Source organism: Thioalkalivibrio sp. ALMg9 (genome assembly GCF_000380625.1).
GTDB lineage: Bacteria > Pseudomonadota > Gammaproteobacteria > Ectothiorhodospirales > Ectothiorhodospiraceae > Thioalkalivibrio > Thioalkalivibrio versutus.
Genome location: NZ_AQYC01000009.1, coordinates 167,604 through 628,976 on the forward strand (window position 1 = coordinate 167,604; position 461,373 = coordinate 628,976).

The window sequence follows — 461,373 nt, forward strand, 5'->3', positions numbered from 1 at the left end:
CCCGCAGGCCGGCGGACCGTCACAGGAACACGTCCTGATCGAGGCGGCCGGGCGCAGCCGCATTACCGAGGTGGCCGCCACCGCGCGGCGTGTTCCCTGGTCGCTGAACTTCCTGCAGTTGCTGTGGGCCGCCGGGCCAGTCACGTTCCTGGCAATGCAGGGCGGCTACTTTCTCGGTTTCGGCCACGCCGCCCCGGCACAGAACTTCATCTTCTTTGCCGTTTACACCCTGCTGTTCGGGGTCATCGGCCTGGTCGCGCGCTTCGTGGCGGACGCCACACGGGGCAAGCGCCAGGAGCGCTCGCGCGATCAGCTGCGCAACACCATCGACTTGCTGCCGGATCTGCTGTTCGTCACCCGCGACCTGGCGATGGGAGAGATGACCCCGGACATGCGCCGGCGCAAGGCAGCCCAAGTCCTGCTGCACGAAGTGGATATCGCCCCCGAGGCCGTGGCGGTCGCGGTGCGCGAGATGACCGGCGATGCCAGCTTGGCGGCCGCCGCGGAGCAGATCGAGATTTATCGTCGCCTGGGTCTGCGCTCGCGCGTCGCGGATCTGGTGGATGCGACCGAGGACTCCCGGCTCGCGGCCCTGGAGAAGCTGCATCACGAGGCGCCGGAGGTTGCGGATCTCCTGCGCGACCGCTTGCGGGGCGTGGCGCCAACCCAGGAGGACGGTGTGCGCCGGGTGGATCAGTTCCTGGATCGACTGTTCTCCGCCGCGGACGCCGATGACCTGGCGCGCTGCACCCTCGATGACGTACAAGCGATCTTTGTCCTCGCCTTCGAGTTGGTGAACGGACGCCAGATCAAGCGGCTGAGCTTCGAATGGTCGGGGGGCTGGCAGCTCGGGGCTGCCTTGGACCGCCTCGAATCCCAGGGCAACCGCTTCCGTGTGGCTCAGGCCGGGGTGGTCAGCCGCCTGCGCTCGCTCGGCATCCTGCTATCCCAGCACGAGGCGTCGGGCCTGGATCCACAGGCCCTGCGCGAGCCGATCGTCAGTCTGGGTCGTCAGGTGCTGGAGGCGCTGCAGCGACTGGAGGATCTCGAACCTCCGGAAAATTCCGCGGATGGGCAGCTCATCGGTCTTGCGCTGCGCCGAGTCGAGGACCTGCGCGAGGCGCGCGACCACCTGATGCAGTCGCAAAGCCGGTACACCAACGCGGTAGAACGCTGGGAGGCCCTGCGTCGGGCGCAGGTGGAGAAGCGGGGCGAGAAGCGCTGGTTCAAACGCAGCGTGCGCGGCATCCGGGTGAGCGAGGAGCTGATCGAGCTGACCGACGACCAGAAGCTGAAGCTGGCCAGCCACTTCTGCTCTTTCCTCAAGGAACTCAAGATCGAGCGCGAGGGTGACCTGTTTTACTTTGGCGGCTCGGCACTGGATGCGGAGACCGCCAAGCGGATCGGGATCCAGCTCGCCTTGATCATGGAGCCGCTGGTGGATCTTACGAATCCCAGTATCCAGCGCGCGATCTATGCCAACCCCGCGGCCTATCTGGGCGGGCTCTACGTGGGCATGAGCGCGGATGCCAAGGCAGGCCTGGGCTCGGCGATGGTGCGCAAGGTCCGCCAGGATCTCGGGCGCATGGCCGAGTGGCTGGCGATGCGCCTCACGCGCATTTATCACCTGCCATTGAGCGATTCCATGCGGGACTTCCTGGTCAGCCACTATGGGGCCAACCGCGAGCGCCTGGACATGCTGGCGACCCATCCCGGGGACGAGTCGCACCCGGTGGCGTTACGCGCCGAGCGCTCGCCCGAGTTCGACGCCATGCTGCAGGACAAGACTTGGGGGCTGCTGCTCAAACGCGGTACCCGCTATCTGTATGCCGAGGAACGGCGCCGCCGATGATTGGTTCAGACATGCGAACCTGGGCAGCTCCTTTCGGCATCGCGCGGCGGGTAGGTTAGCGGCTGGTAATTTTGCGCCCAACTGTGTAGGGTTCGCTACGTTCCTCGGTGCCCGACCAAGCACGGCTTGGCGGGTTAAACGGGAAGATCGGTGAGTCTCCGACGGGCCGCAAGGCCCTGGGATGAATCCGACGCTGCCCCCGCAACGGTGATCGAGCGAGAGACCGCCCGTCGGTTTCTGATGGTCGCGGCCAGTGCCACTGAACCCTGGGTTCGGGAAGGCGCCGCGCCGGAACGCTCGTCAGTCCGGAGACCGGCCAGGGAATGATCGCGCGGCATGCGGCGGGCATGCGAGGCGGATGATCGGGCCTGGCCGTTCGCCGGTCGTGGCCGATCCCCCTCGTGTCTGTCTCCCCCTGTCTGTGCGATCCCGACGAATCAACGGCGTGCGGGCGGCTCGCCGGGAGACAACAAAAAATGAAACGCACAGCACTTTCCGCGGCCATCCTTCTGGCCACTACTCCCGTTCTGGCGGACACGCCGGATACCAACGAAGCGCAGACCCTGGAGACCGTCCAGGTCACCGCTTCGCGCATCGCACAGACGGTAGACCAGACTCTCGCGGCGGTGACCATCATCGACCGTGAAGAGATCGAGCGCCTGCAGCCCCAGCAGTTCACCGATCTTCTGGAAGGGCGAGCCGGCATCGAGACCTCCCAAAACAGCGCCTTCGGGAAGACCACTTCCGTCTTCACCCGGGGGTCGAGCTCTGGGCACACCCTGTTGCTGGTCGACGGAGTTCGAATGGGTTCTGCGACGGGTGGCGGGGCAAGTTGGCAGTTCCTGCCGCCGGAGGAGATCGAGCGCGTGGAGATCGTGCGCGGACCGCGCACCAGTATCTACGGTTCCGACGCGATCGGAGGGGTTGTGCAAGTCTTCACCCGTGAAGGCCGCAAGGGGCCGCCGAAGGTTAGTGCATTTTTCGGTGGCGGTAGTTTCAATACGTGGGAGGTCGGCGTTGGCGTAGCGGGTGGTACCGATAACACGAACTACAGCTTCTCGGTCAGCCACTTCGATACCGACGGCATCAACGTCCAAGACGGTGTGGGCGATGAAGACCGCGATGGCTATGACAACACCTCGCTTGCCACCAAGGTCTCGCACCGGCTCGATAATGGAGTCGAGGTTTTCGGTAATGTGCTGTATTCAGAGGGTAGAACCGAAATAGACGGCACTGAAGATGAAACTGATTTTCGGCATGCCGCCCTTCGTGGTGGCTTGCGAGTGCCTGTAACCCCTTTTTGGGATACCGAATTCAGTGTTAGTCACAGTCGCGATGAGAACGATAATTTCAACGAAGGCGCTTTTTCTTCTCGCTTCGATACCAAACGCAACGGTGTGGATTGGCGAAACGATCTCGAGATAACGGATCGTGTTTATTTGATTGCCGGCATCGATGCGTATGAAGACCGGGTGGATAGCACCACCGATTATGCTGAAGATTCTCGGTACAACGTTGGAGCATACTCGGTGATTCAGGTTGGCTTGGGCCGCCATGATTTCGAGGGAAGTTTGCGTTACGACGACAATGAACAGTTTGGCGACAAGGTGACAGGGCAGGTAGCCTGGGGTATGCAGGCTACCAACATCCTACGGCTGCGCGCGTCTTATGGAACGGCCTTCAATGCGCCTACGTTTAACCAACTGTATTGGCCGGGGGCGGGTGATCCAGAACTTCAAGCAGAAGAGTCCGAAACGGCTGAAATAGGCCTTCGCGCTAGCTTTGATCAAGGGTATCTGGATGCCTCGATTTTCCAATCGAGAGTGGAAAAAATGATTCCAGTTTGGCCACCTGAAAACGTCGACGAAGCGAGGATTTCCGGGCTTGAGTTGGAGGGTGGATACGAACGTTATGATTGGATTTCGCGCGCTTCGTTGACCCTTCTGAATGCAGAGGATCGTGAAACAGGCAATGAACTTCCTCGCCGGTCCCCGGTAACTGCCCGCTTCGATCTGGATCGGCAGTTCCAAAGTTTCTCGGTCGGGGGGTCTGTGATCGCGAAGAGTCGCTCGTACAACGATGCCAACAACGATGAACAGCTGTCTGGCTATGGCCTTCTGAACCTGCGCGCGAGCTATCAGATCCATCCGGAATGGCAGCTTCAGGCTTCGGTCCAGAACGTGTTCGACAAGGACTACGAGACGGCGGGCGGCTACAACCAGCCGGGGCGTGCCGCGTTCGTGAAACTGCGCTATCAGCAGAGGTGATCCATGGGTAATCGACTGTCGAAGATTGCGACCCGCACGGGTGATGAAGGCCGAACCGGCCTTGGTGACGGCTCGCGAGTGGACAAGGACTCGCATCGCGTCGAGGCCTTCGGTGATGTGGATGAGCTGAACAGCGTGATCGGCCGGTTGCTGATCCATGACCTGCCCGAAGAGGTCCGGCGCTCGCTGGCGCTGGTGCAGCACGAGCTGTTCGACCTGGGGGCGGAACTGGCCGTGCCGGGCCATCAGGCGTTGCCGGATGCCTCCGTGGAGCGTGTGGACGTGGAGCTTGAGTCCTTCAACGATGATCTGCCGGCCCTGGAGGAGTTCATCCTCCCGGGCGGCGGGCCGGCCGCGGCCGATTGTCATATCGCCCGTACGGTCTGCCGCCGGGCGGAACGGCGTCTCGTTGCGCTCAATCACCACGAGGCGTTGCGCCCGGGTTCGCTGGCCTACATCAACCGGCTGTCGGATCTCCTGTTTGTGCTCTGTCGCGTCCTCGCGCGCCACGAGAACGGCGAAGAGGTCCTCTGGCAGCCGGCCAGCCGGCGTGGCTGAAGCGCTCTTCTGAGGGGCGCCGCTGCGGCGGCGCCCCAATCCCATTGCAGTGGTCGCTGGCGTGTCGGGTACACGCCTCGCGGCCCCTTGCGCCTGTTTTTCGGGAAATCTCCATGCGTGTTCGTTGCACGAGTCTGATTGCTTTGGCGTTTTTTCTGTTCGGGGTCGGGACGGCCGGGGCCGGGCCGCTCGTGGTGGGGGTTGTCTCCGATCGCTCGGCGGCGGAGGTCGCCGCCGGGGCGCATCGCTTCCTCGAGGCCCATCCGGAGGCCGAGGTCGTTCTGCGCACCCCGGAGCAGCTCACGGAGAAGTCGGACGAGGCGGTGGCGGCGCTGTGGCGCGAGGCGGACGCGGTGCTCGTGGCGGCCGTCTTCGGGGATCAGGCCGCGCGCCTCGATCGCCTGTTGCGGGAGGCCCCGCCGCCCGAGGGAGCCCCGATCCTGGCCATCAACAGCGTTCGCCACCTGACGGCGTTGTCGCGGATCGACGGTGAGGCCGTACTCGCGGGGCTCGATGACGAGGTGCGCACCGAACTGGCGGCCAACCCCGAACCGGGCGAGGACCCGCGCGCGCACCTGGCCCGACAGCAGGAGCGCTTCCCCGAACAGGCGGACTGGCTGACCGGGCGCGCGTTCTACCAGGGGCGCACGCCGGAGAACATGGAGGGCCTGATGCGCTGGCTGGCCGCGCACGGCGGCCACGCGATCGACGTGCCCGATCCGGACCCGCGCGAGACCATCCGTTATTACCGTCATGGCAGCTCCAGTCCCGATCCGGACGCTCTCGATCTGGAGGCGGGTCCGGCCGTGGCGCTGCTGGATCTGGATACCGGTGACCGGCCGGGCGACCGCGCCCTGCTGGATGCGGCCTGCGAGGTCCTGGAGAACCGCGAGATCCAGTGTTTTGTGGTGCTCGCGCGCTGGGGCGGGGCGAGCCGCGAGGCGGTCGAGACACTCGCCGATACGATCGGGCCGGCGGATCTCGTCGGGATCGTGAGTCTGCAGGACTTCGTGGTCGGCGGGGGCGGCAACCGCGAGGCGGTGGCCGAGGCCTTCGGCGAGCTGGATGTCCCGGTGATCAAGGGCATCCGCCTGGCGGACGTGAGCGCGACCCAGTGGCGGCTGTCGCACGAAGGCATTCCCTGGGACAAGGTGCACTACCACGTGGCCATGCCGGAGTTGCAGGGTATGAGCCAGCCGATGGTGCTGGCGGCCGCGGGCGCCCCGGAACAGGATGAACGCACGGGTGTGCGCCTGACACTGACCGAGCCGGTGGGCGAGCGCGTGGAGGCTTTGGCCGACCGGGTGGCAAGTTGGCAGCGGCTGCGTGCCCTCGACAACGCGCACAAGCGGGTCGCGGTCGTCTACTACAACCATCCGCCGGGTCGCCAGAACATCGGCGCGGACAAGCTGGATGTGCCCGAGTCCCTGCTGGAGATGTTGCAGCGGCTGGAGGCGGCCGGCTATGACCTGGGCGACAACGTGCCGGAGGATGCCGAAGCCCTGCTGGACATGATCCAGGACCGGGCGGTGAATCTCCCGGAGCAGGCAGATGCGCTGGACGCGATCGCCGGCCGGGTGGCCGCGCTCGATCGCGAGCAGTACCAGGCCTATTTCGACGGCCTGCCGGAGTCGATCCGGGCCGAGTTGGTGGATGGCCCGATCGGCTACCTGCAGGCGAGGCTGGAGGCGGCCAAAGCCGCCGACGAGATCGATTTGGCACAAGCCGCGCTGGAAAGCGGTGTCGGTGATCTGCGCCACATGCTCGAGAGCTATCCGCACGCGGCCCAGGATCGGGCGCTGGACCTGCTGGCACAGTTCGAGGCGGCCTGGGAGGCCACGCTGGCGGGTGAGGACGCGCATGCGACGACCGAGCAATTGCGCAAGGCGCTGGTGCGCACGGGCATCCCCGGCCTGACCGGCTGGGGCGAGCCGCCGGGCGAGGCGATGACCCGCGACGGCGAGATGCTGTTCCCGGGGATCGAGTTCGGCAACGTGTTCATCGGCCCGCAGCCGCCGCGCGGCTGGGAGGTCAGCGAGCGCCTGCTGCACGCGAATACCACCTTCCCGCCGACCCACCAGTATGTTGGTTTCTACCACTGGATCCGCGATCACTTCGAGGCGGATGCGCTGGTCTATGTCGGCCGCCACTCGACCCGCGAATTCCTGCCGCGTCGGCGGGCGGGTCTGGCGGCAGATGACTACCCCGAGATCCTCGGGGGCGCCCTGCCGATCATCTACCCCTACATCGTCGATGGGGTGGGCGAGGGCATCCAGGCCAAGCGCCGGGCCATGGGCGTGATGATCAGCCACCTGACCCCGCCATTGGCGGCGACCGAGCTGTACGACAGCCTGCTGGAACTGCGCCAGCTGGTGGAGACCTACGAGGCCGCGGCTCAGCCGGATGCCGCCACCCGTTCGCGGGCGGTACAGACCCTGCGCGAACGTATCGAGGATCTCGGCCTGACCGAGACCATCGAGCGGGAAATGGCCCGGGGGCATCATCACGACCACGGGCACCACCATGACGACCACGGCGATCACCACGTGGGTCATGACGAAGAGCCCGACACCACCGGGCATGGCGAAGGTCATGCGGACGAACATGGCGACGAGCAGCGTGACGCGGACCATCACCGGGAACATGGGGATGAAGAGCACGAGCACGCCCATGAGCATGATCATGAGAACGAGCATGCGGATGAGGGGCATGACGAACACGCCACGACCCGGCTGTCCGAGATGGACGAGGAGTTGCTGGTCCACGAGATCGGCCACTACCTGACCGACATGCAGGAAGACCAGATGCCCCTGGGGCTGCACGTGTTCGGGCGCGACTGGAGCGACGAGGCCGTGGACACGATGCTTGAGTCGATGGCCGGTGACGACGCGATCGGCGACGACTGGGACGCGAAGCTGCGCGGATCGCCGGCCAGCGAGCGTGCGCATCTGCTGGCGGCCCTGGAGGGGCGTTTCGTGCCGCCGGGGCAGGGCAACGATCCGATCCGGACGCCGGAGGTGTTGCCGACCGGGCGCAACTTCCATGCCCTGGCGGCGGATCTGGTGCCCACGCGCATTGCCTGGGGCATTGGCCAGGAACTGGCCGCGGATGCCCGTGAGCACGGCGATCCCGAGGCCGACGGCAGCGAGGCGATCATCCTCTGGGCGTCGGATACCGTGCGCGACGAGGGCGTGATGATCGCCTTCGGCATGGATATGCTGGGCATTCGCCCGGCCTGGAACAGTCGCGGGATTGTCCAGGGACTGGAGCGCATGGACCTCGACGAGGCGGAGCGTGACCGCCGTCGCGATGCCCTGTTCACCACCTCCGGTTTGTTCCGCGACCTGTACGAGGACCAGCTGGTGTGGCTGGATCGTGCCGCCCGCCTCGCGCTGGATGGCTCGTCCGAGATCATTCTTGCGGAATACCCCGAACTGGAAGAGGCACTGGAGGCGGCCCTGGCCCCGCTGGGGCAGGACCTGCGCGATCCGGGCGACGAGCCGCTGGCGCGTAACGATGTGGCCGCGCAGTGGGTGGAGGACACCCAGGCCCTGCGTGCGGCCGGGCTCGATGGCGCCGGGGCCGGGCAGCAGGCGGCCCTGCGCGTGTTTGGCTCCGCGCCCGGGGCCTACGGCGCGGGGGTCAACCGGCTGGCGGATCGCTCCGGCGCCTGGGAGGACCGTGCCGAACTGGGTGCGGCCTACCTGCGGCGCATGGGCCATGCCTACGGGGCGGATGAGTCCGGTGGCTCTGCGCACGAGGCCTTCGAGGCCCGTCTGGGCCAGGTCGGACGGACCTACCTCGGGCGGGCCTCGCATCTCTACGGCCTGCTGGACAACGACGATGGGTTCGACTTCCAGGGCGGTCTGTCCACCGCGGTCGAGAGCATCCGCGGCGAGGTGCCGGACAACCGCGTGCTGCAGCACGCCGATCCGGACGACCCGCGGGTGGAGACCCTGGGCCGCGCGCTGATGCGCGAATTGCAGGGGCAGAACCTGAACCCGCAGTGGATCGAGCCGCTGATGGATCACGGCTATGCCGGGGCCCGCACCATGGCCCGGGACTTCGTCGACAACCTGTGGGGCTGGCAGGTGACCAACCCGGAGATCATCCGCTCCTGGGTCTGGGACGAGGTGCACGACGTGTACCTCCAGGACCGCCACGGGTTGGGGATGCAGGAGTTCCTGGCCGACGGCCACAACGTGCACGTGAAAACTCACCTGCAGGCCGTTCACCTGGTCGCGGCCAGCCACGGATTCTGGGACGCCGATCCCGAGGTGCTGGATGCATTGTCCGAGCGCTTCGCGGAACTGGTCGCCGAGCACGGCCTGCCCGGCAGCGGTCACACGCGCCCGGATCACCCCATGCTGGACGAGGTGGCCGAGCGCCTGGACGACGCCGAGCTGCGCGCGGCCTTCGAGGCGGTGCGGGCGGCCGCGCAGATCGACCGGGCGGAGCCCGAGGCCGACCCCAGTCGCGTCACCGAGATCCAGCCGCTGGAAGACCCTACCGCGCAGGAGGCGCAGGAGATCCCCGAGCCGGCCGAGGCCGACGGCGGCCAGGAGACCGGCGACGAGGCGGCGGGCATGCCCTGGCTCCCCTGGCTGGTTGCCGCTGCGCTGTTCCTGCTGCTGCTCGGCGGCATCGCCACGGGCCGGCGGCGTTAACGGCTGGGGGCGGGAAATCCCCGGGCCCTGTACGTGTAGGAGCCGAGCCCTCTCGGCGATTGCGGCGTTGGTTACGCCCCATCGGCCAGAGGCTGGCCTCCTACAGAAGGCCGTACGAATGGCTGAACAAAGGTTAATGAGGTAACGCGAATGTCGTTCTCGATCACGATGGAACTGATGGACACCGTGGTGCGCTGGCTGCTGGAGCCAGTGATCGTTGGCCTGCTGGTGCTGGTCGCGGTCGCCGTCTGGGAGCTCGGGCTGGCACTGGGTGAACGCTCCGGTGGGGTACGCCGTCTGGAATTGAGCGGCGATGCCGAACGCCTCGCTTACCGTGCCCGGCGGCGCATCGACCGCGCCGATCTGCTGGCGCGCATCGGCCCGATGCTCGGGCTGATGGGGACGTTGATCCCGCTGGGTCCGGGGCTGGCCGCGATGGGCCGGGGCGAACTGGAAATCCTCGCCCAGGCCGTTACGGTGGCGTTCAACACCACGGTGCTGGGGCTGCTGATCGGTATTCTCGGCTTCCTGCTCGGGCGGCTGCGCCGGCGCTGGTACGACGCGGCGATGGAGCGTATGGAGGCGGTGGCATGAGGGTCCCGCACTACCGAGCCTCGCGCTTCGACGCGCCCGACGAGGAGCCGATGGGCCCGCTGGCCAATCTGGCCGACATCATGCTGGTGTTTGCCGTCGGCCTGATGGTGGTGATGGCCGCATCGGGCGGCGGGTTGGAGCCGGCCAGTGGCGGCGCCGAGATCGAGCCCGGGCGCGAGATCCCGGACCCGCCCGAAGGGGCCGGCGAGGCCGGCTCGGGTTTCGAATCCATGGGGCAGGTCTACCGCGATCCGGAGACCGGACGGATGATCCTGATCGGCGAATAGCCACTCTAGGCGCCGTCCGAATGCCCGTATGACGCAACGAATCAAGGAGTAACAAAACGATGAGCGAAGACACCGAAGCGGCTCGCGCCGAACGCCACGCCCAGCGCATGGCGCGCAAGAAGGAGGTCGTGGACCGCAAGATCGCCGAAGCCCAGGAGGAGAAGGGGGTGTTCCTGATCCTGACCGGCAACGGCAAGGGCAAGAGCTCCTCCGGCTTCGGCATGGTCGCCCGTGCCCTGGGGCACGGCATGCAGGTGGGCATCGTCCAGTTCATCAAGGGGCAGTTCGCCACCGGCGAGGAGGCCTTCTTCCGCGGTCAGGACAACGTGCAGTACCACGTGATGGGCGAGGGCTACACTTGGGAGACCCAGGACCGCGAGAAGGATGTCGAGGCCGCCCGCGATGCCTGGGCGCATGCCCGCGACATGCTGCGCGACCCGAACGTCGATCTGGTGCTGCTCGACGAGCTGCACATCGCGCTGAAATACCAGTACCTCGACGTGGCCGAGGTCCTCGAAGAACTGGCCAACCGCCCGCCGATGCAGCACGTGATCACCACCGGCCGCGCCGCGCCCAAGGCGATGATCGAGGCGGCCGATACCGTCAGCGAGATCGGTGTGGTCAAGCACGCCTTCCAGGCCGGCATCAAGGCGCAAAAGGGGATCGAGCTGTGAGCGTGAGCTGCCCGGCCGCGTTCGTGGCGGCCCCGGCCTCGGGCCAGGGCAAGACCACGATCACCGCCGCCATCGCTCGCTACCACCGCAACCAGGGCCGACGCGTGCGCGTGTTCAAGACCGGCCCCGACTTCCTCGACCCGATGATCCTGGAGCAGGCCTCCGGCCACCCGGTGGATGCGCTGCATCTGTGGATGGTGGGCGAGGCCGCCTGCCGGGCGATGTTGTACGAGGCGGCACAGACGTCCGACCTGATCCTGGTGGAGGGATCGATGGGGCTGTTCGACGGGGATCCCTCCGGCGCGGATCTGGCCCAGGCCTTCGGGTTGCCGATCCTGGCGATCCTGGATGCCAGCGGTATGGGCCAGACCTTCGGGGCGCTGGTGCACGGCTTGTCGACCTATCGCCCGGGCTTGTCATTCGCCGGCGTGATCGCCAATCGGGTGGGCAGCCCGGGGCATGCCCGGATGCTGGAGGACTGCACCCCGGACGCGATCCGCTTCTTCGGGGCCGTGCAGCGCAACGAGACGCTGAGTGTCCCGGATCGTCACCTGGGCCTGGTTCAGGCGGGCGAGATCGCCGACCTGGATGCGCGGCTGGAGGCCGCGGCGGCTGCGATCGAAGAGGCCGGCGTGACGGGCCTCCCGGAGCCCGTGACCTTTCATCCGGAAGCGATCGCGCCGATCACGGCGACCCTGTCCGGCGTACGCGTCGCGATTGCACGGGATGCGGCCTTCGCGTTCATGTATCCGGCCAATCTGCGTCTGCTGGAGAAGATGGGCGCCGAACTGCGGTTCTTTTCCCCGCTTGCCGGGGATGGGCTGCCGGAGGCCGATGCCGTCTGGCTCCCGGGCGGCTACCCCGAGTTGTATCTGGATCAACTGGCCGCCAATACCGCTCTGAAGTCGGACCTGGAGGCCCACCATGCGGCCGGTCGCCCTATCCTGGCGGAGTGCGGGGGCTTCCTCTATCTGCTGGATGAACTGGCCGACCGCGAGGGCCACACCGCGGCCATGGCCGGACTGGTGCCGGGCAAGGCCCAGCTGGCGGACCGCTTGCAGGGCCTGGGTCTCCAGGCGGCCCCGCTGCCGGAGGGCGAGTTGCGTGGACACACCTTCCACCACACCCGCTCCGAGGTCGGCCTGGAACCTTACGACCATTGCTGGCGGGCCCGCGGGACGGGGTCGCAGGGGGAGGCGATCTATCGCGATGGTCGCCTGAGCGCGACCTATCTGCACGCCTGGTTCCCGTCCAACCCCGAGGCCACGGCGCAGCTGTTTCGGCCATGAGTGATGCGCAGCGGGATAATGTGACGCGGATCGGACCGGGGGCACGCGCCGGGGCCAGCATCCGGCTGGGCGGCGAGCGGCGGGCCGGCTGCGTGGATCTGGTCGGCGCGGGTCCGGGCGATCCGGGGCTGCTGACACTGGACGCGGTAGCCGCGATGCAGCACGCCGACATCCTGCTGCACGACCGCCTGATCCCGGATGCGATCCTGGAACTGGCGAACCCGGAGGCGCAGCGGCTGTACGTGGGCAAGGCACGCTCACGGCACAGCTGCGATCAGGGGGACCTGAACGAGCGCATGATCGCGTTGGCGCGGGAGGGGCACTACGTGGTGCGCCTGAAGGGTGGGGACCCGTTCGTCTATGGTCGCGGCGGCGAGGAGGCGGCGGCGATCGCCGCGGCCGGGATCCCGGTCCGCATCGTGCCGGGGATCACCGCGGCGGGTGGCTGCGCGGCGTATGCCGGGATCCCGTTGACCCATCGCGATCATGCCTATCGCTGCCAGTTCGTGACCGCCCATCGCCGCGCCGGCGAGACCGATCTGGACTGGGCCTCGCTGGTCCATCCGCAGCAGACCCTGGTCGTCTACATGGGGCTGCACACCCTGGCCGAGGTCTGCGGCGAGATGATGGCGGCGGGCGCGGATGGCGCGATGCCGGCCGCGTTGGTGGAGCAGGGCACGCGCCCGACGCAGCGCGTCATTGAGGGCACGCTGGCGGACCTTCCCGCGCGGGTTGCGGATCTGGCCATCCAGTCGCCCGCGTTGCTGATCGTGGGCGAGGTGGTGCGCCTGCGCGAGACGATTGCCACGCCGGGCTTCGAGCCCGGGCCGGGGACGCATGAAGTCGGCTGATCGCTACAGTGCGGAGGGCGGCATGCGCCCGGAGACGTGCGAGACAACCGGGCGCCTGCGCACCGGCCTGACCACCGGCGTCTGCGCGACCGTGGCCGCCGTGGCCGGCGCACGCTGGCTGCTGGAGGGGCGGCGGCTCGAGACGGTCGAGGTCACCCTGCCGAGGGGGCAGGTCGTGCGCCTGGCGTTGAACGATCTGGAGCCCACCCCGGGTGGCGCGGTCGCCGGGGTCATCAAGGATGCCGGCGATGACCCGGATGCCACCCACGGGGCTCGGGTCTGGGTCGAGGTGACCCTGTGTGGTGCACCTGGCGTTGTGTTCATGGCGGGTGCCGGGGTCGGGACGGTCACGCGTCCGGGCCTGGTGTTGGCGCCGGGCGAGCCGGCGATCAACCCGGTCCCGCGACGCATGATGCAGGGGCATCTGGAGGCGCTTGCCGAGGCGACCGGTTACAGCGGGGGCTTCCGGGTCACGGTCGGGGTGGACGGGGGCGAACGGATTGCCGAGCGGACCATGAATGCCCGCCTGGGCATCCTCGGCGGCCTCTCGATCCTGGGCACCACGGGGATCGTGCGCCCGTTTTCCTGCGCCGCCTATATCGCATCCATCCATCAGGCCATCGACGTGGCCCGCGCCAACGATTGTCCGCGTGTGGCCTGCTGTACCGGCGGCACCAGCGAGGCGGCGGTGCGTGAACGCTACGGTCTGGACGACCTGGCGCTGATCGAGATGGGGGATCTGTTCGGGGCGGCGCTGAAGTACCTGCGGCGCCACCCCCTGCCCGCGGTGGTGCTGGCCGCGGGCTTCGGCAAGCTCAGCAAGTTCGCGGCCGGGCACCTGGATGCGCATAGCCGCAAGTCGCGCATCGATCTCGACGCCCTGGCGGAGGAAGCCGCGGATCTGGGCGCCAGCCCGGACCTGGTGGCGCGCATCCGCGCGGCCAACACCAGTGCCCAGGCCCTTGCGGATTGCCTGGAACAGGGCGTGGCCCTGGCCGACCGGATTAGTGCACGCGCCTGGCAGCGAGCCCGCGGGATGTTGCCGGAGACCACGGCGCTGGAGGTCTGCGCGGTGGATCGGGCGGGGCGCATCGTCGGGTTTGCCGATGGCGCCAGGGGCCTTGCGCCATGACGGCCGCGGCGATCGCCCTGCAGTCGGTAGCCAAGCGCTACGCCGGTGGCCGGGTCGGGCTGGCGAACGTGGATCTGGAGGTGCCGGCGGGCAGCTTTTTCGGCCTGCTGGGTCCGAACGGGGCCGGCAAGACCACCCTGGTGGGGCTGTTGACCACGCTGGTGCGGGCGGATCGCGGTTCGATCCGGGTCTGCGGGCACGATGTGGCCACGCAGGCGGTGGCGGCGAAGGCGTGCATGGGCGTGGTGCCGCAGGAGGTGAATTTCAACAGCTTCGAGCCGGTGGGCGAGATCGTCGAGGCCCAGGCGGCCTACTACGGGCTGTCCCCGAGGCGGGCGCGCGAACGAACCGGCGAGGTGCTGGAACAGGCGGGTCTTCTGGACCGGCGCGAACAGTCGGCCTGGGGCCTGTCGGGCGGCATGAAGCGCCGGCTGATGATTGCCCGCGCCCTGGTGCATCGCCCTCGCGTTTTGTTGCTGGACGAGCCGACGGCGGGGGTGGACCTGGAGGGGCGCCATGCAACCTGGGAGCTGCTGCGCGGCTTGAACGCGGATGGCGTGACGATTCTCCTGACCACCCACTATCTGGAGGAGGCCGAGAGCCTGTGCGACAGGCTGGCGATCCTGGATCAGGGCGGGATCGTCGCGCGCGGCGAGACCGGCGAGCTGCTGCACGGGCTGAACGTGCAGACGCTGGTGCTGGAATTGAATGCGCCTCTGGACGCGGCCCCGGTCCTGGAGGGGCTGGCGACCCGACTGGTGGATGCCTGGACCCTGGAGATCGATCTCCCGCAGGGCATGGAGGTCAATGACCTGTTCGATCGCCTGGGCGGCAGCGGGGTCCGGGTCGCGGGACTGCGCAACAAGCGCAACCGGCTCGAGTCGCTATTCCTGCAGCGCATTGCGAAACGCGCGGACGCACTGCAAGGGGCCGGGGCATGAGACTCGCGGCCTACGCATTCGCCTATCGCGGGATGGTGGTCAAGCAGGTGCGCCGGTTCCTGCGGGCCTGGGTGCAGAACCTCCTGCCATCGGTGGTGACGACCGTCCTGTTCCTGGTGATCTTCGGTCATCTGATCGGGCGCGAACTGGGCACCATGCGGGGGGTCGACTACGCTGATTTCATCCTGCCCGGCCTGATCATCCTGGCGGTTGCCACCAATGCCTACAGCAATGTGACGCTGGCGTTTTACGGCGCGCGCTTGCAGCGGCATATCGAGGAGCTGCTGGTCGCGCCGCTGCCTGCCTGGCTGATTGTGGCGGGCTTCGCCACCGGCGGCGTGATCCGCGGGCTGCTGGCCGGGGCGCTGGTGGCGCTGGTCGCGATCCCGTTTACCCATCTCCAGCTGCACCACCTGGCGGCCACGTTGGGGATCGCGCTGATCAGTGCCTTGCTGTTCGCGCTGGCCGGGCTCTTGAACGGCCTGTATGCACGCAGCTTTGACCATACCTCCGTAGTGGCCACGTTCGTGTTGACCCCGCTGATCTACCTGGGAGGCCTGTTCTACCCGGTGGAACGGATGCCCGAGCCCTGGCAGTCGTTGGCGGTGCTGAACCCGCTGTATTACATGATCGAGGGCTTTCGCTACGGCCTGCTGGGGACCGGGTCCTTTGCCTGGGCCACGACCTTCTGGGTCCTCGTGGGGGCGACCCTCGTCGTCGGCGGGCTGGCCTGGGCCCTGGTGGCGCGTGGCGTGCGGATTCGGACATGAGCGCGGGCAGGGTGAAACCATGAGCGCCGATCGTCCGTGGGTGCGCCAGGCCTGTCCGGGGGTGGCTGCGCCGTTGAGCACCGGGGACGGTTTGCTGATGCGGGTGCGTCACCCGATCGGGGGGCTAGATGCGGAGCAGGCGCAGACCCTCGCGGAGGTGGCGCGCCGTTTTGGTTCCGGTGCCCTGGAGCTGACCAGCCGCGGCAATCTGCAGTTGCGCGGTCTGGAGACGGCGGATCTGGAGCCGGCACGTGTCGAGCTGGAGCGCGCGGGTCTGGCTGACCGCGATCCCGCGGTGGAGGCGGTGCGCAATGTCCTGGTGGCCCCGGTGACGGACATCGATCCGGAGGCGGCCATGGATGTACAGCCGGTCGCGCGGGACCTCGCGCGGGCGCTGGGGGAACACCCGCGTCTGCGGGCACTGCCGCCGAAGGTGGGGGTGCTGGTGGAGGCCGGTGGAGGTTTGCCGCTGGATGGCGTAGCGGCGGACCTGCGGCTGGAGGCCAGTGCGGCGCTGGGAGGGGTGTGGTTTCGGGTGGCCGTGGGCGCGTCCCGTCGCACGGCCACGGTGCTGGGCTGGACGCGCCCGGAGAAGGTCGTGGAGGTCGCCCTGGCGGTGCTCGAACGCTTCGTGGATTTGCGCGAAGGCGAGGTGGATCCGCCGGGGCGCGTGGCCGGTGCCGTGGCCCGGTTCGGCCCGAGCGTGCTGACCCCGCCAGGGCTGGAGCGCGTGCTCCCGGGCGGGGACTGGGTCGCGGCCCGGATGCCCGGATGCGCGGATACCGGGATGGGGGCGTGCCTGAACGGGCGCGCCTTCGGGATCGCGTTTCCCTTCGGGGCCCTGCGCGCGGAGGCCTTGCACGGGCTGGCCGAACATATCCGGGTGCGCGACGGACGCCTGCGGCTGACACCGTGGCGCAGCCTGCTCGTGACCGGGGCATCACCGGTGGAATCAGCCCGGGTCGCCGAGTGGGGCGGTGTGACCGATCCGGATGATTCGCGCCTGGCGGTGAGTGCCTGTATCGGGCAGGCGGGGTGCTCGGCGGGCAGTACCTCCACGCGGGCGGATGCCGAGAGGGCCGGGGTATCCGCCTGCAGGTTGCTTGCGGGCGGCGGTCATGTGCATGTCAGTGGCTGCGACAAGCACTGCGGGCGCCCCGCGAACGCGCAGGTGCTGCTCACGGCGCGGGAAGGTTGCTACGACCTGTCGCTGCAACGCGCGCCCGCGCAATGGGAGACCGTCCTGACGAGGCTGAGACCCGGGCAGGTCGAGCCGGCCCTCGCGGCCCTCGATACGGTTGCCCGTGAAGAGTGTGGCGCGAATGAGTCGAGGATCGAGGCCCTGCAACGGCTGGGGGGCACGGCACTGAGCCGGCGGATGAACGCAAAGATGAACAACGGAGATTCAGCATGACGCAGAGCGATACGGCCGGGGCCGTACCCGACTATATCCGCGACGGGGCGGCCATCTACCGGGAGTCCTTTGCGATTATCCGGTCCGAGGCGGATCTAGCCCGCTTTCCGGAGGACCTGGTGCCCGCGGTGGTGCGCATGATCCACGCCTGCGGCATGACTGATCTGCCGCGGGACGTCGGGTTTTCCGCCGGGGTGGCCCGGGCGGCCATTGATGCGCTGGCCGCCGGCGCGCCGATCCTGTGCGACAGCAACATGGTGGCGCACGGGGTCACGCGGGCCCGGCTTCCGGCGGACAACCCAGTGATCTGCAGCCTGCGGGAGGATGGGGTGGCGGCGGCCGCCGAGCGTCTGGGCACGACGCGTTCGGCCGCGGCGCTGGAATGTTGGCGACCGCATCTGGATGGCGCGGTCGTGGCCATTGGCAATGCACCCACGGCGCTGTTTCACCTGCTGGAGATGCTGCACCAGGACGCGCCACGTCCCGCGGCTGTACTGGGAATCCCGGTGGGGTTCGTCGGCGCGGTGGAGAGCAAAGAGGCACTGGCCAGCAGCCCGCTGAATCTCGATTACCTGACCATTTTCGGACGCCGGGGTGGCAGTGCCATGGCCGCGGCGGCCATCAACGCCTTTGCGAGTGACCGGATATGACGACATCCCCCAACCTGCAGGATTCCTCGGACGCCGGCTGTCTGTACGGCGTGGGCACCGGTCCCGGTGATCCCGAGCTGTTGACGCTGAAGGCCGTCCGTCTGATTGCGGAGAGCCCGGTGGTGGCCTACTTCTGTCGCCGGGGCGGCCGCGGCCAGGCGCGTGCCATTGTGGATGCCCACCTGGGTACCGGGCAGCGCGAAATGCCGCTGGAATATCCCGTGACCAACGAGATCCCGCACGGCTCCGACGAATATCGCAGCCGCATCGAGCAGTTTTTCGACACTGCCGCCGAGCAGCTGGCCGCCGAACTGGAGGCCGGGCGTTCGGTGGTGGTGCTGAACGAGGGGGACCCGTTCTTCTACGGCTCCTTCATGCACGTCTACCTGCGGCTGAAGGATCGTTTCCCCACCCGCATCGTGCCTGGCGTGACCTCGATGATGGCCTCTGCCGCGCAGTTGCCGACGCCGTTGACCATGCGCGATGACCTGCTGACGGTGATCCCGGGCACCATGCCGATCGACGATCTGCGCCAGGCCCTGCAGGGGACCGATGCCGCGGTCATCATGAAGGTCGGAACCCAGCGCGATGCGGTGGTTGGGGTCCTGCGGGAACTGGGACTGGACGCGCGCGCCTGGTACGTGGAACGCGCGAGCACGCCGGAGGAGCGGGTCCTGCCGTTGGCCGCGATCCCGGAGCAGGTGCCCTATTTCTCGATGATCGTGATTCCCGGGCGAGGGGTGCGGCGATGAGCGGGGATGGCGCTCGCCCGCGCGGTCGGCTGAGCGTGGTCGGGGTGGGGCCGGCCGGGCCGGAATGGCTTACGCCGCAGGTCGCTGCCCGTCTCGAAGCGGCGACCGACCTGGTGGGGTACGGACCGTACCTGGAACGCATTACGTGCGCGCATCACCGTGTTCACGCCTCGGACAACCGCGAGGAGCTGGCGCGTGCGACGCACGCCCTGGACATGGCCGCCGAGGGGCGGGACGTGGCCGTGGTTTCCGGTGGCGATCCCGGCGTATTCGCGATGGCGGCGGCCGTCTTCGAGGCCCTGGAAGGGGCACCGGCGGGGCGCTGGGAGGACGTCGAGGTGGACGTGGCCCCCGGGGTTTCGGCGATGCAGGCCGCCGCCGCGCGGCTGGGGGCGCCGCTGGGGAACGATTTCTGCGTGATCTCGCTGTCGGACAATCTCAAGCCCTGGTCGCTGATCCAGCGCCGGGTGCGGCTGGCGGCCGAGGCGGATTTCGCCATGGCCTTCTACAATCCGATCTCGCGCGCGCGACCCTGGCAGCTGGGCGAGGCACTGGGGATCGTGCGCGAGGTCCAGGGGCCGGACACCCTGGTGGTGCTGGCCACTGCGGTGGGACGTGGCGAACGCGAAGACGTGCAGATCTCCACCCTCGGCGAGGTGGACCCGGCGGCGGCGAATATGAGCACGCTGGTGATCGTCGGCGCCACATCCACCCGCGTGTTGGAACGCCCTTCGGGGCGGCGGCACGTCTACACCCCGCGTTATGTCGAGGCGGCGGAATGAGCCGGGACCCGCTCTAGCCGTGGGTGTCCGGGAGCGCCTCCAGCCAGTCGAGTACCGCCTGCGGGGCGTGGAACCGTGGCACTCCGGGGGCGTCCGGCGGGCGCTCCACCATCACCACCGGGATGCCCCGTTCGCGGGCCGCTTGCAGCTTGGCGGCGGTGGCATCGCCGCCGCTGTCCTTGGTCACCAGAACGTCGATCGCGTGTTCCCGCAGCAGGCGCGCCTCGTCCTCGGCCGTGAATGGGCCCCGGGCATGGATCCAGGTGACTCGTGGCAGCGCCGGGGGCGGTTCGGGCGGGTCGATGGTGCGGATGACATAGTCCAGCTCGGGCGCGGCCTCGAAGGCCTCAAGGTGCTGGCGGCCGGTGGTCAGCAGCACGCGCCGGCCGAGTGCCGGCAGCGTGCGGCCGGCGGCCGCGAGATCGGACACGCGGATCCATCTGTCATCCGCTCCGGCCTCCCACGACGGTCGGGTCAGGCGCGCCAGCGGGATGCCGGTCTGGCGCGCGGCCGCGACGGCGTTGGCCGAGATCTGCCGCGCGAAGGGGTGGGTTGCATCCACCAGGGCGTCGACCGCGTGTTCGTGCAGCCAGGCGGCAAGGCCCTCGGCACCGCCGAAACCGCCCGTGCGCCGTGGCAGCCGCGACGGGCCCGGTTTCCGGGTGCGCCCAGCCAGCGAGACGGTGGACTGCAGCCGCGGGTGGCCGTCCAGCAGCGGCTCCAGGGCCGCGGCCTCGGTGGTGCCGCCCAGCAGGAGGACATGCCGCGGGCGCGGTGGCCGGGCGTCGTTGGAAAGGGGTGAACGGGAGGTCATGGGGATGCCAAGTGTAGCGACGCAGCCGGGCGGGACGCCATGGTTGCACATCGTCGGGGTCGGTGCGGACGGTCTGTCCGGACTGGCGCCGGAGGCCCGTGCGGCCGTGGCGCAGGCGACCACGGTGATCGGGGGTGCACGGCATCTGGAGATGGTGCCGGAGCAGCCAGGGCAGGAACGTCTGGTGTGGCCCTCGCCGCTGGAGACCGCCCTCGACTGGATCGAGGCCCGGGCGGGGCAGCCGCTGTGCGTGCTCGCCAGTGGCGACCCGTTCTGGTTCGGGGTGGGCGCGACGTTGATGCGGCGTTTCCCGGTGGCGGCCACCCGGGTGTTTCCGGCGCCCTCGGCATTCAGCCTGGCCGCCGCGCGGATGGGCTGGCCGTTACAGGAGACCCGCTGCCTGTCGGTCCACGGGCGCCCGCTGGAAGCGCTGCGCCCTTGGCTGCACGACGGCGCGCGGCTGCTGATCCTGAGCCGCGACGGCGAGACCCCCGGCGAGCTGGCCCATTGGCTCAATGACCTGGGTTTCGGGGCCTCGGCCCTGACGGTCCTGGAGCAGTTGGGCGGGGCCCGGGAGCGCATTGGCGCGACCACGGCGGCGGACTGGGGCGCTCGCGAGGTGGATCCGCTGAACACGATCGCGCTGGAATGTCGCGCCTCCCCGGTGGCCCCGACGGCCCCGGTGATCGCGGCCAGCGCCGGCCGACCGGAGGCGCAGTTCGAACAGGACGGGCAGATCACCAAGCGCGAGGTCCGTGCGGTGACACTGGCTCTGCTGGCGCCCGGGCGCGGCGAGTGCCTGTGGGACATCGGCGCCGGCTCCGGTTCCATCGGCATCGAGTGGATGCTGGCGGATCCGGCCAACCACACCCTGGCCATCGAGCCGCGCGCGGAGCGGCTGGAACGCATCGCGCGCAATGCGCGCGCCCTGGGTGTTCCGGCCCTGCAATGCATCCCCGGGCGGGCGCCAGAGGCGCTGGACGGCCTGGCGCCTCCTGACGCGATCTTCATCGGCGGCGGCCTGACCACCCCGGGGCTGGTGGAGCACTGTGTGGAGAGCCTGCGCATGGGCGGGCGCCTGGTTGCCAACAGCGTGACGGTCGAGGGCGATGCCGTGCTGGCAGCGGCGCGCGAGCGCCATGGTGGTGAGCTGACGCGCATCAACGTGAGCCGTGCGGAACCGCTGGGTACGATGTCGGGCTGGAAACCGCTGCGGCCGGTGACCCTGTGGTCCCTGCGTCGGAGTTGAGTGAGGCAACGGACGGGGCGCCCGACCGGGTGGTGCCCGGCGTCGGCTTCGCCTCCGCCTGTACGGCCCGGGAGCTGGAGGGCCTGATCCGCGAGGTACTGGCCGAGGTTCGCGCCGTGCTGGATGCGGCGCGCGTCGAGCCGATCGCGATCCGGCATCTGGCGGCACCGGCGCACAAGAGCGACAGCCCCATGCTGGCGTCGGTGGCGCGGGAGCTGGAGCTGGAACTCGTATTTCCGTCTGCGTCTGCGCTGGTGGACTGCGACGAGGAAGTGCTTACGGAGTCGGCGCGGGCGCGTACAACCGCCGGGGTCGGGTCGGTGGCCGAGGCGGCGGCGCTGGCGGTGGCCGGCGAGGGCGCGCGTCTGCTGCTGCCGCGGCGTCTGTCCGCGCGGGCCAGTTGCGCGGTGGCCCGGGTCGATACCCATCACGTATTCAAGGAGTCATCATGACGGTTCATTTTGTCGGGGCGGGCCCGGGCGCGGCGGATCTGCTGACGCTGCGCGGGCGGGATCGTATCGCGGCCTGTCCGGTATGCCTGTACGCGGGTTCGCTGGTGCCGGAGGCGGTGCTGGAGCATGCTCCGGAAGGCGCGCACATCGTGAATACCGCGCCGCTGACGCTGGACGCGATCATGGACGAGATCCAGCGCGCCCACGCGGCGGGTCAGGACGTGGCGCGACTGCACTCCGGGGACCTGTCGGTGTACAGCGCGCTGGGCGAGCAGATCCGCCGTCTGGAGGCGGCCGGGATCGATTACACGATTACCCCGGGGGTCCCGGCATTCTCCGCTGCGGCCGCGACCCTGGGGCGCGAGCTGACCGTGCCGGAGGTGGCGCAGTCGGTGGTGCTGACGCGGACGCCGGGGCGGGCCTCGTCGATGCCGGAACGCGAACGGCTGGCGGCCTTCGCTGCGACCGGGGCAACCCTGGCGATCCACCTGTCCCTGCACAATATCGAGGCCGTGGTCGCGGACCTGCGTCCGCACTATGGCTGTGACTGTCCGGTGGCGATCGTCTTCCGTGCCAGCTGGCCGGACGAGACGGTGGTGCGGGGCTCGCTGGGCAATATCGTGGAGCGGGCAACGCAGCTGACCACGCGGCGCTCGGCGCTGATCCTGGTGGGGCCGGCGCTGGATCCGGGGGATTTCCGCGATAGTGCCCTGTACGACCCGGCGCATGTGCGGCGTTATCGCGGCATGGACAACGACTGATCGTCGGGTACCCAGTCAAGGGCCTGATTAGCACTGAAGCTCTGCAGAGGTCCCTTCCCCCAGCGCAACCCGCAGCCCTGCAGGAGCGCGCTTGTGCGCGAATGCGGCGCTTGCCGAAGCCCGCCGCCGTGTTCGCGGGCAAGGCCGTTTCGGCATATGAAGCGCGCGGTGGATTCGTGCTAATCAGGATCAGGAAAGGGGCCGCCGGAAACGGGGCGTGCCCTGCCCCGGAAAAGGGGCTCGGGGGACGCCCCGTTTCCGCGTGGTTCAGCGGCGGCGGTAATTGTCGTGGCAGGCGAGGCACTGGTGGCGCACGCTGTTCAGGGCCTTGGTGGCGCGCAGCTGGAAGGCCTCGTCCGCCAGGTCGTCGGCCGTCTCCACCTTCCGCTGCAGCCGTTCGGCGGCCTGGCGGTAGGACGCCTTGTACTCGGCGAAGTCTGGGTCCGCCCAGGCGGCGGGCAGGGCTCCTGGATCGCCGTCCCGCGCTGGTGTCTCGCGGTCGAACCAGGTTTCGATGTCGGCGGCCCGCCGTGCCAGCTCGTCGGCCAGATCGGGCAGACGCTCGGCGAACGGCGCGTCATAGCGCAGGATCTGCTCGATGCTGCGGTAGGTGGCCGAGGTGCCCCGCATGCTCTGCTGGCGGAAGCGCTGGAAGGCCTCGGTGGCGTCCACGCTGGCCGGGTCGTCCAGGGTTTCTTCGTAGCCTTCGCCCCAGGGGCCCGGCATCGGGACGGTGATCTCTTCGGCGCCCGTGGTCCCCGCCGATGCGAGCAGCAGGGCCAGCGGGAGGCCGGTCGTCAGCGACCGCCGGATGGATTTCGTTCGATTCATGGTGGCTCTCCCTGTTCGCGTCAGCCGTGGCGGGTCAGAAGCGGAACTGGTGCTGCAGGTGCAGTTCCCAGTCCGAGCGGTCGGCGTCGCGGTCCAGCCACATGAGCTGGGTCTTTTGCCGCTGGCCCCGGTGGTACCAGTTGAGCCCGGCGCCCCATTCGCGCTGCCAGCGCTCGTCGCCGGCGTCGTGGCGCAGCACCGCGTGGCGCGCCGCCACCTCCAGCCCGTCCACCGGCAGCGACTGCGCGAGTTCGAGCTCGGCACCGAGGTCGTGATAGGACGACGCATGGTTCGGGGAGACGTCGCGGCGGAACGCGGCCAGCGAGAGCGAGGTGTGGCCGAACTTGATCACCGCGTCGGCGGTGGCGGTGACCCAGTCGGCCCGCTGGCGGTCCACCGTATCTTCCAGTCCGCGGCTCCAGTCGCGCAGGTGGTTGCGGTCCGCTGCCTGAAGGCCGGCGCCCAGCGCCACGGTGCGCTCCACGGCGCGGCCGAGGGTAGTGTTGTCGCGCGGGATCTCGCCGACCGGTGCCCAGGCCCCGCGGGCACTGAACAGGTGGCCGGAGGTGGCGGGGCGGTCGTCACGCTGGTCCAGACGGCCACGGCCGTCGAACACCCCGGCGGCCCAGGCCCAGGCTTCGCCGTCACCGCCCAGTAGGGTCACGCCGGTATCGCGCCCGGCGGGGACCTCGAACTGGTTGCCCGGCACGCTGAGTTCGGTAAACAGGCGGTTGGGTCCGCCGATGTCGCGCGGCAGTCCGAAGGGTACGGTGAACTGGCCGAGGCGCAGGCCCAGATTGTCGCGGAACGCGTACTGCATCCAGATGTCGCGCATCGAGAGTTCGCCGCTGCTGAAATCCGGCTGCAGGCGAAAGCGAAGATCTGGGTGGAACAGAGTCCCCTGGGTGTCCAGCCAAGCGCGGCGGAAGTCGAACTCGCTAGTGGAACCGTCCGGGGCACGGGCGTAGCTGTAGCGGCCCTGGATCAGCGGATCCAGTGTCACCTGCAGGCCGTCTTCCGCGTCGCCGAACTCGAAGTTGGCCTGAGCCGGAGCGATGCTCGCGGCCGTCATCAGATACAGGGTGGCCAGGACCGGGATGGCATGTCGCCCCGGTCGGAGATGGGTATCGTTCATTGTTGTGGTGCTCCCCTAAGGAAACACATGACCCATGTGCCCGTTCGCGCACATGGGTCATGTGTTTCCCTGGCGCGCGACCCCGCACGCCGTGGATGAAACGACGCCACAGGATGGGCTGGGAGCAGGGGAGGGCCGATCGATGAGCACGCCGGTCCTGGCCCGCCCGGCCGCCCACCGCGGCGTCGGTGTCCTCCAGGCCGGTCTCCGGACTCGCAGAGTGGATGCGCGCTGCATCCAGATGCGGATCGCCTTCCCGCGGGCATCCTGGGGATGCGCCGCAGTGGCATTGGATCCGCCCAACTCCGCCTACCGTTGCGGGGGCAGTGCCGGGCTTGCGAACGAGAGTTCGCGCACCGGCTTCCCGATTATCCCCGGCCAACACAGGCCGGGGCACCTGAAGTCAAGGCGGACCCTACGGTGCCTCCGTTTGAGGGTCAAGGGCGCGTTGAGGCGGGATGGCGGGGGTATCCTTTGATCTGGATCAACGGAACGCTCGTTTTTGATCGCGTCCGGTTTTCCGCGTCGATAGGGTGGGTTTCATGGGATCTGGACCGAGTCTATATCGGTCCGCCCTGATGTTCCCCTTCAAGGAGACCTGCCATGAAGACACTTTCCGGATTCCGCATCACGGCGATCGCCGCCTGTGCGGCGATCGCGTTCGGGGCCTCGGCGCCTGCGCTGGCCGATACGGACTATTCGCAGTACCGCGACGTGTTCGAGCCGCTGCCGGCGCTGCCGCCGATCCCGGCGGACAATTCGATGACGGAGGAGAAGATCGAACTGGGCAAGATGCTGTTCTTCGAACCGCGCATCTCCAGTTCGGGCGTGATCTCCTGCGCGACCTGCCACAACCCTGCGCTGGGCTGGGCGGACCGTATCCCGCGCGCGGTGGGGCATGATGGCCAGGTCGGCGAGCGCAACACCCCGACGGTGCTGAACTCCGGCTTCTTCACGGCGCAGTTCTGGGATGGCCGCGAGGACGACCTGGAAGGCCAGGCTCTGGGTCCGATCCAGGACGCGATCGAGATGGCGATGCCGCTGGAGGACGCAATCGAGCGTCTGGAAGAGTTCAACGAGTACCAGGAGAAGTTCCAGGCCGCCTATCCGGACTATGACGGTGACAACGTGATCAATGCCGATCACGTGGCCCATGCGCTGGCGACCTTCCAGCGCACGCTGAACACCCCGAACTCGCCGCTGGACCGCTGGCTGGTTGGGGACGAGGGCGCGATGAGCGAGCAGCAAATGCGCGGCATGAAGCTGTTCGCGGATAACGGCTGCGTCGCCTGCCACCGTGGCCCGGCACTCACCGACAGCCACTTCCATCGCATCCAGGTGCCGGGGTCGGAAGACGAGGGCCGTTACCTGGTGACCGGGGAGGAGAGTGATCGCTTTGCCTTCAAGACCCCGACCCTGCGCAACGTGGCCCTGACCTACCCCTACATGAACAACGGCGAGACCGCGACGCTGGACGAGGCGATCCGCATCATGGGGCAGGAGATGCTGGGCATGGAGTTTAGCGACGATGAAGTCGCGGACCTGGAGGCCTTCATGCACGCGCTGACCGGTGACATGCCGCAGTTCGAGATCCCGTCACTGCCGTAAGCGACCGGTTGCCACTGGCGATGACAAGCCCCCTCCGGGTCCGGAGGGGGCTTTTTTGTGCCGCCTATTCGACGGTGATGGTGATCCTGTCGGAGGTCACTGGCGGGTCGAAGCTGAGGTGGCGGTAGTCCATGAAGAGCAATTGCAGGGTGTGAGTACCCGGCTCCAGTTCGATCTCGCCTTCGGTCTGACCGCCTCCGAAGTGGCGCTTGTGGTCGGAGAAGGGGAGCGAGGCATCCAGGTCGACCTCGTCCAGCGGCTGGTTCACCAGCAGGTGGTGATGCCCGGTGTTGTCGGCCTCGACGCCGGCCGGGGCCACGCCCATGCCGCGCAGGCCCATCTGGATCCGCACGGGACTTTCGACGGTGTCGCCATCCTGCGGGCTGATGAAGTACACCTCGGCCCCTTCGGGCGCTGGAACGCGGTCCGTGCTGGCCGCACTGCTTGCGGCCAGGGCGAATCCTCCAGTGACCAGAGCGATGGTCGCGAGGCGGGTGAGCGAAACGGATTTCATCACGACTCCTTCGGGCGATAGGGCCCGTGTGTTGGCCTGTCTCGAGTATAGCCGGCGGAAACCGGGCTGCCGGGTTATCGCCCTGTAGCGTTCTGCTACCCTAGGCGCCTTTGCTCACTACCCGTAATCGAGTGTCCCGCGCATGAGTTTCCGTACCCGTTTTGCCCCCAGTCCCACCGGTTATCTGCACATTGGTGGTGCCCGCACCGCATTGTTCTCCTGGTTGTACACCCGTCATCACGGCGGCGACTTCGTGCTCCGCATCGAGGACACCGATCTCGAGCGCAGCACTGCGGAGTCGGTGAACGCGATCCTGGAAGGCATGAACTGGCTGGGTCTGACTTACGATCAGGGCCCGTTCTATCAGACCGAGCGCTTCGACCGGTACCGGGAAGTGATCGATCAGCTGATGGCCGCCGGGCATGCCTACCGCTGCTACTGCTCGAAGGAAGAGCTGGACGCGATGCGCGAGGAGCAAAAGGCGCGCAAGGAGAAGCCGCGCTACGACGGTCGCTGCCGCGCCCGTACCGAGCCGCGCGAGGGCGTGGAGCCAGTCATTCGCTTTCGTACGCCGGACGAGGGCGTGACGGTCGTTGACGACATGGTGCGCGGGAAGGTCGCGTTCCAGAATCACGAGCTGGATGACCTCATCATCGCCCGCTCGGATGGCTCGCCGACCTACAACCTGACGGTGGTGGTCGACGACATGGACATGGGCATCACCCACGTGGTGCGCGGCGACGATCACCTGAACAACACGCCGCGCCAGATCAACATCCTCAAGGCGCTGGGCGTGGAGCCGCCGCGCTATGGCCACCTGCCGATGATCATGGGCCCGGATGGTGCCAAGTTGTCCAAACGCCACGGCGCGGTGTCGGTCATGCAGTACCGCGACGAGGGCTACCTGCCGGAGGCACTGCTCAACTATCTGGTGCGCCTGGGCTGGGCGCATGGCGACCAGGAGATCTTCGGACTGGACGAACTGGTTCGGCTGTTCGACATCAAGGACGTGAACCAGTCCGCCTCCGCCATCAACCCGGACAAGCTCCTGTGGCTGAACCAGCATTACATCAAGACGCTGGACCCGGACCACGTCGCGCTGGAACTGGGCTGGCACCTGGGGCAGCTGGGGATCGATCCCTCCGAAGGGCCGGAACTGCGCGACGTGGTCATCGCGCAGCGCGAACGGGCGCGTACCCTGCGCGAGATGGCCGAGAACAGCGTGTATTTCTATCGCGAGTTCGAGGACTACGACGAGAAGGCGGCGCGCAAGCAGCTGACCGCCGAGGCGCAGCCCGTGCTGCAAACCCTGCACGATGGCTTCAGCGCTCTCGGGGCGTGGGAGAAGGAGGCGCTGCACGAGGTGGTGGTGCACACCGGCGAGCGTCTGGAGCTCAAGCTCGGCAAGGTGGCGCAGCCCTTGCGTGTGGCCCTTACCGGCGGCACGGTGTCCCCGCCCATCGATGACACGTTGGTGCTCATTGGTCGCGAGCGCGTTCTGGCCCGTATCGACCGTGCGTTGCAGAAAATTTCCGCCGCAGCGGGTTGACACATTTGGGGGTGCTGGCTACAGTACGCGCTCGCCTGACACGGGGCCATAGCTCAGCTGGGAGAGCGCCTGCATGGCATGCAGGAGGTCGGCGGTTCGATCCCGCCTGGCTCCACCACTCAGGGGTACTGCGAGTTCATTAATGCATCGTTTTGGAGTCATATCGCTCTACGTTGGATTGGTGCTGGCAGTGATCGGATTGATCGGCGGATTCGGGCTGATGCTCACCGGGGAACAGACCTGGTCGAAGCCCCTCATCGCGCTGGTGCCGGTCGGGTTTTTGCTGGTGTTCAACGGTCTGGTGACGACGCTTCTGCATCGCGCACCAGGTAGCGAGGAAGACCGGCCCAAGGGCCCACCCGAGTAAGACGGAAGTAAGAAGAAGACGTTGCCTCTACGTCCCCATCGTCTAGAGGCCTAGGACACCGCCCTTTCACGGCGGCGACCGGGGTTCGAATCCCCGTGGGGACGCCATATCCCGAAAAGGCCCGAACCGCAAGGTTCGGGCCTTTTCTTTTGTGGTGTTGGGATCACACCGGTAGCGCCTTGGCCGCCGGGCGCTTGTCCCGGCGGCTGATGTCAGGCGAGGCGGGGATCGCGCTGGCGGGGTTCGTCGGGGTGCGGGCGCGGGATGATGCAGTGGTTAATACGCGAGAGTTCGCGTTCGGCCCAGGATTGCACCTGGGGGTCGCTGGCGAATCGGGCGTAATCGAGCAGGGCCTGGCGTTCGATGTTGGGGTTGCCCTGTTCGTGGGCGATGCGGCGCGCGCTTTCCAGTTCCTGCCAGCCGTTGTCGTCTTTCCCGTCGCTGTTGGCGAGCAGGGCGACGGCGCGCAACCGGCGGATGGCCGGTTCGAAGGCGAGGTCGCCGCGCTTGCGACAGCCTGCAAGCGCCTCGTCGGCCATCGCCAGGCGCTGTTCGGGCGCGATGTCGCTGGCTTCCAGGGCGTCCAGCAGGATGAGCTGGAAGATGGTGTTGACGCCATCCATGATGTGGCGCATCGCCTCGACCTGCTGTTCGATGGCCTGGTAGGCATCGGCTTGGCCCTGCCGGGCCAGGGCCCAACTCTCGAGGGTGATGCCGGCGGCGCGCCACAGTGGGTAGTCGTACTCGCGGGCGATGGAGAGCGCGTGGCGCGCTGCGGGCAGCGCGGATTCCGGATCGCTGGAGTAGAAACCGAGTACCGAGCGGAAGGCATGCACGAAGGCCTCGGTGGGCCGATGGCCGAGCTGGTCTGCCTGTTTGCACGCGGCATCCATTTCGGTCCAGGCGCGCGCGTGATTTCCCAGATGGAGCAACGTCCAGGCCATGAAGCCCCGGGCGCTGATGGCCGGGTTTTCAGTATGGCGCGCCACCAGGGTTGCGTGGTCGGCGTCGCGATAGAGCTTGACCGCCCGCGTCTGGTGTTCCAGCGCCTCGCCGAAGCGGCCGGTCCAGAAGTGGGTGTTGCCCTGGACATAATGGGCCGCGATCCGCAGCAGGCGGTCGCCGGAGCGCTCGGCCAGTTGCTCCATCTCCGCGGCGAGGCGATGGGCCTCCTGGAATCCATGCCAGGAGCCGGCGCCGTGCCACAGGCCCCAGAGGACGCGGAAGTACTGCACCGGGTCCTGTTCCGGGGCGGTCAGGCGCATGGCGCGTTCGAAGATGTCGTTGACCGTGCGCGAACCGTAGCCCAGCAGGGCCAGGTTGGAGGCCCCCAGGCCGCCCAGGGCGCGCAGGGTGTCATGTTCGTGGGTCGCCGGATCGCCGCTCGCGTGGGCCTCTGGGTGGCGCTCCAGGCAGTCCAGCGCGTCCTCGAAGTAGTGCGAGGCCTCGGGCAGGATGCCGCGGGCGAAGGCGGCTTCGCCGGCCTGCAGCCAGGCGTTTACGGCTTCCGGATAGCGACCGGCGTGGTAAAGGTGGTTGGCGATGCGGCCCCAGTCGGCGGTCTGCATCCCATGCTCGCCGTCTTCCTGCATCAAGTCGGCCAGCTGGCCGTGCAGACGGGTGCGGTCGCTCAGCAGCATCGATTCGTAGGCTGCCTGGCGGAACAGGACGTGGCGGAAGCGATAGCGCACACCATCCACCATGCCGGCGGGTTCGATGAAACCCTTCCCGGTCAGGCGCGTCAGCTGGCGGCGGATGGTATCGGCGGGCTGGCCGCGCAGGCGGCTGAGGATTCGGGTATCGAAGTCGCGCCCGATGACTGCGGCGGAATGGGCCAGTTCGCGGGCACTGCCGAGCTGTTCCAGACGCGCGACCAGAAGATTGGAGAGCCCTGGCGGCAGGGTGTCCGGCAGCTGGCCGGTGCGGGCGGCCTCGAGGGCGTAACGCGTCAGTTCCTCGAGAAACAGGGGGACGCCTTCGCCGCGTTCGATCAGCTGCTCGCGCAGACCGCTCGCCAAGCGTCCGTTGGGGTCCAGGCGGTCCACCAGATCGTGCGCGGCGGCCGCGTCCAGGCCAAGCAGGCGGACGTGCTCAAGGGAAAGGTCGCGCCACGACGAGCGGAAGCTCATGCGCGCCGTCAGGATGGCCATGATCGGTCGGTGATGCAGGCGCTGGTACAGCCGCCGCAGGAACTCCGATGTACCCGAGTCCATCCAGTGCAGGTCGTCGCAGATGAGCAGTGTCGGACCATGGGCCGCCCGTCGGTGGACCAGTTCGACCAGGGTGTCGATAATGCGGTCGCGGTCCAGCCCCTCGTGGGCAAGGCTCTCGGGGCCGTCGGCTTCCGGGTGGGTCAGCCAATGGGCGAGGCGTGGTGCGAGTTCGGGGGGTGTGCCCACGGTCTTGAGGGCGCCTTCGAGGCGGCGCTGGCGGGCCTCGCGCAGGCTATCGTGTCCCATCCAGGTGGCGAAGGCCTGGCGTACGGGCGCCAGGAGCTGCCGGGTGCGATCCTCGCGGCACTTGAGCAGGTAGCGTGAGCGAGCCTGCCCGCGGACTTGCTGGTCGAGACCCCGGGCAAGCCGGCTCTTGCCCAGCCCGGCCTCACCCTGGACCAGCACGAAGCGGACCTCGCCGCTCTCCAGGACCTGGTCCCAGTGTCCCCGAAGCTGTTGCAGTTCCTGACCCCGCCCGGTCAGGGGCGTCAGGTCGCGCAGGCTCTGTGCATCCACCCGGTCCAGCGGGCCGGGGTCGCCGGTGACGAGGTAGGCACCGGTGGCGTCCTCTGCCTCGCGGAAGCTGAAGTACCCCGAGACACGGGCGTAGGTCGGTGCGCTGACGCGCAGGGTCCCGGGATCGGCGTGCTGCGCGCAGTCGTGGACGCGGGCGGTGAGCTGGCCGGTCGGATCGGGCAGGTCAGGGTCGGCACCGGTGACGATCAGGTCGGTATCCACGGCCAGACGCAGCTGACAGTCGGCGGGGGCGGTCTCCAGCGCTTGCCAGGCGGCGTGCACGGCGTCGACGGTGGCCTCTTCGCGACCGGCCGGGTAGCCGAAATAAGCCAGCAGGCCGTGTCCGGGGGAGGGCACCACATGGCCATGATGCCTCAGCAGGACGAAGTCGACGTGTTCCAGGGCGCGGTTCACCTGCTGCTGCTGGATCTCGATGTCGGCTTCCGCGTCGGGCTGGACATGGCAGGCCACGACGGTCACCCGCCGACGTTCGGGGCGCAGGATGGCCGGTTCGGCCTCCTCGGTGTTGACGTGCTGGCTGCTGGCCTCGGCGCGTTCGGCGCCGAGGATTTCCTCGCGCGTGCGCGCCAGGAGTTCGCCGGGCGCCTTGCCGGCCTCGGCCTCGAGATGGGCATAGTGATCGAGCGCGCGCTTCGGATGACCACTGGCTGCAAGGGCCTTCATCAAGAGGTGGTGCAGGGTCTCGTCGTGTGGCTCCATCGCCAGCAGACGGTGCAGCTCGGCGAGCAGCGGCTCGCCCTCGTTGGGCTTGGCCAGTGCGACGAGGTTGTGGGTGATGAAGACGAGCAGATTTTGCCAGTGATGGTCGCGCTGGGCCTGGGCCCAGGCGGACAGTTCCGGGAGGTCCTGCAGGGCGCGCAGGCCCTCGAGGAAGTGCCCGCGGTAGTCGCAGACGATCGCCAGGTTCGGATGTGCGGCGGTGGCTGCGCGGCTTTCGGCGGTGCGTCGCTCGGCGCGGGCACGCTCGGCAGGTGGGGCGGTCGTCTCGCGGCCCTCGACGGTGCGGCGTTCGGCGCGGGCGCGATGCAGGGTGAGGAAGTCGATGCACGATCCCGGTTGTGGCTGGAAACGCACATAGCGGGGCGTAGTGTCGAGCAGGGGCGGGTCCCCGGCGGGGAGCTGGCGCCGCAGCTGAAACAGCCCCTGACGCAGGTTGACCCGGGCACTGTCGGCGTCCAGATCCGGCCAGAACAGGCGGGCCAGTTCCTCGCGCGGGATGCGCCGGGGGCTCTCGGCGGCCACATAGGTCAGGAGCAGGCCGAGCTTGGTCCCGGAAAGTGCGGGTATGTCACGGTCCTCCACGCGTACACCAACGGTCCCGAAGGTCGTGATTTCCATATGCGCCAAAGAGGCCTCCCCTCGTCTTCTTCGGCAGTCTTTCGCTGCCATTCGTGACCCGGTCAAATGACCCGGTGACCGTGCCTACGGCGCGGTCCCGGGGCCGACCGAATGTCCGCCCGACTCGATTGTAACGGCATTCCGCGGTCGGGGTTAGTCGATGCGTATGGTCGCGTAGCCCTGATGCTCGTAACCCATAATCGACAGGAAAGTATTGCCGACCATGTGGATGCCGGGCAATAGGTCGTCTGGTTCGAGCTCGAAGCGCCGCGTGGCGATGTTGCAGGCCTCCATGTGAATGCCATCCAGTTCCAGCAAGCCCTCCAGGCGCTCATGGATATGGCGCACCGCGGAGACGTCCTCGAGATCCAGGTGATCGGTGGAGCGGGCGATCAGGCCGGCCGCTCCACCACGGAAGGCGAAGACCATTTCCGGCTCCAGGCCCTGGCGCTGCATGTCGTCATAGGTCTCGCGGATCACGCTGAGGCGGGCAATCAGGCGTTCCGGTTCGGCAATGGTGATGTCCCAGAGGATGCGTCCCGTGTCCATGCCGGCGATGGCGCGCTGGTCGCCGGGCTTGTCAGCGAGTGCCAGGCCGGGGATCAGCAGGGTGCACACCAGGAAGGAGGCGAGAAGGCGTTGCATGGCGTTCGTCCCTTTTGCGAATGTCCTGTCTCAAGGGTAGCAGGCCAGGGAAACACTGCATGAATGACATGCATCGGTGTTTTCCCCGATTCTGCGATGCAGGGTTCCGGGTACGAACGTCAGGGGAGTGATGGAAGGCCGGATCGGGAAAGCGGTCCGGCCTTTACATGCCGCTCAGTGGCCGTGGTGGCCCTTGTGCAGGTATTCCACGCCGTCGAGGCTCTGGATCTCGATTTCTCGGACCGGGGTAAAGCGCGAGGCGCCCGGGCCCGTGATTTCCTCGGTGACACGGATGCGGAAGGGGGCCACGCAGTTCAGCAACTGGCCAACAAAGCGCTTGCCGTCGTGGGTCACACGCACGGGAGTGGTCTCGTCGTAGCGGCTGAAGTTGTAGCTGACATTCTTCGGGTAGTACAGATTCTGTTCGGAAAAGGTCATGGTTGGGCCTGTCTGGGTCAGTGGGTTTTTACGGCCTCGAAGGCCTCGAGTGCGGCCTGGCGGCTGGCTTTCAGGTCCACGATCGGGGCCGGATAGCCGCGCGCACCGCCGGCGCCTGGCGCGTGAATATACCGCGTTTCGACATCCTTGAGCGCGGGGACGAAGCGGCGCACGAAGGTGCCGTCGGGGTCGTGGCGTTCGCCCTGGGTTTGCGGGTTGAAGACGCGGAAGTAGGGTGCGGCATCGGCACCGCAGCCGCCGGCCCATTGCCAGCCCAGGGTGTTGGCGGCGAGATCGGCGTCCACCAGGGTGTCCCAGAACCAGTGGGCCCCATGCTGCCAGTGCAGGCGCAGGTTCTTGGTCAGGAAGGACGCGACCACCATGCGCAGGCGGTTGTGCATCCAGCCGGTCTCCCACAACTGCTGCATCGCGGCGTCGATGATCGGAAGCCCGGTCTCGCCGCGCTGCCAGGCCCGCAGGTCGCGATCGGCTTGGCGCCAGGGGAAGGCCTCGAAGCGTGGGTTGAGCGGTTGCTCCGGGGTGTGCGGGAAGTGGTAGAGCACGTGATGGGCGAAGTCGCGCCAGCCGAGTTCGCGCACGAAGGCCTCGGGTCCGCCGCTGTCCGGGTGCAGGCCGGCCGCGCGCAGGGCGCGCAGGATCTGGCGCGGCGAGATCTCGCCGAAGTGCAGATGCGGCGACAGGCGCGAGGTGCCGTCCTGATCCGGGCGGTCGCGGCCCTCGGCGTAGGCGCGCACGGCGTTGTCGAGGAATTCTTCCAGGCGCTCACGGGCCGTGGCCTCGCCCGGGGTCCAGGTGGCGCGCAGGCCGCCGGCCCAGTCGATCGCGGGCAGGAGCCCCAGCTGTTCGGGATTGAGCGAGTCGGGCCAGGCCTCGGGTCGCGGGAGCTCGGCGGGTGCGGGCAGCGGGTCGCGGTCGATACCGCGGTGCAGGCAGGCCTTCCAGAACGGGCTGAAGACCTTGTAGGGGCGGCCCTGGCCGGTCGCGACCTCCCAGGGCTCGATCAGCAGGTGGGCATTGAAGCTGTGTACTTCGATGCCGTCGGCGCGCAGCCCGGCCTTGATGTCCGGATCGCGCAGGACGATGGCGGGATCGTACAGCCGGTTCCAGTAGACGGCGGTGGCGCCGGTCTCGCGGACCAGGGCCCGCAGGGTGTCGAGGCTGGGACCGGCACGCAGGATCAGGCGCGATCCCTGCGCACGCAGGTCGTGGTCCAGCGCGTTGATGCTGTGGTGCAGCCACCAGTTGGATGCGGCCCCTGGCTGCCATGGGGCCTCTTCCTCCGGGGCGTGGATGAACACGGGGATCACCGGGCCGCCGCGTTCGCAGGCGGCATGCAGCGCGGGCTGATCGGTCAGGCGCAGGTCGCGGCGCAGCCAGACGAGGGTGGGGCCGGGGCTTTGCATCAGATGCGGTCTCCCTGGGCGAGAGTCTTGCGGAGTTCTCCGGCCCGGTCGCGGATGGCTTGCAGGCGTTCGGGGTCCATCTTTTCGACGTGCTTCCACTGCAGCGCGGTGCGCGGATGCCGGGCGAAGCGGTCGCGGTGGCGGTCGAGGAAGTCCCAGTACAGCGTGGTAAACGGACAGGCCTTGTCGCCCAGGGCCTCGGCCGGGTCGAACGGGCAGTGCGCGCAGTAGTTGCTCATGCGCTGGATGTAGCGCCCGGTGGCCACGTAGGGCTTGGAGGCCATGCGCCCATCGTCGGCGTATTGCGACATGCCGACCACGTTGGGGAGCTCCACCCATTCCACGGCATCGACGTAGATGCCCAGGTACCAGGCATGGATCTCGGCAGGCCGCACGCCAAGCAGCTGGGCGAACAAGCCGGTGACCATCAGCCGCTGGATGTGGTGGGCGTAGCCCAGTTGCAGGGTCTGGCCGACGGCCTGGTGCAGGCACTGCATGGAGGTCTTGGCGTCCCAGTAGAGGGCGGGGAGCGGCTGGTCGGCCTCCAGGGCATTCCACTCGTGCCAGGCCTCGCCAAAATGGAAGTACAGCCCGCGCACGTATTCGCGCCAGCCGAGAATCTGGCGGATGAAGCCCTCGACCGCGGGCAGCGGGGCATGGCCATCGCGCCAGGCCTGTTCCGCGGCGTCGATCACCGTGCGCGGATGGATCAGGTGCAGGTTGAGGGCGGTGGACAGGCGGGCGTGGTAGAGCCAGGGCTGGTCAGTCCACATCGCGTCCTGATAGGTGCCGAAGGCGGGCAGGCGGTGCTGGATGAAGTCGTCCAGCGCCTGCTGTGCCTGCTGCGCGGTGACTGGCCAGTCGAAGTCGTCGGCCTGTCCTGGCAGGTCCGGGAGATGCCGGGCGATGTCGCCCAGGCACTCACGGGTGAGCGCGTCCGGCGGAAAGGACAGGGGTGGCGGCAGCAGGCCGGGGCCGTCACGCCCGAAATGCCCGCGGTTGTCGGCGTCGAAATTCCATTGTCCACCGGCGGGCTCGTCGCCGTTCATCAGCACGCCCAGGGCTTTTCGCTGCTCGCGGTAGAAATACTCCATGCGCAGCTGCTTGCGGCCCTTGGCCCATTGGTGAAAAGCGTCCAGCGGGACCAGGAAATGCGGATCGTCCAGGACCTCGAGCGGGATCGCCTGGTCGGCGCAGGCGGCCTGCAGCTGGCGCAGCACGCGGTGTTCGCCCGGCTGCAATACGCGCACGTTTTGCGGTTGGAGGTGTTCGAGGTCGGCGCGCAGGGCGTCGTTCAGGGCCTGCTCGGGGTGTTCGCCGAGGTGGCAATAATGGACGGAAAAGCCGTCATCCCGGCGCTCCTTGGCGAAGTGACGCATCGCCGACAGGAACAGCGTGGTCCGCGCGATATGCGACGGGGCATGTCGGGATTCTTCGGCCACTTCGGCCATCCACAGGCGATCCCGCGTCGGGTCCAGTCCCTGCAGACCCGGGTGGTCCGGGGCCAGCTGGTCGCCGAGCACGACCAGAAGGGTGCGCACGGCCACGGGCAAGGCGGAATCGGGCACGGGGCCGGCGCGGGTGGAGCGAGGTTATTCGGGCAGGTGGCGCGAGAGGCGAGCGGCGGCCTCCAGCGGAGGCCCGGGCAGGACCTCGATCTCGCGACCGTGTTCCATCTGCGACAGCTCGAGGGCGGCCGAGCCGGCGAGATAGCAGGGCGGGCCGGCCTGATTGAGGATCGCCTCCACCCGCGGAAGCTCGGGGCTGCGCATCAGCTGCGAGGAGCCATGGATGATCATTGCCGGCGCGCGCAGGCGACGGATCAGCGTATCAAGGCCCTCGGGACTGGTGGCATCGAACAGGGGCAGGGTCTTCATGCCGCGGCGTGCGCAGGCGAGCTGCAGCAGCATGCCGCCAACCTGCTGGTGGCCGCCGCCCAGCACCAGGCAGGGGTAGGACGGCTCGTCGCAGGCCCGTGTGGCCGAGCGCAACTGATCGGCGAAGGCCGCGGTGGCCCAGGCGGCGAAGATGGCCAGGCGAACCTCGCCCTCGGCACTGTGGCGGGATTCCTCGCGCAGGCGGCGATAGACCTCGGGAAAGGCGCTCTCATGTACGCCGTCCCAGCCGTGCCGCATGACCAGCCGGGTGTAGATTCGATCCAGCTGGTCGGCATCCAGGTTGGCCACCGAGGCATACAGAGCCTCGGCGATCGGATCCGTGGTGTGGGGGGCGATCCCGGGGCCGGGGCTGGCGCGGCGTTCGCGCTCGCCGGTGGCCTGGGTCCGGGTGCCTTCGGCTTCGGGTGATTCGGCCCTGGCGGTGCTGTGTGCGGACTCGTCATTCAGCACGCGATGGACTTGCGAGACCGGGATGCCCTGTTCGAGCAGTTCCATGATCCGTTTGATACGGGCGATGTCACTCAGGCTGTAGAGCCTGTGTCCCTTGGGTGTGCGCATCGGCCGGATCAGCCCGTAGCGGCGCTCCCAGGCTCGCAGGGTGACGTCGTTGATACCTGTCTCCGCGCACACGTGGCGGATCGGGTACAACCCTTCTTCGTCTTGAAGTTCGATGTGCGTCGCGCTCGCCATGAAATAATTGTACGACATTTGTACATCGCATGTACAAGGGGCGTGATGCACGATGCGATCCGCGTGATTCCGGGGAACGGAATGAACCTTCCCTGCCTGCGCGTCCCAAAAGGGTAGCAACCTTTTCTTGATGCTGCTGGAGACTCGCATGTTTGCAACCAACGGAAACCGCTGGATCGGGATGTCTATCCCGTTGCTGCTTGTGGCACTGGCTGCACCCGGTGCGGTTCAAGCCAACCCGGAGATGGCCGACAGTGTGTCACCGTACCTGCGTCTGCATGTGGACGACCCGGTTCAGTGGCGCGCCTGGGATCCGGCGTTGCTGGAAAAGGCCAGGGAAGAACAGCGCCCGCTGCTGATCTCCAGTGGCTACTACTCCTGCTTCTACTGTCACGTGATGCAGGAGGAGAGCTTCAAGGACGACGGTATTGCCGAACGGATGAACGCGAACTTCATTCCGGTGAAGGTGGATCGCGAGGTCAATGGGGCGCTGGACAGCTATCTGCTCGAGTTCCAGCGTGCAACGGCCGGTAGTGCAGGTTGGCCGCTCAATGTGGTGGTGACTCCCGACGGTCATGCCCTGACGGGCGTGGTGTATGCCCCGCGTGACCAGTTCGCCGAGTTCCTCGATGGCATCACCCAGCGCCTGGAGTCGGATTACGACCGGCTGATGGATCTCGCCCGGCGCGGGAGCGAGGAACTCACCCAGCAACTGCGCAAGGGAGAGGAACCGCTTTCCGAGGGCCGCGCGGGCCGACTGCCGCAGGTCCTGTGGAGCCGCCTGGAGCGCGAGGCCGACGACCTTCAGGGTGGTTTCGGTAGTTCCACCAAGTTCCCCCATTCGCCCTACCTGCACGCGATGCTGGAGGCCGAGAAGGCCGGCACGGCCCCAGGCTGGGTTGCCGAGTTTCTCGAGATCACCCTGGACGAGATGGCCCACTCCGGTCTACGTGACGTGCTGGGGGGCGGCTTCTTCCGCTACTCCGAATCACCGGACTGGAACGAGCCTCACTTCGAGGTAATGCTGGAGGATCAGGCACAGCTCGCACTGGTTTATCTGCGTGCCGGTGAATATTTCGGCCGCGAGGACTGGGTTGATCTGGGGCTCGAGAACCTCGATTTCGTCAAGCGGGACATGGCCCTGCGCGAGGACGAGACGGGTGACCAGGCGGAGGCTGCGGAGGGCGGTTTCCGCGGGTTCGCCTCCAGCCTGTCGGCCGTGGACGATCAGGGCCGCGAGGGCGGGGCCTACCTGTGGCCGGAAGAAGATCTGGAAGCCGCACTCGCGGACCACGAGTACCCGGAGTTGGTGCGTGCCTGGTTCGGCATGGAGGGCAGCTCGGTCTTTGATCTTGGCTACCTGCCGCGCAGTGGCGCGGGGATCGAGCAGCTTGCGGAGCGTTTCGACCTGGCAGGGGACGAGGTTCGCGAGCAGGTGGAGTCCGGCCGCGAGGCCCTGATCCAGGCGCGCGAGGCGCGCGGCCTGCCGCGCGACGAGAAGGTGCTGACCGGGGCGCACGGGCTGCTGCTGTCCGCCCTGGCGGAGGCGTCGGCGCACGATGCGCGCTTCCTTGACGCGGGCGCGGCGGTTCAAGCCTGGTTGCTGGAGGTCGCCGCCGACCCGGCGGAGCTGCCGGCGCTGATGGGGCTGCCCGCCGAGCAGGCGGGAACCGCTACGCTCAACGATTACGCCTACGTCGCGCGCGGCCTGCGCGACTGGGAAGCGGCAACCGGCGAGGGTGAGCATGGCCCGGCCCTGGCACTGCTGGAGGCGGCCTGGGAGCGCTTCCGCGATGGTGACGGCTTCCGTTCGGAGCCGGAGCCGCCGCTGCCGGGGATGATCTCCCAGCGTTTCCACCCGGCGGTGCACCGGCCGTCCCCGACGACCCTGATCTTCCGTCTCAGCGAGGAATGGGCCGAGGACAGCGAGACGGTGGATGCCGCCTTCGCGGACTACGACCTGCGTCCGGGCCGCGCCATCGATGCCGACCCGGAGCAGCATGCCCGCCTGATCCTTTGGCTGCAGGAGCGCGACTAACGGGTGCCGTCTGAATCGGGGTTGTTCGCGTTGCCGCCGCAGGTGGGCGCGAACTACGCTGGGCTCCCCAGGGCCATGCTGGTCGTGCAGGCCGACAGGCTGCGGGCGGCTCGCCCGGCGAGAGGCGTGGTCCGCCCTTCGTGGTGACTGCAATCGAGGTTCGGGCGCTCTAAAGTGAAGTTGATCGGTGCGGCGTCTGGGCCAGCACGCTGTCCTTGCCGTCCATATCCACTTCCGTCAGCGTGGCCTGCCCGGGCTTCTGGAAGCCGTCTTCAGGTTGAATCCGCGATGAAAGAGAGTCCGTCCCTGCCCCCGAGTCACCCCCTGCGGGAGTCGATTCACGATGAAGTCCATGCGCGTTTCTACGAACCGCTGGACGCCCCTGCGACTGCCTCGTGGCTGGCGCTTTTGTCGCCGCGCGACTCCACCGAGCGCGAACGCGAACTGGTAGCGGAGCTCTGCCGTCGTTTCGGCGTGAACGAGCCGGTCCCGCAGAAGAACTTCGTCGCCTGCGATCTGGGGCCGTTTCGCTTGCGCTGGGAACGCCACAACGAGTTCTCCACCTGGTCATTCTTCGTGACCGGAGACGCCTTCAGCGACCCGTTCGCCGACCCGGCGATCAACCGAGTGCCGGCCGACTGGCTGAGCAAGCTGCCAGGGAGCACCATCGCCGCGATCCATCTGGCGCTGGAGTCGCGTGACATGCCGGAGCGGTCCTTCGAGCAGCTGGAAGCCGTATTTGCTCCGCACCCCATCGTCGGCAACGGCGTGGCTGGCGGCGATGGCCTGGTATGGACCGATTTTCGGGTCCACGACGACGGTTTCTCCCGCTTCCTGGTGCGCGATGTCGATCTCACCCGGCGTGAGGCCGGGCGTATCGCCCAGCGCCTGTTCGAACTGGAGACCTACCGGTTGCTGGCCCTGCTGGCGCTCCCGCTGGTCCGCGAGCTGATGCCGGAACTCGACGAACTCGAGGGCCGGCTGAACGACATTAACGACGAGATGGCAGGGATCACCGAGCAGTTCGCCGCATCGGACCGCGAGCAGCAGTTGCTGGCGGTGCTCTCCGACCTTGCATCCGACGTCGAGCGCCTGAGCAGCTATGCCGGCAGCCGTTTCCACGCATCCCGCGCCTATGCCTCGCTGGTGAGCAGGGGCGCTGAGGAACTGAGAACCAAGCGCATGCCGGGGCTGCAGACCCTGTGCGAATACCTGGGCTGGCGCATGGATCCGGCCATGGGTACCTGCGCGTCGCAGGCGGAGCGGCTGGAGGTGCTGTCCACGCGCATCCACCGCACCGGATCGCTGTTGCGCACCCGGGTGGACGTGGCGCTGGAACGGCAGAACCGTGACCTGCTGAGCTCGATGAACCGGCGCGCCGACCTGCAGTTGCGCCTGCAGCGGACAGTGGAGGGGCTTTCGGTGGTGGTGATCAGCTACTACCTGACCAGCCTGGTGGCCTACCTGTTACGTGGGCTGGACGAGGTCGTTGCGTTGCAGTTACCGGTGAACATGGCCATCGGGATGGCGGTGCCGGTCGTGGTCGCCGGGGTGTGGTTCTCCCTGCGGTTGATGCGCACGCGCATCGAGCGCAAGGTCAGGCGCGGCGGGGGCTGACACCCGGCGCCCGGGGCGGGCGCGAGGCCTTCATTAGTCGGTGCGGGAGGTGGCTTCCTTTTCGGCCTTGTGCAGGCGCTGGAGCATGGCCTTGAGGACCTTCGGGTTGCCGGCGACGACGTCGCCGCGGCGCATCACGTCCGGGTTGCCCTGCCAGTCGCTGACTACGCCGCCGGCTTCCTGTACGAGGAGCAGGCCCGCGGCCATGTCCCAGGGCTGCAGGCCCATCTCCCAGAAGCCGTCGAAGCGCCCGCAGGCAACCCAGGCCAGGTCCAGTGCGGCCGAGCCGGGGCGGCGTATTCCGGCGGTGCCCGGGATCAGGTGGCGCAGGCTGCTCAGGTAGCGCTCCAGGTCCTGGCCCTCGCGGAACGGGATGCCGGTGCCCAGCAACGCGCCGTTGAGGTCCTTGCGTTCGGAGACGCGGATGCGGCGACTGTTGAGGAAGGCGCCGGCGCCGCGCGTGGCGGTAAACAGCTCTTCCTTCAGCGGGTCGTAGACCACCGCCTGCTCCAGCCGGCCCTTGTGCTTCAGGGCGATGGAGATGCCGTACTGCGGGATCTCGCGCAGGTAGTTGGTGGTGCCGTCCAGCGGATCGATGATCCAGACGAAGTCGGCATCGCTGCCGCTGCCGCTTTGTTCGCCGCCTTCCTCGGCCATGATCGAGTGGTCGGGATAGGCGCGGCGCAGGGTGTGCACGATGGCCTGTTCGGCGGACAGGTCGACATCCGACACCCAGTCGTTACGGGCCTTTTCGCGGGTGTTCATGCGATCCGGCCGGCCCCAGGCGCGGGTGGTGATGCGTCCGGCCTCGCGGGCCGCCGATACCGCCGTGTTCAGCATGGGGTGCATGGGGTGTCTCCTGGTGTTCTTCGGGGTGTCCGGCGGACGCGCGCACGCGCCGCGGGAAGGCCGCGAACAATACACAAGCCGCTCTTTTTTGGGAAGTCGAGAGCCCCCCTGTGTACAATCCGCGAGCTTTGATGCGGGCATGGCAACGGAGACTCCACGAATGGAAGAACGCCTGAACCGGGTGCGCGTCGTGCTGGTGGGTACGACGCATCCGGGCAACATTGGGTCCGCCGCACGTGCGATGAAGGCCATGGGAGTGACGGATCTGGTGCTGGTGGCGCCGGAGCGGTTTCCGCATGCCGATGCGACGGCGCTGGCGTCCGGGGCGGATGACGTGCTGGCGCGGGCGCGCGTGGTGGATGACGTGGCGGCCGCGGTCTCCGACTGCGTGTGGGTGGTGGGTACCAGTGCCCGGCTGCGCACCCACTCGGTACCGGTGCTGGGCCCGGACGTGGCGGCCGGGCAGGCGCTGGAGAACGCGGGCCTGGGCCCGGTGGCCCTGGTTTTCGGACGTGAACACAGTGGTCTGACCAACACCGAGCTGGACTACTGCAACGCGTTTGTGCAGATCCCGACGGTGCCGGATTTCAGCTCCCTGAACCTGGCCGGCAGCGTGCAGGTGATGACCTACGCGCTCCGCATGGCGGCCCTGACCGGAATGGATTCCGGGCAGGCGAGTGCGGCAGGGGAGGCACGCGACCCGCTCGCGACCCAGGCCGAGATGGAGGGTCTGTTCCGTCATTTCGAGCAGGCCCTGACGACCATCGAGGTGCTCGACCCGGACAATCCGCGCAATCTGATGCGGCGCTTGCGGCACCTCTATATGCGCGCCGGACTGACCGGCAGCGAGGTGCGCATGCTGCGCGGTATATTGACGCACACGGAAAAGGGCCGCTGAGGGCGCCGGAAACCGGCGTGATAACCTAGCGGATGACTCGGGATTTGAGGCCGGCCCATGTTTGACAGGATGCGCGAGGACATTCGCTGCGTGTTTGACCGTGACCCGGCGGCACGCAACGCCTTCGAGGTGCTGACCGCATACCCCGGCCTGCATGCGCTGTGGTATCACCGCCTCGCGCACTGGTTGTGGAACCACCGGATGCGCTGGCTGGGGCGCGTGATCGCGAACTTCAGCCGCTGGGTGACCGGCATCGAGATCCATCCGGGGGCGACCCTCGGCCGACGGTTCTTTATCGACCATGGCATGGGGGTGGTGATCGGCGAGACCGCCGAGGTCGGCGACGACTGCACGATCTACCACCAGGTGACCCTGGGTGGCACCACCTGGGAAGGCGGCAAGCGCCACCCGACGCTCGGCAACGAGGTGGTGATCGGTGCGGGTGCCAAATTGCTGGGCCCGATCCATGTGGGCGACCACGCGCGCATTGGCTCCAACGCAGTGGTGCTGAAGGATGTTCCGGCGGAGGCGACCGCGGTCGGCATCCCCGCCCGGGTGCTCGGCCCGCGGCCCGAGCCCGATCCGCGCTTCCAGCAGATGGCGGACCGCATGGGCTTCGATGCCTACGGCCTCTCGCGGGACATGCCGGATCCGGTGGCCAACGCGATCCACCGGATCGTGCAGCGCGTACACGACCTGGACGAGCGCATGGAACGGGCCTGCCAGGCGCTCAAGCGCGCCGGTATCGATCCGGGCGAGGCCCTGGGCGAGGACGATTCGGGCCCGCTGGAGGCCTGCGATCTGGAAGGTCTGGAGCCGGACGAGTGCGAGGTTCCGCCGAAGGTGGCGACCCAACAAGAACGTAAACAGCAAGGGAATACTTGATCGTTTTGCTCGGGTATTGCTAAGCTTGCCGGCAAATGACTGACAAGTGCACTCAACCATGAAACTGACGACCAAAGGCCGGTACGCCGTCACCGCCATGCTCGATGTGGCGATGCACACCCGCAACGGGCCGGTATCCCTGGCCGAAGTGGCGCGGCGGCAGAAGCTTTCGCTGTCCTATCTGGAGCAGCTTTTTTCCAGGCTGCGCCGCAAGGGGCTGGTGAACAGCAGTCGCGGGCCGGGCGGGGGCTATGCCCTCAGCCGTGAACCGGAGGGGATCAGCGTGGCCGATATCGTGGTGGCGGTGGACGAGCCGGTGGACGTCACCCGCTGCGGCGGCAAGGCCAACTGCAATTCGGATTCGCGCTGCCTGACGCACGACCTGTGGACCGATCTGAGTCAGCAGGTCTATGACTTCCTCAGCACCCGCTCGCTGGCGGATGTACTGCAGCGCCATCGGGAACAAATGGAAAAAGACGGCGTGCAGGAGGTCGTGATGCACGGCGCCCCTCTGCAAGCCTCGACCGGAAAAAGCCATGCGACCGCCAAAGCGGCCGCGGAAAGGAGCTAACGCGCAATGAGTGACCTGAAACTGCCGATCTACCTCGATTATTCCTCGACCACGCCGGTCGACGAGCGTGTGGCCGAAAAGATGGCCGGCTGCCTGACCAAGGACGGCCTGTTCGGCAATCCCGCCTCGCGCAGCCACAGCTTTGGCTGGAGCGCGGAGAAGGCGGTGGAGAACGCTCGCGGCCAGGTCGCCGAGCTGGTGGGCGCCGATCCCAAGGAAATCATCTGGACCTCCGGTGCGACCGAGGCCGATAACCTGGCGATCAAGGGTGCCGCGCACTTCTACCAGCGCAAGGGCAAGCACATCATCACCGTGAAGACCGAGCACAAGGCCGTGCTCGACACCACGCGTCAGCTGGAGCGCGAGGGCTTCGAGGTCACGTACCTGGGTGTGAAGGAAAACGGCCTGATCGACCTGCAGGAGCTGCAAGACGCGATGCGTGACGACACCATCGTGGTCTCGGTGATGCACGTGAACAACGAGATCGGCGTCATCCAGGACATCGAGGCGATCGGCAACCTTTGCCGTGAGCGCGGGATCGTGTTCCATGTGGACGCGGCCCAGTCGACCGGGAAGGTCGCAGTCGACCTGTCCAGCCTGCCGGTGGACCTGATGAGCTTCTCTGCGCACAAGACCTACGGTCCGAAGGGCATCGGTGCGCTGTTCGTGCGCCGCAAGCCGCGCGTGCGGATCGAGGCGCAGATGCACGGCGGCGGCCACGAGCGTGGCATGCGCTCCGGCACGCTGGCACCGCACCAGATTGTCGGCATGGGTGAGGCCTTTGCGCTTGCCGGTGCCGAGATGGGCCCCGAGCTGGAGCGCATCCGCATGCTGCGCGACCGTCTGTGGACGGGTCTCGACGGCATGGAAGAGGTCTATCTGAACGGCGATCAGGAACAGCGCGTGGCGCACAACCTGAACGTCTCCTTCAACTTCGTCGAGGGCGAGAGCCTGATCATGGCGCTGCGCGACATCGCCGTGTCCTCCGGCTCGGCCTGTACCTCGGCGAGTCTGGAACCGTCCTACGTCCTGCGTGCCCTGGGCCGCAACGACGAGCTGGCCCACAGCTCCATCCGCTTTTCCATCGGTCGCTATACGACGGTGGAAGAGGTCGACCACACGGTCAAGATTGTGCGCGCCGCGGTCGCCAAGCTGCGCGAACTCTCGCCACTGTGGGAGATGTACCAGGACGGCGTCGATCTGAGCACCGTCGAGTGGGCGGCCCACTAGGGGTCCGCTCGACACCACTAACGCAACGCGTACACACGCAACAGGAGAACGGTCATGGCTTACAGTGACAAGGTTCTGGACCACTACGAAAATCCGCGCAACGTCGGCAGCTTCGACAAGAACGACGACACGGTCGGCACCGGCATGGTCGGTGCCCCGGCCTGCGGCGACGTGATGAAGCTGCAGATCAAGGTCAACGACGACGGCATCATCGAGGACGCCAAGTTCAAGACCTACGGTTGCGGTTCGGCGATCGCTTCCAGCTCGCTGCTCACCGAATGGGTGCGTGGCAAGACCCTGGAAGAAGCCAGCCAGATCAAGAACACCCAGATCGCCGAGGAACTGGCGCTGCCGCCGGTGAAGATCCACTGCTCGGTGCTGGCCGAGGACGCAATCAAGGCGGCCGTGTCCAACTACCAGGAGCGCCACGGCGAGGCCGCGGAAGCCGAGAAGAAGTCTGCCTGAGGGTGCTATGTCGATTACAGTGACCGAACCCGCAGCCGAAAGGATCCACAACTTCCTCGACAAGAGAGGCAAGGGCGTGGGCGTGCGGCTGGCTGTCAGGACGACCGGCTGCTCCGGCATGGCCTACGTGGTGGAGTTTGCCGACGATATCGAGGACACCGATACGGTGTTCGAGGATCGCGGCGTGAAGCTGGTGGTGAATCCGAAGTCCCTCGTGTACCTCGATGGCACCGAGCTGGATTTCGGCAAGGAAGGTCTGAACGAAGGGTTCAAGTTCAATAATCCGAACGAGAAGGCCCGATGTGGCTGTGGTGAAAGCTTCAGTATCTGACTGATGATCGCATCCGGGGTGGTGCATGGCGGCCGATTGCTGGTCGTCGTCCCACCCCTTTTCTTTTGTCAGTGCGTCGCCAGTGCTTCTTGAGGCCGAGAGTTGATGAACGACCCATTCGAGCAGTTCGATCTGCCGGTCGCCTTCGAGGTGGACCGGCAACAGCTGGACGAGCGCTTTCGCCGCCTGCAGGCAGAGTTGCATCCGGACCGCTTCGTGCGCCAGGGCGACCAGGCCCGGCGCATGGCGGCGGCGGTGGCGGCCGACGTGAACGAGGCCTACGCGATCCTCGGGGATGACTACCGCCGTGCGCTGCACCTGCTGGAGCGCACGGGCGTGGCGTTCGACCCGGAACGCGATACCAGCCAGAACATCGAGTTCATCGAGGCGCAGATCGAGTGGCGCGAACGCATGGAAGAGGCCGCGGCGGCCAGGGATGGTGCCGCGCTGGAGGCCGCCGGCGAGGAGCTGGAGCAGGCCCGGGCCGAGGCGCGGGCAAAGGTCGCGGATGCCCTGAAGGATCCAGTGGCCCCGGCACCGGAGGCCAAGGACCGAGTGCTGGAATTGCGCTTTTTCGACCGCTTGCTGGACGAATTGAAACGAACCCGACAGAACCTGGCGCGCGGTTGATCCGCGGCCATGTGAAGGAGCCGAACACCCGATGGCGTTATTGCAGATCACCGAACCCGGAGCCGAGTCCGCGCCGCATCAGCGCCACCTCGCGGCCGGGATCGACCTCGGCACGACCCATTCGCTGGTCGCCACGGTGCGTAGTGGCGAGGCGGATACCCTGCCAGACGAGCAGGGCCGGCATATCCTGCCGTCGGTGGTCCACTACGCCGCGGATGGGGTGAGCGTGGGGTATGCGGCCGCGGAGCACGCGGCGGATGATCCGCACAACACCATCGCCTCGGTTAAACGCCTGATCGGGCGCGGCGCGGCGGATGTCGCGCGCCTGTCCGGCGAGCTGCCGTTCCGCCTCAAGACCGGCGAGTCCAGCGTGCCGCGGATCGAGACGGCCGCGGGTGACAAGACCGCCGTCGAGGTGTCCGCCGATATCCTTCACACCCTGCGCCAGCGGGCCGAAGCGACCCTGGGCGACGAACTCGAGGGCGTGGTGATCACCGTGCCCGCGTACTTTGATGATGCCCAGCGCCAGGCCACGCGCGATGCCGCGCAATTGGCGGGGCTGAACGTTTTTCGCCTGATCAGCGAACCGACTGCCGCAGCGGTGGCTTACGGGCTGGATCAGGGCGAGGAAAGCACCATCGCGGTTTACGACCTGGGCGGTGGGACCTTCGACATCTCCATATTGCAGTTGCGCCGCGGCGTGTTCGAGGTGCTGGCGACCGGTGGCGACTCGGCCCTGGGCGGCGATGACATCGACCGCACCATCGCCGACTGGCTGTTGAACCAGGCCGGGATGGGCGGCGAGAACGACCCGCAGCGCCTGCGTCGGGTGTTGCTGGCCGCGCGCCAGGCGAAGGAGGCCCTGACCGATGCCGCGAGTACTGCCGTCGAGGTTGTACGCGCGGACGGCTCCACCTGGTCCGGCGCGTTGGATCGCGAAACCCTCGTGGGACTGGCGCGTCCATTGCTGGATCGCACCATGAAGGCCTGCCAGCAGGTCCTCGCGGATGCCGGCCTGGAGACGGATGCGATTGACGAGGTCGTGCTGGTGGGCGGCTCCACCCGCATGCCTGCGGTGCGCGAGGCGGTGGAGGGGTTCTTCGGTCGGGTCCCGCATGCCGGGATCGATCCGGACCGCGTGGTGGCGATTGGCGCCGCGCAGCAGGCCGACATCCTGGCCGGCAACAAGCCCGATACCGAACTGCTGCTGCTGGACGTGATCCCACTGTCATTGGGCCTGGAAACGATGGGCGGGTTGGTCGAGTTCATCGTCCCGCGCAACACCACCATCCCGGTCTCGCGGGCCCAGGAATTCACCACCTTCAAGGATGGTCAGACGGCGATGTCCCTGCATGTGGTGCAGGGCGAGCGCGACGTGGTGGATGCCAACCGCTCGCTGGCCCAGTTCACCCTGTCCGGCATCCCGCCGATGGTGGCCGGGGCCGCGCGCATCCGCGTGACCTTCCAAGTGGACGCCGACGGGTTGCTCAACGTGACCGCGCGCGAACAGACCCAGGGCGTGGAGGCGCATATCGAGGTCAAGCCGAGCTACGGCCTGACCGATTCCGAGATCGAGCAGATGCTGCGCGACTCGGCGTCCTCAGCGCGCGAGGATATGGAGGCCCGCCGCCTGCGCGAAGAACAGGTGGAGGCCGACCGCGTGCTGGAGGCGATCGACGCCGCGCTGCAGACCGATGGTGATCGCTACCTGGAGCCGGAGGAGCGCCAGAGTATCGAACAGGCGCGCGATGCCCTGCGCGCCGAACGCGAGAAGGGCGACGACCCGGACGCGATCGAGGCCGCGCGCAAGCGCGTCGAGCAGGCCTCCGAGGCCTTCGTCGCGCGGCGCATGAATGACAGCATCCGGCGGGCACTCGCCGGTCACAACGTTAGCGAATACGACGCAGGGAACTGAGAACATGCCCCAGGTAATCTTTCTGCCCCACGAGGAAATCTGCCCCGAAGGCGCCTCCCTCGAGGCCCCTTCGGGCATTAGCATCTGCGATCTCGCGCTGCAAAACGGCATCGAGATCGAGCACGCCTGCGAAAAGTCCTGCGCCTGTACGACCTGCCATGTCTACGTGCGCGAGGGATTCGACAGCCTGGACGAGCCGACCGAGGACGAGGAAGACATGCTCGACAAGGCCTGGGGCCTGGAGCCGGACTCGCGCCTGTCCTGTCAGGCGATCGTGACCGACAACGATCTTGTCGTCGAGCTGCCGAAGTACACCATTAACCAGGTCTCCGAGAACCACTGATCAAGGACCAAGCGATGAAGTGGACCGAAACCCAGGAAATTGCGATCCAGTTAGCCGACGAACACCCGGATGTGGACCCGCGCAACATCAACTTCGTGGATCTGCGTCAGTGGGTGATGAACCTGCCGGAGTTCGACGACGACCCCGAGCGCTCGGGAGAACGCGTCCTCGAGGCGATCCAGCTTGCCTGGATGGACGAGGCTGACGTCGACGACTGACGGGTTTTTGGATCGACCACGAAGCACACGAAGAAGGGCCAGACCCTTTTTCACCACAGAGGGCACAGAGGACGCAGGGAAGGGCAGGAGGGTGAAACGCCTACCCGCTGCCAGGGTAGCTCACCGATGCGAAGCGGTATCCCGGCCTGTATTTCTGTGCCGTCCCTCGACCTTCTGCGTGTCTGCGTGCGCAGTAGTGTGCTGAGTTATGAATCAAGGCCGGTGACGTTGCTGCAGGGGCGTCAGGTCGCTAGACTACGCGCCGCACGTTGCGTCCGCGTCTTTTTTGCGTTGGGAACCCGCCGAACGGCGGGTTCTCGCGTTTGCAGCCGGGCCCAGCGACCGATATTCAATCCAAATACCAGGAGAGCCGCCCCATGGCCGTTGAACGCACCCTTTCCATCATCAAGCCTGACGCCGTTGCCAAGAATGCCATCGGCGACATCATCAGCCGTTTCGAAAAGGCCGGCCTGAAGGTCGTTGGCGCGCGCATGATGCACCTGAGCCGCGAGCAGGCCGAAGGCTTCTACGACGTGCACAAGGAACGCCCGTTCTTCAACGATCTGGTCGAGTTCATGATCTCCGGCCCGGCGCTGGTGCAGGTCCTGGAAGGCGAGGACGCCATTGCCAAGAACCGCGACATCATGGGTGCGACCAACCCGAAGGAAGCCGCTCCGGGCACCATCCGTGCCGACTTCGCCGTGTCCATCGACGAGAACGCCGTACACGGCTCTGACGCCCCGGAGACCGCGGAGCGCGAGATCGCTTTCTTCTTTGGCGACGACGGCGTCTGCCCGCGTACCCGATAAAGCGGGCCCGCATGCGCTACGGGGCCCGGTTGCACCGCACACCGGGCCCCGTAGGCAGGCATCCCTTCGGCACAGTACACTAGGGGACTTGAGCGAACCGGTCCCTGTTATGGCACACACATCCTCCACCCCCCTGAATCTCCTGGGCTACAGCCACCAACAGCTCGTCGAGCTGCTGGCGCAGTGGGGTGAACCGCGTTTTCGTGCCACCCAGCTGATCAAGTGGATCCATCAGCGCGGGGTCACCGACTTCGAACAGATGACCGACGTGTCGCGCAAGCTGCGCGATCGTCTGGAGCGCGAGACCGAGATCCGCGTGCCCGAGATCGGTCTGGAAAAGGCCTCCTCCGACGGTACCGTCAAGTGGGTGCTGCGGCTCCCCGACGGCAATGCCATCGAGACCGTCTTCATCCCCGAGGGCGGGCGCGGGACACTGTGCATCTCCTCCCAGGTCGGCTGTGCGCTCGACTGCACCTTCTGCTCCACGGCCCAGCAGGGCTTCAACCGCAATCTCACCAGTGCCGAGATCATCGGTCAGGTGTGGCTGGCCATGCAGCGGCTCCCGGCGCCGGACGGCCGCAATCGCGCAGTCAGCAACGTGGTCCTGATGGGTATGGGCGAGCCGCTGGCCAATTTCGATGCGGTGGTCCCGTCCTGTCAGTTGATGACCGACGACAATGCCTACGGTCTCAGCCGGCGCCGTGTGACCCTTTCGACTTCCGGCCTGGTTCCAGCCCTCGATCGTCTGAGCGCACATACCGATGTCGCTTTGGCCGTCAGCCTGCATGCGCCCAATGACGCGTTGCGCGACCGTCTGGTGCCGATCAACCGCAAGTATCCGCTCGCCGAGCTACTGGACAGTTGCCGCCGCTACGTGGAGGCAACCGACGCCCACAGTGGCGTGACGTTCGAATACGTCCTGCTGGCCGGTGTCAACGACCAGCCCGAGCACGCCAACGAGCTCGCCGGGCTGTTGCGGGGTATTCCTGGCAAGATCAACCTGATCCCGTTCAACCCGTTCCCGGGGGCTCCGTTCGAACGCCCGTCGGAGGCCACCGTTCTGGCCTTTGAGCGGCGCCTGCAGAAGGCCGGCTACGTGACCACGGTCCGGCGCACCCGGGGCGACGACATCGATGCCGCCTGCGGGCAGTTGGTGGGGCAGGTCGAGGATCGAACCAATCGTGGCATGCGCATGTTCCGCCTGCATGCCGAGTTGCCACAGACGGATCGGAGGGCTTCATGACTGGACGCGCGGGTTTGCGCATCGCCGGGGTTCTGACCCTGGCGCTGCTGCTGGGTGGCTGTGCCGCCACGGCCGACCGACCGGTTTCCGGCGAACGCGAGGATGCCGCCGAGGTGCATGCTGAACTGGGCATCGGCTATCTGCGCGAGGGCGAGTTCGAGCAGGCCGAGCGCAACCTGCGGCGGGCGCTGGACTATGACCCCGGCTATGTCCTCGCCAATATCGGTATGGCAGCGATCTACGAGCGCAAGGACCAGCTGGACCGTGCCGAGGAACACTATCGCCGGGCCCTGCGCCGCGACGAGGACAACCCCTTTGCGCAGACCAATCTGGGCGCATTGCTTTGCGCCCGCGAGGACTTCGACGAGGCTCAGGAGCTGTTCGCCAAGGCGATTAAGAATCCGGATTACGATCGCCGCGACATCGCCCACATGAACTCTGGCGTCTGTCACGCGGACGCGGGCGATGCCGAGGAGGCCGAGCGGCAGTTGCGCCGGGCGCTGGAACTCAATCCGCAGTATCCCCGCGCGCTTCTGGAAATGGCGCGGCTGACTTATCAGGACGACCGGCCGATGCAGACTCGGGCCTTCCTGCAACGATTGGACAGCCAGGGGGTCGAGAATGCCGAGACGCTGCTGCTGTGCTATCAGGCCGAAAGCGCGCTGGGCAACAGCCGCGCGGCCAACGCGTGTGCCGAGCGCCTGAGCCGCCATCACCCGGACAGCGACGAGATGGCCGAGCTGCGCCGGCTGGAGCGTGAAGGGTGAGCGATCCACGCGACAAGGAACCGGGCCTCGGGCGGGTCGAGGATGTCGATGATTCAACGAATAACGTCGCCTCCCTGCGCACCGAGGGTTCGGACCCCGATCCGGAGCCGTCCTTCTCCGCCGCGCATGGTCTGACCACCCGGGACCACCCGGAGGCATCCGGACCGGAGGCGCCCCGGGGTGAGGACGAGCCCGGCGCCAGTCTGCGGCGGGCGCGTGAGGCGGCCGGTCTGGACAGCGCGACCCTGGCCAGCCGCATCCACCTCGGGCGCGGCACCCTGGAAGACCTGGAAGCCAATCGCTTTCATCACATGCCGCCGGCGTACGTGCGCGGCTATCTGCGCTCCTGCGCCCGCGAGCTGGGCGTGGCCGCGGATCCGTGGATTCAGTCCTTCGAGAACCACGGGATGGTCGACCCCGAACTCCGGGCCGTCGCAACGCCCTCCGCGCGCGACCGTCAGCGTCGGCGCGGCCGCGGTATTTACTGGCTCGCCTTGCTGTTGGCCGCGATCCTGCTTGGACTCGGGGTCTATGCCTGGAGCGAGCGCACGGACACGCCCGGGTGGCCGTCGCTGAACCTGGGCGAGGCGCGGGATGCCGTCCCGAGCCTCGCCGATACCCAGACCCCGGACGCCGAAGGGCTCAGCCCGTCGATCGCCGAGAGCACCGATCCGGAGCCCGTCACGCCCGCGCCGGAGGCCCTCCCGGAGGGCGCCCAGCCGGAGTCGGCGGGTGCAGAGGGATCGGCCGGCGCCCCGGCAGCATCCTCGGAATCCACCGCACCGGCGGAGGCCCTGACCGAACGCCTGGTCGTGCCGGAAGAGCCGGTCATGCCTGAGGCCCCCGTGCGGGCCGAAAGCGAAGCCCCACTGGATGCTTCCCCGGTGATCGAGACTTCCGGTGAAGGTCCGGCGGCGGGTGAGGGCGCGCAACTGGTGCTGGAGTTTGGCGAGACCTCCTGGGTGGAGATCCGCGATGCCGCCGACGAGGTGGTTTTGACCGGCGTGCTCAGCTCGGGTGACCGCGAGGAGATTCGCCTGGATCTGCCTGGCCGGGTGATCCTGGGCAACGCGTCCGGGGTCTCGCTGACGCTGGATGGCGAGCCGGTAGACGTCGAGACGCATATCCGGAGCGACCGCACCGCGCGCTTCGATCTGGAAGGCTGAACCCGGGTCTTTCCGGCAGGCCATCACGTACAAACAAAAAGACACCATGAAAGCGATCAAGTCGATCCGCGGGATGCATGACATCCTGCCCGAGTCCATTCATGTCTGGCAGCATCTCGAAGCCACCCTGCGCGAGGTTGTGGAGGGCTACGGCTACCACGAGATTCGGATGCCGATCGTGGAGGCGACCGAGCTGTTCAAGCGCTCCATCGGCGACGTCACGGATATCGTCGAGAAGGAGATGTACACCTTCGACGACCGCAATGGCGACAGCCTGAGCCTGCGCCCGGAAGGCACCGCGAGTTGCGTGCGCGCGGGGATCCAGCACGGGCTGTTGCACAATCAGATACAGCGACTGTGGTACCTGGGGCCGATGTTCCGCCATGAGCGCCCGCAGAAGGGGCGCTACCGCCAGTTCCACCAGGTTGGGGTCGAGGTGTTCGGCCTGCCGGGGCCGGATGTCGACGCCGAGATGCTGGCGATGACCGCACGGCTGTGGCGCATGCTCGGGCTCTCGAACGTGCGCCTGGAGCTGAACACGCTGGGCACCCCGGAAAGCCGGCAGCGTTATCGCGACCACCTGATCGCCTATTTCGAGCAGCATCGTGACGCCCTCGACGAGGAGGCGCAGCGCCGGCTCTATGACAACCCGATGCGCATCCTCGACAGCAAGCATCCCGATACCCGCGAGGTGGTCGCGCAGGCCCCCAGCCTGATGGATGATCTGGACGCTGAGTCGCGCGCCCATTTCGACGGCTTGTGCGCGCATCTGGATGCGCTGGGCATCACGTACGAGCACAACCCGCGGCTAGTGCGTGGGCTCGATTACTATACGCATACAGTATTCGAGTGGATCACCGAGGATCTCGGTGCCCAGGGTACGGTCTGCGCCGGCGGGCGCTACGACGGCCTGGTCGAACAGCTCGGTGGCCGTGGCACCCCGGCGATCGGGATGGCAATGGGCCTGGAGCGGCTAGTCGCGCTGCTGGAGGCGCGCGAAGACGCCCCGGCAGCGCCGGGTCCGGATGCCTACCTGATCGTCGGCGGCGACGAACTGGTCGGCCCGGCACTGCAACTGGCGGACCAGCTGCGTGGCGAATTGCCGGGGCTGCGCCTGGTCCAGCACTGTGGTGGCGGCAGCTTCAAGTCGCAGATGAAACGTGCCGATCGTCTGGGGGCGCACTATGCCCTGGTGCTCGGTAGTGACGAGCATGCCGCGGGCACCGTCACGGTGAAGCCGTTAAGATCGCAGGGCGGCGAGCAGGTGGCCGTCGACCGTGCAGCCCTCACCGACCATCTGCGCACGGCTCTGCAAGAGCGCTCGTAGTCAACGCAAGGATAGAGAACACGATGAGTTATCTCACCGACGAAGAAAAAGCCGAACGCATCAAGCAGTGGTGGGCGAACAACGGCATGGCGATTGTGGCCGGCCTGGTTCTCGGGGTCGGCGGCCTGTTCGGCTGGAACTGGTGGAGCGATCGCGAGGAATCGCGCGCCCAGGTGTCCTCCGAGATGTATCAGGCCCTGCAGGTCGCCGGTCAGACCGGCCAGACCGATCGCGCGCTGGAACTGGCCGATGCGGTGATCGAACAGGGACGGGGTACGCCCTACCGCGCGCTTGCCTGGGTCTACCGGGCCGATGTGGCGATCGCGCAGGACGACACCGATACCGCGATCGACGCGCTGCAGGCTGCGCGCGACGCGGCCCCCGATCGCGGGTATCGCGAGGTGCTAACGCTGCGTCTTGCGCGCCAGATGATCCTGGCCGAGCGCCTGGATGATGCCGAGGCGACCCTGGCCGACGTTCGCAGCGATGCCTTCACGGGGCTGAAGCGCGAGCTCGAAGGGGATCTGGCCCGCGCCCGTGGCGATCGCGAGCGGGCCCGCGAGCATTACGAGGCTGCACTGGACGCGGGGCACAGCCCCGAGTACCTGCGTCTGAAATATGAAGAACTTTCCGTCTAGAGGACCCGTCGCCTGATGTCTGTGCCTTCCCTTGCGAGTCCGGTCGTGCGCCTGCTGATTGCCAGCGCGCTGATCCTGTCCCTGAGCGCCTGCGGTCTGTGGTCGCGCGATACCACCGAGCCGCCGGCGGACCTGCCGGAGTTCGAGGCCGAAGGTCAGCCGGAACGGCTGTGGTCGCGCTCGGTGGGCAGCGGTGGCGAGCGCTTCCTGTGGCAGATCTATCCCGGAATCACCGACGACCTGGTCGTGATGAGCGACGCCGCCGGGCGGGTTTCCGGTCTGAATCCCGACAGTGGAAGCCAGCGCTGGCAGGTGCGCCTGGATGATGCCCGGGTCTCCGCGGGGGTCGGCGTCGGTGGCGGCCTCGCCGTGGTCGGCACGCTGGACGGCTACGCCATCGGCGTGGATCTGGATGGCGATGGCGAACGCTGGCGTGCTGCGCTCTCCAGCGAGGTGCTGGCAGTCTCGGATGTGTCTGGCGGCCTGGTCATCGTGCGTACCAACGACGGCCGCATCCATGCCCTGGACGCCGACTCCGGCGCCACCCAGTGGACCGCGCTGCGCACCACACCCTCGCTGAGCCTGCGCGGGGCCCAGCGCCCGCAGATCACCTCCGGCCGTGTGCTGGCCGGGTTCGACAACGGCCGCCTGCTGATGCTGGGGCTGAACCGCGGCAACGTGCTGTGGGAGACCACCCTGGGGGTTCCCACCGGGCGCACGGAGGTCGAGCGCATGGTGGACCTGGACGGGCATATCCCGATGTATCGCGGCGCTGCCATTGCGGCCACCTACCAGGGAAGGCTCGCGGCGCTGGATCTCAACTCCGGCGAGATCTTCTGGGTCCGTGATTTTTCTTCCTATCAAGGCGGAGATGTGGATACGCGTTCCGATGTCCTGGTCGTGACCGATGCCGAGAGCCACCTGTGGGGCCTGGAGCCCCGCAGTGGTGGTGACCTGTGGCAGATGGATGGCCTGCGCCTGCGCGGTGTGACTGCGCCGGTGGTGGTCGGCCAGCACGCCATCGTCGGTGATTACGAGGGCTACCTGCACTGGGTCGACGTCGAGGACGGGCGCATTGTCGCCCGGCTGCGCGCCGGTTCCGGTTCCGTGGTTACGCGTCCCACCCTGGTGAACGGCACGCTGTATGTCGTCACCGACAACGGGCAGCTGACGGCCGTGAATCCCTCAATCCGGGGTGACGAGTGAGCCACAAGGTTTCAGGGCGCCGGGTTCTCCGCGCAGGGCGCAGCCGCAGATGATTCCGGTTATCGCCCTGATCGGTCGGCCGAATGTCGGCAAGTCCACGTTGTTCAATCAGCTCACGCGCTCGCGCGATGCCCTGGTGGCGGACGTCGCCGGACTGACGCGTGATCGCCAGTACGGCATTGGCAAGGTCGGCGACTTTCCCTATCTGGTCGTGGACACCGGCGGGCTCTCGGGCGAGGGCGCGGAGATGGACCGGGCCATGGCCGAGCAGACCCAGCGCGCGGTGGCCGAAGCGGATCATGTGCTGTTCCTGGTGGATGCTCGTGACGGCCTGACGCCGCAGGACCAGGCGATTGCCGATCAGCTGCGCGGCGCCGGGGTAAAGGCGCGGGTCGTGGTGAACAAGACCGATGGCCTGGATGCCGATACCGTCAGTGCCGAGTTCTACGCCCTCGGGTTGGGGCAGGTGACCTCCATTGCCGCAGCACACGGGCGCGGCGTGCAGGGCCTGATGCAGGCGGTGCGCAAGGACGTGGCGGCCTCGCGCCGGGCGGCCAGTGAAGATGCCGGAGACGACGAGGCCGCCAGTGACGGCCTCGACGAAGCCTCGCAGCAGGCGGCGCTGGATGACTGGCCGGGCATTCGCGTCGCGATCGTCGGACGCCCCAACGTCGGCAAGTCGACCCTGGTGAATCGTATCCTGGGCGACGAGCGCGTGGTGGCCACGGAAGTGGCCGGTACGACCCGCGACAGCATCTTTGTCCCGTTCGAGCGCGACGGTCAGGAGTACACCCTGATCGATACCGCCGGGGTACGCCGCCGTGGCCGGGTCCACGAGGTGATCGAGAAATTCAGCGTCATCAAAACGCTGCAGGCGATCGAGTCCGCCCACGTGGTGGTCCTGGTGGTGGACGCCCATGCCGGCCTGTCGGATCAGGATTCCCACCTGCTGGGGATGGTCATCGAGGCCGGGCGCTCGCTGGTGCTGGCCGTGAACAAGTGGGACGGGCTGGACGACCACGCGCGCGAGCGCATCCGCGACGAGCTGGATCGGCGCCTGGGGTTTGTCGATTTTGCCCGCATGCGCCTGATCTCGGCCTTGCACGGCACCAATGTCGGGCATCTTCTGGACGACGTGTGCGAGGCCCACGCCAGTGCCTTCCGCAAAATGTCCACGCCGGAGCTCACGCGTCTGCTGGAGGCCGCGGTGGCGGAGCATGCGCCGCCGATGATCAGCGGCCGGCGCATCAAACTGCGCTACGCGCACCAGGGGGGCCAGAACCCGCCGGTGATCGTGATCCACGGCAATCAGACCGACGCGCTTGCCGGGAGCTACAAGCGTTACCTGGAAAACTTCTTCCGCAAGCAGCTCAAGCTGGTCGGGACACCGTTGCGGCTCGAATTCCGCTCCGGGCGCAACCCCTACGCGGGCCGGCGCAACAAGCTCACGCCGAGACAGCAGTACAAGCGCAAGCGTCTGATGCGGCACGTGCGCCGCTGATCGCGACGGTGGTCCCGGGGCATCCCGCCAATCCGATGCGTGACCCGGCGCTGTCCGGCTTCGCCGAGGTGGTGGAGCCGTTTCGGGTGATGGACATCCTGGCACGAGCCCAGGCGGCCGAGCGCACCGGGCGCGACATCATCCACCTGGAGGTAGGGGAGCCGGACTTCCCGACGCCGCCCCTGGTAATCGCGGCCGGTCGCGCCGCGCTGGCGGAGGGGGATACCCGCTACACCCCCGCGCACGGGACCCAGGCCCTGCGCGAGGCGCTGTCCGCCGACTACCGGCGACGCCATGGGGCCGAGGTCGACCCGGAACGCATCGTGATCACCGCGGGCGCCTCCGCAGCCATCCTGCTGGCGCTGGCGGCGGGGGTGAATCCGGGCGAGGAAGTCCTGCTGCCGGACCCCGGCTATGCCTGCAACCGCCAGTTCGTCGCCGCGCGTGGGGCGACCCCCGTGGGTTTGCCCGTCCAGGCAGAACATGCCTTCCAGCCGACCGCCGAGTCGATTGCCGCCGCGTGGGGCGCCAACACCCGTGCGGTGCTGTTGGGGTCGCCGGCGAACCCGACCGGGACCTGCCTGTCGCGTGATCGGCTGGCTGCGATCGTCGAGGTCGTGCGCGAGCGCGGAGGCCTGGTGATCATGGACGAGATTTACGCCCAGATCGTCTTCGATACCCCGGAGCCCAGTGCCGCGGCCGGCTTCCCGGATGTGGTGGTGATCAACTCGTTCTCCAAGTACTTCGCCATGACCGGATGGCGCCTGGGCTGGATGGTGGTGCCGGAGACCTGGGTGGACCCGGTGCGGCGCCTGGCACAGAACCTGTTTGTGGCCCCGGCCAGCATGGCCCAGACCGCGGCGCTGGCGGCCTTCGCGCCCGAGACCGAGGCGTTGCTGCAATCGCGGGTGCGGGAGCTGAAACGCCGTCGGGACGTGCTGCTGGAGGCGCTGCCGGGGCTCGGGCTGGAGGTCCAGGCGCGGCCGGAGGGCGCGTTCTACATCTATGCCGACTGTACCGCCCACGGCCCGGACTCCGAGGCCCTTTGCGCGCGCGTCCTGGACACGGTCGGTGTCGCCCTGACGCCGGGGACGGATTTCAGCCCCAGCCGGGGTCGGGACTACCTGCGTATCGCCTATACCCAGTCCGAGGCCCGCCTGCGCGAGGCCGTCGAGCGCCTGCGGGGCTTGCTGTGATCCCCCTGGCCGGGTCGGGCTATATCCAACCGGCCAGATTCAACAGGAGTGCACCCAGTCCGATCGGCGCGACATAGCGGAGCACGAAACGCCAGATAGTGAACGCGAAGGGGGCCAGGGCGAGTTCGGCGCGGGCCACGCGGGTATGCACAACCCAGCCGGCAAATACCGCGATCAGCAGGCCCCCCAACGGGAGCAGCAGGTTGATGGCCACGTGTTCGATGGCGTGGTAGAGGGTCGGGATCTCGCGGCCCAGCAGGGTGATGTCCAGGCGTGTCCAGGCCGCGCCGCTGAACGAGAACACACTGGCCAGGCTCAGCAGCCAGACCGCGCCGCCACACACCAGGACCGCGAGCACGCGTGACGCATGCAGGCGCTCGTGGAACAGGTGCACGAAGGCCTGAACGTTGGTGATCATGGTGCTGAATGCGGCCAGGCTCAGGGTGGCGAAGAACAGGGTCGTCAGCAGGACGCCGACGGGCACGGCCGCCAGTGCCAGCGGAAGGGTCTGAAACATCAGCCCGGGACCTTCGGCCGGGTCGAGCCCGAAACCGAACACGATGGGGAAGATCGCCAGCCCCGCGATCAGGGCGACCGCGGTATCCGCCAGTGCCACGCCAATGGCGGTGCGGCCGATGGACGTGTGCTGCGGCAGGTAGGCGCCGAACATCATCAGCACCCCGGAGGCCAGCGTCATGGTGAAGAACGCATGGCCCACCGCGATCAATACACCGTGCGAGGTCAGCGCGGAGAAGTCCGGCCGCAGCAGGAAGTCCAGCGCCTGGCGGACATCCCCAATCCACCAGGCGCTGGCCAGTGCGGTCAGCAGCAGGACCAGCAGCACCGGCATCAGCACATGCAGCCAGCGTTCCAGCCCCTGGCGCAGGCCCAGGGCGACGATGCCGAAGGCCAGGGTGACGGCGAGGGTGCTCCAGGCGAGCATCTCGGCGGGGGAGGCCGTCATGGCGGCGAACACTCCCGCCACCTGGCCACCGTCGGCGCCGACAAAGGCGCCGGTGGCGGCCTTGTGGACGTAGGAGAAGGCCCAGCCGGTGATCACCACGTAGAAGCTCATGATCAGGAAGGCGGAGAACAGGCCCAGCCAGCCGACCAGCTGCCACAGGTCGTGGGCGCCGCTCTCGCGAGCCACTTCGCGGGCCGCGTATCCAGGCGAGCGGCGGCCCCGGCGACCGATCATGACCTCCGCCATCATGATCGGTATGCCGATCAGGACGATGCAGCCAAGGTAGACCGCGAGAAAGGCGCCACCCCCGTTCTGCCCAAGGATGTAGGGAAACTTCCACACGTTCCCCAGCCCCACCGCCGACGCCGTGGCTGCGAGGAAGAAGGCATAGCCGTGGCTCCAGCGCTGCGCAGTGGCAGTGATGGTCATCTATCAGGTGATGACGTCGGGTTTCTCGCGGCGGGTCAGGCCGGGGATGTCGCCCAGGCGCGATGCGGCGTCAATAAGCGGTCCCAGCAGTTCCTGGGGGTCGGCATCGAGGTGTTCGGGATGGGTCTCGTGCTGCTCGATATACAGGCGCAGGGTGGCGCCCTGGGTGCCGGTGCCGGACAGGCGGAAGACGATGCGGGCACCGCTCTCGAACAGTACCCGCAGGCCCTGGTGCTCGGTCAGGCTGTTGTCCACCGGATCGCGATAGGCGAAGTCGTCCGCCTGGGCGACGCGCATGCCGGCCAGGGACTGGCCCGGCAGTACCGAGAGCTGCTCGCGGATGCGCGCCATCACCTGTTCGGCCCGTTCGCTCTCCACCGCTTCGTAGTCGTGGCGCGTGTAGTAGTGGCGGCCGTACTGGCGCCAGTGATCACGCACGATCTCCTCGACCGACTGGCGGCGTACGGCTAGCAGGTTCAGCCAGAACAGCACGGCCCACAGGCCGTCTTTCTCGCGTACGTGATCGGAACTGGTGCCAAAGCTCTCTTCGCCGCACAGGCGGATGCGCCCGTCGTCCAGCAGGTTGCCGAAGAATTTCCAGCCAGTGGGGGTCTCGAAGCAGGGGAGGGCCAGCTTCTCGGCGACCACGTCCACGGCCTGGCTGGTGGGCATGCTGCGGGCCACGCCCTTCAGGCCGTCGGCGAACGCCGGGATGTGATGGGCGTTGGCGGCCATGATGGCGAGGCTGTCCGACGGCGTGACGAAGAACCGGCGCCCGAGGATCATGTTGCGGTCGCCGTCGCCGTCCGACGCGGCCCCGAAATCCGGGGCATCCCGACCGAACAGGGCCTCGCTCAGTTCACGCGTGTGGGACAGATTCGGGTCCGGGTGACGGCCGCCAAAGTCGGCCAGCGGTTCCGCGCGCAGGATGGTGTCGGCCGGGGCGCCGAGGCGGTTGATCAGGATCTCTTCGGCGTACGGGCCGGTGACCGCGTGCATGGAATCGAAGCGCATGCGGAAATGGTCGGATCGCAGCAGTTCGCCGATGCGGTCAAAGTCGAACAGCGTGGCCATGTAGTCGGCGTAGGTGCCCACGGGGTCGACGACCTCGATGTCCATGTCGCCCATCTGTACTGCGTGTAGATGATCGATGTCGACATGCTCTGCGCCGTTGGCGATGCGGTAATGGCTGATGCGGGTGCTCTGCTCGAAGATCGCGTCGGTCACCGAGTGCGGGGCCGGGCCACCGTTGGCGGTGTTGAGCTTGACGCCGAAATCCCCCTCCGGCCCGCCCGGGTTGTGGGAGGCGGACAGGATCAGGGCGCCCGTGGCCCCCCGAGACCGGATCAGGTACGAGGCGGCCGGCGTGGACAGCAGTCCGCCATACCCGATGGCGACCTTCTGCACCCCGTTGGCTGCGGCCATGCGCAGGATGACCTGGATCGCCTCGCGATTGTGGAAGCGCCCGTCGCCGCCGACCAGCAGTTCGCCGTTCTTCAGGTCCGGGCAGGCATCGAAGACGCTCTGGATGTAATTCTCCAGATAGTGCGGCTGGCGGAACTGCCGGACGCGCTTGCGCAGACCGGAGGTGCCGGGTTTCTGGTCGGGAAAGGGTTGGGTCGTGACGACACTTATGTCCATGGGTCGCTCATCCTTGTTGTCCGGGGAGACGCTGAGCAATGCGGACGCTCGCGCTCGAGTCGATTCTGTGTGCTGACATGGCGTGGTGACTGGCGTGTAGTCGCTCGGCACAAGGGAGCCGTTCTGCGGGCAACGGGCCCGTTTTCATCCAGCACGGGCGGCCGAGTCCCGTTTTTCGATGCCTTGTGAGGATGGTGCCCCGTGTTCCGCAATCCTGTGTTGCGCCTTGATGAGGACAAGAATGGGCCGGTAGCACCACCACCGGACTGCGTGCCGGGCCGGGTCTCGGAGAACATGGACACCAACGCGTGCGAGTACAACATTGCTCGGCACCTCCCCTGTCGACGTTACCAAAAAGCCCTGGGGGTGTCCTGCTCTGGATGCGGACAATCGGTGTCCCGCGAAACGGTGCTGTTAGACTGCGCGACATGTTGCTGGAGCGTAAGACCCCGTCCCATTTGGAGCCCAGGCCCGAGAGCTTTGCGGCGCTGATGGAGATGTACGAGGAGAACTATCTCGCCCTGCGGCGTTTGTGCCCCGAGCTCGAGCGGCAGCCGTTGCGGTCGGTCTCGCGGGTGGAGGGTGCGCTGGATCTGTATCTGGAGGTGCTGGAGCGCACCCGCTACACGACCACGCTGCACCTGACCTACCGGTTCGACCACCAGGGCGAGCGTCGGCAACAGCCGGACATGCGCGTACGCATGTTCCATGATGCGCGGCAGGCGGAGGTGCTGGAACTGCACTGCCGCACGATGGGCGACGGTCGCGCGCCGGAGATGCTGACCGGTCACCCGGGCCTGGTCTGCCGCTGGAGGCATAACCGGTTCCTGTACAAGTGGCTGCGCTACTGCCTGCGCCAGGGACACCGCTTCCTGGCCGATGCGGCGCCTGAGGTGGTCGCGGCCGATTCGTAGGGACACGCAATGGAGTCGCAGCGTCTCCCTGGTTGCCGGAGAGGCTACTGGCAGGTAGTGGGTGCGGCGAAGAGGGCCTCGTTCTCCAGCAGGGTATGCAGTGGCGCCGGCTGGCCGAACAGGAAGCCCTGAATCATCGGGCACTCCAGGTCGCGCAGATAGTCGCGGTGGGCCTCGGTCTCGACCCCCTCGGCCACGATGTTCATCTGCAACCCGCGGGCCATGGAGATGATCGCGTTGACGATGCAGGCCTCGTCCTCGCGGCAGATCGTATGGGTAAAGCTGCGGTCGATCTTGAGCGTGTGAATCGGCAGCTTCTGCAGGTAGCTTAGCGACGAATAGCCGGTGCCGAAGTCATCTACCGCGATCTGCACGCCGGCGGCCCCTAGACGGTTCAGCTTGTGCACCGTGTCCGGGGTGTCGCTCATCAGCAGGTTCTCGGTGATCTCGACCTCCAGCAGGTCGGGCGGGAAGCCCGTCTCGCCCAGAATGCCGAGGAAATCCTCCACGAAGTCGTCACGCTCGACCAGCACGGGCGACAGGTTCACCGCCAGGCGCAGTTCCGGGTAGCCGTCGCGGCTGTGGCGCTGCATTTCGCGGATGGCGGTGCGCAGGGTCAGACGGTCGAGGTCTACAATCAGGCGGGTCTCCTCGGCGACCGGGATGAACTCGGCCGGGCCCAGCAGCCCGAGCGTGGGGTGATCCCAGCGGATCAGGGCCTCGACGCCCACCATGTGCCCGGTTTCCGTATCCACCTGCGGCTGGTAGAGGATATGAAACTCGTCGCGCTCGAGTGCGCGGCGCATGTCCTGTTCCAGTTGCAGTCGTCGGGGCGGATGGCCGCCCATGTCCGGGCTGTACACGCGCACACCCGTCTTGCCGCTGCTCTTCTCGCGGTACATTGCGATATCCGCATTCTTGATCAGGGCCTCGAGGTTGTCGCCGGCATCCGGGTAGATCGCGATGCCGATGCTGGCCCCGACGAACAGCTCCTGGTCGCCGATCTTGAACGGGGCCTGCAGGCTTTCCAGGATCTTGTCGGCTACCTGGATGGCGGCCTCGTTGCTGGCCAGTCCCGGGATCAGCAGCGTGAATTCGTCGCCGCCGAAGCGTGACAGCGTGTCGCCCTTGCGGATGCAGGCTTGCAGCCGTTGGGCGACCTCCTGCAGCAGGCGGTCGCCCACGGTGTGACCGAGGGAGTCGTTGATCACCTTGAAGCGGTTCAGATCGATGAACAGCACCGCCAGCTGGGTGCCCGAGCGCTGCGCATGCGAGATGGCTACATCCACCCGGTCGCGGAACAGGGCCCGGTTGGGCAGTCGGGTCAGGAGGTCGTGATAGGCCTGGAAGTTGATGAAGGCCTCGGATTCCTTGCGGTCGGTGATATCCCGTGCCGTGCCGTAGATCAGCGTTTCGCCGTTGTCCGCGTCGTCGCTGTTGCTGGACGGCCATACCGCGACCTCGAAGAAGCGGCGGCTGCGCGAAGGCGTGCCGGGCTGCAGGGCCAGTTCCACCGAGCGGATGTGGGGGTGCTGGCTGGCGGCCTGTTCGAAGAAATATTCCGCCTTGTCGCGATCCTCGGGTTCGACGAGGTCGAACACCGAGCGGTCGATCAAGTCGCGGCGGGCATAGCCCAGTAACTCGTGTACACGTGAATTGACGAAACGGAAGCGATGGTCGGCGCCGAGAACGAAGACAATATCCGGGGAGTTATTGACGATCACCCGGTGCAGGCGCTCGGACTTCTCCAGGCGGGCCCGCATGGTCCGATTGGCGTCCTCCAGCGCCTTGTGGTGCAGGGCATTGCGGACGGTGGCCAGTAACTCGGCGGGTTCGTAGGGCTTTTTCAGATAGTCGTGGGCGCCCTCGCGCAGCGCCCCGGCGACATCCTCCACCGTGCTGTTGCCACTGACGACCACGGTGAGGGTCTCGAGCCCGGCGGCCTGCATGAAGCGCAGCACGTCCAGTCCGTTGAGTTCCGGCATGGTGAGGTCGAGCAGCAGCAGGTCGTAGTGCTTTTCGCGCAGGGCCTCGATGGCCGCGCCACCCCCTGCGGCCGTCCGCACGGGGTAGCCCTGAATGGTCAGGAGTCCGCGCAGGCTCTCGAGCAGGCCGGGATCGTCATCGGCAATGAGGATTCTGACGGACTGCGGGTCGATCGGCGCGTCGCGTTCGGGCATCGGGGTCTCGTGGTCAGTAGCGAATCATGGTCGCGTCGTCCCTGATGCGCTCGCCAACCCCCGTGATGCGTGGGGCAGTGCGATTTCGAAGCGCGTCCCTGCGCTCCCGCTGGTGAATGAGAGTCCCGCACCGATCTCCTCGGTCAGGCGTTTGACGATGCTGAGCCCGAGCCCGGCATGGCCTGTGCCCTTGGTCGATGTCACAGGCGCGAATGCCGCTGCCTGGACCTCGGCAGGGAGCCCGGGCCCCTTGTCCTCTACCGACAGGGGCACAACCCTGCGGCCGTTCACGGTGGTTGGGGCACGGGTGGCGATGGTGATCTCCCCGCCGGATGCCTGGGCCTCGGCCGCGTTCTTCAGAAGATTGATGAGGATTTGCCGCAGGTGATCCGCGGGGGCCGACAGCGGCGGATCGGAGGGAGTCAGATCCAGGTGCAGGCGGACGCCTCGTGTCCGACAGAGTGAGCCGTCCACGATATCGGCGACCTGGCGGACCAGTGCATTCAGCGAGGCCGGTCCGGTCTCCTCGTTCCCGGCAGCCTGCGGATCGCGCAGGCGCAGCAGGATGCGCCCGACCCGGTCGATTTCCTCCTTGATCAGGCCGAGCTCGTGGCGCGCTTCGTGTTCTTCGCCGAGCTTGTGATTCAGCACGCTCAGGTAGTTCTGGATGATGCTGAGCGGGTTTCCGGCCTCGTGCACCGTGTCGCGGATGCGCTGCTCGGTGGCGCCGTCCGGGGCATCCGCCGGCTCGGGTGTGGCGACCAGCGCCCGGGCGATCTCGCGTGCGAGGGAGCCGATAAAGTCCGAGCGGGCCTCCAGGGCCTGCGCCTGACTGCGGGCAAGGCCCAGGATCAGCACCCCGGCGGGTTCCTGGCCGTCGGCGAGCAGCGGAAAACTCCACAGGATTTCGGCTTCGCAGAGCCGGAACAGTTGCTGGTCGATCACGGGCAGGCCGGCGGCGTTCTCTTCCTCGTGGAGCTGAATCTCGCGATCCAGCAGCGTATCGGTCACCAGGCTGCGCCCGGGTAGCAGCGGCAGGGTGAAATCGGGGGTCTCGTCGTCCTCCACCCAGGCGGCGACGGACTGGTGATCCGGGTCGATCAGAAACAGCAGGCTGTGGTCTATGCCCAGCGTCAGGTACAGGGTGCGGCGCGCGGCGGTGCAACGCTCCTGCAGGTCGGCCGCCCTGGCCAGTTCGCCATTCATGCGTTCCAGCTCGGTCAGATCACGGACCCGGGCGGCCAGTGCGCGTTCCGCCGCGTGATCGGTCTCCTCCGGCTTTTGATCCGCCGTGGTCCGGGTCGGGCCCAGATCGATTTCCAGTGATCCGGCAATTCGCCGCACATCCTCGGCCACGCGCCCGCGCAATTCGCGGGTCAATCCCTCGTTGAGGCCGAAAAGGGTATCCGCCGCGGCCAGGGCGATCTCGTTGCACCCGGCGGCGGAATCCTGTGCGCCGGAGCCCGGCAGACAGCCCATTGCATGCGACAGGTTGACCAGCTTGACCAGGTGATGGGCGTCGCGCACGCGCTCGGCCGGTTCCAGGTGGTAGCGCACGGCATCGGCCATGAACGGGCCCAGCCCCCAGGCCTCGAGGCATTCGCCGCCCAGTTCCCCGTAGTGTTGAGTGTAGGTTGTGCGCTCGGTCTCGATCAGGTGGGGGTCGTCTTCGGCGGTCTGCAGGATGGGCCAGTAATGCCCCTCGTCACCGACCAGGCGGACCAGGCGCCCGATGTCGATCAGCAGCCCGGCGAGATAGGCCTCCTCGGGCCGCGGATAGCGGGTGAGGGTGGCGAGGACCTGTGCCAGGTTGGCGGTGGTCAGCGCCCGTTGCCAGATGGTGCGCAGGTAGCCGCGATGGCGTGGGCCGAACTCGCCGAACAACTGCTGGATCGACGCGGTCAGGGCCAGGCTGCGCACGGTATCCAGGCCCAGGCTGAACAGGGCGCGGTCGATGGTGCGGCAGGTGGAGCCGCGATAGTAGAAGGGCGAGTTGGCCGCCTGCAGCAGGCGGCTGGACATGCCCGCGTCCTGCATGATCGCCCGGGCCAGGGACTGGAAATCGGCCTCGTTGGCCTGGGTGGCGTCGAGCACCGGGATGAGCGCCTGGGGCAGGCTCGGTAGACCGTCCGTTGCCGTATTGACGCTCGTCATGCTGCTCCCCGGTCGCGTGCAGTCGGCCTGCCGCGCCTTTTGCCCTGTGTGCGTGTCCGGAACCGAAAGTCTGATGCAGTCTGCCGGATCACCACTGGTTCCTGACTATACTGAGTGGTATTGCCCCGCGCCACCGAATGGGGTAGACCGACCGTGAGTTCGCCGTCATTCTTTCCCCATGCCGATGAGTGCCATGCAGGAAGCCGCGATGTCCGGTCACAGCGCTTTGACGGATACCCGTTCCGGGGTCGCCACGCGCCCGCGGGTCCTTGTCGTGGCCAGCGGCAAGGGCGGGGTGGGCAAGTCCAGCATCGCGGTGAACCTGGGGATCACGCTGGCGCGGCGCGGGCGGCGGGTCGGCATCCTGGATGGGGATACCGGCCTCGCCAATGTGAACATACTGCTGGGGTTGCGCCCGGAACAGGGCCTGGCGGAGGTCCTGGCGGGCGAATGTGGAATCCGCGATATCCTGCTGGAAGGGCCGCACGGCCTGAAGATCATCCCCGGCGCCAGTGGTATTCGCGAATATGCGGAGCTCTCCGGGGCGCATCAGCAGCGGCTGGTGGAGGAACTGGCGAACATCGAGGCGGATTTCGACGACCTGCTGCTGGATACCGCCGCGGGCATCGGTGATACCACGCTCGATTTCCTCGCGGCCGGGCACCAGGTCCTGCTGGTGCTGACGCCGGAACCGACCTCGCTGACCGATGCGTTCTCCCTGCTCAAGCTGGCGTTGCGGCGTCAGGCGCTAGACGTCCGGGTGATCGTGAACATGGTGGCGGATGTCGCCGAGGCCCGCAGCGTCTTCCAGCGGTTTTCCAATGCCGTCGAGAAATACCTGCATACCCGGGTCGAATTTCTCGGCTTCGTCCAGCGCGACGAAAGCCTCCGCTCGGCCGTCACACTGCAGCACCCGGTCGCCCTGTTCGCAGAGAATGACCCCTCGGCGCGTCCGTTCCAGCGCCTGGCGAATGCCCTGGAAGACAGCCTTCCGCATGAAGACGCGCCAGCATTCAGCCTTTTCTGGTGGCGTCGTCTGCAGCTGGAGAGTCCGGCTGCGCATACGCCGTTGGAGGATGCCCGTCCACAAGCCCCGGCGCTCGCTACGGAGCCGCCCCCGGTCGACCATGCCTCGGAAGCCTCGGAAGCCTCGGACGGCTTGGGCAGCGAAGAGGGTGTGCTCGGGCGCTTGCGCGCGGCGTTCGACGTGGCCCTGGAGGCCTCCGAGCCCGAGGCCCTGGCGGTTGAATTGGACGCCATGCACGAACAGTACCGGGCGCGAACGGGCTGCGCTGCGATCGATCTGATGGCACTGGTGGACGCGCTACAGGCGGATCCGGAGGGCCATGCCGAGTTGCTGGGCCGTTTGCGTGCGCGGCTTGCGCCCGCGATGGACGAACCCAGGGACGTAGCGGCTCCGGCGACCGTGCAAGCCGAGGACGGTCGACGACCCGGGGCTGACCGTCCTCCGCCCGATTTCGGCTGGAAGGGTCGGGACGAGTCGGCCGCTAGGCCCGCTCGGGCGGGCTCCGCGTCTCGTGTGCAGGCAACCGCCTACGACGCAGCCCGTTTTGGTCCCCAGGAGGCGCTACGCGAGCGACTGCGTCAGGGGGGCGATGACGCGCCGACCCTCGCGGAGTTCCTGCGCCGGATGTGAGCGCCCGGTGCCTGGGTGCAGCCTACTTGGGTCCGAGCAGCAACCAGGCGATCAGGCCTACCAGGGGAAGAAACAGCAGGATCAGGATCCACAGTACTTTCACTATGGGGGTCGCGGGGCTTTGTGCGGTCCGCACGATTGCCCAGATCACGATCAGCAGCCAGATCAGGCCCAGAATGCCGGTGACTTCAATGCCCATGTAATGCTCCTTGCGAGGCTTGGCCTAGAAAGGCCAAGCATGTTGGTTGACGTCTCCCAAGCTGATAGCACGTGTACCGCCCCGGCGCCAATCCGAACGGTGGGGAAATGTGCCGGGCGCCGCAAACGACTACCCTGCACCCCGATCATCAGCGAGCTTTCGGGAAGGAGCACCATGAAGATCTGGGTCGACGCGGATGCCTGCCCCGCGGTCATCAAGGAGATTCTGTTTCGTGCGGCGAAGCGGACGGGGGTTCCGGTCACGCTGGTGGCCAATCAGCCGATGCGCACGCCGCCGTCGAAGCTGATCGACTCGATCCAGGTCGGCGCCGGGTTCGACGTGGCCGACAACGAGATTGTCCGGCGCCTTGGCGCCGGGGACCTGGTCATCACCGCGGACATCCCGCTGGCCGCTGATGTGATCGAGAACGGCGGGCAGGCGCTGAATCCCCGGGGCGAGCTCTATACTCCCGACAACATCCGCGAGCGCCTCAGCATGCGCGACTTCATGGACACGCTGCGCTCCAGTGGGGTCGAGACCGGCGGCCCGGCGGCGCTGGGCCCGCGCGACCGCCAGGCCTTCGGCAATGCCCTGGATCGCTGGCTTGCTCAGAACGTGAAATAGCGTCCTCGGTCTCCCTGAGGACAACCTATTGAGAGATCACACCTAGATGCGTAGCTGGCGGATCAGTTTCAGGGTTTCGTTGGCGAGCTGTACCCAGTCATCATCCTGCGCGGTACTCCGGGATTCCTGCGCAACGGTGATTGGATGGTCCCGGCCGGGGCTGACAGTCCCTTGTCGATATTCCTTCGGCGAGGATGGGGCGTTGTTCCAGGTCCGAGGGGCCTGGCGATGGTGGCGTGAAGCGTTCACGGGCGGGTCCGTCCTTGATCGCGGGTGGGTGTGCGATTTACCTGCCCAGGGTAACGGCGGCGATGCCATCAGCTTGAGCACGCACCTCCGAACGATAACGCTCGTGAAGTTCGACGGGGCCTACGTCGCGCGAATGCATCCGGGTTTCCTTAGGCCCGTCATTCAGGGGTGAATGGGCGTGACATGGCGCAGTTTCGGTAGGCTGGAGCCGGATAAGCGTCGGCAGTCGCCGCGAGTGCAACTGGGAGAGAAGATCGTGCTGAAAGGGATCAATGCCGTGTGGCTGGGGCTGGCCATGACCACCCTGCTGGTGGCTTGCGGGGGCGAGCGCGTATCGCCGGTGACCCTGGAACAGCTGGCTGCATCCGCGCCGGCCTTCAATGGCGAACTGGTGGAAACCGAGGGTGTCGTGAATCGTTTTGATGATCCGGAGCACTACTGGCTGGAAGACGACGCCATCAACCGCGTGGCGGTCAAGCCCGGTTCGGCGGTGCGCGATCACCTGGGCGAGAACTTGCGGGTGGTGGGGCGCTTCTCCTACCACCCGGAAGAGGGCCGGCGGATCGAGATCGATGCGGCCGCGACCGCAGCCCTGCGGGCGTCTCCCTGAACTGCCAGCGCAGAGGGGCGATATCGGGAATTTTCAGAAGCAAAGGAGTCGTGATGACGGAATGGATTGACGTAGCCCCGGTGGGGACCATCCAGGATGGCGATCATCGCCTGGTGGAGACAGCGGATACCGAGGTGGCGATCTTTAACCTGGGTGGTGAATATTTTGCCGTGGAGAACCTCTGTACTCACGAGGATGTGCCCATCGCGGATGGTGAGATCGGCGCCGATGACTGCATCACGTGCCCGATGCACGAAGCCCAGTTCTGCCTGCGAACCGGCGAGGTGATGGCCGCGCCTGCCGAGGAACCCCTGACCCGGTTCCCCGTGCGTGTCGAGGGCGAAATGGTTCAGGTGGGAACGCAGCCGCTGGACGCTTAAGGAGACGCGGATCGCGCGTTCGCGGTGGGGCCCCCTGTTTTCCGAGACAAGGCGCGGTGCGCAGCGCCGTAGTCACTCTCCGGCCAAGCGGCGCAACGCAGGATCGGGGAGCAGGGGGCGCCAACCCCTTGAGGGACCGGCCGCCCGTGCTGGGTGGCAATGGGCCCGCTGACCGCGTTGCGGCTCCCTTATGTAGCACGGCTACACTTCGCTCACCGCGCCTTGTCATCGAGAAAAATGGACTCGAGCGCGAACGCTCGAATTGATCCGCATCTCCTTAACGAGCTCCCTGTCCGACGCGGAAACTGTGACGGATGCCCCACTTTGGCCGCGCCTGTACACTATAGGCGGGCTCACGTGGAACTCACGCGAGCCACCACGCGGCAATACGAGGACACCTCACCATGGCAGGCAGGGAGCATACAGACAGAGAAGCACGGGCCGCGGTCTGGTCGGGTCTGTCCGGTTTGTCGGATGCCCAGCGCCAGCAACTGGTGCGCGGGATCGTCCCGCGGGTGACCGATCACCTTGAGCGCTGCCTGGAATCCGTCGCGCAGGAGTGGTCCGCTGGCGGTAATGAGGCTGCCGACGCGGAGTGGGCGAATCAGCTTCAAGGCTATCAGTATGTGCTGCGTCGCCAGTTCGAGGAGGCCCTGGAGCGTGACTTTGTCTCCACAACCTACCCACCCGAGTACGAATTCTCCGGTTCCAGCTACGCCGATGACAACTCCGGCCTGCAAATCCTGGACGATTACCAGTCCACCCGACGCTCCCTGCGCCACAAGCTCGAAGGGCTGGTCCGTGAGCAGAACCGCTACTCCTGGTTCGTGTTCCTCCAGGCCGCGCGCGAGGATCACCGCTTCGAGCACCCCGGCTGGGCGCCGTGGTCGCCGCTGAACTGGTACGAGCGCCTGATCGAGTCGGCCGAGGAACAGTTCGGCCGGACGGATATGACGCTGGGCCTGATGCGAGCCTACGTGCGTTGTCTGGGCCAGACGGCCGCACCGACCCTGGCCTTCGTGGTCGAGACAGTCGAGGCCTGCGGGCTGGTCAGAGAGCCGGTGTCCGAGGCCCCGGAGGGCGACTTGCCCGGAACGTCGCGGCGTGCGAGCTGGGCCCAGGCCACCCGGGAAGGGGGCCCCGCCTCGGCGTCGGAACCGGCCGCGGCGGAGGGCGTCACACCTGGGGTCAGGGGAGCAGGGGGCGTTGCGGTCGCAGGCGCTGTGATGCCGGCCGCGGATGCCGGCCCGGCGGACTGGTTGCAGTGGGCGGCGGCGGCCGGCTGGGTGCCGTCTGGCCATGGAACTGTGGTGAGCGGGGGCGGCGGCCCGGCGACCGGCGCCGCCGTGGTGGCCGAAGCGATGGCGGAACCGCCGATCGAGAGCGTCATCGAGGGTGTCCTGGCCGGCGTGTTCGCCGAGGTGTCGCGCCACCTCGATTGCCATGCGGCGTTTCGCGCGATGATGCTGGATTTGCAACCGCTACTGGTGCGCGCGGTCAGCCGTGACCTCGACTTCTTCCACGACCCCAGGCACCCGTTGCGCGAATGGGTCGGCAGTCTGATCAATACGGGCGTGCGGATCAGCCCCGAGGTCAGCGCGGAAGACTCGGAGGTGGTCAGCCGCTACCTTGATGCGATGCGCCAGAGTATCGAACACTTGGGGAACGCGATCGATGATCTTGATCGCCCGGCGGCGCAGGCGTTGCGGGAGAACTGGGACGCGGCCGTGGCCGCGGAGGACGAATACTGGCGGGCACAGGCCGCCGCGCGCGCGGCGCCGATGTGTCAGAAAGAACGCGCGGCCCGTGCCCGGCGCACCCTGACGGTCTGCGTGCTGGAGACCGGGGCCGAGCTTCCGGAGCGCTCCGCCGAGCAGATCGCCGAGGCCTGGGAAGACCTGCTGGCGGTGGACGAGGCGGCCGTGCAGGTGCTGGACGCCGAGGTGCAGGACGTGGTGCGGGCCATCTGCAACCAGGCGACTCCGCAGGAAGCGAATCCGCTGGTGCAGCGGATCGTGGTGACCGCACGCGAGTTTGGCGCTGACGAGGCGCGCGTCAAGGCGGTCGTGCAGCATCTGGGCCAGGCCCATCTGCAGCGCATCCGGGCCTCCGCTGACGAGCCGCGCTTCGATCCCCAGGCGCGAATCCAGGCGCGGCGTGCCGTGCGCCTCGAGGATGACGACCCCGACCTGTTGACCGATCTCGACGATCCCTGGGTCTTCGATGCCAGCCGGATCCGCACCGGCGAGTGGTTCGAGATGGTCGACAAGGCGACCGGGCAGTTTCACCGCATGGGCCTGGTCTGGCGCGGTGAGGCGACCCGCGGCTACCTGTTCCTGTCGCTGGATCTGGGCGCCAGCCGGCGCCACTCCCTGCAGGGTGTGGCCCAGGAGCTGCGCGAGGGCCGCATGCGCCCGCTCCCCGACGACAACCCGCTGGATGCCCTGCTCGCCTGACCGGCGCCTTTGCGCCAAAGGTCAAAGCCATCTCTGGCACCACGAAGGCACGAAGAGGGATCAAGGGTGGGGCATCCGAGAGGGGCCGGAGACGGCGAGGGAATCGGGGTGAGAGCGTTGGTGTCGAGTGCCGTACGGGCTTTTCACGACGACGCGCCTGGTATCGGGCTTGAGGTACCCCGGATTATGGTGGAGGTAGGGTGCGTTGAGCCCTGCCCAACGCACCGTTCGGGGACTTTCGCGTCCATCTGGAGTGTTCCGACGTCAGGCCCGGGGCAGGCGCACTCGCAGGTGGGTCGCGCCGATGACCGCGGCCGGTACCAGCAGCAGATTCACTAGCGGGACCATTGCCAGCAGCGTGGTCCCGGCGCCGAAGCTCAGGGTCTCCAGTCGGTGGGCGCGCACGGTCTTGCGGACCTCGGCGAATGCCAGGCCGTCGTTGGCCAGCGGCGCCTCCAGGAATTCCACGGCCAGCACCCAGCTCCCGAACGTGAACCAGGCGATCGGCGCCAGCAGGTTCAGCCCGGGAATAATCGTGATCAGGAGTACGGGGATAAAAAGCAGGCCGTAGTAGCCGGTCTTGCGCAGCGCGGTTACGGTCGCGTGGCCCATCTCGCCAAGGAACGAGCGCGCCGGCTGGCGGGGCTCGTGGCCCAGCCCGCGGGCGGTACGGTAGGCCAGCGGTCCGGAGAACGGGCTGGCGATGATCGCCGCCAGCGCGACGGCGGAGACCCCAAAGGCCACCAGCAGCGCCAGTGCGAACAGGGGCCACAGTAGCCAGGCGAGCCAGTCCCAGCCGCCGGGCAGCCAGGCCGCCAGAAGGGCCTCGAAGCCGAGCCCGGCGGCCGTCGCGAGCCCGATTACGACCAGGATGTTGATGATCAACGGGCCGATCACCAGACCGCGCAGGCCCGGGTCGAATACGCGCGCGAGCCCGCGAAACGGTGCCAGGAAGGCGAGCAGCGGTGTCAGGCGGAGGGTGCCGGCGGGCACGGATGTGCCCTTAGCGGCGAACCCCAAAGATCGCGAGTACGAGGCCCACGACGGACATGATCCCGCCGGCGATCAGGTACATGCGCGTGTCGTCCGTATAGCGCCCCATGAACTCCTGGTGCAGTTCCTCGCCCAGGCTTTCCGTGGCGTTGTAGCCCATCACCAGCAGGATGATGCCGCCCACAAGCAGTGCAATGCCGAGAATTCGCGTCCAGTGCATGTCGTATCCCCTTGTTGTTGGGTGCCTCCCCCGAATGTAGCACCGATCCGCGCCCTCGGCGTCATGGCAGAGCACATCGTGGGACGGGTTTTGTAGGAACGGCCTGCCCGTGCCTTGTTCTGGCAAACAGCGCCGTAGGATGCGACGAGCTCAGCGAATCGCATCAATCACCGGGGGGCTGAGCAATGATGCGATTCGCTGCGCTCATCGCATCCTACGTTTGTTGTCCGAGTCCGGCTTTGCCGGGGGCTTCGCGGCCAAGGCCGCTCCCACAAGATTCCCCTCATGGAATTGGTGGCCCCCACCCGGCATCGCGGTCGGCTTGCAGGCGAAGCCCCGGCCAAAGCGGGCGATTGCCGGGTCTCTCGGCCTGGCCGGTTAACCCGTGAAACCCGGCTCCAGCCCCACGCCGATGCGCGCGAGCCGGGCGGCGCCGCTGGCGGCATCGTCGTCCTCGGCGGTGGTCACCGGCAATCCCAGGATCCGGCTGCGGATGCGTGTCCACACGGGGTTCTGGGCGCCGCCACCCAGGGACACGACACGCTCCACGCGCGGGGCGCCCAGCTCGGACAGGCGCTCATAGCCGTCGTGCTCCACCCGGGCAACCCCCTCGAACAGCCCCTGCAGGAAACGCGCGTCGTCCTCGGGGCGGGGGGTGAGGCGGGGCTTCAGCTCGGGGTCGTTGACCGGGAAGCGTTCGCCGCGGCGGGGCAGGGGGAGATAGTCGAGCCCGCTGTCGGTCTCGGGGTCGATCGCGGCGCTCAGCCGTTCCAGGGCCGCATCATCGAAGTGCTGGCGCAGCACCGCGCCGCCGCTGTTGGAGGCCCCGCCCACCAGCCAGCGCCCCAGCAGCCGGTGGCTGTAGATCCCGAGTTCCGGGGCGTAGATCGGTTCCGGGGCCAGCTGCTTGATCACCAGCGTCGAGCCCAGGCTGGTCACGCCGGTGGTGGCGTCGTCCACGCCGGAGGCGAGGAACCCGGCGATGCTGTCGGTGGTGCCGGCGACCACCCGGCAGGCCGGGTTCAGATGCAGCGATTCCGCCATTTCCGGGGCCAGCGGGCCCAGTACCGTCCCGGCCGGGACCACTTCCGGCAGCAGCGACGCGTCACTGCCCAGGGTCTCCTGCAGCCAGTTGGGCCAGCCGCCCCACAGCGCGTCGTAGCCGAGCTTGAGGGCGTTGTTCTCGTCCATGCGGTCGAAGCGTCCGCGCAGGCGCCCGGCAATCCAGTCGGCCTGGTGCAGCACGCGGCGCACGCCGGAGAGCCCCTCGTGGCGACGCAGCCACAACAGCTTGGCCGCCGACGAGCTGGGGCTGTGCACGGCGGAGTCCGCGGGCGCGACCCCGGCCAGCACCGACAGCATGTCGGTGGCCCGGGCATCGTTGTACATCAGGGCTGGATGGGTCGGGCGTCCGTCGGCATCCAGGCGCAACAGGGTGGCGGAGGTGCCGTCCACCGCGATGGCGGCGGGCTCGCCGTGCAGATGCGCGGCCGCTTCACGCAGCAGCTCGCGCACAATGGCCCACCACAGCGCGGGGTTCTGTTCCGCCCGCTGCTCGTCGCCCCCGACCGACGCCGGCAGTGCCCGGTGCGCGCTGTGGATGCGCGCGCCCTCCGGGTCCAGCAGCGCCAGCCGGATCCCGGAGGTGCCGAGGTCAATGCCGATGGCGTGCATGGCGGGCTCGGTCAGCCGTTCATGTCCAGCGGGCTGCGCGTCGGCGCCGGCAGGTGCACCGGCTCCGGGGGCGTCCAGCCGGGCTTGCGATGTTCCGCAACCACCGTGGTATAGACGCCGCCACGCACGTTGAAATACGAGGTCAGGCGCATGTAGCGCGGGTCGGTCGCCGCCACCAGATCCGCCAGGATGCGGTTGGTGACCGCCTCGTGGAATGCGCCCTCATCGCGGTAGGACCACATGTAGTTCTTCAGCGACTTCAGCTCCACGCACTTGCCGTCGGCAACGTACTGGATATGGATCTCGGCGAAGTCCGGCTGCCCGGTGGCGGGGCACAGGCAGGTGAACTCCGGGACGCGGATATAGATCGCGAAATCGTTCTCCGGCGCCGGGTTGTCGAAGGTTTCCAGGGTCTTGCTCGGCTGGCTGGGCATGGGTTTGTCGCGTCCTCGGTCGTTCCTGTGGGAGCGGGCCTGCCCGCGAAGCCCCCGCCAAAGCGGGAGGCAAGGAAGGCTTGGCGTGCAGGCGCGCCGCAGGGTTTTGTATGGTTTCGTGAAGCGGTTCGTTTGTCGAACTGGCAGTGGGTCACGGTAAAGGTCTAAGCGTGTACCATTCTAACCCCGACTTTCCTGACCGCGGATAGCGCCGAACGTGCGACTCGCCCGAATCAAGCTGGCCGGCTTCAAGTCGTTCGTGGACCCGACCACACTCGTCCTCCCCGGCAACCGGGTGGGCGTGGTCGGGCCGAACGGCTGTGGCAAGTCCAATACCATCGACGCCGTGCGCTGGGTCATGGGCGAGTCCTCGGCCAAGCACCTGCGCGGGGACTCCAGCGAGGACGTCATCTTCAACGGCTCCTCCAGCCGCAAGCCGGTGGGGCAGGCCTCCATCGAGCTGGTGTTCGACAACTCCGACGGTCGCCTGGGCGGCGAGTACAGCGGCTACGGCGAGATCGCCGTCAAGCGTGCGCTGACGCGTGACGGCCAGTCCAAGTACTTCCTCAACGGTCAGCGCGCGCGCAAGCGCGACGTGGTCGACCTGTTCCTCGGCACCGGCCTGGGCCCGCGCAGCTACGCCATCATCGAGCAGGGCATGATTGCGCGGCTGATCGAGGCGCGCCCCGAAGAGCTGCGCGTCTACCTGGAAGAGGCGGCCGGTATCTCCAAGTACAAGGAGCGCCGCCGCGAGACCGAGAACCGGGTACGCCATACCCGCGAGAACCTGGAACGCCTGGACGACGTGCGCGACGAGGTGTCCAAGCAGGCCGAGCGCCTGAATCGCCAGGCCGCCACCGCCGAGCGCTACCAGGCGCTGGCCGCCGAGCGCCGGCGCAAGCGCGCCGAGGCCATCCTGCTGCGCCTGCAGGCCCAGGAGCAGGAGACGGAGGCCAGCCGTGCCCGCCTGAACGACGCCGAGACGGCGTTGGCTGCGAGCCAGGCCGAGGCCCAAAAGGCGCAGACCGGCACCGAGCAGGCACGCCAGGAGCGGGTCGAGCTGGAGGCGGCCACCACCGAGGCACAAAGCGCCTATTACGACCGCGCCGCCGAGGTCTCGCGCCTGGAGCAGTCCATCCGCCATGCGGAGGACGAACTGGCGCGCGAACAGGCCGAACTGCGCCAGCTCGAAAGCCGCATCGAGGCCGCCGCCAACGAACACCAGGCGGTGGAGGCGCGCATCGCCCAGGCGGAACAGGAGAGTACGCAGCGTCAGGAGGCCGCCACGACCGCCGAGGCCGAGCGCGAACGCCTGGAGGCTGCCGCCGAAGGTGCCGAAACCGAATACCAGAGCGCACGCGAGGCGCTCACCGAGTGGGAGCGCTCGCTCGCCGAGCCGCGCCAGAACGCCCAGCTCGCGCGCTCGCGCATGGACAATGCCGAGCAGCTGCTCAAGCGCGTCGCCCAGCGCCGGGAACGCGTGGAGGCCGAACGCGCGGCCCTGCCGCAGACCCACCCGGGCACCGAGGCCGACCGCCTGGACGCGGAACTCACCGGGCTGCGTGAGAGCTTGCAGGGGCTGCAGGGCGATCGCGACCAGCAGCAGGCCGCGCTGGCCGATCTCGAACAGGCCCAGCGCGAGGAGCAGGACACCCTGCATGCCACCGAACGCGAGGCGCGCGAGGTCGCCGGGCGCCTGGCCGGGCTGGAGCACTTCGCCGGCGAGGACGACCCGCAGGAGACCCGCGCCCGCCGCGAGGCCTGGGCGCGCGAGCACGGGCTGGACCTGTCGCGCCCGCTGGTGCAGCAGCTGGAGGTGACCGAGGGCTGGGATACCGCGGTGGAGATGGTGCTGGGCAGCTGGCTGGAGGCCGCCGTCACCGATCAGCCGGAGACCGCGCCGGATCTCCCCGAGGCGATGCTGCGCCTGGTCGGCACGGGCCTGTCGCACACGCCGGAGGTGCCGGCGGGGAGCCTGGCCGGGCAGGTACAGGGCTCCCCGGTCGTCACCGCCTGGCTCGCCTTGGTGCATTGCGCGGAGGACGCCGACGCGGCGCGGACGCGCCTGGCCACCCTGGGACCGGGCGAGAGCGTCATCACCCCGGATGGCACCTGGCTAGGCCCGGGCTGGGTCGCTCATCGCACGCTGGAGGGTGGGGCCAGCGGTGCGGTGGCCCGCGTCCGCCTGGCGCGCGAGCTGCAGGAACGCCAGGAAGACCTGAACACGCAGGTGAGCCGGCTGCAGGCCGCGCTGGAAGAACGCAACGAGACCATCGCGGCCACCCGCGCCCGGCGCGAGGCGCTGGACGGGCAGATCCGCGAACAAAAGGCGCAGATCGAGGACCGTGAGCGCCGCGTGCAACGCCTGCGCGACCAGGCGCGGCAGCTGGAGCAGCAGCAGGAACGCATCGACCGCGAGGCGGGCGAGCTGGACGAGGAGGCCGCGCGCGCCCGCGAGCAGTTCGCCACGGCGGAGGCCGAACGCAACCAGGCCCTGACCCGCATCGAGACCCTGGAGGCCGACCGCGCCGCTCTGGAGGCGCGGGTCGAGGCCGCGCGCACGGCCCAGACCGGAGCCCGCGACGCGGTGCGCGCGGCGCGCGACACGGCCAACCAGGCGCGCATGGCCGAGCAGGAGGCGCGCCATCGCCTGGAGCGCGAACAGAACGAACGCGGGCGCCTGGAGCGCCAGCGCGAGGACGACGCCCAGCGCCGCGAGCGCCTGGCGCAGGGGCTCAGCGACCGCCAGGGCCCGCTGGAGCAGTGGCGCGCAGACTTGCAGACCGCGGCGGAACAGCGCCAGGCCGCCGAGGCCCGCCTGACCCAGGCGCGGGCGGACCTGGAGGCCTGCGACGCGCGGCTGCGCGAGCTGGCCGGCACCAGCACCGAGCTGGGCAACCGGGTCGAGGCACAGCGTTCCACCTGCGAGGAGCTGCGTCTGGACCTGCGCGAACGCTCGGTGCAGATCGAACAGCTCAAGACCCAGTTCCAGGAATCCGGCTTCGCCGCCGAGGCCCTGGCACCCGAACTACCGGAGGACGCGACCGTCCCCGCCTGGGAACAGGCGATCGGCGAACTGGATCGCAAGATCGAGAAGCTCGGACCGATCAACCTGGCGGCGATCGACGAGGCGCGCAGCCTGGAGGAGCGCTCGCGCTACCTGGAGGAGCAGCACGCGGACCTGATCGAGGCGCTGGAGACCCTGGAGGCGGCGATGCACCGCATCGATCGCGAGACCCGGGCCCTGTTCAAGCAGACCTTCGACCAGGTGAATGCCGGACTCGGGCACAAGTTCCAGCGCCTGTTCGGCGGTGGCGAGGCGCGCTTGGAGATGACCGGCGATGACCTTCTGGATACCGGCGTCACCATCATGGCGCGCCCGCCGGGCAAGCGCCTGTCGACCATCCACCTGATGTCCGGCGGCGAGAAGGCGCTCACCGCCTCGGCCCTGGTGTTCGCGATCTTCGAGCTGAATCCGGCGCCCTTCTGCATGCTGGACGAGGTGGACGCCCCACTGGACGAGGCCAACGTCGGGCGCTTCTGTGACCTGCTGCGCGAGATGTCGGAGCAGATCCAGTTCATCTTCATTACTCACAACAAGGCAACGATGGCCATGGCGGAACAGCTGATCGGCGTTACCATGCACGAGCCGGGCGTGTCGCGCCTGGTCAGCGTGGATATCGACGAGGCTGTGGAACTGGCCGAGGCCTGACCGTCGGTACCGGGATCAACGAGGTTTTTTGTGGATTGGATGCGTATCAGCCTGGTCATTTTGGGGATTGTCCTGATCGCGGGGATCTGGGCCGCCCATCGTCTGCGCGCGCGGGCGCAGCAGCGCGATATGGAGGACGATGCCGCGGACTGGGGCGACGAGGCCGTACATATCCGTGCCAGTGACGAGCCGGGCGACAAGCGCTGGTACGCGCCGGCCGAGCCCGGGGACTCCGCTGAACCGGAGGCCGGCTGGGGCGATCCGCTGGATACCGGCCGCAGCGTTCGCACCGGCGGCGCGCGCGAACCCGCGTTCGACGAGCCGCGCATCCCCGGCGCGGCGCGCGAGGAGCGCCACGAGCCGCACCTCGGCGTGACCGCCAATGACGACGAGCCGGATCTGGAACCGGACTACGGCCGGCGGGGTGAACGTGCCCAGGACATCTACGGCGTGCTGGACAGCGACGACGAGCCCACGCCGCCCCCGCCGCACGGGGCGTTCGAACCGTCGCCCGAGGATCGCCCGGCCCGGGCCCGGCGCAAGGGTTCGGGCAGCGCCCCGGTCGAGCGGGCCCGCGAGGCGTTCGAGGGGCTGGGTGCACGTCTGCGCTCCGGCATGGATCGCCTGCGTCCGGGCAAGCTCAAGCCACCGCGCGCCGATGACACCCTGGGCGAGCATCTGGATCCGGACCACGAGATGAACCCGGACCTGATCGAGCAACCGGCGCCGGATATGGAGACGCTGGGCGAATACGTGTCCGAGCCGCGCGTGGTGGGGCGCAATCCGAGGGCCGAACGCCGCCCGTCGGAGGAGAAGATCCTGCTGCTGCATGTGGTCGCGCCGCGCAACAAGCCGTTTACCGGCGTCGCCCTGGGTGCGGCGATGCAGCGCGCCGGCATGACCCCCGGCGAGATGGATATCTACCATTTCTTTGAACCGGAGACGGATGCCGGTGTGCCGCTGTTCTCCGCCGCCAACATGATCCCGCCCGGCACCCTGCGCGAGGAAGACCTGGCGGACATGATGACGCCCGGCGTCACGCTGTTTACCCAGGTGCATCGCAGCGCCGAGCCGCAGCGGGCCTTCGAGGCGTTGCTGGAGCATGCCCACGTGCTGGCGCGCGATCTCGGCGGCAGCATCCTGGATGCCCAGCAGTCCACCGCGACCAACCAGACGCTCGCCTACATGCGCGAGGACCTGAGCGACTGGCTGCGCCGCCACCGCCCGGATGTGCTGCGCCGGCGGAGTACGCGGTGAGCCGGTCGGGTTCGCCTGCCTCGCAGGCTGGCTCGACGGATTCTCCGAAGACGCGCATCGACGCGCTGCGTCGCCAGATCGAGCATCACAACTACCGCTACTACGTGCTCGACGACCCCGAGGTCTCGGACGCCGAGTTCGATGCCCTGATGCGCGAGCTGGAGCAACTGGAGGCGGACCACCCGGAGTTTGTCACCCCCGATTCGCCCACCCAGCGCGTGGGCGCCACCCCGGCCGAGGGCTTTGCCACGGTCCGGCATCGCCTGCCAATGCTGTCGCTCGCCAACGGCTTCGAGGCGGACGCGATCCGCGACTTCGACCGCCGGGTGCGCGAGCGTCTGGCGAAACAGACCGGCGATACGACGCGGGTCGAGGCAGCGGTCACCTACATGGCCGAGCCCAAGCTGGACGGCCTCGCCATCAGCCTGATCTACGAGGACGGGCGCCTGGTCCAGGCCGCCACCCGCGGCGACGGCGAGACCGGCGAGGACGTAACCGCGAACGTGCGCACCGTGCGCCCGATCCCGCTGCATTTGGGCGACCGCTTCACCGACGATGCCCCGCGGGTGCTGGAGGTGCGCGGCGAGGTCTTCATGCGCCGTGCCGACTTCGAGCGCCTGAACGCCGGGCTGGAGGCCGACGGCCTGCGCGGGTTCATGAACCCGCGCAATGCCGCCGCCGGCAGCTTGCGCCAGCTGGACTCGAAGGTGACCGCGCGCCGCCCGCTCAGCTTCTTTGCCTACTCGGTGGGTTTCGTCGAGGGCGGGACGCTGCCGGACACCCAGTCCGGCACCCTGGACTGGCTGCAGCGCCTGGGCTTCCCGGCCTGCCCGGAGCGTGAGGTGCTGGAGGGCGTCGAGGCCTGCCTCGACTACTACGAGCGCCTGGCCGCCCGCCGCACGGGGCTGGATTACGAGATCGACGGCATCGTCTACAAGGTGGATGCCCTGGCGGATCAACAGCAGCTGGGCTTCGTCTCGCGCGCGCCGCGCTGGGCCATCGCCCACAAGTTCCCGGCGGAGGAGCGCACCACGACGCTGCGCAATGTCGAGTTCCGTGTCGGCCGCACCGGCGCGCTGACCCCGGTGGCGCGCCTGGAGCCGGTGCTGGTGGGGGGCGTAATGGTCAGCAACGCCACGCTCCACAACATGGACGAGATCGCGCGCAAGGACGTGCGCATCGGCGACCGCGTGATCGTGCGCCGCGCCGGCGACGTGATCCCCGAGGTGGTCGGCCGCGCCGGCGGCGAGCGCCCCACCGAGACGCGTGCCATCGAAATGCCCGCGGCCTGCCCGGAGTGCGACTCGCACATCGAGCGCACCGAAGGCGAGGTCGTCGCCCGCTGTACCGGCGGGCTGGTATGCCCGGCGCAGCGGCGCGAGGCCCTCAAGCACTTCGTCTCGCGCCGCGCGATGGATATCGAGGGCTTCGGCGAGAAGATCATCGAGCAGCTGGCCGACGGCGGCGTCGTGCAAAGCCCGGCGGATCTGTTCGCCCTGGATGCCGAGCGCCTGGAGGCGCTGGAACGGGTCGGCCCCAAGCTTGCCGAGAACCTGGTCAACGCCCTGGAGCAGGCGCGCGAGACCACGCTGGCGCGCTTCATCTTCGCGCTGGGTATCCGCGAGGTGGGGGAGGTCACCGCCCGCAACCTGGCCGAATACTACGGCGACCTCGACGCGCTGATGCAGGCGGATGCCGAGGCGCTGCAGGAAGTCCCGGATGTCGGCCCCATCGTCGCCGAGCACATCGCCAACTTCTTCGCCGAGCCGCACAACCTCGAGGTGATCCGCGCCCTGCGCGAGGCCGGCGTGCACTGGCCCGCCCCGCCCCGGCGAGAAGCCGCGGCGACCGATGACGATGCCCCGCTGGCGGGCTGCACCTACGTCCTCACCGGCAGCTTCGACGCCATGACCCGCGACGAGGCCAAGGCCGCCCTCGAGGCCCGCGGCGCCAAGATCACCGGCTCCGTCTCCAAAAAGACCACCGCCGTCATCGCCGGCGCCGACCCCGGCTCCAAGGTCACCAAGGCCGAGTCCCTCGACATCCCCATCCTCGGCCCCGACGACCTCGCCCAACTCCTCGCCTGAGGCAATTTGGGCTGTCGCAATTTCACTGTGGGAGCGGGCCTCGCCCGCGAAGCGCCTGCCGGTGTTGGGCTTGGGCGGGAGGCATTCGCGGGCAAGGCCCGCTCCCACAAAGCTCGTTCCTGCAAGTAAGTGCCTCAACAAGTCAAGGAGGTTGGAATGCCACGGAAGGCACGAACGCACCGTCTGCGCCTCGGCCGTTTCAGCGAGCCGGGGCGGGTCTATCTGATCACCGCGGTCTGTGCTGATCGGCAAGCATGGTTTTCGCAATTCGACCAGGGTCGCTGCGTCGTTCATGCGTTGCGCGATCTGGAAGGCGCGGCGTCGACGCTCTGTTTCGTGGTCATGCCTGACCATGTGCACTGGCTGATGCAGTTGGAAGGGGGTGACCTCTCCAGTACCGTGCAAAAGCTCAAGAGTCTCACTACCCGCCGGATTGGGCGACTGCGGAGGTGCACGTGTCGAGTGTGGCAGAGCGGCTTCCACGACCGCGCATTGCGGCGGGAGGAGGACCTGCCGAGTGTCGCCCGCTATGTAGTCGCCAACCCGCTAAGGGCGGGACTGGTTCACAACCTGGTTGATTATCCGCTGTGGGATGCCATCTGGCTGGAGTAAGGGGCTGGATGGAGTTTGGCGGGGGCTTCGCGGCCAGGGCCGCTCCCACAGTAAACCAAGCCGGGGGTACCCTTGTGGGAGCGGGCCTGCCCGCGAAGCCCCTGCCAGCATGGAATGATCACAACCCCTTCAGCGATGAGTGCATTTTCATCACGGCTTGCTTATGCTCCGCACGCCGCGATGGAGAGCGGCGGTGAGCGGGTGCGTACACTTGCTGTAGTGTAATTCGGGCTGTTTTTGTGGACGGGAGAGTCGGGCGAGACATGCCGGAACGGTATTGCAGATCATGCTGAGGAAGGGCCTGGAAAGCTTGTTCAAGCTACCGCGCTCGAAGAAGCGCTGGCTCATGGTGATGGCGGATACCGTCATGCTGCCGCTGGCGTTGTGGTCCGGCTTTGCGATCCGCCTGGCCGAGCCGTTCCCGCCGATCATGCTGGAGACCTGGTGGCTGTTCCCGCTGGTGGTCCTGGTCGGTATTCCGCTGTTTGTGAGGCTGGGGCTTTATCGGGCCGTGGTGCGGTTCATGGGATCGCGCACCATCTGGGCCGTGGGGTCCGGGGTGGTGGTTCTGGCGTTGGTGCTATGGACGGCCGCGATGCTGGGACGGGTCGAGGGCTTCCCGCGTTCGGTGCCGATTAACTTCGCGATCGTGGCCTTCATCTATGTCGGCGGCAGCCGCTTCCTGGTGCGCACGTGGTATCGCTCGATCATCGAGGCGGGCGCGGGCGCCGAGCCGGTGGTGGTGTTCGGGGCGGGCGAGGCCGGCGTGCAGCTCCTGTCCGGGCTCAAGGCCGGGGGCCGGTTTCGAGTGGTCGCCTTCGTGGACGAGGATCGCAGCCTGCAGGGGAGTTCGATCGACGGGATTCCCGTCCATAGTCCGGACTGTCTGGAGCGCTTTGTGTCGCGTTTTCGGGTCAAGCGGATGCTCCTGGCCATCCCGTCCGCGACGCGCCAGGAACGCCGGCGCATCCTGGAACAGCTGGAACCGCTTCCGGTGTACGTGCAGACGGTCCCGTCGATGGAGTCGGTGGTTTCCGGGCATGCGAGCCTGGAACAACTGGAAGATGTGGACATCGCCGATCTGCTCGGGCGCGACCCGGTACCCCCGGACCCCGAGCTGCTGACCTGCAGCGTGCACGGGCGGGTGGTGATGGTGACCGGCGCGGGCGGTTCCATTGGCTCCGAGCTGTGTCGGCGCATCATCCGTCTGGAGCCGGCGGCGCTGATCCTGTTCGAGCGCAACGAGTTCGCGCTCTACCGCATCGAGCGCGAGCTGCAGGAGTACTCGGCGCAACTGGAGCAGTGCCCGGCCATCCACGCCGTGCTGGGCTCGGTGGCCAATGCGCGGCGTGTGGCCTCCGTGCTGGCGGAATACGGCGTACAAACGCTGTACCACGCCGCGGCCTACAAGCATGTGCCGATCGTCGAGGCCAACCTGATCGAGGGCGTGCGCAACAATGTGTTCGGTACCGCGGTGCTCGCGGAGGCAGCGCTCAATGCCGGCGTGGACCGCTTTATCCTGATATCCACCGACAAGGCCGTGCGCCCCACCAACGTCATGGGCGCCACCAAGCGGCTGGCCGAGATGGTCCTGCAGGATCGCGCCCGAGAACAGCGCGGGACGATCTTCAGCATGGTGCGCTTCGGCAACGTGCTGGGCTCGTCCGGCTCCGTGGTGCCGCTGTTCCACCAGCAGATCCGCGATGGCGGCCCGGTCACGGTGACCCATCCGGAGATCACGCGCTACTTCATGTCCATCCCCGAGGCGGCGGAGCTGGTCATCCAGGCCGGCGCCATGGCCGAGGGCGGCGAGGTCTACGTGCTCGACATGGGCGAGCCGGTGCGCATCGTGGATCTGGCGCGGCGCATGATCCACCTGCATGGGCGCCAGGTGAAGGAAGACGGCGTGCCCGAAGATGGTGTGGAGATCGTGTTCACCGGCCTGCGTCCAGGCGAGAAGCTCTACGAGGAGCTGCTGATCGGCGACAACGTCCAGGCCACGGGCCATCCGCGGATCATGCGCGCACGCGAGGACTGCGTATCGGCGAAGGACCTGCACGCAGCCCTCAATCAGCTGGACCAGGCCGACCGCGACATGGACACCGAGCGGGCCTGCCGCACCATCCGCGCTGTAGTACACGAGTACGCCCCGGCCAATCACCCACCGCAGGAACGCGTGGCTGGGTAAGGCGGGCGTTAACCTTTCGTGCCCCCGATCGCATCATTGTTCATGGCGCCCCAGTATCCTCGGGCGCTGGGCAAACGTGCCAGCGCCCCTGTAGGAGCCGCCTTGGCGGCGAAGCCCCTGCCAAAGTCCGGCGCGGGCAGGGGCTTCGCCTGCGAGCAGGCTCCTACGGGGCTCGGACGCACGGCCGACGAACTTGGCTACACAGATTGCAACAGGAAGGAAACCAGGAATGAAAATCGCAGTCGCCGGAACCGGCTACGTCGGGCTCTCCAACGCCGTCCTGCTCGCGCAGCACCATGAGGTCGTCGCGCTCGACGTGGTGCCGGAGAAGGTCGAGCAGATCAACCGCAAGCACTCCCCGATCATCGATGTCGAGATCCAGGACTTCCTGGAAAACCATGCGCTGAACCTCAAGGCCACGCTGGACAAGCAGGAGGCCTACGTGGGCGCGGACTTCGTGATCATCGCCACGCCGACGGACTACGACCCACAGACCAACTACTTCAACACCGCCACCGTGGAGTCGGTCATCCGCGATGTGCTGGCAATCAATCCGCATGCGGTGATGGTCATTAAGTCCACCGTGCCGGTCGGTTACACGCGCGAGATCAAGGCGCAGCTGGAGACCGACAACATCCTGTTCTCGCCGGAGTTCCTGCGCGAGGGCCGGGCGCTGTACGACAACCTGCACCCCTCCCGGATCATCGTCGGCGAGCAGTCCGAGCGGGCCGAGACATTCGCCCGGCTGCTGGCGGAAGGCGCGATGGACGACGATATCCCCATGGTCTTCACGCACTCGACCGAGGCCGAGGCGATCAAGCTGTTCGCCAATACCTACCTGGCCATGCGCGTGGCGTATTTCAACGAGCTGGACAGCTACGCCGAAGCGAACGGCCTGGATACGCGCCAGATTATCGATGGTGTTTGCCTGGATCCGCGCATCGGCAGCCACTACAACAACCCGTCGTTCGGCTTTGGCGGCTATTGCCTGCCGAAGGACACAAAACAGCTGCTGGCCAACTACGACGAGGTCCCGAACAACATCATCAAGGCCATTGTCGACGCCAATCGCACGCGCAAGGACTTTGTTTCCGACGCGATCATCAAGCGTCAGCCAAAGGTCGTCGGCATCTATCGCCTGGTCATGAAGAGCGGCTCCGACAACTTCCGCGCCTCCGCCATCCAGGGCGTGATGAAGCGCATCAAGGCCAAGGGCATCGAGGTCGTCGTCTACGAGCCGGAACTCCCCGATGACGAGTTCTACCGCTCCCGCGTCATCCGCGACCTGGACGAGTTCAAGCGCGTGTCCGACGTCATCGTCGCCAACCGCATCACCGACGACCTCCGCGACCAGACGGAAAAGGTCTACACCCGCGACCTCTTCAACAACGACTGACCCAGCCCGGTTCGCTGTCCCCCTGTAGGAGCGGGCGCGCCCGCGAAGCCCCCGCCAAAGCCAGCCCGGGTCCCCCTTCGCGAGCAGGCCCGCTCCCACAAGGCTCTTCTCCGTGGTCATGCAGCCACGGACCGACGGTGCCTTCGGTTGGGTCATCTCGGCGGATGCGGCTTGATGCCTCTGATCATCACCGGCTGGCCGGTTGCGGGTGTCATTTGGGGGCGCGCGTGTAAAAGGGCGGCGGCTAACCTTGCAAAAAGCCCTGGTTTCCGGTCCAATCGCGACGCCCCGGGGTTGAACCCTTAAGGCACTTCGAGCCCGCATTATGGCGACGCCCGAGCGCCTTCCTGGCAAGTGGTTCGGGGCCGTCATCACGGCCGGTATCGACCTGCCCGAACGCCTCGGGGCGAACCGAGGCCCCCTGCACATCGCGTTTGAATACAGGAACTGACTCATGAACGATCCCGCCGGCCCGCAATCCCGTCCGTACGATGACGAAATCAGCCTGTACGAGCTGTGGGATGTGCTGGCGCGCCGTTTGCCGGTCTTGCTGGGTGTTGCGGTACTCACGGTCGTTCTGGGTGTCGTATATGCCTTGATGCAGCCGGTGGAGTACGAATACCGCTCGGGTGTGGATCTCCCAAGGGTCTATTCCGAGGGGCTGATAAGCGTAGTTTCACAGGACATGGCGATCGCTCGGCTCGAGGATGTGCTGATCCCGCAGCAGCGAGATGAGCTCTTCGGTGACGAGGAGCGGGGGCCTCGCGTTCGCGTGAGTGGTCACGGTTCCGACTACAGCTTGATCCTGGAGTCGACCAGTACGCGCGATGCGGCTGAACGTGTGTCCGATCTCCACGAGCGCGTGATCGTGGCTCTGGCCGAGTGGCTAGCGCCACGGTTTGATCGAAGCCTGGCCAGCAGTCTGAGGCCCCTGCACAACCGTATTGCAGTGCTGGATGAGCAAATCGAATTGCTGCAGGGGGACCTCAATACACTTTACGAGCGTTTGGGCGAGGGTGATGACATCGCCGGCCTGATCGTGGCCCAGCAAATCGGCGATATCCGCCGAGAGCTGTCCAGGCTGCGTTCGGCTCGCACCGATGCGGCATCCAGTGCCGAAACGGTTGAAGCAATGAGCCGCGATACCGAACAAACCTTCCTTGCCGGGGAATCCGATAGCCCCGTGGGTGCCGGCCGCGCGCTCATCGTCGCCCTGTCCGTTGTCCTTGGGGGCATGCTCGGATTGTTTGCGGCGTTCTTCTGGGAGTTCGTCAGCAACGCACGAAGCCGCCGCCCCGAACAAGGCTAGCTACGGACCCATGTAGCGTTCCCCGCCGAAGGTTCCGGAGGGGAGGGCTTCTTCAAAGCATGGTCATGTTTACGCGCGGGCCCGACCGGGCCCGCGCGTCCCGTTGCCATGCGACGGGCCGATATGCTCTACTTTCTACCTTCGTTCACCCCGTGAACGCACAGTCAGCAGCTTCCCCCTGGGCGGGCCCGCGAAAACTCCGGGTGCACCGTCCCGGCGGTAGCGTGCCCAAACGCTGCTCAAGATCCGGATAACCCATTGATTGAAGAAGACCTTCATCTGGAAGTGCTCCGCCTGCTGGAGCGCGAGCCGGACATGAGCCAGCGCCAACTGGCGCGCTCGCTGGGCCTGTCCGTAGGCAAGACGCACTACGCCCTCAAGGCCGTGCTCGACCGCGGCTGGGTCAAGGCGCAGAACTTCCGCCGCTCGGACAATCGCTCGGCCTACCTGTACAAGCTGACGCCCAGCGGCCTGCAGGAAAAGGCCCGCCTGGCGTACGGCCTGCTCCAGCGCAAACGCGCCGAGCACGAAGCCCTGATGACCGAAATCGAACAACTCTGCGCCGAACTCCGAGGCACGAAAGCCGCGAACGAACCCCCGGCCCCGTAGGTTGGGGGCCGGGATGCCGACCCGGGCGCACCCACAACCCGGGCCACACCCTGTGGGAGCGAGCCCGCCCGCGAAGCCCCAGCCAACGCCGGACGGTCTCAAACGCTCATCCCGCTCTGTCACAGGGCCGCGGCGTCCTCCCACCAGGTCATCCCGGCCGCAGCGTCCTCCCTCCCGTCATCCCGGCCGTAGCGAAGCGAAGAGCCGGGATCTCCAGCGGTGGGGGCTGCCCGGACGTGGGAGATCCCGGATAACCGCTCCGCGGTTTCCGGGAAGACTGGGGTGGGGTGGTTTCCGGGACGGCGGAGGGCCCCGCTGATTGTATGAGCCCAACCCTTGGGCGATGCGGCCCAACTAGCACCCCAATCGCCGAGAGGCTCGGCTCCTTCAGGGGGCAGGGCCCGGGCCGGTGGTGCGGGCGGGGCCCCGGGCCGGTACCATTCGTGGCCTGAATGCAGACACACATGAAACGACAGGAATACAGACCCTCATGGATTTGATCGAACCGTACGGTGGCACGCTGTGTGATCGCTATCTGGACGCGGCCGCTGCCAACAAGCTGAAGGCCGAGGCGCGCGACTTCCCGAGCTGGGATCTAACCGAGCGCCAGGCATGCGATGTGGAGCTGCTGCTGAACGGCGGCTTCTCGCCGCTGACGGGCTTCATGGGGCAGGCGGACTACGAGGGCGTGCTGGACACCATGCGCCTGGCCGACGGCACCCTGTGGCCGATGCCGATCACGCTGGACGTGAGCGAGGCCTTCGCCGAGCAGGCCGCGCCCGGCACCCGTATCGCCCTGCGCGACGCCGAGGGCGTGATGCTGGCGGTGATGGACGTCGAAAGCCGCTGGACGCCGGACAAGGCCCACGAGGCCCGGCAGGTGTTCGCCACCACGGACGAGGCCCACCCGGCAGTGAACGTGTTGTTCAACCGCGCCGGCCCGGTGTACTTGGGCGGCACGCTGCACGGCATCGAGTCCCCCGTGCACTACGACTTCCGCAACTACCGCTATAGCCCGGCGGAACTGCGCGAGTACTTCCACAAGCTCGGCTGGAACCGCATCGTCGCCTTCCAGACGCGCAACCCCATGCACCGCGCGCATGTGGAGCTCACGCGCATGGCCGCGCGGCAGACCGAGGCCAACCTGCTGATCCACCCGGTGGTGGGCATGACCCGCCCGGGTGACGTGGACCACTACGTGCGCGTGCGCTGCTACGAGCATGTGCTGCGCCAGGCCCCGGAGCAGACGACCCAGCTCAGCCTGCTGCCGCTGGCCATGCGCATGGGTGGCCCGCGCGAGGCGCTGTGGCACGCCATCATCCGCCGCAACTACGGCTGCACGCATTTCATCGTCGGCCGCGACCACGCCGGCCCCGGCCCGGGCTCGGACGGCCAGGACTTCTACGGCCCGTACGACGCGCAGGAACTGATCCAGCAGCACGCCGACGAGATCGGCATCCAGATGGTCCCGTTCCAGGCCATGAGCTTCGTCGAGGACCGCGCCGAATACGTCCCGGCCGACGCGGTGAAAGAGGGCGAGGAGGTGCTCAACCTGTCCGGCACCGAGTTCCGCCGCCGCCTGCGCGAAGGCCTGGACATCCCCGAGTGGTTCTCCTACCCGGAGGTCGTCCAGGAGCTGCGCCGCACCTTCCCGCCGCGCCACCAGCAGGGCTTTACCGTGTTCTTCACCGGCCTGTCCGGCTCCGGCAAGTCCACCATCGCCAACGCCCTGCGGGTCAAGCTGATGGAATTGGGCGGGCGCGCCGTCACGCTGCTGGATGGCGACATCGTGCGCAAGGAGCTCTCCAGCGAGCTTGGCTTCTCCAAGGAGCACCGCGACATCAACGTCCAGCGCATCGGCTACGTGGCCAGCGAGATCACCAAGAACGGCGGCTGCGCCATCTGCGCCCCCATCGCCCCGTACACCGACATGCGCCGCCGCGTGCGCGAACGCATCGAGCAGCACGGCGGCTTCCTGGAGGTCCACGTCGCCACCCCGCTGGAGACCTGTGAGGCGCGCGACCGCAAGGGCCTCTATGCCAAGGCCCGCGCCGGCCTCATCAAGGAGTTCACCGGTATCAATGACCCGTACGAGGAACCCGAACATCCCGAGCTGCGCATCGATACCCGCGAAATGGCCCCGGACGAAGCCGCCCACCGCATTCTGCTCAAGCTGGAAGCCATGGGCTTCATCCGCAACCCATGATGAACGCCAACCCATTTGCCGTGTAGGAGCCGCCTTGGCGGCGAAGGCCCCGCCAGAGCCGGCCGCGAGCCCCGGGCCACCTCACCTACCAACGACCCGTCCGGCACACCCTCGCGGTCATCCCGGCCGCAGCGAAGCGAAGAGCCGGGATCTCCAGCGGCAAGGAAGCCCCAGGCGCACGAGCTCCTGGATAACCGCTCCGCGGTTTCCGGGATGGACGAGGCGGGGTGATTTACGGGGTGTGGGGGTGTATTTTTACCGGCATGCTGATCTGGACGGGAACGGGTAGCCTGCCCGGCGGGTGTATTCCAGCAAGACAGGTCCGCTCCTTTCGGACGCCTCAGAAACCGCCATGATCATCAATCACGACTTCCGGATTGTTTTTCTTCACATACCGAAATGCGCCGGTACAGCGGTCCGACGACCGCTGGAGTCGTTGAATCAATGGCAGGAGGCCGGCCCGCCCTGGCGTCGTGCGCATCCGGATCTGGGCGTGGTGGATTATGCTCATCTACCGCTTGCGGTGCTGCGGACTCACTTTCCGGACGCTTTTGCGTCGGTCGTGGACTACCGGGCTTTCGCGCTGGTGCGTGATCCGTATAGTCGATTTGCTTCTTCGGTGTCCGAGCGGATCCGGTGGGGCGAGGGCGCTCTTCTGGCGAAACTCAGCCGCGCCGAGTTGAAGAAGTCACTGGACGAAAGCATTGACTACCTGTCGCGGCAGCCTTCGTCTTCGTGTTGTTTACCACTGGGTTATATCCACTTCCAGCGGCAACGTGACTACATCGTGCTGGATAACGCGCCGCTGGTGGATGCGGTGTATCCAGTGGAACGGGTTGCGCAGCTCAGGGAGGAGGTGAACGCATGCATTGGGACTGCGAAGCCGAAGATGGCGGAGTGTGCCGCTTCCCAGCAGCACGCGAATGCGGCACTGATGTACCGCAACGAGGGCCTGAGGCGGGTCCATCGCGTTGTGGGGCCTTTAACGGCTCGGCTGAGGCGGCTGCTCCCGGCCTCAGCCAGCAAGCGCATGGATCGCTGGATGTATGTGCATCGCGACCAGTGCGCACGCAGTCTGTTCGATTCGGAGTATGTACGGGACTTCGTCTCGAGCTACTACGCCGATGATCTCGATCTGTATGCCCGAGTGGCGCGAATGTAAGGGGCGAAGGCGGGTTCAATGAAGATCTCGATTGCCCTGGCCTCTTTTAACGGTGAGCGGTACATACAGGAGCAGTTGCAGAGCTTTCTGCATCAGACTCGCCTGCCGGACGAGGTTGTCATCTCGGATGATGCCTCTACGGATGGAACGATGGAGATTGTCCGGTTCTTTCAGGACTCGGCGCCGTTTGTAGTGAAGGTGATCCAGGGTCGTGGGCGCCAGGGATTTGTTGCGAATTTCAATCGGGCCCTCGCCGCGACCACGGGTGATCTGGTGTTCCTGAGCGATCAGGACGACGTTTGGTTCCGGCACAAGCTCGAGGTGATGGAGGGAGCTGCGATCACCGAGAAGGACGCTTGGGTGCTGATGTGCGATGCGGCATTGGTGGGACACGATCTCACCGGAACTGGCCTGACGAGGATCGTGCAAATCGATAATGCCGGTCTGCCATTGGAAGATCATGCAATGGGTTGTTGTTGTGCCATTCGGCGGGAGTTCCTCGATTTGGCCATGCCCATACCCGCGAATTTCAAATCGCATGATATCTGGTTTGTGAGAATTGCGGATGGACTAGGCAGGAAGTACGTGTTGCGGGAGGCATTGCAGTATTACAGGCGGCATGGAAATAACGTCTCTGATGGGCCCACAAGTGCGCTAACGCCCTTGACTCGTTCGGGATACCGGCGGGCCTCGTTCGTGAAGCGGTGGTCCGGTCGAGCCGCGTGGGTGGCGCAGGCGCGGCTTCAGTTGCGTTATTTGACAATGCTGCGGAGGGGGGTCGCTCGGGCGGCGCAGAAGGATTCGGGATCCACTGCGCTCGAGCTTCAGGAGCTGGGTGATCGGTGGGAAAGGGTCGGCAGGAATCTCGAGGAACGGATGCGGTTGCGGGGGAAGCCAAGGCCGTACAGGGTTCCCGGGGTCATCTCGGTCTGGTTGTCTGGCGGTTACAAGGCGTTCAACGGTTGGAAGAGCGCGACCAGCGATCTGCTCCTTAGGTAGGAGCGTTGGACTGGAGCGAACTCTCACGTGATCAGAAAATCTCGGCCAGGGCTTAGGGGCGGTGTCGAGGCTTTCGGAGCATGTAACAGATCCGCAAATTGCCGATGTACCGCTGGGCAATGGAGAGGCCCAGTCGGTTGGCGGTCTCCTCGAACCAGTCGGGATAAAAGCGAAGACAGTCGACGGGATGGCGGTGATAGGGAAAACCCGGTGGGTGGGTATGGAGGATGAGGTGACCCTCGGGTTCGAGGAGACCGGCCAGATCCGCAACATGACGGTAGGGATCGACCAGGTGCTCTAACATGGCCTGCGAGATGATGAGATCGAAGGGGTCCATTGCCGGCGGCGGGTCGGCATAGTCCCAGCAGTGATCCATGTCGGGATGAATCCCCGCCGTTACGATATTGGCCGTGGGAGTGCCGATGAGCCGAGCGTAATGTGGCTTGTCTCGGTTGTATTCGCCCGGCAGGAGAGTGCGCCGAATGGGCGTTCCTACGCACTGAACCGCGTGGACGATGGTTCCACGAATTGTCCCGCTCTCTTTCGCAAGGCCTTGGATGTGCAGTTTGGAGTGAGCTTTATCGTCTCGAAATGTGCCATACACACGGGAAAACTCCGGGATGTCCCACTTTTCTAGGACTGCGTGCTGGATCTGCGACCGGTTGCAGAGGCGCATCGTGAGGCGTAGCGAGGCCTTCGCGGTCAGGTCGACAATGCGTGCGTACAGGGTCCGGATCATTTCTGGGCGCCGCAATATGAGGTTTGGGACAGGGGGGCTTGGAGCGGTGATCGCGCGGTCCGAACTAAGTGTCCGCCGGGGCGCCGAGGTTTGCAAGCTGCGAAAGGTGGGCGCAGCATCGCGGCGACGGCACTTCCTTCTTGCCCGCGTCCTCGCCTTGAGATGCCCGCCGCGAACACGTTTTAACGCGCCGGCGCACCTTGAGCGGCATCCTATTATTGGACGTTCTTTGCTTAGGTGTAATGGAGGCTGGGTCGGTAATCGGTCCGATGCGGAAGCAAGACGAGTCCCTGCTTCATGGCGATCGGCGTCTAACCATGCCCTGATCGACGAGGGGCACGGCTACTGCAAAACGAAGGCCCACGGGAGGTGCCACCTGCGTTCAGCATTCTTCCTACCATACGCTACCCGGGCTCGTAACCTCGGCCGCAGCGACGCGAAGAGCCGGGATCTCCAGCGATGGGACCGACCGATGGAGCCGGCAGAAACCAATCCCTCCCCTTGCCCTTTCTTGCGCGCGCGTCCCATTTCCACCGCGCGGTCCGCTGTGGTCTACTGGCGCCCTGCGTTCACTGGGTGAACGCAGTACAGGGGATTCATTCAGCCAAGGCGGGCCCGCTCATCATCCGAGCGCACCGTCCCGGCGGTAGCGTGCCTGAACGCGGCTCAGTCCGATGGTAACCCATTGATAGAAGAAGACCTTCATCTCAAAGTGCTCCGCCTGCTGGAGCAGGAGCCGGACATGAGCCAGCGCCAACTGGCGCGCTCGCTGGGCCTGTCTGTAGGCAAGACGCACTACGCCCTCAAGGCCGTGCTCGACCGTGGCTGGGTCAAGGCGCAGAACTTCCGCCGCTCGGATAACCGCTCGGCCTACCTGTACAAGCTCACGCCCAGCGGCCTGCACGAAAAGGCCCGCCTGGCCTACGCGCTGCTGCAGCGCAAGCGCGCCGAACACAAGGCCCTGATGACCGAAATCGAACAACTCCGCGCCGAACTCCAGACCACCAAGCCCGCGAATGAACCCCCAACCCCGTAGGAGCCCAGCCCCCTGGGCGATGGGGCCTGTCCAATGGCCCGATCGCCGAGAGGCTCGGCTCCTACAAGTCGAGGGCCCACAGCCGTCGCGGCTCTGCGCCACACGGAGTCGGCCGGGTGCCCCGGGCCTGTCATGCCGACCGCAGCGGGGCGAAGGGCAGGAATCGGGCAATATCGAATCATCCGCCACCCATGAAATAACAGACAGTTAAGGAACGTACATGCGAGTGCTTGTTACCGGTGGGGCCGGATTTATTGGTTCGGCGGTGGTGCGGCAGTACATCGCCGAGACCGACGCCACGGTCATCAATGTGGATGCACTGACCTACGCCGGGAACCCGGAATCCTTGGGCAATGCGCGCGCGCATCCGCGGCATGTGTTCGAGCACGTGGATATTACGGACCGTTCGGCCTTGGAGCGGGTGTTTCGGGAGCACCGTCCGGATGCGGTGATGCACCTGGCGGCCGAATCGCATGTCGATCGCTCCATCGAAGGACCGGCGGCGTTCGTGGAGACGAACGTAACCGGTACGCACAACCTGCTGGAAGCGGCCCGTAGCTACTGGTCGGAACTTGAGGGTGAAGCGCAAGAACGTTTCCGCTTCCATCATGTGTCCACGGACGAGGTGTACGGCGATCTTGGGCCGGAGGGTCCCGCCTTTACGGAAGAGACAGCCTATGCGCCGAGTTCTCCCTACTCGGCCAGCAAGGCGGCCAGCGATCATCTGGTGCGTGCATGGCACCGCACCTATGGCCTTCCGGTCGTGATCACCAATTGCTCGAACAACTACGGTCCCTACCAGTTTCCGGAAAAGCTGATTCCCCTGATGCTCCTCAATGCTCTGGACGGCAGCCCGCTGCCGGTCTACGGGCGCGGGGATAACGTTCGTGACTGGCTGTATGTCGAGGACCACGCACGGGCCCTGCGCCACGTGTTGGCTCAAGGTGCAAGCGGCCGAACCTACAACATCGGGGGGCGCTGCGAGCGTACCAATCTGGAAGTTGTTCACGCGCTGTGCGCGGTCCTCGACGAACTCGTACCGGACGAGCAGGGTCGCTACGCACGCCTGATCGAGTTCGTGACGGATCGCCCCGGCCACGACCGCCGCTACGCCATCGACGACACTCGCCTCGCGAATGAACTGGGCTGGCAGCCGACAGAGAGCTTTGAGAGCGGTCTGAGGAAAACCGTGCAGTGGTACCTCGACAACCCGGAATGGGTCGAACGCGTGCGCTCCGGCGCCTACCGTGAGTGGATCGACGCGAATTACGCCCGGCGGGGGCGGGCGGTATGAGGATTCTTCTGCTCGGAAGCAATGGCCAGGTGGGCTGGGAGCTGCAGCGCGCGCTCGCCCCCCTCGGCGAACTCACGGCGCTGACACGCAAGGAAACGGGCGGATTGTGTGGCGACCTCACGCGACCGGATCGGTTGGCGGCCACAGTAAGACAGGTAGCGCCGGATGTAATCGTCAACGCGGCCGCCTACACCGCGGTGGATCAGGCGGAGTCGGAACCGGAACTGGCCCATGCCGTCAACGTCACCGCCCCGGAGGTGCTGGCCGCCGAAGCACAAGCCTTGGGAGCCTGGCTGGTCCACTATTCGACGGATTACGTGTTTGACGGCACTGGAGCTGGCCCGTGGTCCGAGGATGACGTCACAGGGCCACTTAACGTATATGGACAGACCAAACGCAAAGGAGAAGCCGCCATCCAGGCCAGTGGCTGTCGGCATCTCATCTTCCGTACGAGCTGGGTCTATGCCTCCCGGGGGCGGAACTTCATCCGCACCATCCTGCGCCTGGCAGCCGAGCGCGACGCGCTACAGGTGATCGACGATCAGTTCGGTGCCCCTACCGGCGCGGAGCTTATCGCGGACACCACTGCACAGATCCTGTCGCAACCGCTGGACCGGGAGGAGCCCCCCGGTCTTTATCATCTTGCCGCCGCAGGCGAGACGACCTGGCATGGCTTTGCGCGGTTGGTGATCGCCACCGCGCGCGATGCCGGCTGGCCCGTCCGGGTTCCCGATCAAGCGATCCACGCCGTACCCACGGAGGCGTTTCCGACGGTGGCACGCCGTCCAGGCAATTCCCGCCTGAACTGCAACAAGCTGGAGACCAATTTCGGCCTGCGTATGCCGGACTGGCACAGAGGTGCGCTACGTGCACTCGACGAGATCCTCGCCTGCGAGGCAACAGGAGGCAGAGCATAATGCGGCGCAAGGGCATCATCCTCGCCGGCGGTTCGGGCACCCGGCTGCATCCGGCCACGCTGTCGATCAGCAAGCAGTTGCTGCCGGTCTACGACAAGCCGATGATCTACTACCCGCTGAGCACCCTGATGCTCGCGGGCATTCGCGACATCCTGATCATCTCGACGCCACAGGACACCCCGCGTTTCGAGCAACTGCTGGGTGACGGCAGCCAATGGGGTCTCAACCTGCAATACGCCGTTCAAGCCTCACCGGATGGCTTAGCGCAAGCCTTCATCATCGGCGAGGATTTCATTGGCGGCGATCCCTGCGCCCTGGTGCTGGGCGACAACATCTTCTACGGCCACCACTTCGACGACCTGCTCGGCAGCGCCGTGCGACGTTATGAGGGCGCAACCGTATTCGCCTACCACGTCCACGAGCCGGAACGCTACGGTGTCGCCGAATTCGATGCCAACGGCAGGGTGCAATCGCTGGAGGAGAAGCCCGAGCAACCGAAATCTAACTATGCGGTTACCGGCCTCTACTTCTACGACGCCGACGTCGTGCCCATGGCCAGGGAGCTCAAGCCCTCCGCCCGCGGCGAACTGGAAATCACCGATCTCAACATCGCCTACATGAATGCCGGGAAGCTGCATGTGGAAATCATGGGCCGCGGCTACGCCTGGTTGGATACCGGAACGCACGACTCCCTGCTCGACGCCAGCCAGTTCATCGCCACGCTGGAACAACGCCAGGGGCTCAAGGTCGCCTGCCCGGAGGAAATCGCCTACCGCGCCGGCTGGATTGATGCGAACCAGCTCGAGGAACTGGCCCGACCTCTGCTCAAAAACGGCTATGGCCGCTACCTACGGCGTGTCCTGGAAGAACGAGTCTTTTAAGTATGAACGCCCACCCGCTATCCATTCCCGATGTCCTGCTCCTTGAGCCCCGCGTATTCGAAGACGAGCGCGGCTTCTTCTACGAGAGCTACAACCAGCAGGCCTTCGACGAGGCCGTTGGCCACCCCGTCACGTTCGTACAGGACAACCACAGCCGCTCCGTAAAGGGCACCCTGCGCGGTCTGCACTATCAGCTTCCGCCGCACCCCCAGGGCAAGCTGGTACGCGTGACGCTCGGTGAGGTCTTCGATGTCGCCGTCGACATCCGCCGCGGGTCGCCCACCTTCGGGCAGTGGTTGGGGGAAACGCTCTCCGCCGAAAACCGCCGCCAGCTATGGATTCCACCCGGCTTTGCCCATGGTTTTCTGGTTACCAGCGACGTCGCCGAGTTCCAGTACAAGTGTACCGATTTTTACGCCCCCGCCTGCGAGCGAAGCATCCGCTGGGACGACGCCGACCTGGGCATCGCCTGGCCACTCGACGGCGAGCCGCTTATCTCCGTCAAGGACGCGCAGGCCGCGATCTTCCGCAACGCGGAGGTTTTTGATTGAACGCCGCTGTCATTCGACGACTGCTGGCGATGGGGCAGGGCGATGGCCTGCGTGCCCAGCTTGTCCGCGGGGCGATGGGTGTGGGCGGGCTCAAGCTCTTGTCCCTGCCCCTTACCCTGGCGACGTCCATCCTCCTGGCCCGCGCTCTGGGCCCGGAAGGGTATGGGAAGTATGCCTTCGTAATGGCGATGATCGCCCTGCTTGCCCTCCCCATCGGGCCGGGGCTTGGCCAGCTTGTCACGCGCGAAGTCGCTCGCTATCACCATGGCGAGGACTGGGCGCTCTTCCGGGGTCTGCTGCGTCGAGCCAACCAATGGGTATTGCTCGGCTCGGTGGTGATCATCAGCGCCGTCGCCATCGTTGCCGGCCACAATGCCGCATGGGCAGTGGATGACCGCTGGACACTGCTGTTCATCGCCAGCCTCATGCTGCCTCTCTTGGGGCTGAACGCCCTGCGGAGCCATACCTTGCGGGGCCTACGCCACGTGTTCCAGGCTCAGCTGCCGGAGCTGCTGGCCCGGCCGGCCTTTCATCTGGTCTTTGCCGGAGTGCTCCTTGTGAGTGGTGCGCTCACCCCGGCTAGCGCACTGGGTAGTCAGATTGCCGCTACGGGATTGGCTTTCCTGCTGGGTGCATGGCTCCTCAGCCGTTATCGGCCCGCGCAGATCAAGCAGGCCGACCCGGACTATCGCAATGGAGAATGGGGGCGAGCCCTACTCCCGTTTACCCTGCTGGCGGCTGTCAGTACCCTGAACGCTCAGATCGGCATCCTTGCGCTTGGGTGGCTCGGTACAGATGAAGATGTCGCCGCACTGCAGGTGGCGCAGCAGGGCGCCATGCTCGTGGTTCTGTCGCTGACCATCGTCAACCTGGTCATCGGCCCTCACATCACCCGAGCACACCGGGAGGGCGACAAGGCGAGACTGCAGCAGCTTTCCCGGCAGTCCGCCCGGGCCGCACTTGCCGTCTCGTTGCCAATTGCGCTGGCCTTCATACTCTTCGGTGGACCGATCCTCCATTTCGTTTACGGTGAGGCGTACGCCGCGACGGCGACCTGGCCGCTCGCGATTCTGGCCTTGGGACAATTGGTGAACGTGGCGTTCGGATCCGTCGGGATGTTCTTGGTCATGACTGGCCATGAGCGAGACACACTAAATGGACAGCTTATTGCCTTGATAGTGAATGCCTCAGCGGCTGTCATGCTAATCCCATTTCTGGGTGTGATTGGGGCAGCCGTGGCTGTCTCATTCGGCCTTCTGACTTGGAACGCTGTCTTAGCCGCAAAACTCGTTAACCGTTTAAATCTTCGCCCAACCGCATTCTAAGCGGATTTCTCCTGATCGGTACTGCGAGGTGTCAGCTGCACCCCGGAAACGATGTTAATCCATCTTGTTCTTCGGGTGTGCCAGATCAAAGAAAAAAATGATCTTCATGGAGAGCTAATCGATCGAGGTCTGAGTTTTCCGATCTCTGGTCCTGGAGAAAACAACTAGTGAATAATATCGTGAAGCCCAACCTTTTTATCGTTGGCGTTGGAAAAGCCGGAACTTTCTCGCTGCACGAATACCTGAGCCAGCACTCAGACATATTCATGTCTCCGAAAAAGGAGCCAAACTACTTCGGAAGAGACTTGCGCTTTAATGTGCCAAATATGACCGAAGATGAATATTTGTCGATATTTCAAGAGACGGATGGGTCGTTCTACCGCGGTGAGGCTTCCGTTAGCTATCTTTTATCCCGCAATGCCGCTGATGAAATAAAGGACTTCAATGACGAAGCTAGGATAGTCATTATTGTAAGAAACCCCGTTGAGGTGATGTATTCCAGGTATTCTCAAAATCTAAAGACCGGTATTGAAACATTAAAGACGTTTTCGGAGGCCTTATCTGCTGAGGCGGACCGAAAGAAAGGATTTCGCGTGCCAGCGGGGGTTACATGTGACGATTGGCTGTTCTACAGAGAGTGGGTTAGGTATTCAGAACAGATAGAGCGGTTTCTGTCTTGCTTTCCCCGGAATAATGTTTTCGTGGCTGTATACGACGACCTCACAAATAACCCTGAGAAGCTCTACGTCGATCTGACGAGGTTTCTTGGTGTCTCGAGTGAGCCAGTACCTCAGTTCGCAAGGGTGAACGCGAATAGAAACGTGCGCAGCACATTCGTTACTCGTGTGGCACGTGGAAAGATCCGTTTCTCTCGAGAGATCGCAAGGACGTTGATACCAAGTCGCTCGCTTCGTCGGTCGGTTGCGAATCTCCTTCAGGCAATGAATTCAGTCGAGGCACCCAGAAAACGGCTTTCGAGAGAGCTGGAGCAGAGGCTGCGTCAGGAACTGGAAGGTGAGATTTCGTACGTAGAGGGGGTTTTGCAGCGTGACTTGTCTCACTGGAAGGCAGAGCACGCATAGCTGGAGATAAGGGGATTATCGGGAATGAGTGAGGTCGTCTATTGATGTGGGGTTGGGGAGTGGCAAAGTCTGAAACACGGTGTCAAAGGTTTGGACGTCGGCAGCGGTGGGCGGAGGATCAGGTAAGGGATAGGTTTGTGGAGGAGGGTCGATGAAACCGCTAGTCCATGCCTGGCCCTCGGAGGGCATCGAGCATGTCGAACGCTGCCCGGTATGCGGCAGTTCGGGGCGAGAACAGCTTTACTCGGGGCTGACCGACCGCGTGTTCGACTGTGCGCCAGGGCGGTGGGATTTGTATCAGTGCAAAGGTTGCCAGTCAGCGTATCTTGATCCGCGACCTACCCCACGGACCATTCATCTAGCCTATGAGACCTACTACACCCATCAACCGCCGGTGGCGCGATCAACGGAGAGAATGTCCGGTGCGAAGCGGTTGGTTCACGCCTTGGCGAACGGGTACCGTAACCACCGCTACCATTCCGATTTAGAGCCGGCAAATGGACTTGGGCCCTACGTGTTCCGGCTTTTGCCACGTTATCGGAAGCGACTGGACCGTAAGATGCGTTCTCTCCCGCCGCCGAAACCGGGGGGGCACCTTCTCGATGTAGGTTTCGGGAGCGGGGCATTCCTCCTCGATGCACAACGGGCGGGTTGGCAGGTGTCCGGAGCCGATCCGGATCCAGTGTCTGTCATGAATGGGCGTGGCTTGGGCCTAGACGTTCGTCAAGGAGGTATAGAGGCCTTTGAGGACTTCGCCGAAACATTCGACGTGATTAGCCTCGCCCACGTCATCGAGCACGTACACGATCCGGTCGGGACCTTGAAGATGGCCTATGGCCTTCTAAAGCCTGGAGGGCTGTTGTACGTCGAGACCCCCAATATCCATGCCTATGGTCACGTTCATTTCAAAGAACACTGGCGTGGTCTCGAGATACCTCGCCACTTGGTCATCTTCAATTGGGAATCGATGACCAAGACTTTGAAGAAAGTTGGATTCACTGAGATTCAGAACCTTTCGATCCCATCGCCGTACGTGAACCTTGCCGGGAAAAGTCGCGCTATTCGAGAAGGGCGTGACCCTTACCGGTTTGCAAGGAAGACACTAGGCGATCGATTTAACGGCGTGCGCGTAAGTCTTCCTTTCCTGGCGGATGGTCGTAAGACAGAGTTCGTCGCTCTCTATGCGCGGAAGGATCATTCATCATGAAGATTGCTATCGCCATGGCTACCTACAACGGCGGAAAGTATTTGCGCGAGCAGCTGGACAGCTTCCTTACGCAGACTCGGTTGCCGGATGAGCTGGTGATCACGGATGACTGCTCAACCGATGACACACTGGCGATCATCGAAACGTTCGCGGCATCGGCCCCGTTCGAGGTCCGCTGGGAGCGCAACGAGGAAAACCTCGGCTACACCGGAAATTTTAACAAGGCGCTGATGAAGGCGACGGGCGATCTGGTGTTTCTCAGTGACCAGGATGATGTCTGGTTCCCCGAGAAGCTGGAATGTATGGAGCGGTATGCCCTTGATGATCCCGAGGCCCTGGTGGTGATGAACGACGCCGCCTTGACCGATGGTGAACTCAACGACACCGGGCTGACCAAGCTTGGGCAGATCGCATCCGCCGGTATGCGCGATTCCAGCTTCGTGATGGGGTGCTGCGCTGCGGTGCGGCGGGAATTGCTCGACCTGTGCCTGCCGATTCCCGCGGGGTACAAGGGGCATGATGGCTGGATCGTCAAGATGGCCGAGGGGGTTGGGCGTAAACGGGTGTTTCGGGACGTGCTGCAATGGTACCGGCGGCATGAAGAAAATGAATCGCAGTTCATTGCCAATCGCACCACGAAGGTGACGCGGGGGATGGCGTTCAGGCACTCCTTGACGCGAGTGGTTCAGGGAGATGGTCAGCAGGAGCAGTCCGGCGCTTCTTCTGCACAGCTGCGTGCCTTCGTGGCCGGTGTGCGTGATGCGCGTGATCGCTCTGCATCCCCGCTTTCCGATGAGTTCAACGACTATGTGCGCCAACTCGAGACTCGCCTCTCGGCGTTGGACGGTCGCTTGGCGGTGCGCGACAAGGCCCGATGGATGCGCTTGCCGGGCGTTTTCCGTCTCTGGCGCAAGGGTGCCTATGGCGAGTTCGCTGGCGCGAAGAGTGCCGTGCGGGATCTTCTGTTCCGGTAGGTAGATAAACAGGGACATATCTGTTTGCCGCTACATGGATGCGCCGGTCGTCGCGTGTGACCAGGGAGGGAAGGCATGCCAAGGGTGGCGCGAGTGGTGTTGCCGCATATGCCGCACCATGTGGTGCAGCGCGGGCATAATGGGCAGGTGGTCTTTGCCGGGGCCGAGGATTACGAGCGGTACCTGAAGGATCTGCGGGAACTGAGCAGTGCGCTCGACATCCGGGTGTATGCGTACTGTTTGATGACGAACCACGTGCACCTGTTGCTGGGGCCGGGTGAGGAAGTAGCCGCCATGGGCCGGTTGATGAAGGCGCTGGCGGCGCGGGCCACGCGGTACCGCAATCGGCTGGAGGGACGGTCCGGTACGCTGTGGGAAGGCCGCTACAAGTCCAGCCCGGTGCAGACCGAGACGTATCTGCTGGCCTGCTCGCGCTACATCGAGCTCAACCCGGTACGGGCGAGGATGGTGCCAGCGGCCGGTGACTACGCCTGGTCCAGTTACCGTCAGCGTATGGGCGAGGAAGAGCAATGGATCGATCTGGATCCGGCCTACCTGGACTTGGCGCACCGCGAAACCGACCGGCGCGCGCGATACGCCCGGTTCGTGGAGCAGGGCGTCCCGGAACAGGAGCTGACACTGGTGCGCGAGGCCCTGCAGCGCGGCCAGCTCACGGGCAACCAGCGGTTCGTGGACGAGGTGGAGCAGATCATCGGCTGCCGCATTGAACGGCGCCGACCTGGCCGCCCGCCGTCGCCCCGGGCGTGAGAAAATAAATCTGTCCCCGTTTTTACGTTTAACCGGGAGCCACTGGCGGTGAAGATCGATCTGAATCGGCCCGCACCCCGCGTGATCCGGGTGCTGAAGCGTATCGCCGCTTGGCGGGGCTATCCGCAGCAGCTCCGGCTCGATGATGGCGCCGAGTTCGTCTCGGCCGCAATCGCTGACTGGGCCGAACAGCGGGGCGTTGAACTGAGCTTCATCCAGCCGGGCAAGCCCTTGCAGAACGGCTTCATCGAACGGTTCAACGGCAGCTACCGCCGCGGGGTCCTGGACCTCTACGGCTTCCGAACGCTGACCGAAGTCCGGGAACACACCGAGCAGTGGCTGCAGGACTAGAACGCAAGCATTCCTCACGAGTCGCTGGGGGAGCCCACTTCGGTCGAATACCGGCAGCGACACCACCCGGAAACCTCTAGTTATACGTGGACCTAATCCGGGGAAGTGGACAGTACGTGCTGAATCACATGTATACGACGCTCACGCCTACCTAGAGGGGCCTCACGCAGTGCAAACATCCTATCGGGCTACCATACCGGCATTTGTAACAGTCATTATCCCGACCTTCCGTGCCTGGAGTAGCCTACGGAAGTGTCTAAGTGCGCTCGCGGAGCAATCCTACCCAAAGCAAGCGATCGAAGTCATTGTGGTCAACAACGATCCGGACGATCCGCCTCCGCGCGATTTGCCGCATTACGATTTTGTGCGAATCGTGTCCGAATACAATGCAGGCTCATACGCAGCCCGAAATGCGGGACTACAAGCCGCAAGAGGCGACATTGTCGCATTCACCGATGCCGATTGCGTTCCAGCTAGGGACTGGATCGAACAGGCCGTCAATGCACTAAGCCGCACGCCTGACGCAAGCCGTGTGGGTGGGCGTATCCATATAACCTTCAACGGCCAGGAACTTAGCGCTACTGAAATGTATGAGAAAGCGTATGCATTCCGTCAGCACGACTTTGTCGCGTTAGAGGGGATGGCAGCCACGGCGAATATGATTACGTATCGTCACGTTTTCGATGCCGTAGGATTCTTCCGGGAGGACTTGATGTCAGGGGGCGACGCGGAATGGGGTCGCCGTGCACAGGCGGCCGGTCACTCTGTGGTCTATGCGCCTGATTGCGTGGTTTATCATCCCGCACGTCGACACTTCGCAGAAATAGCCAGGAAGACTCGTCGCGTGGCCGGAGGTCATCTGGTGCTAGGCAATACTGCCGGCTCAATGAGGGCGTGGGGTGAAATATTTGTCGAGTTCTTACCGCCGGGCCGGTCGGCTATACGAGTGCTCTGCGATCCTGCCTTGAACGTTCGAGAAAAGATCACCGCGGTAGCTATAAGGTACATTCTTCGTATTCTAGGAGCGTCCGAGAAGGCCAGGTTGCTGCTCGGGCAGAAAGCATATGAGCGTCAGTAATAGCGGTCAGCAGAGGTTTAAGGAAAAGGGAACCGGGTTTGTGGTTCTTGTGGTGCTTTCTGTCGGAATGTTCTTGCTGACCAATGCCTTCATTTATCTTTACGGAATTAACAACGTTCTGTCCGAAGGCACCCTGCTTCTTGGGTTGATTGACGCTCTTTTAACATTTACTTTATTCACCTTGTTTTTCCATTTATATCGAAGGAAAATCCACGCGCTGTTCAACGTATGGCGGAACCGGTTTGGAAATAAGTCAAGCCAACTTGCAGTAACGATCCTCGCCCTGACCTTCTTTTCATTGCTGATCTGGGTATCTCCTAACACGATCACGATGATCATCGACGGGGTGACGCGCCAAAGCGTAGTGGAGTCATCTGGCGGAAATGCGCTAATTACGTCCCTCGCTTCGACGTTTTTCTTTCTTTCTGTGGTGTTGGTCGGATTCTCAAGCGCGGGTGGTAAGTATAAATTGATGTTGGCAGTGGGTGCAGCCTTCTCGATTGTTGTGCTCACGTCGCGTGCCGGACTCATGCTCCTCGGATGGTTGTTTATTATAGTTTATCTTATTGAGTATCGGCCGCGTAAGCTCCTGGTTCTTGGGGTGGCTGGAGTTGTGTTGGTGGCTGGTGGTTCTCTTGTTACGTCCATGGTGCAGAATCGGCCCCTTGAGTCTGTTTTCCTAGGGCCGCTCAAGCCAGTGGAGGATCTATTCCTTTACAGAGGGTATTCATACGTTCTGGCGGATGTCGCCACGGAATGGGCCCGCGATGGAATGAAGCTGCTCTTCCCTTTCTTTGGATACTTTTCAGAGCGTATACTGATTGGCTTAGGATTAGCTACGCACCCCGTCGATTCTGACGCCGTTGTTCGGTTCTTTGTGTTCGATAGCGACATCCGGCAACATTCCGCGAATGTTGTGTATCCATGGTGGGCATGGTTTTATGGTGCCTACGGTGTTGCGGGGTTGGTTTTCAAGGCCGCATATTTGTTTGCGCTTCTGCGTTTGGCTTTATATCTGCGGTCTTTCCCGTTGCTTATCTTGTTAATATATTGGGGGCTTTTTTCTGGGTTCGGCAAGCATCCTCTGATTTCGTTAGATGGCTATATGATGCTATTTTGGGTTTTGATTATTGACCTCATATCTAAAATGAGGATGATGCGGTGTAGGGCAGAGACCGTCGTTGGCAGTTAAGGTGGGATGCGGATACTTTATCGGACTTGCAATCCGTAAGTAGGGGGTGACGTTGTGAGATTTCCTGATGTAAGTGTGGTATTGCCGACGCATAACGGGGAGCAGGGTTTGGTTGCTTCGGTTGATTCTGTTCTGGCGCAAGAGGGGGTTGTCGTTGAAATAATTATTGTTGATGACAACAGCGGGGCAGAGACTGCGGCAATCTGCGCGCGATTGGCGAAGTGTGACAGTCGTATTGTCGTTGTTCGTAATGAGAGTAATCTTGGTGCGGCCGAGAGCCGTAATGTCGGGGTTGAACTGGCTAGAGCAGACGTGGTCGCGTTTATGGATGACGACGACTACTGGTATCCAGAAAAGCTTTCGCGACAACTATGTGAATTGAGCAACGATGAGCGGGTTGGGCTGGTGGGATGTGGGCGTTACCAAACGTTCACTGAAGACGACGTTGGTTATGTTTCGATTCCAAGGAAGGAGGAGTTTAGCTACGAAGAGTTGTTAATCGAGAATTGGTTGGGCGGGACGAGTAGCGTTATTGTGAGGAAGGTGGCATTCCTCGAAGTCGGTGGCTTTCGAAAGCAGTTTCCGGCGCGCGAGGAATATGACTTGTGGTTGCGTATCTCTCGGTACTGGAAAGTGCGGGTGGTCCGTGCGGTTCTCATGGAATATCGGCAAGCGCTCGGTAGGGAACGCATATCGTCCGATGTTCAGCGGTATGTTAGGGGTTCCGAGTTATTAAACGAGTTGCACGTGGATAGTATACAGGCGTTGAGAAACACCCTGCGTCGGAGGCGTATGGCTGAGCAATATCAGTTCATCGCGGCGCAGGCGATCAAGGTGAATTCGCGCTGGTTATCGTTCAAGTATAGCCTTCGTGCTTTCGTTCTGTCTCCATCAATACGATCAGCTTCTGGGGCGGTCATAGCACCGTTTGGCTACCGCGCCGCAGTGCGCATTCGATCATGGATTAGCGGATAGTGTGTGATACACGGGTCGTAATGTCAGGCATGCGAGAACGTGTTCGTTCGCATCTTCACTTCCGGGTGTTATGGAGAATGAGGTGCGCGTTGAGTTCGCGGATGGAGACGTGGACACGTGTTCTGAAAGGCGAAGTTTTTAACGTGTAGGTGAGATTGAATGTCAACTGAATACTCGTTTAGGGAGCGGCTATTGGCTCGCGCACTGTCGTCAACCCCCCGGTTAAAGGCCGTGATAAAGGGGGGGTATCAACGGCTGGTATATTTGCGCAATAGGAGAGCGGAGTCGTGGACATCGTTGCATAACGTTTTGGCGCAATCTGAGGGAGATTCGCAGAGCTTTTTTGGTTATTATGACAAGTGCCCGCTTAATCCTTCTGGTACTCACATAATTTTCCAAGAGACAAGTGACAGTACGAAGGGTTCGCCCCGATGTCGTGGTCCCGTTAAGGTGGTTTTGGTTCGAAAGCGCGATGGGCGTGTGATCAATAGGTTTTCTTCTGGGGCTTATAACTGGCAGCAGGGCACCAAGCTCCAATGGATCACGGATAACCGCTTTGTTTTTAACGCGTATGATTGGGAAGCTGACGCGTATGTGGCTCGCATCGTCGATGCAGGTAGTGGTGAGAGCATTCGGACGCTTCCTGCGCCGGTCTACGACTGCTTTGGGGATCGGTTTGCTCTCACGCTGAACTTCGACCGGTTGGCACGACTGGCGTCGGACTATGGGTATTTTTGTCGGATGAATCGGCCGTTCGACGTGGATTCGGTTCACGATGATGGCGTGTGGTGGATGGACATCACAACGGGAGAAGCCCGTTTGATCTTGTCACTGGCTCAGCTTGAGAATCTGGCGCCGTTGACGAGCATGGTAGGGGCGAAACATTCGGTTAATCACATAATGATAGCCCCAGATGGCGAGCGGTTTATGGTCATTCACCGGTGGTATAAGGGGCGACGCCGGTATGACCGGCTAGTGCTTGCGGGCCTGGATGGGAGGACCCCGACCGTGCTGGCCGACGAGGGCATGGTGAGCCATTGCTTTTGGGCTACGGGAACGCAAGTGCTTGGTTATCTTAGAGGGCCGGATGGCAGCGAAGGTTATTGGCTTGTTGACACGGTTTCGAGGGAGGTTCGGCGACTTGATTGCTCGGGTCTAGAAGGGTTAGGGGATGGTCATCCGCACGTGGTTGGGGACTGGTTCGTGACTGATACGTATCCGGATAAGGCGCGGATGCAGCACTTGATGCTGGGGAACTGGCGCACGGGTGAGGTTCGGGAGCTAGGGCAGTTTTTTCATGGGTTCGAGTATGAAGGGGAGGCGCGCTGCGATCTGCATCCTCGGCTGAGTGCCGACGGTAAGTGTGTCTATTTCGACTCAGTGTTTTCCGGTAGACGACGGCTCTATCGACTGGATCTTTGAGGGTGGGTATTGCGATTCTGATGTCTGTGTACAGGGGAGATAACCCCGAGCATTTCGAACGCGCAATGCGCAGCATATCGGGTGAACAGACTCGCAAGCCGGACCAAATGGTTCTGGTATTGGACGGCCCGGTGGGGGCTGAACTTCTCAGGGTAATCGAGTTAGTGCAAAGGGAGATTGGAGGTTTACTTCGGCTCGTGCCGTTGGAAACAAACCAGGGCTTGGGGAGCGCTCTTGACGCCGGCTTGCGCGAATGCAACCAGGAATTGGTGGCGCGGATGGACGCTGATGATATCGCTTTCCCGGAGCGCCTGGAACGTCAAGAGCAGTTCTTGAACGAGCATTACGGTATTGATTTGGTCGGTTCTGGAGCGCAAGAGATCGACGAGGCTGGGGTGGAGGGAGCTAGACGGAGAGTGCCTGAGGCACATGAAGAGCTTCTGGCAATGCTCTGGACGAATCCGTTTATTCATTCGTCTGTGATGTTCCGGAGGGAGCGGATTCTCAGTGCGGGTGGCTACGATCCGAATCTCAGGCGGCGGCAGGACTATGAACTTTGGTTTCGTGCCGCAGAGAATGGCTTGCGCTTTGGCAACATAGATGAGCCGCTCGTGAAGTATCGCTTTGACCGCAATACACACAAGAAGCAGCCAGTCGCGCTCGCGTGGGAGCAGGCGATGATCGGCTTTAGAGGCAGTAAGCGGTTAAGGCTGGAATGGTGGAAGCAGATCGGCTGTTTTGTGCCGTTTGTTCGGGCGTTGTTGCCGGCGTGGGCTCAGCATGGGTTATATAAGGCGCTAGGCCGGATTGATCCCAGAAGGGGGCGTTAGATGGCTGAACTGGAGGCCTTTTCTCGGGGCGAAAGGTCTGTTGGAAATATCTTGGTTACCGGGGTCACTGGTTTCGTGGGCGCTGCGTTGGCCGAGCGCCTTCACAGTGCTGGTGCCGCGGTGCGCGGTGCAGTGCGGCGCGATGTGGCTGAATCTGTTCCCTTCGAGCCCACGATGGTGGGCGCGATTGATGGCGCGACGGAGTGGGGGGATGCGATCGCTGGAATGGAGGCAGTAGTCCATCTGGCAGCTCGGGCGCATGTGCTTGAAGAGGCGGAGGCGGATCCTCTGGAGGCGTTCCGTTGGGTGAATGTGGAAGGCACGCTACGGCTGGCGCGCCAGGCGGCGGAGGCCGGGGTGCGCCGGTTTGTGTTTGTGAGTTCCATTGGTGTGAATGGGAACGAGACTGTGCGGCCTTTCACCGAAGGGGATGCACCGTCGCCGCAGGAGCCTTACGCGGTGTCTAAGGGCGAGGCGGAAGACGGCCTTCGTGAGCTGGCTGCGCAGACGGGTATGGAACTGGTGATTATTCGTCCGCCGCTCGTGTACGGGCCAGGCGCGCCCGGCAACTTTGGCAACCTGCTGCGCTGGGTGAGCAAGGGTGTGCCGCTGCCGCTAGGTGCAGTGACGCAGAATCGGCGCTCGCTGATGGCGCTGGATAATCTGGTTGATCTGATAGTGACGTGTCTGGACCATCCGACTGCGGCGGGGGAGACCTTTCTGGTGGCGGATGGGGAGGATGTGTCCACGGCCGGGTTGTTGCGCAAGGTGGGGGATGCGCTGGAGCGGCCGGCGCGGTTGGTACCGGTCCCGGTGTGGATGTTGCGGGCTGGGGCTGCGGCGTTGGGCAAGCGGGAGATGGCGCGGCGGTTGTTGGGGTCGTTGCAGGTGGATGCTTCGAAGGCGCGGGAAGTGCTGGGGTGGGTGCCGCCGGTTTCGCTGGATGAGGGGTTGCGGCGGGCGGTGGCGCCGTTACGGCGGTAGCGTTGGTGGTGTTCTGGCTTTGGCGGGGGCTTCGCCGCCGAGGCGGCTCCTACGGGGGCTGCTCGTGCGAATCGATGGTTGCACCTGGTTGAAGGGTGACGCGTTAGAGGCGTTCGTTGACTGTGCGTGCAAAGGTCCGGAAGTCGTCGAGGTAGCGTGAGCACACGGCGTGGACGATCTCCCAGTTGATGCGCTCGTAGTTTTGGACTGCGATGTTGCGAAAGCCGACGGCCTTCTTGAGCCGGTCGGCCAAGCTCGCTCCAATAATGCCGCCTTCAGCGAGACGGTCGAATGTCTCGCCCATGGTGTCCGGAGGGGGTGGCTCGAGCGCGGTCACGAGATGGGCTCCAATGTCGACCCATTGTTGCACCGCACGGGAAAGGTTCAGGGCAATGATGTCCTGTGTGTCCGGGTCTTGCTGGAGTTGGTTGGGGTCGTCCGGGCAACGTTGCGCGACCCGCTGGACGCAATAGCGCAGCGTTTCGAGCTTTTTGTTCGATTACCCGGCGATCCACGCTTGTCTTCGTTCGGCCAGAATGCGGTCGCGGTAGGGGGAAAAATCGGCCTGGTCGAGCAAGTGGCGCGTGAGGAAGCGGGCGTGGGCCTCGTCTTGTCCGGTCAGGCGGATGCCGCGTTTGACGATCTCGCCCAGTAAGGGTTCGCCGGCCTGGGTGAGGTCCACAAGGTCCACGGGACGCCCGGTGGTGGAGGCAATTTCTTCGATGAGTGCGATGCGCGTGGTGGTTGGAAGCGGCGCTCCCGAGCTGACGGCCAGGTCGACATCGCTATGTGGGTGCATTTTTCCGCTCGCCAGGGATCCGAACAGAATGGCTAGTTCCAGCTCGTGATGGTGTCGCAACACTGCACGAATGCGATCGATTTCGGTGCGATTTCTCATGCATCCCAGTGTAGGGAGATGTTTCTGAATGTGCACGTTCGCATTCATGGGCGATTGGCGTCTCCTTAGTAGAGGCAATACTGGGGCGGAGAGGATTTTGTTGTTGGCCGTTATCCCGGAAATTTTGGAGCGGTTATCCGGGGTCTCTGGGGTGGGTGGCAGCACCGGCGTTTGGTGTTTCTCTGACGTGGGAGATCCCGGCTCTTCGCTTCGCTACGGCCGGGATGACGGGGTGGGGCGGCGCTGCAGCCGGGATGACGGGGTCGGGTGGTGCTACGGCTAGGACGACGGTGTGGGGTGGTGCTGCGGCCGGGATGACGGCAAGGGGTTACCGCAGAGACTGCCTGCTCTGTCGCCCCGCAGGATTAACCTCCCGGGGCATCCCGGAAACGGCGAAGCTGTTATCCGGGATCTGTACCGGCCAGCGTTAGCACAGTGGCTGTGGAATCCCATCCGTGCGCGATGCCGGCTCTTCGCTGCGCTGCGGCCGGGGTGACGTTGTAGTGGTGGCGCTGCGGCCGCCGATGATGGATCGGCTGCGGGGGTTGGCTTTGGAGATCGCTTTGTCGCTTTGCTCCTCGCGATGACGGGTTGTAGTGGGGTGTGGTCGGGATGGCCGGAGGGGCTTGCGGGTTAGGTGAACCAGTCGGTGAATGGGAGACTGGGGACCCGTTGGAACTCGGCCACGTTGTGGGTGACGAGGGTCGCGTTGTGGGCCAGGGCGGTGGCGGCGATCAGTGTGTCCATGGGGCCGATGGGTGTGCCCTGTTGCTCGAGGTGGGCGCGTATGCGGGCGGCATGGCTGGCGGTGGGTCGGTCAAACGGGAGGACGGTGACGACATCGAGTAGCTCGGCCAGCTGCTTTTGGCGTTTTTCGGGCTCGCTGGACTTGGCGATGCTGGTTTCGAGCTCGTACACCACAATGGCGGGAACGAGGACGTCGGAGGGTGCTGTGGCCAGCAGGCTTTCGGCGACCTTGCCGTGACCCTTGAAGAAATAGATCAGGGTGTTGGTGTCCGGGGCGTATTTCACAGCGCTTCGCGGGGGCTGTCCGGGGACGTGTCGCGCAGTTCCTCGGCCGTGGGGAAGTCATTCCATTGACCGGCCAGGGTGCGGACGGAGTCGGGCCACTCGGTTCGGGTGTTTTCTTCTACCAGCCGTGCGACGTAGCGGCTGACGGGGATGCCGGCCGATTGAGCTGCGCGCTTGAGGCGCTGTTCGTGGTCATTGTCGAGGTAGATGGTGATTTGGCCCATACATTCCTCCTGCCAAGCATATAAGTGGGATTATATGTTCGAGTGTGTCGCCTGGCCAATCGTTCCGTGAATACGGGATGTACCGGGAATGCCCTTGCTGGGGCTTCGAATACCCTACGCTGCTGGCTTGCGGTCCTGCTGTCATCCCGGCCGCAGCGCAGCGGAGAGCCGGGATCTCGTACGTAAGTGGCGGTACTGGCGTTGGTGTTTTCCTGACGTGGGAGATCCCGGCTCTTCGCTTCGCTACGGCCGGGATGACGATTTGGGACGGCGCTGCGGACGGGGTGACGATTTGGGGCGGCGCTACGGCCGGGATGACGGGGTGGTTGGTGGTTTTCTGGCGTTGGCGGGGGCTTCGCCGCCGAGGCGGCTCCGACGGGTGTGGCGTTTGGCATAGGTGGCCAGCCTCTGGCCGATGGGGTATGGGTTAACGTGGTGATCGCCCAGGGGGCTGGGCGCCTACATGTAGTAATAGAGGTGAGAGTGTTTTGATACGGGTTCTGGATGTGGTGTTGTCGGTTTTGGGGCTGGTGGTGGCGGCGCCGGTGTTGCTGGTTTTGTGGGTGCTGGGCTGGATGGAGTCGCGGTCGCCGCTGTTTCGGCAGGAACGCGTGGGGCGGCATCAGCGGCCGTTTGTGCTGGTGAAGTTCCGCACGATGCGGCCGGATACGGCGTCGGTGGCGACGCATCTGGCCGAGGCCTCGGCGGTGACGCCCCTGGGGCGCTTTCTGCGCAAGACGAAGCTGGATGAACTGCCGCAGCTGTGGAATGTGCTGAAGGGCGAGATGAGCCTGGTGGGGCCGCGGCCGGGGTTGTTCAACCAGGAAGAGCTCCTGCAGGAGCGGGCGGCGCGCGGAGTGCTCGATGCACGACCGGGGATTACCGGGCTGGCGCAGATTCGCGGGATCGATATGTCCACGCCGCGCGAATTGGCCGAGGTGGACCGGCAGATGCTGGATGCGCTGACGGTTCGGGCATATTTCCGGTATCTGGTGTTGACGGTGCTGGGGCGGGGATCGGGGGATCGGGTTCGGCTGTAGTTCGGTTTGCGGGTTTCCGCGCTACGTCCCAGCCAGGTCCCATGCGTCGTCATCCTGGAAACCGCGTCGCGGTTATCCGAAATCTTTGGCGTGGGTGGTGGTACTGGCGTTTGGCGTTGGTCCGGCGTGGGAGATCCCGGCTCTTCGCTGCGCTGCGGCCGGGATGACGGGGTGGGGTGGTGCTGCGGCCGGGATGACGAGGTGGGGCGGCGCTACGGCCGGGATGACATTGTAGTGGTGGCGCTGCGGCTGGGATGACGGGGTGGTGCTGCGGCCGCGATCGCGGGGTCGGTGGCGCTTCGGCTTGAGTGGCTTCGGGGACGGTATTACGCCATGGATGGCGAAGGAAGATAGCAAAAATGCGATATACTCCATGGACGGTGCGTGTCGTACCACTCGCCGAGAAGGAGATCAGGGCGCTGCCGCCGGATCTTCAGGCTCGCTATCTGCGACTGGTGGATGTGATTCAGGACCACGGCCCGGGGGTGTTAGGTATGCCCCATGCGCGGCATGGTGGAGGGCAAGATCTGGGAGTTGCGGCTGAAGGGGCGTAACGGGATTGCTCGAGCCCTTTATGTCTGCGCAGCTTCACGCGAGGTGGTTGTTCTGCATGTCTTCGTGAAGAAAAGCCAGAAGACCCCGCGTCGGGCGATTGATACGGCCAGGAAGCGGTGGGAGGAGTATCTGTGATGAAGACCCATGAGGAACTGAAAGCCGAGCTGTTGGAAGACTCGGAGGTACGCCGCGAGTATGAGCAGCTGGGGCCGGAGTTCGAGTTCATCGAGGCGCTGCTCGACGCGCGCGCCAGGGCGGGCCTCAGCCAGGCAGAAGTCGCCCGACGCATGGGGACCACGCAGTCGGTGGTGGCGCGGCTGGAGGGTGGCCGGTCGGCCCCTACCTGGAAGACCCTTTGCCGGTATGCGGAGGCCACGGGGCGTCGGCTCCGACTGCATTTGGAGGATCGGGCCTGACCTCCTGAAGGTTCGGGCCACCGGTATTGTGGGAGGCCAGCCCTCTGGCCGATCCGGCGTTGGCCTGGCCCCTCAAACCGGACGCGGCGTCCTTTGCTGTCTAGCAGCCGCATCACGTCCCTCTCTTCGGCTTCCGGCACCGTCGAAAAGCCATATCTCCATCCTTCGTCATCCTGGACAACGCGTTGCGGTTATCCGGGGTCTCTGGCGTTTGGTGTGGTTCCGACGTGGGAGATCCCGGCTCTTCGCTACGCTACGGCCGGGATGACGGGCTTAGGGGCCGCTGCGGCCAGGATGACGTCGTGGGGCCCTGCGGCCGGGATGATTGGGATGGCATTCGCGTCGCTGCGCGCCTCGGGATGACAGAGTGGGGTGGGCGGTCGTGGCGTTTCGTTGAAAGGGTTGGTGGTTTTCGGGCTTTGGCGGGGGCTTCGCGGGCGAGCCCGCTCCCACAGGGTTAGGCCGGTGGTGGAGGGTGGCCTTGTACAGCGCGTCGTCGCCTTGCTCCTCGCGATGCAAGGGTGGTGCTGCGGCGGGCATGACCGGGTGGGGATGGGGTCCTGTGGCCCGGACGGGTGCATGGATGGGATGAGCGTTTCCCTGAGTGTGCAGCGAGCCTGCATGGGCGTCACCGCGCGTTGGCTGCGTGGAAACTCGATTCGGGCGTGTACATTCGGCAAGGTTCCGGTAGCGTTTGGGGTGTGGGCACTCCGGGAGAGCGATCAAGATGGACGATTGGACTGAGCGATTGGAACAACTGGGGACTGCGGACCGCGTTCGGCTGGTGCAAGGGTTGCTGCGCGCTATGGGGTATGTCGAGGTCGCGGTGCCGGAGGAGGATGCCCGCCCGTGGCTGGAGCGGGTGATGGTGCCTGCGGCGGGTGGCGAAGATCTGCCGCGGCTGGTGGTGGGTGTGGCGCGTGATCCGTCGGCGGAAACGGATTTGGACGAGCTGGAGGCCTTTGCCAGCGGTCGGCGTGCCGGGGACCGAGGGATGTACGTGAGCCCCGGCGGGTTTTCGGCCGAGGCGCGGGAGCGTGCGGCGGACTTGTCCGTTCCGGTCATGCTGCTGGAGCCGGCGGACCTGGCCGAGCGGTTGCGCCAGCACTGGGGGGCGCTGGATCCGGATACGCAGGCGCTGTTGCAGGGCTGAGGGCCGCCCGGACCGAGGCGATCCATCGAATGCTTCTCAGAGGTGGGCTGCACCCTGGCTGCTGGGGCTGCGACGCGCGGGGGTGCGCGCCGAGGGCTGAGCACCTATCGGGGAGCGGGCCTTGTGCCGCAGGATTCAGTGTTTGTGGGCGCTCGCCGGTGGGTGCCTTGCCCCGGTGGCGGTTCAGGCCCTGGGCCACTAGAGGGTGCCCTGGCCCCGGGATTTCGGGGGAGCTTCACCCCCACCGGAAAGCCACATTCCCATCCTTCGCGGTCCCGGAAACCGCGGCCCAGGTAGCCGGTTGCCGGGATCTCGTGCGTTGGGGGTGACTTACGCGGTGGAGATCCCGGCTCTTCGCTGCGCTACGGCCGGGATGACGGGGTCGCGCTGCGGCTGGAGTGGAGGTAGCCGCTTGAGTATGTTGCGGGGGTTCGTCCCCGGCCAGGGGCGCATGTGCTCCAGGGCCGGTGCTCGGCGCCCGTAATTCCGGGATGCGGGATCGGAGAAACGGGTAAGGGCAGCCGTGTGTGGCACTCGTGAGACCCTGCGAATCCACCGTTGACAGGCGGACATGGACCGTTGGCGGGTTTTTCTGCTGCGGGGCTGGAATCCTCTACTTTATGTGCTAGTTTCTGTCGCGGGGACACGGACGTTCCCGAAAGAGCCGCCCGGGCAAGGATGCTGGGGTGGCTCTTTCTCTTTCTGGGTGTGGTGAAGGAAGCCCGGCTTTCGGGCAGGTTGGCCCGCGACTGCTGGTTCTTCGGCGGCGATTCGAGATCTTCGACATTGGGGTTGATCCAGCGCTGGAGATCCCGGCTCTTCCCTGCGCTGCGGCCGGGATGACGGGGTAAGGGGGGGCGCGGTGGCCGGGATGACGGGGTGGGGGCTGCGGCCGGGGTGACATTGTAGTGGTGGGGTTGCAGCTGGGATGTCGGGTGGGGCGCTACGGTCGCAGGTAATGGGCGGGCGTTTGGGTGGCTCGAGGAGATCGCCACGTCGCTTTGCGCCTCGCGATGACGGGGGAGGGCCCGCCCCGGATTGACGAGGTGGGGAAGCGGCTTCGGGATGCCGGGTTCAGGCCTGGCGCTCTGGTGGGCTGACTGCGGGGGCTGGGGTGTCGCGGTGGGGCAGTAGGGGCGGAAGAAGTGCGTTGGGTCGCGAATCACGGGCTGCGACGGGAGGCGAAATGACCGCTCAGAGGCGGAAATCGACCGCTGACGTATTTTCCTGGTGTGTGGATGGAATAATTTTGTCGCTGTGTTAATTTTTGCCGCGGGGACAAGGATGCCCCCGAAAGAGCCGCCTGGGCATGGACGCCGAGGCGGCTCTTTCTCTTTGCGGGTCTTGTGAAGGAGAGGTGGCTTTCCGATGGGTAGGAGGCGCCGTTGAAGGCTTTCCTCCGGTGATTCGGGGGCTCGGAGCTTGTTGGAGGCGTGCCGGGTAGTACGGCTGGACTAATGGGCGGGCGTTTGGGTCGATCGAGGAGATCGCCACGTCGCTTTGCTCCTCGCGATGATGGGATTAAGGGCTGTGGTCGCTAGGAGAAGGATCCGGGGGTGTGCAGGGGGCGGGTCTGGCGGGGGGCGCGGACTGCGGCGCTCCCACGAGGGTCGGGCCTTGCACCTTCTGTGGCTCCGGGCCGTGCAGGAGCCGAGCCGCTCGGCGATTGCGGGTTGGTTGGACCCGTATCGCCCAGGGGCCTGGTCTCTTGCAGCGGTGGTGGCACTGGGCCAGCCCCACGGGGTGTGGGGCGGGTGCCGGGTCAGTGGTCGGCGGGGGGCATGTATTCGTGGCGGATGTGGTCCGGTTGCTCCGGTAGTTGGATGCCGGCGTTTTCCAGGGCTTCGGTTAGCTCCTCGCACTCGTCGAGTTCGTCGGCGCGCTTCTTGAGCGTGGCCAGGGCGTCGGCGGCTTCCGCCTGGGGCATGGTGATGACGAGTTCCCCGTTTTCCGCTTTTTCCAGGTGCATGTGCTGCTCCTTAGTGTCTTGTGGTGAGTCGATGATGCCTTTGCGGCGGCGGGCTCAGTCCTCGATGGAGGGCTGCTTGGGGGCCTGCTCGTCGAAGGCATGCGGCGGCTGGCGGAATTCGTTTTCCAGCTCGTAGATGCCGTCTTGCAGCACGGAGCCCAGTGCCCGCGCGCCGTTGCTGATCTCGCCTTCGAGCTCGGTGATGTTTTCGGCGATGCCCTTCGCGGTCTTCTTGTCGATCTTCAGGGTGACCGTTCCGTCCTTCAGTGTGGCTTCCATGTCGATCTCCTGGTTGCGATGTTGGTGACGTCGGTTGTACCCGTGTAGAACGGGTCTGATTCGTGTTCGGTTGACCTGCATCAAGATAGCCGGGCTCGTTGGGCGCTATCCTGTATAACCGTTGCTGCCTCCAACGTACCGAAGAGGCAGCCGATCACGAGCATTCCCGCTTCCCGGGAAAGGAGAAACCATGATGCATTCTAAAGTGATGACCATGCGCCACGGCCCGCGGTTCCTCGCACTGGTGGCGATGCTGCTGGCGCTGGCGTTCGTCGGTGCGGCGCAGGCCGATAACCATGGCGACCAGCAGCCGGAGATGGTGAAGGTGACGCAGAGCCCGCATTCGTTCCCGGAGACCCTGGCCGCGTTCGAGCGCGAGGCGTCCGAGGCCGGCTGGAGCATCCTGAACCGCAACAACATGGCCGGGACGCTGTCCGAGCGCGGTTTCACCATTGATCCGGTGGTGATCCTGGACGTGTGCAGCGGGCGCTATAGTGCGCAGATCCTGGAAGAGGATGCGTATCGCCCGGTTTCCGCCTTCATGCCCTGCCGGGTGAGCGTTTATCAGGACAGCCAGGGGGATGTGTTCATCTCGCGGATGAATGTCCCGGACTTCCTGCCGATGATGCCGGAAGGCGTGGCCGAGGTGATGGAGAAGTCTTCCGAGGAGATCGAGGCGATTATCGAGCGGGCCATCGCCGAGTAACGCAATCCGGTACAGTCCGGTACCGCAGGCCGGGCGTCAGGCTGGATTGGATCTGACGTGCCCGGTGCAATGGGGCCCGCTTCGGCGGGTCCCTTGTTGTTGGGGCCGAGGGGATGACGGCCCGCCGGTTTCCCTGGAATGTGCAATGAACGCTTGAATGGAGACGGGGTGCCCCCCGATGCAGATGCCGTTGGCATTGACGAGAAGCGACGCGACTAGCAGTGATTCGGCCCGATGGGGCGCCGCGCCGGCCGGAAACGGGGCGCGGCGCTTTTTTGCGTCCGCGTCGAGCGCGTGCGGGCGTCGCCGATGACGACCCGGCGTCAGGTGTCGCGGCGCTTTGCGGCCGGGTGGATCGCGGGTGCCTATGTCGTGCTGGGGCTGTTGTGGATTGCCCTGTCCGATGTGGCGCTGGCCTGGTGGGCGGGGGCGGACATCACGACCGCCCTGACACGGGTGAACCTGGGCAAGGGCTTTGGGTTCGTGCTGGTCTCCGGGGCGCTGCTTTATCTTGCGATGCGCTGGTTGCCGGCCTGGCGCGACGAGGCGCCGGGTACGGGTGCGCGCGAGGAGCTGGCGCGTTTCGGCTCCTGGCCCTGGCTGGTGCTGGCCGTGGCGGTGATCGCCTCCACCGCAGGCGTAGGGCTGGGCGCGTGGCATTTGCAGGGGGCCGCCGCCGAATCGCAGGCGCGTGAGGATCTGCAACGCGCGGCTTTTTTGAAGGGCGGCGTGATCGACCAATGGCTGGCGGAGCGCACCGGCGACGCGATGGTTCTGGGCGAGGCGCGGGGCTTCAACCTGTTCGCGGTCACGGCCCTGGAGCGGCGTTCGACGCTGGCGCTGGAGCAGGTGCTCGATCGCCTGGAGTTGATGCGCACGGCTTATGATTACGACAGCGTGGCCCTGCTGGACGCGGATCGTCAGCCGGTGATCGAACTGGGCCGCAGTGCCCTCGACGAGGCCGCGATGGACGCGGTGCTGCGCGAGGTGCGCCGCAGTGGCGAGACCAGTGAGCCGATCCTGCACGCGGACCCGGACCGGCGCCCGCGGATCAGTTGGGCGGTGCCGGTGCGCGACCGGGCGGCGCCGCAGGATCCGGTGGTGGGACTGGTGCTGCTGTCATCGACGCTCGAGAACCTGCATCCGTTGCTGACCCTGACCGAGAATCGCAACGGCATGGATGCCCAGGCGCATATCGTGGTGCGCGAGGGCGACCAGCGCGCCATGATAGCCAGGATCACCGAGTCCGGAGGCCTGATTATCCCGGCGCCTGCGGCCTTCCCGCGGCTGCGCGAACGGGTCCTGGATCATCCCCGTGCCGAGGTTGTGATCGAGCGCTTTGAAGATGGGGACAGTCCGTTCCTTGCCGGTGTACAGGGGCTGGCACCCGCTGGCTGGGACCTGGTGCTGAAGCGCGATCTCGACGCGCTTCAGGCGCTGCCAAGGCAGCAGGGGGCGTGGGCGGCCGGGGCCACGCTGTTTGTCTGGCTGGTCGTGCTCGGGGCGGGGGCGTTGCTGTGGCGTCAGCAGTGGTTGCGGCGCAACCTGGTCCTGGTGCGGGCTCACGCCGATCAAGATCGGCTGCTCGGGATCTTTTTCGATATGCCGTTTGTCGGCATGGCGATTTCCGGACCGCGGGGTCAGGGCTGGGAGCGCATGAATGCGTGCCTGGCCGACATGCTGGGTTATGCGCCGGACGAGTTGGCGGCGATGGACTGGGACCGCCTGGCCATACCCGAGGATCGTGGTTGCGAGGCGGTGCTGGACGCCGAGATGCGCCGCGGCGACCGTCCGGGTTATAGCGTGGTGAAACGCCTGCTGCGCCGTGACGGGCGGGTGATGGTCGCGGATATCGACGTGAAGTGCAGCCGCACGCCGCAGGGCGAGCTGGACCGGGTGGTGGCGACGGTCGGGGACATCACCGAACAGCGCGAACAGGAAGAGCGGCAGCGCCTGGCCTCGGTGGTGTTCGAGAACACCCGAGAAGGGGTGGTGATTACGGATGCCAGCGCCCATATCCTGTCGGTGAACCGGGCCTTTACCCAGTTGATGGGATACACCCAGGACGAGGTGGTGGGGCACACGCCGAAGATGTTCCAGTCCGGGCGCCACGATCAGGCGTTCTACACCAGCATGTATCACGAGCTGCAGGTGAACGGTCACTGGCAGGGCGAGATCTGGAACCGGCGCAAGAACGGCGAGATCTTCCCGGAGTTGCAGAGCATTACCGCGGTGCGCAACGAGCAGGGCCACCTTACACATTACGTGTCGGTGTTCGCGGATATCTCGCGGATCAAGGCGTCGGAGGCGGAGCTCGACTTCCTCGCGCATCACGATCCGCTGACCGAGCTGCCGAATCGCCGCTTGCTGCGCGCACGCCTGACGCACGGCATCTCGTTGATGCGTCGCCGCCAGGGGCATCTGGCGCTGCTGTTCGTGGATATCGACCGCTTCAAGGACATCAACGACAGCCAGGGCCACGCCGCGGGGGACCGCTTGCTGAAGATCGTCGGTGAGCGCCTGCAGGTGGGGCGGCGCGGAACCGATACCGTTGCCCGCCTGGCGAGCGACGAGTTCGCGGTGCTGGTGGAGAACCTGGGGCATGTGGACGATGCCGCGCTGGTGGCGGAGAACATCATCCGCGAGGTGGGCTACCCCTGTGATCTCGGCAACGGCGTGGAGATGGAGATTGCCGCGACGGTTGGCATCGCGGTCTTCCCCGACCATGGGGTGGATGCCGACACCCTGCTGCAGCAGGCGAGTACCGCGCTGTCGCAGGCCAAGATGGACGGGCGCGGGAGCTATCGGTATTACTCCGACGAGTTCACCCGTGCGGCACGCGAGCGCATTGACCTGTCGGCGCGCCTGCGCCGCGCCATCGAGGCGGATGCGCTGGAGGTCCACTACCAGCCGCAATACAACGTCGAGGACGGGCGTCTGCTGGGGGCGGAGGCGCTGTTGCGCTGGACCGATCCCGAGCTGGGTCCGATCTCGCCGGGGCGCTTTATCCCGCTGGCCGAGCAGACCGGCCTGATCGTGGAGCTGGGGGGCTGGGTGCTGCGCCGGGTGATCGAGCAGGGCCATCGCTGGCGCGCGGCGGGCTATCCGCCGATCCGCCTGGCGGTGAACGTCTCGGCGCTGCAGTTCCAGCGGGTGCCGATCGACCAGCAGGTGGGCCAGTTGCTGGAGGACTTCGAGTTCCCGGCGGATCAACTGGAGCTGGAGATCACCGAGTCCGCGTTGATGGCGGACCCGAGCCGGGCCCGGCGCATCCTGATGCGCCTGCGCGAGCGCGGGGTGCACTTCGCCATCGACGACTTTGGCACCGGGTACTCCTCCATGGCGCAGCTCAAGCGTTTCCCGGTGGATACGCTCAAGATCGACAAGAGCTTCGTCGACGGCCTGGCCGAGGACGATGCGGCCGGCAGCGCGGACGATCGCTCCATTGCCCGCTCCATCGTTGGCCTGGGCCATGGCCTTGGGCTGACCGTGCTGGCGGAAGGCGTGGAGACCGCCGAGCAGCTCGCGGTTCTGCGCGAGCTGGGCTGTGACCACTATCAGGGGTTCTACGCCAGCCGCCCGGTGCCGGCGCTCGAGTTCGAGGCCTTGCTGGCTGCGCCTCGGGCCTGAAGCCTGTTGCCTTGAGGATAGGCCGGATTTCACGCCGTAACGGTGAATACCGCGACGGGGATCGTCGCCTGGGGATGGTAGGGTAGGCGCATCTGGACCACGCGGGCCTTGAGGCCCTGCGCGGCATTTCCCGAATGGATCAAGGAGCCGGGTTGGTGGAGTCGCGCGAGTTGCAGCCAGGGATGGTGGTGCTGCATGGCAATCACCTGGAGTCGCTGCGCACGCTGGCGGTGGAGTGGATGCGCCGTGCGCCGCTCGGTCCGCTGGAGAACGAGACCATCCTGGTGCAGAGCAACGGCATGGCGCAGTGGCTGCGGCATGCCCTGGCCGCGCCGCCGGATGCCGACCCGCCGGGCTGCGGGATCGCGGCGGCGCTGGACATGCAGTTGCCGTCGCGCTTCGTGTGGTCCGCCTATCGCGCGGTCCTAGGGGCCGAGGCCGTCCCGCTGGAATCGCCCTACGCCAAGCGCCCGCTGACCTGGCGGCTGATGCGCCTGCTGCCCGAGTGCCTGGCGCAGGAGGCCTTCGCACCGCTGCGCCAGTTCCTGCAGGACGACGATCCGGGGCAGGGGGGCGACCTGCGCAAGCGTTTCCAGCTGGCCGAGCGCCTGGCGGACCTGTTCGATCAGTACCAGGTGTACCGCGCCGACTGGCTGACCGACTGGGCAGCCGGGCGCGACATCCTGCGCGACGCCCGCGGCCAGGAGCGCGAGCTGGCCCCAGGGCAGCGCTGGCAGGCCGAGCTGTGGCGCCTGCTGCAGGCGGATATCGGTGCGGCCCGCGAGGCGGTCAGTCGCTCGGCCGTGCATGCCCGGTACATGGATGCGGTGCGCGCGCTGGAGCAGCGCCCGGCGGGCCTGCCGCGGCGGATCATCGTGTTCGGCATCTCTTCGCTGCCGGGGCAGATCCTGGAGGCGCTGGAGGGCCTGGCGCGCTTCTGCCAGGTGCTGGTCTGCGTGCACAACCCCTGCGAGCACTACTGGGCCGACATCGTGGCCGACAAAGACCTGCTGCGCGCCACGCGCCGGCGCCAGGTGCGCAAGGCGGGCATGCCCGAGGCCCTCGACGAGGCGGAGCTGCACAACCACGCCCACCCGCTGCTGGCGGCCTGGGGCAAGCAGGGACGCGACTACATCGGGCTGCTGGACGAACACGACGACCCCGAACACTACGGCCGGGTGCTGCGCACGCTGGACTGGGAGCGCGTCGACGTCTTCGAGCCACACGGCACGCGCGGGCCGGAGGACTGCCTGCTGCACCAGCTGCAGGAGGACATCCGCGAGCTGCGCCCACTCGCCGAGACCCGGGAGACCTGGCCCGCGGTCCCGGCGGAGGACCATTCCATCCAGTTCCACGTGGCGCACAGCCCGCTGCGCGAGGTGGAGCTGCTGCACGACCGGCTGCTGGACCACTTCGAGCGCGATTCGTCGTTGCGCCCGCGCGATGTGATCGTAATGGTTCCGGACATCGATCAGTACGCCCCGCACATAGAGGCGGTGTTCGGCCAGCCGGAGACCGATGATCCCCGGTTTATCCCGTACACGCTGTCGGACCAGGGTCCGCGCGGCCGCGATCCGGTCCTGATCGCGCTGGAGCAGTTGTTGTCACTGCCGGAGAGCCGGATGGGCGTCAGCGAGCTGCTGGACCTGCTGGACGTGCCGGCGGTGCGCCGGCGCTTCGGGATCGCGGAGGAGGACCTGGGCCAGCTGCACCGCTGGGCCGAGGGGTCGGGCGTGCGCTGGGGGCTGGATGCCGCGCAGCGCGCCGGGTTAGGCCTGCCCGAGGGGCTGGAGCAGAACACCTGGCGCTTCGGCCTGCGGCGGATGCTGCTGGGCTATGCGCTGGGCGACCAGGGTCCGTGGCAGGGCCTGGAGCCCTACGACGAGATCGGCGGGCTGAGTGCCGCGCTGCTGGGGCCGATGGACGCCCTGATCACCGCCCTGGAGGATGCCTGGGCGTGGCTGCGCCAGGCGCATGCGCCGGCAGACTGGGCCGTGCATCTGGGCGGGCTGCTGGAGCAGTTCCTCGCGGCCGAGACCGATGCCGAGCTGTTCACCCTGGAGCAACTGGGCGAGGCCCTGGATCAATGGCGCGAGGACTGCGCGGCGGCCGGCCTGGAGGAGGCCCTGCCGCTGGCGGTGGTGCGCGAGCAGTGGCTGGCGAGCCAGGACGATTCCGGGGTGGGCCAGCGCTTCCTGGCCGGCCAGGTGAACTTCTGCACCCTGATGCCGATGCGGGCGATCCCGTTCCAGGTGGTCTGTCTGCTGGGGATGAACGACGGCGACTACCCGCGCAGCCCGACGCCGGTGGACTTCGACCTGATGGCGAACGACTACCGCCCGGGCGATCGCTCGCGCCGCGAGGACGACCGCTACCTGTTCCTGGAGGCGCTGCTCTCCGCGCGGCGCCAGCTGCATGTGAGCTGGGTGGGGCGGCATGTGCGCGACAACGAGCCGCGCCCGCCGTCGGTGCTGGTGGGCCAGCTGCGCGATCACCTGGCGGCGGGCTGGGGGCTGGCCGGGTCCGACGGGCCGGAGGCGGGCCCGGCCCTGGTGGACCACCTGACCACCTGGCACCCGCTGCAGCCGTTCTCCCCGGTGAACTTCCCGGTGGCGGACGCCGCCGGCGATCGGCACTTTACCTACGCGCGGGAGTGGGAGGCGGTGCATGACGTGGCGCCGGGCGCTGCGGCGGATGCCGCTGGTGGCGCCCCCGCGGCGGTGCCGTTGCTGGAGGCCGAGCGCGAGCCGCGCGCCCTGGGGCCGGAGGCACTGACGCGCTTTCTGCGCTTCCCGGTGGAGGCGTTCTTCCGCCATCGTCTGGGGGTGTTCTTCGACGAGGAGGAAGAGGCCGGCGACGACCTGGAACCCTTTGGCCTGGCCGGGCTGGAGCAGTGGCAGGTGCGTCAGCAACTGGTCGCGGCGGCACTCGAGACCACCGACGACGCGGAGGCCTGGCCGAGCATCCTGGAGGCGGAGTCGGCCCGGCTGCAGCGCGCGGGCCGGCTGCCGCTGGGTGCGGCAGGCGAGCTGGAGCGCGGCGCGATGGTGGAGGAGGCCGCGCGGCTGCTGGAGCGGATCGGCGAGCGCTATGCGCTGTACCCCGAGTCGTTGCCGGCCGCGCGGCCCCTGCGTCTGGAACACGAGCACTGGGGCCTGGAGGCCGTGCCACCCGCCCTGCGCAGCGATGGGCAGGCGCGGGTATGCCTCGACTACACCGCGAGCCGCATTGGTGATGGCAAAAAGTGGCGCTTCGACAAGCTGATGGCGCCCTGGGTGATGCATCTGCTGGCCAACGCCGGGACGGGCGGCGTGGACTCCGAACTGGTTGGACTGGACAAGCGCCTGGAGCTCCCGGGGCTGGAGCCGGGGCTGGCCGAGGAGTTGCTGGGGACGCTGCTGGAGGCCTGGGCGGCCGGCCAGGAGCGGCCGCTGCCGCTGGCCTGCGCCGCCGCCTTTGCCTGGCTCGCGGCGGAGGAGGGGTCGAAGGATCCGTATGACGAGGCGCTGAAGACCCTGGCCGGGAATGACTTCGCCGCCGGCGAATGGTCGCGCAGCCCGGCGCTGGCGCGTGCCTGGCCCGACCCCGAGACCCTGCTGGACGACCCGGACTTTGCCTTCTGGCGCGACCGGATCTACCGGCCGGTGTTTTTCGTGGTGAATCAGGCGGAGGACCCTGCATGAGCGCGACCGCCCACAAGCTGGATCTGCTGGGACTGCCCCTGCACGGCAGCCGCCTGATCGAGGCGAGTGCCGGCACCGGCAAGACCTACACCATCGCCGCGCTGTATCTGCGCCTGGTGCTGGGGCACGGCGAGCTGCCCGAGGGCACCGTCGCGCTGACGCCCCCGCAGATCCTGGTGATGACCTTCACCGAGGCCGCGACCCAGGAGTTGCGCGAGCGCATCCGCGACGCGCTGGCGATCGCCGCGCGCGTGTTCCGCGCGGAGGACCCGGATGCGGTGCCGGGCGTGCAGGACATCCACAAGCAGTTGCGCGCCGAATACACGGAGGCGGAGCGTCCGGGCGCCGCGCGCCGGCTGGAGCTGGCGGCGGAGTGGATGGACGAGGCCGCGGTGTCCACCATTCATGGCTGGTGCTACCGCATGCTGCGCGAGCATGCCTTCGACAGCGGGAGCCTGTTCACCCAGGACCTGGCGAGCGACCAGCAGGAGTTGCTGGCGGACGCGGCGCGCGACTACTGGCGCCGTTTTGTCTATCCGCAACCGGCGGCGCCACTCGCGCTGCTGCGCAACGCCTTCGGTGCTGATCCTGACACGTTACTGCAGAAGATCCGGCCGCTGGTCGGGCATCTCCCGGCCCACACGGCGGATGTGGAGCTGGAGACGCCGGAAGGCTTGGCAGCTGCATTGGGCGATCGGCTGGCGCGGCTGGAGGCCATGAAGCGGCCCTGGCGCGAGGCGTTCGCGGCGGTGGCCGAGCAGTTCGAGACGCTGCGCAACTCGGTGCTGAACAAGCAGAAGTACAGCAACCCGGAGAAGTTGCTGGGGGCTATGCGCGACTGGGCGGCGGACCCCGGCGCACTGCGGCCAGGCGGGGTCTCCGGCGACTCGCCCCTGGAGCGTTTCAGCGCGGCCGGGATGCAGGCCCGGCTGAAGGCGGGGCAGGCGCTGCCGGACGATCTGCATCCGGCCTTCGCGGGGCTGGACGATCATGCCGAGGTCTGTGTGGACGACCGCGAGCGCCTGTTGCAGGCGGCCGCGCGGCAGGTGGACGCGCGGTTTCGCCAGGCCCAGCGTCAACGCGCGCAGATGGGTTTCAACGACCTGCTGACCCGGCTGCGCGACGCCCTGGACGGACCCGGTGGCGAACACCTGGCAGCGACCCTGCGCGCCCAGTTTCCGGTGGCGCTGGTCGACGAGTTCCAGGATACCGATCCGGTGCAGTATCGGATCTTCCACCGCGTCTACCGCATCGACGAGAACCCGCGCGATCTGGGCGTGCTGCTGATCGGCGACCCCAAGCAGTCGATCTATCGCTTTCGCGGGGCGGATATCCATACCTATCTCGCCGCGCGCGCGGCCACCGCCGGGCGGCACTACACGCTGGAGCGAAACTTCCGGTCGACCGATGCCCTGGTGCAGGGCGTGAACCGGCTGTTCCAGCATGCCGAGGGCTGGCAGGACGGGGCCTTCCTGTTCCGCTCGGGAACGGAGAACCCCTTGCCGTTTCTGCCGGTGGACGCGAACGGGCGTGCGGAGGTCTTCGAGAACGATGGACAGGCGATGCCGGCCGTCACGCTGTGGTGCTTTGATCCGGGCGAGCCGGTGCCCAAGGGCGCCTATCGCGAGCGCATGGCGCAGGCCTGCGCCAGCTACATGGTGGAACTGCTCAACGGCGGGATGGCCGGTCGCTGTGGCTTCCGCAAAGGTGAGGCATTGACCGGGGTACGGCCACGCGACATGGCGGTGCTGGTGCGCGGGCGTGGCGAGGCGGATGCGATCCGTGCCGAGCTGCGCCGGCGGGGTGTGCGCAGTGTGTACCTGTCCGATCGCGAGTCGGTGTATGCGACCGCCGAGGCGGGAGACCTGCTGCGCTGGTTACGCGCCTGCGCCGAGCCGACCAGTGAACGCCTGCTGCGCGCGGCGCTGGCGACCGCGACGCTGGGGCAGTCGCTGGCCGAACTGCATCGGCTGACGCTGGACGAGCTGGCGTGGGAGGTCCGCGTCGAGCAGTTCCGCGACTATCGGCGGCTGTGGCAGTCGCGCGGGGTGCTGCCGATGCTGCGCCGCCTGCTGCACGACTTCGAGGTCCCGCGCCGGCTGCGGGCCACGGCCGAGGGCGAGCGTGCCCTGACCAATCTGCTGCATCTGAGCGAGCTGTTGCAGCAGGCGGCCGCCGAGCTGGATGGCGAGCAGGCCCTGATCCGGCACCTGACAGAACATCGCGGCGGCGAAGGCGAGACCGGGGAGGAGCAGGTCCTGCGTCTGGAGAGCGACGAGGACCTGGTCAAGGTGGTTACGCTGCACAAGTCCAAGGGGCTGGAGTATCCGCTGGTGTTCCTGCCGTTCGTCTGCAATTTCCGTCAGACGGATACGGCCAAGGATGTGCCCTACCGCGACCATCCGCCGCAGGGTGGGGCGCGCTGGGTATTCCGCATGGACGGCGAGGTGTTCGAGCGCGCAGAGCGCGAGCGCCTGGCCGAGGATCTGCGCCTGTTGTATGTCGGCATGACCCGCGCGCGGCATGCCTGCTGGCTGGGGATTGCGCCGATCGTCTCCGGAAACAGCAAGACCAATCACTTCGACCGCACCGCGGCCGGATACCTGCTGGCCGGACCCGCGGGGGTGCAGGACGGCGGGTTGGAGGCCGCGCTGCGGGATGCAGCCGGCGACGCATCGGCGATTCATGTGGGGGCGCTGCCGGAGGCGAGCGCGGTGGCCGCGCAGATGGGCAGTGCCACGACCGCGACGGGGCCGGCCCGGGTGCCGCCGACGCGCCGCTTCGAGCGCTGGTGGGTGGCCAGCTACAGTGCGATTGCCGCGCATGACGAGGGGGTCGCGCCAGTGGCCCCCGACTCGGCGCGCGAGGACGTGCTGCGCGAGGGGGTGGCGGATGCGAGTCGGCCGCCGTTGGAGGCGCCGGAGCCCGAGTCGCGCGCGGCCAGTGGGCTGCATGCCTTCCCGCGCGGGCCCGGGCCCGGCACCTTCCTCCACGGGCTGCTGGAGTGGGCGGCGGAGCAGGGGCTCGCTGCGCAGGCGGCAGATCCCGAACGGATGGCGCAGGAGATCGCGACACGCTGCGAGCGGCGGGGCTGGAGCGAGTGGTCGGAGACGGTCGCGGACTGGATGCAGCAGTTGCTTGCGGTCGCCTTCCCGCTGGAGGACGGCGAACATTTCAGTCTGGGCGGCCTGACCACCTATCAGCCGGAGCTGGAGTTCCTGTATCCGACGCGCAACCTGCAGGCGGGCGAGCTGGATCAGGGGGTCCGCGCGCAGATCCTGGCCGGACAGCCGCGCCCGCCGCTGGGGAACGTGACCCTGAACGGGATGCTGAAGGGATTCGTCGATCTGGTCTTCGAGCACGGCGGGCGCTATTACGTGGCGGACTACAAGTCCAACTGGCTGGGGACTTCGGCCCAGGCGTACACCCCGGAACGCCTGCAGGCGGCGGTGCTGGAACACCGCTACGACCTGCAGCTGGTGCTCTACACCCTGGCACTGCATCGCCAGCTGGCCGCGCGCCTGCCGGGCTACGACTATGACCAGCACATGGGTGGCGGGGTGTACCTGTTCCTGCGTGGCGTGGATGCGCCGGGGCACGGGGTGTTCCACCACTGTCCGCCGCGTGCACTGATTGAATGGCTGGATCACCGCATGGCGGCCGGTCCGGACCGGGAGGCGACGGTATGAGCACGGTGATGCCTGCGGGACCCCTGGCGTCTGCGGAGGCCGTGCTCGAGCTGCTGCGCGAGTGGGAGGAGGCGGGCTGGCTGCGCGGCGTGGACCGGGCGCTGGTGCGCTTCCTGCACGAGCAGGCCCCGGCGGCGTCGCCGCTGGCCCTGCTGCTGGCGGCGCTGGCCAGCCATCAGGTCGGGCGCGGCCATGTGTGCCTGGAACTGGAGCCGTTGCTGCAAGCGCCCGATGCCACGCTGGCCTTGCCGCCGGAGGGTGAGCCGGGATCAAAGCCGCCGCGGCGGCCGTCGTCGGTTCTCCAGGGTGTGTCCGCCGCCCAGCTTGCGCAGGCCCTGGACGGGAGCCCGCTCGCGGGGCCAGGCGAGGTGGCCGGAACACCGCTGGTATTCACCGGCACGCAGGTCTATCTGCGCCGCTACTGGGAGGCCGAGCGCCGCATCGGGCAGGCCATTAGCGCGCGCCTGGCGGACCGCGAGGCCTGGCAAGGTGCGCTGGACGCGCAGGCGGCGCGGGACTGGCTCGATCATCTGTTCGGACCGCCGGCGGAGGCTGCCACTGACCCGGACTGGCAGCGCCTGGCCTGCGCCCTGGCGGCCGGGTCCGGCTTCAGCGTGATTACCGGTGGGCCGGGGACCGGCAAGACCACCACCGTGCTGCGACTGCTCGCGTTGTTGCAGGGGTTGCAGGGTCCGGACGACCCGCTGCGCATCCGCCTGGCGGCGCCGACCGGCAAGGCGGCGGCGCGCCTGAATGCCTCGGTCAGCGGGGCGCTGGATCGCCTGGGGCTGGACCAGCTGCCCGATGGCGATGCGCTGCGCCGGAACCTGCCGGCCGAGGTGGTGACGGTGCACCGCCTGCTCGGGGCGCGCCCGGATACCCGGCACTTCCGCCACGGGGCGCGCAACCCGCTGGCGGTGGATGTGCTGGTGGTGGACGAGGCCTCGATGATCGACCTGGAGCTGATGGCGAGCCTGGTCGAGACCGTGCCACGCACGGCGCGCCTGATCCTGCTGGGGGATCGCGATCAGCTCGCCTCGGTGGAGGCCGGCGCGGTGCTGGGCGAACTGTGCCACCGCGCCGGGGGCGGGCACTACACGCCGCAGACCGCGCACTGGCTGGAGGCCGTGACCGGGATGGCCGTGCCGGCGGCCATGCAGGATGCGGCCGGTCAGGCGCTGGACCAGCACATCGTGATGCTGCGCGAGAGTCATCGCTTCGGCGCGGACAGCGGGATCGGGCGGTTGGCCGCGGCGGTGAACACGGGCGAGGCATTGAATGGGCCGGACGGGGACGATGCCGTCCGGCAAAAGGTACTCGCTGGGCCCGAGGACCCGGCACTGGTGACGCTCGCGGTGGACGGGCGCGCGGACACGCCGGAGGGCGAGGCGGTGGGTTATGCGGGCTATCTCGAGGGCCTGCGCGCGGCGCGGCCGGCCCCGGCGGCCCCGCGCGCGGCCTGGGAGGACTGGGCGCGCGACGTGCTGGCGGCCCACGGGCGGTTCCAGCTCCTGTGCGCGGTGCGCCGCGGCCCGTGGGGGCTGGAGACGCTGAACCGGCGCGTCGCCGCGGCCTTGCAGGCGCGCGGCCTGCTCGAGGGGGACGCGGGACGGATGGACGGGCCGGGGGCCGGCGGACAATGGGTCGAGGGGCGCCCGGTGATCGTCACGCGCAATGACTACGCGCTGGGGCTGATCAACGGCGATATCGGGATCGCCTTGGCCGTCCCGGCCTGGCTGGCGCGTGGCGAGCCGGAGGCGGACTCGGATGCCACCAAGGGCGAAGACTCGGTGCTGCGGGTGGCGTTCCTGGCCGCCGGGGACGGCGGGCGTGTGCGCTGGGTGTTGCCCAACCGCCTGGAGGCCATCGAGACCGCGTTTGCCCTGACGGTGCACAAGGCCCAGGGGTCGGAGTTCGAGCACGTGGCCCTGGTGCTGCCGGACGCGGACAGCCCGATCCTGACCCGCGAGCTGGCCTACACCGCGATCACCCGCGCCAGCCGCTGGTTCAGCCTGCTGGAGCCACGTGCGGGCACGCTGGTTGCGGCCAGCCAGCGCCAGATCCGCCGTAGCGGCGGCCTGCGGCGGTGGCTGGGGAACGCGCCGTAGAGCGTCGTAGGGTGCGTTGAGCATCGCGAAACGCACCGTTCACGGGACAACACCCGCCCTCTTGATGCGATTCGCTGCGCTCATCCGCATCCTACGTCCGTTGCCCGTGTCCGGGGTTGGCAGCATTGTCGGATGCGATGAGCCCCGCGACTCGCATCACCTCGCCAATCGTCCGCTGTCCAGGTCCGGCTTTGGCGGGGGCTTCGCCTGCAACTAGGCTCCCACAGAGGGTCGTGCGGCTGGCCGCTCGGGGGGGGTTCAGGTGGTGCGGCTGCCGTAGGTGACGACGGATTCGATGCGTTGGGCGCGTTCTGCGTCGAGGCCGTCGGTCTGGGCGAGGGTGGCAGCATCGGCGTTGATGATGTCGCGCACGCTGCCGATGTCGCGCAGGAGGTCGCGGGCCTGGTCGGCCTCGACGCCGGGCAGGCCGCTGACGATGAATTCGGCAGCCTTGCGCCGGGTGTCGGGCTTGGTCGGGCGGTCAGACGGGTCCGGCTCGATCTGTGCGTTCAGCCCCAGCAGGTAGATCAGCATGCCGCTGTTGTCGGCATCGGAGCTGGGCAGGACGCTGATCCCGAGGGCGATCGTCAGGTGGGCCAGGGCGCGGTGGATGTCCAGCGCCTGCTGGTGGAAACGCGGCTCGTAGAGGTCCCCCTCCACGATGTAGACGACCTGCTGGTAGTTGGCCTTCAGCTTGGCGGCGCTCTCCCACAGGGTCTTGTCGACGACGCTGAGCACCATGTCGGTGGCGGACTTGCGCTCGACCACGACGCCGTTTGGCAGCAGGTAGTCGCCGACGTCGAGGTCGGTGAATTCCAGCTCCACTCCCTCCAGGCGTTCGATGCGCTGAATGATCTTGCCCTGCTCGCGGCGGTCTGCGCGGATCGGCAGGTGAACGTTTTCCATGGGGGGGCTCCGGTTGGTTGGCAAACTCAGGGCACTCTAGGGCGTGCCGCGGGCCGCTCCAAATGGCCGGATGGCGGGCGGGGCGGCCCGGTGCACGGGTTGGCGTGCGTGGGCGCCGCACATGGCCTACAGTCGGGGAGCGTGCCCGGCGGATGGCAACCGTGGGCATGCATGGAAACAACAAAAATAGAAAAGGATGGAGTGCATATGTCGATTCAGATTGCAGTGGTGGGGCTTGGCCGGGTGGGCGGCCGCTTCCTCGAGATGTTGCTGGAGTCCGGTCTGCCGGGGATGACGATCTGCGCGGCCTCGGAGCAGGGCGAGACCGAGGGGCGCCGGCTGGCCGAGGCGAAGGGGATCCCGCTGGAGTCGGTTGCGGATCTCGTGGCGCGCGGGGATCAGGTGGACGTGATCTTCGATCTGACCGGGCAGCCGCAGGTCCGCCAGGAGCTGCGCGAGGGGATGCAGAACAGCGGGAACCGCCATACGGTGGTGGCGCCCGAGGTGATGGCGCACCTGACGTGGTCGATGCTGACGCGCGAGGCCCCGCCGGACGTGCACGGCAGTACGGGGTACTGATCCAGCGCCGCGTCGCCGGGGGTTCGATGGCGGCGCGAATGGCTGGATTCGGTCACGAAAGGCCGCCTTCGGGCGGCCTTTTTGTTGCTGGCTGGCGCGCAGGCGTTGGAGGCCAGGCGGAGCGATACGCAAAATGATCGCTCGCTGGTTCGAGCTGATGGTGGGTGTCCTTCCCCTTGATGTCATCCCGGCCGTACCGCAGCGCGGAGCCGGGATCTTCGGTGTCGCGGTGGCCGGCCGGGGGATCCCGGATCACCGCTACGCGGTGTCCGGGACGACGGGGTGGTGTGGGGGCCCCGCTTCAGACCAGGCGTGTCTCCAGGCAGTCGGCGAGGGCGAGAGGCGCCATGGCCCTTGAATGAATCCAGCCCTGGTAGAGGTCGCAGCCGATCGTCCGGAGGAAGTCGCGCTGTGCCTCGGTCTCCACGCCCTCGGCCACCAGGGTCAGGCCCAGGCTGTGGCCGAGGTGGACGATGGAGCGCAGGATCATGTCGGATTCCGGGTCCTGGCCGATGTCGGCGATGAACGAGCGATCGATCTTGAGCTTGTCGATCGGCAGCGATTTCAGGTAGGCAAGGGAGGAATAGCCGGTGCCGAAATCATCCAGTGCGACCCGGATGCCCAAGGCCTTTAGCCCGCGCAGTTGATCGCGGGTCAATGCGACGTCCGCCATGGCCACGGTTTCGGTGACCTCGATTTCGAGGTGCTCGGGTGGGGCGCCGGTGGCTCGGAGAGCCCTGCCCAGATGGTCCACCAGGTCATGTTGGCGGAACTGAATGGCGGAGATGTTGATCGCGACGCGGAGGTCGAGACCCGCGCGGGACCACTGGGCGAGCTGCTCGCAGGCCGTGCGGATGACCCAGTCGCCCAGCGGCAGGATCAGTCCGTTGGCCTCGGCGCTGGCGATAAAGCGTGCCGGAGCAACCGGTCCGAGCTCGGTGTCCGTCCAGCGTGCCAGGGCCTCGACGCCGATGATGCGGTTCGAGGCGACATCGAGCAGGGGCTGGTAGTGCAGCTCGAGTTCGTGGTTCTCCAGCGCCTGCTGGAGGCGTTGCTGCAGGCGCTGTTCCTCATGCACCTGGGCGTCCAGGTGCTGCGAGAAGAAGGCATAGGTGTTGCGTCCGGAGTGCTTGGCCTCATACATCGCCATGTCGGCGTAACGCACCAGGGTGCATTCGTCGCGGGCATCGCGCGGGAACAGGGCGATACCGATGCTCCCGGTGGAGGCGAGGTTGCGCGTGTGTTCGGTCTGGAACGGGCTGCCGAAGATGCCGAGGATGCGCTGGGCGACCTGGCCGATGGCCTGTTCGTCCTCGACGTTGGTCAGCAGGATCATGAACTCGTCGCCGCCGAAACGCCCGATGGTCGCCTCTTGGTCCAGGGCGCCCTGAAGTCGGGCGGCCACGGCCTTCAGCAGCTGGTCGCCCTCGTGATGGCCGAAGGTGTCGTTGACCATTTTGAAGTTGTCGAGATCCAGCAGCATGACGGCGATCGGGTGGCCGTGACGTTCGGCCTGGGCGATCCCCTGCGTCAGGCGGTCGTGCAGGAGCCAGCGGTTGGGTAGTTCGGTCAGGCTGTCGTGGGTGGCCTGGTGCTGGATCCGCGCCTCGCGGCGCTGGCGGTCGGTGATGTCGCGGATGAACGCGGTGATGCGGCGGCCTTCGCTGTCGTCGAAAGCATTCAGGCTGATGTCCAGCGGGAACTCGGTGCCGTCGATGCGGCGCCCGCGCAGGTGGGGCACCTGCCCCATGGTGCGGCGGTTGATGGTGTGGGCATGTGCCCGCCGGTGCATGCGGTGGCGTTCGCGCAGGCGTTCGGGGACCAGCCGCTCCACCGGTTGCCCGATCAATTGCTGGCGTGGATAGCCGAACAGGCGTTCGATGTTGCGATTGGCCATCACGATACGGCCGTCCATGTCGGTGACCAGCACGCCGTCGGGGGCCGTCTCCACCAGTTGCTGGTAACGCTGCTCGCGCATCTCGATATCGCGGTGGGCCTGGTGCAGGCGCTGGAGGGGCGAGCGCACGCTTTCCAGGAACAGGCCCTGGTAGATCAGGAGATACGCCGCGAGCTTGTAGATATGGCCGAGTACAAACGGGGTGTCGGTCAGGTCGTCGTAGAACATGAAGAACAGCCCGCTGCCGATGCTGATGACCAGGGCGGCGGCGACCAGGGGCATACCCGGACGTTGCAGCAGCTCACGGCGCAGGGCGAGCAGGGCCAGGGTGGCCAGGTGCAGGCTGATCACCAGCGCCTCCAGCCCCACCTTGATGGGCGTGAGCCCGCTGACCGGGTCGAACAGGGGCGGGACGATTTCCGCATGCCAAAGTCCGATCCACGCCAGCAAGGCGACTAGCAGGAGGCTCCCGATCAGGTAGACATGGCGTGGTGGACCGTCGCTTTGCGAGACCATGGGCAGGGCCACGTAGGCGAGCAACGCCGCCGCCGCGACCAGGCGCGCGGCCAGCCAGAACAACAATGTCTGTTGTGGCGAGTTCGGGGTGATGAAATCCGGCATGGCCGGAAAGGTCATCAGGTGCAGGAAATCAAGCAACGCGACCGCCAGGAAGGCGCACGCCAGCAGCAGAGAAGCGGCCACGCGGCGGCGGTCGATTACGTGGTAGCCCACCGCAAACACCAGTACTGCCACAACCACCGCGAACAACTCCGCGCCCGTGTGGAAGGCGGTCAGGTGTTCGCTGGGCAGGATGCGGGGCAGCTCCGCCCCGAGCATCCAGATCGCCAGCGGTAACAGCAATAGCGCCAGCAGAACGCCGGAGGCGAGGGCAATATGTTGCCGCAGGTACCGATCGGATGGGGAAGTCATCTGGGGAGCTTTCCCTTTCAGCGATGTCTTGCCCAGAACTGCCGGGCGAGGCCTTGCAGTCCGGTTGCGAGCTGCGCGACCTCGCGGGCGGCGGTGTCGCTTTGATCGGCCCGGTTCGCGGTGGTGTCGGCGGCGCTGCGGATCGAGTCGACCCCCCGGCGGATCTCTTCCCCGGCGGTCCCCTGTTGTTCCACGGCGGCCGCAATCCGGGTGCTCATGTCGCGGATCTGTCCGACGCCCGAGGTGATGTTTTCGAGTGCCGCCGCCGCCTGCCGGGCCTGTTCGACACTGGTTTCGGCCTGCGTGCGGCTTTGTTCCATGGACGCCACCGCAGCCCGCGCGCGATCCTGGAGACGCTCGATCATCTGCTGGATTTCGGCGGTGGAATCCTGTGTTCGACTGGCCAGTGTGCGCACCTCGTCCGCCACCACGGCGAAGCCTCGCCCCTGTTCGCCGGCGCGTGCGGCCTCGATCGCCGCGTTCAGGGCGAGCAGGTTGGTCTGCTCGGCGATGCCGCGGATCACGTCCAGAACGCTGCTGATGTCCTGGCTGTGGCGTTCCAGTTCGGCCATCACACCCGATCCATCGCGAATATGCTGTCCCAGGTTTTCGATGGCCTGCGTGCTTTCGGCCACGACGCCGCTTCCGGCACCGGCTTCGCGGTCGGTCCGGTCGGCTGCATCGGCCGCACCCTGGGCGCTGCGGGCGACCTCCTGCACGCTGTTCACCATCTGCTGGGTGGCGCTTGCCACCTGCTCGGTCTCGGTCTGTTGATGGTTGCAGGCTTGCCGGCTGTCACCGACCGCAGTGACCAGGGCGTCGGCGGTTCGGGTAAGGCGTTCGGCCGCGTTCCCCATGCGCCCGACGACCGAGCCTGCCTCTGCCTCAAGCATCTGCATCGCGAACAGGATCTCGCCGGCCTCGTCGGTACGCCCGGTGTAGATGTACTGGCTGACCGGGTTGTTGGCGATGCGGCGGGCGTGGGCCACCGCGCGGCAAAGCGGCGTCAGACTGGTCCAGACGAGCAGGCCGGCGACCAGCAGGGTGGTCAGGGTGAAGATCAGTGCGGAGCCCCAGGTGATGCCGGTCAGGGCGAGGCTGGCAATCAGGCCCAGCAGCACGCCACCGGCCACCGAGGCGACGGCCCGGGTCTTGATGCCAATGCGTGGCAGACGCAGCGACAGGGGCATGCGCCCCTCGAGCAGGGCGGCGTAGACGGATTCGGCCTTTTCCACCAGCTCGCGTTGCGGCTTGGTGCGGACGGACTGGTATTCGACCGTTTGACCGTCCTCGGTCACCGGTGTGACGTACGCGCTGACCCAGTAATGGTCGCCGTTCTTGCAGCGGTTCTTGACCATTCCCATCCAGGATCGTCCGCCTTGAACGGTCTGCCAGAGGTCCTCGAATGCGACAGGGGGCATGTCCGGGTGACGAACCACGTTGTGATTCTTGCCCAGCAGCTCTTCTTCCTCGAAGCCGCTGATGTCGATGAACTCTGGGTTGACGTAGCTGATGGCCCCCTTGAGGTTGGTGGTGGAGAGGATATTGGCACTCTCCGGGTAGTCCGCCTCGATCCCGGTGACAGGCAGGTTGCGTTTCATTTTGTTCCCCTGATGGCCGATCGTTGTTATTTGGGGTCGCGTCGGCCTGACCGGTGCTGCGTTGGCATCGGTTTTTTTGAGATGAAGCTAGCGGATATTCCCGCACAAAACAAATATATATCCGATGGGGTATGGAGCGGTGTCTTTTCATTGACAAAAGGCGTATAGTGCCCGGATCGAACGCCCCGCCCGTCAGCGTCCGTTCATTTGATCCAGAGCCTTCCGGCTCGCAGTGATCCCCCTGATTTCGTTTCCCCCGATGGGTGCTCTGTGTTGAACGAGTGGCGGGTGGCGTTGGAGCATTCCATGACTGATACGACCTTTGCCGACCTCGGGTTGGCCGATACCCTTTTGCGTGCGCTGGAAACCTCCGGGTACCAGCACCCGACCCCGATCCAGGCCCAGGCCATCCCGGAAGTCCTGAAGGGAGGCGACCTGCTGGCCGCTGCCCAGACCGGCACCGGCAAGACCGCCGGCTTCACCCTGCCGATCCTGCAGCGCCTTTCCACCTCGGATGCGCCGCAGGCCGGCAATGGCCGCCCGCGTTGCCTGGTGCTGACCCCGACCCGCGAGCTGGCTGCGCAGGTTCACGAATCCGTGAAGACTTACGGGCGCAATCTGAAGATGCGCTCGATGACGATCTTCGGCGGTGTCAACATGAACCCGCAGATCAAGGCCCTGCGTGATCGCATGGACATCGTGGTGGCGACGCCGGGGCGTCTGCTGGATCACGCCAATCAGAAGACCATCGACCTGTCCGGTGTGGAGATCCTGGTCCTCGACGAGGCCGATCGCATGCTCGACATGGGCTTCATCCGTGATATCAAGAAGCTGATTGCGATGATGCCGAAGAACCGCCAGAACCTGATGTTCTCGGCGACCTTCTCCGACGAGATCCGCAAGCTGGCCAACGGCCTGCTGAACAACCCGGCGGAGATCGACATCGCGCCGCGCAACACGGCCGCCGAGGGCGTGGAGCAAAGCGTGCACCTGGTCGAGACCAGCCAGAAGCGCGAATTGCTGAGCCACCTGATCCGCACCAACAACTGGGAACAGGTGCTGGTGTTTACCCGTACCAAGCACGGCGCGAATCGCCTGGCCGAGAAGCTGTCGAAGGACGGCGTGCGCTCCGAGGCGATTCACGGCAACAAGAGCCAGGCGGCCCGTACCAAGGCGCTGAAGCAGTTCAAGTCCGGTCAGGTGCCGGTTCTGGTGGCCACCGATATCGCCGCGCGCGGCCTGGACATTGACCAGCTGCCGCAGGTGGTCAACTTCGAACTGCCGAATGTGCCGGAGGATTACGTGCATCGCATCGGTCGCACCGGGCGTGCCGGCTCCGCCGGTGCCGCGCTGTCGCTGGTGGATGGCGAGGAGATCAAGCTGCTGAAGGGCATCGAGCGCCTGATCAAGCGTCCGATCGACCGTATCGAGACCGAGGGTTTCGCCACGCCGAAGCCCGCCGCCAATGACGGCAACGCGAATGGCCGTGGCGGTCCGGGTGGCAAGCCGGGCGGTGGTGCCCGCAACGGCGCCCCGCGCAACGGTCGCGGCGGCAAGCCCGGTGGTGGTCGCGGCGGCAACGGTCGCCCGTCCGCCAACGGCAACCGCGCGGCTCGCAGCCGGTAAGCGGACCCGCTAAAGCAGTACCGCGAACCCGCGGTCCCGAGTCTCGGGACCGCGGGTTTTTTGTGTCTGGGTATCGGGGGTGAGGCGAGCGCCCGCTCAAGGGCTTTATTCACCACGAAGCGCACGAAGAAGGTCAAGGCCAAAGGCCTATCAACTCAGAGGACACAGAGAAAGGACGAATTCTGTCTGGAACGTCTGTTAGCCATTGCCACTGGCCCGACCGCTGAAACCAAGCGAGCCCCCTGCTTCAAGTTGAAAGCCTTTCCATTTTCTCCGTGTCCTCTGTGGCGCAATCGCCGTTGATCTTCTTCGTGCCTTCATTCGTTTCGTGGTGAAACGATTTTTGGCTTGTGTTGGGACCTGAGGTTGACCCGGATCAAGACGATAGGGGCGGGGTGGATGGATACTGTGTCGGGCTCAAGACCGGGATCGGCTGGTCGTTAAGGGACGGAAAGGAGGGCGTCGATGAAGATTGGACCGTTGGGTGGGCTGCGACTGAAGCTGATTATCCTGGTGATCGTGGTGAGCACCGTGCCGTTGTCCATCATGGGCGGGGTGACCTTCCACACCATGAAGGGCGATCTGGCCGCGGGTGTGGACGCGGCGCTGGTGACCCAGTTGTGGTGGCTGCTGTGGGTGCTATGGATCGTCGCGTTCGTGGTGGCGCTGGGTATTGGCTGGTTCTACGCCAATGTGCTGACGCGCCCCATGGAGCGCCTGGCCGAGGGGCTGGAGGCGATCGGCGAGGGCCGCGCGGATCTCGGGCACCGCGTGGAGGTGACGACCGACGACGAGATCGGGCGCACCGGCGCGGCCTTCAACACGGTGATGGGCCGGCTTTCCGGGCTCATTCGCCAGGTTGCCGATGCGGCGGACGGGATTGCCGCCTCGGCGCGGCAGCTGGATGGGCGCAGCAATGAACTGACGCGTGCCACCCACGAACAGCGCGGTGATGTGGAGCAGGTGGTCACGGCGATGAACCAGATGTCTGCCACGGTGCAGGAGGTCGCCAACAACACGCAGAGCACGGCCGAGAGCGCGGGGCAGGCGACGCGTGCGGCGGAAGGCGGGCGCACCGTGGTGCAGGCGACCCAGGGTGCGATCAACACGCTGGCCGGCGAGATTCGTCAGGCGAACAATGTGATCGTGGAGCTGAAAGGTGACAGCGACAACATCGGCACGATCCTGCAGGTGATCGAGGAGATCGCCGAGAAGACCAACCTGCTGGCGCTCAACGCGGCCATCGAGGCGGCGCGGGCCGGCGAGGCCGGGCGGGGCTTCGCGGTGGTGGCGGACGAAGTGCGCCACCTGGCACAGCGCACCAACGACTCGACTGGGGAGATCCGCGAGATCATTCAGCGCCTGCAGGGCGGGGCCACCCGCGCGGTGCAGGCGATGGAGGTCAGCCAGCAGCATGCGGAGACCTCCGTGGCGAAGGCGGGCGAGGCCGGCGAGACCCTGGAGTACATCCACGACTCGGTGACCGCCATCGACGACATGACCCGCCAGGTGGCCAGCGCGACCGAGGAGCAAAGCCAGGTGGCGGAAGAGATCAACCGCAACATCCACCACATCAACGATATTGCCGTGCGCAATGCCGACGGGGCGAACGAGATGCAGCAGGCGGTGGAGGCGCTGGAGGCCCTGGCGCAGCAGCTACAGGGCGAGGTTGCGGGGTTCCGTCAACAGGCCTAACGGCGGAGCCAGGCACAGCGCAGGTTCGGCTCGCCATCCTGGGAAACCGGGGGGGTGGTGTGACGCCGGATAAGCGATCGCAAGGCCTTGCAACGGGCTTCAGAAGCCCCGGCGCAGGGCGTCGAAGCCCAGAGCGACGTCGTCGGGGTCGGCACCGGGCTCGATGCGCAGGCGTTCGCGCACCATGTTGCGATCGATGTGGGATTCCTCGATGGCGGCGTCCGGCAGGCGGTAGAGCCACCAGGCCAGCGCCGCCTGGGTGCGGGTCTCGGACCAGGGTTCCAGGTCGGTGCCGATCCGTTCGGCGTGGGCGCCCAGCTCCTCGTTGAAGAACGGTTCCAGCCGGTCCAGTGCCGCGAGCGGGTCGGGCATCTCCGGTCGCTCGCCGTCCAGTGCCTCCGTGGCGCGCGCCAGTTCCTGGCGGGCGATCTCCGGCCAGATCTGCGAGGGCAGGTAGCCCTCCATCGCCGGGCGACCCGCCGCGGTGATGCCGTGCAGGTAGCCCTGTTCGGTCTTCAGGTAGCGATCCAGCGCCGCCAGGGCCTCGCGCGCCCACGCAAGCGTTTCCCGGTCTTCCATTACCCGCGCCATGTTCGCCAGGGCGGCGATGGCCTGGCCCGAGGTGTCGGCGTAGGTGTTGCGGTCGACGCGGGGCGGGTCGGTTTGCGTGCGCGTCTCCGGGTCCAGCTGGTAGTAGTCGCGGTCGGCGTACTGGCTGTTGCCGAAGCGCAGCTGGCGGCTGTCCCACAGGTGGTCTTGCAGGTAGTCGCGGATGCCGCGGGCGATCTCGGCGTAGCGCTCGTCGCCGGTGGTGTCATGGGCCTCGGAGAACAGCCACAGGAACGCCGCGTTCTGGTCCAGGCGCTTGGAGGTCTCCAGTGCCAGGACGGGGTCGCGCTGGTCCGGATCGTGAAAGAAGAAGAAGCCGCCTTCGACCTCGTCGTAGAGGTCCTCCGCGATCTGGTCGAGTAGCCCGGGCATGCGATCCCGCCACCCTTCGGCGGTGAGCAGGAAGCGATAGGTCCAGGGCTGCGGGCGCTTGCTGAGGGTGCCGAAGGTGGCGCTGCCGCTCAGGCGGTCGGCGCGGGCATCATAGACCTCGTCGAGCATCTCCATGAAGGCTTCAAGATCGTCGATCGCGGCATCGTCCGGCGTGATCTCGCGACCGGTGACCGAGAACATGTCCCGCTGGGCCACCAGGATGTTCTGCAGGTCGCGGGCATTCACGTGACCGGTAAAGCGGGTCAGCATCTCGTCCTCGTGATTCACGATGACCACGAAGGGCAGGCCGCGGCCACCGTAGCGCCGGAACAGATCCGCACGTTCGTCCAGATCGACCAGGACCGGGATGTAGTGCTGGTCGATGGTGTCCACCACGTCGGGGTTCTCCAGGGACTCGTCCTGGAAGTCGCGGCACCAGGTGCACCACTGGCCGTGAAAATAAAAGAAGATGGGCCGCTCGCGTGCCTCGGATTCCTCGAAAAGCTGGCTGTCCCAGTCCTGCCACGCGATCGCGGAATCGGCGGGGTAGTCCTCCGCGGCGGCCGGCAGCGCGAGCGCCAGCAGGGCGAGTCCCGCGACGAAACCGCGTGCGGCGGACCACTGGATGCGGTGCGTAGCGGGCGGGCTTTTGATGTGGAGAGGTTTAGTCATCGCGGGTGCTTCAGATCGTTGTGTCTATTGGTATAGACCAATGGGAGAATTGAGCGTTCGTGCCCGGGGCGGGTGGTAGGATGGCCGGACTTATTGGGGCAATTGTGGTGAATGCATGAACGTCGAACGCGCCGGGCGCCGCGCCCTGCATCATGTCGAAGTGGCCGTGCTGGTGGTGATCGCCGTCGCCACCGTGATCGCGATCCTGCAGGAAATCGCCACCATGGTCTCGGCGATGTGGGTGGGGTTGGCCGACCTGCTGTTGCTGTTCATCTTTCTTGAGGTGCTGGCGATGGTCGGGATCTACTTGCGTTCCGGGCGTCTCCCGGTGCGCCTGCCGATCTACATCGCGATCGTCGCGCTGGCGCGCTACGTGATCATCGACATGAAGGACATGGACGTATGGGAGCTGATCGCGGTGACTGCCGGGGTCCTGATTCTGGCGGGCGCAGTGCTGGTGCTTCGCTACGGGCATGTCCGGCTCCCATATGACGACGAAGGTCGCATCACGCCGGGGATCGAGGACGATCCGGCGAAGGAGCGCGACGTGCCGAAGGGGCGCTACGGGTCCGATCAATGACACGGCCGGGTGCAAGCCGGCGGGTGATTCACCTGCTGCCCGGCCTGTGGGCAGCGCCCGAGGGCGCGGTGGCCGGTGCGCCTCCGCTCTCTGTGCGACGTCTGGCGCGCTGGCTCGGACGGGCGCGGGGCGGGGTCACCGGCACGGAAGCACCAGGGTGGGAGGCCGCATTGGCCGAGCGGCTGGGATACCGGCCAACCGATTCCGGATGGCGAACCTGGCTGGTCCAGCCGGTGCAGCTGACTGCGGGGATGAAGGACCTGGTGGCCTATCCGGTGGATCCGGTGTCGGAGGCCGAGCGCGAGGCCTTGTGGTCGGCTGCACAGCCGGAACTGGAGGCGGCCGGGGCGACCTTGGCCCTGAGCGAAGACGGCTTGTGGGAGTTGCGGATGGACGCCGAGGGCGATGCGTCGGGCCCGCCACCGTCGATCGGCATGGGGCGCGCCATGGTGGCGCCGTCGATGCAGGGCGATGTGGCTCGGCGCCTGCAGGTACTGGCCAACGCCTTGCAGATGGCCTGGTTCCAGCACCCGGTGAACCTGGCGCGCGAGCGGGAGGGGCGTGGGGCCGTGCATGGCCTCTGGCCCTGGTCGCCCGGGCATCCCGGTGGCCCAACGAGTGTGGGCCGTGTGTGCGGCGGCGGTGTGGTCGCGCACTGGCTGGCGCGGGGCGCCGGCGTCGACTGGGCAGCCGACCCGGCGGCCGACCCGGCGGAATCCGGCGATACCGTGGTCGTCGTCGAGGCACTGGAGGCGGCCCCGTCGCTCGAGCGCCGGCTCGAGCTTCTGGAGTCGGTTGCCGACGACGTGGTGGCGCCGAAGCTGCGGGCTCTGCTCCGTGGCGGCCTGGGCGCGCTGGAATTTGTTGATCCGCAATCCACGGCCGGGTCGGGCGCCGGCGCCCTGGTGCTGGAACGCCGCGACGCGCTGGCGTTCTGGCGCCGTCCCCGCCGGCCCTGAAGCCGCTGTCGGGTGTTATACTGCGCGGCTTTTCTCGCCACGTGATCGAACCTGCCGTGTGCGCCACGGCACCCGACGGAAACTGCCATGGAACTGAACGCGCTGTATTCCCTGATCGATGACCTGAAAGGCCGCCTGGAAGGCCTTAGGGGGTATCTTTGACTACCCTGCCAAGGAAGAACGGCTAGAGGAAGTCCAGCGCGAGCTGGAGCAGAACCCGGATATCTGGAATGACCCGGAGCAGGCCCAGGCGCTGAACAAGGAGCGGGCCCAGCTTGAGGGCGTGGTGGTCAACATCCGCGAGATCGGCACCCAGCTGGATGAAAGCCGGGACCTGCTGGAGATGGCCGAGGCGGATGGCGACGAGGAGACGGCGGCGTCGGTCGAGGCCGATGTGGAGGCGCTGACCGCGCGTATCGAGGGCCTGGAGTTTCGCCGCATGTTCTCCGGCGATATGGACGCGGCCAACGCCTACCTCGATATCCAGGCCGGTTCCGGGGGCACCGAGGCCCAGGACTGGGCCAACATCCTGCTGCGCATGTACCTGCGCTGGGCCGAGCACAAGGGCTTCAAGGCGGAGGTCACCGAGCTCTCCGAGGGCGAGACCGCCGGGATCAAGAGTGCGACCGTGCACATCCAGGGCGAGTACGCCTTCGGCTGGCTGCGCACCGAGACCGGCGTGCACCGGCTGGTGCGCAAGTCTCCGTTCGATTCCGGCAACCGCCGGCATACCTCGTTCGCGTCGGTGTTCGCCTCCCCGGAGATCGACGAGAACTTCGAGATCGAGATCAATCCGGCGGATCTGCGGGTGGACACCTATCGCTCCTCCGGCGCCGGTGGTCAGCACGTGAACACCACCGACTCGGCGGTGCGCATTACCCACGTCCCGACCGGAGTGGTGGCGGCGTGTCAGGCCGGGCGTTCGCAGCACAAGAACCGCGAGATGGCGATGAACCAGCTGCGCGCCAAGCTGTACGAGCGCGAGTTGCAGGAGCGCAATGCCGAGAAGCAGGCGGTGGAGGACACCAAGTCCGACATCGGCTGGGGCAGCCAGATCCGCTCCTACGTGCTGGATCAGTCGCGGATCAAGGATCTGCGCACCGGCGTGGAGGTCGGCAACACCCAGGGCGTGCTCGACGGAGACCTCGACCCCTTTATTGAAGCCAGTCTCAAGAGTGGCTTGTAAGTCTATCTATTGCATGGATTTCTGATGACCGAAACCACTGACGAGAACAAGCTGGTCGCGCAGCGCCGCAGCAAGCTGAACGAGCTGCGCGCGGCCGGTCCGGCGTTCCCCAACGATTTCCGTCGCGATGCGCTGGCGGGTGCGCTGCACGCCGCGCACGACGAGACCGAGGGCGAGGCGCTGGAGGCCCAGGGGATTCGCGTGACGGTCGCCGGGCGCATGGTCGGCAAGCGCGTGATGGGCAAGGCAAGCTTCATCCGCCTGCGCGATCAGTCGGGCGACATCCAGTTGTTCGCGCAGCGCGACAGCCTGCCGGAGGGCGTGTACCCGGCGTTCAAGCAGTGGGATCTGGGCGATATCGTGGGTGGCCAGGGCAGGCTGTTCAAGACCAAGACCGGGGAATTGACGGTCCAGCTCGACGAGCTGCGTCTGCTGACCAAGAGCCTGCGTCCGCTGCCGGAGAAGTTCCACGGCCTGACCGATCAGGAACAGCGGTATCGCCAGCGCTACGTGGACCTGATCACCAGCCTGGACAGCCGCGAGCTGTTCCGCACCCGTACCCGGATCGTGCGCTACATTCGCGAGTACTTCGAGGATCAGGATTTCATCGAGGTGGAGACCCCGATGATGCAGGTGATCCCAGGCGGGGCGACCGCGCGGCCGTTCACCACCCATCACAACGCGCTGGATATGCCGCTGTACCTGCGCGTCGCGCCAGAGCTGTATCTCAAGCGCCTGGTGGTCGGCGGCTTCGAGAAGGTCTTCGAGATCAACCGCAATTTCCGCAACGAGGGGCTGTCCACGCGGCACAACCCCGAGTTCACCATGCTCGAGTTCTACGAGGCGTTCGTGGATTATCGCGCGCTGATGGATCGGACCGAGACCCTGCTGCGCGGGCTGTGCGAGGACGTGCTGGGCACGACCACCATTGAGTACCAGGGCGAGAGCTACGATTTTGGCAAGCCGTTCACCCGCATGAGCGTGCGCGAGGCGATCCTGGCCCACAATGCCGAGATCGCGGACGCCGACCTCGAGGATATCGAGAAGGTGCGCGCGCACTGCGAGCGCCTGGAGATCCCGATCAAGGAAAGCTTTGGCCTCGGCAAGCTGTGGACCGAGATCTTCGAGTACACCGCCGAGAACCAGTTGCGTCACCCGACCTTTATTACCGCCTATCCGACCGAGGTCTCGCCACTGGCGCGGCGCAACGACGATGACCCGTTCGTCACCGATCGCTTCGAGTTGTTTGTCGGCGGGCGCGAGATCGCGAACGGCTTCTCCGAGCTGAACGATCCGGAAGACCAGGCCGAGCGCTTCCGCGCCCAGGTTGCGGAGAAGGACGCCGGTGACGACGAGGCGATGCACTTTGACGCCGACTACATCCGCGCGCTGGAGTACGGCCTGCCGCCGACCGCCGGGGAGGGCATTGGCATCGACCGCCTGGTGATGCTGCTGACCGACAGCGCTTCGATCCGCGACGTGCTGCTGTTCCCGCACCTGCGCCCGGAGGCCTGACTGGGCAAGCGGTGATCCGATGAGCGACCTCGCCTGGATCTCCGAGGAGTTCCTTGCGCCGGATGCCGGAGCGGTCGCGCTGATCCTGCTGGGGGCCATCCTGGGTTCCAGCATCCTGGCCGACACGATTGCACGGCGAACGGCGATTCCCCGGATCTCCCTGCTGGTGATCGTCGGCCTGGTGGTTGCCGCGATTCAGCAGCTGGTGCTGGGGCAGGAAGGCGGCCGCCCTCTGGGGGATCTGGCCGAGCCCCTGATCCAGCTGGCGCTGGTGATGGTGGCGTTTCTGCTGGGCGGGCAACTGACGCTGCGGCGCCTGCGCCAGCTGGGCCCGCTGATTCTGGTCCTCTCGCTTGCCGTGATGGGGGTGGGTGCGCTGGTTGTGGGTGGCGGGCTGCTCCTGCTGGGCTTCCCTCTGGTGCTCGCCCTGACGCTGGCGGCGATTTCGGTGGCCACGGACCCGGCCGCGGTGGAGGAGATCCTGGCGGAAGGACGCCCGCGCAGCCGCGCGGCACGGGTGCTGACCGGCGTGGTCGCGATCGACGACGCCTGGGGCATCCTGGCCTTTGGCCTGGCGATGGCGTTTCTGGGCTGGTTCCTTGCCGGCGATGGTTCGGGGGCGCTGCTGCACGCCGGCTGGGAACTCGCGGGTGCCGTTCTCCTGGGACTTGTCGTGGGACTGCCAGCGGCCTGGCTGACCGGCCGGCTGGAGCCGGGCAAGCCGACCCAGGCCGAGGCTCTGGCACTGGTCTTGCTCATCGCGGGGCTCTCGATGTGGCTTGGGGTGTCGGAGTTGCTGGCGGCCATGATCGCCGGCTTTCTGGTGATCAACCTGTCATTGCACCACAAGCGCTCGTTCAACGAGATCGAGCATATCGAGTGGCCATTCCTGGTTTTCTTCTTCGTGTTGTCCGGTGCGAGTGTGGATCTGCTGGCGCTGGGCTCGGTGCTGTGGCTTACCCTAGCCTACGTGGCGTTACGGCTGGTAGGGCGCTACCTTGGCGGCGTGGTGGGCTGGCGACTGGCCGGGCGCCGGGCCCAGGGGGTGCCGCGCGGGATCGGCCTTGCCCTGACGCCTCAGGCTGGGGTGGCAATCGGCATGGCGCTGCTGGCGGCCGAACGTTTTCCCGAGCAGGCTGGGCTCATCGTGTCCACGGTCGTAACCTCCACCTTGGTTTTCGAGCTGATCGGGCCCTGGATGCTGCGACGGGTCGTGTATCGCGACTGATGAGTGCCGCCGAGCGCGGTGGAGGGGGACCTCTGGCCGGTGGGGGAACACACGTTAGTCACGTTCAAGTGATAACACCGTGAAATCGTTGCCATCGAGTCGGATATTCAGCTCGTCGCCGTCTTCGGTGATGCCCTCGAGTTCGATGACGCCGTCGTCTTCTAACTCGATCTCCTTGAAGCGGAGCATGCCGTGATCCCGCGCGACGGCCGCTGAGCGGAGAATCATCTGGGCGGTCATGCCCGCCGCGTGATCGGGGTCGCGTACGCGTTCTTCGCGAAGCAGATCACCATCCAGATTAAACCGGGTCTCCATGCGCAGCTGGGCGTCGTCCCAGCCCTTGAGGACGAATTCCCGGTCACTTTCTGCCTCCAGTTCCTCGAAGGTGTCGAAACCGTGTTCCTGGCCGATGTCGACGATGGCCTGTATCGACTCGAGCGGGATGGTGTCGGACTGACCGGGGCTGCACGCCGCCAGAAGGACGATGAGCGGGGCGACGGCAAGGGAGAGAAGGCGCAGATTCATGAGTTCGAGACCTGATGGTGGGTTCTGGGGAGTGGCAAGGACCGGCTGCGCGTCAGTATCGCATTGCGCCCCGGGCGCGTCAGGAAAGGTTCTGACCAGGCGGCCCCCACGCAAAGGCCCAATCGCGTGTGCGCCGTCCAGCTGGATCTCCTCGAAACGCGTCAATTCGGGTTCGCCACGGGTTGCATGCTCGCTTTCTGCCGAGTATAGACGGGAAGGCAGGCCTTGCATGGGCGAGTCCCGGCCTCCTTTCACGATGGATTATCGTCGCCTCGAGTGCCGGGTAGTGCCGGGTTGGCGGTTTCCACTCGGTCCGGGGTGCCGAGGGCGCGCTGCTGCAGTTCGGCGAGGGCGACGCGCTTGTTGGGGAAGATGTTTCCGCGGCCGATCTCGTCCAGCAGGCCGGCACGTTCCATGGCCTCGCGGACGGGTTTCTTGAGACCACTGAACATCAGCTTGCAGTCGGCGGCCGCAAGATCGCCGATCAGGGCGCGCACCTTGTCCACACCCGAGGCGTCGATGCGGTTGATACTGTTGCCGAGCACCAGCACCGCCCGGGCATTCGGGTTGCGCGCGACGGCGTCCATGACCGCGTCCTCGAAGTGGGCGACGTTCATGAACACCAACGAGGCATCGAAGCGCAGTACGGTGAAGTGTGGGCCGGCCGGACGCAGGTCGTTGCTGATCGCCCCGGCCAGGGAACCGTCGGGGCGCAGGCCCTGGATCTCGGAACGCGGGCGCACGGTGCCGACCAGGAACAGCAGCGATGACAGGATTACGCCGACGATCACGCCATTGGCGAGATCCGGGGCCATGTACAGCGTGACGAAGAAGGTCAGGAATCCGGCCAGGCCATCGGCGCGGTTGATGGTCCACGACCGCGCCAGGGCCCGGAAGTCGAGCAAGCCGAACACCGCCGATATCACGATGGCCGCCAGCACTGCCTGGGGCAAATGGTAGAGATAGGGGGTGAGGAACAGCATGGTGATCAGCACGCCGATCGCGCTGACCACCGCGAACAGTCCGCTTTGTGCGCCGGAGCGGGCCGCGACCGCCGAGCGCGAGAACGAGCCGCTGACGGAGTAGGACTGGAAGAAGCTCCCGACGATGTTGGCCAGACCCTGGCCGATCAGTTCCTGATTCGGGTTCAGCTTCTCGCGCCGCTGGGCGGCGAGCGCGCGCGCGATGGAGGTCGCCTCCATGAAGCCGATCAGGGCCATCACGAACGCGGCGGGCAGCAGGGCCGGGATGACCTCCCAGTCCAGCACCGGCAGCTGCAGGCTGGGCAGTCCCTGGGGGATCGTGCCGACGACCTGGCCGCCGGAAGCGACAATGATGCGCTCCGCGTCGAAGCCGGACAGCCGCCATGGGCGGCCCTCGGCATCGGCATGCCAGGCGCGGTAGCGCGCCTGGCCGTCTGCGGTCTCGGTGCGCTCCAGGCGCACCTGGTGGGCTGTTATGCGCAGGTCGCTCAGTTCGCGCTTGAGTTGCGACTCGCGGACCTCCAGGCGGGCCACGCGCACCGCCAGGTCGGGTGATTCCTCGCCCGCCTTCTCGGCCTCCTTGAGTGCGCTGTTGGCCTCGCTCAACTCTTCCGACGTGGTACCCATCTCCGTGCGGGTTGCGGCGAGCTCCTGGTACAGGTTGCGCACGTCGGTGGCCTGGATCTGCCCATGCGTGATGCGTTCGTTGTTCTCGAAGCCGGTCAGGGCGCTGAGTAGAGTACCCAGCACGACGACCACCAGCACGCCCGGCAGGCGGGGCATGATCCGTCGCATCACCATGAGGATCACCAGGGTGCCGGCGCCGAAGGCGATGGTCGGCCAGTGGGCCTCCCCCAGCTGGGCAATGACGCCGGCGAAGTCGGTCAGGAAGGCGCCGGTATCGGGCTTCGGGACATTGAAGAAGGTGTTGATCAGGGAGAGTCCGATGATCAGCGCCGCCGCGTTGGTGAAGCCGACGATGACCGGCTGGGAGACGAAGTTCATCAGGATGCCGAGGCGGAATACGCCCAGCAGAAGGCGCATGATGCCGACCATCAGCGCGAGCAGGATCGAGAGCTGGATAAAGTATTCGGTGCCGGCCACCGCGAACGGCGCGAGCGACGCGGCCGACAGCAGCGACAGCATCGCGACCGGCCCGGTATGCAGAAAGCGCGAGGAGCCCCACAGCGAGCCGACGATCGCCGGGATCGCCGAGGCGTACAGCCCGTACACCACGGGGAGGCCCGCGAGTGTGGCATAGGCCATGCCCTGGGGCACCAGGATCATGGCGACGCTGAGGCCGGCCATGACGTCGGCGCGGACGGATTTCCCGGACATGGGAAACCAGGCGAGAAAGGGAAACAGGCGGTAGATCCGGTCGGTATTCATGTAGACGGGGTGTTCCTTGTTTCGGATTCGGGCGAACGCGTTCGGCCCGGCCGCGATGCGTTGCGGCCGGGTCTGCAACTCGGCGGTGGTGACTAGCCCGCGGAGGGGAGCGCGGCGCCGGACGGCGCGGTCCGGGTGTCGCCCGGCCGCGGTTTGCGGGGTGCGGCGACCATGACCACCGGCAATTCCGCGGCCGTCTCGGTGGCAAGGATCTGGTGGCCGAGGTAGCCCTGTTCGTCGCAGACCAGGAAGTCCAGACGCAGACCGCGACCGAGGACCCGGCGCAGGGCCCGTTCCGGGTCGCCGGTCAGGGCCTCGATGTGAACGCCGTGCGGCAGGGGGCCGGTGTCACGCATGAAGCCGTCGATCAGCGCGCCCGCCTCGGCCTTGCCCAGGAAGGTCAGGACAACCAGCTCGGCATCCAGGCGCTCGCAGCTGTCGGCGGCATAGTCGAACACGGGGCGCGGAGCGAATGGCCCGACGAACAGGCCAATCCGCCGGCGCGGTGCGGGCTGCGCAGCGGCTTGAGGTGCGCCGACCGATGGCGGATTCGCGGTCGGGGTGTCGTTTGCGAGCGCACGATACTTGTCGCCCATCGGTTGCATCTCGGCGAGGTCGGCATAGGCCAGGCCTTCGAGGATCTGTTTCATGGTGTGGCTCAGGGCAGGCATCGATGTCTCCGTTGTGGTTCGTCCACGAAGCCTCTATGCAGATCGCGTGCCACTCTATAAAAACAATGACTTATCCGGCTTGTGGTGGGGTGTTGAGGAGGCGTGTGTTGCACCATGTAACGTTTGACGGGGTGAGGGGCCGCGAATAGCGTTGCGGGCGACCATCCGGGCGTTGCAGAATGTAGCGGTCGCTATTGCAACGAGTAACGTTATGGGGCGCAGTCTGCGCAGCAAGGTCCGCTGGGTGTATGCCGGAGTGGTTGTGTTGGTGCTGGGTCTCGTGCTCGCGCAGTACATCGCGCTTTCGACCATCGAGACGCGCCTGCAACAGGGGGACGTGGTAGCCGAGCTGTTGCAGGACAGTCTCGAGATGCGCCGGTTCGAGAAGAAGTTCTATGGCTCCGGGGAGCATGGGGACCTGGCTGCGGCGCGGGACCATGCCGAGGCGGCGCTGGAACGGGTGCGCGAGAACGAGGCGGCGCTGGCGCAGCATGCGCGCCCCGGCGAGCTCGACGAGTTGCAAGCCGTTCTGGAGCTGTATCGCACGGGGCTGGGCCGGTATCCCGGGCTGGCGGGTGAGCGGCGCGAGCAGCTGGTCGAGTCCATTCGCAACGCCGGCGGCGAGGCCTCGGCGTTGACCAAGGTGCTGAGTCAGCGTGAGCGCGAGAACCTGCGCACCGGGGTTCAGGTATCACGTACGGAATTGCTGCTGGCGACGAGTATCGTGCTGGTGCTGGTCCTTCTGGGCGGCTGGTGGCTGGCGCGGCGGATCCTCGCCCCGCTGCGCTCGGTAGAGGACCAGCTGCGGGCGATCGGGGCGGGGTCGCGCAGGCGTCTGACCGCGCCCAACCAGGATCGTGAACTGGTGTCCTTTACCCACGCCTTCAATGCGATGCTGGATGAACTGGATGCGCGGAGCCAGGATCTGCGCCGTTCCGAGCGGCTGGCGGCCCTGGGGGTGCTGGTATCGGGTGTAGCCCACGAGTTGAACAACCCCTTGGGCAATATCTCCACGGCACTGCAGCTGGTCGCGGAGGAAGGGCGGGGCGGTGATCCGGCCTTGCTGGAAGAGTGGCTGCAGCAGGCCGAGGGCGAGACGGCGCGGGCGCAGAACATCGTGCGCGGACTGCTCATGTATTCGCGCCAGCAACCTCGGAGCCCCAAACGGGAGGAGTGCCGCTCGCTGAAGACCATCCTGGACGGGGCACTCGATCTGATCCGTGCCACGCTCCCTGCGGATCAGGTGACCATGCGAGTCGATGATGCCCTCCAGGTCACCGTGGACCCCGAGCGGTTGCAGCAGGTGTTCGTGAACCTGTTACGCAATGCCTTCGAGGCAGGGGGCGACGACGTAGAAGTCCACATTGAGGCCCAGCGGGGCCGCCTGGCTGACCTGAGGCCGGGTCCCGGCGGGCATGTGGTCGGCGATCTTGTGGTGCACGGCCAGGATTTGACCCCGGTCGTGCGGATTTCGATCGACGACGACGGCCCGGGGATCCCGGACGCGGCGCTGGATCACGTATTCGAGCCGTTTTACCGCGGACGGGACGAGGGGAGCGGTTCGGGCCTGGGCCTGTTCGTGGCCCAGGAAATCGTCCAGGACCACGGAGGGGCAATCGGCGTCAGTCGCTGCCCGATGGGCGGGACGCGGTTCCAGGTCTGGTTGCCCTGCGAATGCGGGGACCGCGCATGAGTCGCGAGGACAACGGTCATCGGGCGTCTCCGGCTGGCGAAATGCGGGAGGCGCGCCTGCTGGTGATTGACGACGAGCCGATTGCCTGCCGCCAGCTGGAGCAGGTCTTTCGGCATTCCCCGTATTCTGTGACGACCCGCGAGGAGGGAGCGACGGGTTTGCGCGCACTGGAGCAGGAGCGCTTTGACGCGATCCTGACCGACCTGCGCATGGCCGGGGTGGACGGCATGGAGATCCTGCGCCGGGCGCGCGAGCTGGATCCGGACCTGGCGGTAATCATGATCACCGGGCACGCCACCCTGGACTCCGCGGTGGAGGCAATGAAGGCCGGGGCCTTCCACTACATTGCCAAGCCGTTTCGTATCGACGAGGTGCGCGAGGTCGTGGCCAAGGCGGTGGAATTCACCCGCCTGCGGCGCGACAACCGCGCCCTGCGCGATCAAGTGGAGCAGGGCGGGCGCAAGGCGACCCTGGTGGCACAGGACACGGCCATGCAGCGGCTGCTGGAGACCGCGCGCCAGATTGCGCCCACCGACTGCAACGTGGTGCTGACTGGCGAGAGCGGGACCGGCAAGGAGTTGCTGGCGCGCTACATCCATAACCACAGCGCGCGGGCCGAGGGGCCGTTCCTCGCGGTGAACTGCGGGGCACTGCAGGACGAGTTGCTGGCCAGCGAGCTGTTCGGCCACGAGAAGGGCGCGTTCACCGGGGCCACCCAGCAGAAGAAGGGCCTGTTCGAGACCGCGGCGGGGGGCACACTGTTCCTCGACGAGGTCGCGGAAACCAGTCCGGCGATGCAGGTGAACCTGCTGCGGGTCCTGCAGGAACGCGAAGGGCTGCGGGTCGGCGGGCGGACGCCGATCCCGGTGGATGTGCGGGTGATCGCCGCCAGCAACCGGCGCCTGGATCGTGCGGTGGATCGTGGCGAGATGCGCGAGGACCTGTATTTCCGTCTGAACGTGGTGAACCTGCTGCTGCCACCGCTACGCGATCGGCGCGACGATATCCCGCTGCTGGCCTACTACTTCCTCAAGCGCCACGCCCTGTCGATGGGCAAGCGCATCGACGACATCGAGCCGGAGGCGCTGGAGCGCCTGGTCGAACACGACTACCCCGGCAACGTCCGCGAGCTGTCCAACATTATCGAACGCGGGGTGGCACTGGCACGTACGGCGAATCTGACCCTGGCCGATCTGCCGCGCGCCCTGCGCGAGACCAGCGCCCGCGTAGTGCACGAGGACGCGGCCCCGCTGCGGACTCTGGAGGAGCAGGAGGTGCTGCAGATCCGTCAGGCACTGGAGCAGACCGGAGGCAACCGCACCCGGGCTGCGCGGCTGCTGGGCATTGACCGCGTGTCGCTGTGGCGCAAGATCAAGCGTCTGGGCATCCAGTAGCCGAGGCGACGTGATGTCAGTCTGCGACCGGTTCCAGCAGCAGCGCCGCGAGCGGCGGGAGGTGCAGGTAGAGCGTGGCGGGATGGCCGTGACGTTCGAGCGGCTCGGCGTAGGCCTCTGCCGGGCCGCGTGAGCCTCCGCCGTAGACCTCCGCATCCGTGTTCAGGGTGACTCGCCAGCGCCCGGCATGCGGTGCGGGTACCGGATAGGCCGCGCGTTCCATGGGCGTCAGGTTCAGCACCACGACCACCTGGCGTCCCTGATGGTCGCGGCGCACGAAGCTGAGCGTGGAGTGCGCGGCGTCGTCGCAGTCCAGCCAGTCGAAGCCGTCCGGCTCGAATTCGCGGGCGTGCAGGGCCGGGTCTTCGCGGTACACCCGGTTCAGGTCGCGCACCAGAGTCTGCAGGCCCTGGTGCAGGGGGTACTGCAGCACGTACCAGTCCAGCTCGCGATCCTCGGACCATTCGGGGCCCTGGCCGAACTCCTGGCCCATGAACAGCAGCTTCTTGCCGGGGTAGAGCCACTGCCAGCTGTAGAGCAGGCGCAGGTTGGCGTGCTGCTCCCACTCGTTGCCGGGCATGCGCCCGCGCAGGCTGCGTTTTCCGTGCACCACCTCGTCGTGCGAGAACGGCAGGACGAAGTTCTCGCTGTAGGCGTAGAGCTGGCCGAAGGTGAGCTGGCCATGGTGGTGGGTGCGGTAGATCGGGTCCATGCCGAAATAGGTCAGGGTGTCGTGCATCCAGCCCATGTTCCACTTCATGGTGAAGCCCAGCCCGCCCATGGACGGTGGGCGGCTGACACCCGGCCAGGCGGTCGATTCCTCGGCGATCATGGCGACGCCGGGGTGGCTGGTCTGGACGGTCTCGTTCAGGTGACGCAGGAAGTCGATCGCCTCGAGGTTCTCGTTGCCGCCGTGGATGTTGGGCAGCCAGTCCTCGCCTTCGCGGTCGTAGTCGCGGTAGAGCATGGAGGCCACGGCGTCCACGCGCAGGCCGTCGAGGTGGAAGTCCTCGACCCAGCACAGGGCGCTGGAGAGCAGGAAGTTGCGGACCTCGGGGCGCGAATAGTTGAAGATCAGCGTGCCCCAGCCACGATGCTCGCCGATGCGCGGGTCGGCATGTTCGTACAGCGCCGTGCCGTCGAAGCGCGCCAGCGCGAACTCGTCGCGCGGGAAGTGGCCCGGGACCCAGTCGAGGATCACGCCCAGTCCGGCCTGGTGGGCCTGGTCGACGAAGTAGCGAAAGTCGTCCGCGTTGCCGAAGCGCGAGGTGGGGGCGAAAAAGCCCGTGCTCTGGTAGCCCCAGGAGCCGTCAAACGGGTGCTCTGTGATCGGCAGCAACTCGAGGTGAGTGAAGCCCAGGTCGCGCGCGTAGGGCACCAGACGCTCGGCCAGCTCGCGGTAGTTGGGCCATTCGCCCTCCGGGCTGCGCTGCCAGGAGCCCAGGTGCACCTCGTAGATGCTCATGGGCCGGTGCTTCCAGGCCTCGGGGTCGCGATTGCGCATCCAGTGGTCGTCGTCCCAGGCGTAGCTGCTGGGGGGCTGGATCCGCGAGGCGGTCTCGGGGCGGAGCTGGTAGGCGCGGGCGTAGGGATCGGCCTTCAGATGCAGACTGCCCTGGTCGCGGTTGCGGATCTCGAACTTGTACAGCGTCTCCGTGGCCAGGCCCGGGATGAACAGTTCCCAGATGCCGCTTCCCGGGTGGACGGTCATCGGGTGGCAGCGGCCGTCCCAGCGGTTGAAGTCGCCGACCACCGAGACGCGCTCGGCGTTGGGCGCCCAGACAGCGAAACGCACGCCCTCGATGCCGTCGCGGGTGAGCGGATGGGCACCCAGCATGCGGTGGGCATGCCAGTGGCGGCCTTCGGCGAACAGGTGGCGGTCGAATTCGGGGATGTCCGGCGCGAAGGCCCAGGGATCGACCTGCTGCAATGTTGTTGTGCCACCCTCGGGCTGCCAGTCCAGTTGCGGTTGCGCGGGGAGGTCGTCCGCCGACCCCTGCCAGAGGAACAACCCCGGGAACCCGGCAGCCGGTTCCAGCGTCGCGAGACCACCGTCACAAAGTGTGACGGACGCCGCGCTCGCATGTGGCAGCCAGGCCCGGTAGCAGGTGGTTTGTTGATCCAGCGCATGGCGCCCGAGGACGCCGTGGGGGTCATGTAGCCGTGCCTCGGTCAGACGTCGTAACGAATCGGCGACGGAACGGGTGCATTTGTCGGGGGCTGTTGCCATACTCGGATCCAACTCGCATTTCGTATGTGGAACGACGGAATTCGGGTTTACGGTCTCTAGTACAACACGACTAAGCAAGGAAGGGTGCATGACTCCGCAACCGCAACGCTACGTTAGCCGCCTGACGCGGGAGACCCTGGCCCTGATCCTGGCCGGCGGGCGCGGCTCGCGACTGAAACAACTGACGCTGTGGCGGGCCAAGCCGGCCGTGCCCTTTGGCGGCAAGTTCCGCATTATCGATTTCCCCCTGTCCAACTGCATCAACTCGGGCATCCGTCAGGTGGCGGTGGTGACCCAGTACAAGGCGCACTCGCTGATCCAGCACATGCAGCGGGGCTGGAGCTTCCTGCGCGGGGAATTCGGCGAATTCATCGAGCTGCTGCCGGCGCAACAGCGCATCGAGACCTCCTGGTATGCGGGAACGGCCGATGCGGTCTACCAGAACATCGACATTATCCGGCAGCACAATCCGAGCTACGTGCTGATCCTGGCCGGGGACCACATCTACAAGATGGACTACGGCCAGATGATCGCCTTCCACGTGGAGAGCGGCGCGGACATGACCGTGGGCTGCCTGGAGGTAGAGCAAGAGCGCGCCAAGGCCTTCGGGGTGATGGGCGTGGATGCCTCCAGCCGGATTACCTCGTTTGCCGAGAAGCCGGAGGAGCCGGCGCTGATCCCCGGCAGCAAGACCCACTCGCTGGCCTCCATGGGGATCTACGTGATCAATACCGACTTCCTGTTCGAGCAGCTGATCAAGGATGCCGACGACACCTTTTCCAGCCATGACTTCGGCAAGGACATCATCCCCGGCATCATCGAGCGGAATCAGGTGATGGCCTACCCGTTCCGCGACGAGCAGGGCGTGCGCCAGGGCTACTGGCGTGATGTGGGGACCATCGACTCGTACTGGCAGGCCAACCTGGAGCTGATCGGCGTGACCCCGGAACTGAACCTGTACGATTCGGAATGGCCGATCTGGACCTACCAGGAACAGCTGCCGCCGGCCAAGTTCGTGTTCGACGACGAGGACCGGCGCGGCATGGCGATCGATTCCATGGTCTCCGGCGGCTGCATTATTTCCGGCAGTACCGTGCGCCACTCGCTGCTGTTCTCCAACGTGCAGGTGAACGCCTGCGCCACGGTCGAGGACTCGGTGATTCTGCCGAGCGTCACCATTGGCGAGAACTGCGTGATCCGCAACGCGGTGATCGACAAGGGCTGCAAGGTGCCGGACGGGACCGAGATCGGGGTGGACGACGAGGCCGATGCACGCGACTACTTCGTCTCTCCGGGCGGAGTGCGCGTGGTCACGCCCGAAATGCTGGGCCAGGCCACTCATCATGTCCGCTGAATCCGGCAGTTCCACTGCGCTCGCCACGCAGCCGCCGCAGCTCGATGTGGTGTTGTGCTGGCACATGCACCAGCCGCAATACTACGACTCGGGCGCGGGTGAGTACGTGCTGCCGTGGACCTACCTGCACGCATTGAAGGACTACACCGACATGGCCGCGCACCTGGAGGCCTGCCCCCAGGCGCGCGCAGTGGTGAACTTCGCCCCGATCCTGCTGGAGCAGATCGCCGATTACGGCGAGCGGCTGGAGGCCGGTATTGGCGACCGCTCGAGCTTTGGCGATCCGGTGCTGGACCTGCTGCAGATGGACATCGTGCCGGTGGATCCGGTGCAGCGCCGCGAGATCCTGCGCGTGTGCCTGCGGGCGCATGCCCCACGCATGATCGAGCCGTTTCCGCTGTTCGAGCGCCTGGCGGCCCTGGCGCGCCAGGCGCTGGAGGATCCGGTGCTGCTGGCGCACCTGGATAACCGCTATTTTCAGGATCTGGCCACTTGCTACCACCTGGCCTGGCTGGGCGAGACCGTGCGCCGGGCCTATCCCGAGGTGCAGGGCTGGCTGAAAGTCACGACCGCCTTTAATCGCGATGTCCGGGGCCGGCTGCTGAAGCTGATCCGTGACGAGGTGAAGGCGATCCTGCCACGCTATCGCGAGCTGGCGCAGCAGGGGCGGGTGGAGCTGTCGTTTACCCCGTATGCCCACCCGATCATGCCGTTGCTGCTGGATCTGGATTCCGCTCGCGATGCGATGCCGGATATCGCCCTGCCGCAGGCCCCGGTCTACCCGGATGGCGAGGCCCGCGTGCGCTGGCACATCGAACGTGGGCTGGAGGTGTTCGAGCAGTATTTCGGCTTTCGCCCGCGTGGCTGCTGGCCGTCGGAGGGGGGCATCAGCGAGGCGACCGTGCGCCTGCTGGATGACTACGATATTTGCTGGACGGCCAGTGGCCAGACGGTGCTGGGTAACAGCCTGGCCGCAGCCGGTCAGACGGCCGAATCCAACACCGGATCGGCGGAACAGGAGGGCTGGCTGCACCGCCCTTATCGGTTGGCGGATGCCAAAACCGAGATGTTTTTCCGTGATGACGGGCTGTCCGATGCCATCGGTTTTCGTTATGCCGACTGGCATGCCGACGACGCAGTCGGCGATTTCGTCCATCACCTGGAGAACATTGCCTCTGTGTCGCCCGAGGGTGGCGTGGTGGCGGTGATCCTGGATGGCGAGAACGCCTGGGAATACTACCCGGACAACGGCTTCCATTTCCTGCGGGCGTTGTATGAGCGCCTGGCGGAAAACCCGCGCCTGAACCTGTGCACCTTCTCCGACGTGTGCCAGCGCAGCGGGCCGCGCGCGGATCGCGGCGAGCTGCCGGGCATGGTGGCCGGGTCCTGGGTCTACGGGACCTTCTCCACCTGGATCGGTGATCCCGACAAGAACCTCGGCTGGGACCGCCTGATCGAGGCCTGGACGGCGGTGGATCAGGCGATCGCGCGGCGCCCTGCACTGGATACGCCGCAATTGCGCAAGCAGTTGGCGGTGTGCGAGGGCTCGGACTGGTGCTGGTGGTTCGGGGAGTACAACCCGGCCGGATCAGTCAGCGACTTCGAACAGCTCTACCGGCGCCATCTGGCGCGGCTGTACCAGCTGGCAGATCTGGAAGTGCCGGAGTCCCTGGGCGAGGTGCTTTCGGTCGGGGGTGGTGATCCCGCCGCCGGCGGCACCATGCGCAAGGGACAATAGTCCATGGAGGCGGGCGAAGAGCACTGTAATCCGCTGATGCAGCGCCGCCGGGCCGGCATTTTGCTGCATCCGGTCTCACTGCCGGGCCCGGGCCCGGGCCCGGTGGGGACGCTCGGGCAGGAGGCCTTCCGGTTTCTGGACTGGGCGCGGGATGCCGGATTCAGCCTGTGGCAGATCCTGCCGTTGCATCCGCCGCAGGAGGACGGTTCGCCCTACGCCAGTATCTCGGCCTTCGCCGGAGATGTGCGCCTGATCGACCCGCAACGGTTGGCCGCACGGGCGGGGCTGGATGCGGACGATGGGCCGGTCGAGACCCTGCTGAAACAGGCGCGGGAGCGGCTGGGGCAGGCGGGCGAGGGCTGGGCGCAGGCCTACCAGGCCTTCCTTGATGCCCAGGGTCCGGTCTGGCTGGATGATTTTGCCCGTTTCGTGGTCATCTGCGGCCGCGAGGATGGCCGCCCCTGGTGGGAATGGCCGGCCGCATTGCGCGATCGCGATCCGGCCGCCCTGGCGGCCGTGGAGGCCGAAGCGGCCCAGGCCCTGGAGGCCGTGCGCTTCGCCCAGTTCGTCCTGTTCGACCAGTGGCAGGATGTACGCGAGCATGCACGCAAGCAGGACATCCTGATCCTCGGCGACATGCCGATCTTCGTGGCCCACGACTCGGCCGAGGTCTGGGCCCACCGCGACCTGTTCGACCTGGACGCCACGGGGCATCCGCAGACCGTGGCCGGCGTGCCGCCGGATTACTTCTCCGAGACCGGGCAGCGCTGGGGCAATCCGCATTACCGCTGGGATCGTCTTGCCGAGCGCGGATACGACTGGTGGGTGGAGCGCATGCGCTGGACGCTGGAGACAGTGGATGCCGTGCGCATCGACCACTTCCGCGGCTTCGAGGCGAGCTGGGCGGTCCCGGCAAGCGAGCCGGATGCGACTCAGGGCCACTGGGTGCCGGGGCCGGGTGCCGACTTCTTCGAGCAATTGCAGGCTCGTTTGGGTGTGTTGCCGCTGCTGGCGGAGGATCTGGGCGTGATCACGCCGGAGGTCACCGAACTGCGCCTGCGTTTCGATCTGCCGGGCATGCGTATCCTGCAGTTCGCCTTCGAAGGAGGGGAGGACAACCCCTATCTGCCGGCGAACCATGATGAACTGAGTGCGGTGTATACCGGGACCCATGACAACGACACCACGCTGGGCTGGTTTCGCTCCCTGGAGCCGGCCATGCAGGAGCATGTGATCGGGACACTGGATGAGGGCCCGGCCGAGGAGATGCCGTGGCCGCTGATTCGTGCGGCCTGTCGTTCACCGGCCCAGCTTGCGATCCTGCCGATGCAGGACGCCCTGCACCTGGGATCGGAGGCGCGCATGAACACCCCCGGCACAGTTGGTAACGGCAACTGGAGCTGGCGCTTTGGCTGGAACCAGCTGCCCGATGGACAGACCGAGGCGCTGCGTGCGCTGGCGCAGGAGACGGGTCGCCTCGACTGACGGTCCGGCCCGGACATGAAAAAAGCCCGGTCCCTTTGCAGGGGCCGGGCTTTCTTTGTTACCGGGCTGGTTGCGCGATTAGCGCATCATGCCGCCCTGACCACCCTGTTGCTGCTGCATCTGTTGCTGCATTTGCTGCATGCGCTCGATCACGTCGTCGATATCGGCGTTCTCCTGGCGCATGGCGGCCATCAGGTCTTCACGCAGGGATTCCTGCGCCTGGCGAATTTCCTGGTCTTCCGCGACGGCCTGCTGTGCTTCCTGCAGGTTCATCTGCGCCTGCTGCACGTCTTCGGACTGAATGACTTCCTGACGTTGCTCCGCGCTTAGATCGGGGTCGCGCAGCTGCTCTTCGGCTGATTCGAGGGTCTCCAGATCCCGGCGCGGCTGGTAGCCGGCGGCCTCCATCTTGTCCAGCACCAGGTTCTCCAGTTCTTCACCCTTCTGTTCCAACTGGGGGTTGTTCTCGATGGCCTGCTGCTGGGTCTCGGCGAGGGTCTGCTGGAGCTGCTGCATCTCCATCTGCGGGTTGCCGCCCTGGCCACCCTGCATGCCCATGCCGCCCTGACCTTGCCCCTGGCCCATGCCCTGGGCGATGGCGAGTGGGCTGGCCAGCGCGAGCGCGGCGGCGGCAATCAGTCCGGCGAGGGACTGGGAACGAATCTTCATAAAGTTTCTCCTTGTGAATACACGTATATCGTAGTCAATGGCACTTAACCCCAGCTTAACAAGCGTGGCCGAATCATGCGGGACCGCCCGGGTGCCAGCTCACCCGGTCGCCGACGCGAAGGATCCCGGAATGCGCGACTTCAAGGCAAATCCCGCTGTCGAGACCGAGGGCTCGCGCGAGGTTGTCGCCCACTAGCTGGTTGAGATACCCACAGGGCGGGCGTGGCCGTCCGATCTTCAGGACCGCCTCTCCGATCCGAAGAAAGCCACTCTGGCGGGGTATGCGGTACCAGTCGGAGACCACGAGGTTGCGGCGATGTTCCCCGGGGGCGATCGGGCGGCCGCGGCGCTGTGACGCCCGTTGCAGTTCCGGGGCCGTGATCAGTGTGACCGGGCAGCTCTCGACCGCATGCCAGTGCCCGCGATGGGTGGCGTAGCGGTCGCCCCGGAGTCCGCTGCCGGCGATGGCCTCGATGGACTCGATCGAATCCATCGGGTCGCCAGCCGCGGCACAGACGTGGATTGCCTGCAGGTGCGCGACGGGCAGACCGAACCATTCCGGACGCCAGGCACGCAGTCGGTGGATCATTGCGGGAGGTCTCCTGTGCGGCTGAACAGGGCTATATCGGGGGCAGGCAGGTCCAGTGTGCATCCCAGGCGGGTGGCAATCCACTGGAGTGTGGCCGGGCCGTAGAAGGCGACATGGGTGGGGTCGCGGCGATAGTGCCAGCGACGAAAGCCGGCCGCCGCAGGGGGCCATTCGGTCATCACCGCCAGGACCCCGCCGGGGCGCAGGCCCGCGACCATGGTTCCCAGCGTGTTCAGGGGCGTGTGCAGGTGTTCCAGGACCTCGGTGCAGGTAAGGATGTCCCAGCCGTCGCCGGGCGGATCGGGTTGTGCGGGGGTAAAGGCCGGGTCCCAGAACGCCATCGTGTAGCCCCGGTCTTGGAGCAACCCGGCGAGCACGGGTTGCGGACCGCAACCCCAGTCGAGTCCGTGGGCCGGGGGTGGCCGCGCCTTGACCAATGGTTCGATCAGTCGCTGCAGATGGGCGCGGTAGCCGGGATCATCCGGCCGGTTCTCGTGGGTCTGGTAGTACGCCCTCTCCACCTCGCGGTGGGGCCAGGCGTTGCGTTCCAGCGCGATCACGCCGCAGTGCTGACAGCGGCGATAGTCTCCGGGCGAGGCGTCGCCGATGCCGCGGTGGTGAAACGGCCGGGTGGACTGCCCGCACAACGGGCAGGCGTCCGGGGCGGGAACGGTCATCGGCGCAGGTACCGGAACCACGAGGCGATGTTCAGCAGGCTCATCAGCGACTGCGACAGGTAGGTATAGGCCGCCGCCTTCAGGATGCGTTCGGCATGTGGGTAGTCGGGCGGGTGCAGGTAGTTGCCCTCGCGCAGCATCGGCATGGCACGGCGGAAGCTGGCGTCGAACTCGGTGGGCAGGGTGACGAAGTGGACCAGTGCGGCCAGACCCATGGACAGCACCCCGGCCAGGAAGAACAGGATCCCCGGCGCCGGGTGTCGCGCCAGTAGTGTAATGAACGGAATGGCGACCAGTAGCCAGGCGCCGATTTGCTGGCCGTAGCGCGTCATTCCGACCAGCGTGCTGCGCATGCGCAGTGGCGCATAGCCCTGGGCGTGCTGTACGGCGTGGCCGACCTCGTGGGCGGCCACGGTAATCGCCGTCAGCGAGTGGCCGTCGTGGTTCTCCGGTGACAGGCGTACGGTGCGCGAGGCAGGGTCGTAGTGATCGCCGTCCTTCGTGGTTTCCACCTGGACCTTGTGCAGTCCGTGGCGGTCCAGCAGCTCGCGCGCCAGCTCCGCGCCGGTGCCATCGTAGCGGTCCGCCGGGCGGTGGTATTTCTTCATGGTGTGGCGGACCCACCAGCCGGGTGTCCAGGCAACGAGCAGGAGCAGAGGCACAAGCAGGATCAGGAGACGCATGCGCTCATGATCTCCCGAAGCCCGAGCCGTCGGAAAGAGCCAGCGTCTCCCTGGGGCCTTGGGAGCGGGGTCGCCCGCGAAGCCCCTGCCCGGGAGCTGCCGCGGCAGGGGGGATTCGAGTGCGCGCCCCGCTCACGGACAAGCGCTTCAGTCGTCGGCCTCGTCGTAGTCGCCCTTGTGCTTCGGATTTGGGCGCGCCCGCCGGTCATCCGAGTAGTCGTCGCCATCCTGCTCGTTGGCGGGTTTCTCCTGCAGAAGCCGTAGATTGGCTGCCGGGGCGCCGCCGTCCTTCTCCTGACCGAAGTAGATGGTCTGGTGCGGGAACGGGATCTCGATGCCGGCGGCGTCGAAGTGCTTCTTGACCAGGCGGTTGAACGCGCGGCCCAGGCCGAACTGGGTGCCCGGCAGGGTCTTGATCCGGACCCGCACGTTGACCGAGCTGTCGGCCAGTGCGGTGACACCGTGCACCTCCATCTCGTCGAGGATGTTGGGTCCCTGGTCGGGATCCTGCTGGAGTTCCTTGAAGGCCTCGCGCAGGCGCACGATGACCTCGTCGATGTCCTCGCGATAGGCGACGCCGTATTCGCCGACGTGGTAGGCGAACTCGCGCATGTAGTTCGCGACCGCATCCACCGACGAGAACGGGATCAGGTGGTAGGTCCCGGAGAGGTCGCGTACGCCGAGCGAACGGATGGTCAGGCGTTCCACCACGCCCGTGGTGCCGGCCACCGTGACGATGTCGCCGACGTTGATGGCGTTCTCCAGCTGGATGAAGACGCCGGTGATCACGTCCTGCACCAGTTTTTGCGCCCCGAAACCGATCGCCAGGCCGAGGACACCGGCACCGGCCAGTAGCGGGCCGATGTTCACGCCGATCTCGGCGAGCACGATCATGGTGGTCATCACGATCAGCACGATGGCCATGGCGTTGCGGAAGATCGTCAGCAGGGTGGTCTCGCGGGCGGTCGGCCCGCCGCCACCGGTGTTCGGGTTCATGCGGTGCTCGACCCAGCTGGCAAAGACCAGCCAGATGGCCAGCACGCCCAGCAGGATCAGCGCCACCGAGATCGCGGTGCCCAGCACCGCCATGCCCATATCCGAGGCCAGCCATGTGGTCAGACTGAACGCACCCCAGGCATCCGCGACCACGGCCAGCACGACCAGCAGGATCACCAGGCGCATCACCTTCAGCGCATTGGGGATGTAGGAGTTCAGGCGCAGCTCCAGCGACGGGAACTTCTCCCGGGTCTCTTCGGGCACCCGAATCCGGCGGCCGATCAACTGGGTCAGCAGGTTGGCGACGAAGATGCCCACGAAGATGGCGAGCAGGGTCTGTCCGGTCGCCTTGGCCATGAAGGGGAGCGCATCTTCCGGCCGGGTGATGCTGACCACGGCCAGGGCCAGGAAGTAGATCAGGGCGATCCAGTGCCAGAAGTTCGCCAGCAACGAGATCACGATGCGGGTGAAGGCGTACTGCGCCCTGTTGGCCAACCTGATCAGGCGGTCATGCACCCGGGTGCGGTTCTGCAGGATGATCACGGCGGCGTAGAGGAAGGCCGTTAGCATCACGATCAGCCCCAACGAGCGCCCCGCCTCGGAGGAGATCTGGTTGTTGGTGATCGGGACCAGCAGCAACAGGCCGTAGCCGATATACCCCACGATGCGGGCCAGCCAGGCGTTCCAGTAAGCGGCCTCGTCCCCGGCCATCGGCAGCAGGCGCAGGCCGTGGTAGCGAGTGGCGAAGATCAGGCGCAGGGCCGCCTTGGTCACCTCGATCAGCAGGAATGCGTTCAGGAACAGCGAGTGCCGGGTGTTCATCTCGCCCGAGTCGCCCAGCACGAACAGCGCCAGTGCATAGCCGGCCAGCCAGGCGAGGATCACGACGAGGAAGTCGATCGCCGCGGCCAGGACCACGGCCGGTAGCGCCCGCATGAGCCGCATATGCTCGGCCGCATTCAAGGCCCAGCGATCAAGTCGGGTGAACAACGGTGCGCCCAGCCTTCGCAGTATCAGGAACACCACCACGGTGAACACGATGACGAAGGCGAGATCCAGTACCGCCAGCCCGAACACGGTGGGCTCGACTCCGCGCACGCGCTCGGCGATATCCACTGCGATGTCGTTCAGGGCCCGGACCTCGGCCACGGTGCCTTCGGCCAGCGACTGGGTGAGCTGGGCAATCTGGCGCGCCACGGATTCGCTGTCGCCGGTTTCGACCGGCAGGTCATTCGTGGCGGCGTCCTCCGCGCTGGAGCCGTCGCCGGAGCGCAGGGCCTCGAGCAAGTCTTCGCGGGCCTCCTCGTTCTCCAGTGCGTCGATGAGCATCTGGCGCAGATCGCTGCCGGAATCCTGCTGACCGGTGCCCTGTGCGGACGCGGCCCCGAGGGGCAGGATCAGTAGGAGCGCGAAAAGCACCAGCAGGCGGGAGAAGTCGATACGCGGCGCGCGCAGATGGGTCACGGAAAACCTCCATGTCTGGGAGGGACATCCTTGCGAGCCCCCGGTACGGTCAGTCAGTCCGAGGCAGTCTAAAGGCTGGAAGTTCCGTGCCACAATTTCGGTGGCCTGCGCACAGGCTTTATTCCAGCAGCATCGGATCCAGCCAGGCGATGCCGAGCTGGGCCATCTGCTGCTCGACCCAGACGATCCGCCGGTCAAGGTTGGGTCCCGGGCGGACCGGGTTCATGCGGCCGGGGCTGGGCAGGATGGCTGCCAGGCGCGCGGACTGGTGGCGATCGAGCTCGGTGGCGGAGATCCCGAAGTAGTGTTGGGCGGCGTTCTCGATGCCGTAAATGCCGGGACCCCATTCCGCCAGGTTGAGATAGATCTCGAGGATGCGCCGCTTCGGCCAGAGGGTCTCCATGCCGAAGGTGAACCCGGCCTCCAGCGTCTTGCGTGCCCAGGAGCGGCCGTGCCAAAGAAAGAGGTTTTTCGCGGTTTGCTGGCTGATGGTGCTGGCTCCGCGCAGGCGCCCGCCGCGTGCATGATCGCTGAGCGCCTGGCGCACCGAGCCCCAGTCGAAGCCGCGGTGGTTGGGGAAGTGCTGGTCCTCGGCCGCGATCACCGCCAGCATCAGATGGCGGGGCAGGTCGTCCAGGCGTTGCCAGTCCGGGCGCCGGTTGGAGGCGGTCTGCCAGTCGGTTGCCACCACCATGGCCATGCCGTAGGGCGGGTCGACCCGGGCGAAGAGCACCACCAGGGCGAGCATTGCCCCGATCCCCAGCGCCAGCAGAAACGCGACCAGCCCGCCGGTCCAGTAGAGCAACCGGCGGAGCGGACGGCGCTTGAGGCGCGTGGCCACTACGGTCTCGCCTCTTGGCGGTGGGCGTGCGGGTGGATGACTGTCCGGAGACGGGGATTCATGGGCTGAAAGGATAACGCCTGCGCTCGCCGGGCGGGATGGGGCGTGCCCTTTCTTCTCTTCTGGAAGCACGCGCGGCGAACTGTTTTGCCGTTTCGTGGCCCAAAGGCGAAGGGGTGAGGAGGACGACCCCGGAATTTGCCTTAACAAGCCAACCGTTCGCGAAGGAGAGAGCCATGGATGTATTGCCCTATCGCTATGTCACCCCGAGCGGCGAGGCCGTGTCCTTCGATTTTTATCTGCATCCCGAGACCGGTTCCGCGGTGCGGGTGCAACAGTTGCTGGATCGCCTGACCGACACGCTGGACAGCGAGATCGGTGTGCTGGGCGATACCTGCAATGGCGACGTGCTGCAAGCGCTGGCAATGGCCCTGGCCGTGCGCACGGAGATGATCCCGGCCAACCCCGAGATGACCCAGGATCTGGCGCGTGATGTTGTCGAGCGGGCGCTCAGATCCCTCGATGGTGCCCGGCACCAGCAGACCGGGCCGGTGGGGCATGCCTGAAAACCACCAGGACCAATATTCCGAGGCCCCGGGACGACCGGTGGTGTTCTTCGACGGCGGCTGTCCGCTTTGCCGGCGCGAGATCGGCCACTACCAGCGGCTCGACACCGCGGGCGCGATCGATTGGCGTGATATCCATGCCGATGCCACACCGCTCGACGCCTGGGGGATTACCTGGGATCGTGCGATGCAGCGCATGCATGCCGTAAGCGCCGACGGGCGCATTCGCAGCGGCGCCTGGGCCTTCGTGCTGGTCTGGCGGCACCTGCCATATTACCGCTGGCTTGGCGGTGTGCTGCATCGCCTGCCGCCGATCGTCTGGCTGATGGATCGCGTCTACAACGTGATTGCGCGTTATCGCTGGCGCTCGCGCTGCGACGATGGGGTCTGTCACCCGGACCGCTAAGGTGGCCCACGCCAAGCCGCATCTACCGGAGAAGACCTGTGCGGTATGCGGCCGCCCGTTCGCCTGGCGGCGCAAATGGGCCCGGTGCTGGGATGAGGTTCGCTACTGTTCGGACGCCTGCCGGCGTCGCCGTTCGGGGAAGATCGCGTGACGAAGCGCTTTGTCGTTCTGGTGTTCTGGATCGCCGCGCTGGCGGTGCCTCTGCCCCTGGTGGCGGGCGACCTGGCGGCCGAACGCGCGATCGTCGCGCAATTACAGGAGCCCCACCGCATCCTGCTGCTGCGCCATGCCCTGGCGCCCGGCATCGGTGACCCGTCGGGCTTCGATGTGGATGACTGCGCCACGCAGCGCAATCTGTCGGCTGAAGGACGCGATCAGGCGCGCGCCAGTGGGGAGCGCCTGCGCGCGGCGGGCCTGGAGTCGATCCGGGTGTTCGCGGGTCCGTGGTGCCGCAATGTCGATACCGCGGCGCTCCTGGGGTTCGGTGAGCCCGTGGTGCTGGAGGCAATGGGCTCGGTGTTTCGCACTAATGCCCCGCATCGCGAGCGGCGCATGCAGGCGTGGCGCGAACACCTGGCGGAAGAATACCGGCAGACGGCGGGGCCGGCGGTCTACGTGACCCACCGGGCCAACATCATGGAGCTGAGCGGCCGCAGCCTTGGCGCCGGGGCGATGCTGGTCGTCGAGATCGACGCGCAGGGCAATGCCCGGTCGGTGGATCAATAGCCGCGCGACCCGAAGGCGCCGGGTCGTGTGCAAGCCGGCTTACAGACGGATCTCCACGCGTTCGGCGCCGGGGGCGTCGATGCCGCGATGGAGCAGCAGGGTGCCGCTGGCGTTCAGCAGTTCGGTGGTGAGCTGACGGAAACGCACGACCGTCTCGGTCAGGTTCAGGCGGCTCTCCAGCAGGTCGCGCTGGGCCTGGGAGACGGCCAGCGCGGTCCCGGCGCCGACGCGGAAGCGCGTCTGTTCCACCCGCAGGAGTTCTTCCTGCAACTCGACGGTCTCTTCCTGTGCCTGAATCTGTTCGCGGATGCGGGCGGCGTCGAACCAGGTGCCGCGCACATCCTCGATGGCGAGTTGCTCCAGGTTGGCCAGGGTTTCCCGGATCTGCTGGCGGGTCAGCCGGGCCCGGGTGTGTTCGGCCTCGGCGGCGCGGTTGCCGATCGGCATCTCGAAGCGCAGGCCGGCCGCCAGGTCGTAGCCGTCGCCCTGGCGGTCGCGCCAGGTGCGGCTGAAGCTGTCGGCGTAGCCCGACTGGCCCAGGGTCACGAAGAAGTCCAGGCGCGGCAGCAGGCCGTTGCGGGTGCGCACGACCTCCAGTTGGTCGCGCTGGACCCGCAGTCGCGTTTCGTTGAGATCGGCGCGATGGTCGCGGGCCAGCGCCACGTAGGCATTCAGGGGTTCCAGCGTGTAGCGTTCCAGGCCCGGCTCGGAGCTCGCCTCGAGCCGGGTATCCCACAGGCCGCCGTCGCCCTGGAGCAGTCGCGCGAGGCCGTCCTGCGCGCGGGCGCGTTCGGCGCGGGCGTCGATCAGGCCCTGACGGCGCAGCGCCACCTCGGCACGGGCCGACACGGCCTCGGTCTCGGGGCGGTCGCCGGCGGCGATGCGCCGCTCGGTCTGGTCGAGCTGCTCGCGGGCCACGGCCAGGGCCTCCTCGAAGATGGCGATCCGTTCGTCGGCCAGCACCAGATCCCAGTAGCGTCCCTCGACGTCGGTGATCAGCTGTTCGACGAAGCCGCGGACCTCGTACTCCGAGGCCTCCACGTCGAGGCCGGCCTGGCGCAGGCGCACCAGGTTGGACTCGATACGCCCGCCCCGGAGCAGGGCCTGGGTCAGGCTCAGGCCCGCGCGGGTGGTGAACTGGGGTGCCTCCACGCGCGAGCTGGAACTGCGCGAGCTGCGTACGGAGACCGTCAGGTCCGTGCCGGTTGGCAGCGACTGGCTCAGGCCCGCCTCGCCAAAGCGCCGGGTAGTGGTTACTTCATCGGTTTCTCCGATCTGTTCCAGCTGGCGCACGCTCTGGTCGCGGCTAATCTCCAGCTCGGCAAACAGCTCGGGGTCGAACACCGCGCGTTCCTGCGCCTCGAAGGTGCCCTGGATCGCGGTTTGCAGGCGCTCGGCGCGCAGGCCGCGGTTGCCTTCCAGCGCGCGGGCGACGGCCTCCTCCAGGGACAGGGTCTCTTCCGCCACCGCCTCGCGTTCGAACGGCCGGGCGTCCGTCAGTGCCTCCGCGGGCAGGGACAGGCGCAGCCCGTCGGAGGCATCCGGCGCTTCAGAGGCGTGGGCCGGGAGGGCCAGCGCCAGTGCGAGCGCGACGAGGAAGGGCAGGGGAGTTCTAGGCATGATCCGTGGCGACTCGGTAGACGGGTTGCGGGTGCTCGCCCCGGCGGTGGAACAGCAGGTAGAGCGTCGGGATCAGCACCAGGGTGATCAGGGTAGACGAGAGCAGCCCGCCGATCACGACCCGGGCCATCGGGGCCTGGGCCTCGCCGCCGTCGCCCATGCCGATGGCCAGCGGCGACAGCGCCAGGATGGTGGTCAGCGTGGTCATCAGGATCGGGCGCAGGCGCTCGCCCGCGGCGGCCACGATGGCCGCTTGCAGTTCCATGCCGTCTTCGCGGTGGCGCCGCGCCATGCGGTCCACCAGCAGGATCGCGTTGTTCACCACGATCCCGACCAGCAGCAGGATGCCGATCAGCGACTGCACGTTGAGCGTGGTGTCGGTGATCAGGAGTGCGCCGGTTACACCAATGATCGCCAGTGGGATGGAGAACATCACGATCAGCGGGTCGCGCAGGGACTCGTACAGGCTGGCCATGACCATGTAGACCAGCAACGTCGCGAGCAGGGTGCCCAGGAGCAGTTCGGAGAACGCGGCTTCCTGCTCCTCGATGTCGCCGGTGACCGAGAAGTCGATCTCCTCCGGCAGCGGGATATCGGCCAGCGCCGCACGCACGTCGGCGGCGACCTCGCCCAGCGAGCGGTCGCCGATGTTCACGAACAAGGTGCTGATGCGCGCCTGTTCGCGGCGCTGGATGCTGTCCGGGCCGATCGCCGTATCGAACGTGACCAGGCTGCGCAATGCCACGCGTTCGCCATCCTCGCTGCGCACGGTCAGGTTGAGGAGGTCGTCCAGCGAGCTCCGGTCGGCGTCGCGTAGTTGGACCCAGATGCGCGTCTCGTCGCCGCCCGCGCGCAGCTGGCCGGCGCCGGAGCCGCCCAGGGCGGTTTCCAGGGTCTGGGCGATGGTGCGCACGTCCACGCCGAGGTCGGCGGCGCGGTCGCGGTGGATGCGGGTGGCGAATTCCGGCTGCCCGCCGTCGGAGCCGACGCGGGTGTCGGTGACGCCGGGGACGTCCGCCAGCGCGGTCTCGAAACGCTCGATGACGGCGTTCATCGTGGGCAGTTCGAAGCCGCGGACCTCGATGGACAGGCTTTCCTCGTCGGCGCCGCGCCCGAAGCCGCGGAAGAAGATCCCGCTGGAGGCGCGCACGCGGATCTCGACCCCCGGCGGGCTGCCCAGCGCGTCGCGCAGGGCCGCGGCGATCTCTTCGGAGGAGCGGCTGCGACTGTCGCGCGAGCCGACCATCACGCGCATGTTGCCGGAGGCGGGCGAGGAGGCGCGGAACGCCGAGGCGCCGGAGCTGGAGACCAGGTTTTCCAGTTCCGGGACCTCGTCGTGGATGATCGCCTCGAGGCCGGACATGGTGGCGTAGAGCTCTTCCAGGGGTGTGCCGGGCTCCATGGCGACATGCACGCGCAATTCGCCTTCGTCGGTGGCGGGCAGGAATTCCGTGCCCACGCCGCGCAGCCCCGCCAGGGCGATCATCAGCAGCAGGAGGCTGATGCCGATGACCATCCATGGCTGGGTCAGGGTGCGTCGCAGCACCCCCTGGTAGCGTTGCTCCATGCGCGCGAGGGCACTGGTGTCACGCTTGGGCATCGGGGCGCGGGCCATCAGCATCGGGACCAGGGTCAGCGCGACGATCAGCGAGCCTGCCAGGGCAAAGGCGACCACCGCCGCCAGCGGCTTGAACAGCTGGCCGGCCAGTTCCTCGGCGAAGAACAGCGGCAGGAAGATCGCCACGGTGGTCAGGGTGCTGGCGACGATGGCGGGCGCGACGCGCCCGGTGCCGCTGATGGCGGCCTCGGCGGCGGTCTGCTCGGCATGTTCCTCGCGCCGTCGCGCGATGCTCTCGATCACCACGATGGCGTTGTCCACCATTAGCCCCACGCCCAGCGCGATCCCGCCGAGTGTCATCAGGTTCAGCGAGTAGCCGCCGAAGTAGACCAGGCCGAAGGTGGCGATCACCGCCAGCGGGATCGCGGTGGCCGCCACCAGCGTGTAGCGGATGTTGCGCAGGAACACGAGCAGCACCAGCACGGCCAGGGCACTGCCGTAGAGGATCGACCGACCGACGTTGGTGATGGAGTTGCGGATAAAACCGGCCTCGTCGGTGACGGCGCGGATGTCGATCTGGGGGAAGTCGCGGTTCAGGCGCACCAGTTCGGCGTGGACCGCCTCGGAGACCTCGACGGTGTTGGCGTCGGCCAGCTTGCGCACGGCGAGCTGCACGCCTTCCTCCTGGTTGACCCGGAACCGGCGGGTAACGCGCTGGTGGGTGTCGCGCACGTCGGCCACCTGGTGCAGGTAGGTCACACCGTCCTCGCTGCGCTGCACGATGGTGTCGCGGACCTCGTCCACCGAACGGAACTCGGCCGGGGTGCGCAGGCGGTATTCGCGGCGCCCGTCCATGATCGGGCCGCCGGGGGTGATCACGTTGGCGTCGCGGATGCGGTTGCGCAGGTCGTCCAGGCCGAGGTCGATGGCCTCGATGCGTTCCGGGTCCACCTCCACGCGGACCTCGCGCTCCAGGCCGCCGAAGGTATCCACAGCTGCCACGCCGGGGATGCGTTCCAGACGCGGGGCGATACGGTTGTCGATCAGGGTGCGCAGGTGGATGGCGTCCAGTTGCGAGCCGATGCCCAGACGCATGATGGGCGAGTCCTGGGTGTCGAACTGGCGTACCAGCGGGCGATCGGCGTCATCGGGCAGGCGGTCCTCGATGCGCGCCAGGCGATCGCGCAGGTCGTCCACCGCCTGGCGGATGTCCGTGCCCCAGGCAAAGTTGATGCGGACGTTGCTGTTGCCCTCGGCGGAGGTCGAGCGGATCTCCTGGGCACCGGTAATGGCGGCCGCGGCCTGCTCCACCTGGCGCGTGACGAGTTGTTCGACTTCCTCGGCCCCGGCATTGGGGTAGGACGTCATCACCGTGACCACCGGGTAGGTGATATTCGGCAGCAGATCCACCGGCAGGCGGGTCAGCGCGGTCAGGCCGAGGATCACCACGATCAGGGCTACCATGCTGGTCAGCACGGGGCGGTGGACCGTTACGCGGGCCGGATTCACGGGGTGTCCGACTCGGGTGTGTCGTCTCCACCCGGCACGTTGCGCGGGTCGGTCACGCGCAGCGGGGTGCCGTCCGCGAGCAGGTGCTGGCCGAGCACGACGACCTCGGTGCCTTCCGGCAGCTCGGGTTCCAGCAGTTCGACCCAGTCGCCGTCACGCACGCCGGTAACCGCCTGATGGCGGCGGGCCTGCGGGCGTTCGCCGCTGCGGTCCACGCTGAACAGGGTCGGGCCGGCCTCGCGCTGGATGATCGCGTCGCGTGGGATCGCCAGGACGGCGTTGCGTTCCCCCAGGGTAATGGCGGCCTCCACGAACATGCCCGGGCGCAGCTGGTCGCGTTCGTTGGGGATCTCCACCTCGACCCGCGCCTGACGCGACCCGGGCCGGAATTCCGGGGCGATGCGGGCGATGGTGCCGGCAAATCCGGCGTCCGGATAGGCGGCAGTGTAGACCTGCGCCCCCTGGCTCGGCGACAGCCGGCCGTAGTCGGCCTCGGTCACGGCCAGGATGGCGCGCACCGGCTGCAGCCGGACCAGCGCCAGTGCGGTGTCGTTGGCGCTGATGACCGTGCCGGGATCCACGTGGCGTTCGGCGACCCAGCGGGTGCTGTCGGCCGTACCCGCCTCGATGCGGGTGTAGCTCAACTGGATCTCGCGGGTGCGTAGCGCGGAACGCCGCTGGCGGATCTGCGACTCGGCCAGGGTGACGCGCGTCTGTGCCAGGGCGAGTTCGGTTTCCGCGGCCTCCAGCTCCGAGCGCGACGCGATCCCCTGGTCGCGCAGCTTGCGGGTGCGCTGCAGTTCGCGCCGGGTCGCATCGCGGCTGGCCAGGGCCTCGGCCAGGCTGGCCTCGGCGACTTCCAGCTCCGCCGCGGCCTGGGCCACGTCCTGCTCGAATTCCTCGGTATCCAGCTGCAGCAGCGGATCACCGGGCTCCACGCGGTCGCCCAGATTGACGAACACCTCGGCAACCCGCCCGCCCACGCGGGGGGTGATCTCGATCCGGTCGGCGCCCTCGATGCTGCCGGTGAAGCGCCGCCGTTCGACCAGGTCGCGGGTCTCGATGCCGGCAATGGCGACTGCGACCGGGCGGGTCTCGCCGCCGCCCGGACGACCGGAAGGGGCCGCGTCGTCTTCCGGCCCGAGCAGCATCCAGGCGAGGATGCCAGCGGCCAGGAGGAACAGGAGCGCGGTGATCAGTGTGGCGGGGCGGGGCATTGCAACTCGCTTGTGTGCCGGGTGGTCAGGTTAGAGTGTCGCGTGGCTGACTGAATCGTGCATGAATTCCGTTCGGAATCCGGCGCCGATTCGATGAAGCCCGGACTAGGACCCCCGAGTACAAGGAGAATTCCGTGACGACATCCGATTCGGCCCGTTCCCCGCGCCCGCGGCGGCGCTCCTTTGCCATGGACATGCTGGGTCTGCTGGCCTGGATGGTGTTGGTCTTCGCTGTGGCGGGATTGGGTGGCTGGGCAACCAGTCTCTCGGTGGGCGACTGGTATCCGACGCTGACGCGCCCGCCGCTGAACCCGCCGGATGCGGTGTTCGGCCCGGTCTGGTCCGTGCTGTTCGGCCTGATGGGCCTCGCCGCCTGGCATGTCTGGCGGCGCGTCGGCCTGACCGGCGCCCCGATGGCGCTGGGGCTGTTCCTGGCCCAGCTCGCGCTGAATCTCGGCTGGTCGGTGCTGTTCTTCGGCGTGCAACGCCCGGATCTGGCGCTCGCCGAGATCCTGATCCTGTGGCCGCTGATCCTGGCCACCCTGATCGCTTTCTGGCGGATCGATCGTGTTGCCGGCGCGCTGCTGGTGCCGTACCTGTTGTGGGTCGCCTTCGCCATCTACCTCAACGCGGGGATCGTCTGGCTCAACTGACGAGCCGGGTCTTCAGCGGTTGGGCGTCATGCGGTTGTCATTTGGGCGGGGTATGCTGACGCGATTTTTCGCGGGAGGGGCTCCATGGCGGTGCGCGTCGGTATAAACGGGATGGGGCGGATCGGTCGCTTGGCCCTGCGCGCGGCATGGGACCGGGACGACATCGAGATCGTGCATCTGAACGAGGTCGCGGCCGACGGGACCGTCACTGGCCACCTGCTGGAGTTCGACTCGGTGCACGGGCGCTGGGGCCGCGAGCCCGAGGCCGCAGCGGACCAGATCCGGATCGACGGGCGCGAGCTGCGCCACACGAGCCTGGCCGAGCCGGCGCAGGTGCCGTGGAGCGAGTCGGACGTGGACATCGTGATCGACGCCACTGGCGCCTACCGCACCATGGACACGCTGGAGCCGCATTTCACCCGGGGCGCGAAGCGCGTGGTGGTCGCGGCGCCGGTGAAGGACGAGCGCGCGCTGAACGTGGTGATGGGTGTGAACGACGCCGCTTACGATCCCGCGAAGCACCACGTCGTGACGGCTGCCTCCTGCACCACCAACTGCCTGGCGCCGCTGGTCAAGGTGCTGCACCCGGCGCTGTCGATCCGCCACGGCACCATCCTGACCGTCCACGACATGACCGCCACCCAGTCGCCGGTGGACCTGCCGCGCGACAACCTGCGCCGGGCTCGTGCGGCCGGGCTGAACCTGATCCCGACCACTACCGGCTCGGCGAAGGCGATTGGCGACATCTTTCCCGAACTGAACGGGCGTCTGAACGGCCATGCGGTGCGCGTGCCGTTGATGAACGCGTCGCTGACGGATTTCACCTTCGAGGCCGCGCGCGAGACGACGGCGAAGGAGGTCAACGGCCTGCTGCGCGAGGCGGCGAACGGTGATCTGAACGGCATCCTCGGCTACGAGGAGCGCCCGCTGGTCTCCAGCGATTTCCGCACCGACCCGCGCTCGTCCATCGTGGATGCCCAGTCGACCATGGTGGTCGATGGCACGCAGGTGAAGGTGCTGGCCTGGTACGACAACGAGTGGGGCTACGCGAACCGGCTGGTCGAGCTGGTCGCCCGCGTCGCCAAGCTCGGGGTTTGAGGCCGTCGTGAGCGGCACGGCCGACCAGCCGAACCCGGGCGGGCCCCCCACCCTGGGGCTGGGCGCCTACGCGCGGATCACCGCGAACTACTGGGCGTTCACCGTCACCGACGGCGCGATCCGCATGCTGGTCGTGCTGTTCTTCCACCAGCTTGGCTACAGCCCGCTGGAGATCGCCTTCCTGTTCCTGTTCTACGAGCTGTTCGGGGTCATCACCAACCTCACCGGTGGCTGGCTGGCCGCGCGGCTGGGGGTGAACACCACCATGATCGGCGGGACGCTGCTGCAGGTGGCGGCCCTGCTGATGCTCACGGTGCCCGAGGCGTGGCTGGGCGTGGCCTACGTGATGTTTGCGCAGGCCCTGTCCGGGATCGCCAAGGATCTGAACAAGATGAGCGCGAAGTCCGGCGTGAAGCTGATCGCCGGCGACAGGGAGGGGCGGCTGTTTCGCTGGGTGGCGGTACTCACCGGCTCGAAGAACGCGCTAAAGGGGGTCGGCTTCTTTGTCGGCGGGGCGCTGCTCTACAGCGTGGGCTTCCAGATGGCGCTGGTCATCCTGGCCGGGATGCTGGCGCTGGTCATGCTGTTCTCGGTGGTCGGACTGCCGCGCGGGCTGGGGCGTGTCGGGGGCAAGCCGAAGTTCACCCAGATGTTCTCCAACTCCGCCGCGATCAACGTGCTCTCGGCCGCACGCTTCTTCCTGTTCGGCGCGCGTGATGTCTGGTTCGTGGTCGCGTTGCCGGTGTTCCTCAGCGCCACGCTCGACTGGAACCACATGCAGGTCGGCGCGTTCCTCGCGCTGTGGGTGATCGGCTACGGCATCGTGCAGGCCTCGGTGCCGCGCCTGCTGGGCCGGGGCGGGGTGCATCCGACCGGACTCACCGCGCGCCTGTGGGCGTTCATCCTGATGCTGCTGCCGATCGCCATTGTGATCGGCCTGGAGGTGGGCCTGGACCCGGCCTGGGTGCTGATGGTCGGACTGGGCGTGTTCGGCGTGGTATTCGCGATCAACTCGGCCGTCCACTCCTTCCTCATCCTTGACTACGCCGAGGCCGACCGCGTTGCGATGAAGGTGGGCTTCTACTACATGGCCAACGCTGGCGGCCGCCTGGTCGGCACTGTCGCCTCCGGCGCCATCTTCATGGTCTGGGGCCTGGAAGGCGCCCTGATCGCTTCCACCTTCTTCATCTTCGCCACCTGGATGATCTCGTCCCTCCTCCCCCGCGAAGCCGCCCGCGCCTGAGAACCGAATCGGCATTCTCCAACTTGGAGCAGCTGGGTCCGTTGTCGCCTTGCCTGCTATGTCGGATTTCTTTACGGTGCAATGGTCTGTTGTGTGACGGATATCACACTTTTGATCAAGATTGCGTACCAGGGAGGTCCCATGCGATTGCTTCTTGCCTTTTTTCTGCCGTGGTTGCAGATGTTTACGATTGGTCGACCGTTCTCGGGCATCCTCTGCCTGTTGTTGCAGCTCACCATCATTGGATGGATCCCAGCTGTGATCTGGTCGGTGTACGCGTTGAACCAGTACAAGACGGATAAGAAGATCCGGGCAGCAATAATGAAGTAGTACACAAGGCCCGGCGACGAGGTGTGAGTTCGCCTTGTCCATTGCCTATTGCCCGGACTTCACCGGGCATCTTTCTGTTTTTCACGTTGGGGGATCAATGACTCTTTCAGGGAGAAGTGTGTTCTTTGCTGGGGTGGCGGCTGCGGGGCTGGCGCTGACCGGCTGCGGTGGCGGTGGTGGCGGCTCCTCCTCCTCGAACGTGAAGCCGGAAGAAGACACTTACGTCAACGTTACGCCGGCCGTTCAGCAAACCACGATCGAAGACGGGGAAGACGCACTAATCGCGGTGATTGATACGGAATTTCGCACCAGCCATGAAGAATTCGAAGGCCGGATCGAGACCTCCTATAACCGTCAGACCGCCGGCGAGGATGTAACGGCATCGGTGGACGACGAGGATGGTATTCCTGCCTATATGCACGGGACGCCGGTGGCCGCCCTCGCCGCCGGCAACACCTTCGGTGTGGCGGGCAATGGGAAGCTCGCCCTGTTCAAGGCGGGTTCCGGCGGGTCTGTTCGGAGGAGCTATCTTCAGGAGGGCATGAAGTGGTCGGCCGAGCAGGATGCCCGGGTGGCCAATCTGAGCTTTTCGGGCGGCCTCAATGCCCTGAACGATGCGGACACCGCGGACGCACTGGCGAGCTCGGTGGAAATGGAAATGCCGGATGGTAGCTTCGAGCGTCTTGGAACGGCGATCGTGATTGCGGCCGGCAACGAAGGCGAGAGCGTTACGGATAACTTTGACATGGAGAAGGCCACCGACGATGGGCTGCTGTCGGTGCTGGACCAGACGCTGATTGCGGTCGGGTCGGATGAATGGGAAAAGCATCCGGCCAGTAATTATCCCGGCGCGGACGAGGATCTCCAGGCCCGTGCACTGGCGGCACCGTTTGTTGCGCAGTCCGCTTCGAATACGAGCGATGACGCCACGGGCACGTTTGGCGGAACCTCCATCGCCGCGCCCCAGATCGCGGGCATGGTGGCCACGATCAACTCGCAGTGGCCGCACATGTCGGCGAAAGAGACCACGGGGCTGCTGCTGGATACGGCAGACCAGGGTTCCGAGCTGTTCGAGAAGAACGATTGCGGCCCGGACGAGAACCTGAATTGCGGGAACTACTACCTCGGTCAGGGGCACGCGGACCTGGAGGAGGCGTTGAAGCCGCAGGGCGAAACGGCCATCGCGTCCAGCGGAAAGGTGGAAGACGGCGGCCACGCGCTGTCCGAGACGCAAGCGACGTGGTCCTCCAGCTTCGGCGGCAGCTTCGACACCGCGGCGCTGGAAGGGGTCGTGGGATTTGATGACCTGGGCCGGGACTACCAGCTGGACCTGTCCAGTCAGAGTCACCCGGTTATGGCCTATGGCCAGCGCCTGGCGGGTCGAGTGCAGAAGATCGCCACGGCCGGCCTGAACCCGCGCCCGATCACCAATGAGGTCGCCCCGGGGTTGTCGATGACCAGTCATCACACGACTGGCGGAATGATGGGGGCGAGTGAAGTGCGCCTCGATACCGGAACGGTCGAGCTGGCGGCATTCGGCTTCCACCAGGGTGAAACGGCCCTCATGGACCCGTGGACCCCGGAAAACGGGATGGCGATGCTGTCCGATGGTTCGGGCGGCCTGTCCCACTTGCTGAGTCAGGGTGCGGGCTTCGCCGCCACCTTGTCGATGACCGACCGTGTAGCGATGGATGTGGGCCACTGGGCAGGCTCGGCCAAGCGCGACGAGGACAGTCTGTATAACGGCTACCGTCAGGCCCGCACTGATGTCGCCATGCGCTTCGATGCGACCGATGCGCTGGAACTGGAAGTCGGCTACGGCCAGCGCCACGAACAAGGCGGCCTGCTGGGCTCTCGTGGGTACGGCGCCCTGTCGCTGGGCGACCGCTCCACCATGGGCCTCATGTCGGTGGGGGCGAACTGGTCCATGGGTGACTACTTCGGCTTGATGGCGCGCTATGAGCGCGGCCAGGCAGATGTGGCCGGCGGCCCGGGGATGATCCGCTCCATTGACGGCCTGACCACCGAGCAGTCCGCATTGGGCCTGACTATCGAGCGGGATCAGCACGAAGCGGTGTTTATGGTCAGTCAGCCGCTGCGCGTCACCGCCGGCACCGCGAACCTGGATGTGCCGGTGGGTCGGGACGTCGAGGGCAACGTGATCCGCGAACAGCGCAGCGCCAGCCTGGCCCCGAACGGGCGTCAGCAGGATGTCGAGCTGGGCTACGCCTACGCCCCGAGCGTGGATAGCCGACTGAACGTGAACCTGCTGTACTCCAACAACCCGGACCATCAGGATGGTTCCGACGTGGCGGGTGTTGCCACCTTCTCCAAGCGGTTCTGAACCATGACGATGCGCACACTCACCTGCAACCGGGCGGCCCTCGTGGCCGCTCTCCTCCTCCCTCTTGCGGCCTGTGCCGGAGCGGACATGAACGCCGACCCCAACATCCACGGCTACCAGTACGATGCCGAGGGCAACCCGGTCGCGGCGTTCGTGTTCCAGGGCTTCGATGAACGCGATTGCGCCCAGTACAGCCTTCGTCCGCTTCAGGAGGATGCCGTGGCGGTCGCCGCGATGTTCGTGTGGGACGGGGAACAATTCGTCCTGGACCAGGACGCGTGCAAGCCGGGGGCGACGCCTCGATGAAGCACTCGTCTTGAAAGCGTTAACGGCCCTCTAGCATCAGAATCATTGACTTTATTGATTGGGAGCGGTAGCGGTCGGCGTGGCGGACCCAGCCGAGGTGGCGGGTAATGGGCGCGCCGGGCCAGTCGAGTACCGCGAGGTCAGCAGTGGCCATGGTGCGGGGCAGGAAGCCGATGCCGAGGCCGGCGGTGATCATCATGCGGATGACTTCGAGGTAGGGGCTTTCCTGGGCGGCGGTGGGGTGCAGGCCCTGCGCGGCCAGCGCCTGATCGATCTGGCGCCGGGTGGTGGAGTCGACCGGTGGCAGGATCGTTGGCCAGTCATGCAGGCGTTGGAGCGTATCCAGCGGGGTATCCTGGGCCCGGTTGCGGGCGGTCATCGGGACGAGTGCGTCGGTCCAGACCGTGTGTGCTTCGGCGCCCTTCGGTAGTTCATCGGGCAGGGTAGCCAGGGCCAGATCGGCGTCGCCGTGCATTACGGCCTCGATGCCCGCCTCCGAATCCATGAACGCGAGTTCCAGTTCCAGCTCCGGGTAGCGCTCGCGCAGGGCCGACAGTGGCGTGGGCAGGCGGTGCAGGGCGATGTGGTGCGAGGTGGCCAGGCGGATGCGGCCGCGCACCACCTGGTCGAGGTCGGCGACCTGCTGCTCGATGGCGCGCAGGCGGGCGAGGATTTCGCGGGCCTCGGGCAGCAGGCGTTCGGCGACCTCGGTCGGCCGTACACGCCGACCCTGGCGCTCGAATAACGGACGTTCCAGCGTGGCCTCCAGCGACTGGATGCGCTTGCTGATGGCGGGCTGCGTCAGGTGCAGCCGTTCGGCCGCGGCGGAGAAGGCGCCGGTGTCGACGACCGCGACGAAGGCCTGCAGGGATTCGACACTCAGTTGTTCTGGGCGCATCCGTGTCTCTCCAGTCCCCGCGTGAGATAATGGTCCGTTCGATGGTCGGGCTCGGCATGACCCGGCACCTATATAACCGCATGGAATGATACGGATAAGAAATCGGATTTGAAAGAATACCGGGGCGGGCCCAGACTCTAGATCAACGGGCGTCATGAAACGACGTCATTGCGAGGAGCCGAAGGCGACGCGGCACAAAAGCGCTAAGCGCGTTGAACGGCCGCAGGCCGGCCCGAAGGGCGAGCGCAGCGAGTAACCTCCTGAAGCTGGCAGAGCGCCAGTACCGGGATCGGGTGGTTTCGGACGGAGGTTGCTTCGTCGCTACGCTCCTCGCAATGACGGTGCCAGTTGGCGACGCGGTGCAAGGGCGAGCCTGTATAGCGCCGGTGGATCGTCGGCGGTGGGACGCAAGAACGATAGAACGCGGCACGGCCGCGGGAGTAGGTAATGGCTGGCAAGACCCTGTATGACAAGTTGTGGGAGGCGCATGGGGTGCGCGAGGAGCCGGATGGCTCGACGCTGCTCTACATCGACCGCCACCTGGTGCACGAGGTGACCAGTCCGCAGGCCTTCGAGGGGCTGCGGCTGGCCGGGCGCAAGCCATGGCGCGGCGATTCCGTGCTGGCGGTGCCGGATCACAACGTGCCCACGGAGAACCGCGACCAGGGGATTGCGGATCCGGTCTCGCGCATCCAGGTGGAAACACTGGAGAGCAACGTCACGAGCCTGGGGCTGAAATTCTTCCCGATGGCGGACGTGCGCCAGGGCATCGTGCACGTGATCGGCCCGGAGCAGGGCGCGACCTTGCCGGGCATGACCGTAGTCTGCGGCGACTCGCATACCTCCACGCATGGCGCGCTGGGCGCGCTGGCCTTTGGTATTGGCACCTCCGAGGTGGAGCATGTGCTGGCCACGCAATGCCTGTGGCAAAAGAAGACCAAGGCCATGCAGATCCGTGTGGAAGGCGCGCTGCGCCCGGGCGTCACCGCCAAGGACGTGGTGCTGGCCATCATCGGCCGCATCGGCACCGCTGGCGGTACCGGCTACGCGATCGAGTTTGCCGGCTCCGCGATCCGCAGCCTGTCGATCGAAGGCCGTATGAGCGTCTGCAACATGTCGATCGAGGCCGGGGCCCGTGCGGGCATGGTCGCGGTGGACGAGAAGACCATCGAATACGTGCGCGGCAAGCCGCAGGCGCCGACCGGCGAGATGTTCGAGCGGGCGGCCGAGTACTGGCGCACGCTGGTCTCCGACCCGGATGCCGAGTTCGACGCGGTGGTGGAGATGGATGCCGCCGAGATCGCCCCGCAGGTCAGCTGGGGCACCTCGCCGGAGATGGTCGCGCCGATCGACGGGCGGGTGCCGGACCCGGCGGCCGAGTCCGATCCGGTGCGCGCCGAGGGCATGCAGCGGGCGCTGGAGTACATGGACCTGAAGGCGAATACCCCGATGACGGAGATCCGTCCGGACAAGGTGTTCATCGGGTCCTGCACGAATTCCCGGATTGAGGACCTGCGCGCCGCCGCCGAGGTGGTGAAGGGCCGCAAGAAGGCCGACAACATCAAGCTGGCGATGGTGGTGCCGGGCTCCGGGCTGGTGAAGCAGCAGGCGGAGCAGGAGGGGCTGGACCGCATCTTCCTGGATGCCGGCTTCGAGTGGCGCGAGCCGGGCTGTTCGATGTGCCTGGCGATGAACGCCGACCGCCTGGAGCCGGGCGAGCGCTGCGCCTCGACCTCGAACCGCAACTTCGAGGGCCGTCAGGGGCAGGGCGGGCGCACGCATTTGGTCAGCCCGTCGCTGGCCGCCGCGGCGGCCGTCGCCGGGCACTTCATTGAACCGTCCGCGTTGAAGGAGGCGTAAGCGATGCAGGCCTTTACTGTACACAAGGGGATCGTCGCGCCGCTGGACCGCTCCAACGTGGATACCGATGCGATCATCCCCAAGCAGTACCTGAAGTCGGTTAAGCGCACGGGCTTTGGCCCGAATGCCTTCGACGACTGGCGCTACCTGGACCCGGGCGAGCCGGGCATGGACGGCTCGAAGCGCCGGCCGAACCCGGACTTTGTGCTGAATCAGGCGCCGTTTGACGAGGCGACCATCCTGCTGGCGCGCAAGAACTTTGGCTGTGGCTCCTCCCGTGAGCACGCGGTCTGGGCGCTGACCGATTTCGGTTTTCGTGCGGTGATCGCGCCGTCGTTCGCGGACATCTTTTTCTCCAACAGCTGCAAGAACGGGCTCCTGCCCGTGGTGCTGGCCGAGGACGAGGTGCAGCGCCTGTTTGATCAGGTGGAGGCGAATCCGGGTGCGCAGGTCGAGGTGAATCTGGAAGAGCTGACCGTGACCGCGCCGGACGGTAACGTATTCGACTTTACGCTGGACGAGGACCGCCGCCATCGCCTGCTGAACGGGCTGGACGATATCGCCCTGACGCTGCAGTTTGCGGACGATATTCGCGCCTTCGAGGAGCGCCAGCGCCGCGAATGGCCGTGGATGGCGGAACAACAACGGTAGACGGTGCGTCTGGCACGGCCTGGATCCGGGCACCGTCATTGCGAGGAGCGAAGCGACGAAGCAACCTCCGTCCGGAACCACCGGATCCCCATACCGGCGCTCTGGCAGCTTTGGGAGGTTACTCGCTGCGCTCGCCCTTCGGGCCGGCCTGCGGCCGTTCAACGCGCTTCGCGCTTTTGTGCCACGGCCCCTGGCGGGGCCTCGCAATGACGGGGGGCAGGAAGCACCGTCATCGCGAGGAGCGCAGCGACGTGGCGATCTCCCAGGGCAGCCCCGGCGCTGGCTCGGGTAAACGTCGGGGGTTGCGACCGGAGGTTGCCACGTCGCCTGCGGCTCCTCGCAATGACGTTGCCACTAGGAATGTATAGGTAAAGAATAATAGTTACTTGGGAGAGGTTTGTGAGCCGAATTCTGGTATTGCCCGGGGACGGGATTGGGCCCGAGATCGTGGCCGAGGCGCTGAAGGTGCTGGAGCGCGTGGGCGAGATCGGCGGTCTGGATCTGGAGATCGAGCAGGGCCTGATCGGGGGCGCGGCGCATGACGCGGCCGGGCACCCCTATCCGGAGGCCACCCGCGAGGCGGCGCGTCGTGCAGACGCGATCCTGCTGGGGGCGGTGGGTGGCCCGCAGTACGAGTCGCTGGAGCGCGACCTGCGCCCCGAGCGTGGGCTGCTTGGCATCCGCTCGGATCTCGGCCTGTTCGCGAACCTGCGCCCGGCGATCCTGTATCCGCAGCTGGCCTCGGCCTCCACGCTGAAGCCCGAGGTGGTCAGCGGGCTGGACATCCTGATCGTGCGCGAGCTGACCGGGGGGATCTACTTCGGCCAGCCACGCGGGATCGAGGAACGCAATGGCGAGCGGGTCGGCTTCAATACGCTGGTCTATAGCGAATCGGAGATTGAGCGGATCGCCCGGGTCGGCTTCGAGGCGGCGATGAAGCGGGGCAAGCGCCTGTGCTCGGTGGACAAGGCCAACGTGCTGGAGGTCTCCGAGCTGTGGCGCGAGGTGGTCGAGCGTGTCGGGAAGGAGTTCCCCGAGGTCGAGCTGTCTCACATGTATGTGGACAACGCCGCGATGCAGCTGGTGCGTGACCCGAAGCAGTTCGACGTGATGGTGACCGGCAATATGTTCGGCGACATCCTGTCCGATGCAGCGGCGATGCTGACCGGCTCCATCGGCATGCTGCCGTCCGCCTCGCTGAACAGCGAGGGCGTGGGTCTGTACGAGCCGATCCACGGTTCGGCACCGGATATTGCGGGGCAGGGCAAGGCCAACCCGATGGCGACGGTGCTGTCGGTCGCGATGCTGCTCCGTCATAGTCTGGACCGCAACGACCTGGCCGAACGCATCGAGGCGGCTGTGGGTCGGGTACTGGATCAGGCCTTGCGTACCCCAGACATCTTCGGCGAAGGCATGAAGCTGGTCGGTACGCAGGGCATGGGCGACGCCTTGGTCGCGGCCCTGGATGAGTAAATATCTATCAAAGCGTTAACGATTAAAGTTCAACCGGGAATTAACGATGAGTGACCGCAAATTTGACGTGGCCGTGGTCGGGGCAACGGGCGCCGTTGGCGAGGCCCTGCTGTCCATCCTGGCCGAGCGCGACCTGCCGATCGGGCGCGTGCATGCCCTGGCCAGCTCGCGGTCGGTGGGCAAGACGGTGGACTACGGCCGGCGCGAGTTGGAGGTCGAGGACCTGGCGACTTTTGATTTTTCCACGGTGCAGATCGGGCTGTTCTCGCCGGGCGCCTCGGTGTCCGCGGAATATGCGCCCAAGGCGGCGGCGGCCGGCTGCGTCGTGATCGACAATACCTCCCAGTTCCGCTACGACCCGGAGATCCCGCTCGTAATTCCGGAGGTGAACCCGGACGCGGTGGGCGATTACACGAAACACGGGATTATCGCGAACCCGAATTGCTCCACCATTCAGATGCTGGTGGCGCTGAAGCCGCTGCACGATGCGGTCGGCATCGAACGGATTAACGTGGCAACCTACCAGGCCGTGTCCGGTACTGGAAAAGAGGCGATCGAGGAGCTGGCGCACCAGACGGCGGCGTTGCTGAATGGCCGTCCGGTGGAGTGCAACGTGTATCCCAAGCAGATCGCGTTCAATGCCCTGCCGCACATCGACGTTTTCCAGGACAATGGCTACACCAAGGAAGAGATGAAGATGGTCTGGGAGACCCGGAAGATCATGGGCGACGAGTCCATCCTGGTGAACCCGACTGCGGTGCGCATTCCGGTGTTCTACGGGCATTCCGAGGCCCTGCATATCGAGACGCGCGAGAAGATCAGTGCGGAGAAGGCCCGCGAAATCCTCTCCGGCGCACCGGGGATCACGGTGCTGGACAAGCACGAGGACGGGGGCTATCCGACTGCGGTGACCGAGGGTTCCGGCAAGGATGCGGTGTTCGTCGGCCGCATCCGCGAGGACATTTCCCACCCCCGCGGACTGAACCTTTGGGTGGTCTCGGACAACGTGCGGAAGGGGGCCGCGCTGAACACGATTCAGATCGCGGAGGTTTTGATCCGCGATTACCTGTGATTTAATCCGGGAAAACGCCGGGGACACTACCCGGTACATCCGTGGCCAGGGGGTCATCGGCCGTGTCGGCCGAGGCAGTACGGCCACGTGGCATTTTCAGGGGGAATTCGTGCGCAAGTTTTTGGTTGGGTTTTTGTTCTTGCTGCTGGTGGCCCCGGCGTCCTCGAGTTCCGTGGGCTTCGGCGAAATCAATCTTCAATCCTTCCTGAATCAGCCCTTGCGGGCGGAGATTCCCTTGCGGGGAGCGGCAGCTGCGGGCGATTCCCTGCGAATTCGCCAGGCTTCCGAGGATGCATACCGCCGCGCCGGTCTGAACCGTGGCGGTGTTCCGGGGGACCTGAACATCCAAGTCGAGGGTGACCGCATCATCCTGACCACACGCCGGCCGGTGCGCGAGCCCTATGTGGGCATGCTGCTGGAGGCGCGCTGGGATGGCGGGCGCGCCATGCGCGAGGTCTCGTTGTTGCTGGATCCGCCCGGCACGATGCCTTCCGGAACTTCTGCGCCGGCCGTGAGCGGGGACCCCGGCGCAGCGCCGCGTGCGACCCGCGAAGGCGAAACCATCCGGGTGCGTAGTGGCGACACCCTCTACGCGGTCGTGCGCCGCAGCGGTGTCTCGGGATACAGCGACGAGCAGGCCATGCTCGCGTTCCTCGACGCCAATCCGCAGGCCTTCATGGGTAACAACATCAATTCGCTGCGCGCGGACGCGGAATTGCGTACGCCGTCCCGCGAACAGTTGGACGCGCGCAGTACCGCCGAGGCGCGGGCCGAGGTTGCCGATCAGACGCGCTCCTGGCAGGAATCCACTCGCGCGGCTCGCGAAGAACCGGAGCCGGCTCCGGCCGCGGCTGAGGAGGGTGTCGAGGGCGAGGCGCTCGCCGAGGACGAAGAATCGGCTGTTACGGAAGACGCTGCCGCGGCGGTTGCGGACGACGAATCCGCAGTGGCCGAATCGGACTCGGCCGTGACCGAGGACGAAACGGCGGTGGGCGACGAGGCCGCGACCGAGGCGGTGGCGCCCGAGGATCGCCTGGAGATCGTCGCCGATCTGCTGCCGGAAGATGCCGAAGCCGGGGCAACCGAGGGGGGGTCCGAGGAGCTGCTGCAGGAAGCCCTGCTGTCCCAGCGCGCCGAAATGGACGGAATGCGCGCCGAGCTCTCCGAATTGCGCGAGGAGCTTGGCGAGCGTGGGCGTCTGGCCGAGATCTCCAGCGAGAACATGGCCGGGCTCGAGGAACAGCTGAGCCAGCTGCGCGCCGAGCGCGAACAGCTGCGCACCCGTCTGGATCGTGCGGATGCTGAACGCAATGCCCCGCTGAACGAACGCATCATGAATGACCCGTTGCTGCTGATGATGGCGATTGCGCTGGTCATTCTTCTGCTGCTGGTGTTGCTGGCTTTTGCCCGCGGCGGCCGCCGCGAGGTGATGGTCGACGATCACGGTTCCGGCCTGAAGCCGCGTGCGGACAACAGCAAGGTGCAGGCGACCGGCTTCGATGCCCGCAGTTACGAGACCGGGGAGATGGGTTCGCCAGATCGCTCGACGACCCGTGCCGCCGCTGCCACCGTGGTTGGCACGGCCGCGGCGGCGGGTGGCGCGGAACGCGATGATGGGCAACAGGAAGACGCTTCCCATCTGTCGGCCGATTCGGGGGAAGAGGTTGGCGAGGTCGTGGTCGCCAGCACCAGTCAGAAGGGAGGCGAGGCGACAGATGACGTACTGGCAGAGGTGGATGTCTGCCTGGCGTACGGCATGAACGATCAGGCGGTCGAGACGCTCAATGCGGCGATCGAGCGCGATCCGGATAACAAGCAGTACCGCCTGAAATTGGTCGAGGCACATCTCGCGCTTGAGGATGAGGAGAGCGCAAGGCAGGCGGCCGGTGCGCTGCGCGGTCGGCTGGATGCGGGTGATACGGCTACGCGTGATCGCCTGTCCGATCTGGAATCCCGGATTGGGGAGGGGGCCGGTCTTGGCGCCACTGCAGCTGGTGGCGCGATGGCCGGCGATCTCGGTGATGTGCCTTCTGCGGAAGGAAGCCGCGCGACGGAATCCGACAGCAATGAGATCGATTTCTCGGGTCTGGAGCTTCCCGAGACCGACGAGGCGGCGGAAAGCCTGGGGAGCGAGCCGGTTGCGGATGATCAGGGCCTGTCGTTCGACCTCGACGAGAATCTGGAAGCGGATCTGGCGAACGCCGCGGAAGGTAATGTTTCCAGCGCGGATGCTGATGGGGACTTGAACAATCTTGCGTTCGACATCGACGAGAACGAGCTTCCGGAGACAGATTCCACCGCGAGTGGCGGGGAACAGGCGGAGCCGGAAGCTGGCCTGGATCTGGACGAGAACCTGCTTGGCCCGGGTGGTTCCGATGCGCCTATTGCCGGTCTGGATGAAACCGACGATGGTTCCGCAGGAGCGGACGCGGACGAGAACGTCACGCGTCTGAGTCTGGCCCAGGCTTATGCCGACATGGGAGATCAGGAAGGTGCCCAGGAATTGATCGACGAGGTCCTGACCTCGGGCACCGATGATCAGAAACGCGAGGCCGAGGGGATCCGCGAGCAGATTCAGGGCTCGTGACCGTCGGGAAGTCGGAGTTCCGGACCGGATGTTCCCGGTTCGGTCTCGGCTGACCCCCGGAATGTGCAGACCGGCCCCGCCCGGGGGCAAAACCCCGGGCGGGGCCTTTTTTGTGGTTCATTAATCGCTGCGAGGGCGGTTCACGCTTGGTTCAGACCTCCGAATTGCCGCCAGAATCGGTACCGCACCCGCCGGGCGTGGTGTGGGCGGTGTGGGCGTTTCTGGGGGTGCTGGCTGCTTCTGCTGCGCTGGTATCGGCCGAGCCACGGGTACTCGTGGTGATGGCCGTGCTCGTGGGCGGGCTGGCGTGGCCCGGCGGGTTTGCCTGGGGCCGTGCCGGTCGCTTGATCCTGCGCATGAAGTGGTTCTACCTCTCCCTGCTGATCTTCTATGGCCTATGGCCGATGGAGGGTGGCGATCTTGCCGCTGGGCTCCAGGAGGCCGGGACTCGTATCCTCGCCCTGGTCCTGGTGCTGCTGCTGGTGGTCTGGCTTACCGAGCGGTTTTCAAGGCCTGTGCTCGTACGCAGTCTCGGTTTGGTGCTGGGCGGACCTTGGCAGGTGTTCGGTGCCTGGGGCGAGCGTTTCGCCCGGCGACTGTTTCTCGCCCTGATGTATTTCGAGGGGGATCGAGCGGCGATCAAGGCGCGCCGGGAGGCGCTTGGGGGGGCGAGAAAGGCTCGGCTGGAAGCGGTGCGCGAGTGGCTGGTGCAGCGTCTGGATCAGGCCCTTTCCGGACCGAGCGGGGCGGAGGACGGCCCGGCCGACCTTGGGACGGAGAATCGGGCAGTGCCCCGCTGGGCAGTCATCGGCTTGTGGTTCGGGGTGCTGGCGGCCTGGCTCACTTGGTGGTTTTTTTGAGGAGCGGACATTTGAGTGAGGCGCACGCACAACCGGGCTTCAACGATGCGGGTGAGCAGGTACAACGCTGGGCGCTGGGGGTCGAATATGACGGGCGTGGGTTGTTGGGCTGGCAGCGCCAGAAGGACGGTCCCAGCGTGCAGCAGCAGTTGGAGGCGGCACTGGGGTTTGTGGCGAATCATCCGGTCGCGTTGAGTTGTGCGGGGCGCACCGATGCGGGAGTCCATGCCACGGCGCAGGTGGTGCATTTCGATACTCCGGCGCAGCGCGAGCCGCGTGCATGGATCCTGGGCGCCAACAGTCGCCTGCCTGACGCGATTGCCGTGACCTGGGCGCAACCGGTTCCGGAGGCGTTTCATGCCCGGTTCGGCGCATTTGGCAGACGGTATCGCTACGTCATTGCGAATCGAGCGGTGCGTCCGGCACTGGAGGCCGGACGAGTGTCCTGGTGGCGGCGTCCGCTGGATGCGGAGCGCATGCATCGCGCGGGTCAGACCTTTATTGGCGAACATGACTTCAGCAGCCTGCGGGCGGCGGCTTGCCAGGCGAAATCGCCGGTGCGGCGCGTGCATTCGTTGTCGGTGATCCGGCGCGGGGCCCTTGTGATCCTGGACATCCACGCGAATGCCTTTTTGCATCACATGGTGCGCAACATCGCCGGCGTGCTGTTGGCGGTAGGGGATGGGCGCGCCGATCCCGGCTGGCCGGCGGAGGTTCTGGCGGCGCGTGATCGGCGCGCGTCGGGGATCACCGCGCCGGCCGGCGGGCTCTATTTCGTGCATGTGGATTATCCGGTGGAGTTCGAGCTGCCGATCACCGCGGGGCCGGTCCTCGATGGCGTCCCGGGGAATGCGCCGGGGTGATTGCGGGAAAGCCGGATCGCGTGCCGGGTTCTGGTAGGCTTTGCGACCGGACAGAGGAGGCCGGCGGGCGCATGCGTTATCGGGTGAAGATCTGCGGAGTGACGAGCCCGGAACAGGCACGTGCCGCGGCGGCGGCTGGGGCCGATGCTATCGGGCTGGTGTTTCATGCAGCGAGTCGGCGGGCGGTAGAGCCGGCGCAGGCCGCGGCCATCGCGGCCGCGCTGCCCCCATTCGTGACCACGGTGGGATTGTTTGTGGACCCGGATCCGTCACGCGTCGAAACGGTATTGCAGACGGTAGGGCTGGATTGCCTGCAGTTTCACGGGCACGAGACGGCGCCGTTTTGCGCGCGCTTCGGGCGGCCTTATCTGAAGGCCATCGCCATGGGCAAGGGGCAGGATCCACGCCCGGTGATGGAGCAGCACCCGGATGCCCAGGGGTTTCTCCTGGACAGTCATGGCGGGGGGCGCAGCGGCGGATCGGGGCATCGCTTCGATTGGCAGCGGGTCCCCGACGCACTGGAACGGCCCTGGCTGCTGGCCGGGGGACTGGATTCGGACTCGGTGCGCGCTGCGCTGGAACACCTGCGTCCGTACGGGGTCGATGTGAGTTCTGGGGTGGAATCCGCGCCCGGAATCAAGGATGCACGACGCATGCGGGCCTTCGTGCAGGCGGTGCGTCAATGCGAGGTAGAGACTGATGAACAAGATTGACTGGGCGGCTTTCCCGGATGCCCGTGGGCATTTCGGGCCGTATGGCGGGCGCTTCGTGTCCGAGACCCTGATGGGGGCGCTGGACGAGCTGCAGGCGGTATACGAGCAGTACATGCAGGATCCCGACTTCCTGGCGGAGCTGGATCATGACCTGAAGCAGTTCGTTGGGCGGCCGAACCCGCTCTACCACGCCGAGCGCATGTCGCGGGAACTGGGTGGGGCGCAGGTCTACCTCAAGCGCGAGGATCTGAATCACACCGGCGCGCACAAGGTAAACAACACGATCGGCCAGGCCCTGCTGGCCAAGCGCCTGGGCAAGAAGCGAATCATCGCCGAGACCGGTGCCGGACAGCACGGCGTCGCGACGGCCACCGTGGCCGCGCGGCTGGGGCTGGAATGCGTGGTCTACATGGGCGAAGAGGACACCCGGCGCCAGACACAGAACGTCTATCGCATGCGCCTTCTGGGCGCCGAGGTGGTGGCGGTGAAATCCGGGACCCGCACCCTGAAGGACGCGTTGAACGAGGCGATGCGCGACTGGGTGACCAACGTCGACGACACCTTCTACATCATTGGCACCGTGGCAGGGCCGCACCCGTATCCGGCGATGGTCCGTGACTTCCAGGCGGTGATCGGCCGCGAGGCACGCGAGCAGCACCTGGCGATGACCGGCCGCCTGCCGGATACCCTGGTTGCCTGTGTCGGCGGCGGGTCCAATGCGATCGGCCTGTTCCATCCGTTCCTTGGCGACGAGTCGGTGGCGATGATCGGGGTCGAGGCCGGGGGCGACGGGGTCGAGACCGGGCGCCACTCCGCGCCGCTGTGCGCCGGACAGCCGGGCGTTCTGCACGGCAACCGGACGTACCTGATGGAAGACGAGAATGGCCAGATCATCGGCACGCACTCGGTCTCGGCGGGCCTGGACTACCCGGGCGTCGGGCCGGAGCATGCGTGGCTGAAGGACATCGGCCGGGTGAACTACGTGTCGGTAACGGATGACCAGGCGCTGGCCGGCTTCCACCGCATGACCCGCACCGAGGGCATCATCCCGGCGCTGGAGACCAGTCATGCGATTGCCCATGTGCTGGACCTGGCCCCGCAGATGCGTCCCGATCAAAGCATCATCATCAATCTGTCCGGGCGGGGCGACAAGGACCTGAACACCGTGGCCGAACGCGAGGGGATTATGCTATGAGCCGCATCGAGCAGCGTTTTGCCGAACTGCGCGAACAGAATCGCGCGGCGTTGATCCCGTACGTGACGGCGGGCGACCCGGAGCCGGGGGCCACCGTACCCCTGATGCATGCATTGGTGGAGGCCGGGGCCGACCTGATCGAGCTGGGCGTCCCGTTTTCCGACCCGATGGCCGATGGCCCGGTGATCCAGAAGGCCTGCGAGCGGGCCCTGCGTTTTGGCACCGGGTTGCGCGACGTGCTGGCGATGGTGGCGGAGTTCCGCAAGACCGACACCACCACGCCGGTGGTCCTGATGGGCTACCTGAATCCGGTGGAGCGCATGGGGTACGAGACCTTTGCCCAGACCGCGAAGGCGGCCGGGCTGGATGGGTTGCTGACGGTGGACCTGCCGCCGGAGGAGAGCGAGGACGTGGTGGGGCTGCTGGAGCAGGCCGGCATCGATCCCATCTTCCTGATCGCGCCCACGACCTCGGATGCGCGTATCGATCATGTGGCCCGGGCGGCGCGCGGCTTCGTTTACTACGTATCGCTGAAGGGCGTGACCGGTTCGCAGACCCTGGATACCTCGGCACTGGCCGCGCGCCTGGAAGGTCTGCGTCGCCACACCGGGCTGCCGTTGGGCGTGGGCTTCGGCATTCGCGATGCCGAGACCGCGGGGAGGGTCGCGCAGGTGGCCGATGCCGTGGTGGTGGGCAGCGCGATCGTGCGCCTGGCCGAAGAGCACGACGGCGATGCCGACGGCTTCGCCCGTGCGGCGGCGGCGGTGGTCAGTGAGATGCGTCGTGCCATGGATGCGGCGCGCTCCCCGGGCGCGGCAGCCACGGTGTAGAATGCGCGGCGCCGATTCGAATTACGGGGAGACGGCATGAGCTGGTTCGAGAAGTTGATGCCTTCGCGCATCCGCACCGACAATGCGACCAAGCGGGGGGTCCCGGAGGGCCTGTGGGTCCGTTGCGAGGGCTGTGACGCGACGCTTTATCGCCCCGAGGTGGAACGCAACCTCGATGTCTGCCCGAAATGCAGTCATCACCGCCGCATGAGCGCACGCCGGCGCCTGGAGACCTTCCTGGACGCCGAGGGCCGCGAGGAGATCGCGGCGGATATCGAATCCTCCGATGTCCTGAAATTCCGCGATTCCAAGAAGTACAAGGATCGCCTGGTGGCGGCCCAGCGGGCCACCGGCGAGCGCGATGCCCTGATCGTGATGCAGGGCCAGCTTCTGGGGCGCCCCTTGGTGGCGTCTGCCTTCGACTTCCGCTTCATGGGCGGTTCCATGGGCTCCGCGGTGGGCGAGCGCTTCGTGCGCGGCGCCAACCGGTCGCTGGAACAGGGCATCCCGCTGGTGTGCTTCAGTGCCTCCGGTGGTGCGCGCATGCAGGAGGCGTTGTTTTCGCTGTTGCAGATGGCCAAGACCAGCGCGGTGCTGGCGCGCATGCAGGAAGAACGCATCCCGTTCATCTCGGTGATGACCGATCCGACCATGGGGGGCGTGTCCGCGAGCCTGGCCATGCTGGGTGATCTCAACGTGGCCGAGCCGAATGCCCTGATTGGCTTTGCCGGGCCGCGCGTGATCCAGCAGACGGTGCGCGAGACCCTGCCCGAGGGCTTCCAGCGTTCGGAGTTTCTGCTCGAGCATGGCGCGATCGACATGATCGTCGATCGCCGTGACATGCGCAGCCGTCTGGCTGCGGTGCTGGGCATGCTGACCCACGCCCCGGCGCCGGGCGCCGACCCAGCCGCAGATGAGGCGGAGGGCGAGGGGTCCGTCGAGGTTATCAGTCCCGAAAACGGGGCGGACGGCGAGCGCGTCGACGCGCCGCGCCCCGCCTGAGGCAGTCGGTGCGTTTCACGACCCTGGCGCAGTGGCTCGCCTTCCAGGAGCAACTGCATCCCGTGGGAATGGATCTGACCCTGGAGCGCATTGCCCTGGTGGCCGACCGCCTGGGGCTGCGTGGGACCGGCAGACCGCCCACCGTGATCGTGGCCGGGACCAACGGCAAGGGGACGGTGGCGACGCGCACCGCGGCCCTGCTGCAGGCGCAGGGGCTGAAGGTCGGGCTGTTCACCTCGCCGCACCTGCTGCGCTACAACGAACGCATCCGTATCGACGGCGAGCCCGTCTCCGATGCCGCCCTGTGCCGTGCCTTCGAGGCGATCGACCAGGCTCGCGGCGAGGATTCCCTGACCTATTTCGAATTCGGTGCACTGGCCGCGGTCTGGCTGTTCCGCGAGCAGGGAGTCGCGGTACAGGTGCTGGAGGTGGGGCTGGGCGGGCGCCTGGACGCCGTCAACATCTGGGATGCCGACGTTGCTGCGATCACCGCGGTGGACCTCGATCATCAGACCTGGCTGGGCGACAGTCGCGAGGCGATCGGCCGCGAGAAGGCCGGTATCATGCGCCCCAATCGCCCGGTTGTGCTGGGCGAGCCCGAACCGCCGGGCAGCGTGCTGGAGCATGCCGCACAACTGGGGGCGCAGGTCCTGCGCAGTGGGCGTGATTTCGCCCTGACGCGCGACGCGACGACGCTACGATGGCAGTGGCAGGGGACGGCGCGCGAATGGCGGGTCGAGGGCGCAGCCGCCCGGATTGATGGTGCGGCGCTTCTGAACACGGCTACGGCCCTCGCTGTGGTCGAATCACTGGGACTGGCCCGGGGGCTCGACGATGGTGTCGTCAGTCGGGCCCTGGCGATCTCGGCGCCGGGGCGTCTGCAGCGGCTACACGGCGAGCCGGAATGGCTGCTGGATGTTGCCCACAACGTGCATGCGGTCAACGAACTGGCGCGCTGGCTGGAGGCGCATCCCGTCCCGGGCGCAGTGGTGGCCCTGGTCGCCGTCATGGCGGACAAGGAGCGGGCCGCCATGTGGAGTCGTCTGGATGGCCTCGTCGATGCCTGGGTGCCAGTCCCACTGGACCTGCCGCGGGCATTGCCCGCCGCGGCGCTGGCCACCGAGTTGGAGGCGAGCGGACAACGCCGGGTGTCCCGCGTGGATGACGTCGCGGCGGCCATCGCAGAAGCAACGCGTTGCGCCGGACCTTGCGGCCGGGTGGTGGTGTTCGGTTCGTTCTACACCGTGGCGGCGGTACTGGAGCAGTCGCAGGAGCTGGCCGAGCTGGCACTGTCCGGGCAGGCCGAGGCGCTTGGTGGCGCGGGCGAGGTTGTGCATGCCCTTTGAGCGTCAGGAGCGTCATGCCCGACGGCTTGCGATGCCGGCGCGAGCGCGCGTACTGTCACAGGCGTGTAGTGTTTCCTTAACTAGCCCTGGCGCCGCCCCCGGATGACCGCATGACCAGCAGCGACAATCCCATCCGCTTTCGCCTGGTTGGCGCGGTCATCCTGATCGTGCTGGCGGTCATCTTTCTGCCTTGGTTGTTCGACGGGGCAGGTTACGAGTACATGAGCGGGATCGATGACCCGGTGCCCGCGGCGCCCACCTTTGCCGAGCCCGATATCGCCCTGCCATCGGAGCGCCCGGCTGCACGTCGGGACACGGCACCCGCCGCGCCGGCGGCGGAACGCGACGGGCCGGTTGCCGAGTTGCACAGTCTGGAGAATGGCGAGGGCGCGCGGGCGGCCGCTGGGGAGCAGGGAGGTTCCGCGGCCCGCCAGGATGCGCCGGTGCGCTCGGTCGAGCCAGACGAGCCGGTGCAGGCCGGGTGGGCGGTGCAGGTCGGGAGTTTCCGCGGCGAGGACAACGCGCGCGAGCAGGCGGCCCGCCTGCGCGACACGGGCTGGCCCGCCTTCATCGATGACTCCATGGCCGATGGCCGCCCGATTTACCGGGTGAAGGTCGGTCCGCTGGCGCAGCGCGAGGAGGCCGTGAAACTGGGCGAACGCCTGCAGGACGAGCTGGAGCTGTCCGGTATCGTGGTGGCACACCCCTGATGGCCATGACGACCGGGGCACCCTGCGAGGAACCGATGGCTGGGGTAAACTACGCGCCCTTTCAGCACGCGATGCCGGCCCCGTGAACTGGATCGACCTCATCATCATCGCCCTGATCGTTGTGTCAGGGCTGATCAGCCTTTTCCGTGGCTTCGTGCGCGAGTCCTTTTCGCTCGCCACGTGGATCGTGGGCGTGTGGCTGGGTATCCGCTATGCGGCCGAGGTGGCGGAACAAATCCCCCAGGCGGTTTCGGATGCCACCCTGCGCCTGGGCATTGGCTTCGCCCTGATCTTTATTGGCGTCCTGATTGTGGGCGGCATTCTCGGAGTAGTGGCCAACCGCCTGGTGAAGGGGACCGGGCTGACCGGTACCGACCGCTCGCTGGGCGTGATCTTCGGGCTGCTGCGCGGTGTGCTGCTGGTGGCGGTGCTGATCTTCCTTGCCTCGCTGACCTTGATGCCGGACGAGTCCTGGTGGGAAAACAGCCGCCTGATCCCGGAGTTCGAGCGCCTGGTGGATTGGCTGATTGCCCAATTGCCGGAAGGCTGGCAGGAACAGATCCATGATCTGCTGGCGAGTGACGAGCCGGTCGAAGAAGTAATCCCCGACGCCGACGAGCCGGCGACGCCCTAGAAGCGAGCTGCAAACGGCATTTGCAGCGCAACGTGTGCTGACAGGCCGTGAACGGCTTTGGTCAGCGTTTGCAAAACCCTGGAGCCTGAAACCGTATGTGTGGAGTTGTCGGAATCGTCGGGCGCAGCCCGGTGAACCAGCCCCTTTATGACGCCCTGCTGGTCTTGCAGCACCGGGGCCAGGATGCCGCAGGCATTGTGACCTGTGACGATGACGGGCGGCTGCATCTGCGCAAGGACAACGGTCTGGTGCGCGATGTGTTCAACAACCAGCACATGCAGAGCCTGACGGGCCATATGGGTATCGGCCACGTGCGCTACCCGACGGCCGGTTCGTCGAGCTCGGCCGAGGCGCAGCCGTTCTACGTGAACTCGCCATTCGGGATTACGCTGGGGCACAACGGCAACCTGACCAACGCGCGCGAGCTCAAGCAGGCGCTGTACGCCACGGATCGGCGGCACATCAATACCGACTCGGACTCCGAGATCCTCCTGAACGTCTTTGCCCAGGAGCTGCTGCGCTTCCTCGACAACGGGCTGACGCCGGATTCCGTGTTCGATGCGGTCGAGCGCGTGCACCAGCGGGCCGAAGGCGCCTACGCGGTGGTCGCGATGATCGCCGGGGGCGGTTTGCTGGCGTTCCGCGATCCGCACGGCATTCGCCCCATTGTTTATGGCTCGCGCGAGGCCGAAGAGGGCGGGCGCGAATGGATGGTCGCCTCCGAAAGTGCCGCGCTGGAGTCCCAGGGCTTTGATCTGGAGCGGGACCTGGCACCGGGCGAGGCGGTGTTCATCACGCCGGACGGCGAGGTCAGCACGCGCGTGTGTGCCGAGGGGACCCGCCTGAACCCGTGCATCTTCGAGCACGTCTACTTCGCGCGCCCGGACTCGGTGATCGACAACGTGTTCGTCCACCGCGCGCGCATGCGCATGGGGACCGCATTGGGTGAAAAGATCCGGCGTATCTGGCCGGATCACGACATCGACGTGATCGTGCCGATCCCCGACACCGGGCGTACCGTGGCGCTGGAGATGGCGCACGAGCTGAACATCAAGTACCGCGAGGGGTTCATCAAGAACCGCTATATCGGGCGTACGTTCATTATGCCGGGCCAGACCAAGCGGCGAAAATCCGTGCGCCAGAAGCTCAACGCGATCTCGCTGGAGTTCCGCGGCAAGAACGTGATGCTGGTGGACGACTCCATCGTGCGCGGCACGACCTCGCGCGAGATCGTGATGATGGCGCGCGAGGCCGGGGCGAAGAAGGTCTATTTCGCCTCGGCCGCGCCGCCGGTGCGCTATCCCAACGTGTACGGGATCGACATGCCGGCCGCCGACGAGCTGATTGCCCACGGTCGGGACGAGGCCCAGGTGTGCGAGGCGATTGCCGCCGACCGCCTGATCTACCAGGACCTTGAAGACCTGCAAAAGGCCGTGCGCCGCGGCAACCGGAACATCCAGGAGTTCGACTGCTCGGTCTTCACCGGGGAGTATGTGACTGGACTGCCTCCGGACTACCTGGAACACCTCGCAGCGCTGCGCGGTGACGGGCTGGTGAACACGCCGGTCGCCGGCGAGGTGCTGGATCTGGCCAACAAGAAGTAGACGCGAGGTGCTCTTGCCCAGTCTCCAATGGATCGAACCCGTCGTCCGGGATGCCCGCGAACGAGCCCCCAATGCGGATGATGTCCCGGTGGTGGTGGTCCGGGTGGATCAGCAGCGGCTGTACGTCTGGGAGGCCGGGCGGGTGACGGAGATCTTCGATGTATCGACCTCGGCGCGCGGGGTGGGTTTCGAGGAGGGCACCTTCAAGACACCGCTGGGCCTGCATCGGATTGCCGAGCGCTTCGGTGACAGCGCGCCGCGGGGCACGATCTTCCGTGCCCGTGGCAACACCGGCCAGATCGCGGAAATCCTGACCGAGCCGGGCGCGCAAAGCCCGCGCGACAACATCACCTCGCGGATCCTCTGGCTGGAAGGGCTGGAGCCGGGCATCAATCGGGGCGGCAATGTGGATTCGCTGCGCCGGTACATCTACATCCACGGGACCGACGAGGAGGGACGCATTGGCGAACCGGCCTCGGAGGGCTGTGTGCGCATGCGCAACGATGAAGTGATCGAGCTGTTCCCGCGCCTGCCGGTCGGGACGCTGGTGGTGATCCTCGAGGGTCCGGCCGTGCCGGAGCTCAGTCGGCCGTCCGGCTGACAAGCCAAGTGCCCGGACGGGCACGTCCGTCATCTCCGGTACCCATCGGAAAAGCGCGTCTCCGCTCGGGCATATCGTCTCTTCGTCCTTCCTCCCCCCCCTGCCTTCTGCCAAGGCTGGCCCGTTGCCGATTCGCTCTTGTGCCGGGGAACTCCGTTGCATGGAACGGTTCTGAATACCTACGTTAGCATTCCGTGATCTTTGTTCATTCGCCTGCTAGAATGAGGGAATTATTCCCGACTACCATTGTCAGGTAAGTAAGGAATTATTCCTGACAGGCGCTGTCAAGAATTAAGAATGGATGCCAGCCTGCGAACGGATGTCGAGCAGGACACATACTCAAGGTTATTCGGAGGCAACAAGCATGAAACTCTCAACCAAGGGCCGCTATGCAGTGACGGCCATGATGGATCTGGCGATTCACGACCGGATCGGTCCCGTGACGCTTGCCGACATCTCGCAGTGCCAGGGCATTTCGCTGTCCTACCTCGAGCAGCTGTTTGCCAAGCTGCGCAAGGCCGATCTGGTGGAAGGCGTGCGGGGCCCGGGTGGTGGTTATCGCCTGGCCAAGCGTGCGGACCAGATCAGCATTGCCAACATCATTACGGCGGTCGATGAATCAGTCGACGTGACGCGCTGCAAGGGCCACAAGGACTGCCAGGACGGCGATCGCTGCCTGACGCACGAGCTGTGGGACGACCTGAGCCAGCAGCTCTACGACTTCCTCGACGGGATTACCCTGGCGCAGTTTGCCAACCGTCCCGAGGTGCAGAAGGTCGCGCGGCGTCAGGACGAGCGGCGCGGTGCGCGGCACCACTTCATCTTCCGTAACGACGCGGCATAAGGCGTCACGCGGGACGATTCGCTCACGCGGATCGTGGACAGGAAACGGGGCCGTCCGGGTCAGACAGACCGGACGGCCCCGAGTCGTTTGGGGCGCCGGAAACACGGGCGCCCATTACGCCTGGACGGGGTCCGGTCGGGGCGCGGGCGGCTTCCCGCGCGGTACCGCGTACAGCAGGCTGCGCAGGTGACGCAAATCCTCCCGGCGTTGTTCGGGCGTCAACGGGGCGAAACGCTGGCGGTTGTAGGCCTCTGCGAAGGCCTTCAAGGATTCCCTCAGATCCGGGCGCGCCCGTGCGACGCGGCGGGACCAGGCATCCACAGGCTCGTGGGCCTGGCGCTCCAGGCGGCGGTCGTGGCGCGCGATGCGGCGCGATAGTTGTTGCAGCACGCGATCGGCGGGCGCGTGCCGCTGGCGCGGCCGGCGCAGCCCTACCCAGGTCAGGGCGATCAGCGCCAGGCTGCCGAACCCAACCCCCAGCGCGATCAGGACCGAGCGCCAGTCCTGCGAATCCAGTCCGAGGCGAGCGAACAGCTCGCGCTGGCGTTCGGGGTCGAAGGCCAGCACCCAACTCTCCCAGCGAAAGCGTACGAAGTCGCCCCAGTCGTCCATCCCGAAGCGCGCCCGCTGCAGCCAGGAGAGCCCCTCCCCGCGGCGGAGAAAGCCGGGCATCTCCTCGCCGGTGTCGCTGGCCAGCCCGGGCAGCCCCTGTTCGATGCGTTCGGGTGCGATGGCGGCGGTGGGGTCGACCCGGATCCAGCCTTCGCCATCCAGCCAGACCTCGTTCCAGGCGTGGGCATCGGCGTTGCGCAGGCGCAGGTATTCGCCACGAGCCTGCCATGCTCCGCCCTGGTAGCCGGTGACGACGCGGGTCGGGATATCGGCCGCGCGCATCAGGACTGCAAACGCGGAGGCATAGTGCTCGCAGTAGCCGGCCTGGGTCTCGAACAGGAAGGTGTCGGTGGTGTCGTCTTCGAGTCGTGGAGGCTGGAGAGTGTAGCGGTATGGCTCGGCGCTGAACCGTTGCAGGGCCGCCTGGATGATGGCGCGATCATCGTCTCCGTGGGTGGCGCGCCACAGGGCGACCTCGGCCCGCGACCGGGGCGCGGCGGAAGGCGGCAGGTGCAGTGCGCGGGTACGCTCCTGGGGGTCCAGTGTGGGTTCGCCCGCTCCGGGTGGGGTGGTCAGGTCGGCCTCGGCGCTGTACTGGATGCGGCTGGTCACGGGGCGATCGCGCAGGACCTGGTAGTTCGCGCGCAGCTCGGCATCCTCGGGCAGGGCGCTTGGGTAATCCAGCATCGGCAGATAGCGCGCTCGGGTGGGCTCCAGGGTGGCGGTGTAGCGGATGAGGTTGTCGGTGTCGGCGGCCGTGGGCTGGATCACCGAGCGATTCTCGTCCGCGGACCAGCGCCGGCCATCGAAGTCTGTCATGACCAGGGCGCGCCAGTACTGCGCCCGCAGGGGAGGCACCTGGCGGTCGAATTCGACCCGCAGCGCGGTCGATTCGTCCTGCAGCAGGTTGGCGATATCGCCGGGATTGAGCTCGCCGGACAACCCGGTGCGCGCGGTCTGCTCGCGTTGTGGGTCGCCCCACAGTGGACCCTCGACGCGCGGGAAGACGAAGAACAGGATCAGCATGAAGGGCAGGGCATGCAGCAGCATGGCGCCCGCCTGCCGCGCGAGGCGCGGGCGGGGGATCACGCGTCCGGCATGCACCTGGATCAGCGCGGCGGTGAGCAGCCAGGTGGCCAGGAGCGAATAGGCCGCGATCAGGATGGATTGGTCGAAGAAATAGGTGGTGACCACCACGAAGTAGCCGAGGAACAGTGCGATCACGATGTCGCGGCGGTTGCGGGTCTCCAGCAACTTGAAGGCGATCATCACCAGCAGCAGCGCGGTGCCGGCCTCCTGGCCGAATACGGTGCCAAACTGCGCGAAGGTCAGGCCACCGGCGATCACGGCCAGCACGCTCATCACGCCCAGGGAAGGCGCGGGGCGGCCCGTGCCCAGCAGCCACGCCCGCGCGGCGATGGCGAGCACGACCAGCGCGGTGATCCACGGTGGCTGATGCCAGACGTGTGGCAGGGCGGCGACCGGCAGGGCGACCAGGGCCAGCTCCAATCCGCGCAGATCCGTGTGGTCTGCAGGCCTGGCGGTCTTGTCTCTCATGGGCCCGGCTCCGGGTTCATTTCGACCGGGGTGCTGCGGAACCGCGCAAGGGCATGCAGGCAGTGATCGCGGTGAATGACCCCCTGGGCCGGCTCCAGGGCCTGGTCGGGCAGGCGCAGGCCGAAGACGCGGCCCTCGGCATGGGCCGCGAGTACCTGATGGCACAGCATGGACAGGCGGGTCTCGGTATCGGAGGCGGGCATGGCCCCCCATTCCAGCCACAGGCGATCACCCTGGCCGCTGGCGAATTCACGGACATGCAGCTTGCCGCTGCGGGCGAAGGCCTTCCAGACGATGCGACCGGGTGGATCGCCTGTGCGGTAGGGGCGGATCTGGTCGGGCGCATCGCCCTCGCGCCGGTCGTGCGCCCCTGCGGCTTCTTCGCCATCGTCCCCGGCGGTGTGTCCCGGATCGATCGGCGCCGGGTAGACCACGATCTCCGGCGCCAGGGTCAGCCAGCTCCAGACCTCCAGGATGCCCAGCGGGTAGCGTGTGTCGAGCCGCTGGCGTGGCAGGCGGTAAACGCCGCGTGCGAGTCCGGGCAGTTCCAGCTTTGCGGTATGGGTCCCCTGTGCCGGGACCGGGAAGGGGGCGCTGGAGTGCATCCCGATGCGCAGGACCAGGGCCTCGCGGGCCCGTCCAGCGGTCTCGCTCAGGCGCAGCGGGAGGGTCAGCGGTTGACCGGCAAATACCGCAGGGACGGGCAGGGTGGAGACCTGCAGACCCAGCAGGTTGCGATGGGTGTACCACATGGCGTTATGGCCGATGCCCACCAGCAGGAAGGTCAGAAGGAACGCCATGTTGTTGGAGTAGTTGATCGACCCCAGGAGCATCACCAGGATGATGCCGAACAGGGTGTACCCGGCACGCGTGGGCAGGATGTAGATGCGGTCGCGCCCGAGGTGCGCCTGGTCGCCATCGTGTGCGTGGCGCCGGGTGATCCAGCGGATGGCATCGTCGCGCAGGCGGGCCATGCGGCCGCGCGAGCGGGCGGGTCCGGTCACGGAGTCGGGACGCATTCCATCAGGCGCGCGACCGTGCGTTCGGGGGCCTCCGGCTCGCGTGCGCGCACCCGATGCCCGGCAACGGCTGGCAATACGTGGGCGATATCGTCGGGTGTCGTGTAGTCACGGCCCTCCAGGAAGGCGTGGGCCCGGGCCGCCCGCAGTAGCCCCAGCCCGGCACGCGGTGACAGGCCGTGGGCGAAGCGCGCACGGTCGCGGCTGGCACTGATCAGGCCCTGGAGATAGTCGAGGACCTCAGCGCCGGCATGGACCTCGGCCACCTGGTCCTGCCACTCCCGCAACTGGTGCGGGGCCACCAGGCTGGGCGGGGTGGGGTGGCTCTCCGCCACCGGTGCGGCCGCGGGAGCGGGCCCGCTGCGTTCCAGCAGGGCCCGTTCGGCGCCGGCGTCCGGGTAGCCAAGCTGGATGCGCATCAGGAACCGGTCGAGCTGGGATTCCGGAAGCGGGTGAGTGCCAACCTGCTCCTCCGGATTCTGGGTGGCGATGACGAAAAACGGCACCGGCAATTCGCGGGTGGCACCCTCCACGCTGGCCTGGCGCTCTTCCATTGCTTCCAGCAGGGCACTCTGCGTTTTCGGGGGCGCGCGGTTGATCTCGTCGGCGAGCAGGACCTGGGTGAAGATCGGCCCGGGATGGAAGCGGAACTGGCCGCTGGCCTGCTCGAAGATGGAGACGCCGAGGACATCGCCGGGCAGCAGGTCACTGGTGAACTGCACGCGCTGGTACTCGAGGTTCATCGCCCGGGCCAGGGCGTGGGCCAGGGTGGTCTTGCCCACCCCGGGCACGTCCTCGATCAGAAGGTGACCATTGGCCAGCAGGCAGGCCAGCGCCAGGCGGACCGGCTCGGGTTTGCCAAGGAGGACCTCGTTCAGTGCGTGTTCTACCTGTTGCAGGGCGTCCTTGGCCGATGACATTCGAGCCTCGTTGTTGGTTGCGGCGGATGGATTGGCAGTCTGCCTTGAAGAGTTCTTCACCGGCGAATGGTTCCAGGTGCCAGGATGCGGCTACCATGAAGGCTCGTTCTCCGCGAGTCACGCGATGGATTCCACGGCCGCCAGTGCGGAACCCCCGTTCGAATATGATGCCACAGTCGATCCCGCACCCCGGCTGCGCCTGTCGGGGCGGCTGGACGTGCATGCCGTGGAGCAACACTGGGGCTCGCTGCGGCGCCGCGCCCGCGATCTGGGGCAGCAGGCGGCGGGTGCGGTGCTGGTTGACCTGCGGGGCGTCGAGTACTGCGACGGGGCGGGGGCGGCGTTGCTGCATGCGCTGGAGCAAGACTTCGCGCGCGCAGACGCCGAGGTCCAGTTCGAGGGTATGAGCCGCATGGTCGAGGAGCAGCTTGCCCCCTATCGGGAGCTGGATGCGGTCGAGCCGGCTCGGGCTGCGGACGGGCGGGGCTGGTGGCAGGGGTGGATGGACGGCGTGGACCGGGTGGGGCGTGCGGCGCACTCGCAGTTCAGCTTTGTCGGCGAGCTGACCCAGGCCGTCGGCAGTGCCCTGCGCCACCCGCGTCAGGTGCGTTGGGGCGATACCCTGCGGGTGGCGGAGGCGGCGGGCTTCCAGGCCCTGCCAATCGTCTCGCTGATTGCCTTCCTGCTGGGCGTGATCCTGGCGTTCCAGTCGGCGATCGCGATGCGCCAGTTCGGGGGCGAGATCTTCGTCGCCAACCTTGTGTCGGTGTCGCTGTTCCGCGAACTGGGGCCGTTGATGATGGCGATCCTGCTGGCGGGCCGCTCGGGCGCCGCCTTTTCGGCCGAGATCGGCACGATGAAGGTGAACGAAGAGGTCAACGCCCTGAAGACGATGGGGCTGGATCCGGTGCGCTTTCTCGTGCTGCCGAAGGTGCTCGCGGGGTTGCTGGTTGCGCCTCTACTGGCGCTGTACGCGAACATGATCGGGCTGATCGGAGCCGCGGTGGTGATGCAGGGTTTTGGGATCCCCTGGGTGGCGTTCTTCAATCAGGTGACGTCCGCGCTGACACTGTCCGATCTGTTCTCCGGCCTGGTCAAGGCGGTGGTGTTCGGTCTGGTGGTCGCCACGGTCGGCTGCCTGCGCGGATTGCAGACTGGCAGCGGGGCCGCCTCGGTGGGGCTTTCGACCACCAGCGCGGTGGTCACGTCCATCATCCTCATCGTGGTGCTGGATGGCGTCTTCGCCGTGCTGTTCTACCACCTGGGGGTCTGAGGGATGACAGGTGTGGCCGCGACGAACCCGGATAACGCGCAAGGTGAAGTGGTCATCCGTGTTCGCGGGCTGACCATGGGCTTCGACGACCTCGTCCTGATGCGCAATCTGAACTTCGAGGTGCGCCGGGGCGAGATATTCGTGATTCTCGGTGGCTCCGGTAGTGGCAAGAGTACGCTGCTCCAGCACATGATCGGGCTTTACCGGCCTCAGGCCGGCCATATCTGGGTCGCCGGTGCGGATATCACCGAGGCGGAGGGCGCGCAGCGCGAGGCGATCCTGCGCCGGGTCGGGGTGATGTACCAGATGGGGGCGCTGTTCGGGTCAATGACGCTGCTGGAGAACGCGCGCCTGCCACTGGAGGTGCACACCGATCTCCCGCGCGAGGCGATGGATGCGGTCGCGCGCGCCCGTCTGCAATTGGTGGGGCTGGGGGCGTTCGCCGATTTCATGCCCTCGGAGATCAGCGGCGGCATGCAGAAACGCGCGGCCATCGCCCGCGCCATGGTGCTGGACCCGGAGGTCCTGTTCCTGGACGAGCCCTCTGCCGGCCTCGACCCGATCACCTCGGCGGACCTGGATCGGCTGATCCAGCGCCTGGCCCGGACCCTGGGCATGACCATCGTGATCGTGAGTCACGAACTGGCCAGTATTTTTGCGATTGCCGACCGGGTGATTATGCTCGACAAGGAGAGTCAGGGGATTGCCGCCGAGGGCGAGCCGGCCACCCTGCGTGACACATCAGATCATCCGTGGGTGCAGCGCTTCCTGCGGCGGACGGATTCCGACCAAGAGAGGTCCGCATGAGTGCCCGACATCATTTCCGACTGGGGTTGTTCATCCTCGGCGGGCTGGCGGCCCTGGTGGCGGCGTTGCTGATCCTGACGGCGGGTAACCTGCTGCGCCCGTCCATCCAGATCGAGACCTACATGGATTCCTCGATCCAGGGCCTGGAGATCGGGGCGCCGGTCAAGTTTCGCGGCGTGAACATCGGCGAGGTGACCGACCTGACCTTTACCTCGGTGGTCTACGAATCCGATGTGCGCCCGCGTGATCGCCGGCGCTACGTGATGGTGCGGGCGCGGCTGTACCCGGACCGCTTTGCCGCCAGTGCGCGGGAAGGCGAGTTCGAGACCCGTATTCTCGAGAATCTGGTCGACGCCGGGCTGCGCGTGCGCATGGCGGCACAGGGAATCACCGGCATGAGCTACCTGGAGACGGATTTCTCCGAGCCGGGAACCCATCCGCCACTAGCCCATGACTGGGACCCACACTCGATCTATGTACCGTCTGCGCCCAGCACCGCAATGCAGTTCCTCGAATACGCGGAGAACCTGCTCAAGCGCATCGACGAGCTGGATATCGAGGGCGTCGTGGACAACCTGACCAACCTCTTGGTGACCGTGGATACCACGCTTAACGAACTGGATACCGGGCGCCTGGCGGAGCAGGCCGATGAAATGATCGACGAACTGAAGACCACGACCCGCACGGCGACCCGGGTGATGGAGTCGGTCGAGCGTCTGGTCGAGCATCCGGATACCCAGGCCCTGCCCAGCGAGACCCGCGCCGCGCTGCGCGAACTGCGCGAGACCGCCGAGGCGGCCGATGTCGGGCGCCTGGTGGATCGGATGGATGCCATGGTGGAGCGACTGGACCGGGGGATGGACGTCAGCGAGAGCAAGTTGCTGGAGACTCTGGACGAGCTGCAGGCTACGATCACCGGCTTGCGCAGCCTGTCGGACGATGTTCGCCGCAATCCCGGAGGTGCGCTGTTCGGTGCCCCGCCGCCGCGCAGTTCGATGGACGAGGAGTAAACCGATGACCCGATGGACCCTTCCCGCGCTTCTACTGATGGCCTGGACGCTGGGCGGCTGCACGCTGATTCCCGAGCGCGATGCGGTGGACCGCGCGTGGTTCCTGCTGGAACTCCCGGCCGATCCGGCCCCGCGAATGGCCGAGACGAGCGAACCGCTGGCCGTGGAGCTGGGGTCGGTGCGGGTGGCGCCGGCGTATGGCGGGAAGGGGCTGGTCTACCGACTGGGAGATCACCGCTACGAGTCGGACTACTACAATGAATGGTTCCTGGCGCCGGCGGAGCAGGTTGAGCAGCTGCTGCGGGAACGCTGGACGCGCCACGGGGCGGCCATCGAGCTGGTCGACAACGCCTCCGCTGCGCGCGCGCAGGGGCGTCCGGCCGTGCAATTGCACATCCTGGTGACGGCCCTGTATGGCGATCTCGATACCGCGAATCTGGAAGAGCTGGGCGAGGTGGGTCCCGATGACCCGGTGCGCGGGGTCGGTCGTGTAGGCCTGCGCACCCAGCTGCGCTTTGCCGAGCACGCCCGCCTGGCCCACATGGAGGCCGAGCGCAGCATCAACCGCCGTTCGGCCTCGCGCCTGGTGGCGGCGCTGTCGCAGGCGACCGCGGAGGTGCTGGCCGGGCTGGAAGACGAACTGCTCCGCGAGGCGGAACGGGCGGGCGACGAATGAACGATGTCTTTGACTTTGCCGCGCCGCTTCCGGACGGCGAAGAACAGCCACTGGCGGCCTGGCGCGGGGATGTCCTGCTGATCGTCAACGTGGCCAGCGAGTGCGGGTTCACGCCGCAGTACGAGGGCCTGCAGGCGCTGCAGGAGCGCTATGCCGAGCGTGGATTCCGGGTGCTGGGGTTTCCATGCAACCAGTTCGGCGGGCAGGAGCCCGGGGATGCCGACCAGATCCGCGCCTGCGGGCTGCGCTTCGGAGTGTCGTTCCCGGTGTTCGCCCGAATCGAGGTGAATGGGGATGCGGCGCATCCCCTGTACCGGCATCTGAAGGACCAGGCGCCCGGGGCGCTCGGCACCCGGGGCATCAAGTGGAACTTCACCAAGTTTCTGGTCGGGCGCGACGGCCGCGTGATCGACCGCTTCGCCCCGCAGAAAAAGCCGGCTGATCTGACCCGTGCGATCGAGGCGGCGCTGGACGAACCACACCCGAGAGCGGCGAATGGATCCTAGCGGCGCCGGCCCCGCGCCGGATCACGCAGGGGCCGATGACTACTGGATGGAGAAGGCCCTGGAACAGGCCGAACAAGCGGCACAGGTCGGCGAGGTCCCGGTGGGGGCGGTGCTGGTGGCCGCCGATGGCACATGCCTGGCGGCCAGCCACAACGCGCCGATCGGGCTGCACGACCCGACCGCGCACGCCGAAATCCGGGCGCTCCGGGCCGCCGGTGAGCGCCTGGAGAACTACCGGCTCCCGGGTGTGACGCTCTACGTGACCCTTGAACCCTGCAGCATGTGTGCCGGCGCGATGATCCACGCCCGGTTAGCGCGCGTGGTGTTCGGTGCCAGCGACCCCCGCACCGGAGCCGCCGGAGGCGCCCTGGAGCTATTCGGCCACCCCGCGCACAACCACCGCATCGATGTGACAGGTGGAGTGCTCGGGGGCGTGGCCGGAGAGCGACTGCGCCGTTTCTTCCGCGCGCGGCGGGACAAGTGATGGCGCGCGCGTTTCAGGCGGATGCCAGACCAAGGAGAAGGCCTTCAGATGGGCCCGGGAACGGGCATGACACAAGGAGAGTGAGATGTTCTGTATGCAATGCGGACAGGAAGTCCACCAGGAAGCGCGGTTCTGTCACGGGTGCGGGACGGCGCTAAAGCCGCAGGCGTTGGGCGCCGAGTGCGAGGTTGCGACGCCCCGGGCTTTCGCCCAATACGCCGGATTTTGGCATCGGGCGCTGGCGTTGTTGATCGACTGGGTGCTCGCCAATATCCTGGGGATGCTGGTCGTGTTGCCCCTGAGCTTTGTCCTGGGCATGACGATGGTGGGCCAAGAACCCGAGGTGATTGCTGGCGCCGGGGCTTTGCTGGGGATCGTGATGGGGACGGCTGTGTTCTGGCTTTACTTCACGGTTTTCGAGTCGTCCGGCTGGCAGGCGACACCAGCCAAGCGGATGCTGGGCCTGCGAGTCACGGATGCGGATGGCCAGCGGATCGGCTTCGGGCGAGCCAACGCTCGCTATTGGTCCAAGATCCTCTCCGCCATGACCCTCTACATCGGTTTTTTGATGGTCGCGTTCACCGAACGCAAGCAAGGACTGCACGACATGGTGGCATCCACTCTGGTAGTACGACCGGCCCGGCAATGAGGTGCGGATTGCGGGTGATCCGGCCGATGCCGGGGTGTTCCCCGAGAAAAATGGAGCCGGCGACAGGAGTCGAACCTGCGACCCTCTGATTACAAATCAGATGCTCTACCAACTGAGCTACACCGGCCTGGTGCCAGGGAAGCATCATTGGATGCTTCCCTGGGGTTTGGGCCTGGCGGCGGGCCCGAGAAAATTTGGTGCCGGGAGCGAGAATCGAACTCGCACTCTGTTGCCAGAACCGGATTTTGAATCCGGCGCGTCTACCAGTTCCGCCATCCCGGCTTGTGGGGCCGTAGTGTAGCGCAGGTTCTCTGCGGCACAAACGGGGCAGAGCGATCTTCGGCACTCCGCGCCGCGTCGAGTGGTGCGTGGTAGGATCGCGCGCCATGCGTGTTGCCGATTTCGATTACGAGCTCCCGCCGGAGCTGATTGCCCAGTATCCGCTACCGGACCGGGCGGGTTCGCGCCTGCTGGTCCTAGAGGAAGAGCGCCCGCGGGACGCTCGGTTTGCAGAGATCGAGGATCTTCTGCGGCCGGGTGACCTGCTGGTGCTGAACGATACCCGGGTGATTCCGGCGCGTGTCTTCGGGCGCAAGGAGAGCGGGGGGCAGGTGGAGGTTCTGGTCGAACGAATCGAGTCGCCCGGCCAAGTGCTGGCGATGGTCCGCGCCAGCCGGGCGCCGAAGGTCGGGGCCCGACTACGCCTGGCGGATGCCTTTACTGTCGAAGTAACCGGCCGCGAGGGCCCGTTCTTCCGCCTGGCCCTGGTTGATGCCGACGATGTGCTCGCGTTGTTGCGCGAGCATGGACACATCCCCCTGCCGCCCTATATCGAGCGCGCCGACGAGGCGCATGATGCCGATCGCTACCAGACGGTGTTCGCGGCGCGCGAGGGTGCGGTTGCTGCCCCCACGGCAGGCCTGCATTTCGATGATGCCCTGCTGGGGCGCCTGCGCTCGGCGGGGGTGGAGACCGCGACGGTCACCCTGCACGTCGGGGCGGGGACCTTCCAGCCGGTGAAGGTCGAGGACACCGCGGCGCACGAGATGCATGCGGAGTGGCTGGAGGTGTCGCCCGAGGCCTGCGCGGCGGTGGCGGCCTGCAAGGCGCGTGGCGGGCGTGTGGTCGCGGTCGGTACGACCTGCGTGCGCTCGCTGGAGACTGCGGCCGCTGGGGGAGAACTGGCGCCGTTCCAGGGCGAGACGCGGCTATTCATCCAGCCGGGGGATCGATTTCGGGTGGTGGACCGGATGGTGACCAATTTTCATTTGCCGCAGAGCACGCTGTTGATGCTGGTGGCGGCATTTGCCGGCTATCGCCGGATCCTGGATGCGTATGCCCACGCGGTGGCGCAGCGCTACCGGTTTTTCAGTTACGGCGACGCGATGTGGCTGGCGCCGGGGCAGGGCGATGATCTGCCCCCGAGTATGACCACCGCTGCGGGAGAATCCGATGGAGTTTGAGAATCTGGCCGCCGATGGCGCGGCGCGCCGCGGCCGTCTGCACTTCCCGCGCGGGACGGTGGAGACCCCGGCCTTCATGCCGGTGGGAACCTACGGCACGGTTAAGGCGATGACGCCGGAGGAGCTGCGCGAGCTGGGCGCAGAGATCATCCTCGGTAACACCTTCCACCTGATGCTGCGCCCGGGCACGGAGGTGATCCGGGCGCATGGCGACCTGCACGATTTCATGCACTGGGAGGGCCCGATCCTGACCGATTCCGGCGGATTCCAGGTCTTCTCGCTTGCGGAGATGCGCAAGATCAGCGAGGAGGGTGTGCGTTTCCAGTCACCGGTGGATGGCTCGAAGGTGCTGATGACGCCGGAGTCCTCGATGCAGGTGCAGCGTGAGCTGGGCTCGGACATCGTGATGATCTTCGACGAGTGCACGCCATACCCGGCCACCTTGGACGAGGCGCGCCAGTCGATGGAGTTGTCGCTGCGCTGGGCGGCGCGTTCGCGCACGGCACACGGTGACAATCCGGCGGCGCTGTTCGGCATCGTGCAGGGCGGGATGTACCCGGACCTGCGGCGGGAGTCGGCCGAGGGGCTACAGGCGATCGGCTTTGACGGTTACGCGATCGGCGGGTTGTCGGTGGGCGAACCGGAGGACGAGCGCCTGCAGACGCTGGATGCCACCCTGCCGCTGCTGCCGCAGGATCGTCCGCGCTACCTGATGGGGGTGGGCCGGCCGGAGGACATCGTCGAGGCCGTGCGACGCGGCGTGGACATGTTCGACTGCGTGATGCCGACCCGCAATGCCCGCAACGGGTTCCTCTATACCCGCGAGGGCGTGCTGCGCATCCGCAATGCGCGCTTCCGCGACGATGTCGGCCCGGTCGATCCGGAATGCGGGTGCTACACCTGTCGCCACTATTCACGGGCGTATCTGAAGCACCTGGACAAGTGCAACGAGATCCTCGGTTCGCGCCTGGCGACGACCCACAACCTCCATTACTACCAGGATTTGATGCGCGGATTGCGCGAGGCGATCGCGGCCGGTGCCCTGAATGAGTTCGTCGCCGATTTCTACAGTCGACGCGGCATGGCAATCCCGCCTGTGCCATAATCCGCGCGGTATTTTTTCGCTCGCCGGGTGTGGCCCGAGCTCCCCGGTGGCGTCCGAATCTGAACCGAAGACGGAGTGTTTCGATGGACTTTCTGATTTCTGCAGCGCATGCCCAGGAAGGTGGAGCGGCCGGCGGCGGCATGATCGAGTTCCTGATCATGATCGTTATTTTCTTTGCGATCATGTACTTCCTGATCATCCGCCCGCAGAGCAAGCGCGCCAAGGAGCACCGCTCCATGGTCGAGGCCCTGTCCAAGGGCGACGAGATCGTCACCAATGGCGGTGTGGCCGGCAAGATTACCGAAGTCAGCGACGACTTCATCAAGGTCGACATTGCCGACGGCGTGAACGTGGCCGTACAGAAGCAGTCGGTCGCCTCCGTGATGCCCAAGGGCACGCTCAAAGATCTCTAAACGCCCTCCAGGGTTTTTGATATGCGCAATTCCTATCCGGCGTGGCTGTACGCCCTGATCGTCGTGGTCGTTCTGGGCGCGGGGCTGTATGCCGCGCCCAACCTGTTCCCGGAAGACCCGTCGGTGCAGATCGGCAATCCGGTCACCGGCGAGATCGACGGGAACATCCGTGACCTGATGGGCACCATCCTGGGTGCCCAGGGCGTGACGCCGAAACAGGTGGAGGAGCAGGACGACGGGCAGCTGCTGCTGCGCTTCGAGACCAGCGACGAGCAGTCGCTGGCCGCGGAGATCCTGCGCAATGCCCTGGATGACAACCACACCGTCGCCCTGAATCTGGCCCCGGCCACACCGAACTGGCTGCGCGCAATCAATGGCCAGCCGATGGCGCTGGGTCTGGACCTGCGCGGCGGGGTGCACTTCCTGATGGAGGTGGATCTGGATGCCGTGATCGGCACGGCGATGGAGCGCTACTCCAACGAGCTGCGCGGAAGGATGCGCGACGAGCGTCTGACGTTCGACACGATCGAGCGCAGTTCCAGTGACCTGACCGTAATGTTCGCGGACGAGGAAAACCTCGCGGCAGCCGAGAGCTGGCTGACCCGCGAATATCGCGGCGAGCTGGAATGGGAGATCCGCGGTAGCGGCGACACCACCCGCATGGTGGGCACCCTGAGCGATGACCATCTGACCGAGCTGCGCCGTCAGGCCCTGCAGCAAAACATCTCTACCCTGCGCTCGCGCGTGGATGAGCTGGGTGTGGCCGAGCCGATCATTGCCCAGCAGGGCGAGCACCGGATCGTGGTTCAGCTCCCCGGCGTGCAGGACACTGCGCGGGCCAAGGAAGTGCTCGGCGCGACCGCCACGCTGGAGTTCCGCCTGGTCTCCGAGGCCGGTGACCCGATGGAGGCCGCTGAATCTGGCCGCGCACCGTCCGGGACGCGTCTGTACCGCGAGCGTGACGGGACCCCGGTGCTGCTGCAGCGCCAGGTGATGCTCACCGGTGACTACATTACCGACGCCTCTTCCGGGATTGCGCAGGATAGTGGCGGCCCGGCCGTGTTCATCAATCTCGATGGCCAGGGGGCGCGCATCTTCTCGCGGGTGACCTCGGATAACGTGGGCCGCCTGATGGCGTCGGTGTTCATCGAGACGACCACCGAGACGGTGGAGGAAGACGGCGAGCAGGTCATGCGGACCTCGCGCAGCGAAGAGGTCATCAACGTTGCGCGCATCAACGAGCCGCTGGGCCGACGCTTCCAGATCTCGGGCCTGGATACCACGCGTGAGGCACGCAACCTCGCGCTGCTGCTGCGCGCCGGTGCGCTGGCCGCGCCGATGTCGATTGTCGAGGAACGCACGGTGGGTCCGAGCCTGGGCCAGGAGAACATCGATCGCGGCATGCAGTCGGTGGTGATCGGATTCATCCTGGTGATGATCTTCATGATCCTCTATTACCGCGCCTTTGGACTGATCGCGAACGTGGCGCTGGCGCTGAACCTGATCTTCATCGTCTCGGTTTTGTCGATGCTGCAGGCGACCCTGACCCTGCCGGGGATTGCGGGGATCGTGCTGACCGTCGGCATGGCGGTGGACGCCAACGTGCTGATCTTCGAACGCATACGCGAGGAGATCCGCAACGGACTGTCACCCCAGGCGGCCATTTCGTCGGGCTATGACCGAGCGTTCACCACCATCGCGGACGCCAACGTGACCACGCTGATCGCCGCGCTGGTGCTGTTCCTGTTCGGTACCGGGCCGATCAAGGGCTTTGCCATCACGTTGTCGATCGGGATCATCGCGTCGATGTTCACCGCGATCATCGTGACCCGCGCAATCGTCAATCTGACCTACGGGCGCCAGCGTCGACTGACGCGCCTGTCCATTTGAGCGCGGAGAAAACCATGCTTCCGCATCTGAATTTCGCTGAATCGCACATCGATTTCCTTGGCAAGCGCAAGATTACGATCGCGATCTCGCTGGTCCTGATCATTATCTCGGTGGCGCTGCTGGCCACCCGCGGGCTGAACTTCGGGATCGACTTCACCGGGGGGACCCTGGTGGAAGTGGGCTACCCCGAAGCGGTGGAGCTGGATACGATCCGCGAGACCCTGTCGGCGGGTGGCTATGAGGGGGCGCAGGTGCAGACCTTCGGCACCTCGCGCGATGTGCTGATTCGCCTGCCGCCAAGCGAAGACGACGACAACCCGGCGATGTTGTCCAACCGGGTCCTGAACGCCCTGCAGGATGGTGGGCCGTCGGATCCGGACCTTCGCCGCGTGGAGTTCGTCGGTCCGGCCGTCGGCGAGGAGCTGCGCGAGCAGGGCGGTCTGGCGATGATCTATGCGCTGGCCGGCATCCTGATCTATGTGGCAGTGCGTTTCGAGTGGCGCTTCTCCATTGGATCGGTGCTGGCGCTGGTGCACGACGTGCTGATCACGCTGGGGATCTTCTCGCTGCTGCAGATGGAGTTCGACCTGGGGGTGCTGGCCGCCGTGCTGGCGGTGATTGGCTACTCGCTGAATGACACTATCGTGGTGTACGACCGAATACGCGAGAACTTCCGTGTGCTGCGCAAGCAGAGCACGGAACAGGTGATGAACAATGCGGTGAACAAGACCCTGGCGCGGACCATCGTGACCAGCTTGACCACCCTGCTGGTGTTGCTCTCGCTCGCCATTCTGGGTGGGGCGGCCCTGCAGAACTTCTCGATTGCCCTGATCATCGGGGTGGTCGTGGGGACGTACTCGTCCATCTTCATCGCGGCAACCGCGGCGTTGATGCTGGGTGTGGACCGTCAGGTCCTGCTGCCGGTCAAGAAGGAAGGGGCGGAAGAGGATCAGACACCCTGACCCGGTTCACGCCTGACCGAATCACCCTGTCCTAGCCACGTAGGACAGGGGACATAAAAATGCCCGGGGCCGCAAGGCTGCCGGGCATTTTTCGTTGCGACAAAGGTCCTTGGGATCAGAAGGCGAGGGCTTCCTTGATGATGCGCTCGACCAGTTCGTTCACGGCGCGCAGGCTTTCCTTCGAGTCCTTGTCGCCGACCTCGGGAACCGGCGTGTAGCCCATGTAGATTGTGCCCGGTTCCTCGGAGAGCTCGTAGACCGTGATGATGTAGGGGCAGAAGAGCATGTTGTGCGGATCGGCCTCCATGGTCGCGCGCGAGTAGGTGGCGCTGCAGAAGTCGACCGATTGCCCGTTGAGGTAGATGCCTTCGCCGCTTTCCTGTCCGCCGGTGCGGTCCAGCATGTTGGCGATGTAGCCGACGTTGTTGATGACCAGGCCTTCAGCCGCGATGGCCTCTTCAACCATCTCGAAGTAGAAGTCGTATTCGCCTTCGGTCGTGAAGATGACGCGTTCGTCGGTCTCCATGAACGTCTCATAGGCGCTGGCGGTGCCGCCAACGGCGAGACCGAGGCCCAGGCCGATCGCCAGGGCGGAGTGGCGCAGGGTGCGCGAAATACCGGTGAGTGTTTTCATGGTTCCTTCCTCTATTGTGATTCCAGGCCTGGCCAGGATGGGGTTGTATGCCCGCCGTCAGCGGTGAGTTTGGCGACGACGGGCGGGCTCTGATCGCGGTCAGTTGAAGAAATGACCGGCAAAGCGGGTTCGGGGTGCCCAGTACGGGTTGTCCAGATGCTCGATGCGAACCTGACCCCGTGCGCTGGGCGCATGCACGAAGCGGCCGTCTCCCACGTAGACCCCGACGTGGTCGATTTGATTCCCGTTAATGGCGAAGAACACCACGTCACCCGGGGTGGGCGGTCCCTCGCGTCGGGTCGCTGCGCGGGCCTGGTCGCGTGTCGTGCGCGGGACGGCGCGCCCGGCCTCGCGGTAGGCCCGCTGGACGAGGGCCGAGCAGTCCAGCCCGGTGGCATCCGTGCCGCCGTACTGGTACGGGGTGTCGAGGTGACCGAGGGCGGTCAGCACGACCTCGGAGCGTTCCAGGCCAGCCTCGGGCGTGGGGCTCATTGGGCCGTCCGCAAGGCCTTCGGGTGTGGCAACGGGCGCGGTATCCCCTCCGCGCGGTTCTGGGCCCGCACTGCAGGCCGCAAGCAGCAGAAGCCCGGGGCCGGCCAGGGCAAGCGGCAGCCGTCGGCGCCAGGTGTCAGAAAAGATCGCGTTCGGCATAGCTGTCGGGGACGCTGAAGAGTGCGGCGCTGAGGTCGTCGGTGGAGATGCCGGCAAGCCGCGTGGTCACGCCGCCCTTTTCACTGACCTGCAGCGGGATGCCGTCGACGCGCGGCAGCAAGGAGGCGCCCATCTGCGAGGCCATCGGCCCGCCGGCCTCAAGGGCGTTCAGGGACAGCTCGTACAGGCGATCCATCAGGGCGCCCAGGGTCGCGAAATCCGCGCTGCCCAGGCCCAGGGTATCCGGCTCCGTTACGCAGACCGTGCTTTGCACCTGTCCGTCGATCAGCACCTCGTAATCGTCGCAGACGAAGTCCCCGATCTCGCGTTGTTCGCCGGTGGCGCGGGTGTCGATCTCGGCATCGAAACCCTCCGCCCCGATGCCCAGCTGCTCCTCGAGCTGCTGGCGCACCTCGGGCGGGAGCTGCGCCATTTGCCGGCGCAGGTCGCTGACCATGTCGGTCATGGCGCGCATCTGCTGGTCCATCACCTCGCGAGTCAGCGGGGTGTAGGTCTGTTCCGTGTCGTCCACGACCGTTAGCTGGTCGGTTCTGGCGTCGAAGAGCATGTAGCCGGAGGTGCCGCTGATGGACTCGTTGAGCTCCATGCGCACGATGTCGCCGCGCACAAGGATCTGGCTCTCCAGTCCTTCGTCGTCGACGTAGTGCAGCAGGGCATCGGCCTGGGCGGTGGAGCCGATGGCCAGCAATCCGCCGACAGCAATGGGCGTGAGGGTGCGGCGGATTCGGTCGAGCGCACCGGGGCGGTGATGATGCATGGGGGCTCCTGCGGTTTCCTGGTCGGGTTCCGGGCTCGAGGGCGAGCGTGCCAGTTCCTGTGTCTCGAAGTTGACGGAGTATCCGGGGTCTGTCTATCGCTGATTGTACGCGGTCGCTCAGCTTGCGACGGGTTGCAGCAATTGGCGGGCGAGCGCGTCCGGATCCAGCGGTGCCTCCGGGGCCACCTCGATGCAGCCCTCCTCGGGGGCGGGCCATTCCTGCTGCGGCTGTTGCTGTTCCATCACCTCGACGCCGGCATCCGAGGCATCACGGCCCGCACGGGTGCGGGCCTCGAGTCGTTCGCGCAGCACTTCGTCACGGGCGCGACAGGCAACCACGGCAAAGCCGGCCGCCTGCTCCAGTGCCAGACGCTGGAACGGGGCGCGCTGGTCCTGGGTCAGGAAGGTGGCGTCGACCACCACGGTCAGGCCGAGCGCCAGCAGGCGTTGGGCGCGTTCGCGCAGATGGCCGTAGATCTGGGCCCGGGCGTCGGCACTGTAGGAGACGGCGTCGGACAGGCGTTTGCGTTCGATATCCGAGCGCAGGCGCACGGCGCCCAGGGCTTCGATGATCTGTGTGCTGATCACGGTCTTGCCGCTGCCGGAGACGCCATGCATCAGGATCAGGCGGGGGGATCCAGGTTCGGTCAGGCGCTCGGCGAGGGCTAGATAGCGGCCCATCTCCGCCTGGTGGGCCGCCTGTTCGTCGGAAGGGAGCTGCGCCTCGGCCCCGTGAATGCCCTGGACCTTGGCCCGGATGAGTGCGCGGTAGACCTGGTACAGCGGCAGGAGCGCGAGACCGTCGAAGTCTTCGCGCCCGTCCAGGTAGGCATTGAGTAGCCGCCAGGCGTGGGCGCGCGACTGACGGGCCAGGAGATCCATGGTGGTAAAGGCGATCTCGGAGATCACGTCGATCCAGCGCAGGGCGGGGTCAAACTCGATCGCGTCAAAGGCGACCGGCACTTCCTCGCCGTTCTCGTCATCGACATAAACGAGGTTGCCCAGGTGCAGGTCGCCATGGCCATGGCGCACGAAACCCTCGTCATGCCGAGCTTCAAGTGTAGCCTTCAATCGATTGATTTCCGATCGCGTCCACTGTTCCAGCCGTTCCAGGCGTGCCCGGTCCGACGCACCACGAACGGTCTCCTTCAGGGCCGGAAAGTTGTCCAGCATCGGTTGGGTGGCGGCCTCTTCGGTGCCGTACTCGGACTGCGCATCGGTGCGTTCGGTGCGTTCGTGGAAGGCGGCGATGTAGTGCCCCAGGGCATCCATGGCGGCGGCGGGCAGTTGGCCCTTGTCCAGAAGGTGGTCCAGCTGCCGTTTGCGGTCGAACCGGCGCATATGCACGGCGTAGTCGAGGATGGGCCCCTCGCCGTTGATGACGGGGTGGGCATCGTCGCCATTGAGGGTGGCAACCTCCAGGTAGATCTGGGGTGCCAGACGGCGATTGACCTCCAGCTCGGTCTCGCAGTAGTGCTGGCGAGCCTCGAGGGTCGAGAAGTCGAGGAAACCGAGGTTCAGCGGTTTCTTGAACTTGTAGGCGTCCTCACCCGCGAGGATGACCGTGGAGATGTGGGTCTCGATGGTGCGCACGGTGTTGGCATCCGGCACCGGGGCGGGAAATCCGCGGTCCGCGACCAGTTGGTGCAGGCGCTTGTGGTGCTGTTCCAGTTCGGTCATCGGGGCTCCGCAGTAGGCCATGGGGGTGTTGGGCATCGGGAGCCGGGTCTTTTTCCCGGAATCGCCGGCCATGCACCCGTTTTCGCTCACGCATCAGGTTACCATTGCTGCCGTTTCGGTCACCTCGCCCATCACACGCCATGCCGCGAAAAGCCACTACACGTTCCCGCAAGCGAAGCGCGCCCCGAAGGGGCCGGCTCCGGCGCCTGTTCGGTGCGGGCAGCTGGACCCTGGCAGGGCTGCTGCTCGCCGGCCTTACGGTGGGTGGCATCTATGTGCATCAACTGGACCGCGAGATTCGTGAACGGTTCGAGGGGCAGCGTTGGGCGCTGCCGGCGCGGGTGTATGCGCGGCCCCTGGAGCTCTATGCGGGGCGGCCGTTGACCGCGGATGCGCTGGAGACCGAGCTGCGCACCCTGAATTATCGCCAGACCCCGGATGGCGCCGGGCCCGGCGAGTTCCGCATCGAAGGCAGTAGCGCGCGCCTGACCACCCGGCCGTTTACCTTTGGCGACGGTCGGGAGCCGGCGCATTCGGTGCGGGTGCGCCTGTCCGAGGGCCGCGTGGAGTCGGTCACCGAGCAGTCCAGTGGGCGCAATGTGGACCTGATGCGGGTGGAGCCGCTGCTGATTGGGAGTATCTATCCGACCCACGGGGAGGACCGTATCCTGGTCGATATCGACGAGGTGCCGCGCGAGCTGATCGGGGCCTTGCTGGCGATCGAGGACCGCCGCTTCATGTCCCATCGGGGGGTGGACCCGGTCGGCATCGGGCGGGCCGCGGTCGCGAACCTGCGGGCCGGACGCACGGTGCAGGGTGGCAGCACTCTGACCCAGCAGCTGGTGAAGAATTTCTACCTGACCCGTGACCAGACGCTGACGCGCAAGCTGAACGAAGCGGTGATGGCCCTGTTGCTGGAGCACCGTTATGACAAGCGGGAGATCCTCGAGGCCTACCTGAACGAGGTGTTTCTGGGGCAGACCGGTGAACGGGCGATCCACGGCTTCGGTCAGGCTGCGCAGTTCTACTATCAGCGCCCGTTGAACGAGTTGCGGCTGGACCAGCTGGCGCTGCTCGTGGGGCTGGCGCGCGGGGCCAGTTACTACGACCCCCGACGTTATCCGCAGCGTGCCACGCAGCGCCGGGACCGGGTGCTGGAGGCGATGGCCGAGACGGGACTGGCCGAACGCGACCGGGTGGACCGGGCGCTGGCGACGGCGCTGGATGTTTCCCCGGTTATGCCGGAAGGGCGCAGCCGCTTTCCGGCGTTCCTGGATCTGGTGCGCCGGGAGCTGCGTACGGATTACGCGGACGAGGACCTGCGCAGCGAGGGCCTGCGGATCTTCACGACCATGGACCCGGTCGTCCAGATGCGCCTCGAGGAACGGCTGGTACGCGGCGTGGACGACCTGGTCCGGCGTCGCGGGGGCGGCACCGACCTCGAGGATCTGCAGGCCGCGGCCGTCGTGACCGACCCGCAGGCTGGCGAGGTGCTGGCGGTGGTCGGGGATCGCAACCCGCGTTATCCCGGCTATAACCGGGCGGTGGAAGCCCAGCGGCAGGTCGGTTCGGTGATCAAGCCGTTCGTGTACCTCGCGGCTCTGACCAACCCGAACCGATACACCCTGGCGACGCTCCTCGACGACAGCCCGCTGACCCTGCAGCTGCCGCATGGCGAGCCCTGGACGCCACGCAACTTCGACCGCGAACACCGGGGGCCGGTGACCGCGTGGGAGGCCCTGGTGCAGTCCTACAACATCGCTACGGTGCGTCTGGCCGAGGATATCGGGATCTCGCAGGTGGTCAGCTTGCTGCAGACGCTGGGTCTGCAGCGCACGCCGGCCCCGCTGCCGTCGCTGGCGCTGGGTGCCATCGAGCTCTCGCCACTGGAGGTGGCCGGGCTCTATCAGGCCCTGGCGAACGGTGGCTATGCGACCGAAACCCGGGTGATCCGCGACGTGCTGGATCAGGACGACGAGATGCTCTCGCACTACGGGCTGTCCCTGCAGGGCGCGGTGTCGGATGGTGCGGTGCGTTTGCTGACCCACGCGCTGCATGACGTGACCCGGGAAGGTACTGGGAGCCGGATCCATGCGCGCCTGAACGGTGAGGTCGTGGCCGGGAAGACCGGAACCACCAACAACTTTCGCGACAGCTGGTTTGCGGGTTTTGATGATCGCCATGTGGCGGTGGTCTGGCTGGGTATGGACGATAACCGTCCCACCGGTCTGACGGGTGGGGTGTCCGCCGCGCCGGTGTGGGCGGAGATCATGGCGGGGATCGGGGTGCAATCCCTGCGCCTGGAGGGCCACCCCGGCATCGACTATCAGGGGGTCGATCTTGCCTCCGGGTTGCGTGTGGAAAGCGATGATCACGCCTGCGAGTCGGTGAAGAGGCTGCCGTTCTGGCAGAATTCGAGCCCCGAGACACGCGCCGAGTGTGATCTGCGCAGTGATTCCAGCCCGCAAGGCTGGTTCGAGAGGCTATTCCGGTGAAGATGTTGTGTACCGCACGATCCCCGTTTCGCGTCGCGCTGCCCGCCGGTTCGGCATGGCGCCCGGCGCAGTGGCTGGGTGCTGTTGCGCTGGCCGCGCTGCTCGCCGCCTGTGCGACGCCGGCGCCCCGGGATGCGAGTGCCCCGGTGCCCGACGACGGGGATATCACCGGCGAGGATGCAGCGCCCAGCGAAGATCGGGCCGAACCCCGTGAGCCGGAACGCGCCGCGACACCCGCCGCGGCCCTGAACCTGGCCCAGCAGGCCGAGTCCGCGCGCCAGGCCGGGGACACCGCGCGAGCGGAGCAGCGTCTGGAGCGCGCCTTGCGGATCGCGCCGCGGGATGCCGGGCTGTGGCACCAGATGGCCACGCTGCGCATGGAGCAGGGGCGCTATCAGCAGGCCGAGCGTCTGGCCGGTCGTTCGTTGCAGATGGTGGGCGGTGGAGACCGCGAACTGGCCCTGCAGAATTGGCGACTGATCCTGAAGGCCCGCGAGGCGCAGGGCGACGCGGCCGGGGCCGACGAGGCCCGCGAGGCGATCCGCCGCCTGGAAGCCGACATTGTCTGACTCATCGAACGCGGTAACGGTGGAGTCGGCGGCGGTACGGGCCCTGAGCCCGGGCGGGGACCTGGCCACTGCGGTCGAAGGCTTCCGTCCGCGCGAGCCGCAGCAACGCATGGCCGTGGCGGTCGAAGAGGCGCTGGCGACTGCGCCCACCGCCCTGCTGGTCGAGGCCGCGACTGGGGTGGGAAAGACCTTCGCATATCTCGTGCCGATCCTGCAGTCGCGCCGGCGTGCCCTGATCTCCACCGGAACCAAGACCCTGCAGGACCAGCTCTTCGATCGCGACCTGCCGGTGGTCTGCGAGGCTCTGGGATACCGTCCGCGGGCTGCGCTGCTGAAGGGCCGCGCCAACTATCTGTGCCACTACCGCCTGGAACTGGCCGCGGCCGAGGCCGGGGGTGCGACCGGCAGCCCCGTGCGCCGCGAGCAGTTGCCGGTCATCGAGGCCCTGCAGCGGTTTGCGCGTACAAGCCCTACCGGCGACCTGGGGCAGGCCGGGATCCTCGCGGAGGACTCCAGGTTGTGGCCGCAGGTCACCTCGACCGTGGACAACTGCCTGGGAGGGGAATGCCCGAGCTACAACGACTGCTTCGTGGTGCAGGCCCGCAAGCGGGCACAGGAGGCGGACGTGGTGGTGGTCAATCATCACCTGTTGCTCGCGGATATGGCCCTGAAAGAAGAGGGCTTCGGCGAACTCTTGCCGGAGGTCGACGCGGTGATTGTCGACGAGGCTCATCAGCTGCCGGATATCGCCGGGTCGTTTTTTGGTATTGCGGTCGGCACGCGCGCGTTACGCGAACTGGCTCGAGACACCCGGCGCGAGCAGGAACAGCATGCCCCGGAGATGCTGGATATCCGCCAGCGCATCGCGGAGCTGGAGGCGAGTGTGGCCGAGCTGCTGGATGCCTCGCGCACCTGGGAGGGCCGCTCCAGCTGGGATACGGTCAGTCCTGGCGGCGAGCTCGATCCGTTGCTGGATCGGCTCGACACGAATCTCGGTTTTGTCGGCGACGCGCTGGAGGCCGCGGCCGCACGGGCACCAGGCCTGGAGCAGCTGCGCGGGCGTAGCGCCCTGTTGCTGGAACGCCTGCGCGACTGGCGCGAGGAGACCCCGGACACGGTGGCCTGGGCGGAGCGTTTCAGTCAGAGCCTGATCCTGCACCGGACACCGCTGGATGCGGCACGGCCGCTGGCACAGCGGCGCGCCGCGCGGCCGGCGGCGTGGATTTTTACCTCGGCCACCCTGGCGGTGGGCGAGGACTTCGGCCATGCGGCGCGCCGACTGGGCCTGCCGGCCGATGTCGCAAGCGAACGCCTGGACAGCCCGTTCGATTTTCCCAATCAGGCCTGCCTGGTCCACCCACAGCCCCCGCTGCCCAATCCGAACGACCCGGGCTATACCCGCGCCTGCATCGCCTGGGCCTGGCCGCTGCTGCGTGACAACCCGGGCGGCGGATTCTTCCTGTTTACCAGCCATCGCGCATTGCAGGAAGCGGCGGCGATCCTGCGTGCAGAGTTGCCGGCTGATCGCGAACTGCTGGTGCAGGGCGAGCAGCCGCGGGGCGACCTGCTGGCGCGTTTTCGCGAGTCGGGCAATGCATGGCTGCTGGGGGCGCACAGTTTCTGGGAAGGCGTCGACATCCGCGGCGAGGCACTGTCGGTGGTGATCATTGATCGTTTGCCGTTTGCCGCCCCCAATGACCCGGTGCTGCAGGCGCGCGCGTCCGCGCTGGAGGCGGAGGGGCGTTCCCCGTTCATGGAATTCACCCTGCCGCAGGCCGTGCTGGCGCTGAAACAGGGCGCGGGGCGGCTGATTCGGGACGCCGAGGATGCGGGCATCCTCGCCTTGTGTGATCCGCGGCTAACCGGGAAATCCTACGGCCGGCGCTTTCTGGCCAGCCTGCCGGCGTTTCACCGTACGCGGGAGCCGGCCGCCGCGCTGCGTTTTCTCGAGCAGGCCCCGGGACGACGCAACACATGCGCTTGATCGCACTGGAGACCGCTTCCGAACAGTGTTCGGCAGCCCTTTATCTTGATGGCGAGATCCATTGTGTGCGCGAGCGCGCGGCGCGCCGGCATGGCGAGCTGATCCTGGGGCAGATCGAGCAATTGCTGCGCGAGGCGGACGTGCCGCGCAGCAGTCTGGATGGCGTGGCCGTCGGACGGGGGCCGGGGGCGTTTACCGGTGTACGCCTGGGGCTGGGCGTGGCGCAAGGGATTGCCTTCGCCCTGGACCGTCCGGTGGTTCCGGTCTCCACGTTGCAGGCGCTGGCCCAACAGGCGCTGCGCGATGATCGCCGGCCGGCGGCCGTGCTTGCGGCGCTGGATGCTCGCATGGGGGAGGTGTACTGGAGCCTTTGTCCGGTTCAGGGCGAGCGCGTGGGCCTTGGGCCGGAGCAGGTGGCCGCACCGGAGAGCCTGGTCGTGGCCTGGCCGGTGGGCGAGCGCTATGGGCTGGGGTCGGCCTTCGCCACCTTCCCCGATCTGGCCGCCGCCCAGGGGCTGGCGAGCGAGGCGGTGGACGCCGACGCGTTGCCCGACGCGCAAGAGGTTGCGCTGCTGGCAGTGGATGCCTGGGAGCGCGGTGAGGCGGTGGCGCCTGAAGACGCGCAGCCGGTCTATGTGCGCGACGATGTTGCCCGGCCGGCATCCCCCCGATGAGTCAGGAGCCCGAGATGAACGCGACACCCTACCCCTGGCACCCGCCCCTGAGCGCGATGATCAAGGCGTGCCCGGAAGATTTCCGGGTTGAGGAATTGCCGGCAACGACGCCCGAAGGTGAGGGGGAACATGTCTGGCTGGAGATCGAGAAGCGCCTGCTGAACAGCGAGGACGTGGCGGTGTGGCTGGCGCGCGAGTCGGGCGCAGGCCGGGGCAAGGTCAGCTACGCCGGGCGCAAGGACCGCCAGGCGGTGACGCGCCAGTGGTTCAGCGTGCAATGCCCGCCGGAGTCCGAGCCGGATTGGACGGCCCGGGCCGAGGCCTGGAATGGCGCCCAGGAAGGCGAGGAGGCGGCGGGCCGGATGCGGGTGCTGCAGGGCGCCCGCCATGCGCGCAAGCTGCGTACTGGGCACCTGGCGGGCAATCGCTTCGAGATCCGTCTGGGTGATGTGCAGGGCGATCGCGCGGCCGCGGAACAGATCCTCGAGGCGATCCGTAGCGGGGGGATTCCCAACTACTTCGGGGCGCAACGCTTTGGCCGCGACAACCTGGCCAAGGCGCGGGCCTGGCTGGGGGGCGGTCGCGCGCCGCGCAGCCGCAACCAGCGCAGTCTGCTCTTGTCCGCCGCCCGTTCCGCGATCTTCAACGCGGTACTGGCCGAGCGGGTCCGCCGCGGCGACTGGGACCGGTTGCTGCCGGGCGACGTGGCCAATCTCGAAGGCTCGGGCAGCGTGTTTCCGGTGGCGGAGGTGGATGCCGAGCTGGAGGCGCGCGCTGCCCGGCTGGATCTCCATCCGACGGGGCCGCTGTGGGGCAAGGGTGCGATGCAGACGGAAGGCGAGGTTGAGGCACTGGAGACGGCGATGGCCGCTGGCGAGCCGGCGTTGGCGGAAGGACTGGAGAAGGCGGACGTGAAGGCGGCGCGCCGCGCGCTGCGCATGGTGCCAGGCGCCGTGGAGTGGCGCTGGGAGGGGCATGACCTGTGGCTGACGCTGGAGCTGGGGGCCGGGGAGTATGCGACCGGTGTGCTTGAGGCGATCTGCGTCCCGCGGGCAGCGGATCGCGCCTGAGTCGGCGTCAGGCGGAGTTCTTGAGCTTGCGTTCGGCGCGTTCGGCGCGCTGCTCGGCTTCCACGCGGTCGGTGATGTCTTTCTGGATACCGATGTAGTAGGTGAGTCGGTCTTCGTCGTTGAACACCGGGGTCAGCGACAGCTCGTTCCAGAACAGGCTGCCGTCCTTGCGGTAGTTGCGCAGGGTCACACGGCAGGGCCGGTTTTCGTCGATGGCCGCACGAATCTCCTGGCGCACGTCCTGGTCGGTATCCTCGCCCTGCAGGAAGCGGCAGTCGCGGTAGAGGATCTCCTCGGAGCGATAGCCGGTCAGTTCCTCGAAGGCACGATTCACGTAGATCAGGATGTTGTCGTCGCCCTCGCGCTCGGCGATGACGATGCCGTCATTGGAGGCATCCACGGCGAGGGCAAGCAGTTCGGCATCTATCGTTCGCGTCATATAAGGCGTTTCGGTCGGGTCTGCGGGTCGTGCGCACGGAGGGGCGTTTTTCTGGCGCCCCTCTCGGCTTCCATGCCACGAAAATAGCACGTTCCGGTGCGGTTGTGCTCAAGGATGGAGGCTGTGGTGGGTGCCCCGGGATCGTCCCGGCCACAAAAAAGGCCGCCCGGAGGCGGCCTCTTCCGATGGGCCCGGGACTCGCGCCCGATGCCTCCGGAATGCCTACATTTCCTGGGTCACGGTGAAGGCACCGCGCACGTCACCCTCGCGGAAGCCGGTCGCCTGATCGTCGGGGTAGAGACGTTCCAGCGCGTGCTTCACGTCGCCACTGACGTCGGAGCCGTGGCAGGTCAGGCAGGCGCCGCCGGTCGGGATGGCCGCCATGAAGCGGAATTTCGGGTCACCATCATCGGATTCGACCACGCCAAAGCGCGGCGGCAGATCCGTGGCTGGAGTGCCAGCCGCATGCTGGGCCTCGAAACCCTGCAGGGTCAGGCGTTCCCAGCGGTCGGGGGCGTTGTCCTGGTTGCGCAGCTTCAGGCTGGTTCTGCCGATTTCGATGCCGGTTTCCGCCGAGATGTCACGCGCAATTGCGGGGGCGCGCTCGTTGCACACCTGGATCGCCTCGGTGGGGCCGCCGGACTCCATCGCGGACATCAGTTCGCCCTGGAGGGTGCTGGCAAATTTCTGAATGGCGTCACGATTGGCAGCGATGCGCTCTTGCAGGTCGTCCTGAGAGAGCTGCGGCATGCTGTCTGCGCCCGCTTGGCCGCTGGCGGCAGAGAAGGCGATCAGGCCGAGGGCCAGGGGGGCAAGCTTCCAGTTCTTCATGGCAAATACCTCGCAGTGCAGAGTCCGTTGCGTCCTGTATTTGTACAAGACCTATACAAAGAATGGACCGATCGTGGATAAAGCGCAAGGACGATCTTCACCAGATGATAGATGAATCCGGGTCAGGATTCCCGGTTCCGCCTTGCGAGTCTGGAGCCAGTCTAAGCATCCAAATCGCAAAATGCGAATATATCGAATGGCGCATGTGAGCGCGCCGTTTGTCGTGTTGAAGATGGTCTCTGGATGCGGCTTTCAGCGCCCGGGATCCGAGCTCCGGGGCCGCTTGAGGAGGACATAGACGGCACCGGTACCGCCGTCGGTCGGCCGCGCGGAGCAGAACGCAAGGACATCGTCGCGCTGGCGCAGCCAGTGGTCGGTCAGCCCCTTGAGTACCGGGCCCTTTTGGCGTGAACGCAGGCCCTTGCCGTGCACGATCCGTACGCACAGGGCGCCGCCCCGGCGGGCATCATCAAGGAACAGGCCGATCGCGCGGCGCGCCTCGGCGGCGAACAGGCCGTGCAGGTCGATCTCGTCCTGTACGCGGTAGTGTCCGCCCCGCAGCTTGCGAAATACGCGCGGGCTGATGCCGGGGCGGGCAAAGCGGAGTTCATCGCCCGGCTGCAGGTCGGCGGCGTTAAGCGGATCGCTCAGCCAGTCGGCGTGGGCGCGCGTCTCGTCGGCCTCTCGCTGGCGTGCCCGGGCTGCGGGAGGCGGGGGGCGGACATCGGCCTGATCACTGTGCAGCCGTCGCACGTTGCCAACGGCCTGCAGGAATTCGTCGAAATCGTTGGGATCATCCCCGGAGTTCATGGCAGGATACTCGCACTTTTCGGGGGGCGGGCGCGATCGAGTCGATTCGAGAGCGTCTCCCTAGACGGTTTCCAGTATATTGAGTGCCCTCCCAACGGCCCTGTTCCTGCATGCGCATTCTGGTTAGCAACGACGATGGAATTCACGCCCCGGGCATCCAGTGCCTGGCGACGCATCTGCGGCGGATTGCCGAGGTGCACGTGGTGGCCCCGGACCGGGATCGCAGCGGTGCCAGCAACAGCCTGACGCTGGTGCGGCCGCTGCGGGCGCGTCACCTCCAGAGCGGTGATGTACAGGTCGACGGGACCCCGACGGACTGCGTGCACCTGGCGATCACCGGATTGTTGCAGCAGGAGCCGGATGTGGTCATCTCCGGCATCAATGCCGGCGCGAACATGGGCGACGACGTGCTGTATTCCGGCACGGTGGCAGCTGCGATGGAAGGACGCTTTCTGGGGCTCCCGTCGATTGCGGTGTCGCTGGTGGGCCCGGATCTGCAGCACTACGACGCTGCGGCAAGCGTAGTGGTCGAATTGCTGGACCGCATCAACCGCGTGCCGCTGCCGGCGGCCACCATCCTGAATGTGAATGTCCCCGATCTGCCGCGCTCGGAGATCCGTGGTGTGCAGGCCACGCGCCTGGGGCATCGCCATCGGGCGGAGCCGATGATCGCGGACGAGGACCCCCGCGGGCGCCCGATCTACTGGGTCGGGCCGGCCGGGTCGGAACAGGACGCCGGCCCGGGTACCGACTTCCACGCGGTGCGCGAGGGCTACGTCTCGGTGACGCCGATACAGGTGGACCTCACGCGCTTTGACGCCATCGACACGGTGGGACGCTGGCTGGACGACTCGCTCCCGGAGGCTGGACATGGTTCCTGACGCCACCGGCGCCGGTCTGACCTCGCAGCGTGCCCGTGACCGACTGGTGCGGTTGCTGGAGGGGCAGGGCATCCGCGACCCGCGAGTACTGGAGGCGATCCGTTCGATTCCGCGCCACCTGTTTGTCGAGGAGGCGCTGAGCCATCGCGCCTACGAAAACACGGCGTTGCCGATCGGACATCGCCAGACCATCTCCCAGCCCTTCATCGTCGCGCGCATGACCGAGGCACTGCTCGAGGGCGAGCGCCCCCGGACGGTCCTGGAGATCGGGACCGGCTCCGGCTATCAGGCGGCGGTCCTGGCGCAGATCGTGGATCGGGTGTTCTCGGTGGAGCGCATTCAGGCGCTCAGCCGGAACGCCCGCGAACTGTTGAGCCGTCTGGGCATCAACAACGTCAATCTTCGGCACAGTGATGGGGCCGACGGCTGGCCGGACAAGGCGCCGTTTGACGGCATCATCCTGACCGCAGCGCCGAAGGAGGTCCCCGAGGCATTGCTGACCCAGCTGGCGCTGGGCGGGCGCCTGGTCGCGCCCGTGGAAGGCCCGGATGGGCGTCAGCAGCTGGTGCGCTATACCCGGACGGAAGAGGCCTATGTGCGCGATATCCTGGACGCGGTGATGTTCGTGCCGATGCTTCCGGGGGCCGAGCAATGACGGCGGACCGTGCAGGTCGAGGCATTTGTGACTGAACTGGTCGCGGCGGTACGGCATCGATGAAGCTCTTCGAGCCGCTCTACGACCGGGTGATGGCCTGGTCCCGCCATCGTCATGCGCCGCGTTATCTGGCCGGGCTCTCGTTCGCCGAGTCTTCGTTCTTTCCCATCCCCCCGGACGTGATGCTTGCGCCGATGGCGGCGGCGCAGCCGCGTTCCGCCTGGCGGCTGGCCGCGCTGACCACCCTGTTTTCCGCGCTTGGCGGTTTGCTCGGGTACCTGATCGGGTGGCTGGCGTTCGAGTGGATCGGGCCCTGGCTGCATCAGGTCGGGTACGGCGAGGAGTTAAGCCAGGCCGAGGCCTGGTTTGACACCTGGGGAGTTTGGGTCGTCCTGGTCGCCGGCTTTTCACCGATCCCCTACAAGCTGTTCACCGTGACCGCCGGGGCACTTTCGATGGCCCTGTTGCCGTTCTTGATCGCGTCGTTGGTGGGGCGCGGGCTGCGTTTCTTCCTGGTCGCGTTGTTCATGGCCTGGGCCGGGCCGCGTGCGGAGCGCCATCTGCGACCGTATATGGAGCGTCTGGGCTGGGCGGCCATTATCCTGCTGGCCGTGGCCATGGCGATCTATCTGGTAATGGACTGACATGCGCCGGCGCATGGTTCAGGGATTGGTGACGGGGTTGGTGCTGGTCCTGGTTGCGAGTGTCCTGGCCGGTTGTGCGGCGCGTGCGCCCAGCGGGGCCTCGATGCCGGACACCCACGTGGTGCAGCGCAACGAGACGCTGTATCGCATTGCCCAGCGCTACGGCTTGGAATGGCGCGATCTGGCCCGACGCAATGCCATCGGTGCCCCTTATGTCATCCATCCCGGTCAGCGCCTGCGGCTGCGAGGTGCGGCGCGCTCGTCGCCGCCCAGCGCGCCACAGGCCTCTTCAGCGCCGAGCACGCGGCAACCATCCTCGGGCGCCTCTGGCCGCGACAGCGGTGGCGGAACCTCGTCCGGCTCTACCTCAAGCTCGTCGACTTCGAGTCCGCCGCCCTCCGATCCGGGTGGCTGGCAATGGCCAGCGGCGGGCGAGGTGCTGCGCGGATTCTCCAGCAGCGGCACGCGCCGAGGGCTTGCGATCGGCGGCGAACGGGGGGATCACGTACGGGCAACGCGGGCCGGGGAAGTGGTCTATGCAGGTGGCGGCCTGGTGGGGTATGGTCGATTGATCATCCTCAAGCACGACGCGCGGTTCCTCAGTGCCTACGGGCACAACGATGAATTGCTGGTGAGCGAGGGTGACCAGGTTCAGGCGGGCGACACCATCGCGCGTCTGGGGTCATCGGGGGCCGAGCGCCCGATGTTGCACTTCGAGATCCGGGTGGACGGGACGCCGGTAGACCCGGCGCGATACCTCCCGGACCGCTGACTCGATCGAGAGCAGGACACTACATGGCCAAGATCCGGCAACCGGCCGCTCCGGAACTGCACAACGACAACCTGACCCACGATCCGGATCCGGAGGGGGCGACCCAGGTGCCCGAGGATCTGGCCCATCCGGTCGAAAAGATCGAGGAATCCGAGGATCCGGAAGACGTCTCGGAGGCGGTGGTACCCGACGTCACCGCCGGCTTGAAACCGGAAGAAGGCGCTCCGGTACGGCCGAAAACCCTGCGCGACGCGCGTCCCGCGGAACTGGATGCGATCCAGATCTATCTGCGCGATATCGAATACCGCCCGCTGCTGACCCCCGAGGAAGAGCGCAAGTACGCGCGTCTGGCGCGCGAGGGAGATGAGAGTGGCCGCCGGCGCATGATCGAGTGCAATCTTCGGTTGGTGGTCAAAATCGCCCGTCGCTACCTGAACCGGGGTTTGCCGCTGCTTGACCTGATCGAGGAGGGCAATCTCGGCCTCATGCACTCCGTGGAAAAATTCGACCCGGAGCGCGGCTTTCGTTTTTCCACCTACGCCACCTGGTGGATCCGCCAGACCATCGAACGGGCCCTGATGAATCAGGGGCGGACCATCCGCATTCCGGTGCATGTGAGCAAGGAGTTGCGCATGCACGCACGGATTGCGCGCAACCTGACGCAGGAACTGGGCCGCGACCCCACCGAGGAAGAGCTGGCGGAGCGCTTGGGACGGCCGGTGGCGGAGATCCAGAAGCTGCGCGCGATGTCCGAACCCTCCACCTCGATGGATTTGCCGTCGGGCCCGGACGGCGATCGCTCGCTGGCCGATATCCTTGCCGACGTGAATGCGCCCGAGCCCTCCACTTTGCTGGAGGATCAGGATCTTCATCATCTGGTGGATGCCTGGCTGGAAGAACTGGACCACAAACAGCGCGAGGTGCTGGTGCGGCGGTTCGGGCTGCACGGTTTCGAGCGCTCGACCCTGGAGCAGGTAGGGGCGGAGATCGGCGTGACCCGGGAGCGGGTGCGGCAGATTCAGATGGATGCGCTGAAGCGGCTGCGGAAGCTACTGGAGTCGCGTGGAATGAAGGGCGACGAGGTCCTGCCGAGTTCCTGAGCGGGTTGCCGGAAAGCGCCCGAGCCCTCCACTTTGCTAGAGGATGACGTGTCGCTTATCCGTTGATGATCAGGGCAGCGGCGACGTCGCGGCCCTCGGCCATGATCAGGTTGTACGTGCGGCAGGCAGCCGCGGTGTCCATGATCTCCACCCCCAGACCCTGCGAGCGCAGATGACGCCATACCGCGCGGTCCGGGAATTGCTGGACCGTACCGGTGCCGATTAGCAGGACCTCGGGCGGCGCGTCCAGTATCGCTTGCAGATGATCCACGCCCAGTTGTTCGACCGAGTCGACTGGCCAGTCGGTGCGCAGTTCGTGCGGGCGGACGATCAGGCTGCGGCTGTGCGCAATCTGGTTGATTCCGACGCGCCCCGACTCGTAGCCGGTCACGATGTAGGAGTCTTCGCTGGTGACTTCGGAAAACAGCATCCCTTTACGCTACTCCGAGCCCGCGACAGGCTCAAGATTCCATCCCCGTTCGGCGGGGCGTCCGAGCCTTGGTTCGTTGACAGCCGGGGGCCCGGGTTATACTTTGGCGCGCTTTCCGGTGCGGCATCCGGAGGGGCCGTTTTGGCCCTGCAAAGCGTTCCCCAAGGCCCCAACCAGGACCCAGAATCCGTGACCGACGTCTTTCCCCGTATAGAGCGCCTCCCGCCCTACGTCTTCAACATCGTGAACCAGTTGAAGGCCGAGGCCCGCGCCCGCGGCGAGGACATCATCGACTTCGGCATGGGCAACCCGGACCAGCCGACGCCGCAGCACATCGTGGACAAGCTGTGCGAGGCGGCGCAACGCGGCGATACCCACCGCTATTCCGTGTCCAAGGGCATCCCGCGGCTGCGGCGGGCGATCACGCGCTGGTACAAGACCCGGTTCGATGTCGATCTCGACCCGGAGACCGAGGCGATCGTGACCATCGGTTCCAAGGAAGGCCTGGCGCACCTTGCGCTGGCGACCCTGGGGCCGGGTGATGCGGTGCTGGTGCCGAATCCGGCCTATCCGATTCATCCCTATGGTTGTGTGATTGCCGGGGCAGACGTGCGCCATGTGCCGTTGACGCCGGATGTCGACTTCTTCGCCGAGCTGGAGCGGGCGATCCAGGACTCCTGGCCAAAGCCGAAGATGCTGATCCTCAACTTCCCGGCGAATCCGACCACCCAGTGCGTGGATCGGGAGTTCTTCGAGCGGGTCGTGGCGATCTGCAAGGAACATGGCATCTGGATCGTGCACGACCTGGCCTATGCCGAGATTAGTTTTGACGGCTACAAGGCGCCTTCGATCTTCGAAGTGCCGGGGGCGAAGGACATTGCGGTGGAGTTCTACACCCTGTCCAAGACCTACAACATGCCGGGCTGGCGCGTCGGCTTCATGTGCGGCAACGCGACCCTGGTTGCGGCGCTGGCGCGGATCAAGTCGTATCTGGACTATGGCACCTTCACGCCGATCCAGGTCGCCGCGATTGCGGCGCTGGAGGGCCCGCAGGACTGCGTGGAGGAGATTCGCGAGCTCTACCGGGTGCGCCGTGATGTCCTCTGCGAGGGGCTGAACAAGCTCGGCTGGCAGGTCGAGAAGCCGAAGGCGACCATGTTCGTCTGGGCGCCGATCCCCGAGCCCTACCGCGAGATGGGCTCGCTGGAGTTCGCCAAGAAGATGCTGAGCGACGCCAAGGTGGCGGTCTCGCCGGGGGTGGGTTTCGGCAACTACGGAGACGACCACGTGCGCTTCAGCCTGATCGAGAACGAGCAGCGTACGCGCCAGGCCCTGCGCGGGATCAAGGCGATGTTCCGCGCGGACTCGATCCTGGCCGACGCCTCCGAGGAAAATCCGGGTTCGGGCAGCTAGTTCGACCGCCGCAGACCCTCAACGCAATGAACACGGGGCGCCGCTGGTGCCCGACGTCAAGGACAGCAAGGCTATGACGCCGGTAAAGATCGGAATTCTGGGACTGGGAACTGTCGGCTGCGGGACGATCAACGTGCTCGCACGCAACGGCACCGAGATCGCCCGCCGCGCGGGTCGCGACATTCAGGTCGTGGCAGCTGCCGCGCGCGACATCCAGCGCGAGCGCGAATGCGATTGCTCGCAGATCCGCCTGACCACCGATCCGGCCGAGGTCGTCAACGATCCGGAGGTCGAGGTTGTCGTCGAACTGATGGGCGGGACGGATCTCGCCCTGAGCCTGGTACTGGCCGCGATTGACGCGGGCAAGCACGTGGTCACCGCCAACAAGGCCCTGATCGCGCTGCATGGCAACGCGATCTTCGAGCGCGCCCAGGAGAAGGGCGTGATGGTGGCCTTCGAGGCGGCAGTCGCCGGTGGCATCCCGATCATCAAGGCGATCCGCGAGGGTCTCGCCGGCAACCAGATCGAGTGGCTGGCCGGGATCATCAACGGTACCGGAAACTTCATCCTCAGCGAGATGCGCGACAAGGGTCGTGACTTCGAGGACGTGCTGGCCGAGGCCCAGGCACTGGGCTATGCCGAGGCCGATCCGACCTTTGACGTGGAGGGGATCGACGCCGCGCACAAGCTGGCGATCCTGGCCTCGATCGCCTTCGGCATCCCGCTCCAGTTCGACCGTGTCGCGGTGGAGGGGATCAGCGATATCACCCGCGAGGATGTCGGCTTCGCCGCGGAACTGGGCTATCGCATCAAGCACCTCGGGATCGCCCGGCGGACGCCGAAGGGCTACGAACTGCGGGTGCATCCGACGCTGATCCCGGAGCGCCGGCTGATCGCGAACGTCGACGGCGTGATGAACGCCGTACTGGTGAACGCGGATGCGGTCGGCCCGACGCTGTACTACGGCGCCGGGGCCGGGGCCGAGGCGACCGCCTCCGCAGTGGTGGCCGATCTGGTCGACGTGGTGCGCGCCCTGACCACGGATCCGGAGAACCGCGTGCCGCATCTGGCCTTCCAGCCGGATGCCCTGTCGGACAAACCGGTGCTGGATCTTGCCGAGGTGGAGACCTCCTTCTACCTGCGCCTGCGCACCCAGGACCGCCCCGGCGTACTGGCCGACATTACCCGGATCCTGGGCGAGCACGGCATCAGCATCGAGGCGATCCTGCAGCGCGAGCCGGACCCGGAGCGCGGCGAGGCCACGATCATCATGCTGACGCACAAGGTTCGCGAGGGCGCGATGAACGAGGCAATTGCCGCGATCGAGGCCCTGGATCACCTGTTGACCCCGATTACCCGTATCCGCATGGAAGGACTGGCGCGCTAGTTGGCGCTCTATCCCTTTCGCAACGACGAAGAGAACACCATGGCCTTTGGACATCGCTATACCGGACTGATCGAGCGCTACCGTGACCGCCTGCCGGTACACGACGACACGCGCATCATCTCGCTGGGCGAGGGCAACACGCCCTTGATCCGTCTGAACAACATCCCGCGCGAGCTCACGCGCGAGGTCGAGATCTACGTCAAGTTCGAGGGGCTGAATCCGACCGGATCGTTCAAGGACCGGGGGATGACCATGGCCGTGACCAAGGCCATCGAGGAGGGCTCGCGGGCGATTGTCTGCGCCTCCACCGGCAACACCTCGGCCGCTGCCGCTGCGTATGCGGCGCGTGCGGGCATTACCGCGTTGGTGGTGATCCCGGACGGCAAGATCGCCCTGGGCAAGCTCGCCCAGGCGATGATGCACGGCGCCACGGTGATCCAGATCGAGGGCAACTTCGACGACGGCATGCGTCTGGTCAAGGAGGTTGCCTCCAATACGCCGGTGACGCTGGTGAACTCGGTGAACCCGTATCGCCTGCAGGGCCAGAAGACGGCCGCCTTCGAGATCGTCGAGGAACTGGGCCGTGCCCCGGACTACCACTGCCTGCCGGTGGGCAACGCGGGGAACATCACCGCGCACTGGATCGGGTACAGCGAGATGGCGGCCAAGAGCAGCGACGACGTGACCGAAGCCTGTTCCTATTGCAAGGGCCACTGCAAGTACGCCGGTGGCGGCATGGTGGGTAACCGTCCGCACATGGTCGGCTATCAGGCGGCGGGATCCGCACCGTTCATGCGTGGCGCGATGGTCGATAACCCGGACACCGTGGCGACCGCGATCCGTATCGGCCATCCGCAGTCCTGGGACATGGCCTGGAAGGTCCGCGAGGAATCCGGCGGCTGGTTCGACGAGTGCCAGGACGACGAGATTCTGGCTGCGCAGAAGCTCCTGGCGGAAAAGGAAGGCGTGTTCTGCGAGCCGGCTTCTGCCGCGTCGCTGGCGGGTGCGCTACGCGACATCCGCGAGGGCAAGATCCAGGAAGGCTCCACCGTGGTGTGCACCCTTACGGGCAACGGCCTGAAGGACCCGGATACGGCCATCGCCCAGAGCGTGATTCAGCCAGCCAAGGTCCCGGCGGAGCTGGACGCGGTCTCCCGCGCGATCCGCGACAACCTGGTTTGAGGCACCCCGCCATCGCGCGTGACGCGATGGCGGCGAACGAATCTGGGGCGGGTCAGGGCTTGCTGCGCAGGTCCAGGTCGAACAGGGTGTCGCCGCCGAGGCGGAAGATACGGCAAGGCGGGCGTAACGCCTGATCCAGCGAGTCGATCTCCGGCAGGGTCACACCCGGACGCCCGGAGCCGATCAGCATGGGTGCGATGGTCAGGTGCAGCCGGTCCAGGGTGTCGGCCTCGAGAAAGCGCGAGACCGTCTGGCCGCCGCCTTCGACCAGCAGGCGATGCAGGCCCATCTCCGCGAGTTGGCCGCGGATCCTGGCGGGGTCGAAGCGGTCGTCGGCCCCGGTGGGCATCTCCAGGCATTCGACATGCTCGGGCAGGCCGCAGGGTCCATACCCGGCCGCGTGCAGGACAATGGTCCGGACCTCGGCATTGCGAAAGACATGCGCATCAGCGGGAATACGGCCATCGGGGTCCAGGATCACGCGGACCGGGTTGGGGCCCTCGGTCTTGCGCACGGTCAGGCGAGGGTCGTCGGCCACGACCGTGCCGGCGCCGACGATCACGGCATCGACCAGGGCCCGCAGGCGATGCAGGCGCTCGATGTCCTCGGGGCCGGTGACGTAGTGCGACTTGCCGCTCGCGGTGGCAATGCGCCCGTCCAGGCTCTGGCCGAGCTGGGCCACGGTGATGCTGGGGGCCTCGACGATCGGGCCGTAGAGATCCAGCAACTCGTGGGCACCCGGTGCCAGGGGGCCGGGCAGGGGGCAGCACCCGGGATCGGCCCGTTGCGCCAGCAGCCAGCGCCAGGCCTGCTCCTCGGTTACCGGATAGGCCGTCATGCCGCAATCCCCGGGGTTACGGGACCGCAAGTAGCGAGTTGGGGTAGGCTAACGCCGTCTTCGACCTGCCTGGCCAAGCCGGGAGCCGCCTCCGGGGAATTCGCGGTTTGCGGGCTGGTCATAAACAAAACTCCGTATGGAAGCACCCGATGCACAACGCCGATCGCGGGATCTTTGATCTTCGCCGGGGCCATCCGGTCCTGGTGAGTGGTTCGCAGTCGAGTGTACTCGTTGCGGCCGTCGAGGGGCTGACCCCTGTGTTGCTGGATCGCCTGACCCACATGACCGGGTCCGGGCCTCGACTGATTCTAACCGCGCACCGCGCCTCTGCAATGGGCTGGTCCCAGCCGCTGCAGGAAGGCTGGGAAGGTGTGGCCCTGGAATTCGCTCCGAATACCGATCCCGAGGCCCTGTTTACACTGGCCAGCGCCCCGGAAGCCTCGAACGAGACGACCCATCCGTACGCCGCGATTGGGCAGCCCACGGTGGTTCGTGCGCTTCCCGCAGAGGTCGCGGCCCTGGAGCTTGTGCGTGCGGGGCGTCTGTTGCCGGCGGTGGTGGCCGCGCCGGTCCCCGAGCCGGTGCCGGAGGCCATTCGCGCGGCGCTGGCGGATGGCATGTTCCTCGACGTCGACGAGCAGGAGGCGCGCGCGGTGGCCAAGCACCCGCGCCTGGAACTGGCCTATGTCAGTGAGGCCCCGGTGCCGCTGGCGGACGCGCCGGTCACTCGATTCATGCTGTTCCGCGAGGGCAACGGGATCCTGGAGCACGTCGCGGTGCTGATAGGGGAGCCCCGCGACTGGCCGGATGCGGTACCGGTCCGGCTGCACTCGGCCTGTCTGACCGGGGATCTGTTCGGCAGCCTCCGCTGTGACTGCGGCGATCAGCTGCGTCTGGGCGTGAAGACCATCAATGACTCGGGCGGCGGCGTCCTGTTGTATCTGGCGCAGGAGGGTCGTGGTATTGGACTCGCCAACAAGTTGCGCGCCTATACCATGCAGACGGCCGGACTGGATACCATCGATTCCGATTGCCAGCTGGGTTTCGAGGCCGATGGCCGGCGCTATGACGCGGCCGTGGAGATGCTGGAGTTCCTCGGCATCGACAGCGTGCGGCTATTGACCAACAATCCCGGAAAAATGGATGCCCTGCGTGCCGGTGGCATCGACGTGGTGGCACGCGAGCCGGTGCATGGCAAGCTGAATCCGCACAACCTGCGCTATCTCAGCACCAAGGCCGACCGTGGCGGCCACTGGCTCCAGGAGCTGCTGGCCTCGGAGGCCGAGCGCGGCTGACGCAACTGGCTCCCTTTCAGGGCGCGAGTTGCGTCAGGTCGAACCGCGCGGCGTCGCGGATCGTCGCGGCCAGGGTGCGAGCGTAGTGCTCCACCAATTGCTGTCCCAACTCGGCGGTTGCGCCGCGGGCATCCCCGACGACACCGGACGGGTGGAGGTCACCCGCCATCCAGGCGAAGGCCGCGCGCCCTTCGGGTTCCAGCACTTCCAGCTTTTCTGCGAGCTCCGCGCCCAGTGAAGGCGCGTCCAGGGCCGCTTCCATGCGCACGTGCTCGGGAGCGAGGAACCGCATCATCGCGGTCTCGATCAAGCCGCCGTGCAGGCCGTGGCGAAGCTCCTCGGGCGCGATTCGGGGCGCGTCCGGCGGGGGCTGGGTGAAATAGTGATGTTTGACCACAAGCATGCCGTGGGCGCGGCGCAACTCCAGGGCAGCGAGGTCGCAGATCGCGGTATTGCCGCCATGACTGTTGACGAGCAGCAGGCGCCGCAGGCCGCTGCGGGACACGCTGTCGCCGATGTCGCGCAGGGTGGCCAATGCGGTTTCGGGCTGCAGGCTCAGGGTGCCGGGGAAGCCGGTATGTTCGGTACTGGTGGCGATCGCCACCGGCGGCAGGACCGCGAGCGGAAGGTCCTCCGGCATGGTCTCGCAGGCGGCCTGCAGCAGGCCCAGCCCAATGCGGTAGTCGGTATCCAGCGGCAGGTGGGGGCCGTGTTGTTCGATGGCCGACAGGGGCAGGATCGCGACGGCATCGCGGGCGGCGAGCGCGGCGATCCCGTCGCTCGTGTGGTGTTGCCACCAGGGGAGGTTGTCGGCGTTCATAGGCTCAGCCTTGCCGCTCGCACTGGTTCCGTCAAGGCGACCCCTTCAAGCATCGTGTCGGCGGGCATACAGGTCGCCCGAACCCAGGTTTTCGCCGTGTCGCTCCAGCCAGGCAAGGATCGCTGCGGCGGATTGCCAGTCGGCGAATTGATACTGGCGGCGTTCGCCGCGGATCAGGTTGTATTCGTACGTGCCCAGTTCCGCCAGCTGGTCGAGGCAGTCGCGGGTGACGTCCAGCGCGCCGGCCACGAACTCGAAGGACAGGGCGGAGATGGGGTGGCTCAGGCCGCGCAGAACCTCGGACTCCATGCCCTCCACATCGATCTTGCAGAATGCTGGAGGCCCGTATTCGGCGATGAGTTGGTCGAGGGTGACCATGGGTACCGCGATCTCTTCATCCCAGCGTACGTGTTCAAAGCTGCGGTTCCGGGTGCGCAATGATCGTACCCAGGAACGCGAGGCGGAGGAGACGGTCGGGTGACGTCGGCTGACCTGCAGCTGTGCGGTACCTGGGCGTGGCCCGGCCACCTCGCGCCGAATCGAGATGCCCGGGCGCCCGCGCACCGCACGGCGCAGCCAGGGCAGGAGCTGCGGTTGCGGTTCCAGGGCGACCACACGCGCGCCAAGATCGGCGAAGGCGCGGGTGCGGTCGCCGACATGGGCTCCGATGTCGAACACCAGATCCCCGGACTGAATAAACGGGGCATACATATGCTGTAGTCCGCGCTGGCGTCCGGGGCGGCGATAGATGATCAGGGATCGCAGGACACCGATGGTCTGATCCAGCCAGGCCAGGTGGCGTGGGTTTTGCGGGGGTGTGCTCATCCTTTCAGGCTAACCGAGCGGAGGTCTCGGGGGAACGCTGGAGGCGCCGCAGGGTCTTCTGGATAGTTTGGCCGTGCCGGGACCCGGTCTCCGGGTTCGTGGAAGAGTGGGCGTTGGAAAATGTTCCCGCGCGTAGTGGGTTCGCAACGAGGAGTACTGCATGCAGGCGGGTTTTCGGGTGGGGACATGGGTGGGCGCGGTTGGCCTGCTGGCGGCATTGTTGGCGGGTACCGTGAAGGCGGGCAGTGATTGTCCGGCTCCGGGGGCGTGGTCCACGCCGGCGGGCGAGCCGCTGGATGCCGCCGAACTGTATGCCGACCTTGCCACCCGCGAGGTGGTGTTGCTGGGCGAGCGCCACGACCGGATGGATCATCATCGCTGGCAGTTGGGCACGCTTTCTGCGCTGCATGGTCAGCGTCCGGACATGGTGATCGGGCTGGAGATGCTGCCCCGCTCCAGGCAGCCGGTGCTGGATGCCTGGGTCGCGGGCGAGCTGGACCCGGAGGCATTCCTGGAGAAGAGCGGTTGGTACGAGCACTGGGGTTTCGACCCGGAGTTGTACTGGCCGATCCTGCACTTTGCCCGCGTCCACGACGTGCCGCTGCTGGCGCTGAACCTGGAACGGGAATATATCCAGCGTCTGGGTCACGACGGCTGGGATACCGTGGACGCCGATACGCGCGATGGGGTGTCGGCCCCGGCCGCGGCGAGCCAGGGCTACCGTGACTATCTGGAAGCCGTGCTGGAACGTCATCCAGCGGGCATGGGACCGGACTCGGAACGGTTTATCGCGACGCAGCTGGCGTGGGATCGGATGATGGCTGGCGGGATTGCGGCGCACATCAAGGCGGGAGGCGATACGCCGCCACTGGTGGCCGCGATCATTGGCTCCGGGCACCTGGAATACGGCTATGGGGTGCCGCATCAACTTGCCGATCTGGGCGTGAACGAGGCCGCGGTCTTGTTGCCGCTCGAGCCCGGCGGTTGTGCAGACAGCGATCCGGCGCTTGCGCACGCCGTCTTCGGCGTGCCACACGACGAGCGTTTTGAACGCTCGAGTTTGATGCTGGGCGTGCACCTGGAGTCCGATGACGCGCCGGGGATTCGCATCCTGCGCGTGCAGGAGGGGTCGGTCGGTGAGGCGGCCGGCCTGGAGGCTGGAGATCGCGTTTTGCGGGCAGGCGAACAGACCATCCGCGCCGCTGGCGATCTGCAACGCGTGGTGCAAGCGACGCCACCGGGCATGTGGCTGCCACTGCAGATCGAGCGTGAGGGCAAGCGGCTAGAGCGCGTGGCACGCTTCCCGCGCGAGGACTGACGCATGCGCCCGGGGTTGTTGGTGTGCAGTGTTGTCTTGTGGCTGGCCGGTGGAGCGGTTTCGGCCGACACGGCATACGATGGTGTGACGCTGGAGGTGGAACTGGATCCCAGCCAGGCGCGGCTGGAGGGGCGGTTCGAGGCGGATCCAGCCCGGATCGATCCGGCCTCGCTGCGCCGGTTCCGACTGGATCCGGGCATTGCCGTGGATGCGGTGACGCTTGGCGGGCAGATAGTCGAGTTCGACCGCAGCGAGGATGGTTGGCTGGAACTGGCGCGCGAGCCGGCCGCGGATGACGGGCCTTTGGCGATCCGCTATGGGGCGCGTCTTGCGGCACCGGACCAGGCACGTCCCGGGAGCGGATACCTGGGTCCGGACGGCGGGTATCTGCCGCCGGGCGCCGACTGGTATCCGCGCCGTCCCGATGCCGAGCCCCACGCTGTGCGGATCGAATTGAAGAGCCTTGGTGGCCATCTCGGGGTGGCTTCCGGCTCCCGCGTGGCCGAAGAGCGCCGGGGTGACGAATACCATGCGACGTTCGAGCACCCCGCTGGTCGAGCCCTGGCGATCGCTACCGGCCCCTGGGAGTCGGCCGAGCGACGGGTTGGAGATGTGGAGGTACGCACCCTGTTTCCGGTCGGCCTCGAGGAGCGATTCGGGGAGACCTATCGCGAGCAGGCGGCCAAATACCTGCAGCGCTTCAATGACGAGATCGGCCCGTACCCGTTTGCGACCTTCACGATCGCCGCGAGTCCGCAGCCCGTGGGGCTGGCGTTTTCCGGCTTTACGTTGTTGGGGGAGCGTGTGATTCCGCTGCCATTCATTCCGCACACCTCGCTGGGCCATGAGGTCCTGCACGCCTGGTGGGGAACCGGGGTGTACGTGGATTATTCCGCAGGCAACTGGTCGGAAGGGCTGACGACCTACATGGCCGACTATCAGTTCAAGCGCGACCGCGGCGAAGGGAGGGAGGAACGGGGCCAGTGGCTGCGCGATTACGCGGCCTTGCCGGCCGGGGAAGATCGCGCGCACGGGAGCTTCCGGGGTGGCAATTCCGGGGCGGCTCGCATCGCCGGCTATCACCGCGGCGCGATGCTGTGGCGAATGCTGGAGGATCGAATCGGGCGCGAGGCGCTGCTGTCGGGTGCGCGGGCCCTGTACGACGAATGGCGCTTTCGCGAGGCGGACTGGGACGCCGTGACCGGGGCGTTCGACGGAACGACGGATGAAGACCTGCGGCCCTTCTTTTCCCAGTGGGTAGAGCGCGCTGGCGCGCCTGCGCTGGAACTGACGGGACAGCGCCGCGAGGTGCGGGGAGATGGTTGGCGAGTACAGGGCCGGCTGCAACAACGCGACGAGCAGGCCCCTTGGGAGCTGTATGTGCCGCTGGAGCTGGAAACCGAGAACGGCCGCGAGACGCATTGGGTCGAGCTGAATGCGGCAGAGAAGGGGGTTTCGCTGGAGACCTCCAGCCGTCCCCTGGCCATTGCCATCGACCCCGACTGGCGAATGTTCCGCCATCTGGCAGCGGATGAGTCGCCCGCCATCCTGCGTCAGGGGGCGCTGGACCCGGAAGCCCGGGTGGTGGCGCTGGAGGATGCGGAACCCTCCGAGGTCGCCCCCTGGCTGGGTCGAGTGCCGGGCTCCGCGGACGACGCAGAAGGCATGCGGATCGTGCTGGGCTCGCATTCCTCCGTGGCCGGCTGGCTGGGGCGGCATGACTTGCCGAGCGACCCGGTCGCACTGGCGAATGCAGGCGAGATCGGTCCGGGTGCGCGGGCCTGGGCCGTACCGGATTCCCGGTTGGTTGTGATCAGTGGGGCGGACGCGGATACACGGCGCGAGGTATTGGCCGCATTGCGGCATCGATCCCACTACAGTTACCTGTTGCCCGGCGCGAACGGCGAATGGCGGACCGGCCTCTGGTCCCAGCCGGGAATATGGCAGGAGTTTGACGATGACGAATGAATTTCTGCTGGATCCACGCCTGGAGGCCGATACCTGGGCTGTGGCCGAGTGGCCACTCTCGCAGCTGCGCTTGATGGATCATCACGACTATCCCTGGTTCATCCTGGTGCCGCGCCGCGCCGATGTGCGCGAACTGCACCAACTGGCCCCCGAGGATGCCATCCAGCTGGCGCGCGAGTCCGGTGCACTGGCGCGGGCGATGGAGCAGGCCTTCGCCCCGAAGGCGCTGAACGTGGCCAAGCTTGGCAATATCGTGGAGCAGCTGCACCTGCATCATGTAGCGCGCCGCGAGGGGGACCCGGCGTGGCCCGGCCCCGTGTGGGGTGCCCCGAAATCGCGCGGGCTGGAAACGCAAGAGGCCGAGGACCGCATTGCGCGGGTCCTCGGCCTCGTCGGAGACGTCGGCGGCTAGGCCGGCGTCAGACGGTCGTGGCTAGCCTCAGAAGCGGTAGCCGACGTTCATCCCGAAGGTCCAGGGATCGATTTCGACCGTGCCGATGCGCTCCCCGTTCAGGCGCGCGGTGCTCTCGATCTCGATCCAGCGCACCTCGGCGTTGACGAACCAGCTGTCAGTTACGGCGAGGTCGATGCCGGCCTGCAGTGCGACGCCCCAGGAATCGTCCAGGCGCAGTTTGTGATCGGACAGGTCGCCCCGCGTCTTCTCGTCAAAGAAGTGGGTGTAGTTCACCCCGGCTCCCAGATACGGGCGGTAGGCGGTGCCCGTGTTGAAGTGGTACTGCAGGCTCAGGGTCGGCGGCAGGTGGCGGGTGTAGCCCACATTGCCCATGCCTTCCAGTGAAATGTCGTGCTTGAAGGGGATGCCGACCAGCAGCTCCAAGCCGAGGTTGTCGGTAAACATGTAGGTGGCGGTGCCGGTCGGGCGGGTGCTGGAACCGACATCGACGCCGAGGGCGCCGCCTACCAGATCCCCGTTATCGGACTTGGGGGCGATGTGGGTCAGGCCGCCGCGCAGCAGCCAGTCGCCAGCGGAGACATCGGCGTTGGCAGCGGTCGCGTGGGCCGGGATCATGGCCGCGGGGGCCAGCAGCCCGGCCAGGGTCAGAGCGCGCAGGGTGGTGGAACGTTGCATGTCGAGCCTCCGAATCGGTGTATGTTCGCAGGCACTATCCCGCCATCGGTATTAGCAGTTGTTGATGCAGATCATGGTTGGGGCGGGTGAGCGTTCAGAAAGGCAGGCGCTGGCCTTCGAAGTCGTGGAAGCTGCCGGACTGGTCGGCCCCCAGATGGTCCAGGACACCGAGCAGACGTTCGCTTGCGTATTCGGGGCTGAGGACCTCCGGGGCGCGTGACCGGTACGGCTCCGACAGACGGGTGTCGCAGGTGCCAGGCTGAAGTGCAATCACCAGCGCATGGCGATGGCTGAAGCGTAGTTCCAGGGCCGTGGTCCGCACGATCTGGTTGAGCGCGGCCTTGGAGGCGCGATAACTCACCCAGCCGCCCAGGTGGTTGTCCTCAATGGAGCCGACCCGGGCCGAGAGGGTGGCCAGGATGCCCTTGCGGCCCCGCGGGAGCAGGGATGCCAGGTGCTTGAACAGTAATGCCGGGCCAATGGCGTTGATGGCGAAGGCATGGGCCATGATCGTCGGGTCGAGATCGCGCAGGCGCTTCTCCGGGCCGTGGCCGTCGATGGTCAGGATCCCGGTGGCGTCGAGTATCAAGTCCCACTCGGCTGCCTGGTCTCGCAGCCAGGTGGCGGCGTGTTCGATGCTGGCCTCGTCGAGCAGGTCCACGGGCGGGGTGCTTTGGCGTCCGAGGCCGACCACGCGTTCGCAGTTCGGGTCGTTCTCCAGGTGGTCGACAAACGCGGCACCGAGGCCGCCCGTGGCGCCGATGACCACGGCGCGATAGGGTATCTGCAGGGATTCCATGCAGCGTAGGACCATTACGCTTGCGATTGATTCCGGGGCAGCGCCTCGGTTAGGGAGCGCATGAATTTTCTCCACACCCTGGGTCATGCGGCACGCAACCTCGCTCCGATCGTGATCGTGGTGGCGGTGTTCCAGGCGCTGGTGCTGCGCACGGTGCCGGATGGCCTGCTGTCGATGGTGGTGGGCCTGGCCATCGTGGTGTTCGGCGTGGCCTTGTTCCTGCAGGGCCTGGAGATGGGGATCTTCCCCATCGGCAAGAACCTGTCCAACGCACTGGCGCGGCGTGGATCGTTGCTGTTGCTGATGGCCTTCGGCTTTACGCTCGGGTTTGCGACGGTGATCGCGGAGCCGGCCCTGATCGCGGTGGCGGAGCAGGCGGAGGTGATCAGCGAGGGCCGTATCGAGGGCATGGTGCTGCGGCTGATTGTCGCGCTTTCGGTAGGGGCCGTGGTGGCGCTGGGGATCCTGCGCACGGTGCTCGGACATCCGCTGCACTGGTACATCCTGACCGGCTATGTGCTGGTGGTGCTGGTGACCTTCTTCGCCCCGGAGGAGATCGTGGGCCTGGCTTACGATTCGGGCGGGGTGACCACGAACATCGTGACGGTGCCGCTCGTGGCGGCACTGGGCCTGGGGCTGGCGGCCTCCATAAGCGGGCGTAACCCGCTGCGCGACGGCTTCGGGCTGGTGGCGCTGGCGGTGATGGTGCCGATGATCACGGTGCAGATCTACGGGATCATCGTGTTCACGGGAGCGGAGATCGCGGCTCCAACAGGCGCCGAGACAGCGGCCATGGATCCGGGAACCGATCTGCCAGGCGCAGGTGAGCGGCACTGGCTGTCCGCGATGGGCATGGACCTGTTGCTGATGCTGCGTGACGTGGCACCGATCATCGCGGTAATCGTGGTTTTCCAGTATTTCGTGCTGCGCAAGCGCATCCCGTATCTGCCGCGGGTGATGTTCGGTTTCGTGTTGGTGGTGCTGGGGCTTTATGCCTTCGTGGTAGGGCTGAAGCTGGGCCTGTTCCCGATCGGCGAGAGCATGGCCGAGCAGTTGATTACCAACGAACTGTTCGTGTGGGTTTATTTGTTCGCCTTTTCCATCGGGTTCGCGACCACCATGGCGGAACCGGCGCTGATCGCGATCGGCCAGAAGGCCGAGGAGGCCGCTCGCGGTTCGTTGCGCGGCAACGTAATCCGCATCCTGGTGGCGCTGGGCGTGGCCATTGGCATCACCATCGGAGTGCACCGCATCCTGGCGGGGGACTCCATCCACCACTACATCATGGGCGGCTACCTGCTGGTGATCGTGCTCACGATCCTGGCGCCCAAGCAGATCGTGGCACTGGCCTTCGATCTCGGTGGGGTGACCACCTCCGAGGTGACTGTGCCCCTCGTGACGGCTCTGGGGATCGGCCTGGCGACGCACCTGGAGGATCGCAACGTACTGATCGACGGCTTCGGTCTGATCGCGTTCGCGTCGATATTTCCCATCGTCACGGTGATGCTATACGCGATCGCCGTGGATCTTTACGAACGCTGGTCCGCTCGCGACGAGCGGCAGGAGGAGTGAGCAATGCGATTTTCTGCACTGGTGGCCGTCCTCTCGGATGATCTGGAGGAACAGGCGATTGCCACGGCCAAGGAAGCGGGCGCTGGTGGCGTAACCATCATGGATGCGCGCGGGATTGGCGCCGAGGCCCGCAGGACGTTTCTCGGCATGACCTACGAGGGCAGTCAGTCGGTCCTCTTGTGGGTGCTGGAGAAGAAGGTGGCCCTGGACGTGCTCAAGTGCATCTCGAAGGAGCTGGACCTGGCCAATGACCCGCGGGGAGTGGCCTTTACGGTGGATGTGGCCCATCTCGCCGGTATCGGGCGCAAGCAGATCGAGCAGTTCCAGGAACAGGTCAAGGAAGAACTCTGACGGAGAGCAACATGCTGGTAAGCGAAATTCTAAGACCCAATGTCGTCACTGTGTCTCCCCTGGCACCGCTGCGCGAGGCGATGCAGCTGATGCGCAAGCATGGCGTCAAGTCGCTGGTGGTGGAGAAGCAGCACGCCCACGATGCCTACGGCATCATCACCTATACGACCATCCTCAAGACGATCGTGGCGGAAGAGGGCGATATCGACCTCTCGAATGTCTATGATGTCTGCACGAAACCGGTGATCACGGTGCCCGCGGAGATGGACGTGAAGTACGTCGCGCGGCTGATGGTGAGCCAGGGGATTCGGCGGCTGGTGGTGCTGAAGGGCAACGAGCTGGAAGGGATTGTGACGACCAGCGACATTGTCGGATCGATCCTCGAGATGGCGGACATGGACTGAACCGCGCCGCCCCAAGCGGGTCGGATTTCAGTGACCTCGCGCATGACCCCGTGTCGTGCGTTCATTTTTGCAGAAGGCCCGATATGGCGTCCGTGTCGATCATCGAGGGGTTCGAGAAACTCCGACTGCTGGATGCCGCTATCGAGCAATCGTACAACTCGGTCGTCATTACCGACGCCGATCTGGACGGCGGTCCGCGGATCGTTTACGTCAATGCCGGTTTCGAGCGCATGACCGGGTATTCGCGGGAGGAAGCCCTGGGGAAAACCCCGCGTATCCTTCAGGGCCCGGCAACCTCGCGCGCCGTTCTGGACAGGTTGCGCGGGGCCCTCGTCAGTGGCGAGTATTTCGAGGGCGAAACGGTCAACTACCGCAAGGATGGCTCCCCGTACGAGGTTCGCTGGCACATCTCGCCCGTATATGCCAGCGATAACGACCGTGACATCACCCACTTCGTCTCGGTACAAAAGGACGTTACCGAGGAGCGGCGGCGGGATGACGAGCTGCGGCTATTGTCGACCGCGCTTGAGGTGTCGGTGGACCCCGTGCTGATCACCGACCCCGAAGGCACGATCACCTATGTGAACGCGGCCTTCGAGGAGCAGACCGGATACAGCCGGAATGAAGCGGTAGGCAAGAATCCGCGGTTCCTTCAGTCCGGTCAGCAGGAGCCCGGGTTCTATCGCGAGATGTGGGATACGCTCGCGCGCGGCGAAGCCTTCCGTGGCGAGTTCGTGAACCGCCGTCGCGACGGCACCCTGATGAACATGGAGCAGAGCATCAGTCCGGTGACCGATGCCCATGGCCGGGTGACGCACTACGTGTCGATCAGCAAGGATGTGACCGATCGAGTGCGCATGGAGGACGAGATCCGGCGCCTGGCGCATACCGACTGGCTGACGGGGCTGGCCAACCGCCTGAGCCTGGGCAACACACTGGAGGCGGAGATGGAGCGCAGCCGCCGCTACGGACGGCCCCTTTCCCTGATCATGTTCGATATCGACCATTTCAAGGACTTCAACGACGACTACGGCCACGAGACCGGAGATGACGTCCTCAAGCGGCTGGCCGATACGGTGCAGGGCGCGTTGCGCGAGGCGGATGCCCTGGGGCGCTGGGGCGGGGAGGAGTTCATGGTCGTCGTGCCGGAGACCCCTGGCGCGGGCGCCGAGGCCATGGCCGAAAAGCTGCGCAAGGCCGTCGCGGCCATGGAAACGGCGTGCCCGGTGTCGGTTACGGCCAGTTTCGGGGTGACCGAGATGCGCCAGGGCGATACCCCCAAGACCTTCGCCCGCCGCGTGGACGAGGCGATGTATCAGGCCAAGGAGGCGGGGCGCAACCGCGTCGTCTTGCTCTGAGGCCGTGGTTCCGGTAGTGCGGCGGCGGCCCTAACGAAAACGGGCCGACCCCAAAAGGGCCGGCCCGTCCTGTCGGGGATGCCATGCCCCGAGATTGGCAGCGTCCGGACTACGCGCGGCGGCGCAGCACCCAGATCTCCAGCAGGGCCCAGTCTTCGCCCGGATAGTTCTCCTGCTCCAGCGGCGACAGGCGGCGATGGCGGCTGGCGGTGCTACCGACGAATTCCAGGTGTTCCAGCAGCAGGCGCTTGGTCGCGTCGGCCTTTTCGAGGGCGAAGGGGTTCAGGAAGTTGACCAGCATGTAGCCCTCGCGCGGGGTCTCGGCGAAGGAGCGGATCAGCTTCTCGATTGCCGGCGGGTCCAGATAGACCAGCGATGCGGTGGAGATCACGATGTCCGCGTCGGCCATGGCCTTTTCGATCGCGGCCTGGGTCTCCGGTGCGGGCTGGTTCAGGTCGGCCTCGAAGGTTTCGTCGAACAGCCCGGCGCTCTTGCCATAGGCCAGCGCGTTGCCCGAGATATCGATGCCGGTGGTCTTCATTGGCAGACGGCGCGGGGCGGCGACGGTCTTGCAGGCCTGCTCGTCGGCCCAGTTGGCGCGGATCGCCTCGACATCCATATTGTGGATGGCGGCCATGGTGGTGTTGCCAAAGCAGCAGCACAGGTCCACGTAGTTCAGGGTCTTGCCGGTGGCGGCCTGCTGCTCGGCCCAGGGCAGGATCAGCCGGTCGAAGGTTTGCCGGTTGAAGTCGTCGGAGATGTAGTCGAGCGCGTCGATGATGCGCTCCTTGAACGGCACCGGGGTCTCGGCGACGTAGATATCGTCGAAATGCTGTTTCTTCTCCTCGGTCTTCACTTGCGGCTCACTCATCGGCTTTTCCTCGTTGTATAAACCCACCATGCTCGGGGGTATGCGTGTAGAGCGTCAAGTAACGGCACTCACGCCAGTGATGCTGGCATGGCCTCGCGGAGCCCTTCGGCTATGTATCATGAAGGTGTACGCAACGGATTTCTGTCCGGTGCGGGAAGCGAATGATGCCGGTAAGGGGCGTGCATGAAGATCGACTGTTTCAAGGCCTACGACATACGTGGGCGGGTGCCGGACCAGCTCAATCCGGATGTGGTGCGAGCGATCGGGCGCGCCTTCGCCGAGGAGATCCGGCCGGGACGCACGGTCGTCGGGCACGATATCCGCCTTTCCAGCCCGGAACTGGCGCGGGCGCTCACCGAAGGGCTTACGGCGGGCGGGAGTGATGTTGCCGATATAGGCATGTGTGGCACCGAAGAGGTGTATTTCGCCACCGCGCACTATGGGGCCGGTGGCGGGATCATGGTGACGGCCAGCCACAATCCGCTGGACTATAACGGGCTGAAACTGGTACGCAGCGATGCGCGCCCGATCAGCGGGGATTCCGGGCTGCAGGCGATTCGCGTCTGCGCCGAGCGCGGTGACTTCCGGCCCATGCCCCACGGGCAGGTCCGGCACCTGGATCATCGGGCGGACTACATCTCCCGGTTGCTGGCTTCGGTCGACCGCGAAACCTTGCCGAAACTCAAGGTGGTCGTGAACCCCGGCAACGGGGGGGCGGGGCCGGTGCTGGAGGCTCTGGAGCCGCATCTCCCGTTCGAGCTGATCCGCGTCAACTTCGATCCGGATGGGCGTTTCCCCAATGGCATTCCCAATCCATTGCTGCCGGAAAACCGCGCGGCCACCGCGGAGGCGGTGCGCAAGCACGGCGCCGATCTGGGCGTGGCCTGGGACGGCGACTTTGATCGCTGCTTCCTGTTCGACGCCCAAGGCCACTTCATCGAGGGGTATTACATCGTGGGCCTGCTGGCCGAGGCATGCCTGGAGGGGCACGCCGGGGAGCGCATCGTCCATGATCCGCGCCTGACCTGGAACACCATTGAGATGGTGTGTGCCGCGGGGGGCGAACCCATCCAGTCCAAGACCGGACACGCCTTCATGAAGGAGCGGCTGCGCCACGAGGATGGAATCTACGGGGGCGAGATGAGTGCTCACCACTACTTCCGGGACTTCTACTACTGCGATACCGGGATGTTGCCCTGGTTGCGGGTGGCCGAGCTCATGGGCCGACGCGGCCAGGCATTGGGCGAGATGGTGGCCGAGCGCATGGCGCGCTTCCCCTGCAGCGGCGAGCTGAACTTCGAGGTCGAGGACGCCGCCGCCGCCACCGATCGGGTGATGCAGGCCTACGCGTCGGAAGCCGTGGGGCTGGATCATACGGATGGCGTCAGCCTGGAATTCGCGGACTGGCGCTTCAACCTGCGCAGTTCCAATACCGAGCCGCTGTTGCGGTTGAATGTGGAGACCCGCGCCGATCCGGCCCTGCTGGAACGCCGCGTGGACGAGATTTCACGCCTGATACGGGGGTAAGGCCGATGGAACATACGCAAAGCCGGACGGAACTGCAGCCGGTGATCCTGGCCGGCGGATCGGGGACTCGGCTGTGGCCGGTATCGCGCAGTCACTACCCCAAGCAGTTCCTGCCCCTGACCGGGGAGCAGACGTTGCTGCAGCAGACGGCCGAGCGGCTCGACGGCCTGGGCGCGTCGGCGCCCCTGGTGCTGGCCAACGTCGAGCATCGCTTCCTGGCGGCCGAGCAGTTGCGGGCGGCAGGTGTGGAGCATGCCCGCATCGTGCTGGAGCCGGAGGGGCGCAATACCGCCCCGGCGATCGCCCTGGCCGCATTGCAGGCGCAGGCGGAAGGGCGCGACCCGTTGTTGCTGATCTTGGCGGCGGACCACCACATCGGTGATCCCGAGGCCTTCCAGGCCGCCGTGGCGCGAGCCATGACGCTGGCGGAGGCGGGCCACCTGGTGACCTTCGGGATCGTGCCTACCGCTGCGGAGACTGGTTATGGCTACATCCAGCAGGGTGAGTCCCTGGGGGAGGCGGGGGCGCGAGTGGCGCGTTTCGTCGAGAAGCCGGATGCCGCCACCGCGCGCGAGTACGTCGACAGTGGCGATTACCTCTGGAACAGCGGCATGTTCGTGTTCCGCGCCTCGCTGTACATGCAGGAGTTGCAGCGTTTCGAACCGGGCATCGTCGAGGCTTGTCGCGCCGCGCTGGAGGGCGCCCGCGAGGACCTCGACTTCCTGCGGGTGGACCCGGAGGCCTTCGCCGCGGCCCCGAACATCTCGGTGGATTACGCCGTGATGGAGCGCACCGAGCACGCCGCCGTCACACCGCTGGCCGCCGGTTGGAGCGACATCGGTTCGTGGTCCGCTCTGGCGGGCGTGCGTGGCATGGATGAGCAGGGCAACACCCTGCGCGGGGACTGCCTGCTGGAAGATAGCGAGGGCTGCGTGGTGGATGCCGACGGCTTGCTGGTCGCTGGCATTGGCCTGCGCAACCTGGCCGTGGTCGCCACCCGTGACGCCGTACTGGTTGCCGACCGCGACCGCGTCCAGGACGTCAAACTCATCGTGGAGCGCCTGAAAGCGGACAATCGCAGTGAACACGTGGATCACACCTCGGTGTACCGCCCATGGGGGTGCTACGAATGCGTCGATGTAGGGCACCGTTACCAGGTCAAGCGCATCACCGTAAAACCGGGGGCGAAGCTCTCGCTGCAGATGCATCACCATCGCGCAGAGCATTGGGTGGTGGTCAGCGGTACTGCGAAGGTGCGAAACGGCGAGGAGACCTATCTGGTGACCGAGAACCAGTCGACCTACGTGCCGATCGGGCAACTGCACTCGCTGGAGAATCCGGGATCGATCCCGCTGGAACTGATCGAAATACAGTCGGGTGGCTACCTCGGCGAGGACGACATCGTGCGGTTGGAGGATCTCTACGGCCGCGTTTGATGGATATGCTCGCAAGAGTTTGCGTTCGATAGGTCGGAATTAGCCGAAGTCGCGGGAGTGGGTGGCGAGTTCGCCGAGCCAGGTGCTGCGGTCGATCAGGCGCTGCACGATCAGGTGGCCGACGCCCTCGCTGTACTGCCACTCGCCGTGGGCCTCCAGCAGGCGGCCGTGCAGGACCTCGGCGCGAAAGCGCTCCACCCGGTCCGGCCAGACGATCAGGTTGAGCGTGCCGGTCTCGTCCTCCAGGGTCAGGAATACCGTACCGTTGGCCGAGCCGGGGCGCTGGCGGGTGATCACAAGCCCGGCGTAGCGGGCGCCACTGTGGCCGGGTTGTTCGAGTAGCCGGGCGGCGGTGGCCAGGCGGTGCTGTTCCAGGGACGGGCGCATCAGTGCCAGCGGGTGCGGACCCAGGCTCAGGCCCTGGGTGGCGTAGTCCTGCACTAGGTCGTCCACCGCATCCGGGCGGGGCAGCAACGGGGTCACGTCGGCCTCGCGCACGGTCTCGCCCGGTCCCTCGGCGAACAGCGGCAGGGGCTCCTCCACCGCCTCGGTGGCCCAGCGCGCTTGGTGGCGGTTGCCGGCCAGGCCCTTCAGGGCGTCGGCGCGCGCGAGGCGATTGGCCTGGGCGCGGGTGAGCCTGGCGCGGGCCACCAGATCCGGGACGTCCGCGAAGGCCCGCTCAACGCGGGCGGTGACCACGCACCCGGCGACGTCACGGGCCAGCCCGCCGACGCGGTTCAGGCCCAGGCGCAGGGCCAGCGCGTCGCTCCCGGCCAGCGGTTCCACCGTGCACTCCCAGTCACTACAACGCACGTCCACCGGGCGGACCTCCACGCCGTGGCGGCGGGCGTCGGCGACGATCTGCGCCGGGGCGTAGAAGCCCATCGGCTGGCTGTTCAGCAGGGCGCAGGCGAAGATCGCGGGCTCGTGGCACTTGAGCCAGGACGAGACATAGGTGATCAGCGCAAAGCTGGCCGAGTGCGACTCGGGGAAGCCGTATTCGCCGAAGCCGAGGATCTGCTTGTACAGCTGTTCGGCGAATCTCTCCGGATAGCCGCGTTCGCGCATGCCCTCCATCAGGCGCTCGCGGTAGCGCGCGAGCTGGCCGGTGCGGCGCCAGGCGCCGATCGCGCGGCGCAGCCCGTCCGCCTCGCCGGCGGAGAAGCCGGCCGCGACCATCGCTAACTCGATCACCTGCTCCTGGAAGATCGGCACGCCCAGCGTGCGGCCGAGCACGCGTTTCACCTCGCTATTTGGGTAGCGCACCCGTTCCGGGTGGGCGCGGCGCTTGAGATAGGGGTGCACCATCTCGCCCTGGATCGGGCCGGGGCGCACGATGGCGATCTCGATTACCAGGTCGTAGAAGTTCGTGGGCTTCAGGCGCGGCAGCATGCTCATCTGCGCGCGCGACTCGATCTGGAACACGCCCAGGGTGTCGGCCTTTTGCAGCATGCGATAGACCGCCGGATCCTCGGCGGGGATGTCGGCCAGGCCCCAGTTACGGCCTCGGTGACGCGCCATCAGCTCTAGTGCGCGGCGCACGCAGGAGAGCATCCCCAGCGCCAGCACGTCGATCTTCAGCAGGCCCACGGCGTCCAGGTCGTCCTTGTCCCACTGGATCACCGAGCGCTCCGGCATGGCCGCGTTCTCGATGGGCACCAGCTCGTCCAGCCGGCCGTCGGCGATCACGAAGCCGCCGGTGTGCTGCGACAGGTGGCGCGGGAAGCCGAGCAGCTCGGCGGTCAGCGTCTGCCACTGCCGGGCCAGGGCGCCGTCCGGGTCCAGTCCGGCCTCGCGCAGGCGCTCGGCGGGGATGCCGTCGTCCCACCAGGCGAGGTTGGCGGTCAGCGCGTCCAGCCGCGCGCGCGAGATGCCCAGCGCGCGGCCGACGTCGCGCAGGGCGCTGCGGCGGCGGTAGCGGATTACCGTGCAGGCCAGCGCGGCGCGCTCGCGGCCGTAGCGCCGGTAGATGTACTGGATCACCTCCTCGCGGCGCTCATGCTCGAAGTCGACGTCGATGTCCGGCGGCTCGCCGCGCTCGGCGGAGATGAAGCGCTCGAACAGCATGCTGGAGCGCGAGGGATCGACTGCGGTGATGCCAAGGGCATAACACACGGCCGAATTGGCGGCCGAGCCGCGCCCCTGGCACAGGATCCCGCGGCTGCGGGCAAAGCACACGATGTCGTAGACGGTCAGGAAGTACGGCTCGTAGCCCAGCTCGCGGATGATGCCCAGTTCGCGTTCGATCTGTTCCTGCACTGTCGGCGGGATGCCGTCGGGCCAGCGCTGGCGAGCACCCTTGAGGGTCTCCTCGCGCAGGTAGGCGGACGGGGTCATGGTCTTCGGCAACGGGTCGGTGGGGTAGCGGTAGGTGACCGCGTCCAGCGAGAAGTCGCAGTCCCACGCGATGGCCACACTGGTCTCAAGCCAGGCGGCGGGATACAGCGCGGCTAGCTCGGCCCGCGGGCGCAGGCAGCGTTCCCCATTGGGGAAGCGTTCATGCGCCGCCTCCGCGACCGTCGAACGCAGGCGCAGGGCGGTCAGCACGTCCTGCAGGGCGCGCCGCCCGCGCCGATGCATGTGCACGTCGCCGCAGGCGACGATCGGGAGTCCAGTGGCGGTTCCCAGCGCCCGGGCGCGGGCCGTCAGGGTGGCATCTTCGGGGGTGCGCAACTGGCTCACGGCCAGGTGGCCCTGACCTAGGGCGGCCCATCCGGACAGCCAGTGGGCCGCTGCGGCGAGCGCCGTCCCTGGGCTGTCGGCGTCGACCCGCAGCAGGCTGTGCCAGCCGGTGCGGCTCTCGGCGGGCAGGGCATCCAGGTCGGCGCGCGTCAGGTGGTAGTGTCCCTTGTCCGCCGCGCCGCGGGCCCGAGTGATCAATCGACACAGGGCGGCGTATCCCGTGGGATTGCGCACCAGAAGCGTCAGGGTGGGGCCATCGGCCAGCCGGAAGGTCGCCCCCAGGATCAGGTGTAACCCACATTCCTTTGCTGCCGAGTGTGCTCGTACTACACCAGCCAGCGAGGCGATATCGGTCAGCGCCAGCGCGCGATAGCCCAGTGCCTGCGCCCTTTCGACCAGCTCCTCCGGGTGCGATGCCCCGCGCAGGAACGAGAAGTTGCTGAGCGTCGTCAGTTCGGCATAGGCCGGGGGGGCGCCGGCATGCTTGCGGGTGGGGGGATGGGCTGCGGATTCCATATACTGTCTATATATACAGTATATGGAATCCGTCCCACAATGACCGGGGGGATCGCCAACCCATTACGCTTCAACGCGGTGCCGGGATAACAGGCCACCTGACGAACCTTCGCCGGTTTTTGTAACCGGCTGTGTACACTGAGCCAAAATCCTCATGTATTCGCTGCGTGCCTGGAGACCCCATGCGCTACGTCCTGCTCCCGGTGGTGCTGATTGCCCTGATCTTTGCGCTGGGGAATGTGGTGCTGTTCAATGCGTTGCCGAAACCGGACCGGCTGAAAGAGCCGCTGGCGCTGGAGTACGGGACTTCGTCGGAGCAGTTCCGGCGGGACATGGGCCTGCTCCTGCAGCAGCCGATCATGAGCGGCAACCGCATTGACCTGTTACAGGACGGCGAGGCCATCTACGCGGCCAAGATCGAGGCGATCGAAAACGCCGAGCATTCGGTCACCTTCGAGGTGTACGAGTACTGGGGCGAGCAGGCGGCGATTTTCTCCGAGGTCCTGGCGCGTGCGGCGGAACGCGGGGTTCGGGTGCATGCCATGCTGGATTTCCTTGGTTCGCGCGATGCTGACCCGGAGATGTTCGAGCGCATGGAAGAGGCCGGGGTGGAGCTGGTGCGCTGGCGCGAGCCGTCCTGGTACCAGTTGTCGCGCTTCAATCACCGCACGCACCGCAAGCTATTGGTGGTGGACGGTCATACCGGTTTCATCGGGGGAGCCAACGTGGCCGATCCCTGGGTTGACGGTGACGACCGCGATGGCTATCGCGACAATCACTTCCGCATCCAGGGCCCGGTGGTCGGCAATCTGCAGGCGGTGTTCCTGGAGACCTGGCTGGACGCCACGGGGCGGATGCCCACCGGCGAGGCGTATTTCCCCGAGCTGTCCGAAATGGGGGATCGCGACGCCCAGATGGTTAACAGTGCCCCGCGCGAGGGGCGTCACCGGGTGCGCCTGATGTTTCTGCATGCCATCGCCGCGGCGGAAGAGCACATCACGATCGGTACGGCCTATTTCTATCCCGATCCGCGGTTCCTGGAGGTACTGGAGGAGGCGGCCGACCGGGGCGTCCGTATTCGCGTGCTCGTCCCGGGCGACAGCATGAACTTCGGTTTCTTCCGTCATGCATCGGTTAATCGCTGGCGGCCGATGCTCGAATCCGGGGTGGAACTGTACGAGTATCATCCGCGCATGTACCACTCCAAGCTGATGGCGATCGACGACCGCTGGGCCAGTATCGGCTCCGCGAATCTGCACAACCGGTCGTTTCGTCTGAACGACGAGGCCAACCTGAACATCTGGGACGAAGGCTTCGCCCGCGAGATCCGCGAACTGATCGAGGTGGACAAGGCCGATGCCGAGCGCCTGACCATCGAGGACTGGGAGAACCGGCCGCTGCGGCGACGCCTGGCGGGGTGGATCACGCACCTGATTGGTCCCTATCTTTGATGCACCCATTCCGACCCCCACGGCAGGAGCACGCCATGACATCCCCCAAGGCCGGCCAGACCCCTTCGTTCGACATCGGGGTCATTCATCTGCCCGAGGGCGGGGCGATTGGCATGACTCGTTGCCCCGGCAAGCGGCCGGATGGAACGAGTTGCGCGGCGCAGGACGTGCAGGCGGATCTGGCGGCGCTGTGGGACTGGGGTGCGAACGTGCTCGTGACCCTGAATCAGGGGTCCGAGCTAAGTGATCTGGGTGTTCCGGATCTCGGGAAGACCGTTCGGGCGGCGGGGATGCGCTGGCTGCATCTCCCGATCGGCGACATGGCCGCTCCCGATCGGCCCTGGGAAGAGGGTTGGCAGGATGTCGGGCCGCAGGTCCACCAGCGGTTGCGGGCCGGCGAGCGCGTGGTGTTCCACTGCGGGGGCGGTCAGGGCCGTGCGGGCACCATTGCTGCCCTGACCCTCATCGAACGCGGGCTTGCGCCGGAGGCGGCCATCCGGGAGGTCCGGTCGGCCCGTCCCGGCGCGATCGAAAGCCCCGACCAGGAACGCTACCTGCGCAGCTTGCCGCGCACGGACTGAGGTGCGTTTCAGGAGTGGTTCAACGGCCGCGCGACGATAAAGGCATCCGCGAGCGTATCCCCTTCCTGTGCCTCGAGGGCGGCCATCGCGGCTGCGCGCGCGTCGAACAGGCCGATGCGAACCCGGTAGCGTTCGGAGGCCGGCTCGGGTCCGTCCACGACCTCCAGGCGGCTGGCAAGCCCGCGGGCCTTCAGGGTCCGGTCCAGCTTCCGGGCGTTTTCCAGTTCGGTGAATACGCCGGCCTGGATGGAATACAGCTCCTCGGGTGCGGAGGCGGCTTCGCTCCGCTCATGCTGGCGTTCCGGCGTGGGTTCCGCCAGCGACGGCTCCTGGCTTTTCCGCTCAATGCGGCCGGAATGGCGAGCCGGCGAGAAGAGTGGCAATGCGGTGTCATCGCCGGCGCGGGTCGACAAGGGTGCCGGGGTATCCAGCCAAGACGCGCGGGCGCGTCCGGATTCCGGCGCCGAGCCCGTGTTCTCGGTTGCCGGCGATTCGGGCTCGGCGACAAGCGGTCCGGGGGCCCCGATCGCGGCGCCCGAAAAGACACCCAGAATGAACAGCAGGACCGTGGCCAGCGGGGTGCCCAGCACCAGGAGGAACAGTTGGCGTCGGGTAAGGAACAGATTGATCATCTTATGACCCTCCTTGGCAATCTTTGCCTTTTCGTCATCGAGGGGCGGGACCTCCGTCGGGCGACGGAAAAATGACGTTTCCGCCCTCTTGTAGCGATATGCAAACAAGATGCCAGTTATGGGTCGGGCCGGGAGGCGAGAGGTTCGTGGAAGACTGTCTGCTTGGGTGCGATGATGCGCGCAGGGCCTGGCGAGGGTTCGTACGGCCCTTGTCCCTGCCGCGCTGCCCTACCGGTCCTTGGCGAGAAGCCTGATGCGAAGTGCGATCTACGATCTCCTGATCCTGCGACTGACCGCCCGCTGGTATGCGGAGGCCCTGGAGCGGATGCCCGATGGCGCGCGAGTGCTGGATGTGGGCATCGGCACGGCGGGGGCATTGCTGGCCAATGCCGAGCGGGCGCGGCACAAGCAGTTGCACCTGACCGGGATCGACATCGATGGCGACTACGTCCGGCGGGCGCGGCGCCGGTTGCAGGAATCAACCCTGGCCGACTGCGCCGCGGTATTTCGGGAATCCGTGTACGACCACGCGGGTGGTCCCTACGACGTGGTGTACTTTTCCGCGAGCTTCATGCTGCTGCCCGATCCGGAACAGGCCCTGCGCCACTGCAAGGGGCTGCTCGCGCCAGGCGGCCGGTTCCTGTTCACGCAGACCATCCAGCGCCACCCGGCGCGCTGGGTCGAGATCCTCAAGCCCCTGCTGCTGCGGATCACGACCATCGATTTCGGGCACGTGACCTACGAGGCGGATCTCCGCGCCCAGCTCGCGGCCGCGGATCTGGTGGTGGAGGAATGGAGCGTGCTGGCCACCCATGGGTCGCGTGCTTCCTGCCTCGTGGTGGCGTGTCCGGCGAGCGAGGGCGCCGGATCAGGCAATGGGCTTGCGCGCCAGGATCATGTAGTTGACGCTCATGGATCGTGACAGCCACATCCGGCGGTTGAGCGGATTGACCCTGACCCCCGTCTGCGTCATGGGCTCCAGGCCGTCCCGTGCCAGTAGGTCCCGCGTTTCCCGGGGCGTGACGAATCGCTTCCACTGATGGGTGCCTCGGGGCAGGATGCGGAAGAGGTACTCGGCCCCGACAATGGCGACCACGAACGAGACCGGATTGCGGTTGATCGTGGCCACGAAGGTGTGACCGCCGCGGCGGAGCATGCGATTGACGCTCCCCATGAACGCCGGCAGGTCCGCGACGTGTTCGACCACCTCCATGTTGAGGATCACATCGAAGTCTTCTCCGCGCTCCGCGAGGGCCTCCGCCGTGTTGACCTCGTACTGGATATCGAGGCCTTGCTCGTCGGCGTGATGCCGGGCCGCGGCGATGTTGCGGTCCACCACGTCCACGCCCAGCACGTCCGCACCGAGGCGGGCCATGGCCTCGCTCAACAGGCCTCCGCCGCAGCCGATGTCCAGCATGCGCAGGCCGGCCAGGGGGCGGTCGGCTTCCGGGTCCCGTCCGAGCGAGTGGCAGAGCTGATCCCGGATGTAGTCGGTGCGCAGGCGATTCAGCACGTGCAGGGGCCAGAGTCTGCCATCCGGTTGCCACCACATCTCGGCCAGGGCGCGGTAGCGCTCCACCTCGTTCGGATCGACGGTTCGGTCGCGTTCCACATCCGGAGAATTCATTGGCTGCGCGGCTCACCATGTATGTGAAGGTTACTTTCGGACCACGCGATCCCGTTTTTGATCGCACCCGGCCAGGATCGATGCGATGGTGGCCCTTCGTCAGAAGCGGGCCGAGGTAGATCGAATGGGGCAGACGATCATCGGGGTGGACCTGTCCGGTCCCGGGAGTGCCGCGCATACCTCCGTCGCCGTGTTCCGTGAACAGGGTGGGGCGCTCGATCTGTTGGAGCTGGTGGCGGGGGCCAATGACCAGGCGATCCTCGACCGTGTACCCGCGGGCGCGATTGTGGGGCTGGATGCGCCCTTGTCGTATTCGCCCATCGGAGGCAGCCGCACATCCGACCAGTCCCTGCGACGCGTGGCGGTCGAACACGGATTGCCGGCCGGAACCGTCATGGCACCTTCCGCACCGCGCATGGCCTACCTGACGCTGCGGGGCGTGGCGGTCAGCCGCATGCTCCGCAGCGAGCGCCCGGACGCCCGGGTGGTGGAGGTACACCCCACCGTGGCGATGGTCCTGAGGGACGCCTCGGTGGCGACATTGAAGGCCATGAAGCATGATTCAGAGGCGCGCCGCGAGCTGCTGGTCTGGCTGGAGGGGCAGGGGCTCCACGGGGTGTGCGATCTCGATCAGGTCAGCGATCACTCGGTGGCCGCCTGTGCCGCGGCCGTGGCGGCCTGGTGGTGGAGCCAGGGCAGCCCCGCCTGGATCCACCCGGCCGAGCCGCCGCTGCATCCGTTCGACTTCGCCTGCTGACGGGCTGCTTCGATCAGAGGTGACGGCGCATCTGCCCGACCAGTACGGCCTGGATGCGGAGTCGGTCCGGGGCGACGAAGAGGGGCGCATAGGTCCGAGTCTCCGCGTGCAGCAGGACGACATTCGGGGGCTGCTCGATACGCTTGAGGGTGGCTTCTTCGCCATTGATCAGGACCACGAGGATCTCGCCGTTGCGGGCATGGTTGCGCGATTCGATCACCACCCAGTCGGGTTCTACCCCATTTCTGCGGACGGTTTGGAAAGGGCTGAAAACTTCAGATCCTGAACGGCGATGCGGCGCCGCATCCTTGGATTGTGGAACCGCTCAATGTAGCCAAACAGATCGTCGCGTACCACGAGTCGGGGCATGCCCTTCTGGCGTATTTGTTACCCAAGGCTGATGCTCTCGAAAAGGCGACCGTGATCCCGCGCGGGCACGCCCTTGCGGTAACGGCGCAGGTGCCCGAGGAGGAGCGCTACAATTTCGGCGAGTCCTACTTGCGCGACAAGATCGCGGTGATGTTCGGGCGGGCGTCTGGCCGAATCTCTGGTATTCAACGAGGCTCGCGCTCGGGAGACACTGGAAAAACACCGCGAAGCATTCGAAACCCTTGCCCAGGCCCTGGCGGAACAGGAAACCCTGGAGGTGGAAGCAATCCGCGAGATCCTGAAGGATCAGGCGATGGAAGGGCAGGCGTGACGCTCTTCCGCCGCGGGCTTGACTACACCCGTCATGAACACCCCTGCATGGAGGAAGCACCATGAGCCTTGCCGACAAGCATGTCGCCATCCTCGCAGAAGATCATTACCAGGAGCTGGAGCTGCACTATCCACGGCTGCGCATGCTGGAAGCCGGGATGCGGGTTTCCGTTGTGGGCGCCGGCAAGCCGGAATACGCCAGCGCCAAGGGCTATACGGTGAAGGCGGACGTCAGTGCCGTCGGGGTCGATGCGAACGACCTTGATGCGCTGATCATCCCGGGCGGCATGGCACCCGACAAGATGCGGAGGCATCGGGCAATGGTCGATCTGGTGTGCGCCGTGCACCAGCGTGGCGGGCTGGTGGCCTGGATCTGTCACGGTGGCTGGATGGCCGTATCGGCCAACATACTGGCCGGGCGGCGGGTGACCTCGTTCCATTCGATCCGTGACGATATGGTCAACGCAGGTGCCGACTGGTTCGACGAGGAAGTCGTGCAGGATGGCAACCTGATCAGTAGCCGCACGCCGGATGACTTGCCTGCATTTTGTCGGGCGTTGCTCGAAAAACTGGGATGATTCCCCCGCAGATACAGCAGAGGGCTTTAGTTTGAGCCAGCAGGCCCTAGTCCCGGACCAATGCTTCCGCTAACGGATATATTGGGGCGTGTTCAGGGCGCAGCTTTATATGCTGCGGATACTTGGTTCGCAGCGGACCCATGCAATTCACGAAGAACAAGGAGACGGACGAGATGAGTGATCGCGAACAATACGTCGAGAAGATGAAAGCGAAAATTGACGAGTGGAACCACGACCTGGGAAAGCTGGAGGCGAAGGCCAAGCAGGCGGATGCGGATCTGCGCGCGAAGTACGAAGAGCAAATCCAGGAACTGCGTAAACGGCGCGACGAGGCCGAGGAACGGCTACGCCAGGTGCGCGAGGCGAGCGAGGATTCGTGGAAGGAGTTGCGGGAAGGAATGGAGTCCGCCTGGGATGACATGGCAAAGGCACTTCGGAACGCTTCGGAACGCTTCCGGTAAGAACGAGGCCTGGCGAAATGGAAACGGTCGCGCGAGCCGCGTCGCCGCCCCGATCGCCTTTTCTTGCCCCCCGGCCCAGTGCCTGGCATTGCCAGAGGCATGGCCGCGAGTCCGTCCCGGGGGCGGTGCGTCCCCCGTGGAGGGAGGTCGCTTCGGTGGGTTCAGCCCAGCGTGGTGTGGCCCGCGCCTGCTGGTTCGCGAATAACCGCCATACTCGTGGGCGTCCGCCCTCGGCGTGGTGTTTCCGAGTGTGGAACGGGTCCGCACCGCAGTAAGCGGTGTCTGGTGCGGATCAGAAAGAAGACAGCCCGGTTGCCTCCATCATCCGGTAGCGCCAGTAGCGCAGCCGGGAGTCGTCGGCATATTCCTGGTAGGGGAGGCTGTGAACCCGGCCCGGCTCGTTGTGCCAGCGGGTATCGAAGAATTGGGCGGCATCGGCGATAACCGGAGTCCCGGCCTCGGCCTGAATCTGCACGTTGGTCTCCAGGTTGAAATTGTCCAGGTTGCGCCGGGTGAAGTTCGCGGAGCCCGCAAGCAGCGTGGCATCTCCATCGCGAGGCCGATGCAGGAGCATCTTCGCGTGGCACTGCTCGCCCTGGGTATTGCACCAGCGCACCGAGACGCCCCCGGCGTTCAGTTCCAGCGCCACTTGCCGGTTGGGTAGTCCCTGCTTTTTCCGGCCGAATGCATCACGGTTCGGATCGAGAAGCACCCGCAGGTCGACGCCGCGCTGCTGCGCGGCCAGAAGGGCCTTCACGATGGCCCGGTGCGAGAGGTAAAACATCCAAAGGTCCAACTGGTCCCCGGGATCCGCGGCGTCAATCATGTCCAGGGCGGCGTCGCGGATCCGTGACTCGGTCAGGACTCGGATCCCGACGGGCGAATCGACGGCTCCGTTCGCTTCCACGCGATCCGGAAGGGCCGTTCGGGTTCCATTCGAGAACTCTGCGACCGCGCGCTCGGTGTGCAGCAGGTCGATGGCCGCGGCGCCCCGGAAACGCACGGCGATGTTGTCGTGCCGGCTGCTGGCGTCATGCGGATTCCCCGAGGTCACCAGTCCGGTCCAGCCGTCCGGCCCATCCGTGACCAGCGTCTTGCGGTGGTTCGCCTTGAAGTTTAGAAGCGCAAGGTACGTGCGCAGGGTGACGGGTGTATCGCCCACCGGGTTCGGGAGCCAACCACCATGCGAACTGTTGCCGAACCACTGACAACAGATGCGCCAGGTGGCCGACCACAGGGGGTTGGGATCGCGCAGGGCCCGCAGATCCGTTTCGATCACGGGGATCCCCTGCGCCTCCAGCCGGGAGAGCAGGGGCTGCTTGATGCCGCCGTAGAGGGTGTTGAAGGGATCGGTGATCAGCAGCGCCTCGACCCCGGGGCGTTGTGCGTGCCACTCCGCCAGTCCGAGGACGAACTCGCTTGAGAGCGGACGATGCGCAGCCTCGGACGTCGCCGCAAACTGGTTCACCAGAAAGAAATCCGCGACGACCAGCGACTGCGCCTGTCCGATCATCTCCAGGGCGGCATCGAATATCTCCTGCTCTGTGTGCTGATTGCCCTGCGTGTCCGTCCACGTGGCATCCGCGAGGAACTCGACCCCCTCGGCGGGATGGTAGGGCGTGACGACATCGAGCCCTTCGGGAAGCGGCTTGTACAGGTGGTAGGCGCCGGTCGAGAGGTAGACAGCCAGCAACCCAAGCAGGAACCAGCGCCCGCGCCTCATGCGCAGCCCGAAGCGCCGGCCAGGGACGAACGCGGCGGCGTTCCGGTCCTGGCACCATCCCCGATCAGGCCGTGATCCTCGATCGGCACATAGCCGTCCAGAGGTGGCGGGGGCATCTCAGTGACGTTCAACGGGACCCCTCCGATGGTGGGCTACACTGATGTCAGGGAACCCGCCCGGCTGCGGTGGCGGGTGGCCCCTGAAGCGCAACTGCTTGTCCGGGCCGTAGGACCGCGTAGCGTCTGCCTAGAGACTGGGGTTTGGTGGCGAAGTCTGTCAATGCGCAGGCGGGGGCCTGGATGCCAGTGCCGGACAAGTGGTCTCGCGATCCCGGCTTCGGCGAGAGCATCGCCGCGAACGGTGTGATGCTGGAAAAGGCCGGGGACGCCGGTGTGGAGACCGGCCTCGGCGGCCGGGCCCCGAACGACTACCCGGAGTTCGCCGCGTTTCGGGTGGAGCAGGGGATCGAACGCATCCTGGTGAGTGTCCGGACAGCTTCATGGTGAAGCGGAGGGTCGCGCAGGCCGAATGCAAGAAGAAACTCGCAGCCGATGAGTGGGGCGCTACGCCGATACCCGGATTCGGTACTTGAGAACATCCGCACGCAAGCACCGGAGGAAATGCGATGCAACCGATCGTCACGCTCACGATGAATCCCGCACTCGACGTCAGCACGTCGGTGGAGGAGGTGGTCAGCAAACACAAGCTGCGCTGCTCGGGCGGCCGTTTCGATCCCGGTGGCGGTGGCGTCAATGTCGCCCGCGTGATCGAGCGTCTGGGAGGCGAGGCGACGGCGCTCTACGCCGTGGGCGGCCCGATGGGCGACGTGTACCGCGGGTTGCTGGAAGCCGAGTTGGATGGGGCACAGCCGATTGAAATCGAGGGCAGCACCCGCCAGAGCTTTAACGTGACCGAGGACTCGACCGGAAAGGAATATCGCTTTGTTCTGGAGGGTCCGGAGTGGCAGGAGAAGGAGTGGCGCGGGGCGCTGGACCGTGTGGAGGAGGCGCTTTCGGACGGTGGTTATCTGGTGGTGAGCGGCAGCCTGCCGGAAGGGGTCCCGGACGATTTCACGGCCCGGGCGGCACGGCTGGCAAAGCAGGCAGGGACCCGCTGTGTTGTCGATGCTTCCGGCGCCTCCCTGGAGGCTGCGCTGGATGAAGGGGTCTTCCTGGTCAAGCCCAACAAACAGGAATTGCGCCAGCTAACCGGGGCCGATCTGGATTCGCGGGAAGAGCAGGAGGCCGCGCTGCAGAAGATCCTCGACGCCGGCGGCTCGGAGATCGTCGCGCTGAGCCTTGGCGGGGAAGGGGCGCTGTTTGCCTCGTCCGAGGGTGTCTTCCATCTTCCCTCGCCAGAGGTTGAAGCCCGCAGCGCGGTGGGTGCGGGTGACAGCTTCGTGGCTGCTCTCGTACTCGGGCTGGCTGGCGGAAAGTCACTCGGGGGTGCGGCCCGGTATGCCGTCGCCGCGGGTGCCGCCGCGCTGTTGAGCGAGGGTACCGTGATGTGCCGTGCCGAGGATGTCGAGCGGTTGTTTCGGGAGACTTCGTGGTGAAGACAACGATCGGTCCGGTCCGGACGATCTCCCATAACCGGTAGAAGTCCGCATGAAAGATGGCCTGGAAACAGGCGATCCTCGTTGAAACACCCGCGCCTTGGGGCGACCCAGGCCCGGGGCGTGTGCCCTGATCTCCGGGCCGGGGATGATGATCAGCCGCTTCGCGAACTCGATTGGCTAATCACTCTGAAAAACCCCGTTCAGCACGACAGTCGGGGTGCTCATTATCTGCGCGAGGGTGATATCCGTGCCGCGTGGCGGCGGCAGGGTTTCATCGAAGATCAGGGTTTCTTGGCGAAATCTTTCCATGCGTATGATGAGAGTGGGGGTTGCCTGCAGGCGCCGCCATTCGACCGAGGGATTTCATGCAGCGGGAGGCCCGCATGAAGGATCAGGCGGAACGAGGGGCAAACACCAGGGCCGTGCTGTTCGATATGGACGGGGTGGTGACGGATACGGCACGCGCCCACGCCGCGGCCTGGAAGCGCCTGTTCGACGAGTTCCTCGAGGCGCGCGCCGAGCGTTTCGGAGAGACGTTCGAGCCCTTCGACGCCGATGCGGAGTATCGCCGGTATGTGGACGGGCGCCCTCGTGCCGAGGGCATCCGCACGTTTCTTGACGCGCGCGGCATCGAACTGCCGGCCGGCAGCGACGAGGATGGCCCGGAGGCGGAGGCGGAGGCGGAGACGGTCGCGGGCCTGGGCCGGCGCAAGAACCGGTATTTCCATGCCTGGCTGGAGGCAAACCGGGTGCAGCCGCTCCCGGGCACCCTGCGACTGCTTGATGTACTGCGCCGCGGTGGCATCCCGACCGCGGTGTTCTCTTCCAGTCGCAATGCGGAGGCCGTCCTGCGCAGCGCCGGCTTGCTCGACGCCTTCGACGTACGGGTGGATGGCAACGAGCTGGCGCGGCTGGATATCCCCGGCAAGCCGGATCCGGCGATGCTGCTGGAGGCGGCGCGGCGACTGGGCGTAGCGCCGCAGGAATGCGCGGTCCTCGAGGATGCGGGCAGTGGTGTCGAGGCGGCGGTGCGCGGACGCTTTCGGCCCGTGATCGGCATGGCCGGTCCCGACCGTGCCGATGCCTTGCTCGAGCTCGGCGCCGACCTGGTGGTCCGCGATGCCGCCGAGCTTCGCTACAGTCGTGCCGCCGGACTGACCCGACGCACGCTCGTCGATCTGCCCCGTGCCCGGGATCGCGAGAGCGAGATGTTCGCGCGCCTGCAGGCCGCGCGTCCGGTGGTGTTTCTGGATTACGACGGCACCCTGACGCCGATCATCGAGGATCACACGCAGGCATGGCTGGCCGGCGACATGCGCGCGACGGTGGCGGCGCTGGCCCGGCACTGCAGTGTGGTCATTGTGAGCGGTCGCGATCTGATGAAGCTTCGGGAGCTGGTCGCCCTCGACTCCGTGTGGCTCGCGGGCAGCCACGGCTTCGAGATCGCCGGTCCGAAGGACGACGACCGAAGTCTGGAGAAGGGCGATGAGTTCCTCCCCGAACTGGATGCGGCGGAACAGGAACTAACGCAGCGGCTGGCAGGGATCGAGGGCCACATGGTGGAGCGCAAGCGCTTTTCCATTGCCGTGCATTACCGGCGTGTCGCCACCGCGGAGGTGGATCGGGTCGGCGCGATCGTCCGCGAGGTGCTGGAGGTACACCCGAAACTGCGTCTCGGCCACGGCAAGAAGGTGCTGGATATCGGTCCGGGCATCCACTGGAACAAGGGCGAGGCCGTGCGCTGGATTCTTGGCGAGGTGGACGGCCCGGGCGAGAAGTTCGTGCCGGTGTATGTCGGCGACGACCTGACCGACGAGGACGCCTTCCGCGCGCTTGCGGGGGAGGGCATTTGCGTCGCGGTGCGACATGACGAAACCCGGGCGACCGCTGCCGACTGCGTGGTGGATGACGTCCTCGGCGTGAAACGTCTGCTCCAGTCCCTGACCGGGATTCTGGCGGCGCGCGTCTCCGATGCCGCGGCGGCGGATACACGGGACAAGGGAGGCTGGGTGTTGCGCTACTCCGGCTACCGTCCCTGGCAGGAGCGTCTGCGCGAGGCGCTGTGCACGCTGGGCAACGGGTATTTCGCGATGCGGGGTGCCGCGCCGGACGCGTGGGCGGATGACGTGCATTACCCGGGCACCTATCTCGCCGGCGGCTACAACCGCCTGATCAGCGAGGTGGCCGGTAGGAAGGTCGAGAACGAGGACCTAGTCAACCTACCCAACGCCTTGCCGCTGACCTTCCGCGTGGATGACGGCGACTGGTTCCGGCTTGACGACACGGAGATCCTGTCGTTTGCACAGGAACTCGATGTTGACCGCGGCCTGTTGCTGCGCAGCCTGCGTTTCCGCGATCCGGCGGGCCGTACCACGCAGTGGCGCGAGCGTCGGTTGGTCAGCATGGATAACCCGCACCTCGCGGCCCTGTGCGTGGAGCTGACCGCGGAGGACTGGTCGGGACGGGTCACCCTGCATTCCGCGCTCGACGGCGGGGTGGTCAATGATGGCGTGGCGCGCTACCGGGGGCTCGAGAACCGCCATCTCGAGATTCTCGAGGCGGACCACCGGGGCGACGACACCCTCTTTCTTCGGGCCCGGACCAACCAGTCCCGGCTCGACATTGCGCAGGCCGCCCGCACCCGTGTGTACCACGAAGGCGTGGAGGCCGGGGTCGAGCGCCAAACGCTGCGGGAGGCGCAGGGCGTGGCGCAGGAGATCATCCTCGATCTGCCGGAACGCGCGAACCTCCGGATTGAGAAGGTCCTCGCGCTGTACTCGTCGCGTGATGCCGCGATCGCCGAACCCGGCATAGAGGCCCTCCGAACCCTCGGCCGTGCCGGTGATTTCGACGCCCTTCGGGCCCGCCACGAGATGGCCTGGCGCCACCTGTGGGGGGAATGCGACATTGCGCTCGAGGATGACGCGGCGCCGGATACCGAACTCAAGCTGCGGATCCACATCTTTCACCTGCTGCAGACCACCTCGAAGCACTCGGTCGATCTCGATACCGGCATCCCCGCGCGGGGCTGGCACGGCGAGGCCTACCGCGGACATGTCTTCTGGGACGAGTTGTTCATCTTCCCCTTCCTGAACCTGCGTATTCCGATGCTGACCCGGGCGCTGCTCCGCTACCGCTATCGCCGCCTCGGGGAGGCCCGGCAGGCGGCGCTTGAGGCCGGCTATCGGGGCGCGATGTATCCCTGGCAGAGCGGCAGCGACGGACGCGAGGAGACGCAGCGACTGCATTTGAACCCGACTTCGGGGCGGTGGCTCCCGGATACCTCCCACCGGCAGCGGCACATCAACTCCGCGATCGCCTACAACCTGTGGCAGTACTTCCAGGCCACCGGTGACCAGGAGTTCATGAACTTCTACGGGGCGGAGATGCTGTTGGAGATCGCCCGGTTCTGGGCCAGTGCATCGGTCTATAACCCGAACCTGGAGCGCTACGAGATCAAGGGTGTGATGGGGCCGGACGAGTATCACACCGCGTATCCGGACGCCGACCCCGAGGCCCAGGGCGGGGTGGACAACAATGCCTACACCAACGTGATGGCGGCCTGGGTACTGACCCGCGCGCGGGACGTCATCGACCTGCTTCCGGAGATCCGCTGGCGGGAGCTGCGGGAACGTGTCGGCCTGGACGACGCGGAACTCGATCTCTGGGACGAGATCAGCCGCAAGCTGCGCGTGCCGATGGACGCGGACGGGATCATCTGTCAGTTCGAGGGCTATGAACAGCTCGCAGAGTTCGACTGGCAGGAGTACCGGGAACGCTACGGTGATATCCAGCGCCTGGACCGGATCCTGGAGGCCGAGGGCGATTCGTCAAATCGCTACAAGGTCTCAAAGCAGGCCGACGTCCTGATGATGTTCTATCTGTTCTCGGCGGAGGAGCTGGCGATGCTGTTCGAACAGCTCGGCTATCCGTTCGATCCGTCGATGATCCCGCGCAACGTCGATTACTACCTGGCCCGCACCTCGCACGGCTCGACCCTGAGCCACGTGCCGCATTCCTGGGTGATGGCGCGGTCTGACCGCTCCCATTCCTGGGATCTCTTTCAGCGCGTCCTGGACAGTGACCTCGAGGACATCCAGGGCGGTACGACGCCCGAGGGCATCCATGTCGGCGCGATGGCCGGGAGCGTCGATCTGGTTCAGCGTTGCTACCTGGGGATCGACATGCGGGGTAACGTGCTCCACTTCGATCCGGTGTTCCCCCCGGAACTGCACTGCGTGAAGGTGCGATTGCATTACCGCAACCAAACGCTGGAGGTGGAGGCCACCCGCGAGTTGCTGGAGATCCGCAGCGGTGCCTATACCACCCACTCGATCATGGTGGCTTACCGCGGTCATTACCGGGAGTTGGCGCCCGGCGACGACTGCCGCTTCCGGCTGCTGAAGCCGGAGGAACGCGTGCGCGACGAGAATCGCACCGGCGGGGTCGAGCCCGACCCGGCACATTGATCCGTGTTTCCCTGGAGGTTTCCGACATGAATGCCCAGACCGTCGACGAACTCTTCGCCTCGCAGTCGCCGGAGGAGGGGCAGGTGGCGGTGGTCGCCATGACCCGCGATGGCCTCGAAACCACTTCGCGGGCGGATCTGCTCGAGCGAGCCGGGCGTCTGGCGGCCGGACTCCGGGAGGCCGGCCTGGAACGCGGAGACCGGGTGGGGCTGTTCGCCCCGAACAGCCCGGAGTGGGTCATCGCCGCGCTGGGGGTGATGACCGCGGGGGGCACTGTGGTTCCCCTGGACACGCAGATGCCCTCCGAGGATCTGCAGCACGCCCTGTCCGATTCGCGGCCGCGCTTCATCTTCACTACCTCGAGGCTGGAACAGCGCCTCCCGGCTGATTTGGGTGAGGTGCGCACCTGCCTCTTTGATGCCGAGCCGGAGGCTTCCAAGGCGTGGGAGGGGCTTCTGAAGCAGGATGCGGCATCGTCGGTTGCGCGACACGACGATGTCGCGGCGGTCTTCTACACCTCCGGTACCACCGGACCGCCGAAGGGCGTGCCGCTGACCCACCGGAACCTGACGAGCAATGTCGGCGCGCTCTGTGCGGAGGAAATCGCGGACCATCGCGACCGGGTCCTGGTCCCTCTGCCGTTCCATCATGTCTATCCGTTCACCGTCGGCATCCTGGTCCCCCTGACCCTCGGGGCGCCCATCATCGTGCCGTTCTCCCTGGTAGGGCCGCAGATCGTGCGCGGCCTGCGCGATGGCGAGGCAACGGTGATGCTGGGGGTGCCGCGCCTCTACGAGGCCGTGTGGAAGGCCCTGGAGGACCGGGTTGCGGGGCGTGGGCGGATCGCGGCGCTGTTGTTCCGGCAGATGCTGCGGCTGTCGAAACTGGCGCGCCAGCGATTCGGGCTGCGCCTGGGTCGCCGGCTGTTCAAGGGCCTGCACCAGCGGCTCGCCCCGCGCCTGCGCCTGGTAGTCGCCGGGGGTGCCGCGCTCGACCCCAACCTCGGGCGCGACCTGCAGGCGTTGGGCTGGGAGGTGGGTACCGGCTACGGTCTCAGCGAGACCGCGCCGATTCTCACTTACAACCCGCCGGACCGGTTGCGACTGGAGGCCGCGGGGCTGCCCCTGCCGGGCGTCGAGCTGGCCATCGACGACACTGATTCCCGCGACGGGCGCGGCGAGGTGATGGCACGCGGCCCGAACATCTTTGCCGGCTACCTGAATCTTCCGGAAAAGACCGAGGAGGTCCTCGACGAGGACGGATGGTTCCGCACTGGGGACACGGGCGAGATCGACGACGATGGCTACCTGCACCTGCACGGTCGCGAGTCCTCGATGATCCTGCTCTCCGGGGGCGAGAACGTCGACCCGGAACGGGTAGAGGGCGCCCTGCAAGGCATTGACGAGATCCGCGAGGCCGGCGTGCTGGCGCATGACGATCGCCTGGCGGCGGTCGTGGTTCCGGAGTCGGGGCTGTTGCGCGAGGTCACCGGCGAGGACCTGGAGAAACGGGTGAAGGATGCGGTCAAGCGCGCGGCAGAGGAACTGCCGAGTCATCACCGCCCGGGTGTGGTGCGCATTGCGCTCGATCCCCTTCCGCGCACGCGCCTGGGCAAGCTGCGCCGGCACAAGCTCGAAGAGCTCTTCGAGGAATTGGGCAAGGAAGATGCCGTTTCCGAGGCGCGACCGGAGCCGGTCTCTCCGGAGTCGATGGCCCCCGAGGACCAGCAGCTGCTCTCGGACCCGGGCGCCGAACGTACCTGGAACTACCTCGCCGAGCGCTTTCATGATATCCGCGTTACGCCCGACAGTAGCCTCGCCGAGGAGCTCGGGATCGATTCGCTCAGCTGGGTCGACCTCACGCTTGCGTTGCAGGACCGCGCCGGGATCGATCTGGATGATTCGGCGATCGAACGCGTCGAAACCGTCCGGGATCTGCTGCAGGAGGCGGCCGGGGCCTCCGAAGCCAAGGAGGGCCGGGGCGAACTGAAGGCGCAGCTCGTAGATCCGGAAGCGCTGCTCGCCGAAGACCAAAAAAAGGGCCTGGAGCCCCCCGGCGCGGCCCGTCGTGTGATCGGCGGCCTGCTGCTGGTTTGTGCGCGGCTGCTCTCGCGGTTGCTGATGCGCGTGGAGGTCCAGGGCAGTCTTCCGGCCGACGGTCCTTACCTGCTCGCCCCCCGCCATCTGAGTTTCGTGGACCCCCTGGCGCTATTGCCCGCGCTGAGCAGGCAGGATCTCGAGTCGCTGTACTGGGCCGGTCTGGAGGACTATTTCTTCTCCAATCGGTTGTATGGGGCGCTCAGCCGCACTGCGCGCGTCCTGCCGGTTGACCCCGGGTCCGCTCCGCGCCGGAGTCTGGCTCTGGCCGCGGCCAGTGTGAAGCGGGGCAACAGCCTGATCTGGTTTCCGGAAGGCCAGCGCTCTCCGGACGGCACGCTCCAGAGACTGCGACCCGGTATCGGGCTCGTCCTTGCGGCACAACCCGTCCCGGTGGTGCCCGTGTGGATCGAAGGCACGCGCGAGGTGCTGCCGCCAGGGAAGCATTTTCCGCGCTTCGGCGGAAGGGTGCGTGTCGTCATCGGGGAGCCGGTTCTGCCGGCGCAATACGGCACAGACGAGCGAGAGATTGTCCGCACCCTGCAGTCCGCGATGGAGGAACTGGGCGCTGCGGCAGAACCCGGCAGGTGAACCACTACGTTGACCGCTAGGGGGTGAGGGGGTGTCTGGCGTCAACTACGCTGGCTGGCTGGCTGGCTGGCTGGCTGGCTGGCGGGGGTGGGGCGTGATGTGCCGTGCCGAGGATGTCGAGCGGTAGTTTTGGAGCGCTCGTGGTGAAGACAACGGTCGGCCCGGCCTGGACGATCTCCCGTAACCGGTGGACGTCAGCATGAAAGACGGCCTGGAAAGAGGCGATCCTTGTTGAAGCCTTGAGCCTTGAGCCTTGGGGCGACCCAGCCCCTGTGTGTCCTGATCTCCGGGCCGTGGATGATGATCAGCCGCTTCGCGAACTCGATTGGCGGATCACGCTGACAGACTCCTCTCACCACGACAGTCGGTGCGGCCCCCGAGCTTGCTATCTGGTAGGCACCATCTAATCTCGGGGTAATGCCCTCATGTGACAGGGCGAGCGTTTTGGCCAGCCCGGCTCTGTACTACCTGCACTTGGTCTGGTGCAGGCCAAGGCGATTGTGTTCTGTACCACTTCGCCGTGGAGGATTTTAAATGGCCAAGAATATTTTCATCGTCGGGGCCGACCCGTTTAACATGAAGAAGGTCAGGGCGGTCGATATCGGCATCGACTACAGACTCCATGAGCTATTGAGTTTTGATGAAGTAAAAGCCAAAGGGTTTTATCCTGTCGAAGAATGCCTTGGCAAGGCACGAGAACGTCTACAGGAGTTCGACGGTTCGATCGACGGAATTCTCGGTTATTGGGATTTTCCAGTGACCACGATGGTGGCGATCCTCTGCCGCGAATATGGACTTTCCTCGCCCTCGCTCGAGAGTGTCCTCCGCTGCGAGCACAAATACTGGAGTCGGCTGGAACAGCACAAAGTGATCCCGGGCATGGTCCCGCGATTCGATGTCGTGGATCCGTTCGATGATGCCGCCATCGACGCTATGGACGTTCCCTTTCCCTTCTGGATCAAGCCGGTTAAGGGGATGGACTCGCTTCTTGCATTCAGGGTAGGCAACCGGCGCCAGCTGGGCCATGCCATTGGCCAGCTCCGCGCGCGCATCGATCGGATCGCCGGACCCTTCGACCAGATCCTTTCGTATGCAGATCTCCCTGAGGAGATTGTCGCCATCGGCGGCCGGAACTGTATCGTTGAACAGGCTGTTGGCGGGCGCCAGTGCACGATAGAGGGTTACGTGTTTGCCGGCAAGCCGCAACATTACGGGATCATCGATTCGATCAATTATCCCAACCGTTCGTCGTTTCTTCGCTATCAATACCCGTCTAGCCTTCCGAAGCGGGTGAAGAACAGGATCAGTGAGGCGACCAACAAAGTATTGCTACACTTTGGCTACGACAATGCGACCTACAACGTGGAGTTTTTTTACCGGCCAAAGTCCGAGGAGCTCACGTTGCTGGAAGTCAATCCGCGATTGTCACAATCACATAGCGATATGTTTGAAAAAGTGGATGGGGCTTCCAATTTCCAGATCATGCTTGAACTGGCATTGGGAAGGGCACCGGATTTACCGTTACGACGCGGCCGTTATGGGTGTGCCGCGAAGTTTCACGTGCGCGTGTTCGAGGATGGTATCGCCACGCATGTTCCCAGCGCAGGCGATATCGAGCGTATCCAGGAGGAATTTCCGGATACCCTGATCGAGCTGAAGGTCGAGCAGGGGACGCGGCTCTCGAGCCTGCTGGAGCAGGACAGCTACAGCTACGATATCGCCCATGTCCATACGGGCGCAGAGGATCGCAAGGCATTGCTGGAAAAATACAACCGTATTCTGCAGGCCCTGCACTTCGAGTTCGGTTCTGTTCCAGAGATATCAGGCGAGGCCCCGGAGGTGCAGAATGCTGTGTCCTGAGATGCGGCCTTCGCTACGGGATTGGAATCCGAAATGGCCCCGGGGTGTGCGAGGGTGCGCGACCGGGGTTTCCGCTTTGCACGGGATACGGCTTGCGCGCATGGTCTGAAGGGCGATCATGTTCCAAAAAGCAGTGTTCGGTCGTCCCGGGGCATATGAGCGGATCAATCAGTCGCGTTTGCGGACCTGCGCGGAGGCGGTCTGATGAGGTAGCCCGGCACCGGTGGGCTGCTTGCCGACGGAGCGGCGCAGCCCTGGCCTGGCCGTACATCTTCTGGGTACGGGCTGTGATGAGGGGTGGCTTATCCCGTCGCAGGTCTTTTTGGTGGCGGATCGTTCATGCACAACGGCGGAAGGCGGGTGAACGAGGGGACCGGATCTGGAGGAGAACGGACCATTGCGAATTTGGGTCTAGCTCATAACTCTGCCTAAAGTGGAGGGATTTATCGCGGCTGGAAACCGGCCGTCCGATTCTTGCAAGGAGCACGAGCATGTCAGCAAGCCAACAAGTCACGGACCTATTGCTCAGCGCTGACATCGAGGTTGGTGGCGAGCGGCCCTGGGATGTTCAGGTCCACGACGAGCGGCTGTATCGGCGGATTCTGGCCGAGGGGTCGCTCGGCACCGGCGAGGCCTACATGGACGGCTGGTGGGACGTCGAGCGGCTGGACGAGTTGTTCTTCCGGATCCTCCGGGGACGCCTGGAGCGCAAGGTGCGCAGCCCCGCGGTGCTCGGCCGGGTGCTGCTGAGCTGGCTCGCCAATGAGCAGAGTCGAGGGCGCTCGCGGCGGGTCGCGGAGCAGCACTACGACCTCTCGAACCGGCTCTACGAGGCCATGCTCGGGCCGACCATGCAATACACCTGCGCCTATTACGGCCCCGACGGGGCCGACGCGACCCTGGACGAAGCCCAGCGCGCGAAGCTGGACCTGATCGCGCGCAAGCTGCACCTGGAGCCGGGTATGCGCGTGCTCGAACTGGGCGGCGGGTTCGGCGAGCTGGCCCGGTTTCTGGCCGGCGAGCACGGATGCGAGGTGGACAGCTACAACATCAGCAGCCAGCAGGTGGAGTACGCGAGAGGACTCTGCGAGGGCCTTCCAGTCGATGTCCGGAAGCAGGACTACCGCGAGGCCGCCAACGAATCCCGGCAATACGATCGTGTCGTGAGCATCGGTCTGATGGAGCACGTCGGCCCGAAGAACTTTCGCGCCTTCTTCCAATTGGCCTGGGCCCGCCTGAAGCCCGCTGGCCTGATGCTGCTGCACACCATCGGGGGCAACGTCAGCTGCGTTCGTACCGACCGCTGGATCGCCAAATACATCTTTCCCGGCGGCGTGATCCCGTCCGAGGCGCAGCTCACCCGGGCCAAGGAGGGTTTGTTCGTGCTCGAGGACTGGCACAACTTCGGTCCGGACTACGACCGCACCCTGATGGCCTGGGACGAAAATTTCGTCGCCGCCTGGCCGGAGCTGAAACGAAGCGAAGGGCTGGACGAGCGCTTCTACCGGATGTGGCGCTATTACCTGCTGAGCTGTGCGGGCGCCTTCCGGGCGCGCCATCTGAATCTCTGGCAGCTTGTGCTCAGCCACGGGGATCTGCCGCGTTACGAGCCGGTCCGATGAGCAGCGCCGCCTGGGACGCCCACCGCGATCGTGTGGCGGCGATGGCCGCGGCGCTGGCCGGCTCCGACGGGCCGGTGCGCCTCAGAAAGTCCACCAGCAACCTGTTCAGGCCGCGCGAGGAGGCCCGCCGGACAGCGATCGACGTGGCTTCGCTCAACCACGTGATCGAGATCGACGCCGAGGCCGGCATTGCCGAGGTCGAGGGCATGACGACCTATGCCGACGTGGTCGACGCAACCCTGCCGCACGGCCTGGCACCGGCCATCGTGCCCGAGCTCAAGAGCATCACCGTCGGCGGCGCGACCACCGGGATCGGCATCGAGTCGGGCGCGTTCCGCTACGGCCTGGTGCACGACACGGTGGACGAGCTCGACGTCATGGTCGCCGACGGTCGCGTGTTGACCTGCTCGCGCGAGCAGCGCCCGGAACTGTTCTACGGCTTTCCGAACTCCTACGGCAGCCTCGGTTACGCCACCCGGGTCCGGCTGCGGCTGATTCGGGTGGAGCCTTATGTGCGGCTCGAGCACACCCGCTTCCGCGACCCCGAAGAACTGTTCGCCGCGATCGCCGAGGAATGCGCGCACCCGACCTGCGCGTTCCTCGATGGCGTGTACTTCGGACCCGGCGATTACGTGCTGACCCGCGCGCATTGCGTGGAATCGCCGCCGGCGGGCACCGAGGCCAGCGACTACACCTGGATGCGCCAGTACTGGCGGAGCCTGCGCGAGCGGCGCGAGGATTATCTGAGCATCCACGACTACCTCTGGCGCTGGGACACCGACTGGTTCTGGTGCAGCAGGAATGTCGGCGCCCACCTCAAGCCGGTGCGGCTGCTTCTGGGGCGCAAGCGCCTGTCGAGCGTGACCTACCAGAAGATCATGCGCGCCAGCCGCCGCTGGCCGCTGAGCCTGCTCCACGCTGTTCGCCCGCGCAGCGAGGCGGTGATCCAGGACGTCGACATCCCGATCGCCAGCGCCGCGGCGTTTCTGGCCGACTTCGAGGCCGAAATCGGGATCCGTCCGGTGTGGATCTGCCCGTTTGTCGTGCCCGAGGCAGGGTTCTCGTTGTTCCAGCTGCGTACCGATACCGCGTACATCAACTTCGGCTTCTGGGACATGGTCCGCTCCAGCGAGCCCGACGGTTATTACAACGCTCGGGTCGAGGCACTGGTCGCGAAACACGGCGGCAAGAAAAGCCTGTACTCGCGCAGCACCTACGACGAAGCCACCTTCTGGCAGAACTACGACCGCCCGGCCTACGAGGCCCTCAAGCGCGAATGCGATCCCGAAGGGCGCTTTCCGGGACTCTATGAAAAGGCGGTGCAACGGGGCTGAGGCCGGTTGGGTCTCGAGGCCGGAACCGCTCGTCCACACCCTGGTGCGTCGCGCGCCGGGAAACCGCGGCGACCGGCAAGAACGCGATCGACGGTCAACGCAGCGTTGCGCGTCCAGGGTGCCGCGGGCCGACCCCGTTAACGCGGCACGCAAAATGAGTTAACGGATGCTTTGACAGGGGGCGGGGAGTCGGTAGAATACGCGGCTCGAAGACGACAGGCGCGTAGCTCAGCTGGTTAGAGCACTACCTTGACATGGTAGGGGTCGTTGGTTCGAGTCCAATCGCGCCTACCAATTTGTTGAAAAAAGCGAGTCAGGGTCCGCCCGGCTCGCTTTTTTTATGCCTGGGCGGTCGGTATCGACAGGGCGCGTACGCGGCGTCAGGCTGGCACCGGGCGTGCTATTCGATATAAGGGGGCATCGCGTCGGGCGATTGCTTGTTCATGCTTGATTCGTATCGGTTTTCCTGGCTTCTGGCAGTGCTGTTTCTGGCGCTCGCGGCGGGTTGTGCGCCGTTGCAGCCGGCGCCGGAACGCGGATGGCAAGCGCTGGAGCCCCCCGCCTCAGAAGGACCGCTGGCGGAGTGGCTGGAAGGATTTGCGCCGGCCCGCGATCACGGTAAGACGGGATTCCGGCTGCTGGACGAGGGGGCCGAAGCCTTCCGCTGGCGGGTGATGAGCGTGCGCATGGCGCGCGAACGAATCCAGGTGCAGGCCTATATCTGGCGCGACGATGCTGCCGGACGGGTGTTGATGGGCGAATTGCTCGGGGCGGCCGATCGTGGCGTTCGGATCTCGTTGCTCCTGGATGACGTCGACGCGCGCGGGCGGGACGCGACGCTGGCCGCGATTGCCCAGCACCCAAAGATCGACGTTCGCATCTTCAATCCGTTCCGTACGCGCGAGGGCCTGCTGCGGGCCAGTGCCGAGTTCTTTTTTCGCGGTAGCGACCTGAACCATCGGATGCACAACAAGGCCTGGGTGGTGGACGGGCGCCTGGCGATTACGGGCGGGCGTAATGTCGGGGACGAGTACTTCGAGGTGAGCCCCGATTACAATTTTGCGGATCTGGATCTGGTGGTGGTGGGGCCGTTGGTCCGGGAGATCGACCGGTCGTTCGTGGAATTCTGGAACAGTCCGGGCGCGATCGGGGTCGAGCGCGTTGCGCGAAAGGACGGTTCGCCGGAGCGCCTGGCAATGCAGCAGGGGTCCTTGCGGGCCTGGCTGGCGCAGAATCACACCCATCCCCTGATGCAGATGGAACCCTTGAATGGGCAACCGGTGCCGCAGCCGATTGCCGATCCGGCGGCATATGTGTGGACGACGCAAGCCGAGTTCGTGGTCGATGACGAGGCCAAGGCGCGTGCACGAGGCGATGGCTCGCGCGTTGCGGACGCCCTGGGGGAGCGGCTGCTGGGGGTGGAGAAGGAACTGCTGATCGTCTCGCCGTACTTTGTTCCGGGGCGTGACGGGACCGCCCAGCTGTCGCGGATGAGCGAGTCGGGGGTGCGTGTACAGGTGCTGACGAACTCGCTGGCGGCGAACGATGTGGCCTTTACCCATGCCGGCTATGCGCGACGGCGACATGCGTTGCTGGATGCCCGGGTCGAGCTCTTCGAGCTGCGTCCGACCGGGCCGCCGCGCTGGGCGCGCCTGGAGCGCGATCGCGGCATCGAGGCCTCCCAGGCCAGCCTGCATTCCAAGCTGCTGGTTTTCGACCGCGAGGAGGCCTTTGTCGGCTCGTTCAACCTGGACCCGCGCTCGGCGCATACCAACAGCGAGTCCGGTGTGTTCCTGTCCGAGCCGGTTTTGGTGGAGCAGCTGGCCGCGCTGCATCAACGGGGGATTCGGCCGCAGGTGGCCTACCGGGTGGAGCGGGATGCATCCGGTGGTCTGGTATGGCGGGACGGTTCCGGAAATGCCTACCGTCAGGAGCCCAAGGCGGGTCTGTGGCGTCGGTTTGTGTCCGGGATGACCCGGATCCTTCCCGTCGAGCCGTTATTGTAGGCGGACCGTCCCGGCGAGAGCGCAAACATAAAGGGAGAGCGAGACATCATGGATTGTGGACAGTGTGGCAAGCAGAACCCGCCAGAGGCGCGGTTTTGTATTCAGTGTGGTGCGCCACTGGCGGCCGGAGTCGGTGGTCACGACGCCCCGCCCGAGGCGCGCGCGGCCTACGGTGGCTTCTGGGTGCGCGTGGGGGCCTATCTGCTGGATGCGGTGATTATCGGTGTGCCGCAGATCGTGGCGCAGGCGCTGATCAGCCCGGAGACCCTGGCTGCGCGCGGGCCGGATGATCCCGTGCCGCCGGGGGAGGCGGCCTGGTTTCTGGTGAATGTTGTGGTGGCCTGGCTGTACTGGGCCGGCATGCACAGCTCCCAGTACCAGGCGACGCTGGGCAAGATGGTGTTCGGGCTGCGGGTGGTGGACTTCCAGGGTGAGCGGATCTCGTTCCTGCGTGCGACCGGGCGGCATTTCGCGACCATCCTGTCCGGGCTGATCCTGATGATCGGCTACATCATGGTGGCCTTTACCAAGCGTCGGCAGGCCTTGCATGACCTGATCGCGCAGACTTTGGTGGTACGCAAGGAGTGGGTGCGCTGATTGTGCCAGGGACGACGCCCGACTCCCGGTTCGAGCCGCAGCGCGCGCCATGAGTGAGGCGGCGAAGCATTTCGATGTGGTCGTGATCGGGGGCGGGGCGGCCGGGCTGATGTGTGCCCTGACGGCGGGCGACCGCGGGCGCCGGGTACTGGTGCTGGACCACGCCAACCGGGTCGGGAAGAAGATCCTGATGTCGGGCGGCGGCCGCTGCAACTTCACCAACATGTACTGCGAGCCGGAGAACTTCATCTCCGCGAACCCGCATTTCGTGAAGTCCGCGCTCAGCCGCTACAGCCAGTGGGACTTCATCGCCCTGGTGGACAAGCACGGCATTCCCTACCACGAGAAGAAGCTGGGCCAGCTGTTCTGCGACCATTCGTCGAAGGACATCGTGCGGATGCTGCTGGACGAGTGCGCGGCGGCCGGTGTCGCGGTGCGCACCGACACGCCGGTGACGGATGTAGAAACGGGCACGCCGCACCGCCTGCAGGCCGGTGCGGAGGCCATTGCCTGCGAGTCGCTGGTGATTGCCACGGGCGGCTATTCCATCCCGCGCATGGGGGCCACCGGATTCGGGCTGGACCTCGCGCGCTCGCTGGGGCTGCCGGTGCAGCCAACCCGTCCGGCCCTGGTGCCGTTCACCCTGAGCGGGCGGCCCCTGGAGGAGCTGGAGGGGCTTTCGGGTGTGGCGCTGGATACGGTGACGACGGCCGGGGGCATGGGGTTTCGCGAAAATCTGCTGTTCACGCATCGGGGATTGAGCGGGCCGGCGGTGTTGCAGGCGTCGTCCTACTGGGAGGAGGGGCAGGCGGTGGCGATCGACCTGTTCCCGGGCATCGATCTGGCGGCGCATTTGCGCGAACTGCGCGAGCAGCGTCCGAAGCTGGAGCTCAAGAGTGTGCTGGGCGAGCAGCTGACGCGCCGGGTTGCGCAGCGCTGGTGCGAGCTGTGGGTGGAGAACCGGGCGCTGGAGCACTTGAGCAACGCGGATATCGAGCAGGTAGTGGCCGCTTGTCAGCCATGGACGGTGTGGCCTGCAGGGACCGAGGGTTATCGCACGGCGGAAGTCACCCTGGGGGGGGTGGACACCGCTGCGCTGTCATCCAAGACGATGGAGTGCCGGACGATCCCGGGCCTTTACTTCATTGGCGAGGTGGTGGATGTGACCGGGCACCTGGGTGGCCACAACTTCCAGTGGGCTTGGGCCTCCGGACACGCCGCGGGCGAGTACGCCTGAGCGGTTTTCGTGCGCCGTGCACACGGCCTTTCGTGCTGTTCCGGAAACTGTGGTGGGGTTTTCCCTGTCGGGTTGGAAGAACCCGCGGAGGGTGACTACTCTTCGAAGGCAGTCCCACGCAGAAATGCAAGGAGCAGGCATGAAGATCGATCAGTTGGTAGAGACGGCCGAAGCGATGGTGGCCCCCGGCAAGGGCATCATCGCCATTGATGAATCCACCGGGACGATTGCCAAGCGCCTGGGCGCGGTCGGTGTCGAGAATACCGAGGAGAACCGTCGCACGTACCGCGAGCTGTTGCTGACGACGCCGAAGCTGAAGGAGTACATCTCGGGCGCGATCCTGTATGACGAGACGCTTCGCCAGTCCACCCGTGACGGCAAGCCGTTCGTGGACGTGATGAACGAGGCCGGCATCCTGCCCGGCATCAAGGTCGATACCGGCGCGAAGGATCTGGCCGGCTTCCCCGGGGAGAAGGTGACCGAGGGCCTGGACGGGCTGCGCGAGCGGCTCGAGGAGTACGCGCGGATGGGGGCCCGGTTCGCCAAATGGCGCGCGGTCATCACCATTGGCGAGACCATGCCCACTGATACCTGCATCGAGTCGAATGCGCATGCCCTGGCACGGTATGCCGCACTGTGCCAGGAGCACGGGATCGTGCCGATCGTGGAGCCGGAGGTCCTGATGGATGGCGACCATGACATCGAGACCTGTTACGGCGTGACCGAGGCGACCCAGCGCGCCGTGTTCCGGGCGCTGTACGAGCATCACGTGCTGCTCGAGGGCACCATCCTCAAGGCCAGCATGGTGCTGCCGGGCAAGGACTGCCCCGAGCAGGCCAGTGTCGAGGACGTCGCCCATGCGACCCTGCGCTGCCTGGAATCCGCCGTGCCGGCGATCCTGCCCGGGGTGGTGTTCCTCTCGGGGGGGCAGAGCGACGCCGATGCCACCAACCATCTGGACGCCATGAACCAGATCGGTGGGACACCGTGGCCGCTGTCCTTCTCCTATGGCCGTGGCATGCAGCAGGCCGCGATGGAGCTTTGGGGCAAGGATCCCGCCGCCAATTTCGAGAAGGCCCAGCAGACGGTGTTCGAGCGCGCCCGGGACAACGGGCTGGCGGCCCAGGGAAAGTACGGGGCCTGAGGTCGCCGCCTGCCAGCCGCGGTGCGCAAGCGCAGCAAATGGGTCGCCGTATATATTGATCTGGATCAAGAAAGACCGTCGGAAGGCTGGCTAGCCTGAGATCGTCGGATCCGATCCTCGGCCTAGCAAGGGATGCACGATCCCCCAGCGTGCGCTGCGGGCCGATTGCTTCCGACGGTGTATGTCGCGTCTTGGCCTGCTATCTCCGGATAGCAGGCTTTTTTGTGTCTGCACCGGTGCGAAATGTGACGGGCGTGGAAAAAAGATGGAAATTCGCCAACACTCAGGAAATGGCGTCTTTTCCTCCCGATCTCCATCAAACAGCGCGAAAATACGCTTTTGTTGTGCGCATTCCCCCGCCCGGTTCGGGGAACATTCGCGGTGGCCGTGCGTCGGGAGCTTGGTAAGGGGTGCGATTGGCGTCCCGGATAAAACCAAGCCACCAAGGAGATCCATATGAGTCTTACGCGCAGAGAGTTTCTCGAAGCCATGGTCGCGGCCAGTGCCGCCGGCTTCTCGATGAATGCCTGGGCAGGCGAGAAGGGGTCCTGGAAGCCGGCCGATGCGAACATGTACGACCTGCCGAAATTCGGCAACGTGTCGCTGCTGCACTACACCGACTGCCACGCGCAGCTGAAACCGGTGCACTTCCGCGAGCCGGACGTGAACATCGGCGTGGGCGATATGCAGGGCAAGCCGCCAGTGCTGGCCGGCAAGGAAATGCTCGAATATTTCGATATCCAGCCGGGCACGCCGCTGGCGCATGCTGTCACCCATATGGACTTCAAGTATGCGGCCGAGAAATACGGTCGTCTGGGTGGGTTCTCCCATCTGTCCACGCTGATCCAGAAGCTGCGCGCGGAGCGTCCGAATTCCCTGCTGCTGGATGGTGGCGACACCTGGCAGGGCTCCGCGACATCGCTGTGGACGAACGGGCAGGACATGGTCGATGCGCAGAAACTACTGGGCGTGGACATCATGGTCGGCCACTGGGAGTTCACCTTCGGCGACGAGCGGGTGATGGAGATCATCGAGAACGACTTCAAACCCAACAACATCGAGTTCCTGGCGCAGAACATCGAGGATCGCGACTGGGGCGACCCGGTCTTCGAGCCCTATACCATCCGCGAGATGAATGGCGTGCCGGTCGCCGTGATCGGCCAGGCGTTTCCCTATACATCCGTGGCCAACCCCGACTACATGTTCCCGGACTGGAGCTTCGGCGTCCGCGACGAGAACATGCAGCGCATGATCGACGAGTGCCGCGAGAAGGGCGCCAAGGTGGTGGCGATCCTGTCGCACAACGGGATGGTCACCGACATGGAGATGGCCCGTCGCCTGCGCGATGTGGACATCATCATGGGCGGGCACACGCATGACGCGGTGCCGGGCGCGATGGAGATCGAGAATGCCGGTGGCGAGACCACACTGGTCACCAATGCCGGCTCCAATGGCAAGTTCCTTGGTGTGATGGATCTGGATGTGACCGATAGCGGCATCCGCGACTACAAGTTCACCCTGCTGCCGGTGTTCTCCAACCTGATCGAGGCGGACGCCGAGATGGAGGAGCACATCCGCACAGTGCGCGAGCCCTATGAGGACAAACTGAATGAAGAACTGGCCGTAACCGACGGTGTTCTTTACCGCCGCGGCAACTTCAACGGTACCTTCGACGAGGTCATCATGGATGCGATGATCAAGGAGATGGATGCCGAGGTGGCCCTGTCGCCCGGCTTCCGCTGGGGTATTAGCGTCCTGCCGGGTTCGCCCATCACCTTCGAGGAGTTGATGACGCAGACCGCGACCACCTATTCGGAGACGCAGCGCAACGAGATGACCGGTGCGCAGCTGAAGAATGCCCTGGAGGACGTGGCCAACTCGATCTTCAATGCCAATCCCTACCATCACCGCGGCGGGGACATGGTGCGGACCTCGGGCATCGAATACACCATCGATCCGCACGAATCGATGGGTAGCCGTATCAGCGACATGCACATCAACGGTGAGCCGCTGGACCCGGACAAGAACTACGTGGTGGCCGGCTGGGCCAATGTCCACGAGCCGCTGGATACCGATCCGGTCTGGGAGGTGGTCGCCGGATATCTGCGCGACCGCGACACTATCAGCCCCGGCCAGCCCTACCTGCCGAAGCTGAAGAACGTCGGGGACAATCCCGGCTTGGACCGCTGATCGCCATTTGGCTTGGCCCGCGCCAGCGGTCCGGGTAGTCTCGCAGCCGCCGTGCACCATTCGGGTGTGCGGCGGCTTTTTTGTGTGGGAGAGGGGTTCTGGGATGGGAACGAGCGGATCAGGCTTTTCCGGCCTGCTGCTGTATTGTCGCGCGGGCTTCGAGGCGGACCTGACGGCCGAGCTGACCGACCGCGCAGCGCGCGCGGGGCTGGGTGGCTTTGCGCGGGTGCAGCCAGGCAGCGGGTACGTCCATTTCGAGCCGTCCGGCTGCACGGTTGAGGGGCTGGCGCGCGCCTTGCCCTTCGAGGAATTGATCTTTGCGCGGCAGGTCTTTCCGGCGTTGCCCGCACTCGAGGGCCTGGATCGCGCGGATCGGCTGACGCCCATCATCGAACAGGCGTTTGCAGCCGGATGCCCGGTGGATTCCATCTGGCACGAGATGCCCGATACCAACGAGGGCAAGGGCCTGCGCCGGTTGATCAAGGCCGTGGAACGCCCGCTGGCCTCCGTCCTGCGCAAACGCGGGGTGCTGCGGGCACAGGCAGGCGGACTGCGCCTGCATGTGTTCTGGCACTCCGGCGACTGCGTGCAACTGGGCCTTAGCCGGCCCGGTGAACGCAGCGAATGGCCGGGCGGGATCCTGCATCTGCGCTCGCCGCGCGAGGCGCCCAGCCGGTCGACCCTGAAGTTGGAGGAGGCCTGGCACACCTTCATCCCGCGGGATGCCTGGGACACGCGCCTGGCGCAGGGCATGCAGGCCGTGGATCTGGGCGCAGCCCCGGGCGGCTGGACCTGGCAGCTGGTGCGGCGCGGCATGTACGTGCATGCAGTAGATAACGGGCCGATGGATGCCCCGTTGATGGCAACCACGCAGGTGGAGCACCACCGCGAGGACGCCTTCTCCTGGGTGCCACCGAAATCGGTCACCTGGCTGGTCTGCGACATCGTGGACAAGCCCTCGCGGGTGGCCGCACGCATGGCGGACTGGCTGGAGGCCGGCTGGTGCCGCGAGGCCATCTTCAATCTCAAGCTGCCGATGAAACAGCGCTGGCAGACCGTATACGACTGCCTCGACCACATCGAGGAGCGCCTTCTGGACGCCCGGATCGCCCACCAGATGCGGGCGCGACAGCTCTATCACGACCGCGAGGAGATCACCGTGCATGTCGAGCGGGGCTGAGTTGGATGTACTCGCCCTGACGCGGCCGTTTTGCGTCCGAAATTGCACGAATAAGCGTCCCATTGGGCGGTTTTTGTGGGCATAAAAGACGTGGAGTCAGGTGGTTACCGTGGTCCGACCCTGGCGGTCACCCGTCGGGCCGGGCGGTGGCCATGTACCATATGTCAGGACCGCAGAAGAGGGTTGCGGTCGGCCCCCTGCACCTGGACTGAAGAGGCCTGCTCATGACTCCCGCCACCGAAGACGCCCCTGATCCGCAACGGGAGACTTCGGTTCCGGCCAGTGACGGTTCCGCCACGATCGAAGAGTTGTTGCTTGGCCTGCAGGCGCAGCTCGCCGAATCGGACTCCCAAGCCGCTGTCTGCGATTTCCTGGAAGGCCTGGACGAACAGGCCATCGCCTTGTTGCTGGAATCGTTTCCATTCCGTGAGCGGGAACGCATCTGGTCCTGCATACCTCAAGACCAGCGCGGGGAGGTGTTGGCCGAAGTCGGCACGGATGCCCGCGAGCATTTGATGGCGGACATGCCGGTCGAGGAGGTCACGGCCTTGGCGCAGGATCTTCCACCGGAAACGGTGGCGGAGCTCCTGGACACGATCGACGATCCGATCCGCGAATCCGTGATCGAAACGCTGGCCGCGGGAGTGCGACACCATGTCACGACGCTTCATGGCTACGATGACGATGCGGTCGGGCGTTACATGGATCCCGAAACCACCAATGTGAAACCGGATGTAACACTCGAGGCCGTTCAACGGTTTGTACGCATTAGTCACTCGCTGGACAGCGAGTCGCAGGAATTGCTGGTCACGGACAAGGATGCCCGCCTGGTTGGCTCGCTACGTCTGGTCGACCTCGTGCGCAACCATCAAAAAAGGACGGTTGCCGATTTCATGTACATGCCGACGTGCCTGCTCGACACCATGGATATCCGCAAGGCGGCAACCATCCTGCGTGCCCGGGAACTGCCGTTTGCGCCCGTGGTAGACGCCGAAGGCGTCCTCGTAGGTCAGCTGAACATGAGCCACATCATGGAGATCGTGCGCGAGGATGCGGACGCGACCCTGCTCGGGATGGCCGGGGTCAAGGAAGAAGGCGAGCTGTTCGCACCGATCCGGTTCAGTATTCGCAGTCGCGGTATCTGGCTCGGCATCAATCTGGCAACGGCCTTTCTGGCCGCCTACGTCATTGGCCAGTTCGAGGCCGTGCTCTCGCAGGTCGTCGCCCTGGCGGTACTCATGCCCGTGGTGGCCAGCATGGGGGGTATTGCCGGGAGCCAGACCCTGACTGTGGTCATCCGTGGCCTGGCCATGGGTCAAATCGCCGGTACGAATCGCTGGTGGCTCTTGAACAAGGAGCTGTGGGTCGGCCTGGCCAACGGGATTATCTGGGCATTGGTTGTCGGCCTGGTGGCCCATTTGTGGTTCCAGGACCTGGCGATCAGCCTCATCATCACGCTGGCGATCATCATCAACATGACGGTGGCCAACGTGGCCGGGATCACCATACCGCTGACCTTGAAACGCCTCGGCATGGACCCCGCACTTTCCGGAGCGGTCATCCTGACGACCGTCACCGACGTGGTCGGATTCCTGTCATTCCTGGGGCTGGCGACGCTGCTGATTCTGGTCTGAGCTTCGTGTCTCAATCCTTCCCGGGCCTCGCGGCATTCGTCGAGCCGAGTACGCGTCGATGAGGTCCGGGATTACGGTGCATGTCGAGCGGGGTTGAGGCGGGTTCTACTCGCCCTGCACCGTGATCGTGAGCTTGCGCGTGTGGGCGGCGCCAGCGGTGCTCCCAGATATGGTTCGTGGGATCAACGGTCGTACCCTGCGTTAGGTTGACCGAAAGCCACGATTCGCCCTAGACCGCGCACCAACTGTCGGTAGAGCCGCATCGGCCGTCGGGTTGAACGTACAGCGCGAATATGGCGCCTATTCGCGCTGAGCGCCCCCCTCGCGCAGGGTTTCTTCGAGTAGTGTCTTCACGCCGGACGGAAACGACCAATTCGTGTATCGGGGTTTCCAGCGACCACCAAGGTTCCGGGCGGTTTCCTTAAGCCGTGCGTTGAGATCTTTGTCGAAGGCCGACCACAGCGTGATACCCCAAGGGTAAGTGCGGATTACGATGGGCACGCCATCCCAACGCCATTTTTCCTGGTCGGGTTTCGTCTTGCTGTCTGAGGTTTCCGCCGGAACAGCCGGCTTGCGGGCGTTCTCTCGCATTTGTTCAAGGATTGGATGGTAGAGCCACACCCGGTTAAGAGGGTCCTCCAGAACTTGCTTGCGCAGCAGCTCCCAGCTCCATTCAAGATTCGGATCGCCTGCCAAGTGGATTTCCATGGCGGGATGTCCAAGGTTGGCCAGGAGCTGTCTTTTCTCCGGGTCTGCGAAATGGCTGACGGCGACCTCGATCAGGATCGGTTGGCCGGCGTACTCAGCGACAACGTCCGCGCGGATCAGCCCGGAGGCAAGGGTCACTTCGGGCTTCGGGTCATGAAGGTGGGCAACCCCCTCGGGCGGCATCGATGCGCCGTCAGAGTCGCTCGGTTCACACTCCAAGCTCGTTCGTTCTCGCTCAAGTGGGGGCAGGGTGATCCATCTTTCTTGCAGGAGGATCTGCTTGGCCGCTTGATGCAGTGCGCTCTCTCCGGTGCCCCCGCAGTCCGCGCCGCTGCTGTGGGCGAAGTGCCATTGCCGTACCTGACCCTGCCGCGCGATGACGACCTCGCCGCACTCGGGGCAGCTGCAGCCACAGGCCTTGCCCTTGGTAACGTCGTGGATGGAAACGATCTGGCCCGCGTTGTTGCGGGCAAAGGACTGCAGTAGCGTGGACTTCTCCATGGTGACCTCCAGAAGGACCTGTTGATGGAACACTCAGAGGCAAAGTTGGCTTCGATTGCCGCGCCCAAACAGGGAGTGGAAACCGGAAAAACCGGTTTTCATGAGCGCGCGGCGGCTCGCAAGCTGCTGGACATCTCCGAGGAATGGCTGGCTTCGGAGTCGAAAACAAACCCCGTCAGGCTCCTGCGCTGCCTATGCGAAATGACAGCAGAGTCCGAGGGCTCGGAAGAACCCTGGTGTACCAACAAGGCCTTGGCTCAATGCGCGGTTCGCGGGGGAGCAAGTGCCTCGACGTGGGGCGTCGGATCCGATGGCGGTATCGACGATCGGGAATCCGCAAGAAAGGCAGTCACGAACGCATGGAGGGAGGTGGAAGACCTTTGGTCAAGGAAGTCGCAAGGAGTGGAAGAGCGATTCAGGGATGCGGGTTGGCCGTCCTGTCCGCGACCCGAAAAACAGAAGAGTCAGGGCGGGAGAAACAAGCCAACTAAGTACTTCATCAAGCTGGATCCGATTTCCGAGTCTGAGGGGCCTTCGGACTCCCTGCCTGACACCGTCTCACCGTACGGGGTGCGTTACTACACTGAAGATCTTCAACTCGGACGGGGGGCTAGAGCCGCCTTGGTGCGTGGCTGGCCGATCACGGGTTGGCGAGCGGTTCTGACGGGATTCCTCATCTTTCTCGTTGTCTCACTGGGTGCTGTTGGAGCCTGGGTGTCGCTGGTGTCGATCGCTCAGGCGTCCACTACCGGCCACGTCGTTGCCGTGGCAATGGTGGTGGCGCTGGCGGCAGGACTGGCTTGGTGGGTCGTAGGGCCGCTGGAAAAGCTCTCTCGAAACCGGATCGCCCTGGCTCCCTTCTGGATGCAACGCGCCACCAGCGGCTGGGATGACCGTGTGCTGGAACTGCGCCCGGACTTTGCCCATGGAGTGAACCGTCTCTATCTCGCCCATTATTCGGCCGATTGCCCCATCTGCTCCGCACCGGTACATGTCGCCGCCGGTGGTCGCGAGTTCTATGGGCGATTGGTCGGGCGTTGTGCGGCTTCGCCTGCTGAGCATGTTTTCTCGTTCGACCACGTGACGCGGACGGGCCTGCCCCTGCGAAGACATATCCAGCTCTGATTGGGCGCTGGTTCCTCTCATAGCGATAGGCCGAGTTTCGCGATCCGTTACGTACGAATGTGCGGCTCAGGTAAGCCCGCGATGGACGGCGGCTGCCTACGCCATGAGCGTCCACAAGGAGGTATTGCCGTTGGCCACGTCGGACGCTGATCGCGCTGAGCGCTCATTGCTGCAACAATCGCGTGGGGATTGTGGCTGGGGGTAAGCCGCATATCGAGTTCATTGAGGGAGAGCGGTAGTTGAATACGGAGAATCATTCGGAGACGGCGGCGTGGATCTGGTCGGTGGCGGATCTGCTGCGGGGGGACTTCAAGCAGTCGCAGTACGGGCGGGTGATCCTGCCGTTCACGTTGTTGCGCCGGCTGGAGTGCGTGCTGGAGCCGACCAAGGACGGCGTGCTGGCCGCCGCGAAGGAGCACGAGAACAAGTCGGAGACCGTTCGCGAGCAGCTTCTGCTGCGCAAGGCGGAGCAGCCGTTCTTCAACACCTCGCCGCTATCGCTGGGAAGTCTGTCGGACACGCAGACGCCCGAGGACCTGATGAGCTACATCGAGTCCTTCAGCACCCATGCGCGTGAGATCTTCGATCACTTCCACTTCGAGGACTTCGTCGAGCAGCTCGCGTCCAACAACCTGCTCTACCAGGTGGTGCAGCGCTTCGCCGCCATCGACCTGCGCCCGGCGCGCATCTCCAACTTCGGCATGGGCCTGATCTTCGAGGAGCTGATCCGCAAGTTCGCGGAAAGCTCCAACGAGACGGCGGGGGAGCACTTCACCCCGCGCGACATCGTGCACCTGACCACCTCCCTGGTGCTCACCGGGCAGGACCACAAGCTCAAGCCGCACGGCATCGTCACCGTATACGACCCGACCTGTGGCACCGGGGGCTTTCTGTCCGAAAGCGACGAATACGTCCAGCAGATCAGCCAGGACGTGACCGTGTCCCTGCACGGGCAGGAGCTGAACCCCGAGTCCTACGCCATCTGCAAGGCGGACATGCTGGTGAAGGGCCAGAACGTCGAGAACATCAAGCTCGGCAACACCCTCTCCGACGACCAGCTCGACGAGCTGCAGGCCGACTTCATGCTCGCCAATCCGCCGTTCGGCGTGGAGTGGAAGAAGGTCCAGAAGCAGGTCACCGACGAGCACCACCACAAGGGCTTCAACGGCCGCTTCGGCCCCGGCCTGCCTCGCGTGTCCGATGGCTCGCTGCTGTTCCTGCTGCACCTGGTCAGCAAGATGCGCGACCCGCGCAAGGGCGGCTCGCGCATCGGCATCATCCTCAACGGCTCGCCGCTGTTCACCGGCGGGGCCGGCAGTGGTGAGTCCGAGATCCGGCGCTACCTGCTGCAGCACGACATGGTGGAGGCCATCATCGGTCTGCCGACGGACATGTTCTACAACACCGGCATCGCCACCTACATTTGGGTGCTGAACAACAACAAACCGGTGGAGCGCCGCAGCCGGGTGCAGCTCATCGACGCCACCGACCGTTACGCCAAGATGCGCAAGTCGCTGGGCTCCAAGCGCCAGTACATCGACGACGCCAACATCGACGCCATCGTGCGCACCTACGGCAGCCTGGAGGAGAGCGACAAGAGCAAGTTCTTCCCCAATGAGGCCTTCGGCTACCGCCGCATCACCGTCGAGCGCCCGCTGCGTCTGAACTTCCAGGCCAGCCCCGAGCGCATCGAACGCATGCTGGCCGAGAAGCCGATCCAGAAGCTCGACGAGACCACTCGCCTCGGCGTGCAGGCCGCCTGCGAGCGGCTGGACGCCGAGCGCGTCTACAGCAACCGCGAGGCCTTCCTGAAAGACCTGAAGGCCGAGCTGAAGGATCTCGGCATCAAGCTGGGCGCGCCGGCCCTCAAGTCCATCTGGAACGCACTGAGCGAGCGCGACCCCGAAGCGGAAATCTGCACCGACAACAAGGGCAACCTGGAGTCCGACAGCGACCTGCGCGACACCGAGAACGTCCCGCTGGGCGAGGACGTGTTCGACTACTTCGAGCGTGAGGTGAAGCCGCACGTCCCCGACGCCTGGATCGACGAAGACAAGCGCGACGAGCAGGACGGCGAGATCGGCATCGTCGGTTTCGAGATCCCGTTCAACCGCCACTTCTACGTGTTCCAGCCCCCGCGAGCGCTGGAGGAGATCGACGCGGACCTCAAGGCCGTCACCACACGCATCAAGCAGATGATCGAGGAGCTGTCGGCGTGAGCTTCCCGAAGTATCCCGAGTGCCAGTACTCCGGTGTCGAGTGGCTCGGCGAGGTGCCGGTGCATTGGGAGGTTAAGCGCCTCAGTCACTACTTCAAAGAGCGTCGCGAGAAAGCGAGCGATAAGGAATTCGTACCCCTTTCGGTGACAATGGGCGGCATCGTACCCAGGCTGGAAACTGCAGCGAAGACGCAGGATGGTGACAACCGCAAGAAGGTTGTGGCCGGAGACTTCGTTATTAATAGCAGGTCTGATCGCAAGGGGTCATCGGGTATTTCTCCTACCGATGGGACTGTCTCTCTGATCTGTATCGTCTTGGAACCGCAAGGCACTGATCGAAGCTTCGTGCACCATCTCTTGCGCAGTCGGGCTTTTCAAGAGGAGTTCTACAGGTACGGAAAGGGGATCGTGGCTGACCTTTGGAGTACCGGGTTCGCGGACATGAAGAACATCGTGCTTGCGATGCCTCCGTCCAAGGAGCAGCGGGCAATTGCCGCCTTCCTCGACCACGAAACCGGGAAGATCGATGCGCTGATCGAGGAGCAGCGGCGGCTGATCGAGCTGCTGAAGGAGAAGCGGCAGGCGGTGATCTCCCACGCCGTCACCAAGGGCCTGGACCCCAACGTGCCCATGAAGGACTCCGGCGTCGAATGGCTGGGCGAGGTCCCGGCGCATTGGGAAGTTGGCCCATTGAAGCGGGTGTGGGATGTTAAAGATTGCAAGCACGTGACGGCAGAGTTTGTCGATGATGGATACCCTTTGGCGAGTATTCGCGAGGTCCAGGCGCGTTGTGTGGATCTTCGGGGGGCGAAACAGACAACCGAGGGATATTATCGGCAGCTTATTGGTGAAGGGAGGAAGCCGGAGGCAGGAGATCTCATCGTGAGTAGAAATGCAACCGTGGGAGAGATATCCGAGGTTGCGGATTGGCACCCGCTGTTTTCGATGGGGCAGGATGTTTGTTTGTTAAAACGGCGCTTCAATGGGGCAGCACCGGGTTTTATTTATTACCTGTTTAAATCGGAAGCTATTGGCGAGCAGATTAATAGCCTGTTGGTGGGTGCGACATTCAAGCGAATCAATGTGGAAGAAATTCGGGCGCTGAACATATCCTTCCCGCCCGAAGTCGAACAGTGGCGTATTTCGCGATGTTTGGATAGGGAAGACGATAGGTTTGGCCGACTGATTGGCGAGGCAGAGCGGGGGATCGAGTTGTTGCGGGAGCGCCGCAGCGCTCTGATCTCCGCCGCTGTCACTGGCAAGATCGACGTACGCGGCTGGTCGGCCGGGGCCGAGGCGGAAGAACCGGGGCTGGCAATGGTCGCCGAGGACCGAGCCGGGTATTCGGCGCAAGGCGGTGCGGCATGAGTCAGGGCCGCAGCATCCGCCTGTTCCTGGTCGACGGCACGCCGCACGGGCTGTTGACGGCGGAGATCATGAACTGGACCGGACATGTGCTTACCGGGCCACGGGGCAAGCTGAGCGAGCTGGTGCAGCGCCCGGAGTGCGGGCGCACCGGCGTGTACTTTCTGGTGGGGCCGGATGCGGAGAACAGCGTGCGCCCGCAGGTGTACATCGGCGAGTCGGACGATGTCGGCAAGCGGCTTAAGCAGCACAACCGCACCGAGGAGCAAGGCGGTAAGGACTTCTGGGAAAAGGTTTGCCTGATCACCAGCAAGGACCAGAACCTGACCAGGGCCCACGTGAAGGTCCTGGAGAGCCTGCTGATCCAGCAGGCTCAGCGCGTGGGCCGCTGCACCCTGATCAACGGCACCCGCCACGACTACATCGGCCTGCCCGAGGCCGACCAAGCCGACATGGCGTTCTTTCTCGAACAGATCCGCACCGTGCTGCCCGTGCTCGGTTTCGAGTTCCTGCGCGATGCCAGCCGCCCGCCTTCCCGGGATGCGGTGGAGGGGGCTGCCTGGGCCGGCGGGGGAGAGGACGGAACCGCGGAGTCGCCACGGTTCCGCCTGACCGTCCCCAAACACGGCATCACCGCCTATGGGCAGGAGTTGGAGGGAGAGTTCTTCGTACTGGAGGGATCGCAGGCTCGGTCGGAGTGGGGCCTGCCCACGGCTACCAGCGCCTGCATCAGCAACTGTGTGAAGAGGACGTGGTTGTCGAAGGCGAGGACGGGCTTCTACGCTTCGCCCGCGACTACGCATTCTCCAGCCCCAGTGCAGCGGCTGCGATGGTAAGCGGAAGGACCTCCAACGGCCGCGCTGAATGGAAGCGGGAAGACACGGGCCAGTCCTACGGCGAATGGCAGGAGCAGTTGGTCGCCGAGGCGGCGGACGTCAGCCCCAGGGAGCCCTAAGCACGAGGACCCAATACCTGCGATGCCTTCGGCTAAATTGATGGCGATTGGCTTTGGGTCCCAGATTGGAAGTATTTTCAGCCCCGCTGAATCCGAAAAACACCCTAACAACATATAAGCAAGGCGCTCGGCTATGGATAGCGATACGATCTACCTGCTCTACCTCGTGATCTACTATGTGGTCATCTTTTTCGGGATCGGGATCTTGCTCAAGATCGGTTTCGCCGAGAAGGCCTTTTTGAGATCTATTGAAAGCGGGTTTATCTGGCCCGCGCTTCTAGGGGCAATTGTTCTCATCGTTCCCGCGGTCCTTCCGATCCTGGTGTCTTGGGACTTCCCCTTCATTGATCGCGTCGGTTTCGATCCTGAAGAAGGCCCGTTCCTCTACGGGGCCCTCGGCGCGATCCTCGTCTTCCCGGTTTTGCTGTCGTTAGTATGGGCATATCGGGTTGTGCGATGGATAAACGGGGGGCCGTTGGTGCCCCAGAAGATTAATGTGACCTCACCGTCAGCATGCCGCAGCAAGAAGGATCTCGAGTCCGTAATGCTCTGCATATCAAAGAAGTGCGAAAAGCTGCTATCCGAATGGTATGGAGCCGAAGGGAAGGGACTCCACGAGAAAGTAGTTTCCGTCGAAGACCAACTCGACCCGCAGGATGTGAAAGACCTGCGATTTCTGGCTTCGGTTCGGAATAAGGTCACTCATGACGAGGACTTTGATACGTCCACCGTGAACCGAGGTGACATTCTGGATAAGGCGGTCACGGTCATCCACCGCATCGCCGACAAAAGGGGTGTGGTGATTGGGAGCGGGTTTCTTACTATTCTGGATCGAGTGCCGGGTGGTGGCCTGTTGCGATCCCCGATCGCTCTTCTCTTGAGCTTTTCGCACGCGACAGGGTGGCTGACAGTCGCTACTTTGACTGTCATGACGGCGTTCTCTCTCGCGGTCATGACCTCGGTCATCTTTTAGACCGAAGATGGATAATGGGGGCGGGCCATGGGAACTGATTGAAACGGAAGCGGAAATGGCGTCTGGGCGCCCTGAATTTGGGCTTTAAACCGCAAAAATGCTGTCTTCTAATAGCCATTCCAAGTAGGAAGCCAGGCCACGCTCCTTCCTGGGATGTGGTGTGGGGCGCCGCGGGCGCTGGTGATGAAACTCCGGCCTCGCCACGATTCCGATTGACCTTCCCGAAATACGGCATCACCGCCTACGGGCAGGAGGCGGAGGGCGAGTTCTTCGTACTGGAGGGTTCGCAAGCACGTCGGGAGTGGGCTGCCTCGGGACACAACTACCAGCGCCTGCATCAGCAACTGCGCGAGGAGGGCGTACTGGTCGAGGACGAGAACGACCTACTGCGCTTCTCCCGCGACTATGCATTCTCCAGCCCCAGTGCCGCGGCGGCCATGGTAGTTGGGAGATCGGCCAACGGCCGTGCCGAATGGAAGCGGGAGGACAACGGCCAGTCCTACGCCGAGTGGCAAGACCAGTTAGTGAGCCGGGCAGGCGCTGTCATCGACGAAGACTGAAAAATCACGGGCCACTGGGCGGACCGGGACGCGAACAGGCCCCTCGGCATCGCAGCCGTTCCTGACACCGGGTCCGGCGCGAGGGCTCTCTTCCGAGTAAATTGTTTACCGGGTAGGTAAACGTGTATATTCTTGTACATAGGTCCCGGCATGGAAGTCGACTACAAAGACGCAGCACTGGAGGCCCTATGCCTGCAGCAACGCAAGGCCCAGAAGGAACTGGGGAGCGCCTCTGCCCGCAAGCTGCGCGCGCGTCTGGCGGACTTGTTTGCTGCGGACAATCCCACCGAGCTGATGGCCGGACATCCGCATCCGTTGAAGGGGGATCGCGAGGGCTGGTTCTGCGTATCCCTGAGTGGTGGAGTGCGGTTGTGCTTCGAGCCCGCGGAACAACCCTGGCCGAGAAAGCCGGATGGCGGGATCGCGTGGGGTGCGGTGGATCGCGTCCTTGTTGTATGGATCGGTGATTACCATGACTGAATTTGCGCAAGCCAGAACGCCGGACTGGGTGTCTCCGCCTGGAGAGACCATTGCCGATCTGCGTGAGGAGCAGGGCTGGACACAGCGGGAGCTAGCCCAGCGGCTGGATTACAGCCCCAAGCATGTCAATCAGCTTATTAAGGGAAAGGTGCCGCTTTCGGAAGAGACCGCGCTGCGGCTGGAGCGAGTGCTGGGTGGTACCGCCCGTTTTTGGCTGGAACGCGAAGCACAATATCGCGAGGCCCTGACGCGGAAGGAAGAACTCGAGACGCTGGCAACGCAGGCATCCTGGCTGAAAGAATTGCCTTTGACGGAGATGGTTCGCCTCGGGTGGATCCGGCGCTTTTCGCACAAGGGCCAGCAAGTCGCCGAGTGCCTTGGCTTTTTTGGCGTGGCCTCGGTGGACGCCTGGCGTGGGCGGTACTCGGACGGTGCCGCGGCTTTCCGGGCCTCGCCAACCTTCGAGCGGGAGGGTGCGGCCGTGGGGGCGTGGTTCCGGGAGGCAGAACGGTTGGCGTCCGAGATCGACTGCGAGCCCTTCGACCGAAAGGGGTTTGAACAAGCTTTGGAGCGCTTACGGGCACTGACCAGTCAATCAAGTCCGGCAGCATTCATTCCCCCGCTGGTGGAGCAATGCCGCGGGGTCGGCGTAGCGGTCGTTTTCGTGGAAGCGCCAAAAGGGTGTCCGGTCAGTGGTGCAACGCGCTGGCTGGCACCGGACAAGGCACTAATTGCCTTGAGTCTGCGGCACAAATCGAATGATCACCTGTGGTTTTCGTTTTTCCATGAGGCTGCCCATCTTTTGCTCCACGGCAAGCGCGTGGCTTTCGTGGACGCGGAAGGCGAACTCGATGGCAAGGAAGAACAGGAAGCCAATGCCTTCGCCGAAAACCACCTGATCCCGCCGGAAACCTGGCAGGAGCTAACCGGATCCACCTTGTCGCGAGATTCCGTGTTGCGGTTCGCTCAGCAAGTCGGGGTGGCACCGGGTATCGTGGTCGGGCGGTTGCAAAAGGAGGGCCTCCTGCACTGGAGCACGATGAACGATCTAAAGGTTCGATATACGTGGGAGCGCAAGACCGGCTGAACGGTTAGGCGCAGGGGCGAACGAAGAGGCCACAGGGAGCAGCATGGCGGACAGCAGGGAAGCGCAGTTCCAGCAGGACATTATCGACGCGATGACCGCCGATGGCTGGCTCACCGGTCCGGCCAGCGGGTATGACGCCGCCAACGCGCTCTATAGCGAGGATCTGGTCGGCTATCTGCAAGAGGCCTGGCCGGAGCATTGGGAAAAGTTCGCCGCGAAGAATGCACAGGACCCGCAACGGGCCCTGGTGCGCGCGGTGACCCGCGAGCTGGAGCGTGGTGGGACGCTGGACGTACTGCGCCATGGGGTGAAGACGCCCGGCGTGAAGCTCGATCTGTGCAGCTTCAAGCCCGACCACGGCATGAACCCCGAGTCCCAGGCCCGCTACCGGGCCAACCGCCTGCGCGTGGTGCCGGAAGTCTCGTACTCGCCGCATGCGCGCAGCGGGGAGTACAACCCGCGGCTGGATCTGGTGCTGTTCGTCAACGGCATCCCCACCGCCACGCTGGAGCTGAAGAGCGAGTTCAAGCAGTCGGTGGAGAACGCCAAGCGCCAGTACCGGCGCGACCGCCCGCTGAAGGACCCGGTCACCCGCAAGCCCGAGCCGCTGCTCACCCCCAAGCGTGGGGCGCTGGTGCATTTTGCGGTCAGTCAGCACGAGGTGGCGATGGCGACCCGCCTGGCTGGCAAGGACACCTTCTTCCTGCCCTTCAACCAGGGCACCGAGGACGGCGGGGCCGGCAACCCCGCGCCCCCGAACCCGGACAGCTACGCCACCGGCTACCTGTGGCAGCAGGTGTTCCAGCCCGATGCCTGGCTCAAGGTGCTTGGCCGTTTCCTGCATCTGGAGCAGAAGACGGTCGAGGACTTCCACGGCAAGCGCAGCAAGAAGGAGACCCTGATCTTCCCACGCTTCCACCAGTGGGATGTGGTGAACCAGTTGATCGCGGCCACGCGGGAGGAAGGCGCCGGCCAGCGCTACCTGATCCAGCACAGCGCCGGCTCCGGCAAGTCCAACTCCATCGCCTGGATCGCGCACCAGCTCGCCTCGCTGTACGACGAGAGCGGCCAGAAGCTGTTCAACTCCGTGGTGGTCGTCACCGACCGCACGGTGCTGGACAGCCAGCTCCAGGACACCATCTACCAGTTCGAGCACGCACACGGCGTGGTACGGCCCATCACCCGCGATGTCGGCAACCAGAGCAAGTCCGAGCAACTGGCCGAGGCGCTGGCCGAGCAGACGCGCATCATCATCGTGACGATCCAGACCTTCCCGGCGCTGTTCGACGCGCTGGATAAGCGCCCGGAGCTGGCCGCCGGGCGCTACGCGGTGATCGCCGACGAGGCCCATTCCTCGCAGACCGGTTCCTCCGCCACCAAGCTCAAGGCCATCCTGGGCACCGACAAGCCGGAGGATGAAGAGATCAGCGCCGAAGAGCTGATGGATGCCGCCGTCGCCTCGCGCAAGCCGACCGAGCGCATCAGCTACTACGCCTTCACCGCCACGCCCAAGGCGAAGTCCCTGGAGCTGTTCGGCCGTCCGCCGGATCCGGACTTGCCGGCTTCGGCCGACAACAAGCCCGAGCCGTTCCACCTGTACTCCATGCGCCAGGCGATCGAGGAAGGCTTCATCCTCGACGTGCTGAAGAACTACACCACCTACTCGACCGCCTGGAAGCTGGCCCACCCGCATGGCGACGACGAAGAGGTGGAGTCGCGCAAGGCCTCGACCAAGATCGCCCGTTGGGTGCGGCTGCACCCGTACAACATCAGCCAGAAGGTCGAGGTAATCGTCGAGCACTTCCGCGCCAACGTGCGGCACCTGCTGGATGGCCAGGCCAAGGCGATGGTGGTGACGGGCAGTCGGCAGGAGGCGGTGCGCTACGCGCTGGCGATGCGCGAGTACATCCAGGACAAGGGCTATGGCGACGTGCACGCACTGGTGGCCTTCTCCGGCTCCGTGCTGCCGGACGAGGTGATCCCCGAGGAGGTGACCGAGCACAGCGCGCTGCTGAACCCGGGCCTGAAGGGGCGCGATCTGGCCGATGCGTTCAAGACCGCCGAATACAACGTGATGATCGTGGCCAACAAATTCCAGACCGGGTTCGACCAGCCCAAGCTCTGCGCCATGTACGTGGACAAGAAGCTGCAGGGCGTGGAGTGCGTGCAGACCCTCTCGCGCCTGAACCGCACCTTCCCGGGCAAGGAGGACACGTTCGTCCTCGACTTCTTCAACGATGCCGAAGACATCCTCGAAGCCTTCCGCCCCTACTACAACAAGGCCGAACTCGCCGACGTCTCCGACCCGAACGTGGTCTACGACCTGCAGCATAGCCTGGACGCCTCAGGCATCTACCACTGGGACGAGGTCGAGAACTTCGCCCGCGCATTCTTCAACCCGAAGGCCAACGCCAGCCAGCTCAGCTACTACTGCCAGCCCGCCCGGGAACGCTACACCACCCGTTACAAGGCCGTGCTCGAGCAGATCCAGACCTGGAAGGCCGCCTATGCCGAAGCTGACCGCAATGGCGACAAGACCGGCCTGCAACGAGCCGAGCAGGAGCTGAAGGACGCCCACACCACGCGCGACGAGCTGGACCTGTTCCGCAAGAACCTCCAGAGCTTCGTGCGCAGCTACGAGTTCCTCTCCCAGATCGTCGACTTCGAAGACCGCGAGCTGGAGCAGCTATGCGTATACGCCCGCGGCCTGCACCCGCTGCTGGGCACCCAAAACCTGGAAGAAGACGCGATCGACGTCTCCGAACTGGAGCTGACCCACTACCGCCTGAACAAGCGCGCAGAACACCAACTGAACCTCGGCGAAGAGGGTGAGGACTACGACGGCCTGAAGCCCATCTCCGACGTCGGCTCCGGCAAGCCCCACGACCCGGAGAAGAAACGCCTCTCCGAGATCATCGACCAGCTCAACGACCTGTTCGGCGCCGAAGTGAGTGATGAAGACAAGCTCCAGTTCGCCAACGGCATCGCCGACCGGATCCGCCGCGACGACGCCGTCATGGCCCAGGTCGAGAACCACAGCCCCGACCAGGTGATGCACGGCCTGTTCCCCAAACGCGTCACCGACACCGTCCTCGACGCCATGACCGACCACGAAAAACTCTCCATGCAGGTCCTCGACGACCCCGAACGCCAACGCGACTTCGCCCTACTGATCCTGCGCCTGCTGACCGCCGGGACCGGCGACCAACGCCCCACCCCCACGAGGCCCGCTCAATGAACACGCGTCTCGGCGCATTGGCGCTCCCTTCGGCAATCCGGGGGCTGAAACGCACCACGCCGCCATCCCGCCGATTGGTCCGCCAAGCGGTCTCCCAATGCGCCTTGGTAACCGAACGGTATGGAGCCTCGCTCGCGGGCTATCACGGCTATATCAGTGTTATCCAGAACCTGTATACCGCCAATATCCCAGATTCTGTCTAATCTACTGTTATACGCCTTGAAACGCCCCGACATCCGAGCTTTGGAACACCAGGTCGAGCCCGAACTGGCTCGTCGGTTTCGCGTGGCTCAACATGCGCTCGCATCTCTCCGGGTCACTGGACGAGCTTCGTCGTACTATTCCTTTGAAATTCACCGCGCCGTGGATTCGGGAATGTTTTTGTCAGTGATAATTCTGTGCTCCTCATTGTTGGAAATATGGCTTCGCGATCTGCTCGTCATAAGAAAAGCGACCCAATCCTCGCCGAAATCGAAACGCGAGTTCGAATGGCGGATTTCGCAAGTAGATAGAGAAATTGAAGGAGACGAGTGTGGTATGTCATTTGGGGACATTCTCAAAAAAACTCGTCGCGCTGGAGGTCATTGATGAGCTGGAGCGTCAAAGGCTGATTCGCGCGTTTGCAAGATACAGAAATCCGCTTACGCATGGGATATCGGGCAGATTCTTGGGCCGGTCAGAAGCGTTCGAATCAACCGGGGAATCAGTGCCAAACCCGGAGCAGATGTACTTGGAGACGATCTTCAGTGGCGTTCGTGGTAGAAGTTCTAGGATCGAGGATAAGCTAGACGATGAAGCATCGTGATTATCTTGAGGAAGTAGTGAATTTCATTGCATCGCACCCAATGCCAAATGGCATATAACAAATCGCTGCAGGTGACGTTTGACCCGCCACGTGCTTTTGCTATCGCCAAAGCACGCGTCGCCTCACGCGCACCTGAGCTCATGCGTTAGTTTCACGAGGTACAGATCGGTGGCAGTAGAAAATCTTCAGGATTTAGCAGCAGAGATCATTAATAATGGCGTGTCACTTTCTGCTATTAATTATGTATACATCACATTAGTTGCTCTGGTCTCGTCTGCATTGGGCGCTTACTTTGGCTCATACTTTAAAAGTCGAGGGGCAGAGAAAGCGTTACAAGACAGCTTCGATGATGTGAAAGAGCGATTAAGACAGACAACGCGATTGACTGAGGAGATCAAATCTTCGATTGAGCTTGGTACATTAGAGCATCAGATTAAATTTTCCAAGCTCCATGAAAAGAGAGTTGAAATTATTGAGGGGTTATATCATCGTTTGATTGCAATGGAGTCTGAAGGAAAAGCCTTTGTTTACAAGTCTAGCCCCACGCGTTCGGATCAAGCTCAATTTAATACAGCCAATAGCGCAATTAATGAATTTATTTCCTATTCAAGGCTTAACAAATTCTGGGTTGAAAGAAGCCTCTTCGATGAAATTGAAACTGTAGCGCTTAGGTTGGATGAAATAATTTATGGTGCTGTGTTCAATTGCGACGTTAATCCGCAAAACACACAACAGTTCGAGCAAGCAATGGAAGAGAGAAGAAGGTTAGTTGGCGCGATTAACAACGAAATTCCTGCTGCGAAAGAGAAAATCATCGATAGCATAAGAAAAGTATTGGAGCCATCAAGAAACTAACAATCAATTGCATCGGGCAAAATTTGCTGCACAAAGTTTGCCCGCTGAATTGGGCGTCAATTTTCACAAGGAGTCACCATGTCTTTTTCGGATATGTTAAATGACAACGTCACCCTTCTGAAAAAGAACGGTGATCGAGTTGATGGCATTAAATCCAGTGTTCAGTCAAAGAAGATCTTCATCAATCGGTCTGATGTTTTGATCGAAACCGGCGACCTTATTCAGCGTAAGATGTCGAATGGTGGTGAGGAAACCTATGAGGTTATCGATCCTGGCTTTCATGAAGGTTTTGGTGGTATTGAAGCGCACTACCAAATGACCCATCGGAAACTTGGCCTACCGGAAGCCAAGGCAGCAGTTCAGAGTATTACATATAACATTTCCGGGCCAAACGCTCGTGTAAACAATCATTCCACTGATAATTCGGTCAATACTGTCAATATTAATCCAGATGTTGCAGAACATATTTCTATGCTGCGGCAGGAAGTGAAGCGTCTCTTACCTCAGCAGGATCAGCAGCCTGCTCTTGAGCTCGTTGATGCCATAGAAAGTCAGTTTGAATCAAGCGCACCAAGTAGAGTTGTCGTCAAAACGTTATTGGGTGGTTTGCCCAGTGCTGGCAGCATTGCATCAATTGGCTCGTTCCTTATATCGGCGCTGGGTGGCTGAGGTGCAAATTAACAAGGCCAGGCACGGCGACGGCTTTTTCGTTGCGGCTTCGCCTCCACTACAAAGCCGCGCGTGCTGGCGGCGTTAGCCGTTGGCCAGAATACCTGCGGACACAGGCCAGAGAACGAGAAACGACATGCCGGAAGAGGAAATTCTGTACCACTATACAAGCATTGCAGGGCTCAACGGCATTCTCTGCTCTCGCAATGTTTGGGCGAGTGACTGTCGTTACCTTAACGATGAGAAAGAGCTGGTTCATGCCCTCGAGCTGTTCCTAAACAGATTCGATGGGGCGACCAGGAAAGCGCTTTCGCTCGCTCTTAGTGGGCACAACTTATCTAGGGCGCACTGCGTCTTCTCCTTATCCCGTTCACCGGAGGTCTTGAGCCAGTGGCGGGCGTATTCGGATGACGGGCGCGGCGCCGCACTCGGTTTCAAGCGGAAGCACCTGCCTGGCATTGGCCAACAGCCACCTCGTGTGTTGGTTGACTGCGTCTATGATGACCACGACGAGTTTATCGATCGCGTTGTCGAACGCTGTGAGCACGACATCGGTGCGTTGCTGAAGATGCATGAGGAAGAGCCGGCTGTGAATTCTTTTTGGGGCCTTATTGATCAGAACCCACAGCCTCTAGTGCGTCTATATGCGGAGCTTCTGAGAATAAAGAACCGCGCATTCAGAGAGGAACAGGAGGTGCGCCTAGTACTTAGCGCACCGATGAAGCAAGTTCGGACTAGAGTAGCCAAAGGCCTGATTGTTCCTTACGTGGAGCATGAATTCGTCGAAAAGGACGAGGAGCACCTATGGTGCGTCGCTCCCGAGGTGTGGCTCGGCCCCCGGTGTGACAGGAGGAACAAGGATGCGCTCGGGTCCTTTGGACAGTTCGGCTGGAGCATCGACGGGATTCACCAATTCGACTGTGGCTACGTTTAAGGGCTGGCGCCGCCATGCTCCTTGCGGCAACGTAGAGCAAGGGCTAACAAGTCCATCGAGCGGACGGGCCAAAAGCTAGCGCTTTCGTCCCGCCGCTCATGTCCGGCGTTAGCTGTCATGGTCACCGAATCGAGTAGCCCACTACCACCGAAGGTCATCGCTGCCCGCGAAGCTGCGCGAAAGGCACTTGGCCCGTTGCTGCCTGCTGGGGATCCGCGAAACTTCGAGCAATCCCGGTGCTTGATGCTGTCCTCGCGGACAAACGCCGGCCGGGAGTTGCCGCCCTACTATCTGGTCTACTTGGGCAATTAACGGGGTCGGACTACGGTAACGAACTGAAATGCAGAATGAATATGCTGAATTGAGCCCTAAATTGGGGCTTAAAGCGGCAATTTCGGTATTCAAATGGCCATTCCAGGGAGGGAAGCCATGTCACGCAACTGCAATCCGCGATACGCGGGGTCGGACCACGGTAACCGACGGAGAACACGACAGAATATGCGGAATTGAGCCCTGAATTCGGGCTTAAAGCGGCAATTTCTGTCTTCAAATGGCCATTCCAGGGAAGAGAGCCATGCAACGCGACGAGTACGCGTTCCACTCCACTGGGCGGGTTGTGTCGGTATAACACTCCCGGAGTCAGGGGCTTATCGTGGTCCGACCCTGGTTATTGTTCAGCCCTGCCGGAATACCGGCGGAGGACTGGCAGGTTTCCCTGCTTTTCCCCGCGACGTGACGTCCGGTATCTGATTTCGACAGAGCTGAGAGGCATTGCGCATGGATAAGGAACATCTGCCGAGACTGGTGGGCGAGTTGTATCGTGTTGTCGGGGAGCTAGAAGCGATGTTTCCGGGTAGGCATTTCACGCCGGATGGTCACCTTGTGGGCAGTCTGGGTGAGTGTCTCGCGGCCTATCATTACGGGCTGGATCTCCTCCGGGCATCTTCACCGGGCGTGGACGCCGTTAAGGATGGGCGAGAGATCGAGATCAAGGCGACTCAGGGCAAAAGCGTAGGCCTTCGAAGTGGTCCGGAGCATCTGCTTGTGCTAAAGCTGGACCGGGAAGGCGGCTTCGCGGAAATCTACAACGGACCGGGGAAAGTCGTCTGGCGAGAGTTCGAGGGAAAAGCGAAACCGAGTAACGGCCAGTATCAGATCTCGGTGAAGCGGCTTACCCAATTAATGGAGGCTGTCTCTCCCCATCAGAGAGTGGCAATGAAGATCGCAAACGGATGAGTAGGCCTTCATCGGCCCAGAAGACAGCCTTCAGCCTCCCGCAATCGACGGTAGGCGCATCAGGGTATCCGGAAGGACCATCGGGATGGGCAAGCATCAAAGTCCTCCGACCCGAAGTCGCTTAGAAGAGATTGGTGGAACCTTCGTCCAGGGGTTCTCGGCGCTCTGCAAAGGTGCCCACCAAGGGCGGTGGCTTCTGGGCGGCAAGATGATCTGTGGAGCTGATAAGAACAGGACTTTGGTCAGCTACATGGCCTTGGAGGGCCGGGACATCTTGTGAGCACTGGGTCAAACCTTGCTTTTGCGCTTTCTGAAGCGGATGTACGCCGAGCCGGTGATTGTGTTTCCTCAGGAGCGGGGCCGATACGGGTTCTACTCGCCCTGGACCGTAATCGTGAGCTTGCGCGTGTGGGCGGCGTAGCGGTGCTCCCAGAGGAAGAGGCCCTGCCAGGTGCCGAGGATCAGGCGGCCCTGGCCGACCGGGAGGGTCAGGTCGTTGTGCGTGAGCATGGCGCGGGCGTGGGCGGCCATGTCGTCGTCGCCTTCCATGTCATGGCGGTAGGCCGGGTCGCCGTCCGGGGCCATGCGCGCGATCAGGGTCTCCAGGTCGTGGCGGACGTCGGGATCGGCGTTCTCGGTGACCAGCAGGGAGGCGCTGGTGTGGTGCTGGAAGACGTGGCAGGTGCCGGTGGTGATGCCGGAGGCGCGCACGATGTGCTCCACGGCGGTGGTGATGTTTTGGGTTCCGCGGCCTCGGGTCTGCTGGGTCAGGGTGTCCTGGTAGACGGCCATGCGATTCCTCGAATGCAAACAAAAAAGCGCCCGTAGGCGCTTGATTGGTCGATCTAAATTGGTGGAGGCGGCGGCCACCACTGTGGCGTTGCAATCCGTCCCAACCAATCCCAATAAGCGACTGTTTTGCCGGACCTTTCCGGCTCCCTCGGGCTATCCCTTGTTGAAAACCGTATCACCCTGTAGCATCCAAGCGCAAGGGTTTTTGATAGACAGGAAGGGAGACATGCCGAAACAGGCCAAGGAGATGGGCGCGCTCGAAGTGAAGCGCCTGGACCGTCCGGGCTTCCATGCGGTGGGCGGGGTCTCCGGGCTCTTGCACCGTATCACGGAGACCGGCGCCCGGGGATGGGTGCTGCGCGTCACGGTCGCGGGCAAGCGTCGGCACTACGGGCTCGGCGGCTACCCGGACGTCTCCCTCGCACAAGCCAAGGAGCGGGCGCGAGAGCTGAAGGATCAGCTATGGAGGGGAATCGACCCCGTGGCCGAACGCAAGGCCGCAAACGACGCCAGGCGAGCCGAGGAGGCCCGGCGGATGACCTTCGCCGATGCGGCCCGGCAATACCACGAAGCAAAGGCGCACGAGTTCCGATCCGCGAAGCATCGGGCCGATTGGCTGTCGAGCCTGGAACGCTATGCCTTCGAGTCCCTGGGCGATCTACCGGTGGCCGAAATCGAGCTGCCGCACGTCCTGGGCGTGCTCAAACCGATCTGGCACGAACGCACGGAGACCGCCACGCGCGTGCGCCAGCGGATCGAGGGCGTGTTGCACTGGGCCACCGTCTCGGGATACCGGGAAGGGGAGAACCCGGCCCGCTGGAAAGGTAACCTCGACGTGACGCTGCCGGCGCCGCAGAAGATCCGGAAGGTGAAGCATCATCGGGCGCTGCCCTGGAAAGACGTGCCCGCGTTCATGGCGGACCTGCGAGGCCGCGATGGCATGGGTGCCCGGGCGCTCGAGTTCTCGATCCTGACGGCCGCCCGCTCCGGGGAAGTCCGCAAAGCCTGTTGGACCGAGATCGACCTGGACGCTCGCGTCTGGACCGTGCCGGGCGATCGCATGAAGACCGGCAAGCCGCACCGCGTGCCGCTGTCCGATGACGCCGTGGCGCTCCTGGAGGCCCTGCCGCGCTTCGAGGGCTCCGATCTGGTGTTCACCGCGCCCCGTGGTGGCCCGCTGTCCGATATGAGTATCAGCGCCGTGTGCAAGCGCATGGGCGTGGACGCGGTGCCGCACGGCTTCCGGAGCAGCTTCAAGGATTGGGCGCGGTCCTCTACCTCATTCCCGGACGAAGTGTCCGAGCTGGCGCTGGCGCATGTGAACAGCGACGCCACCCGGGCGGCCTATGCCCGCGATGAACTACTGCCGCAACGGGCCGAGCTGATGGCGGAATGGGCGAAATTTACGGCAGATGCAGAAAGTTCGTCTGCACTTGTGCAGTAAAAACGGCGCTAAGTCTTTGATTCTTGGTCCGCGTACAGCGTCGATTTTTCTACGAAAACCGAATTCGCGCCATATAATCAGGCGCTTAGGTCTCGTCTGAAGCTGTTCAGATTACCGGCCTAGAGCGCCTCAACCAGTGTAGGGCCATCGCAAACGACCCGAAAGGAGGATCAAGCGATGGCACAGAACCTACACCTTTCCGTTAAGCAGGTTGCCGAGCGTTTCGGCGTATCCGTGGCCACCATCTGGCGCTGGTCTCGCGACGGCGTTATTCCAGCCCCCATCCGCATCTCGACCGGCTGCACACGCTGGCGGGCAGCGGACCTGGAGGAGTGGGAAGCCGGGCGATTCGGGGGTGCGGCATGAGGGCCGCAAACAGAAACGCCCTGGCCGGGGGAGCGGCGCAGGGCGCGAAGGCGGAGCGCGAGGAAGCACTCAACCCCAAGCCTGCCACAAAGTGGCGCCGGGTTCTAGATGCCCTAGCCGACGGCCGGCGCCTCCATCGATTCCAAGCCGAGCGCCAACTCCACGACCACTGTCTTCACTCCACCGTCGCCGGCATCACCCGCAACACCGGCCTGCACATCGAGCGCCGCACGATCGAGGTGGCCGGATACATGGGCCTGCCCACCAGGGTGCGCGAATACTGGCTGAGCCCGGAGGAGCGTCGTCGGGCGCGCGCAATCCTGAGATGAACGCACAGGCCAAGTACGCATTCGCGGCATTGCCGCTGCGGGCCCTGGCCGACGAACGGATGACACGCTCCCACATTGCGGTGCTGGGAGTCGTGTCGCACTTCGATCGGTTCAACAAGAACGGCTCCGGCTGCTATGCCACACAGGTCAAGATCGGGCAGATGGCACACACGCGATCCGATCACGTTTCCCGCGTGATGAAGGATCTTGTGGCCTGGGGATATATCGAGGTCGACCAGCAAAAGGACCGTCGCCGGAAGCAATATCGGGTCGTTCATGACCCACTAAATACTTGTACCACAGCGCAAGTATCTAACGGCGGTACTTGTACCACAGCGCAAGGTGACCCCCCTTGGTACTTGTACGACAGCGCAAACAAAGATATTCCCCTAAGGGGTAAAGATATTCCCCAAAGGGGCGTCCCTTTCGGTACGGATGAAAATATCGCCCCAAAAGGGGCATCGATCGCAAGCGACCGACGGACGACGACCCTCGACGGACTGATCGAGCTGGCTGGCAGAAACGAGCTCAGCTTCGACATCTTCAAGGGCGTCTCCGTGGAAGAGCTGCAAGGGCTCGCAGCACAGATCGATCGCAATACCCGCAGCGGTGAAGTCTCCGAGGAGGAGGTGTGGATCGCACTGGCGCTTCGAGATGCCGGTGAGATCGTCGGCGACCGCATGGAGCTGGGTCACCTGGAACGCGTGTATGAGGACGCGGCCTTTGAGGTCCACGGCGAAGCCTGGGACTTCGAGCAGACCGCAGCCGATCTGCTGTCATAGTCGATAGTCTGCGTATTGACACACCAACATAGACGATAGACAATACCTATCAGAAGAGGGGGCACCATGAACCAAGACGAAGAACTCGAGCAGCAGCTCCAGCAGGGCACCGCCCCGATGTTCTCGAACGACGAGGCCGGCCGGCGTTACTTCCTGCGCCAGCCCCCGAAGTTCCCCGCGATCGAATCCTTCGCCCGATTCCAGGAAATGCACGACGCCATCGTCGAGGCCGCGACCCGGAAGATGAACGGCGCGGTGGAGGATCCCGACCTGACCACCCGCGATAAGGCCCTCGCTTCACAGATCGAAGCGATCAACCTCACCGGTTCCCTGAAGGCACTACAGGCCGCCGGAGACCCCCGGTGGACGATCCTCGACAAGCGCGTCGAGAACCTGAAGCGCGGGGCAGCGATCGCCATGGAGATCCTGAAACAACGCGGAGGGTGCAACGCATGAACCTGGCCGAACTGAAAGCCCAACTCGACTTCATGGTCGCCTACGCGATCGCCCTGCGGACCCGACACATGGAGGCCGCCCGATGAAAAGCCCGTTCCTGTTTTTCGCCCTGCGCCACATGGTGGACCTCAAGGCAGCGATCGCTGTACCGGGGATCACGGAGGACCAGATCCGCGAACGGTCCCAGCTGATCCTGAGCCGCAAACATGACCCTGACGCCGAGACGCAGGACATGCGCGGAGATATCGAGGCCTTGGTCCGCCGCATTGGCGAGGTGGAGGCCACGCTTGACGACACCGAGGCCGAGCGCCTGCGGGCCTCGATTGACGACATGATCGCGGACACGCGCGCCCGCAACGCCGAACCCCAAGAGCGGAAAATCCTGGAGCTGGACCGCCGCCTCGAGAACCTGGCAGCCGACATGTTCGAGGCTGACGAACGCGTCCGGCGCGCAGAGCAGAACCTTGCCAAGGCGAACGCCAAGGTCGAGCAGGCGGATCGTAGAAAAGAACAGGCCGTCGCGGCGCTGCCCACTGAAGATCAGCGCGCCTACTACGAAACGCAAAAGCTGCGGATCGACGCGGAGGCCGAGCAGGCCATGCTCGACGAGCTCAAGACCGCAACCAGCCCCGGAGGCCGATGAGATGCCGATCAAGACCCGCCGATTCGCCCCGAAGCAAACGGAAGCCCTGACCCCGCGCGGCCCCGCCAGCCAGTACCTGACCAAGAACCGGGGCCGGCCCAGTGACACCAAGCCCACCCCCGCCGCCGTCCAGCGCGTGCGAAGCCTGAAGGCCCGCACCGTGGCCCGCCGCTCGATCCTGAACCGATTGGCGCCGGACGTGCGCGCCGAGGATATCGACACCGCCGAGAGCTGGCTGAACCTCGAGGAAGTCGGCGTGGTGCTGGGGATGGACGAGAAACAGGTGGCCGCCCGGCACGCCCGAGGCGAACCGCCGAAGTTTGAGATGCGCCGGAACGACCAAGGGCAGACCGAGCTGCTGTGCAGCCTGGAGGCCCTGAGCATGTATCTGATCGACCAAGCGACGAGGTAGTCATGGCAGCGAAAGCAGATTTCAGTACCAAGCTGGGCAAGCTGAGCGAAGGCCGGCAGAAGCTCCAGAGCGAGATGCGCGAGGCGCACCAGGATCTACAGCGCCAGATCGCCGACCTTCGGGAGCAGCGCCAAACGCTTTCGAGCGCCAGTGCGACGAAGCCCGAGATTGTCGAAGTCGCCCGCAAGTCCGTAGAGGCGCAGGCCGAAGCGTTCGAGCGCCGCCAGCGTGAACACGGCCTTGGGCAGTTGCAGGCCCGGTCCGCCGCCATGATGCTGCGCCCGCCCAACACCGAGGGGTTGCAGGGTGCGGTCAATATGCAGCTCCGCGAGGCCGCGGTTCGTGGCCACCGGGAACGCCTGTTCATGTCCGTGTTCGGCGCGGAGAGCAACCCGAAGAACGGTGCCGAGATCAAGGCAGAAACGATGGCTCAGTTCGTCAGTTGGGCCTTCGGCGACCAGATCATCGACCGCGTGAAAGAGTTTGCCGATGGGCTGGAGGACGCGGCCGATGGTGACGTGCGCGAAGCCGAGCTGGCCCGCATCGAATCCGAGATCGAGCGTTTGCAAGGCGAGGCCGAACAGATCCGCCAGCAGGCGCAGCAAACTGGTTTGAGCCTGGAGGCCGCATGAGCGCGCAAAAGGTCCTCGACAAGATCGCGAACGAGATTGGGTTCCAGCCTGCGCACTCCCTGGCTCTGGCCCGTGCCGGCACGACGTTCTACGTCCCCCAAGACCCTCCCCCTCATCATTGGTTGCACGACCTGATGGACGCCAAGGCGGTCGAGGCGCTTTGCCGCAAATTCGGTGGCGACCGGATTCTGCTACCGCAACTCCGCGACCAGGCCGCCCACCGAATCCAAGTGGCGTTGCGGAATGGGTTGCAGGTGCGCCAGATCGCACTGATTACCGGAGTCAGCGAGCGGCGCGTCCACGCGATCAAAGCCGATCTGGTCGAGTCTGGACGGCTGCCGGGGGATGCGGCGTAGAGGGTAAGGGTTCCCTGGCGATATCCCTTGCACACGGGTGCGCAGAGGCGCCCGCGTCGACCAACTTCAGCAACTTAAACTTGATTGTGAATCAACACTATGAACTCACACGGCGGTAAACGACCGGGCGCAGGCCGGCCCAAAGGCTCGAACGTCAGCGATCACAGCGAGCGCTTCAACGCGGCTCGGGCTGACAAGGAACGCTCCCTGGCAGACCTGCGCCGGATGGAAGTCGACACGAATGCCGGGAAGCTGATACCGGCCGCCGAAGTCGAGGAAGCGATCGCGACGGCGTTTGCCCGGATCGCGCAGAAGCTCCATGGCATGCCCGATGACCTTGAGCGCCGTGGCCTGCTGACACCGGAACAGGCCGAACAGGCGGAGCGGATCATCCACGACACGATGGATGGGATCTCCGACCAGCTCGAAAAGCTCGGCCCCGAGAAGAGGTAACACGATGGCAGCGAAGCGGAGTACGGTTGAATTAATCTTTCAGGGCGTCGATCGAACCGGCGAGGCGACACAGGCCGCGCTCCGGAACGCGCAGTCGTTCACCGATTCCCTGGGCAACGTGACCGCCCCCGTCGCGGACTTCACCAAGAAGGCCGTGGCGTTCGAGGCGGCGCTCCTCGGTGCCGGTGCCGCCATCACCGCATTCTCGATCAAGGCCGCCGGAGACTTCGACTCGGCCTTCCGTGAAATCTCGACCCTGATCGACCAGCCCGTCGATGATCTCGGGGAGTTCCGCGACGCCATCCTCGACTACTCGCAGACCAGCACCCAACCGCTGGAGTCGATCACCAGTTCGATCTACAGCGCGATCTCGGCCGGCGTCGACTACGCAGACAGCATCCAGGCGGTTGCACAGGCTGAACAGCTTGCGGTGGCCGGCAAAGCGGATCTCAACGACTCCCTGACTGTGCTGGTCTCCAGCTTGAACGCCTACGGCCTCGAGATGGACGAGGCGGCCCGATTCAGCGATGCGCTGTTCACGGCGGTCGAGAAGGGGCAGACCACGCTGCCCGAACTCGGCAACACGCTGTCGCGGGTCACTGGCCTGGCGTCTACCGGCGGCGTCGAGTTCGAGGAGTTGCTGGCGGCGATCTCCGCGCTGACGGCAGCGGGCCGCCCCACCAACGAGGCGGTGACGCAGATTCAGCAGGCGCTGGCCAACATCATCAACCCGACCCAGCAAGCGCGGACGGTTGCCGAGGAGCTCGGGATCGAGTTCAACGCCGCGGCGCTGCGCTCTGAAGGGCTGGCCGGCATGCTGGACATGGTTGCCGAGGCCACGGGCGGCAGCGAAGACCAGATGGGCAAGCTGTTCGGCAGCACCAACGGCCTGTTGGCGGTGCTGGACCTGACGGGCAACGCATCCGGCCGGTTCGCGGAGTCCCTGGGGGCGATGGCCGACAACGCCGGCGCGACCGATGCGGCGTTCGAGAAGATGGCCGGCACCGTCGAACAACAGAATCAGCGCGTAGCGAATAGCCTGCGCGGCCTGGCCGTGGAGATCGGCGGCCCGTTGCTGGAGCAATACGGGGGCGTCACAGACGCACTGACGGCGGTTTTCCAATCCGTAGGGGGCAGCGTACGCGAAGGCCAGCTAGGCGACCTGGTAGGCGTTGTGGAGACCATCCTCGCGGATACCGAGTCCGTGTTCCGCAGCATGGCCGAGAACATGACCGAGGCGCTCGAGGAAGCCGACCTTTCGGGCTTCGAACAGGGCATCGAGGCGCTACGCGAGGCGGTGCGCAACCTGTTCAGCAACCAAGACCTGAGCACGGCGGATGGCCTGGCCGATGCGATGACCACGATCGCGCAAGCCTTCTCCGGTCTGAGCCAGTTCACCGCAGGCGTGATTGAGTCGTTCCAGTTCCTGTTCGACCTGTTGGTCAAGATCGGATCCGGCGCGGCCGAAGCCTCGACCGAGTGGGGCCGCCTGGCCGGCAACGTGGCCGGCGTAGTCACGCAGGTGGACTTGATGCTCCCCCTCGTCAACGCCCTGATTGCCCTGATGATCGGCAACCAGACACTGAACCTGGTGAAGGGCGCCACGCAGTCCGCAGCCGCGCTGGGTACGCTGAGCAAGGCCCTGGGCGCGGTTGGCGTGGCCGGGACGGCCGGCTATGGCATCGGGTCGTTCCTGAACGACAACGTGGTCGACCCGCTGGTCAACGCGGCCACGGAGAACGAGAACACGCTCGGCACCTGGATCTATGAAGTGATCCACGGCACCGAGGAATGGGAAGGCGCCACGCGCGACCTGAGCGCCGCCACACGCGACCTTGCTCACGACCTGGACGAAACCAACGCGGCGATGGAGGACACCGGCCGCGACTATGACCGCATCGTCAACGAAATGACCGAGGCGGATGACATGGCGCGGGAGTCCAAGCGTCTCCTGGCCGAAGCCTTCGCCGAACAGGGCCTCGAATGGGACGCCGCGACCGGGAAGATCGGGGAGGGCCAACGGGCCACCGAGGAAGCCACGGAGTCGCAAGAGCGGTGGACGCGCAGCATGGAGGATGGCGTCGCTACGTTCTCGCAGGTGGGCAAGGTGTTCCAAGGCGAGATGGAAGGCGCCAGCCGGGCGACGGAGGAAGTGGTCGAGCAATCCGACGAACTCAAGATCGCGCTGGAGGAGCTCGCCAGTAACGAGCGCATCAAGTACATGGAGTTCGAGGCGCAGATGAACGTGGCCGAGATCCAGGCTCAGGCGCAGGAAGTCGAGGCGGTGTTCGGGTCGATCAACAACACGATGGACAGCACGGCGGAGCTTCTCGGCGGCCTGTTCGGCGAGCTCACCGGGGCCAGCAGGTGGGACCAGGTGGACATCAAAAACCAGATCGACCGCGAGAATCAGATCCGTGAAGAGGCGCACGAACGGCAGATGCGAATGACCGATGCCCATATCGACGCGCTGAAGGAACGCACCAAGGCCCTGCAGCGCGGCGACTCCATGATCAAGGTGGACGGCGCCGGCCTGCAGCCGCACCTGGAGGCGTTCATGTGGGAAATCCTGCGGACCATTCAGGTGCGCGTGAACCAAGACGGACTCGATATGCTCCTCGGGACCTAACCAGGCCCCTCGGCCCGCCGGAGCCGCAATCCGGTGAACCCCGCCGACGAGAGCTTGCCAGTCCTCAGTCGGCGGGGTTTTTTTGTGCCTGCTACCGGAAGTACCGCCGCTCCTCGACTCCGATGGCGTCGCCCTCGTCCATCCAGCGGGCGACGTAGCGGCCTGAGGCCAAGCCATCTTCGAGCGCGTCGTGCGCCTGATCGCGGGTATCAAACGGCCCATCCACGATATCGCCAATCAGGCGCCGCCCATCGGGGAGGTCGCGATCCTGGACAACGTAGAAGGCGTTCCATACGGGGGTATTGGTTTCGGTCATTGGTCGTGCTCCTGTTATGGGTGAACAGGGTAGACCGGGGGAGCACTTTCGGGGAAGGTAGTCAGAAAGATAGACAGCGCCCGAAGGCGCTGCTAACTCACTGATTTTACTACTTGTTTGGTGGAGGCGGCGGGAATCGAACCCGCGTCCGCAGGACCTCCGCCTTCGGCTCTACATGCTTATTCTGTCTTTTAATTTAACCAGCGACTACCCGACAGGCAGGGAATGTAGCTGGCGATCCCGGTTGAGTTTTAATGGATCCACGCCGGGCGCGCTTCACCACGATCTTATGAGAGTCGACGCCCGATACTGGACGCATAAGCACGGCTCCAGTCGGACGGCATCTACCGGTTTTTAAGCGGCGAGTGCGTAGTTGTCGTCGTTGGCAACTATTTTTTTGCAGTGGTTTTAACGAGGTCCACTACAGCCTCGGCATGCACCTCAGGTTTCGCGACCCGCGTCGAAGCCATGTCGCCCCCAAGTACTACATGGACAGGGTAACGCATTGGGAGTTCCCCAACCAGCGCAATTGCTGTCACGTACCGGTCCCGCGCGGCAGGCGCCTCCGGTACAATGCGCGGCTTTCGGTACGTCCGGTTTCGAGGAAGCGTAATGCGGGTTGTGGAAGGGGGCGCGGCGGTCTCGCCGTTTCGGCTGCGGGCTCTGGAGGCAGGGCTGCGGGCAAGCGTACCGGGCGCCGGCCCGCTGGCGGCACGGTTCATCTATTTCGTGGCGACTCGCCGTCGGCTGAGTCCGGACGAGGAGGCGGTGCTGGCGCGCCTGCTGCGCGAGGGCGATGCCTGGGAGGCCCCCCAGTTTGCGGTGCAGCGCGAACTGGTGGTGATCCCGCGCTTTGGCACGATCAGCCCGTGGTCGTCCAAGGCCACCGAGATTGCCCACCATGCCGGGCTGGAGGACGCGGTCGAGCGGATCGAGCGCGGCATCCACTGGCAGATCGGGGGCGAAGCAGCGGCGAGGGCCGATTTGGAGGCGCTGGCCGACCTGCTCCATGATCGCATGACCGACGGGGTGATCGAGGATCCGGCGGCCGCGGCCCAACTCTTTCACCACGAGACGCCACGGTCGCTGGGGCGTGTGGAGCTCGGCGAGGATGCCCGCGCGGCGCTGGAGCGCGCGAATGGCGAGCTGGGCCTGGCGCTGTCCCCCGACGAGATCGATTACCTGGCCGATGGGTTCTCCGCGCTGGGGCGCGCGCCGACCGATGCCGAACTGATGATGTTCGCGCAGGCCAACTCGGAACACTGCCGGCACAAGATCTTCAATGCCGCCTGGGTGCTGGACGGCGAGGCCGACGAGCGCACGCTGTTCGGGATGATTCGCCAGACCCATGCGCGCCATCCCGAGGGCGTGCTGTCCGCCTATAGTGATAACGCATCGGTCATCGCCGGGCATGAAGGGACGCGCCTGATGCCGGATGCAATTACCGGCGAGTATCGTCGCGAGGCGCTGGATCTGGCGATCCTGATGAAGGTCGAGACGCATAACCATCCGACCGCGATCTCCCCGTTTCCCGGGGCTGCCACCGGCTCCGGTGGCGAGATCCGCGACGAGGGCGCGACGGGACAGGGGTCCAAGCCCAAGGCGGGGCTGACCGGGTTCTCCGTGTCCAACCTGCGCATTCCCGGCTTCGAACAGCCCTGGGAGCGGGATTTTGGCCGCCCTGGCCGCATCGAAAGCGCGCGCCAGATCATGCTGGATGGCCCGATCGGCGCGGCTGCCTTTAATAACGAGTTCGGACGGCCGGCGCTGGCTGGCTACTTCCGTACCCTGGAGATGGCACTGCCGGATGCCGCCGGTGGCGAGACCCTGTACGGCTATCACAAGCCGATCATGCTGGCCGGCGGGGTCGGGTCGATCCGCGGCGAGCACGTGCACAAGCAGGATGTGCCGGCCGGCACCCCGATCGTCGTGCTGGGTGGCCCGGCGATGCTGATCGGTCTGGGCGGCGGGGCGGCCTCGTCCATGGCGAGCGGGGCGAGTTCGGAGCAGCTGGACTTTGCCTCGGTGCAGCGCGGCAACCCCGAGATGGAGCGGCGCTGCCAGGAAGTGATCGACCGTTGTACGGCCCTGGGGGCCGGCAACCCCATCCTGTCGATCCACGACGTGGGTGCGGGCGGGTTGTCCAACGCCATTCCGGAGATCCTGGACGACGCCGGGCGCGGTGGGGTGATCCAGTTGCGCGACCTGCCGACGGCCGAGCCGGGTCTGTCGCCGATGGAGCTGTGGTGCAACGAGGCGCAGGAACGCTACGTGCTGGCAATTGCCCGCGAACATCTGGAGACCTTCCGTACCCTGGCGGCGCGTGAGCGCGCCCCGTTCGCGGTGGTGGGCGAGGCCACGGACGAGGGGCACCTGAAGGTCGAGGACGACCTGTTCCACGAGCCGCCGGTGGATATGCCCATGGGCATGTTGCTGGGCAAGATGCCGTTGATGACCCGCGAGGACCGCCGCCGGGCGCCGCCGGTGACGGACTTCGACCCCGAGGCCTGTCCGTTGGCGGAGGCGCTGGAGCGCGTGCTGCACATGCCTTCGGTCGCGGCCAAGCACTTCCTGATCACGATCGGGGATCGCAGCGTGGGAGGGCTGGTCGCGCGCGATCAGATGGTCGGTCCCTGGCAGGTGCCGGTGGCGGACTGCGCCGTCACGCTGACGGATTTCGATGGTTATACCGGCGAGGCGATGGCCATGGGCGAGCGCACGCCGCTCGCGATCCTGTCGGCGCCGGCCTCCGGGCGCATGGCGATCGGCGAGGTGGTGACCAACCTGGCCGGGGCCGATATCGGCGGCACGGATGCGATTCGCCTTTCGGCCAACTGGATGGCCGCCGCCGGGGTACCGGGCGAGGACGCCAACCTGTTCGACACCGTGCGCGCCATTGCCGAGGACCTGTGTCCGGCGCTGGGGATATCGATCCCGGTGGGCAAGGACTCGCTGTCCATGCGCACTGTGTGGGAGACCGAGGACGGGCAGGCGCGGCACATGCACGCGCCGGTATCGCTGATCGTGTCGGGCTTTGCCCGGGTCGCGGATGCCCGCCGGACCCTGACGCCGCAGCCGGATCCGGCTGCGGACGATCGGCTGTGGCTGATCGATCTGGGCGAGGGCCGCACGCGTATGGGGGGCTCGGCGCTGGCTCAGGGCTACGGGCATATCGGCGAGACCGCCCCGGACGTGGTGGATGCCGCCCGCCTGCGCGCCTTCTTCGATGCCATCGGCACCCTGCGCCGCAACGGCCTGTTGCGCGCCTACCATGACCGCTCCGACGGCGGACTGATCACGACCCTGCTGGAAATGGCCTTCGCCGGGCACTGTGGGCTCGATGTGGAGATCCCTGGCGGCCAGCCGGTAGCGGCCTGGCTGTTCAACGAGGAACTGGGTGCGGTGGTCCAGATGGCCGCGGGTGCCGAGTCCGCGCTGCGCGACGCCTTCGCGGAGGCCGGGCTGGAGGCGCACCTGCATCCGGTGGCGCGCCTGCGCGAGGACGAACAGATCGTCATCCGCCAGGACGGGCGGGATCTGTACACCGGTGACCGTGCCGGTCTGCAGCGTCAGTGGCAGGAGACCTCGGCGCGGATGCAGCGGCTGCGCGATGATCCGGAGTGTGCCGACGAGGAGCTCGCGCGGGTGGATGCCGATGGCGGTCTGCAGCCGCGGGTGAATTTCGATCCGGCCGAGGATGTGGCCGGCCCGATGATCGCGCGCGGCGAACGTCCGCGCATTGCGATCCTGCGCGAGCAGGGGGTCAACGGGCAGCTGGAGATGGCGGCGGCGTTCGAGCGCGCCGGGTTTGCCCCGGTGGACGTGCACATGACCGACCTGCTGGACGGGCGCCAGGACCTGGGTTCGATGCAGGGGATGGCGGTCTGCGGCGGGTTCTCCTACGGCGACGTGCTGGGTGCCGGTGGTGGCTGGGCGCAGACCATCCTGAATCATCCGGCCCTGCGGGATGCGTTCCAGGGCTTCTTCGAGCGCCCCGAGACCTTCACGCTGGGGGTCTGCAACGGCTGTCAGATGCTTTCGCATCTCGCGCCGCTGATCCCGGGAGCCGATCACTGGCCGCGCTTTGTGCGCAACCGTTCCGAGCAGTTCGAAGCGCGCCTGTCGCAGGTGCGCATCGAGCCGGGCCCGGCCGTGCTGCTCGACGGAATGGCCGGCTCGGTGCTGCCGGTCGTGGTCTCGCATGGCGAGGGACGCACCCGTTACGCTAATGGTGTGCCGGTCCATGATCAGGCCACCCTGCGCTACGTGGAGGCCGATGACACCCCGGCGACGGTTTATCCGGCCAATCCGAATGGCTCTGCCGGCGGGGCCACCGGCTTCGCCAGTGAGGATGGGCGCGCGCTGATCATGATGCCGCATCCGGAACGTGTGTTCCGCAGCGTGCAGCACAGCTGGCACCCGGCGGACTGGGGCGAGGAGGGCCCGTGGTTGCGGCTGTTCCGCAATGCCCGGGTGTTCGTCGGCTGAAGCCCGCCATGGTCTATAACGGAAACATTTGTTCCGGCGACGAGGGAGGCGGGAGCGCACATGGATGACGCCAGTCAGGACGAGTTTCTCGGAGATGACCTGCGTGTGACGACCGCGCTGATGATTGGTCCGTCGGTCCGGTCCGCCACCGATCCTGTGCTGGCGCAGCGCCTGATCGAGAGCCTGGACCTGTTCGACGACGCGCACCCGCGCGGAGCGATGCCGCACGAGGACGAGTCCTCGCCCGAGGTGCAGCGTCTGGAACACAAGCTGGATCTGTTGTTGCATCTGGTCGCGGAGTCACTCCACCCCGAGCGCCCGGATCCGGTGGAGGCGACGCTCAGTGGCCACGGGATTGTGCTGCCAGCGGGCACGTTGCCGGAGGATTGTGACCGCGTGGAGGTCTATCTCAGTCGCCTGTTGCCCCAGCCCTGCGTCCTGGGCGTCGAAAGTCCGACGACACGCGGAGGCCTGCAGATGACTCGCTGGACAGGGGTTGAAGGTCCCCTGGAAGAGGCGATTGGTCGCTGGATCTTCCGGTTGCATCGCCGCGAGGTCGCCGGGAAACGCCAGAAAGTTGACGGCAATCACAAATAAGCTCGATACTGCGAATTCGATCACACCATTGGATGCCGGCCCGGACTTTTCTCGGGTGGGCGCATCCGATCGCGGCAATCGGGGCACAGATGCGGGATCCGGGGGAACAACAACAGGCCATGCGCATTGCACTCAGCGGCGATGCGGGAGCCGCGGACGCAACACGTGCGATCCTGAACTGCCTTGGTTGCGAGGCCGAGACCCACTCCAACCCCACTGATCTGATGGACGGCACGCCCGCCGCAGCCGTGTGGCTTTGCGGACCTGCCGCCGAACTCTCCGCGCGCCTGCAGGAGCCGCGCGGGAATCTGGCACCGGTTGTCGTGCAACCGACTGACGGTGGCCAGGTGCAGGCCAACGGGGTGGATTGCATCGTCGAGCATCCGCTCTCGATTGGCCGGGTTTCTCAGGTCCTTCAGTGGCTGCGCTTCGGTCGCGAGCCGGGGTACGACGATATCCCCGGGCTGGTCGGGTCGCATCCGACCATGCAGGCGGTCAAGCGCCTGGTCGGGCAAGTGGCGCGGACCGATGCCACGGCGCTGATCCTGGGCGAGACCGGATCCGGCAAGGAGGTCGTGGCCCGCGCGATCCACAACGCCTCCGACCGCGCGGACAAGCCGTTCGTGGCAGTCAACTGCGGTGCCATCCCGGCGGATCTGCTGGAAAGCGAGCTGTTCGGCCACGAGAAGGGCGCTTTTACGGGCGCCTTCACCGCGCGCGCTGGCCGTTTTGAACTGGCCGAGGATGGCACGCTGTTTCTCGACGAGATCGGCGACATGCCGTTGCCGATGCAGGTGAAACTGCTACGCGTACTGCAGGAGCGGGTGTTCGAGCGGGTCGGCTCCAACAAGTCGATCCCGGCCCGCGCGCGAATCATCGCGGCCACCCACCGGAATCTGGATGATGCGGTGGCGGATGGCAGCTTCCGGCAGGATCTTTTCTTCCGCTTGAGTGTATTCCCGATCGAGCTGCCGCCACTGCGCGAACGCACCAGCGATATGCCGCTGCTGATCGCCGCTCTGGAAGACCGGCTGCGCGACCAGGGCATGGCCCCCGCCCACCTGACCCCTGCGGTGGTTGCCCACCTGGGGCAACTGGCGTGGCCGGGGAATATCCGCGAGCTGGCGAACCTCCTGGAGCAGCTTGCGATCATCTATCCGGATCTACCGGTGGACCTGGCGCAGCTGCCGCCACGGGTTCGTCCGGACGGAATCGAGGATCTGACCCTGCCGCCGACTACGCCGAATGGTTTCGAAGGCGGTTCCGCGGCGGGCGCCAACCTGCTCGCCGGTGGTCTGCCACCGGAGGGCGTCGATCTGCGCAGCTTCCTCAACGACCTGGAACGCGACATGATCACCCGTGCCCTGGACGAGACGGGACACGTGGTGGCGCGCGCCGCGCGGCGTCTGGGCATGCGGCGGACCACTCTGGTTGAGCGCATGCGCAAGTTCGGGCTGGGCAAGGCCTGAGAAGACGCGAATGCGGGCGTGAACGCGCCCGGAAATCGGTGTGCTCAAGTGGACGGAATCCCGTCACTCGCGGGAGCCGAGATGGGCGATCCCAGCGTCATAGGCTTGACGAATCCCGGTTCGATCCAGAAAAACCCTCTATAAACCAATCACCTGCATTGGTGGCGCGATGTTTGCTAGATCTTCCCCGAATCGATACGGGAAGAACTTCATGTCGCGAGCCACGATCCTGCTGGTGGATGCCGAACCCGAACTGCGAGAGGCCGTGGTCCAGGTGCTGGCCACGATCCCGCGGGTGCGTCTGCAGACGTGTACTGCCGGCGAGTTGGTGCAATCCCTGGAGGTATCCGCCCCGGCGGTCATTCTGCTGGCGCACCCTGCGGACCTGTCCCGGGATGCCCTGAGCCATGCCACGGCAGCGCTGGCGGCAGTCAGCCGCGACGCGAGCCAGGATCAGGAACTGGCCGCGATGCGACATGGGCTGGAGGCGCACTTCGCGCTCCCGCTTATGGCGGACGAGCTGGCCGGGTGGCTGCGTCCGCGGGTGCGACCGGAGCCGTCGCTCGAGGTCCCTGCATTGGTGACACGCAGTCCCGTGATGCGCGGCATCGATCGCTTCGTTACGCGCATTGCCGGCAGCACGGCAACCGTGTTCGTTACCGGTGAGTCGGGGGTGGGCAAGGAGGTTCTGGCGCGACAGCTGCACGCGCGCTCGCCGCGGCGACGGGGACCATTCGAAGCGATCAACTGCGCCGCACTGCCCGAGGCGATGCTCGAGGCGATGCTCTTCGGGCATGCCAAGGGCGCCTTTACCGGCGCGGTCGAGGCACGACCGGGCAAGTTTGTGCGGGCCGACGGCGGCACATTGCTGCTGGACGAAGTGACGGAGATCCCGGTGCATTTGCAGGCAAAGCTGCTGCGTGCGCTGCAGGAGCGCGAGGTCGAGCCCCTGGGCGGGCGGCGGCCGCAGCGCGTGGACGTGCGCGTGATCGCGACCTCCAATCGGGATTTGCACGCGGCCGTGGCCGAAGGGCATCTGCGCGAAGACCTGTACTACCGACTGAACGTCTTTCCCCTGTGCATCCCGCCACTGCGCGAGCGTGCGGAAGATATTGTGCCCTTGGGCGAGGCCTTGCTCCGACGCCTGAGTGGCGGCCAGCTCCAGACCCTGGATGACGGCGCACAACGACGGCTGCGCGAACACGACTGGCCGGGCAACGTGCGCGAACTGGCGAACGTGATGGAACGCGCGGTCACATTGCATGACAACGCGGATCCGCAGGTGAGTGCAGAGTCGGTTTGGCTGGATGCGGACATGGTGAATCCCTGGAGTACCGGGGCCGGCGAGGTGACCACCGGGGCGCAATCGAAGCCGGATGACGAGAACCCGACACCGATGCTGGAGCAGACCCTGCAGACGCAGGAGAGCCGGGTGATCATGAACGTCCTGCGCGAGTCTGGCGGGCGGCGCAAGGAGGCCGCCGACCGGCTGGGAATCAGCCCCAGAACATTGCGTTACAAGATTGCGCGTCTGCGCGAGCACGGCTTTGCGGTGCCCGCGTCGGGCTAGTGTGCAGTCGCCTGGCATATGGATTGCTTGAGAGTTTCTGTCGAACACGAAAATACGACGGGCCCGTCGTGGTCGGTCGGCCGGCGTAACAAGACGCCCCGGGGGTAGTGAGCATGAGCGAGATGCAAATCCAGAACGTCCTGCAGCAGATGCGTCAACTGACGCAAGCCAACGGCGTGGAAAACACGAATGCGGCCCAGCAGGCGCGCGAACCCCAGCGCGTCGGCGGCACGGACTTCCAGAACGTGCTGACGGAGTCGCTACGGGGTGTCAATCAGGTGCAGCAGCAGGCGACCGATCTGCAGACGCGCTTCGAGCTGGGCGACGACAACGTGAGCCTGCCGCAGGTGATGACCGCGATGAGCAAGTCGAGCATCGCCTTCGAGGCGACCAACCAGGTGCGCAACCGTCTGCTGACGGCGTATCAGGAAATCATGCGGATGCAGGTCTGATCGGCCGATCGGGCTGAAGGAGAGAACGGACGATGGCCGACAATGCACAATCCCTGCCCGCGGTGGTGACCGGCGGGATCAAGGAGTTTAACGGGATGCCTGCGGGCCGCCAGCTGGCCCTGATCGGCATGCTGGCGGGTGCCATTGTGGTGATCGTGGCGCTGCTGTACTGGGCGCTGCGCCCGACCTACGTACCGCTGTTTCCGCGTATGGATTCGGAGGATGCGGCGGAGGTTGTGCAAGTCCTTTCGCAGGCCGGTATTCAGTATCAGGTCGATTCCACGACGGGGCAGGTGAAGGTACCCCAGGGCGAGGTGGCTGGTGCGCGGCTGCAGCTGGCCGGCGAAGGCCTGCCACGTTCGGGCGACATGGGCTTCGAGCTGCTGCAGGAGGATACCGGCCTGGGTACGAGCCGGATGATCGAGGGGGCGCGCCACCATCGGGCGATGGAGGGCGAACTGGCGCGTACCGTGGCATCGCTGAATGCGGTGGACCGGGCGCGTGTGCACATTGCCGAGGGTGAGCAGTCGGTGTTCGTGCGTGATCGGCGCCCGGCCAGCGCGTCGGTGGTCGTGCACCTGCGCGGTGGGCGGTCCCTGAGCGAGTCGCAGGTCGGTGCGATCGTGCATCTGGTCGCGTCCAGCACCTCTGATCTGGATCCTGATCGGGTCACCGTGGTGGACCAAAGCGGGACGCTCCTGACCCAGGATGGCGGCGAGACGGGCATGGGTGGTAGTGGCGACCGCCTGAGTTTCACCCGCGACGTGGAGACCCGCTATACCGACCGTATCCGTGACCTGCTGATTCCGATCGTCGGGCGCGACAAGGTACGGGTGCAGGTGAACGCGGACATCGACTTCTCGAGCGTCGAGCGCACCGAGGAACTGTACGATCCCGAGACGATTGCCCTGCGGTCCGAGCAGACCCGCGAGGACGAGCGCACGGGACCCGAGGGCGGTATCGGGGGTGTCCCCGGGGCGCTGACCAACCAGCCGCCCGCCGGTGGGGTTGTCGGCGAGGAAGGCGAGGAGGGTGATGGCCCGCCCGCGGCGCTCCCGGGCAGCCGCAGCACCAATATCACCCGCAACTACGAGGTGGATCGCCGCATAAACCATATCCGCGAGATGCCGGGGGGCGTGCAACGCGTGTCCACGGCCGTGGTGGTGGACTTCCGCCAGGAGGTCAACGAGGACGGCGAGACCGTGCAGGTGGCGAGGGATGCGGAGGAACTGCAACGCATCGAAGCGCTGGTGCGCGAGGCGGTTGGATTCAATGCCGAACGGGGGGATACGATCAATGTAGTGACCGCCCCGTTCGAGGCACCCATCGAGGCGGTGGCGGCGGACGAAATCGCGTTCTGGGAACAACCCTGGTTCCTCGAGGTGGTCAAGATCGTGGCGGCATTGCTGCTGGCTCTGATTATCCTGTTGACGGTGGTGCGTCCGGCGATGAAACATCTGATGAAGCGGCCGGCGCCGCCGCCGCGGCGCGAGGAAGATCGCGAAGCGCTGACCGACGAGTCAGCGGGCAGCGAGACGGGCATGGGGATGGGCCAGGGCGAGGGTTCGGCCGTGGCCGCGCTGACCGGCCCCAAGGGGCCGGACCAGCAGGAGATGGATCTGGAGGCGGTGCGCGAGATGGTCCGCGAGGACCCCAAGCGCGTGGCACAGGTGATGAAGACGTGGTTGGGTGACGATGGCCGCTGACAAGAACGCCAAACAGGAAGGTGCCGAGCGCGCCGCCGTGTTCATGATGAGCCTCGGCGAGGACGCGGCGGCCGAGGTCATGCGCCACATGGGGCCCAAGGAGGTGCAGAAGATTGGCACCGCGATGGCCTCCATGGACCGCATTTCGCGCAGTGACGTGAACGCGGCGCTGCACGAGTTCTCCACTCACGTGCAGGAACAGACGGCGCTGGGCGTGGGTGCCGACGAGTACGTGCGCAGCGTCATGGAGAGCGCGCTGGGTGACAAGGCCTCGGGCCTGATCGACCGCATCCTGCTGGGACGCAATTCCAAGGGAATCGAGGCCCTCAAGTGGCTGGATCCACGGGCGATCGCCGACATGCTGCGCAACGAGCACCCGCAGATCGTGGCGATTGTTCTTTCCCACCTCGACTCCGACCAGGCCTCGGACACCCTGCAGTACCTGCCCGCGCGGGTGCAGTCCGACATCGTGATGCGCATTGCGACCATGGATGGCGTTCAGCCCCAGGCCCTGCAGGAGCTGGACGAGATCCTCGACCGTCAGCTTTCCGGCAATGCCGCGAGCAAGACGTCGATGCTGGGTGGCGTGCGTTCGGCGGCCAACATCATGAACTTGATGGAGGGCTCACGGGAGGCGGAGATCATGGATACGATCAAGGAGTCCGATTCCGATTTGGGTTCGCGGATTGAGGAAGAGATGTTCGTGTTCGAGAACCTGGTGGAGATCGAGGACCGCGGTATCCAGACGCTGATGCGCGAGATCCAGACGGAATCGCTGGTGCTCGCCATGAAGGGTGCCGACGACGACATGAAGGACAAGATCTTCCGCAACATGTCCAAGCGCGCGGCCGAGATGCTGCGCGAAGACCTCGAGGCCAAGGGGCCGGTCCGGGTCAGCGAGGTCGAGGCCGCACAGAAGGAGATCCTGTCCGTGGCCCGCCGGCTCGCGGAGAACGGCGATATCGTGCTGGGTGGCGGTGGTAGCGAGGCGATGTTGTGACCGACGCCCCGGCGGCCAGGCTTTACACCGACGCGGCGGCATCGCGGTGGGAGCCGCCGGAGATTGGCGACAATGGGGTCCACCCCCCGCGTCGCCTGCCCACGGCCGCCGAGATCGAGGCGATCGAGGACGAGGCCCGCAAGAACGGGTTCGAGGGCGGTTATGCCGAGGGGCATGAACTGGGCAAGAAAGAAGCCGAGAAGGCCACCCGGGCGCGTGAGGACAAGAAACTGCGGGAGACGGTCGCCGTGCTGGAATCCGTGGCCGGCGGGCTTGCCGACCCCCTGGCGGATGCCGCCGATGCCCTGGAGCCGGAGTTGCTGGCGCTGGTGACGGCGCTTGCACGCAAGGTCGTCCAGAGCGAGCTGGAGACGCGACCGGAGCAGATCCGGACGGTCCTGGAGGGGGCATTGGCCCAGCTTCCCGGGCGCAACCAGGAGGTTCGGGTGCACTTGAACCCGGAGGACCAGGCGCTGGTGGAGGCCTATGGTGAGCGGGCGGATGCGCGTATCACCTGGGTCCCGGACGCGGGACTTGCGCGCGGCGGCTGTCGCCTCGAATCGGGCGCGGCAAGTGTCGACGCAAGTCTCGAGCGGCGTCTGCAACACGCGGTGGAAGCCCTCTGGGATGGCGACTATCCGGAGATGGACGGCGCACCCGACGAGGAAGATCACCAGTCCGCCAATTCCGTGGACAGCGCGGCCCCGGAGGATTCATGAGTACCCCGATCGACGAGGTCCGCCGCAAGGGCCGGGAACGGCTGAGTAGTGGCTTGCTGGATCGTCTGCAGCAGTCGCGCGGGCGGGTCGAGCGGGTCAATCCGCCGCAGTCGGAGGGTCACCTGTCGCGCCTGACCGGCCTGACGCTGGAGGCGGAAGGCCTGCGCTTGCCCATTGGGGGGCGCGCGCTGATCCACGGCGAGAACGGAGACACGGTGCCGGCCGAGGTCGTCGGTTTCCAGAATGAACGCACGTTCCTGATGCCTGAGGAAATCGCGGCGGGCCTGACGCCCGGCGCGCGCATCGAGCCGCTGGATAACCAGCGTCAGATTCCGGTCGGGGAGGGGCTGCTGGGCCGCGTGATCGATGCCAACGGGCAGCCGCTGGACGGAAAAGGCCCGATCCGCACCCATGATTTTGGGCTGTTGGCCGGGCGGCCGATCAACCCGCTGCAACGCGCACCGGTCCGCGAGCCGCTGGATGTGGGGATCCGGGCAATCAATGGTCTGCTGTCGGTGGGTCGTGGTCAGCGCCTCGGTCTGTTCGCCGGATCCGGGGTCGGCAAGAGTGTGCTGCTGGGGATGATGACGCGCAACACGACGGCGGACGTGATCGTGGTCGGGCTGATCGGCGAGCGCGGTCGGGAAGTGAACGAGTTCATCCACGAGATCCTCGACGAGGAATCGCGCACGCGCACGGTGGTGGTCGCCGTGCCGGCGGACCAGTCGCCGCTGTTGCGCCAGCACGGGGCCTGGGTGGCCACTGCGGTTGCGGAGCATTTCCGGGACCAGGGCCTGCACGTGCTGTTGTTGATGGATTCCCTGACCCGCTTTGCCCAGGGCGCCCGCGAGATCGCGATGGCGATCGGCGAGCCGCCGGCCTCCAAGGGGTATGCGGCATCGGTATTTGCGCGCCTGCCGCAACTGGTGGAGCGCGCCGGCAACGGCGACGTAGGGGGCGGCTCGATTACCGCCTTCTATACCGTGCTCGCCGAGGGCGATGACCAGAACGATCCGATCGTGGACGCCGCGCGCGCGATCCTGGACGGCCATGTCGTGCTGTCGCGCGAGGTGGCAGAGACCGGGCGCTACCCGGCGATCGATGTCGGTGCGTCGGTCTCGCGCGTAATGTCGTCGCTGATCTCGCCGGAACACGAGCGGGCGGCGCGCCGCTTCCGCGGCCTCTCGGCCACCTATATGCAGAACCGCGATCTGATCGCGGTCGGGGCCTATCGCAAGGGGGCCGACCCGCACCTGGACGAGGCAGTGGCGATGCACGAGCGCCTGGAGGCGTATCTGGCGCAGGGTCGCGAAGAGGCCGTCGGTTTTGACCGGGCGCGGGATGACCTGCTGGCGCTGGTTGGCGGGGCGGCATGAACCCGAAGCGCCTGGAACGACTGTTGCGCCTGCGCCGGATCGAGGAGAGCGAGGCCACCCGCCAGCTGGGTGAACGTCTGCAGCAACTGGATGGCATTGCCGGTCAGCGCGAGCGCCTGGAAACCTATCAGCGCGAGTATCTGCAGGCGACCCTTCCGGATGACGCCAACGCCCTCAAGTGGTTGGCGGGCATGCGCGACCAGTTGCGCTCGGCGCTGGAGCAACAGGACCTGCGCATTCAGGCGGCGGAGTCGCAGGTGGAGACCGCGCGCCAGGAGTGGCTGGAGCGCCACCGCAACAGCCTGTCGCTGGAAAAGCTGCTGCAACGCCGGAAGGCCGAGACGGCGCAACACGGCGCCCGGCGCCAGCAAACCGAACAGGATATGTGGGCCACGCGGCAGGCTCATGCGCGCGAGGAAGCGTCGCGTTGGCAAGGTTCTTGAATGGACCGTGACTATCGATTAGGGCAAGGGCCCGGGGATCCACCCGGCACACCGAGGATTCGGAGATGATCGCGACACAGAACACCGGTCAGGGCATGCTGCCGCTGCTGCAATTGCTGGGTGGCGAGGCATCGCTGCAGGACCTGGACGGCCTGAAGGGGCTGAAAGGGAAGGACGGCGAGGGGTTCCTCGCGGTTCTGGAGCCGCAGATGGAGGCCTTGCTGGCGAACCTGGGGGTGCCTGGAGACGAGCTGGAAGGGCTCGATCTGGAAGCCATGCTGGCGCGGCTGCAGGATCTACTCGACGGGCAGGGTTTCGCCGCGGGCGACGAGGCGGGGGGCAAGGGCTTGCCGGTCGCCAGCCTGATGGCGGCAGTGCAGGAACCGGGGCGTATGGACGCGGCCCGTGGGGAGGCGGGCGCCTCCGGCCGCGGGGGTGCCGAGGGCCAGGCGTTGCCGGTCAAGCCCCTGCCTGCAGCCGTCATGCGCCTGTTTGTCGAGGCCAGCCAGGCGGCGGGCGGGCGCGACGGCCTGGCCGCATTGAAGCCGGAACTGCTGGGCGCGCAGGGCGGGCTGTCGCGGGACGGCGTGCTCGATGTCCTCGCCCAGTGGATGACCCAGGGCGGGGACGACGAGTCGCGCCGCGGGCGTACCGACCCCCTGGGGGGCGTCCTGCCGGCTCTCGCCGGTGGGCAGGCCGAGGGGGCGGAGGCCGCGCGTGCGCTGCCGCGACTGGACCTGACCCGGCTCCTGCAGCAGCCCAATGGGGCCCGCGAGCTGGCCGATCAGGTGCGCATGCTCGCCCAGGCACAGGGTGGGCGAACCGAGCTCAAACTGCATCCCCCGCAGCTGGGCAGTCTGGATATTCGGGTGCTGGTCGAGGGTGACCGCACAAGCATCCAGTTCATCAGCGCCAATCCGGTGACCCGCGAGGTGCTGGAGGCGGCCATGCCGCGCTTGCGCGACAGCCTCGCCGAGAGCGGGCTGATGCTCGAGGACGCGACCGTCTCCGACCAGGCGGCCGAGGAGCAGGCCGAGCAGGATGAGCGCCAGGCCGCCGCCGGGGCCGCTTCGGAGCTGGCCGAGGCCGAAGACAACGAGAATGAGGGCAGCACGCTCTCGATGCTGAATCGGCGCCTGGATTTGTTTGCCTGAGTCGAGCCCGGCGCGGGCTCGGTCTTGCGATATCCGATGGGCGGCCGGCGGTGTCCGTGACCTGCCCCATCGGGCCCCTTTCGCTGTCGTAGCGATTTTCTGTGAGTGCCGCCAAGAATCCGTCTTTCCCGCGCGGCGGGCGGCCGATTCTTGACGTTATCGCCCGTTCCTTCCCCCGAAGTGTCCTTCAGCCTCCTCCAGTATTGGTCGCTAACTATCGGATAAAGCGATAGAAAGACAATGCTGGCATCTGCCTTGCTAAGGTCTTTTCCGAGAGCAAATCCTCGGTTTACCGGATAGCGGGTGCGACATGGCGAAGAAGGAAGTCAATCTGGACGACGAAGAAGGCGGCACCCCGAAGAAGGGCGGCATGGGCAAGCTGCTTGTGCTGCTGCTGATCGTGATCCTGCTGGTGGGCGGCGGGGCCGCTGCGGCCTGGTTCTTCCTGGTTGCGGGCGACGAGGCTGCCGAACAGGTGGAGGAAGGCCCCCCCGAGCGCTTCTACACCAGCCTGGAGCCGATGACTGTCAACATCGAAGCGCCGGGCCGCATCCGGTATCTGCGTGCCGAGGTGAGCCTGGTGACCCACGAGGCGCCGGTGATCGAGGCGTTCGAGCGGCATATGCCGGCGATCCGCAACGACCTCCTGGGCATCCTGGCGGAACAGCGTTACGAGGATCTCAATACGCGTGATGGCAAGGAATCGCTGGCGGAGGAGCTGAAGGAAGCAATCCGCGAGATTCTGCGCTCGCGGGATGCGCCGGACGCGGTCGAGGCCGTGTTGTTCAACGAACTGGTGATGCAGTAGGAGCCCCGTTATGGCGCAGACGGATATCCTCAGCCAGGACGAGATCGATGCCCTCCTGCATGGTGTGGACGAGGGCGACGTCGAGACCGAAGACCCGTATCCGAGTGATGGTCAGGCGCGGGAATTCAACTTTGCCACGCAGGATCGCATCGTCCGTGGGCGCATGCCCACGCTGGAGATGATCAACGAGCGCTTTGCGCGTCAGCTCCGGGTCCGTCTGTTCAATGTGCTGCGTCGTTCGGCCGAGATCTCGGTGGTCGGCACCCGTATCACCAAGTTCTCCGAGTACATGCACTCGCTGTTTGTCCCCACCAGCCTGAATCTGGTGCGGGCGCATCCGCTGCATGGCACGGGTTTGTTCGTGTTCGATCCCAAGCTGGTGTTCATCCTGGTCGACAACTTTTTCGGTGGCGACGGGCGCTACTACACCCGCATCGAGGGGCGAGACTTCACCCCGATGGAGATGAAGGTCGTCCACGGCGTGCTGGAAGGGGCCTTCGAGGATATGCAGAAGGCCTGGCAGCCGGTGATGGAGCTGAAGTTTGAGTTCCTGAACTCCGAGGTCAACCCGCAGTTCGCGAACATCGTCTCGCCGACCGAGATCGTGGTCATCAGCGAGTTCCACATCGAGCTCGACGGGGGCGGCGGCAACCTGCACGTGACCCTGCCGTACTCGATGATCGAGCCGATCCGCGAGCAGCTGGATACCGGCATCCAGTCGGATCGCTCCGACGTCGACCAGCGCTGGATGCACGCGCTGCAGGAGGAGATCCAGACCGCCGAGGTCGAGATCAGCTCCATGCTGGCGGAGACCGAGGTCACCGTGCGCGAGCTACTGGATATCCAGCCGGGCGACATCATCCCGGTGGACCTCCCCGAGAAGATCACCTTGCAGGTCGAAGACATCCCGATGTTCCGCGGGAAGTTCGGCGTATCCAATGGCATGAATGCGATCCAGGTTTCGGAACGCATCATCAAACGATAGAGGGCGCAGCATGGCTGACACCGACGATCCCAAACAGGACACCCCGACCGCGGATGAAGATACCGCGGGCGCTGAAACCATGGCCGAGACCGAAGGCGGTAGCGACGACCAGGCGCTGGCCGACGAATGGGGGGCCGCTCTGGCGGAACAGTCCGCCCTGGCCGAGCAGAAGGATGACGAAGAGGCCGCCGACCCGGACGCCCTGCTGAACGAAGCGCAAGGCGGTGGGGGTGCCGCGTCCGCGCAAGCGGCGCCGAAGACCGAGAAGAAGGAACGCAAGCACAAGCCGGATTCGGCCGCGGAGGCGCTGCAGCCTGAACAACTGTCGGGCGTGGTGCAGGGCGACGGCGAGGAGATGAACCTGGAGATGGTGCTGGACGTGCCGGTGACCATCGCCATGGAGATCGGTCGCACGCGCATCCCGATCCGCAACCTTCTGCAGCTGAACCAGGGCTCGGTGGTGGAGCTGGACCGTCTGGCCGGGGAGCCGCTGGACGTGCTGGTGAACGGCACTCTGATTGCTCATGGCGAGGTCGTGGTGGTCAACGAGAAGTTCGGTATCCGGCTGACCGATGTGATCAGCCCCAGTGAGCGCATCCGCAAGCTCAAATAGCCATGAATCCACGTAATACGCGTAGTTCGGCCCTCGTCCTGGCGGCCGTCACGGGGACCCTCTGGCCTTTGACTGCCCTTGCGGAGGGTGGCAGTGGCGGGGCCGCGGCCTATCTGACCCAGCTAATCGGCGGTCTGGTACTGGTGATCGGTGCCATTGTGGTGCTGGGCTGGATCCTGCGCCGGACCCAGGGCGGACTGAACCGCGGCTCGCAGGTGATCGAGATCGTCGCGGCACGCTCGGTGGGCACGCGCGAGCGTCTGGTGCTGGTGCAGGTGGGCGATGAACAGGTGCTGGTGGGCGTGGCGCCTTCCGGCATGCGCACCCTGCACACGATGCGCGAGTCCGTGGTGGCGCCGGTAGGCGAGACCCCGGACTTCTCCAGTGCGCTCAAGCGCGCCGTGACCCGCCGGGCTCCGCCCGGTAGCAGCGAGCGGGGGCAGTCGTGATGGCGCTGTTCCTGCGGTTCGCGCTGGCACTGGGCCTGCTGCTCCTGCCGGGCCTCGCCGGGGCCCAAGTGGCGCAGGGTATCGAGGCCCTGACCGTGACCACCAACGGAGACGGGGGCGAGACCTACTCGGTCACGCTGCAGATCATCCTGTTGATGACGCTGCTGACCCTGCTGCCGTCGATCCTGATCATGATGACGTCCTTCACCCGGATCATTGTGGTGTTGGCGATCCTGCGCCAGGGCCTGGGCACGACCCAGACGCCCTCGAACCAGATCCTGATCGGTTTGGCCTTTTTCCTGACCCTGTTCGTGATGGCCCCGGTGCTCGACGAGATCTACGAGACCGCGTTTGTGCCCTACGTGAACGAGGAGATCGGGACGGAGGAGGTGATCGAGGCGGGGGTGCAGCCGTTGCGCGAGTTCATGTTGATGCATACCCGCGAAAGCGATATCGCGATGTTTGCCGAGATCAACGGGATCGACGGATTCGAGGAGGCGGATGAAATCCCGTTGAACCTGCTGGTGCCAGCGTTCATTACCAGCGAGCTGAAGACCGCATTCCAGATTGGCTTCCTGATCCTGATCCCGTTCCTGATCATCGACCTGGTGGTGGCCTCGGTCCTGATGTCGATGGGGATGGTGATGCTCTCCCCGCTGATTATCTCGCTGCCGTTCAAGGTGATGCTGTTCGTTCTGGTGGACGGCTGGGCGCTGATGATGAACACCCTTGCCACCAGTTTCTTCGTGTAGGAGAGCGCGATGACACCCGAACTCGTTGTGGACATCGGTCGCGAGACGCTGACCGTGGTGGTCCTGCTGGCCGCGCCGCCGCTGCTGACGGCGCTGGCCGTGGGTCTGACCATCGGGATGCTGCAGGCAGCGACCCAGATACAGGAAATGACCCTGTCGTTCATCCCCAAGCTGCTGGCGATGTTCGCGGCGCTGCTGATCAGCGGGCACTGGATGCTGGCGTTGTTGATCGACTACACCGAGCGCCTCTACGAGGGTGCGCCGGGGATGGTGGGGTAGGCATATGGCCCTGGCGGCGGAACAGCTGGTGCTGTGGGTGGGGGCGGTCCTGTGGCCGTTCGCCCGCATTGGCGCCATGCTCGTCGCCATGCCGATCTTCGGTGCGGATACGGTCAATGCGCGGGTGCGCATGGGGCTGGCGCTGTTGCTGGCGATCTTCGTGGCCATGCAGGGGCCGGTCCTGCCGGATATCGATCCGCTCAGCCTGGAGGGCGTGCTGGTCACCCTGCACCAGGTCGCGATCGGCGTGTTCATGGGGTTCATTCTGCAGATGGTGTTCTCGGCCGTGACTCAGGCGGGCGAGGTGGTCGCACTGGGCATGGGCCTGGGTTTTGCCTCGATCATGGATCCGGCCCAGGGCGTGCAGGTCCCGGTGGTCTCCACCATCTTTGTGATCTTCTCGACCCTCCTGTTCCTGGCGATGAACGGCCATCTGATCGCCCTGGAGCTGATGTTGACCAGCTTCGAGACCATGCCGATCGCCCCGACCGGTCTGAACGCCGAGGCCTTCTACGCCCTGGTGGCCTTCGGCTCCACGATGTTTGTGGGCGCGGTGCTGGTGGCATTGCCGGCGGTTGCGTCGCTCCTGTTGGTGAATATCTCCATGGGGGTCATCACCCGCGCGTCCCCGCAACTCAACATCTTCGCGGTGGGTTTCCCGATGATGATCCTGATCGGGTTCGTGCTGATGATGTTGATCCTGCCGGGCCTGCCCGAACGCTTCGGCGAGCTGATGCTCGAGGGCTTCAACCTGATGCAGACCCGGATGGGCTTCTGAGATGGCCGAGAACGAGAGCGGACAGGAAAAAAGCGAAGAGCCCACTCCGAAACGCCTGCGCGAGGCGAAGGAGAAGGGGCAGGTCCCGCGCTCGCGCGAGCTGAGCACCTTTCTGGTGCTGATGGCGGGCGGGAGCTTCCTGCTGATGTACGGCCCGAACATGGGGGCGCAACTTACTGAACAGATGAGCAGTCGCCTGGATTTCGAACGCGAAATGGCCTACGACTCGTCGCTGTTATTGCCTTATCTGGCCGATGAGATCTTCCGTACCCTGCGGACCCTGTTCCCGTTGTTCGGCGTACTGATCGTCGCCGCGGTACTCGCGCCGATCGTGATCGGCGGCGCCAATTTCTCCTGGAAAGCCGCCGCGCCCAAGGTCTCCAAGCTGAATCCCGGGAAGGGCCTCAAGCGAATCTTCTCCTGGCAGGGGCTGATGGAGTTCGGCAAGACCTTCGCCAAGTTCGTACTGATCAGCAGTGTCGCGGTCGCCGTGCTGGCCACCTTCTCCGACCGGCTGCTGATGCTTGGCTACGAACCGGTCCATCAGGGCATTAGCCATGCCGCCCAGCTGGTGCTGGGAACGTTCATCGCGGTGTCCGCGGCGTTGATCGTCGTAGCGGCCATCGATGCGCCGTTCCAGATGTGGAATCACCAGAAACAGCTGCGCATGACTCGGCAGGAAGTGAAGGACGAGTACAAGGAGACCGACGGCAAGCCGGAGGTCAAGCAAAAGATCCGCCAGTTGCAGCAGGAGATGGCGCAGCGGCGAATGATGGAGGAGGTCCCCAAGGCCGACGTGATCATCACCAACCCGACCCACTATGCCGTGGCTATCGTCTACGAGGCCTCGCGCATGGCAGCGCCGAAGGTGGTGGCCAAGGGCGTCGACGAGGTGGCCGCCTCGATCCGTGCAGTCGGGGACGAACACGCGATCATCCGCGTCGAGGCTCCGCGCGTGGCCCGCGCCATCTACTTCACCACCGATCTGAACCAGGAAGTGCCCAACGGTCTGTTCGTGGCCGTGGCCCGCATCCTGGCGTACGTCTACCAGCTCAAGCGGGCCGATGCCGACGCGCAGATGCCGGATGACCTTCCAGTGCCCGAGGACTATCTGGATCCTGACAAGCAGCGCGGCCAGAGGAGGGATCGCTAATGGCCTTCTTTGACCGTCTGGGTAACGTGGGCAAGTGGGGGCTGGGGGCGCCGATCCTGCTGATCGCGATGCTCTCGATGATGGTGCTGCCGTTGCCGCCGCTGGCGCTGGACGTGCTGTTCACCTTCAATATCGCGCTGTCGCTGGTGGTGATCATGGTTGCGGTGTACACCCCGCGGCCGCTGGAATTCGCGGTCTTCCCGACCGTGTTGCTGGTCGCCACGCTGCTGCGTCTGGCGCTGAACATCGCCTCCACCCGAGTGATCCTGCTGGAAGGCCACACCGGCACGGATGCCGCCGGCAAGGTCATCCAGGCCTTCGGCGACTTCGTGGTCGGCGGCAACTACACCGTGGGGCTGGTGGTGTTCGCGATCCTGATCATCATCAACTTCGTGGTGGTGACCAAGGGCGCCGGGCGTGTATCCGAGGTCAGCGCCCGCTTTACCCTGGACTCCATGCCCGGCAAGCAGATGGCGATCGACGCCGACCTGAACGCCGGCATCCTGACTCAGGAAGAGGCGCGCAAGCGCCGCGAGGAGATCGCCAGCGAGGCGGACTTCTACGGCTCCATGGACGGTGCCTCCAAGTTCGTCCGCGGCGATGCCATCGCGGGGATCCTGATCCTGTTCGTAAACATCATCGGCGGGCTCACCATCGGTGCGGTGCAGCACGGCATGTCGATCGGCGATGCCGCGACCAACTACGTGTTGCTGACCATCGGCGACGGCATCGTTGCCCAGATCCCGTCGCTGGTGCTGTCCTCCGCCACCGCGATCATCGTGACCCGCGTGACCAGCAGCCAGGACATGGGCCAGCAGGTGTACGGGCAGATGTTCTCCAACCCGCGGGTCCTGTACGTCGCCGGTGGCGTGATCGGCGCGCTGGGCGTCGTGCCGGGCATGCCGAACGCCGTGTTCCTGGGGCTGGCGGCGCTGATCTTTGGCTGGGCCTACCTGCTCAAGCGCCGGAGCCGCGAGGCCGAGGTGGAAGTGGAGCGCATCCCGCAGGAAGACGAAGGCGGGGCTCGTTCGGAGGATCGCGACCTGACCTGGGAAGATGTCCCGCCGGTGGACTTGGTCTCCCTCGAGGTCGGCTACCGCCTGATCCCCTTGGTGGACCGCACCCAGGACGGCCAGCTGATGGGCCGGATCAAGGGCGTGCGCCGCAAGCTGTCGCAGGAGCTCGGCTTCCTGCTGCAGCCGGTGCATATCCGCGACAACCTGGAATTGAGCCCGAACGCCTACCGGATCAGCCTGCTGGGCGTCACTGTGGCGGAGGCCGAGGTGTTTCCCGATCGCGAACTGGCGATCAATCCGGGCGAGGTCTTCGGCACCGTCCCGGGTACCCCGACCAAGGACCCGACCTTCAACCTGGATGCCCTGTGGATCGACCCGTCGGATCGCGACCAGGCCCAGGGCGCCGGCTATACCGTAGTCGACTGTTCCACGGTGATTGCGACGCATTTGTCGCAGGTGTTCCGAGAGAACGCCCACCGCTTGATCGGGCACGAGGAGGCACAGCACCTGCTGGATCAGCTGGCGCGGCATTCGCCGAAGCTGGTGGAGAACCTCGTGCCCAAGACGCTGTCGCTTTCGATCGTGCTGAAGGTGTTGCAGAACCTGCTGGCCGAGCAGGTCTCGATCCGCGACCTGCGCACGATCGCCGAAACCCTGGCAGACGACGGGGTGAAGAGTCAGGATCCCGGCACTTTGACCGCTGCGGTGCGCGTCGCGCTGGCGCGCTCCATCGTCCAGGACCTTGTGGGACCGGAGGATGAGCTGCCACTGATTGCCCTGGACCCATCGCTGGAACAGCTCTTGCATAAGTCCCTGCAGGGCAGCTCGGGTGGCACGGTTGGACTGGAGCCCGGGCTGGCGGAACGGTTGCAGCGTTCGGTTGCGGACGCGGCGCGCCGCCAGGAGACAGCCGGTCAAGCGGCGATCCTGGTGGTGGCACCGGAGATCCGTTCCTGGATTGCCGGCTGGTTGCGCGGCGCGGTTCGCAGCCTGACCGTCCTGGCGTTTACCGAGATCCCCGACAACCGGCGGATTCGGGTAGTGGCCACGGTCGGTCAGGAAGAAACGGCGAAGCAGTCCGCATGAGACATAGGGGTTCCGCCGCGCGAGCGGCGCAGGAGATCAAAGCATGAATGTCAGACGATATCGGGCCCGGGACATGCGCGACGCCATGCGTCAGGTGCGCGAACAACAGGGAGAGGATGCCGTGATCCTCTCCAGTCGCCGGGTGGATGGCTGGTTGGAGGTGGTCGCCGCCCTGGAGGATGGCGAGTCCTCGGAGCCGGTGCGCGAGCCGGAGGCTGCAAAGCCGGCCCGCGAGGCGCGTACCGCCGACCGTGCCCCGAATTCGGCGGCGCCTGCCTGGCCGGCCGACCCCGAGCTCACCGCGATGCGCCAGGAGTTGCGTGACCTGCGAAGCCTGATGACGCGTCAGTATGCGGAGAGTGACGAGGCCCGCTGGGCCGCCCGTCATCCGCTGGCGGCAGAATGCAAGGTCCGCCTGATCGACCGCGGCTTTAGTGAATCGCTGGCGCGCAGCCTGGCGGGCAGCATCCTCGATGACAGCTCCCCCGAGCAGGCTTGGGAGCGTCTCCGCGCGCGGCTTTCGGGCGCGATTGCCACGCATCGCCCGGCGATCCTGGACGAGGGTGGGCTGCTGGCGATGGTGGGTCCGACCGGTGTCGGCAAGACCACCACGCTGGCACGGATCGCGTTGCGCCAGATCCGTCGGATGGGACCGGATTCGGTTACGCTGGTGACCCTCGATAGCCAGCGCATCGGTGCCACACGGCAGTTGCAAGCCTTTGCGCAGATGGCGGGGATTTCGGTGCGCGTGTTGCAGAATGCGCGCGAACTGCGCGATCTGGCGCGGCGCGTGGACGATGGCCACCTGATCCTGGTGGATACCGCTGGGCAGGCGCCGCGCGCGGTGGAGGAGGAGTCCCTGTTCGCGCATCTGCCGCCGGATATCCGCGCCGAGAGCTGGTTGGTCGTGTCGGCCACGACCCAGGGCAGTACGTTGCGGCGGGTGCTGGAGGCGTTTCGCAAGGCGGATCCCTCGGCGCTGGTGCTGACCAAGCTGGACGAGGCAGAACAGCTGGGCGAGGTCCTGTCGGTGTTGCTGGACCAGCACCTGGGACTTGGGTTCGTGAGCGATGGCCAGCGCATCGCCGAGGATTTTCACCGGGTTGATACGGGGTATCTGACCCGCCTGGCACTGGACGACGATGCCGAGGGTGCGCGGGCGGGTGGCAATGCCCGCGAGACCTGGGCCGCCGAACGGCTGGCCGAAATGGAACCGCCGCGACGCTCGCGCTCGCCTCTGCGCCCGGCGCAGGGGACCGAGCCGGCCACACTGGAACTGATTCAGCCGGTTGGAAAGGGGCGTTATGCCACGCACTAACAAGCCGTTGAAGGTCATTGCGGTCGCGTCGGGCAAGGGCGGGGTCGGGAAGACCAACGTGTCGGTCAATCTGGCGGTCGGCCTGGCCCGGTTGGGCCGCGAGGTGATGCTGTTCGATGCGGATCTGGGCCTGGCCAACGTGGACCTGTTGCTCGGGATGCGCCCGGAGCGCACCCTGCACGACCTGGTGACCGGCGCGGTGGACAGCCTGGACGATGTCCTGGTCCAGGGGCCGGACGGGGTGAAGGTGGTCCCGTCGGCCTCCGGTATCGCGGCGATGGCGAACCTCACGCCGGCGGAGCACGCAGGGCTGATCCATGCCTTCAGCGCCTACCGCAAGCCGCTGGATGTCCTGATCGTGGATACCGCTGCGGGCCTGCAGGAGTCGGTGACTTCGTTCTGCCGGGCGGTACAGGAGACCCTGGTGGTGGTCTGCGACGAGCCGGCTTCGATTACCGATGCCTATGCCCTGATCAAGGTGCTGCATCGTGACCACGGGCTGCGGCGTTTCCGCATGGTCACGAACATGGTCAGCGGACGCGAGGGGGCGGAGCGGCTGATGCAGAAACTCAATACCGTCTGCGGCAAGTACCTGCCGGAGGTGGTCCTGGACCTGGCCGGCTATATCCCCATGGACGAACATCTGCGCAAGGCCGTGCAGAAAAGGGCGCCGGTGGTTCAGCAGTATCCCGGCAGTCCGGCCGGCAAGGCGTTTGCCGACCTGGCACACACGGTGGATCGCTGGCCAGTCGGTGGGGGTGACCACGGGGGCGTCGGGTTCTTCGTGGAACGAATGCTGCAGAGCGCATGATGACGACGCGTAATCGACTTTCCGGCTACCAGGCGACGTCCACCGCGACCGGTGGACACGAGAAGCTGATTGCCGATCACGTTGAACTGGTGCATCGCATTGCGCACCACCTGATGGCCCGTCTACCGGCCTCGGTCCAGGTCGATGACCTGATCCAGGCCGGCATGATCGGTCTGCTGGAGGCGGCGCGGCAGTTCGAGGGCGGGCAGGGGGCGACCTTTGCCACCTACGCCGGAATCCGCATCCGCGGTGCGATGATCGACGAGTTGCGTCGCAGTGACTGGACGCCACGTTCGGTGCATCGCAACAGCCGGCGTATTGCCGCCGCGATCCAGAGTGTCGAGGCCCGCGAGGGGCGTGCGGCGCGTGGGAGCGAGGTGGCGGCCGAGCTGGACGTGCCTATCGATGACTATTACGACATGCTCAAGGACCACGCCGGGGCCCATCTGTTTGCACTGGACGATCTGGGTGGCGGGGATGACGGGGCCGATCGCGTGATCGAGGGGCAGGAAGTCTCGCCGTCGCGTAGCCTTGAGGCTGGCGAGTTTCGCGAGGAGTTGGCCGAGGCCCTTGGGGATCTGCCTGAACGCGAACGCCTGGTGCTTTCGCTGTATTACACCGAAGAACTGAATCTGCGCGAGATCGGGGCTGTTCTGGGCGTGACCGAGTCGCGCGTGAGCCAGATTCGCAGCCAGGCGGTCATTCGGCTGCGCGCGCGCATGGGGTCGTGGCTCGAAGACGGCGCGGCTTTGCAGTTATTCTAAAACTCACCTTACGAATCCCGGAGTGACGTGTGGACAAGGGAATGAAAATTCTCATCGTGGACGATTTTTCCACGATGCGGCGCATTATCAAGAACCTCTTGCGCGATCTTGGCTTCAATAATACGCAGGAAGCCGACGACGGCAGCACCGCGCTGCCGATGCTGCAAAATGGTGATTTCGACTTCCTGATTACCGACTGGAACATGCCCAACATGCCGGGCATCGACCTGCTGAAGGCCGTCCGGGCGGATGCCAACCTGAAGTCGATGCCGGTGCTGATGGTGACGGCCGAGGCCAAGCGCGACCAGATCGTGGAGGCCGCGGAGGCGGGTGTGAACGGTTATGTGGTCAAGCCGTTTACCGCCGAAACGCTGAAGGAAAAGATCGACAAGATCTTCGAACGTATTGAAGCACAGGGCTAAGGATCGCCCGGTGGTGAATACGGACGACGTCCGTCTCGCTTGCGCGGGTGGGCGTGACCCGGCTCCTTCGGCGCCGTACCAGCAAGAGGCTCCTCATGACTGAACAGGAACACCCCCCACGCGACGGCCAGCTCGAGCTGGCCCGACAACTGGTGCAGACGCTCGAGGCGGGCGACGACGCGGCGGCGCGCGCGCTGGTGCAGGATCTTGCGCGTCCTTACGACCGCGAGCTCTTCGATGAACTGGGCAAGCTGACGCGCGACCTTCACGAGGCCTTGCAGAGTTTCCGTGGGGACTCGCGTCTGGTGGAGCTGACGCAGGCGGAGATCCCGGATGCGAAGGAACGCCTGAACTACGTGGTCACCATGACCGAGCAGGCCGCGCACGCCACGATGGGCGCCATCGAGTCGAGCCTGCCGATCGCCGAGTCGTTCAGCCAGCAGGCGGCCGACTTGACCGCCAAATGGACGCGGTTTCGCAACCGGCAGCTCTCGGTGGACGAATTCCGCGATTTCGCGCGTGAGCTGGACAGCTTCTTCGGGCAGGCGGGCGAGGACGCCGAGGAGTTGCGGCGGCTGCTCTCCGAGGTGCTGATGGCGCAAAGTTATCAGGACATTACCGGCCAGGTGATTCGCCGGGTGATCCAGTTGGTGACTGACCTCGAAGAGAACCTCGTTACCCTGATTCGGCTCTCCAGCGGGCGCATGGAGCAGGTCGAAGCGGCCGAAGCGTCTCTGGAACGTGGCGAAGAAGACCGCGAGGCGGACCGCAAGGGTCACGGCCCCAGTGTGCCAAAGACTCAAGATTCCAGCGCAGATGTCGTTCAAGGACAGGACGAGGTGGACGATCTGCTATCAAGCCTGGGCTTCTAGCAGTGCCCCCCATACGACTGGCGCCACGGGACCGGAGAGACTGAATGGCCATCGACCCCAATGACGAAATCCTTCAGGACTTCCTGATCGAGGCCGGGGAACTGCTGGAGGGGCTCAACGAGCAACTCATCGACCTGGAACAGAACCCGGACGACCGGGATCTGTTGAATGCGGTCTTTCGAAGCTTCCACACCATCAAGGGGGGCGCCGGGTTCTTGAGCCTGGATGCGCTGGTGACGGTGTGTCATCACGCCGAGGACGTCTTCAATCTGCTGCGCAACGGCGAACGCCGTGCCGATAGCCATCTGATGGACACCATGCTCCGCGTGCTGGACTCCCTGAACGTCATGTTCGGGGATCTGCGCTCCGGAGTGGACCCGACCCCCGCCGATGCCGCGGTGGTCGAGGACCTGCGGCGCATGGCAAAAAACGAAGACGTCGCCGGAGATACCGCCGGGGCGCCGCCCGCGCCTGAACCGGAGCCCGTCCCCGAGCCACAGGCCTCGGCCCCCGGCGACGCCATGGTGGGCGGCGGGGAGGAGATCACGGACGACGAGTTCGAGGCCCTGCTGGATACGTTGCATGGTGACGGGGCCCCGGCACCCGTGGACGCGGCCGTGCCGGGCGACGCCGGGGCCAGCGAAGACTCGGGCGGTGATCTGATCAGCGACGACGAGTTCGAGAATTTGCTGGACGAGTTGCAGGCCAAGGGCGGAGGTCCGGCAATGCCCGAACCGGCTGCGGACGACCCTGCGGATCCACTGCCGACCGAGCCCGCGGCCGTGGCGCCCGAGCCGGAAAAAGCGGTAACGCCGGAACCGGCGGCCGCCGGTGGGCAGGGCGGCGGTAGTGCCCGCGCCGGCGGGGCCGAGGCCGGTGGGCGCTCGGCTCCGCAGGGCGAGACCTCCGTGCGTGTGGATACCGAGCGCCTGGACGAGATCATGAACCTGGTGGGCGAGCTGGTTCTGGTACGAAACCGGCTGAGCATGCTGCGTTCGCAGCATGTCGACGACGAACTGGGCAAGGCGATCAGTTCGCTGGCACTGGTGACCTCCGACCTGCAGACCTCGGTGATGAAGACCCGCATGCAGCCGGTGAAGAAGGTCTTCAATCGCTTCCCTCGAGTGATCCGCGATCTGTCGCGGAATCTGGGCAAGGAGATCGAGCTGGAGATCTTCGGCGAGGAAACCGACCTCGACAAGAATCTGGTCGAGGCCCTGTCCGATCCGCTGGTGCATCTGGTGCGGAATGCTGTGGACCATGGCATCGAGACGCCCGATGTGCGCGAGGCGGCGGGCAAGCCGCGCAAGGGTACGGTCGTGCTCGGCGCGGCCCAGGAGGGCGATCACATCGCACTGCTGATCAAGGACGACGGCGGTGGCATGGACCCACAGGCCCTGCGGCGCAAGGTGGTGGAGAAGGGGCTGATGGAGCCCGCGATGGCCGAACGGATGACCGATCGCGAGGCCTTCAACGTGATCTTCATGGCCGGATTCTCCACCAAGACCGAGATCTCGGACGTCTCCGGCCGCGGGGTTGGCATGGACGTCGTCAAGACCAAGATCTCGCAGCTCAATGGCACCATCGAGATTGATTCCGAGATCGGCGTAGGGACCACGCTGCGGGTGAAGCTGCCCCTGACCCTGGCGATCCTGCCCGCCCTGATGGTGATTCTGGACGGCCGGCGTTTTGCGATCCCGCTGGCCTCGGTCTCCGAGATCCTGGATCTGGATTTGACCAAGACGAATTACGTGGATGATCAGGAAGTCATCATGGTGCGCAAGCACGCCCTGCCAGTCCATTACCTCAAGCGCTGGCTGAAGCCTGGGCACGAGCCCGAGGTGCGCAAGGATGCCCACGTAGTGGTGGTCCATACGGCCGACCGCAAGGTAGGACTGGTGGTGGATGATCTCGTGGGGCAGGAAGAGGTGGTCATCAAGCCGCTCGGCCAGAATCTGCAAGGCGTGAAGGGCCTGGCGGGAGCGACGATCACCGGGGATGGGGGCATCGCCCTGATCCTCGACGTCTCCGACCTGGTGACCATCCTGATGCGGCAACTGCAAATGTCCGGTCGACCGCGCCGCGCGTCGCGCTCGAGCGAGGGCTGAGGATGCCGATCAGGGTTCTGGTAGTTGACGATTCGGGGTTCTTTCGTCGGCGTATCGCCGAGATCCTGGATTCCGATTCCGGCATTGAGGTCGTAGGTTCGGCCGAGAATGGCGAGCAGGCGATCGCCAAGGTCCGGGACCTCGATCCCGATGTCGTGACCATGGATATCGAGATGCCGGTGATGGACGGCATCACTGCGGTGCGCAAGATCATGGCCGAGCGCCCGCTTCCGATCCTGATGTTCTCCAGTCTCACGACCGAGGGAGCCCAGGCGACCCTGGATGCGTTGGAGGCCGGGGCGGTGGACTTCCTTCCCAAGCGCTTCAGCGACATGGCGGGGGACGAGGACAGCGCGCGCATGCTGCTTCGGCGCCGCGTGCGCTCGTTGTCACGCAGCCGGGCGCGCTCTGTCAGTGCCCCGGGCACGACCACGCCTGCGCGGGAGGCCCGGCCGTCCGCGCGCCGCGAAGAGACCGACCGTCAGGCCGCGGCCGATGCGCGCAAGCCGGCTCCGGCGGTTGCCAGTTCCCGGCCGCCGACGCCGTTACGGCAGTTGCGCGCGGTACTGATTGGTACCTCCACCGGCGGTCCAGTGGCGCTGCAGGAGGTGCTGAAGCCGCTCCCGGCGAATTTCCCGCTGCCGATCCTGCTGGTGCAACACATGCCCGCCAGTTTTACCCCGGCCTTCGCCGAACGTCTGAACGCCATGTGCAATATCGAGGTGCGTCAGGCGAAGGACGGTGATGTGCTGAAGCCGGGCGTGGCGCTGCTGGCCCCGGGCGGGATGCAGACAACGCTGGAGCGCGGCAGCCAGACGCATGTGCGAATCGCGGAGAGCTCCCTGGGCACCATCTACAAGCCGAGCGTGGATGCGGCCTTCGGTTCCGCCGTGGAGGCGCTGCGCGGGCAGGTGCTTGCCGTGATCCTCACCGGCATGGGCGCCGATGGCCGCGAAGGCACGCGGGCGCTGAAGGGCGCCGGCGCGCAGGTGTGGTCGCAGGATGCGGCGACCTGCGTGGTGTACGGGATGCCGGCGGCAGTGGCCGAGGCCGGCCTGTCCGATCATGTGTACCCGCTGCCCGAAATCGGGCCCGCACTGGTGAAGGGGTTCTGCTGACATGGATATCCTGAGCCTCATCGGGATTACCCTGGGGCTGGTGGCGGTTCTCGGCGGCAGCATTGCCAAGGGCAGTGGCCTGGGTGCGCTGTGGAATGCCGCGGCCTTCCTGATCGTGGTGCTGGGGACCCTGGGGGCGACCCTGGTGCAGGCACGGCTGTCGGTCTTCATGCACGGTATGCGCATCCTGCCGTGGGCCTTCAAGCCACCGAAGGTCGACAATCGCGCGACGGTCGAGCAGATCGTCGAGTGGTCGCATGTCGCGCGCAAGGAAGGCCTGCTAGGCCTGGAGACGCTGGCCGACGAGGAGACCGACGGCTTTGCCCGCAAGGGGCTGCAACTGCTGGTGGACGGTAGTGAACCGCAGACCATTCGCCAGATCATGGAGGCCGACCTCGACAACCGCGAGCACTTCGACCTGCAGGGCGCGAAGATCTTCGAGAGCATGGGGATCTATGCCCCGACCCTGGGGATTGTCGGCGCGGTGATGGGCCTGATGGCAGTGATGCAGAACCTCGCGGATCCGAGCAAGCTGGGGGCGGGCATCGCGGCGGCCTTTGTCGCCACGATCTACGGCATTGCCTCGGCCAACCTGCTGTTCCTTCCGGTGGCCAACAAATTGAAGTCGATTATTCAGAACCGCTCGCAACACCAGCAAATGCTGATGGAAGGTCTTATCGCCATTGCGGAAGGTGAAAACCCGCGGAACATCGAAAGCAAGCTGAGTGGCTTCATCCACGAGTGAGGTCACCATGGCGCGACGCAAGCGGGCGGAAGAACATCAGAATCACGAGGCATGGGCCATCCCCTATGGGGATCTGGTCACACTGCTGCTGGCGTTCTTCGTGGTGATGTACGCCATCTCCTCGGTGGATGACGGCAAGTACAGGGTGCTGTCCGAGTCGCTAGTGGACGCCTTTCGCGCACCGATGCAGGCCGACCCGATTCAGGTCGGGGATCCCACCGTGGCCCGGGAACGTACACCGCAGGATCTGCGTGCCCTGGTGCCTATCGAGGTCCAGCCAGGTCTGGTGGAGGATGGTCCTCAGCCCATCGACATGGCCTTGAGCGGGATGCTTGACGAGGGCCCGGACGACGCTGGGATGCAGGCGTTCCTGGACGAACTGGCGGATACCGCGCGCGAGATCGAACAGGCGATGGCGCAATGGATCGAGGATGGCGACCTGCGCGTGACGCGCGAGGCCTATTGGCTGGAGATCGAGATCACCAGCCGTCTCCTGTTTGCGTCCGGGGCGGCGACCCTGAACCCACAGGCGGAGGGTCTTCTGCAAGAGGTTGGCGAGATTCTTGCGCCACGTGTCTCCCGCGTTCATGTGGAGGGACACACGGACAATGTGCCCATCCAGACCGCGATCTATCCGTCGAATTGGGAGCTGTCGTCCGGACGGGCGGCCGCAGTGGTCAGCGTGTTCGAGGAGGTGGGGGTCGATCCGGAGAATCTGGTCGCCCTAGGCTATGGCGAGCACCGGCCGACGGCCAGCAACGACACTGCGGAGGGGCGGGCCGAGAACCGGCGCGTGTCCATCGTGGTACTGCCCGGGGCGCGTCCGCGCGCCGAGGGCGCGCAGGAACCGGAGCGCCTGCGCGAGGATCTTCCGCCCGCACCGCTCCCGATGGATGGAGACACACCATGAAGGTCTGGGCGGTTGCAAACCAAAAGGGGGGGGTGGGCAAGACCACCACCACGGTGACGCTGGGCGGGCTCCTGTCGGGCCCGGAGCAACGCGTGCTGCTGGTGGATGTGGACCCGCACGGATCGCTGACGGCGTATTTCGGCCATGATCCGGAGACCGCCACGCGCGGGGTGTACGAGCTTTTCAGCCAGTGCGCCGAGGGTGCGGATCCGGACCCGAATGGACTGATCCGCGAGACCCGGTTCCCGGGGCTGGATCTACTGACCGCGAGTACCGCGCTGGCGACGCTGGATCGCCAGCTGGGCACCCGCAGTGGCATGGGGCTGGTGCTGCGTCACGCGCTGGAGAAGATCTCGGGGCAGTACGACTACGTGTTGCTGGATTGCCCGCCGATGCTCGGTGTGTTGATGGTCAATGCGCTGGCCGCCTGTGACGAACTGCTGGTGCCGGTGCAGACAGAATTCCTCGCCCTGAAGGGGCTGGAACGAATGATCAATACGCTGAAAATGGTACAGAAATCGCGCAAGTCCGAGTTGGCGTACCGGATTATTCCGACCCTGTTCGACCGTCGTACGCGCGCGGCGCACGAGGCCCTGTCGGAACTGCGTCGTTTGTACGGCGACGACGTCTGGCCGGGCGTAATCCCGGTGGACACGAAATTCCGCGATGCCTCCAGTGCCGGGCAGCCGCTGTGTTTCATGATCCCGGACGCCCGGGGTGTGCTCGCCTACTCGGATCTGCTGGAGGCCATCGGTGGCCGGCTGTCCGAACCCCATGAACGGAGGCGACGCGGATGAACCGTTCCATAGTCGACAACCTGGCCCTGAAGGCCGAGCCGGAGGCGCTGGACGACTACTTCGGCAGCCTGCTGGACGAGCCGGAGCCCGTTCGCCCGCTTCTGCGACCAGATATCCTGGAGCCACGGCCGCCGGTAGAAGAAGCTGCGCCCGTAGTGGAGTTGGAAGCCCCGGTCCGTGAAGCCGATGCGGTGGACGTCGTCCCGGCGCCGGTAGTGGCCTCGACCCCACCAGCCCCACCGGCCGATCCAGCGGAGCGCGAGTATGCGCGGCCCGAGCAGCCGTTTTCGGCCCTCGTGATCGAGGCTGGCAACCTGACCCTGCTGGCGCCGCTACATGCGCTGGGCGGGGTGGCGCCGCTGGACAGCCTGGAAGTGCGGCCCACCCCGAATCATTCGGTCTGGTACCTTGGATTGGCGGATACCAAGCAGGGGCGGGTGCAGCTGATTGACCTGGCCGCAGTGGTGACACCGGAAGATCGTGACTACGAGCCGGATACGGCCCGGCAGGTGGTGTTCCTCGCGGGTTCGCGGTTCGCGCTGGCCTGTCGCGCGATTCACGGTACCCGGGTGATCCAGCCGGAGTCGTTGCGCTGGCGCAGCCACCGCCGGCGCCTGCCCTGGCTGGCCGGCGTGGAGCGCGAGAAGATGGCGACGTTGCTGGACCTGGAGGCGCTGGATCGCACCCTCGACGAGGGTGGCTGGGACTGATCCCGGCCGGCGCCATTCAAGCATGGCGGTAATCGGCCGATAACCCGGTCAAGACGACACCACAGGCGGCCCCCGCCGGCACGGAATATCGAGGATGACATGAGCAGCGCACAAGACGTAGAAGCCATGACCAAGGCCGACACCGCTCCGTATGTGACTTTCAGTCTGGCGGAGGAAACCTATGCGATCGACGTTCTGCAGGTTCAGGAGGTGCTCAAGGTTACCGAGATCGCCCCGGTACCGGGTGTGCCGGACTACATCCTCGGGATCATAAACCTGCGCGGGAATGTCGTTACGGTGATCGACGCCCGGCGGCGTATGGGGCTGGATGATCGCGAGTCGGATGAGGCCTCGCGCATCGTGATCATCGATGTAGACAACCAGAACGTGGGGATTCTGGTGGATTCCGTCTCGGAGGTCGTGCGGATCTCCCCGGATTCGGTCGAGCCGGCGCCCGAGGTGGGTAACGATGACAGCAGCCGCTTTATTCAGGGCGTGACCAGCACCGAGGAGGGCCTCACCATCCTGGTGGACCTGAACAGGCTGCTATCGGACGACGAGTGGGCGCAGTTGCGCGAACTGTAGCCGCGCACGTCGGGTCTACAGTCAACAGACGAGGACCATGAGGCGCAAGCCGGGAGGTGAACCATGGTCGACGAACTCCAGCCGGACCGGACTGTTCGACCGGTCCATACCACTGTTCCCGGGCGCAGTTTGAGCGACGACCATGACCGCGATCCGGTCTTTCGTCCCGCAGTGCGTCCAACCCAGCAGCGTCCGCCGCGCAAGGAAGAACGCCGCCAGCGGCGCGGCCTGATCGACGACTACGCTTGAACTCCCCGGGGACCGGCACCAACTCGGTCCGGGCGCGGGTCCGTGTCCGATTTTTTCGCCATGGCTGGTCACGCCCTCACGAATCACGCGACAATCGGCAGGCCCCGGGTTTCAGGAGTGTGCAGGCAATGGGAGAGGGAATGCTGATCTGGCTCGCCGCGTTGATTGCGTTGCTGGCGACCATCGTCGCCGGATTTGCCGTGGGGCTCGTGATTCTGTTGCGTCGGCAGTTGGTTGCCCTGCGTCAGGATTATCAGCGCCAGGCCACCTCGGTAATGGCGCTGCAAGGGGCAATGAAGGCTCTGTCCGAAGGGGTTGCGACCCACGGGCAGGCACAGGCCTCGGTACAGCGTGCCCTGGAGCGCCTGCATGACCAGCACAGCGAGCTACGCGCCCGCGAGGGCGACAGCGGTGCCTACGAGCAGGCGATTCTTCTGATCCAGCAGGGCCTGGGTCGTGAAGAGGTCCGTCGGCGTTGTGGCCTTACTTCCACCGAACTCGACTTGTTGTTCAGCCTGCACGGCTCCGGGAATGCCGGCGGTTCCGGGTTCGCCGGGCGTTCATGAGTCCCGGTCCGGCCCTTCGCGGTCCGGTCTGGACTGGCGCGAGGGGGCCTGATACCCACTGCCCCGGTCGTCGGGTGTGATCCCTGCCAGCAGGAACACAAAGGCCAGAATCTCCGCGACTGCGACGTAGAGCTCTTCCGGGATCTCGCTGCCGACGGGGACCTGCGCCAGCGCCTCGCTCAGGGCCGGGTCCTGGTGCAGCGGGATTCCGTGTTCCTCGGCAATGCGCAGGATGGCCTCGGCCGTCAGGCCCGAGCCGCTGGCTGTGATCCGCGGCGCCTGCCGACGATCCCATTCCAGTGCAACCGCCTTGGCCGGTGATCGGCCGCGGTCGGCCGTTCGGTCCCCATGATCCTTTCGTGCCATCGGCTCAGGCCTGTTCGTCCAGCATGCGATGCGAATTCGTGGGGCGCGGGTCCGTATCGACCTCGCCCTGACGTACCGACAGCCCCGTCACCGTCAGGTCGCGCTCGCCCAGCCGATCTCGGAGATAAGCCATTTCGCTGCGCAGACGCGTGACGGTATCGGCCTCGGGTGCGGTGAAGTGCACGCTGACGCCCCCATTGCGCGATGCCAGGGCGATCCGCGTCGGGCCGAGGTCACCGATATCCAGCGTCAACACAATCGACCAGGGCGCTTCGGCTTCGTCGTCGCTTCCGCCTTCGCGCTGGATCTCGCCGTAAACACCGTGGATACCCTGCTCGCTGCGCAGCGGAAGTTCGAATAACCAGCGACTGTTGCCGGGTTCGTCACTTGCGAAGGATTGCAGCGACTGGAGCTGGAGCGACGTGACACGTTTCAGGAGCCCCTCCAGAAGGCCGGACAGGGCCGTGGCCGGGGCTGGGGGAGCCGCCGAGGCGGTGGCGGGGGGCGCTTGCGCTGCAGGGCGTGCGTCCGCCGCTTGGCGAACCTGGTCTGCGGCACGCAGAAGCTGGGCCTTGAGATCTGCCGCGAATGGATGCATCGGGCCTTGACCGCGTCCGGCATGCCCCAGCATGGCCTCCATCCAGAGTCCCGATTGCTGGACGTGCTGGCGCAGGGTCTCGGGCTGTGCCAGTTGGCCCGGCGTGGGCAGGAGCTCCAGGATACGGTGCAGTGCGGGTGCGGCCTGGGCCCCGGGCATGGCGCTCGTGGCTGGCGCCCCGGTCCCGGAGGGCTGGGTCAGCAGGCCATGCAGAGCCGGCCCCAGCGGGCGTGCCCCGGGGAGCTGTAGACGCAGTTCTTGTCCCAGCCACTGCTGGGCCGGGTTGGGCGCTGAGCCGCTACTGGCGGGGCGGGGTGCGGCGCGATCCATGGTCAGGGGGAGCAGGCGGACCTCCAGGCGTGGCTCGGTGCGGGTGATCTCGGCCAGCATGGCGGTGCCGGAAGCGCCCGAGCCGGGTCGGTTCAACAAGGCCGTGGGCAATGCGCCGGTCAGCTGGGCGGTGACCACCGTGGCAGGGGGGGAGGGGCGTGTCGCGGTCGATGCGCCGCTGCGCCCCGGGGAGGGTTCGAGACGCAGCCGCACCCCGCGATCGGCAAGTACGTCCAGGACACGAACCTCGATGCGCGTTCCGGTCTGGAGGGATTGTCGCGTTCCGGTGCCCGCCCCACTGGCCACATTGCCGGGGGGTGTCCAGCCGGGAATGCGCGGACCGCCAAGGTCGACCATCAATGGATCTCGTGATGCAAAGCCTCAGCATGGCATACCGGAGGGCGCGGAATGAAACGGCCCGCCCAGGATGCCCGGTTTGTTATCCTGATGCCTTTCGCGATTCGGACTGTGGAGCGATGTCGAAGATACGTGTACTGATGGTTTGCCTGGGCAATATTTGTCGCTCGCCGATGGCCCATGGGGTGTTCGAGGCGCGGGTGCGCGAACACGGACTGAGCGAGGCCATCGAGGTCGATTCGGCCGGAACCGCCGGGTATCACGTGGGAGCGAAGGCGGATAGCCGGGCCCGCCAGGAGGCGCGCTCGCGCGGCTACGATCTGGAACATCTGCGCGCGCGCCGGCTGGAGCCCGAGGATTTCCTAGAGTTCGATTATATCCTGACCATGGACGACGCAAACTACCGCAATGCCGAGCGCATCCGTCCGGCAGATGCGCGGGCGGAGTTGCTGCGGTTTCTGGACTTTGCGCCACAGTTCGGCGAACACGAAGTCCCGGACCCGTACTACGGCGGGGACGAAGGGTTCGTGCACGTCATGGACCTGGTGGAAGCGGCAGCGGATGGGTTGCTGGAACATATCCGCGATCGCCACACGTTGAAGGCCTCCTGACAGCACTGCCGGGCGAGTGGCGGACCGGGCGCAGGAGTCGCTGCCGGAGTCGACTGGCGCAGGGTCGCGTGCAAGCCGCGCCAAAGGCGTCGGTCTGACCCTTCTGGAAGATCATCCATTCGGAATCCCGAGGCCAGAACCAAAAAGGGCCCGCCAATAGGCGGGCCCTTTTTGGTTGGACGAGGGACCTCGTCCTGTCAGTCGTCGCCTTTTCGGTTCGGACTTTCGGCGGCCGGTTCCGCTGGCTCGGCAGTGGGCTTGGGCGCGGCAGGTTTGTCGTCTTTCGCCTCCGCAGGCTTTTCTGCTTTCACTTCGTCCGGCCTTGAAGCAGAGGCCCCTTCATCGGAGGGGGTGGTCTCCGCCTTGGTCGCCTTTGGCCGCCGGGTTCTTGGCTTGGGAGCGGTGTCCGGCGGTTCCGTCGGGGTCGCATCGGTCTTGCTCGCGGCATCCCCGGCATCGGCTGCGGACTTCTTGGCCCGGGCCGGGCGCTTGGCCGGGGCCTTGTCGCTTTGGCCTGTGGCGTCCGCCGTGTCCGGCTTCGCAGCCGGCTCGGCTTTTGGGGCCGGTTCCCGGGAATCGGAAACGGCCGGCTGGCTTTCCGTCGGGGTGTTCGGCTCGCTGGAGCCCGGAGTCCCTTCGCCGGCGGAGGTGTCTGAGGAGGCCGGGGCCGGCTTGCGGCCGCGACCACCGCGGCTACGCCCCTTGGCGGGCGCGGCGTCCTTGGGGACGCCATCGTCGGGGCTGGCCTTTTCCGGTGGCGGGGTACTCTCGCCACCGTCCCGGGTTGGGGCAGAGGACTCGGGGTTCTGAGCTTCTTTGGGCGTCTCAGCGTGCGCCTTTCCGGTGTCGGCCGAGGCGGCCGAATCCGGGGCGGCCGTATCACTGCCGGATTCCGGAGCGGAACCCTCGTTTGCAGTGTTCTGCGCACCATCGGTGCCGGCTTCGCCGGCGTTTTCGCCAGAACGTCCACGACCGCCACGACGCCGGCCACCGCGACGGGAACGGCGGGAACGGGTGCTGCGACCCTTGCTGCCGTCATCCTCGTCCGACTTCTCCGGTCCGTTACCCGCAGGAGTGTCCGCGGCTTCGCTAGTGGCGGCCTCGTCCTTGTCCCGTGCTGGTTTCTCGGCCGGCTTCTCGGCCGGTTTCGAGTCTGCGGACTTCTCGGGTCCCCTGGTGTCAGGCGTCCGGCTTTCGGCGGCTTGTTTCGGAGATTCGTTGCTCGTGCCCTTCGCGGCATCGGCATCTTTCTTGCCGCCACGACGGGAACGGCCCTTGGCACCATCGGGCTTGGTGCCATTGCCCTTGGCACTATCCGTCTTGTCGGGTGCGCCCTTCTTGCCCTTGTCGGTCTCGTCACGCTTGTCGCCGGTATTGCGGCCGCCGTTGTCGGCCTTTTTCCGACTGCCCCCGCGGCCGCTGCCCTTGCCGCCGCGGTTGCTTTCGCCGGCGCGCCCGCGACCTCCGCCCTTGCGGCTGTCTTCCTGTTCATCTTCCGGTCCGTCTGCCGGACGCGCGTTGGGGAACAGCGAGGACCAGATGCGCGTGAAGAATCCGGGCTTCGCCACCGGCTGTGACGTCTCTGGAGCGGAGGGTGCGCTGTCGCTGACCGGGGCCGGCCCGGTCATCTTGACGCCCTGGACCAGTGGCTTTTCGACCTTGCTGCGGCGCTCCTGATGCGGATCGCTCTCGTCCTCGGTGGTCTCCACCAGTTCGTGCGAGCCGCGGTCGCTGATCGCCTCTTCGCGTTCGTCGCCGCGCACGCGGCGGACCTCGAAGCGTGGAGTAAGGTACTGCGGGTTGGGGATGATGCTGATGTCGACCTTGTGACGCTCCTCGATGTCGTTGATCGATTCGCGCTTCTCGTTCAGCAGGAAGGTGCCCACGTCGACCGGGACCTGACCCATCACCAGGCCCGTGCGGTCCTTCATCGCCTCTTCCTCGATCAATCGCAGGATCGACAGGGCGAGGGATTCCACGCTACGGATCTGGCCGTGACCCTGGCAGCGCGGGCAGGTGTTCTGGCTGGATTCCCCCAGCGATGAACGCAGGCGCTGGCGCGACATCTCCAGCAGGCCGAAGCGGCTGATGCGCCCGACCTGGACCCGGGCGCGATCCATCTCCAGCGCTTCGCGCAGGCGGTTTTCGACCTCCCGCTGGTGCTTGTTGGCGTTCATGTCGATGAAATCGATCACGATCAGGCCGCCCAGGTCGCGGATGCGCAACTGGCGCGCGACTTCTTCCGCCGCCTCCAGGTTGGTGTGGAAGGCGGTCTCCTCGATGTCGCCACCCTTGGTCGAGCGCGCAGAGTTGACGTCGATGGAGATCAGGGCTTCGGTGTGGTCGATGACCAGCGCACCGCCGGAGGGCAGGGTGACGTCGCGGTCGAATGCGCTCTCGATCTGGCTCTCGATCTGGTAACGATTGAACAGCGGGACCGGGTCGTCGTAGCGCTTGAGCTTGCGCAGGCTGTTGGGCATGACCAGACGAACGAATTCCTCGGCCTGCTGGTAAACGTCGTTGTCATCGATGATGACCTCGCCGACGTCGTTGCGCATGTGGTCGCGCAGGGCGCGGATGATGACGTTGCTTTCCTGGTGGATCAGCGCCGGGGTCTTGGCCTTTTCCGCCGCTTCGGTGACCGCCGCCCACAGGGCAGTCATGTAATCCAGATCCCACTGGAGCTCTTCGGTGGTACGCCCGACGCCCGCGGTACGGGCGATTACGCCCATGCCGTCCGGCATCGTCAGTCCGGAGAGTGCGTCACGCAGGGAGGCGCGGTCTTCGCCCTCGATGCGGCGCGAGACTCCACCGGCTTTCGGGTTGTTGGGCATCAGGACCAGATAACGGCCGGCCAGGCTGATGTAGGTAGTCAGCGCGGCACCCTTGTTGCCGCGCTCTTCCTTTTCCACCTGGACGAGGAGTTCCGTGCCTTCCTTCAGGAAGTCGCGGATTGGCTTGTCGCTGTCGGCAGGGGCGCCAACCGCGGAATGAGCGATCTCCTTGAACGGGAGGAAGCCGTGGCGATCAGCACCAAAGTTGACGAACGCGGCCTCCAGGCTCGGTTCGACGCGGGTGATCTTGGCCTTGTAGATGTTCGCCTTTTTGCGTTCGCGCGAAGGCAGTTCGATATCCAGGTCGTACAGCCGCTGGCCGTCGACCATGGCGACCCGCAACTCTTCCGGCTGCGTGGCATTGATCAGGATGCGTTTCATGCATTGGACTCGGTAGGGCGTCCTGGCGTCCGGCGGGGAAGATCGGGGTCCGGGGTGCGGCGATCGAGCGGCGGCACGGCAACGCTTGCGCACGCGTGCTCGCAGCGGCGGCGCGTAGCACAAGCCAACGCGCCAGCCAGGTGTTCACCAGCAACCACGGGATCAGTCGCCTGCGGGAGGCGTAGCCGGGGAGACAGGACTGGGTTAGAAGAAATAGCGTCACAGTGTCGCTTTGTGGCGATGGCCCTTCGACCGGAGGCTGCGTTCAGCCTGTGGATCGAAGCGGCGGGTGATTCGAGGCGCGTTGCAGGCGTAGCACAGCAACGTACCGTGGGCCAATGTAGGGCATAACCCCCCGTCCGGGCAAGTTTTTCCGCCCGCAAGGGGGATGGGTGCAGTAGCCCGGTGAGCGCGGCTCCGGTAGCATCCCGCGCCATGAAAGCAACGCGCGAACCCTCCGGCCCACGTACCTTCCAGGTCACCGAGCGTGGTGACGGTCAGCGGCTCGACAACTTCCTGCTCCGCGAACTGAAGGGCGTGCCCAAGGGCCTGATCTACCGCCTGGTCCGTCAGGGTGCCGTGCGGGTGGATGGGCGCCGGGCCAAGGCGCACAAGCGCCTGGTTGTCGGCAACGAGGTCCGGGTGCCGGATCTGGATCGACCGGAGGCGGCCAGCAGCGAGATCCCGCCGAAGGTACTGGACCGGTTGCGTCGGGCGATTATCCACGAGGATGACGATGTGCTGGTGCTGGACAAGCCGTCCGGCCTGGCGGTGCACGGCGGGAGCGGGCTGGCGTTTGGCATTATCGAGGCGATGCGCCAGTTACGGCCGGATATCGAGCTGGAACTGGGGCACCGCCTGGATCGCGAGACCAGTGGCTGCCTGCTGCTGGCCAAGCGCCGCTCGGCGCTGCAAGAGTTCCATGCCGCGTTGCGTGAAGGGCGGGTCGAGAAGCGCTACCTGGCGCTGCTGGTGGGGCAGTTCGCGGGGGGACAGACCATCGAATGCGATGCCCCGGTCGCCAGTGGCCGACAGGAAGACGGCCGCCGCCGGATGCGTGCGGGCGAGACCGACAGCGACGGACCGCGGGCACGGGAAGCCCGGAGCGTCTTTGTCCCGCTGGAGGTGCACGGTGCCTTCCAGTTGGCGGAGGTGAAGATCGGGACCGGCCGCACGCACCAGATTCGCGTCCACGGTCAGTCGATCGGCCATCCGGTGGGGGGCGATCACGACTACGGCTTGCCGGATGCCAATCGCAGCCTGCGGCGCCATGGGCTGAAACGGCTGTTCCTGCACGCACAGGCACTGGCATACCAGTCGGCGGACGGCGAGCGACATATCTTCTCCGCCCCGTTGCCGGACGAGCTGACCGCGGTGCTCGCGAGCCTGGATGCCGGAGGCGAGGACGACGCATGATGACCCCGTTGCTGCCACCGGAGGAGGGCGACCTGCGCCTGGTTGTGTTTGACTGGGATGGAACGCTGATGGACTCGCCTCGCCGGATCGTGCACTGCCTGCAGCGTGCGGCGAAGGATACCGGTGCCCCGGTGCGGGACGAGGCGACGCTGCGCAATATTATCGGGCTCGGGGTTCAGGCAGCGGTCCGCGAGCTCTACCCGGACGCCGATGATGCCTTCGTGCAGCACTTTTCCGACACCTATCGCGAGTGTTATCTGGCGGCTGACGATGCCCCGGAGACCCCGCTGTTCGCCGGCGTGAGCGACCTGCTCGACTGGCTGGATGCGCGCGAGATCCTGCTGGCCGTGGCGACCAGCAAATCGCGACGGGGACTGGACCAGGCCCTGGAGGCGACCGGTCTGGGCAGGTACTTCGTGGCAACCGCCACGGGCGACGAATACCCGTCGAAGCCGAATCCGTCCATGCTCCAGTCCGTGATGGGGCGCGCGGGGGTGGAACCGGCCCGCACGCGCATGGTCGGTGATAGCGTTTATGATCTCGAAATGGCGCGGCATGCTGGAGTACCGGCCGTGGCTGTCACCCACGGGGTGCATTCGCCGGAACGCCTGAGTGACGAATCCCCCCTGGCCTTGCAGCCGGATCTGGAATCGCTGCTTGAGGCGTTCCGGCGGGCTGAAGGTACAACTTAGAAAAGGAATGACGATGGGCTGGGCGAACGAGAACAAACCGGGCTGGGAACGCGAGGCCCTGGAGAACCTGGTCCAGGCACAGGTGATCGAGCAACGCCGGGCCCGACGCTGGGGCATCTTCTTCAAGCTGTTGTTCTTCTTCTACCTGGTCGCGCTGCTGATCCTGGTACGCGGCGGCGATCTGGGGCTTTCGGGGATGTTCGAGAGCGAACGCGAGCCCACCGAACACGTGGCCGTGGTCGAAGTCGAGGGGCTGATTGCCTCCAGCGCGGCGGCCAATGCCGAGGACATCTCCAAGGTGCTGAAAGAGGCCTTCGAGGCGGCTGGCACCCAGGCGGTAATGCTGCGTATCAACAGCGGGGGCGGAAGCCCGGTGCAGGCCGCCAACGTGCACGACGAGATCCTGCGGCTAAAGGAGAAGCACGCGGATATCCCCGTGTATGCGGTCATTGGGGATGTGGGCGCCTCGGCGGCCTATTACATCGCGGTAGCGGCGGACGAGATCTATGCCAGCCAGGCCAGCATGGTGGGTTCGATCGGCGTGCGCATGGACAGCTTCGGGCTCGTGGATCTGATCGACAACATCGGTGTGGAACGACGGCTGTTTACCGCCGGCGAGAACAAGGGGTTCCTGGACCCGTTCCTGCCCTTGGACGATGACCATGTGAATCACCTCGACGGGGTGCTGCAGGGCGTGCACGAGCAGTTCGTGGACGTGGTGCGTGCCGGTCGTGGCGATCGCCTGGTCGAACGCGACGATCTGTTCAACGGCCTGATCTGGACGGGCGATCGATCGGTGGAGCTCGGCCTGATCGATGGCATCGGCACGGACCGCAGCGTGGCGCGCGACGTGATCGGTGTGGAGAAGATGGTGGAGTTCAAGCCGCGGCGCAGTGCGCTGCAGTTGCTGTTCGAAGACCTCGGCATGGCGGCCTTCCAGCAATGGATGAGCTGGGAGACCACGCCGCAGTGGCGCTGAGGCGCGCTGCCCGGCCTCCCAGTCTGCGGGTCAGCTGCGATCGATGCGGGTGACGCGGGCGATCATGCCGATCACCGGATGGTCCAGGTAGAACAGTTCGTCGCCGGAGTTCATGCGCTGGCTGCCGCGTACCGTTATCGCGCGCGGCGGCTGGTCCCCCTGCGGATCCTCGACGTGGTAGATCAGGTCGGTCTCCAGGTGCAGGAATCGCCCCACCCAGATACGCAGTCGGCCCTCCAGCTCGAAGCGTTCGTCCTGTTCCTCCATCAGCGGACGCGGCATCCGGTCGGCCTCGTCGCGCAGAAGATCACGCGTACCGATTCGCCGTCCCTGCTGCACGCGCAGCCAGGGGGCGGAGGCGTGGTCGCGTCCAGTCTGATCCCAGGCCAGGCTCGCCAGGATGCGCCCGGCGCCGGAGTCCTCCACCCGGCGTACCACGCGCTGCAGTTCAAAGCCCCTGCGTGAGTCGCGATAGATCCGCCCGCCCAGTTCGGATTCGCCGAGCATGGCCTCGCGCGGCGCGGCGAGCTCCATCTGCAGCCGACGGCTCTCGTCCGTGCGATGCTCGAAGATCACCAGTTCGATGCGATACTGGCGTCCGGCCTGTGCCAGGGCCGGTCCCGTGGCGCCAGCCAGGGGCAGGGCGGCCAGCCCGCCCAGCAGGCGGCGTCGAAGGGGGTTGTGGGGTTCGGATGGGTCGTTGCGCATTCAGGCGGCCTGTTGTTCGGGGCTGATGGTGTTCAAGAGGCGCAGGACGGCCTGCGCCCGAGCCTCCAGTGTCTCCATCGGCGCAAAGAAGCGGAAGGCCTTCTGGCCATCCAGTTTGTACATTTGCGGATCGGATTGCACCAGCTGGATCAGGGCCGCGATGTCCAGATTGGGACTCGGGCCAAAAACCAGGCGTCCGCCAGCAGGGCCCAGTTCCAGCTTGCGTATCCCGAGCGGGGTCAGCTTCAGCCGCAGACGGGCGGCCTCGAACAGGGCCTTGGCCGGGTCCGGAAGCAGGCCGAAACGGTCCACCAGTTCGACTTCAAGCTCGCGAAGGGCATCGGAGGTCGGTGCGCTGCTGATGCGCTTGTAGAGGATCAGCCGGGTGTGCACGTCGGGTACGTAGTCGCCCGGGAGCAGGGCGGGAAGGCCCAGTTCCACCTCGGTCCCGGTAGCCGCGGGCCCTTCGAGTTCCGGCATATTGCCGGAGCGCAGGGCATTCACGGCGCGGTTGAGCAGGTCGTTGTACATCGAGAATCCGACCTCGTGGATCTGCCCGCTCTGCTCGTCGCCGAGCAGCTCGCCGGCACCCCGAATCTCCAGGTCGTGGCTGGCCAGGGTGAAGCCCACGCCCAGGTCCTCCAGCGATGCGATGGCCTCCAGCCGTTTCTTGGCATCGGCGGACATGGCCTTCTCAGGCGGGGTGATCAGGTAGGCGTAGGCGCGGTGGTGTGAACGCCCGACGCGGCCACGCAACTGGTGCATCTGTGCCAGGCCCAGCTTGTCCGCACGGTTCATTATGATGGTGTTCGCGGTGGGGACGTCGATGCCGGTCTCGATGATGGTGGTGCACACCAGGATGTTGTAGCGCCGGTGATAGAAGTCGAGCATCACCTGTTCCAGTTCGCGTTCGCGCATCTGCCCGTGGGCAATGCCGACCCGTGCCCCGGGCAACAGCTCCTGCAGGCCCTGGGCAGTGCGTTCGATGGTGTTGACCTCGTTGTGCACGAAGTACACCTGGCCCCCGCGCCGGATCTCGCGCAGGCAGGCCTCCTGGATGATGGCGTCGTTCCATTCGTTGACGAAGGTCTTGATCGCCAGGCGGTCGCGCGGTGGTGTGGTGATCACCGACAGATCGCGCAGGCCGGCCAGGGCCATGTTCAGGGTGCGCGGGATCGGCGTGGCGGTCAGCGTGAGCATGTCGACCTCGGCGCGCATCTTCTTCAGCGCCTCCTTGTGGCGCACGCCAAAGCGCTGTTCCTCGTCGACGATCACCAGGCCGAGGTTGGAGAAGTCCAGGTTGGCCTGCAGCAGCTTGTGGGTGCCGATCACGATGTCGACCTTGCCGTCTTTCAGGCCCTCCAGTACCGCGGCCTGCTGCTTGGCGCTGCGAAAGCGTGACAGCGACTCGATGTGGACTGGCCAGTCGGCGAAGCGGTCGGTGAAGTTCTGGTGGTGCTGCTGGGCGAGCAGGGTGGTCGGGACCAGGACCACGACCTGCTTGTTGTTCTGCACCGCGACGAAAGCGGCGCGCATCGCGACCTCGGTCTTGCCGAAGCCCACGTCGCCACAGATCACGCGATCCATGGGGCGGGTGTCGGCCATGTCCGCGAGCACGGCGTCGATGGCCTGTTGCTGATCCAGGGTCTCCTCGAACGGGAACCCGGCGGCGAAGGCGTGATACTCGGCGGTGTCGGTAGCGAAGACCGTGCCCTGTTTCGCCGCGCGCCGGGCATGAATATCGAGCAGTTCGACGGCCACGTCCCGCGCCTTTTCCGCCGCCTTCTTGCGCGCCTTGCCCCATTGCTCGCTGCCGAGCCGGTGCAGGGGGGCGTGCTCGGCATCCGCGCCGGTATACCGGCTGATGAGGTGCAGCGAGGACACGGGGACATAGAGCTTGGCCTCGTCGGCGTACTCGAGCGTCAGGAACTCCGAAGGCTGGCCGTTGAAGTCCAGGGTCTGCAGCCCGAGATAACGGCCGACGCCCTGTTCCTCGTGGACCACCGGTGCACCGATGGTCAGGTCGCTGAGGTTCTGGATGACCGCGTCTGCGTCCCGCGTGGTGCGGTTGCGTCCGCGGGTCTGGCGCGCGCGTTCTCCGAGCAGGGCGGCCTCGGGGGCGACGGCCACACCCTCGGGCAGCACAAAGCCCTCGCCGAGCGCGGCCACGGTGACGTACAGGCCGGGTTCGGCGGTGAGGAAGGCGTCCCAGTCGTCCACGGCATGATGGGGTACGGCCTGGTCCCGCAACAGCGTCAGCAGGGCCTCGCGGCGACCGGCGGATTCCGCGGTCAGGAGCACGCGCTGTTGCCCCTCGACAAAGACCTTCAGGGGCTGGGCTGGATCGTCGCGGCCCTGCTGCATGCCGAGTTCCGGCAGCGCGTCGCAGGCAAATGCGATGTCCGCGCCGCGTCCCGCGGGGAGCGGGGCGGCCGGGTCGCCCAAGGCAATGCCGGAGTGCTCGCGCAGTGCGCCGGCCAGGCCGTCGACGTCCAGGTAGAGCCGTTCGGGCGGCAGCAGCGGTCGATCATACTGATGGCTGAGCTGTTCAAAGCGGTCATGGATCTCCTGGGCGAACTCCTCGGCTGCCCCGGCGATGTTGCCGACCTGCACCATCTGGACCTCGGGGCAGTAGTCGAACACCGTGTCCATGCCCTCGAAGAACAGCGGCAGGTAGGCCTCGATACCCGGCGGGACCAGGCCCTCGCTGATGTCGCGGTAGATCGGGTGCTTGGCGGGATCGCCTGAGAAATGCGCCCGGTAGCGGGTGCGGAATTCGCTGATGGAGGTATCGTTCAGCGGGAATTCGTGGCTGGGCAGGATCTCCAGTCGCTCGACCTTTTCGGTGGAGCGCTGCGACTCGGGGTCGAAGCGGCGCAGGGAGTCGATCTCGTCATCCAGGAACTCGATGCGCACGGGTTCGTCCGCGCCCATCGGAAACAGGTCGAGAATCTCCCCGCGGGCGGCGAATTCGCCATGGCTGATGACCTGCTGAACGGCGCTGTACCCGGCCTCGGTGAGGTTCTCGCGCAGGGTCATGCGGTCCAGGCGCTGGCCGGTTTGCAGCGAAAGGCCCTGGGTGGTCAGCCAGTCGCGCGGCGGCAGGCGCTGCATCAGGGTCGAGACCGGCATCAACACGATCCCGCGTTCCAGCCCCGGCAGGTGGTACAGCGTGCGCAGGCGTTCGGAGATGATGTCCTCGTGCGGGGAGAAGACATCGAACGGCAGGGTCTCCCAGTCCGGCAGGCGCAGCAGCGGCAGGTCGTGGTCGCCGGCGAAGAACTCCCACTCTTCCTGCCAGCGGTCGGCCGCCTCGTTGGATTCCGTGATCACCAGAAGTGGCCGGGCGAACTCGCCGGCGTTCCGCGAAAGTGCGAGCGTCGCCGCCGAGGCATTGAGCCCCGACCACACCTCGAAGCCGGAGCCGGGGAGGCGGCCGGGATGGAGCGGGTTGCGCCGTTGTTCGGACATGGGCCTGTTGTTCGGTCGGGAGGGGCGGAAAGGGCCGCGATTATACGGATTCCGCCTGACGGGTGCGCGTGAGCCAGAGGACGCCCTGACGAATCGGTTTGTGCTGTGTGAGGCTGAAGGGCGTTTTTGCGGCGGAGGGCATGGAGATCACGGAGAAGGCCGGGGATTACCTGGGGCGGATCGCGCTAGTGGGTGTTGATCACCTCAGGTGGGATCGATGTAGCGTTGCAGGATCGGGCCGTAGGCATCGATGCGGCGATCGCGGAGAAAAGGCCACTGGCGGCGTACGGCCTCGGTCCGGCCGCGATCCAGCTCGACGGTGAGGATCTCCGGCTGCGCTTCGCCGGCGCGGGCCAGGATCTCGCCCTGGGGCCCCGCGACGAAGCTTGTGCCCCAGAAGTTCGCCCCGGGCGCGTGTCCGGAGGGGTCCGGTTCGTGCCCCGTGCGGTTGCAGGCGATCACCGGCAGGTTGTTGGCAACGGCGTGGCCGCGCTGGACGGTCATCCATGCGTCCTGCTGCCGGGCCTGTTCCTCGGGCGTGTCCTGCGGGTCCCAGCCAATGGCGGTGGGATAGATCAGTAGCTCGGCGCCGGACAACGCCATGATGCGGGCGGCCTCCGGGTACCATTGGTCCCAGCAGACCAGGACCCCGAGGCGACCGACCGAAGTGTCGATGGGGACGAAGCCGGTGTCCCCCGGGGTGAAATAGTACTTCTCGTAATAGCCGGGATCGTCCGGGATGTGCATCTTGCGGTAGGTGCCGACCGGGCGGCCGTCGGTTTCGAAGACCACTGCGGTGTTGTGATAGAGGCCCGGGGCGCGACGTTCGAACAGGGAGCCGACCAGGACCACGCCGTTGTCCCGTGCCATTGCGCCCAGGCGCTCGCAGCTCGGGCCGGGGATCGCTTCGGCGCGGTCGAAGGTGGCGAGGTCCTCGGTCTGGCAGAAGTAGGGGCCGGTGTGCAACTCGGCCAATACGACCAGGCGGGCACCGTTCGCGGCGGCCTCGGCGACCGCGGCCGCGGTGGCGTCGAGATTGGCCTCGACGCTCCCGGCATCGCGGTGCTGGATCAGGGCGACGGACAATGGGGCGTTGGGCATGGCGGGTGCTCGGTGCAGAAGGTTATTCCTGCGGGATGCCGAGGGCGGCCGCAGGGTATTGCATGGTCAGGCAGTGCAGGCTGCCCCCTTGGCGAATGATCGCCCGGCAGTCGATCTCCACGATCTCGCGTCCCGGAAAGGCCCCGGCGAGTCGGTCGCGGGCGACGGCATCGGCGGGGTCATCGTAGACCGGCAGGAGCACCGCACCGTTCAGAATCAGGAAGTTCGCATAGGTGGCGGCCAGCCGTCGGCCGTCCTCGACGATGGGGGCCGGCCAAGGGAGCGGAATCAGGCGGTAGGGCTCTCCGGAGGTCTGGCGCAGGGCCCGGAGTTCCTGTTCCATCGCCTGCAGTTCGGGGTAATGGGGGTCCTGCGGATCGTCGCACTGGACGTAGGCGATCGTATCGCGGGCGCAGAAGCGGGCCAGCGTGTCGATATGGGCATCCGTGTCGTCGCCCTCCAGCTGCCCGTGTTCCAGCCAGAGGATCCGCTCGGCACCCAGCCATTCGCCGAGGCGCTGTTCCAGCCCGGTGCGATCCAGATCGGGGTTGCGGGTGCTGGAGAGCAGGCAGCGCGTTGTAGTGAGCAGTGTGCCGGCGCCGTCGGATTCGATCGACCCGCCTTCCAGGATCAGCTCGGTGGGTTCCGGTACACAGCTGCCGAATACGCCCTGGCTGGCCAGGGCCCGAGTGATCGCATCGTCCAGATCGGCGGGGTATTTGCCGCCCCAGCCGTTGAAGGTAAAGTCCAGCAGGCGTGGCTGATTGCCGTCGAATACCGTGATGGCGCCATGGTCGCGCGCCCAAGTGTCGTTACTCGAGGCCAGGGCAAACCACAGCCGGTCGGGCCGGATGGCGGTCTCGGTCAGGAAGCCGGAGATCTCCTCGATATGCTCGGGATCGCGCGCGACGATGATGACCGGCTCGTACTGGCTGATGCTCGCGGCAATGGTGGCAAATATCGGGTGCACCTGATCCAGGACGGGTGCCCAGTCCGTGGCGTCATGCGGCCAGGTCAGCTGGATCGCACCCTGGGGCTCCCACTCGGCGGGGAGGCGGCGTTTGGGCGGCACCGGGGTGGTGTCCCCGGTACTCATGGACGGTCGGAGCGGGATCCGTTGCGCACTGCGCTGTGCAGGACGTACTCGCCCTCGAAGAACACGGAGAAGTCGGCATAGTCCCAGCGCGTGATCGGCGGATCGCCCACGGTGGCGTGGCGTTGTTCCGGCTCGCCGTGCTGGCGGATGACCGCTGACTGGCTCTGACCACGGGTTGGGGCCCCTTCACGTTCCTTTACGGTGAACCCCCCTTCGGGGCTGCGCAGGATGTCGGCCGAGGCGGTGGCCATGGCCCCGGCGAAAAGCGCCAGTGCAAGGGCGCTGGCCGCGATGCGCACGGTGCTGCCCCGGCGTGCGCCGGACTTCAAGGTGGGGTTCGCTGCGTTGCATTTCCCTGGCATGACCAACTCTCCGTTTGCTGGATGGCTCCATGGTAGCGTCAACCGCGACGCCATGCCTCCCCCGAGGCTTCCCCTATAGGCGCGACCCGGTATCTCTGGCATGCTTTCGCGATGTTTCGCCCCCTGACCCTTGCCATCGGCCTGCGCTATACGCGTGCCAAGCGGCGTAACCACTTCATCTCGTTCATCTCGGTGGTGTCGATCATCGGGCTGGTGCTCGGCGTGATGGCGCTGATCACCGTGTTGTCGGTGATGAACGGGTTCGAGCGCGAATTGCGCGAGCGCATCCTGGGGATGGCCTCGCATGCGACCATCGGTGAGGCCAACGGAGGGCTGCGTGACTGGGAGCGCCTGCAGCGCGAGGCGCCGGAGATCGATGACCGGGTGGTGGCCGCGGCCCCTTATGTTCAGGGCGAGGCGATGCTGAGTGCACGCGGGAATATCTCCGGGGCGCTGATCCGCGGTGTGGAGCCGGAGGCAGAGGAACGGGTTGCGCGCATCGGCGAACACATGATCCGGGGCGAGCTGGGGAGCCTGGAGGGCGGTCGCTACCGCGTCGTGCTCGGGCGCGAACTGGCGGCGGAACTGCGTGTGCAGGTCGGGGATTCGATCATCCTGATGGCTCCCCAGGCCTCGGTCTCGCCGGCCGGGGTGATGCCGCGCATGCGGCGCTTCGAGGTGTCCGGCCTGTTCGAGGTCGGCATGTATGAATACGACCGGGGGACTGCCTTCATCCATCTGGAGGATGCCCAGGCGGTGTTCCAGATGGGCGATCAGGTTACCGGGCTGCGGCTGCGGCTGACCGACATGATGCAGGCCGGGGTGATTGCACGCGACGTGGCGGCGCAGCTGGACGGGCTTTTCCGGGTGTCCGACTGGACCCGTCAGCATGCGAATCTGTTCCGCGCCATCCAGATGGAGAAGATGGTGATGTTCATCATCCTCTCGCTGATTGTGGCGGTGGCCGCCTTCAATATCGTCTCGACCCTGATCATGCTGGTGACCGACAAGCAGGGGGATATCGCGATCCTGCGAACGCTCGGGTTGTCGCCCGCAGGCATCATGGTGATCTTCATGGTCCAGGGGGTCGTGATCGGGGCGATCGGCATCCTCCTGGGTACCGCGGCCGGGGTCGCGCTGGCGTCCAATATCGATGTCGTCGTGCCCTTTATCGAGCGGCTGGTGGGCGTCGAATTCCTGTCCGCCGAAGTTTATTACATCAGTGACTTGCCATCTGAACTTAAACTGTCGGATGTTCTCCGGGTCGGCATTCTGGGCTTCCTGCTGACGGTCGTGGCCACCCTGTTCCCGGCCTGGCGCGCGGCCCGTACCCAGCCGGCGGAGGCGCTGCGCTATGACTGACCGCGAGACCCCGGTCCTCGAGGCCTTGGGCGTGGAACGCCGTTTCCGCGACGGCAAGCTGGATGTGGCCGTGCTGACCGGGGTCGATTTCGCCCTGCAGCCGGGGGACCAGACCGCGATCATCGGTGCCTCGGGCAGTGGCAAGAGCACCCTGCTGCACCTGCTCGGTGGTCTGGACCGCCCGACGGCCGGCGAGGTGCGCTTGCTGGGCACGGACTGGACCCGCATGAGCGAGGCGCGGCGCGGGCATCTGCGCAACCAGCATCTGGGGTTCGTTTATCAGTTCCACCACCTGTTGCCGGAACTGACGGCCGCCGAGAATGTGGCCCTGCCACTGCTGATCCGGCGGATGTCCAACCGCAAGGCGCGGGAGGAGGCCCGCCACTGGCTGCAGCAGGTGGATCTGGGCCACCGCCTGGAGCACAAGCCTTCGGAGCTCTCCGGTGGCGAGCGTCAGCGGGTCGCGATCGCCCGTGCGTTGGTCACCCGACCCTCGGCGATCCTGGCGGATGAGCCGACCGGGAACCTGGACCAGGAGCGGGCAGCACAGGTGTTCGAGCTGCTGCGCGCGATGAATCGCTCCACCGGCACCGCGCTGGCCCTGGTTACCCACGACATCACCCTGGCGCGCGAGCTGGACCGCTCGGTGCAGCTGGTCAAGGGACACCTCGAGCCGGAGGTCTTCGACGGCCAATTGGCGGCGGTCCACGAATAGGCCCCCGTGCAGCGCGCATCCGCGCGCCTGGCAGCATCGGACCCTGAGGGGGCTCGGTTGATCAGCCCAACGGCGGTTGCTTCTTGTTCGATTTTTCCTCTTCGCTGCGTTCCGCGGCTTCGCGTTCCGCCAGTTCCTTGCGCAACCGCCGCAGATAACGGCGGCTGCGCACGCGCTGGACCACGTTCAGCCGCCACAGGAAGCGCACGAGCAAATAACCCGACAGGCTCGCGACCGAGCCCAGCAGGACGCTCCCCAGGAGCAGGGGCTGCCAGATGGTCAGTAACTCTGTGCTGAACCACTCCCAGCTCCAGTCCAGGCGGATATCGCGACGGGGTTCGTCCAGAAGCTTGCGCCCGATCGTGTAGGCCGTATACAACATGGGCGGCATGGTGATCGGGTTGGAGATCCAGACCAGGATCACCGAAATCGGCAGATTGACGCGGACGATAATGGCCACGGCCGCCGCGATCAGCATCTGCATGGGCAGTGGCAGGAAGGTCACGAAGAGCCCCACGGCAAACGCACCAGCCACGGAGCGGCGGTTCAGATGCCACAGATCCGGCGACCCCAGACGCGGCCCCAGCGGGGCGAGCGCCTTGTGCCCACGCATTCGCTCCATGCCGGGAAACATCTTCTTGATGATGTGTCTTGCCATGTTCCGGGTTGCCGATGGTGCGCCTGGCGCGGGCTCGCGACCGCGCATGTGGGTTCCATTCTCGCTGATTTGGGCCGGCGAATGCCCGTGTCGCCCGGCACTTGCGTCTTGGGCCACGCAGTGGGCCGGGCGTTCAGGGCCTCAACGTGACCGCTTTCACCCTCGGACTTCTGGTCACGGCGTGGTGGCTGCACCGGGTACCGGAGCCGCTTCCGATGGCCCCGGGTCTGCTGCTCGCGCTGCTCGTGGTCACCGCAGGCGTCAGCGCCGGCCTGCGACGATACGGCTACCGGGCCACTGTGCCATGGGCGATGGCGCTGGGTGTGGTGGTCGCCTGGGGGAGCGTCTCCATGACCGCGAACATCTGGCTGGAGGAGGCCTTGGCGCCTTCGCTTGCGGGAGAAGAGGTCACCGTTCTTGCCACGGTCACCAGTTTGCCGGAACACGCCGGGCATCGCAGCCGGTTCCGGGTCACGGTGGAGGCGGTCATCGCGGGGCCGGAGGCATTCGCTGCCCGTGAGCTCCTGGTGACGGCGTATCCGGCGCGGCCTGAGGTCGAGGCAGGCACACGCGGCCAGATGACCCTGCGCCTGCGCCCGGCCGAAGGGCCCGCGAATCCTGGCGGATTCGATCGCGCGGGGTGGTTTTACCGCGAGGGCCTGCATGGCTCCGCGACGTTGCTTGATCTGGAGTCAACCGGGAACGGAGTGCCGGCCGCACCGGCACGGCCCTGGCGGGCCGACTTGCACCGCGTCCGCGGCTGGCTGCGCGGGCGGCTGGAAGTCGCGGCCCCGGAGTTGCGCCATCCGGGGCTGGTGCAGGCCCTGGTGATTGGCGACCGTCAGGGGATGACCGCGCCGGAATGGCAGGCCTTTCTGCGCACCGGAACCAACCACCTGATGGCGATCTCCGGCTTGCATGTGGGGCTGGTTGCCGGTTTTGTCGGGTTGCTGTCGGGGTTGGTCTGGAGCGGTTTGTTGCCGCTGCAACGGGGTCTGCGGAAGGCGGCCTTCATGGCGCTGGCCGGTCTGGCGGGGGCTGCGGTGTATGCCGCGTTGGCCGGCTTCAGCATCCCGACCCAGCGGGCGTTGATCATGCTCGCGGCCTTCATGGCGGCCCTGTTGTGGCGCCGCGAGGCGTTCGCCTGGCGAGGTCTGATGCTGGCCGCGATCGCGGTCGTGCTGTGGCAGCCGACGAGTGTACTGGCCCCCGGTTTCTGGTTTTCGTTTGGCGCGGTCGCGGTCATTCTTCTGTTGTTGCAGGGGCGCTCGGGGCGTCCGGGCTGGCGCGAGGCGGGGAGTATCCAGGTGATGCTGGCACTGGCGATGCTCCCGCTCAGTCTCGCCTGGTTCCAGTTGGGTTCGTGGGTCGCGCCGGTGGCCAACCTGGTGGCAGTGCCCGTGATCAGCCTGCTGGTGCTGCCGGTGTTGCTGGTCGGGGCAGGGCTGGTCGCCTTGTGGGCCCCCTTGGGGCAGCCGTTCCTGCACGCGGGCGACGGCGTACTGGCTCTGCTCGTCGGGTTGCTGGATCTCCTGTCCGGATTGCCCGTGCTGGTGGACGAGCGGCGGGTCCCGCTGGCTGCGAGCCTGCTGGGCGGGCTCGCGGTGCTCGTGGCCTTGCAGCCGCGGCTGCGTCTGGGTGCCCTGTGGGTCGTGCTCGCAGGCATGCCGCTGGCCTTGCCCATGCGACCGGATATCGAGCCGGGTGCCGTGCACGTCCTCCTGATGGATGTCGGGAACGGGCAGTCGGCCTTGCTGCAGACGCGTAACCACAACCTGTTGTTCGATGCGGGTCCCGGGCGTGCGGGTGGCTACAGCGCGGGTGAGCAGATTGTGGTCCCGACCCTTCGGGCCGAGGGGGTGCGCCGGCTGGATCGCATGATCCTCAGCCACGAACACGCCGCGCACGCCGGAGGCAGCGCCGGGGTCCGGGATTCCATACCCGTGGTCGAGACCCTGCGACGGGTGCCGGCAGAGGCCGATGAGCGGGCGTGCGAGGTCGGAGAGCGCTGGGAATGGGACGCGGTGCGATTCGAAGTGCTGCACCCGCCGCCCGGATGGGATGGCAGCGCCTCGGCCTCCTGCGTGCTGGCGGTGGAGACGGCCGGTGGCGTCCGTCTGCTGCTGACGGGCGGGCTCGGAGGACTGGGCGAGGCAGTGCTGATGCGTGATGTGCCGGACGGGCGTGCCAGTGATCTTCTGGTGCTGCCGCGCGGGGCTGGCACGGGCAGCTTGAGCCGGGGCTGGCTGGTGGATGCGCCGCCGCGCATCGCCTGGGCGAGTACCGATGGGCGCGGGCGCGGTCTGGAGGCCGCTGTCCGCGAACGTCTGAAGGCGGCCTGTGTGCCACTGCAGGAGACCGGGCTGCATGGCGCCTTGCGCCTGGAAGCGAACTCGGAGCTGGAGGTGGGGCCCGGTCATCGGGCCCGCCACCGGAGGCTCTGGCAGCCTGCGCCCTTGCCACCCTTGCGCGGGCAGGAGGGTTGCACCCCCACGCCGACGGACGAGACACGCTGGTAGAATGACCAGATGAATCGCGAACATTCCGACAACATCCGTCCCATCCGCTTCCGCGAGGGCGCGCTCCAGTTGCTGGACCAGCGCCGCCTCCCGCAGGAGAGCGTCTGGCAAACCTATCAGGACGCGCCCGCCGTCGCCGTGGCGATCCGCGACATGGTCGTGCGCGGGGCGCCGGCGATCGGCATCACGGCGGCATTCGGTGTGGTGCTGGCTTGCCAGCGCGCGGCAGGTCAGCACGACTGGCGTGCGCGGGTGGCCGTCGATATCGAGACCCTGCGCGGTTCGCGCCCCACAGCGGTGAATCTGTTCTGGGCGCTGGATCGTATGCAGGCGGTCGTGGCCGCCAGCGAGTCGGTGGATGCTGCCGTGAGCGAGACCCGGGCAGTAGCCGAGCGGATGCTGGAGGCGGACATTGCCGGCAATCGGCAATTGGGCGCCCTGGGTGCGCAATTGATCGATCCGGGTCGCGGCGTGCTGACCCACTGCAATACGGGTTCGCTGGCAACCGGGGGATATGGCACCGCGCTCGGTGTGATCCGGGCCGCCTGGGATGCCGGGCGTATCAAAGAGGTGTTTGCCGACGAGACCCGCCCCTGGCTGCAAGGCAGCCGACTGACCGCCTGGGAACTGGTGCACGACGGTATTCCGGTGCAGGTGCTGTGCGAGGGTGCGGCGGCCAGCCTGTTGCGCTCCGACCGGGTGGGCTGGGTGATCGTCGGGGCGGACCGGATTGCCGCCAACGGCGATACCGCCAACAAGATCGGCACCTATGGCCTGGCGTTGCTGGCGCGGGCCCACGGGGTGCGTTTCATGGTTGCGGCGCCCGTGGCGACCATCGACTTCGAGATGGCAGACGGATCGGGCATCCCCATCGAGCAGCGCGGCGAGGACGAGGTGCTGGCGCTGGCCGGCCAGCGCGTGGCCGCCGACGGTGCGCGCGGATACAACCCGGCCTTTGACGTGACCCCGGCGGACCTGATCGATGCCATCGTCACCGAACGCGGTGTGGTCGAGGCCCCGACGCGGGAGCGCCTGGCCACACTGCGCGAGCCCGCGGCCGCGGAATCCGCCAGACCGGGGCCTGACACCCGGGAAAATGGGCCCGGCACAGGCCGGTGTCGGGCCTGAGAGCCTCGGAGAACCGTTTTGAGGGGAGAAAAGGGCGCCCCCAGTGGTTACCCCTGTGGTATCATCGCGAGCTTGTTCAGACGGACGGCGTAACCCTCGATGGCTGAATTTGCCAAGGAAGTTTTTCCGGTCAATCTCGAAGACGAGATGCAGCAGTCTTACCTCGATTATGCGATGAGCGTAATCGTGGGCCGGGCCCTCCCCGATGTCCGTGACGGCCTCAAGCCGGTCCATCGCCGCGTGCTCTACGCAATGCGCGAGCTGGGCAATGACTACAACAAGCCGTACAAGAAGTCGGCGCGTGTGGTCGGTGACGTGATCGGTAAATACCACCCGCATGGCGACTCCGCCGTCTACGACGCCATCGTGCGCATGGCGCAGCCGTTCTCGATGCGCTACATGCTCGCAGACGGGCAGGGTAACTTCGGTTCCATCGACGGCGACTCGCCGGCGGCCATGCGCTACACCGAGGTGCGCATGGCGCGCATCGCGGCCGAGCTGCTGGCCGATATCGAAAAGGAAACGGTCGACTTTACCGACAACTACGACGGCTCCGAGAGCGAGCCGGCCGTGTTGCCGAGCAAGTTTCCCAACCTGCTGGTCAATGGTTCCGCCGGGATCGCGGTGGGGATGGCGACCAATATCCCGCCGCACAACCTGCGCGAGGTCGTCAACGCCTGCGTGGCGCTGATCGATGACCCCGACATCTCCATTGATGGCCTGATGGAACACGTGCCGGCGCCGGATTTCCCCACCGCCGGCATCATCAACGGCATCGATGGCGTGCGCGAGGCCTATCGGACCGGTCGCGGCCGGGTCCTGATCCGGGCGCGCTCGCACGTGGAGCCGCTGGAAGGCGGCCAGCGCGAGGCGATTGTCGTCACCGAGCTGCCCTACCAGGTGAACAAGGCGCGTCTGACCGAGAAGATCGCCGAGCTGGTGAAGGAAAAGCGCATGGAGGGCATCTCCGAGCTGCGCGACGAGTCGGACAAGGACGGCATGCGCCTGGTCATCGAGCTCAAGCGCGGCGAGATGGCCGAGGTGGTCCTGAACCACCTCTACATGCACACCCAGATGCAGAATGTCTTCGGCATCAATATGGTCGCGCTGGTGGATGGCCAGCCGAAGGTGCTGGATCTGCGCCAGGTGCTGCGGGCCTTCCTGCGTCATCGCCGCGAGGTGGTGACCCGGCGCACGATCTTTGATCTGCGCAAGGCGCGCGAGCGCGCCCACATCCTGGAAGGCCTGGCGATTGCGCTGGCCAATATCGATCCGGTGATCGAACTGATCCGTGCCGCGCCGAACCCGGCCGAGGCCAAGGCCGGGCTGCTGGCGCGCGCCTGGCCGCTGGGCGTGGTCAGCGACATGCTCGATCGCGCCGGGGCCAGTGCCTCGCGTCCCGAGGACATGGCGCCGGAATATGGCGTGAGCGAGGATGGTTATCGGCTGTCGGAGGCCCAGGCCCAGGCGATCCTGGATCTGCGTCTGCACCGCCTCACCGGGCTGGAACAGGACAAGATCCTCGACGAATATCGCGACCTTCTGGAGCTGATCGAAGACCTCCTGGATATCCTCGGTTCGGGCGACCGCCTGCAACAGGAAATCCGCAACGAACTGCTAGGGGTGGCCGAGCAGTTCGGCGACGAACGCCGTAGCGAGATCCGCGCGCGCCAGGCCAACCTGACGCTGGAGGACCTGATTGGCGAGGAAGACGTGGTCGTCACGCTTTCGCACGCCGGCTACGTGAAGTACCAGCCCGTGGCCGACTACCGCGCCCAGCGCCGGGGCGGTCGCGGCAAGGCGGCGACCAGCTTCAAGGAAGAGGATTTCATCGACCGGCTGGTGGTGGCCAATACGCACGACACGATCCTGTGCTTCTCCAGCCGCGGCCGGGTGTACTGGCTGAAGGTTTACGAGCTGCCGCAGGGGTCGCGGGCCGCGCGCGGCAAGCCGATCGTCAATCTGCTTCCGCTGGAAGCGGATGAACGCATCAGCACGATCCTTCCGGTGCGCGAGTACGACCCGGATCACTATGTATTCATGGTGACCGCGCAGGGAACGGTGAAGAAGACCCCGCTGACGGATTTCTCGCGCCGTCGCGCCTCCGGCATCATCGCGGTGGATCTGCGCGAGGGGGATCATCTGGTTGATGTCTCCCTGACCGACGGCACCCTCGACGTGATGCTGGTGACCACGGCCGGCAAGGCCGTGCGTTTCCACGAGAGCGACGTGCGCGCCATGGGGCGGACGGCCTGCGGCGTGCGCGGCGTGCGCATGGAGGATGATCAGCGGGTGATCGCCCTGCTGAATGTCGACGAGGGATCGGCGCTGCTGGCGACCGAACACGGTTACGGCAAGCGCACCCGTTTCGACGAATTCCCGGTGCATCGCCGTGGTGGCCAGGGCGTGATCGCGATCCAGACCGAGGGCCGCAATGGCCTGCTGGTCGGGGCAGCACGGGTGCTGGACGACGACGAGGTCATGCTGATCACCAATGGCGGGACGCTGGTGCGGACACCGATCGACCAGATTCCATTGATCGGTCGCAACACGCAGGGCGTGCGTCTGATCCGTCTCGATGAAGACGAAAACCTGGTCGAGCTCGCCCGGGTCGCCCAGTTGCAAGGCGAGGACGGCGTCGAAGACGATGAAGAGCCCGGTCAATCGGAAATCGGGACGGACCCGGACCCGGAGACGGGTCCCGAATCCAGTGACGATGGAGAACAGGCATGACGCGAGTGATGAACTTCAGCGCGGGGCCGGCGGCCCTGCCTCAGGCGGTGCTCGAACGGGCGCGTGACGAGCTGCTGGACTTCCGCGGGTCCGGGATGTCCGTGATGGAGATGAGCCACCGCGGCAAGCCCTTCATGGCCGTGGCCGAGAAGGCCGAGCAGGACCTGCGCAGGCTGATGGACATCCCCGACAACTACTCGGTGTTGTTCCTGCAGGGCGGGGCGACCGGGCAGTTTGCCGCCATCCCGATGAACCTGGCGAATGGCCGGGGTATGGACTACATCGATACCGGGGCCTGGTCCGGCAAGGCCATCAAGGAGGCTCAGAAATACGGGCCGGTGAATATCGTGGCCAGCTCGCAAGCGAGCGGGTACGACTCGATCCCGGATCGCGCCTCGTGGAAACTGGACCCGAACGCCGCCTACGTGCACTACACCCCGAACGAGACCATCGGCGGGGTCGAGTTTCCGGAAATTCCGGATGTGGGCGACGTACCGCTGGTGGCGGACATGTCCTCCACCATCCTGTCGCGTCCGATCGACGTCTCGAAGTTCGGCGTGATCTATGCCGGGGCGCAGAAGAACATCGGTCCGGCCGGCCTGACCGTGGTGATCGTGCGCAATGACCTGCTGGAGCGCGACAAGGGCAACGTGCCGGCGGTGCTGGACTGGGCGCTGCAGGCCAAGAACGATTCGATGTACAACACCCCGCCGACCTTTGGCTGGTACCTGGCCGGGCTGGTGTTCGAATGGTTGCTGGAGCAGGGCGGCCTGGAGAGCATGGGCAAGACCAACCAGCGCAAGGCCGCCAAGCTGTACCAGTACATCGACAACTCCGCCTTCTATCGCAACCCGGTCGAGCCCACGGCCCGGTCGTGGATGAATGTGCCGTTTATCCTGGCGGACGATTCCCTCGACGGGACGTTCCTCAACGAGGCGGATGCGGCCGGCCTGTCCTCGTTGAAGGGACATCGCTCGGTGGGCGGGATGCGTGCAAGTATCTATAACGCCGTGCCGGAAAGCTCCGTGGATGCCCTGATCGATTTCATGGCGGACTTCGAGAACCGCCACGCCTGATCCTGTTGAATCGTGGTCGCCGGGCGTAACTACCGGGCCAGGAGGTCGTGATGTACCGAATTCAGACCTACAACAACATCGCCGTGCGTGGGCTGGACCGCTTCCCGCGCGACCACTATGAGGTCGCGTCGGACATCAACCAGCCAGACGCCTTGATGCTGCGGTCGTTCGACCTGCATTCGGTGGAGATCCCGGATTCCGTCCTGGCCGTCGGGCGCGCCGGCAGCGGGGTGAACAACATCCCGGTGGAGGCGCTGTCCGAACGCGGGGTGGCGGTGTTCAATGCCCCGGGCGCCAATGCCAACGCCGTGAAGGAATTGGTGATTGCCGGTCTGCTGTTGGCCGCGCGCAATCTGTTGCCGGCGGCAGGCTACGTGCAGGGGCTGGACCCCACCAAGGAGGACTTCATGTCCTCGGTGGAGCACGGCAAGAAGAAGTTCACCGGCTTCGAACTGCCCGGCCGGCGCCTGGCCGTGCTCGGCCTGGGTGCGATCGGTGTGGGTGTGGCCAATGCCGCGCGGGCGCTCGGCATGGAGGTGGTGGGCTTCGACCCCAAGGTGACGGTCGAGAACGCATGGCGTCTGGACTCCGGCATCGAGCGCGCGCGCTCGGTGGAAGCCGCGATGGAGGGGGCCGATGCGGTCACGGTGCATGTGCCACTGACCGAGAACACCGCCAACCTGGTCAACGCGAAGAACCTGAGCGGGATGAATCCCGGGGCGATGGTGCTGAACCTGGCGCGCGAGGGCATCGTGGACGACGCCGCTGTGCGCGAGGGACTGGACGCCGAACGCCTGCACGCCTACATCACCGATTTCCCGGTGCAGGGCATGATGGGGCACCCGCGGGTAATCACCCTGCCGCATCTGGGGGCCTCGACGACCGAATCCGAGGAGAATTGCGCCGTGATGATCGCGGATCAGCTGCGTGACTACCTGGAAAACGGCAATGTGGTCAATTCGGTGAATCTGCCGACCCTGGTGCTGGATCGCAAGGGGGATACCCGGATCGCCGTCGTCAACCGCAACCTGCCGGACCGGGTCGGGCGCATCTCGCATACCCTGGGTGAGTCCAACATCAACATCCTGCACTTGATGAACGACTCCCGCGGCGACATTGCGTACACCCTGCTGGATGTGGATGGCCAGCCGGACCAGGCGACCCTGGATGCACTGCATGAGATCGACGGCGTGCTGCGGGCGCGGGTGCTGTAGATCGTGGCCGGGGACCCGCATTCGTCGCAGCCCGCCGACGGCCAGGAAGATCTGGCTGCCCTGCGGGCGCGCATCGACGCGCTGGATGCCGAGCTGCTCGAGCGGCTGAGCGAGCGTGCCCGCTGTGCCGAGGCCGTGGCCCGGGTGAAGCGCAGCCAGGAGAGCAATCCGGTGTTCTATCGTCCGGAGCGCGAAGCCGAGATCCTGCGCCGGGTGCGTGAGCAGAACCCCGGCCCGCTATCCGGCGAAGCGATTACCCGGCTGTTCCGCGAAATCATGTCCGAATGCCTGGCGCTGGAGCATCCGCTCCATGTGGCCTATCTGGGACCGGTGGGCACCTTTACGCATCTGGCGGCGCGCAAGCATTTCGGCCATGCGGTCGAGACCCAGCCGCTGGCCTCTATCGATGCCGTGTTCGACGCCGTAGAGACCGGTCGCGCGCAGTTCGGCGTGGTGCCCATCGAGAACAGCTCCGAGGGGGTGGTAACCCACACGGTCGACTGTTTCATGGATTCTTCGCTGCAGATCTGCGGTGAGGTCGTGACTCCGATTCATCACCATCTGCTGACGCACGCCGAGGATCTCGGTCAGGTCCGGCGCGTGCTGGCCCACGCCCAGGCGCTGGCGCAATGCCGCCAGTGGCTGGACGCGGAGCTGCCGCACGCCGAACGCGAGGCGGTTTCCAGCAACGCCCGCGCAGCCGAGATTGCGGCGCAGGACCCGACCGTGGCGGCACTCGCCAGCCAGGCCGCGGCCGACCATTACCAGATCCCGGTGCGGGCGCCGCACGTGGAGGATCGCGCCGACAACACCACACGTTTCCTGATTATCGGTTCCGGCACCACGGAACCCAGTGGCGCGGATCGCACCTCGGTGATGCTGACGACCGCCAATCGCCCGGGATCGCTGTATTCGCTGCTCAAGCCGATTGCCGAGTCGGGTATCAGCCTGACCCGTATCGAATCGCGTCCGTCGCGCTGCACGCCGTGGAACTACGTGTTCTTTCTCGACCTGGTCGGCCACCAGCAGGATCCGCTGATCCGCGAATGTCTGGAGCAGCTGCGCGCAAGCGCCGATACCGTCAAGGTGCTGGGGAGCTATCCCCAGGCCGCCACCTGAATCCCCGAGGTTTCCGCATGGCATCCAATCCTTCCGTATCCGCTACGGCCGGCCCGGCGTTTGATCCGGTGACTCTGGCGGTTGCTGGCGTCCAGGGGCTTAGCCCCTACCAGCCGGGCAAGCCCGTGGCCACGCTGGAACGCGAACTGGGGATTACCCAGGCAGTCAAGCTGGCCTCCAACGAGAATCCGTTGGGCCCGTCGCCCCTTGCGGTGGAAGCCGGGCGCGCGGCGTTGGCCGATGCGCATGTCTATCCCGACGGCAATGGCTTCGAGCTGAAGGCACGTCTGGCCGAACGCCATGGCGTGACCCCGGAGCAGATCACCCTCGGCAATGGCTCCAACGAGGTGCTGGAGTTGGTTGCACGGACCTGGCTGGCGCCGGGGCGTGCTGCCGTGTTTTCTGCCCACGCGTTTGCGGTCTATCCGCTGGTGACCCAGGCGGTGGATGCTGTGGCACGAGTGGCCCCGGCGCTGCCCGCCGACCATCCGAAACAGCCCTTCGGGCACGATCTTGACGCGATGCAGGCGCGGGTGGATGGCGATGTGCGGGTCGTGTTCGTGGCCAACCCGAACAACCCGACCGGCACCTGGTTGGATGCTGCGGCGCTCGAAGCCTTCGTGGCCGCGATGCCGGTCACGACCGTGGTCGTTATCGACGAGGCCTATTTCGAATATGTCGAAGAGGCCGAGTATCCGGACACCACGCAATGGCTGGATCGCTATCCGAACCTGATCGTCACCCGGACTTTCTCCAAGATCCAGGGCCTGGCCGGACTGCGCCTCGGCTATGCGGTTAGCTCGCCGGCCATCGCGGACCTGCTGAATCGAGTGCGCCAGCCGTTCAATGTGAATGCGATTGCCCAGGCGGCCGGCCTGGCCGCGCTGGACGACCACGAGCATGTGGAAAAGTCGGTGGCCATCAATCGGGAGGGGGTTCGCCAGGTGAGCGCCGCCCTGCGCGAGCTGGGCTTGCGTGTGATTCCGTCGGTGGGCAATTTCGTGACCTTCGATACCGGCCGGGATCCGGGCCCGGTATATGACGACATGCTGCGCGACGGCGTGATTACGCGCCCGGTAGAGAATTACGGTCTCCCCGGGCATCTGCGCGTCACGGTCTCGACCCGTGCGGACAATGACCGCTTTCTCGCGGCCCTGAAAAAGGCCCTGGCGTGATCGAACGGCTGGTCATCTTCGGCGTTGGGCTGATCGGCGGTTCGCTGGCCCTGGCCCTGCGCGAGGCGGGGGCCGTGCGCGAGATCGTGGGTTGTTCGCGCAATGCAGACAACCTGCGCGAGGCGCAGCGCCTGGGCGTGATCGATCGCTGGACCACCGATGTCGCCGAGGCCGCCGAGGGCGCGGACCTGGGCGTGCTCGCCGTCCCGTTGGGGGCGATGGAGCCACTGGCGCGCGACCTGGCTGCGGCGTGGCCCGAAGACAGCCCGCTGACCGATGTGGGCAGCAGCAAACAGGCCGTAATCGATGCGGTGGGTGCCGGCTTCGGCAAGGTCCCGCGCGCGTTTGTCCCCGGCCATCCGATTGCGGGGACCGAGAAGAGCGGGGTGGGGGCGGCCTTTGCCACCCTGTTCCGTGAGCGCCTGGTAATCCTGACACCGGTCGATACCACGAATGCGCTGGCGACCGACCGAGTGGCCGCGATGTGGCAGGCCGCCGGGGCGCGGGTCGAGTACATGACTCCGGCGCACCACGACCGGGTGCTGGCCGCGACCAGTCATTTGCCCCATGTGCTGGCCTTCACACTGGTGTCGTCGCTTGCGAACATGAGCGAGCGCGACGAGATCTTTCATTACGCCGCCGGGGGCTTTCGCGATTTCACGCGCATCGCCTCCAGCGATCCGGTGGTCTGGCGGGATATCTGCCTCGCCAATCGCACCGCCATCCTCGAGGTGATCGGGCAGTATCAGGCCGATCTGGAGGGTTTGCGCAGCGCCATCGAGCACGGCGATGCCGCGACCATCGAACAGAGCTTTGAACACGCCAAGGAAACCCGCGATCGCCTTTGCGACCCCGCGGACGCACAACTGGATACCTGAAAATCGATGAATACCTTTACCGTACAGCCCGGAGGGCAGCTTTCGGGCCGCGCCCGCGTGCCGGGCGACAAGTCGATCTCCCACCGGGCGATCATGCTGGGTGCGCTGGCCGAGGGCGAGACGCGTGTGACCGGATTCCTCGAGGGAGCCGATTGTATTGCGACACTGGAGGCATTTCGAGCGATGGGCGTGGCGATCGAACGGACTGGGCCAGGCGATGTGCGCATTCAGGGTGCCGGCGTGCACGGGCTCAAGGCCCCGGCGGCGGCGCTGGACATGGGCAACTCGGGGACGGCGATGCGGCTGCTGTGCGGCGTACTGGCCGGCCAGGCGTTTGACAGCGAGCTGGTCGGTGATCGCTCCCTGAGCGGGCGCCCGATGCGCCGAGTCACCGACCCGCTCGCGCACATGGGTGCGCACATCGATACCAGCGAGGCCGGGACACCACCCCTGCGGGTTCACGGCGGGGCCCCGTTGCGGGGTACGGACCATGTATTGAAAGTCGCCAGTGCCCAGGTGAAGTCGGCCCTGTTGTTGGCAGGTCTCTGGGCGGACGGCAAGACCTGCGTGACCGAGCCGGCGCCCACCCGCGATCACACCGAGCGGATGCTGGCCGGATTCGGTTATCACGTGGAGCGCGACGGACCTCGTGCCTGTGTCGAGGGCGGCGGTCGCCTGGTCGCAAGCCCGGTCGATGTGCCAGCGGATATCTCGTCGGCGGCGTTTTTTCTGGTCGGTGCCTCGATTGCCACCGGCTCGCGCATGCGCCTGGAACATGTGGGTATCAACCCGACGCGCACCGGCGTGATCGACATCCTGCGTCTGATGGGCGCCGAGATCCGCGTCCTCGATCAGCGCGAGGCCGGCGGCGAGCCCGTGGCCGATCTCGAGGTCAAGGCGGCCACTCTGAAGGGGATCCAGATCCCCGAGCACCTGGTGCCACTGGCAATCGATGAATTCCCGGCCATCTTCGTCGCCGCTGCCTGTGCCGAGGGCGAGACGGTCCTGACCGGCGCGGAGGAGCTGCGGGTCAAGGAAAGTGACCGTATCCAGGTGATGGCTGATGGTCTGGCCGCGCTGGGCGTGGACTGCGCAGTGCAGCCGGATGGCATTCGCATCCAGGGCGGTGACGGTTTCACTGGGGGCGAGGTCGACAGCCATGGCGATCACCGCATCGCCATGTCGTTCGCGATGGCCGGGCTGCGTGCCCGAGCGCCGATCCGCATCCGCGATTGTGCAAACGTGGGGACCTCTTTCCCCGGCTTCGTGGCGCTGGCGCGTGAGGCCGGTCTGCAACTGGAGGCAGCATGAGCACGGCCATTCCGGTACTAACCATTGATGGCCCCGGCGGTGCAGGGAAGGGCACGGTCTGCATGCGCGTGGCGGCGGCGATGGGCTGGCATCTTCTGGATAGCGGAGCCCTCTATCGGCTGTTGGGCCTGGCTGCGCGGCAGCACGGCGTGGAACTGACCGACGAGGAGGCACTGGCCCGCCTGGCCGCGGGTCTGGATGTGGATTTCGAGGTCAATCGGGATGCCACGGCCGTGACCACGCTGCTGGAAGGCGCACCCGTGGACCAACTGCTGCGCACGGAGCAGACGGGCAGTGACGCCTCCCAGGTGGCTGCGATTCCGGCGGTGCGCGAGGCGCTGCTGGAGCGTCAGCGCGGTTTCGCGAAGGCCCCGGGGCTGGTCGCCGACGGGCGCGACATGGGCACGGTCGTGTTCCCCGAAGCGGACCTGAAGATATTCCTGACGGCCTCGGCCGAGGAGCGGGCCAGGCGGCGATACATGCAGTTGAAGGAACAAGGACTTAGTGCTAATCTCTCCGCCCTTCAGGACGAGATGGAGGCCCGCGACCGGCGTGATCGCGAACGCAGCGTGGCCCCCCTCAAGCCCGCCGAAGATGCCTGGGAAGTGGATACCACGGACCTGGACATCGTCGGTGTGGTGGAGATGATCCTGGAACGCCTCCGGGACGTACTCCCGGAACAAAGCCCCCGCCCCGCGGAATAAGCCGTCGGAAGCGGGATCATAAACGTCTAGAACTGGTTGCAGGAAGTATCTGCAAGCATTTGTTAAACCACAGGTTCACAAATCCATGAGTGAAAGTTTCGCGCAACTGCTCGAAGAGAGCATGGCCTACACCCAGATGCAGCCGGGTGCCATCCTCAGTGCCACCGTCATTGAGGTCACCCCGGAAGTCGTCGTGGTGAACGCCGGCCTGAAGTCCGAGGGGGTCATTCCCACCGAGCAGTTCATGAACGAAGAGGGTGAGCTCGAGGTCAAGGTCGGCGATGTCGTCGAAGTGGCCCTCGAAACCCCGGAAGACGGTTTCGGCGAGACGCGCATGTCGCGCGAGAAGGCCAAGCGAGCCAAGGCCTGGGACCGTCTCGAAGGTGCGATGGAAGAAGAGCAGTACGTCACCGGCAAGATCTCCGGCAAGGTCAAGGGTGGCTACACCGTCGAGCTGGGCGATATCCGGGCGTTCCTGCCGGGTTCACTCGTGGATGTCCGTCCGGTGCGCGATACCGCGTATCTGGAAGGCAAGGAGCTGGAATTCAAGCTCATCAAGCTGGATCGCCGTCGCAACAACGTGGTGGTGTCGCGTCGCGCCGTGGTCGAGCAGGAATACAGCGCCGAGCGCGAAGAGCTGCTGAAGAACCTGCAGGAAGGCGCGCAGGTCAAGGGCATCGTCAAGAACCTGACCGACTATGGTGCGTTCCTGGATCTGGGCGGCATCGACGGCCTGCTGCACATCACCGATATGGCCTGGAAGCGCGTCAAGCATCCGTCCGACGTGGTCGAGATCGGCCAGGAAGTCGAGGTCAAGGTCCTGAAGTTCGACCGCGAGCGCATGCGTGTGTCGCTGGGCCTGAAGCAGCTGGGCGAGGATCCGTGGGAAAACATCACCCGTCGTTACCCGACCGGCACCCGGATCTTCGGCAAGGTCACCAACATCACCGATTACGGCTGCTTCGTGGAGATCGAAGACGGCGTGGAAGGCCTGGTGCACGTGTCCGAGATGGACTGGACCAACAAGAACGTCAACCCGGGCAAGATGGTTGCCATCGGTGACGAGGTCGAGGTAATGATCCTGGACCTGGACGAAGAGCGCCGCCGCATCTCCTTGGGCATGAAGCAGTGCCAGTCCAACCCGTGGGACGACTTCGCGGCCAACCACAACCGGGGCGAGAAGGTCAGTGGCCAGATCAAGTCGATCACCGATTTCGGTGTGTTTGTTGGCCTGGAAGGCGGCATCGACGGCCTGATCCACCTCTCCGACCTGTCCTGGCACGAGGCCGGCGAAGAGGCGATCCGCAACTTCAAGAAGGGTGACGAGGTCGAGGCCGTGGTCCTGTCCGTGGATCCCGAGCGCGAGCGCATCTCCCTGGGTCTGAAGCAGCTGGACCGCGATCCGTTCGCCAACTTCGTGGCCGAGCACAGCAAGGGCAGCATCGTGTCCGGTACCGTGAAGGAAGTGGACGCCAAGGCCGCGGTGATCGAACTGGCCGACGGCATCGACGGCATCCTGCGTGCCGCCGACATCTCCCAGGATCGTGTGGAGGATGCCAGCACCGTGCTGAAGGTCGGCGAAACCGTCGAAGCCCGATTCATGGGCGTTGACAAGAAGACCCGCGCCATCAGCCTGTCGATCAAGGCCAAGGATCGTGCCGAGGAAGCCGAGATGGTCTCCGATTACGGCAGCAATGCCGGTACCGGTACTACCCTGGGCGATCTGCTCAAGGAGCAGATGGACAAGAACGACTAAGTCCGTTCTGCAGCGGCCCACGGTGCCGGAAGGTGCCGTGGGCCATTTTGTTCCGGGAAACCGGGTTTCCTTCCTGTCTGTGACGAGTGCCAGATGACCAAATCGGAATTGATCGAGAACCTCGCCCGGAAATCGCCACATTTGCCTGCCAGGGATGTCGAGATGTCGGTCAAGGCATTACTCGAACGGATGAGTCATGCGCTGGCCAATGGGCAGCGGGTAGAGATTCGGGGCTTCGGCAGTTTTTCCCTCCATTTCCGGCCCCCAAGGCTGGGACGCAACCCCAAGACCGGTGAAGGTGTTGCCTTGCCCGGTAAGCATGTCCCCCATTTCAAGCCCGGCAAGGAATTGCGCGAACGGGTAAACGGCTCCATCGACGGGAACGACTAGGGACCGTCCGTGGACGACCGACGTCGACAGCAGATTCGCAATGCCGTGGCCTTTGCCGCGCTTATCGTGATTTCGTCCGCTGTTGGCATTCTTGTTGTATTGAACGAAGACCTGGTGACCCTTGCGTTACCCGGTGTGCAGATCGAGGCGCCGCTCGTGGTGTTCCTTGGGATTGCGGCCCTGTTCGGGGTCGTTTTGGCTTCGCTCGTACTCTGGCTGCGGCTGCGCCGGTTGCGTCAAAAGATTGCAGACCTGCGCGAACAGAACCATGCCCTCAAGGTCGAGGTCGAGCAGTTGCGTACCGCACCCATGCGGGATTTCTACTAGTCACGTGGCGCGCATGCGGCCACTGACGCCCCACACGTTTCTTTTCTCATCCGGGAACCATTCTCGCTCATGATCGACGACTGGTTCTGGTTGCTGCTACCTATTGCGGCTGCGAGTGGCTGGTGGCTCGCGCGTTACGGCGTGCCGGAAGACCGTGAGGAACGGGAGCCGTCACTGGATCGCTACCTGGAAGGTGTGCGCCACCTCCTCGACGACCGCACGGATGATGCCCTTCAGGCCTTCATCGAAATGGTGGAAGTCGATCACGAAACCTTCGAGACCCATGTGATCCTGGGCCGGCTCTTCCGGCGCCGGGGCGAGGTCGACCGCGCCATCCGTATCCATCAGAACCTGGTCGCGCGGCCCACGCTGCCCGCGGCGCAGCGGGCGCAGGCCCTGTGCGAACTGGGCGAGGATTTTCTCCTGGCCGGCGTATTGGATCGGGCGGAGGCGGTGTTTCGTGAATTGGCGGATTCGCCGCATCAGGCGGTCGCCGCACTGGAAGGTTTGCGTCAGGTCTACGAGACCCAGCGGGAATGGGAGCGTGCGATCGAGGTGGGCGACCGGCTGAAAGAACATGGGGTCGCGCACGAGCATCAGAGGATCGCGCATTATCATTGCGAACTGGCCCAGATCGCGCTGGACAAGGGTGACTGGGAAAGCGCCAGAGCGCGCGCGGAACAGGCCGAGGGCCTGGTGCCGGGGCTTTCGCGGGCACTGCTGATCCAGTCGGAGATCGCGGCACGCAAGGGCGAGATCCGCGAGGCGATCGGATTCGGACGCGATGCGGTGGCGCGTACCCCGCAGCTGGCGCCCTTGCTGGTACCGCGTATCGAGCGGTTGCATCAGGAGCTGCCTGGGGAGAATCGTCTAGGTCAGCTGGAGGAGCTCCTCGACGATCTTGCGCGCAACCGTGGGATCACGATGGCGCGCATCGCCCTGATGCGTCTTTACCGACGCACTGGCCGACTGGATGCCGCGCTGATGGAGCTGGGTTCAATCCTGGCACAGCGCCCGGTGCCGACCTCGGGATTGCTGGAGGCGGTGCGCTGGATGAAGATTCTCCCGGCGGTCCAGCAATACAGCACCGAGTTTGCAGCATTCGAGAAGGCCCTTGCGGACCAGCTCGGGAGCCAGCATCTGTACCAATGCGTGAACTGTGGCTATCAAGGGCGTGCGCATGTGTGGCAGTGCCCAAGCTGTCGTCGCTGGGATACGCTGCGCGGTCTCGACTTCGACATTGACCAGACGACGGAGGCCGCCGAGGAGGCGCTAATCCGCGAAGGGAGTCCCCGTTCATGAATCCGATTCCGGAACCTGCAACGCGCCTGATTGTGGCGCTCGATTTTTCCGAAGCCGAAGCCGCACTGGCGTTCGCCCGAAAGCTTGATCCAGCCCAGTGCGCGCTGAAGGTCGGGTTTGAGCTGTTCGTGGTCGCCGGGCCCGAACTGTTGCACCGTCTGCACGGCCTGGGTTTTCGCGTCTTTCTGGACCTGAAGTTTCACGACATCCCGAATACGGTGGCGGCGGCTTGTCGGGCCGCGGCGCGGACCGGTGTCTGGTTGATTAACGTGCATGCCAGCGGCGGTGTGGAGATGATGCGCGCCGCGCACGCGGCGGTGCGCGAGACGAATGACACGACGGCACTTCTGGCCGTAACCGTGCTGACCTCCAGTGACGCCGGTACCTTGCGTGAGATCGGCGTGAATCGCGAACCGGCCGAGCAGGTGCGTCTGCTGGGCGAACTCGCGGTGCGTAAGGCGGGCTTGGAAGGGCTGGTCTGTTCGGCGCAGGAGGCCGCCATGCTGCGCCGCCTGCTCGGCGAGGATCCGTTGCTGGTAACGCCCGGAATTCGGCTGGAGGACGCGGGCGGGGACGATCAGAAGCGGGTGATGACCCCCGAACGGGCGATCTCGGCCGGGGCCAGCGCCATCGTGGTGGGCCGGCCGATCACGCGTGCCGCGGACCCGAGCATGGCCATGGAGGCCTTCATCACACGATTGGGGAAGAGGGAATGACGGCGTGGATTGGAGGGGTTTTCGCAGGGCATCAATCCCGCTAGGATGCCGTTGGTGCATGGATGCACCGATCGTTCAATGAAGATAAGGAGCGTTTTCATGAAGAAGCTTTTTCAATGCGCGAAGTGCTGGGCCCTGGCGGGCCTTTGCGTCCTGCCGTTGGTGATGGTTACGGCCTCGGGAGGCCAGCCGCTCAACGTGAATGGCGCATCCGCCGAAGAGCTGGCCGCGCTGGACAACGTCGGTCCGGTGAAGGCCCAGGCGATCGTGGAGCACCGCGAGGCACACGGTGAGTTCGCTTCGGTGCAGGCACTGACCGAGGTCTCCGGGATTGGTGAACGCACCGTGGAGATGAATCTCGACCGCATCGTCGTCGAGTAACGTTGTAGCGTAGTGGATGGCGGCGTGTGCTGCCATCCGGTTCCAGCCCCTGGTCAATGGGTCCGGCAGGACGCGTGGGCCAGGGGTTCGTTATTGAGCGCCCAGGAGATGGAATGAGCCAGAATCACCCACCGATCCGTACTGCCGTGTTCCCGGTTGCCGGCATGGGTACGCGTTTTCTGCCGGCCACCAAGGCGAATCCGAAGGAGATGCTGCCGATCGTGGACAAGCCGCTGATCCAGTACGCAGCGGAGGAGGCGGTGGAAGCGGGGATCGAGACCCTGGTGTTCGTGACCGGGCGCAACAAGCGCTCCATTCCGGACCACTTCGACAAGGCTTACGAGCTGGAACACGAGCTGGAGGAGCGTGGCAAGACAGAGCTCCTGGAGCAAGTGCGTAATATCGTTCCGCCGAACGTGACCTGTGTCTATGTGCGCCAGTCCGATGCGCTGGGTCTCGGCCATGCGGTGGCCTGTGCCCATCCGATTGTGCGTAACGAACCCTTTGCCGTGATCCTGGCGGACGACCTGATCGAGTCAAGTAATGGTGGGGCGACGCGGCAGATGGTCGAGCAATACGCCGAGCACGGGTGCAGCGTGCTCGGGGTGGAAGAAGTGCCGGGTGACCGCACACATCAGTACGGGATCATCGATCCAGTGAAGACCGGCCCGCGCAGCTGGGATGTGAAGGGGATCGTCGAGAAGCCCGATCCGGACCAGGCCCCGTCGAACGTGGCGGTGGTGGGGCGTTACATCCTGACCCCGAGAATCTTCGAGATGCTGGCCACGCAAAAGCCAGGGGCCGGCGGCGAGATCCAGCTGACCGATGCCATCGCGCGGTTGCTGGAGCTGGAGCGGGTAACGGCCTTCAACTTCGAGGGGCGCCGCTTCGATTGCGGTTCCAAGCTGGGCTATCTGGAGGCGACCGTGGAGCTCGCTCTGAACCACCCGGAGCTGAAAGACGACTTCGCCGAGTATCTCCGCAACCGCTAGGGAGACGCCGAGCCTCGGCGGGTCCTGTCACCACCAGAAACGGCGCTGACGCGGGCGGATCGGCAGGCGCCCGCGCCAGTACTGGATGAGCAGGAAGCCGAAGGCCATCCCGCCCAGATGAGCGAAATGCGCGATGCCGGCGAGCGTGCCGGAGATCCCCAGGTACAGCTCCAGCGCGCCGTAGCCGATCACGAAATACTTGGCCTTGATCGGGATCGGCAGGAAGATCAGGAACAGGCGCTGGTTGGGGAACATCATCCCGAACGCGAGCAGAACCCCGAATACCCCGCCCGAGGCCCCGATGGTCGGGTAGATCATGTCACCGTTGCCGTGGGCAGTGATGACCAGCTGCACCAGCCCGGCGCCGATCACGCACACCAGAAAGTAGGTCCCGAAGGTGCGTGAACCCCACGCGTTCTCGATCTGCACGCCCAGCATCCATACGGCGAACAGGTTTACGAACAAATGGACTGGACCGCCGTGCAGAAAGCCGTAACTGACCAGCTGCCAGAGCTGGAAGTCGGGCACCCGCATCCAGCTGCCGTCCTGATGGACGGTGGCCGGCGTGCCGATGGGCCAGAGCCCGAAATGGGTGATCAACCAGTCACCCAGCCACGGCATGGTGAGGAACAGGCCCACGTTGGCGATCAGCAGGAAGCCGATCACCGGCGGCATCATGCTGAAGTCGGGGTGGCGGGGGTCCGGGTGCGTCATCGGACTCTTTTGCTCCCCGCCGTCAGGTGAAATCGTCGGTTACGGCACCGCGACTGGCCGAGCCCACGATACGCGAGTATTTCGCCAGGACCCCGCGGTCAAAGCGGGGCACCGGCGGCTCCCAGGCCGCGCGGCGGTGTTCCAGCTCGGCTTCGTCGACCTGCAGCGTGAGCCGGTTTTCGCCGGCGTCGATCTCGATCGTATCCCCGTCCCGGACCAGCGCAATCGTGCCGCCGGTCGCCGCCTCGGGGGAGACATGCCCAACCACCATTCCGTACGTCCCGCCGGAGAAGCGCCCGTCGGTAATCAGACCAACGGAATCGCCCAGGCCCGCACCGATGATCGCGGCGGTCGGCGCGAGCATCTCGCGCATACCGGGACCCCCACGTGGCCCCTCGTAGCGGATGACGAGGATATCGCCGGCCTGGATCTGGCCGTCGAGGATGGCATCCAGGCAGGCCTCCTCGGAGTCGAAGCAGCGCGCGGGGCCGGCGATGGCGGTCCGCTTGAGTCCGGTGATCTTGGCCACGGCGCCCTCGGTCGCGAGATTGCCCTTGAGGATGGCCAGGTGCCCGTGCGGGTACAGGGGCCGCTCCAGCGGGCGGATGATCTCCTGATCCGGGGAGGGCGTATCGGGGATCGCCGCCAGGGTCTCGGCCAGGGTGGCCCCGGTAATGGTCAGGCACTCACCGTGCATCAGCCCGGCATTCAGGAGCATCTTCATCACCTGGGGCGTGCCGCCCACCGCATGGAACTGGGTGGTCACGTAGCGTCCGGAAGGCTTCAGGTCGCACAGCACGGGGACCTTGCGGCGGATGCGCTCGACGTCGTCGATGTCCAGGGGGACCTCGGCGGCATGCGCAATCGCCAGCAGGTGGAGTACTGCGTTGGTGGAGCCCCCGATGGCCATCACCACGGCGAGGGCGTTCTCGAAGGCCTCGCGGGTCAGGATGTCGCGCGGGCGCCGGTCCGCGTGGATGGCCGCTACCAGGACCTCGGCCGACCGGGCGGCCGAATCGCCCTTTTCCGGGTCCTCGGCGGCCTGGGTGGACGAACCGGGGAGGCTCATGCCCATGGCCTCGAAGGCACTCGACATGGTATTGGCGGTGAACATGCCGCCGCAGGAGCCGGCGCCGGGGCAGGCGTTGCGTTCCACGCCCTGAAGGTCCTCGTCGGACAGATTGCCGGCACCATGCTGGCCCACGGCCTCGAAGGCGCTGACGATAGTCAGGTCCTGACCCTTGTAGTGCCCGGGCTTGATGGTTCCGCCGTAGACGAAGATGCCCGGCACGTTGAGACGGGCCAGGGCAATCATCGCCCCGGGCATGTTCTTGTCGCAGCCGCCGGTGGCGAGAATGCCGTCCAGGCTCTGGCCGTTGACTACGGTCTCGATGGCGTCGGCGATGACCTCGCGCGAGACCAGCGAGTACTTCATCCCCGGCGTCCCCATGGAGATGCCGTCGGAGATGGTGATGGTACCGAAGGTCTGTGGCATGCCCCCGGCTTGCCGCACCGCCTGTTCGGCGCGGGCGGCGAGGGCACCAATGCCCATGTTGCAGGGCGTGATCGTGCTGTGCGCGTTGGCAATGCCCACGATCGGGCGCTGAAAGTCGTCGTCGCCGAAGCCGACTGCGCGCAGCATGGCGCGGTTGGGCGTGCGGCGGGGCCCTTCGGTGACGACGCGGCTGCGGCGGTTGTCCTGTGCCATGGTCTTCCCTGCAGTTGTGGGTTAGTGGGCGCCGGGCTCGCCGTGGCGCGAGTAGCGGCCGTTCATGAAACGATCGAAGAACTGCCCGAGGGCGGGGTGTTCGATCTGTTCGCCGCGAGTATCCGGCTCCAGGTGGCGTTCGGCCACGTAGGTGCTGTGCGAGTAGCCGTCCACCAGCACGTGATACCACGGCTGGTCTTTGGGTGGGCGGCTCTTGGCCACGGTTTCGTACCATTCGTCCGACCCGGCGTACACCGGATCCACATCGACGATCACACCCCGGTAATCGAACTTGGTATGGTGAATGAGCTCACCAACGGTAAAGCGTGTGCGTGTGGTCATGATCCCCTCTTTACTGCCTCGGTACGCGAACCTCTATTGTGGACCGCGGCCACCGGCGCGTGTTCGAGCCCGACCATGCGGCGTGCCGCGTAACGCCGTAGGACTTTGTATTTAATACTTTAACGCCCCTAACGGTACTGCCATGAGTCGCAATCAGCCCAGTCTGACCCCCAGCTTCCACCACCACATCCCGGACGGCGATGATCGTGACCGGCGAGTCTGCGACCATTGTGGCTTCGTTGACTACGAAAACCCGCGAATCATCGTCGGCAGCGTGGCCATCTGGGAAGACCGCGTATTGCTTTGCCGAAGGGCCATTCAGCCGCGTCGTGGTTTCTGGACCCTGCCGGCGGGTTTCATGGAAAAGGGGGAAATCCCGGCCGAGGGGGCCCGCCGCGAGGCCTGGGAGGAGGCACGGGCCGATCTGGAAATCGAACAGTTGTTGGGCGTCTATAGCGTCCCGCACATCGGGCATGTGCAGATGATCTATCGGGCGCGCTTGCTGAGCGATGCGATTGCCCCGGGCCCTGAATCGGAAGAGGTCGGCCTGTTCCGATTCGATGAACTGCCGGAGGAGCGCGCCTTCCCGTCGGTGACCTGGGCCCTGCAGCACTATCTGGAAACCCGAGACCGGGTCGATTTCGCCCCGCGCTCGGCCCCGCTGGCCAATGGGGAAGGTGTCACCCCCGGCCTTTGACCGTGGCGCTGTCTGCGCGCGCCTAATCCCGGTCGCGCTGCGGCCCGTAGTGGCGAAACTTTTCCAGGACGCGATCCATCTCCGCGTCATCCAGCAATTGCGGCCCTCCTATCTGCAGGCTCAGCACATATTGCCGTGCCAGGAGTTCAACCTCCTCGGTCAGCCACAAGGCGCGCTCCAGGTCCGTCCCGGTGGCAATCATCCCGTGATTGGCCAGCAGGCAGGCCGTACGGTCCCGCAGGGCCGCCACCGCGTGCTCCGAGAGGGTCTCCGATCCAAACGTGGCGTACGGGGCGCAGCGGATGGAGTTCCCGCCCGCGGCGGCGATCATGTAGTGCAGCGCGGGGATGTCGCGTCCCTGGATCGCCACGACACTGGCATGGACGGAATGGACATGGACGACCGCTCCCAGCTCTGGTCGCGCCAGCAGGATGGCGCGGTGGAAGTGCCACTCGCTGGAGGGCTTGCGACCCGGCGCCCATTGTCCGTCTGCATCGATATAGACCAGGTCGTCCGGCTGTAACGCCTCGTATGCGATGCCCGAGGGCGTAATCAGCATGCCGTCGCCGCAGCGCACGCTGATATTGCCCGAGGTGCCCTGGTTGAGCCTGCGACGATTGGTCTCCATGCCGGTGTGTATGACGGCTTCGCGAAGGGCCGTCTGGTCGGCGGGGTAGTCGGGGTTTGCGATCATCTTTTTTCGCGCTGAGTGGGGGTAACTCGATTGTACCGGCTTTGTCCGGGAACCCCGCGCGGGGATTGTGGTCAATCGGAAAAAGCCCGCATCCGCCATGGGTGATCATTTTCGTTCATGGAAATTGGGCCGTTCGGCCGTCTATAGTCACCGTGAATATCCGGTTCGCCCGATATCGGCGAATTCTTGTTTGTTACAGGGAGGAAGCACCATGAAAAACGTCGCACGCCTGATTACCGCCACCTCCGTGGCCGCCGCACTCACCCTCGGGCTGGGTGCCGGCAGTACTGTTCACGCTTTCGATGAACACGAGGCCACCATCGATTACCGCCAAGGCGTGATGCGCGCCATTGGTGGCAACGTGGGCGCGATTGCCGCCGTGGTCGTGGACGGCGCCGAGTTTGGCGACAACCTCAAGATGCATACCAGTCAGCTGGTGGCGCTCAGTCAGGACATCCCGAGCCTCTTCCCCGAGGGAAGCGACTTCCCGGACACCGATGCCAAGGAAGAGATCTGGGGCGACTGGGAGCGCTTCGAGGAGCTCTCCAATGACACCGTCGAGGCCGCCGAGGCCTTGCACGCAGCGGTGGAAGCCGGTGACGAAGACGAGTACGCCATCCGTTTCCGCAACCTCGGACAGTCCTGCCAGGCCTGCCACGACGACTTCCGCCGCGAGTAATCCGCAGTGGTAGCAGGTAACAAGGGGCTGACAGCCTGTCTGTCAGCCCTTTTTCTGGTTGGATCGGCGGCCACGGTGCAGGCAGGGGTGCAGATTGGCGAGCACGACCCGTCCGCGGGCACCGACGAGCAGATCGCCTACGGTGAGTACGTCTTGCGAGCCGGTGGCTGCGTGACCTGCCACACGGCAGAAGACGGGGAATTCCTGGCCGGCGGGCGTGCGATCGAGAGCCCGTTTGGTGTGTTCTATGGTCCGAACATCACCCCGAATGCGGAGGACGGTATCGGGGGCTGGTCGGAGGAGGACTTCAAGCGCGCCCTGCTGGAGGGCCGCAGCCCGGACGGACGGCACTACTATCCGGCCTTTCCATATACGTCGTACACCCAGATGCAGCCGCGAGACGTGGAAGCCCTGTGGGCCTTTCTGCAATCCGAGGTGGAGCCGGTCGCTCGAGAAAACACCCCGCATGACCTGGTCTGGTATGCCCGGTTCCGGTCATCCCTGATGGGCTGGAAGTGGCTGCATTTCGAACCGGGCACCTTCGAGGCGGACCCCGAGCAGTCGGACGAATGGAACCGTGGGGCCTACCTCGCCAACGCCCTTGGACACTGCATGGAGTGCCATACTCCGCGCACGCGGACCGGTGGTCTGGACCTCAAGCGCATTGGGGCCGGCGCCCGACTGCCCGACGGGGACGTTGCCTCCAATATCACCCCGGATCGCGAAACCGGCATCGGACGCTGGGGGGGGCGGCATATCGCGCGCTATCTGGAGATGGGCCTGACCCGCGACGGTGATTTTGCCGGCGGCGGCATGGCCGACGTGATCGATCACGGCACTGCCCATCTGACCGATGCCGATCGCCGCGCCATCGCGATCTATATCGGTTCTCTGGAGCCCATCGAACACGATCCCGAGTAATCGGCACCGCAGTACGCACCACGAAAAAGGGCCAGGTCGCAATGACCTGGCCCTTTTTCTGTATCTGGCTCCCCGGGACGGGCTCGAACCGCCGACCTAGTGATTAACAGTCACCCGCTCTACCAACTGAGCTACCGGGGAATTGGGCGCAAATGCTAATGGGGCGGGGCGGGGGCGTCAAGGAAAATCTGGCCGCCCTTCGCGTTTTAACGCCGTTCGCGGCCTCAGCTGTGGTTGGCCACGAACTGGCGCAGGCGTTCCAGGGCCTTGTCGAGCTGATCGACGCTGGTGGCGAACGAGACGCGGACATGGCCCGGGGCCCCGAAGGCGCTGCCCGGCACCAGGGCCACCCCCACCTCGTCCAGCAGCTGCTTGGTCAGGGCCACATCGGTATCGATGTCCGCGGCCTGCATCAATCCGGTGACGCGCGGGAAGCAGTAGAACGTACCGTCTGGCATCAGGCACTCGATGCCGTCGATGGCATTGAGGCCGTCGACCACACGACGTGCCCGCTCGGCAAAGGCGGAGCACATGGCGACCACGCAGTCCTGATCGCCATCGAGTGCGGCCTCGGCCCCGGCCTGGGCAATGGAAGTCGGGTTGGAGGTGCTTTGCGACTGGATCTTCTTCATCGCCGCGATCAGGTTCTTCGGTCCACCGGCGTAGCCGATACGCCAGCCGGTCATCGCGTAGGCCTTGGAAACGCCGTTCAGGACCACGGTACGGTCCAGAAGGTCCGGGGCCACGTTGACGATGTTCACGAACGGCGTGGAGCCGAACAGGATGTGCTCGTACATGTCGTCGGTGGCGATGACGACGCGCGGATGGCGCCGCAGGACCTCGGCCAGTTCCGTCAGTTGCTCGGCCGAATAGGCGGCACCTGTGGGGTTGGACGGGCTGTTCAGGAACACTAGGCGGGTGTTCGGGGTGATCGCCGCTTCCAGCTGTGCGCCGGTGATGCGGAAGCCGGCTTCCTGCTCTGCGCTGACGACCACCGGGCGGGCGCCGGCGAGCAGGGCAATATCCGGGTAGGAGACCCAGTAGGGGGCGGGGATCACCACTTCGTCGCCCGGGTTCAGCAGGGCCTGGCAGAGGTTGAAGATGCTCTGCTTGCCGCCGGAGGAGACCAGGATCTGGTCGGGAGTGAACGTCAGGCCGTTGTCGCGATCGAATTTCCGAATGATGGCGGCCTTGAGACTGACCGTTCCGTCCACCGGAGTGTACTTGGTTTCTCCGCGGGCAAGCGCGTCGACCGCGGCCTGCTTGATATGCTCGGGGGTATCGAAATCCGGTTCTCCGGCCCCCAGCCCGACAATATCCCGACCCTCGGCTCGCAGCTGGGCGGCCAGGGCGCTGACGGCGAGAGTGGGGGAGGGCTGGATGCGCTGGACGCGGTCGGAGAGCTCGATTTCCAAGGTGGGGCCTCTGTGTGATCGGGGCGAAGGGCCGCGCGGGCGGTCGGGTGCGAAATGATACTGAAATCAGGCGCGGAGGATAAGGTGCAGCCAGGCGAAGGCGAACAATTCCAGGTGGTGTCCGAATACCAGCCGGCTGGCGACCAGCCCGCGGCGATCGCGGCATTGACCGAAGGCCTCGAGGCGGGCCTGGCACATCAGGTCCTGCTCGGGGTCACCGGGTCGGGCAAGACGTTCACCATCGCCAATGTGATCGAGAATATCCAGCGCCCCACCATCATCCTGGCGCCAAACAAGACCCTGGCCGCCCAATTGTACGGGGAATTCAAGGAGTTTTTCCCGAACAACACGGTGGAGTATTTCGTTTCCTACTACGATTACTACCAGCCGGAGGCCTACGTCCCGTCCTCGGATACCTATATCGAGAAGGACGCGTCGATCAACGACCACATCGAGCAGATGCGCCTGTCGGCCACGCGTGCGTTGCTGGAGCGGCGCGATGCGATCATCGTGGCGTCGGTCTCCGCGATTTACGGCCTGGGCGATCCGCGCAAGTATCTCTCCATGGTGCTGCATCTGGAGCGCGGCGAGCGTATTGACCAGCGCGACTTGCTGCGGCGCCTGGCGGAGTTGCAGTACACCCGCAACGATGCGGAGTTGCGCCGAGCGACCTACCGCGTCCGCGGCGAAGTCATCGACATCCACCCGGCGGAATCGGACATCGAGGCCGTGCGCATCGAGCTGTTCGACGACGAGGTGGAACGCCTGTCGTATTTCGACCCCCTGACCGGCGAGCAGCTGCGCACCGTCCCGCGCCTGACGATCTACCCGAAGACCCACTACGTGACGCCGCGCGAAACCCTGTTGGGGGCGGTGGACCACATCCGCGACGAATTGAAGGAGCGCCTGGACTTTCTGCGCAAGGAAGACCGGCTGGTCGAAGCGCAGCGGCTGGAGCAACGCACGCTGTTCGATCTGGAGATGATCCTCGAGATCGGCTACTGCAACGGCATCGAGAACTACTCGCGCTACCTCTCCGGCCGCGCCCCGGGCGAGCCGCCACCGACCTTTTTCGACTACCTGCCCAAGGATGCGCTGTTGGTGATCGACGAGTCGCACGTGTCGGTCCCGCAGGTGGGCGGGATGTACAAGGGCGACCGTTCGCGCAAGGAGACGCTGGTGGAATACGGCTTTCGCCTGCCGTCGGCGCTGGACAACCGGCCGCTGCGTTTCGAGGAGTTCGAGGCCTTGCAGCCGCAGACGATCTACGTCTCCGCCACCCCGGGGCCCTATGAGCGTGAGCATGCCGACGCGATCGTGGACCAGGTGGTGCGCCCGACCGGGTTGCTGGACCCGATCCTGGAGATCCGCCCGGCCGGTACCCAGGTGGACGACGCGCTCTCCGAGATTCGCGATCGGGTCGAATGCAACGAGCGCGTCCTGATCACCACGCTGACCAAACGCATGGCCGAGGACTTGACGGATTATCTGTCCGAGCACGGGGTACGCGTGCGCTACCTGCACTCGGATATCGATACCGTCGAGCGCATGGAAATCATCCGCGACCTGCGCCTGGGCGAGTTCGATGTGCTGGTGGGGATCAACCTGCTGCGCGAAGGCCTGGACATGCCGGAGGTCTCTCTGGTGGCGATCCTGGATGCCGACAAGGAGGGCTTCCTGCGCTCCGACCGTTCGCTGATCCAGACGATCGGCCGCGCCGCACGCAACGTCAACGGCAAGGCGATCCTGTACGCCGACAAGGTGACCGGATCCATGCGGCGCGCGATCGACGAGACCGAGCGCCGCCGGGCCAAACAGATCGAGCATAATGAGGCCCACGGAATCACGCCCATCGGCATCCGCAAGAACGTTGCGGACATCCTGGAGGCGCGCAACGCGATGCCCGGCGCCGGTGGCCGACGGGGCCGGAAGGTGGCGGAGGAGGGCGCCGATTACGTGGGCGCGCCGGAGAATGCGACCAAGGAGATCGAGCGCCTGGAACAAGAGATGTTTGCCAAGGCCCGCGACCTCGAGTTCGAGGAGGCCGCCCGCATTCGCAACCGCATCGAAAAGCTCAAGGCACTCGCCTTTCTCCCCGAAGCCTCGCTATCCTGAAAAGATGGCTCCCGCGGGAGCGCCGAATCGAGCCCCTGAGTAATGTCCAAGAACGACCCCTTGCCCCTGGGTCCGGTGATGCTCGATGTCGCCGGTACCGAACTGACTCCCGAAGACCGTGAACGCCTGCGTCATCCCGCCACCGGCGGCGTGATCCTGTTCGCCCGCAACGTCGGCGCTCCGGAGCATGTGAGCGCGCTGGTCGCCGCCATTCGCGCCGAGCGCCCCGGCATCCTGATCGCGGTGGACCAGGAGGGCGGGCGGGTGCAACGGCTGCGCGATGGCTTCACCGCCATCCCGCCGATGCGTCAGTTGGGCCATGTCCACGATTACGACCGCAACAACGCCTGCGAGCTCGCGCATGCGACCGGCGAACTTCTCGGGCGCGAGCTACGCTCGGTGGACATCGACTTCAGCTTTACCCCCGTGCTGGATCGCGACCTCGACATCAGCGAGATCATCGGTGATCGTGCCTTCCATTATGACCCGGACGTGATCGCGCGCCTGGCCGGCGAGTTGATCCGGGGCCTGTCCGCGGCCGGCATGGCGGCCGTGGGCAAGCATTTCCCGGGTCACGGGGCTGTTGCCGCGGATTCGCACGTGGCCTTGCCGGTCGACGACCGTCCACTCTCCGAGATCGAGAATCAGGATCTGGAGGCATTTCGCCCGGTGCTTGGGGACCTCGAGGCCATCATGCCGGCCCACGTCGTATACCCACAGGTGGATGAACATCCCGCGGGCTTCTCGCGCGTCTGGCTGCAGGACATCCTGCGCCGCGAACTGCGCTACCGCGGGGCGATCCTCAGCGACGACCTCGCCATGGCTGGAGCGGAGGGCATTGGCGGGCCCGCCGAGCGCGCTGCGGCCGCACGGGCGGCCGGCTGCGACATGGTGCTGATTTGCAACCAGCCGGAACAAGCCGACATCATCCTTGCCGCCCAGGCGGATCAGCCGCTGCCACCTGAATCGCGGCGCCGACTGGAACGCTTGCGCGCGCGCCCAGTGGAGCCTGATCCACAGCGTCTCGTCGCATTGCGCGCGCAGTTGACGCACTGGATTCAAGCTAGCCAGATCGCCACGGCATAACCCCATGGAAAGGGCGCATTGGCACCCGCGTGCCGAGCCGCCTATAATGCGCCACCGGTTTGCAGTTGAGCAGCTAGTAATATTCACACTCACCACTGAAGTTGGAGATCCAAAATGGCCGATAAGCTCATGATCGTCATGGTCAACACCGACCCGAGCAACGCTTCCGAACTGGGTGCCCCGTTCTTCCAGGCCACCGTGGCTGCCGCCATGGAATACGACGTTGAAATCGTGATGACCGGCCGTGCTGGCGAGCTCGCCAAGAAGGGCGTTGCCGAGAACCTGTTCGTGCAGGAAGGCTCCAGCAAGAGCGTCTACGACTTCATGAAGGACGCCCACGAAGCCGGCGTCGTAATGAAGGTCTGCACCCCGACGCTGGATCTGTGGGGCAACGACCTGATTCCGGAGATCGAAGAAACCGTGGGCGGCGCCTACGTCATCTCCGAAGCGATGGACGACGACACGGTCACCTTTACCTACTAAGGTTATCGACGTTCGTTTTCAGCCGGCCGGCCCTTGTGCCGGCCGGTTGCGTTTCAGGGCTCCGAAAAGGCGAGGCCAACCTTGCCGAATCTTCGGCGCTCGGACATGATTTCCCCGCATCGACACCCTCAGGACATGCCATGAGCCCGGAACAGGCCCGAGCCACGCTGCGCGACGCCGACTGCCTCTTCAGCCGCGATGCCGTCGAGACGGCGATCGACCGCCTGGCGGAACGCACGGCCGCCTCGCTGAAGGACCGCAATCCGTTGGTCATGGGCGTAATGAACGGGGGTGTGGTGCTGATGGGCGGGTTGCTGACCCGCTGGTCGTTTCCCATGCAGGTGGATTACCTGCACGCCACGCGCTATCGCGGTGGCACGCGCGGCGGCGATCAGCTGCACTGGTTGGCACGTCCGCAGGCGTCGCTCAAGGACCGTACCGTCGTCGTCGTTGATGACATCCTCGACGGCGGGATCACCCTGGAGGGAATCAAGACGTTCTGCGAGGAGCAGGGTGCGGCGCAGGTGATCTCCATCGTCCTGGTGGACAAGCACAACCCGGAGCGGGACCCGGCGATCACCGTCGACTACGCCGCCCTGGAGGCCCCCAACCGCTACCTGTTCGGGTACGGTATGGATTATCAGGACTATCTGCGCAATGCGCCCGGCATCTTTGCCGTGGCCGACCAATAAACCACTGACGTCCGAGGCGCTCATGTCCACACCCCGTATCGCCGTCATCGGCGGCACCGGCCTGACCCAGCTGAAAGATCTGGAGATCACCCGGCGTCAGGTAATGCACACGCCGTATGGCGAACCCTCGGGGCCGCTGGTGTTCGGCCGCCTGAACGACACCGAGATCGTGTTTCTGCCACGGCACGGGGCCCGGCATACCATCCCGCCGCACGAGGTGAACTACCGCGCCAATATCTGGGCGCTTAAAAATGCCGGGATCGACAACGTGGTGGCCGTGGCTGCAGTCGGCGGGATTGGCGAAGAGATGAAGCCGGGTATGGTCGCGATCCCCGATCAGATCATCGATTACACCTGGTCACGGGCGAATACCTTCTTCGAGGGGAAAGACCTGGAAGAGGTCACCCACATCGACATGACCTGGCCCTATAGCGACAGCGTCCGCCAGACGCTGATCCGCGCGATTGACGACCTGAGTATCGAGGCCGTGGAGCACGGGACCTACGGGGCCACGCAGGGACCGCGCCTGGAGACGGCCGCGGAGATTGATCGCCTGGAACGCGACGGCTGCGATCTGGTGGGCATGACCGGCATGCCCGAGGCGGCACTGGCGCGTGAACTGGGGCTGAACTACGCCTGTTGTGCCGTAATCGCCAACTGGGCGGCCGGACGCGCCGAAGGCGAGATCACCATGAACGACATCGCCGCGAATCTCGATGTCGGCATGGCCCGGGTGAAACAGATCCTGACGCGCGTGATCAGCAGTCTTTCCTGACTCCAAGGCGTTAACAATCCGGGGTCCGGCCGGGGAGAGAACCCGCGCCGGGCTACCGCACGTGCATGGTCCAGGGACTCGCTAAGGCGACCAACACAGTCACTTATCCACGATTTAACATAATATGTATTATGCGACATTGAAGATGGGCGTGTCTCGAGCGGAATGACCGGGATGTTCCCGCCGAAGTCATGAACGCGGCCTGGCCTGCGCCAGGCCCAATCCCGTTCCCGTTTAGGCCTGATCCCGCACGTCAGGCGCGCACGGCCTTTTCGATCCCCTCGGTCATCACCTCGACGAGGAAGTCGATCTGTTCCTCGGTGATCACGTACGGCGGCATCAGATAGCTCACGTTCCCCAGTGGTCGCAACAGCGCACCGCGTGTCAGGCCGTGGCGATAGATGTGCAGTCCGCGACGTTCCTGCCACGGATACGGGGTGCGCCGGGACTTGTCCTGCACCAGTTCCACCGCTGCAATCATGCCGTGCTGACGCACGTCGGCGACATGCGGATGTTCCCGCAAGGATTCAAGTCGTTTCTCGATATGGGCGGCAAGTTCCCGGTTTCTCTCAAGAACGGGATCGGAATCGAAGATGTCCAGTGTGGCAAGTGCGGCCCTGCACGCGAGCGGATTCCCGGTATAGGAATGCGAATGCAGGAACATGTTGAGTTTTTCGTAATCGTCGTAAAACGCCTGGTAAATGGTATCTGTGGTCAACACGGCTGCCATGGGCAGATAGCCGGCGGTCAGGCCCTTGGACAGGCACATGAAATCGGGCGTGATTGGCCCCTGTTCGCAGGCGAACAGCGTGCCCGTGCGCCCGAAGCCGACTGCGATCTCGTCGGCGATCAGGTGGACGCCGTGACGGTCGCAGGCTTCGCGCAGTAGCCGCAGGTATTCAGGGTCGTACATGCGCATGTGGCCGGCGCACTGGACCAGGGGCTCCACGATGACCGCGGCGGCCTCATCGGCATGTTTCGCCAGCGCCTGTTCCATGTGGTCGAACTGGCGACGCGCCACATCGGCGCAGGTTTCGCCGTCTTCGCGGTCGAAACAATCCGGTGCCGGCACGGTGATGACGTCCAGCATCAGCGGTTCGTAGGTTGCGCTGTACAGCGGTACATCGCTCACGGACAAGGCGCCCAGGGTCTCGCCGTGGTAGCTGTTGGACAGGCGAATGAAGCGGGTCTTCTGCGGGCGATCGACGTTGCGCCAGTAGTGAAAGCTCATCTTCAGCGCGACCTCGACCCCGGCGCTGCCGTTGTCCGCCAGGAACACCCGGTCCAGGCCTTCGGGGGTGATGTCGATCAGGCGTTCGCACAACTCGACCACCGGCTCGTGGGTGCAGCCGGCGAGGATCACATGCTCCAGCCGGTCCAGCTGGTCCTTGACCGCATCACCGATGCGCGGGTTGGCGTGACCGAACAGGTTCACCCACCACGAACTGATGGCATCCAGATAGCGATTGCCGTCGAAATCGTACAGCCAGACACCCTCCCCCCGCTGGATCGGAAGCAGCGGGAGGGTCCCCTCCTCGCCGTAGTCCTTCATCTGGGTGCAGGGATGCCAGAGGGCGCGCAGGTCGCGGTTCTTGAGGGTGTTGTTATCCATAGGGCGCATTGTGCCAAACCCGTTCAACAAAGGCGGGCTCAATGAGCGGATTCCGCCCTCATCGTGGCCAGCTCGTTCTCGAAGAAGAAGCGATCTTCGCCGAAGGCGGGTTTGAGCTGATCGAGCCAGGTGGCCTGGTCATCGTAGCGCGCAAAAAACGGCCGCTGGACCCAGTCGGGGTTGCGTGCCTGGATGAAGCGCAGGACGAAGACCTTTTCACCTTGGATCTCGGCAACGCCCTGGATCTCCACCTTGCCGGGCTCGGCGCTCATTGAGGGGCCGCGGGCGGTGCGCCCGAGCCCCGAGACCTGTTTCATGGCTTCGCGGTAGATTTCCCAGGCGCGCGCCAGCGGGACCTCGAAGTAGCGTCGCGCCCCGGTGTCACGCTCTACGAACATGTAATACGGGATAATCCCGAGGCGTACCTGTTCGCGCCACAGCTCGGCCCAGGCCTCGGCGTCGTCATTGATGTGCCGGAGCAAGGGCCCCTGGGAACGGATTTCGGCGCCGGTATCCCGTACCCGACGGATGGCCTCGTGGGCAATCGGGGTCCGCAATTCGTTCGGATGGTTGTAATGCGCCATCAGGGCCACGTGCTTGCCCGCCTCGACCAGCCGTTCCAGTAGACGCAACAGTTCGTCCGCATCCGAGTCGGTCACGAATCGGTAAGGCCAGAATGTCAGGGCCTTGGTGCCGATCCGTACGGTCTGTATGTGGGCCAGCTCGGGCTCCAGCAAGGCCTCAAGATAGGCCTTCAGGTGCTTGGTTTTCATTACCATCGGGTCGCCGCCCGTCATCAGAAGGTCGCTGATCTCCGGATGGCCGCGCAGGTAGTCGTGCAGCAACGCGGCATCGGTGCTGGCGATGCGCAGCTCCTTGTCACCGACGAACTGGGCCCAGCGGAAGCAGAAGGTGCAATAACTGTGGCAGGTCTGGCCCTGGCCGGGGAAGAACAGCACGGTTTCACGGTACTTGTGCTGGAGGCCGTTGATGACCTCGCCCGCTTCCTCGCTCGGGCGGTTGAGCTCCATCTGCCCGGCTGGATGCGGGTTGAGCTCCTCGCGCAGCTCGCGCGCGAGGGCCTGGATCTCGGCCCGCCCTGCCCCTTGGCGATGCAGAACCGCCATACGTTCGAAGGCCTCGGGGGCCAGCATGTCCCGTTGCGGAAAGGTCAGCTGGAAGATTGGGTCGTCGGGAACCCGGCTCCAGTCGATCAGCCCCTCGATCACGTAGTCATTGACCCGGAACGGAAGAACGCTGGCAACCACCTGCATCTCGAAGCGTATGGCCTCGGGCAGGCTGGCCAAGGCCGGGATGCGTTCGATCGAGCGTTCATTAAAGACGCGGAACTCGCGCGGCTCGACCGCACCAAGCTGGGGATCACGATAGAACTGGACAACGGAATTCATCCGCGACTCCTGTGCCGACAAACTGAAATTGGAGTGCCTCGCCGCAGCGATGGGCGAGGATGCGCGTGTATCCCGGGACGTTCGGGGCGCTCAAGCTCTAGGAATACGGGATGACCATTCGCACGCGAACGGCGTCCGGAAGAGCTGCGAGTAAGATGCTGACCCGTGCCGCTGTCGATGGGCGGGGTAGCGGGACCTTCAGAAGCCGGTAAATTAACAACTTGAGCGCATTTTCACAACCAGTTCCCGGGCGCGGCTGATGCGCCGGGTGCGCAGGCGGGCTCCTTCGGCTGCGTCTCTCCGGGTGTTCTAAGCCTCGCCTGACTGGGTTACCCTTTGGCTCCCGCCAAGGAGGATCGCATGCACCCGGAGTTTCCACAGGAAGGGATCATCCACCTCAATCATGCCGCCGTGGGCCCCTGGCCCCGGCGCACCGAGGACGCGGTCTGCCGCTTCGCCCGGGAGAACGTGGCCCATGGCTCGCGTGACTACCTGCAGTGGCTGCAGCAAATCGACGCGACGCGGGAACTCGCACGGGCGTTGATCGGGGCGCCGTCCGCAGAGGACATTGCCTTCGTGAAGAACACGTCCGAGGCGCTGTCGATGGTGGCCTTCGGCCTGGACTGGCAGCCGGGCGACAATGTGGTGTTCCCGGCGCACGAGTTCCCGTCCAATCGTGTCGTCTGGCTGGCCGCCGCAGAGCGTTTCGGCATCGAGGCGCGCGAGGTCGCCATTGGCGAGGAACCGGAGCGCGACCTGCTGGCCGCATGTGATGCGCGGACCCGCCTGGTGGCCACCAGTGCTGTGCGCTACGACTCCGGGCTGCGGGTCGACATCCAGGCGCTGGGTGCGGAACTGCGCTCGCGGCGCATCCTGTTCTGTGTTGATGCGATCCAGCACCTGGGCGCCCTGCCCTTCGATGCCCCGGGTTGCCATGCCGACTTCGTGATGGCCGATGCCCACAAGTGGATGCTGGCGCCCGAGGGAATCGGGGTGTTCTACGTAAACCCGGAGATCCGCGAACGGCTGACGCTGCAGGAATATGGCTGGAACATGCTGGCGCATGCCGGCGATTTCTCGAACCCGGGGATCGAGCCCGCCACGAGTGCACGGCGTTTCGAACCGGGCAGTCCGAACATGCTCGGAATTCACGCCCTGCACGCCAGTCTCTCCCTTCTGCTGGAGATCGGGCTGGACAGCATCGACCACGAGATCCGCGAGCACTGGCTGCACCTGGAAGACGGCCTGCGGGCGCACGGCTGCCAAATCCTGACACCGCGCGGCCGGCGTGCCGGCATCCTGACGTTCCGACCGCCGGTGGATGACCTGGAAGCGCTATACGCGAGGCTTCAGGGGCGCGGCATCCTGTGTGCCATGCGAGGCGGCGGGATCCGCTTTGCGCCCCACTTCTACCTGACGCGGGCGCAGATCGACCAGGCGCTGGAATATCTGGGCGAGGCCATCCACGAAGCCGGCGCGGCTACGGTACGCTGAGAGGTACGGCGGAGAACGGCCGGTGGTAACGCGTGTGGGAGCGCGCCCCAAGGGCGTGAGGCCTCGTCTGCAAGGACATCTCTTCTAGAAGGTATGGGTCTTGCGGTCGGAGTTCAGCATGCCGCCCAGATGTTCCTCAATGCGGCGGTGGGTCACACCCTTGTCCGACTTGTTGAACTGCACGCCGATGCCCCGCAGCCGGTTGCCCTGGGCGCGCGGTGGCGTAATCCAGACCACCGTGCAAGGGGTCGGAAGGCGATCCGAATCCTCCAGCAGTGACAGCAGCAGGAAGACCTGGTCTCCGAGCTTGTAAGCCTTGTCGGTCGGGATGAATAGACCGCCATTGGTCACGAACGGCATGTATGCCGCATACAGCGCGGGTTTTTCCTTGATTGCCAAGGTGAGCATGCCCTGCCCGGCCATAGACCCTCCGTGTGACCTGAAATCGTACTGGGTCTGGCAGTATCGCCCATCGCACCGATACCGCGCCACCCCGACTGTACTCGTGGCGTGTGACGCCTTACTGCTCGAGGAAGCTCAATGCGATGTCTTCCATGCGCAGCTGCGGGTTGAGCTGGCGCGAGGCCTGGCGTTGCCAGCCGAGCGCTTGATTCGAAAGTTCGGCCAGCCGCCGCGGTCCCATGCGGCGCGCGAAGTCCTCGAGTCGATCGCGCGGGAACTGCCGGCCAAACGCGTCCGGCTCGCCGTTCACGAGCAGGCGCTGGGCCGCAACCAGCAGGGCCTGGATTCGTGGGATCAGGGATTCCGGCAGGCTGCGTTGCATGGCACTGGCCATCGGTGTCACCCCGGGGCGCCGCAGTAGCAGGGTCAGGGCCTCGCGGTCCTGTTCCCAGCGCGCCATACGGTCGGGGTCGGTCAGGATCTCGCGGGCGGCCAGCGGACGCCCGAGACTGGCGGCATAGGCCTCGTCCACTGCCGCAGGGTCATCGGCGGCCCCGCGCAGCCAGTCCGTTGCTTCGGCAGGCCCCGGCGTGGCGATCTCGACCATCTGGCAGCGGCTGCGGATGGTCGCTGGCAGGCGCGCCGGCTGCGCTGCCTCGAGAATCAGCATGGCCCTGGGCGGGGGTTCCTCCAGGGTCTTCAGCAGCGCATTCGCCGCATTCGTGTTCAGGGCATCGGCCGGGCGGATGATCACGCTGCGCAGCCCGCCCGAACCGGATAGCGAGAGAAACTCGATCGCCTCGCGGGCCGCCGCGATCAGGATTTCCTTGCCCGCCTCCTCCGGCTCCAGCGTCATCACCTCGGGGTGTACACCACCAAGGAAGCTGCGACAGCCGTTGCATTCGCCGCACGGCGGCTCGGTGCCCGTCGCGCGCTGGCACAGTAGGGCCTGGACCAGCGCCCGCGTCAGCAGTGCCTTGCCAACGCCCGGAGCGCCATGAACCAGCAGACCGCTGGGCAGGCGCCCTTCGCGCCCGCGCCGCGCCAGCGCCTCCCACGGCTTTTGCAGCCAGGGCGGCAGGGTATCGTCGGTGACTGGCGCAGCCATGGCCCCCTTAACCCTCCAGCGCGTGCAACGGCAGGCGCTCGCGCACGCCCGCGAGGATGCGCTCGGCTACCGTGTCCGGGTCCGCGGATGCATCCACGACCAGATAGCGTCCCGGCGCTCGCTTGGCGCGTTCCCGATACGCCTGGCGTGCGCGCTCGAAGAAGTCCAGCGCCTCGCGTTCGATGCGGTCTCGCCGGCCGCGCTGGACGGCTCGATCGAGCCCGGTCTGTGGGTCGATGTCCAGCAGGATTACCAGATCCGGGCGGAGATCGCCCTGCAGCCAGTCCTCCAGCTGCGCGACCCGCTGGGAGCCGAGTCCCCGCCCGGCCCCCTGGTAGGCAAACGAGGCATCGGTAAAGCGGTCGCTAAGCACCCAATCGCCGGCCTGCAGAGCCGGCCGAATCACCTCGTGCAGGTGCTGGGCCCGCGCGGCGAACATCAGCAGCAGCTCGGACTCGGCACACATGCCCGGCAGATCGGGGTCCAGCAGCAGGCCGCGCAGGCGTTCGCCGAGGGCGGTCCCGCCCGGCTCCCGGGTGTTGCGCACCGGGTGTCCGGCAGCGCGCAGCGCGGTGTCCAGACGCTCGATCTGGGTGGTCTTGCCCGAGCCCTCGATGCCTTCGAGGACCAGGAAGTGGCCGGGATGGGGCGAGCGTTCCATGTGCAGGGCGTCTCCAGTTACCGGTTGCGTATGCCGTAGCGGCTGCCATCCCCGCCCAGCTGGTAGCGGATCACGGCCTCGCGATGTTCACGATAGGTCTCGGAGAAATGATGACTGCCGTCGCCGCGCGAGACGAAGAACAGGTCATTGGTTGCGGCCGGACGTGCCGCCGCCTGCAAGGCCGCGCGCCCCGGCAGGGCGATGGGCGTTGGCGGGAGCCCGGCACGGGTATAGGTGTTGTAGGGATGATCGCGGTCCAGTTCGGCGCGCGTCAGGCGTTGTACGCCGGGTTCCTGCGCGTACAGCAGGGTGGGATCGGTCTGCAGGCGCATGCCGCGCTTGAGCCGATTCACGAACACCCCGGCCACCCGGTCACGCTCGTCCCCGCGCCCGGTCTCGCGTTCGATGATGGAGGCAAGGATCAGCAGCTCATAGGGGGAATTCACCGGGTGGTCCTCGATTCGGTCCTCCCAGGCGCGGTCCAGGTGCAGGCGCATCGCCTGGTGGGCGCGTTGCAGCACCGTCAGGGCCTCGGTTCCGGAGCCGAAGAAATAGGTGTCCGGAAGAAACCATCCCTCCGGGTGTGCCAGGTCCTCGAGCCCCAGTGCCTCCAGCAGGTTGTCGACCCCGACCGATTCGGCGGGCCCGATGAGTTCCGGGTGCTCGCGCAGCGCGGCCAGCGCCTGGCGGATGGTCCAGCCCTCCGGGAACGTGAGGCGATGCTGTACCACCTCGCCGCGAGCCATCGCATGGATCAGTTCGCGCGGGGTCATGCCCGGCGTCACGGCGTATTCTCCTGCCTGGAGACGCGGTGCAATGCCCTGACGCCGTCCATAGGCCTCGAGCACCCAGGCAGAATCCACCCAGCCGCGTTCGGCAAAGGTCCTGCTCACCGAACGCAACCCCTGCCCCGGTTCCAACTGAAAGCGTTCCGAGGCGTCCAGCGCCATCGGCGTATCCAGCTGCGCCTGGTAGTGTTCGCTAAGCCACCAGGCGGCGCCCAGGGCCAGAACGACCAGGAGCGCCAGGACAGCGAGGCTAATCCGCTTCATGCAATGCAATTCCCATTGAATACAGCGGATCATCCTGCCACGCAGGCCCCCGCTTGTCCCCTTCGGACAGCACGGCCGGGGTCATCCCGATACGCGCGTTGCTGACATAGAGCGCATCGGCGCGCCCGATACGCGCGCGCTCCGGATACGCCTCGATCACCTCGAACCCGAACCGTTCGGCATGCTCGAGGACCCAGGCGCGTCGCGTACCGGCGATCCCGGACTGATCCACCGGCGGGGTGAGCAAGGTACACCCTTCGCGCAGCCAGAGATTCCCCTGCGTGGCGCTGACCACGCGCCCCAGCGCATCGTGGAGGATTGCCTCGTCCCAGCCCGGTTGCCAGCTGCGCCGGGCCATCACGTGCTCCAGGCGACTGGTGTGCTTGAGACCCGCGAGCGCCGGGTTTACGCCGATCGGCACTGCGGCCCAACCCAGGCTCAGGGGTTCGCGTTCAGTGGGGGCGGTGTCGTCCAGCGCCGGACCGGCACTGACGATCCGAGTCAGTGCCGGTGCCGCGGGCGGCGCGTAGCCCCTTGGCCCCTCACCCCGGGTCACCGTCAGGCGCACCATGCAGGCTGGCAGGGTCGCCACTCGGGCAATCTCGTCCAGCACCTCGGTCTCGCCGAGTTGCGGAAACCCGAGGTGCTCCAGCCCGCGCGTCAGGCGGGCCCAGTGGTAGGACCATAGCTGCGGTCGGCCCTGTCGCACCCGTAGCGTCTCGAACAGGCCGTCGCCCAGGAGTAGCCCGCGATCCAATGGCGATACCCGCCCCTCGCGCTCGCCGTTCACCAGGATCATGGGCTCTTCTCCCCCGCCCCCTGCAGCGCCTCCAGCAGGCCGCGTGCCTTGTGCCGGGTCTCCTCCAGCTCGCGCTCGGGATCGGAGTCCGCGACGATGCCGGCTCCCGCCCGAAAACGCAGTTCGTTCCCCCGAACGACGAGGGTCCGGATCAGGATATTGGTATCCATGCGGCCGTGGCGGCTGACGTACCCGCAGCCGCCGGTGTAGGCCCCACGCGGGGCCTGTTGTTCCAGTTCCTGGATGATCTGCATGCTGCGGATCTTCGGGCAGCCGGTGATGGTGCCGCCCGGAAAGACCGCGCGCAGGATGTCGGCCGTGGTGGTGCCCGGGCGCAGGCGCCCGACAATGCTGGAGACGATGTGATGCACCCGGCGATAGCTCTCGATGGTCATCAGCTCCGCCACGCGCACGCTACCGATCTCGGCCACGCGCCCGACATCATTGCGTTCCAGATCCACGAGCATGACATGCTCGGCGCGTTCCTTGATGTTGAACGTCAACTCACTGAAAAGACGCCGGTCTTCTTCCGCATCCGGATCGCGGCGACGCGTCCCCGCAATCGGCCGGGTCTCGACCATGGCGTTTTCCACCGACACCAGCCGTTCAGGCGAGGAACTGATCACGTGAGCGCCGGGGAGTTGCAGCCATGCGGCAAACGGCGCGGCATTGGCCTCGCGCAAGCGGGTGTACAGCCCCGCCGGATCCAGCGGCTGCGTGGCGGTGGCACGCCATTCGCGGGACAGATTGACCTGAAAGGTGTCGCCGGCCCGGATGTACTCGAGACCCTTCATCACTGCGTCGCGATAGCGCTGGGCGTCCTCCTCCTGAAGGGCCAGGGCGGGCAGCGGCTCGGATGCGGGACTCGGCTGGCCCCGGACTGTCGCGCAGTCCGACTCCACCCGCTCCAAACGCGCGTAATCGCCTGCCTCGTCGACGAACCAGGTCGTCCCCTCGTGGTGATCGTGGACCAGTGCCGCCGGAAAATAGGTCACCAGTGCATCCGGAAGCCAGGGGTCGGATCGGCAGTCACCCAGGGCCGGCTCCATGCGCCAGGCCAGTTCGTAGCCGGCGTACAGGAACCATCCCCCGAGGAACGGGAGATGGGCATATGCGGCGTCTTCGGGGTCGAGTGGTGGTGTGCTCGAGAGATCCTGGTCCAGCACGCCAAGCACGTCTTCCCCGGCCGCACTGGACAACGTGCGGCCGGGGAAGGCGAACAGGATGGAAAAACGAGCGGGAGCCTGCCCGATCAGGGCCGACTCCAGCAGGTGGGGATAGCGCTCTGGGAATCGCCGCGCCAGGGCCGCGAAGTCGACCCCGGCGGCCAGTTCATGGACCGCCATGGCGGCGCCGCAACGTCAAATGCTGCGGAACACCAGGGTGCCGTTGGTGCCCCCGAAACCGAAGGAGTTCGACAGGCCGACCTTGGTCTTCATCTCGCGTGCCTCGTTGGCCACGTAGTTCAGGTCGCACCCTTCGCTCGGGTTATCCAGGTTGATGGTCGGCGGTGACACCTGATCGCGCAGCGCCAGGGCGGTAAACACACCCTCGATCCCGCCGGCGGCACCCAGCAGGTGGCCGGTCATCGACTTGGTGGAGTTGACCATGAGCTTGTAGGCATGATCGCCGAAGGCCTTCTTCAGGCCCTGGGTCTCCGCCAGGTCACCCGCGGGGGTCGAGGTTCCGTGAGCATTGATGTACCCAACCTCTTCCGGATTCACACCGGCATCTTTCAAGGCACGATGCATGCACTTGGCGGCACCGGAACCATCCTGGACCGGCTGCGTCATGTGGTGCGCATCCGCATTCCAGGCGAAGCCGGCCACTTCGCAGTAGATGTGGGCCCCGCGGGCCTTCGCGTGCTCGTACTCCTCGAGCATCATCACACCGGCGCCATCGCTCAGCACAAAGCCATCGCGATCCTTGTCCCAGGGACGCGAGGCGCGCTCGGGATCATCATTGCGAGTGGACAGCGCGCGGGCGGCAGCAAAGCCGCCAATGCCCAGTGGCGTGGTGGCCATCTCGGCCCCGCCGGCGACCATGGCATCGGCGTCGCCATAAGCGATCATGCGAGCGGCGTCGCCGATATTGTGGGTGCCAGTGGCGCACGCCGAGACGATGGAGATATTCGGGCCCTGCAGGTTGCGCATGATGGACAGATTCCCCGCCACCATGTTGATGATCGCACTGGGCACGAAGAATGGGGAGATCTTGCGCGCCCCGCCCTTCAGATACGCGCCGTAGGAACGTTCGATATAGGGCAGCCCGCCGATGCCGGAGCCAATGGCCACCCCGATCCGCTCGGCGTTCTCCTCGGTGACTTCCAGCCCGGAGTCATCCAGGGCCTGAAGCCCCGCCGCGATCCCGTAAAGGACGAAGGTATCCATCTTCTTCTGGTCTTTCGGCGGGACGTAGTCATTGGCCTCGAAGTCCCGGACCGCGCCGGAAATCTTCACCGGCATGTCCGAGGCATCGAAGACATCGATGGGGGAAATGCCGCTCTTGCCGGCCTTGATGTTGCTCCAGGCCTTGTCGATAGTGGATCCGACCGGGGAGACGATCCCCAGTCCGGTAATCACGACACGTCGCTTAGCCAATGTGTTCTCCTCGAAAGACTGAAATTACGCGCTCAGCGCAACGACGAAGGGCCGCCCTGCGCGCAGGAAGGCCCGTTCGCGTCGTCCTGATCGGCGCCCGGAGGCGTCGAATCAGTCCTTCATGTGCTCGTTGATGTAATCGATCGCCTGCTGCACGGTGGTGATCTTTTCCGCCTGCTCGTCGGGGATTTCGGTTTCGAATTCCTCCTCGAGCGCCATGACGAGTTCCACCGTGTCCAGCGAATCCGCACCCAGGTCGTCGACGAAGCCGGCCGCGTTGGTCACGTCCTCTTCCTTGACACCCAGCTGCTCGACAACGATTTTCTTGACGCGTTCTTCAATGCTACTCATGGTTCAGAAATCCCCTTCAGTGTGAGGCGGCTTCGTTGAAAGGTCCGCCATTCTAGAGAAAAGCCCCGCCGCGATCTAGCGATCCGCGCAGCGGGCCGTGCGGGCGGCCTGCAGCCGACCCGTCGTGATCAGTGCATGAACATCCCGCCGTTCACATGTAGGGTCTCGCCGGTGATGTATCCGGCCTCCTCGGAGGCCAGGAAACCGACGGCCGCGGCGATCTCTTCCGGCGCCCCCAGGCGCCCCAGCGGAATCTGTCCGAGCAGGGCCTGTTTGGTGTCATCGCCCAGTTCCCGGGTCATGTCGGTATCGATGAAACCCGGTGCGACCGTGTTCACGGTGATACTGCGGCTGCCGACCTCGCGCGCCAGGGAGCGGGCAAATCCCGCAAGGCCGGCTTTTGCGGCGGCGTAGTTGGTCTGGCCGGCGTTTCCGGTGGAGCCCACGACCGAACCCACCAGGATGATGCGGCCGCGGCGCAGTTTCATCATGCCTTTCAGCAGGCGCTGTGTCAGGCGCACGGCAGCGGACAGGTTGGTGTCGAGGACCGCGTCCCATTCCGCGTCCTTCATGCGCATGAACAGGTTGTCGCGGGTAATGCCGGCATTGTTGACCAGCACCTCGATCGGACCCTCCTGTTCCTGGATCGCCTGCAGGCCGGTCGCGACGGAGTCCGCGTCGGTAACGTCCATCGCAATGCCGCGCCCGCCCCATTGCTTCAGGGTTTCGGTGATCCGCTCGGCGCCGGACGCACTGGTCGCGGTACCCACCACCTGCAGGCCCTGCTCCGCCAGACGGCGGGCAATGGCCGCGCCAATTCCGCGGCTTGCACCGGTTACAAGGGCTACACGTTTGCTGTCGGACATGGTTGTGCCTTTACTTCAAATGAGAGGAAGCCGCCGTCGCGATCGGTCGATCAGCCTGCGGCCAGACGTTCGAGCGTGACCTTCAGGGTATCGCGGTCGGCGACATCGAACAGCTCCAGTTCGCGGTCGATGCGTTTGGCAAGACCGGTCAGGACGCGTCCCGGCCCGCATTCAACCTGAACCGCCACGCCCTGCCCGCGCAAGCCGCGAATGGTCTCGACCCAGCGCACCGGGCGATACAGCTGCGCGGCCAGATTTTCCTTGATGGCCGCGGCGGCATCGGTCGGCGCGGCAGTCACATTCTGCCAGACCGGGATTGTGGGGGACTGAAAGCTGGTGCCGTCCAGGGCCGCCTGCAGGCGTTCCGCGGCCGGGCGCATTAGTGCGCAATGCGACGGGACCGAGACCGGCAGCTTCAGAGCGCGCTTCGCACCAGCATCCTTGGCGGCGCTTACGGCCCGATCCACCGCAGTGGCATTGCCCGCAATCACGACCTGCCCCGGCGCGTTCAGATTGACCGCCTCCAGGATCTCGCCTCCGGCATGCTCGAGGCAAAGCGCGTGTACCGCGGCATCGTCGAGCCCAAGGATGGCCGCCATCGCGCCTTCACCTTCCGGCACCGCAGCCTGCATGGCCCGGGCGCGCTCGGCGACCAGGCGTACTGCATCCGGGAAGCGCAGGACGCCGGCGGCGACCAGGGCGCTGTACTCGCCCAGGCTGTGGCCCGCGACGGCCTGCGGGCGGGCGTCCGTTTGTTCGGTCAGGAGGCGCCAAGTGGCGACCCCGGCAGCCAGCATCACCGGTTGTGTCCACTCGGTCTGGTTGAGTTGTTCCACCGGACCATGCTGGCAAAGGCTCCAGAGATCCGCGTCGAGGCAATCCGACGCTTCCTGAAAGGTGTCGCGGACAATGGCGTGGTCATCGCCCAGATCGGCCAGCATGCCGGCGGACTGGGACCCTTGCCCCGGAAATACGGCGGCCCAAGAAGTTGTCATTCGTTACAGATCTCGCGCGTGAAAGCGCGCGTAGTGTAGGCGGTCACGTACACCCCGGCAAACCCCGCCCCATCCGCAGGGACCGGTTCTGGTCCGTCGCCGGGGGGTGCAATGTCCCCCCGAAAGCCGCCACGTGACTTGTGTTCCGCCGGTGCATCCGGATAATGTCGCACCTTGATTCAATACGAGAGGGACCGTATGGCGAAGGAAGACGAAATCGAGCTGGAGGGCACTGTAGTCGAAACGCTCCCCAACACCACCTTCCGGGTGGAGCTCGAAAACGGGCACACGATCACGGCGCACATCTCCGGAAAAATGCGCAAGCATTACATCCGGATCCTGCGCGGTGACAAGGTGATCGTGCAGATGACGCCCTATGACCTGACCAAGGGTCGTATCGTCTACCGCAACAAGTAAATTCCCTCTCCAACGAAGAAGCCCCGGCCGGACCGGGGCTTCTTCGTTTGCGGGCCCTCCCGGGGGCCCGGTAACGCCGGATCGGCGAGCCGCGTCAGGACGGCACCGCGGTTTCCTGGATGTCCAGCTCCAGACCAGCCTCGCCCAATCGGACCACCACTTCGCCACCGTGGGCCAGTCGCCCGAACAGCAGCTCGTCGGCCAGCGGCTTTTTGATGTACTCCTGCAACGTACGCGCCATCGGGCGCGCGCCCATCTTGACATCGTAGCCGTGCTCGGCCAGCCAGGCACGCGCCTCCGGCTCGACCGTCATATGCACCTTCTTCTCGTCGAGCTGGGCTTGCAGCTGGATCAGGAACTTGTCGACCACGCTGAGGATGGTGGCCTCGTCCAGCGGCCCGAACTGAATGGTGGCATCCAGGCGGTTGCGGAACTCCGGCGTGAACGTGCGCTTGATCGCTTCCATCGCATCGCTGGAATGATCCTGCTTGGTAAAGCCCACCGATGGACGGCTGGCCTGCTCGGCCCCCGCGTTGGTGGTCATCACCAGGATCACGTTGCGGAAGTCGACCTCGCGCCCATTGGCATCGGTCAGCGTGCCGTGATCCATCACCTGCAGCAGCACATTGAACACGTCCGGGTGGGCCTTCTCGATCTCGTCCAGCAGCAGCACCGAATGCGGATGCTTGAGGATGGCATCGGTCAGCAACCCTCCCTGTTCGTAGCCCACATAGCCCGGCGGCGCCCCGATCAGGCGCGATACGGTATGCCGCTCCATATACTCGGACATGTCGAAGCGGGCCAGATGGATGCCCATCTGCTGCGCCAGTTGGCGCGTGACCTCCGTCTTGCCGACACCGGTCGGCCCGGCAAACAGGAACGAGCCGATCGGCTTGTCCATGTCGCCCAGCCCGGAGCGGGCCATCTTGATCGCGGTGGATAACGTCCCGATGGCCTCGTCCTGTCCAAAGACGGTCATCTTCAGGTTGCGATCGAGGTGGCGCAGGGTCTCCTTGTCGGAACTGGAGACGGACTTCGGCGGGATGCGCGCGATCTTGGCCACGATCGTCTCGATGTCCTGTACGCCGATGGTCTTTTTGCGCTGGCTGACCGGCTGCAACTGCCGGCTGGCCCCGGCCTCGTCGATCAGGTCGATGGCCTTGTCCGGCAGGAAACGGTCGGTGATGTAGCGATCGGCCAGTTCCGCTGCCGCGCGCAGGGCCGGCTTGGTGAAGCGCACGTTGTGGTGCGTCTCGAAGCGGGACTTCAGGCCGCGCAGGATCTGCTCGGTCTCGTCCACCGTCGGCTCCGGCACCTCGATCTTCTGGAAGCGCCGCGCCAGGGCCCGGTCCTTCTCGAAGATGCCGCGATATTCCTGATAGGTGGTGGATCCGATGCACTTCAGTTCGCCCGAGGCGAGCATCGGCTTGATCAGGTTGGAGGCGTCCATCACCCCGCCGGAGGCCGCGCCGGCCCCGATGATGGTATGGATTTCGTCGATGAACAGCACCGCGCCCGGCTCTTTCTTGAGCTGGGCGAGCACGCCTTTCAGACGCTTCTCGAAGTCACCGCGGTACTTTGTGCCGGCGACCAGCGCGCCCAGATCCAGCGAATAGACGGTGGCAGACGCGATCGCGTCCGGTACCTGTTCATCGACGATGCGGCGCGCCAGACCCTCGGCGATCGCGGTCTTGCCCACGCCGGCCTCGCCCACCAGCAATGGGTTGTTCTTGCGGCGGCGGCAGAGGATCTGGATGGTGCGTTCGATTTCGTGATCGCGCCCGATCAGCGGGTCGATCTCGTCCTTGCGCGCCTTGTCGTTCAGGTTGGCGGCGTAGAGCTGCAGCGCGTTGGTCTTTTCTTCGCGCTCACCCTCCACCGGCTCGGCCTGGGACTCGCCCGGGTTGGGCTGGGCCCCGAGTTCGTCTTCGCCGACCTTGGAGATGCCGTGGGAGATGAAATTCACGACGTCCAGACGCGAGATGTTCTGCTGACCCAGCACGTACAGGGCCTGGCTGTCCTGCTCTCCAAACAGGGCCACCAGCACGTTGGCGCCGGAGACCTCCTTGCGCCCGCTGGATTGCACATGGAATACCGCCCGCTGCAGCACTCGCTGGAAGCCCAGGGTTGGCTGGGTCTCGCGCGAATCGCTCGGCGGGATGCGCGGCGTGTTTTCGTCAATATAGGCCGCAAGCTCGTCGCGGATGCGATCGAGATCGCCCCCGCAGGCCCGCAGCACCGTGGCAGCGCTGGGGTTTTGCGCCAGCGCCATCAGCAGATGCTCAACCGTCACGAACTCGTGACGCTTTTCGCGGGCCTCCTTGAAGACCATGTTCAGGCTGAATTCGAGTTCCTTGTCGAGCATGGGAGTCAGACCTCCTCCATCGAGCAAAGCAGTGGGTGCTGATGACTGCGGGCATAGTCGTTCACCTGCGCCACCTTGGTCTCGGCCACATCCCGGGTAAAGATGCCGCATACGCCTTTGCCACGCGTATGCACGTGCAACATGACCCGGGTGGCCTTCTCGCGATCCATGCTGAAGAAGGTCTCCAGTACTTCGATCACGAACTCCATCGGCGTGAAATCGTCGTTGAGCAACACCACCTTGTACTGTCGCGGTGGCTTGAGCTCCGGCCTCGATTCTTCGACCGTTACCGAGTCGTCTCGATCGGGGGATTGGGGCTTGTCATTACTCATCGGTCGAAATTACGCCTTCAGCGGTTACTCGTTTGTTAGTCGTCATCCTCGATTGGTTCCGGGTTCAGGCCAAGTGCCCTTACGGACACTCCGACCACCCGACCCTCACATGTGCTTGATCATCGCCTCGCCGAAGGCCGAGCAGTCGATCGGCTCGACGCCATCCATCTGCCGCGCAAAGTCGTAGGTGACCTCGCCGGCACTGATCGCTCCACCCATGCCCTTGACCACCAGGTCTGCCGCTTCCGACCAGCCCAGGTGCCGCAGCATCATCTCGGCAGACAGGATCAGCGACCCCGGGTTCACCTTGTCCTGACCGGCATACTTGGGCGCCGTGCCGTGCGTGGCCTCGAACATCGCCGTGCTGTCGGACAGGTTCGCCCCCGGCGCGATGCCGATACCACCCACCTGGGCCGCGAGGGCGTCGGAGATGTAGTCGCCGTTCAGGTTCAGGGTCGCGATCACCGAGTAGTCCTCCGGGCGCAGCAGGATCTGCTGCAGGAAGGCGTCGGCGATCACATCCTTGATCACGATGTCACGCCCGGTCTTCGGGTTCTTGAAGGTCTGCCACGGACCGCCGTCCAGATCCTTCGCGCCGAATTCCTCGCGTGCCAGCTCGTAGCCCCAGGCCTTGAAGGAACCTTCGGTGAATTTCATGATGTTGCCCTTGTGCACCAGGGTCACCGACGGGCGATCGTTATCGATCGCGTATTCGATGGCCTTGCGCACCAGGCGCTTGGTGCCTTCGCTGGAGACCGGCTTCACACCGATCCCGGCGGTCTCCGGGAAGCGGATCTGGGTGACACCCATCTCGTCCTGCAGGAAGTCGATGACCTTCTTGACCTCCGGGGTCCCCGACTCGAACTCGATCCCGGCGTAGATGTCCTCGGAGTTCTCGCGAAAGATCACCATGTCGGTCTTCTCCGGCTCCTTCAGCGGGCTCGGGGTGCCGTCGTAATAGCGCACCGGGCGCAGACAGACATACAGATCCAGCTTCTGACGCAGGGCCACATTCAGGGAGCGGAAGCCGCCACCCACCGGGGTGGTCAGCGGACCCTTGATCGACACGCGATAGTCCTTCACCGCCTCCAGGGTCTCGTCAGGCAGCCCGGAGTCGTCATCGTAGACCTGCGTCGCCTTCTCGCCGGCGTAAACCTCCATCCACTCGATGGCCTTCTTGCCGCCGTAGGCCTTTTCCACCGCCGCATCGGTCACCCGGCGCATCACCGGGGTGATGTCCACACCGATCCCGTCACCTTCGATGTAGGGGATCACCGGATGATCCGGCACCTGCAGCTTCCCCTGGTCGTCGACGGTGATGCGTTCGCCCTTCTCCGGGACCTGAATGTGCTGATAGGCCATGCCAACTCCTTGTGCGGATCTCGTAGATGAATCGTTAATCACGTATGACCTGATTATACATGCCGGGCCGGGTTTTCCGGTGACCGAACCAGTGCGCCATTGCGCGTTCCCGTATGGCAGCCCGACCGGCAGCCTGCGTTATCATCCGTGGCATGACCGACCGCCTCCCCTGTCATATCACCGTGGCCGCCGTAATCGAGCGCGAGGGCCGTTTCCTGTTCGTCGAGGAGACCGACGCCGGCCGCCGGGTGCTGAACCAGCCCGCAGGCCACCTGGATGCCGGCGAGGACCTGATCGGGGCCGTGATCCGCGAGGTCCGCGAGGAAACCTGCCTGGAATTCGTGCCCGAGGCGGCCCTCGGCTGCGACTTGCTGCAAGTGGCCAGCGGCGCCGTGATCCTGCGCGTGACCTTCTGCGGCCCGGTGACACCGGTTCAATCCCCTGCCCCCCGCGACCCGGCGATTCATGCCCTGCACTGGCTGGCGCCCGAACAGGCCGAGGGTGACTGGCCGTTGCGCAGTCTGCTGGTGATGCGCAGCATCCGCCGGTATCAGGACGGCTTGCGGCTGCCGCTCGCGGCGGTGGGCGATCTGGTTCGGGCGCCGGGCGCATGATGCGCGGCGAGCGCGTCATCGTCGGATTGTCCGGTGGGGTCGATTCCGCTGTCGCGGCCAGCCGCCTGCTGGAGGCCGGCTATCGCGTCGAAGGCCTGTTCATGAAGAACTGGGAAGATGACGACGACGCCGAGTACTGCGCCGCCGAGGCCGACTATGCCATGGCCCGTGAGGTGGCGGACTGCCTGGAAATCCCGCTGCACAAGGCGAACTTTTCCGAGGACTACCGCCAGCGCGTTTTCGCGCAATTCCTGCATGAGTACGAGGCCGGGCGCACCCCGAACCCCGACATCCTCTGCAACCGCGAGATCAAGTTCCGCTCGTTCCTCGATCATGCCCGGGATCTCGGGGCGCGCTGGATTGCCACCGGTCACTACGCCCGGGTGCGCCATCACGCGCACTACAGTGAGCTGTGCCAGGCGGCCGATGCCAACAAGGACCAGACCTACTTCCTGCATACCCTGACCCAGGAGCAACTGCGCCCCGCCCTGTTCCCGCTCGGAGACATTCCCAAGCATCAGGTCCGCGAACGCGCCCGGGAACTGGGTCTGCCGAACCATGCGCGCAAGGATTCCACCGGGATCTGCTTCATTGGCGAGCGACGCTTCCGTGACTTCCTCGCCCAGTACCTGAAAGCGCCCGAGGGAGCGATGCGCACCCCGGAAGGCCAGGTGGTCGGTCGCCACCAGGGTCTGATGTTCTACACCCTCGGTCAGCGCCAGGGCCTGGGGATCGGCGGGGTCGACGGCTTTGCCGAAGCCCCGTGGTATGTCGTCGACAAGGACCTGGACAGCAACACCCTGGTGGTCGCCCAGGATCCGCAGCACCCGCTATTGATGAGCCCGTCACTGACGACCGAGGTGGTGCACTGGATCCACGATGTACCGGTCCCCGGTGAGCCGCTGCAGGCCCGGTTACGCCATCGCCAGCCCTTGCAGGAATGCCGGGTGCAGGCGCTGGACACGGCCGGCGCCACCGTGGTCTTCGACACACCCCAACGCGCGGCGACGCCGGGGCAGTCCATCGCCTTCTACCGTGGCGATGTCTGCCTGGGCGGGGCGGTGATTGCCACACGAACCACGAATGCGCCGTGAGTCTGCCAGGCCACTTCCGGTATAGTGGCCGCTGCCCGGCGACCCGACTCCGACCCACCCAAGGAACCGACTGGTTTGGACCGCTCCGATCACAACCGCACCCTGGCGCTGGCCGCCCTCTTCCAGTGCGCGAGCCTGGTCAAGGATCTGGCCTGGCGCGGGAGCTGCGACGACTACGAATTCGAGGTCCTGGTCGGGAGCCTGTTCGCCTTCGACGCGGACACCCCGGAAGCGGTCTATCGCGAGGCGGTCAGCCTGCGCAGTGGCCTGGAGCGTATCGAGAGCCAGCTGCAAAATGGCAGCAAGCCACCGGACATGGAGATCACCCGCTACGCCATCGGGCTGATCTTCCTCGAGCGCAAGCTGCAAAGGCGCGACGACATGCTGCAGAAGCTGACCGACGGCCTGCAGGGCGCCCAGCGCCAGATCGACTACTTCCACATTACCCACGAAAGCGTGATTGCCCGGCTGGCCGAGATCTACAAGGAGACCATCTCCGAGCTTGGCCCGCGCATCATCGTGCAGGGCGAACAGAACAACCTCTCCAATCCCGACACCGCCGCGCGCATCCGTGCGTTGCTGCTGGCCGGGATCCGCGCGGCGGTCCTCTGGCGCCAGGCCGGTGGATCGCGCTGGAAATTGCTTTTCGGCCGCAAGCGGCTGATTCGCGAAGCGCATGACATCCTCAATCGACTCAATACCTGAACGCGGAAGACGCACATGAGCCACGCTGACCCCAAGAACACCCGGACCCTCACCGCTGGCGGCCGCGAATGCCGCTACGTGCCGATCACCGACGACGCCCGGGCGACCGACCTGCCGTTTGCGCTGAAGGTGCTGCTGGAAAACCTGCTGCGCTTCGAGGACGAGCGCACGGTGCGCCGCGCCGACATCGAGGCCTTGCTGGACTGGGATCCGAAGGCCGAACCGACCCAGGAGATCGCGTTCCGTCCGGCGCGCGTGCTGCTGCAGGACTTCACCGGCGTGCCGGCGGTCGTCGACCTCGCCGCGATGCGCGATGCGATGGAGGCCCTGGGCGGCGATCCGAAAAAGATCACCCCGCTGCAGCCAGCCGAGCTGGTCATCGACCACTCCGTGCAGGTGGACGCCCACGGCAACGCCAACGCGATGAACCTGAACGCGGAGCTCGAATACTCGCGTAACCGCGAGCGCTACAGCTTCCTCAAGTGGGGCCAGCAGGCGTTCGACACCTTCAAGGTGGTGCCGCCGGACACCGGCATCGTCCACCAGGTAAACCTCGAGTACCTGGCGCGCACGGTGTTCGTGGACGAGCAGGCCGAGGGTGGCTGCATGGCCTACCCCGACACCCTGGTCGGGACCGATTCCCACACCACCATGATCAACGGCTTGGGCGTGCTCGGCTGGGGCGTGGGTGGCATCGAGGCCGAGGCCGCAATGCTCGGCCAGCCGATCTCCATGCTGATCCCGCAGGTCGTGGGCTTCCGTCTGACCGGCAAGCTGGCCGAGGGCGCGACCGCGACCGACCTGGTGCTGGTGATCGTCGAGACGTTGCGCAAGAAGGGCGTGGTCGGCAAGTTCGTCGAGTTCTTCGGCGACGGCCTGGCCGATCTGCCGCTGGCCGATCGCGCCACCATCGCCAACATGGCGCCGGAATATGGCGCCACCTGCGGCATCTTCCCGATCGATGACGAGACCCTGACCTACCTCCTCCTGACCGGGCGCGACGCCCAGCACATCGAGTTCATCGAGGCCTACGCGAAGGCCCAGGGCCTGTGGCGCAACGACAACGCCCCGATCGCCCGCTACAGCGACATGTTCGAACTGGATCTGTCCACCGTGGAGCCGAGCCTGGCCGGGCCCAAGCGCCCACAGGACCGCATCCCGCTGAGCCAGGCCGGCGCGACCATCAGCCGTCACCTCGACACCATGCTGAAGGAGCGCGCCAGCGGCGCCGACGAGCCGGACGACGCCGAGCGCTTCGCGGCCGAGGGCGGGCACACCGCGGTGGGCGTGGAGCATCAGGCGGAGGAGCCCCACCACACCGCCATCGAGATGGACGGCGAGACCTTCACCCTGGATCACGGCGACATCGTGATCGCGGCGATCACCTCCTGCACCAACACCTCCAACCCGTCGGTGATGCTGGGCGCAGGCCTGGTCGCGCGCAAGGCGCGCGAGGCCGGGCTGCAAGTGAAGCCCTGGGTCAAGACCTCCCTGGCCCCCGGATCCCGCGTGGTAACCGATTACCTGGAGAAGTCCGGGCTGTTGACCGATCTGGAGTTTCTCGGTTTCCACGTGGTGGGCTATGGCTGCACCACGTGCATCGGGAACTCCGGCCCGCTGCCGGAGCCCATCTCCGAGGCCATCATCAAGGACGACTTGATCGTCAGTTCGGTGCTCTCTGGCAACCGCAACTTCGAAGGGCGGATCCACTCCGAGGTGCAGATGAACTTCCTGGCCTCGCCGCCGTTGGTGGTCGCCTACGCCCTGGCCGGACGCAGCAACATCGACCTGTACAGCGACCCGATCGGGGAGAATGAACAGGGCGAGCCGGTCTACCTGAAGGATATCTGGCCGACCACGCAAGAAGTGCGCGAGGCGGTCGCCAGCCACGTCGGCGCCAGCAGCTTTACCAGCGCCTATGGTGACCTCTATTCCGGCGAGGAACGCTGGCGCAACCTGGAGGCCCCGCAGGGTCAGCGCTTCGACTGGCAGGAGGATTCCACCTACGTGCGCAACCCGCCCTACTTCGAGGGCATGAGCATGACGCCTACGCCCTGGACCGATGTCCAGGGCGCGCGCGTCCTCGCGCTGCTGGGCGACTCGGTCACCACCGACCACATCTCCCCGGCCGGCTCCATCGCCAAGGACAGCCCGGCCGGTCGCTACCTGGAGTCCCAGGGCGTGAAGCCGGCCGACTTCAACTCCTATGGCTCTCGTCGCGGGAACCATGAAGTGATGATGCGCGGGACCTTCGCCAACGTGCGCCTGCGCAATCTGCTGGCGCCCGGGACCCAGGGGGGCGTGACTCAGCACCTGCCGGATGGCGAGCAGATGTCGATCTACGACGCGGCGATGCAGTACCAGGCAGAGGACACCCCGCTGATCGTTATCGCCGGACAGGAATATGGGACCGGCTCTTCGCGCGACTGGGCCGCCAAGGGCACCCTGCTGCTGGGCGTCAAGGCGGTCATCGTCGAGACCTTCGAGCGTATCCACCGTTCCAACCTGGTGGGGATGGGCGTACTGCCGCTGCAGTTCCTGCCCGGCGAGAACGCGGCCAGCCACGAACTGACCGGGCGCGAGACCTACAGCATTACCGGCGTGGAGAACGGCGAGTCGCGCGAGGCCACGGTCACTGCCGTGGCCGATGATGGCCACCGCAAGACCTTTGCTGTGCGTGTGCGGCTGGATACCCCGCAGGAGGTGGATTACTTCCGCCACGGCGGCATCCTGCCCTACGTGTTGCGCCAGCTCGCGGCTTCCGCATAAGGTTTGGCCATGGGACGGCGGGTATCCACGGAGGTGATTCAGTCCGGTCAGACGCTGGCAACAGCCGTGCATGACCGTTCCGGCCGTCTCCTGATCCCCGCCGGCATGGTGCTCCAGGACAAGCAGATCCGCGTGCTCCTGTCCTGGGGCATCAGCACTGTCGAGATCGTCGAGGACGAACATGCTGCAGCCAACGATTCCCGGGACGACGCGGTCCCGGACCTGGCCGCGGATGCCCGGCCCACGCCGGAGATGGAGGAGCAGGCCGATGCCATCCTGGCCGAGCGCTTCCGTCACTGTGACTTGACCGGCTATCCCATGGACGGCATCTACTCCATCGCGCGTACCCAGCTGCTCGACGAGCTCATGCGCCGCGGCCACAAGGCCCGGAGCGCATGATGACCGTTGCCGAGTTTCTCGAGCAGGATGACTCGTTGTGCAGCTTTTCCGGGAGTTACAACACGATCTTCTCGCGCCTTAGCGACCCGACCGCGAACGTGGCCGGGATTACCGAAGCGGTGGAACTGGACCCGGCCATTGCGGCGAAGACGCTGCGCATGGCCAACTCTTCGCTGTACGGTTTCCCCGAACCGATCGATACCCTGCACCGGGCAGTCTCCATCATCGGCCTGCAACAGATGCGGCAGATCGTGCTGTCGACCATCGTGATCGAGCACTTCCGCGGCCTGCCGGTCATCGGCGTCGACATGGAATCGTTCTGGCGCCACAGCATTGCTGTCGGCGTGCTCAGCCGCTCGATCGCCCGCTTTCGGCGCGAAGCGAACATCGAGCGCCTTTACCTCTACGGGATCATGCACGACCTCGGGCGGCTGCTGCTGTTTCTCCGGCTGGGCAGCCGCACCGAGGAGCTGATCAACATCCGCGAGCGCGATCAGTGCCTGTTGTACGAGGCGGAACGCGAGCTGCTGGGTTTTGACCACGCCGCCATCGGGTCCGCCCTGCTGGAGGAATGGGGGATGGCCCCGGCCCAGGTGGAGGCCACGCGCTACCACCATGCCCCGGAAGAGGCCCGCGCGTTTCCCGTGGAGACGGCCATCGTGCACGTCGCCGACAGCATCGCCAACTCCTTGCGCCTGGGATCCTCCGGGGAACGTTTCGTGCCCCCGGTTGCCCCGGAGATCTTCGACCGCATTGGCCTGGAGATGGCGGTCTACGAGGACATCATCGGCCACGCCCGCAAGCATCTGGATCAGATGCAGACGATCCTCCTCGACTGAGCCTGTATGCAAGCAAAGGACGCTGTTGCATGAGCCCATCGTACCGCACGCCCGAGGAGGTCAATGCCCTCCATGAGCGCATCCGCTTCCTCGAGGAAGCACTGGAAGCCAACGCCTATGCGATGGATGTGCTCGCCTCGACCACGGCGATCTTCGGCGACACTGACCGTAACCGCAGTCCCGAACTGATCATCCAGAACACCGTCGAGTCCATCCGGCGCCTGCTGCCGACGCAGGACATGGCCGTGTACGTCCTGGACAACGACTGCTCGTTCAACCTGGACTATCAGGAACGCCCCGGGGAACTGGCGCCGGACCTGTCGGAGACTGTCGAGCAACTGATCCAGGACGGCCAGTTCTCCTGGGCGCTGCACCAGAACCATCCGGTCTGTCTGCCCTCCCCGGTCGAGGGCGAGAGTGTGATGCTGCACGTGATCTCGACGCGCACCCGGATTCGCGGGATGTTCGTCGCCCGCTTCCGGCAGGCGGAGCTGCAACGCTACGAGATGATCCTGTCGACACTGACCATGGTGCTGTTCAACACGGCCTATGCCCTGGAGAGTGCCGACCTGTTTCAGATGATGGACCGGCGCCAGAAGGCACTGCAGCGCATCACCGAGCGCCAGTCACGCGAGCTGCTGCACCACATGTCCCACGACTCGCTGACCAACCTGCCCAACCGCATGCTGTTCAGCGACCGGCTGTCGCAGGCGATGGAGCGCCACGCGGGTGCTGCGGCGGGTCATGTGGCCTTGATCCTGCTGGATCTGGACAACTTCAAGCGCACCAACGATTCGCTGGGTCACCGCGCCGGCGACGAGCTGATCCGCAAGGTCGCCCAGGACCTGTCCGCTCTGCTGGACCATGCCCGAGAACGCTCGGGACGTCACCTGCGAACCACCCTGTCTCGTCTTGGCGGCGACGAGTTCGGCATCCTCGTCGAGGACACCCATGGCCTGGAGGGCGTTGTCCGGCTGGTCACCGACGTCGTGCGCAAAACGGCGACCGAGCGGCAGATCTTCGATCAGCCCGTGGTCAGCAGTGTCTCCTGCGGGATTGCCGTCTACCCCTATGACGGCGAGGATGCGGACACCCTGCTTGGCAATGCCGATGCGGCGATGTACGAGGCCAAGCAGCGCGGTCGCAACGGGTTCCGGTTCTACACTCAGGACCTCAACGCCCGCACCTTCCGCCACTTTGAGCTGGAAAACGAACTGGGGCAGGCAATTGCCAATGATCAGCTAAGACTGCATTACCAGCCCAAGATCGACCTGGACAGCGGCCGAATCATCGGCGCGGAGGCGTTGATTCGCTGGCAGCACCCAACGCTGGGTCTGCTGCCCCCCAGCCATTTCATCGAACTGGCGGAGGACATGACCCTGATCGAGGAGATTGGGGAATGGGTGTTGCGCCAGGTCTGTCGGGACCTGCAGTCCCTGCGACTGGCCGAAGACGAACTGCCGCGTATCGCCATCAATGTCTCCGCGCGCCAACTGCGCCAGCCGGATCTTGCAGGGACCTTCCACCGCATTATCCGCGAGACTGGCATTCCGCCCCGCTGTATCGAGCTGGAGCTCACCGAGACCGCGATCATGGACGATCCCCAAGGGGCGGCGCGGGTCTTCCAGCGACTGCGTCACGCCGGCATGTCCCTGGCGGTCGACGATTTCGGAACCGGTCATGCGTCCCTCGTGCAGCTCAAGCAGATACCGGCCGACACCCTGAAGATCGACCGCTCCTTCGTGAAGGATCTTGACCAGGGCGAGGAACATTCGCAGATCGTCCGCGCGATCATCCTGATGGCCCATACCCTGGGGCTGGACGTGATTGCGGAGGGCGTGGAGACCGAACGCCAGGCGGAGATCCTGCAACAGCTGGATTGCCACACCGCCCAGGGATTCTATTTCTCGCACCCGGTGGCGTTCGACGCGCTGCGGGGCCTGCTCCGCGACCGGGTCCAGCTCCCAGCCGCGACCGCCTGACCCGGTTCGTCACCCCGAACCCATGGGCTCGGGCGGCCTCGGCCTAGTCCGTCTGGGGCTCGGTCAGGGTCGCCGGGTTCAGCAAGGCCTGCAGGCGTTCACGCGGGATGTCCGTATGTTCCGCCGCGACATCAACGATCGGCCGGCCACTGGCGTACGCCTCCTTGGCAATCCGGGCACCGGCCTCGTAGCCGATCTCTGCGTTCAGCGCCGTCACCAGGATCGGGTTGCGGTCCAAGGCCGCGCGCAAGACCTCCTCGTTGACGGTGAAGCCGGCGATGGCCCGATCGGCAAGGTGTTCGGCCGCGCGCGCCAGCAGACCCATCTGGTTGAGCAGATTGTCGGCGATCAGCGGCAGGCCGACGTTGAGCTGGAAATTGCCCCCCTGTCCCGCGGCGGCGACCGCGGCGTCCAGGCCCACGACCTGCTGCGCGGCCATGATCACCGCCTCGGGGATCACCGGGTTGACCTTGCCCGGCATAATCGAACTGCCCGGTTGCAGGGCCGGCAGGGCGATCTCACCCAGTCCGGCCAGCGGGCCCGAATTCATCCAGCGCAGGTCGTTGGCGATCTTGATCAGGCTGGTGGCCGTGGTGCGCAGCTGGCCGGAGAGCTCCACCGCGGTGTCCTGGCTGGCCAGTGCCGCAAAGCCGTTGGGTTCGCGCTCGAAGGCGATCCCGGTGCGCTCCGCCAGGCGGTGGGTGACCCGGTCCCCGAACTGGGCCGGTGCATTGATGCCGGTGCCCACCGCCGTGCCGCCGATCGCCAGTCGGTTGACCCGCGCGCGCGTGTCGCGAAGGCGTTCGACGTCCAGTTCCAGTTGCCGGCGCCAGCCGGACAGCTCCTGACTCATCCGCACCGGCATCGCGTCCATCAGATGGGTGCGTCCGGTCTTCACGATTGCGGTCAGTTCGCCCTCGCGCCGGGCGATGGTCGCAATGAGATGACGCAAGGCCGGCATCAGCTGCTTTTCCATCTGAACGGAAGCAGCCACATGCAGGGCGGTGGGGATCACGTCATTGGAGCTTTGGGAACGGTTGACGTGATCGTTCGGGTGGACCGTCAAGGCATCACTCGAGGCCAGTCTTGCGATCACCTCGTTCATGTTCATGTTGCTGCTGGTCCCGGAACCGGTCTGATAGACATCCACCGGGAAGGCATCGGCATGCTCGCCGCTGGCGATGGTCTCGGCGGCCGCGACGATCGCCCCGACCACCTCGTCCGGGAGCTGGTCGAGCGCCTGGTTGGCCTCGGCGCAGGCCGCCTTGGTCTGCGCCAGGGCGCGAATGAAGGCCTGCGGCAGCGGCCGCCCGCTGATGTGGAAGTTGTCCACAGCGCGCTGGGTCTGGGCGCCCCACAGGGCTTGCTCCGGGACCTCCACCGTCCCGAGACTGTCCTGTTCCTGACGCATTGCGGGCTTCGACATGCCTTCCTCCTGGTTTGCGCGTGGCGCGATGCTGTATTGCAGTTGAGCACCTTAGTATACTGCGCCGCCTGTCCCGAACCCGACCCCGGAATCCCCATGTCCCTGAGCCCGTTGTCCGCGATCAGCCCCGTCGATGGCCGCTATGCCCGGCATACCCGCGACCTGGCCCCCTACTTCTCCGAACAAGGTCTGATGCAGGCCCGCGTGCGGGTGGAGATCGCCTGGCTCAAGGCCCTGGCCGCCGAGCCCGCGATCCCCGAGGTCCCGGCGCTGACCGATACGGCCGGCGCCTTCCTCGACGAGATCGCCTTCAGCTTCAACGAGACCGCGGGCGCCCGGGTCAAGGAGATCGAGGCGACCACAAACCACGACGTGAAGGCGATCGAGTACTACATCAAGGAGCAGATGGCGGATCGCTCCGACCTGCAGAGCCAGATCGAGTTTGTCCACTTTGCCTGCACCTCCGAGGACATCAACAACCTCGCCTATGGCGTGATGGTCCGCGAGGCGCGCGACATGGTGATGCTGCCGGCCCTGGACGCCGTGCTCGCACCGCTGCGCGAACTGTCCGGCCGCTTCGCCGAACAGCCCATGCTCGCGCGCACCCACGGCCAGCCCGCCTCCCCCACCACCATGGGCAAGGAACTGGCCAACGTGGTCGCGCGACTGGAGCGGCAGCGCGCCGAGATCGCCGGGGTGGCCTGCCTCGGCAAGATCAATGGCGCGGTGGGCAACTTCAACGCCCATTCCGTGGCCTACCCCGAGGTCGACTGGCCGTCCCTGTCGCGCCGGATGATCGAGAGTCTGGGCCTGGAACCGAACACCCATACGACCCAAATCGAGCCCCACGACTTCCTGGCGGAGTTGTTCCACGCGTTCATGCGCGCGAACACGATCCTTCTGGATGCGTCGCGCGACATCTGGGGCTACATCTCGCTGGGCTATTTCAAGCAGAAGGTGGTCGCCGGCGAAGTCGGCTCCTCGACCATGCCGCACAAGGTCAACCCGATCGACTTCGAGAACGCCGAGGGCAACCTGGGTCTGGCCAACGCCCTGTTCGACCACCTGGCGAGCAAGCTGCCCGTTTCGCGGTTCCAGCGCGACCTGACCGACTCCACCGTGCTGCGCAACATCGGCCTGGCATTCGCCTGGTCGCTGATCGCCTATAAGGCGTTCGGCCGCGGCCTCGGCAAGCTGGAGATCGAGCCGGGACGCCTGGCAGAGGACCTGGACCAGAACTGGGAGGTCCTCGGCGAGGCCGTGCAGACCGTGATGCGCCGCTACGGCATCGAGTCGCCCTACGAGAAGCTCAAGGAACTGACCCGGGGCCAGCGCATCACCCCCGAGGGCCTGGCGGCGTTCATCGACGGCCTCGACATCCCGGAAGAGGCCCGTGCCCGCCTGCGCGAGCTGACGCCAGGCAGCTACACCGGGATCGCCGACCGACTCGCGCGCGAACTCTGATCCCGCGCGCGGCATGGCGGCCCCGGACCCGAACCAACCGCTCGCGCTACTCGGCGGCCTGACGCCCGCCGAATTCCTGCGCGACTACTGGCAACAGCGCCCGCTACTGGTGCGCGACGCGATTGCGGGTTTCGAGAATCCGATCGAGCCCGATGACCTCGCCGGCCTGGCCACCGATCCGGACGCGGCCAGCCGTATCGTCAGCGGGCATGTCGACCGCCAGGACTGGGATGTTGAATACGGCCCCTTCGAAGCCGAGCGGCTGGGCCAGCTTCCCCAACGCGACTGGACCCTGCTGGTCACCGACGTGGAGCGCTTCTGGCCCGGTGGCCCGGATTTCCTCGCCCATTTCGATTTCATCCCGCGCTGGCGCCGGGACGACCTGATGATCTCCTATGCCCCGCCCGGCGGTTCCGTCGGGCCGCATGTGGATCAGTACGACGTCTTCCTGTTCCAGGCCGCAGGCCGGCGCCGCTGGCAGATCCAGGACCCTCCGGGATCGCTGGATTGCCATGATGATCTGCCACTGGCCATCCTGCGGGCGTTCGATCCCACCGAGACCTGGGAGCTGGGTCCCGGCGACCTGCTCTACCTGCCCCCCAACCTGCCGCATTACGGACTGTCGCTGGACGACCAGTGCATGACCTGGTCAGTGGGGTTTCGCGCCCCGACCATCCTCGATGTCCTGACCGGGTTTCTCGAGGAACGCGCCAACGTGATCGGCGACCAGGCGCGCTTCGAGGATCCGGGTCGGCACCCGTCCGCGCACGCGGCGGAGCTTCCCGCCGCGGATCGAGAGGAGCTGCGCGAGGCCCTGCGTGCCCTGCTGGCGGCGGAGGATCACGACCTGGACGCCTATCTGGGGCGTTTCCTGACCCGCCCCGCCGGCAACGTCGAGCTCGCCCCGGGGGACCCGGGGCTGGCGGCCACTGCCGGCCCGGCCGATCGCTTTGCGATCCACCCCGGCGTCCGGCGTGCGTGGTTCCAGGGCCCCGATGGCCCGATTCTGTGCATCGCCGGAAACGACTATCCCGCACAAGCCGTCGCGGCGGATGTTCTCGAGGCCTTCTGTAGCGCGGAGACGCTCAGCATCGCGGAATGGGAGGAGGCAATCCCCATGATCCGGCAGATCCTCGAGGATGGGCTCGAGGCCGGCTGGCTGGCACCGGACGACCCGGGCGAATAGCAACGCTGGAACGACTCCGGGCGCTCAGGCCGCCCGGGGGAGACAGGCCTGCGCGGCCCGCTCGATCAGTTCCGGCCCGGCATCTGCGTGATGGGCCCCCTCGGTCAGTATCCGTCGCCACTGGCGTGCGCCCGCCTCGCCGTGGAACAGGCCCAGGACATGCCGGGTCAGACGCGCCAGCGGCACGCCATCACGGCGCATCCCCTCCGCAATCCCCAGGATGCCCTCCAGGACCTCTTCGCGCGTCGGGTCGTCCGCGCCCTCGAAATACAGGCGGTCCACCACCGACAGGCTCCAGGGCTGGTGGTAGGCCAGCCGACCGAACATGACCCCGTCCACATGCTCCAGGTGCGCGCGCGCGGCGCCGACGTCGTCCAGTCCGCCGTTCAGGACAATCGTCAGGTCGGGGAACTCGGCCTTCAGCCGATAGACGCGTTGATAGTCCAGCGGGGGAACGTCGCGATTGTCCTTTGGACTGAGCCCCTGGAGCCAGGCCTTGCGCGCGTGCACCACGAAGTGGCGGCACCCGGCGGTGGCCACGCGTTCGACAAAGGCGTGCAGGTCGGCCTCCGAGTCCTGGTTGTCAATGCCGATGCGGTGCTTGACGGTGACGGGGACGTCAACGGACTGCTGCATGGCTGCGACGCACTCGGCCACCAGGCCCGGTTGTGCCATCAGGCAGGCCCCGAACGCGCCCGACTGCACACGGTCGGAGGGGCAACCCACGTTCAGGTTGATCTCGTCGTAGCCGCGATCCGCCGCGATGCGGGCGGCCTGCGCCAGCGTGGCCGGATCGGAGCCGCCCAGCTGCAGCGCGATCGGGTGTTCCACCGGGGAGAACCCCAGCAACCGGTCGCGATCCCCATGGATGACCGCGTTGGCATGCACCATCTCGGTGTACAACAATGCCCGTCGGGTCAGCAGCCGATGGAACCGGCGACACCAGGTGTCCGTCCAGTCCATCATCGGCGCAACCGAAAACCGCGGGTCGGGAGCGTGGCCCGCGTTACCCATTCACAGAATCTCCATGCCGCGCAGGCGGCGGCCAAAAATCAGAAAGGATTGCCATCATGTCGGAAAGCGAAGTGCCTGAAACCTTTCGCGATAGTGTCTCACACATGGTCGACCGGGCCATGGGCTACCTCGATCTTCCCGAGGGGGCCCGGGAGGCCGTCAAGACCTGCGACTCGGTCATTCAGGTGAGCTTTCCGATCCGCTTTCGCGACCGCATCGAGGTGTTCAAGGGCTGGCGCGCGGTGCATTCCGCCCATCGCTTGCCGGCCAAGGGCGGCCTGAGGTTTTCCCCGACCATGGACCAGGACCACGCCGAGGCCCTGGCGGCCCTGATGACCTACAAATGCGCCATCGTGGATATCCCCTTCGGAGGGTCCAAGGGCGGCCTGCGCATCGATCCGCAGAAATACAACGAATGGGAGATGGAGCGCATTACCCGACGGTTTGCCCACGAACTGATTCAACGCGACTACATCAGCCCGGCCCAGAACGTCCCCGCGCCGGATGTGGGGACGTCCCAGCGCGAGATGGCCTGGATCATGGAGACCTATCGCGATCGCCACCCGGAGGACCTCGACCATGCCGCTTCGGTGACCGGCAAGCCGGTCGAGCTGGGCGGCATGGTCGGGCGCCTGGAGGCCACCGGTCGCGGGGTGCAGTACGCGTTGCAGGCCTTTTTCCGCGAAGGCTCGGCGGCCCGCGAGGCCGGGTTCGAGGGCGGCCTGGGTGACCAGCGCATCATCATCCAGGGCTTCGGCAACGTTGGCTATTACGCCGCGCGCTTCCTGCAGGAGGACGATCACGCGAAGATTGTCGGCGTCATCAAGAGCGATGGCGGGGTGTATTCCGAGGACGGGATCGATATCGAGGCCCTGCACGACTACGTGCGCCGCAGCGGCACCATGGAGGGTTTCGCGGGGGTCGAGTTCGTGCGCGATGGCAACCGCATCATGGAACGCGAATGCGACATCCTGATTCCGGCCGCCCTGGAAGGCGCCATCCATCGGGATAACGTCGACCAAATCCAGGCCCGGCTAATCGCCGAGGCCGCCAACGGTCCCTGCACCTGGGAGGCCGACCAGGCCCTGCGCGAACGCGGCGTCCCGATCCTGCCGGACGTGTATGTCAATGCCGGCGGCGTCATCGTGTCCTACTTCGAGTGGGTGCGGAATCTGTCCCACATGCGCTTCGGGCGCCTGGAGCGCCGCTACGACCAGGCCCAGGGCCAGCACATCGTCAGTGCCATCGAGATGATGACCAACGAGAGTGTCCCCGAATGGATTCGTGATGCCGTGGTGCGCGGGGCCGAGGAAATCGACCTGGTCCGCTCGGGCCTGGACGACGCCATGCGCGAGGCCTTCCGCGAGATGCACGAGGTCCGCGAGATGGAAAGCAATGGCGAGGTGCTCGACTACCGCACCGCCGCCTATCTAATCGCGCTGCGCAAGATCATTCGTGCCCGCAGCGACCTGAAACTGATCTGATGCCGCCGCGCCGCGCCGCGCCGCGCCGCGTCAGGGGCGGGAGTATCCCCCTTACCCCGGCTTCCGATAGCGCGATTCGAGCGCCGCAAACAGGGCCCGCAGGCCCATCGCCTCGCCGCCCTTGGGCCGCCCCGGGCGCGCGCGATCGTTAAAGGCCATGATGTCGAAATGCATCCAGGTCGTGCCCTCCGGTACAAACTCCTTGAGAAACAGACCGGCGGTAATGGCCCCGGCGTGGCCCCCGGTGGTGCTGTTCACGATGTCCGCCACGTCACTGTCCAGCATGTACCGATAAGGCGTATGTAGCGGCAACTGGCAGACCGGGTCATCCCATTCGCGCGCCGGCTCGACCAGTGCTCGCGCCCAGCCCTCGTCCTGGGTGAAGCAGGCGCTGATCTCGGTCCCCACGGCGACGCGCGCCGCCCCGGTGAGCGTCGCAAAGTCCACCAGCAGGTCCGGATGGAACGACCCCGCACGATCCAGCAGATCGGCCAGCACCAGGCGCCCCTCGGCGTCCGTGTTGTCGATCTCGATCCGCTTGCCGTTGCGTGCGGTCAGCACATCGCCCGGGCGGAAGGCCCCGGCCCCGATGGCGTTCTCCACGGCCCCGATCAGCACCGTCAGCCGCACCGGGAGTGCCTGCGCCATAATCAGGCGCGCCAGCCCCAGCACGATCGCCGCCCCGCCCATGTCCTTCTTCATCTGGCGCATGGAATTGCCGGGCTTCAGGTTCAGGCCACCGGAATCGAAGCACACGCCCTTGCCCACCAGCACCAGCGACGGCGCGTCGGGCGCCCCCCAGGTCAGTTCGATCACCCGGGCCCCATGGTCGCTGGCAGCCCCCACGGCGTGGATACAGGGGAAATCCTGCTCCAGCTTGTCGCTGTCGCTGACCAGATGCAGGCTGCTGCCGAATTCCTCGGCCAGCTCCCGTGCCTTCAACACCAGATTGGCCGGCATCATGTCGGCGGCCGGGGTGTTGATCAGGTCGCGGGTCAGCCCGATGGACTCCACAAACGCGAGGACCCGCGCCTGATCCGCGTCTTCCGGCCACACCAGCCGCGGCGACCGCGCCACCGGTTCGCGGTAACGCTCGAAGCGGTAACGTCCAAGACCCCAGCCAATGGCCGCCAAGTTCTGGATCTCGGGGTTCAGGGGGTCGGTTTCCAGACGGTAATCCCCCGTCCCGAGGGTCTCTGCCGCCGCGGCCACCATCCAGATCGGAGTTTCCGCATCGAAGCCGGCCAGCACCGCCGCCAGTCCGCCCTCGGCATCGGGGATGCGCAGGGTTGCGCCCGGCTCCGCCTCGAACCCGGAGGCTTCCACCCATTTGCGCCAGCTCTCCGGCGCACTCTCCAGGCGGACCGGCAGCGACTCGCGGCTGACCGGGATCAGGGGAACGGCGGTTTCGGACGACGCAACAAAAACAGAATCCACGCGGCTTTCCTCGAAAACGATTCAAAGCCTTCATAATACCTGCCTTGTCGACCCTTCGGGGTCGTGTTCCCCTAGCCTTACAGGATGTGACGATGACGCCAGCGCTGGAGATTCGCGGGCTCAAGAAGACCTACAAGAACGGATTCGAGGCCCTCAAGGGCATCGACCTCGAGGTGGCCCCGGGCAGCTTCTTCGCCCTGCTGGGGCCCAACGGGGCCGGCAAGTCGACGACCATCGGGATCATTACCTCGCTGATCAACAAGACCGCCGGCACGGTCAAGGTCTTCGGCCATGACGTGGATACCGACCTGCAGGCAGTGAAGCGCTCCATCGGGCTGGTCCCGCAGGAGTTCAACTTCAACAACTTCGAGCCGATTGGCGAGATCGTGGTCAATCAGGCCGGCTACTACGGCATCCCCCGGCGCGAGGCCTGGAAACGCTGCGAGCACTACCTGAAGGAGCTGGGGCTCTGGGAAAAGCGCAAGGACATGGCGCGCACGCTCTCCGGCGGCATGAAGCGCCGCCTGATGATCGCCCGCGCCCTGGTCCACGAACCGCGCCTGCTGATTCTCGACGAACCCACCGCCGGGGTCGACATCGAGCTGCGGCGTTCGATGTGGGACTTTCTGACCCGCATCAATACCGACGGGCGCAGCATCATCCTGACCACGCACTACCTGGAAGAGGCGGAGACGCTGTGCCGCAACATCGCGATCATCGATGATGGTGCGATCATCGAGAACACCACGATGAAGCAGCTGCTGGCCAAGCTCGAGACCGAGACCATGGTGCTGGATCTCAGCGAGCCGCCACCCGGCATCCCGCTGGATTCCCCGATTGCCCTGCGCCAGGTGGACGAGATGACGCTGGAGGCCGATATCCGCAGCGGCCAGCACCTGAACGACCTGTTCCGGGTGCTGGACCAGGCCGGCATTCGCGTCCAGAGCATGCGCAACAAGGCCAATCGGCTGGAGGAACTCTTCATCCGCATGACCCGCCCCGGCCAGAGCCCCAGCCATCTGACCCCCGGCGCCAGCGGGACCACCGAGCAGCCGGAGAATCAGGCATGAGCGACTCCCATCTGCGCGATTACTGGACCGCCTTCCGGACTATCGTCAGCAAGGAAGTGCTGCGCTTTGCCCGGATCTGGGTGCAGACGGTCCTGCCCCCGGTTATTACCACGGCGCTGTACTTCATCATCTTCGGGGGGTTGATCGGCGAGCGCATCGGAGAGATGGAAGGCTACCGTTACATGGACTTCATCGTCCCGGGCCTGATCATGCTGGCGGTGATCACCAACAGCTATGCCAATGTGGTGTCGTCGTTCTTCGGCTCCAAGTTCCAGCGCCACATCGAGGAACTGCTGGTCTCGCCCATCCCCAACAGCGTGATCATTCTCGGGTTCGTCTTTGGCGGCGTGGCGCGGGGCCTGGCGGTCGGCGTGGCCGTACTGCTGGTCTCGCTGTTCTTCAGCCCGCTCAGCATCCACAACCCCGGCGTAATGCTGATCATCGTGCTGATGACGTCCATCCTGTTTGCCCTCGCCGGGCTGATCAACGGTGTCTTCGCGCGTACCTTCGACGACATCGCCATCGTCCCGACCTTCATCCTGACGCCGCTGACCTATCTGGGCGGGGTGTTCTACTCCATCAGCCTGTTGCCGGAGTTCTGGCAGGGCGTGTCCATGCTGAACCCGATCCTCTACATGGTCGACGCCTTCCGTTACGGCAGCCTGGGCCATAGCGACTTCCCGATCGCCATGTCCTTTGCCATCATTGCCGGGTTCATTGCGGTCATGTACGGGGTTGCGTTGGTCCTGCTCAACCGGGGCGTGGGGATTCGATCCTGAGACGCGCAGGCCGCGAAACTCCGGGAGACCGCCTTCCGACGCTGTTTATTGCCCGAAAAAACGTGGTATAAAGCGGAAACTCTGCAGGGCAACGGCCATATGGGTAACAACAGAAAGACTTTGCATTTCTTTCTGGCGGGCACCGCCGGACTCACCATTCTGGTGGGCACCAGCCTGCTTCTCGCCTCCCAGCCCTCCGAGACGTCCCAACCGCTGAAAATCGGCGCCGGCAATCCCCTCCCCGCTTCCCAGCTCGCGCTCGCCCGTGCGGACCATCCGGCTGGCGGCGCGTCGATACGGACGGCGCATAGTGCCGCATTCGAGGGTGGCGCCCAGACCGTGGCTTTTGCCTCCGACCTGCCGGGCGAGCCCGCCCCGGATTACGACGACGCCACAATCGACCCGGACGCCGAGGCCCCCACTTCCTACGAGACCTTCGATCTCGACGGCGACTCCGATGTCGCCGCTGACGCCGCAGCCACGGACACCGACTGGTACACCCACACCCTGCAGAAAGGTGAGCGTCTGACGGGCCTCTGGGAACGCGAATGGGAACTCCCGCTGGCGACCCTCTACCGCCTGCTGGACGACGACGACAACGCCTCGATCCTGAACCGTGTGCGCCCCGGCCAGGAGATCGAATGGCAGGTCGACGACGAGGGCTACCTGACTCGCCTGCGCCTGTGGACCGACCGGGCCAGCGGGCATGAGTGGGTCCGCGAGGCCGATGGCTGGGAGTTCGAACTCGGCGAAGTCGAGAACGGCCGCGAGGTCAGCCACCTGATCATTACGGCCGAGATTGATGGCAACATCGCCAACGCCTTGACCGAACGCGCGGATATCTCCGCGCGTTCGGCCAACGCCCTGGCCGTGCTGCTGGACCGCTACCTGCCGGTGCGCACCCACGCCCGTACCGGCGACCAGTTCACCCTGCTGGTAGAGCAGGAAACCCTGGTAGGCGACGACACCCCGCTCAACCTGCGTCTGCTGGCATTCGACTACGAAGGCGAGCGCATCGAGATCCGTGCGGCGCGCAACGTCAACGGGCGCTTCTACACCCCGGATGGCGAAAGCCTGCTGCCCCCATTCGATCGCCGCCCGTTCTCCGGCAACTATCGCATCAGCTCCAGCTTCAACCCGAACCGTCGTCACCCGGTGACCGGGCGCGTGGCCCCGCACCAGGGGACAGACTTCGCCATGCCAATCGGAACTCCGATCCAGGCACCCGCCGACGGTCGCGTAACCCGCGTCGAGAACCACCCGTATGCCGGTCGCTTCATCGTGATCGAGCACGGTCAAGGCTACTCCACCCGCTACCTGCATCTGGACCGCCAGCTGGTGCGCCCGGGTCAGACCGTCGAGCGGGGCGACCGCATCGCATTGTCCGGCAATACCGGTCGCAGTACCGGGCCGCATCTTCACTACGAGATCCACGTGAACAGCCGCCCCCAGAACCCGATGCGCGTGGAACTGCCGGAAAGCGACGCCCTGGAAGGCGACGAGCTCGACCGCTTCAAGTCCATCAGCCAGACCCTGCTGGCCCAGCTGGATAACGGACAACGCAATCAGCAGGTGGCGTTCACCCCGTTCGAAGAATTGGCCCGCTAACCTCCCATTACGGCCCGTCTCGCGCAATCGCGCCTGGCGGGCTGTGACGGTCCGGTCCTTGGCGACACCCTTGCTCTCCCCCCCCTTGCTCGACTGGGCACGCCTCGAATGGCGTGACGGACAGCCTTTCGCCGCCGACTACGGGGACGGCTACTTCGGCTCCAGCGATCCGCATGCCGAGGTCCGCGAGGTCTTCATCGAGGCCAACGACCTCGCCCGGCGCTTCCGCCAGTGTCAGCGCTTCGTGCTTGCCGAGACCGGCTTCGGGAGCGGCCTCAACCTCTTGCTGGCGCTGCAGGAGTGGCGACGTCACGCGCCCCCCGGCGCCTTCCTGTCTCTGTTGAGCCTCGAGGCCCACCCGCTCGCACCCGCCGACCTTGCGGCCCTGCACCAACGCCTGGGCCTCGACAATGCCGACGCCCGCCAGCTACGGACCCAGTATCCACCACCGGTTCCCGGACTCCACCGAATCCAGTTCCCCGAGGCCAGGGCCGCGTTGACCCTGGGCCTGGGTGACGCCGCTCCACTTCTTGCACAGATCCGCGGCACCGTGGACGCCTGGTTCTTTGACGGGTTCGCGCCGCGCAGCAATCCCGCGCTGTGGAACACCGGGGTGTTCCGGCAAGTGGCGCGGCTTTCCGCGCCGGGTACTACATTCGGCACCTACACCGCAGCCGGTCAGGTTCGACGCGACCTGGAGAGCACGGGGTTCGAGGTACGCCGGGTGCCCGGTCATGGCCCGAAACGCGAGCGTCTCGTGGGGACCCTTCGGGACACCCAGTCGCCCGCGAACTCACGGCCCCGCGACGTACCGCAACGTGTCGCCATCGTGGGGGCCGGGATTGCCGGGCTCAGCGCCGCCCATGCCCTGCAGGCGCGAGGAGTGGAGGTCACGGTCTTCGACCCGAACGGTGTTGGCGGTGGCGCCTCCGGCAACCCGGCGGGCGTCCTGTTGCCGAACCTTCATCCTCGCGACGGGGAGCTGAATACCCTGGCACTCGCGGGAATGCGCCATACCGGTTTCCTTGCCGGCCAGCTCGACGCGATCGGCGGATACGGCACCCGGTTGGCAACGGGTGTGGCCTTCCATGGCATCAGCGCCCACGGACGCAAGCGCGTGGAACGCATCCTGAAAGCCGGTCCCGAACATGCGGCCCTGCTATTCGACCCTGGCGGGCCCGGTTGCACCGCGGCCCCACACCTCTATTACCCAGACGGTCTGGCGATCGACATGCGGGCCTTTTGCCAGGCCCTGGCCGACGACCTGCCGCCGCTGCGCAAGGAATCGGTACAGGCGCTGAAACCGTCGTCCAACGCTGGTCCCGTGCAGGTCGAGAGCGACACCGGGTCTGAACCCTTCGACGCGGTCGTGGTGGCCACAGCCGCCGGCAGTGGCACCACCTTGTGCCCGGAACAGGCGGGTATCTCCACGGTGACCGGTCAGATGACGCGGGTCCGGGCGGCCTTCCCCGATTGGGGTGGCTTTGTGGCAACGGGTCAGGGGTATTGCATCCGGGGAGACAACGGCACCGCCTGGATTGGCGCGACCTATCGCCGCACGGAGGGCCCCGGGGCCGAAAATGAACAGTCCCCGCAGGCCGAGGATGATCAGACCAATCTGCGGCATCTTGCCTGGGTTCCAGGGCTACAGGATGCCCAGGCAGTCGAGATCCTCGCGCAGTGGACCGGGGAGCGCGCCGTGGTCCGCGATCGCCTGCCGCTCGTCGGGCGCAGCCGGCTGGATCCCGGTGGCCGTGTACTGTTGAGCCTGGCGCATGGCTCGCGCGGACTGCTTTATGCCCCGCTGGCTGGCGAATGGCTGGCCGATCACCTGCTGGGTCTGATCGAGCCGCTCGAGGCGCAAACTGCGGCTCGGTTCGCCCCGGCGCGTCACTCCGTGCCGGATTCCGGCGCCGCCTCCGACGCGTAGGCCACGTCGTTGCGTCCGGCGGCCTTGACGCGGTACATCGCGTGGTCCGCGGCCATCATCAGGTCCGCCAGGCGCTGACCATCTCGGGGGTAGAAGGCGACCCCGATACTGCACGAGAGGGTCTCCTCCACCGGTTCCATATGGCCGGGGTGCAACTCGAATGGCTGCCGGAAAGCCGCCTGCAACCGTTCGATCAGTCCCCCGGCCTCCTCGCGTCGATTCAACGGCGCACTCAGCACGATGAACTCGTCCCCGCCCAGGCGCACCAGCAGGTCATCCGGACGCAGACTGGCCGCAAGCCGTTGCGCCAGCTGGCGCAGGAGCTCGTCCCCTACGGCATGGCCGTACTGATCGTTCACCGGCTTGAAACGGTCCAGGTCAATGAACAGCAGCGCCAGCTGTCCCTCCTTGCGATCCGCTCGCGCCGCAAGCCGCGGAAATGCCCGATCCAGCGCCGCGCGATTCGCGGTTCTGGTTAACGGGTCCTCCCAGGCCAGGGCCTGCATGCGCTCTTCCAGCTGCTTGCGCTCGGTCACGTCCAGGGCGTGCCACACCACGGCCGACGAACCCTCGAACGGTGCGTCGATTGGGCGTACCCGCGCCTCGTACCAGCGGGTTGCCTCCATTGATGGACTCGTCTCGCCTCCGTGGAACACGCTCGCCTGCAGGCGGTACTGGATCTCCTGCAATTCGCCTTCGCGCAAGGCCCGGCGCACGACGCCGGAAAAGCGCTGCGCGACCTCATCCGGCAGCAGTTCCGCCAGTGTGTGCCCGGCCGCCGTGTGCTGGGGTGCCTGGCCGCGCCGCGCTTCGCCAAAGACCGCGCGAACGAGGCCGGTGTCGTCGATCACCAGGGCATCGCCGGGCATGGCCTCGAACAGCGCGTCCTGAAGATCACGGGCCTCGCTCAACGCGTTGAACAGCATTCGGTTGTCGTGTACATCCACAAAGCTCAATAGGAAGGCCCGCTGCCCTTCCCAGTCAATCGGCACCCAACGCAGTAGATGAAACCGCTGGTCTCCGTCCGCCGTGTGTACGCGAATCTCGCGCCCGCGCGGCTCCTCCAATGCCATTGAAAAATCGAGCGCAGGGGGAAGGCGCCGGCGATCGTCGGCCTGAATCACCCCCAGCGCCGAAAGAGTCTGGCCAGGATCCGGCGACAGGCCGGTCATGCGGGTAAAGGCCGGATTGGCCCAAAGGACCCGACGCCCCGCGACCACCAGAGTGGCATCCGCCAGACGATTCACGAGCGCCTGATAGCGCGTGAGGGCCTCCCGCCGCTGCCGGATGCCCTCCCCCACACGGAAGGTGTACCCACTGACCGCCAGCAGCCCGACCACGCCCATCACCCACCAGGCGGCCGGGCGCTCCGTGGCGGATGGGTTGGGGACAGGGTGTGCAAGCATCTGCCACTGGCCGCCGGCAAAGGTCACGTCGAGCGCGAGCGGCGCGCTGGCCACGTCGATCTGTTCGGGGTTGTAGAAGACCTCACCGTCGGCGCCGGTCCCGTCGAGGCCGCGCAGTGCCAGTTGCAGGCTGGGCGGGCGCGGGGCCAGACCCGCCTTGCCAAGGATCGTTTCGAAATCCAGCGCAATACTCGACAGTGTCCACGGATTGGCCAACGCCGGCGGATCTTCCGGATCGGTCAGGACCGGGGCGCGCACCAGAAGCCCCCGACCGCCCTGTGCCAACGTCCAGGGCCCGGCGACGACCGTTTGCCGGCTCTCCAGCACTTGTTGATAGGAGGCGCCCTGCTCCGGATGTTCCGCCAGGTTGAGGCCGATCGCGTCCTCGTTGCCATCGCGCGGGTAGACCAGCGCAAGGATCTCGCCGCGCGCCAGGGTCAGAGAGCGAATCAGTTCCGGCTGGCTGCGATAAAGACGGTCCGCTGCCCGGTCGAAGTCATCCTCGGTCAGGTCCGGGTGGACATAGGCATAGGCGGCAAGCCCGATCGTCGCATGGACCGTGCCATTCAGCACGCTTTCCAGTTGGGTCCGAAGGCTGCTTGCCTCCGAGACCACGGCTTGCTGATGGCGGTCGGCCATCTGCTGTTTCCATCCCTGGTCGATGGCCACGAACAGCAGGGCAAACAGCAACCCGGCAATCAGCGCCGCCACCACAGGGCCGCTGATATGCGGTTCGGTGGTGCGGGCGTCGGCCGGCTGGGCCGCTGGCCGCGCTTCGGATCCTTCCGTTGTGTCCGTGGACTGGGGCATGCCGGATCTTTTCACAGGGACGCTCAGAGTCCCACTATGCGCCTTTCCCGGGCCTGGCTGAACCGTTGCATGGATGCAACACGAACCTTCGCCTCACGCCTCGTGATCGAGCGTGCCCTCGGGCCCGTCGTTCTGCCTCTTCCAGGTCGCCGCGAGACGTCGCTTCTCGGCGGGTGGCAGGCGTTTGATACGTTGTTCCTCGCGCAATGCCTCGCCGTGGCCGGGAAACACCTTCGCCCCCAGGAGCTGCTCCGGCGGGTACATGCGGGTGAAACGCGCCCCGCGCCCCGCACGATGAGCGGCCAGACGCGCCGCAAGCCGCGGTGTAACCCCGGTATAGATCCGGGCACCGCGGCACTCCAGGAGATAGACGTACCAGGGTTGGGGGCTGGCCACGATCACACACCCGGGTAGAAATGATTGGTGGGGACGGCCGGAATCGAACCGGCACGGGCTTGCGCCCAGCGGATTTTAAGTCCGATGCGTCTACCAGTTCCGCCACGCCCCCGGAGCGGCCGCATCATACCGCGCGGCCCCGATCGTCGCACCCGCGGGAGCGGGCCGCACTATTCCGCGTCGGCGGCGGGCATCTCCGCGACGGGTAACGGCACGTGCAGCGAGGCGGCGATCGCCCGCAACAGCTCCACTTCCGCGACCACCGTCTGGCCGCCATGCGTGATCGTGGCAAGCATCGCCGTGACCAGGGTCTGCTTGTCCGCCGGGCGCAGGGCATCCAGTGCCTCCAGCGCCCTATCCAGCCCCTCGGCCCAGACGGCCTCATCGGCAGTCCGCTCCAGAGCCGCGGCAATCGCCTCGTCGGTGGGATCCTCGATCGCCAGGGCCAGAACGCCCGCGCGCAGGGCTGCCCTGGCCTTGTCGGGGTCGTCCGGGTGTCCGTGATGCGCGAGCACGGCCAGCGTGTCCTGCGCGTGGGCAGCATGGCGAGCCAGCCGGTCGCGTCCGCCCGCGCGGGCACGTTCGGGCTGCTCCAGGTCGCGCAACTGGCGCCGCAACAGACGGCCGGTCGCGTATTCGAACGCCGATACCCGGCCGTCGGCGCGGATCAGTTCGTCAATGAGGCCTTCCAGCTGCCGGCGTTCCTCGCGTGGGCGATGGCGCAATACCGGAAAGCTCATCTCCAGCAGCGGAATGCGCAGGTCCGGGCGCAGCTCGGGTTCGGCCTCCAGCAGGGTGCGGACGTGGGACTCGCTCTCCGCCCCCCGCGTGCCGGCAATCCGCAGGAGCTGGTGATCGCGTACTTCCGGATCGTTACTGATCAGCAGGTACAACAAGACATCGACACCCCAGGCATCGGAATGCGCCGCGCGCTCCAGCGACCCCGGCATCGCCGCCACTAGCAACCCCGCCCCGAGGATCTGCGAAAGCCCCGGATCGCCGATGTTTTCCATCAGCCGCTCCGGATTCAGGAGCAGGCCACCCGGGCGTTCCGTCGAGCCGCGGTCGCGTTCCTCCGCCTCGGCCTGGGCGTCCTTTTCGACACGACGCGCCTGGGCATCCTTCTGCATCTGCTCGCGGATGGCCTCCAGTTCTTCCGGCTTGAATCCCGGCTCGATCGCCTGGATGCGTTGGACCAGCGGTGGATGGGTCGAAAACATCTGACTGACGGCCCCGGAGGCGAACAGCATGTGTCCGACCTCCTCGGTGTCCGCCCCGAGCTCGGTATGGGCGGCGCCGATCTTCTTGAGCGCTCCGGAAATACCCTCCGGCTGCCGGGTGAACTGCACCGCCGAGGCGTCCGCCAGGTATTCCCGCTGGCGCGAAACGGATGCGCGGATCCAGCGCCCGAAGAACAGCCCGATATAGCCCACCACGATCAGTGCCACGCCCGCGGCGACGATGCCCCCGGCGTTGCGGTTATTCCGCGACAGGCTCATGGCGAGCAGCACACGCTGGCCAATCAGGGCCATCACCAGGATCCCGAACAGCATCCCCATCAGGCGGATGTTCAGGCGCATGTCGCCGTTGAGTACGTGCCCGAACTCGTGCGCCACCACGCCCTGCAATTCATCGCGGTCCAGTTGTTCCAGGGCCCCGCGGGTCACGGCGATGGCCGCGTCGTCCGGCGAGTAACCCGCGGCAAAGGCGTTGATACCGGCCTCCTGCTCGAGCACGTAGACCTCGGGCACCGGCACGCCGGAGGCGATGGCGATCTCCTCCACCACGTTCATCAGGCGACGCCGCAGCGGGTCACGGGTATCGCCATCCACCCGCGTCCCGCCGAGTTCGCGGGCCACCGCCCCGCCGCCATCGCGCAGACCGAGCGTGCGGTAGAGACTGCCCAGGCCAATCAAGCCAACCGTCAGCACGGTCGTCCAGACCATCACGGCGACATTGCTGGCAAGGAACTCACGTGTCAGCCAGGGTTCGCCCGCAGCGACAGGCTCTGCCTGACCGAACACCACCAGCACGATGGCATTCATCACCAACACGATGGCGAGTACCGCCAGGCCGAACAGAAACAATAGCCAGCGCGTCCGGCGCTGCGCCCGGTCCTGCTGCTCGAAAAAATTCATGACGCCTCGGGGATCAGGAGAAGTTCACTTGCACGGGCTCGCGCTTCTGCGGGTCCTCGATCTCCAGCAGCTGCCCCGGGCGGAACCCCAGGTTGTTGGCAATCAGGCTGTTGGGGAACATCTCGCGCAGGATGTTGTACTGCATGACGGCATCGTTGAAGGCCTGGCGGGCATAAGCCACGCGGTTTTCGGTACTGGTCAGTTCTTCGGACAGCTGCATCATGTTCTCGTTGGCCTTCAGGTCGGGATAGCTCTCGGACAGCGCGAACAACCGCCCCAAGGCCCCCGACAGCCCCTGTTCCGAGCTCGAGAGCTTGCGCACGGCCTCGGTGTTGGTTGGATCACCGCCGACCTCCTGCAGGCTTTCCTTCGCATTGTTACGGGCCTGGATGACCGCCTCCAGGGTGTCGCGCTCATGACTCATGTAGCGTTCCGCAACCTTGACCAGATTGGGGATCAGGTCATAGCGGCGGGTCAACTGCACGTCGATCTGGGCAAAGGCGTTCTTGTACCGGTTGCGCGAGGTCACCAGGCGGTTGTACGTCCACACCCCCCAGATCACCAACAGAACCAGGATCCCCAGTACCACCCAAGTCATATCCATCCCGCCACACTCCTTGATCGTCGACGAGCCGAGTGTACGCCGGAATGCGGGTAGCACGACAAGGCAGACGCTCACGATGGCGGTGTTTTATGCTGACCCCGGTCTCCTTCCGGAAGTACGCATGAATCTCTCCACCCTCCTCGGCATCCTTGGCAGTCTGCTGGTGTTCGGCAGCGTCATCGCGTTTTCCTCGCAGAATATCGACGCCTTTCTGAACCTGCCGGGCCTCGGCATCGTGGTAGGCGGCACCATCGCGGCCACGCTGATGAGCTACCCCTTCCACGAGGTGATGCGCGTGTTTCGCGCCGGCGCCAATGCGATTCGCGAGGAACGCTACGACGTCACCCAGGATCTCGAGGAGATCGTCCAGGTCTCGCGCTACTGGTTCTCCCAGAATCTGCGGCGCATCCAGGATCGGCTGGACCAGATCCGCAACCCGTTCCTGCGCACCGGCATCCAGCTGGTCATCGACGACACGCCGATGGACGATGTCTCCGACCTGCTGAACTGGCGCATGGCGCGCCTGCGTGCCCGCGAACAGGCCGATGCGCAGATGTTCCGAACCATGGCCACCTATGCCCCGGCGTTCGGGATGCTCGGCACGCTTATTGGCCTGATCAACCTGCTGCTGACCACCGAAAACGACGATTTCACCGTCATCGCGGTGAACCTGGGCATCGCCCTGATCACCACGTTCTACGGCATCCTGCTCGCCAACCTGGTCTTCCGGCCCATCGCCATCAAGCTGGAGCGCCGGACCGAGGAGCGCGTGGTGCTGATGACCATGGTGCTGGAGGGCATCATGCTGATGCGCAAGGGACGCTCACCCGGCTACATCCGCGAGACCCTGCGCTCGTTCATGGAGAATCACAGCGACGAGATCCGCCAGGCGGCCCCAAATGGCGAGGAAGAACCCGAGGCGGACGAACGCGCCAGCGGCGAATCCACGGAGCGGCGCTGAGTCCATGTCCGGACCCAGCCCCTCCACCGCCGAACGCGCCGCGCTGCAGGCAGAGATGGATGCCCACGCCGCCACGCGTCCGGAGCAGGCCTTTCTCGGCTCCTACCCGGGCGAACGCCAGCGCGACGACGAGCACGCCTGGATCCTCACCTATCTGGACGTTCTGACCCTGGTTATCGTGGTGTTCGTCATCATGCTCACCTTCATGGACCCGCGTGACGATGATCCGAGGGCGGTCTCGGCCAGCCCGATCGCCCTGGCCCACCCGGACCGCAGCGCCCTCATCGAACCCCTGGTCCATTCCTCTCTGCTGGATCGGCCCGCCCTGGAGGAAGCGCCGGTCGGTGAGCGCTCCGGCCCGGAGGTGGTCGCCGAACAGCCCCCAAGCCGCGAGGCCGGCCGATTACGCGCGCGCGCCCCCGAGGGCGTGGACGTCGTCGAGCAACCTGGACGGATGGAGCTGCGCATCCGCGACGACATCCTGTTCGGGACCGCCGAGGCAGACCTGCGCCCGGATGGCCAGTCGCTGCTCCAGGACCTGCTCCCCATCCTGGAAGACCACCCGGGCACCATCACCGTGGAAGGCCATACCGACAACATCCCTATCGCGACCGAGCGCTTCCCGTCGAACTGGGAGCTATCCTCGATTCGCGCCAGCGGCGTCGTGCGCTACCTGGTGGCCCGCGAGCTGGACGCAGCCCAGCTCCGCGCGGTCGGGCTGGCCGACACTCGTCCGGTTGCCGACAACGCCAGCCCGGAAGGCCGCGCCGCCAACCGTCGTGTGTCACTCATGCTGGAGACCGATGCGGTGCCACACACGGATCCCGGCCAGTAGGCTCGGCTCAGGCAACGTTGCTCGACCGCGACGAAAATCGCCGGTGCGGTGATCGCGCGACAGCGCGGTACGATCCACGCGTGTTTATTAGCCAACGCATGCCGCCGCAGCAGGATGCTGGTACATTGCGATCAGGGATTTTCGCTAGCGGTTTGCGTGTCAGGACAGGGGGATACAAGGATGTCTAGATGGTTCTTGCGAAGTGCGGCTGCGGTTGCGACCGTGATCCTCCTGAGCCTGAACACGGTTGCAACCGCCAAGGAAACATCCGTGATCCTGGAGATGTCGTCCGGGGATTCGGCTGAAGCGGCGTACTGGGCGGGCGAACCGGACATGCCCGCGATCCTGATCCAGCACGGTTTCCTGCAGACCCGTCACTTCCCCACCGTGCGCCGCCTCGCCTTGGCGTTAGCGGACTCGGGGTTCACGGTCCTGACCCCCACACTGACACTGGGGATCGATCGGCGCACGGCGAGCCTGCCATGCGAGGCCGTACATACCCACACCATGGAACACACCCAGGAAGAGATCGCGATCTGGGTCGACTGGCTGCATGCAAAGACCGGCCAGGAACCCGTCGTCATCGGACACAGCGCCGGCAGCATCAACCTTCTCGACTATCTTACGCACTCCCCGGGCAGCCCCGTCGCCCATGCCATCTTCATTAGCGTGACCTATTTTGGGCACGGCGAGGCCGCGTTCGAATCCCCCGAACATGCCGCTCGTGCCCGCGCTGCCCTTGCCCGTGGTGAGGCCGGGCTGGCGGAGTATGCCCTGGGTTTCTGTCGCCAGTACGTCACCACGCCCGCGGCGTACCTGTCCTACTACGACTGGGACAAGCAACGTACCAACCGGACCTTCCAGTCGTGCGGTGTGTCTTCCACCCTGATCGCGGGCAGCGCCGATGACCGGATCGACCTGGAATGGATCGAGACCCTGCAACAGCATGGCGCAGAGGTCCGCATCGTGGAGGGTGCCAACCACTTCTTCGATCAGTTTCACGAATTCGACCTGCTGGACGAGATCGAGCACGTCCTCCAGGGATACCGCGCGCAATGATTTCCGGCCGAACCCCGTCAATCACGCACTATGCCCTGCTGCTAGCTGCGATCGCCCTGGTCACCCTCGCCAGTTTTGGCCTCTACACCTGGTACAAGGTCGACCAGCTACGCGGCGAGATCCAGGAAAGTGGCCGCGAGGCCGCCCGCCAGGAGCTTGCCGGCACGCTCGAGCACGTCCTCACGCAGGCGGCAGAACAGGCATCAAGGTTCGCCCGCTGGGAGGAAGTGCGCCAGCAACTGGGCACGCCGCACTACTATGCCTACTGGAAGAATCATCGCATGCACCAGGCGGGGATCCTGACCGACAGGATCCTGGACGCCGGGATCTATGATCACCAGGGAATGACCTTGCCCGGTTCGGACAGCGACCACTTGCCCGGGAAACTCGAGCTCCCGCCACCCGCTCCACGGGCGGTACGGGGCGACACCGAGCCCTTCCTGATGGTCATCGAGCCGATTCCCGCGCCGGACGCAGCCCAGTCCCCACCCGGCTTCGTCGGTCTGAAGAGCCGGTTCCTGGATGCCCTCCGCGAGGGCCGTGTCTACCGCCATGTCGATCCCGAATCGATCCGATTCGACCTCGGCGAGCGGAACGCCATCCCCGCGAGGGAGCTTCTGCAGCATGCTCAGTTCGATCTGCGCCCCAATCCCATGGCCGATCAGGTGGAGGACTTGCTGTCGGGCGCGGTGGTCAATCTCGGGGCCATCCTGGGTGTGATCACGCTTGTCCTGTTCTCCACGTTGGCCTATCTGATCGTCCGCCCCCTGCGCGACATCTCCGGCCACGTCGACCGGCTGCGCGAAAGCGCCGGGGGCCTTGTGCTGGAACGCGTCGGCGGGCTGCTGCCCGTCGCGGAGACGGAAAAGATCCGCGAATCGCTGAATTCCTACCAGGCCCGGCTCCAGGACGTCCATTCCAGCCTGGAGGAGAAGAACCGCGAATTCTGGCGCATCGCGCATCACGATGCCCTGACCGGCGTGCGCAACCGCCGGGCCTTCGATGAATACTGGGACACCCTTCCGCGACTGGCCGCCCGCCACAGCTATCCTGTGTGCTTTGCCCTGTTCGACATCAATCACTTCAAGGCCATCAACGACAGCTACGGCCATCAGACGGGCGACGCAGTCCTGCAGAGTGTGGCGCGCAGCATCGACGAGGTCTTGCGGGAGGGGGAACACCTGTTTCGCATCGGCGGCGATGAATTCGCCGCGATTCTCCTCAACTGCGACGAATCGGGCGCCCAGCGCCTGGGCGAGCGTTGCCAGGAGCGGATCCGGGCCACCGATTTCACCCAGCACGGGGTGCGGGAACCCATCAAGATCAGTATCGGCCTGGCCGTTGCACCCGGCAACAACGGCCCGGCCATGCTTGCCCTGCAGTGGCAGGCCGACGTTGCCATGTACAAGGCCAAGCGCCCGGGATCCTCGCCGGTTGTGCTGTTCACCCCGGAACTGGAGAAGGATACCCAGAGCCTTTATTCGAACTGGATCAACAATGCCGTGTACGAGGCCATCACCCGGGGAACCGGGATCCGAATGGCCTACCAGCCAGTGGTTGCGCTCAACGAGCACCATCCCTCGTATGTCGAGGCCCTGCTGCGTATCGAACACCAGGGCGAGGTTATCGGACCCGCGGATATCTTCCCCGTCGTCGAGGCGCGCCGCCTGGAGATCGACCTGGACCGGGCCGTACTAACCCGCATCCTCGGCGATCTGCGAGCCTCCCTCATCCCGCCTGAGGTCGGTATCTCTATCAACCTGTCGGGCCCCACCATCGTGAATGCCGGGGTTACCCAGTGGCTGGAGGCCTTCGTCCCCTTCCTGCAGGACCGGTCAATCATCCTCGAGGTCACGGAGACCGCCCTGATCACCGAGATCGGACTGGCGACGGAAAATCTCCAGCGACTGCGCCGGAAAGGGTTTCTCGTCGCCCTCGACGATTTCGGCAGCGGCTACTCTTCCATCCGCTATCTGGCCTCCATGCCCGTGGACACCGTCAAGTTCGATATCACCCTGATACGTAGCCTGGATATCCCGGACCAGCACCACATCCTCGAGGGTCTGGCCCGGATGATCCGCGATGTGGGCTACACTACCGTGGCGGAAGGGATCGAGACCGCGGAACAACTCAGCCGGGTACGCGCCCTGAAGTTCGACTTCGCACAGGGCTATTATCTCGGACACCCCACCCCGGTTTCGCAAGGCCTCCAGCCGGTCCTGCAGGCTCATGCAGGCATTTCCCGGATGTGATTGCTCGCTCGCTGGCCGCATAGCGGAAACTGGATCTCCGGAGAAACATGCGATTAGCGTTTCCCGGGTGCGGCCGCGTTATTGACCTGCCCCGCTGACATCCTCCGCCAGTCCGTGTCAAAGCGATGCCATTTGACCCGGAGACGCCGCACGCAGAACATATACTCCGTTTTCCACTTACGAGGAGGCCGGTTTGCGCTCTGGACGCGGATCCCTGTTGGGGGATTGGCTCGATACCACCGACCACAAGGACAAGCTGATTGCCCTGATTGGCGGTGTGATCGGTCTCTACCTCTCGCTGGAAGTCGCAGCATCGGTCACCGAGAACGGGATCAACGGCCTGATCCTCGCGTCTCTGGGTGCCACGGCCGTGCTGCTCTTCGCTGCACCCCACGCGGCGATGTCGCAGCCCAGGAACGTGCTCGGTGGTCATGCCGTCGCCGCCATCGTGGGGGTGCTGGTGCGCGACGTTCTGCCCCACCCGTTGCTGGCTGCAGCGGTCGCCGTCGGGCTCGCAATCTGGCTGATGCACTACCTGCGCTGCCTGCATCCCCCCGGCGGCGCCACCGCGCTCTATGCGGTGCTCGGCGGTGACTCGGTGCAGGCCCTGGGCCCCTGGTTCCTCCTGCATCCCGTGTTGACCAGCGTGGGGGTCATGCTGGTTGTCGCGGTAATCATCAACTACCCGTTCCCCTGGCGGCGCTACCCGGCCAGCCTGACGCCGACGCCCGAAGCCCCAAAGCAAGGTCCCCTGGCTGCCCTGGAGCGAGCAGGACTGGGCCAGGACGACCTCGAATACGCCATGCGCGAAATGAACCTGTATCTCGACCTCACGGAAGACGACCTCGCACGCCTGTACCTATTGGCCCGGCGCCATCACCAGCACCCCGACCCCATCACGCCGGATGCGATCCAGCCGGATCACTGTTTCAGCAATGGCGAGAGCGATGCCGACTGGGCCGTGCGCCGCGTATTACGCATCGACGACGGGCAAGTGACCTACCGCAACCTTGCAGGGCCGGACACCCCCGGCGAGGACCGCGCCACGCTGGAGGAATTCTCCGCCTGGGCCCATCACCAGCTCGACCCGAAATCCGCCCCGGGTGACTGAAGCGTTTGGGGCTGCCCCTGCCCGGCGCTTATACTCTCGCGCTAGGGAAACACTGATCAATGTACACGCTCGCGTTGGCACCCCAGGTTTTTCGAGACAAGGCGCGTCGTGCAGCGGGTAGTGGTTCTACCCGCAAGCGGCGCAACGCAGGATCGGGGAACCTGGGGTGCCAACCCCACAAACCATTCAATGCAGGGGCTCGGCCGCCCGTTGTTGACGAAAACGGGCGCGCGCACGGCGTTGCGGTTCCCTTGTGCAGAATGACTGCACGGCAGTCACCGCGCCTTGTTCGCACGCAAAAGCGACTCGAGCGCGAGCGTGTACATTGATCAGTGTTTCCCTAGGTCTCCGTAGCTCAGCTGGATAGAGCAGCCCCCTCCTAAGGGGCAGGTCGCAGGTTCGAATCCTGCCGGGGACACCAAATTCATGAGGCCGATGCCGATTTTCGATCTGGCGCCGTGCCCGCATCGGTCGTAAGGTAGGCAGATGGCCATGCTGACGACCGAACAGTCCACCCGCATGATCGATCTGCTTGCCCCGCTGATCGGCATTCAGGGCGAGGTGGATGGTTGTATGGTCGAACTGGTCGAGGTCCTCGACGAGGGGCCTCGGGGTTTGCCCGGGGTCGCCTTGATGAGCATGGGCGCCGAGCGCAGCATCCAGGCCAATCAGTACGGCAATCCCCTCTGTCGCCATTCGGAAATTCGCACCCTCTCGTTGCTGTCAGAGGTTGAACGCGACCTGCACCCGGTCCTGCGACAACTGCTTCCGGAATCCGTCGTGGCCGACCTGCGGGATTTGCTGACGGAGTGAGGGTCTACCCGGCTCCGTTGCATGGGCGCGATCGGGCTTCGACCTCCTCCACCATGGGCTCCAGCCGCGACCACACGGCGTCCAGTAGATGGGGTTGAGCGGCCTCACTGGGGTGGATTCCGTCGTCCATCAACATGCCGTCTTCCAGCAGGATGTCCTCGAGGAAGAATGGCTCGAATGCCAGCCCCCGCTCCTCGGAAAGATCAGCGAAGACCGCCTCGAAACGCTCGGTATAGCGGCGGCCGTAGTTCGGCGGGATGCGTATGCCCAGCAACAGGGTATTGGCGTCGACGGCCTCGATCGCATCGACCATGGCCTCCAGATTTTCGCGCATGGCCTGCGGGGGCAGGCCGCGCAGGCCATCGTTGCCGCCCAGGGCCAGGATGACGACTTCGAACGCTGCGCGTTCCAGCACGTCGGGCAAGCGACTCCGTCCACCGGCAGTGGTATCACCGCTGATGGATACGTTGACCACTTTCCAGTCCTTCTCTCGCTCGGCCAGCCGTTCGCCCAGCAGGGCCGGCCAGCCGGCGGAATCGGGCATGCCGTACGCGGCACTCAGCGAGTCCCCGAATACCAGGACCCGGAGCGGCTCAAGCGAACGATTTTCGTCCGGTAGGGAATTTGCAGCCGCCACAGGACTCCATAGCAACGCGATCAAGCCCATCACGACCAATGGAATACGCAACATGGATGCATCCTCGTCATTTGTACTGGAGGCCCGGGACCTCGAGCAGCGGATCAACGGACCCAGCGGACCGCTGGACATCCTGCGCGGCATCTCACTGGCGGTCCAGGCGGGCGAGACGGTGGCCATTCTCGGCGCCTCGGGTTCCGGCAAGTCCACCCTTCTCGGGTTGCTTGCAGGTCTGGACGCCCCGAGTGCGGGAGAAGTTCGGCTGCTCGGGCAAACCATCAGCGAACTGGACGAGGATGGCCGGGCCGCCCTGCGCGCCGGCCGGGTCGGGTTTGTGTTCCAGTCCTTCCAGCTCCTGCCGGCACTGACAGCGATGGAAAACACCCTGCTCCCGCTGGAGCTCAACCCGGCCCATGCGCAAGAGAGTCAGGAAACCCTGAACCACTGGGCCTCACAGGCCCTGGAACGCGTGGGTCTGGGCGAACGTTCCGCACACTACCCCCATCAACTCTCCGGTGGCGAGCAACAACGAGTGGCGATTGCCCGCGCCATTGTGGATCACCCGGCGGTGCTGTTCGCCGACGAACCCACCGGGAACCTCGACGGGCGGACGGGGCACCGCATCATCGAGCTGCTGTTCAGCCTCGCGCGCCACCCCGACAGTGATGGGCCGGCAACGGCCCTGGTGCTGGTTACACACGACCCCGAGCTGGCCGGACAATGTGATCGCATTATCTCGATCCAGGATGGTGTGCTCGAATGATCGCCACCCGGGGAACCGACCGCAGCCATCTACGCGCCCTGCTGCGTGGCACCTGGCGTGAATGGCGCTCGGCCGAGCTGCGCGTCCTCGCCGCCGCCCTGGTCGTCGCCGTCGCAGCCGTCGCGGCGGTGGGCTTCTTCACCGATCGGGTGGATCGGGGCATGGCCCAGCAGGCGACCGCGCTGCTGGGGGGTGACCTGGCAGTCGTCAGCGACAACCCGCTGCCGGCAGGCTGGCCTGCCGAAGCGGCGAGCTACGGACTGGAAACGGCGCGTACGGCCTCCCTCCCCAGCGTCGTCTTTACTGCGGACGACGAATCGCGACTGGCCGCCCTGCGCGCGGTCGAGGCGGGCTGGCCACTGAAAGGCGAGGCGCGTATCCGTGCTGGCCGCGAGGCGGACGAGCGGGTCCGCGACCGCGGTCCGGAACCGGGTACGGCCTGGCTGGAGCCGGCGCTGCTCGAGGCCCTGCGACTGGAGGTCGGGGACCGGGTGGAGGTCGGGGACCTCGATCTGGAGGTCGCCGCGATCATCACTCATGAACCGGATCGCGGCAGCAACCTGCTGGATATCGCGCCGCGACTGATGCTGGCCTTCGATGACCTGGAAGCCAGCGGTCTGATCGGCCCCGGCAGCCGCGTACGCTACGAGTTCTTTGCCGCGGGACCCAGCGCCGGGGTCGCGGAGTTCCGTGACTGGCTGGAGGATGACCTGGAGTCCGGCCAGCGCCTGCTGGGTCTGGAGGACGCCAACCCGGAACTGCGCACCGCGATCGAACGTGCGGAGCGCTTCCTCGGCCTCGCCTCGTTGATGGCGGTGCTGCTGGCCGGGGCCGCGATCGCCGTCGCGGCCCATCACTTCGCCCAGCGCCGCGCCGACCCGGCGGCGGTGATGCGCGCTCTGGGAGCCAGCGGACGCCAGGTCCTGCTCACCTACTTCGGCCGTGTTGTGCTGGTCGCGCTGCTGGCCAGTGGGGTTGGGCTCGCGATCGGCTTCGCGGCCCAGTTTGTCCTGGCGGCCCTGCTGGGCGACTGGCTCGCCGGGGACCTGCCTCCGCCCGGTTCCCGCCCGGTCATCGCCGGCCTTGGGGTGGGGCTGATCACGGCCGTGGGCTTTGCCCTGCCCGCTCTGTTGCGGATCGGCCAGGTCTCGCCGCTGCGGGTCCTCCGGCGCGATCTGGGTCTGCCGCCCACCTCGGTCTGGCTGTCCGGCGCCCTGGCACTGCTGGCGTTCGGCGGTCTGCTGTACTGGCAGGCCGCCGATCCCCAACTGGCCGCCTGGGTGCTGGTAGGCACGGCCGTTGCGATCGCGGTGCTGGCCGCACTCGGGATGGCGCTGGTGCTGGCCCTGCGGCCCCTGCGCAACCGCGGCGGCATGGCGCTGCGCTTCGGCTTGGCCAATCTATCCCGTCGGGGTGGCCTGAGTGCCGTGCAGCTCGTGGCCTTCAGCGTAGGCATCCTGGCACTGCTGCTGCTTGCCATTGTCCGGGTGGATCTGCTGGAGGCCTGGGATGCCAGCATCCCCGAGGATGCCCCGAACCAGTTCTTCATCAACATCCAGCCGGGACAGGAGCAGGCCTTCGCCGACCGCGTCGAAGCGGCCGGTCTCGAGCGCCCGCAACTGGACCCGATGATCCGCGGTCGGCTGATCGAGATCAACGACGAGCGCGTGCGTCCGGATGATTTCGACGATGATCGCGACCGCAGGCTGGTGGATCGCGAGTTCAACCTGTCCTACGCCGCGTCGCCCCCGGACCATAACCCCATCGTCGAGGGCGACTGGTTTGGCGAGCAGGGGCAGGACCCCGATACCGGGTGGTCGGTCGAGGCCGGGCTGATGGAACGCTTCAACCTGGCACTCGGGGACCACCTGACGTTCCGTGTCGGCGGTCAGGCTATTCGCAGCCCGATCACCAGTGTCCGCGAGGTCAACTGGGACAGCTTCCAGGTGAACTTCTTCGTCATTGGGCCGCCGCCGTTGCTGGACGAGCAGCCCCGGACCTTTATCACGGCCATGCACGTACCCGAGGCGCAGCGCTCCGCCCAGAACCAGTGGCTGCGCGAATTCCCCGCAGTCTCGGCGATCGATGTCAGCGCGATCCTCGCGCAGGTGCGCGACGTCATGGATCAGGCCACCCGGGCGGTGGAGTACGTCTTCCTGTTCACGCTGATCGCGGGTCTGACCGTGCTCTATGCGGCGGTGCAGGCGACACGCGATGTGCGCCGGCGCGAGGCCGCGCTGCTGCGCACCCTGGGTGCACGCCGCGACCAGATCCGCAACGGCTTGCTCGCCGAATTTGGCGCCCTGGGGCTACTGGCCGGGCTGCTGGCGTCCGTCATTGCCACGGCGGTCGGCGCCCTGCTTGCCTGGCAGGTCTTCGGGTTCGACTACAGCGTGAACCCGCTGACCTTCGTCTACGGCATCGGTGGCGGTACGCTGGGGATTGCCCTGGCGGGCTGGCTCGGCACCCGACGGGTGCTGGATCAGGCGCCCCTGGCGGTCCTGCGCGGACCGGAGTAAGCCTAGGGATCCAGGGAACGGCTGATTCATTCACCCGTCCGCGTTGGTACCCCACTTTTTCGAGACAAGGCGGGGTCCGCAGCGCCCTGATCACTCTCCGGTCCCGCGTCGATCATTGGGACGCAGCGCAGGATCGGAGCAAATGGGGCCCCCTCGTGAGACTCCGCACCCGAGGATCCGGTCATTTTCCGTACATGATGTCCACGTCGAGGAATCCGAACAGGACCAGCAGCGCCAGCGCCCAGAGGTAGAACGAGAAGACCTTGAGGTTGGCGCGGTACAGGAAAAACAGGACCATCTTCAACGAGACGATCCCGACCAGGGCGGACACCACGAAGCCCACCGCGAGCGCCGTCCAGTTCAGATTCCCCAGCCCGTCGCCATTGAGCACGTCCAGTGACTGCACGGCGGTGGCGGCGAGGATGGTCGGAATCGCGAGGAAGAAGCTGTACTCCGCCGCCCAGCGCCGCTTGAGCCCGGTGAACAGGGCGAAGGTGATGGTCATGCCGCTGCGCGAGAGCCCCGGGATCAGTGCAAAGCCCTGGGCCACGCCGATGATGGTAGCAATCTTCGGACTCAGCTGGCGCAGCCCCAACGGGCGCCGTTGCAGCCGGTCCGTCCACCACAGCAATACCCCGGTCAGGCTAAGCGTGCCCGCGATCAGGGTCGGGTGGGCGAACACCTGCTCGAAGCCCGCCTTCAGGGTGAATCCGACCACCGCGGTCGCGAACACCGAAAGCACCACCAGCAGGGCCAGACGCAGGGACAGCATCTCGCGCCCGGCCGACCCGCGGGCCGATGCCCACTGCAGGCTTTCGCGGGCAATGCCACCGGTCAGCCGGGTCAGGCTCTTGCGGAAGACGAAGACGATCGAGACCAGGGTGCCCACGTGCACTACCAGGTCGAACAGGATCATCTCGGGGCTCTCGGGCGCCGGCAGCGGTTCGCCCTGACGGATCAGCCAGTGCTGGGTCAGGACCAGGTGCGCGGTCGAACTGACCGGCAGAAACATAAAGATGCCCTGAACGACCCCGAGCAGGGCAGCGACCCAGACTGTCATTGCAGATACCGCTCCATGAACCCGAGGCGGGCCGCAGTATACGGAAAACGCCAGGGAGACGCCGGGACCCCGTTCGCACGCCCAGGCAGGCGTCGATCAGACTCGGAACTGGGTGGTCAGTCCCCGCAGCCGCTCGATCCGCCCCACCAGGGCGTCCGTCTCGCTGGCCGTGGCTTCGGCATTCCCCGCGGTGATCTGGGCCCCCTGGCTAACCTCCGTGAGCGTGCCATCCACCTCGCGCGCGACCTCCGCCTGTTGCGATACCGCCCCGGAGATCTCGTTGTTGAGATCACGGATGCGTTCCACCGCTGAACGGATCGCCTGCAGGGCGTCGCCCGCACCAGCGGCCTGGTCCACTCCGGCCTCGCCCCTCTCGCGGCTGCGCTCCATCGCGCTGGCCGCCGCCCGGGCGCCGGCCTGCAGGCGTTCGATCATGGCCTGGATCTCGGTGGTGGAGTCCTGTGTACGCGTGGCGAGGGTCCGCACCTCGTCCGCTACGACAGCGAATCCCCTTCCCTGCTCCCCCGCCCGCGCGGCTTCAATGGCCGCATTGAGCGCCAGCAGATTGGTCTGCTCGGCAATGCCGCGGATCACGTCAAGCACCGAACCGATGCTGTCCGACTCGGACTGCAGGCGCGCCACCTGCTCGTTTGCGGTGCCAATCTCGCTCGCGAGTTCGCGCATCGTGCGGACCGAGGCGTCCACCACATCGGACCCGGTACGCGTCTCGCTCTCGGCCTGATCGGCGGCTTCCGACGCGGTTTGGGCATTGCGCGCGATCTCCTCGGCCGAGGCGGTCATCTGATTCATCGCGGTAGCAACCTGGCCGATCCGGGCTTGTTGCTGTTGCAC

At 65.9% G+C, this 461,373-nt stretch carries 399 protein-coding genes, 8 tRNA genes, 1 other RNA gene, 6 pseudogenes and 2 riboswitches (2 of these 416 running past the window's edge); of the genes and pseudogenes, 300 read left to right on the top strand and 114 right to left on the bottom strand.

The annotated features are described in order from the left end of the window. The 16 genes from F792_RS0109975 to cobJ form a co-directional block, all read left to right on the top strand. On the top strand, positions 1-1,852 hold the 3' portion of the coding sequence (locus F792_RS0109975; RefSeq protein ID WP_018169466.1) for a hypothetical protein. 47 nt of this gene lie to the left of the window's left edge; only the last 1,852 of its 1,899 coding nucleotides appear in the window; its start codon lies beyond the left edge, outside the window; its stop codon occupies positions 1,850-1,852. An 88-nt stretch (positions 1,853-1,940) separates the two neighbouring features. Beyond that, positions 1,941-2,188: riboswitch (cobalamin riboswitch) on the top strand. 140 nt (positions 2,189-2,328) lie between these two features. After that, positions 2,329-4,119 (top strand): TonB-dependent receptor domain-containing protein, encoded by a 1,791-nt coding sequence (locus F792_RS0109980; RefSeq protein ID WP_018169467.1) that lies wholly within the window; start codon positions 2,329-2,331, stop codon positions 4,117-4,119. Between the two features lie 3 nt (positions 4,120-4,122). Further along, complete coding sequence (locus F792_RS0109985; RefSeq protein ID WP_026287978.1) at positions 4,123-4,677, top strand: cob(I)yrinic acid a,c-diamide adenosyltransferase; 555 nt, start codon at positions 4,123-4,125, stop codon at positions 4,675-4,677. A gap of 113 nt (positions 4,678-4,790) precedes the next feature. Continuing rightward, a complete protein-coding gene (locus tag F792_RS0109990) occupies positions 4,791-9,344 on the top strand; it encodes a cobaltochelatase subunit CobN (RefSeq protein ID WP_026305949.1) in 4,554 nt (1,517 codons plus the stop codon). 150 nt (positions 9,345-9,494) lie between these two features. Further along, positions 9,495-9,938 carry a MotA/TolQ/ExbB proton channel family protein gene (locus tag F792_RS0109995; RefSeq protein WP_018169470.1) on the top strand — a complete coding sequence of 148 codons (444 nt, stop codon included), beginning with the start codon at positions 9,495-9,497 and terminating at the stop codon, positions 9,936-9,938. Continuing rightward, positions 9,935-10,225, top strand: a complete 291-nt coding sequence (locus F792_RS0110000) for a DUF2149 domain-containing protein (RefSeq protein ID WP_018169471.1) — start codon at positions 9,935-9,937, stop codon at positions 10,223-10,225. Before F792_RS0109995 ends, F792_RS0110000 begins: the two co-directional genes overlap by 4 nt. Positions 10,226-10,284: 59 nt before the next feature. Next, the gene (cobO, locus tag F792_RS0110005; protein WP_018169472.1) at positions 10,285-10,899 is read left to right on the top strand and encodes a cob(I)yrinic acid a,c-diamide adenosyltransferase; all 615 of its coding nucleotides are present in this window, start codon (positions 10,285-10,287) and stop codon (positions 10,897-10,899) included. Beyond that, the gene (locus F792_RS0110010; protein ID WP_018169473.1) at positions 10,896-12,188 is read left to right on the top strand and encodes a cobyrinate a,c-diamide synthase; all 1,293 of its coding nucleotides are present in this window, start codon (positions 10,896-10,898) and stop codon (positions 12,186-12,188) included. Before cobO ends, F792_RS0110010 begins: the two co-directional genes overlap by 4 nt. Further along, the gene (cobA, locus tag F792_RS0110015; RefSeq protein ID WP_018169474.1) at positions 12,185-13,039 is read left to right on the top strand and encodes a uroporphyrinogen-III C-methyltransferase; all 855 of its coding nucleotides are present in this window, start codon (positions 12,185-12,187) and stop codon (positions 13,037-13,039) included. Before F792_RS0110010 ends, cobA begins: the two co-directional genes overlap by 4 nt. A 22-nt stretch (positions 13,040-13,061) precedes the next feature. Beyond that, positions 13,062-14,171 (top strand): cobalt-precorrin-5B (C(1))-methyltransferase, encoded by a 1,110-nt coding sequence (locus tag F792_RS0110020; protein ID WP_018169475.1) that lies wholly within the window; start codon positions 13,062-13,064, stop codon positions 14,169-14,171. Next, entirely contained in the window at positions 14,168-15,112 is a 945-nt protein-coding gene (locus tag F792_RS0110025) for an ABC transporter ATP-binding protein (RefSeq protein WP_018169476.1), read from the top strand. The genes F792_RS0110020 and F792_RS0110025 overlap by 4 nt, the downstream gene beginning before the upstream one ends. After that, the gene (locus tag F792_RS0110030; RefSeq protein ID WP_018169477.1) at positions 15,109-15,882 is read left to right on the top strand and encodes an ABC transporter permease; all 774 of its coding nucleotides are present in this window, start codon (positions 15,109-15,111) and stop codon (positions 15,880-15,882) included. Before F792_RS0110025 ends, F792_RS0110030 begins: the two co-directional genes overlap by 4 nt. 19 nt (positions 15,883-15,901) lie before the next feature. Further along, positions 15,902-17,296: a precorrin-3B synthase gene (gene cobG / locus F792_RS0110035; RefSeq protein ID WP_018169478.1), complete on the top strand. Its 1,395-nt coding sequence runs from the start codon at positions 15,902-15,904 to the stop codon at positions 17,294-17,296. After that, positions 17,293-17,946: a precorrin-8X methylmutase gene (locus F792_RS0110040; RefSeq protein ID WP_018169479.1), complete on the top strand. Its 654-nt coding sequence runs from the start codon at positions 17,293-17,295 to the stop codon at positions 17,944-17,946. Before cobG ends, F792_RS0110040 begins: the two co-directional genes overlap by 4 nt. Next, positions 17,943-18,698, top strand: a complete 756-nt coding sequence (locus tag F792_RS0110045; protein WP_018169480.1) for a precorrin-2 C(20)-methyltransferase — start codon at positions 17,943-17,945, stop codon at positions 18,696-18,698. Before F792_RS0110040 ends, F792_RS0110045 begins: the two co-directional genes overlap by 4 nt. Then, positions 18,695-19,480 (top strand): precorrin-3B C(17)-methyltransferase, encoded by a 786-nt coding sequence (gene cobJ / locus F792_RS0110050; RefSeq protein WP_018169481.1) that lies wholly within the window; start codon positions 18,695-18,697, stop codon positions 19,478-19,480. Before F792_RS0110045 ends, cobJ begins: the two co-directional genes overlap by 4 nt. 13 nt (positions 19,481-19,493) lie before the next feature. Here cobJ and F792_RS0110055 read toward each other — a convergent pair whose 3' ends face one another. Then, positions 19,494-20,294, bottom strand: a complete 801-nt coding sequence (locus F792_RS0110055) for a cobalt-precorrin-6A reductase (protein ID WP_018169482.1) — start codon at positions 20,292-20,294, stop codon at positions 19,494-19,496. A gap of 4 nt (positions 20,295-20,298) precedes the next feature. Between F792_RS0110055 and F792_RS0110060 the strand changes: the two genes are divergently transcribed. The 3 genes from F792_RS0110060 to cobM are packed head-to-tail and all read left to right on the top strand — an operon-like array spanning position 20,299 to position 22,756. Next, the gene (locus F792_RS0110060; RefSeq protein WP_026305950.1) at positions 20,299-21,543 is read left to right on the top strand and encodes a bifunctional cobalt-precorrin-7 (C(5))-methyltransferase/cobalt-precorrin-6B (C(15))-methyltransferase; all 1,245 of its coding nucleotides are present in this window, start codon (positions 20,299-20,301) and stop codon (positions 21,541-21,543) included. Between the two features lie 29 nt (positions 21,544-21,572). Then, on the top strand, positions 21,573-21,995 hold the full coding sequence (locus F792_RS0110065) for a cobalamin biosynthesis protein (RefSeq protein WP_018169484.1): 423 nt from the start codon (positions 21,573-21,575) through the stop codon (positions 21,993-21,995). After that, positions 21,992-22,756 (top strand): precorrin-4 C(11)-methyltransferase, encoded by a 765-nt coding sequence (cobM, locus tag F792_RS0110070; protein WP_018169485.1) that lies wholly within the window; start codon positions 21,992-21,994, stop codon positions 22,754-22,756. Before F792_RS0110065 ends, cobM begins: the two co-directional genes overlap by 4 nt. A gap of 267 nt (positions 22,757-23,023) precedes the next feature. Here the strand turns inward: cobM and F792_RS0110075 are convergent, their stop codons facing one another. Together F792_RS0110075 and F792_RS0110080 are read right to left on the bottom strand one after the other, a co-directional pair. Beyond that, positions 23,024-23,587 carry a cytochrome c gene (locus tag F792_RS0110075; protein ID WP_018169486.1) on the bottom strand — a complete coding sequence of 188 codons (564 nt, stop codon included), beginning with the start codon at positions 23,585-23,587 and terminating at the stop codon, positions 23,024-23,026. A gap of 34 nt (positions 23,588-23,621) precedes the next feature. Then, positions 23,622-24,722 carry a porin gene (locus F792_RS0110080; protein WP_018169487.1) on the bottom strand — a complete coding sequence of 367 codons (1,101 nt, stop codon included), beginning with the start codon at positions 24,720-24,722 and terminating at the stop codon, positions 23,622-23,624. A 180-nt stretch (positions 24,723-24,902) separates the two neighbouring features. Next, a riboswitch (cobalamin riboswitch) is annotated at positions 24,903-25,138 on the bottom strand. 187 nt (positions 25,139-25,325) lie between these two features. Here F792_RS0110080 and F792_RS0110090 point away from each other — a divergent pair. After that, positions 25,326-26,330, top strand: coding sequence for a cytochrome-c peroxidase (locus F792_RS0110090; protein WP_018169489.1), 1,005 nt, complete (start codon positions 25,326-25,328; stop codon positions 26,328-26,330). A gap of 64 nt (positions 26,331-26,394) precedes the next feature. On the opposite strand, the gene F792_RS0110095 is transcribed toward F792_RS0110090, so the two are convergent. Further along, positions 26,395-26,844 (bottom strand): DUF4399 domain-containing protein, encoded by a 450-nt coding sequence (locus tag F792_RS0110095; RefSeq protein WP_018169490.1) that lies wholly within the window; start codon positions 26,842-26,844, stop codon positions 26,395-26,397. A gap of 142 nt (positions 26,845-26,986) precedes the next feature. On the opposite strand from F792_RS0110095, the gene gltX reads away from it, so the two are divergent. From gltX to F792_RS0110115, 4 genes are all read left to right on the top strand, one after another. Beyond that, on the top strand, positions 26,987-28,393 hold the full coding sequence (gltX, locus tag F792_RS0110100; protein ID WP_018169491.1) for a glutamate--tRNA ligase: 1,407 nt from the start codon (positions 26,987-26,989) through the stop codon (positions 28,391-28,393). Positions 28,394-28,435: 42 nt separating this feature from the next. Next, a tRNA-Ala gene (locus F792_RS0110105) sits at positions 28,436-28,511 on the top strand. Between the two features lie 24 nt (positions 28,512-28,535). Beyond that, positions 28,536-28,760 (top strand): hypothetical protein, encoded by a 225-nt coding sequence (locus F792_RS0110110; RefSeq protein ID WP_019568239.1) that lies wholly within the window; start codon positions 28,536-28,538, stop codon positions 28,758-28,760. A gap of 31 nt (positions 28,761-28,791) precedes the next feature. Next, a tRNA-Glu gene (locus F792_RS0110115) sits at positions 28,792-28,867 on the top strand. Between the two features lie 105 nt (positions 28,868-28,972). On the opposite strand, the gene F792_RS0110120 is transcribed toward F792_RS0110115, so the two are convergent. From F792_RS0110120 to F792_RS0110145, 6 genes are all read right to left on the bottom strand, one after another. Continuing rightward, positions 28,973-32,848: an AAA family ATPase gene (locus F792_RS0110120; protein WP_018169492.1), complete on the bottom strand. Its 3,876-nt coding sequence runs from the start codon at positions 32,846-32,848 to the stop codon at positions 28,973-28,975. 153 nt (positions 32,849-33,001) lie between these two features. Continuing rightward, positions 33,002-33,493 (bottom strand): hypothetical protein, encoded by a 492-nt coding sequence (locus F792_RS0110125; protein WP_018169493.1) that lies wholly within the window; start codon positions 33,491-33,493, stop codon positions 33,002-33,004. Between the two features lie 174 nt (positions 33,494-33,667). Beyond that, positions 33,668-33,931, bottom strand: a complete 264-nt coding sequence (locus F792_RS0110130) for a hypothetical protein (RefSeq protein ID WP_018145998.1) — start codon at positions 33,929-33,931, stop codon at positions 33,668-33,670. Between the two features lie 17 nt (positions 33,932-33,948). Further along, the gene (locus F792_RS0110135) at positions 33,949-35,355 is read right to left on the bottom strand and encodes a deoxyribodipyrimidine photo-lyase (RefSeq protein WP_018169494.1); all 1,407 of its coding nucleotides are present in this window, start codon (positions 35,353-35,355) and stop codon (positions 33,949-33,951) included. After that, positions 35,355-36,908 carry a cryptochrome/photolyase family protein gene (locus tag F792_RS0110140; protein ID WP_018169495.1) on the bottom strand — a complete coding sequence of 518 codons (1,554 nt, stop codon included), beginning with the start codon at positions 36,906-36,908 and terminating at the stop codon, positions 35,355-35,357. The genes F792_RS0110135 and F792_RS0110140 overlap by 1 nt, the downstream gene beginning before the upstream one ends. Positions 36,909-36,947: 39 nt before the next feature. Further along, positions 36,948-37,961, bottom strand: a complete 1,014-nt coding sequence (locus F792_RS0110145) for a MerR family transcriptional regulator (protein ID WP_018169496.1) — start codon at positions 37,959-37,961, stop codon at positions 36,948-36,950. Between the two features lie 130 nt (positions 37,962-38,091). Between F792_RS0110145 and F792_RS0110150 the strand changes: the two genes are divergently transcribed. Continuing rightward, the gene (locus tag F792_RS0110150) at positions 38,092-39,981 is read left to right on the top strand and encodes a thioredoxin domain-containing protein (protein WP_018169497.1); all 1,890 of its coding nucleotides are present in this window, start codon (positions 38,092-38,094) and stop codon (positions 39,979-39,981) included. A 288-nt stretch (positions 39,982-40,269) separates the two neighbouring features. Beyond that, on the top strand, positions 40,270-41,598 hold the full coding sequence (locus F792_RS0110160) for a DUF3422 family protein (protein WP_018169499.1): 1,329 nt from the start codon (positions 40,270-40,272) through the stop codon (positions 41,596-41,598). Between the two features lie 33 nt (positions 41,599-41,631). Here the strand turns inward: F792_RS0110160 and F792_RS0110165 are convergent, their stop codons facing one another. Further along, complete coding sequence (locus tag F792_RS0110165) at positions 41,632-42,447, bottom strand: inositol monophosphatase family protein (RefSeq protein WP_018169500.1); 816 nt, start codon at positions 42,445-42,447, stop codon at positions 41,632-41,634. 160 nt (positions 42,448-42,607) lie between these two features. Here F792_RS0110165 and F792_RS0110170 point away from each other — a divergent pair, with 160 nt between their 5' ends. The 19 genes from F792_RS0110170 to F792_RS0110260 all read left to right on the top strand — a co-directional run bounded on the left by F792_RS0110170 (position 42,608) and on the right by F792_RS0110260 (position 59,786). Continuing rightward, positions 42,608-43,345: an RNA methyltransferase gene (locus tag F792_RS0110170; protein WP_018169501.1), complete on the top strand. Its 738-nt coding sequence runs from the start codon at positions 42,608-42,610 to the stop codon at positions 43,343-43,345. Between the two features lie 57 nt (positions 43,346-43,402). Beyond that, the gene (cysE, locus tag F792_RS0110175; protein WP_196799414.1) at positions 43,403-44,230 is read left to right on the top strand and encodes a serine O-acetyltransferase; all 828 of its coding nucleotides are present in this window, start codon (positions 43,403-43,405) and stop codon (positions 44,228-44,230) included. A gap of 58 nt (positions 44,231-44,288) precedes the next feature. Further along, positions 44,289-44,801 carry an Rrf2 family transcriptional regulator gene (locus F792_RS0110180; protein WP_018145989.1) on the top strand — a complete coding sequence of 171 codons (513 nt, stop codon included), beginning with the start codon at positions 44,289-44,291 and terminating at the stop codon, positions 44,799-44,801. A 6-nt stretch (positions 44,802-44,807) separates the two neighbouring features. Beyond that, positions 44,808-46,031, top strand: a complete 1,224-nt coding sequence (locus F792_RS0110185) for an IscS subfamily cysteine desulfurase (RefSeq protein WP_018145988.1) — start codon at positions 44,808-44,810, stop codon at positions 46,029-46,031. A 54-nt stretch (positions 46,032-46,085) separates the two neighbouring features. Beyond that, entirely contained in the window at positions 46,086-46,496 is a 411-nt protein-coding gene (iscU, locus tag F792_RS0110190; protein WP_018145987.1) for a Fe-S cluster assembly scaffold IscU, read from the top strand. A 7-nt stretch (positions 46,497-46,503) separates the two neighbouring features. Next, positions 46,504-46,827, top strand: coding sequence for an iron-sulfur cluster assembly protein IscA (gene iscA / locus F792_RS0110195; RefSeq protein ID WP_018939093.1), 324 nt, complete (start codon positions 46,504-46,506; stop codon positions 46,825-46,827). A gap of 105 nt (positions 46,828-46,932) precedes the next feature. After that, complete coding sequence (gene hscB / locus F792_RS0110200) at positions 46,933-47,457, top strand: Fe-S protein assembly co-chaperone HscB (protein ID WP_018169503.1); 525 nt, start codon at positions 46,933-46,935, stop codon at positions 47,455-47,457. 31 nt (positions 47,458-47,488) lie between these two features. Continuing rightward, positions 47,489-49,372 (top strand): Fe-S protein assembly chaperone HscA, encoded by a 1,884-nt coding sequence (gene hscA / locus F792_RS0110205; protein WP_018169504.1) that lies wholly within the window; start codon positions 47,489-47,491, stop codon positions 49,370-49,372. Between the two features lie 4 nt (positions 49,373-49,376). Then, entirely contained in the window at positions 49,377-49,715 is a 339-nt protein-coding gene (gene fdx, locus F792_RS0110210) for an ISC system 2Fe-2S type ferredoxin (protein WP_018169505.1), read from the top strand. Positions 49,716-49,729: 14 nt separating this feature from the next. Then, positions 49,730-49,933: a Fe-S cluster assembly protein IscX gene (iscX, locus tag F792_RS0110215; protein ID WP_018169506.1), complete on the top strand. Its 204-nt coding sequence runs from the start codon at positions 49,730-49,732 to the stop codon at positions 49,931-49,933. A 377-nt stretch (positions 49,934-50,310) separates the two neighbouring features. Further along, on the top strand, positions 50,311-50,742 hold the full coding sequence (gene ndk, locus F792_RS0110220; protein ID WP_018145981.1) for a nucleoside-diphosphate kinase: 432 nt from the start codon (positions 50,311-50,313) through the stop codon (positions 50,740-50,742). 109 nt (positions 50,743-50,851) lie between these two features. Further along, positions 50,852-51,985 (top strand): bifunctional tRNA (adenosine(37)-C2)-methyltransferase TrmG/ribosomal RNA large subunit methyltransferase RlmN, encoded by a 1,134-nt coding sequence (locus F792_RS0110225; RefSeq protein WP_018169507.1) that lies wholly within the window; start codon positions 50,852-50,854, stop codon positions 51,983-51,985. Further along, on the top strand, positions 51,982-52,752 hold the full coding sequence (gene pilW, locus F792_RS0110230) for a type IV pilus biogenesis/stability protein PilW (RefSeq protein WP_018169508.1): 771 nt from the start codon (positions 51,982-51,984) through the stop codon (positions 52,750-52,752). The genes F792_RS0110225 and pilW overlap by 4 nt, the downstream gene beginning before the upstream one ends. Continuing rightward, entirely contained in the window at positions 52,749-53,918 is a 1,170-nt protein-coding gene (locus F792_RS0110235) for a helix-turn-helix domain-containing protein (RefSeq protein WP_018169509.1), read from the top strand. Before pilW ends, F792_RS0110235 begins: the two co-directional genes overlap by 4 nt. Positions 53,919-53,964: 46 nt before the next feature. Then, entirely contained in the window at positions 53,965-55,245 is a 1,281-nt protein-coding gene (gene hisS / locus F792_RS0110240; RefSeq protein WP_018169510.1) for a histidine--tRNA ligase, read from the top strand. A 23-nt stretch (positions 55,246-55,268) separates the two neighbouring features. Further along, positions 55,269-55,883 (top strand): tetratricopeptide repeat protein, encoded by a 615-nt coding sequence (locus F792_RS0110245; protein WP_018145976.1) that lies wholly within the window; start codon positions 55,269-55,271, stop codon positions 55,881-55,883. Positions 55,884-55,928: 45 nt separating this feature from the next. After that, complete coding sequence (gene bamB / locus F792_RS0110250) at positions 55,929-57,089, top strand: outer membrane protein assembly factor BamB (RefSeq protein ID WP_018169511.1); 1,161 nt, start codon at positions 55,929-55,931, stop codon at positions 57,087-57,089. Between the two features lie 49 nt (positions 57,090-57,138). After that, positions 57,139-58,590 carry a ribosome biogenesis GTPase Der gene (gene der / locus F792_RS0110255; protein WP_018169512.1) on the top strand — a complete coding sequence of 484 codons (1,452 nt, stop codon included), beginning with the start codon at positions 57,139-57,141 and terminating at the stop codon, positions 58,588-58,590. Positions 58,591-58,625: 35 nt separating this feature from the next. After that, positions 58,626-59,786, top strand: coding sequence for an aminotransferase class I/II-fold pyridoxal phosphate-dependent enzyme (locus tag F792_RS0110260; RefSeq protein ID WP_018169513.1), 1,161 nt, complete (start codon positions 58,626-58,628; stop codon positions 59,784-59,786). Between the two features lie 19 nt (positions 59,787-59,805). Here the strand turns inward: F792_RS0110260 and F792_RS0110265 are convergent, their stop codons facing one another. Both F792_RS0110265 and F792_RS0110270 read right to left on the bottom strand, forming a co-directional pair. After that, positions 59,806-61,179, bottom strand: a complete 1,374-nt coding sequence (locus tag F792_RS0110265; RefSeq protein WP_018169514.1) for a sodium-dependent transporter — start codon at positions 61,177-61,179, stop codon at positions 59,806-59,808. A gap of 3 nt (positions 61,180-61,182) precedes the next feature. Then, on the bottom strand, positions 61,183-62,820 hold the full coding sequence (locus F792_RS0110270; protein WP_018169515.1) for an alpha-D-glucose phosphate-specific phosphoglucomutase: 1,638 nt from the start codon (positions 62,818-62,820) through the stop codon (positions 61,183-61,185). A gap of 428 nt (positions 62,821-63,248) precedes the next feature. Here F792_RS0110270 and F792_RS0110275 point away from each other — a divergent pair, with 428 nt between their 5' ends. Beyond that, positions 63,249-63,734 (top strand): DUF1249 domain-containing protein, encoded by a 486-nt coding sequence (locus F792_RS0110275; RefSeq protein ID WP_018145970.1) that lies wholly within the window; start codon positions 63,249-63,251, stop codon positions 63,732-63,734. A gap of 44 nt (positions 63,735-63,778) precedes the next feature. Here the strand turns inward: F792_RS0110275 and F792_RS0110280 are convergent, their stop codons facing one another. Together F792_RS0110280 and F792_RS0110285 are read right to left on the bottom strand one after the other, a co-directional pair. Beyond that, positions 63,779-65,914 (bottom strand): EAL domain-containing protein, encoded by a 2,136-nt coding sequence (locus tag F792_RS0110280; protein WP_018169516.1) that lies wholly within the window; start codon positions 65,912-65,914, stop codon positions 63,779-63,781. A gap of 24 nt (positions 65,915-65,938) precedes the next feature. Next, a complete protein-coding gene (locus F792_RS0110285; RefSeq protein WP_018169517.1) occupies positions 65,939-68,068 on the bottom strand; it encodes an HDOD domain-containing protein in 2,130 nt (709 codons plus the stop codon). A gap of 208 nt (positions 68,069-68,276) precedes the next feature. On the opposite strand from F792_RS0110285, the gene F792_RS0110290 reads away from it, so the two are divergent. Next, complete coding sequence (locus F792_RS0110290) at positions 68,277-69,725, top strand: MinD/ParA family protein (RefSeq protein ID WP_018169518.1); 1,449 nt, start codon at positions 68,277-68,279, stop codon at positions 69,723-69,725. 22 nt (positions 69,726-69,747) lie between these two features. On the opposite strand, the gene F792_RS14655 is transcribed toward F792_RS0110290, so the two are convergent. Continuing rightward, positions 69,748-69,924 (bottom strand): PLDc N-terminal domain-containing protein, encoded by a 177-nt coding sequence (locus F792_RS14655; protein ID WP_018145966.1) that lies wholly within the window; start codon positions 69,922-69,924, stop codon positions 69,748-69,750. Positions 69,925-70,098: 174 nt separating this feature from the next. Between F792_RS14655 and F792_RS0110300 the strand changes: the two genes are divergently transcribed. The 4 genes from F792_RS0110300 to F792_RS0110320 all read left to right on the top strand — a co-directional run bounded on the left by F792_RS0110300 (position 70,099) and on the right by F792_RS0110320 (position 74,243). Continuing rightward, complete coding sequence (locus F792_RS0110300; RefSeq protein ID WP_018145965.1) at positions 70,099-70,548, top strand: YaiI/YqxD family protein; 450 nt, start codon at positions 70,099-70,101, stop codon at positions 70,546-70,548. A gap of 484 nt (positions 70,549-71,032) precedes the next feature. Next, on the top strand, positions 71,033-71,407 hold the full coding sequence (locus tag F792_RS0110310; RefSeq protein WP_018169520.1) for a hypothetical protein: 375 nt from the start codon (positions 71,033-71,035) through the stop codon (positions 71,405-71,407). 53 nt (positions 71,408-71,460) lie between these two features. Continuing rightward, positions 71,461-71,787, top strand: coding sequence for a non-heme iron oxygenase ferredoxin subunit (locus F792_RS0110315; protein WP_018169521.1), 327 nt, complete (start codon positions 71,461-71,463; stop codon positions 71,785-71,787). 467 nt (positions 71,788-72,254) lie between these two features. After that, positions 72,255-74,243, top strand: a complete 1,989-nt coding sequence (locus tag F792_RS0110320) for a DUF1631 family protein (protein WP_018169522.1) — start codon at positions 72,255-72,257, stop codon at positions 74,241-74,243. A 264-nt stretch (positions 74,244-74,507) separates the two neighbouring features. Here the strand turns inward: F792_RS0110320 and cysZ are convergent, their stop codons facing one another. The 4 genes from cysZ to queF all read right to left on the bottom strand — a co-directional run bounded on the left by cysZ (position 74,508) and on the right by queF (position 77,564). Further along, a complete protein-coding gene (cysZ, locus tag F792_RS0110325) occupies positions 74,508-75,236 on the bottom strand; it encodes a sulfate transporter CysZ (RefSeq protein WP_018169523.1) in 729 nt (242 codons plus the stop codon). A gap of 10 nt (positions 75,237-75,246) precedes the next feature. Beyond that, positions 75,247-75,456 (bottom strand): DUF3185 family protein, encoded by a 210-nt coding sequence (locus F792_RS0110330; protein WP_018145959.1) that lies wholly within the window; start codon positions 75,454-75,456, stop codon positions 75,247-75,249. Between the two features lie 378 nt (positions 75,457-75,834). Next, a complete protein-coding gene (locus F792_RS0110335; RefSeq protein WP_018169524.1) occupies positions 75,835-77,130 on the bottom strand; it encodes an FGGY-family carbohydrate kinase in 1,296 nt (431 codons plus the stop codon). Between the two features lie 11 nt (positions 77,131-77,141). Beyond that, complete coding sequence (gene queF, locus F792_RS0110340; protein WP_018145957.1) at positions 77,142-77,564, bottom strand: preQ(1) synthase; 423 nt, start codon at positions 77,562-77,564, stop codon at positions 77,142-77,144. Between the two features lie 217 nt (positions 77,565-77,781). Between queF and smc the strand changes: the two genes are divergently transcribed. The 11 genes from smc to F792_RS0110400 all read left to right on the top strand — a co-directional run bounded on the left by smc (position 77,782) and on the right by F792_RS0110400 (position 95,101). Next, positions 77,782-81,276 carry a chromosome segregation protein SMC gene (smc, locus tag F792_RS0110345; RefSeq protein WP_018169525.1) on the top strand — a complete coding sequence of 1,165 codons (3,495 nt, stop codon included), beginning with the start codon at positions 77,782-77,784 and terminating at the stop codon, positions 81,274-81,276. Between the two features lie 39 nt (positions 81,277-81,315). After that, positions 81,316-82,533, top strand: a complete 1,218-nt coding sequence (locus tag F792_RS0110350; RefSeq protein WP_018169526.1) for a cell division protein ZipA C-terminal FtsZ-binding domain-containing protein — start codon at positions 81,316-81,318, stop codon at positions 82,531-82,533. Then, on the top strand, positions 82,530-84,620 hold the full coding sequence (gene ligA / locus F792_RS0110355) for an NAD-dependent DNA ligase LigA (protein WP_018169527.1): 2,091 nt from the start codon (positions 82,530-82,532) through the stop codon (positions 84,618-84,620). The genes F792_RS0110350 and ligA overlap by 4 nt, the downstream gene beginning before the upstream one ends. A 156-nt stretch (positions 84,621-84,776) precedes the next feature. Continuing rightward, on the top strand, positions 84,777-85,232 hold the full coding sequence (locus F792_RS0110360) for a transposase (protein ID WP_018169528.1): 456 nt from the start codon (positions 84,777-84,779) through the stop codon (positions 85,230-85,232). Between the two features lie 286 nt (positions 85,233-85,518). Next, complete coding sequence (locus F792_RS0110365) at positions 85,519-87,420, top strand: nucleoside-diphosphate sugar epimerase/dehydratase (RefSeq protein WP_026305952.1); 1,902 nt, start codon at positions 85,519-85,521, stop codon at positions 87,418-87,420. A gap of 229 nt (positions 87,421-87,649) precedes the next feature. Then, on the top strand, positions 87,650-88,816 hold the full coding sequence (locus tag F792_RS0110370) for a nucleotide sugar dehydrogenase (protein ID WP_018169530.1): 1,167 nt from the start codon (positions 87,650-87,652) through the stop codon (positions 88,814-88,816). A gap of 454 nt (positions 88,817-89,270) precedes the next feature. Continuing rightward, positions 89,271-90,125, top strand: coding sequence for a Wzz/FepE/Etk N-terminal domain-containing protein (locus F792_RS0110380; RefSeq protein WP_018169532.1), 855 nt, complete (start codon positions 89,271-89,273; stop codon positions 90,123-90,125). Positions 90,126-90,383: 258 nt separating this feature from the next. Further along, positions 90,384-90,734: a MarR family EPS-associated transcriptional regulator gene (locus F792_RS0110385; RefSeq protein ID WP_018169533.1), complete on the top strand. Its 351-nt coding sequence runs from the start codon at positions 90,384-90,386 to the stop codon at positions 90,732-90,734. Between the two features lie 490 nt (positions 90,735-91,224). After that, positions 91,225-92,940, top strand: coding sequence for a bifunctional sulfate adenylyltransferase/adenylylsulfate kinase (locus F792_RS0110390; protein WP_018169534.1), 1,716 nt, complete (start codon positions 91,225-91,227; stop codon positions 92,938-92,940). A gap of 352 nt (positions 92,941-93,292) precedes the next feature. Next, positions 93,293-94,102, top strand: a complete 810-nt coding sequence (locus tag F792_RS0110395; RefSeq protein ID WP_026305953.1) for a sulfotransferase family 2 domain-containing protein — start codon at positions 93,293-93,295, stop codon at positions 94,100-94,102. An 18-nt stretch (positions 94,103-94,120) separates the two neighbouring features. Beyond that, complete coding sequence (locus F792_RS0110400) at positions 94,121-95,101, top strand: glycosyltransferase family 2 protein (RefSeq protein WP_018169536.1); 981 nt, start codon at positions 94,121-94,123, stop codon at positions 95,099-95,101. A 52-nt stretch (positions 95,102-95,153) separates the two neighbouring features. Here F792_RS0110400 and F792_RS0110405 read toward each other — a convergent pair whose 3' ends face one another. Further along, the gene (locus tag F792_RS0110405; RefSeq protein ID WP_018169537.1) at positions 95,154-95,840 is read right to left on the bottom strand and encodes a bifunctional 2-polyprenyl-6-hydroxyphenol methylase/3-demethylubiquinol 3-O-methyltransferase UbiG; all 687 of its coding nucleotides are present in this window, start codon (positions 95,838-95,840) and stop codon (positions 95,154-95,156) included. Between the two features lie 685 nt (positions 95,841-96,525). Here F792_RS0110405 and F792_RS0110410 point away from each other — a divergent pair. From F792_RS0110410 to F792_RS0110485, 17 genes and pseudogenes are all read left to right on the top strand, one after another. After that, positions 96,526-96,876: a MarR family EPS-associated transcriptional regulator gene (locus tag F792_RS0110410; RefSeq protein WP_026305955.1), complete on the top strand. Its 351-nt coding sequence runs from the start codon at positions 96,526-96,528 to the stop codon at positions 96,874-96,876. A gap of 220 nt (positions 96,877-97,096) precedes the next feature. Next, on the top strand, positions 97,097-98,170 hold the full coding sequence (gene rfbB, locus F792_RS0110415) for a dTDP-glucose 4,6-dehydratase (RefSeq protein ID WP_018169540.1): 1,074 nt from the start codon (positions 97,097-97,099) through the stop codon (positions 98,168-98,170). Next, a complete protein-coding gene (gene rfbD, locus F792_RS0110420; protein WP_018169541.1) occupies positions 98,167-99,087 on the top strand; it encodes a dTDP-4-dehydrorhamnose reductase in 921 nt (306 codons plus the stop codon). The genes rfbB and rfbD overlap by 4 nt, the downstream gene beginning before the upstream one ends. Then, positions 99,087-99,968: a glucose-1-phosphate thymidylyltransferase RfbA gene (gene rfbA, locus F792_RS0110425; protein WP_018169542.1), complete on the top strand. Its 882-nt coding sequence runs from the start codon at positions 99,087-99,089 to the stop codon at positions 99,966-99,968. Before rfbD ends, rfbA begins: the two co-directional genes overlap by 1 nt. Positions 99,969-99,970: 2 nt before the next feature. Next, positions 99,971-100,519, top strand: coding sequence for a dTDP-4-dehydrorhamnose 3,5-epimerase (rfbC, locus tag F792_RS0110430; protein ID WP_018169543.1), 549 nt, complete (start codon positions 99,971-99,973; stop codon positions 100,517-100,519). After that, positions 100,516-101,844: a flippase gene (locus tag F792_RS0110435; protein ID WP_018169544.1), complete on the top strand. Its 1,329-nt coding sequence runs from the start codon at positions 100,516-100,518 to the stop codon at positions 101,842-101,844. The genes rfbC and F792_RS0110435 overlap by 4 nt, the downstream gene beginning before the upstream one ends. Before the next feature lie 167 nt (positions 101,845-102,011). Next, on the top strand, positions 102,012-102,926 hold the full coding sequence (locus F792_RS14665) for a sulfotransferase (RefSeq protein ID WP_081620138.1): 915 nt from the start codon (positions 102,012-102,014) through the stop codon (positions 102,924-102,926). 151 nt (positions 102,927-103,077) lie between these two features. After that, positions 103,078-104,133 (top strand): bifunctional 2-polyprenyl-6-hydroxyphenol methylase/3-demethylubiquinol 3-O-methyltransferase UbiG, encoded by a 1,056-nt coding sequence (locus tag F792_RS14670; RefSeq protein WP_081620139.1) that lies wholly within the window; start codon positions 103,078-103,080, stop codon positions 104,131-104,133. Next, on the top strand, positions 104,130-105,107 hold the full coding sequence (locus F792_RS0110445) for a glycosyltransferase family 2 protein (protein WP_018169546.1): 978 nt from the start codon (positions 104,130-104,132) through the stop codon (positions 105,105-105,107). The genes F792_RS14670 and F792_RS0110445 overlap by 4 nt, the downstream gene beginning before the upstream one ends. A gap of 75 nt (positions 105,108-105,182) precedes the next feature. After that, complete coding sequence (locus F792_RS15115) at positions 105,183-105,875, top strand: transposase (protein WP_026305956.1); 693 nt, start codon at positions 105,183-105,185, stop codon at positions 105,873-105,875. A 27-nt stretch (positions 105,876-105,902) separates the two neighbouring features. After that, positions 105,903-106,322: pseudogene (locus F792_RS15015) on the top strand (integrase core domain-containing protein); the annotation flags it as partial. Between the two features lie 73 nt (positions 106,323-106,395). Further along, positions 106,396-107,304 carry a glycosyltransferase family 2 protein gene (locus tag F792_RS14675; protein ID WP_196799415.1) on the top strand — a complete coding sequence of 303 codons (909 nt, stop codon included), beginning with the start codon at positions 106,396-106,398 and terminating at the stop codon, positions 107,302-107,304. Next, positions 107,291-108,496, top strand: a complete 1,206-nt coding sequence (locus F792_RS0110465; protein ID WP_156000333.1) for a hypothetical protein — start codon at positions 107,291-107,293, stop codon at positions 108,494-108,496. Before F792_RS14675 ends, F792_RS0110465 begins: the two co-directional genes overlap by 14 nt. 54 nt (positions 108,497-108,550) lie before the next feature. Next, a complete protein-coding gene (locus F792_RS0110470; RefSeq protein WP_081620141.1) occupies positions 108,551-109,471 on the top strand; it encodes a glycosyltransferase family 2 protein in 921 nt (306 codons plus the stop codon). Between the two features lie 480 nt (positions 109,472-109,951). Then, a complete protein-coding gene (locus F792_RS0110475) occupies positions 109,952-110,893 on the top strand; it encodes a hypothetical protein (protein WP_018169552.1) in 942 nt (313 codons plus the stop codon). A gap of 2 nt (positions 110,894-110,895) precedes the next feature. After that, complete coding sequence (locus F792_RS0110480; protein WP_018169553.1) at positions 110,896-111,723, top strand: glycosyltransferase; 828 nt, start codon at positions 110,896-110,898, stop codon at positions 111,721-111,723. Then, entirely contained in the window at positions 111,724-112,707 is a 984-nt protein-coding gene (locus F792_RS0110485; RefSeq protein ID WP_018169554.1) for an SDR family oxidoreductase, read from the top strand. It abuts the gene before it with no gap. 103 nt (positions 112,708-112,810) lie between these two features. On the opposite strand, the pseudogene F792_RS14220 reads toward F792_RS0110485, so the two are convergent. From F792_RS14220 to F792_RS0110505, 4 genes and pseudogenes are all read right to left on the bottom strand, one after another. Beyond that, positions 112,811-113,222, bottom strand: a pseudogene (locus tag F792_RS14220) (DUF86 domain-containing protein). Continuing rightward, complete coding sequence (locus tag F792_RS0110495; protein ID WP_026305959.1) at positions 113,207-113,605, bottom strand: nucleotidyltransferase family protein; 399 nt, start codon at positions 113,603-113,605, stop codon at positions 113,207-113,209. Before F792_RS0110495 ends, F792_RS14220 begins: the two are co-directional and overlap by 16 nt. Positions 113,606-114,238: 633 nt before the next feature. After that, on the bottom strand, positions 114,239-114,637 hold the full coding sequence (locus F792_RS0110500) for a type II toxin-antitoxin system VapC family toxin (RefSeq protein ID WP_018169557.1): 399 nt from the start codon (positions 114,635-114,637) through the stop codon (positions 114,239-114,241). Next, entirely contained in the window at positions 114,634-114,861 is a 228-nt protein-coding gene (locus tag F792_RS0110505; RefSeq protein WP_018169558.1) for a hypothetical protein, read from the bottom strand. Before F792_RS0110505 ends, F792_RS0110500 begins: the two co-directional genes overlap by 4 nt. Positions 114,862-115,349: 488 nt before the next feature. Here F792_RS0110505 and F792_RS0110510 point away from each other — a divergent pair, with 488 nt between their 5' ends. From F792_RS0110510 to F792_RS0110525, 5 genes are all read left to right on the top strand, one after another. Next, positions 115,350-115,901 carry a sugar transferase gene (locus F792_RS0110510; RefSeq protein WP_081620143.1) on the top strand — a complete coding sequence of 184 codons (552 nt, stop codon included), beginning with the start codon at positions 115,350-115,352 and terminating at the stop codon, positions 115,899-115,901. 359 nt (positions 115,902-116,260) lie between these two features. Then, on the top strand, positions 116,261-116,455 hold the full coding sequence (locus F792_RS15120; RefSeq protein ID WP_369772412.1) for a type II toxin-antitoxin system RelE/ParE family toxin: 195 nt from the start codon (positions 116,261-116,263) through the stop codon (positions 116,453-116,455). Further along, entirely contained in the window at positions 116,403-116,591 is a 189-nt protein-coding gene (locus tag F792_RS15020) for a type II toxin-antitoxin system RelE/ParE family toxin (RefSeq protein ID WP_231362643.1), read from the top strand. Before F792_RS15120 ends, F792_RS15020 begins: the two co-directional genes overlap by 53 nt. After that, complete coding sequence (locus F792_RS0110520) at positions 116,591-116,872, top strand: helix-turn-helix domain-containing protein (protein WP_017926249.1); 282 nt, start codon at positions 116,591-116,593, stop codon at positions 116,870-116,872. The genes F792_RS15020 and F792_RS0110520 overlap by 1 nt, the downstream gene beginning before the upstream one ends. A gap of 727 nt (positions 116,873-117,599) precedes the next feature. Next, positions 117,600-118,025, top strand: coding sequence for a restriction endonuclease (locus F792_RS0110525; protein ID WP_018169560.1), 426 nt, complete (start codon positions 117,600-117,602; stop codon positions 118,023-118,025). 1,762 nt (positions 118,026-119,787) lie between these two features. Here the strand turns inward: F792_RS0110525 and F792_RS0110530 are convergent. Both F792_RS0110530 and F792_RS0110535 read right to left on the bottom strand, forming a co-directional pair. Next, a complete protein-coding gene (locus F792_RS0110530; RefSeq protein ID WP_018145901.1) occupies positions 119,788-119,994 on the bottom strand; it encodes a hypothetical protein in 207 nt (68 codons plus the stop codon). A 54-nt stretch (positions 119,995-120,048) separates the two neighbouring features. Next, positions 120,049-120,273: a hypothetical protein gene (locus tag F792_RS0110535; protein ID WP_018169561.1), complete on the bottom strand. Its 225-nt coding sequence runs from the start codon at positions 120,271-120,273 to the stop codon at positions 120,049-120,051. A 208-nt stretch (positions 120,274-120,481) separates the two neighbouring features. Here F792_RS0110535 and F792_RS0110540 point away from each other — a divergent pair, with 208 nt between their 5' ends. The 5 genes from F792_RS0110540 to recD all read left to right on the top strand — a co-directional run bounded on the left by F792_RS0110540 (position 120,482) and on the right by recD (position 134,089). Next, complete coding sequence (locus tag F792_RS0110540) at positions 120,482-120,979, top strand: DUF302 domain-containing protein (protein ID WP_018169562.1); 498 nt, start codon at positions 120,482-120,484, stop codon at positions 120,977-120,979. A 309-nt stretch (positions 120,980-121,288) separates the two neighbouring features. Next, entirely contained in the window at positions 121,289-124,609 is a 3,321-nt protein-coding gene (locus F792_RS0110545) for a bifunctional diguanylate cyclase/phosphodiesterase (RefSeq protein WP_018169563.1), read from the top strand. Between the two features lie 182 nt (positions 124,610-124,791). Then, on the top strand, positions 124,792-128,292 hold the full coding sequence (gene recC, locus F792_RS0110550; RefSeq protein ID WP_038084858.1) for an exodeoxyribonuclease V subunit gamma: 3,501 nt from the start codon (positions 124,792-124,794) through the stop codon (positions 128,290-128,292). Next, positions 128,289-131,981, top strand: coding sequence for an exodeoxyribonuclease V subunit beta (gene recB, locus F792_RS0110555; RefSeq protein WP_018169565.1), 3,693 nt, complete (start codon positions 128,289-128,291; stop codon positions 131,979-131,981). The genes recC and recB overlap by 4 nt, the downstream gene beginning before the upstream one ends. After that, a complete protein-coding gene (gene recD, locus F792_RS0110560; protein WP_018169566.1) occupies positions 131,978-134,089 on the top strand; it encodes an exodeoxyribonuclease V subunit alpha in 2,112 nt (703 codons plus the stop codon). The genes recB and recD overlap by 4 nt, the downstream gene beginning before the upstream one ends. Before the next feature lie 258 nt (positions 134,090-134,347). Here recD and F792_RS0110565 read toward each other — a convergent pair whose 3' ends face one another. Beyond that, positions 134,348-134,995, bottom strand: a complete 648-nt coding sequence (locus F792_RS0110565) for an ERCC4 domain-containing protein (protein ID WP_018169567.1) — start codon at positions 134,993-134,995, stop codon at positions 134,348-134,350. 207 nt (positions 134,996-135,202) lie between these two features. Between F792_RS0110565 and F792_RS0110570 the strand changes: the two genes are divergently transcribed. Beyond that, entirely contained in the window at positions 135,203-135,574 is a 372-nt protein-coding gene (locus tag F792_RS0110570) for a hypothetical protein (protein ID WP_018169568.1), read from the top strand. 301 nt (positions 135,575-135,875) lie between these two features. On the opposite strand, the gene F792_RS0110575 is transcribed toward F792_RS0110570, so the two are convergent. Together F792_RS0110575 and F792_RS0110580 are read right to left on the bottom strand one after the other, a co-directional pair. Continuing rightward, complete coding sequence (locus tag F792_RS0110575) at positions 135,876-138,401, bottom strand: bifunctional diguanylate cyclase/phosphodiesterase (protein ID WP_018169569.1); 2,526 nt, start codon at positions 138,399-138,401, stop codon at positions 135,876-135,878. A 17-nt stretch (positions 138,402-138,418) separates the two neighbouring features. Beyond that, positions 138,419-140,002, bottom strand: coding sequence for a PAS domain-containing methyl-accepting chemotaxis protein (locus F792_RS0110580; protein ID WP_018145891.1), 1,584 nt, complete (start codon positions 140,000-140,002; stop codon positions 138,419-138,421). A gap of 306 nt (positions 140,003-140,308) precedes the next feature. Here F792_RS0110580 and F792_RS0110585 point away from each other — a divergent pair, with 306 nt between their 5' ends. Continuing rightward, positions 140,309-141,628 carry a DEAD/DEAH box helicase gene (locus F792_RS0110585; RefSeq protein WP_026305961.1) on the top strand — a complete coding sequence of 440 codons (1,320 nt, stop codon included), beginning with the start codon at positions 140,309-140,311 and terminating at the stop codon, positions 141,626-141,628. 465 nt (positions 141,629-142,093) lie between these two features. Then, entirely contained in the window at positions 142,094-143,323 is a 1,230-nt protein-coding gene (locus F792_RS0110590; protein ID WP_018145889.1) for a methyl-accepting chemotaxis protein, read from the top strand. Between the two features lie 99 nt (positions 143,324-143,422). Here F792_RS0110590 and F792_RS0110595 read toward each other — a convergent pair whose 3' ends face one another. After that, a complete protein-coding gene (locus tag F792_RS0110595) occupies positions 143,423-144,976 on the bottom strand; it encodes a DUF255 domain-containing protein (RefSeq protein ID WP_018169571.1) in 1,554 nt (517 codons plus the stop codon). A gap of 115 nt (positions 144,977-145,091) precedes the next feature. Here F792_RS0110595 and F792_RS0110600 point away from each other — a divergent pair, with 115 nt between their 5' ends. The 5 genes from F792_RS0110600 to F792_RS0110620 all read left to right on the top strand — a co-directional run bounded on the left by F792_RS0110600 (position 145,092) and on the right by F792_RS0110620 (position 150,444). Further along, the gene (locus F792_RS0110600; protein ID WP_018169572.1) at positions 145,092-145,556 is read left to right on the top strand and encodes a phosphate-starvation-inducible protein PsiE; all 465 of its coding nucleotides are present in this window, start codon (positions 145,092-145,094) and stop codon (positions 145,554-145,556) included. 170 nt (positions 145,557-145,726) lie between these two features. After that, positions 145,727-146,515, top strand: a complete 789-nt coding sequence (locus F792_RS0110605) for a hypothetical protein (RefSeq protein ID WP_018169573.1) — start codon at positions 145,727-145,729, stop codon at positions 146,513-146,515. 87 nt (positions 146,516-146,602) lie between these two features. Then, positions 146,603-147,701, top strand: a protein-coding gene (gene prfB, locus F792_RS0110610) for a peptide chain release factor 2 (protein WP_143592437.1) whose coding sequence is annotated in 2 segments (ribosomal slippage) — positions 146,603-146,674 and positions 146,676-147,701 — 1,098 coding nt in all. Because the reading frame shifts where the segments join, the coding sequence is not laid out codon by codon here. 24 nt (positions 147,702-147,725) lie between these two features. After that, on the top strand, positions 147,726-149,216 hold the full coding sequence (lysS, locus tag F792_RS0110615; RefSeq protein WP_018169575.1) for a lysine--tRNA ligase: 1,491 nt from the start codon (positions 147,726-147,728) through the stop codon (positions 149,214-149,216). A gap of 19 nt (positions 149,217-149,235) precedes the next feature. Next, positions 149,236-150,444 carry a cation:proton antiporter gene (locus F792_RS0110620; RefSeq protein WP_018169576.1) on the top strand — a complete coding sequence of 403 codons (1,209 nt, stop codon included), beginning with the start codon at positions 149,236-149,238 and terminating at the stop codon, positions 150,442-150,444. A 54-nt stretch (positions 150,445-150,498) separates the two neighbouring features. Here F792_RS0110620 and F792_RS0110625 read toward each other — a convergent pair whose 3' ends face one another. The 3 genes from F792_RS0110625 to F792_RS0110635 form a co-directional block, all read right to left on the bottom strand. Then, positions 150,499-150,969, bottom strand: coding sequence for a PepSY domain-containing protein (locus F792_RS0110625; RefSeq protein WP_018169577.1), 471 nt, complete (start codon positions 150,967-150,969; stop codon positions 150,499-150,501). 251 nt (positions 150,970-151,220) lie between these two features. Beyond that, positions 151,221-153,341, bottom strand: coding sequence for a SulP family inorganic anion transporter (locus F792_RS0110630; protein WP_018169578.1), 2,121 nt, complete (start codon positions 153,339-153,341; stop codon positions 151,221-151,223). 92 nt (positions 153,342-153,433) lie between these two features. Then, the gene (locus F792_RS0110635) at positions 153,434-154,012 is read right to left on the bottom strand and encodes a hypothetical protein (RefSeq protein WP_018169579.1); all 579 of its coding nucleotides are present in this window, start codon (positions 154,010-154,012) and stop codon (positions 153,434-153,436) included. Positions 154,013-154,223: 211 nt separating this feature from the next. Between F792_RS0110635 and F792_RS0110640 the strand changes: the two genes are divergently transcribed. Both F792_RS0110640 and F792_RS0110645 read left to right on the top strand, forming a co-directional pair. Then, the gene (locus tag F792_RS0110640) at positions 154,224-155,705 is read left to right on the top strand and encodes a HAMP domain-containing sensor histidine kinase (RefSeq protein WP_018169580.1); all 1,482 of its coding nucleotides are present in this window, start codon (positions 154,224-154,226) and stop codon (positions 155,703-155,705) included. After that, positions 155,702-157,099, top strand: a complete 1,398-nt coding sequence (locus F792_RS0110645) for a sigma-54 dependent transcriptional regulator (RefSeq protein WP_026305962.1) — start codon at positions 155,702-155,704, stop codon at positions 157,097-157,099. Before F792_RS0110640 ends, F792_RS0110645 begins: the two co-directional genes overlap by 4 nt. 16 nt (positions 157,100-157,115) lie before the next feature. Here F792_RS0110645 and glgB read toward each other — a convergent pair whose 3' ends face one another. Continuing rightward, on the bottom strand, positions 157,116-159,329 hold the full coding sequence (gene glgB, locus F792_RS0110650) for a 1,4-alpha-glucan branching protein GlgB (RefSeq protein ID WP_081620146.1): 2,214 nt from the start codon (positions 159,327-159,329) through the stop codon (positions 157,116-157,118). Positions 159,330-159,417: 88 nt separating this feature from the next. Between glgB and glgC the strand changes: the two genes are divergently transcribed. Genes glgC through malQ form a run of 3 tightly spaced genes read left to right on the top strand, consistent with a single transcriptional unit; the run spans position 159,418 to position 163,906 of the window. Beyond that, the gene (glgC, locus tag F792_RS0110655; protein WP_018169583.1) at positions 159,418-160,683 is read left to right on the top strand and encodes a glucose-1-phosphate adenylyltransferase; all 1,266 of its coding nucleotides are present in this window, start codon (positions 159,418-159,420) and stop codon (positions 160,681-160,683) included. Beyond that, positions 160,673-162,421 (top strand): glycoside hydrolase family 57 protein, encoded by a 1,749-nt coding sequence (locus tag F792_RS0110660; RefSeq protein ID WP_018169584.1) that lies wholly within the window; start codon positions 160,673-160,675, stop codon positions 162,419-162,421. The genes glgC and F792_RS0110660 overlap by 11 nt, the downstream gene beginning before the upstream one ends. 3 nt (positions 162,422-162,424) lie before the next feature. Then, on the top strand, positions 162,425-163,906 hold the full coding sequence (gene malQ / locus F792_RS0110665) for a 4-alpha-glucanotransferase (RefSeq protein ID WP_018169585.1): 1,482 nt from the start codon (positions 162,425-162,427) through the stop codon (positions 163,904-163,906). A gap of 78 nt (positions 163,907-163,984) precedes the next feature. Here malQ and F792_RS0110670 read toward each other — a convergent pair whose 3' ends face one another. The 6 genes from F792_RS0110670 to mtgA all read right to left on the bottom strand — a co-directional run bounded on the left by F792_RS0110670 (position 163,985) and on the right by mtgA (position 169,825). After that, a complete protein-coding gene (locus F792_RS0110670; protein ID WP_018169586.1) occupies positions 163,985-164,575 on the bottom strand; it encodes a hypothetical protein in 591 nt (196 codons plus the stop codon). Between the two features lie 73 nt (positions 164,576-164,648). Beyond that, the gene (locus F792_RS0110675; protein ID WP_018169587.1) at positions 164,649-165,164 is read right to left on the bottom strand and encodes an MOSC domain-containing protein; all 516 of its coding nucleotides are present in this window, start codon (positions 165,162-165,164) and stop codon (positions 164,649-164,651) included. Beyond that, positions 165,161-165,811 (bottom strand): class I SAM-dependent methyltransferase, encoded by a 651-nt coding sequence (locus tag F792_RS0110680; protein ID WP_018169588.1) that lies wholly within the window; start codon positions 165,809-165,811, stop codon positions 165,161-165,163. Before F792_RS0110680 ends, F792_RS0110675 begins: the two co-directional genes overlap by 4 nt. 26 nt (positions 165,812-165,837) lie before the next feature. Further along, positions 165,838-166,524, bottom strand: coding sequence for a zinc metallopeptidase (locus tag F792_RS0110685; RefSeq protein WP_018169589.1), 687 nt, complete (start codon positions 166,522-166,524; stop codon positions 165,838-165,840). A gap of 147 nt (positions 166,525-166,671) precedes the next feature. Beyond that, positions 166,672-168,984 (bottom strand): mechanosensitive ion channel domain-containing protein, encoded by a 2,313-nt coding sequence (locus tag F792_RS0110690; protein WP_018169590.1) that lies wholly within the window; start codon positions 168,982-168,984, stop codon positions 166,672-166,674. Positions 168,985-169,102: 118 nt separating this feature from the next. Further along, positions 169,103-169,825, bottom strand: coding sequence for a monofunctional biosynthetic peptidoglycan transglycosylase (mtgA, locus tag F792_RS0110695; protein ID WP_018169591.1), 723 nt, complete (start codon positions 169,823-169,825; stop codon positions 169,103-169,105). A 236-nt stretch (positions 169,826-170,061) separates the two neighbouring features. On the opposite strand from mtgA, the gene F792_RS0110700 reads away from it, so the two are divergent. From F792_RS0110700 to F792_RS0110710, 4 genes are read left to right on the top strand one after another with little or no spacing between them, the layout of a single operon-like run. Beyond that, on the top strand, positions 170,062-170,391 hold the full coding sequence (locus tag F792_RS0110700; protein WP_018169592.1) for a hypothetical protein: 330 nt from the start codon (positions 170,062-170,064) through the stop codon (positions 170,389-170,391). Beyond that, a complete protein-coding gene (locus F792_RS0110705) occupies positions 170,384-170,797 on the top strand; it encodes a thiol-disulfide oxidoreductase DCC family protein (protein WP_018169593.1) in 414 nt (137 codons plus the stop codon). Before F792_RS0110700 ends, F792_RS0110705 begins: the two co-directional genes overlap by 8 nt. Then, positions 170,772-170,948 (top strand): DUF2256 domain-containing protein, encoded by a 177-nt coding sequence (locus F792_RS14695; RefSeq protein WP_077276949.1) that lies wholly within the window; start codon positions 170,772-170,774, stop codon positions 170,946-170,948. The genes F792_RS0110705 and F792_RS14695 overlap by 26 nt, the downstream gene beginning before the upstream one ends. Next, on the top strand, positions 170,945-171,523 hold the full coding sequence (locus F792_RS0110710; protein ID WP_018169594.1) for a histidine phosphatase family protein: 579 nt from the start codon (positions 170,945-170,947) through the stop codon (positions 171,521-171,523). The genes F792_RS14695 and F792_RS0110710 overlap by 4 nt, the downstream gene beginning before the upstream one ends. Before the next feature lie 39 nt (positions 171,524-171,562). Here the strand turns inward: F792_RS0110710 and F792_RS0110715 are convergent, their stop codons facing one another. From F792_RS0110715 to F792_RS0110725, 3 genes are read right to left on the bottom strand one after another with little or no spacing between them, the layout of a single operon-like run. Next, a complete protein-coding gene (locus F792_RS0110715; RefSeq protein ID WP_018169595.1) occupies positions 171,563-173,143 on the bottom strand; it encodes a TolC family protein in 1,581 nt (526 codons plus the stop codon). Then, positions 173,136-176,210 carry an efflux RND transporter permease subunit gene (locus tag F792_RS0110720; protein WP_018169596.1) on the bottom strand — a complete coding sequence of 1,025 codons (3,075 nt, stop codon included), beginning with the start codon at positions 176,208-176,210 and terminating at the stop codon, positions 173,136-173,138. Before F792_RS0110720 ends, F792_RS0110715 begins: the two co-directional genes overlap by 8 nt. Continuing rightward, positions 176,207-177,427 carry an efflux RND transporter periplasmic adaptor subunit gene (locus tag F792_RS0110725; protein ID WP_018169597.1) on the bottom strand — a complete coding sequence of 407 codons (1,221 nt, stop codon included), beginning with the start codon at positions 177,425-177,427 and terminating at the stop codon, positions 176,207-176,209. Before F792_RS0110725 ends, F792_RS0110720 begins: the two co-directional genes overlap by 4 nt. A gap of 194 nt (positions 177,428-177,621) precedes the next feature. Between F792_RS0110725 and F792_RS0110730 the strand changes: the two genes are divergently transcribed. The 6 genes from F792_RS0110730 (at position 177,622) to F792_RS0110755 (ending at position 183,401) form a co-directional block, all read left to right on the top strand. Continuing rightward, complete coding sequence (locus F792_RS0110730; RefSeq protein WP_038084862.1) at positions 177,622-178,080, top strand: TspO/MBR family protein; 459 nt, start codon at positions 177,622-177,624, stop codon at positions 178,078-178,080. A gap of 84 nt (positions 178,081-178,164) precedes the next feature. Next, positions 178,165-179,178 (top strand): ArsJ-associated glyceraldehyde-3-phosphate dehydrogenase, encoded by a 1,014-nt coding sequence (locus tag F792_RS0110735; RefSeq protein ID WP_018169599.1) that lies wholly within the window; start codon positions 178,165-178,167, stop codon positions 179,176-179,178. A 7-nt stretch (positions 179,179-179,185) separates the two neighbouring features. Then, a complete protein-coding gene (gene arsJ, locus F792_RS0110740; protein ID WP_018169600.1) occupies positions 179,186-180,421 on the top strand; it encodes an organoarsenical effux MFS transporter ArsJ in 1,236 nt (411 codons plus the stop codon). A gap of 141 nt (positions 180,422-180,562) precedes the next feature. After that, the gene (locus tag F792_RS0110745; RefSeq protein ID WP_018169601.1) at positions 180,563-180,751 is read left to right on the top strand and encodes a YqaE/Pmp3 family membrane protein; all 189 of its coding nucleotides are present in this window, start codon (positions 180,563-180,565) and stop codon (positions 180,749-180,751) included. A 118-nt stretch (positions 180,752-180,869) separates the two neighbouring features. Next, positions 180,870-183,095 carry a S8 family serine peptidase gene (locus F792_RS0110750; RefSeq protein WP_018169602.1) on the top strand — a complete coding sequence of 742 codons (2,226 nt, stop codon included), beginning with the start codon at positions 180,870-180,872 and terminating at the stop codon, positions 183,093-183,095. An 87-nt stretch (positions 183,096-183,182) separates the two neighbouring features. After that, positions 183,183-183,401, top strand: coding sequence for a hypothetical protein (locus F792_RS0110755; RefSeq protein ID WP_018169603.1), 219 nt, complete (start codon positions 183,183-183,185; stop codon positions 183,399-183,401). A gap of 19 nt (positions 183,402-183,420) precedes the next feature. Here the strand turns inward: F792_RS0110755 and F792_RS0110760 are convergent, their stop codons facing one another. Then, the gene (locus F792_RS0110760; RefSeq protein ID WP_018169604.1) at positions 183,421-184,299 is read right to left on the bottom strand and encodes a LysR family transcriptional regulator; all 879 of its coding nucleotides are present in this window, start codon (positions 184,297-184,299) and stop codon (positions 183,421-183,423) included. 447 nt (positions 184,300-184,746) lie between these two features. Here F792_RS0110760 and leuC point away from each other — a divergent pair, with 447 nt between their 5' ends. The 17 genes from leuC to iscR all read left to right on the top strand — a co-directional run bounded on the left by leuC (position 184,747) and on the right by iscR (position 203,144). Then, positions 184,747-186,159 carry a 3-isopropylmalate dehydratase large subunit gene (leuC, locus tag F792_RS0110765; protein ID WP_018145862.1) on the top strand — a complete coding sequence of 471 codons (1,413 nt, stop codon included), beginning with the start codon at positions 184,747-184,749 and terminating at the stop codon, positions 186,157-186,159. Between the two features lie 3 nt (positions 186,160-186,162). After that, positions 186,163-186,810 carry a 3-isopropylmalate dehydratase small subunit gene (gene leuD, locus F792_RS0110770; RefSeq protein WP_018169605.1) on the top strand — a complete coding sequence of 216 codons (648 nt, stop codon included), beginning with the start codon at positions 186,163-186,165 and terminating at the stop codon, positions 186,808-186,810. Between the two features lie 399 nt (positions 186,811-187,209). After that, on the top strand, positions 187,210-188,283 hold the full coding sequence (gene leuB / locus F792_RS0110775; RefSeq protein ID WP_196799417.1) for a 3-isopropylmalate dehydrogenase: 1,074 nt from the start codon (positions 187,210-187,212) through the stop codon (positions 188,281-188,283). 46 nt (positions 188,284-188,329) lie between these two features. Continuing rightward, entirely contained in the window at positions 188,330-189,355 is a 1,026-nt protein-coding gene (locus F792_RS0110780) for an aspartate-semialdehyde dehydrogenase (RefSeq protein WP_018145859.1), read from the top strand. 109 nt (positions 189,356-189,464) lie between these two features. Then, a complete protein-coding gene (locus F792_RS0110785; protein ID WP_018169607.1) occupies positions 189,465-191,942 on the top strand; it encodes a FimV/HubP family polar landmark protein in 2,478 nt (825 codons plus the stop codon). Positions 191,943-192,139: 197 nt separating this feature from the next. Beyond that, positions 192,140-192,802 carry a hypothetical protein gene (locus F792_RS0110790; protein WP_018145857.1) on the top strand — a complete coding sequence of 221 codons (663 nt, stop codon included), beginning with the start codon at positions 192,140-192,142 and terminating at the stop codon, positions 192,800-192,802. Between the two features lie 11 nt (positions 192,803-192,813). Beyond that, a complete protein-coding gene (gene truA / locus F792_RS0110795; protein WP_018169608.1) occupies positions 192,814-193,665 on the top strand; it encodes a tRNA pseudouridine(38-40) synthase TruA in 852 nt (283 codons plus the stop codon). Positions 193,666-193,736: 71 nt separating this feature from the next. Next, a complete protein-coding gene (locus F792_RS0110800; protein WP_018169609.1) occupies positions 193,737-194,378 on the top strand; it encodes a phosphoribosylanthranilate isomerase in 642 nt (213 codons plus the stop codon). Further along, positions 194,365-195,573, top strand: coding sequence for a tryptophan synthase subunit beta (trpB, locus tag F792_RS0110805; protein ID WP_018169610.1), 1,209 nt, complete (start codon positions 194,365-194,367; stop codon positions 195,571-195,573). The genes F792_RS0110800 and trpB overlap by 14 nt, the downstream gene beginning before the upstream one ends. After that, positions 195,570-196,403: a tryptophan synthase subunit alpha gene (gene trpA / locus F792_RS0110810; RefSeq protein WP_018169611.1), complete on the top strand. Its 834-nt coding sequence runs from the start codon at positions 195,570-195,572 to the stop codon at positions 196,401-196,403. The genes trpB and trpA overlap by 4 nt, the downstream gene beginning before the upstream one ends. A 36-nt stretch (positions 196,404-196,439) precedes the next feature. After that, a complete protein-coding gene (gene accD, locus F792_RS0110815; protein WP_018169612.1) occupies positions 196,440-197,405 on the top strand; it encodes an acetyl-CoA carboxylase, carboxyltransferase subunit beta in 966 nt (321 codons plus the stop codon). A gap of 8 nt (positions 197,406-197,413) precedes the next feature. Continuing rightward, the gene (gene folC, locus F792_RS0110820; RefSeq protein WP_018169613.1) at positions 197,414-198,751 is read left to right on the top strand and encodes a bifunctional tetrahydrofolate synthase/dihydrofolate synthase; all 1,338 of its coding nucleotides are present in this window, start codon (positions 197,414-197,416) and stop codon (positions 198,749-198,751) included. Between the two features lie 110 nt (positions 198,752-198,861). After that, positions 198,862-199,461: an SPOR domain-containing protein gene (locus F792_RS0110825; RefSeq protein ID WP_018169614.1), complete on the top strand. Its 600-nt coding sequence runs from the start codon at positions 198,862-198,864 to the stop codon at positions 199,459-199,461. Between the two features lie 82 nt (positions 199,462-199,543). After that, complete coding sequence (locus tag F792_RS0110835; protein ID WP_018169615.1) at positions 199,544-200,095, top strand: CvpA family protein; 552 nt, start codon at positions 199,544-199,546, stop codon at positions 200,093-200,095. 95 nt (positions 200,096-200,190) lie between these two features. Next, positions 200,191-201,699 (top strand): amidophosphoribosyltransferase, encoded by a 1,509-nt coding sequence (gene purF / locus F792_RS0110840; protein ID WP_018169616.1) that lies wholly within the window; start codon positions 200,191-200,193, stop codon positions 201,697-201,699. Positions 201,700-201,712: 13 nt separating this feature from the next. After that, positions 201,713-202,300, top strand: a complete 588-nt coding sequence (locus F792_RS0110845; RefSeq protein WP_018169617.1) for a L,D-transpeptidase — start codon at positions 201,713-201,715, stop codon at positions 202,298-202,300. Positions 202,301-202,664: 364 nt separating this feature from the next. After that, a complete protein-coding gene (gene iscR, locus F792_RS0110850; RefSeq protein WP_018145846.1) occupies positions 202,665-203,144 on the top strand; it encodes a Fe-S cluster assembly transcriptional regulator IscR in 480 nt (159 codons plus the stop codon). Between the two features lie 114 nt (positions 203,145-203,258). Here iscR and F792_RS0110855 read toward each other — a convergent pair whose 3' ends face one another. Genes F792_RS0110855 through F792_RS0110865 form a run of 3 tightly spaced genes read right to left on the bottom strand, consistent with a single transcriptional unit; the run spans position 203,259 to position 207,252 of the window. Continuing rightward, on the bottom strand, positions 203,259-205,313 hold the full coding sequence (locus F792_RS0110855; RefSeq protein WP_051080707.1) for a DUF3488 and transglutaminase-like domain-containing protein: 2,055 nt from the start codon (positions 205,311-205,313) through the stop codon (positions 203,259-203,261). After that, the gene (locus tag F792_RS0110860) at positions 205,310-206,332 is read right to left on the bottom strand and encodes a DUF58 domain-containing protein (protein WP_018169619.1); all 1,023 of its coding nucleotides are present in this window, start codon (positions 206,330-206,332) and stop codon (positions 205,310-205,312) included. The genes F792_RS0110855 and F792_RS0110860 overlap by 4 nt, the downstream gene beginning before the upstream one ends. Next, on the bottom strand, positions 206,314-207,252 hold the full coding sequence (locus F792_RS0110865; RefSeq protein WP_018169620.1) for a MoxR family ATPase: 939 nt from the start codon (positions 207,250-207,252) through the stop codon (positions 206,314-206,316). The genes F792_RS0110860 and F792_RS0110865 overlap by 19 nt, the downstream gene beginning before the upstream one ends. Before the next feature lie 124 nt (positions 207,253-207,376). Between F792_RS0110865 and F792_RS0110870 the strand changes: the two genes are divergently transcribed. The 7 genes from F792_RS0110870 to F792_RS0110900 all read left to right on the top strand — a co-directional run bounded on the left by F792_RS0110870 (position 207,377) and on the right by F792_RS0110900 (position 212,657). Next, the gene (locus tag F792_RS0110870; RefSeq protein WP_018169621.1) at positions 207,377-208,525 is read left to right on the top strand and encodes an MlaE family lipid ABC transporter permease subunit; all 1,149 of its coding nucleotides are present in this window, start codon (positions 207,377-207,379) and stop codon (positions 208,523-208,525) included. Between the two features lie 3 nt (positions 208,526-208,528). After that, complete coding sequence (locus F792_RS0110875) at positions 208,529-209,332, top strand: ABC transporter ATP-binding protein (protein ID WP_026305965.1); 804 nt, start codon at positions 208,529-208,531, stop codon at positions 209,330-209,332. Further along, positions 209,329-210,342, top strand: coding sequence for an MlaD family protein (locus F792_RS0110880; protein ID WP_018169623.1), 1,014 nt, complete (start codon positions 209,329-209,331; stop codon positions 210,340-210,342). The genes F792_RS0110875 and F792_RS0110880 overlap by 4 nt, the downstream gene beginning before the upstream one ends. A gap of 4 nt (positions 210,343-210,346) precedes the next feature. After that, the gene (locus tag F792_RS0110885) at positions 210,347-211,018 is read left to right on the top strand and encodes a membrane integrity-associated transporter subunit PqiC (RefSeq protein WP_026305966.1); all 672 of its coding nucleotides are present in this window, start codon (positions 210,347-210,349) and stop codon (positions 211,016-211,018) included. Continuing rightward, the gene (locus F792_RS0110890) at positions 211,015-211,524 is read left to right on the top strand and encodes a glutathione peroxidase (protein WP_018169625.1); all 510 of its coding nucleotides are present in this window, start codon (positions 211,015-211,017) and stop codon (positions 211,522-211,524) included. The genes F792_RS0110885 and F792_RS0110890 overlap by 4 nt, the downstream gene beginning before the upstream one ends. Next, positions 211,514-212,008, top strand: coding sequence for a tRNA adenosine(34) deaminase TadA (tadA, locus tag F792_RS0110895; protein ID WP_018169626.1), 495 nt, complete (start codon positions 211,514-211,516; stop codon positions 212,006-212,008). The genes F792_RS0110890 and tadA overlap by 11 nt, the downstream gene beginning before the upstream one ends. Before the next feature lie 85 nt (positions 212,009-212,093). Further along, positions 212,094-212,657 carry an RDD family protein gene (locus F792_RS0110900; RefSeq protein WP_018169627.1) on the top strand — a complete coding sequence of 188 codons (564 nt, stop codon included), beginning with the start codon at positions 212,094-212,096 and terminating at the stop codon, positions 212,655-212,657. A 51-nt stretch (positions 212,658-212,708) separates the two neighbouring features. Here F792_RS0110900 and F792_RS0110905 read toward each other — a convergent pair. Both F792_RS0110905 and F792_RS0110910 read right to left on the bottom strand, forming a co-directional pair. Further along, positions 212,709-212,784, bottom strand: a tRNA-Thr gene (locus F792_RS0110905). Between the two features lie 68 nt (positions 212,785-212,852). Further along, positions 212,853-212,939, bottom strand: a tRNA-Leu gene (locus F792_RS0110910). 104 nt (positions 212,940-213,043) lie between these two features. Between F792_RS0110910 and queA the strand changes: the two genes are divergently transcribed. From queA to secF, 5 genes are all read left to right on the top strand, one after another. After that, positions 213,044-214,120 carry a tRNA preQ1(34) S-adenosylmethionine ribosyltransferase-isomerase QueA gene (queA, locus tag F792_RS0110915; protein ID WP_018169628.1) on the top strand — a complete coding sequence of 359 codons (1,077 nt, stop codon included), beginning with the start codon at positions 213,044-213,046 and terminating at the stop codon, positions 214,118-214,120. Continuing rightward, positions 214,110-215,225 (top strand): tRNA guanosine(34) transglycosylase Tgt, encoded by a 1,116-nt coding sequence (gene tgt / locus F792_RS0110920; RefSeq protein ID WP_018169629.1) that lies wholly within the window; start codon positions 214,110-214,112, stop codon positions 215,223-215,225. The genes queA and tgt overlap by 11 nt, the downstream gene beginning before the upstream one ends. Positions 215,226-215,308: 83 nt before the next feature. After that, positions 215,309-215,638, top strand: coding sequence for a preprotein translocase subunit YajC (yajC, locus tag F792_RS0110925; RefSeq protein ID WP_018145833.1), 330 nt, complete (start codon positions 215,309-215,311; stop codon positions 215,636-215,638). 21 nt (positions 215,639-215,659) lie between these two features. Further along, positions 215,660-217,528: a protein translocase subunit SecD gene (gene secD, locus F792_RS0110930; RefSeq protein ID WP_018169630.1), complete on the top strand. Its 1,869-nt coding sequence runs from the start codon at positions 215,660-215,662 to the stop codon at positions 217,526-217,528. Positions 217,529-217,542: 14 nt separating this feature from the next. Next, entirely contained in the window at positions 217,543-218,490 is a 948-nt protein-coding gene (gene secF, locus F792_RS0110935; protein ID WP_018169631.1) for a protein translocase subunit SecF, read from the top strand. 115 nt (positions 218,491-218,605) lie between these two features. Here the strand turns inward: secF and F792_RS0110940 are convergent, their stop codons facing one another. The 4 genes from F792_RS0110940 to F792_RS0110955 form a co-directional block, all read right to left on the bottom strand. After that, entirely contained in the window at positions 218,606-219,124 is a 519-nt protein-coding gene (locus F792_RS0110940; protein ID WP_018169632.1) for a DUF302 domain-containing protein, read from the bottom strand. A 99-nt stretch (positions 219,125-219,223) separates the two neighbouring features. Further along, complete coding sequence (locus tag F792_RS0110945; protein WP_231362644.1) at positions 219,224-219,775, bottom strand: C40 family peptidase; 552 nt, start codon at positions 219,773-219,775, stop codon at positions 219,224-219,226. Next, positions 219,753-220,553 carry a hypothetical protein gene (locus tag F792_RS0110950; protein ID WP_018169634.1) on the bottom strand — a complete coding sequence of 267 codons (801 nt, stop codon included), beginning with the start codon at positions 220,551-220,553 and terminating at the stop codon, positions 219,753-219,755. Before F792_RS0110950 ends, F792_RS0110945 begins: the two co-directional genes overlap by 23 nt. A 117-nt stretch (positions 220,554-220,670) precedes the next feature. Next, positions 220,671-222,233 carry a bifunctional aminoglycoside phosphotransferase/ATP-binding protein gene (locus tag F792_RS0110955; RefSeq protein ID WP_026305967.1) on the bottom strand — a complete coding sequence of 521 codons (1,563 nt, stop codon included), beginning with the start codon at positions 222,231-222,233 and terminating at the stop codon, positions 220,671-220,673. Between the two features lie 140 nt (positions 222,234-222,373). Between F792_RS0110955 and mrcB the strand changes: the two genes are divergently transcribed. From mrcB to truD, 5 genes are read left to right on the top strand one after another with little or no spacing between them, the layout of a single operon-like run. Beyond that, positions 222,374-224,728, top strand: coding sequence for a penicillin-binding protein 1B (gene mrcB / locus F792_RS0110960; RefSeq protein WP_156000335.1), 2,355 nt, complete (start codon positions 222,374-222,376; stop codon positions 224,726-224,728). After that, on the top strand, positions 224,725-225,297 hold the full coding sequence (locus F792_RS0110965) for a tetratricopeptide repeat protein (RefSeq protein WP_018169637.1): 573 nt from the start codon (positions 224,725-224,727) through the stop codon (positions 225,295-225,297). The genes mrcB and F792_RS0110965 overlap by 4 nt, the downstream gene beginning before the upstream one ends. A 19-nt stretch (positions 225,298-225,316) precedes the next feature. Further along, entirely contained in the window at positions 225,317-227,281 is a 1,965-nt protein-coding gene (locus F792_RS0110970) for an ATP-dependent DNA helicase (RefSeq protein WP_018169638.1), read from the top strand. Beyond that, positions 227,272-227,955 carry a tRNA (adenosine(37)-N6)-threonylcarbamoyltransferase complex dimerization subunit type 1 TsaB gene (tsaB, locus tag F792_RS0110975; protein WP_018169639.1) on the top strand — a complete coding sequence of 228 codons (684 nt, stop codon included), beginning with the start codon at positions 227,272-227,274 and terminating at the stop codon, positions 227,953-227,955. Before F792_RS0110970 ends, tsaB begins: the two co-directional genes overlap by 10 nt. A 14-nt stretch (positions 227,956-227,969) precedes the next feature. Next, a complete protein-coding gene (truD, locus tag F792_RS0110980; RefSeq protein WP_018169640.1) occupies positions 227,970-229,025 on the top strand; it encodes a tRNA pseudouridine(13) synthase TruD in 1,056 nt (351 codons plus the stop codon). A 7-nt stretch (positions 229,026-229,032) separates the two neighbouring features. Here truD and F792_RS0110985 read toward each other — a convergent pair whose 3' ends face one another. From F792_RS0110985 to F792_RS0110995, 3 genes are all read right to left on the bottom strand, one after another. Further along, positions 229,033-229,464: a PAS sensor domain-containing protein gene (locus F792_RS0110985; RefSeq protein WP_018169641.1), complete on the bottom strand. Its 432-nt coding sequence runs from the start codon at positions 229,462-229,464 to the stop codon at positions 229,033-229,035. A gap of 222 nt (positions 229,465-229,686) precedes the next feature. Further along, entirely contained in the window at positions 229,687-230,295 is a 609-nt protein-coding gene (locus F792_RS0110990; protein WP_018145820.1) for a DUF3365 domain-containing protein, read from the bottom strand. A 252-nt stretch (positions 230,296-230,547) separates the two neighbouring features. Continuing rightward, the gene (locus F792_RS0110995) at positions 230,548-231,105 is read right to left on the bottom strand and encodes a Smr/MutS family protein (protein WP_018169642.1); all 558 of its coding nucleotides are present in this window, start codon (positions 231,103-231,105) and stop codon (positions 230,548-230,550) included. Between the two features lie 110 nt (positions 231,106-231,215). Here F792_RS0110995 and surE point away from each other — a divergent pair, with 110 nt between their 5' ends. Genes surE through rpoS form a run of 5 tightly spaced genes read left to right on the top strand, consistent with a single transcriptional unit; the run spans position 231,216 to position 235,157 of the window. Beyond that, positions 231,216-231,986 carry a 5'/3'-nucleotidase SurE gene (surE, locus tag F792_RS0111000; protein ID WP_018145818.1) on the top strand — a complete coding sequence of 257 codons (771 nt, stop codon included), beginning with the start codon at positions 231,216-231,218 and terminating at the stop codon, positions 231,984-231,986. After that, positions 231,976-232,641, top strand: coding sequence for a protein-L-isoaspartate(D-aspartate) O-methyltransferase (locus F792_RS0111005; RefSeq protein ID WP_018169643.1), 666 nt, complete (start codon positions 231,976-231,978; stop codon positions 232,639-232,641). Before surE ends, F792_RS0111005 begins: the two co-directional genes overlap by 11 nt. A 59-nt stretch (positions 232,642-232,700) precedes the next feature. Beyond that, positions 232,701-233,285 carry a YqaA family protein gene (locus F792_RS0111010; RefSeq protein ID WP_018145816.1) on the top strand — a complete coding sequence of 195 codons (585 nt, stop codon included), beginning with the start codon at positions 232,701-232,703 and terminating at the stop codon, positions 233,283-233,285. 1 nt (position 233,286) lies between these two features. Beyond that, positions 233,287-234,057 carry a peptidoglycan DD-metalloendopeptidase family protein gene (locus tag F792_RS0111015; protein ID WP_018169644.1) on the top strand — a complete coding sequence of 257 codons (771 nt, stop codon included), beginning with the start codon at positions 233,287-233,289 and terminating at the stop codon, positions 234,055-234,057. 23 nt (positions 234,058-234,080) lie between these two features. Beyond that, the gene (rpoS, locus tag F792_RS0111020; protein ID WP_018169645.1) at positions 234,081-235,157 is read left to right on the top strand and encodes an RNA polymerase sigma factor RpoS; all 1,077 of its coding nucleotides are present in this window, start codon (positions 234,081-234,083) and stop codon (positions 235,155-235,157) included. A 55-nt stretch (positions 235,158-235,212) separates the two neighbouring features. Here rpoS and F792_RS0111025 read toward each other — a convergent pair whose 3' ends face one another. Continuing rightward, positions 235,213-235,587, bottom strand: a complete 375-nt coding sequence (locus F792_RS0111025) for an Mth938-like domain-containing protein (protein ID WP_018145813.1) — start codon at positions 235,585-235,587, stop codon at positions 235,213-235,215. 189 nt (positions 235,588-235,776) lie between these two features. Between F792_RS0111025 and alaC the strand changes: the two genes are divergently transcribed. From alaC to thrC, 3 genes are all read left to right on the top strand, one after another. Further along, positions 235,777-237,000, top strand: a complete 1,224-nt coding sequence (gene alaC, locus F792_RS0111030) for an alanine transaminase (protein WP_018937712.1) — start codon at positions 235,777-235,779, stop codon at positions 236,998-237,000. Positions 237,001-237,073: 73 nt separating this feature from the next. Further along, positions 237,074-238,387: a homoserine dehydrogenase gene (locus F792_RS0111035; RefSeq protein ID WP_018145811.1), complete on the top strand. Its 1,314-nt coding sequence runs from the start codon at positions 237,074-237,076 to the stop codon at positions 238,385-238,387. A 39-nt stretch (positions 238,388-238,426) separates the two neighbouring features. Further along, positions 238,427-239,569, top strand: a complete 1,143-nt coding sequence (thrC, locus tag F792_RS0111040) for a threonine synthase (protein ID WP_026305969.1) — start codon at positions 238,427-238,429, stop codon at positions 239,567-239,569. A 52-nt stretch (positions 239,570-239,621) separates the two neighbouring features. On the opposite strand, the gene F792_RS0111045 is transcribed toward thrC, so the two are convergent. Then, on the bottom strand, positions 239,622-240,407 hold the full coding sequence (locus F792_RS0111045; protein WP_018145809.1) for a RibD family protein: 786 nt from the start codon (positions 240,405-240,407) through the stop codon (positions 239,622-239,624). Positions 240,408-240,556: 149 nt separating this feature from the next. On the opposite strand from F792_RS0111045, the gene ribA reads away from it, so the two are divergent. Then, positions 240,557-241,702: a GTP cyclohydrolase II RibA gene (ribA, locus tag F792_RS0111050; RefSeq protein WP_018169648.1), complete on the top strand. Its 1,146-nt coding sequence runs from the start codon at positions 240,557-240,559 to the stop codon at positions 241,700-241,702. A gap of 16 nt (positions 241,703-241,718) precedes the next feature. Here the strand turns inward: ribA and F792_RS0111055 are convergent, their stop codons facing one another. Both F792_RS0111055 and F792_RS0111060 read right to left on the bottom strand, forming a co-directional pair. Beyond that, entirely contained in the window at positions 241,719-242,522 is an 804-nt protein-coding gene (locus F792_RS0111055; RefSeq protein WP_018169649.1) for a creatininase family protein, read from the bottom strand. 45 nt (positions 242,523-242,567) lie between these two features. After that, positions 242,568-243,347, bottom strand: coding sequence for an FkbM family methyltransferase (locus F792_RS0111060; protein WP_018169650.1), 780 nt, complete (start codon positions 243,345-243,347; stop codon positions 242,568-242,570). Positions 243,348-243,507: 160 nt separating this feature from the next. On the opposite strand from F792_RS0111060, the gene F792_RS0111065 reads away from it, so the two are divergent. Genes F792_RS0111065 through F792_RS0111075 form a run of 3 tightly spaced genes read left to right on the top strand, consistent with a single transcriptional unit; the run spans position 243,508 to position 247,045 of the window. Further along, a complete protein-coding gene (locus F792_RS0111065) occupies positions 243,508-244,665 on the top strand; it encodes a ChaN family lipoprotein (RefSeq protein ID WP_018169651.1) in 1,158 nt (385 codons plus the stop codon). A 3-nt stretch (positions 244,666-244,668) separates the two neighbouring features. Continuing rightward, a complete protein-coding gene (locus F792_RS0111070) occupies positions 244,669-246,633 on the top strand; it encodes a M1 family metallopeptidase (protein WP_018169652.1) in 1,965 nt (654 codons plus the stop codon). Continuing rightward, positions 246,623-247,045 carry an HIT domain-containing protein gene (locus F792_RS0111075; protein WP_018169653.1) on the top strand — a complete coding sequence of 141 codons (423 nt, stop codon included), beginning with the start codon at positions 246,623-246,625 and terminating at the stop codon, positions 247,043-247,045. Before F792_RS0111070 ends, F792_RS0111075 begins: the two co-directional genes overlap by 11 nt. 27 nt (positions 247,046-247,072) lie before the next feature. Here F792_RS0111075 and F792_RS0111080 read toward each other — a convergent pair whose 3' ends face one another. Together F792_RS0111080 and F792_RS0111085 are read right to left on the bottom strand one after the other, a co-directional pair. Continuing rightward, complete coding sequence (locus tag F792_RS0111080) at positions 247,073-247,723, bottom strand: OmpW family protein (RefSeq protein ID WP_018169654.1); 651 nt, start codon at positions 247,721-247,723, stop codon at positions 247,073-247,075. A gap of 94 nt (positions 247,724-247,817) precedes the next feature. After that, positions 247,818-248,522, bottom strand: a complete 705-nt coding sequence (locus tag F792_RS0111085; protein WP_018169655.1) for an SDR family NAD(P)-dependent oxidoreductase — start codon at positions 248,520-248,522, stop codon at positions 247,818-247,820. A gap of 60 nt (positions 248,523-248,582) precedes the next feature. Between F792_RS0111085 and F792_RS0111090 the strand changes: the two genes are divergently transcribed. The 4 genes from F792_RS0111090 (at position 248,583) to F792_RS0111105 (ending at position 252,207) form a co-directional block, all read left to right on the top strand. After that, positions 248,583-250,094 carry a DUF1538 domain-containing protein gene (locus F792_RS0111090; protein WP_018169656.1) on the top strand — a complete coding sequence of 504 codons (1,512 nt, stop codon included), beginning with the start codon at positions 248,583-248,585 and terminating at the stop codon, positions 250,092-250,094. Between the two features lie 3 nt (positions 250,095-250,097). Next, positions 250,098-250,445 carry a hypothetical protein gene (locus F792_RS0111095; RefSeq protein WP_018169657.1) on the top strand — a complete coding sequence of 116 codons (348 nt, stop codon included), beginning with the start codon at positions 250,098-250,100 and terminating at the stop codon, positions 250,443-250,445. Positions 250,446-250,456: 11 nt separating this feature from the next. Further along, on the top strand, positions 250,457-250,849 hold the full coding sequence (locus F792_RS0111100; protein WP_018145798.1) for a CBS domain-containing protein: 393 nt from the start codon (positions 250,457-250,459) through the stop codon (positions 250,847-250,849). 83 nt (positions 250,850-250,932) lie between these two features. Then, complete coding sequence (locus F792_RS0111105) at positions 250,933-252,207, top strand: diguanylate cyclase (RefSeq protein WP_018169658.1); 1,275 nt, start codon at positions 250,933-250,935, stop codon at positions 252,205-252,207. 109 nt (positions 252,208-252,316) lie between these two features. Here F792_RS0111105 and F792_RS0111110 read toward each other — a convergent pair whose 3' ends face one another. Continuing rightward, positions 252,317-253,078, bottom strand: a complete 762-nt coding sequence (locus F792_RS0111110; RefSeq protein ID WP_018169659.1) for a class I SAM-dependent methyltransferase — start codon at positions 253,076-253,078, stop codon at positions 252,317-252,319. Positions 253,079-253,261: 183 nt separating this feature from the next. On the opposite strand from F792_RS0111110, the gene F792_RS0111115 reads away from it, so the two are divergent. Then, entirely contained in the window at positions 253,262-254,605 is a 1,344-nt protein-coding gene (locus F792_RS0111115; protein ID WP_018169660.1) for a phosphomannomutase/phosphoglucomutase, read from the top strand. 5 nt (positions 254,606-254,610) lie between these two features. Next, positions 254,611-256,041 carry a mannose-1-phosphate guanylyltransferase/mannose-6-phosphate isomerase gene (locus tag F792_RS0111120; protein ID WP_018169661.1) on the top strand — a complete coding sequence of 477 codons (1,431 nt, stop codon included), beginning with the start codon at positions 254,611-254,613 and terminating at the stop codon, positions 256,039-256,041. A 39-nt stretch (positions 256,042-256,080) separates the two neighbouring features. Here F792_RS0111120 and F792_RS0111125 read toward each other — a convergent pair whose 3' ends face one another. Further along, on the bottom strand, positions 256,081-259,239 hold the full coding sequence (locus F792_RS0111125; RefSeq protein ID WP_018169662.1) for an error-prone DNA polymerase: 3,159 nt from the start codon (positions 259,237-259,239) through the stop codon (positions 256,081-256,083). A gap of 182 nt (positions 259,240-259,421) precedes the next feature. Between F792_RS0111125 and F792_RS0111130 the strand changes: the two genes are divergently transcribed. Together F792_RS0111130 and F792_RS0111135 are read left to right on the top strand one after the other, a co-directional pair. Then, on the top strand, positions 259,422-260,690 hold the full coding sequence (locus F792_RS0111130) for a phosphatidylserine/phosphatidylglycerophosphate/cardiolipin synthase family protein (protein ID WP_018169663.1): 1,269 nt from the start codon (positions 259,422-259,424) through the stop codon (positions 260,688-260,690). A gap of 35 nt (positions 260,691-260,725) precedes the next feature. Next, positions 260,726-261,271: a cyclin-dependent kinase inhibitor 3 family protein gene (locus F792_RS0111135; RefSeq protein WP_018169664.1), complete on the top strand. Its 546-nt coding sequence runs from the start codon at positions 260,726-260,728 to the stop codon at positions 261,269-261,271. Between the two features lie 8 nt (positions 261,272-261,279). Here the strand turns inward: F792_RS0111135 and F792_RS0111140 are convergent, their stop codons facing one another. Next, positions 261,280-261,903 (bottom strand): SPOR domain-containing protein, encoded by a 624-nt coding sequence (locus tag F792_RS0111140; RefSeq protein ID WP_018169665.1) that lies wholly within the window; start codon positions 261,901-261,903, stop codon positions 261,280-261,282. Positions 261,904-262,156: 253 nt separating this feature from the next. On the opposite strand from F792_RS0111140, the gene F792_RS0111145 reads away from it, so the two are divergent. Beyond that, entirely contained in the window at positions 262,157-262,825 is a 669-nt protein-coding gene (locus tag F792_RS0111145; protein WP_018169666.1) for a bifunctional 2-polyprenyl-6-hydroxyphenol methylase/3-demethylubiquinol 3-O-methyltransferase UbiG, read from the top strand. Here F792_RS0111145 and ubiG read toward each other — a convergent pair. Then, positions 262,772-263,530, bottom strand: a complete 759-nt coding sequence (gene ubiG, locus F792_RS0111150) for a bifunctional 2-polyprenyl-6-hydroxyphenol methylase/3-demethylubiquinol 3-O-methyltransferase UbiG (protein WP_038084752.1) — start codon at positions 263,528-263,530, stop codon at positions 262,772-262,774. The genes F792_RS0111145 and ubiG overlap by 54 nt on opposite strands. An 85-nt stretch (positions 263,531-263,615) precedes the next feature. Here ubiG and F792_RS0111155 point away from each other — a divergent pair, with 85 nt between their 5' ends. Next, positions 263,616-264,287 carry a DUF429 domain-containing protein gene (locus F792_RS0111155; RefSeq protein ID WP_018169668.1) on the top strand — a complete coding sequence of 224 codons (672 nt, stop codon included), beginning with the start codon at positions 263,616-263,618 and terminating at the stop codon, positions 264,285-264,287. A 13-nt stretch (positions 264,288-264,300) separates the two neighbouring features. Here F792_RS0111155 and F792_RS0111160 read toward each other — a convergent pair whose 3' ends face one another. Further along, on the bottom strand, positions 264,301-264,507 hold the full coding sequence (locus F792_RS0111160; protein WP_018169669.1) for a LexA family transcriptional regulator: 207 nt from the start codon (positions 264,505-264,507) through the stop codon (positions 264,301-264,303). Positions 264,508-264,623: 116 nt separating this feature from the next. On the opposite strand from F792_RS0111160, the pseudogene F792_RS14700 reads away from it, so the two are divergent. The 3 genes and pseudogenes from F792_RS14700 to F792_RS0111170 all read left to right on the top strand — a co-directional run. Then, positions 264,624-264,987: pseudogene (locus F792_RS14700) on the top strand (hypothetical protein); the annotation flags it as partial. A gap of 61 nt (positions 264,988-265,048) precedes the next feature. Beyond that, positions 265,049-265,564 carry a type 1 glutamine amidotransferase domain-containing protein gene (locus F792_RS0111165; RefSeq protein ID WP_018169670.1) on the top strand — a complete coding sequence of 172 codons (516 nt, stop codon included), beginning with the start codon at positions 265,049-265,051 and terminating at the stop codon, positions 265,562-265,564. A 140-nt stretch (positions 265,565-265,704) separates the two neighbouring features. Next, positions 265,705-266,025, top strand: coding sequence for a hypothetical protein (locus F792_RS0111170; protein WP_018169671.1), 321 nt, complete (start codon positions 265,705-265,707; stop codon positions 266,023-266,025). A gap of 292 nt (positions 266,026-266,317) precedes the next feature. Here F792_RS0111170 and F792_RS0111175 read toward each other — a convergent pair whose 3' ends face one another. Further along, positions 266,318-267,748 (bottom strand): phospholipase D-like domain-containing protein, encoded by a 1,431-nt coding sequence (locus tag F792_RS0111175; RefSeq protein ID WP_018169672.1) that lies wholly within the window; start codon positions 267,746-267,748, stop codon positions 266,318-266,320. 263 nt (positions 267,749-268,011) lie between these two features. On the opposite strand from F792_RS0111175, the gene F792_RS0111180 reads away from it, so the two are divergent. The 15 genes from F792_RS0111180 (at position 268,012) to mgtE (ending at position 291,266) form a co-directional block, all read left to right on the top strand. After that, positions 268,012-268,254: a hypothetical protein gene (locus F792_RS0111180; RefSeq protein ID WP_231362646.1), complete on the top strand. Its 243-nt coding sequence runs from the start codon at positions 268,012-268,014 to the stop codon at positions 268,252-268,254. Between the two features lie 119 nt (positions 268,255-268,373). After that, entirely contained in the window at positions 268,374-269,303 is a 930-nt protein-coding gene (locus F792_RS0111185; protein WP_018169674.1) for a 1-phosphofructokinase family hexose kinase, read from the top strand. A gap of 368 nt (positions 269,304-269,671) precedes the next feature. Then, positions 269,672-273,775 carry a trehalose-phosphatase gene (otsB, locus tag F792_RS0111190; protein WP_018169675.1) on the top strand — a complete coding sequence of 1,368 codons (4,104 nt, stop codon included), beginning with the start codon at positions 269,672-269,674 and terminating at the stop codon, positions 273,773-273,775. Between the two features lie 26 nt (positions 273,776-273,801). After that, the gene (locus F792_RS0111195) at positions 273,802-276,462 is read left to right on the top strand and encodes an AMP-binding protein (RefSeq protein WP_018169676.1); all 2,661 of its coding nucleotides are present in this window, start codon (positions 273,802-273,804) and stop codon (positions 276,460-276,462) included. A gap of 534 nt (positions 276,463-276,996) precedes the next feature. After that, a complete protein-coding gene (locus tag F792_RS0111200) occupies positions 276,997-278,322 on the top strand; it encodes an acetyl-CoA carboxylase biotin carboxylase subunit family protein (protein ID WP_018169677.1) in 1,326 nt (441 codons plus the stop codon). A gap of 491 nt (positions 278,323-278,813) precedes the next feature. After that, the gene (cfa, locus tag F792_RS0111205) at positions 278,814-279,944 is read left to right on the top strand and encodes a cyclopropane fatty acyl phospholipid synthase (RefSeq protein WP_038084755.1); all 1,131 of its coding nucleotides are present in this window, start codon (positions 278,814-278,816) and stop codon (positions 279,942-279,944) included. After that, positions 279,941-281,278: an FAD-binding protein gene (locus tag F792_RS0111210; protein WP_018169679.1), complete on the top strand. Its 1,338-nt coding sequence runs from the start codon at positions 279,941-279,943 to the stop codon at positions 281,276-281,278. The genes cfa and F792_RS0111210 overlap by 4 nt, the downstream gene beginning before the upstream one ends. Positions 281,279-281,495: 217 nt before the next feature. Continuing rightward, a tRNA-Val gene (locus F792_RS0111215) sits at positions 281,496-281,572 on the top strand. Between the two features lie 149 nt (positions 281,573-281,721). Then, complete coding sequence (locus F792_RS0111220) at positions 281,722-283,284, top strand: phospholipase D family protein (protein WP_018169680.1); 1,563 nt, start codon at positions 281,722-281,724, stop codon at positions 283,282-283,284. Between the two features lie 48 nt (positions 283,285-283,332). Beyond that, entirely contained in the window at positions 283,333-283,881 is a 549-nt protein-coding gene (locus tag F792_RS0111225) for an RDD family protein (protein ID WP_018169681.1), read from the top strand. Positions 283,882-283,930: 49 nt separating this feature from the next. Continuing rightward, the gene (locus F792_RS0111230) at positions 283,931-285,118 is read left to right on the top strand and encodes an NAD(P)/FAD-dependent oxidoreductase (protein ID WP_018169682.1); all 1,188 of its coding nucleotides are present in this window, start codon (positions 283,931-283,933) and stop codon (positions 285,116-285,118) included. Positions 285,119-285,257: 139 nt separating this feature from the next. After that, entirely contained in the window at positions 285,258-286,262 is a 1,005-nt protein-coding gene (locus F792_RS0111235) for a class I fructose-bisphosphate aldolase (protein WP_018145769.1), read from the top strand. Between the two features lie 456 nt (positions 286,263-286,718). After that, positions 286,719-288,452, top strand: a complete 1,734-nt coding sequence (soxB, locus tag F792_RS0111240) for a thiosulfohydrolase SoxB (protein ID WP_018169683.1) — start codon at positions 286,719-286,721, stop codon at positions 288,450-288,452. Positions 288,453-288,555: 103 nt separating this feature from the next. Further along, on the top strand, positions 288,556-289,632 hold the full coding sequence (gene rlmM, locus F792_RS0111245) for a 23S rRNA (cytidine(2498)-2'-O)-methyltransferase RlmM (RefSeq protein ID WP_018169684.1): 1,077 nt from the start codon (positions 288,556-288,558) through the stop codon (positions 289,630-289,632). A 224-nt stretch (positions 289,633-289,856) separates the two neighbouring features. Then, positions 289,857-291,266, top strand: a complete 1,410-nt coding sequence (gene mgtE / locus F792_RS0111250; protein ID WP_018169685.1) for a magnesium transporter — start codon at positions 289,857-289,859, stop codon at positions 291,264-291,266. A gap of 300 nt (positions 291,267-291,566) precedes the next feature. On the opposite strand, the gene F792_RS0111255 is transcribed toward mgtE, so the two are convergent. Continuing rightward, the gene (locus F792_RS0111255) at positions 291,567-292,475 is read right to left on the bottom strand and encodes a competence protein CoiA family protein (RefSeq protein WP_026305970.1); all 909 of its coding nucleotides are present in this window, start codon (positions 292,473-292,475) and stop codon (positions 291,567-291,569) included. A gap of 24 nt (positions 292,476-292,499) precedes the next feature. Between F792_RS0111255 and F792_RS0111260 the strand changes: the two genes are divergently transcribed. The 13 genes and pseudogenes from F792_RS0111260 to F792_RS0111315 all read left to right on the top strand — a co-directional run bounded on the left by F792_RS0111260 (position 292,500) and on the right by F792_RS0111315 (position 308,975). Continuing rightward, the gene (locus tag F792_RS0111260) at positions 292,500-293,600 is read left to right on the top strand and encodes a hypothetical protein (RefSeq protein WP_026305971.1); all 1,101 of its coding nucleotides are present in this window, start codon (positions 292,500-292,502) and stop codon (positions 293,598-293,600) included. 239 nt (positions 293,601-293,839) lie between these two features. Beyond that, entirely contained in the window at positions 293,840-295,819 is a 1,980-nt protein-coding gene (locus F792_RS0111265) for a class I SAM-dependent DNA methyltransferase (RefSeq protein WP_018169687.1), read from the top strand. Then, entirely contained in the window at positions 295,816-297,186 is a 1,371-nt protein-coding gene (locus F792_RS14230; RefSeq protein ID WP_018169688.1) for a restriction endonuclease subunit S, read from the top strand. The genes F792_RS0111265 and F792_RS14230 overlap by 4 nt, the downstream gene beginning before the upstream one ends. Next, positions 297,183-298,138 (top strand): annotated as a pseudogene (locus F792_RS14235) (GIY-YIG nuclease family protein). The gene F792_RS14230 and the pseudogene F792_RS14235 overlap by 4 nt, the downstream one beginning before the upstream one ends. A 133-nt stretch (positions 298,139-298,271) precedes the next feature. Continuing rightward, complete coding sequence (locus F792_RS14240; protein WP_018169689.1) at positions 298,272-299,111, top strand: hypothetical protein; 840 nt, start codon at positions 298,272-298,274, stop codon at positions 299,109-299,111. A gap of 182 nt (positions 299,112-299,293) precedes the next feature. Continuing rightward, positions 299,294-299,671, top strand: a pseudogene (locus F792_RS14245) (DUF4357 domain-containing protein); the annotation flags it as partial. Between the two features lie 150 nt (positions 299,672-299,821). Further along, entirely contained in the window at positions 299,822-300,151 is a 330-nt protein-coding gene (locus tag F792_RS0111290) for a type II toxin-antitoxin system RelE/ParE family toxin (RefSeq protein ID WP_018169691.1), read from the top strand. Further along, positions 300,144-301,238 carry a helix-turn-helix domain-containing protein gene (locus F792_RS0111295; RefSeq protein WP_018169692.1) on the top strand — a complete coding sequence of 365 codons (1,095 nt, stop codon included), beginning with the start codon at positions 300,144-300,146 and terminating at the stop codon, positions 301,236-301,238. Before F792_RS0111290 ends, F792_RS0111295 begins: the two co-directional genes overlap by 8 nt. A 43-nt stretch (positions 301,239-301,281) precedes the next feature. After that, complete coding sequence (locus F792_RS0111300; RefSeq protein ID WP_018169693.1) at positions 301,282-304,476, top strand: type I restriction endonuclease subunit R; 3,195 nt, start codon at positions 301,282-301,284, stop codon at positions 304,474-304,476. A 973-nt stretch (positions 304,477-305,449) separates the two neighbouring features. Next, a complete protein-coding gene (locus F792_RS14840) occupies positions 305,450-306,136 on the top strand; it encodes a hypothetical protein (RefSeq protein WP_156000337.1) in 687 nt (228 codons plus the stop codon). A 78-nt stretch (positions 306,137-306,214) separates the two neighbouring features. Beyond that, positions 306,215-306,805 carry a hypothetical protein gene (locus F792_RS14710; protein ID WP_081620148.1) on the top strand — a complete coding sequence of 197 codons (591 nt, stop codon included), beginning with the start codon at positions 306,215-306,217 and terminating at the stop codon, positions 306,803-306,805. A gap of 136 nt (positions 306,806-306,941) precedes the next feature. Beyond that, positions 306,942-307,739 carry a DUF2971 domain-containing protein gene (locus F792_RS0111310; RefSeq protein WP_018169694.1) on the top strand — a complete coding sequence of 266 codons (798 nt, stop codon included), beginning with the start codon at positions 306,942-306,944 and terminating at the stop codon, positions 307,737-307,739. 777 nt (positions 307,740-308,516) lie between these two features. Further along, entirely contained in the window at positions 308,517-308,975 is a 459-nt protein-coding gene (locus F792_RS0111315) for a hypothetical protein (protein WP_026305972.1), read from the top strand. Between the two features lie 372 nt (positions 308,976-309,347). On the opposite strand, the gene F792_RS0111325 is transcribed toward F792_RS0111315, so the two are convergent. Further along, the gene (locus F792_RS0111325; protein ID WP_018169697.1) at positions 309,348-309,767 is read right to left on the bottom strand and encodes a secondary thiamine-phosphate synthase enzyme YjbQ; all 420 of its coding nucleotides are present in this window, start codon (positions 309,765-309,767) and stop codon (positions 309,348-309,350) included. A gap of 226 nt (positions 309,768-309,993) precedes the next feature. On the opposite strand from F792_RS0111325, the gene F792_RS0111330 reads away from it, so the two are divergent. The 11 genes and pseudogenes from F792_RS0111330 (at position 309,994) to F792_RS0111385 (ending at position 318,269) form a co-directional block, all read left to right on the top strand. Then, a complete protein-coding gene (locus F792_RS0111330) occupies positions 309,994-311,211 on the top strand; it encodes a site-specific integrase (RefSeq protein ID WP_018169698.1) in 1,218 nt (405 codons plus the stop codon). Between the two features lie 162 nt (positions 311,212-311,373). Next, a pseudogene (locus F792_RS0111335) lies at positions 311,374-311,577 on the top strand (helix-turn-helix transcriptional regulator); the annotation flags it as partial. Then, positions 311,574-311,906, top strand: a complete 333-nt coding sequence (locus F792_RS0111340) for a hypothetical protein (protein ID WP_018169700.1) — start codon at positions 311,574-311,576, stop codon at positions 311,904-311,906. The pseudogene F792_RS0111335 and the gene F792_RS0111340, both read left to right, overlap by 4 nt. Continuing rightward, positions 311,903-312,688: a helix-turn-helix domain-containing protein gene (locus F792_RS0111345; RefSeq protein ID WP_018169701.1), complete on the top strand. Its 786-nt coding sequence runs from the start codon at positions 311,903-311,905 to the stop codon at positions 312,686-312,688. Before F792_RS0111340 ends, F792_RS0111345 begins: the two co-directional genes overlap by 4 nt. 66 nt (positions 312,689-312,754) lie before the next feature. Then, on the top strand, positions 312,755-313,144 hold the full coding sequence (locus F792_RS0111350) for a hypothetical protein (RefSeq protein ID WP_018169702.1): 390 nt from the start codon (positions 312,755-312,757) through the stop codon (positions 313,142-313,144). Positions 313,145-313,226: 82 nt separating this feature from the next. Continuing rightward, entirely contained in the window at positions 313,227-313,787 is a 561-nt protein-coding gene (locus F792_RS0111360; protein WP_018169704.1) for a hypothetical protein, read from the top strand. A gap of 1 nt (position 313,788) precedes the next feature. Continuing rightward, positions 313,789-314,199: a hypothetical protein gene (locus tag F792_RS0111365; RefSeq protein ID WP_018169705.1), complete on the top strand. Its 411-nt coding sequence runs from the start codon at positions 313,789-313,791 to the stop codon at positions 314,197-314,199. A gap of 2 nt (positions 314,200-314,201) precedes the next feature. Then, entirely contained in the window at positions 314,202-314,831 is a 630-nt protein-coding gene (locus F792_RS0111370; RefSeq protein WP_018169706.1) for a hypothetical protein, read from the top strand. Then, entirely contained in the window at positions 314,828-315,187 is a 360-nt protein-coding gene (locus F792_RS0111375; protein ID WP_018169707.1) for a hypothetical protein, read from the top strand. The genes F792_RS0111370 and F792_RS0111375 overlap by 4 nt, the downstream gene beginning before the upstream one ends. A gap of 99 nt (positions 315,188-315,286) precedes the next feature. Continuing rightward, the gene (locus F792_RS15025) at positions 315,287-315,640 is read left to right on the top strand and encodes a DUF1441 family protein (protein ID WP_231362647.1); all 354 of its coding nucleotides are present in this window, start codon (positions 315,287-315,289) and stop codon (positions 315,638-315,640) included. Between the two features lie 4 nt (positions 315,641-315,644). After that, a complete protein-coding gene (locus F792_RS0111385) occupies positions 315,645-318,269 on the top strand; it encodes a phage tail tape measure protein (protein WP_018169709.1) in 2,625 nt (874 codons plus the stop codon). Positions 318,270-318,360: 91 nt separating this feature from the next. Here the strand turns inward: F792_RS0111385 and F792_RS0111390 are convergent, their stop codons facing one another. Then, positions 318,361-318,585 (bottom strand): hypothetical protein, encoded by a 225-nt coding sequence (locus F792_RS0111390; RefSeq protein ID WP_018169710.1) that lies wholly within the window; start codon positions 318,583-318,585, stop codon positions 318,361-318,363. A gap of 118 nt (positions 318,586-318,703) precedes the next feature. Then, positions 318,704-319,064: a transfer-messenger RNA gene (gene ssrA, locus F792_RS14715) on the bottom strand. Positions 319,065-319,197: 133 nt separating this feature from the next. Here ssrA and purL point away from each other — a divergent pair. From purL to F792_RS0111560, 34 genes are all read left to right on the top strand, one after another. Next, positions 319,198-323,073: a phosphoribosylformylglycinamidine synthase gene (gene purL / locus F792_RS0111395; protein WP_018169711.1), complete on the top strand. Its 3,876-nt coding sequence runs from the start codon at positions 319,198-319,200 to the stop codon at positions 323,071-323,073. Between the two features lie 60 nt (positions 323,074-323,133). Beyond that, positions 323,134-323,670: a PilZ domain-containing protein gene (locus F792_RS0111400; protein ID WP_018169712.1), complete on the top strand. Its 537-nt coding sequence runs from the start codon at positions 323,134-323,136 to the stop codon at positions 323,668-323,670. A gap of 89 nt (positions 323,671-323,759) precedes the next feature. Next, complete coding sequence (locus F792_RS0111405) at positions 323,760-325,139, top strand: sigma-54-dependent Fis family transcriptional regulator (RefSeq protein ID WP_026304832.1); 1,380 nt, start codon at positions 323,760-323,762, stop codon at positions 325,137-325,139. A 211-nt stretch (positions 325,140-325,350) separates the two neighbouring features. After that, positions 325,351-326,709, top strand: a complete 1,359-nt coding sequence (locus tag F792_RS0111410; RefSeq protein WP_018169714.1) for a sigma-54-dependent Fis family transcriptional regulator — start codon at positions 325,351-325,353, stop codon at positions 326,707-326,709. Positions 326,710-326,822: 113 nt separating this feature from the next. Beyond that, positions 326,823-327,161, top strand: a complete 339-nt coding sequence (gene fliE / locus F792_RS0111415) for a flagellar hook-basal body complex protein FliE (RefSeq protein WP_018650164.1) — start codon at positions 326,823-326,825, stop codon at positions 327,159-327,161. Between the two features lie 32 nt (positions 327,162-327,193). Beyond that, a complete protein-coding gene (fliF, locus tag F792_RS0111420; protein ID WP_018169716.1) occupies positions 327,194-328,867 on the top strand; it encodes a flagellar basal-body MS-ring/collar protein FliF in 1,674 nt (557 codons plus the stop codon). Next, positions 328,857-329,867, top strand: a complete 1,011-nt coding sequence (gene fliG, locus F792_RS0111425) for a flagellar motor switch protein FliG (protein WP_018169717.1) — start codon at positions 328,857-328,859, stop codon at positions 329,865-329,867. Before fliF ends, fliG begins: the two co-directional genes overlap by 11 nt. Further along, positions 329,864-330,586, top strand: a complete 723-nt coding sequence (locus F792_RS0111430; RefSeq protein ID WP_018169718.1) for a FliH/SctL family protein — start codon at positions 329,864-329,866, stop codon at positions 330,584-330,586. Before fliG ends, F792_RS0111430 begins: the two co-directional genes overlap by 4 nt. Continuing rightward, complete coding sequence (locus F792_RS0111435) at positions 330,583-331,962, top strand: FliI/YscN family ATPase (RefSeq protein ID WP_018145756.1); 1,380 nt, start codon at positions 330,583-330,585, stop codon at positions 331,960-331,962. Before F792_RS0111430 ends, F792_RS0111435 begins: the two co-directional genes overlap by 4 nt. After that, the gene (fliJ, locus tag F792_RS0111440; protein WP_018169719.1) at positions 331,959-332,405 is read left to right on the top strand and encodes a flagellar export protein FliJ; all 447 of its coding nucleotides are present in this window, start codon (positions 331,959-331,961) and stop codon (positions 332,403-332,405) included. The genes F792_RS0111435 and fliJ overlap by 4 nt, the downstream gene beginning before the upstream one ends. Positions 332,406-332,470: 65 nt before the next feature. Beyond that, the gene (locus F792_RS0111445) at positions 332,471-333,559 is read left to right on the top strand and encodes a flagellar hook-length control protein FliK (protein WP_018169720.1); all 1,089 of its coding nucleotides are present in this window, start codon (positions 332,471-332,473) and stop codon (positions 333,557-333,559) included. 310 nt (positions 333,560-333,869) lie between these two features. After that, the gene (fliL, locus tag F792_RS0111450) at positions 333,870-334,367 is read left to right on the top strand and encodes a flagellar basal body-associated protein FliL (RefSeq protein ID WP_018169721.1); all 498 of its coding nucleotides are present in this window, start codon (positions 333,870-333,872) and stop codon (positions 334,365-334,367) included. A 10-nt stretch (positions 334,368-334,377) separates the two neighbouring features. After that, positions 334,378-335,352, top strand: a complete 975-nt coding sequence (gene fliM / locus F792_RS0111455; protein WP_018169722.1) for a flagellar motor switch protein FliM — start codon at positions 334,378-334,380, stop codon at positions 335,350-335,352. A gap of 10 nt (positions 335,353-335,362) precedes the next feature. Further along, entirely contained in the window at positions 335,363-335,965 is a 603-nt protein-coding gene (fliN, locus tag F792_RS0111460) for a flagellar motor switch protein FliN (protein ID WP_018169723.1), read from the top strand. 2 nt (positions 335,966-335,967) lie between these two features. Beyond that, the gene (fliO, locus tag F792_RS0111465; protein WP_026304831.1) at positions 335,968-336,414 is read left to right on the top strand and encodes a flagellar biosynthetic protein FliO; all 447 of its coding nucleotides are present in this window, start codon (positions 335,968-335,970) and stop codon (positions 336,412-336,414) included. Continuing rightward, positions 336,414-337,166 carry a flagellar type III secretion system pore protein FliP gene (gene fliP, locus F792_RS0111470; protein WP_018169725.1) on the top strand — a complete coding sequence of 251 codons (753 nt, stop codon included), beginning with the start codon at positions 336,414-336,416 and terminating at the stop codon, positions 337,164-337,166. The genes fliO and fliP overlap by 1 nt, the downstream gene beginning before the upstream one ends. Before the next feature lie 9 nt (positions 337,167-337,175). Beyond that, positions 337,176-337,445: a flagellar biosynthesis protein FliQ gene (gene fliQ, locus F792_RS0111475; protein ID WP_018145748.1), complete on the top strand. Its 270-nt coding sequence runs from the start codon at positions 337,176-337,178 to the stop codon at positions 337,443-337,445. Between the two features lie 4 nt (positions 337,446-337,449). Further along, positions 337,450-338,223: a flagellar biosynthetic protein FliR gene (gene fliR / locus F792_RS0111480; protein ID WP_018169726.1), complete on the top strand. Its 774-nt coding sequence runs from the start codon at positions 337,450-337,452 to the stop codon at positions 338,221-338,223. 1 nt (position 338,224) lies between these two features. Continuing rightward, positions 338,225-339,376 (top strand): flagellar biosynthesis protein FlhB, encoded by a 1,152-nt coding sequence (gene flhB, locus F792_RS0111485; RefSeq protein ID WP_018169727.1) that lies wholly within the window; start codon positions 338,225-338,227, stop codon positions 339,374-339,376. Then, positions 339,376-341,478: a flagellar biosynthesis protein FlhA gene (gene flhA, locus F792_RS0111490; RefSeq protein ID WP_018169728.1), complete on the top strand. Its 2,103-nt coding sequence runs from the start codon at positions 339,376-339,378 to the stop codon at positions 341,476-341,478. The genes flhB and flhA overlap by 1 nt, the downstream gene beginning before the upstream one ends. Before the next feature lie 73 nt (positions 341,479-341,551). Beyond that, positions 341,552-342,796 carry a flagellar biosynthesis protein FlhF gene (flhF, locus tag F792_RS0111495; protein WP_018169729.1) on the top strand — a complete coding sequence of 415 codons (1,245 nt, stop codon included), beginning with the start codon at positions 341,552-341,554 and terminating at the stop codon, positions 342,794-342,796. Then, positions 342,783-343,607 (top strand): MinD/ParA family protein, encoded by an 825-nt coding sequence (locus F792_RS0111500; protein WP_038084764.1) that lies wholly within the window; start codon positions 342,783-342,785, stop codon positions 343,605-343,607. The genes flhF and F792_RS0111500 overlap by 14 nt, the downstream gene beginning before the upstream one ends. Next, complete coding sequence (locus F792_RS0111505) at positions 343,604-344,371, top strand: RNA polymerase sigma factor FliA (RefSeq protein WP_018169731.1); 768 nt, start codon at positions 343,604-343,606, stop codon at positions 344,369-344,371. The genes F792_RS0111500 and F792_RS0111505 overlap by 4 nt, the downstream gene beginning before the upstream one ends. Positions 344,372-344,412: 41 nt before the next feature. Then, positions 344,413-344,793 (top strand): chemotaxis response regulator CheY, encoded by a 381-nt coding sequence (cheY, locus tag F792_RS0111510; RefSeq protein WP_018145741.1) that lies wholly within the window; start codon positions 344,413-344,415, stop codon positions 344,791-344,793. 95 nt (positions 344,794-344,888) lie between these two features. Then, positions 344,889-345,665: a protein phosphatase CheZ gene (locus F792_RS0111515; RefSeq protein ID WP_018145740.1), complete on the top strand. Its 777-nt coding sequence runs from the start codon at positions 344,889-344,891 to the stop codon at positions 345,663-345,665. 44 nt (positions 345,666-345,709) lie between these two features. Further along, positions 345,710-347,773, top strand: coding sequence for a chemotaxis protein CheA (locus F792_RS0111520; protein WP_018169732.1), 2,064 nt, complete (start codon positions 345,710-345,712; stop codon positions 347,771-347,773). A 2-nt stretch (positions 347,774-347,775) separates the two neighbouring features. Further along, complete coding sequence (locus tag F792_RS0111525; RefSeq protein ID WP_018169733.1) at positions 347,776-348,891, top strand: chemotaxis response regulator protein-glutamate methylesterase; 1,116 nt, start codon at positions 347,776-347,778, stop codon at positions 348,889-348,891. Between the two features lies 1 nt (position 348,892). Beyond that, complete coding sequence (locus tag F792_RS0111530) at positions 348,893-349,636, top strand: flagellar motor protein (protein WP_018145737.1); 744 nt, start codon at positions 348,893-348,895, stop codon at positions 349,634-349,636. Between the two features lie 7 nt (positions 349,637-349,643). Next, the gene (motD, locus tag F792_RS0111535; RefSeq protein WP_018169734.1) at positions 349,644-350,546 is read left to right on the top strand and encodes a flagellar motor protein MotD; all 903 of its coding nucleotides are present in this window, start codon (positions 349,644-349,646) and stop codon (positions 350,544-350,546) included. Then, positions 350,543-351,343 carry a ParA family protein gene (locus F792_RS0111540; protein WP_018169735.1) on the top strand — a complete coding sequence of 267 codons (801 nt, stop codon included), beginning with the start codon at positions 350,543-350,545 and terminating at the stop codon, positions 351,341-351,343. The genes motD and F792_RS0111540 overlap by 4 nt, the downstream gene beginning before the upstream one ends. After that, a complete protein-coding gene (locus F792_RS0111545; protein WP_018169736.1) occupies positions 351,340-352,053 on the top strand; it encodes a chemotaxis protein CheW in 714 nt (237 codons plus the stop codon). The genes F792_RS0111540 and F792_RS0111545 overlap by 4 nt, the downstream gene beginning before the upstream one ends. Positions 352,054-352,179: 126 nt before the next feature. Continuing rightward, positions 352,180-352,638, top strand: coding sequence for a chemotaxis protein CheW (locus F792_RS0111550; RefSeq protein WP_018145733.1), 459 nt, complete (start codon positions 352,180-352,182; stop codon positions 352,636-352,638). Between the two features lie 63 nt (positions 352,639-352,701). Further along, positions 352,702-352,887 (top strand): hypothetical protein, encoded by a 186-nt coding sequence (locus tag F792_RS0111555; RefSeq protein WP_018169737.1) that lies wholly within the window; start codon positions 352,702-352,704, stop codon positions 352,885-352,887. A gap of 140 nt (positions 352,888-353,027) precedes the next feature. Beyond that, complete coding sequence (locus F792_RS0111560) at positions 353,028-353,453, top strand: DUF2802 domain-containing protein (protein WP_018169738.1); 426 nt, start codon at positions 353,028-353,030, stop codon at positions 353,451-353,453. Here the strand turns inward: F792_RS0111560 and F792_RS0111565 are convergent. Both F792_RS0111565 and F792_RS0111570 read right to left on the bottom strand, forming a co-directional pair. Further along, positions 353,448-353,819 (bottom strand): EscU/YscU/HrcU family type III secretion system export apparatus switch protein, encoded by a 372-nt coding sequence (locus F792_RS0111565; protein ID WP_018169739.1) that lies wholly within the window; start codon positions 353,817-353,819, stop codon positions 353,448-353,450. The genes F792_RS0111560 and F792_RS0111565 overlap by 6 nt on opposite strands. A gap of 4 nt (positions 353,820-353,823) precedes the next feature. Next, the gene (locus tag F792_RS0111570) at positions 353,824-355,104 is read right to left on the bottom strand and encodes a flagellar hook-length control protein FliK (protein ID WP_018169740.1); all 1,281 of its coding nucleotides are present in this window, start codon (positions 355,102-355,104) and stop codon (positions 353,824-353,826) included. A 119-nt stretch (positions 355,105-355,223) separates the two neighbouring features. Here F792_RS0111570 and F792_RS0111575 point away from each other — a divergent pair, with 119 nt between their 5' ends. Beyond that, positions 355,224-355,715 carry a low molecular weight protein-tyrosine-phosphatase gene (locus F792_RS0111575; RefSeq protein ID WP_026313054.1) on the top strand — a complete coding sequence of 164 codons (492 nt, stop codon included), beginning with the start codon at positions 355,224-355,226 and terminating at the stop codon, positions 355,713-355,715. Between the two features lie 197 nt (positions 355,716-355,912). Here F792_RS0111575 and F792_RS0111580 read toward each other — a convergent pair whose 3' ends face one another. Next, a complete protein-coding gene (locus F792_RS0111580; protein ID WP_018169742.1) occupies positions 355,913-358,930 on the bottom strand; it encodes an Rne/Rng family ribonuclease in 3,018 nt (1,005 codons plus the stop codon). A 435-nt stretch (positions 358,931-359,365) separates the two neighbouring features. On the opposite strand from F792_RS0111580, the gene F792_RS0111585 reads away from it, so the two are divergent. The 3 genes from F792_RS0111585 to F792_RS0111595 are packed head-to-tail and all read left to right on the top strand — an operon-like array spanning position 359,366 to position 362,017. Then, on the top strand, positions 359,366-360,346 hold the full coding sequence (locus F792_RS0111585; protein WP_018169743.1) for an RluA family pseudouridine synthase: 981 nt from the start codon (positions 359,366-359,368) through the stop codon (positions 360,344-360,346). Beyond that, positions 360,343-361,038: an HAD family hydrolase gene (locus F792_RS0111590; protein ID WP_018169744.1), complete on the top strand. Its 696-nt coding sequence runs from the start codon at positions 360,343-360,345 to the stop codon at positions 361,036-361,038. The genes F792_RS0111585 and F792_RS0111590 overlap by 4 nt, the downstream gene beginning before the upstream one ends. A 13-nt stretch (positions 361,039-361,051) precedes the next feature. Next, positions 361,052-362,017, top strand: a complete 966-nt coding sequence (locus F792_RS0111595) for a S49 family peptidase (protein ID WP_018169745.1) — start codon at positions 361,052-361,054, stop codon at positions 362,015-362,017. A 30-nt stretch (positions 362,018-362,047) separates the two neighbouring features. On the opposite strand, the gene F792_RS0111600 is transcribed toward F792_RS0111595, so the two are convergent. The 5 genes from F792_RS0111600 to F792_RS0111620 form a co-directional block, all read right to left on the bottom strand. Beyond that, positions 362,048-362,725, bottom strand: coding sequence for a CsiV family protein (locus F792_RS0111600; protein ID WP_018169746.1), 678 nt, complete (start codon positions 362,723-362,725; stop codon positions 362,048-362,050). After that, entirely contained in the window at positions 362,726-366,196 is a 3,471-nt protein-coding gene (gene mfd, locus F792_RS0111605; protein ID WP_018145722.1) for a transcription-repair coupling factor, read from the bottom strand. A gap of 204 nt (positions 366,197-366,400) precedes the next feature. Further along, positions 366,401-367,297, bottom strand: a complete 897-nt coding sequence (locus F792_RS0111610; protein ID WP_018169747.1) for a carbon-nitrogen hydrolase — start codon at positions 367,295-367,297, stop codon at positions 366,401-366,403. 22 nt (positions 367,298-367,319) lie between these two features. Continuing rightward, on the bottom strand, positions 367,320-368,393 hold the full coding sequence (locus F792_RS0111615; RefSeq protein WP_018169748.1) for an agmatine/peptidylarginine deiminase: 1,074 nt from the start codon (positions 368,391-368,393) through the stop codon (positions 367,320-367,322). Next, a complete protein-coding gene (locus tag F792_RS0111620; protein WP_038084775.1) occupies positions 368,390-368,755 on the bottom strand; it encodes a hypothetical protein in 366 nt (121 codons plus the stop codon). Before F792_RS0111620 ends, F792_RS0111615 begins: the two co-directional genes overlap by 4 nt. A 111-nt stretch (positions 368,756-368,866) precedes the next feature. Between F792_RS0111620 and F792_RS0111625 the strand changes: the two genes are divergently transcribed. Both F792_RS0111625 and F792_RS0111630 read left to right on the top strand, forming a co-directional pair. Then, the gene (locus F792_RS0111625) at positions 368,867-370,117 is read left to right on the top strand and encodes a lipoprotein-releasing ABC transporter permease subunit (protein WP_018145718.1); all 1,251 of its coding nucleotides are present in this window, start codon (positions 368,867-368,869) and stop codon (positions 370,115-370,117) included. Continuing rightward, entirely contained in the window at positions 370,110-370,832 is a 723-nt protein-coding gene (locus tag F792_RS0111630; protein ID WP_018145717.1) for an ABC transporter ATP-binding protein, read from the top strand. The genes F792_RS0111625 and F792_RS0111630 overlap by 8 nt, the downstream gene beginning before the upstream one ends. Positions 370,833-370,893: 61 nt before the next feature. On the opposite strand, the gene F792_RS0111635 is transcribed toward F792_RS0111630, so the two are convergent. After that, the gene (locus F792_RS0111635; RefSeq protein ID WP_018145716.1) at positions 370,894-371,490 is read right to left on the bottom strand and encodes a DUF2062 domain-containing protein; all 597 of its coding nucleotides are present in this window, start codon (positions 371,488-371,490) and stop codon (positions 370,894-370,896) included. A 215-nt stretch (positions 371,491-371,705) separates the two neighbouring features. Between F792_RS0111635 and F792_RS0111640 the strand changes: the two genes are divergently transcribed. From F792_RS0111640 to galU, 17 genes are all read left to right on the top strand, one after another. Beyond that, positions 371,706-374,009 (top strand): DNA internalization-related competence protein ComEC/Rec2, encoded by a 2,304-nt coding sequence (locus F792_RS0111640; RefSeq protein ID WP_018169750.1) that lies wholly within the window; start codon positions 371,706-371,708, stop codon positions 374,007-374,009. 9 nt (positions 374,010-374,018) lie between these two features. Further along, positions 374,019-375,137, top strand: a complete 1,119-nt coding sequence (gene mtnA, locus F792_RS0111645) for an S-methyl-5-thioribose-1-phosphate isomerase (protein ID WP_018169751.1) — start codon at positions 374,019-374,021, stop codon at positions 375,135-375,137. Positions 375,138-375,236: 99 nt separating this feature from the next. Next, a complete protein-coding gene (gyrA, locus tag F792_RS0111650) occupies positions 375,237-377,870 on the top strand; it encodes a DNA gyrase subunit A (protein WP_018169752.1) in 2,634 nt (877 codons plus the stop codon). Next, complete coding sequence (serC, locus tag F792_RS0111655; protein WP_018169753.1) at positions 377,867-378,946, top strand: 3-phosphoserine/phosphohydroxythreonine transaminase; 1,080 nt, start codon at positions 377,867-377,869, stop codon at positions 378,944-378,946. The genes gyrA and serC overlap by 4 nt, the downstream gene beginning before the upstream one ends. A 50-nt stretch (positions 378,947-378,996) precedes the next feature. After that, positions 378,997-380,160: a 3-phosphoglycerate dehydrogenase family protein gene (locus F792_RS0111660; RefSeq protein WP_018145711.1), complete on the top strand. Its 1,164-nt coding sequence runs from the start codon at positions 378,997-378,999 to the stop codon at positions 380,158-380,160. 3 nt (positions 380,161-380,163) lie between these two features. Next, positions 380,164-381,279 carry a prephenate dehydratase gene (pheA, locus tag F792_RS0111665; protein ID WP_018169754.1) on the top strand — a complete coding sequence of 372 codons (1,116 nt, stop codon included), beginning with the start codon at positions 380,164-380,166 and terminating at the stop codon, positions 381,277-381,279. 17 nt (positions 381,280-381,296) lie between these two features. Beyond that, positions 381,297-382,454, top strand: a complete 1,158-nt coding sequence (gene hisC / locus F792_RS0111670) for a histidinol-phosphate transaminase (protein WP_018169755.1) — start codon at positions 381,297-381,299, stop codon at positions 382,452-382,454. Further along, complete coding sequence (locus F792_RS0111675) at positions 382,451-383,332, top strand: prephenate dehydrogenase/arogenate dehydrogenase family protein (protein WP_018169756.1); 882 nt, start codon at positions 382,451-382,453, stop codon at positions 383,330-383,332. The genes hisC and F792_RS0111675 overlap by 4 nt, the downstream gene beginning before the upstream one ends. 6 nt (positions 383,333-383,338) lie before the next feature. Then, positions 383,339-384,643 carry a 3-phosphoshikimate 1-carboxyvinyltransferase gene (gene aroA, locus F792_RS0111680; protein ID WP_018169757.1) on the top strand — a complete coding sequence of 435 codons (1,305 nt, stop codon included), beginning with the start codon at positions 383,339-383,341 and terminating at the stop codon, positions 384,641-384,643. After that, entirely contained in the window at positions 384,640-385,347 is a 708-nt protein-coding gene (gene cmk / locus F792_RS0111685; RefSeq protein ID WP_018169758.1) for a (d)CMP kinase, read from the top strand. Before aroA ends, cmk begins: the two co-directional genes overlap by 4 nt. 85 nt (positions 385,348-385,432) lie before the next feature. Next, entirely contained in the window at positions 385,433-387,103 is a 1,671-nt protein-coding gene (gene rpsA / locus F792_RS0111690; RefSeq protein ID WP_018650149.1) for a 30S ribosomal protein S1, read from the top strand. Between the two features lie 93 nt (positions 387,104-387,196). Beyond that, positions 387,197-387,493, top strand: coding sequence for an integration host factor subunit beta (locus F792_RS0111695; protein WP_018145704.1), 297 nt, complete (start codon positions 387,197-387,199; stop codon positions 387,491-387,493). A 9-nt stretch (positions 387,494-387,502) separates the two neighbouring features. Then, positions 387,503-387,820: a lipopolysaccharide assembly protein LapA domain-containing protein gene (locus F792_RS0111700; RefSeq protein ID WP_018145703.1), complete on the top strand. Its 318-nt coding sequence runs from the start codon at positions 387,503-387,505 to the stop codon at positions 387,818-387,820. Between the two features lie 69 nt (positions 387,821-387,889). Continuing rightward, positions 387,890-389,122 carry a tetratricopeptide repeat protein gene (locus tag F792_RS0111705; RefSeq protein WP_018169759.1) on the top strand — a complete coding sequence of 411 codons (1,233 nt, stop codon included), beginning with the start codon at positions 387,890-387,892 and terminating at the stop codon, positions 389,120-389,122. After that, entirely contained in the window at positions 389,119-389,838 is a 720-nt protein-coding gene (pyrF, locus tag F792_RS0111710) for an orotidine-5'-phosphate decarboxylase (RefSeq protein ID WP_018169760.1), read from the top strand. Before F792_RS0111705 ends, pyrF begins: the two co-directional genes overlap by 4 nt. 99 nt (positions 389,839-389,937) lie before the next feature. Further along, positions 389,938-390,219 carry a ComEA family DNA-binding protein gene (locus F792_RS0111715; RefSeq protein WP_018145700.1) on the top strand — a complete coding sequence of 94 codons (282 nt, stop codon included), beginning with the start codon at positions 389,938-389,940 and terminating at the stop codon, positions 390,217-390,219. A 113-nt stretch (positions 390,220-390,332) separates the two neighbouring features. Further along, a complete protein-coding gene (gene galU, locus F792_RS0111720) occupies positions 390,333-391,211 on the top strand; it encodes a UTP--glucose-1-phosphate uridylyltransferase GalU (RefSeq protein WP_018169761.1) in 879 nt (292 codons plus the stop codon). A 27-nt stretch (positions 391,212-391,238) separates the two neighbouring features. Here the strand turns inward: galU and F792_RS0111725 are convergent, their stop codons facing one another. Genes F792_RS0111725 through hspQ form a run of 3 tightly spaced genes read right to left on the bottom strand, consistent with a single transcriptional unit; the run spans position 391,239 to position 393,975 of the window. After that, positions 391,239-391,925, bottom strand: a complete 687-nt coding sequence (locus F792_RS0111725; protein WP_018145698.1) for a rhomboid family intramembrane serine protease — start codon at positions 391,923-391,925, stop codon at positions 391,239-391,241. A 22-nt stretch (positions 391,926-391,947) separates the two neighbouring features. Continuing rightward, positions 391,948-393,633 carry a dihydroxy-acid dehydratase gene (gene ilvD, locus F792_RS0111730; RefSeq protein ID WP_018169762.1) on the bottom strand — a complete coding sequence of 562 codons (1,686 nt, stop codon included), beginning with the start codon at positions 393,631-393,633 and terminating at the stop codon, positions 391,948-391,950. Between the two features lie 21 nt (positions 393,634-393,654). Beyond that, positions 393,655-393,975: a heat shock protein HspQ gene (gene hspQ, locus F792_RS0111735; RefSeq protein WP_018169763.1), complete on the bottom strand. Its 321-nt coding sequence runs from the start codon at positions 393,973-393,975 to the stop codon at positions 393,655-393,657. Positions 393,976-394,117: 142 nt separating this feature from the next. Here hspQ and F792_RS0111740 point away from each other — a divergent pair, with 142 nt between their 5' ends. Next, positions 394,118-394,672 (top strand): NUDIX domain-containing protein, encoded by a 555-nt coding sequence (locus F792_RS0111740; protein ID WP_018169764.1) that lies wholly within the window; start codon positions 394,118-394,120, stop codon positions 394,670-394,672. A gap of 22 nt (positions 394,673-394,694) precedes the next feature. On the opposite strand, the gene F792_RS0111745 is transcribed toward F792_RS0111740, so the two are convergent. Beyond that, on the bottom strand, positions 394,695-395,366 hold the full coding sequence (locus F792_RS0111745; protein ID WP_018169765.1) for an L-fuculose-phosphate aldolase: 672 nt from the start codon (positions 395,364-395,366) through the stop codon (positions 394,695-394,697). Positions 395,367-395,577: 211 nt separating this feature from the next. Between F792_RS0111745 and F792_RS0111750 the strand changes: the two genes are divergently transcribed. Continuing rightward, the gene (locus F792_RS0111750) at positions 395,578-396,045 is read left to right on the top strand and encodes a cytochrome c (protein WP_018169766.1); all 468 of its coding nucleotides are present in this window, start codon (positions 395,578-395,580) and stop codon (positions 396,043-396,045) included. 39 nt (positions 396,046-396,084) lie between these two features. Continuing rightward, on the top strand, positions 396,085-396,966 hold the full coding sequence (locus F792_RS0111755) for a cytochrome c (RefSeq protein WP_081620160.1): 882 nt from the start codon (positions 396,085-396,087) through the stop codon (positions 396,964-396,966). Positions 396,967-397,031: 65 nt separating this feature from the next. Here the strand turns inward: F792_RS0111755 and F792_RS0111760 are convergent. Beyond that, positions 397,032-397,107, bottom strand: a tRNA-Asn gene (locus F792_RS0111760). Between the two features lie 83 nt (positions 397,108-397,190). Then, positions 397,191-398,381 (bottom strand): pyridoxal phosphate-dependent aminotransferase, encoded by a 1,191-nt coding sequence (locus F792_RS0111765; protein WP_018145691.1) that lies wholly within the window; start codon positions 398,379-398,381, stop codon positions 397,191-397,193. An 84-nt stretch (positions 398,382-398,465) separates the two neighbouring features. On the opposite strand from F792_RS0111765, the gene uvrB reads away from it, so the two are divergent. The 5 genes from uvrB to F792_RS0111790 all read left to right on the top strand — a co-directional run bounded on the left by uvrB (position 398,466) and on the right by F792_RS0111790 (position 403,532). Continuing rightward, positions 398,466-400,496, top strand: coding sequence for an excinuclease ABC subunit UvrB (gene uvrB, locus F792_RS0111770; protein WP_018169768.1), 2,031 nt, complete (start codon positions 398,466-398,468; stop codon positions 400,494-400,496). A gap of 42 nt (positions 400,497-400,538) precedes the next feature. Next, on the top strand, positions 400,539-401,582 hold the full coding sequence (gene nagZ / locus F792_RS0111775; protein WP_018169769.1) for a beta-N-acetylhexosaminidase: 1,044 nt from the start codon (positions 400,539-400,541) through the stop codon (positions 401,580-401,582). Between the two features lie 114 nt (positions 401,583-401,696). Next, positions 401,697-402,065, top strand: coding sequence for a DsrE family protein (locus tag F792_RS0111780; RefSeq protein WP_018145688.1), 369 nt, complete (start codon positions 401,697-401,699; stop codon positions 402,063-402,065). A gap of 140 nt (positions 402,066-402,205) precedes the next feature. Beyond that, a complete protein-coding gene (locus F792_RS0111785) occupies positions 402,206-402,757 on the top strand; it encodes a hypoxanthine-guanine phosphoribosyltransferase (protein WP_018169770.1) in 552 nt (183 codons plus the stop codon). Between the two features lie 22 nt (positions 402,758-402,779). Beyond that, the gene (locus F792_RS0111790) at positions 402,780-403,532 is read left to right on the top strand and encodes an S-methyl-5'-thioinosine phosphorylase (RefSeq protein ID WP_018169771.1); all 753 of its coding nucleotides are present in this window, start codon (positions 402,780-402,782) and stop codon (positions 403,530-403,532) included. A 253-nt stretch (positions 403,533-403,785) separates the two neighbouring features. Here the strand turns inward: F792_RS0111790 and F792_RS0111795 are convergent, their stop codons facing one another. Together F792_RS0111795 and F792_RS0111800 are read right to left on the bottom strand one after the other, a co-directional pair. Further along, positions 403,786-405,144 (bottom strand): adenosylmethionine--8-amino-7-oxononanoate transaminase, encoded by a 1,359-nt coding sequence (locus F792_RS0111795; RefSeq protein WP_018169772.1) that lies wholly within the window; start codon positions 405,142-405,144, stop codon positions 403,786-403,788. A 38-nt stretch (positions 405,145-405,182) separates the two neighbouring features. Beyond that, positions 405,183-406,553: a KamA family radical SAM protein gene (locus F792_RS0111800; protein WP_018169773.1), complete on the bottom strand. Its 1,371-nt coding sequence runs from the start codon at positions 406,551-406,553 to the stop codon at positions 405,183-405,185. A 360-nt stretch (positions 406,554-406,913) separates the two neighbouring features. On the opposite strand from F792_RS0111800, the gene F792_RS0111805 reads away from it, so the two are divergent. Beyond that, positions 406,914-408,047: an aminotransferase class V-fold PLP-dependent enzyme gene (locus tag F792_RS0111805; protein ID WP_018169774.1), complete on the top strand. Its 1,134-nt coding sequence runs from the start codon at positions 406,914-406,916 to the stop codon at positions 408,045-408,047. A gap of 84 nt (positions 408,048-408,131) precedes the next feature. On the opposite strand, the gene F792_RS0111810 is transcribed toward F792_RS0111805, so the two are convergent. The 10 genes from F792_RS0111810 to fabD form a co-directional block, all read right to left on the bottom strand. Next, positions 408,132-408,470, bottom strand: a complete 339-nt coding sequence (locus tag F792_RS0111810) for a PilZ domain-containing protein (RefSeq protein WP_017941553.1) — start codon at positions 408,468-408,470, stop codon at positions 408,132-408,134. 97 nt (positions 408,471-408,567) lie between these two features. After that, positions 408,568-409,557, bottom strand: coding sequence for a DNA polymerase III subunit (locus tag F792_RS0111815; protein ID WP_018169775.1), 990 nt, complete (start codon positions 409,555-409,557; stop codon positions 408,568-408,570). Between the two features lie 7 nt (positions 409,558-409,564). After that, a complete protein-coding gene (gene tmk / locus F792_RS0111820; RefSeq protein ID WP_018169776.1) occupies positions 409,565-410,218 on the bottom strand; it encodes a dTMP kinase in 654 nt (217 codons plus the stop codon). Positions 410,219-410,235: 17 nt separating this feature from the next. After that, complete coding sequence (gene mltG, locus F792_RS0111825) at positions 410,236-411,270, bottom strand: endolytic transglycosylase MltG (RefSeq protein WP_018169777.1); 1,035 nt, start codon at positions 411,268-411,270, stop codon at positions 410,236-410,238. After that, positions 411,257-412,069 carry an aminotransferase class IV gene (locus F792_RS0111830; protein WP_018169778.1) on the bottom strand — a complete coding sequence of 271 codons (813 nt, stop codon included), beginning with the start codon at positions 412,067-412,069 and terminating at the stop codon, positions 411,257-411,259. Before F792_RS0111830 ends, mltG begins: the two co-directional genes overlap by 14 nt. Further along, a complete protein-coding gene (locus F792_RS0111835) occupies positions 412,066-413,415 on the bottom strand; it encodes an aminodeoxychorismate synthase component I (protein ID WP_018169779.1) in 1,350 nt (449 codons plus the stop codon). Before F792_RS0111835 ends, F792_RS0111830 begins: the two co-directional genes overlap by 4 nt. 15 nt (positions 413,416-413,430) lie before the next feature. Next, positions 413,431-414,651, bottom strand: a complete 1,221-nt coding sequence (gene fabF / locus F792_RS0111840; protein ID WP_018145677.1) for a beta-ketoacyl-ACP synthase II — start codon at positions 414,649-414,651, stop codon at positions 413,431-413,433. 129 nt (positions 414,652-414,780) lie between these two features. Further along, positions 414,781-415,020 (bottom strand): acyl carrier protein, encoded by a 240-nt coding sequence (acpP, locus tag F792_RS0111845; RefSeq protein WP_018145676.1) that lies wholly within the window; start codon positions 415,018-415,020, stop codon positions 414,781-414,783. A 128-nt stretch (positions 415,021-415,148) separates the two neighbouring features. Next, positions 415,149-415,886: a 3-oxoacyl-ACP reductase FabG gene (fabG, locus tag F792_RS0111850; protein ID WP_018169780.1), complete on the bottom strand. Its 738-nt coding sequence runs from the start codon at positions 415,884-415,886 to the stop codon at positions 415,149-415,151. A 50-nt stretch (positions 415,887-415,936) separates the two neighbouring features. Next, on the bottom strand, positions 415,937-416,881 hold the full coding sequence (gene fabD / locus F792_RS0111855) for an ACP S-malonyltransferase (protein ID WP_077277021.1): 945 nt from the start codon (positions 416,879-416,881) through the stop codon (positions 415,937-415,939). Between the two features lie 198 nt (positions 416,882-417,079). Here fabD and infA point away from each other — a divergent pair, with 198 nt between their 5' ends. Continuing rightward, complete coding sequence (infA, locus tag F792_RS0111860) at positions 417,080-417,298, top strand: translation initiation factor IF-1 (RefSeq protein ID WP_012982660.1); 219 nt, start codon at positions 417,080-417,082, stop codon at positions 417,296-417,298. A gap of 94 nt (positions 417,299-417,392) precedes the next feature. On the opposite strand, the gene clpA is transcribed toward infA, so the two are convergent. From clpA to icd, 3 genes are all read right to left on the bottom strand, one after another. Beyond that, a complete protein-coding gene (gene clpA, locus F792_RS0111865) occupies positions 417,393-419,663 on the bottom strand; it encodes an ATP-dependent Clp protease ATP-binding subunit ClpA (RefSeq protein WP_018169782.1) in 2,271 nt (756 codons plus the stop codon). A 5-nt stretch (positions 419,664-419,668) separates the two neighbouring features. Next, complete coding sequence (gene clpS / locus F792_RS0111870; protein ID WP_018650138.1) at positions 419,669-419,995, bottom strand: ATP-dependent Clp protease adapter ClpS; 327 nt, start codon at positions 419,993-419,995, stop codon at positions 419,669-419,671. Positions 419,996-420,100: 105 nt separating this feature from the next. Then, entirely contained in the window at positions 420,101-421,357 is a 1,257-nt protein-coding gene (icd, locus tag F792_RS0111875) for an NADP-dependent isocitrate dehydrogenase (protein ID WP_018169784.1), read from the bottom strand. Between the two features lie 152 nt (positions 421,358-421,509). Here icd and F792_RS0111880 point away from each other — a divergent pair, with 152 nt between their 5' ends. The 7 genes from F792_RS0111880 (at position 421,510) to F792_RS0111910 (ending at position 429,759) form a co-directional block, all read left to right on the top strand. Beyond that, entirely contained in the window at positions 421,510-421,971 is a 462-nt protein-coding gene (locus F792_RS0111880; RefSeq protein WP_018169785.1) for an NUDIX domain-containing protein, read from the top strand. Next, the gene (gene mnmA, locus F792_RS0111885) at positions 421,968-423,065 is read left to right on the top strand and encodes a tRNA 2-thiouridine(34) synthase MnmA (protein ID WP_018169786.1); all 1,098 of its coding nucleotides are present in this window, start codon (positions 421,968-421,970) and stop codon (positions 423,063-423,065) included. Before F792_RS0111880 ends, mnmA begins: the two co-directional genes overlap by 4 nt. A gap of 75 nt (positions 423,066-423,140) precedes the next feature. Continuing rightward, complete coding sequence (gene hflD / locus F792_RS0111890) at positions 423,141-423,770, top strand: high frequency lysogenization protein HflD (protein ID WP_018169787.1); 630 nt, start codon at positions 423,141-423,143, stop codon at positions 423,768-423,770. A gap of 15 nt (positions 423,771-423,785) precedes the next feature. Further along, the gene (gene acnA, locus F792_RS0111895; protein WP_018169788.1) at positions 423,786-426,539 is read left to right on the top strand and encodes an aconitate hydratase AcnA; all 2,754 of its coding nucleotides are present in this window, start codon (positions 423,786-423,788) and stop codon (positions 426,537-426,539) included. A gap of 66 nt (positions 426,540-426,605) precedes the next feature. Then, positions 426,606-426,938: a hypothetical protein gene (locus tag F792_RS0111900; protein WP_018169789.1), complete on the top strand. Its 333-nt coding sequence runs from the start codon at positions 426,606-426,608 to the stop codon at positions 426,936-426,938. Beyond that, on the top strand, positions 426,938-427,777 hold the full coding sequence (locus tag F792_RS0111905) for an HDOD domain-containing protein (RefSeq protein WP_018169790.1): 840 nt from the start codon (positions 426,938-426,940) through the stop codon (positions 427,775-427,777). Before F792_RS0111900 ends, F792_RS0111905 begins: the two co-directional genes overlap by 1 nt. 29 nt (positions 427,778-427,806) lie before the next feature. Continuing rightward, positions 427,807-429,759 carry a bifunctional diguanylate cyclase/phosphodiesterase gene (locus tag F792_RS0111910; protein WP_018169791.1) on the top strand — a complete coding sequence of 651 codons (1,953 nt, stop codon included), beginning with the start codon at positions 427,807-427,809 and terminating at the stop codon, positions 429,757-429,759. Positions 429,760-429,802: 43 nt separating this feature from the next. On the opposite strand, the gene F792_RS0111915 is transcribed toward F792_RS0111910, so the two are convergent. Beyond that, positions 429,803-431,185 (bottom strand): lyase family protein, encoded by a 1,383-nt coding sequence (locus tag F792_RS0111915; protein ID WP_018169792.1) that lies wholly within the window; start codon positions 431,183-431,185, stop codon positions 429,803-429,805. A gap of 96 nt (positions 431,186-431,281) precedes the next feature. Here F792_RS0111915 and purB point away from each other — a divergent pair, with 96 nt between their 5' ends. Further along, positions 431,282-432,649: an adenylosuccinate lyase gene (purB, locus tag F792_RS0111920; protein WP_018169793.1), complete on the top strand. Its 1,368-nt coding sequence runs from the start codon at positions 431,282-431,284 to the stop codon at positions 432,647-432,649. 13 nt (positions 432,650-432,662) lie between these two features. Continuing rightward, positions 432,663-433,835, top strand: a complete 1,173-nt coding sequence (locus F792_RS0111925; RefSeq protein WP_018169794.1) for a cupin domain-containing protein — start codon at positions 432,663-432,665, stop codon at positions 433,833-433,835. A 24-nt stretch (positions 433,836-433,859) separates the two neighbouring features. Here F792_RS0111925 and dusA read toward each other — a convergent pair whose 3' ends face one another. Then, positions 433,860-434,849 (bottom strand): tRNA dihydrouridine(20/20a) synthase DusA, encoded by a 990-nt coding sequence (dusA, locus tag F792_RS0111930; protein ID WP_018169795.1) that lies wholly within the window; start codon positions 434,847-434,849, stop codon positions 433,860-433,862. Between the two features lie 56 nt (positions 434,850-434,905). Here dusA and F792_RS0111935 point away from each other — a divergent pair, with 56 nt between their 5' ends. Then, positions 434,906-436,333 (top strand): Glu/Leu/Phe/Val dehydrogenase, encoded by a 1,428-nt coding sequence (locus tag F792_RS0111935; RefSeq protein WP_018169796.1) that lies wholly within the window; start codon positions 434,906-434,908, stop codon positions 436,331-436,333. A gap of 51 nt (positions 436,334-436,384) precedes the next feature. On the opposite strand, the gene F792_RS0111940 is transcribed toward F792_RS0111935, so the two are convergent. Further along, a complete protein-coding gene (locus tag F792_RS0111940) occupies positions 436,385-437,770 on the bottom strand; it encodes a M17 family metallopeptidase (protein WP_018169797.1) in 1,386 nt (461 codons plus the stop codon). 92 nt (positions 437,771-437,862) lie between these two features. Between F792_RS0111940 and F792_RS0111945 the strand changes: the two genes are divergently transcribed. The 4 genes from F792_RS0111945 to mnmD all read left to right on the top strand — a co-directional run bounded on the left by F792_RS0111945 (position 437,863) and on the right by mnmD (position 443,157). Further along, a complete protein-coding gene (locus tag F792_RS0111945; protein ID WP_018169798.1) occupies positions 437,863-438,840 on the top strand; it encodes an ABC transporter ATP-binding protein in 978 nt (325 codons plus the stop codon). Continuing rightward, positions 438,837-439,619 (top strand): ABC transporter permease, encoded by a 783-nt coding sequence (locus F792_RS0111950; RefSeq protein ID WP_018169799.1) that lies wholly within the window; start codon positions 438,837-438,839, stop codon positions 439,617-439,619. Before F792_RS0111945 ends, F792_RS0111950 begins: the two co-directional genes overlap by 4 nt. Positions 439,620-439,718: 99 nt before the next feature. Continuing rightward, a complete protein-coding gene (locus tag F792_RS0111955) occupies positions 439,719-441,227 on the top strand; it encodes a peptidoglycan DD-metalloendopeptidase family protein (protein ID WP_038084791.1) in 1,509 nt (502 codons plus the stop codon). 85 nt (positions 441,228-441,312) lie between these two features. Beyond that, positions 441,313-443,157, top strand: coding sequence for a tRNA (5-methylaminomethyl-2-thiouridine)(34)-methyltransferase MnmD (mnmD, locus tag F792_RS0111960; RefSeq protein WP_018169801.1), 1,845 nt, complete (start codon positions 441,313-441,315; stop codon positions 443,155-443,157). Here mnmD and F792_RS0111965 read toward each other — a convergent pair. From F792_RS0111965 to F792_RS0111985, 5 genes are all read right to left on the bottom strand, one after another. Continuing rightward, positions 443,118-445,373: a diguanylate cyclase domain-containing protein gene (locus F792_RS0111965; protein WP_018169802.1), complete on the bottom strand. Its 2,256-nt coding sequence runs from the start codon at positions 445,371-445,373 to the stop codon at positions 443,118-443,120. The two genes, mnmD and F792_RS0111965, sit on opposite strands and share 40 nt — an antisense overlap. Positions 445,374-445,466: 93 nt before the next feature. Then, complete coding sequence (locus tag F792_RS0111970) at positions 445,467-445,775, bottom strand: GIY-YIG nuclease family protein (protein WP_018169803.1); 309 nt, start codon at positions 445,773-445,775, stop codon at positions 445,467-445,469. 19 nt (positions 445,776-445,794) lie between these two features. Further along, positions 445,795-445,881, bottom strand: a tRNA-Leu gene (locus F792_RS0111975). Positions 445,882-445,939: 58 nt separating this feature from the next. Next, the gene (locus F792_RS0111980) at positions 445,940-447,907 is read right to left on the bottom strand and encodes a M48 family metallopeptidase (protein ID WP_018169804.1); all 1,968 of its coding nucleotides are present in this window, start codon (positions 447,905-447,907) and stop codon (positions 445,940-445,942) included. A 13-nt stretch (positions 447,908-447,920) separates the two neighbouring features. After that, positions 447,921-448,511 (bottom strand): LemA family protein, encoded by a 591-nt coding sequence (locus tag F792_RS0111985; RefSeq protein ID WP_018145650.1) that lies wholly within the window; start codon positions 448,509-448,511, stop codon positions 447,921-447,923. 121 nt (positions 448,512-448,632) lie between these two features. On the opposite strand from F792_RS0111985, the gene F792_RS0111990 reads away from it, so the two are divergent. The 7 genes from F792_RS0111990 (at position 448,633) to F792_RS0112020 (ending at position 455,542) form a co-directional block, all read left to right on the top strand. After that, positions 448,633-449,472 (top strand): motility protein A, encoded by an 840-nt coding sequence (locus F792_RS0111990; RefSeq protein ID WP_018145649.1) that lies wholly within the window; start codon positions 448,633-448,635, stop codon positions 449,470-449,472. A 4-nt stretch (positions 449,473-449,476) separates the two neighbouring features. Beyond that, positions 449,477-450,307, top strand: coding sequence for an OmpA family protein (locus F792_RS0111995; RefSeq protein WP_018169805.1), 831 nt, complete (start codon positions 449,477-449,479; stop codon positions 450,305-450,307). Positions 450,308-450,502: 195 nt separating this feature from the next. Further along, positions 450,503-451,366 (top strand): alpha/beta fold hydrolase, encoded by an 864-nt coding sequence (locus F792_RS0112000; RefSeq protein WP_018169806.1) that lies wholly within the window; start codon positions 450,503-450,505, stop codon positions 451,364-451,366. Then, positions 451,363-453,618: a bifunctional diguanylate cyclase/phosphodiesterase gene (locus tag F792_RS0112005; protein WP_018169807.1), complete on the top strand. Its 2,256-nt coding sequence runs from the start codon at positions 451,363-451,365 to the stop codon at positions 453,616-453,618. Before F792_RS0112000 ends, F792_RS0112005 begins: the two co-directional genes overlap by 4 nt. A 193-nt stretch (positions 453,619-453,811) precedes the next feature. After that, entirely contained in the window at positions 453,812-454,729 is a 918-nt protein-coding gene (locus tag F792_RS0112010; RefSeq protein WP_026305973.1) for an HPP family protein, read from the top strand. Positions 454,730-455,073: 344 nt separating this feature from the next. Beyond that, a tRNA-Arg gene (locus F792_RS0112015) sits at positions 455,074-455,150 on the top strand. Positions 455,151-455,215: 65 nt separating this feature from the next. Further along, positions 455,216-455,542 (top strand): hypothetical protein, encoded by a 327-nt coding sequence (locus F792_RS0112020; RefSeq protein ID WP_018169809.1) that lies wholly within the window; start codon positions 455,216-455,218, stop codon positions 455,540-455,542. Between the two features lie 4 nt (positions 455,543-455,546). Here the strand turns inward: F792_RS0112020 and F792_RS0112025 are convergent, their stop codons facing one another. After that, complete coding sequence (locus F792_RS0112025) at positions 455,547-456,233, bottom strand: arylesterase (RefSeq protein WP_026304828.1); 687 nt, start codon at positions 456,231-456,233, stop codon at positions 455,547-455,549. Here F792_RS0112025 and F792_RS0112030 point away from each other — a divergent pair. Together F792_RS0112030 and F792_RS0112035 are read left to right on the top strand one after the other, a co-directional pair. Next, positions 456,232-456,942 carry an ABC transporter ATP-binding protein gene (locus F792_RS0112030; protein ID WP_018169811.1) on the top strand — a complete coding sequence of 237 codons (711 nt, stop codon included), beginning with the start codon at positions 456,232-456,234 and terminating at the stop codon, positions 456,940-456,942. The genes F792_RS0112025 and F792_RS0112030 overlap by 2 nt on opposite strands. After that, a complete protein-coding gene (locus F792_RS0112035; protein WP_018169812.1) occupies positions 456,939-459,461 on the top strand; it encodes an ABC transporter permease in 2,523 nt (840 codons plus the stop codon). The genes F792_RS0112030 and F792_RS0112035 overlap by 4 nt, the downstream gene beginning before the upstream one ends. 181 nt (positions 459,462-459,642) lie before the next feature. Here F792_RS0112035 and F792_RS0112040 read toward each other — a convergent pair whose 3' ends face one another. Together F792_RS0112040 and F792_RS0112045 are read right to left on the bottom strand one after the other, a co-directional pair. Then, entirely contained in the window at positions 459,643-460,521 is an 879-nt protein-coding gene (locus tag F792_RS0112040; RefSeq protein WP_018169813.1) for an undecaprenyl-diphosphate phosphatase, read from the bottom strand. A gap of 96 nt (positions 460,522-460,617) precedes the next feature. After that, positions 460,618-461,373 carry the 3' portion of a methyl-accepting chemotaxis protein gene (locus F792_RS0112045; RefSeq protein WP_018169814.1) on the bottom strand. It continues 549 nt past the right edge of the window, so the window shows 756 of its 1,305 coding nt (coding positions 550-1,305); its start codon lies beyond the right edge, outside the window; the stop codon is at positions 460,618-460,620.

Coding starts and splice junctions, on each gene's coding strand:
- F792_RS0109980 (WP_018169467.1), top strand. CDS start 2,329: ATGAAACGCACAGCACTTTCCGCGGCCATCCTTCTGGCCACTACTCCC.
- F792_RS0109985 (WP_026287978.1), top strand. CDS start 4,123: ATGGGTAATCGACTGTCGAAGATTGCGACCCGCACGGGTGATGAAGGC.
- F792_RS0109990 (WP_026305949.1), top strand. CDS start 4,791: ATGCGTGTTCGTTGCACGAGTCTGATTGCTTTGGCGTTTTTTCTGTTC.
- F792_RS0109995 (WP_018169470.1), top strand. CDS start 9,495: ATGTCGTTCTCGATCACGATGGAACTGATGGACACCGTGGTGCGCTGG.
- F792_RS0110000 (WP_018169471.1), top strand. CDS start 9,935: ATGAGGGTCCCGCACTACCGAGCCTCGCGCTTCGACGCGCCCGACGAG.
- cobO (WP_018169472.1), top strand. CDS start 10,285: ATGAGCGAAGACACCGAAGCGGCTCGCGCCGAACGCCACGCCCAGCGC.
- cobA (WP_018169474.1), top strand. CDS start 12,185: ATGAGTGATGCGCAGCGGGATAATGTGACGCGGATCGGACCGGGGGCA.
- F792_RS0110020 (WP_018169475.1), top strand. CDS start 13,062: ATGCGCCCGGAGACGTGCGAGACAACCGGGCGCCTGCGCACCGGCCTG.
- F792_RS0110025 (WP_018169476.1), top strand. CDS start 14,168: ATGACGGCCGCGGCGATCGCCCTGCAGTCGGTAGCCAAGCGCTACGCC.
- F792_RS0110030 (WP_018169477.1), top strand. CDS start 15,109: ATGAGACTCGCGGCCTACGCATTCGCCTATCGCGGGATGGTGGTCAAG.
- cobG (WP_018169478.1), top strand. CDS start 15,902: ATGAGCGCCGATCGTCCGTGGGTGCGCCAGGCCTGTCCGGGGGTGGCT.
- F792_RS0110040 (WP_018169479.1), top strand. CDS start 17,293: ATGACGCAGAGCGATACGGCCGGGGCCGTACCCGACTATATCCGCGAC.
- F792_RS0110045 (WP_018169480.1), top strand. CDS start 17,943: ATGACGACATCCCCCAACCTGCAGGATTCCTCGGACGCCGGCTGTCTG.
- cobJ (WP_018169481.1), top strand. CDS start 18,695: ATGAGCGGGGATGGCGCTCGCCCGCGCGGTCGGCTGAGCGTGGTCGGG.
- F792_RS0110055 (WP_018169482.1), bottom strand. CDS start 20,294: ATGACCTCCCGTTCACCCCTTTCCAACGACGCCCGGCCACCGCGCCCG.
- F792_RS0110060 (WP_026305950.1), top strand. CDS start 20,299: ATGCCAAGTGTAGCGACGCAGCCGGGCGGGACGCCATGGTTGCACATC.
- cobM (WP_018169485.1), top strand. CDS start 21,992: ATGACGGTTCATTTTGTCGGGGCGGGCCCGGGCGCGGCGGATCTGCTG.
- F792_RS0110075 (WP_018169486.1), bottom strand. CDS start 23,587: ATGAATCGAACGAAATCCATCCGGCGGTCGCTGACGACCGGCCTCCCG.
- F792_RS0110080 (WP_018169487.1), bottom strand. CDS start 24,722: ATGAACGATACCCATCTCCGACCGGGGCGACATGCCATCCCGGTCCTG.
- F792_RS0110090 (WP_018169489.1), top strand. CDS start 25,326: ATGAAGACACTTTCCGGATTCCGCATCACGGCGATCGCCGCCTGTGCG.
- F792_RS0110095 (WP_018169490.1), bottom strand. CDS start 26,844: ATGAAATCCGTTTCGCTCACCCGCCTCGCGACCATCGCTCTGGTCACT.
- gltX (WP_018169491.1), top strand. CDS start 26,987: ATGAGTTTCCGTACCCGTTTTGCCCCCAGTCCCACCGGTTATCTGCAC.
- F792_RS0110110 (WP_019568239.1), top strand. CDS start 28,536: ATGCATCGTTTTGGAGTCATATCGCTCTACGTTGGATTGGTGCTGGCA.
- F792_RS0110120 (WP_018169492.1), bottom strand. CDS start 32,848: ATGGAAATCACGACCTTCGGGACCGTTGGTGTACGCGTGGAGGACCGT.
- F792_RS0110125 (WP_018169493.1), bottom strand. CDS start 33,493: ATGCAACGCCTTCTCGCCTCCTTCCTGGTGTGCACCCTGCTGATCCCC.
- F792_RS0110130 (WP_018145998.1), bottom strand. CDS start 33,931: ATGACCTTTTCCGAACAGAATCTGTACTACCCGAAGAATGTCAGCTAC.
- F792_RS0110135 (WP_018169494.1), bottom strand. CDS start 35,355: ATGCAAAGCCCCGGCCCCACCCTCGTCTGGCTGCGCCGCGACCTGCGC.
- F792_RS0110145 (WP_018169496.1), bottom strand. CDS start 37,961: ATGTCGTACAATTATTTCATGGCGAGCGCGACGCACATCGAACTTCAA.
- F792_RS0110150 (WP_018169497.1), top strand. CDS start 38,092: ATGTTTGCAACCAACGGAAACCGCTGGATCGGGATGTCTATCCCGTTG.
- F792_RS0110160 (WP_018169499.1), top strand. CDS start 40,270: ATGAAAGAGAGTCCGTCCCTGCCCCCGAGTCACCCCCTGCGGGAGTCG.
- F792_RS0110165 (WP_018169500.1), bottom strand. CDS start 42,447: ATGCACCCCATGCTGAACACGGCGGTATCGGCGGCCCGCGAGGCCGGA.
- F792_RS0110170 (WP_018169501.1), top strand. CDS start 42,608: ATGGAAGAACGCCTGAACCGGGTGCGCGTCGTGCTGGTGGGTACGACG.
- cysE (WP_196799414.1), top strand. CDS start 43,403: ATGTTTGACAGGATGCGCGAGGACATTCGCTGCGTGTTTGACCGTGAC.
- F792_RS0110180 (WP_018145989.1), top strand. CDS start 44,289: ATGAAACTGACGACCAAAGGCCGGTACGCCGTCACCGCCATGCTCGAT.
- F792_RS0110185 (WP_018145988.1), top strand. CDS start 44,808: ATGAGTGACCTGAAACTGCCGATCTACCTCGATTATTCCTCGACCACG.
- iscU (WP_018145987.1), top strand. CDS start 46,086: ATGGCTTACAGTGACAAGGTTCTGGACCACTACGAAAATCCGCGCAAC.
- iscA (WP_018939093.1), top strand. CDS start 46,504: ATGTCGATTACAGTGACCGAACCCGCAGCCGAAAGGATCCACAACTTC.
- hscB (WP_018169503.1), top strand. CDS start 46,933: ATGAACGACCCATTCGAGCAGTTCGATCTGCCGGTCGCCTTCGAGGTG.
- hscA (WP_018169504.1), top strand. CDS start 47,489: ATGGCGTTATTGCAGATCACCGAACCCGGAGCCGAGTCCGCGCCGCAT.
- fdx (WP_018169505.1), top strand. CDS start 49,377: ATGCCCCAGGTAATCTTTCTGCCCCACGAGGAAATCTGCCCCGAAGGC.
- iscX (WP_018169506.1), top strand. CDS start 49,730: ATGAAGTGGACCGAAACCCAGGAAATTGCGATCCAGTTAGCCGACGAA.
- ndk (WP_018145981.1), top strand. CDS start 50,311: ATGGCCGTTGAACGCACCCTTTCCATCATCAAGCCTGACGCCGTTGCC.
- F792_RS0110225 (WP_018169507.1), top strand. CDS start 50,852: ATGGCACACACATCCTCCACCCCCCTGAATCTCCTGGGCTACAGCCAC.
- pilW (WP_018169508.1), top strand. CDS start 51,982: ATGACTGGACGCGCGGGTTTGCGCATCGCCGGGGTTCTGACCCTGGCG.
- hisS (WP_018169510.1), top strand. CDS start 53,965: ATGAAAGCGATCAAGTCGATCCGCGGGATGCATGACATCCTGCCCGAG.
- F792_RS0110245 (WP_018145976.1), top strand. CDS start 55,269: ATGAGTTATCTCACCGACGAAGAAAAAGCCGAACGCATCAAGCAGTGG.
- der (WP_018169512.1), top strand. CDS start 57,139: ATGATTCCGGTTATCGCCCTGATCGGTCGGCCGAATGTCGGCAAGTCC.
- F792_RS0110260 (WP_018169513.1), top strand. CDS start 58,626: ATGCGTGACCCGGCGCTGTCCGGCTTCGCCGAGGTGGTGGAGCCGTTT.
- F792_RS0110265 (WP_018169514.1), bottom strand. CDS start 61,179: ATGACCATCACTGCCACTGCGCAGCGCTGGAGCCACGGCTATGCCTTC.
- F792_RS0110270 (WP_018169515.1), bottom strand. CDS start 62,820: ATGGACATAAGTGTCGTCACGACCCAACCCTTTCCCGACCAGAAACCC.
- F792_RS0110275 (WP_018145970.1), top strand. CDS start 63,249: ATGTTGCTGGAGCGTAAGACCCCGTCCCATTTGGAGCCCAGGCCCGAG.
- F792_RS0110280 (WP_018169516.1), bottom strand. CDS start 65,914: ATGCCCGAACGCGACGCGCCGATCGACCCGCAGTCCGTCAGAATCCTC.
- F792_RS0110285 (WP_018169517.1), bottom strand. CDS start 68,068: ATGACGAGCGTCAATACGGCAACGGACGGTCTACCGAGCCTGCCCCAG.
- F792_RS0110290 (WP_018169518.1), top strand. CDS start 68,277: ATGTCCGGTCACAGCGCTTTGACGGATACCCGTTCCGGGGTCGCCACG.
- F792_RS14655 (WP_018145966.1), bottom strand. CDS start 69,924: ATGGGCATTGAAGTCACCGGCATTCTGGGCCTGATCTGGCTGCTGATC.
- F792_RS0110300 (WP_018145965.1), top strand. CDS start 70,099: ATGAAGATCTGGGTCGACGCGGATGCCTGCCCCGCGGTCATCAAGGAG.
- F792_RS0110315 (WP_018169521.1), top strand. CDS start 71,461: ATGACGGAATGGATTGACGTAGCCCCGGTGGGGACCATCCAGGATGGC.
- F792_RS0110330 (WP_018145959.1), bottom strand. CDS start 75,456: ATGCACTGGACGCGAATTCTCGGCATTGCACTGCTTGTGGGCGGCATC.
- F792_RS0110335 (WP_018169524.1), bottom strand. CDS start 77,130: ATGCACGCCATCGGCATTGACCTCGGCACCTCCGGGATCCGGCTGGCG.
- queF (WP_018145957.1), bottom strand. CDS start 77,564: ATGCCCAGCCAGCCGAGCAAGACCCTGGAAACCTTCGACAACCCGGCG.
- F792_RS0110350 (WP_018169526.1), top strand. CDS start 81,316: ATGCGTATCAGCCTGGTCATTTTGGGGATTGTCCTGATCGCGGGGATC.
- F792_RS0110360 (WP_018169528.1), top strand. CDS start 84,777: ATGCCACGGAAGGCACGAACGCACCGTCTGCGCCTCGGCCGTTTCAGC.
- F792_RS0110365 (WP_026305952.1), top strand. CDS start 85,519: ATGCTGAGGAAGGGCCTGGAAAGCTTGTTCAAGCTACCGCGCTCGAAG.
- F792_RS0110370 (WP_018169530.1), top strand. CDS start 87,650: ATGAAAATCGCAGTCGCCGGAACCGGCTACGTCGGGCTCTCCAACGCC.
- F792_RS0110380 (WP_018169532.1), top strand. CDS start 89,271: ATGAACGATCCCGCCGGCCCGCAATCCCGTCCGTACGATGACGAAATC.
- F792_RS0110390 (WP_018169534.1), top strand. CDS start 91,225: ATGGATTTGATCGAACCGTACGGTGGCACGCTGTGTGATCGCTATCTG.
- F792_RS0110395 (WP_026305953.1), top strand. CDS start 93,293: ATGATCATCAATCACGACTTCCGGATTGTTTTTCTTCACATACCGAAA.
- F792_RS0110400 (WP_018169536.1), top strand. CDS start 94,121: ATGAAGATCTCGATTGCCCTGGCCTCTTTTAACGGTGAGCGGTACATA.
- F792_RS0110405 (WP_018169537.1), bottom strand. CDS start 95,840: ATGATCCGGACCCTGTACGCACGCATTGTCGACCTGACCGCGAAGGCC.
- rfbB (WP_018169540.1), top strand. CDS start 97,097: ATGCGAGTGCTTGTTACCGGTGGGGCCGGATTTATTGGTTCGGCGGTG.
- rfbD (WP_018169541.1), top strand. CDS start 98,167: ATGAGGATTCTTCTGCTCGGAAGCAATGGCCAGGTGGGCTGGGAGCTG.
- rfbA (WP_018169542.1), top strand. CDS start 99,087: ATGCGGCGCAAGGGCATCATCCTCGCCGGCGGTTCGGGCACCCGGCTG.
- rfbC (WP_018169543.1), top strand. CDS start 99,971: ATGAACGCCCACCCGCTATCCATTCCCGATGTCCTGCTCCTTGAGCCC.
- F792_RS14670 (WP_081620139.1), top strand. CDS start 103,078: ATGAAACCGCTAGTCCATGCCTGGCCCTCGGAGGGCATCGAGCATGTC.
- F792_RS0110445 (WP_018169546.1), top strand. CDS start 104,130: ATGAAGATTGCTATCGCCATGGCTACCTACAACGGCGGAAAGTATTTG.
- F792_RS15115 (WP_026305956.1), top strand. CDS start 105,183: ATGCCAAGGGTGGCGCGAGTGGTGTTGCCGCATATGCCGCACCATGTG.
- F792_RS0110465 (WP_156000333.1), top strand. CDS start 107,291: ATGAGCGTCAGTAATAGCGGTCAGCAGAGGTTTAAGGAAAAGGGAACC.
- F792_RS0110485 (WP_018169554.1), top strand. CDS start 111,724: ATGGCTGAACTGGAGGCCTTTTCTCGGGGCGAAAGGTCTGTTGGAAAT.
- F792_RS0110495 (WP_026305959.1), bottom strand. CDS start 113,605: ATGAGAAATCGCACCGAAATCGATCGCATTCGTGCAGTGTTGCGACAC.
- F792_RS0110505 (WP_018169558.1), bottom strand. CDS start 114,861: ATGGGCCAAATCACCATCTACCTCGACAATGACCACGAACAGCGCCTC.
- F792_RS15120 (WP_369772412.1), top strand. CDS start 116,261: ATGCGATATACTCCATGGACGGTGCGTGTCGTACCACTCGCCGAGAAG.
- F792_RS15020 (WP_231362643.1), top strand. CDS start 116,403: ATGCGCGGCATGGTGGAGGGCAAGATCTGGGAGTTGCGGCTGAAGGGG.
- F792_RS0110520 (WP_017926249.1), top strand. CDS start 116,591: ATGAAGACCCATGAGGAACTGAAAGCCGAGCTGTTGGAAGACTCGGAG.
- F792_RS0110525 (WP_018169560.1), top strand. CDS start 117,600: ATGGACGATTGGACTGAGCGATTGGAACAACTGGGGACTGCGGACCGC.
- F792_RS0110530 (WP_018145901.1), bottom strand. CDS start 119,994: ATGCACCTGGAAAAAGCGGAAAACGGGGAACTCGTCATCACCATGCCC.
- F792_RS0110535 (WP_018169561.1), bottom strand. CDS start 120,273: ATGGAAGCCACACTGAAGGACGGAACGGTCACCCTGAAGATCGACAAG.
- F792_RS0110540 (WP_018169562.1), top strand. CDS start 120,482: ATGACCATGCGCCACGGCCCGCGGTTCCTCGCACTGGTGGCGATGCTG.
- F792_RS0110545 (WP_018169563.1), top strand. CDS start 121,289: ATGACGACCCGGCGTCAGGTGTCGCGGCGCTTTGCGGCCGGGTGGATC.
- recC (WP_038084858.1), top strand. CDS start 124,792: ATGGTGGTGCTGCATGGCAATCACCTGGAGTCGCTGCGCACGCTGGCG.
- recB (WP_018169565.1), top strand. CDS start 128,289: ATGAGCGCGACCGCCCACAAGCTGGATCTGCTGGGACTGCCCCTGCAC.
- recD (WP_018169566.1), top strand. CDS start 131,978: ATGAGCACGGTGATGCCTGCGGGACCCCTGGCGTCTGCGGAGGCCGTG.
- F792_RS0110565 (WP_018169567.1), bottom strand. CDS start 134,995: ATGGAAAACGTTCACCTGCCGATCCGCGCAGACCGCCGCGAGCAGGGC.
- F792_RS0110570 (WP_018169568.1), top strand. CDS start 135,203: ATGTCGATTCAGATTGCAGTGGTGGGGCTTGGCCGGGTGGGCGGCCGC.
- F792_RS0110575 (WP_018169569.1), bottom strand. CDS start 138,401: ATGACTTCCCCATCCGATCGGTACCTGCGGCAACATATTGCCCTCGCC.
- F792_RS0110580 (WP_018145891.1), bottom strand. CDS start 140,002: ATGAAACGCAACCTGCCTGTCACCGGGATCGAGGCGGACTACCCGGAG.
- F792_RS0110585 (WP_026305961.1), top strand. CDS start 140,309: ATGACTGATACGACCTTTGCCGACCTCGGGTTGGCCGATACCCTTTTG.
- F792_RS0110590 (WP_018145889.1), top strand. CDS start 142,094: ATGAAGATTGGACCGTTGGGTGGGCTGCGACTGAAGCTGATTATCCTG.
- F792_RS0110595 (WP_018169571.1), bottom strand. CDS start 144,976: ATGACTAAACCTCTCCACATCAAAAGCCCGCCCGCTACGCACCGCATC.
- F792_RS0110600 (WP_018169572.1), top strand. CDS start 145,092: ATGAACGTCGAACGCGCCGGGCGCCGCGCCCTGCATCATGTCGAAGTG.
- lysS (WP_018169575.1), top strand. CDS start 147,726: ATGACCGAAACCACTGACGAGAACAAGCTGGTCGCGCAGCGCCGCAGC.
- F792_RS0110620 (WP_018169576.1), top strand. CDS start 149,236: ATGAGCGACCTCGCCTGGATCTCCGAGGAGTTCCTTGCGCCGGATGCC.
- F792_RS0110625 (WP_018169577.1), bottom strand. CDS start 150,969: ATGAATCTGCGCCTTCTCTCCCTTGCCGTCGCCCCGCTCATCGTCCTT.
- F792_RS0110630 (WP_018169578.1), bottom strand. CDS start 153,341: ATGAATACCGACCGGATCTACCGCCTGTTTCCCTTTCTCGCCTGGTTT.
- F792_RS0110635 (WP_018169579.1), bottom strand. CDS start 154,012: ATGCCTGCCCTGAGCCACACCATGAAACAGATCCTCGAAGGCCTGGCC.
- F792_RS0110640 (WP_018169580.1), top strand. CDS start 154,224: ATGGGGCGCAGTCTGCGCAGCAAGGTCCGCTGGGTGTATGCCGGAGTG.
- F792_RS0110645 (WP_026305962.1), top strand. CDS start 155,702: ATGAGTCGCGAGGACAACGGTCATCGGGCGTCTCCGGCTGGCGAAATG.
- glgB (WP_081620146.1), bottom strand. CDS start 159,329: ATGGCAACAGCCCCCGACAAATGCACCCGTTCCGTCGCCGATTCGTTA.
- glgC (WP_018169583.1), top strand. CDS start 159,418: ATGACTCCGCAACCGCAACGCTACGTTAGCCGCCTGACGCGGGAGACC.
- F792_RS0110660 (WP_018169584.1), top strand. CDS start 160,673: ATGTCCGCTGAATCCGGCAGTTCCACTGCGCTCGCCACGCAGCCGCCG.
- malQ (WP_018169585.1), top strand. CDS start 162,425: ATGGAGGCGGGCGAAGAGCACTGTAATCCGCTGATGCAGCGCCGCCGG.
- F792_RS0110670 (WP_018169586.1), bottom strand. CDS start 164,575: ATGAAGATTCGTTCCCAGTCCCTCGCCGGACTGATTGCCGCCGCCGCG.
- F792_RS0110675 (WP_018169587.1), bottom strand. CDS start 165,164: ATGATCCACCGACTGCGTGCCTGGCGTCCGGAATGGTTCGGTCTGCCC.
- F792_RS0110685 (WP_018169589.1), bottom strand. CDS start 166,524: ATGCGTCTCCTGATCCTGCTTGTGCCTCTGCTCCTGCTCGTTGCCTGG.
- F792_RS0110700 (WP_018169592.1), top strand. CDS start 170,062: ATGGATGTATTGCCCTATCGCTATGTCACCCCGAGCGGCGAGGCCGTG.
- F792_RS0110705 (WP_018169593.1), top strand. CDS start 170,384: ATGCCTGAAAACCACCAGGACCAATATTCCGAGGCCCCGGGACGACCG.
- F792_RS14695 (WP_077276949.1), top strand. CDS start 170,772: ATGGGGTCTGTCACCCGGACCGCTAAGGTGGCCCACGCCAAGCCGCAT.
- F792_RS0110715 (WP_018169595.1), bottom strand. CDS start 173,143: ATGCCTAGAACTCCCCTGCCCTTCCTCGTCGCGCTCGCACTGGCGCTG.
- F792_RS0110725 (WP_018169597.1), bottom strand. CDS start 177,427: ATGCCCCGCCCCGCCACACTGATCACCGCGCTCCTGTTCCTCCTGGCC.
- F792_RS0110730 (WP_038084862.1), top strand. CDS start 177,622: ATGCTGGGTCTGCTGGCCTGGATGGTGTTGGTCTTCGCTGTGGCGGGA.
- F792_RS0110735 (WP_018169599.1), top strand. CDS start 178,165: ATGGCGGTGCGCGTCGGTATAAACGGGATGGGGCGGATCGGTCGCTTG.
- F792_RS0110745 (WP_018169601.1), top strand. CDS start 180,563: ATGCGATTGCTTCTTGCCTTTTTTCTGCCGTGGTTGCAGATGTTTACG.
- F792_RS0110755 (WP_018169603.1), top strand. CDS start 183,183: ATGAACGCCGACCCCAACATCCACGGCTACCAGTACGATGCCGAGGGC.
- F792_RS0110760 (WP_018169604.1), bottom strand. CDS start 184,299: ATGCGCCCAGAACAACTGAGTGTCGAATCCCTGCAGGCCTTCGTCGCG.
- leuC (WP_018145862.1), top strand. CDS start 184,747: ATGGCTGGCAAGACCCTGTATGACAAGTTGTGGGAGGCGCATGGGGTG.
- leuD (WP_018169605.1), top strand. CDS start 186,163: ATGCAGGCCTTTACTGTACACAAGGGGATCGTCGCGCCGCTGGACCGC.
- F792_RS0110780 (WP_018145859.1), top strand. CDS start 188,330: ATGAGTGACCGCAAATTTGACGTGGCCGTGGTCGGGGCAACGGGCGCC.
- F792_RS0110800 (WP_018169609.1), top strand. CDS start 193,737: ATGCGTTATCGGGTGAAGATCTGCGGAGTGACGAGCCCGGAACAGGCA.
- trpB (WP_018169610.1), top strand. CDS start 194,365: ATGAACAAGATTGACTGGGCGGCTTTCCCGGATGCCCGTGGGCATTTC.
- trpA (WP_018169611.1), top strand. CDS start 195,570: ATGAGCCGCATCGAGCAGCGTTTTGCCGAACTGCGCGAACAGAATCGC.
- accD (WP_018169612.1), top strand. CDS start 196,440: ATGAGCTGGTTCGAGAAGTTGATGCCTTCGCGCATCCGCACCGACAAT.
- F792_RS0110825 (WP_018169614.1), top strand. CDS start 198,862: ATGACCAGCAGCGACAATCCCATCCGCTTTCGCCTGGTTGGCGCGGTC.
- purF (WP_018169616.1), top strand. CDS start 200,191: ATGTGTGGAGTTGTCGGAATCGTCGGGCGCAGCCCGGTGAACCAGCCC.
- iscR (WP_018145846.1), top strand. CDS start 202,665: ATGAAACTCTCAACCAAGGGCCGCTATGCAGTGACGGCCATGATGGAT.
- F792_RS0110855 (WP_051080707.1), bottom strand. CDS start 205,313: ATGAGAGACAAGACCGCCAGGCCTGCAGACCACACGGATCTGCGCGGA.
- F792_RS0110860 (WP_018169619.1), bottom strand. CDS start 206,332: ATGCGTCCCGACTCCGTGACCGGACCCGCCCGCTCGCGCGGCCGCATG.
- F792_RS0110865 (WP_018169620.1), bottom strand. CDS start 207,252: ATGTCATCGGCCAAGGACGCCCTGCAACAGGTAGAACACGCACTGAAC.
- F792_RS0110870 (WP_018169621.1), top strand. CDS start 207,377: ATGGATTCCACGGCCGCCAGTGCGGAACCCCCGTTCGAATATGATGCC.
- F792_RS0110875 (WP_026305965.1), top strand. CDS start 208,529: ATGACAGGTGTGGCCGCGACGAACCCGGATAACGCGCAAGGTGAAGTG.
- F792_RS0110880 (WP_018169623.1), top strand. CDS start 209,329: ATGAGTGCCCGACATCATTTCCGACTGGGGTTGTTCATCCTCGGCGGG.
- F792_RS0110885 (WP_026305966.1), top strand. CDS start 210,347: ATGACCCGATGGACCCTTCCCGCGCTTCTACTGATGGCCTGGACGCTG.
- F792_RS0110890 (WP_018169625.1), top strand. CDS start 211,015: ATGAACGATGTCTTTGACTTTGCCGCGCCGCTTCCGGACGGCGAAGAA.
- tadA (WP_018169626.1), top strand. CDS start 211,514: ATGGATCCTAGCGGCGCCGGCCCCGCGCCGGATCACGCAGGGGCCGAT.
- F792_RS0110900 (WP_018169627.1), top strand. CDS start 212,094: ATGTTCTGTATGCAATGCGGACAGGAAGTCCACCAGGAAGCGCGGTTC.
- queA (WP_018169628.1), top strand. CDS start 213,044: ATGCGTGTTGCCGATTTCGATTACGAGCTCCCGCCGGAGCTGATTGCC.
- tgt (WP_018169629.1), top strand. CDS start 214,110: ATGGAGTTTGAGAATCTGGCCGCCGATGGCGCGGCGCGCCGCGGCCGT.
- yajC (WP_018145833.1), top strand. CDS start 215,309: ATGGACTTTCTGATTTCTGCAGCGCATGCCCAGGAAGGTGGAGCGGCC.
- secD (WP_018169630.1), top strand. CDS start 215,660: ATGCGCAATTCCTATCCGGCGTGGCTGTACGCCCTGATCGTCGTGGTC.
- secF (WP_018169631.1), top strand. CDS start 217,543: ATGCTTCCGCATCTGAATTTCGCTGAATCGCACATCGATTTCCTTGGC.
- F792_RS0110940 (WP_018169632.1), bottom strand. CDS start 219,124: ATGAAAACACTCACCGGTATTTCGCGCACCCTGCGCCACTCCGCCCTG.
- F792_RS0110945 (WP_231362644.1), bottom strand. CDS start 219,775: ATGCCGAACGCGATCTTTTCTGACACCTGGCGCCGACGGCTGCCGCTT.
- F792_RS0110950 (WP_018169634.1), bottom strand. CDS start 220,553: ATGCATCATCACCGCCCCGGTGCGCTCGACCGAATCCGCCGCACCCTC.
- F792_RS0110955 (WP_026305967.1), bottom strand. CDS start 222,233: ATGACCGAACTGGAACAGCACCACAAGCGCCTGCACCAACTGGTCGCG.
- mrcB (WP_156000335.1), top strand. CDS start 222,374: ATGCCGCGAAAAGCCACTACACGTTCCCGCAAGCGAAGCGCGCCCCGA.
- tsaB (WP_018169639.1), top strand. CDS start 227,272: ATGCGCTTGATCGCACTGGAGACCGCTTCCGAACAGTGTTCGGCAGCC.
- truD (WP_018169640.1), top strand. CDS start 227,970: ATGAACGCGACACCCTACCCCTGGCACCCGCCCCTGAGCGCGATGATC.
- F792_RS0110985 (WP_018169641.1), bottom strand. CDS start 229,464: ATGACGCGAACGATAGATGCCGAACTGCTTGCCCTCGCCGTGGATGCC.
- F792_RS0110990 (WP_018145820.1), bottom strand. CDS start 230,295: ATGAAGAACTGGAAGCTTGCCCCCCTGGCCCTCGGCCTGATCGCCTTC.
- F792_RS0110995 (WP_018169642.1), bottom strand. CDS start 231,105: ATGAACTCCGGGGATGATCCCAACGATTTCGACGAATTCCTGCAGGCC.
- surE (WP_018145818.1), top strand. CDS start 231,216: ATGCGCATTCTGGTTAGCAACGACGATGGAATTCACGCCCCGGGCATC.
- F792_RS0111005 (WP_018169643.1), top strand. CDS start 231,976: ATGGTTCCTGACGCCACCGGCGCCGGTCTGACCTCGCAGCGTGCCCGT.
- F792_RS0111010 (WP_018145816.1), top strand. CDS start 232,701: ATGAAGCTCTTCGAGCCGCTCTACGACCGGGTGATGGCCTGGTCCCGC.
- F792_RS0111015 (WP_018169644.1), top strand. CDS start 233,287: ATGCGCCGGCGCATGGTTCAGGGATTGGTGACGGGGTTGGTGCTGGTC.
- rpoS (WP_018169645.1), top strand. CDS start 234,081: ATGGCCAAGATCCGGCAACCGGCCGCTCCGGAACTGCACAACGACAAC.
- F792_RS0111025 (WP_018145813.1), bottom strand. CDS start 235,587: ATGCTGTTTTCCGAAGTCACCAGCGAAGACTCCTACATCGTGACCGGC.
- F792_RS0111035 (WP_018145811.1), top strand. CDS start 237,074: ATGACGCCGGTAAAGATCGGAATTCTGGGACTGGGAACTGTCGGCTGC.
- thrC (WP_026305969.1), top strand. CDS start 238,427: ATGGCCTTTGGACATCGCTATACCGGACTGATCGAGCGCTACCGTGAC.
- F792_RS0111045 (WP_018145809.1), bottom strand. CDS start 240,407: ATGACGGCCTATCCGGTAACCGAGGAGCAGGCCTGGCGCTGGCTGCTG.
- ribA (WP_018169648.1), top strand. CDS start 240,557: ATGCACAACGCCGATCGCGGGATCTTTGATCTTCGCCGGGGCCATCCG.
- F792_RS0111055 (WP_018169649.1), bottom strand. CDS start 242,522: ATGAACGCCGACAACCTCCCCTGGTGGCAACACCACACGAGCGACGGG.
- F792_RS0111060 (WP_018169650.1), bottom strand. CDS start 243,347: ATGAGCACACCCCCGCAAAACCCACGCCACCTGGCCTGGCTGGATCAG.
- F792_RS0111065 (WP_018169651.1), top strand. CDS start 243,508: ATGCAGGCGGGTTTTCGGGTGGGGACATGGGTGGGCGCGGTTGGCCTG.
- F792_RS0111070 (WP_018169652.1), top strand. CDS start 244,669: ATGCGCCCGGGGTTGTTGGTGTGCAGTGTTGTCTTGTGGCTGGCCGGT.
- F792_RS0111075 (WP_018169653.1), top strand. CDS start 246,623: ATGACGAATGAATTTCTGCTGGATCCACGCCTGGAGGCCGATACCTGG.
- F792_RS0111080 (WP_018169654.1), bottom strand. CDS start 247,723: ATGCAACGTTCCACCACCCTGCGCGCTCTGACCCTGGCCGGGCTGCTG.
- F792_RS0111085 (WP_018169655.1), bottom strand. CDS start 248,522: ATGGAATCCCTGCAGATACCCTATCGCGCCGTGGTCATCGGCGCCACG.
- F792_RS0111090 (WP_018169656.1), top strand. CDS start 248,583: ATGAATTTTCTCCACACCCTGGGTCATGCGGCACGCAACCTCGCTCCG.
- F792_RS0111095 (WP_018169657.1), top strand. CDS start 250,098: ATGCGATTTTCTGCACTGGTGGCCGTCCTCTCGGATGATCTGGAGGAA.
- F792_RS0111100 (WP_018145798.1), top strand. CDS start 250,457: ATGCTGGTAAGCGAAATTCTAAGACCCAATGTCGTCACTGTGTCTCCC.
- F792_RS0111105 (WP_018169658.1), top strand. CDS start 250,933: ATGGCGTCCGTGTCGATCATCGAGGGGTTCGAGAAACTCCGACTGCTG.
- F792_RS0111110 (WP_018169659.1), bottom strand. CDS start 253,078: ATGAGTGAGCCGCAAGTGAAGACCGAGGAGAAGAAACAGCATTTCGAC.
- F792_RS0111115 (WP_018169660.1), top strand. CDS start 253,262: ATGAAGATCGACTGTTTCAAGGCCTACGACATACGTGGGCGGGTGCCG.
- F792_RS0111120 (WP_018169661.1), top strand. CDS start 254,611: ATGGAACATACGCAAAGCCGGACGGAACTGCAGCCGGTGATCCTGGCC.
- F792_RS0111125 (WP_018169662.1), bottom strand. CDS start 259,239: ATGGAATCCGCAGCCCATCCCCCCACCCGCAAGCATGCCGGCGCCCCC.
- F792_RS0111130 (WP_018169663.1), top strand. CDS start 259,422: ATGCGCTACGTCCTGCTCCCGGTGGTGCTGATTGCCCTGATCTTTGCG.
- F792_RS0111135 (WP_018169664.1), top strand. CDS start 260,726: ATGACATCCCCCAAGGCCGGCCAGACCCCTTCGTTCGACATCGGGGTC.
- F792_RS0111140 (WP_018169665.1), bottom strand. CDS start 261,903: ATGATCAATCTGTTCCTTACCCGACGCCAACTGTTCCTCCTGGTGCTG.
- F792_RS0111145 (WP_018169666.1), top strand. CDS start 262,157: ATGCGAAGTGCGATCTACGATCTCCTGATCCTGCGACTGACCGCCCGC.
- ubiG (WP_038084752.1), bottom strand. CDS start 263,530: ATGAATTCTCCGGATGTGGAACGCGACCGAACCGTCGATCCGAACGAG.
- F792_RS0111155 (WP_018169668.1), top strand. CDS start 263,616: ATGGTGGCCCTTCGTCAGAAGCGGGCCGAGGTAGATCGAATGGGGCAG.
- F792_RS0111165 (WP_018169670.1), top strand. CDS start 265,049: ATGAGCCTTGCCGACAAGCATGTCGCCATCCTCGCAGAAGATCATTAC.
- F792_RS0111170 (WP_018169671.1), top strand. CDS start 265,705: ATGCAATTCACGAAGAACAAGGAGACGGACGAGATGAGTGATCGCGAA.
- F792_RS0111175 (WP_018169672.1), bottom strand. CDS start 267,748: ATGAGGCGCGGGCGCTGGTTCCTGCTTGGGTTGCTGGCTGTCTACCTC.
- F792_RS0111185 (WP_018169674.1), top strand. CDS start 268,374: ATGCAACCGATCGTCACGCTCACGATGAATCCCGCACTCGACGTCAGC.
- otsB (WP_018169675.1), top strand. CDS start 269,672: ATGCAGCGGGAGGCCCGCATGAAGGATCAGGCGGAACGAGGGGCAAAC.
- F792_RS0111195 (WP_018169676.1), top strand. CDS start 273,802: ATGAATGCCCAGACCGTCGACGAACTCTTCGCCTCGCAGTCGCCGGAG.
- F792_RS0111200 (WP_018169677.1), top strand. CDS start 276,997: ATGGCCAAGAATATTTTCATCGTCGGGGCCGACCCGTTTAACATGAAG.
- cfa (WP_038084755.1), top strand. CDS start 278,814: ATGTCAGCAAGCCAACAAGTCACGGACCTATTGCTCAGCGCTGACATC.
- F792_RS0111210 (WP_018169679.1), top strand. CDS start 279,941: ATGAGCAGCGCCGCCTGGGACGCCCACCGCGATCGTGTGGCGGCGATG.
- F792_RS0111220 (WP_018169680.1), top strand. CDS start 281,722: ATGCTTGATTCGTATCGGTTTTCCTGGCTTCTGGCAGTGCTGTTTCTG.
- F792_RS0111225 (WP_018169681.1), top strand. CDS start 283,333: ATGGATTGTGGACAGTGTGGCAAGCAGAACCCGCCAGAGGCGCGGTTT.
- F792_RS0111230 (WP_018169682.1), top strand. CDS start 283,931: ATGAGTGAGGCGGCGAAGCATTTCGATGTGGTCGTGATCGGGGGCGGG.
- F792_RS0111235 (WP_018145769.1), top strand. CDS start 285,258: ATGAAGATCGATCAGTTGGTAGAGACGGCCGAAGCGATGGTGGCCCCC.
- soxB (WP_018169683.1), top strand. CDS start 286,719: ATGAGTCTTACGCGCAGAGAGTTTCTCGAAGCCATGGTCGCGGCCAGT.
- rlmM (WP_018169684.1), top strand. CDS start 288,556: ATGGGAACGAGCGGATCAGGCTTTTCCGGCCTGCTGCTGTATTGTCGC.
- mgtE (WP_018169685.1), top strand. CDS start 289,857: ATGACTCCCGCCACCGAAGACGCCCCTGATCCGCAACGGGAGACTTCG.
- F792_RS0111255 (WP_026305970.1), bottom strand. CDS start 292,475: ATGGAGAAGTCCACGCTACTGCAGTCCTTTGCCCGCAACAACGCGGGC.
- F792_RS0111260 (WP_026305971.1), top strand. CDS start 292,500: ATGGAACACTCAGAGGCAAAGTTGGCTTCGATTGCCGCGCCCAAACAG.
- F792_RS14240 (WP_018169689.1), top strand. CDS start 298,272: ATGGATAGCGATACGATCTACCTGCTCTACCTCGTGATCTACTATGTG.
- F792_RS0111290 (WP_018169691.1), top strand. CDS start 299,822: ATGGAAGTCGACTACAAAGACGCAGCACTGGAGGCCCTATGCCTGCAG.
- F792_RS0111295 (WP_018169692.1), top strand. CDS start 300,144: ATGACTGAATTTGCGCAAGCCAGAACGCCGGACTGGGTGTCTCCGCCT.
- F792_RS0111300 (WP_018169693.1), top strand. CDS start 301,282: ATGGCGGACAGCAGGGAAGCGCAGTTCCAGCAGGACATTATCGACGCG.
- F792_RS14710 (WP_081620148.1), top strand. CDS start 306,215: ATGTCTTTTTCGGATATGTTAAATGACAACGTCACCCTTCTGAAAAAG.
- F792_RS0111310 (WP_018169694.1), top strand. CDS start 306,942: ATGCCGGAAGAGGAAATTCTGTACCACTATACAAGCATTGCAGGGCTC.
- F792_RS0111315 (WP_026305972.1), top strand. CDS start 308,517: ATGGATAAGGAACATCTGCCGAGACTGGTGGGCGAGTTGTATCGTGTT.
- F792_RS0111325 (WP_018169697.1), bottom strand. CDS start 309,767: ATGGCCGTCTACCAGGACACCCTGACCCAGCAGACCCGAGGCCGCGGA.
- F792_RS0111330 (WP_018169698.1), top strand. CDS start 309,994: ATGCCGAAACAGGCCAAGGAGATGGGCGCGCTCGAAGTGAAGCGCCTG.
- F792_RS0111340 (WP_018169700.1), top strand. CDS start 311,574: ATGAGGGCCGCAAACAGAAACGCCCTGGCCGGGGGAGCGGCGCAGGGC.
- F792_RS0111345 (WP_018169701.1), top strand. CDS start 311,903: ATGAACGCACAGGCCAAGTACGCATTCGCGGCATTGCCGCTGCGGGCC.
- F792_RS0111350 (WP_018169702.1), top strand. CDS start 312,755: ATGAACCAAGACGAAGAACTCGAGCAGCAGCTCCAGCAGGGCACCGCC.
- F792_RS0111360 (WP_018169704.1), top strand. CDS start 313,227: ATGAAAAGCCCGTTCCTGTTTTTCGCCCTGCGCCACATGGTGGACCTC.
- F792_RS0111365 (WP_018169705.1), top strand. CDS start 313,789: ATGCCGATCAAGACCCGCCGATTCGCCCCGAAGCAAACGGAAGCCCTG.
- F792_RS0111370 (WP_018169706.1), top strand. CDS start 314,202: ATGGCAGCGAAAGCAGATTTCAGTACCAAGCTGGGCAAGCTGAGCGAA.
- F792_RS0111375 (WP_018169707.1), top strand. CDS start 314,828: ATGAGCGCGCAAAAGGTCCTCGACAAGATCGCGAACGAGATTGGGTTC.
- F792_RS15025 (WP_231362647.1), top strand. CDS start 315,287: ATGAACTCACACGGCGGTAAACGACCGGGCGCAGGCCGGCCCAAAGGC.
- F792_RS0111385 (WP_018169709.1), top strand. CDS start 315,645: ATGGCAGCGAAGCGGAGTACGGTTGAATTAATCTTTCAGGGCGTCGAT.
- F792_RS0111390 (WP_018169710.1), bottom strand. CDS start 318,585: ATGACCGAAACCAATACCCCCGTATGGAACGCCTTCTACGTTGTCCAG.
- purL (WP_018169711.1), top strand. CDS start 319,198: ATGCGGGTTGTGGAAGGGGGCGCGGCGGTCTCGCCGTTTCGGCTGCGG.
- F792_RS0111400 (WP_018169712.1), top strand. CDS start 323,134: ATGGATGACGCCAGTCAGGACGAGTTTCTCGGAGATGACCTGCGTGTG.
- F792_RS0111405 (WP_026304832.1), top strand. CDS start 323,760: ATGCGGGATCCGGGGGAACAACAACAGGCCATGCGCATTGCACTCAGC.
- F792_RS0111410 (WP_018169714.1), top strand. CDS start 325,351: ATGTCGCGAGCCACGATCCTGCTGGTGGATGCCGAACCCGAACTGCGA.
- fliE (WP_018650164.1), top strand. CDS start 326,823: ATGAGCGAGATGCAAATCCAGAACGTCCTGCAGCAGATGCGTCAACTG.
- fliF (WP_018169716.1), top strand. CDS start 327,194: ATGGCCGACAATGCACAATCCCTGCCCGCGGTGGTGACCGGCGGGATC.
- fliG (WP_018169717.1), top strand. CDS start 328,857: ATGGCCGCTGACAAGAACGCCAAACAGGAAGGTGCCGAGCGCGCCGCC.
- F792_RS0111435 (WP_018145756.1), top strand. CDS start 330,583: ATGAGTACCCCGATCGACGAGGTCCGCCGCAAGGGCCGGGAACGGCTG.
- fliJ (WP_018169719.1), top strand. CDS start 331,959: ATGAACCCGAAGCGCCTGGAACGACTGTTGCGCCTGCGCCGGATCGAG.
- F792_RS0111445 (WP_018169720.1), top strand. CDS start 332,471: ATGATCGCGACACAGAACACCGGTCAGGGCATGCTGCCGCTGCTGCAA.
- fliL (WP_018169721.1), top strand. CDS start 333,870: ATGGCGAAGAAGGAAGTCAATCTGGACGACGAAGAAGGCGGCACCCCG.
- fliM (WP_018169722.1), top strand. CDS start 334,378: ATGGCGCAGACGGATATCCTCAGCCAGGACGAGATCGATGCCCTCCTG.
- fliN (WP_018169723.1), top strand. CDS start 335,363: ATGGCTGACACCGACGATCCCAAACAGGACACCCCGACCGCGGATGAA.
- fliO (WP_026304831.1), top strand. CDS start 335,968: ATGAATCCACGTAATACGCGTAGTTCGGCCCTCGTCCTGGCGGCCGTC.
- fliP (WP_018169725.1), top strand. CDS start 336,414: ATGGCGCTGTTCCTGCGGTTCGCGCTGGCACTGGGCCTGCTGCTCCTG.
- fliQ (WP_018145748.1), top strand. CDS start 337,176: ATGACACCCGAACTCGTTGTGGACATCGGTCGCGAGACGCTGACCGTG.
- fliR (WP_018169726.1), top strand. CDS start 337,450: ATGGCCCTGGCGGCGGAACAGCTGGTGCTGTGGGTGGGGGCGGTCCTG.
- flhB (WP_018169727.1), top strand. CDS start 338,225: ATGGCCGAGAACGAGAGCGGACAGGAAAAAAGCGAAGAGCCCACTCCG.
- flhA (WP_018169728.1), top strand. CDS start 339,376: ATGGCCTTCTTTGACCGTCTGGGTAACGTGGGCAAGTGGGGGCTGGGG.
- flhF (WP_018169729.1), top strand. CDS start 341,552: ATGCGCGACGCCATGCGTCAGGTGCGCGAACAACAGGGAGAGGATGCC.
- F792_RS0111500 (WP_038084764.1), top strand. CDS start 342,783: ATGCCACGCACTAACAAGCCGTTGAAGGTCATTGCGGTCGCGTCGGGC.
- F792_RS0111505 (WP_018169731.1), top strand. CDS start 343,604: ATGATGACGACGCGTAATCGACTTTCCGGCTACCAGGCGACGTCCACC.
- cheY (WP_018145741.1), top strand. CDS start 344,413: ATGAAAATTCTCATCGTGGACGATTTTTCCACGATGCGGCGCATTATC.
- F792_RS0111515 (WP_018145740.1), top strand. CDS start 344,889: ATGACTGAACAGGAACACCCCCCACGCGACGGCCAGCTCGAGCTGGCC.
- F792_RS0111520 (WP_018169732.1), top strand. CDS start 345,710: ATGGCCATCGACCCCAATGACGAAATCCTTCAGGACTTCCTGATCGAG.
- F792_RS0111525 (WP_018169733.1), top strand. CDS start 347,776: ATGCCGATCAGGGTTCTGGTAGTTGACGATTCGGGGTTCTTTCGTCGG.
- F792_RS0111530 (WP_018145737.1), top strand. CDS start 348,893: ATGGATATCCTGAGCCTCATCGGGATTACCCTGGGGCTGGTGGCGGTT.
- motD (WP_018169734.1), top strand. CDS start 349,644: ATGGCGCGACGCAAGCGGGCGGAAGAACATCAGAATCACGAGGCATGG.
- F792_RS0111540 (WP_018169735.1), top strand. CDS start 350,543: ATGAAGGTCTGGGCGGTTGCAAACCAAAAGGGGGGGGTGGGCAAGACC.
- F792_RS0111545 (WP_018169736.1), top strand. CDS start 351,340: ATGAACCGTTCCATAGTCGACAACCTGGCCCTGAAGGCCGAGCCGGAG.
- F792_RS0111550 (WP_018145733.1), top strand. CDS start 352,180: ATGACCAAGGCCGACACCGCTCCGTATGTGACTTTCAGTCTGGCGGAG.
- F792_RS0111555 (WP_018169737.1), top strand. CDS start 352,702: ATGGTCGACGAACTCCAGCCGGACCGGACTGTTCGACCGGTCCATACC.
- F792_RS0111560 (WP_018169738.1), top strand. CDS start 353,028: ATGCTGATCTGGCTCGCCGCGTTGATTGCGTTGCTGGCGACCATCGTC.
- F792_RS0111565 (WP_018169739.1), bottom strand. CDS start 353,819: ATGGCACGAAAGGATCATGGGGACCGAACGGCCGACCGCGGCCGATCA.
- F792_RS0111570 (WP_018169740.1), bottom strand. CDS start 355,104: ATGGTCGACCTTGGCGGTCCGCGCATTCCCGGCTGGACACCCCCCGGC.
- F792_RS0111575 (WP_026313054.1), top strand. CDS start 355,224: ATGTCGAAGATACGTGTACTGATGGTTTGCCTGGGCAATATTTGTCGC.
- F792_RS0111580 (WP_018169742.1), bottom strand. CDS start 358,930: ATGAAACGCATCCTGATCAATGCCACGCAGCCGGAAGAGTTGCGGGTC.
- F792_RS0111585 (WP_018169743.1), top strand. CDS start 359,366: ATGAAAGCAACGCGCGAACCCTCCGGCCCACGTACCTTCCAGGTCACC.
- F792_RS0111590 (WP_018169744.1), top strand. CDS start 360,343: ATGATGACCCCGTTGCTGCCACCGGAGGAGGGCGACCTGCGCCTGGTT.
- F792_RS0111595 (WP_018169745.1), top strand. CDS start 361,052: ATGGGCTGGGCGAACGAGAACAAACCGGGCTGGGAACGCGAGGCCCTG.
- F792_RS0111600 (WP_018169746.1), bottom strand. CDS start 362,725: ATGCGCAACGACCCATCCGAACCCCACAACCCCCTTCGACGCCGCCTG.
- mfd (WP_018145722.1), bottom strand. CDS start 366,196: ATGTCCGAACAACGGCGCAACCCGCTCCATCCCGGCCGCCTCCCCGGC.
- F792_RS0111610 (WP_018169747.1), bottom strand. CDS start 367,297: ATGCCCAACGCCCCATTGTCCGTCGCCCTGATCCAGCACCGCGATGCC.
- F792_RS0111615 (WP_018169748.1), bottom strand. CDS start 368,393: ATGAGTACCGGGGACACCACCCCGGTGCCGCCCAAACGCCGCCTCCCC.
- F792_RS0111620 (WP_038084775.1), bottom strand. CDS start 368,755: ATGCCAGGGAAATGCAACGCAGCGAACCCCACCTTGAAGTCCGGCGCA.
- F792_RS0111625 (WP_018145718.1), top strand. CDS start 368,867: ATGTTTCGCCCCCTGACCCTTGCCATCGGCCTGCGCTATACGCGTGCC.
- F792_RS0111630 (WP_018145717.1), top strand. CDS start 370,110: ATGACTGACCGCGAGACCCCGGTCCTCGAGGCCTTGGGCGTGGAACGC.
- F792_RS0111635 (WP_018145716.1), bottom strand. CDS start 371,490: ATGGCAAGACACATCATCAAGAAGATGTTTCCCGGCATGGAGCGAATG.
- F792_RS0111640 (WP_018169750.1), top strand. CDS start 371,706: ATGGCCCCGGGTCTGCTGCTCGCGCTGCTCGTGGTCACCGCAGGCGTC.
- mtnA (WP_018169751.1), top strand. CDS start 374,019: ATGAATCGCGAACATTCCGACAACATCCGTCCCATCCGCTTCCGCGAG.
- gyrA (WP_018169752.1), top strand. CDS start 375,237: ATGGCTGAATTTGCCAAGGAAGTTTTTCCGGTCAATCTCGAAGACGAG.
- serC (WP_018169753.1), top strand. CDS start 377,867: ATGACGCGAGTGATGAACTTCAGCGCGGGGCCGGCGGCCCTGCCTCAG.
- F792_RS0111660 (WP_018145711.1), top strand. CDS start 378,997: ATGTACCGAATTCAGACCTACAACAACATCGCCGTGCGTGGGCTGGAC.
- hisC (WP_018169755.1), top strand. CDS start 381,297: ATGGCATCCAATCCTTCCGTATCCGCTACGGCCGGCCCGGCGTTTGAT.
- aroA (WP_018169757.1), top strand. CDS start 383,339: ATGAATACCTTTACCGTACAGCCCGGAGGGCAGCTTTCGGGCCGCGCC.
- cmk (WP_018169758.1), top strand. CDS start 384,640: ATGAGCACGGCCATTCCGGTACTAACCATTGATGGCCCCGGCGGTGCA.
- rpsA (WP_018650149.1), top strand. CDS start 385,433: ATGAGTGAAAGTTTCGCGCAACTGCTCGAAGAGAGCATGGCCTACACC.
- F792_RS0111695 (WP_018145704.1), top strand. CDS start 387,197: ATGACCAAATCGGAATTGATCGAGAACCTCGCCCGGAAATCGCCACAT.
- F792_RS0111705 (WP_018169759.1), top strand. CDS start 387,890: ATGATCGACGACTGGTTCTGGTTGCTGCTACCTATTGCGGCTGCGAGT.
- pyrF (WP_018169760.1), top strand. CDS start 389,119: ATGAATCCGATTCCGGAACCTGCAACGCGCCTGATTGTGGCGCTCGAT.
- F792_RS0111715 (WP_018145700.1), top strand. CDS start 389,938: ATGAAGAAGCTTTTTCAATGCGCGAAGTGCTGGGCCCTGGCGGGCCTT.
- galU (WP_018169761.1), top strand. CDS start 390,333: ATGAGCCAGAATCACCCACCGATCCGTACTGCCGTGTTCCCGGTTGCC.
- F792_RS0111725 (WP_018145698.1), bottom strand. CDS start 391,925: ATGACGCACCCGGACCCCCGCCACCCCGACTTCAGCATGATGCCGCCG.
- ilvD (WP_018169762.1), bottom strand. CDS start 393,633: ATGGCACAGGACAACCGCCGCAGCCGCGTCGTCACCGAAGGGCCCCGC.
- hspQ (WP_018169763.1), bottom strand. CDS start 393,975: ATGACCACACGCACACGCTTTACCGTTGGTGAGCTCATTCACCATACC.
- F792_RS0111740 (WP_018169764.1), top strand. CDS start 394,118: ATGAGTCGCAATCAGCCCAGTCTGACCCCCAGCTTCCACCACCACATC.
- F792_RS0111745 (WP_018169765.1), bottom strand. CDS start 395,366: ATGATCGCAAACCCCGACTACCCCGCCGACCAGACGGCCCTTCGCGAA.
- F792_RS0111750 (WP_018169766.1), top strand. CDS start 395,578: ATGAAAAACGTCGCACGCCTGATTACCGCCACCTCCGTGGCCGCCGCA.
- nagZ (WP_018169769.1), top strand. CDS start 400,539: ATGTCCAAGAACGACCCCTTGCCCCTGGGTCCGGTGATGCTCGATGTC.
- F792_RS0111780 (WP_018145688.1), top strand. CDS start 401,697: ATGGCCGATAAGCTCATGATCGTCATGGTCAACACCGACCCGAGCAAC.
- F792_RS0111785 (WP_018169770.1), top strand. CDS start 402,206: ATGAGCCCGGAACAGGCCCGAGCCACGCTGCGCGACGCCGACTGCCTC.
- F792_RS0111790 (WP_018169771.1), top strand. CDS start 402,780: ATGTCCACACCCCGTATCGCCGTCATCGGCGGCACCGGCCTGACCCAG.
- F792_RS0111795 (WP_018169772.1), bottom strand. CDS start 405,144: ATGGATAACAACACCCTCAAGAACCGCGACCTGCGCGCCCTCTGGCAT.
- F792_RS0111800 (WP_018169773.1), bottom strand. CDS start 406,553: ATGAATTCCGTTGTCCAGTTCTATCGTGATCCCCAGCTTGGTGCGGTC.
- F792_RS0111805 (WP_018169774.1), top strand. CDS start 406,914: ATGCACCCGGAGTTTCCACAGGAAGGGATCATCCACCTCAATCATGCC.
- F792_RS0111810 (WP_017941553.1), bottom strand. CDS start 408,470: ATGGCCGGGCAGGGCATGCTCACCTTGGCAATCAAGGAAAAACCCGCG.
- F792_RS0111815 (WP_018169775.1), bottom strand. CDS start 409,557: ATGGCTGCGCCAGTCACCGACGATACCCTGCCGCCCTGGCTGCAAAAG.
- tmk (WP_018169776.1), bottom strand. CDS start 410,218: ATGGAACGCTCGCCCCATCCCGGCCACTTCCTGGTCCTCGAAGGCATC.
- mltG (WP_018169777.1), bottom strand. CDS start 411,270: ATGAAGCGGATTAGCCTCGCTGTCCTGGCGCTCCTGGTCGTTCTGGCC.
- F792_RS0111830 (WP_018169778.1), bottom strand. CDS start 412,069: ATGATCCTGGTGAACGGCGAGCGCGAGGGGCGGGTATCGCCATTGGAT.
- F792_RS0111835 (WP_018169779.1), bottom strand. CDS start 413,415: ATGGCGGTCCATGAACTGGCCGCCGGGGTCGACTTCGCGGCCCTGGCG.
- acpP (WP_018145676.1), bottom strand. CDS start 415,020: ATGAGTAGCATTGAAGAACGCGTCAAGAAAATCGTTGTCGAGCAGCTG.
- fabG (WP_018169780.1), bottom strand. CDS start 415,886: ATGTCCGACAGCAAACGTGTAGCCCTTGTAACCGGTGCAAGCCGCGGA.
- fabD (WP_077277021.1), bottom strand. CDS start 416,881: ATGACAACTTCTTGGGCCGCCGTATTTCCGGGGCAAGGGTCCCAGTCC.
- infA (WP_012982660.1), top strand. CDS start 417,080: ATGGCGAAGGAAGACGAAATCGAGCTGGAGGGCACTGTAGTCGAAACG.
- clpA (WP_018169782.1), bottom strand. CDS start 419,663: ATGCTCGACAAGGAACTCGAATTCAGCCTGAACATGGTCTTCAAGGAG.
- clpS (WP_018650138.1), bottom strand. CDS start 419,995: ATGAGTAATGACAAGCCCCAATCCCCCGATCGAGACGACTCGGTAACG.
- icd (WP_018169784.1), bottom strand. CDS start 421,357: ATGGCCTATCAGCACATTCAGGTCCCGGAGAAGGGCGAACGCATCACC.
- F792_RS0111880 (WP_018169785.1), top strand. CDS start 421,510: ATGACCGACCGCCTCCCCTGTCATATCACCGTGGCCGCCGTAATCGAG.
- mnmA (WP_018169786.1), top strand. CDS start 421,968: ATGATGCGCGGCGAGCGCGTCATCGTCGGATTGTCCGGTGGGGTCGAT.
- acnA (WP_018169788.1), top strand. CDS start 423,786: ATGAGCCACGCTGACCCCAAGAACACCCGGACCCTCACCGCTGGCGGC.
- F792_RS0111905 (WP_018169790.1), top strand. CDS start 426,938: ATGACCGTTGCCGAGTTTCTCGAGCAGGATGACTCGTTGTGCAGCTTT.
- F792_RS0111910 (WP_018169791.1), top strand. CDS start 427,807: ATGAGCCCATCGTACCGCACGCCCGAGGAGGTCAATGCCCTCCATGAG.
- F792_RS0111915 (WP_018169792.1), bottom strand. CDS start 431,185: ATGTCGAAGCCCGCAATGCGTCAGGAACAGGACAGTCTCGGGACGGTG.
- purB (WP_018169793.1), top strand. CDS start 431,282: ATGTCCCTGAGCCCGTTGTCCGCGATCAGCCCCGTCGATGGCCGCTAT.
- F792_RS0111925 (WP_018169794.1), top strand. CDS start 432,663: ATGGCGGCCCCGGACCCGAACCAACCGCTCGCGCTACTCGGCGGCCTG.
- dusA (WP_018169795.1), bottom strand. CDS start 434,849: ATGGGTAACGCGGGCCACGCTCCCGACCCGCGGTTTTCGGTTGCGCCG.
- F792_RS0111935 (WP_018169796.1), top strand. CDS start 434,906: ATGTCGGAAAGCGAAGTGCCTGAAACCTTTCGCGATAGTGTCTCACAC.
- F792_RS0111945 (WP_018169798.1), top strand. CDS start 437,863: ATGACGCCAGCGCTGGAGATTCGCGGGCTCAAGAAGACCTACAAGAAC.
- F792_RS0111950 (WP_018169799.1), top strand. CDS start 438,837: ATGAGCGACTCCCATCTGCGCGATTACTGGACCGCCTTCCGGACTATC.
- F792_RS0111955 (WP_038084791.1), top strand. CDS start 439,719: ATGGGTAACAACAGAAAGACTTTGCATTTCTTTCTGGCGGGCACCGCC.
- F792_RS0111965 (WP_018169802.1), bottom strand. CDS start 445,373: ATGCCCCAGTCCACGGACACAACGGAAGGATCCGAAGCGCGGCCAGCG.
- F792_RS0111980 (WP_018169804.1), bottom strand. CDS start 447,907: ATGAATTTTTTCGAGCAGCAGGACCGGGCGCAGCGCCGGACGCGCTGG.
- F792_RS0111985 (WP_018145650.1), bottom strand. CDS start 448,511: ATGGATATGACTTGGGTGGTACTGGGGATCCTGGTTCTGTTGGTGATC.
- F792_RS0111990 (WP_018145649.1), top strand. CDS start 448,633: ATGAATCTCTCCACCCTCCTCGGCATCCTTGGCAGTCTGCTGGTGTTC.
- F792_RS0111995 (WP_018169805.1), top strand. CDS start 449,477: ATGTCCGGACCCAGCCCCTCCACCGCCGAACGCGCCGCGCTGCAGGCA.
- F792_RS0112005 (WP_018169807.1), top strand. CDS start 451,363: ATGATTTCCGGCCGAACCCCGTCAATCACGCACTATGCCCTGCTGCTA.
- F792_RS0112020 (WP_018169809.1), top strand. CDS start 455,216: ATGGCCATGCTGACGACCGAACAGTCCACCCGCATGATCGATCTGCTT.
- F792_RS0112030 (WP_018169811.1), top strand. CDS start 456,232: ATGGATGCATCCTCGTCATTTGTACTGGAGGCCCGGGACCTCGAGCAG.
- F792_RS0112025 (WP_026304828.1), bottom strand. CDS start 456,233: ATGTTGCGTATTCCATTGGTCGTGATGGGCTTGATCGCGTTGCTATGG.
- F792_RS0112035 (WP_018169812.1), top strand. CDS start 456,939: ATGATCGCCACCCGGGGAACCGACCGCAGCCATCTACGCGCCCTGCTG.
- F792_RS0112040 (WP_018169813.1), bottom strand. CDS start 460,521: ATGACAGTCTGGGTCGCTGCCCTGCTCGGGGTCGTTCAGGGCATCTTT.